This is a genomic window from Halomonas sp. H10-9-1 (genome assembly GCF_040147005.1).
Lineage (GTDB): Bacteria > Pseudomonadota > Gammaproteobacteria > Pseudomonadales > Halomonadaceae > Halomonas.
Genome location: NZ_JAMSHO010000001.1, coordinates 1,976,263 through 2,431,735 on the forward strand (window position 1 = coordinate 1,976,263; position 455,473 = coordinate 2,431,735).

Annotated in this window: 399 protein-coding genes, 6 tRNA genes, 1 other RNA gene, 5 pseudogenes and 2 riboswitches (2 of these 413 running past the window's edge); of the genes and pseudogenes, 170 read left to right on the forward strand and 241 right to left on the reverse strand. The window is 66.6% G+C overall.

What is annotated here, in order from left to right; translation table 11 throughout:
* The 12 genes from NFH66_RS09155 to NFH66_RS09210 all read right to left on the reverse strand — a co-directional run.
* A protein-coding gene (locus NFH66_RS09155) for a hypothetical protein (RefSeq protein WP_349610019.1) crosses the window boundary here: on the reverse strand, positions 1-26 show its beginning. It extends 1,432 nt beyond the left edge of the window; 26 of the gene's 1,458 nt are visible here — the first part of the coding sequence; its start codon is at positions 24-26; its stop codon lies beyond the left edge, outside the window.
* Positions 23-1,333 carry a KGGVGR-motif variant AAA ATPase gene (locus tag NFH66_RS09160; RefSeq protein WP_349610020.1) on the reverse strand — a complete coding sequence of 437 codons (1,311 nt, stop codon included), beginning with the start codon at positions 1,331-1,333 and terminating at the stop codon, positions 23-25. The genes NFH66_RS09155 and NFH66_RS09160 overlap by 4 nt, the downstream gene beginning before the upstream one ends.
* Positions 1,333-1,755: a hypothetical protein gene (locus tag NFH66_RS09165; RefSeq protein WP_349610021.1), complete on the reverse strand. Its 423-nt coding sequence runs from the start codon at positions 1,753-1,755 to the stop codon at positions 1,333-1,335. Before NFH66_RS09165 ends, NFH66_RS09160 begins: the two co-directional genes overlap by 1 nt.
* Positions 1,752-2,507, reverse strand: a complete 756-nt coding sequence (locus NFH66_RS09170; protein ID WP_349610022.1) for a hypothetical protein — start codon at positions 2,505-2,507, stop codon at positions 1,752-1,754. The genes NFH66_RS09165 and NFH66_RS09170 overlap by 4 nt, the downstream gene beginning before the upstream one ends.
* A 1,184-nt stretch (positions 2,508-3,691) precedes the next feature.
* Positions 3,692-5,593, reverse strand: a complete 1,902-nt coding sequence (locus NFH66_RS09175) for an Eco57I restriction-modification methylase domain-containing protein (protein WP_349610023.1) — start codon at positions 5,591-5,593, stop codon at positions 3,692-3,694.
* A gap of 3 nt (positions 5,594-5,596) precedes the next feature.
* Positions 5,597-9,268, reverse strand: coding sequence for a BREX system P-loop protein BrxC (gene brxC, locus NFH66_RS09180; protein ID WP_349610024.1), 3,672 nt, complete (start codon positions 9,266-9,268; stop codon positions 5,597-5,599).
* Positions 9,269-9,282: 14 nt separating this feature from the next.
* Positions 9,283-9,855, reverse strand: a complete 573-nt coding sequence (locus tag NFH66_RS09185; protein ID WP_349610025.1) for a BREX protein BrxB domain-containing protein — start codon at positions 9,853-9,855, stop codon at positions 9,283-9,285.
* Positions 9,836-10,621, reverse strand: a complete 786-nt coding sequence (locus NFH66_RS09190) for a BrxA family protein (protein WP_349610026.1) — start codon at positions 10,619-10,621, stop codon at positions 9,836-9,838. Before NFH66_RS09190 ends, NFH66_RS09185 begins: the two co-directional genes overlap by 20 nt.
* Positions 10,618-11,115: a BrxE family protein gene (locus NFH66_RS09195; protein ID WP_349610027.1), complete on the reverse strand. Its 498-nt coding sequence runs from the start codon at positions 11,113-11,115 to the stop codon at positions 10,618-10,620. The genes NFH66_RS09190 and NFH66_RS09195 overlap by 4 nt, the downstream gene beginning before the upstream one ends.
* 151 nt (positions 11,116-11,266) lie before the next feature.
* A complete protein-coding gene (locus NFH66_RS09200) occupies positions 11,267-12,787 on the reverse strand; it encodes a Fic family protein (RefSeq protein WP_349610028.1) in 1,521 nt (506 codons plus the stop codon).
* Between the two features lie 97 nt (positions 12,788-12,884).
* Positions 12,885-16,355, reverse strand: a complete 3,471-nt coding sequence (locus NFH66_RS09205; protein WP_349610029.1) for a DEAD/DEAH box helicase — start codon at positions 16,353-16,355, stop codon at positions 12,885-12,887.
* Positions 16,356-16,459: 104 nt separating this feature from the next.
* Complete coding sequence (locus tag NFH66_RS09210) at positions 16,460-17,674, reverse strand: DUF4236 domain-containing protein (protein WP_349610030.1); 1,215 nt, start codon at positions 17,672-17,674, stop codon at positions 16,460-16,462.
* A 134-nt stretch (positions 17,675-17,808) separates the two neighbouring features.
* Here NFH66_RS09210 and mntA point away from each other — a divergent pair, with 134 nt between their 5' ends.
* Complete coding sequence (gene mntA, locus NFH66_RS09215; RefSeq protein ID WP_349610031.1) at positions 17,809-18,210, forward strand: type VII toxin-antitoxin system MntA family adenylyltransferase antitoxin; 402 nt, start codon at positions 17,809-17,811, stop codon at positions 18,208-18,210.
* Positions 18,211-18,241: 31 nt separating this feature from the next.
* Entirely contained in the window at positions 18,242-18,646 is a 405-nt protein-coding gene (gene hepT / locus NFH66_RS09220) for a type VII toxin-antitoxin system HepT family RNase toxin (RefSeq protein WP_349610032.1), read from the forward strand.
* Here the strand turns inward: hepT and NFH66_RS09225 are convergent.
* The 5 genes from NFH66_RS09225 to NFH66_RS09245 form a co-directional block, all read right to left on the reverse strand.
* On the reverse strand, positions 18,631-20,085 hold the full coding sequence (locus NFH66_RS09225) for a DNA recombination protein RmuC (RefSeq protein ID WP_349610033.1): 1,455 nt from the start codon (positions 20,083-20,085) through the stop codon (positions 18,631-18,633). The genes hepT and NFH66_RS09225 overlap by 16 nt on opposite strands.
* On the reverse strand, positions 20,085-20,975 hold the full coding sequence (locus tag NFH66_RS09230) for a DUF7281 domain-containing protein (RefSeq protein WP_349610034.1): 891 nt from the start codon (positions 20,973-20,975) through the stop codon (positions 20,085-20,087). The genes NFH66_RS09225 and NFH66_RS09230 overlap by 1 nt, the downstream gene beginning before the upstream one ends.
* A gap of 112 nt (positions 20,976-21,087) precedes the next feature.
* Positions 21,088-22,323, reverse strand: a complete 1,236-nt coding sequence (locus NFH66_RS09235) for a hypothetical protein (RefSeq protein WP_349610035.1) — start codon at positions 22,321-22,323, stop codon at positions 21,088-21,090.
* On the reverse strand, positions 22,320-22,946 hold the full coding sequence (locus NFH66_RS09240) for a condensin complex protein MksE (protein WP_345741675.1): 627 nt from the start codon (positions 22,944-22,946) through the stop codon (positions 22,320-22,322). Before NFH66_RS09240 ends, NFH66_RS09235 begins: the two co-directional genes overlap by 4 nt.
* Before the next feature lie 26 nt (positions 22,947-22,972).
* Positions 22,973-26,650, reverse strand: a complete 3,678-nt coding sequence (locus tag NFH66_RS09245) for an ATP-binding protein (RefSeq protein WP_349610036.1) — start codon at positions 26,648-26,650, stop codon at positions 22,973-22,975.
* A 182-nt stretch (positions 26,651-26,832) separates the two neighbouring features.
* On the opposite strand from NFH66_RS09245, the gene NFH66_RS09250 reads away from it, so the two are divergent.
* The 5 genes from NFH66_RS09250 to NFH66_RS09270 all read left to right on the forward strand — a co-directional run bounded on the left by NFH66_RS09250 (position 26,833) and on the right by NFH66_RS09270 (position 31,732).
* Positions 26,833-27,783 carry a zinc metalloprotease HtpX gene (locus NFH66_RS09250; RefSeq protein WP_349610037.1) on the forward strand — a complete coding sequence of 317 codons (951 nt, stop codon included), beginning with the start codon at positions 26,833-26,835 and terminating at the stop codon, positions 27,781-27,783.
* A gap of 220 nt (positions 27,784-28,003) precedes the next feature.
* Positions 28,004-28,858 (forward strand): deoxyribonuclease IV, encoded by an 855-nt coding sequence (nfo, locus tag NFH66_RS09255; RefSeq protein ID WP_349610038.1) that lies wholly within the window; start codon positions 28,004-28,006, stop codon positions 28,856-28,858.
* A 91-nt stretch (positions 28,859-28,949) separates the two neighbouring features.
* Positions 28,950-29,945, forward strand: coding sequence for a TRAP transporter substrate-binding protein (locus tag NFH66_RS09260; protein WP_349610039.1), 996 nt, complete (start codon positions 28,950-28,952; stop codon positions 29,943-29,945).
* Positions 29,946-30,476 carry a TRAP transporter small permease gene (locus tag NFH66_RS09265; protein ID WP_349610040.1) on the forward strand — a complete coding sequence of 177 codons (531 nt, stop codon included), beginning with the start codon at positions 29,946-29,948 and terminating at the stop codon, positions 30,474-30,476. It begins immediately after the preceding gene.
* Positions 30,473-31,732, forward strand: coding sequence for a TRAP transporter large permease (locus tag NFH66_RS09270; protein WP_349610041.1), 1,260 nt, complete (start codon positions 30,473-30,475; stop codon positions 31,730-31,732). Before NFH66_RS09265 ends, NFH66_RS09270 begins: the two co-directional genes overlap by 4 nt.
* Before the next feature lie 87 nt (positions 31,733-31,819).
* Here NFH66_RS09270 and rluF read toward each other — a convergent pair whose 3' ends face one another.
* Positions 31,820-32,905, reverse strand: coding sequence for a 23S rRNA pseudouridine(2604) synthase RluF (gene rluF, locus NFH66_RS09275; RefSeq protein ID WP_349610042.1), 1,086 nt, complete (start codon positions 32,903-32,905; stop codon positions 31,820-31,822).
* Positions 32,906-33,138: 233 nt separating this feature from the next.
* Here rluF and NFH66_RS09280 point away from each other — a divergent pair, with 233 nt between their 5' ends.
* Complete coding sequence (locus NFH66_RS09280) at positions 33,139-35,862, forward strand: cation-translocating P-type ATPase (protein WP_349610043.1); 2,724 nt, start codon at positions 33,139-33,141, stop codon at positions 35,860-35,862.
* Between the two features lie 88 nt (positions 35,863-35,950).
* Here the strand turns inward: NFH66_RS09280 and NFH66_RS09285 are convergent, their stop codons facing one another.
* Positions 35,951-36,553, reverse strand: a complete 603-nt coding sequence (locus NFH66_RS09285; RefSeq protein ID WP_349610044.1) for a DUF938 domain-containing protein — start codon at positions 36,551-36,553, stop codon at positions 35,951-35,953.
* A gap of 284 nt (positions 36,554-36,837) precedes the next feature.
* Here NFH66_RS09285 and NFH66_RS09290 point away from each other — a divergent pair, with 284 nt between their 5' ends.
* Both NFH66_RS09290 and NFH66_RS09295 read left to right on the forward strand, forming a co-directional pair.
* Positions 36,838-38,181 carry a Na+/H+ antiporter family protein gene (locus NFH66_RS09290; RefSeq protein ID WP_349610045.1) on the forward strand — a complete coding sequence of 448 codons (1,344 nt, stop codon included), beginning with the start codon at positions 36,838-36,840 and terminating at the stop codon, positions 38,179-38,181.
* 16 nt (positions 38,182-38,197) lie between these two features.
* Positions 38,198-39,022, forward strand: a complete 825-nt coding sequence (locus NFH66_RS09295) for a phytanoyl-CoA dioxygenase family protein (RefSeq protein WP_349610046.1) — start codon at positions 38,198-38,200, stop codon at positions 39,020-39,022.
* A gap of 112 nt (positions 39,023-39,134) precedes the next feature.
* Here NFH66_RS09295 and hrpB read toward each other — a convergent pair whose 3' ends face one another.
* Together hrpB and NFH66_RS09305 are read right to left on the reverse strand one after the other, a co-directional pair.
* On the reverse strand, positions 39,135-41,564 hold the full coding sequence (hrpB, locus tag NFH66_RS09300) for an ATP-dependent helicase HrpB (protein WP_349610047.1): 2,430 nt from the start codon (positions 41,562-41,564) through the stop codon (positions 39,135-39,137).
* A gap of 7 nt (positions 41,565-41,571) precedes the next feature.
* Entirely contained in the window at positions 41,572-42,243 is a 672-nt protein-coding gene (locus NFH66_RS09305) for a TetR/AcrR family transcriptional regulator (RefSeq protein WP_349610048.1), read from the reverse strand.
* Between the two features lie 178 nt (positions 42,244-42,421).
* Here NFH66_RS09305 and xdhA point away from each other — a divergent pair, with 178 nt between their 5' ends.
* From xdhA to NFH66_RS09330, 5 genes are all read left to right on the forward strand, one after another.
* Positions 42,422-43,915 (forward strand): xanthine dehydrogenase small subunit, encoded by a 1,494-nt coding sequence (xdhA, locus tag NFH66_RS09310; protein ID WP_349610049.1) that lies wholly within the window; start codon positions 42,422-42,424, stop codon positions 43,913-43,915.
* Entirely contained in the window at positions 43,899-46,328 is a 2,430-nt protein-coding gene (gene xdhB, locus NFH66_RS09315; RefSeq protein WP_349610050.1) for a xanthine dehydrogenase molybdopterin binding subunit, read from the forward strand. Before xdhA ends, xdhB begins: the two co-directional genes overlap by 17 nt.
* Positions 46,325-47,182: a xanthine dehydrogenase accessory protein XdhC gene (gene xdhC, locus NFH66_RS09320; RefSeq protein ID WP_349610051.1), complete on the forward strand. Its 858-nt coding sequence runs from the start codon at positions 46,325-46,327 to the stop codon at positions 47,180-47,182. The genes xdhB and xdhC overlap by 4 nt, the downstream gene beginning before the upstream one ends.
* Positions 47,183-47,362: 180 nt before the next feature.
* Positions 47,363-48,679 (forward strand): guanine deaminase, encoded by a 1,317-nt coding sequence (gene guaD / locus NFH66_RS09325; RefSeq protein WP_349610052.1) that lies wholly within the window; start codon positions 47,363-47,365, stop codon positions 48,677-48,679.
* Between the two features lie 273 nt (positions 48,680-48,952).
* Positions 48,953-49,942 carry a cytochrome-c peroxidase gene (locus tag NFH66_RS09330; protein WP_349610053.1) on the forward strand — a complete coding sequence of 330 codons (990 nt, stop codon included), beginning with the start codon at positions 48,953-48,955 and terminating at the stop codon, positions 49,940-49,942.
* Between the two features lie 108 nt (positions 49,943-50,050).
* Here NFH66_RS09330 and NFH66_RS09335 read toward each other — a convergent pair whose 3' ends face one another.
* The 7 genes from NFH66_RS09335 to NFH66_RS09365 form a co-directional block, all read right to left on the reverse strand.
* Positions 50,051-51,043 (reverse strand): adenosine deaminase, encoded by a 993-nt coding sequence (locus NFH66_RS09335; RefSeq protein WP_349610054.1) that lies wholly within the window; start codon positions 51,041-51,043, stop codon positions 50,051-50,053.
* Positions 51,044-51,146: 103 nt separating this feature from the next.
* On the reverse strand, positions 51,147-53,126 hold the full coding sequence (locus tag NFH66_RS09340) for a DUF4139 domain-containing protein (RefSeq protein ID WP_349610055.1): 1,980 nt from the start codon (positions 53,124-53,126) through the stop codon (positions 51,147-51,149).
* Between the two features lie 37 nt (positions 53,127-53,163).
* Positions 53,164-54,891, reverse strand: a complete 1,728-nt coding sequence (cydC, locus tag NFH66_RS09345) for a thiol reductant ABC exporter subunit CydC (protein ID WP_349610056.1) — start codon at positions 54,889-54,891, stop codon at positions 53,164-53,166.
* The gene (cydD, locus tag NFH66_RS09350) at positions 54,888-56,561 is read right to left on the reverse strand and encodes a thiol reductant ABC exporter subunit CydD (protein WP_349610057.1); all 1,674 of its coding nucleotides are present in this window, start codon (positions 56,559-56,561) and stop codon (positions 54,888-54,890) included. The genes cydC and cydD overlap by 4 nt, the downstream gene beginning before the upstream one ends.
* Positions 56,562-56,564: 3 nt before the next feature.
* Entirely contained in the window at positions 56,565-57,566 is a 1,002-nt protein-coding gene (gene cydB, locus NFH66_RS09355; RefSeq protein WP_349610058.1) for a cytochrome d ubiquinol oxidase subunit II, read from the reverse strand.
* A gap of 1 nt (position 57,567) precedes the next feature.
* Positions 57,568-58,980 carry a cytochrome ubiquinol oxidase subunit I gene (locus NFH66_RS09360; RefSeq protein ID WP_349610059.1) on the reverse strand — a complete coding sequence of 471 codons (1,413 nt, stop codon included), beginning with the start codon at positions 58,978-58,980 and terminating at the stop codon, positions 57,568-57,570.
* A gap of 225 nt (positions 58,981-59,205) precedes the next feature.
* Positions 59,206-60,189: a calcium/sodium antiporter gene (locus tag NFH66_RS09365; RefSeq protein ID WP_349610060.1), complete on the reverse strand. Its 984-nt coding sequence runs from the start codon at positions 60,187-60,189 to the stop codon at positions 59,206-59,208.
* Between the two features lie 172 nt (positions 60,190-60,361).
* On the opposite strand from NFH66_RS09365, the gene NFH66_RS09370 reads away from it, so the two are divergent.
* The 11 genes from NFH66_RS09370 to NFH66_RS09420 all read left to right on the forward strand — a co-directional run bounded on the left by NFH66_RS09370 (position 60,362) and on the right by NFH66_RS09420 (position 71,875).
* A complete protein-coding gene (locus NFH66_RS09370) occupies positions 60,362-61,756 on the forward strand; it encodes a PqiA/YebS family transporter subunit (protein WP_349611695.1) in 1,395 nt (464 codons plus the stop codon).
* Positions 61,749-63,425, forward strand: coding sequence for an intermembrane transport protein PqiB (gene pqiB, locus NFH66_RS09375; protein ID WP_349610061.1), 1,677 nt, complete (start codon positions 61,749-61,751; stop codon positions 63,423-63,425). Before NFH66_RS09370 ends, pqiB begins: the two co-directional genes overlap by 8 nt.
* A 32-nt stretch (positions 63,426-63,457) precedes the next feature.
* Positions 63,458-64,063 (forward strand): PqiC family protein, encoded by a 606-nt coding sequence (locus NFH66_RS09380; protein ID WP_349610062.1) that lies wholly within the window; start codon positions 63,458-63,460, stop codon positions 64,061-64,063.
* Positions 64,064-64,216: 153 nt separating this feature from the next.
* A complete protein-coding gene (locus NFH66_RS09385) occupies positions 64,217-65,536 on the forward strand; it encodes a DEAD/DEAH box helicase (protein ID WP_349610063.1) in 1,320 nt (439 codons plus the stop codon).
* 200 nt (positions 65,537-65,736) lie between these two features.
* Positions 65,737-66,948 carry an MFS transporter gene (locus NFH66_RS09390; protein ID WP_349610064.1) on the forward strand — a complete coding sequence of 404 codons (1,212 nt, stop codon included), beginning with the start codon at positions 65,737-65,739 and terminating at the stop codon, positions 66,946-66,948.
* A gap of 87 nt (positions 66,949-67,035) precedes the next feature.
* On the forward strand, positions 67,036-67,485 hold the full coding sequence (locus tag NFH66_RS09395; RefSeq protein WP_349610065.1) for an ATP-binding cassette domain-containing protein: 450 nt from the start codon (positions 67,036-67,038) through the stop codon (positions 67,483-67,485).
* 338 nt (positions 67,486-67,823) lie between these two features.
* The gene (locus NFH66_RS09400; protein WP_349611697.1) at positions 67,824-68,123 is read left to right on the forward strand and encodes an FtsX-like permease family protein; all 300 of its coding nucleotides are present in this window, start codon (positions 67,824-67,826) and stop codon (positions 68,121-68,123) included.
* Positions 68,111-69,145, forward strand: coding sequence for an ABC transporter permease (locus tag NFH66_RS09405; protein WP_349610066.1), 1,035 nt, complete (start codon positions 68,111-68,113; stop codon positions 69,143-69,145). Before NFH66_RS09400 ends, NFH66_RS09405 begins: the two co-directional genes overlap by 13 nt.
* 13 nt (positions 69,146-69,158) lie before the next feature.
* Complete coding sequence (locus NFH66_RS09410; RefSeq protein WP_349610067.1) at positions 69,159-70,370, forward strand: efflux RND transporter periplasmic adaptor subunit; 1,212 nt, start codon at positions 69,159-69,161, stop codon at positions 70,368-70,370.
* Between the two features lie 83 nt (positions 70,371-70,453).
* A complete protein-coding gene (locus NFH66_RS09415; RefSeq protein WP_349610068.1) occupies positions 70,454-71,512 on the forward strand; it encodes an asparaginase in 1,059 nt (352 codons plus the stop codon).
* Positions 71,513-71,638: 126 nt separating this feature from the next.
* Positions 71,639-71,875: a DUF2789 domain-containing protein gene (locus NFH66_RS09420; protein ID WP_349610069.1), complete on the forward strand. Its 237-nt coding sequence runs from the start codon at positions 71,639-71,641 to the stop codon at positions 71,873-71,875.
* A gap of 131 nt (positions 71,876-72,006) precedes the next feature.
* Here the strand turns inward: NFH66_RS09420 and NFH66_RS09425 are convergent, their stop codons facing one another.
* Both NFH66_RS09425 and trhP read right to left on the reverse strand, forming a co-directional pair.
* The gene (locus tag NFH66_RS09425) at positions 72,007-72,552 is read right to left on the reverse strand and encodes an anti-virulence regulator CigR family protein (protein ID WP_349610070.1); all 546 of its coding nucleotides are present in this window, start codon (positions 72,550-72,552) and stop codon (positions 72,007-72,009) included.
* Positions 72,553-72,646: 94 nt separating this feature from the next.
* Positions 72,647-74,071, reverse strand: coding sequence for a prephenate-dependent tRNA uridine(34) hydroxylase TrhP (gene trhP / locus NFH66_RS09430; RefSeq protein WP_349610071.1), 1,425 nt, complete (start codon positions 74,069-74,071; stop codon positions 72,647-72,649).
* Between the two features lie 195 nt (positions 74,072-74,266).
* On the opposite strand from trhP, the gene queC reads away from it, so the two are divergent.
* Together queC and NFH66_RS09440 are read left to right on the forward strand one after the other, a co-directional pair.
* Positions 74,267-74,974, forward strand: a complete 708-nt coding sequence (queC, locus tag NFH66_RS09435) for a 7-cyano-7-deazaguanine synthase QueC (protein WP_349610072.1) — start codon at positions 74,267-74,269, stop codon at positions 74,972-74,974.
* Positions 74,971-75,249 carry a YkgJ family cysteine cluster protein gene (locus NFH66_RS09440; RefSeq protein WP_349610073.1) on the forward strand — a complete coding sequence of 93 codons (279 nt, stop codon included), beginning with the start codon at positions 74,971-74,973 and terminating at the stop codon, positions 75,247-75,249. The genes queC and NFH66_RS09440 overlap by 4 nt, the downstream gene beginning before the upstream one ends.
* Before the next feature lie 11 nt (positions 75,250-75,260).
* Here NFH66_RS09440 and NFH66_RS09445 read toward each other — a convergent pair whose 3' ends face one another.
* The gene (locus tag NFH66_RS09445; protein WP_349610074.1) at positions 75,261-75,554 is read right to left on the reverse strand and encodes a hypothetical protein; all 294 of its coding nucleotides are present in this window, start codon (positions 75,552-75,554) and stop codon (positions 75,261-75,263) included.
* A gap of 402 nt (positions 75,555-75,956) precedes the next feature.
* Here NFH66_RS09445 and NFH66_RS09450 point away from each other — a divergent pair, with 402 nt between their 5' ends.
* The gene (locus NFH66_RS09450; RefSeq protein WP_349610075.1) at positions 75,957-76,766 is read left to right on the forward strand and encodes a helix-turn-helix domain-containing protein; all 810 of its coding nucleotides are present in this window, start codon (positions 75,957-75,959) and stop codon (positions 76,764-76,766) included.
* Positions 76,767-76,875: 109 nt separating this feature from the next.
* Here NFH66_RS09450 and NFH66_RS09455 read toward each other — a convergent pair whose 3' ends face one another.
* The 8 genes from NFH66_RS09455 to NFH66_RS09490 all read right to left on the reverse strand — a co-directional run bounded on the left by NFH66_RS09455 (position 76,876) and on the right by NFH66_RS09490 (position 88,012).
* Entirely contained in the window at positions 76,876-77,256 is a 381-nt protein-coding gene (locus tag NFH66_RS09455; protein WP_349610076.1) for a histone-like nucleoid-structuring protein, MvaT/MvaU family, read from the reverse strand.
* A 312-nt stretch (positions 77,257-77,568) separates the two neighbouring features.
* Complete coding sequence (gene rpsA, locus NFH66_RS09460) at positions 77,569-79,245, reverse strand: 30S ribosomal protein S1 (protein WP_349610077.1); 1,677 nt, start codon at positions 79,243-79,245, stop codon at positions 77,569-77,571.
* A gap of 182 nt (positions 79,246-79,427) precedes the next feature.
* Positions 79,428-80,132 (reverse strand): (d)CMP kinase, encoded by a 705-nt coding sequence (gene cmk, locus NFH66_RS09465; protein ID WP_349610078.1) that lies wholly within the window; start codon positions 80,130-80,132, stop codon positions 79,428-79,430.
* Positions 80,129-82,468, reverse strand: a complete 2,340-nt coding sequence (locus tag NFH66_RS09470) for a bifunctional prephenate dehydrogenase/3-phosphoshikimate 1-carboxyvinyltransferase (RefSeq protein ID WP_349610079.1) — start codon at positions 82,466-82,468, stop codon at positions 80,129-80,131. The genes cmk and NFH66_RS09470 overlap by 4 nt, the downstream gene beginning before the upstream one ends.
* 2 nt (positions 82,469-82,470) lie before the next feature.
* Complete coding sequence (gene pheA, locus NFH66_RS09475) at positions 82,471-83,565, reverse strand: prephenate dehydratase (protein ID WP_349610080.1); 1,095 nt, start codon at positions 83,563-83,565, stop codon at positions 82,471-82,473.
* A 7-nt stretch (positions 83,566-83,572) separates the two neighbouring features.
* Positions 83,573-84,676: a 3-phosphoserine/phosphohydroxythreonine transaminase gene (serC, locus tag NFH66_RS09480; protein ID WP_349610081.1), complete on the reverse strand. Its 1,104-nt coding sequence runs from the start codon at positions 84,674-84,676 to the stop codon at positions 83,573-83,575.
* A gap of 31 nt (positions 84,677-84,707) precedes the next feature.
* Entirely contained in the window at positions 84,708-87,458 is a 2,751-nt protein-coding gene (gyrA, locus tag NFH66_RS09485) for a DNA gyrase subunit A (protein WP_349610082.1), read from the reverse strand.
* Positions 87,459-87,592: 134 nt separating this feature from the next.
* Positions 87,593-88,012, reverse strand: coding sequence for an acyl-CoA thioesterase (locus NFH66_RS09490; protein ID WP_349610083.1), 420 nt, complete (start codon positions 88,010-88,012; stop codon positions 87,593-87,595).
* A 152-nt stretch (positions 88,013-88,164) separates the two neighbouring features.
* Between NFH66_RS09490 and NFH66_RS09495 the strand changes: the two genes are divergently transcribed.
* From NFH66_RS09495 to NFH66_RS09540, 10 genes and pseudogenes are all read left to right on the forward strand, one after another.
* A complete protein-coding gene (locus NFH66_RS09495) occupies positions 88,165-89,088 on the forward strand; it encodes a recombination-associated protein RdgC (RefSeq protein ID WP_349610084.1) in 924 nt (307 codons plus the stop codon).
* A gap of 5 nt (positions 89,089-89,093) precedes the next feature.
* Positions 89,094-90,302 carry a 1-acyl-sn-glycerol-3-phosphate acyltransferase gene (locus NFH66_RS09500; protein ID WP_349610085.1) on the forward strand — a complete coding sequence of 403 codons (1,209 nt, stop codon included), beginning with the start codon at positions 89,094-89,096 and terminating at the stop codon, positions 90,300-90,302.
* A gap of 72 nt (positions 90,303-90,374) precedes the next feature.
* Positions 90,375-90,647, forward strand: a complete 273-nt coding sequence (locus NFH66_RS09505; protein ID WP_349610086.1) for a hypothetical protein — start codon at positions 90,375-90,377, stop codon at positions 90,645-90,647.
* A gap of 122 nt (positions 90,648-90,769) precedes the next feature.
* Positions 90,770-92,242 (forward strand): tRNA uracil 4-sulfurtransferase ThiI, encoded by a 1,473-nt coding sequence (gene thiI, locus NFH66_RS09510; RefSeq protein WP_349610087.1) that lies wholly within the window; start codon positions 90,770-90,772, stop codon positions 92,240-92,242.
* Positions 92,243-92,731: 489 nt separating this feature from the next.
* Positions 92,732-93,001: pseudogene (locus NFH66_RS09515) on the forward strand (hypothetical protein); the annotation flags it as partial.
* 112 nt (positions 93,002-93,113) lie between these two features.
* A complete protein-coding gene (locus NFH66_RS09520; RefSeq protein ID WP_349610088.1) occupies positions 93,114-95,486 on the forward strand; it encodes a glycosyl transferase family 51 in 2,373 nt (790 codons plus the stop codon).
* Positions 95,487-95,563: 77 nt separating this feature from the next.
* The gene (gene metG, locus NFH66_RS09525; RefSeq protein WP_349610089.1) at positions 95,564-97,600 is read left to right on the forward strand and encodes a methionine--tRNA ligase; all 2,037 of its coding nucleotides are present in this window, start codon (positions 95,564-95,566) and stop codon (positions 97,598-97,600) included.
* A 6-nt stretch (positions 97,601-97,606) separates the two neighbouring features.
* Positions 97,607-98,389, forward strand: a complete 783-nt coding sequence (locus tag NFH66_RS09530; RefSeq protein ID WP_349610090.1) for an RnfABCDGE type electron transport complex subunit B — start codon at positions 97,607-97,609, stop codon at positions 98,387-98,389.
* A 193-nt stretch (positions 98,390-98,582) separates the two neighbouring features.
* Positions 98,583-99,218 carry an endonuclease III gene (gene nth / locus NFH66_RS09535; protein WP_349610091.1) on the forward strand — a complete coding sequence of 212 codons (636 nt, stop codon included), beginning with the start codon at positions 98,583-98,585 and terminating at the stop codon, positions 99,216-99,218.
* Between the two features lie 72 nt (positions 99,219-99,290).
* Complete coding sequence (locus NFH66_RS09540) at positions 99,291-100,040, forward strand: YdcF family protein (protein WP_349610092.1); 750 nt, start codon at positions 99,291-99,293, stop codon at positions 100,038-100,040.
* Here the strand turns inward: NFH66_RS09540 and NFH66_RS09545 are convergent.
* The 3 genes from NFH66_RS09545 to NFH66_RS09555 all read right to left on the reverse strand — a co-directional run bounded on the left by NFH66_RS09545 (position 100,037) and on the right by NFH66_RS09555 (position 103,203).
* Positions 100,037-101,044 carry an ArsA family ATPase gene (locus NFH66_RS09545; protein WP_349610093.1) on the reverse strand — a complete coding sequence of 336 codons (1,008 nt, stop codon included), beginning with the start codon at positions 101,042-101,044 and terminating at the stop codon, positions 100,037-100,039. The two genes, NFH66_RS09540 and NFH66_RS09545, sit on opposite strands and share 4 nt — an antisense overlap.
* A 163-nt stretch (positions 101,045-101,207) precedes the next feature.
* Positions 101,208-101,510, reverse strand: coding sequence for a cory-CC-star protein (locus tag NFH66_RS09550; protein ID WP_023004431.1), 303 nt, complete (start codon positions 101,508-101,510; stop codon positions 101,208-101,210).
* A gap of 16 nt (positions 101,511-101,526) precedes the next feature.
* Positions 101,527-103,203 (reverse strand): carbon starvation CstA family protein, encoded by a 1,677-nt coding sequence (locus tag NFH66_RS09555; protein WP_349610094.1) that lies wholly within the window; start codon positions 103,201-103,203, stop codon positions 101,527-101,529.
* Between the two features lie 294 nt (positions 103,204-103,497).
* Here NFH66_RS09555 and NFH66_RS09560 point away from each other — a divergent pair, with 294 nt between their 5' ends.
* The 4 genes from NFH66_RS09560 to NFH66_RS09575 are packed head-to-tail and all read left to right on the forward strand — an operon-like array spanning position 103,498 to position 108,930.
* On the forward strand, positions 103,498-103,869 hold the full coding sequence (locus NFH66_RS09560) for a response regulator transcription factor (protein ID WP_349610095.1): 372 nt from the start codon (positions 103,498-103,500) through the stop codon (positions 103,867-103,869).
* The gene (locus NFH66_RS09565; protein ID WP_349610096.1) at positions 103,869-105,929 is read left to right on the forward strand and encodes an exonuclease domain-containing protein; all 2,061 of its coding nucleotides are present in this window, start codon (positions 103,869-103,871) and stop codon (positions 105,927-105,929) included. Before NFH66_RS09560 ends, NFH66_RS09565 begins: the two co-directional genes overlap by 1 nt.
* Positions 105,930-105,957: 28 nt before the next feature.
* Positions 105,958-106,176, forward strand: a complete 219-nt coding sequence (locus tag NFH66_RS09570) for a hypothetical protein (protein WP_349610097.1) — start codon at positions 105,958-105,960, stop codon at positions 106,174-106,176.
* A 3-nt stretch (positions 106,177-106,179) separates the two neighbouring features.
* Positions 106,180-108,930, forward strand: a complete 2,751-nt coding sequence (locus tag NFH66_RS09575; RefSeq protein WP_349610098.1) for an ATP-binding protein — start codon at positions 106,180-106,182, stop codon at positions 108,928-108,930.
* On the opposite strand, the gene NFH66_RS09580 is transcribed toward NFH66_RS09575, so the two are convergent.
* The 3 genes from NFH66_RS09580 to NFH66_RS09590 are packed head-to-tail and all read right to left on the reverse strand — an operon-like array spanning position 108,927 to position 111,667.
* On the reverse strand, positions 108,927-110,054 hold the full coding sequence (locus NFH66_RS09580; protein ID WP_349610099.1) for a DUF294 nucleotidyltransferase-like domain-containing protein: 1,128 nt from the start codon (positions 110,052-110,054) through the stop codon (positions 108,927-108,929). The two genes, NFH66_RS09575 and NFH66_RS09580, sit on opposite strands and share 4 nt — an antisense overlap.
* Positions 110,055-110,070: 16 nt before the next feature.
* A complete protein-coding gene (locus NFH66_RS09585) occupies positions 110,071-110,391 on the reverse strand; it encodes an HlyU family transcriptional regulator (protein WP_349610100.1) in 321 nt (106 codons plus the stop codon).
* A 55-nt stretch (positions 110,392-110,446) separates the two neighbouring features.
* Positions 110,447-111,667 (reverse strand): argininosuccinate synthase, encoded by a 1,221-nt coding sequence (locus NFH66_RS09590; RefSeq protein ID WP_349610101.1) that lies wholly within the window; start codon positions 111,665-111,667, stop codon positions 110,447-110,449.
* Between the two features lie 171 nt (positions 111,668-111,838).
* Here NFH66_RS09590 and rnt point away from each other — a divergent pair, with 171 nt between their 5' ends.
* Complete coding sequence (rnt, locus tag NFH66_RS09595) at positions 111,839-112,507, forward strand: ribonuclease T (protein WP_349610102.1); 669 nt, start codon at positions 111,839-111,841, stop codon at positions 112,505-112,507.
* Positions 112,508-112,643: 136 nt separating this feature from the next.
* Here the strand turns inward: rnt and NFH66_RS09600 are convergent, their stop codons facing one another.
* The gene (locus tag NFH66_RS09600) at positions 112,644-112,985 is read right to left on the reverse strand and encodes a Grx4 family monothiol glutaredoxin (RefSeq protein ID WP_349610103.1); all 342 of its coding nucleotides are present in this window, start codon (positions 112,983-112,985) and stop codon (positions 112,644-112,646) included.
* A gap of 164 nt (positions 112,986-113,149) precedes the next feature.
* Between NFH66_RS09600 and argF the strand changes: the two genes are divergently transcribed.
* From argF to ggt, 6 genes are all read left to right on the forward strand, one after another.
* Positions 113,150-114,076 (forward strand): ornithine carbamoyltransferase, encoded by a 927-nt coding sequence (gene argF / locus NFH66_RS09605; protein ID WP_349610104.1) that lies wholly within the window; start codon positions 113,150-113,152, stop codon positions 114,074-114,076.
* A gap of 85 nt (positions 114,077-114,161) precedes the next feature.
* Positions 114,162-114,467 (forward strand): hypothetical protein, encoded by a 306-nt coding sequence (locus tag NFH66_RS09610; RefSeq protein ID WP_349610105.1) that lies wholly within the window; start codon positions 114,162-114,164, stop codon positions 114,465-114,467.
* A 63-nt stretch (positions 114,468-114,530) separates the two neighbouring features.
* Positions 114,531-114,653, forward strand: a riboswitch (TPP riboswitch).
* A 65-nt stretch (positions 114,654-114,718) separates the two neighbouring features.
* On the forward strand, positions 114,719-115,816 hold the full coding sequence (gene thiO / locus NFH66_RS09615) for a glycine oxidase ThiO (protein WP_349610106.1): 1,098 nt from the start codon (positions 114,719-114,721) through the stop codon (positions 115,814-115,816).
* 34 nt (positions 115,817-115,850) lie between these two features.
* Complete coding sequence (gene thiS / locus NFH66_RS09620; protein ID WP_349610107.1) at positions 115,851-116,060, forward strand: sulfur carrier protein ThiS; 210 nt, start codon at positions 115,851-115,853, stop codon at positions 116,058-116,060.
* Positions 116,060-116,881 carry a thiazole synthase gene (locus NFH66_RS09625; protein ID WP_349610108.1) on the forward strand — a complete coding sequence of 274 codons (822 nt, stop codon included), beginning with the start codon at positions 116,060-116,062 and terminating at the stop codon, positions 116,879-116,881. Before thiS ends, NFH66_RS09625 begins: the two co-directional genes overlap by 1 nt.
* Positions 116,882-117,037: 156 nt before the next feature.
* Entirely contained in the window at positions 117,038-118,777 is a 1,740-nt protein-coding gene (gene ggt / locus NFH66_RS09630) for a gamma-glutamyltransferase (protein ID WP_349610109.1), read from the forward strand.
* A 158-nt stretch (positions 118,778-118,935) separates the two neighbouring features.
* Here the strand turns inward: ggt and NFH66_RS09635 are convergent.
* Positions 118,936-119,011, reverse strand: a tRNA-Ala gene (locus NFH66_RS09635).
* 258 nt (positions 119,012-119,269) lie between these two features.
* Here NFH66_RS09635 and NFH66_RS09640 point away from each other — a divergent pair.
* The 8 genes from NFH66_RS09640 to nadB all read left to right on the forward strand — a co-directional run bounded on the left by NFH66_RS09640 (position 119,270) and on the right by nadB (position 125,460).
* The gene (locus tag NFH66_RS09640; protein WP_349610110.1) at positions 119,270-119,917 is read left to right on the forward strand and encodes a response regulator; all 648 of its coding nucleotides are present in this window, start codon (positions 119,270-119,272) and stop codon (positions 119,915-119,917) included.
* A 10-nt stretch (positions 119,918-119,927) separates the two neighbouring features.
* Complete coding sequence (gene uvrC, locus NFH66_RS09645; RefSeq protein WP_349611699.1) at positions 119,928-121,742, forward strand: excinuclease ABC subunit UvrC; 1,815 nt, start codon at positions 119,928-119,930, stop codon at positions 121,740-121,742.
* A gap of 68 nt (positions 121,743-121,810) precedes the next feature.
* Entirely contained in the window at positions 121,811-122,359 is a 549-nt protein-coding gene (gene pgsA, locus NFH66_RS09650) for a CDP-diacylglycerol--glycerol-3-phosphate 3-phosphatidyltransferase (RefSeq protein ID WP_349610111.1), read from the forward strand.
* A 60-nt stretch (positions 122,360-122,419) separates the two neighbouring features.
* Positions 122,420-122,494: transfer RNA gene (locus NFH66_RS09655), tRNA-Gly, on the forward strand.
* Between the two features lie 26 nt (positions 122,495-122,520).
* Positions 122,521-122,594, forward strand: a tRNA-Cys gene (locus NFH66_RS09660).
* Between the two features lie 34 nt (positions 122,595-122,628).
* A tRNA-Leu gene (locus NFH66_RS09665) sits at positions 122,629-122,715 on the forward strand.
* A 47-nt stretch (positions 122,716-122,762) separates the two neighbouring features.
* Positions 122,763-123,908 (forward strand): FUSC family protein, encoded by a 1,146-nt coding sequence (locus tag NFH66_RS09670; RefSeq protein ID WP_349610112.1) that lies wholly within the window; start codon positions 122,763-122,765, stop codon positions 123,906-123,908.
* The gene (nadB, locus tag NFH66_RS09675; RefSeq protein WP_349610113.1) at positions 123,889-125,460 is read left to right on the forward strand and encodes an L-aspartate oxidase; all 1,572 of its coding nucleotides are present in this window, start codon (positions 123,889-123,891) and stop codon (positions 125,458-125,460) included. Before NFH66_RS09670 ends, nadB begins: the two co-directional genes overlap by 20 nt.
* A gap of 60 nt (positions 125,461-125,520) precedes the next feature.
* On the opposite strand, the gene NFH66_RS09680 is transcribed toward nadB, so the two are convergent.
* Entirely contained in the window at positions 125,521-125,916 is a 396-nt protein-coding gene (locus NFH66_RS09680; protein WP_349610114.1) for a protein YgfX, read from the reverse strand.
* Positions 125,876-126,169, reverse strand: coding sequence for an FAD assembly factor SdhE (locus NFH66_RS09685; RefSeq protein ID WP_349610115.1), 294 nt, complete (start codon positions 126,167-126,169; stop codon positions 125,876-125,878). The genes NFH66_RS09680 and NFH66_RS09685 overlap by 41 nt, the downstream gene beginning before the upstream one ends.
* A 134-nt stretch (positions 126,170-126,303) precedes the next feature.
* On the opposite strand from NFH66_RS09685, the gene NFH66_RS09690 reads away from it, so the two are divergent.
* From NFH66_RS09690 to lapB, 3 genes are read left to right on the forward strand one after another with little or no spacing between them, the layout of a single operon-like run.
* Positions 126,304-126,645, forward strand: coding sequence for an integration host factor subunit beta (locus tag NFH66_RS09690; RefSeq protein ID WP_349610116.1), 342 nt, complete (start codon positions 126,304-126,306; stop codon positions 126,643-126,645).
* Positions 126,646-126,698: 53 nt separating this feature from the next.
* Positions 126,699-127,004, forward strand: coding sequence for a LapA family protein (locus tag NFH66_RS09695; RefSeq protein ID WP_349610117.1), 306 nt, complete (start codon positions 126,699-126,701; stop codon positions 127,002-127,004).
* A 1-nt stretch (position 127,005) separates the two neighbouring features.
* The gene (gene lapB / locus NFH66_RS09700) at positions 127,006-128,187 is read left to right on the forward strand and encodes a lipopolysaccharide assembly protein LapB (RefSeq protein WP_349610118.1); all 1,182 of its coding nucleotides are present in this window, start codon (positions 127,006-127,008) and stop codon (positions 128,185-128,187) included.
* A gap of 3 nt (positions 128,188-128,190) precedes the next feature.
* Here the strand turns inward: lapB and pyrF are convergent, their stop codons facing one another.
* On the reverse strand, positions 128,191-128,886 hold the full coding sequence (gene pyrF / locus NFH66_RS09705) for an orotidine-5'-phosphate decarboxylase (protein ID WP_349610119.1): 696 nt from the start codon (positions 128,884-128,886) through the stop codon (positions 128,191-128,193).
* Between the two features lie 257 nt (positions 128,887-129,143).
* On the opposite strand from pyrF, the gene NFH66_RS09710 reads away from it, so the two are divergent.
* Positions 129,144-129,425, forward strand: a complete 282-nt coding sequence (locus tag NFH66_RS09710; RefSeq protein ID WP_349610120.1) for a ComEA family DNA-binding protein — start codon at positions 129,144-129,146, stop codon at positions 129,423-129,425.
* A 63-nt stretch (positions 129,426-129,488) separates the two neighbouring features.
* Here the strand turns inward: NFH66_RS09710 and NFH66_RS09715 are convergent, their stop codons facing one another.
* Positions 129,489-130,250: an SDR family oxidoreductase gene (locus tag NFH66_RS09715; protein WP_349610121.1), complete on the reverse strand. Its 762-nt coding sequence runs from the start codon at positions 130,248-130,250 to the stop codon at positions 129,489-129,491.
* A gap of 193 nt (positions 130,251-130,443) precedes the next feature.
* Between NFH66_RS09715 and NFH66_RS09720 the strand changes: the two genes are divergently transcribed.
* The 4 genes from NFH66_RS09720 (at position 130,444) to NFH66_RS09735 (ending at position 134,277) form a co-directional block, all read left to right on the forward strand.
* Positions 130,444-130,977, forward strand: coding sequence for an FxsA family protein (locus tag NFH66_RS09720; RefSeq protein ID WP_349610122.1), 534 nt, complete (start codon positions 130,444-130,446; stop codon positions 130,975-130,977).
* Positions 130,978-131,182: 205 nt separating this feature from the next.
* Positions 131,183-131,476 carry a co-chaperone GroES gene (locus NFH66_RS09725; RefSeq protein ID WP_349610123.1) on the forward strand — a complete coding sequence of 98 codons (294 nt, stop codon included), beginning with the start codon at positions 131,183-131,185 and terminating at the stop codon, positions 131,474-131,476.
* Between the two features lie 78 nt (positions 131,477-131,554).
* The gene (groL, locus tag NFH66_RS09730; RefSeq protein WP_349610124.1) at positions 131,555-133,198 is read left to right on the forward strand and encodes a chaperonin GroEL; all 1,644 of its coding nucleotides are present in this window, start codon (positions 131,555-131,557) and stop codon (positions 133,196-133,198) included.
* A gap of 344 nt (positions 133,199-133,542) precedes the next feature.
* Positions 133,543-134,277 (forward strand): RNA methyltransferase, encoded by a 735-nt coding sequence (locus NFH66_RS09735; RefSeq protein WP_349610125.1) that lies wholly within the window; start codon positions 133,543-133,545, stop codon positions 134,275-134,277.
* A gap of 67 nt (positions 134,278-134,344) precedes the next feature.
* Here NFH66_RS09735 and NFH66_RS09740 read toward each other — a convergent pair whose 3' ends face one another.
* The 8 genes from NFH66_RS09740 to dctP all read right to left on the reverse strand — a co-directional run bounded on the left by NFH66_RS09740 (position 134,345) and on the right by dctP (position 142,706).
* The gene (locus NFH66_RS09740; RefSeq protein ID WP_349610126.1) at positions 134,345-135,694 is read right to left on the reverse strand and encodes a Na+/H+ antiporter family protein; all 1,350 of its coding nucleotides are present in this window, start codon (positions 135,692-135,694) and stop codon (positions 134,345-134,347) included.
* 328 nt (positions 135,695-136,022) lie between these two features.
* Complete coding sequence (locus NFH66_RS09745; RefSeq protein WP_349610127.1) at positions 136,023-137,072, reverse strand: Lnb N-terminal periplasmic domain-containing protein; 1,050 nt, start codon at positions 137,070-137,072, stop codon at positions 136,023-136,025.
* Positions 137,073-137,149: 77 nt separating this feature from the next.
* Positions 137,150-138,127, reverse strand: coding sequence for a branched-chain amino acid transaminase (locus NFH66_RS09750; protein WP_349610128.1), 978 nt, complete (start codon positions 138,125-138,127; stop codon positions 137,150-137,152).
* Complete coding sequence (locus NFH66_RS09755; protein WP_349610129.1) at positions 138,124-139,260, reverse strand: histone deacetylase-like amidohydrolase; 1,137 nt, start codon at positions 139,258-139,260, stop codon at positions 138,124-138,126. Before NFH66_RS09755 ends, NFH66_RS09750 begins: the two co-directional genes overlap by 4 nt.
* On the reverse strand, positions 139,260-139,616 hold the full coding sequence (locus tag NFH66_RS09760; protein ID WP_349610130.1) for a RidA family protein: 357 nt from the start codon (positions 139,614-139,616) through the stop codon (positions 139,260-139,262). Before NFH66_RS09760 ends, NFH66_RS09755 begins: the two co-directional genes overlap by 1 nt.
* Before the next feature lie 79 nt (positions 139,617-139,695).
* Positions 139,696-140,973: a TRAP transporter large permease gene (locus NFH66_RS09765; RefSeq protein ID WP_349610131.1), complete on the reverse strand. Its 1,278-nt coding sequence runs from the start codon at positions 140,971-140,973 to the stop codon at positions 139,696-139,698.
* Positions 140,970-141,515: a TRAP transporter small permease gene (locus NFH66_RS09770; RefSeq protein WP_349610132.1), complete on the reverse strand. Its 546-nt coding sequence runs from the start codon at positions 141,513-141,515 to the stop codon at positions 140,970-140,972. Before NFH66_RS09770 ends, NFH66_RS09765 begins: the two co-directional genes overlap by 4 nt.
* Positions 141,516-141,638: 123 nt before the next feature.
* Positions 141,639-142,706 carry a TRAP transporter substrate-binding protein DctP gene (gene dctP / locus NFH66_RS09775; protein WP_349610133.1) on the reverse strand — a complete coding sequence of 356 codons (1,068 nt, stop codon included), beginning with the start codon at positions 142,704-142,706 and terminating at the stop codon, positions 141,639-141,641.
* A 242-nt stretch (positions 142,707-142,948) separates the two neighbouring features.
* Between dctP and NFH66_RS09780 the strand changes: the two genes are divergently transcribed.
* The 9 genes from NFH66_RS09780 to NFH66_RS09820 all read left to right on the forward strand — a co-directional run bounded on the left by NFH66_RS09780 (position 142,949) and on the right by NFH66_RS09820 (position 151,485).
* On the forward strand, positions 142,949-145,744 hold the full coding sequence (locus NFH66_RS09780) for a monovalent cation/H+ antiporter subunit A (RefSeq protein WP_349610134.1): 2,796 nt from the start codon (positions 142,949-142,951) through the stop codon (positions 145,742-145,744).
* Positions 145,744-146,082, forward strand: a complete 339-nt coding sequence (locus tag NFH66_RS09785) for a Na+/H+ antiporter subunit C (protein ID WP_161432873.1) — start codon at positions 145,744-145,746, stop codon at positions 146,080-146,082. The genes NFH66_RS09780 and NFH66_RS09785 overlap by 1 nt, the downstream gene beginning before the upstream one ends.
* Positions 146,079-147,602 (forward strand): monovalent cation/H+ antiporter subunit D, encoded by a 1,524-nt coding sequence (locus tag NFH66_RS09790; protein ID WP_349610135.1) that lies wholly within the window; start codon positions 146,079-146,081, stop codon positions 147,600-147,602. The genes NFH66_RS09785 and NFH66_RS09790 overlap by 4 nt, the downstream gene beginning before the upstream one ends.
* Positions 147,599-148,105, forward strand: coding sequence for a Na+/H+ antiporter subunit E (locus NFH66_RS09795; RefSeq protein WP_349610136.1), 507 nt, complete (start codon positions 147,599-147,601; stop codon positions 148,103-148,105). Before NFH66_RS09790 ends, NFH66_RS09795 begins: the two co-directional genes overlap by 4 nt.
* On the forward strand, positions 148,102-148,371 hold the full coding sequence (locus NFH66_RS09800) for a K+/H+ antiporter subunit F (protein ID WP_161432871.1): 270 nt from the start codon (positions 148,102-148,104) through the stop codon (positions 148,369-148,371). Before NFH66_RS09795 ends, NFH66_RS09800 begins: the two co-directional genes overlap by 4 nt.
* Positions 148,368-148,715, forward strand: a complete 348-nt coding sequence (locus NFH66_RS09805; protein ID WP_349610137.1) for a Na+/H+ antiporter subunit G — start codon at positions 148,368-148,370, stop codon at positions 148,713-148,715. The genes NFH66_RS09800 and NFH66_RS09805 overlap by 4 nt, the downstream gene beginning before the upstream one ends.
* 275 nt (positions 148,716-148,990) lie before the next feature.
* Positions 148,991-150,094, forward strand: coding sequence for a pyridoxal phosphate-dependent aminotransferase (locus NFH66_RS09810; protein ID WP_349610138.1), 1,104 nt, complete (start codon positions 148,991-148,993; stop codon positions 150,092-150,094).
* A 60-nt stretch (positions 150,095-150,154) separates the two neighbouring features.
* Positions 150,155-151,363: an MFS transporter gene (locus NFH66_RS09815; RefSeq protein WP_349610139.1), complete on the forward strand. Its 1,209-nt coding sequence runs from the start codon at positions 150,155-150,157 to the stop codon at positions 151,361-151,363.
* Positions 151,360-151,485, forward strand: a complete 126-nt coding sequence (locus NFH66_RS09820) for a hypothetical protein (protein WP_349610140.1) — start codon at positions 151,360-151,362, stop codon at positions 151,483-151,485. Before NFH66_RS09815 ends, NFH66_RS09820 begins: the two co-directional genes overlap by 4 nt.
* A gap of 16 nt (positions 151,486-151,501) precedes the next feature.
* Here the strand turns inward: NFH66_RS09820 and NFH66_RS09825 are convergent, their stop codons facing one another.
* Positions 151,502-152,389, reverse strand: a complete 888-nt coding sequence (locus NFH66_RS09825) for a substrate-binding domain-containing protein (protein ID WP_349610141.1) — start codon at positions 152,387-152,389, stop codon at positions 151,502-151,504.
* Between the two features lie 195 nt (positions 152,390-152,584).
* Between NFH66_RS09825 and NFH66_RS09830 the strand changes: the two genes are divergently transcribed.
* From NFH66_RS09830 to NFH66_RS09850, 5 genes are all read left to right on the forward strand, one after another.
* Positions 152,585-153,289, forward strand: a complete 705-nt coding sequence (locus NFH66_RS09830; RefSeq protein WP_349610142.1) for an ABC transporter permease — start codon at positions 152,585-152,587, stop codon at positions 153,287-153,289.
* The gene (locus tag NFH66_RS09835) at positions 153,286-154,011 is read left to right on the forward strand and encodes an ATP-binding cassette domain-containing protein (RefSeq protein ID WP_349610143.1); all 726 of its coding nucleotides are present in this window, start codon (positions 153,286-153,288) and stop codon (positions 154,009-154,011) included. Before NFH66_RS09830 ends, NFH66_RS09835 begins: the two co-directional genes overlap by 4 nt.
* A 58-nt stretch (positions 154,012-154,069) precedes the next feature.
* Positions 154,070-154,915, forward strand: coding sequence for an ABC transporter substrate-binding protein (locus NFH66_RS09840; protein WP_502878647.1), 846 nt, complete (start codon positions 154,070-154,072; stop codon positions 154,913-154,915).
* A 170-nt stretch (positions 154,916-155,085) separates the two neighbouring features.
* On the forward strand, positions 155,086-155,760 hold the full coding sequence (locus NFH66_RS09845; protein WP_349610144.1) for a response regulator transcription factor: 675 nt from the start codon (positions 155,086-155,088) through the stop codon (positions 155,758-155,760).
* Positions 155,757-157,163: a sensor histidine kinase gene (locus NFH66_RS09850; protein WP_349610145.1), complete on the forward strand. Its 1,407-nt coding sequence runs from the start codon at positions 155,757-155,759 to the stop codon at positions 157,161-157,163. Before NFH66_RS09845 ends, NFH66_RS09850 begins: the two co-directional genes overlap by 4 nt.
* Here NFH66_RS09850 and NFH66_RS09855 read toward each other — a convergent pair.
* The 6 genes from NFH66_RS09855 to NFH66_RS09880 form a co-directional block, all read right to left on the reverse strand.
* On the reverse strand, positions 157,102-158,127 hold the full coding sequence (locus NFH66_RS09855) for an AbrB family transcriptional regulator (protein WP_349610146.1): 1,026 nt from the start codon (positions 158,125-158,127) through the stop codon (positions 157,102-157,104). The two genes, NFH66_RS09850 and NFH66_RS09855, sit on opposite strands and share 62 nt — an antisense overlap.
* A 3-nt stretch (positions 158,128-158,130) precedes the next feature.
* Positions 158,131-159,639, reverse strand: a complete 1,509-nt coding sequence (locus NFH66_RS09860) for a tripartite tricarboxylate transporter permease (RefSeq protein ID WP_349610147.1) — start codon at positions 159,637-159,639, stop codon at positions 158,131-158,133.
* Between the two features lie 12 nt (positions 159,640-159,651).
* Positions 159,652-160,107 (reverse strand): tripartite tricarboxylate transporter TctB family protein, encoded by a 456-nt coding sequence (locus NFH66_RS09865; protein WP_349610148.1) that lies wholly within the window; start codon positions 160,105-160,107, stop codon positions 159,652-159,654.
* 54 nt (positions 160,108-160,161) lie between these two features.
* Positions 160,162-161,160, reverse strand: coding sequence for a Bug family tripartite tricarboxylate transporter substrate binding protein (locus NFH66_RS09870; RefSeq protein ID WP_502878648.1), 999 nt, complete (start codon positions 161,158-161,160; stop codon positions 160,162-160,164).
* Positions 161,161-161,282: 122 nt separating this feature from the next.
* On the reverse strand, positions 161,283-161,579 hold the full coding sequence (locus NFH66_RS09875) for a LysR substrate-binding domain-containing protein (protein WP_349610150.1): 297 nt from the start codon (positions 161,577-161,579) through the stop codon (positions 161,283-161,285).
* A 110-nt stretch (positions 161,580-161,689) separates the two neighbouring features.
* Complete coding sequence (locus tag NFH66_RS09880) at positions 161,690-161,926, reverse strand: type 2 periplasmic-binding domain-containing protein (protein ID WP_349610151.1); 237 nt, start codon at positions 161,924-161,926, stop codon at positions 161,690-161,692.
* Positions 161,927-162,188: 262 nt separating this feature from the next.
* On the opposite strand from NFH66_RS09880, the gene NFH66_RS09885 reads away from it, so the two are divergent.
* The 5 genes from NFH66_RS09885 to NFH66_RS09905 all read left to right on the forward strand — a co-directional run bounded on the left by NFH66_RS09885 (position 162,189) and on the right by NFH66_RS09905 (position 169,071).
* Positions 162,189-163,358 carry an isovaleryl-CoA dehydrogenase gene (locus NFH66_RS09885; RefSeq protein WP_349610152.1) on the forward strand — a complete coding sequence of 390 codons (1,170 nt, stop codon included), beginning with the start codon at positions 162,189-162,191 and terminating at the stop codon, positions 163,356-163,358.
* A 153-nt stretch (positions 163,359-163,511) separates the two neighbouring features.
* Positions 163,512-165,119: a carboxyl transferase domain-containing protein gene (locus NFH66_RS09890; RefSeq protein WP_349610153.1), complete on the forward strand. Its 1,608-nt coding sequence runs from the start codon at positions 163,512-163,514 to the stop codon at positions 165,117-165,119.
* Between the two features lie 133 nt (positions 165,120-165,252).
* A complete protein-coding gene (locus NFH66_RS09895) occupies positions 165,253-166,104 on the forward strand; it encodes an enoyl-CoA hydratase-related protein (protein ID WP_349610154.1) in 852 nt (283 codons plus the stop codon).
* The gene (locus NFH66_RS09900; protein ID WP_349610155.1) at positions 166,101-168,167 is read left to right on the forward strand and encodes an acetyl/propionyl/methylcrotonyl-CoA carboxylase subunit alpha; all 2,067 of its coding nucleotides are present in this window, start codon (positions 166,101-166,103) and stop codon (positions 168,165-168,167) included. Before NFH66_RS09895 ends, NFH66_RS09900 begins: the two co-directional genes overlap by 4 nt.
* Positions 168,168-168,171: 4 nt before the next feature.
* Positions 168,172-169,071, forward strand: coding sequence for a hydroxymethylglutaryl-CoA lyase (locus NFH66_RS09905; protein ID WP_349610156.1), 900 nt, complete (start codon positions 168,172-168,174; stop codon positions 169,069-169,071).
* A gap of 127 nt (positions 169,072-169,198) precedes the next feature.
* Here NFH66_RS09905 and NFH66_RS09910 read toward each other — a convergent pair whose 3' ends face one another.
* The 17 genes and pseudogenes from NFH66_RS09910 to NFH66_RS09985 form a co-directional block, all read right to left on the reverse strand.
* Positions 169,199-169,705, reverse strand: coding sequence for a hypothetical protein (locus NFH66_RS09910; protein ID WP_349610157.1), 507 nt, complete (start codon positions 169,703-169,705; stop codon positions 169,199-169,201).
* Positions 169,689-171,158, reverse strand: a complete 1,470-nt coding sequence (locus NFH66_RS09915; protein ID WP_349610158.1) for a hypothetical protein — start codon at positions 171,156-171,158, stop codon at positions 169,689-169,691. Before NFH66_RS09915 ends, NFH66_RS09910 begins: the two co-directional genes overlap by 17 nt.
* A 137-nt stretch (positions 171,159-171,295) precedes the next feature.
* Positions 171,296-171,946 carry a LysE family translocator gene (locus NFH66_RS09920; protein ID WP_286593951.1) on the reverse strand — a complete coding sequence of 217 codons (651 nt, stop codon included), beginning with the start codon at positions 171,944-171,946 and terminating at the stop codon, positions 171,296-171,298.
* 172 nt (positions 171,947-172,118) lie between these two features.
* Positions 172,119-172,559: a phosphate-starvation-inducible PsiE family protein gene (locus tag NFH66_RS09925; protein ID WP_349610159.1), complete on the reverse strand. Its 441-nt coding sequence runs from the start codon at positions 172,557-172,559 to the stop codon at positions 172,119-172,121.
* 340 nt (positions 172,560-172,899) lie between these two features.
* Positions 172,900-173,589, reverse strand: a pseudogene (locus NFH66_RS09930) (IS91 family transposase); the annotation flags it as partial.
* A gap of 23 nt (positions 173,590-173,612) precedes the next feature.
* A complete protein-coding gene (locus NFH66_RS09935) occupies positions 173,613-174,731 on the reverse strand; it encodes an ISAs1 family transposase (protein WP_349611684.1) in 1,119 nt (372 codons plus the stop codon).
* A 101-nt stretch (positions 174,732-174,832) separates the two neighbouring features.
* Positions 174,833-175,303, reverse strand: a pseudogene (locus NFH66_RS09940) (IS91 family transposase); the annotation flags it as partial.
* Positions 175,296-175,721: a tyrosine-type recombinase/integrase gene (locus NFH66_RS09945; protein ID WP_349611702.1), complete on the reverse strand. Its 426-nt coding sequence runs from the start codon at positions 175,719-175,721 to the stop codon at positions 175,296-175,298. The pseudogene NFH66_RS09940 and the gene NFH66_RS09945, both read right to left, overlap by 8 nt.
* A 24-nt stretch (positions 175,722-175,745) precedes the next feature.
* Entirely contained in the window at positions 175,746-176,864 is a 1,119-nt protein-coding gene (locus tag NFH66_RS09950) for an ISAs1 family transposase (RefSeq protein WP_349611684.1), read from the reverse strand.
* Between the two features lie 85 nt (positions 176,865-176,949).
* A pseudogene (locus tag NFH66_RS17750) lies at positions 176,950-177,081 on the reverse strand (tyrosine-type recombinase/integrase); the annotation flags it as partial.
* Positions 177,082-177,117: 36 nt separating this feature from the next.
* A complete protein-coding gene (locus NFH66_RS09955; RefSeq protein WP_349611684.1) occupies positions 177,118-178,236 on the reverse strand; it encodes an ISAs1 family transposase in 1,119 nt (372 codons plus the stop codon).
* A gap of 85 nt (positions 178,237-178,321) precedes the next feature.
* Positions 178,322-178,657: a site-specific integrase gene (locus NFH66_RS09960; RefSeq protein ID WP_349610162.1), complete on the reverse strand. Its 336-nt coding sequence runs from the start codon at positions 178,655-178,657 to the stop codon at positions 178,322-178,324.
* Between the two features lie 189 nt (positions 178,658-178,846).
* The gene (locus NFH66_RS09965) at positions 178,847-179,869 is read right to left on the reverse strand and encodes a serine/threonine protein kinase (RefSeq protein WP_349610163.1); all 1,023 of its coding nucleotides are present in this window, start codon (positions 179,867-179,869) and stop codon (positions 178,847-178,849) included.
* Positions 179,866-180,318, reverse strand: coding sequence for a hypothetical protein (locus NFH66_RS09970; RefSeq protein ID WP_349610164.1), 453 nt, complete (start codon positions 180,316-180,318; stop codon positions 179,866-179,868). Before NFH66_RS09970 ends, NFH66_RS09965 begins: the two co-directional genes overlap by 4 nt.
* Before the next feature lie 169 nt (positions 180,319-180,487).
* Positions 180,488-180,820: a quaternary ammonium compound efflux SMR transporter QacK gene (qacK, locus tag NFH66_RS09975; RefSeq protein ID WP_125875135.1), complete on the reverse strand. Its 333-nt coding sequence runs from the start codon at positions 180,818-180,820 to the stop codon at positions 180,488-180,490.
* A 554-nt stretch (positions 180,821-181,374) separates the two neighbouring features.
* Complete coding sequence (locus tag NFH66_RS09980) at positions 181,375-181,899, reverse strand: hypothetical protein (protein ID WP_349610165.1); 525 nt, start codon at positions 181,897-181,899, stop codon at positions 181,375-181,377.
* 102 nt (positions 181,900-182,001) lie between these two features.
* A complete protein-coding gene (locus NFH66_RS09985) occupies positions 182,002-182,418 on the reverse strand; it encodes a hypothetical protein (RefSeq protein ID WP_349610166.1) in 417 nt (138 codons plus the stop codon).
* Between the two features lie 226 nt (positions 182,419-182,644).
* Here NFH66_RS09985 and NFH66_RS09990 point away from each other — a divergent pair, with 226 nt between their 5' ends.
* Positions 182,645-183,610, forward strand: coding sequence for an integron integrase (locus NFH66_RS09990; RefSeq protein ID WP_349610167.1), 966 nt, complete (start codon positions 182,645-182,647; stop codon positions 183,608-183,610).
* 134 nt (positions 183,611-183,744) lie between these two features.
* Here the strand turns inward: NFH66_RS09990 and NFH66_RS09995 are convergent, their stop codons facing one another.
* The 10 genes from NFH66_RS09995 to NFH66_RS10040 all read right to left on the reverse strand — a co-directional run bounded on the left by NFH66_RS09995 (position 183,745) and on the right by NFH66_RS10040 (position 195,470).
* Entirely contained in the window at positions 183,745-184,470 is a 726-nt protein-coding gene (locus NFH66_RS09995) for an aspartate/glutamate racemase family protein (RefSeq protein ID WP_349610168.1), read from the reverse strand.
* A 137-nt stretch (positions 184,471-184,607) separates the two neighbouring features.
* Positions 184,608-184,850, reverse strand: coding sequence for a type II toxin-antitoxin system Phd/YefM family antitoxin (locus tag NFH66_RS10000; RefSeq protein ID WP_023006726.1), 243 nt, complete (start codon positions 184,848-184,850; stop codon positions 184,608-184,610).
* Positions 184,851-184,959: 109 nt separating this feature from the next.
* Positions 184,960-185,247 carry a HigA family addiction module antitoxin gene (locus NFH66_RS10005; protein ID WP_031218444.1) on the reverse strand — a complete coding sequence of 96 codons (288 nt, stop codon included), beginning with the start codon at positions 185,245-185,247 and terminating at the stop codon, positions 184,960-184,962.
* Between the two features lie 9 nt (positions 185,248-185,256).
* Entirely contained in the window at positions 185,257-185,535 is a 279-nt protein-coding gene (locus tag NFH66_RS10010) for a type II toxin-antitoxin system RelE/ParE family toxin (RefSeq protein ID WP_023006724.1), read from the reverse strand.
* Between the two features lie 37 nt (positions 185,536-185,572).
* A complete protein-coding gene (gene tehB / locus NFH66_RS10015; protein ID WP_023006723.1) occupies positions 185,573-186,142 on the reverse strand; it encodes a tellurite resistance methyltransferase TehB in 570 nt (189 codons plus the stop codon).
* A 104-nt stretch (positions 186,143-186,246) separates the two neighbouring features.
* A complete protein-coding gene (locus NFH66_RS10020; RefSeq protein ID WP_349610169.1) occupies positions 186,247-186,930 on the reverse strand; it encodes a DNA-3-methyladenine glycosylase I in 684 nt (227 codons plus the stop codon).
* Positions 186,927-188,846 carry an ABC transporter ATP-binding protein gene (locus NFH66_RS10025; RefSeq protein WP_349610170.1) on the reverse strand — a complete coding sequence of 640 codons (1,920 nt, stop codon included), beginning with the start codon at positions 188,844-188,846 and terminating at the stop codon, positions 186,927-186,929. The genes NFH66_RS10020 and NFH66_RS10025 overlap by 4 nt, the downstream gene beginning before the upstream one ends.
* A gap of 49 nt (positions 188,847-188,895) precedes the next feature.
* The gene (locus NFH66_RS10030) at positions 188,896-191,937 is read right to left on the reverse strand and encodes an efflux RND transporter permease subunit (protein ID WP_349610171.1); all 3,042 of its coding nucleotides are present in this window, start codon (positions 191,935-191,937) and stop codon (positions 188,896-188,898) included.
* Positions 191,934-193,010, reverse strand: a complete 1,077-nt coding sequence (locus tag NFH66_RS10035; protein ID WP_349610172.1) for an efflux RND transporter periplasmic adaptor subunit — start codon at positions 193,008-193,010, stop codon at positions 191,934-191,936. Before NFH66_RS10035 ends, NFH66_RS10030 begins: the two co-directional genes overlap by 4 nt.
* 237 nt (positions 193,011-193,247) lie before the next feature.
* Entirely contained in the window at positions 193,248-195,470 is a 2,223-nt protein-coding gene (locus tag NFH66_RS10040; protein ID WP_349610173.1) for an OsmC domain/YcaO domain-containing protein, read from the reverse strand.
* Between the two features lie 212 nt (positions 195,471-195,682).
* Here NFH66_RS10040 and NFH66_RS10045 point away from each other — a divergent pair, with 212 nt between their 5' ends.
* On the forward strand, positions 195,683-197,272 hold the full coding sequence (locus tag NFH66_RS10045; RefSeq protein WP_349610174.1) for a BCCT family transporter: 1,590 nt from the start codon (positions 195,683-195,685) through the stop codon (positions 197,270-197,272).
* Positions 197,273-197,405: 133 nt separating this feature from the next.
* Positions 197,406-198,116, forward strand: coding sequence for an SIMPL domain-containing protein (locus NFH66_RS10050; RefSeq protein ID WP_349610175.1), 711 nt, complete (start codon positions 197,406-197,408; stop codon positions 198,114-198,116).
* A 3-nt stretch (positions 198,117-198,119) separates the two neighbouring features.
* On the opposite strand, the gene NFH66_RS10055 is transcribed toward NFH66_RS10050, so the two are convergent.
* Complete coding sequence (locus NFH66_RS10055) at positions 198,120-198,659, reverse strand: GNAT family N-acetyltransferase (protein ID WP_349610176.1); 540 nt, start codon at positions 198,657-198,659, stop codon at positions 198,120-198,122.
* Positions 198,656-200,203 (reverse strand): glutamate synthase-related protein, encoded by a 1,548-nt coding sequence (locus tag NFH66_RS10060; protein WP_349610177.1) that lies wholly within the window; start codon positions 200,201-200,203, stop codon positions 198,656-198,658. The genes NFH66_RS10055 and NFH66_RS10060 overlap by 4 nt, the downstream gene beginning before the upstream one ends.
* 215 nt (positions 200,204-200,418) lie before the next feature.
* On the opposite strand from NFH66_RS10060, the gene NFH66_RS10065 reads away from it, so the two are divergent.
* Positions 200,419-201,324 (forward strand): cation diffusion facilitator family transporter, encoded by a 906-nt coding sequence (locus tag NFH66_RS10065; RefSeq protein WP_349610178.1) that lies wholly within the window; start codon positions 200,419-200,421, stop codon positions 201,322-201,324.
* Positions 201,325-201,357: 33 nt separating this feature from the next.
* Here the strand turns inward: NFH66_RS10065 and NFH66_RS10070 are convergent, their stop codons facing one another.
* The 5 genes from NFH66_RS10070 to NFH66_RS10090 all read right to left on the reverse strand — a co-directional run bounded on the left by NFH66_RS10070 (position 201,358) and on the right by NFH66_RS10090 (position 207,101).
* Positions 201,358-203,022 (reverse strand): MBL fold metallo-hydrolase, encoded by a 1,665-nt coding sequence (locus tag NFH66_RS10070; RefSeq protein ID WP_349610179.1) that lies wholly within the window; start codon positions 203,020-203,022, stop codon positions 201,358-201,360.
* 145 nt (positions 203,023-203,167) lie between these two features.
* Positions 203,168-204,091: a metal ABC transporter permease gene (locus tag NFH66_RS10075; RefSeq protein WP_349610180.1), complete on the reverse strand. Its 924-nt coding sequence runs from the start codon at positions 204,089-204,091 to the stop codon at positions 203,168-203,170.
* Positions 204,088-205,302 (reverse strand): metal ABC transporter permease, encoded by a 1,215-nt coding sequence (locus NFH66_RS10080; protein WP_349610181.1) that lies wholly within the window; start codon positions 205,300-205,302, stop codon positions 204,088-204,090. The genes NFH66_RS10075 and NFH66_RS10080 overlap by 4 nt, the downstream gene beginning before the upstream one ends.
* Positions 205,299-206,108, reverse strand: a complete 810-nt coding sequence (locus NFH66_RS10085; RefSeq protein WP_349610182.1) for a metal ABC transporter ATP-binding protein — start codon at positions 206,106-206,108, stop codon at positions 205,299-205,301. The genes NFH66_RS10080 and NFH66_RS10085 overlap by 4 nt, the downstream gene beginning before the upstream one ends.
* A gap of 3 nt (positions 206,109-206,111) precedes the next feature.
* Positions 206,112-207,101 carry a metal ABC transporter solute-binding protein, Zn/Mn family gene (locus NFH66_RS10090; protein WP_349610183.1) on the reverse strand — a complete coding sequence of 330 codons (990 nt, stop codon included), beginning with the start codon at positions 207,099-207,101 and terminating at the stop codon, positions 206,112-206,114.
* 206 nt (positions 207,102-207,307) lie between these two features.
* On the opposite strand from NFH66_RS10090, the gene NFH66_RS10095 reads away from it, so the two are divergent.
* Together NFH66_RS10095 and NFH66_RS10100 are read left to right on the forward strand one after the other, a co-directional pair.
* Positions 207,308-208,444: a ChaN family lipoprotein gene (locus NFH66_RS10095; RefSeq protein WP_349610184.1), complete on the forward strand. Its 1,137-nt coding sequence runs from the start codon at positions 207,308-207,310 to the stop codon at positions 208,442-208,444.
* Positions 208,445-208,519: 75 nt separating this feature from the next.
* Positions 208,520-208,912: a glutaredoxin family protein gene (locus NFH66_RS10100; RefSeq protein WP_349610185.1), complete on the forward strand. Its 393-nt coding sequence runs from the start codon at positions 208,520-208,522 to the stop codon at positions 208,910-208,912.
* A gap of 7 nt (positions 208,913-208,919) precedes the next feature.
* Here the strand turns inward: NFH66_RS10100 and NFH66_RS10105 are convergent, their stop codons facing one another.
* Positions 208,920-210,131, reverse strand: coding sequence for a methyltransferase (locus NFH66_RS10105; RefSeq protein ID WP_349610186.1), 1,212 nt, complete (start codon positions 210,129-210,131; stop codon positions 208,920-208,922).
* 22 nt (positions 210,132-210,153) lie between these two features.
* Positions 210,154-211,125: a YbgA family protein gene (locus NFH66_RS10110; protein ID WP_349610187.1), complete on the reverse strand. Its 972-nt coding sequence runs from the start codon at positions 211,123-211,125 to the stop codon at positions 210,154-210,156.
* 288 nt (positions 211,126-211,413) lie between these two features.
* Between NFH66_RS10110 and NFH66_RS10115 the strand changes: the two genes are divergently transcribed.
* From NFH66_RS10115 to NFH66_RS10125, 3 genes are all read left to right on the forward strand, one after another.
* Positions 211,414-212,454 carry an IS110 family RNA-guided transposase gene (locus NFH66_RS10115; protein WP_023006782.1) on the forward strand — a complete coding sequence of 347 codons (1,041 nt, stop codon included), beginning with the start codon at positions 211,414-211,416 and terminating at the stop codon, positions 212,452-212,454.
* A 439-nt stretch (positions 212,455-212,893) separates the two neighbouring features.
* A complete protein-coding gene (rraA, locus tag NFH66_RS10120) occupies positions 212,894-213,379 on the forward strand; it encodes a ribonuclease E activity regulator RraA (RefSeq protein ID WP_349610188.1) in 486 nt (161 codons plus the stop codon).
* 34 nt (positions 213,380-213,413) lie between these two features.
* Positions 213,414-215,294: a glycerophosphodiester phosphodiesterase family protein gene (locus tag NFH66_RS10125; protein WP_349610189.1), complete on the forward strand. Its 1,881-nt coding sequence runs from the start codon at positions 213,414-213,416 to the stop codon at positions 215,292-215,294.
* A gap of 126 nt (positions 215,295-215,420) precedes the next feature.
* Here NFH66_RS10125 and ppsA read toward each other — a convergent pair whose 3' ends face one another.
* Positions 215,421-217,805 carry a phosphoenolpyruvate synthase gene (gene ppsA / locus NFH66_RS10130; protein WP_349610190.1) on the reverse strand — a complete coding sequence of 795 codons (2,385 nt, stop codon included), beginning with the start codon at positions 217,803-217,805 and terminating at the stop codon, positions 215,421-215,423.
* A 433-nt stretch (positions 217,806-218,238) separates the two neighbouring features.
* Between ppsA and ppsR the strand changes: the two genes are divergently transcribed.
* The gene (gene ppsR, locus NFH66_RS10135; protein WP_349610191.1) at positions 218,239-219,072 is read left to right on the forward strand and encodes a posphoenolpyruvate synthetase regulatory kinase/phosphorylase PpsR; all 834 of its coding nucleotides are present in this window, start codon (positions 218,239-218,241) and stop codon (positions 219,070-219,072) included.
* Positions 219,073-219,183: 111 nt separating this feature from the next.
* Here the strand turns inward: ppsR and NFH66_RS10140 are convergent, their stop codons facing one another.
* From NFH66_RS10140 to purU, 5 genes are all read right to left on the reverse strand, one after another.
* Positions 219,184-220,404: a CaiB/BaiF CoA transferase family protein gene (locus NFH66_RS10140; RefSeq protein ID WP_349610192.1), complete on the reverse strand. Its 1,221-nt coding sequence runs from the start codon at positions 220,402-220,404 to the stop codon at positions 219,184-219,186.
* A gap of 243 nt (positions 220,405-220,647) precedes the next feature.
* A complete protein-coding gene (locus tag NFH66_RS10145) occupies positions 220,648-221,829 on the reverse strand; it encodes an acyl-CoA dehydrogenase (RefSeq protein ID WP_349610193.1) in 1,182 nt (393 codons plus the stop codon).
* A gap of 101 nt (positions 221,830-221,930) precedes the next feature.
* On the reverse strand, positions 221,931-223,304 hold the full coding sequence (locus NFH66_RS10150; protein ID WP_349610194.1) for an MATE family efflux transporter: 1,374 nt from the start codon (positions 223,302-223,304) through the stop codon (positions 221,931-221,933).
* Between the two features lie 6 nt (positions 223,305-223,310).
* On the reverse strand, positions 223,311-223,982 hold the full coding sequence (locus NFH66_RS10155; protein ID WP_349610195.1) for an energy-coupling factor ABC transporter permease: 672 nt from the start codon (positions 223,980-223,982) through the stop codon (positions 223,311-223,313).
* Positions 223,983-223,997: 15 nt separating this feature from the next.
* Positions 223,998-224,852 (reverse strand): formyltetrahydrofolate deformylase, encoded by an 855-nt coding sequence (purU, locus tag NFH66_RS10160; protein WP_349610196.1) that lies wholly within the window; start codon positions 224,850-224,852, stop codon positions 223,998-224,000.
* A 224-nt stretch (positions 224,853-225,076) separates the two neighbouring features.
* Here purU and NFH66_RS10165 point away from each other — a divergent pair, with 224 nt between their 5' ends.
* The 4 genes from NFH66_RS10165 to NFH66_RS10180 all read left to right on the forward strand — a co-directional run bounded on the left by NFH66_RS10165 (position 225,077) and on the right by NFH66_RS10180 (position 229,080).
* A complete protein-coding gene (locus NFH66_RS10165; RefSeq protein WP_349610197.1) occupies positions 225,077-225,835 on the forward strand; it encodes an amino acid ABC transporter substrate-binding protein in 759 nt (252 codons plus the stop codon).
* A 17-nt stretch (positions 225,836-225,852) separates the two neighbouring features.
* Entirely contained in the window at positions 225,853-226,527 is a 675-nt protein-coding gene (locus NFH66_RS10170) for an amino acid ABC transporter permease (RefSeq protein WP_349610198.1), read from the forward strand.
* Positions 226,524-227,279 (forward strand): amino acid ABC transporter ATP-binding protein, encoded by a 756-nt coding sequence (locus NFH66_RS10175; RefSeq protein ID WP_349610199.1) that lies wholly within the window; start codon positions 226,524-226,526, stop codon positions 227,277-227,279. The genes NFH66_RS10170 and NFH66_RS10175 overlap by 4 nt, the downstream gene beginning before the upstream one ends.
* Before the next feature lie 187 nt (positions 227,280-227,466).
* A complete protein-coding gene (locus tag NFH66_RS10180; protein WP_349611704.1) occupies positions 227,467-229,080 on the forward strand; it encodes a ribonuclease J in 1,614 nt (537 codons plus the stop codon).
* A gap of 100 nt (positions 229,081-229,180) precedes the next feature.
* Here the strand turns inward: NFH66_RS10180 and NFH66_RS10185 are convergent, their stop codons facing one another.
* The 7 genes from NFH66_RS10185 to mobA form a co-directional block, all read right to left on the reverse strand.
* Positions 229,181-229,471, reverse strand: coding sequence for an H-NS family histone-like protein (locus tag NFH66_RS10185; protein WP_349610200.1), 291 nt, complete (start codon positions 229,469-229,471; stop codon positions 229,181-229,183).
* Positions 229,472-229,690: 219 nt separating this feature from the next.
* Positions 229,691-230,683: a GTP 3',8-cyclase MoaA gene (moaA, locus tag NFH66_RS10190; protein ID WP_349611705.1), complete on the reverse strand. Its 993-nt coding sequence runs from the start codon at positions 230,681-230,683 to the stop codon at positions 229,691-229,693.
* A gap of 24 nt (positions 230,684-230,707) precedes the next feature.
* Positions 230,708-231,157 (reverse strand): molybdopterin synthase catalytic subunit MoaE, encoded by a 450-nt coding sequence (gene moaE, locus NFH66_RS10195; protein ID WP_349610201.1) that lies wholly within the window; start codon positions 231,155-231,157, stop codon positions 230,708-230,710.
* Positions 231,158-231,160: 3 nt separating this feature from the next.
* On the reverse strand, positions 231,161-231,973 hold the full coding sequence (gene moaC / locus NFH66_RS10200) for a cyclic pyranopterin monophosphate synthase MoaC (RefSeq protein ID WP_349610202.1): 813 nt from the start codon (positions 231,971-231,973) through the stop codon (positions 231,161-231,163).
* 11 nt (positions 231,974-231,984) lie between these two features.
* Positions 231,985-233,250, reverse strand: a complete 1,266-nt coding sequence (gene moeA / locus NFH66_RS10205; protein WP_349610203.1) for a molybdopterin molybdotransferase MoeA — start codon at positions 233,248-233,250, stop codon at positions 231,985-231,987.
* Positions 233,247-233,837 (reverse strand): molybdopterin-guanine dinucleotide biosynthesis protein B, encoded by a 591-nt coding sequence (gene mobB, locus NFH66_RS10210; protein ID WP_349610204.1) that lies wholly within the window; start codon positions 233,835-233,837, stop codon positions 233,247-233,249. The genes moeA and mobB overlap by 4 nt, the downstream gene beginning before the upstream one ends.
* The gene (gene mobA / locus NFH66_RS10215) at positions 233,834-234,439 is read right to left on the reverse strand and encodes a molybdenum cofactor guanylyltransferase MobA (protein ID WP_349610205.1); all 606 of its coding nucleotides are present in this window, start codon (positions 234,437-234,439) and stop codon (positions 233,834-233,836) included. The genes mobB and mobA overlap by 4 nt, the downstream gene beginning before the upstream one ends.
* 191 nt (positions 234,440-234,630) lie before the next feature.
* On the opposite strand from mobA, the gene NFH66_RS10220 reads away from it, so the two are divergent.
* A complete protein-coding gene (locus NFH66_RS10220; protein WP_349610206.1) occupies positions 234,631-235,221 on the forward strand; it encodes a cupin domain-containing protein in 591 nt (196 codons plus the stop codon).
* A 10-nt stretch (positions 235,222-235,231) separates the two neighbouring features.
* Here NFH66_RS10220 and NFH66_RS10225 read toward each other — a convergent pair whose 3' ends face one another.
* From NFH66_RS10225 to leuC, 18 genes are all read right to left on the reverse strand, one after another.
* Complete coding sequence (locus tag NFH66_RS10225) at positions 235,232-236,521, reverse strand: MATE family efflux transporter (RefSeq protein ID WP_349611707.1); 1,290 nt, start codon at positions 236,519-236,521, stop codon at positions 235,232-235,234.
* 179 nt (positions 236,522-236,700) lie between these two features.
* Positions 236,701-237,285 (reverse strand): YceI family protein, encoded by a 585-nt coding sequence (locus NFH66_RS10230; RefSeq protein WP_349610207.1) that lies wholly within the window; start codon positions 237,283-237,285, stop codon positions 236,701-236,703.
* 74 nt (positions 237,286-237,359) lie between these two features.
* Positions 237,360-237,911 (reverse strand): cytochrome b, encoded by a 552-nt coding sequence (locus tag NFH66_RS10235; RefSeq protein ID WP_349610208.1) that lies wholly within the window; start codon positions 237,909-237,911, stop codon positions 237,360-237,362.
* A gap of 163 nt (positions 237,912-238,074) precedes the next feature.
* Positions 238,075-239,286 (reverse strand): O-succinylhomoserine sulfhydrylase, encoded by a 1,212-nt coding sequence (locus NFH66_RS10240; protein ID WP_349610209.1) that lies wholly within the window; start codon positions 239,284-239,286, stop codon positions 238,075-238,077.
* Positions 239,287-239,296: 10 nt separating this feature from the next.
* Positions 239,297-240,817 carry an amidophosphoribosyltransferase gene (gene purF / locus NFH66_RS10245; RefSeq protein WP_349610210.1) on the reverse strand — a complete coding sequence of 507 codons (1,521 nt, stop codon included), beginning with the start codon at positions 240,815-240,817 and terminating at the stop codon, positions 239,297-239,299.
* 168 nt (positions 240,818-240,985) lie between these two features.
* The gene (locus NFH66_RS10250) at positions 240,986-241,570 is read right to left on the reverse strand and encodes a CvpA family protein (protein ID WP_349610211.1); all 585 of its coding nucleotides are present in this window, start codon (positions 241,568-241,570) and stop codon (positions 240,986-240,988) included.
* 1 nt (position 241,571) lies between these two features.
* The gene (locus tag NFH66_RS10255; protein WP_349610212.1) at positions 241,572-242,234 is read right to left on the reverse strand and encodes an SPOR domain-containing protein; all 663 of its coding nucleotides are present in this window, start codon (positions 242,232-242,234) and stop codon (positions 241,572-241,574) included.
* The gene (folC, locus tag NFH66_RS10260) at positions 242,231-243,568 is read right to left on the reverse strand and encodes a bifunctional tetrahydrofolate synthase/dihydrofolate synthase (RefSeq protein WP_349611708.1); all 1,338 of its coding nucleotides are present in this window, start codon (positions 243,566-243,568) and stop codon (positions 242,231-242,233) included. Before folC ends, NFH66_RS10255 begins: the two co-directional genes overlap by 4 nt.
* Positions 243,569-243,575: 7 nt before the next feature.
* The gene (accD, locus tag NFH66_RS10265; RefSeq protein WP_349610213.1) at positions 243,576-244,625 is read right to left on the reverse strand and encodes an acetyl-CoA carboxylase, carboxyltransferase subunit beta; all 1,050 of its coding nucleotides are present in this window, start codon (positions 244,623-244,625) and stop codon (positions 243,576-243,578) included.
* 73 nt (positions 244,626-244,698) lie between these two features.
* Positions 244,699-245,511: a tryptophan synthase subunit alpha gene (trpA, locus tag NFH66_RS10270; protein ID WP_349610214.1), complete on the reverse strand. Its 813-nt coding sequence runs from the start codon at positions 245,509-245,511 to the stop codon at positions 244,699-244,701.
* Positions 245,512-245,526: 15 nt separating this feature from the next.
* Positions 245,527-246,741, reverse strand: a complete 1,215-nt coding sequence (gene trpB, locus NFH66_RS10275) for a tryptophan synthase subunit beta (protein ID WP_349610215.1) — start codon at positions 246,739-246,741, stop codon at positions 245,527-245,529.
* A 91-nt stretch (positions 246,742-246,832) separates the two neighbouring features.
* A complete protein-coding gene (locus NFH66_RS10280) occupies positions 246,833-247,465 on the reverse strand; it encodes a phosphoribosylanthranilate isomerase (protein ID WP_349610216.1) in 633 nt (210 codons plus the stop codon).
* On the reverse strand, positions 247,462-248,385 hold the full coding sequence (truA, locus tag NFH66_RS10285; protein WP_349610217.1) for a tRNA pseudouridine(38-40) synthase TruA: 924 nt from the start codon (positions 248,383-248,385) through the stop codon (positions 247,462-247,464). The genes NFH66_RS10280 and truA overlap by 4 nt, the downstream gene beginning before the upstream one ends.
* A 7-nt stretch (positions 248,386-248,392) precedes the next feature.
* A complete protein-coding gene (locus NFH66_RS10290) occupies positions 248,393-251,077 on the reverse strand; it encodes a FimV/HubP family polar landmark protein (protein ID WP_349610218.1) in 2,685 nt (894 codons plus the stop codon).
* 329 nt (positions 251,078-251,406) lie between these two features.
* Positions 251,407-252,519: an aspartate-semialdehyde dehydrogenase gene (gene asd / locus NFH66_RS10295; RefSeq protein WP_349610219.1), complete on the reverse strand. Its 1,113-nt coding sequence runs from the start codon at positions 252,517-252,519 to the stop codon at positions 251,407-251,409.
* A gap of 223 nt (positions 252,520-252,742) precedes the next feature.
* The gene (gene leuB, locus NFH66_RS10300; RefSeq protein WP_349610220.1) at positions 252,743-253,822 is read right to left on the reverse strand and encodes a 3-isopropylmalate dehydrogenase; all 1,080 of its coding nucleotides are present in this window, start codon (positions 253,820-253,822) and stop codon (positions 252,743-252,745) included.
* A gap of 174 nt (positions 253,823-253,996) precedes the next feature.
* Positions 253,997-254,650: a 3-isopropylmalate dehydratase small subunit gene (gene leuD, locus NFH66_RS10305; protein ID WP_349610221.1), complete on the reverse strand. Its 654-nt coding sequence runs from the start codon at positions 254,648-254,650 to the stop codon at positions 253,997-253,999.
* Between the two features lie 3 nt (positions 254,651-254,653).
* Positions 254,654-256,099: a 3-isopropylmalate dehydratase large subunit gene (leuC, locus tag NFH66_RS10310; RefSeq protein ID WP_349610222.1), complete on the reverse strand. Its 1,446-nt coding sequence runs from the start codon at positions 256,097-256,099 to the stop codon at positions 254,654-254,656.
* A gap of 515 nt (positions 256,100-256,614) precedes the next feature.
* Between leuC and NFH66_RS10315 the strand changes: the two genes are divergently transcribed.
* Positions 256,615-257,520: a LysR family transcriptional regulator gene (locus tag NFH66_RS10315; protein WP_349610223.1), complete on the forward strand. Its 906-nt coding sequence runs from the start codon at positions 256,615-256,617 to the stop codon at positions 257,518-257,520.
* Positions 257,521-257,636: 116 nt separating this feature from the next.
* On the forward strand, positions 257,637-258,881 hold the full coding sequence (locus NFH66_RS10320) for a hypothetical protein (RefSeq protein WP_349611709.1): 1,245 nt from the start codon (positions 257,637-257,639) through the stop codon (positions 258,879-258,881).
* A 93-nt stretch (positions 258,882-258,974) separates the two neighbouring features.
* Here NFH66_RS10320 and NFH66_RS10325 read toward each other — a convergent pair whose 3' ends face one another.
* Positions 258,975-259,493 (reverse strand): zinc ribbon-containing protein, encoded by a 519-nt coding sequence (locus tag NFH66_RS10325; protein ID WP_349610224.1) that lies wholly within the window; start codon positions 259,491-259,493, stop codon positions 258,975-258,977.
* 210 nt (positions 259,494-259,703) lie between these two features.
* Here NFH66_RS10325 and leuS point away from each other — a divergent pair, with 210 nt between their 5' ends.
* The 6 genes from leuS to NFH66_RS10355 all read left to right on the forward strand — a co-directional run bounded on the left by leuS (position 259,704) and on the right by NFH66_RS10355 (position 265,830).
* On the forward strand, positions 259,704-262,298 hold the full coding sequence (leuS, locus tag NFH66_RS10330) for a leucine--tRNA ligase (RefSeq protein WP_349610225.1): 2,595 nt from the start codon (positions 259,704-259,706) through the stop codon (positions 262,296-262,298).
* A gap of 26 nt (positions 262,299-262,324) precedes the next feature.
* Entirely contained in the window at positions 262,325-262,807 is a 483-nt protein-coding gene (locus tag NFH66_RS10335) for an LPS-assembly lipoprotein LptE (protein ID WP_349610226.1), read from the forward strand.
* Entirely contained in the window at positions 262,804-263,862 is a 1,059-nt protein-coding gene (gene holA, locus NFH66_RS10340) for a DNA polymerase III subunit delta (protein ID WP_349610227.1), read from the forward strand. Before NFH66_RS10335 ends, holA begins: the two co-directional genes overlap by 4 nt.
* 154 nt (positions 263,863-264,016) lie before the next feature.
* Positions 264,017-264,409: a PA2779 family protein gene (locus NFH66_RS10345; RefSeq protein ID WP_349611711.1), complete on the forward strand. Its 393-nt coding sequence runs from the start codon at positions 264,017-264,019 to the stop codon at positions 264,407-264,409.
* A 12-nt stretch (positions 264,410-264,421) separates the two neighbouring features.
* The gene (locus tag NFH66_RS10350; protein WP_349610228.1) at positions 264,422-265,396 is read left to right on the forward strand and encodes a PA2778 family cysteine peptidase; all 975 of its coding nucleotides are present in this window, start codon (positions 264,422-264,424) and stop codon (positions 265,394-265,396) included.
* Positions 265,393-265,830, forward strand: a complete 438-nt coding sequence (locus NFH66_RS10355) for a DUF488 domain-containing protein (RefSeq protein WP_349610229.1) — start codon at positions 265,393-265,395, stop codon at positions 265,828-265,830. Before NFH66_RS10350 ends, NFH66_RS10355 begins: the two co-directional genes overlap by 4 nt.
* Before the next feature lie 83 nt (positions 265,831-265,913).
* Here the strand turns inward: NFH66_RS10355 and nqrM are convergent, their stop codons facing one another.
* From nqrM to NFH66_RS10395, 8 genes are all read right to left on the reverse strand, one after another.
* Positions 265,914-266,168 (reverse strand): (Na+)-NQR maturation NqrM, encoded by a 255-nt coding sequence (gene nqrM / locus NFH66_RS10360; protein WP_349610230.1) that lies wholly within the window; start codon positions 266,166-266,168, stop codon positions 265,914-265,916.
* A gap of 218 nt (positions 266,169-266,386) precedes the next feature.
* Positions 266,387-267,619: an NADH:ubiquinone reductase (Na(+)-transporting) subunit F gene (gene nqrF / locus NFH66_RS10365; protein WP_349610231.1), complete on the reverse strand. Its 1,233-nt coding sequence runs from the start codon at positions 267,617-267,619 to the stop codon at positions 266,387-266,389.
* 66 nt (positions 267,620-267,685) lie between these two features.
* Entirely contained in the window at positions 267,686-268,303 is a 618-nt protein-coding gene (gene nqrE, locus NFH66_RS10370; protein ID WP_349610232.1) for an NADH:ubiquinone reductase (Na(+)-transporting) subunit E, read from the reverse strand.
* 1 nt (position 268,304) lies between these two features.
* Entirely contained in the window at positions 268,305-268,973 is a 669-nt protein-coding gene (locus NFH66_RS10375; protein WP_349610233.1) for an NADH:ubiquinone reductase (Na(+)-transporting) subunit D, read from the reverse strand.
* A gap of 2 nt (positions 268,974-268,975) precedes the next feature.
* Positions 268,976-269,797 carry a Na(+)-translocating NADH-quinone reductase subunit C gene (locus tag NFH66_RS10380; protein ID WP_349610234.1) on the reverse strand — a complete coding sequence of 274 codons (822 nt, stop codon included), beginning with the start codon at positions 269,795-269,797 and terminating at the stop codon, positions 268,976-268,978.
* Entirely contained in the window at positions 269,797-271,023 is a 1,227-nt protein-coding gene (locus NFH66_RS10385) for an NADH:ubiquinone reductase (Na(+)-transporting) subunit B (RefSeq protein WP_349610235.1), read from the reverse strand. Before NFH66_RS10385 ends, NFH66_RS10380 begins: the two co-directional genes overlap by 1 nt.
* Complete coding sequence (locus NFH66_RS10390; RefSeq protein WP_349610236.1) at positions 271,023-272,372, reverse strand: Na(+)-translocating NADH-quinone reductase subunit A; 1,350 nt, start codon at positions 272,370-272,372, stop codon at positions 271,023-271,025. Before NFH66_RS10390 ends, NFH66_RS10385 begins: the two co-directional genes overlap by 1 nt.
* A 340-nt stretch (positions 272,373-272,712) precedes the next feature.
* Positions 272,713-274,176 carry a glyceraldehyde-3-phosphate dehydrogenase gene (locus NFH66_RS10395; protein ID WP_349610237.1) on the reverse strand — a complete coding sequence of 488 codons (1,464 nt, stop codon included), beginning with the start codon at positions 274,174-274,176 and terminating at the stop codon, positions 272,713-272,715.
* A gap of 209 nt (positions 274,177-274,385) precedes the next feature.
* On the opposite strand from NFH66_RS10395, the gene mfd reads away from it, so the two are divergent.
* Entirely contained in the window at positions 274,386-277,835 is a 3,450-nt protein-coding gene (mfd, locus tag NFH66_RS10400) for a transcription-repair coupling factor (RefSeq protein WP_349610238.1), read from the forward strand.
* A gap of 160 nt (positions 277,836-277,995) precedes the next feature.
* On the forward strand, positions 277,996-279,030 hold the full coding sequence (locus NFH66_RS10405) for a L,D-transpeptidase family protein (protein WP_349610239.1): 1,035 nt from the start codon (positions 277,996-277,998) through the stop codon (positions 279,028-279,030).
* A gap of 125 nt (positions 279,031-279,155) precedes the next feature.
* Here the strand turns inward: NFH66_RS10405 and NFH66_RS10410 are convergent, their stop codons facing one another.
* The 7 genes from NFH66_RS10410 to NFH66_RS10440 all read right to left on the reverse strand — a co-directional run bounded on the left by NFH66_RS10410 (position 279,156) and on the right by NFH66_RS10440 (position 288,835).
* Positions 279,156-279,419 (reverse strand): Lpp/OprI family alanine-zipper lipoprotein, encoded by a 264-nt coding sequence (locus NFH66_RS10410; protein ID WP_161432779.1) that lies wholly within the window; start codon positions 279,417-279,419, stop codon positions 279,156-279,158.
* A 196-nt stretch (positions 279,420-279,615) separates the two neighbouring features.
* On the reverse strand, positions 279,616-280,230 hold the full coding sequence (locus NFH66_RS10415) for a L,D-transpeptidase family protein (RefSeq protein WP_349610240.1): 615 nt from the start codon (positions 280,228-280,230) through the stop codon (positions 279,616-279,618).
* 147 nt (positions 280,231-280,377) lie between these two features.
* The gene (locus NFH66_RS10420; RefSeq protein WP_349610241.1) at positions 280,378-281,970 is read right to left on the reverse strand and encodes an ABC-F family ATPase; all 1,593 of its coding nucleotides are present in this window, start codon (positions 281,968-281,970) and stop codon (positions 280,378-280,380) included.
* A 145-nt stretch (positions 281,971-282,115) separates the two neighbouring features.
* Positions 282,116-282,547, reverse strand: a complete 432-nt coding sequence (locus NFH66_RS10425; protein ID WP_349610242.1) for a hypothetical protein — start codon at positions 282,545-282,547, stop codon at positions 282,116-282,118.
* A gap of 272 nt (positions 282,548-282,819) precedes the next feature.
* Positions 282,820-283,281, reverse strand: a complete 462-nt coding sequence (locus NFH66_RS10430; protein ID WP_349610243.1) for a DUF6586 family protein — start codon at positions 283,279-283,281, stop codon at positions 282,820-282,822.
* Entirely contained in the window at positions 283,278-285,908 is a 2,631-nt protein-coding gene (gene topA, locus NFH66_RS10435) for a type I DNA topoisomerase (protein ID WP_349610244.1), read from the reverse strand. The genes NFH66_RS10430 and topA overlap by 4 nt, the downstream gene beginning before the upstream one ends.
* 242 nt (positions 285,909-286,150) lie before the next feature.
* Positions 286,151-288,835, reverse strand: coding sequence for a DUF3141 domain-containing protein (locus NFH66_RS10440; RefSeq protein ID WP_349610245.1), 2,685 nt, complete (start codon positions 288,833-288,835; stop codon positions 286,151-286,153).
* Positions 288,836-289,143: 308 nt separating this feature from the next.
* On the opposite strand from NFH66_RS10440, the gene lipA reads away from it, so the two are divergent.
* Entirely contained in the window at positions 289,144-290,202 is a 1,059-nt protein-coding gene (gene lipA / locus NFH66_RS10445) for a lipoyl synthase (protein ID WP_349610246.1), read from the forward strand.
* A 36-nt stretch (positions 290,203-290,238) separates the two neighbouring features.
* On the opposite strand, the gene lipB is transcribed toward lipA, so the two are convergent.
* The 11 genes from lipB to NFH66_RS10500 form a co-directional block, all read right to left on the reverse strand.
* Complete coding sequence (gene lipB, locus NFH66_RS10450) at positions 290,239-290,934, reverse strand: lipoyl(octanoyl) transferase LipB (RefSeq protein WP_349610247.1); 696 nt, start codon at positions 290,932-290,934, stop codon at positions 290,239-290,241.
* Positions 290,934-291,245: an HP0495 family protein gene (locus tag NFH66_RS10455; RefSeq protein WP_349610248.1), complete on the reverse strand. Its 312-nt coding sequence runs from the start codon at positions 291,243-291,245 to the stop codon at positions 290,934-290,936. The genes lipB and NFH66_RS10455 overlap by 1 nt, the downstream gene beginning before the upstream one ends.
* 232 nt (positions 291,246-291,477) lie before the next feature.
* Positions 291,478-292,689 carry a D-alanyl-D-alanine carboxypeptidase family protein gene (locus tag NFH66_RS10460; RefSeq protein ID WP_349610249.1) on the reverse strand — a complete coding sequence of 404 codons (1,212 nt, stop codon included), beginning with the start codon at positions 292,687-292,689 and terminating at the stop codon, positions 291,478-291,480.
* A gap of 46 nt (positions 292,690-292,735) precedes the next feature.
* Positions 292,736-293,674: a septal ring lytic transglycosylase RlpA family protein gene (locus NFH66_RS10465; RefSeq protein ID WP_349610250.1), complete on the reverse strand. Its 939-nt coding sequence runs from the start codon at positions 293,672-293,674 to the stop codon at positions 292,736-292,738.
* Entirely contained in the window at positions 293,671-294,741 is a 1,071-nt protein-coding gene (gene mltB, locus NFH66_RS10470; RefSeq protein ID WP_349610251.1) for a lytic murein transglycosylase B, read from the reverse strand. The genes NFH66_RS10465 and mltB overlap by 4 nt, the downstream gene beginning before the upstream one ends.
* A 40-nt stretch (positions 294,742-294,781) precedes the next feature.
* On the reverse strand, positions 294,782-295,942 hold the full coding sequence (gene rodA / locus NFH66_RS10475; protein ID WP_349610252.1) for a rod shape-determining protein RodA: 1,161 nt from the start codon (positions 295,940-295,942) through the stop codon (positions 294,782-294,784).
* Between the two features lie 3 nt (positions 295,943-295,945).
* Entirely contained in the window at positions 295,946-297,853 is a 1,908-nt protein-coding gene (gene mrdA / locus NFH66_RS10480) for a penicillin-binding protein 2 (protein ID WP_349610253.1), read from the reverse strand.
* A 62-nt stretch (positions 297,854-297,915) separates the two neighbouring features.
* Positions 297,916-298,383 carry a 23S rRNA (pseudouridine(1915)-N(3))-methyltransferase RlmH gene (gene rlmH, locus NFH66_RS10485; protein WP_349610254.1) on the reverse strand — a complete coding sequence of 156 codons (468 nt, stop codon included), beginning with the start codon at positions 298,381-298,383 and terminating at the stop codon, positions 297,916-297,918.
* Complete coding sequence (rsfS, locus tag NFH66_RS10490) at positions 298,380-298,742, reverse strand: ribosome silencing factor (protein WP_349610255.1); 363 nt, start codon at positions 298,740-298,742, stop codon at positions 298,380-298,382. Before rsfS ends, rlmH begins: the two co-directional genes overlap by 4 nt.
* 85 nt (positions 298,743-298,827) lie before the next feature.
* Positions 298,828-299,457 carry a nicotinate-nucleotide adenylyltransferase gene (gene nadD / locus NFH66_RS10495; protein WP_349611712.1) on the reverse strand — a complete coding sequence of 210 codons (630 nt, stop codon included), beginning with the start codon at positions 299,455-299,457 and terminating at the stop codon, positions 298,828-298,830.
* Positions 299,458-299,504: 47 nt separating this feature from the next.
* The gene (locus NFH66_RS10500) at positions 299,505-300,815 is read right to left on the reverse strand and encodes a glutamate-5-semialdehyde dehydrogenase (protein ID WP_349610256.1); all 1,311 of its coding nucleotides are present in this window, start codon (positions 300,813-300,815) and stop codon (positions 299,505-299,507) included.
* A 101-nt stretch (positions 300,816-300,916) separates the two neighbouring features.
* Here NFH66_RS10500 and NFH66_RS10505 point away from each other — a divergent pair, with 101 nt between their 5' ends.
* From NFH66_RS10505 to NFH66_RS10515, 3 genes are read left to right on the forward strand one after another with little or no spacing between them, the layout of a single operon-like run.
* Entirely contained in the window at positions 300,917-301,795 is an 879-nt protein-coding gene (locus tag NFH66_RS10505; RefSeq protein WP_349610257.1) for a hypothetical protein, read from the forward strand.
* Positions 301,788-302,702 carry a diguanylate cyclase domain-containing protein gene (locus NFH66_RS10510; RefSeq protein ID WP_349610258.1) on the forward strand — a complete coding sequence of 305 codons (915 nt, stop codon included), beginning with the start codon at positions 301,788-301,790 and terminating at the stop codon, positions 302,700-302,702. The genes NFH66_RS10505 and NFH66_RS10510 overlap by 8 nt, the downstream gene beginning before the upstream one ends.
* Positions 302,703-302,735: 33 nt before the next feature.
* Positions 302,736-304,139: a bifunctional DedA family/phosphatase PAP2 family protein gene (locus NFH66_RS10515; protein ID WP_349610259.1), complete on the forward strand. Its 1,404-nt coding sequence runs from the start codon at positions 302,736-302,738 to the stop codon at positions 304,137-304,139.
* Positions 304,140-304,146: 7 nt separating this feature from the next.
* On the opposite strand, the gene NFH66_RS10520 is transcribed toward NFH66_RS10515, so the two are convergent.
* The 3 genes from NFH66_RS10520 to mpl all read right to left on the reverse strand — a co-directional run bounded on the left by NFH66_RS10520 (position 304,147) and on the right by mpl (position 306,928).
* Positions 304,147-304,770: a LysE family translocator gene (locus NFH66_RS10520; RefSeq protein WP_349610260.1), complete on the reverse strand. Its 624-nt coding sequence runs from the start codon at positions 304,768-304,770 to the stop codon at positions 304,147-304,149.
* Between the two features lie 141 nt (positions 304,771-304,911).
* Entirely contained in the window at positions 304,912-305,544 is a 633-nt protein-coding gene (locus NFH66_RS10525; RefSeq protein WP_349610261.1) for a flavin prenyltransferase UbiX, read from the reverse strand.
* On the reverse strand, positions 305,537-306,928 hold the full coding sequence (gene mpl / locus NFH66_RS10530; protein WP_349610262.1) for a UDP-N-acetylmuramate:L-alanyl-gamma-D-glutamyl-meso-diaminopimelate ligase: 1,392 nt from the start codon (positions 306,926-306,928) through the stop codon (positions 305,537-305,539). The genes NFH66_RS10525 and mpl overlap by 8 nt, the downstream gene beginning before the upstream one ends.
* A 183-nt stretch (positions 306,929-307,111) precedes the next feature.
* Here mpl and NFH66_RS10535 point away from each other — a divergent pair, with 183 nt between their 5' ends.
* Positions 307,112-308,368 (forward strand): 6-phosphofructokinase, encoded by a 1,257-nt coding sequence (locus NFH66_RS10535; RefSeq protein ID WP_349610263.1) that lies wholly within the window; start codon positions 307,112-307,114, stop codon positions 308,366-308,368.
* A gap of 124 nt (positions 308,369-308,492) precedes the next feature.
* Here the strand turns inward: NFH66_RS10535 and NFH66_RS10540 are convergent, their stop codons facing one another.
* Positions 308,493-310,226, reverse strand: coding sequence for a bifunctional protein-serine/threonine kinase/phosphatase (locus NFH66_RS10540; RefSeq protein WP_349610264.1), 1,734 nt, complete (start codon positions 310,224-310,226; stop codon positions 308,493-308,495).
* A 232-nt stretch (positions 310,227-310,458) separates the two neighbouring features.
* Between NFH66_RS10540 and ppa the strand changes: the two genes are divergently transcribed.
* Positions 310,459-310,989, forward strand: a complete 531-nt coding sequence (ppa, locus tag NFH66_RS10545; protein WP_349610265.1) for an inorganic diphosphatase — start codon at positions 310,459-310,461, stop codon at positions 310,987-310,989.
* A gap of 120 nt (positions 310,990-311,109) precedes the next feature.
* Here the strand turns inward: ppa and NFH66_RS10550 are convergent, their stop codons facing one another.
* Positions 311,110-312,228, reverse strand: coding sequence for a DUF2333 family protein (locus NFH66_RS10550; RefSeq protein ID WP_349610266.1), 1,119 nt, complete (start codon positions 312,226-312,228; stop codon positions 311,110-311,112).
* 264 nt (positions 312,229-312,492) lie between these two features.
* Here NFH66_RS10550 and dsbD point away from each other — a divergent pair, with 264 nt between their 5' ends.
* The 7 genes from dsbD to purH all read left to right on the forward strand — a co-directional run bounded on the left by dsbD (position 312,493) and on the right by purH (position 320,579).
* Positions 312,493-314,361: a protein-disulfide reductase DsbD gene (gene dsbD, locus NFH66_RS10555; protein ID WP_349610267.1), complete on the forward strand. Its 1,869-nt coding sequence runs from the start codon at positions 312,493-312,495 to the stop codon at positions 314,359-314,361.
* Between the two features lie 229 nt (positions 314,362-314,590).
* A complete protein-coding gene (gene accB, locus NFH66_RS10560) occupies positions 314,591-315,058 on the forward strand; it encodes an acetyl-CoA carboxylase biotin carboxyl carrier protein (RefSeq protein WP_349610268.1) in 468 nt (155 codons plus the stop codon).
* Between the two features lie 43 nt (positions 315,059-315,101).
* A complete protein-coding gene (gene accC, locus NFH66_RS10565) occupies positions 315,102-316,451 on the forward strand; it encodes an acetyl-CoA carboxylase biotin carboxylase subunit (RefSeq protein ID WP_349610269.1) in 1,350 nt (449 codons plus the stop codon).
* Positions 316,452-316,528: 77 nt separating this feature from the next.
* Positions 316,529-317,443 (forward strand): 50S ribosomal protein L11 methyltransferase, encoded by a 915-nt coding sequence (gene prmA / locus NFH66_RS10570; protein ID WP_349610270.1) that lies wholly within the window; start codon positions 316,529-316,531, stop codon positions 317,441-317,443.
* Between the two features lie 77 nt (positions 317,444-317,520).
* A complete protein-coding gene (gene dusB, locus NFH66_RS10575) occupies positions 317,521-318,582 on the forward strand; it encodes a tRNA dihydrouridine synthase DusB (RefSeq protein WP_349610271.1) in 1,062 nt (353 codons plus the stop codon).
* Entirely contained in the window at positions 318,579-318,899 is a 321-nt protein-coding gene (fis, locus tag NFH66_RS10580; RefSeq protein WP_349610272.1) for a DNA-binding transcriptional regulator Fis, read from the forward strand. The genes dusB and fis overlap by 4 nt, the downstream gene beginning before the upstream one ends.
* A 99-nt stretch (positions 318,900-318,998) precedes the next feature.
* Positions 318,999-320,579: a bifunctional phosphoribosylaminoimidazolecarboxamide formyltransferase/IMP cyclohydrolase gene (gene purH, locus NFH66_RS10585; RefSeq protein ID WP_349610273.1), complete on the forward strand. Its 1,581-nt coding sequence runs from the start codon at positions 318,999-319,001 to the stop codon at positions 320,577-320,579.
* Positions 320,580-320,818: 239 nt separating this feature from the next.
* On the opposite strand, the gene NFH66_RS10590 is transcribed toward purH, so the two are convergent.
* The 3 genes from NFH66_RS10590 to folE form a co-directional block, all read right to left on the reverse strand.
* A complete protein-coding gene (locus NFH66_RS10590; protein ID WP_349610274.1) occupies positions 320,819-322,276 on the reverse strand; it encodes an NAD-dependent succinate-semialdehyde dehydrogenase in 1,458 nt (485 codons plus the stop codon).
* A 209-nt stretch (positions 322,277-322,485) separates the two neighbouring features.
* Complete coding sequence (gene folX, locus NFH66_RS10595; protein WP_349610275.1) at positions 322,486-322,887, reverse strand: dihydroneopterin triphosphate 2'-epimerase; 402 nt, start codon at positions 322,885-322,887, stop codon at positions 322,486-322,488.
* Between the two features lie 39 nt (positions 322,888-322,926).
* Positions 322,927-323,484 carry a GTP cyclohydrolase I FolE gene (gene folE / locus NFH66_RS10600; protein WP_349610276.1) on the reverse strand — a complete coding sequence of 186 codons (558 nt, stop codon included), beginning with the start codon at positions 323,482-323,484 and terminating at the stop codon, positions 322,927-322,929.
* Positions 323,485-323,746: 262 nt separating this feature from the next.
* Here folE and NFH66_RS10605 point away from each other — a divergent pair, with 262 nt between their 5' ends.
* Entirely contained in the window at positions 323,747-324,289 is a 543-nt protein-coding gene (locus NFH66_RS10605) for a TraB/TrbI/VirB10 family type IV secretion system protein (protein WP_349610277.1), read from the forward strand.
* Between the two features lie 45 nt (positions 324,290-324,334).
* On the opposite strand, the gene NFH66_RS10610 is transcribed toward NFH66_RS10605, so the two are convergent.
* The gene (locus NFH66_RS10610; protein ID WP_349610278.1) at positions 324,335-325,321 is read right to left on the reverse strand and encodes a serine/threonine protein kinase; all 987 of its coding nucleotides are present in this window, start codon (positions 325,319-325,321) and stop codon (positions 324,335-324,337) included.
* Between the two features lie 41 nt (positions 325,322-325,362).
* Entirely contained in the window at positions 325,363-326,058 is a 696-nt protein-coding gene (locus tag NFH66_RS10615; protein ID WP_349610279.1) for a ComFC family protein, read from the reverse strand.
* A gap of 150 nt (positions 326,059-326,208) precedes the next feature.
* On the opposite strand from NFH66_RS10615, the gene bioB reads away from it, so the two are divergent.
* The 8 genes from bioB (at position 326,209) to NFH66_RS10655 (ending at position 333,281) form a co-directional block, all read left to right on the forward strand.
* Positions 326,209-327,288 carry a biotin synthase BioB gene (gene bioB, locus NFH66_RS10620; RefSeq protein WP_349611713.1) on the forward strand — a complete coding sequence of 360 codons (1,080 nt, stop codon included), beginning with the start codon at positions 326,209-326,211 and terminating at the stop codon, positions 327,286-327,288.
* A 14-nt stretch (positions 327,289-327,302) separates the two neighbouring features.
* Entirely contained in the window at positions 327,303-328,475 is a 1,173-nt protein-coding gene (gene bioF, locus NFH66_RS10625) for an 8-amino-7-oxononanoate synthase (RefSeq protein WP_349610280.1), read from the forward strand.
* On the forward strand, positions 328,472-329,218 hold the full coding sequence (locus NFH66_RS10630; protein ID WP_349610281.1) for an alpha/beta fold hydrolase: 747 nt from the start codon (positions 328,472-328,474) through the stop codon (positions 329,216-329,218). The genes bioF and NFH66_RS10630 overlap by 4 nt, the downstream gene beginning before the upstream one ends.
* Positions 329,215-330,021: a methyltransferase domain-containing protein gene (locus NFH66_RS10635; RefSeq protein WP_349610282.1), complete on the forward strand. Its 807-nt coding sequence runs from the start codon at positions 329,215-329,217 to the stop codon at positions 330,019-330,021. The genes NFH66_RS10630 and NFH66_RS10635 overlap by 4 nt, the downstream gene beginning before the upstream one ends.
* 1 nt (position 330,022) lies before the next feature.
* Complete coding sequence (bioD, locus tag NFH66_RS10640; RefSeq protein WP_349610283.1) at positions 330,023-330,736, forward strand: dethiobiotin synthase; 714 nt, start codon at positions 330,023-330,025, stop codon at positions 330,734-330,736.
* 43 nt (positions 330,737-330,779) lie between these two features.
* A tRNA-Leu gene (locus NFH66_RS10645) sits at positions 330,780-330,864 on the forward strand.
* A gap of 118 nt (positions 330,865-330,982) precedes the next feature.
* Positions 330,983-332,260, forward strand: a complete 1,278-nt coding sequence (bioA, locus tag NFH66_RS10650) for an adenosylmethionine--8-amino-7-oxononanoate transaminase (protein WP_349610284.1) — start codon at positions 330,983-330,985, stop codon at positions 332,258-332,260.
* 34 nt (positions 332,261-332,294) lie between these two features.
* Positions 332,295-333,281 carry a hypothetical protein gene (locus NFH66_RS10655; RefSeq protein WP_349610285.1) on the forward strand — a complete coding sequence of 329 codons (987 nt, stop codon included), beginning with the start codon at positions 332,295-332,297 and terminating at the stop codon, positions 333,279-333,281.
* Positions 333,282-333,442: 161 nt separating this feature from the next.
* Here NFH66_RS10655 and NFH66_RS10660 read toward each other — a convergent pair whose 3' ends face one another.
* The 6 genes from NFH66_RS10660 to NFH66_RS10685 form a co-directional block, all read right to left on the reverse strand.
* The gene (locus NFH66_RS10660) at positions 333,443-334,765 is read right to left on the reverse strand and encodes a cobyrinic acid a,c-diamide synthase CobB (protein ID WP_349610286.1); all 1,323 of its coding nucleotides are present in this window, start codon (positions 334,763-334,765) and stop codon (positions 333,443-333,445) included.
* Positions 334,766-334,876: 111 nt separating this feature from the next.
* Positions 334,877-335,797 (reverse strand): cobalamin-binding protein, encoded by a 921-nt coding sequence (locus NFH66_RS10665; RefSeq protein ID WP_349610287.1) that lies wholly within the window; start codon positions 335,795-335,797, stop codon positions 334,877-334,879.
* Between the two features lie 125 nt (positions 335,798-335,922).
* Positions 335,923-336,165: riboswitch (cobalamin riboswitch) on the reverse strand.
* Positions 336,166-336,327: 162 nt separating this feature from the next.
* The gene (gene cbiB / locus NFH66_RS10670) at positions 336,328-337,317 is read right to left on the reverse strand and encodes an adenosylcobinamide-phosphate synthase CbiB (RefSeq protein WP_349610288.1); all 990 of its coding nucleotides are present in this window, start codon (positions 337,315-337,317) and stop codon (positions 336,328-336,330) included.
* Positions 337,310-338,014, reverse strand: a complete 705-nt coding sequence (locus NFH66_RS10675) for an adenosylcobinamide amidohydrolase (RefSeq protein ID WP_161432723.1) — start codon at positions 338,012-338,014, stop codon at positions 337,310-337,312. The genes cbiB and NFH66_RS10675 overlap by 8 nt, the downstream gene beginning before the upstream one ends.
* A complete protein-coding gene (gene cobT / locus NFH66_RS10680) occupies positions 338,011-339,057 on the reverse strand; it encodes a nicotinate-nucleotide--dimethylbenzimidazole phosphoribosyltransferase (protein WP_349610289.1) in 1,047 nt (348 codons plus the stop codon). The genes NFH66_RS10675 and cobT overlap by 4 nt, the downstream gene beginning before the upstream one ends.
* 282 nt (positions 339,058-339,339) lie before the next feature.
* On the reverse strand, positions 339,340-340,293 hold the full coding sequence (locus NFH66_RS10685; protein WP_349610290.1) for a GlxA family transcriptional regulator: 954 nt from the start codon (positions 340,291-340,293) through the stop codon (positions 339,340-339,342).
* Positions 340,294-340,439: 146 nt separating this feature from the next.
* Here NFH66_RS10685 and NFH66_RS10690 point away from each other — a divergent pair, with 146 nt between their 5' ends.
* Positions 340,440-341,315 carry an MBL fold metallo-hydrolase gene (locus NFH66_RS10690; RefSeq protein WP_349610291.1) on the forward strand — a complete coding sequence of 292 codons (876 nt, stop codon included), beginning with the start codon at positions 340,440-340,442 and terminating at the stop codon, positions 341,313-341,315.
* Positions 341,316-341,404: 89 nt separating this feature from the next.
* On the opposite strand, the gene NFH66_RS10695 is transcribed toward NFH66_RS10690, so the two are convergent.
* The 3 genes from NFH66_RS10695 to NFH66_RS10705 all read right to left on the reverse strand — a co-directional run bounded on the left by NFH66_RS10695 (position 341,405) and on the right by NFH66_RS10705 (position 342,370).
* The gene (locus tag NFH66_RS10695; protein WP_152478299.1) at positions 341,405-341,845 is read right to left on the reverse strand and encodes a DUF411 domain-containing protein; all 441 of its coding nucleotides are present in this window, start codon (positions 341,843-341,845) and stop codon (positions 341,405-341,407) included.
* Positions 341,842-341,994: a hypothetical protein gene (locus NFH66_RS10700; protein WP_172977657.1), complete on the reverse strand. Its 153-nt coding sequence runs from the start codon at positions 341,992-341,994 to the stop codon at positions 341,842-341,844. Before NFH66_RS10700 ends, NFH66_RS10695 begins: the two co-directional genes overlap by 4 nt.
* Before the next feature lie 73 nt (positions 341,995-342,067).
* Positions 342,068-342,370 (reverse strand): hypothetical protein, encoded by a 303-nt coding sequence (locus tag NFH66_RS10705; protein WP_152478298.1) that lies wholly within the window; start codon positions 342,368-342,370, stop codon positions 342,068-342,070.
* A gap of 208 nt (positions 342,371-342,578) precedes the next feature.
* On the opposite strand from NFH66_RS10705, the gene NFH66_RS10710 reads away from it, so the two are divergent.
* From NFH66_RS10710 to NFH66_RS10755, 10 genes are all read left to right on the forward strand, one after another.
* Entirely contained in the window at positions 342,579-343,079 is a 501-nt protein-coding gene (locus tag NFH66_RS10710; protein WP_349610293.1) for a cupredoxin domain-containing protein, read from the forward strand.
* 8 nt (positions 343,080-343,087) lie between these two features.
* Positions 343,088-343,753: a response regulator transcription factor gene (locus NFH66_RS10715; protein ID WP_349610294.1), complete on the forward strand. Its 666-nt coding sequence runs from the start codon at positions 343,088-343,090 to the stop codon at positions 343,751-343,753.
* Complete coding sequence (locus NFH66_RS10720) at positions 343,734-345,065, forward strand: sensor histidine kinase (protein WP_349610295.1); 1,332 nt, start codon at positions 343,734-343,736, stop codon at positions 345,063-345,065. Before NFH66_RS10715 ends, NFH66_RS10720 begins: the two co-directional genes overlap by 20 nt.
* 71 nt (positions 345,066-345,136) lie before the next feature.
* Positions 345,137-346,936, forward strand: coding sequence for a copper resistance system multicopper oxidase (locus NFH66_RS10725; RefSeq protein WP_349610296.1), 1,800 nt, complete (start codon positions 345,137-345,139; stop codon positions 346,934-346,936).
* Positions 346,937-346,963: 27 nt separating this feature from the next.
* On the forward strand, positions 346,964-347,716 hold the full coding sequence (locus NFH66_RS10730) for a copper resistance protein B (RefSeq protein WP_425591970.1): 753 nt from the start codon (positions 346,964-346,966) through the stop codon (positions 347,714-347,716).
* 200 nt (positions 347,717-347,916) lie between these two features.
* Positions 347,917-348,738, forward strand: coding sequence for a prolipoprotein diacylglyceryl transferase (gene lgt / locus NFH66_RS10735; protein ID WP_349610297.1), 822 nt, complete (start codon positions 347,917-347,919; stop codon positions 348,736-348,738).
* A 45-nt stretch (positions 348,739-348,783) separates the two neighbouring features.
* Positions 348,784-348,987, forward strand: a complete 204-nt coding sequence (locus NFH66_RS10740) for a DUF2933 domain-containing protein (protein WP_075369349.1) — start codon at positions 348,784-348,786, stop codon at positions 348,985-348,987.
* A gap of 30 nt (positions 348,988-349,017) precedes the next feature.
* Positions 349,018-349,356 (forward strand): cation transporter, encoded by a 339-nt coding sequence (locus tag NFH66_RS10745; RefSeq protein ID WP_161432712.1) that lies wholly within the window; start codon positions 349,018-349,020, stop codon positions 349,354-349,356.
* 138 nt (positions 349,357-349,494) lie between these two features.
* Positions 349,495-350,859 carry an APC family permease gene (locus NFH66_RS10750; RefSeq protein WP_349610298.1) on the forward strand — a complete coding sequence of 455 codons (1,365 nt, stop codon included), beginning with the start codon at positions 349,495-349,497 and terminating at the stop codon, positions 350,857-350,859.
* Positions 350,856-353,174, forward strand: coding sequence for a heavy metal translocating P-type ATPase (locus NFH66_RS10755; RefSeq protein WP_349610299.1), 2,319 nt, complete (start codon positions 350,856-350,858; stop codon positions 353,172-353,174). The genes NFH66_RS10750 and NFH66_RS10755 overlap by 4 nt, the downstream gene beginning before the upstream one ends.
* 203 nt (positions 353,175-353,377) lie before the next feature.
* Here the strand turns inward: NFH66_RS10755 and NFH66_RS10760 are convergent, their stop codons facing one another.
* From NFH66_RS10760 to NFH66_RS10780, 5 genes are all read right to left on the reverse strand, one after another.
* Positions 353,378-353,848, reverse strand: coding sequence for a hypothetical protein (locus tag NFH66_RS10760; RefSeq protein ID WP_349610300.1), 471 nt, complete (start codon positions 353,846-353,848; stop codon positions 353,378-353,380).
* Between the two features lie 262 nt (positions 353,849-354,110).
* Complete coding sequence (locus NFH66_RS10765) at positions 354,111-355,865, reverse strand: ATP-binding protein (RefSeq protein ID WP_349610301.1); 1,755 nt, start codon at positions 355,863-355,865, stop codon at positions 354,111-354,113.
* A gap of 12 nt (positions 355,866-355,877) precedes the next feature.
* Positions 355,878-356,894 (reverse strand): SIR2 family protein, encoded by a 1,017-nt coding sequence (locus NFH66_RS10770; protein WP_349610302.1) that lies wholly within the window; start codon positions 356,892-356,894, stop codon positions 355,878-355,880.
* 52 nt (positions 356,895-356,946) lie between these two features.
* Positions 356,947-357,822: a DUF8453 domain-containing protein gene (locus tag NFH66_RS10775; RefSeq protein WP_349610303.1), complete on the reverse strand. Its 876-nt coding sequence runs from the start codon at positions 357,820-357,822 to the stop codon at positions 356,947-356,949.
* Between the two features lie 87 nt (positions 357,823-357,909).
* The gene (locus tag NFH66_RS10780; RefSeq protein WP_349610304.1) at positions 357,910-358,287 is read right to left on the reverse strand and encodes a hypothetical protein; all 378 of its coding nucleotides are present in this window, start codon (positions 358,285-358,287) and stop codon (positions 357,910-357,912) included.
* A gap of 567 nt (positions 358,288-358,854) precedes the next feature.
* Here NFH66_RS10780 and NFH66_RS10785 point away from each other — a divergent pair.
* Positions 358,855-359,457, forward strand: a complete 603-nt coding sequence (locus NFH66_RS10785; RefSeq protein WP_349610305.1) for a hypothetical protein — start codon at positions 358,855-358,857, stop codon at positions 359,455-359,457.
* 63 nt (positions 359,458-359,520) lie between these two features.
* Here NFH66_RS10785 and NFH66_RS10790 read toward each other — a convergent pair whose 3' ends face one another.
* Positions 359,521-359,880: a hypothetical protein gene (locus tag NFH66_RS10790; protein ID WP_349610306.1), complete on the reverse strand. Its 360-nt coding sequence runs from the start codon at positions 359,878-359,880 to the stop codon at positions 359,521-359,523.
* A gap of 131 nt (positions 359,881-360,011) precedes the next feature.
* Between NFH66_RS10790 and NFH66_RS10795 the strand changes: the two genes are divergently transcribed.
* Positions 360,012-360,488: a nucleoside deaminase gene (locus NFH66_RS10795; protein WP_349610307.1), complete on the forward strand. Its 477-nt coding sequence runs from the start codon at positions 360,012-360,014 to the stop codon at positions 360,486-360,488.
* Positions 360,489-360,500: 12 nt separating this feature from the next.
* Here NFH66_RS10795 and NFH66_RS10800 read toward each other — a convergent pair whose 3' ends face one another.
* The 6 genes from NFH66_RS10800 to NFH66_RS10825 form a co-directional block, all read right to left on the reverse strand.
* Entirely contained in the window at positions 360,501-361,382 is an 882-nt protein-coding gene (locus NFH66_RS10800; protein WP_349610308.1) for a glutathione S-transferase N-terminal domain-containing protein, read from the reverse strand.
* Positions 361,383-361,466: 84 nt separating this feature from the next.
* Entirely contained in the window at positions 361,467-362,432 is a 966-nt protein-coding gene (locus NFH66_RS10805; RefSeq protein WP_161432702.1) for a zinc-binding metallopeptidase family protein, read from the reverse strand.
* Between the two features lie 181 nt (positions 362,433-362,613).
* On the reverse strand, positions 362,614-364,425 hold the full coding sequence (locus NFH66_RS10810; protein WP_349610309.1) for an acyl-CoA dehydrogenase C-terminal domain-containing protein: 1,812 nt from the start codon (positions 364,423-364,425) through the stop codon (positions 362,614-362,616).
* 250 nt (positions 364,426-364,675) lie between these two features.
* The gene (locus NFH66_RS10815) at positions 364,676-365,443 is read right to left on the reverse strand and encodes an SDR family NAD(P)-dependent oxidoreductase (protein ID WP_349610310.1); all 768 of its coding nucleotides are present in this window, start codon (positions 365,441-365,443) and stop codon (positions 364,676-364,678) included.
* An 84-nt stretch (positions 365,444-365,527) separates the two neighbouring features.
* Positions 365,528-367,201, reverse strand: coding sequence for an AMP-binding protein (locus tag NFH66_RS10820; protein ID WP_349610311.1), 1,674 nt, complete (start codon positions 367,199-367,201; stop codon positions 365,528-365,530).
* 149 nt (positions 367,202-367,350) lie between these two features.
* A complete protein-coding gene (locus tag NFH66_RS10825; RefSeq protein ID WP_349610313.1) occupies positions 367,351-367,926 on the reverse strand; it encodes a TetR/AcrR family transcriptional regulator in 576 nt (191 codons plus the stop codon).
* 157 nt (positions 367,927-368,083) lie between these two features.
* Between NFH66_RS10825 and NFH66_RS10830 the strand changes: the two genes are divergently transcribed.
* The 3 genes from NFH66_RS10830 to NFH66_RS10840 all read left to right on the forward strand — a co-directional run bounded on the left by NFH66_RS10830 (position 368,084) and on the right by NFH66_RS10840 (position 371,774).
* A complete protein-coding gene (locus NFH66_RS10830) occupies positions 368,084-369,271 on the forward strand; it encodes an acetyl-CoA C-acyltransferase (protein ID WP_349610314.1) in 1,188 nt (395 codons plus the stop codon).
* A 145-nt stretch (positions 369,272-369,416) separates the two neighbouring features.
* Positions 369,417-370,517: an ACR3 family arsenite efflux transporter gene (gene arsB, locus NFH66_RS10835; RefSeq protein ID WP_349610315.1), complete on the forward strand. Its 1,101-nt coding sequence runs from the start codon at positions 369,417-369,419 to the stop codon at positions 370,515-370,517.
* 42 nt (positions 370,518-370,559) lie between these two features.
* Complete coding sequence (locus tag NFH66_RS10840; protein WP_349610316.1) at positions 370,560-371,774, forward strand: MFS transporter; 1,215 nt, start codon at positions 370,560-370,562, stop codon at positions 371,772-371,774.
* On the opposite strand, the gene NFH66_RS10845 is transcribed toward NFH66_RS10840, so the two are convergent.
* The 10 genes from NFH66_RS10845 to NFH66_RS10890 form a co-directional block, all read right to left on the reverse strand.
* Positions 371,775-372,125, reverse strand: a complete 351-nt coding sequence (locus NFH66_RS10845; RefSeq protein ID WP_349610317.1) for a metalloregulator ArsR/SmtB family transcription factor — start codon at positions 372,123-372,125, stop codon at positions 371,775-371,777.
* Positions 372,126-372,557: 432 nt separating this feature from the next.
* Positions 372,558-373,598: an IS110 family RNA-guided transposase gene (locus NFH66_RS10850; RefSeq protein WP_023006782.1), complete on the reverse strand. Its 1,041-nt coding sequence runs from the start codon at positions 373,596-373,598 to the stop codon at positions 372,558-372,560.
* A gap of 167 nt (positions 373,599-373,765) precedes the next feature.
* Complete coding sequence (gene arsJ, locus NFH66_RS10855) at positions 373,766-375,004, reverse strand: organoarsenical effux MFS transporter ArsJ (protein ID WP_349610318.1); 1,239 nt, start codon at positions 375,002-375,004, stop codon at positions 373,766-373,768.
* The gene (locus NFH66_RS10860) at positions 374,997-376,043 is read right to left on the reverse strand and encodes an ArsJ-associated glyceraldehyde-3-phosphate dehydrogenase (RefSeq protein WP_349610319.1); all 1,047 of its coding nucleotides are present in this window, start codon (positions 376,041-376,043) and stop codon (positions 374,997-374,999) included. Before NFH66_RS10860 ends, arsJ begins: the two co-directional genes overlap by 8 nt.
* Before the next feature lie 134 nt (positions 376,044-376,177).
* Complete coding sequence (gene pstB, locus NFH66_RS10865) at positions 376,178-377,014, reverse strand: phosphate ABC transporter ATP-binding protein PstB (protein ID WP_349611714.1); 837 nt, start codon at positions 377,012-377,014, stop codon at positions 376,178-376,180.
* Positions 377,015-377,047: 33 nt separating this feature from the next.
* Positions 377,048-378,214 carry a phosphate ABC transporter permease PstA gene (gene pstA, locus NFH66_RS10870; RefSeq protein WP_349610320.1) on the reverse strand — a complete coding sequence of 389 codons (1,167 nt, stop codon included), beginning with the start codon at positions 378,212-378,214 and terminating at the stop codon, positions 377,048-377,050.
* An 18-nt stretch (positions 378,215-378,232) separates the two neighbouring features.
* Positions 378,233-379,489 carry a phosphate ABC transporter permease subunit PstC gene (gene pstC, locus NFH66_RS10875; RefSeq protein WP_349610321.1) on the reverse strand — a complete coding sequence of 419 codons (1,257 nt, stop codon included), beginning with the start codon at positions 379,487-379,489 and terminating at the stop codon, positions 378,233-378,235.
* Positions 379,490-379,594: 105 nt separating this feature from the next.
* The gene (locus tag NFH66_RS10880) at positions 379,595-380,620 is read right to left on the reverse strand and encodes a substrate-binding domain-containing protein (protein WP_349610322.1); all 1,026 of its coding nucleotides are present in this window, start codon (positions 380,618-380,620) and stop codon (positions 379,595-379,597) included.
* 201 nt (positions 380,621-380,821) lie between these two features.
* Positions 380,822-381,556: a sulfite exporter TauE/SafE family protein gene (locus tag NFH66_RS10885; protein WP_349611716.1), complete on the reverse strand. Its 735-nt coding sequence runs from the start codon at positions 381,554-381,556 to the stop codon at positions 380,822-380,824.
* Entirely contained in the window at positions 381,549-382,733 is a 1,185-nt protein-coding gene (locus NFH66_RS10890; protein ID WP_349610323.1) for a Bcr/CflA family multidrug efflux MFS transporter, read from the reverse strand. Before NFH66_RS10890 ends, NFH66_RS10885 begins: the two co-directional genes overlap by 8 nt.
* Positions 382,734-382,868: 135 nt before the next feature.
* On the opposite strand from NFH66_RS10890, the gene tal reads away from it, so the two are divergent.
* Complete coding sequence (gene tal, locus NFH66_RS10895) at positions 382,869-383,807, forward strand: transaldolase (RefSeq protein ID WP_349610324.1); 939 nt, start codon at positions 382,869-382,871, stop codon at positions 383,805-383,807.
* Positions 383,808-383,887: 80 nt separating this feature from the next.
* Here the strand turns inward: tal and NFH66_RS10900 are convergent, their stop codons facing one another.
* The 9 genes from NFH66_RS10900 to NFH66_RS10940 form a co-directional block, all read right to left on the reverse strand.
* Positions 383,888-384,397 carry an STAS domain-containing protein gene (locus NFH66_RS10900; RefSeq protein WP_349610325.1) on the reverse strand — a complete coding sequence of 170 codons (510 nt, stop codon included), beginning with the start codon at positions 384,395-384,397 and terminating at the stop codon, positions 383,888-383,890.
* Positions 384,384-385,544 carry a PP2C family protein-serine/threonine phosphatase gene (locus NFH66_RS10905; RefSeq protein WP_349610326.1) on the reverse strand — a complete coding sequence of 387 codons (1,161 nt, stop codon included), beginning with the start codon at positions 385,542-385,544 and terminating at the stop codon, positions 384,384-384,386. The genes NFH66_RS10900 and NFH66_RS10905 overlap by 14 nt, the downstream gene beginning before the upstream one ends.
* A 9-nt stretch (positions 385,545-385,553) precedes the next feature.
* Complete coding sequence (locus NFH66_RS10910; RefSeq protein WP_349610327.1) at positions 385,554-386,333, reverse strand: MlaA family lipoprotein; 780 nt, start codon at positions 386,331-386,333, stop codon at positions 385,554-385,556.
* Between the two features lie 37 nt (positions 386,334-386,370).
* The gene (locus tag NFH66_RS10915) at positions 386,371-387,495 is read right to left on the reverse strand and encodes a beta-ketoacyl-ACP synthase III (RefSeq protein ID WP_349610328.1); all 1,125 of its coding nucleotides are present in this window, start codon (positions 387,493-387,495) and stop codon (positions 386,371-386,373) included.
* Between the two features lie 41 nt (positions 387,496-387,536).
* Positions 387,537-391,562 (reverse strand): ATP-dependent RNA helicase HrpA, encoded by a 4,026-nt coding sequence (gene hrpA, locus NFH66_RS10920; RefSeq protein WP_502878649.1) that lies wholly within the window; start codon positions 391,560-391,562, stop codon positions 387,537-387,539.
* A 442-nt stretch (positions 391,563-392,004) separates the two neighbouring features.
* On the reverse strand, positions 392,005-393,690 hold the full coding sequence (locus NFH66_RS10925) for an AMP-binding protein (RefSeq protein WP_349610329.1): 1,686 nt from the start codon (positions 393,688-393,690) through the stop codon (positions 392,005-392,007).
* A 129-nt stretch (positions 393,691-393,819) separates the two neighbouring features.
* Positions 393,820-394,623 carry a class II glutamine amidotransferase gene (locus NFH66_RS10930; RefSeq protein WP_349610330.1) on the reverse strand — a complete coding sequence of 268 codons (804 nt, stop codon included), beginning with the start codon at positions 394,621-394,623 and terminating at the stop codon, positions 393,820-393,822.
* A complete protein-coding gene (locus tag NFH66_RS10935; RefSeq protein WP_349610332.1) occupies positions 394,616-396,454 on the reverse strand; it encodes a VWA domain-containing protein in 1,839 nt (612 codons plus the stop codon). Before NFH66_RS10935 ends, NFH66_RS10930 begins: the two co-directional genes overlap by 8 nt.
* Positions 396,455-396,487: 33 nt before the next feature.
* On the reverse strand, positions 396,488-396,916 hold the full coding sequence (locus NFH66_RS10940; protein ID WP_349610333.1) for a hypothetical protein: 429 nt from the start codon (positions 396,914-396,916) through the stop codon (positions 396,488-396,490).
* A gap of 45 nt (positions 396,917-396,961) precedes the next feature.
* On the opposite strand from NFH66_RS10940, the gene NFH66_RS10945 reads away from it, so the two are divergent.
* A complete protein-coding gene (locus NFH66_RS10945) occupies positions 396,962-399,049 on the forward strand; it encodes a S9 family peptidase (protein WP_349610334.1) in 2,088 nt (695 codons plus the stop codon).
* Between the two features lie 138 nt (positions 399,050-399,187).
* Here NFH66_RS10945 and NFH66_RS10950 read toward each other — a convergent pair whose 3' ends face one another.
* From NFH66_RS10950 to dnaX, 6 genes are all read right to left on the reverse strand, one after another.
* The gene (locus NFH66_RS10950) at positions 399,188-399,634 is read right to left on the reverse strand and encodes a YcgN family cysteine cluster protein (RefSeq protein WP_349610335.1); all 447 of its coding nucleotides are present in this window, start codon (positions 399,632-399,634) and stop codon (positions 399,188-399,190) included.
* Positions 399,635-399,852: 218 nt separating this feature from the next.
* The gene (locus tag NFH66_RS10955) at positions 399,853-400,164 is read right to left on the reverse strand and encodes a YcgL domain-containing protein (protein WP_349610336.1); all 312 of its coding nucleotides are present in this window, start codon (positions 400,162-400,164) and stop codon (positions 399,853-399,855) included.
* On the reverse strand, positions 400,161-401,288 hold the full coding sequence (rnd, locus tag NFH66_RS10960) for a ribonuclease D (protein ID WP_349610337.1): 1,128 nt from the start codon (positions 401,286-401,288) through the stop codon (positions 400,161-400,163). The genes NFH66_RS10955 and rnd overlap by 4 nt, the downstream gene beginning before the upstream one ends.
* 41 nt (positions 401,289-401,329) lie before the next feature.
* Complete coding sequence (gene recR / locus NFH66_RS10965; RefSeq protein ID WP_349610338.1) at positions 401,330-401,935, reverse strand: recombination mediator RecR; 606 nt, start codon at positions 401,933-401,935, stop codon at positions 401,330-401,332.
* Positions 401,936-402,085: 150 nt separating this feature from the next.
* Positions 402,086-402,415, reverse strand: a complete 330-nt coding sequence (locus NFH66_RS10970; RefSeq protein WP_349610339.1) for a YbaB/EbfC family nucleoid-associated protein — start codon at positions 402,413-402,415, stop codon at positions 402,086-402,088.
* Between the two features lie 20 nt (positions 402,416-402,435).
* Complete coding sequence (gene dnaX, locus NFH66_RS10975; protein WP_349610340.1) at positions 402,436-404,352, reverse strand: DNA polymerase III subunit gamma/tau; 1,917 nt, start codon at positions 404,350-404,352, stop codon at positions 402,436-402,438.
* Positions 404,353-404,511: 159 nt separating this feature from the next.
* Here dnaX and NFH66_RS10980 point away from each other — a divergent pair, with 159 nt between their 5' ends.
* Positions 404,512-405,477: a DNA-binding protein gene (locus NFH66_RS10980; RefSeq protein ID WP_349610341.1), complete on the forward strand. Its 966-nt coding sequence runs from the start codon at positions 404,512-404,514 to the stop codon at positions 405,475-405,477.
* A gap of 12 nt (positions 405,478-405,489) precedes the next feature.
* On the opposite strand, the gene NFH66_RS10985 is transcribed toward NFH66_RS10980, so the two are convergent.
* From NFH66_RS10985 to ffs, 17 genes are all read right to left on the reverse strand, one after another.
* Positions 405,490-406,536, reverse strand: coding sequence for a histone deacetylase family protein (locus NFH66_RS10985; RefSeq protein ID WP_349610342.1), 1,047 nt, complete (start codon positions 406,534-406,536; stop codon positions 405,490-405,492).
* A gap of 31 nt (positions 406,537-406,567) precedes the next feature.
* A complete protein-coding gene (locus NFH66_RS10990; RefSeq protein WP_349610343.1) occupies positions 406,568-407,362 on the reverse strand; it encodes an ABC transporter ATP-binding protein in 795 nt (264 codons plus the stop codon).
* A complete protein-coding gene (locus NFH66_RS10995) occupies positions 407,359-408,240 on the reverse strand; it encodes an ABC transporter permease (RefSeq protein WP_349610344.1) in 882 nt (293 codons plus the stop codon). The genes NFH66_RS10990 and NFH66_RS10995 overlap by 4 nt, the downstream gene beginning before the upstream one ends.
* 72 nt (positions 408,241-408,312) lie before the next feature.
* Entirely contained in the window at positions 408,313-409,278 is a 966-nt protein-coding gene (locus tag NFH66_RS11000) for an ABC transporter substrate-binding protein (RefSeq protein WP_349610345.1), read from the reverse strand.
* Between the two features lie 161 nt (positions 409,279-409,439).
* Positions 409,440-411,461 (reverse strand): protease Lon-related BREX system protein BrxL, encoded by a 2,022-nt coding sequence (brxL, locus tag NFH66_RS11005; protein WP_349610346.1) that lies wholly within the window; start codon positions 411,459-411,461, stop codon positions 409,440-409,442.
* Positions 411,462-411,485: 24 nt separating this feature from the next.
* Positions 411,486-412,717 (reverse strand): IS3 family transposase gene (locus tag NFH66_RS11010; protein ID WP_502878658.1). Its coding sequence is split into 2 segments (ribosomal slippage): positions 411,486-412,450 and positions 412,450-412,717, totalling 1,233 coding nucleotides; the frame shifts between segments, so codons are not numbered across the junction.
* Between the two features lie 161 nt (positions 412,718-412,878).
* Positions 412,879-413,118 carry a DUF2442 domain-containing protein gene (locus NFH66_RS11015; protein WP_349610347.1) on the reverse strand — a complete coding sequence of 80 codons (240 nt, stop codon included), beginning with the start codon at positions 413,116-413,118 and terminating at the stop codon, positions 412,879-412,881.
* Positions 413,119-413,240: 122 nt separating this feature from the next.
* A complete protein-coding gene (gene pglZ / locus NFH66_RS11020; protein ID WP_349610348.1) occupies positions 413,241-415,871 on the reverse strand; it encodes a BREX-1 system phosphatase PglZ type A in 2,631 nt (876 codons plus the stop codon).
* Positions 415,872-416,028: 157 nt separating this feature from the next.
* Positions 416,029-416,352: a hypothetical protein gene (locus NFH66_RS11025; protein WP_349610349.1), complete on the reverse strand. Its 324-nt coding sequence runs from the start codon at positions 416,350-416,352 to the stop codon at positions 416,029-416,031.
* A gap of 22 nt (positions 416,353-416,374) precedes the next feature.
* Positions 416,375-416,599: a hypothetical protein gene (locus tag NFH66_RS11030; RefSeq protein WP_349610350.1), complete on the reverse strand. Its 225-nt coding sequence runs from the start codon at positions 416,597-416,599 to the stop codon at positions 416,375-416,377.
* A gap of 295 nt (positions 416,600-416,894) precedes the next feature.
* The gene (locus NFH66_RS11035; protein ID WP_349610351.1) at positions 416,895-417,305 is read right to left on the reverse strand and encodes a hypothetical protein; all 411 of its coding nucleotides are present in this window, start codon (positions 417,303-417,305) and stop codon (positions 416,895-416,897) included.
* 51 nt (positions 417,306-417,356) lie between these two features.
* Positions 417,357-420,977, reverse strand: coding sequence for a BREX-1 system adenine-specific DNA-methyltransferase PglX (gene pglX, locus NFH66_RS11040; protein ID WP_349610352.1), 3,621 nt, complete (start codon positions 420,975-420,977; stop codon positions 417,357-417,359).
* Between the two features lie 241 nt (positions 420,978-421,218).
* Positions 421,219-421,995, reverse strand: a complete 777-nt coding sequence (locus tag NFH66_RS11045) for a DUF3800 domain-containing protein (protein ID WP_349610353.1) — start codon at positions 421,993-421,995, stop codon at positions 421,219-421,221.
* Positions 421,996-422,024: 29 nt separating this feature from the next.
* Positions 422,025-425,744: a BREX system P-loop protein BrxC gene (gene brxC / locus NFH66_RS11050; protein ID WP_349610354.1), complete on the reverse strand. Its 3,720-nt coding sequence runs from the start codon at positions 425,742-425,744 to the stop codon at positions 422,025-422,027.
* 144 nt (positions 425,745-425,888) lie between these two features.
* On the reverse strand, positions 425,889-426,497 hold the full coding sequence (locus tag NFH66_RS11055; RefSeq protein ID WP_349610355.1) for a DUF1788 domain-containing protein: 609 nt from the start codon (positions 426,495-426,497) through the stop codon (positions 425,889-425,891).
* A gap of 129 nt (positions 426,498-426,626) precedes the next feature.
* Positions 426,627-427,262 carry a DUF1819 family protein gene (locus tag NFH66_RS11060; RefSeq protein WP_349610356.1) on the reverse strand — a complete coding sequence of 212 codons (636 nt, stop codon included), beginning with the start codon at positions 427,260-427,262 and terminating at the stop codon, positions 426,627-426,629.
* Positions 427,263-427,289: 27 nt separating this feature from the next.
* Positions 427,290-427,386, reverse strand: an RNA gene (gene ffs / locus NFH66_RS11065) — signal recognition particle sRNA small type.
* Positions 427,387-427,633: 247 nt separating this feature from the next.
* Between ffs and NFH66_RS11070 the strand changes: the two genes are divergently transcribed.
* From NFH66_RS11070 to NFH66_RS11080, 3 genes are all read left to right on the forward strand, one after another.
* Positions 427,634-428,857, forward strand: a complete 1,224-nt coding sequence (locus NFH66_RS11070; protein WP_349610357.1) for a carboxylate--amine ligase — start codon at positions 427,634-427,636, stop codon at positions 428,855-428,857.
* Positions 428,858-428,922: 65 nt separating this feature from the next.
* On the forward strand, positions 428,923-430,962 hold the full coding sequence (locus tag NFH66_RS11075) for a hypothetical protein (protein ID WP_349610358.1): 2,040 nt from the start codon (positions 428,923-428,925) through the stop codon (positions 430,960-430,962).
* A 19-nt stretch (positions 430,963-430,981) separates the two neighbouring features.
* The gene (locus NFH66_RS11080) at positions 430,982-431,758 is read left to right on the forward strand and encodes a TlyA family RNA methyltransferase (protein WP_349610359.1); all 777 of its coding nucleotides are present in this window, start codon (positions 430,982-430,984) and stop codon (positions 431,756-431,758) included.
* Between the two features lie 6 nt (positions 431,759-431,764).
* On the opposite strand, the gene mscK is transcribed toward NFH66_RS11080, so the two are convergent.
* Entirely contained in the window at positions 431,765-435,124 is a 3,360-nt protein-coding gene (mscK, locus tag NFH66_RS11085; RefSeq protein ID WP_349610360.1) for a mechanosensitive channel MscK, read from the reverse strand.
* A gap of 210 nt (positions 435,125-435,334) precedes the next feature.
* Between mscK and NFH66_RS11090 the strand changes: the two genes are divergently transcribed.
* The 4 genes from NFH66_RS11090 to NFH66_RS11105 all read left to right on the forward strand — a co-directional run bounded on the left by NFH66_RS11090 (position 435,335) and on the right by NFH66_RS11105 (position 437,497).
* Positions 435,335-436,396 (forward strand): phospholipase A, encoded by a 1,062-nt coding sequence (locus NFH66_RS11090; protein WP_349610361.1) that lies wholly within the window; start codon positions 435,335-435,337, stop codon positions 436,394-436,396.
* 96 nt (positions 436,397-436,492) lie between these two features.
* Positions 436,493-436,816: an ElaB/YgaM/YqjD family protein gene (locus tag NFH66_RS11095; RefSeq protein ID WP_349610362.1), complete on the forward strand. Its 324-nt coding sequence runs from the start codon at positions 436,493-436,495 to the stop codon at positions 436,814-436,816.
* Positions 436,816-437,223, forward strand: coding sequence for a phage holin family protein (locus NFH66_RS11100; RefSeq protein WP_349610363.1), 408 nt, complete (start codon positions 436,816-436,818; stop codon positions 437,221-437,223). Before NFH66_RS11095 ends, NFH66_RS11100 begins: the two co-directional genes overlap by 1 nt.
* The gene (locus NFH66_RS11105; RefSeq protein ID WP_349610364.1) at positions 437,213-437,497 is read left to right on the forward strand and encodes a YqjK-like family protein; all 285 of its coding nucleotides are present in this window, start codon (positions 437,213-437,215) and stop codon (positions 437,495-437,497) included. Before NFH66_RS11100 ends, NFH66_RS11105 begins: the two co-directional genes overlap by 11 nt.
* 7 nt (positions 437,498-437,504) lie before the next feature.
* On the opposite strand, the gene NFH66_RS11110 is transcribed toward NFH66_RS11105, so the two are convergent.
* A complete protein-coding gene (locus tag NFH66_RS11110) occupies positions 437,505-437,990 on the reverse strand; it encodes a barstar family protein (RefSeq protein WP_349610365.1) in 486 nt (161 codons plus the stop codon).
* The gene (locus NFH66_RS11115) at positions 437,987-438,364 is read right to left on the reverse strand and encodes a guanyl-specific ribonuclease (protein ID WP_349610366.1); all 378 of its coding nucleotides are present in this window, start codon (positions 438,362-438,364) and stop codon (positions 437,987-437,989) included. The genes NFH66_RS11110 and NFH66_RS11115 overlap by 4 nt, the downstream gene beginning before the upstream one ends.
* A 255-nt stretch (positions 438,365-438,619) precedes the next feature.
* On the opposite strand from NFH66_RS11115, the gene NFH66_RS11120 reads away from it, so the two are divergent.
* A complete protein-coding gene (locus tag NFH66_RS11120; RefSeq protein WP_349610367.1) occupies positions 438,620-439,078 on the forward strand; it encodes a DUF4149 domain-containing protein in 459 nt (152 codons plus the stop codon).
* A 77-nt stretch (positions 439,079-439,155) separates the two neighbouring features.
* Positions 439,156-439,890, forward strand: coding sequence for a ParA family protein (locus NFH66_RS11125; protein ID WP_349610368.1), 735 nt, complete (start codon positions 439,156-439,158; stop codon positions 439,888-439,890).
* Positions 439,891-439,919: 29 nt separating this feature from the next.
* On the opposite strand, the gene NFH66_RS11130 is transcribed toward NFH66_RS11125, so the two are convergent.
* Complete coding sequence (locus NFH66_RS11130; protein ID WP_349610369.1) at positions 439,920-441,095, reverse strand: BaiN/RdsA family NAD(P)/FAD-dependent oxidoreductase; 1,176 nt, start codon at positions 441,093-441,095, stop codon at positions 439,920-439,922.
* 234 nt (positions 441,096-441,329) lie between these two features.
* Here NFH66_RS11130 and NFH66_RS11135 point away from each other — a divergent pair, with 234 nt between their 5' ends.
* On the forward strand, positions 441,330-442,424 hold the full coding sequence (locus tag NFH66_RS11135) for an efflux RND transporter periplasmic adaptor subunit (RefSeq protein ID WP_349610370.1): 1,095 nt from the start codon (positions 441,330-441,332) through the stop codon (positions 442,422-442,424).
* Complete coding sequence (locus NFH66_RS11140; protein WP_349610371.1) at positions 442,424-445,537, forward strand: efflux RND transporter permease subunit; 3,114 nt, start codon at positions 442,424-442,426, stop codon at positions 445,535-445,537. The genes NFH66_RS11135 and NFH66_RS11140 overlap by 1 nt, the downstream gene beginning before the upstream one ends.
* A 61-nt stretch (positions 445,538-445,598) precedes the next feature.
* On the opposite strand, the gene NFH66_RS11145 is transcribed toward NFH66_RS11140, so the two are convergent.
* Complete coding sequence (locus NFH66_RS11145; protein ID WP_349610372.1) at positions 445,599-446,042, reverse strand: DUF3617 domain-containing protein; 444 nt, start codon at positions 446,040-446,042, stop codon at positions 445,599-445,601.
* A gap of 192 nt (positions 446,043-446,234) precedes the next feature.
* Between NFH66_RS11145 and NFH66_RS11150 the strand changes: the two genes are divergently transcribed.
* A tRNA-Ser gene (locus NFH66_RS11150) sits at positions 446,235-446,322 on the forward strand.
* A 98-nt stretch (positions 446,323-446,420) separates the two neighbouring features.
* On the opposite strand, the gene NFH66_RS11155 is transcribed toward NFH66_RS11150, so the two are convergent.
* A protein-coding gene (locus tag NFH66_RS11155; RefSeq protein ID WP_371317400.1) for an IS5 family transposase occupies positions 446,421-447,172 on the reverse strand; the annotation gives its coding sequence in 2 pieces (ribosomal slippage) (positions 446,421-446,846 and positions 446,849-447,172; 750 coding nt in all).
* Between the two features lie 135 nt (positions 447,173-447,307).
* Between NFH66_RS11155 and NFH66_RS11160 the strand changes: the two genes are divergently transcribed.
* From NFH66_RS11160 to htpX, 6 genes and pseudogenes are all read left to right on the forward strand, one after another.
* Entirely contained in the window at positions 447,308-448,663 is a 1,356-nt protein-coding gene (locus tag NFH66_RS11160) for an IS1182 family transposase (protein WP_349609226.1), read from the forward strand.
* A 358-nt stretch (positions 448,664-449,021) separates the two neighbouring features.
* Positions 449,022-449,585, forward strand: a pseudogene (locus NFH66_RS11165) (DUF933 domain-containing protein); the annotation flags it as partial.
* A gap of 153 nt (positions 449,586-449,738) precedes the next feature.
* Positions 449,739-450,140: a peptide-methionine (R)-S-oxide reductase MsrB gene (msrB, locus tag NFH66_RS11170; RefSeq protein WP_349610373.1), complete on the forward strand. Its 402-nt coding sequence runs from the start codon at positions 449,739-449,741 to the stop codon at positions 450,138-450,140.
* Between the two features lie 79 nt (positions 450,141-450,219).
* The gene (ylqF, locus tag NFH66_RS11175) at positions 450,220-451,185 is read left to right on the forward strand and encodes a ribosome biogenesis GTPase YlqF (RefSeq protein ID WP_349610374.1); all 966 of its coding nucleotides are present in this window, start codon (positions 450,220-450,222) and stop codon (positions 451,183-451,185) included.
* Positions 451,186-451,220: 35 nt separating this feature from the next.
* Positions 451,221-452,450 (forward strand): pyridoxal phosphate-dependent aminotransferase, encoded by a 1,230-nt coding sequence (locus NFH66_RS11180; RefSeq protein ID WP_349610375.1) that lies wholly within the window; start codon positions 451,221-451,223, stop codon positions 452,448-452,450.
* 123 nt (positions 452,451-452,573) lie between these two features.
* The gene (htpX, locus tag NFH66_RS11185; protein WP_349610376.1) at positions 452,574-453,479 is read left to right on the forward strand and encodes a protease HtpX; all 906 of its coding nucleotides are present in this window, start codon (positions 452,574-452,576) and stop codon (positions 453,477-453,479) included.
* Positions 453,480-453,588: 109 nt separating this feature from the next.
* Here htpX and pdxB read toward each other — a convergent pair whose 3' ends face one another.
* On the reverse strand, positions 453,589-454,770 hold the full coding sequence (gene pdxB, locus NFH66_RS11190; RefSeq protein WP_349611719.1) for a 4-phosphoerythronate dehydrogenase PdxB: 1,182 nt from the start codon (positions 454,768-454,770) through the stop codon (positions 453,589-453,591).
* A gap of 93 nt (positions 454,771-454,863) precedes the next feature.
* On the opposite strand from pdxB, the gene NFH66_RS11195 reads away from it, so the two are divergent.
* Complete coding sequence (locus NFH66_RS11195; RefSeq protein WP_161432448.1) at positions 454,864-455,142, forward strand: hypothetical protein; 279 nt, start codon at positions 454,864-454,866, stop codon at positions 455,140-455,142.
* A gap of 279 nt (positions 455,143-455,421) precedes the next feature.
* On the opposite strand, the gene NFH66_RS11200 is transcribed toward NFH66_RS11195, so the two are convergent.
* On the reverse strand, positions 455,422-455,473 hold the end of the coding sequence (locus NFH66_RS11200; protein ID WP_349610377.1) for a glutaredoxin family protein. 311 nt of this gene lie beyond the right edge of the window; the window shows 52 of its 363 coding nt (coding positions 312-363); its start codon lies beyond the right edge, outside the window; it ends in the stop codon at positions 455,422-455,424.

Below are 455,473 nucleotides of genomic sequence, written 5' to 3' on the forward strand. Positions count from 1 at the left end.
GACTCAGGGAAGCGATACGACGTCATGATCTCTCCTCGGCAGTGGCAGACATCACCCACTGGTCGGCCAATTCCATGAACCGGCCAAGGGACTCCTGCGCCGTTCGCGCATCGATGCCGCCCTCGGCCGGGTCGAACTCCTGTAGCGCGCGGTGCCAGAAGATTGGCCAGGGGGCGTGGGGCGCAGCCTCATCGTGAAGATCGAAGGAAAATGCCTCGAGATCGTCTGGCTCTGCCTGGTCATAGAGCTGATCACGAAAAACGTCCCAGGCGTGCTCCCCATATCGGCGTAGGTACTCATCACGCCCGGTCTCGGGCACCAGGCTGGCCACCATCTGCAAGCGGTGACGGAAGGCCGATACGTTGGGGTGACGGTTCCAGTGCTCGAACAGCATCCGGTAGCCGGCCCAGGTCTGGGCGGAATCGATGCCAAACAGCAAGGTATCGGCATCCATACGAGTGACCAGCACCGCCGCGATATCATGAAGGCCGGCGCGGCTATCGAGAATCACCACGTCGGGGGCGTGGCGTTGCTCCAGTGACTCCACCAATCGATTCAGGCGCTCTGCCCAGGACATCGGCTGGCTGCCGCTGAACTCGGCATAACAGCGCGCCAGCTTGGGCAGGTAGCCACCGGTCAGGCGGCCATAGGCCGGCACCACCATCACCTCACCTGCCAGCTCCTGAGCCAGCGGGCTGATGCCGACAAGCTCGGGCTCAATCACTTCCGCCTGGCCCACGCCGTCTTCCACGAACCAATCCACGGCTCCGAAGTCCGGCAGATGCTCCACCGGCAGCAGGGTGCTGCTGACACCCGGCGACTCCAGGTCGAGGTCGAACACCAGCACGCGCTTGCCCTGCTCGGCCAGGTGCCATGCCCAATTGACCAGCGCCGTGGAGCGGCCCACGCCCCCCTTGATGCCGTAGAAGGTCACCCGCGGGTTGGTACTCGTGCGCACCAGCGAGTCGCGCATCCAGTCCTGGCCAATCACCTGGCGATCCAGCAAGTAGAGCTTCACCTCCTCCTCGACGCCCGGCACAGGCCTACGCTCACCCAGGATTGCCCTAGGCTCGGTCAGTTCTTCCTCGAACAGCAGAGCGCGCTCGGGTGGAAATCCATACCGGCCGAGAGTTTCGTATAGTGCCTGGCGATAGCCATCCAGCGAAGCCTTCTCGAGCTGGTCACGTTGGCCACTCAACACCGGGCGAATGCGGCCGCGCAAGTCGCGTACCAAGGTGATCTCGGTGAGAATCTCGCGTCCCCACCGCAGCGAGACATCGACCGCACGTTGCAGAGCGTCGTGAAAGAGCACCGTTGCCTTTTGATTATTCATCACAGAACCCCATCGAGCATGGCCTCTTGCAGGCAGGTTCGAGCTATGCCAGCACCACAGACATGGACCCATACCGCGCCTTCCTGTATGTCGCTGCTGCTGGCATAGCGATCATTGACGCTCCAGCCATCAAAAGGAGCCGAGGCGCCACTGAGGATGGCAGCATAACGGGCACCATCACGATCAGTAGCGAAAGTTTGAAATTCATCCCATAGCTTGTCGATGTGAACTCTGTGCCTTCCCACTGCCGGGGCACCGGTAGTCTCATTCAGCTGCATTCCCAAGCCCAGCATAATCGCCTTCAACGAACACTCGGCCGACAGGCCCAACAGATGATCCGCGTTCGCAATGCGACCATCTTGGTGCAGAAAGTGGGCGTCTTCCCAATGCCGCTCGGCAGCGTCGGCGAAATCCGGGTTCATTCACTGCTCCCTGTGCTTTTCTTACGGCCACGCGTCTTCTTGGGCGCCGGCTCGGGTTCGACGTAGAGGTGCTCGAGGTCATGGGCGATGGCCAGCGACTTGTCAGTGACACACTTCTCGCGCACCCGTTCCGGCCAGTAGGCCATGGCCAGGTGGGCCCAGTCGTAGTCGCCCTGCTCCAGCTTTTCCCAGGTCTCCTTCAGCACCTTCTGCCACGGCTTGTGGCGAAACAGCGGCCAGAGCGGCGCGGCGGTGATCTGCACGCCGTCGTCGTGGTTGGGCTTGTAGCCTGGGGCGATCTTCAGCAGGGTATCGCGCAGGTCGGCCAGCTCGTCGCGGAAGTCGCTCAGCTCCTCCAGGCGCTTCTCGTCGGCGCGGCTGCGGCTGGCGCCTGCCAGGCGCAGGTTGCCCAGCTCGCTCTCCAACTGCTTGAGCTTAGGCTCGACGAAGTCGTTGACCCCGGTGAAGAGGGTCTGGTCGGTCAGATCCGGGTAGTAGAGCCACAGGGTGTAGCTGCCCGAGGCCGTGGCCAGCGGCCAGTAGATCGGCGCCTTGCGGCGGCTCTTGGAGTACTGCTGCAGGTGGTACTTGAAGAAGTCACGGCGTAGCCAGCGGCGCAGGTCCTCATCGACCTGGGCATCTACCGTCTCCAGTACATCGGCCATCAGGCGTGGCAGGTCATGCTCATGGCCCGGATCATCGACCAGGATGCCAGTGTGGCGATGGTAGGGCTTGTCACCGTCGGGGAGCATACCGGGGCTCTTGGCCGGAAGCGGGTCGAAGGGGTCCGGCTCGGGTGGGGCTTCGCGCTCGCCGGTGGCCAGGCGCCAATCGAAGCGGCCGAAGGCGACGCCAGCCGCCCAAGAAATCTGCGGGTCAAGTGATGAAGTACTAAAGCATTCATCAAGCTCATCACTTCCCTTAACCAACTGTATTAACTCATCCTCACCAAAGTCGAAATCATAATCTCGATCTTCATCGGAGAAGCCGTACAATTCATAACATATCTCATCAATCCTCCTCTGCAGATTACCAACTTCCTCCTTTAAATTTTTTGACCTTATATCATATAACCTTTCAAGCAGTGCGACAGGCATCAAAAAGGCACGAGAGCACTCATCAAATTCTCCAATACTTCTTTTTTTAGACCATGCCTCTCTTGCCAAAAACGACAACTCTTTATAAGCTTCATCTGTAAAACTCGGAACTGGAGTAGTCTCAACCAGCCCAACCTCATAAGATCTAGCAGCCGCATCTGCAGCAGCTAGCCTAGCTTCCACAAGCTCGCAAAATGGCCTTGAAGAACATACAGCCAGCATTACCAAAAGATGACTGTCATCATCATAATCACAGAATATAGACGGACCTTTATCAGCAAATATACACCCCGCAGGCATAACCCTCATGCTTAGCCCGCTGGTAGTTCTTCTGGGCCATGTAATACCTGGACGAAAAAATTGAGAATGGCCATTAAGAGCCGCAGACCAATTATATCCCCAGCCTTTACTCCCCCTGTACTCAGAAACAAATTCTTTTATCTCATAACCATCGTTTTCCCAATTTATAACAAGCGGCCATTCGGTATAGTAAGTTGAAAAGCTACCACCCTTAGGCATTACAACCCATGATGACCCATTTTCCGTTGACTTTCTTGAATTAGCAAAACGGGTCTCACTTACCTCCCAAAAAAGTCGTAAAAAACGAAAGTCATCTCCAGATGTAGCTCCGGACTGAACATCTCGACCAGAAGATTCTAACGAAGGGCGATCGGAGGAAAAAACTTGCTTTACTGAACCTTTAATCCAATAAGAAAAAGGCGAACCTGGAATTTCCAAGAAACTATAGGGATCAATGCACACCCCCCCCTCCCCACTTCTAACAACATTAAGCAGGTGAGTTTTTTTATCTTTCTCCTCCACCAAGCGGATAAATTTAGTCATACCTTTCTCTCCAACACATATGCGGCTGCTTCCACCATGGCGTCATCCATCACACCATGCCCCAGATCCACCACAATCTCAGGGAAAGAATTTCCTAAGACTACTTGTTCACGCCATTTACGATATGTAGTAAGGAAGAAGCAGGTACGAGATGTGATCGCTCCTAGTCGTCCGCCTTGGCGCATCATTTCCAAACCACGCTCGACGAAAATTGCCAGCAAGTCATTTTTGCTGTTGGGATAACCCTTACCCAATTTAGCTTTAACGCCGGCACTAAGCGCGCCGAACGGCGGATTCATCACTACCACATCGAAAACCACACGGCAGAGATCGATCATCCTCAAACCCTGCAACGCATCCTGAGCAAACAGCCGGCTCTGGTAGGTGGCGCCGGCTTCCTCGGAGAACTCGACCAAGGCCCGGCGCAGGCGCTCCTCGGCCTTCTGCCAGGTCTCCTGCTCCTGCTCGGCGAAAAGATCGCTGCCCTTGCCCACATAGACCTGGCGGATCAGCGCGGGGAGCTCCTTCTCGGCGCGCAGCAGCACGCCGAGCTCGGGCAGGCCCTTGAGCATCTGCAGGGTCTTCTCGAAGAGCTCGGCATCTTGGGAATCCAGACGCTCGGCGAAGGCTTCACGGAGTTCCTTCTCGGCGGGTGGGGCTACGGCGGCGATGACGTTGCCCTGCCCCACGTCCGGGCGCTCCAGGGCTGTCACGCCGTCCTCATGCCAGGTGCGCTGGGCGCGCAGCCACAGCGCCAGCGAGGCGATCTGGGCGGCACGGGGGTCAATGTCCACCCCGTAGATGTTGTGCTCGATGATCAGACGCGGCACGTCGCGCAGCAGGGCCCCCTCATCGGCATAGGTGTGGCAGAGGGGCTCAAGGCCAGCTTCCGGCTGGGTGGAGACGTCCAGCGAGCCAGGGCCGTGTTGCTGCTCCCACTGCCAGGCGTCGCGGTATATCTGCAGGAAGAGATCGAAAGCGTAGAGGCCGAAGTGCATGGAGCCACAGGCCGGGTCCAGCAGCTTGAGGGTACGCGGGTCGCGCAGCTTGACTCCTGCCTCGGGCTGCTCGTCGGGCTTCACCAGCAGGTACTGACAGCTGTCGCGCAGCGGCGTGGTGCCGCCGGTGGCGTTGAACCATTGGCGACCCAGGGTGTTGTCGACCAGGAACTCCACCACATAGCGCGGGGTGAAGAACTGGTTGCGCACCGCCAGCTCCCGGCTGTTGCGCGGTGCCTGGCTTGCCTTGCGCATCGCCTTGCGCTCTTCCTGGCTGTTGAAGTACTGGTAGATCCAGCCAATGGTCTCATCCAGCGCCCACAGCGGCTCGATCTCGTGGTCGTTGAGCAGCGCCAGCAGTTCGTTGAGCGCCGTCTCACGGGGGAAGAGCCGCCCTTGGGGCGCGAAGCGGTCGAATAGCGCCGGCAGATCGAGGGCGAACTCGTCGAAGAGGCTGAACAGGAAGGTCTGGTAGGCCTCGCCGGTCTCCCCCAGGGCGGTGCCGGCCACATGACGATAGAGCTCGAAGGCCTGGGACTGAACACCCTGGCTGACGGCGGGCAGCAGCAGTCCGCGCGCCTCCATCATCAGCAGCGCCGCCAGGCGGTTAAGTACGGTGAAGGCCTGTTCGCGGATGATGCGTTGGATGGCCGCCTGGCGCTGCGCCTTGCTCTCACCTTCCCCTGCCAAGTAGTGCGCCAGCGTTTCACGTAGCAGTGCAGCGGTGTGGCGCTCACGGTCGGTCAGATGGGTCAGCCGAGAGAGTTCGGTCACCTCGCCGGTGCGGGGGTCGAGGCCGTAGTCCTGCTGCAGCTGCAGCGTGAACTCGTCGGTCAGTGTCTTGCGACAGTCGCTGACCAGGCGCTGCAGACGGTTGCGTGTACCTTGATCGAAGGCCATGACTTACTCCTTGTCGCTATTCTCGGGGGCCTCATCGAAGGCGACGTCCAGCTCGAAGGCGTGGGCGTACTCCAGCTCGCCGCGCAGCTTCTGCAGCTCACGGATCATGGCGTCGAGGGTGTCCAGGGAGGTGATGCGTGAGCGCGTCTTGAAGCGCCGGGTGAGCACCTTCTTGTTCTCCTGGCACCCCTCTTGCTCCTCCTCGAGCTCCTTCTGCTCCTCGCGGATACGCTCCTGCTGGCGCTCGCGGCCGACCCGCTCGATATGCTCCTTGAGGGAGGCCAACTCCGCCTGGAGCTCGTAGTCACGGTTGACCAGACGCTTGAGCCCCTCGATATCAGTCGAGGCTTCCAGCGCCAGCGTATCCAGACGGCCGAGAAGGTCCTGCTGTTCCTGATTGGTCAGCTCAGGCCACTCCGGCACCCGGGCGAGCTCCTGCTCCGCCTGGCGCAGCCGCTGCTGCTGCTGTTCCTGCATGCGCTCGGTGGCCTGGCGTACCTGGCTGCGCAGCTCGGTGAGGCGGGTATTGAAATCCGAGGCGCTGCGGTACGCCTCCTCGGAAGCCAGGCGCGTCGCGATCTCCTTTAGCGGTTCGGCCAGTTCGGCCTTCAGCTCGCCAGGAATGCCGCTGCCGGGCAGCCCTTCGATGGCCTGGGCCAGAGCACGCAGTTCCTTCAGGGTGTCCTCTAGGCCCTGCTCGAGCGCCTTCTTGAGCTCGGCCGCCCAGGTCAGGTTGTCATAGAGGCTGGATTCCTGCCGGCCCAACCGCTGGGGTGCGTCGGAGCCATCGGTGAGCAGGATGTCCGCCATGTCACGCCCCATCGCCTCCAGGCGCTCGTCACCGGGAAGCCCCAGCGCCTGCAGGCGTCCGGAAAGCGAGGCATAGCGCTGCTGAAGCTGAGGGAAGAGCTTGGTGGCCGCCTTGCTGATGGCATCCTCCAGCGGCACCACCATATCGCCGCTCAGCTCGGTCAGACGCTTGGCCGCCAGCGCCAGCATCTCCATGGAGGGGCGGTCTTCGCGCAGCGAGATCCCCACGTTCTTGAAGGCGTTGTTGCTCTTCAGTGCCTCGATGGCCTGCTGGCCGTTGACGGTCACCTCGCGCCCCGAGACCTTCAGCTTGATCACCCCGCCGACCAGCATGGCGGCCACCAGGTAGCGCAGGGTGTCCTGGGACCAACCGTAGGGGGCATCGCTGAAGCGACTTGAGAGGCTCTTGCCCTCCACCATGCCGACCCGGTCGATGTGGTCGCGGACGCTGACCAGGGCACGATGGTCGGTGTTGATACCGGGTTGGCCCCCCTGTTGGGTCACCAGGCCCAGGGGGTCCAGCTTGGTGGTGATACCGCTGAGGTTGCCCACACGCAGGAAGCGCTCGGCCAGGTCGCTCTGCACCCGCTCGGGAGCCTCGCCATAGCGACTGAACACCTGACCTGCCACGCCAGCCAGCTGCTTGCGCGCGGCCTCGGGCAGTTCGCCGGCCAGGCTCTCCACCGCCGTGGTTTGCCCGCGGAAGATGAAAGAGCCCTGGACCAGGCTGCGCTTGATCAGCCGCTGCAGGTCGGCGCCCAGACGGCTAGCGCGCTCGAGCTGGGCGCGGCAGTAGTCGCGCACCTCCTGGTCGGGGTCATGGCGGAACTTGGCGTCGATCTCCTGGCAGCGATAGATGTCCGCGGTGAGGTCATCCAGTTCGGGCGACTTGCGCCCCACCAGGTAGATCAGGTTCTCGTTGGCCTTGACCCGGGAGTCGTCCTGGAGGCGCGAGCGAGCGGCATCGTAGTCGGTGGGTTCGACCAGCTCGATCACCGTCTGGATGGGATGGCGGTCCCCCGCCAGGGAGGTAGGCAAGCCCTCGGGGCCCTGGGTCTTGAGGCCGGTCTGCACGGAGAGCGAACCATGCAGCTGGGTGCTGGGCAGCGGCGAGAACACCTCCTCCAGCGCGCGGTTGAGGATGCGCTTCATTTCCACGCCGCGCAGCGGGATCTGGGTGCGCTCCTGCTCGATGTCGTTGAGCTTCTCGCTGAAGAAACAGAGGAAGCCATCCTGCTCGCCGAAGGGCACGATCGAGTCACCGATCAGCTCCTCGATGGCGGCATTGATCTCCTCCGCCTGGCTGCCACTGGCTACCTCGGAGTGGATCAGGCTCGCGACGTTGCGCCGGGTAATCGGCAGGTTGCCGAGGATCTGCAGCACGGCCACTGTCTTGGCGATGCGCTGGGGCAGCTCGGCGTCGCGATAGCGGATCTTGGTGACCGTATTCACGGCCTTGTGCCAGTTGGGGAAGGCGCGCTCGATATCTTTCTCCAGGGCGTCGTAGAGGGTCACCGTGGTGGCCAGCCAGCCCACCGGCTGGTCGGCGACGGGTATGCGCTTGCCATCGCCCTCGATCAGGATGTCCTGGATCACCTTGATGGCCGAGCGCAGGCCGATGCCGCCGGTCGAGCGCGCCAGCGCCCCCAGCAGGTGCAGCAGGATGTCGAAATGCGCCGGCAGGAAGGGGTAGAGGTCGATGAAAGTCTGGCGATCGAAGTCGGCCCCGTAGGCGCGGGCATCCTCCAGCTTGGTGTTGTGGCGCAGCGCCTGGCCGTACTGGTCGAACAGCTCACCGAGCTGCTTGGCTCCGTCCGGCGACTTGCCGAGCAGGCGGGTGTAGCAGATCTCCTTGATGTCATCGGCCTCGAGGTCGATGGAGATCGGGAAACGGTCCTTGAGTTTGAAGAGCTCCGGTGAGTTGAGCGAGGCCCGCGGATCATCCTCGGTCAGAGTCTGCTGGCCGGTGCCGATCAGCCACACCTTGCCGTTGCCCTGGGCCTTGATGTTCTTGGCCAGGCCATCGAGGTTGAGAATCAGCGGCTGGCGCGCCCCCACGTACTGCCCCACCTCGTCGACGATGAAGATCACGTGCTCCTTGCCGGAGTGCTCGCGCACGATGTCCAGCATCTCCTGCACACGATCATTCTCGAAACGGATCACCTCACTGGTGGCGGTATTGAAAGAGGCCGGAGTGGTAAAGAGCGAGGGGTAGAGCTCGTGGGCGATCTCCGGTATCAGGCTATCGACCACCAGCTCGTCGTTGCGATAGTCACGCCAGGCCTCGCCACCGGTCTTCTCCTCGAAGAGCGTGAGGAACTCCTCATAGCGGCCCTCCTGCTTCAGGCGACGCTCCAGGGAGGCCACCTTGAGGTTGCGCGAGTAGCCGGCCCACTGCAGCACCTTGTAGTAGAGGACGCTGGAGACCTCCTCCATGGTGGCACCACTGACCTGCTCGGTGGCCAGGTCCAGCATCAGCACCGCGGCTGGGAAGCGTTTGGCCACGGTACTCAGCAGCTGCCGGGTGGTGGTGTTCTTGAGACGGTCCTGAAGGTGCTGGCGGAAGGGCACCCCGTCGATGGTGACGCTGTCGTCGAAGGCCAGGCCGAGGTACTTGGTGAAGGAGCTCTTGCCCGAGCCGTAGAAGCCCGATACCCAAACGCCGACCTCATTCTCGCCACCGGCTTCCATGGCGACCTGCATCTTGGTCAGCAGCTGGTTGAACTGCTCGTCGATGGCGTCGGTGACCACATACTCGGAGATCTCCTTTCTCAGGCGCTCCTCCTGGGAGACACCGTAGGCGATCACCTTCTCGATGCTGCGGTAGATATCGCGGCTGGGGTCAAAAAGCTGTTTGATTTCCATGAGTCACTCCTTCCTTAGCCGCCGACGTGGACCGACCGGTAGTTGCCATCTTCCGGGTAGAAGCCCAGAAACTTGAGCCGCGTCTTGCCGGTGCGCACACCCGGGTAGAGGAATACGGTGGGCACGTGGAAGCGTCCCTGTAGCTGGCCTTCGATGACCCCGATGCGCATGTAGGGGTGCAGCGCCTCCAGGTCGGTCACAAGCAGGATGCTGGCTGGGTTGCCCTCCAGCTCGCTCAGCTTGGCCTCGAGACGCTCCTGCAACGCGCCGTTGGCCACGGCGTTGGCGAGCGACGCATTGGTCTTCTTCCAGTCCAGGGGGTTGCGACGATCGGCGGCCAGCCTGATCCTGCGCATGGGCGCCTGGGTGAGGATCTCATCGACGGCCTCGGCAATCGAGAAGGTGTGGACATCCCAGCCCTCGTTGCCCAGCCGGCTCTTCCAGGCCGCCAGATGACGCTTCACGGCCAGGATCTGCTCCGGGCGAAACACCAGGTAGAAGATCGGCTCGAAGCTGGCGTGGCCGAATTCGCGGCCGTGGCGTATCCGCTCCATCAGCTCGTTGAAGTCAGTATCCAGCGAGGACATCGACCACCTCCTGCATGTTCTTGTGCTGCCAACTGATGTGGGTGACGTCACCGGCGGTCTGCATGATCAGCAGCCCCTCGAGCGAGAGCCGCTTGAACTGCTCCCGCACATCCACGCGCTCCAGGCCGAAGAGCTGCCAGTCGGGATGGTTGAGCACCTGATTGTCGCCCAGATCCTGCAACTTGAGGTCATAGGCCAGGTAGCCGGCCACGCGGGTGGAGAGACGCACGGAATAGAGCCGGCGTGGCCCACGCAGCCGATCCTCCAGCAAGCCGAAGTCGGCGCAGGCACTGAGCAAGTAACCGGACATCCGGCTGATGGTGCTGTCAGCCCAGCGCTTCTGGGTCCTGCCCTCGCGCACGGCATCCTCGACGAAACGCAGCGCATCATCCCGGGAGAGGCTGTTTCGCCCGGAGGTATAGCGCGGCCAGTACACCTCGCGAATGAAGTCGGCAAGGATGACGTTGGCTCGCGCGGTATGCAGCATCAGCAGCTGGCGGCGCTCGTCGCTATCGAGACAGGGAAAGAGCTGCTTCACCGATTCGGCGACACCCGGCTGGCGCAGGTAGCGCGGGGCAAAGCACTCCTTGACGATGTTGAGCAGGCGACGTGCTGTCACCAGGGGAAACTGGCCGGACTCTAGGGCTCGCTCGTATAGCTGCTGAGTAGACATGTCCGGCTCGTAGAGCTCGAGAAGCCGCTGGGTCTCCTCGATCAGCCCCAGGCCGGCCTGCAGCTGGGTAGTGTAGAGAGGCGGCTGACTCACTGCGCCTCCCGCAGGTAGGGATAGGTCTGTATGCCACGCCGGAAGGCGTCCAGGTACAAGCCGGCCATGGTAGCGAGCACGCTGCCGAGATCCTCCCCGAGGTCACCCACCACTACCGGACCTTCTTCTGCCTGCTGAGGCGAGGCCAGCGCCTCCAGCCTCGCCAGGGCACTATCGGGTGAATCCGTGTGGGCGAGGAGCCGCTCACCCTGCTCGCGCTCGGCGATCAGGCTGGCGGCGCCCTGTTCGTAGTGTTCCGGCATGTGGAAGAGGTGCAGGGTGCGGCCCACCCCGATGCGTTCATCGTGGACCCGGCGCGCGGCCTCCAACACACCCTGGTATTGCGCCTGATGAGCGGAACGCCCGAAGACGGGCATCAGGAAGGCCATGGCGGTCTGGCCGAAGAAGTGGGAGCCCCACCAGGCGGGGGACTGCTCCCCCAGGTAGCCGACGAGCACACGCAGCTCGGCCAACTTTGCTGCATCCTTGATCATGTTGTCCCCTGCATTCCCGCGAAGGTGAACGCTAAACCACTGATAAACCTTGGGCTAACGGTAGCCTGATCACCCCTCGTCTTTGTGCATTCATGTTACGCCACGCTAACAAAGCGTGCGAGGCCTGATCAGGCAACCGTAGCCAGCATAGTCATGGGCCAGCGGGCTCACCCTGCTCCTCATCGACAAGCGCCTTCCGGGCTTCCGCTTCGATGGCGTCCAGCACCTCTTCGGGTACCTGGTAGCGAAACTGCTTGCGGCGATTCTTCGAGAGCACGCCGTCATGGCTCAGGCACATCATCACCAGCCGTGACAGATCGCTGCCGCGCACATCGAAACGCGTGTCGATGGCGCGATAGACGCGGTCGAAGCAGGCCAGGTAGCGAGTTTCCGCCTTCAGGTCCTCCCTTAGTGCCTCCCTCGCCATACGCAGCGTGAAGGCCACCGCCTGGGTGGCATCCCAGTAGCGATAGAGGTTTTCGCTCCCCTCGAAGTGGAAATCATGATGGTCGGCATCGATCCAGTTGACCCGCCACTGCTCCCGAGCCGGTGTCGAGAAGGCTTCGAGTGCCGCGAGGTAGTCGCCTTCATGCCGCTTCATGGCGATGGAAATGGGCAGCAGATTGCCACGCGGCAACTCGCCCAGCCGGCACAGCGTATGGTGCAACAGAAACCGGGAGATGCGGCCGTTGCCGTCCATGAAGGGGTGCAGGAGGACGAAGCCGAACGAGATCACGGTGGCGGCGACAAGTGCCGGCACTTGTTCGGCGGGAGATCCGCCCTGCCCCTCGGGCAGCCCATTGGCCCACCCCATGAGCGCATCCATCAATGTCTCACAGAGCCCGGGTGGTGGCGGCAGATAGCTGACACCGATGGCACCCGGCAACCCGTTATGCAGATAGTTCTGTTCATGGCGAAAGGCGGCCGCCTTGTCGAAGGGATTGCTGACAACGCTGTTCTGAAGGGCCACCAGATAGTCTTCATCCAGTGGCTGGCCATCATGTGCCCTGCGCAGCAGTTGCATGAAGCGGTGCTGCTTGTCGGGGGATGGCGATTCGCGCTCGATCTCGAACGAGGACTGCGTCTCGCTGAGATAGGCCCATTGGATGGCGCGATCCAGCATGCCTGGCGGCAGAGACGCCATGAAGTCACGCGCCTCGGCCAGGATATCCTCCCGCAGTAGCGCCTCGATCTCGGGAGTCCGACGCACCACTGGGCAGTATTGGAGGGTGCCCAGGCCATTGACGTCCACACGCCAGCGGCTGTTACGCCTGGCCGGGCCCGTCACGTAGCGCTCAGGGTCGAACAGCGGTACGGCACTGCCCTTGACCGAGGGTTCCAGTGGCAGCGGCTCCACGAAGCTCTCGTACAGGCAAGCCACTCGACGTAGATAGATGCCGTTGGGTGACGCCTCCAGGGCCGCAACAAGCGTCTCGACCGGCAGGTGTGGCAGCGTCTCGGCAAGAATGGCCAGGTCCACGCCCTCATGCTTCAGGGCGAACAGCAGATGCGAAAGCACGTCATCATCTGATGGCGCACGCTCCGGCGGCACGGCAAGCTCTTCCTCGAGCCGCATCAGGCGCGTCACCGGGCGCACTCTCGCCGGGCAGCGCGGCGGCAGGACACCCAGCGCCAGGTGCTGATGAAGGTGCGCATAGCCAACGTTTTTCATCACCATGCCCGGTTAGCGAGATATTTCGTTGACTACAGCAAGAAAATCTTCAGTTCTCAACAAACGCTGGATTTTTTCTTGACCCTGCCCCCGCTCGTTACACCACCGGCGCAAACAGCAGCGCCAGGTCTTCCTCGTCGAACAGTGGGCCGTCGCTCCTTTGCTCGGCCCCACCTTCGAGGATAGAGGCGGCGAGGTCGGCCTTGCGTGCCTGCAGGTCGAGGATGCGCTCCTCCACGGTGCCGGCGCAGACCAGCTTGTAGACGAACACCGGATTCTGCTGGCCCATGCGGTGGGCGCGGCCGGTGGCCTGGGCCTCCACCGCGGGGTTCCACCAGGGGTCGTAGTGGATCACGGTATCGGCGGCGGTCAGGTTGAGGCCGGTGCCGCCGGCCTTGAGGCTGATCAGGAACACAGGGATCTCGCCCTGCTGGAACAGCGCCACCCGTTGGGTACGGGTCTTGCCCGGGGTATCGCCGGTCAGGGTGGTGAAGGGAATGCCGTCCTTCTCGAGGGCGTCACCGATCAGCGCCAGCATCTCGGTGAACTGGGAGAAGATCAGGATCCGCCTGCCCTCCTCCACCAGCGGCGGCACCAGCTCGCGCAGCTGATCGAGCTTGGCCGAGCGCTTCGCCTTGCGTGCGCTGTCCAGCTTGACCAGCCGCGGGTCGCAGCACACCTGGCGCAGCTTGAGCAGCGCATCGAGCATGACGATACCGGAGGCGGCCAGACCGCGCTCGGCGACCGCCTGCTGCACCCGCTGGTGCTGGGCCAGACGCAGGCTCTCGTAGAGCTCGCGCTGGGCACCGCTCAGGGTGACCTCGCGACGGGTTTCGGTCATCTCCGGCAGCTCGGCCAGCACCTGCTGCTTGGTGCGGCGCAGCATCAGCGGGGCGATGCGCCGGGAGAGACGCTGACGTAGCTCGACATCGCTCTCCTTCTCGATGGGGGTGCGGAAGCGCTGTCCAAACCATTGCTGGCTGCCCAAGGCGCCCGGGGCCACGGCATCGAGCTGAGCCCACAGCTCGCCCAGGTGGTTCTCCAGGGGCGTGCCGGTCATGGCGATGGCGCGCTGGGCGTTAAGCTCGCGCACCGCGCGGGCGGTCTGGCTGGCGGCGTTCTTGATCGCCTGGGCTTCGTCGAGCACCAGCAGGCCAAAATCATGTGCGCGCAGGCGCTCGAGATCGCGGATCAGCAGCGCATAGGTGGTCACCGCCAGGTCGGCGCCGGGCAGCGCTTCCTCGAACTGTCGCTCGCGCTGGGCACGGCCGCCCTGCAGGGCCACCACCTTGAGCTCGGGGGCGAAGCGCTCGGCCTCCGCACACCAGTTGCCCACCAGGCTGGTGGGCGCCACCACCAGGGTCGGGCGGGTCAACGCGCCGCGGGCGCGCTCGTCGAGCACATGCGCCAGCACCTGCACCGTTTTGCCCAGGCCCATGTCGTCGGCCAGTATCCCACCGGTGCTTAGCTCCGAAAGGAAGCGCAGCCAGGCGAGGCCGCGCGCCTGGTAGTCGCGCAGCTCGCCGGTAAAGCCGGGTGGCGCCGGCAGGCGGGCGGGCAGCTCGCGCAGGCGCCGGGCCAGGGCGGTGACGTCCTCGCGCCCTGCCCAGCGCTCGTGTTCGGCGAGTGGGGCCACCTTCTCGGCGGCGGTGAGCGGCAGGCGTACGGCCGCCTCGTCATCTTTCTCGTCGCCCAGCCAGTCGAGGATCGGCGCCATCAGCGCGCGCAGCCGGGCAAGGGGCATCACCAGGCGGCGGTTCTCCGGCAGGCTCAAGGTCCAGCTGGCGTCGTCGGCCTCGCCCTCGGCGGGCTCCAGCGGGAAGGCGGGATCCCGGAACAGCCGGCGCAGGATCGGCAGCAGGTTAAGGCGCTCGCCCTCCACCTCGATATCCAGCGCCAGGTCGAACCAGCCGTTGCCGGCCGGCTCAAGCTCGCCGACCCAGTCGTCGGGTTCGACGACGGTGGGTTCCTCGGGGAAGTCATCGCTGAAGTCGACCACACAGCCGGCCTCCCGCAGCTTGGCGATCATCTCCCACCACTCGTCAGGCCCGGCCAGATGGGTCGGCCACTCATTGGCACTGCGCGGCGGCGTGCCTTCGCGCGGCAGCAGCAGCGTCCATTCGGGCAGATCGAGATGCGCCGGCACGGCATCGATCTGCTGCAGGCGCTCCAGGGTCACCATGCCGGGCGGCAGGGTGCGCACCAGGGCCAGCTCCGCCTCGCGGTCGCGCTTCACGGTAAGGTGCTGGCCGTCGCGGAAGGCCTGGTGGGAGTCGCTTTCCTCCGGTGGCACCTCGATGCCGGCGTAGTCGAAGCCCACCACGGCGGCGCCCACCTCGATCCAGTGCGGCACCATGGCGCCGTCCCGGTAGCCCAGTTGCCCGGTGGCGACTTGCAGGGTGGCCTTGAGGCGGGGCGTCACCCCTTCCAGGGTGCGCTCCTCGACTTCCTGGGGGGCCGGCAGCCGCCTGGAAAGGCCCGGGACCCGATGCAGACGCTCAGTCAGCCATCCGCTCATCTCCGGGGGCAGCGGCGGGGCTTGGCGCAGGCACATCAGCAGGTCGGGGTCACCTTCCAGTCGCCCGATGCGACCGCGCCGCTCATCGAGATAGCACAGCTCGGTGCCGGCGCGCACAATCACCGCCTCAGCGGAGATGACGTCCAATGGATCGGTGTCGGCGCGCAGGTGCTGATAGCCCTCGGCGTCAGGCTCCCAAGCCAGGGTCAGCCGACAACTGGGGCCGGGGTCGAGCATGGTGCCGGTCTGCTTGGGATGGAACAGCAGCGGCGGAGTATCGCTCTCCAGCAGCGACCACAGGGCGCGCGCCTGGAAGGCGTGGGTAACACGGCTCCAGCGCTGCTCATTGGCTCCCACATACTGCCGCCGCTGCTCGCCCAGCATAAGCAGCTCCAGCGCCTCTTCCTCATCCGCTGCCAGTCCGTGAGGCGGCCTGGGGGTGAGCCCGCCACCGATGCGGACCATGATGGGTCGCGGCTTGACCCAGCCGTTGCCGCGGCTGCGCTGTTTGGCGGGGCGCAGCCACACCGGCGACACCTGCAGGGTGGGGGCACGCGGGTCAGGGTCAACGTCGAGGAACAGCGCCAGGCGATAGTCACTCTCCAGTTCCTCGACGTAACGCCTGCCGCCAAGTGGCGTCTGGAGCTCGGCAAGCCAGGACTCCCAGCGCTGCTCCAGCAGCGCCGTGTCGTCACGTGGCGGAATGCCATCGGCCTCCAGGTCATCGATGAAGCTCTGGATCACCGCCACCGCATGCTTGCACTGGCGTCCCACCGGGCAGCTGCAGTCGCTGACCACCCCCATGCTGTGGTCATCAGGATCCACCGCGAGACTGGTGAGGTAGCGCCTGTGACCGCTGCCCTCCACCTGGGCCCGCAGCACCAGCATCTCTCGTTCTCGCTCGAGTCGGATTCCGTGACGCACCTTGCCCTGCCGCGCATAGCCACGCCCACGGGTCAGCGAGCGTGGATCGAAGCTGCGCTGCCAGGGGATATCCTCCAGGGTGTGGTAGAGCGTCAGGGCGGGGGCGGCGAGATAGGGGTCCGGCACGATGAGTCCTCACGGCTTGCAGGCAAGGCCGCTATTGGAACGAAACCCGCCGCCGAGAGCAACCAGAGAACCACCCCACGCTACGCCTGACGCCCGGCGTCACCTTACACCAGCTTCAGCGGCTCGATATCCCGGAAGATGCCGGTCCTGGTCATGTCCCGGCGCAGGGTGAAGGCCTCCAGGGCGGCGACCGGGTCGACCTGGTCGAGGCGGTCGAAGCGGATCGCCTGCCACTGGGCGCGGGTGACCTTGACGCTGTAGAGGTACTGGTCGCGCTCGGCGCCGGTGGCGGGGTCGACCACCTGGCGGTAGCCGGAGACCCGCGCCTCCTTGACCCCCGGCAGGCGGACGAACACCGCCCCCATCACGCGGAAGGCGATGCCGTGGACATGGTCGCGGTAGAGCTTGCGCTGGCGGGTATCGCTCAGCCGGCGCGGCGAGAGCTTGAGCTGCTTGGGGGGCATGCCCCAGTAGCGATCGGGCATCTCCTCCTCGCCGGGCAGGTCGATGTCCACGGCGATGGTCGAGATGTCGCTGCCCAGGTCGAAGTCGATCAGCGTCTCCCGCGGCCAGTCGATCTCCTCCAGCCGCTCACGCAGGGTGGCCTCCATCGCCTCCGGATCGTCCCAGACGCCCTCGCTCTCGCGGCGATGGCGGGCGAACTCGGCGGCATCGTGCTCCGCCTTGCGCCACTCCCAGGCGCGGTAGCGCTCGTCGAACTCGGCGCGGTGCCGGCGGTTGTGCGCCTCCCGGGCACGTTTCGCCGGCGGCCACAGCGCATGCCACCAGGCCGCCGGCGGCGGCTGGAACGGCGGCGGGGGCGGCTCGTCGAAGTCGCGCATCGCATAGCCTGTGGCCTCGGGCGCCGGAGTCTCCTCGTGGAGGCGCCCCAGGCGGTCGAGGTCGGCGTTGAGGCGCTCGCAGTGGGCCTGAAGCTGCTCGCGCAGGCTCGCCTCGGCATGGCGACGCACCGCCCGCGCCTCGGCGTCCGACATCGCTGTGCCATCGCCATGGAAGTAGCGGAGCTGGCCGCTCTCGTCGATCTCGAGGGTCAGCGCCAGGCTATCGCCCTCGGCCAGCCGCTGGGCCAGAGCCGAAGCGGCGGCGTCGCGGGTGCCACGCCGCCGGCGATCGGCGCCGGAGAGCTTCTGCCGATAGGAGAGGCCGGTGCCGGGGATCCCGGCATGGCCATGCACGCCGCTCGGCCCCAGGCTGAGGCTGGCACCGCGCGGGCCCAGCGAGAGGCCGAGGCCGCGCTTGCTGAGGTTGAGGCGCACCCCGGGCGCCAGGCGGATGCGACGCTGGAAACGAAAGGCCATCTCGACTCCCTGCTCCCTATGCTGACTTCCTGCGGTGCTACCCCCATGGGCTCAACGGCTGCGTGCCTGCCGCCTGAACCTGTGATGGGGATGGTAGACTGGCGGCAAACCTTCATCACGCCAAGGGATCCACTATGCCGGATATCGACATCTTGCTCGAGGCCCTCGCCGACATGGCCAGACGCGAGCCCAGCATCGCCGTGCTGTGGCTCTACGGCTCCCACGCCAAGGACACGGCGACCGCCCAGAGCGACATCGACCTGGCCGTGGCCTTCCGCGACTTCGAGCAGGATCCGCTGGAGCGGCGCCTGCGGCCCGAGCTGCTGGCTCAGGCCTGGCAGGATGCCCTGGGGCTGGAGGCGGAGCGCCTCTCCATCGTCGATATCAACCTGGCTCCCCTGCCACTGGCCCATGCCGTGATCCGTACCGGAAGGGTGTTGCAGACCAACGACCGCCTGCGCCTGGCCCGCGAGGAAAACCGCATCACTTCGATGTGGGAGCTGGATCACCTCTACCATCAGCAGCAATTCGCCTGACGCCTCAGGTACCGACCACAGGACCCCCGCGATGGACCCCGAATACATCGATGCCATGGGCGAGCACCTGGCGACGCTTGCCGAAGAGCTGGAGCAGCTACATGAGGCGTCCACGATGGCGAACGGTCTCAACGCCCTGCTCTACCGCGCCGCCGAACGCAACCTGCAGCTGCTGACGGAGGCCTGCATCGGTATCGCCAAGCAGCGCCTCAAGTCGCAGGGCTGCGTTGTTCCGAGCGATGCCCGCAAGGCGTTCGACAAGCTGCGCGAACAGGGACTCGATGCCAGCGACGTCCCCTGGAACAAGGTGATCGGGCTGCGCAATGCGCTGGTGCACGACTACCTCAACCTCGATGCCGCGATCGTCGAGTCCATCATCCACCAGCGAGAGTATCGCCGGCTGCTCGACTTCGCCAAGGTTCAGCTCCGCGCCTGATCGTCGCTCCGCTCATCACCCGACGTGGCGGTGCCCACCTCGAGCCGGGCGCGCTCCAGCACCTCGGCAGGCAGCTCCTTCTTTACCGCCACGCCCAGTTCGCGGAACTCGCTGGCCTGCTTGACCAGGTTGCCACGGCCGTTGACCAGCTGCCCCAGCGCCCGGCCGTAGCTCTCCCGGGCGCCGTCGAGCTTGCGCCCCACGTCCTGCATGCTGTCGAGGAAGGTGGCGAGCTTGCTGTGGAAGCGCTCGGCCTTGCGGGCCAGCTCGGCGCTGTGGCGGCTCTGGTTCTCGAAACGCCACAGCTGGCCGACGATATTCAGGCTGGTGAGCAGCGTGGTGGGAGTGGCTACCAGCACGTTGCGCTCGATGGCGCGCTGGTAGAGGGTGGCGTCGTGGCGCAGCGCCTCGATATAGGCCGACTCCACCGGGATGAACATGATCACCACCTCCGGCGAGTTGAGCCCCGGCAGGTCGTAGTAGTGCTTGTCGGCCAGCTCCTCGATGCGCTCGCCCACCGCCCGGGCATGGGCGGCCAGTGCCCGCTGGCGGGTCGGCTCGTCCTCGGCGTTGACGTACTCAAGATAGGCGGCAAGCGAGGTCTTGGCGTCGATCACCAGGTGGCGCCCCTCGGGCAGGTAGACCAGCGCATCGGGGCGACGCTTGCCCGCCTCGGTGGTGAAGCTCTTCTCGCGCTGGTAGTCCTCGCCGGGGCGCAGGCCGGCGCTATCGAGCACGTTCTCCAGCATCAGCTCGCCCCAGTTGCCCTGGACCTTCTTCTGCCCCTTGAGCGCCTCGGTCAGCTGGGCGGCCTGGTCGGTGATATCGCGATTGAGCTGCTGCAGGTGCTTGAGCTCGGTGGTCAGGCTGGCGCGCTGGGCGGTCTCCTGGTGGTGGAGGGTCTCGACCTTCTCGCGGAAGCCCTTGATCTCCTCCTGGAAGGGCTTGAGCAGCCCCTGCAGGTTGCGCTCGGAGAGCGACGAGAAGGCCCTGCCCTTCTGCTCCAGCAGCTCGTTGGCGAGGTTCTCGAACTCCACCTTGAGCTGACCCTTGCTCTCCTCCATCCACTGAAGCTGGCGGGCGAAGTGCGCCTCCTTCTCTTCCAGGCGGGTGGTCAGCTCGCCATGGGTCTGCTTGAGCGCATAGTAGGCCTCGCGCAGGCGCTGCATCTCGTGGGCCTGCTCGCGGTTCGCCTCGCGCTGTGTCTCCACCTCGCCTTCGGCCACCTGCAGCGCCACCGTCTGCTCGCGGGCCTCCAGCTGCTGGGCATGCAGCTCGCCACGCATGGCCTCCCGCTCGCGGCGTGCGTTGCTCAGGCGACGTTGCTGGAGGGCGAAGGCGATCACGAGGCCCGCTGCGAAGGTGGCCAGCCCCAGGATCAGCTGGGTCGTGTCGAGTGTCTGCAGGAGTTCCACGGTGGCGTCTTCCGGTTGGGGCATCAGGGAGTCGGGCGGGGGTGCAGCGGCACCGCGACCCAGTCGTCGGCGCTGCCGAACCACTGCTGCAGCAGGCCGCGCTGCTCACCGAGCAGGATGGCGAGATAGCGAACCAGCGGATGCTCCTCGGGCAGTCGCGTAGCATGCTGGCGCAGCGCCGCCTGGTAGCGCTGTTGCTCAGGGGGCAGCTGCTGGGCATTGGCACGCTCGGCCACCAACTCAAGGGGTGGCAACAGCTGGTGGCTGGCACCGCGCTCCAGGGCAATGCTCACCCCCTTGGCATCGAAGTCGCCCAGGTAGAGGTGCGGCCGACCGCTGGCGGCCCAGTCGGTGGCCAGGTCGGTGAAGCCGCCGCCATAGAAGCTATCGCCGCGGTAGAGCACCAGCGGGCGCGGCCAGGGCGAGAGTGCCGGCAGCGTGTCGGGCAAGCCGTAGAAGCTGTCGAGGTTCTCGACCTGCACCAGGGCGTCGAAGGCGGCGAGGTCGAGATCGCGACGATCGAGATCGAGGCAGTCGTGCGCCCGGCAAGCGACCCCGGGACGGCTCACCGCCGGCAGGCTGGCCAGCACCCGCCGCTCGCGCGGCTTCTCGCGCACGCCCTTCGCCTCACGGTTGCCGAGCTCCGCCTGCTCGGCGGTGGAGAGGCCGGAGAGCCTGGCGGCGATGGCGGGCTCGCCCAGGGCGTCCAGGGCCTCGTCGATGCGGTCCAGCAGCTCACGGTCAAGCACCAGGCGGGCATGGGTGAGGCGCGCACCGAGTTCGATATCGTGCGCCTGGCACCAGGCCACAATCTGGTCGACCGCCCTGCCCCGGCGTTTCTCCACCACGGGCTCGCAGCGGAGCCTTTCGGCGGCATCGCGAAGCAGGTTGCGGGCGCTTGTGGTCAGGTGCAAGGGGGTCTCCTCCTATATCGGGCGCCTGCGGCGCCATCGCGCAGGATCTGCGCTCCTACAGTCAGGCCTTCCGCCTGTGGGAGCCCGATTTATCGGCGATCAAGTCCGTCCGTCAGGCAAGCTGCAGGGTGACGTCGTGGATCAGCCGGACATGATTGTAGCGGCTCGCCTGGCTCTCCTGCTGGCTGAGGCGGAAGGCGCGCTGCTCGCTTCTGGGTAGCCCCTGGAATTCGGCGATCACCTGGAACAGCCAGATCTCCTCGCTCCACTCGTACTCCCCCTGCTGCAGGAACTCCAGGGCGCTGAGCCCCTCGCCGCCGTCCACCACCGCCAGATAGAAGCGCTCCACGTCCTCCTTGAGGGCCTGCTGGCGAGCGGCCACGAGGGTGTCCTCCTGAGGCGCGGCGGCCCCCGCGGCGGTCACCGGTTGCGGGCGCGGAGCGGGCCGCGGCAGGCGGTGCAGCAGTTCGCCGAGCACACGGCTATCGGGGTGGTGGTCCAGGGCGGCGGCACCGGCGGCGACCAGCGGGGCGGCGCGGTTGACCAGTGCCGGCACCTCGCCGCGCCGGGCGTAGTTGCCGGGCACGAAGCCGGGGTGCTCACGCAGGAAGCCGGCCATGCCGGCCACCAGGCGGCTGCGCGACTGCTGCTGGCGGAAGCGCGCCATCAGCTCGACCAGGCGCCGCTGTACCTCGCGCAGGCTGGTGTAGTGCTGGGTAAGCTGCTGCTGCAGGCCGCTGACCAGCAGCTTGCGCAGGGCGCCGTCGCTGCCCACCAGCTCGATCAGCTCGTCGAAGTCGATCAGCGCCAGGCCGTCGAGCAGGCGCACGATCTGCTTCTGGGCGCGCTGGTTCTCGCGGATCTTGTCGCCCAGGCGGCTGACGAAGCCGAAATCGCCGTTAAGGCGTCGCCACAGGCTGTCGATGGCATCGGCGAAGCGGCCATTGAGATCATCCACCTCCTGGCGCAGGTGCAGCAGCTGCTGTTCCTGGCGCCAGTACTCACCGCCGTCGCGGACCTCGCGGTAGCTCTGCACCAGGCTGCGCAACAGCTCCAGGGTCTCGGCCACATCGGCGTTGACGTGGCGGCGGCTCTCGTCGGCGAGCATCTCGGCGATCAACTCGCGCACCTTGGGTGTGAGCTTCACCCCGCCCTGCTCATCCGGCCGCCACAGGATGCGTGCCGCCAGCAGCCGGTTGAGGGCGGTGGTGCTCAGCCCCTCCAGCGGCACCTCGTCCCGGGCGTAGCCCGCCATCAGCGCCTCGGCGTGCTTGCCCAAAAGCGCCAGGCGCTCGACCCCGGTGCTGACCAGGCGGCTCTCCAGGGCGTGGGGATGGTCGACACTCACAGCAGGCTCTCCTGGCCGCTCGGCGCCTGGTCATCCACCGGCAGGTTCTCCTCGTCGCGGATGAAGCGCGCCAGGTCGATGAGGTAGTCGATCTTGGCGGTGACCAGGTAGTACTGGCGGTCGGCATGGGGCTGGAGCAGGTAGCCGTGCTCCTTGAGCCGCTTGAACACCTGCTTGAGCTGGGCGTCGAGCTGGTCGCTCTGGGAGCCGAAGAAGGGGTCGCTGGCCAGGCGCTCGAGACGCTCGCGCAGCCCCTGGTTGTCCTCGCAACGCGAGCTGAAGTCGGCGGGCTTGAGCACCTCTCCGGGCGCGGCCGGCCCGTCGCGCCCCAGCGCCTCCTGGACCAGCTGCAGCCACTCCAGCAGCGGCAGCAGGCTCGCCACGGTCTCGCCCAGCTGCCGCGACAGCTGCTCCCGGGCAGCCTCATCGAGCACACGCCAAGCCAGGAAATAGACGCTGCCCTCGTCGTTGCTGGCCAGGCGGCGGTTGAGCGGGCGCAGGTAGGCGTCGATCCGCTCGCGGGTCTCATCGTCCTGCAGGCGGCGAAAGGCGCCCTCGTCGCTCACCGCGCAGATGAACTCGCCGGCCAGCAGGCGCTCCAGCAGAGGACCGAACTCCACCATGGAACGCTCCATCGGGGTATGTTCACTCATGATGCCGCCTCCTCGGCGCGGGCCTGCAGGCGCTGGGCCAGGCGGCTCAGGCGCGGCTCGATGCGCTTGAGACGGCGCTTGGCTGGGGCGGCCTCGTCACGGTCGATCAGGTAGCGATTGTGGAACAGCAGCAGCACGTCCGACTCCGGATTGGGGAAGGCGCCGACGATATGGATGCGGTTGTTGTCACAGGCGTCGAACAGCTTCTCGACGTTGTGGTAGGCCAGGGTGCCGATCTCGTCGATGGGCCAGTGGATGGCGATCTCGGCCGGGCCACGCAGCAGTCGGGTGAAGGCGAGAAGGAACTTGCACAGGATCAGGTAGGCCATGCCGTGGCTGGAGGACTCCAGCAACTGGCGGTCGTTGCGGATCACCAGGTCGGTGCCGCCCTCGTTGAGGTGCAGCTCCAGGCGCAGCAGGCTCTCGAAGCTGTACTGCTGGTCGCTGCGCAGCAGCTCCACCACGTCGGCCAGGGCATCCAGGTAGTCGTCGCCGGGGAGCGGCTGACCCGAGTCGCGCCACTCGCGGTAGCGCTGGGCGAAGCGCTTGAGCGGCTCCCAGAAGCCCAGCTCATCGATGGTCGACTGGATCCTCACCTCGGCGCGGCCGATGCCCTCGAGCACCAGGTCGTCGGCCACCTCGTCGGAGAGGCGCCGGCTCTGGGCGCTGATGCGCCGGTTGAGATCGCTGAATACGGTGAAGAACTTGTCGAGGTCGTCGGAGAGGTTGCGCCCCTCCTGCAGCAGCTGCTGCTGTTGCCCCTCGAGCAGCTGGAGCATGCCGGCGATCACCGGCAGCAGGCGGCGCGGGCTCTCGCCGTCGAGCCGGGCGCGTTCGGCCGCCAGGGTGGCCTGGAAGTCGGCGCTGGCTCCCTTGATCAGCTCGGACTCGAGCTTCTCGCAGCCACGGCGCAGGGCATCGAGCTCACGGGCGTGGTCGGTGAGACCCTGGCGCAGGCGCTCGATGCGCTCCTCCACATCCCCCGGTGCCTCGCCGAGGGGCTCGGGAGCCGGCTCCAGGGCCAGGGTTTCCAGCTTGGCGAGCAGCGGCGCAAGCGTCTCCACCCGCATCCTGGCCGCGTCGCGGCGAGTGGCCAGCTCGCCCACCGCGGCCCGGTGTTCGCCCCGGGCGGCGCGGAAGTCGGCCCGATGCTGCTCGCGCTCACGCTCCAGGGCATCCCGGTCGCGGGCAAGCTCGGCCTCCTTCGCTACCAGGCGCGGCTTGCGCTCGCCCCACTCCACGCGCATGAAGCGCGCATAGGCGTCGAGCTCCTCACGGCGCGCCTCGGTGTCACGCATGCGCTTGCCCAGCGCCTCCAGGCGGGAGCGGGTGTCACGCACGGTCTCGGGGTCGACCCCCTGCGCCGCCAACTCGCGATCGAAGGCGGCGGTGAGCTCATCACGCTGGCGGCGATTCTCCGCTCGGTGGTCGTCCAGCTGGCGGCGGTACTGGGCGATCTGCTGGTCGACGCCGGCCAGCCGCCCCTGGAAGTCGGCGGCAAGCTCCAGGCGTTGGGCACGGTGGCCGTCGGCCAGCGCCTCCAGCGCCTGGCGCTGCTCGTCACGCAGCGCCTGGTGGGCGGCCTCCTGCTCCGCCAGCGTCTGCTGAGCGCTGGCCTTGCGCGCCTGCTGGGCGACGGTGTGGCGCTGCTGGCACTGGCTGCGGGCCTGCAGGGCGTAGTCCACCTCCTCGGCGGCACGCCGGCGGGCGGCGCGCGCCCGCTCGAGGCGGGCATCGGCCTCCTGCACCTTGTGGTGGCCACTGCGCAGCGCCTTCTCGGCGGCCGCTTCGGCCTCCTCGGCCTGGGCCAGCGCCTGCTCGGCGGCCGCGATCTCGGCCAGCAGGCTGACCTCGTCCTGGGCGTAGTCGGGCGGCGCGATGGCCGAGAGATCCAGGGCGAGCCCGAACAGGTCGTCACTGCCACCCTCGTGGCACTGGGGAGCGAGGTCGCGGCGCTCCAGCAGCTCCGGGGCGATCACCTTGCCCAGGCTCTGCTCCCAACCCGGGCGGTGATGGCGCAGGAAGTGGCGTAGGCTGCCCTGGGCGGGGTCACGCTGGATCCGCAAGTCGTCGAGGTGCCCGCGGGCACGCGACAGCTGGGTGCGGGCCAGCTCCAGGTCGCGCTCGGCCAGTCCCCGGGCCTGGCGGCACTCATCGAGCTCGCCACGCAGCGTCTCCACGCTGCCGGCGGCGGCGCTCTGTTCGCTCTGGGCCTGGTCGACCCGGGCCTGGGCCTGCTCCGCCTCGTGGATCTCCTCCGCGCTCTGGGCGGTGTGCGCCAGCTGCGCCTTGAGCTCGGCGAGCCGCACGGTCATCTGCTCCAGGCGGGCACCATAGTCGTCATCCAGGGCCTGGCGGCGAGCCTGGTAAGCGGCCTCCAGGCGCCCCTCGGCCTCGCTCTGCTGGTCGCGACAGGTCTCCTTCTCCTCCCCCAGGGCATCGATCAGCGCCTGGAGCTCGTCGCGGCGCGACTCGAGCAGGTCGCCCAGCTCCACCAGGCGCGCCTCCAGCTTGGCCTTGCTCTCCTTGACCGCTTGCTGCATCAGCTCCAGGTGATCGCGCAGCTGTTGCTGCTGCTCGCGCCACTGGGGCAGCGCCCTGAGATCCTGCTCCAGGCCCGGCATGTCGGCCGCCTCGAAGGCCTCGTACTGATGCTGCAGATCATCGAGCACGCCGCGGGTCTGGTCGAGCTCGCTGTCGACCCGGCTGGCGCGGTCGTTGAGGGCATCACGACGCTCCTGGTAGGCCGTCTCGCGGTCCTGGAAGTCGCGCTGGCGCTGCTGGATCTCGGCCTCATGCTCGGCCTGGTCCCGCGCGGCCCGGTGGCGGTCGGCCTCCAGCTGGGGCCTGAGCTGCCATAGCGTGGCCTCGAGGTCGGCGATTGCGCGGTCCAGGCGTTCGAGCTCGGCCAGCGAGCGCTGCAGCGGCTCCAGGCGCATGGATTGGCGCATGCGGGCGATCCACTCGCGCGCCTTGGTGTTGCGGATGCGGGTCACCGGCAGTTCGACGCCATCCTCCTCGAAGATCGCCGCCAGCATGGTCTTGAGGGTGTCCATCTTGCCCTCCTTGGCATGCACCGCCGAGACCAGCTTCTCCATATGCCGGATGCGCTGGCCGGGTCGCACCAGGCTGAAGCGGGCGGCCACCTGGCGCAGACGCAGTCCCTCCTTGCGGTTGCCCCTGGCCGGGCTCCCGGCCTGGGTAAAGTCGTTCTGGATCACCGCGCGATACTCCGTGGTGGCCCCCAACTTGGGCGAGACCGACACGCCCCGCCGGCGCAGGCCGTTGGCCCACTGGGCATAGTCCAGGGCAGCCACGCCGGCCTCGCTCTCGACCAGGTAGTCCTCGGGGCGGTAGGCATCGCCGACGAAGCGGTACTCGACCCCGCCCTCGCTGCGGCGGGTCAGCACCGCCTGGCACACATCGCCCTCCTCGCGGCGATACTCGTAGACGAGGTAGCTGTTGCGATGCGGCAGGTAGAAGGCGTCGAACTTGAGGCGCGTGCGCGGCACCACCTTGTTGGGCAACTCGCCATAGAATACCGGCACCAGACGCTGCAGGGTGGTCTTCCCCGAAGCGTTGGTACCACAGATGTTGGTGTGGCCATCCACACTGAGCTCGACCACGCCCTCGAGGTGGCCGTGGATCATCACGATGCGAAGCAGCTGAGCCATATCGCGTCCCTGGTCGTTTGGCATGGCGGTGCCGGGTATCACCGGCGAGCGCACATAGTGCCGGAGCGACGCAGGCTTCTCAATTGAGTCTGCAGGACGCAGGGCAGACGCGGGGCCAACACACGCCAGGAGGTGCCATCACGCCATCCGGCGCGCTAACCTGTCCGTATCAGGAGGATACGATGCCCTCTCTTACCGCCCAGCGTCTGCACAACACCTTCCAGCACCTGCTGATCCTGGCCGGCATGTCGTTGCTGCTCGCGGTGCCCGCCTGGCTGCTCGCCGGAAGCGCGGGGGTGCTGTGGACCTTCGGCCTGGTGATCCTGACCCTCTACCTCGGCGGCCGGGTGCCGGCGCGGCTGGTACTGGCGCGCACCGGTGCCGGCGTGCTGCACCGTCACCAGGCGCCGCAGCTCTACCGCGTGATGGACCTGCTCTATCGCCGGGCGGGGCTCAGCCAGCAACCCTGGCTATTCTATGTGCCTTCGTCGGATCTCAATGCCTTCGCCGTGGGGGATGCCGAGGACGGCGGCATCGCCATCACCGAGGGCTTGCTGCACGGCCTCTCCCTGCGCGAGCTGGCCGGGGTGCTGGCCCACGAGGTCAGCCACCTGCGCCACGGCGACACCCGGGTGATGTCCATGGCCGCCACCATGACGCGGCTGACGGTGTGGGGCGCCTTCCTGGTGCAGCTGGCGCTGATCGCCATGCTCCCCCTGGCCATGGCCGGCGAGCTCCGCATGCCGTGGCTGGAGCTGATGGTGGTGGGCCTGGCCCCCCTGGCGAGCACCCTGCTGCAGCTGGCGCTGTCACGCAACCGCGAGTTCACCGCCGACCTCGAGGCCAGCGTGCTGACCCGGGACCCCCAGGGACTCGCCGACGCCCTGGCGGCCCTGGAGCGACGCAACGGGATGTGGCTCGCGTCCCTGTTCGGCCGCCGACAGCTACCAGGCTGGCTGTACTACCTGCAGACCCACCCGCCGACGGATGAGCGGGTGCGACGCCTGATGGCACTGGCCTCGCGCCAGGGCCCCCGGCCGCTCTCCTCGCGCCCCTATCGACCCAGCCAGCCGCTGGTGGAGACGCGACCGAAACGCCAGGGGCATCGCTACTGGCTGGGCCGCCGGCGCTAGGCTATGTCCGAAAACTGGCTGCGCTCGGCCATACGGCGTTAAAAATCGACTCAAAGTACTCATTTACACCCCGTAAACTCCGTCTTTTCGCCGATTTTTGCCTTGTTTGACCTTCGCTCGCCGACTTTTCAGACAAAGCTTAGTGCCCCGAGGGCCATGGCACCCACAGGGCCGTAGCACCTACAATGCTGGCCTTGCCCAGTCACCCGGAGAGCATCCAGTGAAGTACATCGGAGCCCACGTCAGCGCCGCCGGCGGGGTCAACCAGGCGGTCGCGCGCGCCGTCGAAATCGGCGCCAACGCCTTCGCGCTGTTCACCAAGAACCAGCGCCAGTGGAAGGCCAAGCCCCTCGACGAGGAGGTCATCGTCGCCTTCCGCGACGCCTGCCGGCGCCACGGCTTCGGCCCCGGCCAGATCCTTCCCCACGACAGCTACCTGATCAACCTGGGCCACCCCGAGGCCGAGGGGCTCGCCAAGTCGCGCGCCGCCTTCCTCGAGGAGTTCCGTCGCTGCGAGCAACTGGGCATCGATCGCATCAACTTCCACCCCGGCAGCCACCTGCGCAAGATCAGCGAGAGCGACTGCCTGGCCCGCATCGCCGAGTCGATCAACCTGGTACTCGCCGACACCACAGGCGTCACCGCGGTGCTCGAGAACACCGCGGGCCAGGGCAGCAACCTGGGCTGGCGCTTCGAGCATCTCGCCGAGATCATCGAGGGGGTCGACGACAAGACGCGCGTCGGCGTCTGCCTCGACACCTGCCACGCCTTCGCCGCCGGCTACGACCTGCGCACCCGGGAGGCGACCCTGGCCATGCTCGACGAGTTCGCTGCCGTGGTGGGCATCGACTACCTGAAGGGCATGCACCTCAACGACGCCAAGAGCGAACTCGGCAGCCGGGTGGACCGCCACCACAGCCTGGGCCGGGGCAATATCGGCACGGCGTGCTTCACCGCCCTGATGCAGGACCCGCGCACCGACAACATGCCGCTGGTGCTGGAAACCATCGAGCCCGCCATCTGGGCCGAGGAGATCGCCTGGCTGCGCGGACAGGCCGCCGCGTTGGCCCAGTGACGCCTCGGCAAGATTGACCACGGCGCGCGGCGCGGTGCATTCTTTCCGGCGCTGGACTTCGCAACACGCTGACACCAAAAGGAAACCAACAATGAAAAGCTTTGCACGCAGCTCGCTGGCAGTGGGCATCTCCCTGGCCGTGATGGCCTCTGCCAACGCGTCGGATCTCGCCGACATGGACCCGGTCACCCTGCGCCTGGCCCACGTGGTCAACGAACAGGATGGCTTCCATATCGCCGCCATGAAGTTCGAGGAGCTGGTCGAGGCGCGCACCGAGGGCAAGGTGGATATCGAGCTCTATCCCAACGCCAGCCTGGGTGACGAGCGCACCCTGCTCGAGGGCATGCAGATCGGCACCGTGGACATGGGCGTGATCACCAACGGCCCGGTGGCCAACTTCCTCGAGGAGATGGCGGTGTTCGAGCTGCCCTTCCTCTTCCCCAGCCCCGAGGCCGCCTATGCAGTGCTCGACGGCGAGATCGGCCAGGAACTGCTGGACCGGCTCAGCGAGGTCAACCTCAAGGGCCTGGCCTACGCCGAGCGCGGCTTTCGCAACCTGACCAACAGCGAACGCGCCGTGACCTCTCCCGCGGACATCGAGGGCCTGCGTATCCGCGTGATGGAGAACCCGGTCTACGTCGACACCTTCCGCGAGCTTGGCGCCAACGCCGTGCCCATGGCCTGGACCGAGGCCCTCACCGCCATGCAGCAGGGCACCATCGACGGCCAGGAGAACCCGGTCAACGTGATCCATTCGTTCAAGTTGAACGAGACCCAGGGCCATATGACGCTGTCGCGCCACACCTATGCGCCGGCGCTGTTCGTGATGGGCATGCCGTCCTGGAACGCCCTGCCCGAGGCCGCCCAGGAAGTGGTCGAGCAGGCCGCCCAGGAAGCCGCCGAGCACGAGCGCAGGATCAACGCCGAGATGCAGGCCGAACAGCTCGCCGAGCTGCGCGAGGCGGGCATGCAGATCGTCGAGGAGCCCGACATCGCCGCCTTCCAGCAGGCCGTGGCCCCGGTCTACGCGCAGTACGGCGAGCAGTTCGGCGACTACCTGCCGCGCATCCAGGAGGCCCTGAAGTAAGTGCCCGACCTCGCCCATTCCCTGCTGCGACCGCTGCGCTGGAGTGAGCGCGCCCTCGACGCCGCCATCGCCCCCGTGGTCTTCACGGCGATGGCGGCGTTGATCGGTGTGATCACCCTGCAGATCGTCTCGCGGGTATTCTTCACCGCGGTGGGCTGGACCGAGGAGGTCGCCCGCTTCCTGCTGGTCTGGATCACCTTCCTGGCCGCCACCCTCGCCTTTCGCCGCGGCCGGCATATTGCCGTGACCTTCGTGGTGGACGCCCTGCCCGGGCTGCCCCGGCGCCTGGCGCGCATCGCCGCCCTGCTGGTGTCGCTGGGCTTCCTGCTCGGGCTGGTCACCATCGGCTGGGAGTACATGCAGGTGCAGAGCTTCCAGAAATCCGCCTCACTGCGCCTCTCCATGACCTGGGTCTACGCGGTGATCCCGCTCTCCGCGGCGATCATGGCCTGGTATGCCCTGGTGGACATCGCCGGCCTGGCACTGGGCGATGACCCCGTGCCACACGCCGACGACGAGGAGCAGCCATGACCGCGCTGCTCTTCGTGCTGTTCCTGGTCTTCATGCTGCTGGGGGTACCCATCGCCCTGGCCATCGGCGCCAGCACCCTGGCCGCGCTGCACGCCCAGGGCGTGCCGCCGATGGTGGTGACCCAGCAGATGTTCCAGGGCATCAACTCCTTCGCCCTGGTGGCGGTGCCGATGTTCGTGCTGGCCGGCGACCTGATGGCCCAGGGCAAGGTCAGCGAGAAGCTGGTGGCCTTCGCCGATGCACTGTTCGGCTTCCTCAAGGGCGGGCTCTCCATCGTCTCGGTGGGTGCCGGCATGTTCTTCGCCGCCATCTCGGGCTCCGGGGCCGCCACCACCGCGGCGGTGGGCGCAAGCCTGGTGCCGGAGCTGCGCAAGAAGGGCTACGAGCCCGCCTCGGCGGCCAGCCTGATCGCCGCCAGCGGCACCATCGGCGTGGTGATCCCGCCCTCGGTGCCGATGATCATCTACGCGGTGATCGCCCAACAGTCGGTGTCGTCGCTGTTCCTGAGTGGCATCCTGCCCGGTATCGCCATGGGGCTGGGCCTCGCCACCATCGCCATCGTGCAGGCCTACCGCCGCAACTATCCACGCGGCACCGCCCTCTCGGCCGCCACCATCTGGCGCACCTTCAGGAGCGCCAGCTGGGGCCTGATGACACCGGTGATCATCCTCGGCGGCATCTTCTCGGGGGTCTTCACCCCCAGCGAGGCGGCGGTGGTAGCGGTCAACTACGCCCTGCTGGTGTCGCTGTTCATCTACCGCGACCTGCGCCTGGCCGACGTCTACCGCATCCTGATCCGCTCGGCCATCACCACCTCGGTGATCATGCTGGTGATCGCCACCTCGGCGGTACTCAGCTGGACCCTCTCCAGCTGGCAGGTGCCCGGCGCCATCGCCCAGGCGGTGCTGTCGCTCTCCACCGACCCGCTGGTGATCATGCTGCTGGTGGTGGCGGTGATCCTGCTCACCGGCGTGTTCATCGAGACCGCCAGCGCCCTGATCATCCTCACCCCGGTACTGCTGCCGCTGGTCACCCAGCTGGGCATCGACCCGATCCACTTCGGCCTGATCATCGTGGTGGGCCTTGCCATCGGCATGATCACCCCACCGGTGGCGATCAACCTCTACGTGGCCTCCTCGGTCACCCAGCTGCCGCTGGAGCGTATCACCCGGGCGATCATCCCCTATCTGCTGGGGCTGATCGCGGTGCTGCTGCTGGTCGTCTATGTGCCGATCCTGGCCGGCTGGTCGGGTTAAGCGGCCTTTACCCGGACCGTGAATGAGTGCTCTGAGTCGATTCTTAACGCCGTCTGGCCGAGTGCTGCCAGTTTTCGGACAGAGCGCCTAGGACTTCCTGCCGCGCGGCTTGCCACCCGGGGCAATGGCCTTGGCTCGTGAGCCCGAGGGGCGCCCCCCCTTGGGCTTGCCACCCGCCTGCTTGCCACCCGACTTCTTGGCTGTCGCCTTCGTTCCTGCCGGCTTCTTGCCGGGTACAGCGCCCTGCTCGCTCACCTTGCGCCTGGGAGGCCTGCCAGCGGCGGGCTTTCCGGCACTGGGGGCGGCGCCATCACCGCGGCGAGACGCACTCCGCTGCCCATTTGCTGCCTTGCCCGTCGACTTGCCTCCCGGCTTCCCGGCACCGCCCCTCGTGGCCTTGCCTGCCTTGCGGCGCGCCACACGACGCTCGGGCTGCTGGGCTTCGGAACGGGAGTGCTCGGTCATGGCGAGGATCGTCGACACCTCGGTAGGCGTCAGGTCCCGCCAGTCGCCGTTGGCCAGCCCCTTGAGCGAGACATTCATGATGCGGATGCGCTCCAGCTTCACCACCTCGTAGCCGAACACCTCGCACATGCGACGGATCTGGCGATTCAGCCCCTGGACCAGGGTGATGTTGAAGACGAAGCGGGACTCCCTGACCACGCGGCATTTCTTGGTGACCTCGCCGAGGATCGGCACGCCCCCTCCCATGCCGGCGATGAAGTCGTCGGTCACCGGCTTGTTGACGGTGACCCGATATTCCTTTTCGTGATTATTGCTGGCCCGCAGGATGCGGTTGACCAGGTCACCGTTATTGGTCAGGAAGATCAGCCCTTGGGAATCCTTGTCCAGCCGGCCGATGGGAAAGATCCGCGCGCCATGCTTGATGAAGTCGACGATATTGGCCTTTTCGACGGAGTCCGTGGTGCTGACGATGCCCACCGGCTTGTTCAGCGCGATGAACACCAGGTCCTCCTCCTCCAGTTCCAGGGGCTCGACGATCCGGCCATTGACCTTTACGACGCTGCCGGGGACGACCCGGTCACCCGGGGTGGCGCGGCGGCCATCGATCTGCACGTTGCCCTGCTCAATGTAGCGATCGGCCTCGCGCCGCGAACACATGCCGCTTTCGCTGATGTACTTGTTGATCCTTTTCGAGAGGGTCTGGGCCATGGGGTGGTATCCGCAGGGAGGTGGGCTGGTCACATCGAGCCCCCATTCTAGCAACTGCAGGCCAGGGCCTCGACCGAGCTCACCGCGCAGGCCCGGAGCACCAGGCCGCACCGCATCATTTCAGTGGCTTGTCGTTGAAACTTGTCCGCGGTCACTGCGCTGCAGCATCGACTGTGTTACACCTTGGGGCTCACCACCACGGGCTCATCATGCCCGCAGCCGGAGGTCACAGGATGTCCGAACCCCATGCCCAGAAGGCCATCGCCTGGCACGCCCGGCCCGCCCAGGAAGCCCTGGAACGTCTCGCGACCGACGGCAACGGGCTCCCCGCTCACGAGGCCCGCTCGCGGCTGGCACGCTTCGGCCCCAACCAGCTCCAGCGGGCCGAACCCCGCCCTGGCTGGAAACGCTTCCTCGATCAGCTCGCCAACGTGCTGATGCTGGTGCTGATCGGCGCCGGGGTGGCGAGCCTGGGCCTGGGCCACCGCCCGGACGCCATCGCCATCTTCGGCGTGGTGCTGGTCATCGCCCTGATCGGTTTCATTCAGGAGGGCAAGGCCGAGCAGGCGCTGGAGAGCATTCGCAACATGCTCGCGCCCCAGGCCAAGGTCCTGCGCGACGGCAAGCGCCAGACGATTCCCGCCGAAGAGCTGGTGCCGGGCGACGTGGTGCTGGTGGAGAGCGGTGACCGGGTGCCGGCGGACCTGCGCCTGCTGGAGGCCAGGCGGCTGCGCACCGAGGAGGCCTCGCTGACCGGCGAGTCCAGCGCGGTGGACAAGGATACCGCGCCGGTGGAGGCCGCGGCGGAGCTGGCCGAGCGCAGTGGAATGGCCTACGCCGGCACCATCGTGGTCCAGGGCACCGCCCGTGGCCTGGTGGTGGAGACCGGCACCCGCACCGAGCTGGGACGCATCTCCGAGATGCTGCGCGGGGTCGAGCAGCTCAAGACCCCCCTGCTGCGCCAGATCGATCGCGCCGGCCGGGCGCTGGCCCTGATCATCCTGGTGATCGCCCTGCTCACCGCGGCCTTCGGCGTGCTGGTCCATGGCCAGCCCGTCGGCGACATGTTCATGGCCGCGGTGGGCCTGGCGGTGGCGGCCATCCCCGAGGGCATGCCGGCCATCGTCACCATCGGCCTGGCGCTGGGGGTGCAGGCCATGGCCCGCCACAATGCCATCATCCGCCGCCTGCCGGCGGTGGAAACCCTGGGCTCCATCTCCACCATCTTCTCCGACAAGACCGGCACCCTCACCCGCAACGAGATGACCGCCCAGGCGATCTGGCTTCCCCAGGGCGAGATCCGCATCGACGGCACCGGCTTCGCTCCCCAGGGCGACTTCCACGCCGTGGGTGTCGACGGCGAGCCCCTGGCGGCGCTGGACCTCGACGACCAGCCTGCCCTGCGCCACTTCCTCAAGGTCGGGGTGCTGTGCAACGACGCCGAGCTGGCCCACGAGGAGGGTCACTGGAAGATCCACGGCGACCCCACCGAGGGGGCCCTGGTCGTGGCGGCGGCCAAGGCGGGCCTGGAGGCACGCCCCCTGCGCGGCGACCACGACCGCCAGGACGCCATCCCCTTCGAGTCCGCACGCAAGTACATGGCCACCCTCCACGAGGTCGACGGCAGGAACCGCCTGCTGGTCAAGGGGGCCCCGGACCGCCTGCTGGAGATGTGCCACCGGGTGCGACGCGAGGATGGCGAGGAGGACGAGCTGGAGCGCGCCGAGTGGGAGGCGCGCATCCATGCACTCTCCTCCCGGGGACTACGTGTGCTGGCGCTGGCCGAGAAGGCGATCGATGACGTCCAGGCGCTGGAGGATCATCACGCCGAGGACGGGCTGGTGCTGCTGGGCCTGGTGGGCCTGCTCGACCCGCCCCGCGACGAGGCCATCGAGGCGGTCAGGGAGTGCCTGGCCGCCGGCATCCGCCCGGTGATGATCACCGGCGACCACGCGGTGACCGCCCTGGCCATCGCCCGCCAGTTGGGCTTCGTGCACACCCAGCGCGCCATCAGCGGCCGCGAGATCGAGGCGATGTCCGACGCCGAGCTCGCCGAGGTGGTCCTCGAGGTGGATGTCTTCGCCCGGGCGGCACCGGAACACAAGCTGCGCCTGGTGCAGGCCATGCAGGCCCACGGCGGCATCTGCGCCATGACCGGCGACGGAGTCAACGACGGCCCGGCGCTCAAGCGCGCCGACGTCGGCGTGGCCATGGGCATCCAGGGCACCGAGGCGGCCAAGGAGGCCGCGGAGATGGTGCTCGCCGACGACAACTTCGCCACCATCGTCGGCGCCATCCGCGAGGGCCGCAAGGTCTACGACAATATCCGCAAGACCATCACCTACCTGCTGCCCACCAACGGCGCCCAGGGCCTGGCGATCCTGCTCGCCGTGCTGGCCGGCAGCCAGCTGCCGGTAACCCCGGTCCAGGCGCTGTGGGTCAACATGGTAGTGGCGGTGACCCTGGGCCTGGCGCTGGCCTTCGAGAAGGGCGAGGCGGACCTGATGCGCCGCCGCCCCCGCGACCCCGACGCCGCGCTGCTCGACCTCTTCCTGCTGTGGCGGGTCGGCTTCGTCTCCCTGCTGTTGCTGCTCGGCGTGTTCGGGGTCTTCTCGTGGATCCTCAACGCCCAGGGGGGAAGCATCGAGCAGGCCCGCGCGGGGGCGGTGAACATGCTGGTGGTGGGCAGTGCCGCCTACCTGATCAACAGCCGCTTCCTCACCGCCAGCACCCTCTCCTTGCAGGGGATCTTCGGCAGCAAGCCGATATGGGGCTCCATCGCTGCCGTGACAGCATTGCAGCTAGGCTGGACCTACCTGCCGTTCATGCAACGGGTATTCGGCGCCGAAGGGCTGGCCTCGAGCCATTGGCTGGCGATCGTGGCGGTGGGTGTGGCCATCTACCTGGCGGTGGAGCTGGAAAAATGGGTGCTAAGGCGGCGGCGCCACGGCGCCTAGCCGGCAGCCCCAGGGCTCGGCCACCGTCGTTGGGCCTCCACGGATCCATGCCGCTGTCGCCACCGAACGGCGCCGCCCAGGCCGAGCATCAGTGCTCGCGGCGCAGCACCACGCTGAGGTTATTGGCCGGCATCTCCACGATCCGCACGAGGCGCAGCCCGTGAGCTTCCGCCGTGGCGACCACGGCCTCGAGATCGCGCACGCCCCAGCGCGCATCCCGCGCCTTCAGGTCGGCATCGAAGGCCGCATTGCTCGGCGCCGTATGCTGGCCGGCCCGTCGATAGGGGCCATACAGGTAGAGCACGCCGCCCGGCACCAGGCGCTTACCGGCATGCGCCATCAGCGCCTCGCTGACGCTCCAGGGTGAAATGTGCACCAGGTTGATGGCGACGATGGCGTCGACCTCCGCGCCCGGCCACTCGGCGGTCACGTCGAAGGCGATCGGCGCGCCAAGGTTGGGCGTACCAGCGGCCCTGCGCCAGGCCGCGATGGAGGCCAGGGCGCGCGGATCGGTATCGCTGGGCTGCCAGTGCCAGCCCGGCATGGCAGCGGCGCAGTGCAGCGCGTGCTCGCCGCTGCCGCTGGCCAGTTCCAGCACCCGGGCAGACTCGGGCAGCGACTCGCGCAGCACCGTCAGGATCGGGTCGCGATTGCGGGCAGCGGCGGGACTCTGTAGGCGGTCGTCGGTCATGGGGCCTCCCGGCGGTTGATGGCGCAGGCCGGCTAGTCACCCGCACCGAGATGATGGCGGCGCCCGGAGATCACCTTGTCGATGATGACCTCAGGGGGCGATGGATGATCGCATGGATCGCCTCCTCACGCTCGTCATCGACGTCGCTCACCACGGCGACGCGGCGCTCAGCACGACCTTCACTACCCAAGGACGACCACCGCGAGTGGCGTCCGGGCCCCTGATGGTTACAATGTGCGGCTTGTCTTTAGCCAACTAAAAAAACGTCCCCGCAAGGAATCCTCATGAACGCCATTGTGCTTTCCATCCTGATCATGGTCACCCTCAGCCTAATGCGGGTCTCGGTGGTCTTCGCCTTGATCGCCGCCGCGGTGGTCGGCGGGCTCTATGCCGGCCTGCCGGCCGGCGAGATCGTCACCGCCTTCAACGACGGCCTCGGCAACGGCGCGCCGGTGGCCCTGGCCTACGCCACCCTGGGCGCCTTCGCGGTGATGCTGTCGCGCTCGGGGATCACCCAGCGACTCTCGGGCCGGGTGATCGCCAGCTTCCAGGGCGGCGCCCACAGCCCGACCCATGCGCGGCTGGTGACCTGGGGCCTGTTCGTATGCCTGATCCTGGCCGGCTTTATCTCGGGCACCCTGATCCCGGTGCATATCGCCTTCATCCCGATCCTGGTACCGCCGCTGCTGCTGGTGATGAACCACCTGGACCTGGACCGCCGCGCCGTGGCCTGCGCCATCACCTTCAGCATCACGGTGATGTACATGACCACGCCGATCGGCTTCGGAGTGATCTTTCTCAACGATATCCTGATGGCCAACGTCAACCAGGCCGGCGAGGCCGCGGGACTGGTGGTCACCCGGGACATGCCGCCACGCGCGATGCTGATTCCGGCGCTGGGCATGTGCCTGGGGCTGCTGGTGGCGATCTTCGTCAGCTACCGCCGCAAGCGCGCCTATCAGGATCAGCCGCTGTCGAGCATGGAGCAGATCCCTGCGGCCTCGGCGCTCGCCCCCTGGCAGCTCGGCGGCATCGTGCTGGCACTGGTGGTGGCCCTGGTGGTCCAGGTGTGGAGCGGCTCGATGATCTTCGGCGGCCTCACCGGCTTCGCGCTGCTGTCGCTGTGCGGCATCGTCCACTGGAACGAGCAGGACACCGTCTTCACCCAGGGCATGCGGCTGATGGCGATGGTCGGCTTCATCATGATTGCCGCCGCCGGCTTCGCCGGGGTGATGAAGGCCACCGGCGAGGTGCCCGCCCTGGTGGAGAGCTCGGTGACGCTGATCGGCGACAACCGTGGCCTCGCCGCCCTGGTGATGCTGCTGGTGGGTCTGTTCATCACCATGGGCATCGGCTCGTCATTCTCGACCATTCCGATCATCGCCACCCTCTACGTGCCGATGTGCCTGAGCTTCGGCTTCTCGCCGCTGGCCACCACGGCGCTGGTCGGCACCGCCGCCGCCCTGGGCGACGCCGGCTCCCCGGCCTCCGACTCCACCCTGGGGCCCACTGCCGGTCTCAACGCCGACGGCCAGCACGACCATATCTGGGACACCGTCGTGCCCACCTTCCTGCACTTCAACCTGCCGCTGATCGCCTTCGGCTGGCTCGCGGCCATGACCCTCTGACGCCAGGAGCGCGCCCATGACACAGCCCTCATCCCCCATCGCCACCCGCGTCACCGCCGAGATCGTCGAGGCCTTCGCCCGCGACGGCGCCGTGGTCATTCGCGGCCTGTTCAACGCCGACTGGATCGCCGAGCTGACCGCCGGCATCGAGGATAACCTGGCCCACCCAAGCCCCCGGGCCAAGGTCGCCAGCCGGCCCGACGACCCCGGCTGGTTCTTCGAGGATTTCAGCAACTGGCAGCACAACCCTGCCTATCGGCGCTTCATCTTCGACTCCGGGGTCGGCGAGGTCGCAGCCCGCTTGATGGACAGCCGCGAGGCGCGCCTCTACCACGACCACCTGCTGGTCAAGGAGCCCGGCACGCGCCAGCGCACCCCCTGGCATCAGGACCAGCCCTACTACAACGTTGAGGGCCATCAGAACGTCAGCATGTGGCTGCCGGTGGACCCGGTCTCCCGGGCCGACAGCCTGGAGTTCGTGGCGGGCTCGCACCGCGGCCCCTGGCTGATGCCGCGCACCTTCATGGACCATCAGGCCAAGTGGTTCCCCGAGGGCAGCCTCGAGGAGCTGCCGGACATCGAGGCTCGGCGTGACGCCTACCCCATTCTCGGCTGGGCGCTGGAGCCCGGCGATGCGGTGTTCTTCAACATGTTGACCCTGCATGCCGCCGCCGGGGTCAGCGGCACCCATCGCCGCCGGGCCTTCTCGCTGCGCTTCCTCGGCGACGACATGGTCCATGCGCCGCGCAGCTGGACCACCTCGCCGCCCTTCCCCGGCCTCGACCAGGAACTGCCGGCGGGCGTGCCGATGGATCATCCGCTGTTTCCGCGCCTGGTATAGGCCAGGCGCTTGTGCGGCCGCACCTTCAGCCTCCGCGGCCGCAGCGGGCCTTGACGATGCGCGCTGCCGCAGGAGCCGCCTGTCGTTAAGTGACGAGACCGATCCTCGCCGCCTAGCGGCGGCGGGTACGCGCGGTGGCCTCGGCGGACCAGGGGTCCTCGGGCCACGGATGCTTGGGGTAGCGGCCGCGCATCTCGCGGCGCACCTCGGCATAGCCGCCCGCCCAGAAGCTCGCCAGGTCAGCAGTGACCTGCAGTGGGCGACGCGCCGGCGAGAGCAGGTGCAGCAGCACCGCCACACGCCCATCGGCCACCCGCGGCGACGCCCCCCAGCCGAAGCACTCCTGCAGCTTGACCGCCAGCACCGGCGGCTTGCCCTCAAGGCAAGGCGCGTAGTCGACCCGATGACGCGCACCGCTGGGCACCAGCAGGTATTCCGGGGCGTGCTCATCGAGGCGCGCACGCAGCCCCCAGTCGAGGGTCTCCAGCAGCAGCCGCGAGAGTGGCAGGCGCGCCACGGCGTCCAGGCGGGTGATGCCGTCGAGGTGCGGGCCAAGCCAGCTCTCGAGGGTCTCGAGCAAGGCCTCTTCCGAGACATCGGGCCAGTCGTCGCCCAGGGTGCGGCGCAGCAGCGCCAGGCGGCCACGCAGTTGGATGAACGCCTCGCTTGCCGGCAGGCCTCGGCGGCGCAGCGCCTCGAGCAGGGCCTCCCGCACCGCCTCCGGTGGCAACGCCTGGAGCGCTCGGCGCTCGAGCACCACGGCCCCCAGGCCACGCACCTGCTCGCCGATGAGGCGGCCCTGCGCATCCGACCACTCCAGGCGAGTGCGCCACTCGGCGCACTCGGGATAGAGCGCCTCCAGCCGCTCGACGCCCAACGCTACCGCCCGAAAGATCCGCGCCCCGCTCGCCTCCCCCGAGAGCTCCGCGGCCACCAGCAACTCGGCATGGGCCAGTGGGTGCGCCTCGGGCAGGGTCGCGAGTCCCCCGGCGGCCAGGCGGAAGCGCCCTGGTGCGTCGCCGCGCTGGGCGATGCGCTCCGGATAGGCGACCGCCAGCAGCGCCCCCAGCGGAGCCAGGCTCGCCACCTCGAGGCGCACGCCGGCGAGGCGGGCCAGCCGCTCGGCATCGCGCCGCCACTGGCGATGGGCCCCGCGGTCGCGAAGACGGACATCCAATGCCCGCTCGAGGTCACGCTCGTCATCCAGGCCGCGCTGCTCGAGTGCCGCCACCAGGGCGCAGGCCAGCGCCACCGCGTCGAGTTCGGCGGCACGCTCCAGCATCGCCGCCAGGCGCGGATGGGTGGGCCAGCGGGCGGCGGCCCGACCCCGCTCGGTCAGATGATAGGCGTCATCGAGCAGGGCCAGGCGGTGCAGCAGGTCGCGACCCGCGGCCAGCGCCGCCTCGGGCGGCGGGGTTACCCAGGCCAGGCTTGCGGGATCGGTGATACCCCAGCGGGCCAGCTCGAAGGCCAGCGGCGCCAGGTCCGCCTGGCGAATCTCTGGCTCACCGTGGGGCACCAACGGCTGCTCCTCGGCCCACAGCCGCAGGCAGAGGCCAGGGCCCTGACGGCCGGCGCGCCCGCGACGCTGGTCGGCGCTGGCGCGATTGACGCGGCGGGTCTCGAGTCGGGTCAGGCCGCTCCTGGGCTGGAACACCGGCACCCGCTCGAGACCGGCGTCCATGACCAGGCGGACGCCATCCACGGTGACGCTGGATTCGGCGATGGCGGTGGCCAGCACTACCCGCCGGCGCCCTTCGGTGTCCGGACACAGGGCGCGGCGCTGCGCCTCGAGGGGCAGGCGGCCGTGCAGCTCCATCACGGCGAGCTCGGCTGCCCGAGCGGCGAGCTCGCGGGCCAGGCGGCGGATCTCCGCCACCCCGGGGAGGATCACCAGGGCATCCCCCGGCTGTTCGGTCATCGCCTCGAGCAGCACCCTGGCCTGCTGGGGCGCGGTGTCTTCGCGGCTGGTGAGGGCGCGGTAGCGGGTGGCGACGGGAAAGCTGCGCCCCGGGCAGTCGATCACCGGGGTGTCGCCGCCCAGTACCCCGAGCAGGGCACCGACATCCAGGGTTGCCGACATCACCAGCAGGCGCAGGTCGTCGCGCACCGACTGGGCATCCAGTGCCAGCGCCAGCCCCAGGTCTGCCTCGAGGCTGCGCTCATGGAATTCATCGAAGATCACCCCGGCCACCCCTTCGAGCAGCGGGTCCTCCTGTAGCATCCGGGTCAGCACCCCCTGGGTGACCACCTCGAGCCGGGTGCCTGGGCCGACCCGGCTCTCGCCGCGCATCCGGTAGCCCACCGTCCCTCCCACGCCCTCGCCCAACTGCTCGGCCATAAAGCCGGCGGCCAGCCGCGCCGCCACCCGCCGCGGCTCCAGCAACAGCAGCCGGCCCTCGCGGGCCCAGGGCGCCTCCAGCAGGGCAAGTGGCACCCGGGTGGTCTTGCCGGCGCCGGGCTCGGCCACCAGCAGCACCCGGGCATGCTCCGCCAGGGCCTCATGGATCGCCGCGAGGCGTGCGTCGATGGGCAGGGACATGGGCGCCTCAGTCGGCAGGAGAGGTCCGCGGCTTGACGCCGCACCCCTTGAGGATCACTCGGGTCAGGAAGGCGGTGATCGCCTCCACGTCGGCGTCGCTCAGCGACTCGCGGTCGGTGATGCCGACCACCTGGGCCTCGAAGTCGGCGTAGTGCTGGGTGGCCGACCAGATCAGGAAGATCAGCCACACCGGGTCCACTGGGTCCATCAGGCCGCGCTCGGCCCACTGGCGGAAGATCGCCGCCCGCGCCTGCACCCAGTCGCGCAGGTCGCCGCGCAGGTACTCCTGCAGGAAGGGGGCGCCGCCCAGGATCTCGGCGGCGAACAGGCGCGAGCCTTCGGGATGGCGCCGCGAGAGGTGCATCTTGCTGCGGATGAAGGCCTCCAGCACCGCGGCCGGGTCGTCGTCCACGCAGATATCGTCGAGCAAGGCATTCCAGCGCGCCATCATCCGCTCCAGCAGGCGAACATAGAGGCCCCGCTTGCTGCCCATATAGTAGAGCACGTTGGACTTGGGCAGCCCCGCCTGCTCGGCGATGGCGGCCAGGCTGGCGCCACGGTAGCCGTGGGCGGCGAAGACCCGCTCGGCGGCGGCCAGGATCTCACGCTCGTTGCGCTCCCGGGTGGCGCCATTGCCACCCTCTGCCCTGGGGGTCACGGGGTCGTCGCCCTGGCTCATCAAGCGCCTCCTGGCCATGTGAAAGGTTGCGGCGAGTTTGCCGCATGCCCTGTAGGCGTGCAAACGGGCGTGCCTGGAACCTTGCAAAGCCCCCATGTCTGGACCATGCTGGAAGCATTCCTGACCGAACGGTCAATACACTCCCTGGCACGATCTCCCAAACAACAGAGACAAGGCGATGATCGACTTCCTGCTCAACGGGCGGCCCCACCGGTGTGAGGCCTCGCCCGACACCAGCGTGCTCGAGCTGCTGCGCGACACCCTCGGCCAGACCGGCACCAAGGAGGGCTGCGCCTCCGGCGACTGCGGCGCCTGCACCGTCGCCATCGGCGAGCGCGACGCCGATGGCCGGCTTCAGTATCAGGCCATCAACGCCTGCATCACCCCGGCCCACCAGCTCCACGGCCGCGCCCTGGTCAGCGTGGAGGGGCTGGCCCGGGGCGCTGACCTGCACCCCGCCCAGGCGGCCATGGTCGCGCATCACGCCAGCCAGTGCGGCTTCTGCACCCCGGGCATCGTGATGTCGCTCTTCACCCTGCACGAGGCGCGGCCGACTCCGCAGACCCCCGAGCGCCTGGAGGCGGCGCTAGGCGGCAACCTGTGCCGCTGCACCGGCTATCGCCCGATCCGCGATGCGGCGCTGGCCATGGGCGACTTCCCCGAGGCGCGCCCCGAGTGGCTCGACCTCGCCGTCGACGCCACGCCACCGCGACAGGAGCTGGAGCCCGAGGCCACCTTCGTCCAGCCGACCACCCTCGCGGCGCTGATCGATGAACGCCGCGCCCATCCCGAGGCGCCGCTCGTCGCCGGCGGCACCGATCTTTGGCTGGAGGTGACCCAGCGCCTGGCCCGCTTGCCGCGGGTGGTGGATGTCACCCGGGTCGCCGAGCTCGCGACTATCGTGGAGACGACCCTGGAGGATGGCCGCGCCGGCTGGTGGATCGGCGCTGCCGTGACCTACGCCCGCCTCGAGCCGCTGCTCGCCGGGCACTACCCGGCCTTCGCCCACATGCTGCACCGCCTGGGCTCGGCCCAGGTACGCAATCGCGGCACCCTGGGCGGCAACATCGCCAATGCCTCGCCCATCGGCGATACCCCGCCGGTACTGCTCGCCCTGGGCGCACGACTATGGCTGACGGGCCCCGGGAAGGGGACGGGAATGGCCGAACGCGAGCTGCCCCTCGACGACTTCTTCCTGGACTACAAGAAGACCGCCCTGAACTCGCACCAGGAGCACCAGGGCGAGGTGATCCGCGCCATCTTCCTGCCCCGCCCCGAGGCGGGACGCCAGCTCAGGGTCTGGAAGCTCTCCAAGCGTCGCGAGGACGACATCTCCGCGCTGCTGGGCGCCTTCGCCTGGCGCCTCGATGGGGGCGTGCTGCGCGACGTACGCCTCGCCTTCGGCGGCATGGCGGCGATTCCGAAGCGTGCCACGACCGCCGAGGCGGCGCTCGAGGGGCAGGCGCCGTCGCCCGCGGCCTTCGCGGCGGCCCGCACTGCCCTCGCGGAGGCGTTCCAGCCGCTGAGCGACGTGCGCGGCAGCGCCGACTACCGGCGCCTGGCGGCGGCCAACCTGCTGGAGCGCCTGCGCCTGGTGGTGACCCACGGCGACCAGGACCCGAACGAATCCCCAAGCACCCGGGAGGTGATGCTCGATGCGTACGCTCGCTAGGCTGGCACAGGCCGCCGCACCGGATACGACCCACCCGAAAGATCGTGCGTCGACGCGGCGGCGCGCCGCCGGCCACGCCTGCGCCCACGAGAGCGCGATCAAGCATGTCACCGGTCGGGCCGCCTACATCGACGACCTCAAGGTGCCGGCGGACTGCCTGCACCTGGCGCTTGCCCTCTCGCCGGCGGCCCACGGCCGGCTCGTTCACCTCGACCTCGAGCAAGTCCGCACCCTGCCGGGCGTGGTGGATGCCGTCGGCTTTCCCGATGTGCCCGGCCACACCGATATCGGCCCGGTCTTCCCCGGCGACCCCCTCTTCGTGGAAGAGGAGATCAGCTACGCCGGCCAGGTACTCTTTGCGGTGGCCGCCGAGAGCCAGCGCGCCGCCCGCGAGGCGGTAAAGGCGGCCCTCGACGCCGGCGTCGTCGAGATCGACGAGCGCCCGGCGAGCCTCGATGCGGTGGCCGCCGCCGAACGCGGCGAGTTCGTGCGCCCCAGCCACGTGCAGCAGAGCGGCGACTGGCAGGCCGCCCTGACCACGGCCCCCTTGGTCGTGGAGGGCGAGCAGTTCGTCGGCGGCCAGGAGCACTTCTACCTGGAGGGCCAGGCCTGCCTGGTCACCCCCACCGAGGACGAGGGCGTGGTGGTGCACACCTCCAACCAGCACCCCAGCGAGACCCAGAAGCTGGTCGCCGAGGTGCTGGGGGTGCCCCTGCACGCGGTCACCGTGGAGGTGCGGCGCATGGGCGGCGGCTTCGGCGGCAAGGAGACCCAGGCCTCGCCGTGGGCCTGTATCGCCGCCCTGATCAGCCGACGCACCGGCCGCGCGGCCAAGCTGCGCCTGCCCCGCGCCGAGGACATGCGCGTCACCGGCAAGCGCCACCCCTTCCATAACCGCTACCGGCTGGGGGTGGACGAGCGAGGCGTGATCCAGGGGGGCGAGATCAGCGTGATCGGCGATTGCGGCTACTCACCGGATCTCTCGGACGCCATCGTCGACCGCGCCATGTTCCACGCCGACAACGGCTACTCCCTGGGCCAGGCCCGGGTCACCGGCCACCGGGCGCGGACCCATTTCGCCTCCAACACCGCCTTCCGCGGCTTCGGTGGTCCCCAGGGCATGATGGCGATCGAGGCGGCCATGGATGACATCGCCCGGCGCGTGGGCGAGGATCCGTTGACGATCCGCAAGCGCAACCTCTATCGCGAGGCGCAGGACGACATCCGCCGCGATATCACCCACTATGGCCAGAACGTGGAGCAGCTCGGCCTGCTGCATGCGCTGGTGGAGCGGCTGGAAGCGAGCAGCGACTACTGGGCGCGCCGCCGCGAGATCGCCGCCTTCAACGCCCAGAGCCCGGTGATCAAGCGCGGCCTGGCGCTGACCCCGGTGAAGTTCGGCATCTCCTTCACCGCCCAGCACCTCAACCAGGCGGGCGCCCTGCTCCACGTCTATACCGACGGCAGCGTGCAGATCAACCACGGCGGCACCGAGATGGGCCAGGGGCTGCACACCAAGATCTGCCAGGTGGTGGCCCGGGAACTGGCGCTCGACCTCGACGCCGTGCGCATCACCGCCACGCGCACCGACAAGGTGCCCAACACCTCGCCCACCGCCGCCTCCAGCGGCGCCGACCTCAACGGCATGGCCGCCCGCGACGCCTGCCTGACACTCAAGGCGCGGCTGTTCGACTTCGCCGCCGAGCATCTTTACCCAGGTCAGGCCCTCGAGCGCGAGGGCATGCGCCTGGAGGACGGCCACCTGGTGGCGGGCTGGGGGGAAAGCGAGCGGCGCATCCCCTGGATCGAACTGGTGCAGGCGGCCTACTTCGGCCGGGTCTCACTCTCCGAGAAGGGCTTCTACGCCACTCCCCTGATCCATTACGACCGCCAGACCGGCCAGGGGCGCCCCTTCTACTACTTCGCCTTCGGCGCCGCCGTGGCCGAGGTGCGCGTGGACACCCTGAGCGGCGAGTACCGGGTGGAGCGGGTCGACATCCTCCACGACGTCGGCGACTCCCTCAATCCGGCCATCGACATCGGCCAGGTGGAGGGCGGCTTCATCCAGGGCATGGGCTGGCTGACCAGCGAGGAGCTGCGCTGGAACGACGCCGGGCGGCTGATCTCCGATGGTCCCGCCAGCTACAAGATCCCCACCTTCGGCGACCTGCCGCCCGTGTTCAACGTCGAACTGATGGAGGGCCACCCCAACTCCATGGCCAGCCTCTACCGCTCCAAGGCGGTGGGCGAGCCGCCCCTCATGCTGGCCATCTCGGTGTGGTCGGCGCTGCGCGACGCCCTGGCGAGCCTGGTCGACTATCGCCAGGCGCCACGGCTCGACACCCCGGCCACCCCGGAGCGGGTGTTGATGGCCGCCGCGGCGCTGCGCCGCCGCGGGGAGTCGACACCATGAGCGCGCGCGGCGAGAGCTGGCACGCTGCCCTGCACCGGCTGCAGGGCGAGGGACTGCCCCACGTCCTGGCCACCCAGGTCACCAGCGCCGGCTCCACCCCCCGGGAGCCCGGGGCGCGGATGGTGATCACCTTGGATGCCGTCTACGACACCCTGGGTGGCGGCACCTTCGAGTGGCAGACCATCGAGGCGGCCCGCCGCCGCCTGGACGGCCTCGATGGACAGCCAGAGCCCGGCATGAGCCTCGAGGCCTTCAGCCTCGGCGGGCGCAGCGGCCAGTGCTGCGGCGGCTTCGTCAATGTGCTGCTGGAGGTCTTCCCGGGCAGCCCGGTGACCCTGGCGCTATTCGGCGCCGGCCACGTCGGCCGCGAGATCGTGCGGCTGGCCGAGCCCCTGGGCTGGCGTATCCTGTGGCACGACAGCCGCGACGACGCCTTCCCGGCATGGGCCGGCGAGATCCCGCGCCTGGACTGCCGACGCACCACGGGGCCGGCCGCCGCCGTGGCCGGGCTGCCCGCCGGCTGCCACGCCCTGGTGATGACCCACGACCACGCCGAGGACCGCGCCCTGGTGGACGCACTGCTGCGTCGCGACGACACGGCCTCGCTGGGCCTGATCGGATCAAGGAGCAAGTGGGCCAGCTTCCGCTCGCGGCTGTCAGACGCCGGCCATGATGCCGAATCGCTGGCCCAGGTGCGCTGCCCGATCGGCATGTCGACAGGGGGGACGGGCGGCGACAAGCGCCCCTACGCCATCGCGCTTGCCACCCTCGCCGAGCTGCTGCCGCTGACGGCCGACGCTGAGCGCCCCGACCAGCGCGGCCTGGACCCCGCCGTGCTGCGTGACCTGTTCTAGCCGGCGACCCCGAACGATCCACTGTGCCCCGAAACGATGGCCAGCGGGCGCCGGGAATAGGCCGAAGAGGAGGTCATTTGCCAAGGATGGCAAATGTAGCGTCTAGGGAAGGATTCACAGCGCCTCCTCGAAGGCCTGTTGCCGGATGAGCCCGATGGCGGTAACAAACGAGCCCAAAAGATGACGAACAACGACTCGCGCGTGCTGCGCGCCGAACTGCTGAGCTTCGATGCCGACCCCGGCGACGACGATACCCCGGCACCGGGCAGCGTGCGCCACCACCCCGATGGCGCGGTATGGATCGAGAACGGCCGCATCCGCGCCGTGGACGACTACGCCACCCTGGCCCCCGACCTGCCCCCCGGCATCGAGATCATCGATCACCGCGGCAAGCTGATCACCCCCGGCTTCATCGACAGCCATGTCCACTACGTGCAGCTGGAGATCATCGCCTCCTACGGGCGTCAGCTGCTCGATTGGCTGAACGACTACACCTTCCCCGAGGAGCTGCGCTTCGCCGACCCCGACCACGCCGCGGCGCTCTCCGAGGCCTTCCTCGATGAACTGCTACGAGTCGGCACCACCACCGCCCAGGTGTTCTGCTCCAGCCACCCCGCCTCGGTGGACGCCTTCTTCGCCGCCAGCCACCGCCGTGGCCTGCGCATGCTCGCCGGCAAGGTGCTGATGGACCGCCACGCCCCCGCGGGGCTCACCGACGACCTCGAGGGCGGCATCCGCGACAGCGAGCGACTGATCGGCGACTGGCACGGCAAGGGGCGTCTCGGCTACAGCCTGACCCCGCGCTTCGCCCCCACCTCCACCCGCGCGCAGCTCGACGCCACCGGGGCGCTGCTGCGCAACGACGAAAGCCTGTGGCTGCAGACCCATCTGGCCGAGAACAGCGGCGAACTCGACTGGGTAGCCGAGCTCTTCCCGGGCAGCCGCGACTACCTCGAGGTCTACGAGCGCTCCGGCCTGGTGGGGCCGCGCAGCACCTTCGCCCACGGCATCCACCTCGACCAGGCGATGCGCGGCCGGCTCGCCGAACGCGGCGCCAACCTCGCCTTCTGCCCCAGCTCCAACCTGTTCCTCGGTAGCGGCCTGTTCGATCGCCGGGCGGCGCGGGAGATGGACCTCAACGTCACCTACGCCAGCGACGTGGGCGGCGGCACCGACCTCTCGGGGCTGGCCACGCTGAAGGCCGCCTACCAGGTCGGCCAGCTGCGCGGCCAGCCGCTCACCGCCTGGCAGGGGCTCTACGGCCTGACCCTGGGCAACGCCCGGGCACTCTCGCTGGATAAGCGCATCGGCCGCCTGGCGCCGGGCCTGGATGCCGACCTGGTGGTCCTCGACCCCGCAGCCACGCCGCTGCTGGCGCGACGCACCGCGCGCAGCCGCAGCCTGGCCGAGACCCTCTTCGCGCTGATGATGATGGGCGACGATCGCAGCGTCGCCGAGACCTGGGCGGGCGGGCGCCTGCAGCATCGCCGCGGGTGACTCGCTACCGAACTTCCCTGGAACGCGATGGCGTCCGCTTCCATGACAGTACAGGCAGGGTCCAGATGGCGAAGACTGTCGGGATGATTTCTTGATACAGGTCAAGCCACCCCCTTTCCCGAGTACTGCACTGGGTTGATTTATCACAAGGTAACTGAGTAACTGGCTGATATAAGGTTAAACGCCGATTAACGGCGTGCCTTGCCAGCGTCCGTGCCTTGCCACCGCTTGGATGTCAGTCACGGATGGATCATCAGCAGAAGGGGAACTGTCATGCTCAACAAGCGCCTGCTGGTCAGCGCCGTCGCCATCGGCTCGGCCCTTTCCATCTCGGCTCCGGCCCTGGCCGACGACGGGCTTAGCGACTATCGCGACCGCTTCGAGCCGCTGCCGCACCTGCCGCCGATCCCGGCGGACAACTCCCTCACCGCCGCCAAGGTAGAGCTCGGCAACATGCTGTTCTTCGAGCCGCGCATCTCCTCCAGCGGCGTGATCAGCTGTGCCACCTGCCACAACCCGGCGCTGGGCTGGAGCGATCGCATCCCTCGGGCCACCGGCCACGACGGCCAGATCGGCGAACGCAACACCCCCACGGTACTCAACTCAGGCTTCCTCGGCTCACAGTTCTGGGACGGCCGCGAGCCCGACCTCGAGGGGCAGTCCCTGGGTCCCATCGAGGCCAGCGTAGAGATGGCCATGGAACTGGGCCAGGCCCTGAAGCGTCTGGAGGACTTCGAGGTCTACCAGCAGAAGTTCGCTGCCGCCTACCCGGGCGACGAGAACCCGATCAATGCCGACAACCTGGCGCACGCCATCGCCAGCTTCGAGCGCACCCTCAATACCCCCGACTCACCCTTCGACCGCTACCTGCACGGCGACCTGGATGCCCTGAACGAGCAGCAGAAGGATGGCATGGTGGCCTTCGTGGACAACGGCTGCATCGCCTGCCACCGCGGCCCGGCGCTGACCGACAGCCAGTTCCACCGCATCCAGGTACCCGGCTCCACCGACGTCGGTCGCTTCGACGTCACCGGCGAGGAGAGCGATCGCCATCGCTTCCGTACCCCGACCCTGCGCAACGTCGCCGTCACCTACCCCTACATGAACAACGGCGCCACCGAGACCCTCGAGGAGGCCGTGGCCATCATGGGCAAGGAGATGCTGGGTCGTGACTTCGAGGAGCAGACCATCGCCGACATCACCGCCTTCCTGCACACCCTGACCGGCGAACAGCCGGACTATGAGGTGCCGGCCCTACCGTGACCCCGATAGCGGTCCCATACGGGCCGGTCCTTTACCGACGACAAGGCCAGGCGGGCCCCGGGAGCACTCCCGGGGCCGCCTTGGGTATGGGCAAGCGGGTCGCGGCGCCTATGCCTCGGCCAGCAGGCGACGCAGCTCCTCGCGGCGACCCTCGTCAACGAAGGCCGCCTCGATGGCGTTGCCGGCCAGGCGGCGGCACGTGGCCTCGTCCCAACCGAAGGCGCGCTGGCAGGCGAGGAAGTTATCCAGCAGGCCGCCGCCGAAGTAGGCCGGGTCGTCGGAGTTGAGGGTGACATTGAGCCCCTCCGCCAGCAGCTGGGGCAACGGGTGATCCGCGAGGCGCTCGACCACCCTGAGGCGCACGTTGGAGAGCGGGCAGACGGTGAGTACCGTCTGTTCGTCACGCAGGCGGGCGACCAGCTCGGGATCCTCCAGGCAGCGCACCCCGTGATCGATGCGGCAGACATCGAGCCGGTCGAGGGCGCTGCGAATATACTCCGGCGGCCCCTCCTCGCCGGCGTGGGCCACCCGCGGGATGCCCAGGCGCCGAGCGCGCTCGAATGCCTCGACGAACTTCTCGGGCGGATTGCCAAGCTCGGCGCTGTCCAGGCCCACCGCGTCGAGGGTCTCCCAGTAGGGCGCCGCCGCCTCGAGTACCTGCACCGCCTCATCGGCGTCACGATCGCGCAGGAAGGCCATGATCAGGGCGCTGGAAAGCCCCAGCTCCCGGGCCGCCTCACGCCTCGCCAGGGAGAGCCCTTCCATGACCACCGGCAGCTCGATGCCGCGGGCCAGGTGCGCCTGGGGGTCGACGTGCATCTCAACGTGCACCACCCCCTCGGCGCGGGCGCGACGAAAGTAGTCCATCGCCAGGTCATGGAAGTCGGCGGCGGTCTGGAGCACGCTCATGCCCTGGTAATAGAGATCGAGGAAGGACTGCAGATCGCGGAAGTCATAAGCGGCACGGGCCGCCTCCACCGAGGCGTAGGGCAGCGCGACCCCATTGCGCTCGGCCAGGGCGAACATCAGCTCGGGCTCCAGCGAGCCCTCGATATGCAGGTGCAGCTCGACCTTGGGCAGGCGGGTCAGGAAGTCACGCATGGCTCGTCTCGCTCTCCTCGGGTCCTGTCACCACATCCTGATCGAAAGCAGGCCAGCGCGCAAAGCCCATGGCCTCAACGCCCCCTTGACCCTGGCGACGCCCTCAGGGCAGTTCACGCAGGGTCTCGGCGAGCGCCTCACGGCGCTCCTCGCGCTCGGCCTCGGCACCGGCGCGTCGGGATTCCAGCTCGGCGATGCGCTCCTCCGCGGCCTCGAGATCGGCCAGGTAGCGCTGCCCGAGGTCGTTGTCGGTGCCCACCGCCCCCAGGTTGTCGCGGATCCGTGCCTGGCCCTCGGCGGCGCGTTCCAGCTCCTGGCCGATGCGCGCGAGCCGGCGCTCCACTTCGGCCAGGGCCCGGCGCCGCTCCAGCACCGCGGCGAGCCCTTCGGCGGTCTCTCCCTCGGCGGCCTCACGCCACTGCACCAGTTGCGCCTCGCCGGCATCGGCCAGGGCCACGCTCTGGCGACGCGTCAGCGTCTCGAGCGCCTCCACCTCGCCGCTCTCGCCGGCGGCCAGTCCCAGCGACAGGCGGTGGTGGCTCGGCGTGCTCTCGGCCAGGGCATCCGAGGCGAACTGCCAACCCTCACGGCGCGGGTGCTCGATCAGCACCTCGCGAGCCTCGCGGGCGTCGTTCTCCACCACATAGCGGGTGAGACGCCGCGACAGGTGGGTGAGGCGCAGAGCGCCGTCGACGATCACCATCCGCTCGAGCCGCTCCTCGGGGCGTGAACTCTCCACCACCCGCACCTGGCGGTCGGCGGCGAAGCTCGCCAGCCGCGTCTCGCCAGCCGGGATACCGGGCAGGTCGACATCCCCCACATGGCCGACCTCGGCGTCATACACGGTGACCAGTCCCGGCGGCAGCCAGGCGTCGGTGGTGTTCTCCAGGCGCACCGCGGCGACCGGATGGCGCTCGCCACGCTCGGGCTGGTAGAGAGAAACGCGCCGCGCCGGCAGCTCGGCATCGATAAAGGGCAGTGACAGGGTGCGACCGGCGTCGAGGTCCACCGGGACGGGCAACCGCCAGGTGGCCGCGGTGGCGCTGTCGCGCACCTGGGGGCGCGAGGCGGGCGGGGCCGCGGCGGACTGGACGCGATCCCCGGCCGCGGCGCCGAAGGCCATGGCCGACTCCAGGCGGGCCGCGCGAGGCTCGGCGATGGCACCCTCGTCGGCGCGCACCGGCGCGATGGCATCGGCGCTTACCGGCACCTCCGGGCGGGTCGGCCAGTAGCGCTCCAGCAGGCGCTGGGTCAGGGTCACCGGGGCGCCGCTGGAGAGGGTCAGGGCGACGTCGTCCCAGTCGCTGCCGCTGGCGTTCTCGATCACCGACCAGGCCTGCAGCCGCGCCCTGTCGTCGGCCTCGAGCAGCAGGCGGTAGGCGCTCTTCCAGACCGGGGCGGCCACCACATAGGTCAGCGACACCTCACGCTCGCCCTCCCCCTCCAGGGCGATGGCGATGCGGCGTATCTGATCGGTGCGTGCCCGGCCGCTGACCTCGGCGGCCTGGACCAGGCGCTCGCGCAGGGTCGCATCGAGGATATCCAGGCGCGCATCGTCGCCCAGGCGCAGCGTCGCCACAGCGCCCTCCTCATCGAGCAGCGACAGGGTGGCGACGCGGCGCCCCTGGTCGTCGGGATCGCTCATGGCGACGCCCAGCAGCACCCCCTCGAGATGCTGACCAGCGGCGCTGACGCGCACCTCCACCCCCTGGAGGGTCGCGGCCAGGCGCGCCACCGATCCCAGGTCCTCGGGCCCGAAGGGCAGCCGGCGAAACGTCTCCTCCTGGGTGGCCAGGCCATCGAGGCTGAGGCCCCGCAGGCGCCCTGCAGGGTCACGTACCACCAGGCTCTTGAGCACATCGTCGACCTGCTCGAGGGGCACCTCCAGCAGCAGGGTTCCGTCCCCGTCGAGGGTGGTGCTGCGCTGCACCTCGGCCAGTCCGCCGGAGGAGAGGGTCACCGCCTCTACCGGCAGCGCCTCGGCCAGGGCCGCGCCCATCGGCCAGAGGGCGGCCAGGGCGGCGGCGATGCGCAGGGGGGAATGGCAGCGGCCGCGCCGAGATGATGGATCCCTGACTGGCATGGTCGACTCCTTGAGAAAGCGGATTATAAAAGCGGCTTCAGATATACCCTACCAGGCGTCCTTCAACCAGCGTCAAGCGCCGCTCGACCCCCGGCGGGTCGAATGCCCCGCCCTCCAGTTGATGCACCAGGAAGATCGTGGTGCGTCCCGCCAGCCAGGCATCCAGGCGCGGCGCGAGCCGTGCCACGCTGGCGGCGTCGAGGCCGGCGAAGGGCTCGTCGAGCAGCACCAGGTCGGGATCCATCAGGTGCAGTCGCGCCAGGGCGAGCCGCCGCGCCTGTCCCCCGGAGAGGCGCCGGCCGCCCTCGCCCACCCGTGTTGCGAGCCCTTCCGTAAGCGCCTGCGCCCAGGCGGCCAACCCCACCCAGGCCAGCGCCGTCCATAGGGCGTCCTCCGTCGCGTCGGGCCTGGCCAGGCGCAGATTGGCGGCCAGGCTGTCATCGAGCAGGTCGATGCGCTGGGTCAGCGCCGCCACGCGGTGACGCAGCTCGGCCTCGGGCCAGGCCGAGAGCGCCATCCCGCCTAGCCGGATCTCGCCGGCGCCGGGTGTGAGCTGGCGCAGCAGCAGTGCCGCCACACTGGACTTGCCCGCCCCCGAGGCACCGCACAACGCCAGCCGCTCGCCGCGGGCCAGGCACAGCGAGAGCCCCGTCAAGGCCGGCAGCGGCGCCCCGGGGTAGTGCAGCGACACCGCCGCCATCGCGACCGAGAGCGGCCCGGGAGGTGGCGTCTCGCCAGCCGTCGCCGCGGACTTGTCCGCGGCCTTGCGCAGCCCATTGAGCCGCGCCGCCGCGCCCCGCGTGGCCCCCAGCCAAGTGAAGGCCGAGGGAAGGCCGGCCAGCGCCTCGCTCATGGCCAGCACCGCCAGGGGCATCATCACCGCCAGGGCGCCCGAGAGCTCACCGGCCTGCCAGGCCGTGGCGGCGAGCCACAACGCCACGAGCGCCGCCGCCCCCACCAGCAGGGCGGCCAGGGCATTGCCCAGCGCCACCAGGGTGCCGAGCCGCTGCTGATCCCGGTAGAGCTCGGCCTCAAGGGCCTCGAGGTGGCGGCGATGATCCGCCAGGGCCCCATAGGCCTCCAGCTCCGCCATCCCCTGCAGTTGCTCCACCAGGCGCCCTCTCAGCGCCTCGCGACCCGCGACCTGCCGCCGGCTGGCGGCCATCCCCAGCCGCGCCTGCCCGACCACCAGCCAGGCCCAGCCGGCCAGCAGCAGCATGCCCACGACGAGCCCCGCCGTCGCCGCGAACAGGGCCAGGAAGGCCGCCAACCCCAGGATCGCCAGCAGTGCCACCGCGGCCGGTGCCAGCAGGCGCAGAAAGAGGCTGTCCAGGGTATCGATATCGGCGGTCAGGCGGTTGAGCCAGTCGCTGGCGCGGCGCTGTGCCAGGGCGTGGGCATCGAGCCCCGCCACCACGCCGAACAGCCGCCCACGCAGGTCGGCCAGCAGGCGCAGCACCGTGTCATGATTGTAGAGCCGCTCCAGGTAGCGGCTCACCGTGCGGGTCACCGCAAAGGCGCGGATGCCTCCCCCCGGCAGGTAGACATCCAGCCGCGCCGCCACGCCAGTGGCCAGCAGCAGCCCGGTGAGGCCGGTGGCGGTGATGAACCAGCCCGAGAGGGCCAGCAGGCCGATGGCCGAGACCAGCGTCAGGGCCATCAGTCCACTGCCAGCGGCCAGCCGCCCACGGTGACGGTCCAGCATGGCCAGCCAGGGGGTGAGCTCGGCGAACAGGCCTCGTTGCCCCTCGTCGGGTCGACTCATGGCGCCCTCCCTTGGCATTCATCCAGTGCCAGGCGCCGGTCGGCCATTGCCATCAGCGCCGGATGGTGGCTGGCAATCACCAGGCAGCGCCCCTCCCGGGCAAGCTCGCCCAGCGCTTCGACGACGGCCGCCTCGGTCGCGGCATCCAGGCTCGCCGTGGGCTCATCGAGCAGCACCAGGGGCGCGTCGCTGAGAAATACCCTGGCCAGCGCCAGTCGCTGGGCCTGGCCCCCGGAGAGCCCGGCGCCCCGCTCGCCCAGCGGCGTGGCAAGTCCCGCGGGCAGCCGCGCCAGCAACTCACCCAGGCCGGCACGCCGGAGCGCCTCGCGCAGGCTCGCATCGTCGGCAGCGGGGGCGGCCAGGCGCAGGTTATCGGCCAGGCTGCCCTGCACCAGCAGCGGGCGCTGGTCCATCCAGGCGATACTCAGCCCCGGGGCCGTCAGCCGTTGCCCCTCCACGGGCCCCAGGAAGCCGGCGAGAAGCGAGAGCAGCGTGGACTTGCCGCCTCCCGAGGGGGCAGTGATCACCACCACCTCACCCGGCGCAAGGGTCAGGTCCAGCGGCCCCAGCACGCGGCCGCGCCCCGGGTAGTGCACGCACACCCCCTCGAGCCGCACCAGGCAGCTTATGGTTGCCGCCGGCTCCTCGGCGGGGTGACCGCGCAGCACGACGGGGTCCTCGTCGAGCAGCGCCACCAGGCCATCGGCGGCTCCCAGGGCCGCCGCACGGTCGTGATAGTGCTGGGAGAGCACGCGCAGCGGCTGGAAGAACTCCGGGGCGAGCAGCAGCACCAGCAGGCCGCTGTAGAGGGTGAGCTCGTGCGAGGGACCGAAGCGGAGATAGCCGAGCAGGCCGAAGCCGACATAGATCGCCACCACGGCGATGGCCACCGAGGCGAAGAACTCCAGTACCGCCGAGGAGAGAAAGGCCACGCGCAGGGTGCGCAGGCTGCGCAGGCGGTAGTCGTCGGCGGCGGCGTGGACCTCCGCGGTCGCCTCTCGCGTGCGCCCGAAGAGTTGCAGGGTACTGACCGCCCGCACCCGGTCGATGAAGTGGCCGGAGAGCCGCGCTACCGCCTCGAACTGCTCGCGATTGAGGCGCTCGGCGCCCATGCCCACCAGGGCCATGAAGAGGGGAATCAGCGGCGCCGAGAGCAGCAGGAAGAGCGCCGCCAGCCAGTCGAGCCAGGCCACCGCGGCGAACACCAGCAGCGGCTGGATGACCGCCAGGAGTCGCTGGGGGCGATAGCGCGCCACATAGCCGTCCAGGGCCTCCACTTGTTCCACCAGCTGACTGGCCAGGGAGGCCGAGTGACGGGCGGCGAGCCCCGCCGGCCCCAGGCATGCCAGGTGGTCGAGCAGCTCGGCCCGGGCCCGACGACGCAGCGCCAGGCTGGCGGCGAGCCCCAGGCGCTCCTGGGTGAACAACGCCAGGCTGCGGGCCACCACCAGCACCAGCATGCCAAGCACCAGGGGGAGCAGCGCGGCTGGCGGGACCTTGTCGACCAGCAGGTCGCTGACAACGCGGGCCAGCAGCGCCAACTGGACCAGGGTCGCCAGGGTGGCGGCCATCCCGGCGGCGACCGCCAGGCCGAGGCGAACGCGCTCCTCGGCGGCATGCGCGGCCAGCCACCGGGACGCCCGCCCGGTGGTGCTGCTACGACCAGCCACCGCCTAGTGGTAGCCGTCGCCGGGACGGACCTTGCCGCGGAACACCCAGTAGCTCCAGGCGGTATAGGCCAGCACGATGGGGATCACGAAGAGCACGCCGATCAGCAGGAAGAGCTGGGACTCGGGCGCCGAGGCGGCGTCCCAGATGGTGTAGTTCGGCGGCACGATCACCGGCCACTTGCTGGCCACCAGGCCCAGGTAGGTGAAGATGAACAGCCCCAGGGTGGCGATGAAAGGCTGGCCCTCCTGGCGCCGGTAGACGGCCCTCAACAGCCAGGCGGCACAGGCCAGGGCCAGGGTCGGCAGCACCCAGATCAGGTGGATATGGTTGAACCAGCGCTCGAATACCGCGGGGTCCACCAGCGGGGTCCAGAAACTGATCATGGCGAAGGCGGAGAGCACCGCCAGCAACAGGGACGGGGTGATGCGATAGGCCCAGCGCTGCACCTCGCCTTCCGACTTGAGGATCAGCCAGGTGGCGCCGAGCAGCGCGTAGCCCGTCATCAGGCTGACGCCGGTGAGCACCGCGAAGGGGGTCAGCCAGTCCAGGGCGCCGCCGACGAAGACGAACTCCTCCACCGGGAAGCCCTCGATATAGGCGCCCACCACGGCGCCCTGGGCGAAGGCGGCCACCGCGGAGCCCCAGCAGAAGGCGCGATTCCACCACACCCGGTTGCGCCGCGACTTGAAGCGGAACTCGAAGGCGATGCCGCGGAAGATCAGCCCGGCGAGCATCAGGAAGACCCCGATGTAGAGCGCCGGCAGGTAGACCGAGTAGACCAGCGGGAAGGCGCCCAGCAGGCCGGCCCCGCCCAGCACCAGCCAGGTCTCGTTGCCGTCCCACACCGGCGCCACCGAGTTCATCATCACGTCCCTGGCCTCCTCGTCCGGCGCAAACGGGTAGAGGATGCCCAGGCCGAGGTCGAAGCCATCCATGAGCACATACATGATCACGCCAAAGCCGATGATCAGCGCCCAGATCACGGAGAGGTCGAAGGATGCCATGTCACTGCCTCCAGGTCGGGGCCGCATCGTCGTCGAAGCGGGCGTTGGCTGCCGAGAAGGGACGCTTGGCGTGATGGGCCTGGCCGGCATCATCACCCGATTCAGGCAACATGCCCTGGCGCACCACACGGGTCAGGTAATAGAGGCCGCAGGCGAACACCACGGCATAGACCGCCATGTAGCCGAGCAGGGTGAACAGCGCCATGCCGCCGGTGAGGGACGGGGTCAACCCCTCGGCGTGGGTCATGATGCCGTAGACCAGCCAGGGGGCACGTCCGGTCTCGGTCACGAACCAGCCGGCCAGCACCGCGACGAAGGGCGTCACGCTCATCACGCGCAGCGTCTGCAGGAAGCCACGATGCCGATAGACACGGCCACCGCGCCGCAGCCACAGCCCGACCAGGGCGACCCCGATCATCAAGAAGCCCAGCCCGACCATGACCCGGAACGACCAGAACACCAGCCATACCGGCGGCTGCTCCTCCTCCGGCACCTCGCTGATCCCGGGCACCACACCGTCGGCATGATGGGTCAGGATCAGGCTGGCCAGGTTGGGGATGCCGATCTCGAAGCGGTTCTCCTGGGCTCCCCGGTCGGGCCAGGCGGCCAGCAGCAGGGGCACATTGGGGCCGGTATCCCAGTTGCCCTCCATGGCGGCCACCTTGGTGGGTTGGTGCTCCAGGGTGTTGAGGCCATGGAAATCGCCGATCACCGCCTGGGCGGGGGTCAGCACCAGCAGCAGCCACAGGCACATGGAGAGCGCGCGGCGGTTGGCCTCGACGTCACGGCCGATCAGCAGGTACCAGGCGCTGACCCCCGCCACCACGAAGCCGCCGGTGACGAATGACGCCATCACCTTGTGGGAGAAGCGCCACGGGAAGGAGGGATTGAAGATCGCCGCCGCCCAGTCGGTGATATGGAAGCGACCATCGATCAGCTCGGCACCGGCCGGGGTCTGCATCCAGCTGTTGGCGGAAAGGATCCAGAACGAGGAGATGAAGGTGCCCAGCGCCACCATCAGCGAGGCGAACAGATGCACCCCCTGGGGCACCTTGCCGCGACCGAACAGCAGCACTCCGAGGAAGGCCGCCTCCAGGAAGAAGGCCGTGACCACCTCATAGCTGAGCATCGGCCCGATGAAGTTGGCGGTGGCGTAGGAGAAGTTGCTCCAGTTGGTGCCGAACTGGAAGGACATCACGATGCCCGACACCACGCCCATGCCGAACACCACGGCAAAGACACGCGTCCAGAACAGCGCCAGGCGATCCCAGGCGGGGTTGTCGGTCTTGTAGAAGAGGCCGTTGAGCACGGCAATATAGGACGCCAGGCCGATGGTAAACACCGGAAAGATGGCGTGGAAGGAGACGACGAAGGCGAATTGCAATCGCGACAACAGAAGAGGATCCAGTTCCATGACGCTTGCCTCGTTACATGGGTAACTCGAGAAGGTCGCAAGGGATGCGGATGCACACTGGCGAGTGCATTGTGCCTCGGGAACCGATAGTCGCCGGTACCGTGACGCATTCCTCCTGGACACCAAGGGACAGGCAAAGCCTAGGCGCCCGTCGGATGTAACGCTACTCTAGCGCGACGGCGCAATCCCCGTCTCGGGGGGGTGTCGCGTTGTCGCAGCCGACCATCAGCCGGCACCACCGCTGATCACCAGGTTCACCATCCAGCCGGTGTAGGCGATGAACATCGCCAGCAGCGCCGCCCCCTCGAAGCGGTTGATGCGCCCCTGGCGCCCCCGCCAGCCCAGGGCGAACACCGCCAGCATGAGCGTCATGACGCTCATCAGGCTCCAGTCGCGCAGCAGCACCTCGCTGCCCACCTCGATAGGATGGATCACCGCCGCAAGACCGACCACACCCAGGGTATTGAAGAGATTGGAGCCGACCACATTACCCAGTACCAGGTCGTGTTCGCGGCGACGCAGCGCGCTGATCGAGGAGGCGAGTTCGGGAAGCGACGTGCCCACCGCCACCACGGTCAGGCCGATGATCAGGTCGCTGACCCCGAAGCCCTGGGCGATGGCCACGGCCCCCCATACCAAGACGCGCGAGCTGATGACCAGCAGCACCAGGCCGACACCCGTCCAGACCAGGCCGGCCTTCAGGGTCATGGGATGGACCTGCAGGCTCTCCTCGGTCTCGGCGGCCAGCGGGTCCGCCCCTTCGCCACGGGCCCGCCAGATGCTGACGCCCATGAAGGCGGCCAGCAGTACCAGCAGCAGCGCACCCTCCGGGCGACCGACCACTCCCTCCCACATCAGCAACGCCGAGAGCAGCGTCACCGCACCCAGCACCGGCAGTTCGCGACGCACCACCGAGGAGTGCACCACCAGCGGCGAGACCAGTGCCACCAGCCCCAGGATCAGGCCGATGTTGGCGATGTTGGAGCCATAGGCGTTGCCCAGCGCCAGGCCGGGATTGCCCTGCCCCGCCGCCAGCGCCGAGACCACCAGCTCAGGCGCGGAGGTGCCGAAGCCGATCACCAACATGCCGATCAGCAGGGGGGAGAGCCCCAGGCGAGCGGAGGTCGCCGCCGCACCATCAACGAAGCGCTCGGCGCTCCACACCAGCAGGACAAGGCCTGCCACTACCGCCACTGCGGGTAGGATCATCGTCTCGTTCCCGTTACATTCAGGTTTGCATGTTGGAATATGGTAGTGCCCGCGGGGACGTGTCACACTTTCATCCAGCCCGCGGCCCGCGCGCAGTGTACGCCCGCGCCGGGCATCGAGTGAAGCCGGGCACCGAATGCAGCCGAGCCCCTGGAGAGACGCCCCCTTGGCCATCCCCCCCCTGCGCATCCCCCACCGCCTGAGCTCCCCGCCATTGCTGCAGGGCGAGGCGCCGCGGGTCGAGCGTACGCCGCCGGAGAGTCGTGCACGCCGCCGCCTGCGCGCCTGCGCGGAGTGCGACTGGGTAGTGGCACTGCCGCCGCTGCGCCCCGGCGAGAAGGCCGACTGCCCGCGCTGCGGGCATACCCTGGCCAAGCGCCACTTTCGACCCGCCCAGCGCAGCATGGCCCTGGCCCTGGCGGCCCTCATGGCCTTGGGCCTGGCGCTCGCCTTCCCCTTCCTCAGCTTCAGCGTGGGCGGCATCGGTAACCGCATCGAACTGACCCAGACCGCCACCACCCTGATCGGCTTCCACCAGCCGGTGGTGGGCGGGGCGGTGATCATGACCATCGTCGTGCTCCCGGCGGTCTACCTGGCCGGGGTGATCTGGCTGCAGCTGGGACTGCTGCGCGACGACCCCCTGCCGGCCAGTCGCACCATCGCCCGCTCCCTGTCGCACCTCAACCCCTGGATGATGGCCGATGTGTTCATCATTGGTGCCCTGGTCAGCCTGATCAAGATCGCCAGCATGGCCGACATCAACCTGGGCGTGTCGTTCTGGTCATTCTGCGCCTTCGCCCTGCTGCTGCTGCTGACCACCCAGTCGCTGGATGCCGACTGGATGTGGTTCTCCCTGGCCGGTGAACCCCGCGCCCCGCAGGGCACTCGAACCGGGGAGACCGCCGCCCCCCAGGGGCTCACCGGCTGCCACACCTGCGGCCTGGTCGGCCGCCTCAATGCCGCTGGCCAGGGTCGCTGTGAACGCTGCAGCGAGGCGCTGCACGCCCGCTACCCCCACAGCCTGCAACGCACCTGGGCGCTGCTGGCCGGCGCCTCGATCATGTATATCCCGGCCAATGTCTATCCCATCATGACCACCACCAGCCTGGGGCATAGCCTACCCTCCACCATCATTGGCGGCGTGGTGGAGCTGATCCAGATGGGCTCCTGGCCGGTGGCCGCGATCATCTTCATCGCCAGCGTGATCGTGCCGGCGGGCAAGCTGGTGGCCCTGGCCTGGCTGTGCCTGGTGGTCCGCCGCAGCAACGAGCTCAATGCGGCCACCCGCACCCGGCTCTACCGGCTCACCGAGTTCATCGGTCGCTGGTCGATGATCGACATCTTCGTGGTCGCCATCCTGGTGGCACTGATCCGCGCCGGCTCGCTGATGTCCATCGAACCGGGGCCGGCCGCCCTTGCCTTCGGCGCCGTGGTGGTGATCACCATGGTGGCCGCCATGACCTTCGATCCGCGCATGATCTGGGACAGCCCGCTGCCACGCAGCAAGCAATCGCCACCCACCTCCCGCCCGCTGGACGACACCCGGAAGGAAACTCTGGATGAGTGAAGAGACATCGCGTCACGACGACGCCTCCGCCCCGCCTGACCGCGCCAGGGCCACGCCCCAGGCGCGTTTCTCGCCGATCTGGATCGTGCCCATCGTGGCGCTGCTGATCGGCGCCTGGCTGGTGTGGGACAACTACCGCAGCCGCGGTCCGCAGATCACCCTGACCATCGCCAATGCCGAGGGCATCGAGGCCGGCAGCACCCTGATCAAGACGCGCAATGTGGAGGTGGGGCGGGTCGAGCAGGTGCAGCTCTCCGAGGACCTTTCCAGTGCGGTGATCACCGCGCGCATGAGCCCGGGCAGCGAGGCGATGCTGCTCGAGGACAGCCAGTTCTGGGTGGTCAAGCCGCGCGTCGGTCGCGAGGGCATCAGCGGCCTGGGCACCGTGCTCTCCGGCGCCTATATCCAGCTGCAACCCGGCAAGAGCGAGATCGAGTCCCGCGAGTTCGAGGTCAGCGACCAACCCCCGGTCGCACCGGCCGGCACCGCGGGCCTGCGGATCAACCTGATCAGCCAACTGGGCAACTCGCTGCGTGCCGGCGACCCGGTCACCTACCAGGGCTACACCGTGGGCCGCATCGAGGAGGCCACCTTCGACGCCACCACGCGGCGCATGCAGCATCGCGCATTCATCGAGGCCCCCTACGACAGCCTGGTCACCGACAGCACCCGCTTCTGGTCGGCCAGCGGCATCGACCTGCGCCTGGACTCCGAGGGCTTTCGGGTCAACGTCGAATCCTTCGAGGCCCTGCTGGGTGGTGGCGTCACCTTCGGCGTGCCCGAGGACCTGCCACTGGGCGGCACGGTGGAGGCCGACACCACCTTCAACCTCTACCCGGACGAGGACACCGCGCGCCAGGGTACCTTCAACCGTTACCTGGAGTTCGTGCTGCTGGTCGACGATTCGGTGCGTGGCCTCTCCAAGGGTGCTCCGGTGGAGTTCCGCGGGGTCCGCGTGGGCACCGTGGCCGCCGTGCCCTGGAACTTCACCGCCGAGCAGCCCACCGGTCGCGGTGGCTTCGCCATTCCGGTGCTGATCCGCATCGAACCCCAGCGCCTGGGCATCGAGAATCAGGAGGTCGACATCGAGGAGTGGCGAGAGCGCTATGACCGCTTCTTCGAGCTGGGCCTGCGTGCCACCCTCAAGAGCGGCAACCTGCTGACCGGGGCGCTGTTCGTGGACCTCAACTTCCACCGCGACCTCGAGGACGACTATGCGCCGCTGACCTTCGCCGAACAGCGTGTCTTCCCCACCACCTCCGGCGGCTTCGCGCTGATCGAATCCCAGGTCACCGACCTGCTGGCCAAGCTCAACGACCTGGAGGTGGAGCCGCTGCTCGAGGGCCTCGATCGCAACCTGACCGCCTCCCAGGCAATGCTCGAGGAGGTACGCAGCCTCTCCACGTCACTGCGAGAAGTGGTCGAGGATCCCGGCACGCGACAGATGCCGGCCAACCTCAACGCCACCCTGGCGGAGCTGCGTGGCACCCTGGAGGGGCTCTCGCCCGAATCCGCGGCCTACCAGGAGCTGGTCGGCGCCGTGGGACGCCTGGAGCGGCTGATGCGCGACCTGCAGCCGGTGGCCAGGACGCTCTCCGACAACCCGCGCGCCCTGCTCTTCGACAGCCTCGATGCCGAGGACCCCATGCCGCGCGCACCGCGCGACTGACCCTATCTATGAATACACCTGGAGACCCCGTGATGAAGGCAAGGAGATGGATCGTCGGCGCCCTGACGGGACTGCTGCTGGGCGGCGCACTGGGGGGCTGTGCCAGCAACACGCCGGCACCCGAGCGCTACACCCTGCCCGCCGCCCCGGTCCAGGACCCGGCCGGTGCCGAGGCGCGCCACCAGCTGCTGCTGGCGGCGCCGCGGCTCGCCCATTACCTGGATGTGGATGGCATCGTCATGCAGGTCGACGACATCACCCTGGTGGAAGCCCGCCAACATCAGTGGGCCGAGGCCCTGGGTCGCCAGCTGCAGCGTGCCCTGCGCGACCGCCTGGCGAGCCGCCTGCCCGATACCCGAGTCATGCTCGACGAGCCCGCGAGCCGAGAGACACAGGCGCAGCACCTGGTGCTGGAGGTCGACCGCTTCCAGGGTCGCCACGACGGCCAGGCGGTGATCGGCGGGCACTTTCGGCTCTATGCCCCCGACGGCAACCTGCTCGCCATGCACAGCCTGGACATGGAGACCGTCCTTGCGGCCGACGGTTATCCGGCGCTGGTGCGCGCCCTGGGTCGTGGCTGGGACGACGTGGCCGACCGGCTCGCCACGGCCATTGAGCAGGCGCGGCCGCAAGAGTAGCTGCGTCGCGGCCAGCGTTCTGACATAATGGCGCTCGCGGCAAATCGGCGAGTCCCTCCTGCCGCGCCCTGACCCCCGAATTCTTATACGCCCCGGCCCGGGACTGGTCACGCGCGACTGCGTGACACGGCCGAGGCGTTCTGCGGAGACCGCATGACCTTTTCCGACCTCGGCCTGCGTGCCGAACTGCTGAGTGCCGTCGAGGCACAAGGCTATACCACCCCGACTCCGATCCAGTTCAAGGCGATTCCCGCCGTGCTCAAGGGCGGCGACCTGCTCGCCAGCGCCCAGACCGGGACCGGCAAGACCGCCGGCTTCACCCTGCCGATGCTGCAGCGCCTGGCCGACGGCCCGCGTCCCGGCAAGCGCCAGGTGCGTGCCCTGGTGCTGACACCGACCCGCGAGCTGGCCGCCCAGGTGGGTGAGAGCGTGGCCGACTACGGCCGCCACCTGACCCTCAAGAGCCACGTGATCTTCGGCGGCGTCGGCCAGCAGCCCCAGGTGGATGCCATCCGCCCGGGCCTGGACGTGCTGGTCGCCACTCCGGGACGCCTGCTCGACCTCCAGCAGCAGAAGCATGTCGACCTGTCGAAGGTCGAGATCCTGGTGCTCGACGAAGCCGACCGCATGCTCGACATGGGCTTCATCCACGACATCAAGAAGATCCTGCGCGTGCTGCCCGCGAAGCGCCAGAACCTGCTCTTCTCGGCGACCTTCTCCAACGAGATCCAGGCACTGGCGGGCAAGCTGCTCGACGATCCCGAGATGATCGAGGTGGCGCGCCGCAACACCACCGCCGAGACCGTCGACCAGGCGATCTATCGCGTGGACCGCGAGAAGAAGCGCGAGCTGCTGGCCCACCTGATCACCACACACGACTGGCATCAGGTACTGGTCTTCACCCGCACCAAGCATGGCGCCAACCGCCTGGCCGAACAGCTCTCCAAGCAGGAGATTCCGGCCATGGCGATCCATGGCAACAAGAGCCAGTCCGCGCGCACCAAGGCGCTCGCCGCCTTCAAGACCGGCGACCTGCAAGTGCTGGTGGCCACCGATATCGCCGCCCGCGGCCTGGATATCGAGGAGCTGCCCCATGTGGTCAACTTCGAGCTGCCCAACGTTGCCGAGGACTATGTGCATCGCATCGGCCGCACCGGCCGCGCCGGCAGCGAAGGCCAGGCGGTATCGCTGGTCTGTGTCGACGAGCATGGGTTGCTCAAGGGCATCGAGCGGCTGATCAAGCGCGACCTGGAGAAACGCATCGAGCCCGGCTACGAGCCCGATCCCAATGCCAAGCCCGAACCCATCGAGAACGGTCGCAACCGTCGCGGCGGTGGCGGTGGCCGCGGCGGCAATGGCCAGAAGCGCGGTGACGCCGGCCAGAACCGAGGCCAGGGGCAGCGCCGGAGCGCCGAGCAGCCCACGGCCACCCGCCGTCGCCGGCGGGGCGGCGGCGGTCGCCAGCAGGCCTGACGCCGGACTGGCAGGCAGCATCGCAATATGCGAATGTAACCCGCCTCCACCCCCAAACGTCACGCCACCATGCTGCAACGTCTGCTCGGTAATCGGCCACTCGAGGCCTGGGTCATCACGCGAGCCCCCTCTGATCGCTTCCCGAGAGGAGGGGTTGCAGCATGCCCAACGACGCAAGCCCGGATGGGAACGACGCAACGATGATGACTGAGCGTACGCCGAAGGCCAGCCTGGCCCTGTTCATAGCCCTGATGGTGCTGGTGGGACTCAACCTGCGCCCCGCCCTCTCCTCCCTGGCCCCGGTGCTCGCCCGTATCCAGCAGGATACCGGGCTCTCGCCACTGGCCATCGGCGCCCTTACCACCCTGCCGGTACTCTGCCTGGGGATCTTCGCCCCGCTGGCCCCCTGGCTCGCCAAGCGGGTCGGTCCCGAGAACACCCTGGCCGGCGCCCTGCTGCTGCTGGCCGGCGGCCTGGCGCTGCGCGGCGTGCCGGCGGTAGTGGCGCTCTACGCTGGCACCCTGATGGTGGGCGCCGCCATCGGCGTGGCCGGCACCCTACTGCCGGCCTTGGTCAAGCGCGAGCTGCCGGCCGGCGCCGACCTGATGACCGGCGTCTATACCATGGCGCTGTGCCTGGGCGGCGCCCTGGGGGCGGGGCTCAGCGTGCCGCTGGCCGATTGGCTGGGGAGCTGGTCGGCGGGGCTCGCCAGTTGGGCGCTGCTGGCACTGATCGCCCTGATCGCCTGGCACCTGCTGATGCCTCGCCATGCACCCGCCGCGGCCGCCCCCGAGACCGGCGGCTCCATTCGCGAGCTGCTCGGCCAGCCGCTGGCCTGGCAGGTGATGCTCTTCATGGGCAGCCAGTCGTCGCTCGCCTATATCGTCTTGGGTTGGCTGCCCACCCTGCTGATGGCCCGCGGCTACAGCGAGGCCGAGGCCGGCTGGATGATGGGCGCCTCGGTGATGGTGCAACTGCTCGCGGCCCTGGCCGCCCCCTGGCTGGCGCGCCTGGGCCGCGACCAGCGCCCCGCCCTGGTGCTCGTGCTGGCCATGATCGCCGGCGGCTTCTGGCTGCTGCTCCAGGCGCCGGCGGCGTGGCGCTGGCCCGGCGCGGTGCTGCTAGGGCTCGGCCAGGGCGGCGGTTTCAGCCTCGCGCTCACGCTGATCGTGCTGCGCACCGCCACCTCGCGTCTGGCCGGCAAGCTCTCGGGCCTGGCCCAGGGCGGCGGCTACACCCTGGCCGCCCTGGGCCCACTGGCGATCGGCGTGATGCTGCAGTTCGACGTCGGGCTCGCCGCCCTGACCCGCGTGCTGCTGGGCATCGTCGCCTTCAGCATGAGCTTCGCCCTGTTCGCCGGGCGCAACCGCCGCCTGGAGCTCGATGACGACGGGCAACTGGTGACCCGCTAGCGCCGGGCCATGCGGGCCCCGGGTCAATGGCGGACAATGTGGCCCCAGCGCTAGACTGTGGGCAGGAGATCGCCAGGAGGGCCCGCAATGGAGGACGCCAAGGAGATCGCCCTGGAGGCCTGCGGGCTGACCCGCCGCTATCGCATGGGCGAGGTCACCATCCAGGCCCTGCGCGGTGTCGACCTGGCGCTCTATCATGGCGAGCTGCTGGTGCTGCTGGGCGCCTCGGGTTCCGGCAAGTCGACGCTGCTCAATATCCTCGGCGGGCTCGACAGCGCCAGCGAAGGCAAGGTGCGCCATCGCGATCGTCACGGCCGCGTCCGGGACCTTACCCGCGCCAGCCAGCGTGAGCTTACCCGCTACCCCTGCTCAACCGCCTCCACCTGGTGGCCGGGAGCTTGCCCGAGGCGGGCCGCGACGACCAGGCGGTGGTCTCCGACGCCTTCGCCGAGGCCCATGGCCTGGCACCGGGGGACCGCCTGGAGGCGATCATCAATGGACGCCGGGTACCCCTACGGCTTACGGGCATCGCCCTGAGCCCGGAATTCCTCTACCAGGTCGCCCCCGGCGACCTGATGCCCGACTATCGACGCTATGCCGTGTTGTGGATGAACCGCCGGGCGCTGGCCAACGCCCATGGCATGGAGGGCGCCTTCAACCGCCTTACCCTGACCCTGCAGGCCGGTGCCCGCCGCGAGGACGTGATCGATGCCCTGGACCTGGCCCTGGCCCGCCACGGCGGCAGCGGCGCCTGGAGCCGTGAGGAGCAGCCTTCCCACCGCTTCATCGAGGAGGAGCTCGCCCAGCAGCGCATCCAGGCCACGGTACTGCCGGCGATCTTCCTCACGGTATCGGCCTTCCTGCTCCACGTGGTGATGGGGCGCCTGATCCAGACCCAGCGCGAGCAGGTCGCCGTGCTCAAGGCCTTCGGCTATCGCGACCACGAGCTGGCGCGCCACTTCGCGCTGCTGGCCGGGGCGATCGTGCTGCTCGGCTGGGTGGTTGGCGTCATCCTCGGTGCCTGGGCCGCGAGTGGCCTGGCCACGATCTATCGCGACTATTTTCGTTTCCCCGAGATGCCCTTCCGGGTGCCCGCCTGGGCCCTGGTGGTGTCGTTCGCCATCGTGACCCTGGCCGCCCTGCTCGGCACCTGGCAGGCGGTGTGGCGCTGCTGATGATGGGCGCCTATCAGCTCGACGCGGTGGAGGCGATGATCGACCAGCAGTATCGCCAGGTGCTGCGCATGGACCTCGAGCTGACCTTCAACGAGCCGACCTCGATGCGCGCCAGCGGCGAGCTTCGCCACCTGCCCGGGGTGATGGCGGTGGAGGGCTGGCGCCGGGTCCCGGTGACCCTGATCCATGGCCATCGCGAGGAGCGACTCAGCCTGCTGGGCATGGCGCCGCCCCCCCAGCTGCGCCAGGTACTGGATGCCGAGGGGCACCCACAGCGCCTGCCCGAGGCGGGACTGATGCTGACCCGCTACCTGGCCGACGCCCTGCACGCCCGGGTCGGCGACACCTTGGAGGTGGCCGTCATGGAGGGGCGGCGCCAGCGGCTGCAGCTACCGCTCGCCGCCCTGGTCGACGAGCCACTGGGCATGGGTGCCTATTTGCCGCAGCGCCACCTCAACACCCTGCTGGGCGAGGGGCCTTCCATCAGCGGGGCCTGGCTGCTGGTGGATGACGCCCAGCGCGAGGCGCTCCATGAGGCCCTGTGGACGATGCCCGGCGTGGCCGCCATCGGCCGCCTGGATGACGCCGAACGCGGTATCCGCGACTATCTGGACGAGACGCTGCTGCTGTTCGCGCTGATCTTCGTGGTTATCGCCTCCTCCATCGCCTTCGGCGTGGTCTACAACGATGCCCGCATCACCTTCGCCGAGCGCGCCCGGGAGCTGGCCACCCTGCGGGTGCTGGGCTACACCCGGGTGGAGGTGGCGCGCATCCTGCTCGGCGAAATCACCCTGCTGACGTTGGCCGCCATACCGCCGGGCTGGGCCCTCGGCACGGCCTTCAGCCACTTGCTTAACCGGGCCTTCAGCAACGACATGTTCCGTATCCCGCTGGTCCTCACCCCCCAGGCATTCGGCATCGCCGCCGGGGGCGTGCTGGTGGCCTCGCTACTGGTCGGTATCATGCTGGTACGTCGCCTGAACCGGCTGGATATGGTCAGCTCGCTCAAGGCATCCGGATAAGGGGAGAAGCACCATGAAACCGTTACAGCGCTGGATTCGCCGCCTGGCCTGGAGCCTGCTCGCCGTCGGCCTGCTGGCGCTGCTGGCCTGGGCGCTGCGACCGGCACCGGTGGCGGTGAGCGTGGCCCGGGTAGAAGTCGGCCCCTTCGTCGACTCGATCAGCGAGGAGGGGCGCACCCGGCTGCGCGACACCTGGAACGTCTCGGTGCCCATCGCCGGCTACCTGCAGCGCGTGACTCTCGAGGTCGGTGACCCAGTGGAGCGGGGGCAGGTCCTGTTTCGCCTCGAGCCCAGCCCCGCCCCGGCGCTCGACCCGCGCTCGCGCCAGCAGGCCGAGGACATCCTGCATGCGGCCGAGGCACGACTGCGCGCCGCCGAGGCCATCCTGGAAACGGCCCGCGCCGAACGACGCTTCACTGAGGCCGAGTTCGAGCGCTACCAGACGCTGCACCGGCGCAACCTGGTCTCCGGCACCGATCTTGACCAGCGCCGCAGCCAGCGTGACCGACAGCGCGCCGTGGAACGCGCCGCCGCCTTCGGCGTGGAAGCGGCACGCTTCGAGGTAGAGAGCGCCCGGGCAGTCCTGGCGGTGTCCAGCGGCCAGCGTGGCGACATCGAGCACCCCGAACTGGAGGTTCGCGCGCCCATCGACGGCACGGTCTTGAGCCGCTACCGCTGCTGCGAGGGGAGCGTGGCTGCCGGCGAACCGGTCCTCGAACTCGGCAGCCTGGACACCCTGGAGGTCCAGGTGGACCTGCTCTCCATGGACGCGGTCAGGGTGCGACCGGGCATGGCAGTGCGCTTCACCGGCTGGGGCGGCGAGGTTCCCCTTGCGGGCCGGGTGCGGCGCATCGAGCCTGCCGGCTTCACCCGGGTCTCCGCGCTGGGCGTCGACGAGCAGCGAGTACCGGTGATCGTGGATTTCAGCGAGGCGCCTATCCCCGCCGCGCTGGGCCTGGGCAGCGGCTTCAGGGTCGACGCCGAGTTTCTGGTCTGGCAGGCCGACGAGGTGCTGCAGCTGCCTACCAATGCCCTGTTCCGCACCGCTGGCCAGTGGTCGGTGTTCCGCGTCGAGGCGCAGCGAGCCCGGCGCATCGCGGTCACGCCGGGGCGGCGTAGCGGGCTGGTCACCCAGGTACTCGCGGGCGTGGAGGAAGGAGACCACGTGATCGTGCACCCCGGCGAGCGTATCGAGGATGGCACCCGGGTCGAGGTAGATCCGTGACACCGGACAGGATGGCCGGCCCAGGGTTGTGACACCATGGCCAGCGCGTATCATGGGGCGCTGTCACCCCTCCGGAGCCGCCCATGACCGTCCCCGCCCCTCCCCCCCACCGTCCCCTGCTGGTGATCTATACCGGCGGCACCCTGGGCATGCAGGCGACTCCCCGAGGGCTGGCCCCGGGCGGCAATATCGCCGAGCGCCTCGAGCGCGCCCTGCGGCAGCTGCCTGCCGGGCTCGGCGCCGGCTTGCCGGCCTACCGGCTGCTCGCCTTCGACGCGCCCATCGACTCCAGCGCCGCCACCCCCCGCGACTGGTCGCGGCTGGCCGGGGTGATCGCCGCACGCTATCGTGACCACGCCGGCATCGTGGTGCTCCACGGCACCGACACCCTGGCCTGGAGCGCCGCGAGCCTCGCCTATCAGCTACAGGGCATCGACCGCCCGGTGGTGCTCACCGGCGCCATGCAGCCCCTGGAGGCGGTGGGCAGCGACGCCGCGGAGAACGTGGCCCTGGCACTGCACTATGCCGCCAACCCGGCGCTCCAGGAGGTCGCCATCGCCTTCGGTGGCCGGCTGCTGCGCGGCGTACGTGCCCGCAAGTGGCATACCCAAGACGCGGCGGCCTTCACCAGCCCCAACTATCCGCTGCTCGGCGAACGGGTCGGATCGGATGCCGTGCTCTATCCTGGCCGCGGCCTGGAGCGCCAGCAACGCGGGGCGCCACGCTTCGAGCTGCCCGACTACGCTCCCCTGGCCGATGGCGGGGTGGCCCGAATCGTCCTGTGGCCGGGCATCAGCGCCCGTCAGTTGGCGGCCTGGCTGGAGGATCAGCATCTCAAGGGGGCCCTGCTCGAGGTATGGGGAGGCGGCAACCTGCCCGAGGATCCGGCCCTGCTGGGCGTGCTCGCCCAGGCCAGCGGCGAAGGCAAGCTGCTGGCCGCCATCAGCCAGTGCCCGCATGGTGCCATCAGCCCCGGCGACTACGCCGCCGGGCAAGGGCTCAGGGATGCCGGGGTACTCTCGGGCGATGCCATGACAGCGGAGGCCGCCTTGACCAAGCTCGTGCATCTGCTTGCCCAGCCGCTGGCAGACGCCGAGCGGCGGCGACGCTTCCTGACGCCGCTGGCAGGCGAGCGGTGGTGACAGCGGTCGACGGCAAGCGTTGACGCCGGCCAGGCAAGGGCCTCACCGACAGGCTATGGTGGGAAGGGCATTCCCTGCGGTCGCCTCCTCGGCACCGCTCTCCCAACCCACGCAAGGAGCGCCGTCATGGAGCATCCCGACCACCCCTTCACCGAGCTCTTCGAACAGCTTGGACTCGCCTCCGACCCCGCGGCGATCAAGCGCTTCATCGACCGCCACGCCCCGCTCCCCGAGGATATCGCCCTGCCCGACGCCGCCTGCTGGAACGAAGGCCAGGCGGAGTTCCTGCGCGAGGCGATCGAGGAGGATGCCGACTGGGCCGAGGTGGTCGACCACCTCAACACCTCGCTGCGCAAGGGCTGACGCCCGGCCTGCCCAGGCCATACGCCCTCCCCTGGCCATAAGCCCTGCTCTGGCCACAGCAATGATACGCCCGCCCCTCGTCGAGGGGCGGGCGTGTGGCGCTAACGGTTGGCTAAAGGGTTCGGCAGGGCCTAGTAGAGCACGTCTCGGATCACCCGATAGATGATCTCGTTGGCGGCGTCGACGAGGATGGCATCGGGACCGACCCGGCGCCATTCGTAGCCATCATAGTGCGGCAGGTCGCGCAGCACGCGCGCGTCGAAGCGCTTGGCGATCCCCGGGGGCAGCGGCTTGCCGCGCTCCAGGTTCATGCGAATGCCCGGGGGCAGGCCGGCACGCTCATCCTCGCGGACCCAGTCATGGCGCACGCCGAAGAGGCGACGCAGGTCGCGCTCGTCGATGATCGGCCTGTCGCCATCGCGATAGTCACGGCGTTCACCATAGTCGCGATGGTCGTTGTAGTCGCGGCGCTCGCGGTCCCGATAGTCATGATCGCGACGCTCGCGAACCTCCTGTTGTTGCCTCTGCTGGCCGGGAGCGGCCTTGCGCTGCTCCTGGCCCTGCCCCTGGCCACGACCGGGATTGTCGGCGGGCTGGGCCAGCGTCGGGCCGGCCACCATCAGCAGGGCCAGGCCGGATGCGGCCATGACCGTACGCAGATCGATTCGCTTGCTCATGAGAGCCTCCGATTCCATGGGTGGATGACGATAGCCTAGACCCCAATCATGCAGCGGGCGTGGATTCACTGTCAGCATTCCGCGACATTCGAGCTCAGTCGAGGTCACGCATCAACAGCGCGAACTCGATGCGCTCGGGGGCGATGGCCTCGCCGGGCACCGGGATGCTCACCACATGGCCCGAGCCCGGGGCGGCGCCCACGGATTCGCCGCGGCGGTTCTCGATATGCTCGAGGGTGAAGCGGCGATTGCCGCCCGGCAGCATCAACTCCATGCTGTCTCCCGCCTCGAAGCGGTTCTTGACGTCGACCTCCAGCACGCCGCGCTCGGGGTCGTAGCCGATCACCTCGCCGACGAACTGCTGGTGGACGCCCACGGAGTTGCCGCGCTCGTAGTTCTGGTACTCGTCGTGCACGTGGCGGCGATAGAACCCCTCGGTATAACCACGGTTGGCCAGGTTGTCGAGCTCGTCCATCAGGCGCATGTCGAAGGGGCGGCCGGCCACGGCGTCATCGATGGCCCGGCGGTAGACCTGGGCGGTGCGCGCCACGTAGTAGTGGGACTTGGTGCGCCCCTCGATCTTCAGCGAGGTGACGCCCATCTCGGTCAGGCGTGGCACATGCTGGACCGCACGCAGGTCCTTGGAGTTCATGATATAGGTGCCGTGCTCGTCCTCGAAGACCGGCATCAGCTCGCCGGGCCGGGTGGCGTCCTCGATCAGCGCCGAGAGCTCGTCCTGGCCCTCCACGCCGCCGGCGGTGGCCGTGGAGTAGCGGGTGCTGCCGCCCCCCGAGGCGATCAGGCCGCCCTGGGCCCCGCCCTGCTCCGGCGTCCACAGGCCACTGGCGGCATGGGCAGCAGCCGAGTTGGCCGGCACCAGGTCGCCGGTCTCGTCATGGGCCGCGGCCACGGTGTTGTACTGCCAGCGACAGGCATTGGTGCAGGTGCCCTGGTTGGGATCGCGGTGGTTGAAGTAGCCGGAGAGCAGGCAGCGCCCGGAGTAGGCGATGCAGAGCGCGCCATGGACGAAGGTCTCGATCTCGAGGTCGGGGCACTCGGCGCGAATCTCGGCGATCTCCTCGAGCGACAGCTCACGAGAGAGGATGATGCGGCTGATGCCCTGCTGCTGCCAGAACCTGGCCGCCGCCCAGTTGACCACGTTGGACTGCACGGAGAGGTGGATCACCTGCTCCGGCCAGCGCTCGCGGATCATCATGATCAGGCCCGGGTCGGACATGATCAGCGCATCGGGGCCGGCCTCGATCACCGGCGCCATGTCGCGCAGGTAGGTCTTGAGCTTGCTGTTGTGCGGCGCGATGTTGGAGGCCACGTAGAACTGCTTGCCCCGCTCATGGGCGTAGGCGATGCCCTTGTGCAGGTTGTCGAGCTTGAAGTCGTTGTTGCGCACGCGCAGCGAGTAGCGCGGCTGGCCGGCATAGACGGCATCGGCGCCATAGGCGAAGGCGTAGCGCATGTTCTTGAACGTCCCCGCCGGGGAGAGCAGTTCGGGAGCTTGCATGTGGGATCACCGTTGTCAGGACGATGGCGCCCGGGGCGATAGCGCCACGGGTGCAGGGGATGGGAAGGCGCGAAAGTCTAGCAATTGACATCGAATCTGGCCAGAAAGTGGCGACTTGAGTACACTGCGCGGCGCCGGACCGGACCCCGGAACGCCGCGCTGCGGCGCGACAAATTCTCCGACCAGGGCTTTCCCATGACACTTTCTGCTTCCCCCACGCCGGCCGGCCGCGCCAGCGTGGTGATCTACTCCGGCGGCATGGACTCCTACACCGTGCTGCACCGCGCCCTGCGCGAGGGGCACGAGGTCCACGCCCTCTCCTTCGACTACGGCCAGCGCCATGCCCGAGAGCTCGAGGTGGCCGCGCGCGTCTGCCACGACCTGGGCGTGCCCCACCAGGTGGTGGATATCCGCGCCATCCATGGCCTGATCGACAACTCCGCCCTGACCGACGCCGGCCGCGAGCTGCCCGAGGGAGAGTACGGCGAGGAGAACCTCGCGGCCACCGTGGTGCCGAACCGCAACATGATCCTGCTCTCGCTCGCCATCGCCAAGGCGGTGAACATCGGCGCCGGGCGGGTCGCCTACGGCGCCCATGGCGGCGACCATGTGCTCTATCCGGACTGCCGCCCCGAGTTCGTCGAGGCGATGAACAGCGTGGCGGGCCTCGCCAACTTCGAGGCCATCGAGATCCATACGCCCTACCTGCACGCCAGCAAGGCCGAGATCCTCGCCGACGGCCTGGCCATGGGGCTGGACTACGCCGACACCTGGACCTGCTACCAGGGGGGTGAGCTGGCCTGCGGACGCTGCGGCAGCTGCCGCGAGCGGCTGGCCGCCTTCGCCGCCAACGGGGTCGACGATCCGCTGCCCTATGTCGCCCCGGGGCGTGTCACGCCATGAGCCAGGAAGGCTGTCGACCCGGCTGCGGGGCCTGCTGCATCGCCCCCTCGATTTCCTCGCCGATCCCAGGCATGCCCGGGGGAAAGCCGGCGGGCGTGCGCTGCGTGCAGCTCGACGACGACAACCTCTGCCGGCTGTTCGGCGACCCGCGCCGTCCGGCGGTCTGCGCCCGTTTCACATTCGACCCCGACCTGTGTGGCAGCCACCGCGACCAGGCGCTGACGCGCATCGCCGCCCTGGAGCGGGATACCGGGGAGGCGCCAGGAGAGGGGTAAGGTGCCGGGTATCAGGCACTCAGCCCCAGGCGCTGAAGGGTCTGCAGCAACTCCGTGACGCGCTCGGCGGAGAGCTCGTACTCCGCCATCAGCACCTCGAGACGCTGCTCGAAAGACTCGCCAGATTCGACCGCTGCGGCGTGCGCTGCCGGCGCCGATGGCTCGGACTCAGGGTCGGCGGGGGTCTCGACCGCTGGAGAAGAATCCAGCTCGCGTAGCGCCTCGGCGAAGGCGTCGTCGAGTTCCCGGAACTGGCGAAGCTTATCGCGCTCACCCATCGCGTTGCGTGGTGTGTGATGTTTCATGCCTGATCGTCGTATAGCGGGCGAACGGGAAGTGCACACGGCACGGCCGCCCAAGTGGGGAAAGCGCGATTATACCCGTCTTCACCGCCATCGCTAAGGCCCTCCTTCTCTCTCACCAGGATTACCCGGCATGACGCCGCTGTCCCGGGCACGGCTTGCCTGCCGTGAAACCATGCCGTGAAACCATGCCATGAAGCATGCCGTGAAACTTATACCCTGAAACTATGCAACAACGCGCAAAAAGCGTATTCCAAACTTGCCTTTTGTGTTGATTCGAACGCATAAAGGAATCAGGCGCGACACGTGACCACGCCCCGGATTGCGAGGCCGCAGCAACTGCCTCGTAAAGAAGAGGGCCGGACCACGCCCGGATGGAATCATCGTAAGGAACAGGGCCAGACAATGTTCAATGAAATTGTGCGAGCGGAGATCTGGCTGCAGGACACCTTGGATAGCCAGGAAAGCATAGCAGCGCTGGCCGAGAGACTGGGCTACTCCACCTCCCAGGTGCGGCGGCGTTTCCGCCAGTACTTCGGCATGTCACCCAGCGCCTATCGTGAGGCGCTGCGTCTCGAGAAGGCCAGCAGGCTGCTGGTCCATACGCCCCTCGGCATCGGTGAAGTCGCCAGGCGCAGCGGCTACACCAACCACTCGGCCTTTAGCCGCGCCTTCCTGCGCCGCTTCCGCCGCAGTCCGCGGGAGCACCGCCAGCTGGGGCGCACGGCACTGGCCGAGGCGACCAGCGGAGCCAGAATGGCGTTCTCTCCACGCATTCAGCGGGTAGCGCCCTGCTCGGCAGTGGTCGCACGCCAGTATGAACCGAGTGCCGCACTCCCTGCCCCGGACAGCTGGCTCAAGAGCCTGGGCGGCTATCAGCTGCCCTTGCCGGGCGCCCCCGAACGGGCCGCGGCGATCATGCTGCTGCATGCCCCGTGTCCCGAGACCGCCCTGCCCAGGCGCGACATCGGGGTGCTAGTGGATAGCCGGGCGGCAGACTCCCTGGCGATTCCACCATCGCTGCGCTTGCTCCAGCTGCCCGAGGCACGCCTTGCCTGCCTCGACCTTCCCGACCCAGCCGAGCTCGAGCCGACGCTGGCGAGAGTGTTGGCAACACTGCCCGAGATATCCGAGCACTACAGTGGCGACCCCGTGCGCCTGATCAAGGGGGCTTCGGGAGTCGAACTCCAGTTGCCGCTGCTCGAGATCGGCTGATACTGCTGACATGGCCATCATGAAAACGGCGCCGTAAGGCGCCATTTACATGTTTACCGGTCTATAGAGATAGAGAGAAGCCCGGCAAGGCGAAACCAAACTCGCCGACTTACTCTTCGACACGTACCAGCCAAGACTCGACGGTATCGGAGCCGAACTCGTCCTTCCACGCCTTGAGGGTCTTTTGGTTGCCGCCACGCGTCTCGACGACTTCACCGGTATTGGGGTTCTTGTAGATCTTCAGCTTGCGCTTGCGGCGCGTGCCAGTGGCGCTGGAAGCCGCCGCCTTCGTGGCAGGGGTCGCCGACCGGGGAGCGATCAGCGCGATGACGTCTGCGGCGCTCTTGTCGAACTCCTTCATCAGCGCTTCGAGCTTGTCCTTGAACTCGAGCTCACTCTGGAGGCGCTTGTCGTTCTGCAACTTGTCCAGGTTGGACTGTAGTTCCTTCAGCTGCTGTTCCATCTGCATGTATTCGTTTAGAAGCGACATGGGCAAGATTCCTTGGGTGAGTTCGGAAGAAAATATTGTCAGAAGCCAGTGGCAGATAACAATGCGGGGTACATTATGCGCGATTTATTCAACCTCTGGCAATAGTCAGGATGATTGAATCACCTGGTGCAAGTTGGCAAAGTTCGTCAAACTTCATTACCGACTTCACGACACCGAAGGCAACTATTGCGCGGATTGTTTGAATACTGGAAGTCCTGGACTCGGACATCACATCGACACACTACTCACCCCCATAGAAAAACCGCCGCCCCGAAGGGCGGCGGTTATGGTCAACCGGAAAGTGCTTTCCGATCAGTCCTGACCCATCTGCTGCTTGATCAGGTCGCCGATGGTGGTCGGGCCACCGCTCTCGGGCGTATCCTCACGCAGCTTCTTCAGGTTCTGACGGGTTTCGTCCTGATCCTTGGCCTTGATGGACAGGGCGATCTGGCGGTTCTTGCGGTCCACACCGATGATGCGAGCCTCGACGCTGTCGCCCTCGTTGAGGACGTTACGGGCATCCTCGACGCGGTCGGCGCTGATCTCGGAGGCCTTGAGCACGGCGACGACATCCGTGGCCAGCTCGACCTGGGCCTGCTTGGCATCGATCTCGATCACGCGTCCGGTGACGATGGAGCCCTTGTCGTTGACCGCCAGGAACTCGGAGACCGGATCGGTATCCAGTTGCTTGATGCCCAGCGAGATGCGCTCACGCTCCGGATCGATGGAGAGGATCACGGCCTCGGCCTCGTCGCCCTTCTTGAACTGGCGAACCGCTTCTTCGCCGGTGTCGGTCCAGGAGATGTCGGAGAGGTGAACCAGGCCGTCGATGCCGCCTTCCAGGCCGATGAAGATGCCGAAGTCGGTGATCGACTTGATGGTACCGGCAACACGATCGCCCTTGTTGTAGGTGGCGCTGAAGGTTTCCCAGGGATTGGCGGTGCACTGCTTGATACCCAGGGAGATACGACGACGCTCTTCGTCGATATCCAGGATCATGACGTCCACATCGTCGCCAACCTGGACGACCTTGGACGGATGGATGTTCTTGTTGGTCCAGTCCATCTCGGAGACGTGAACCAGACCCTCGACACCCTCTTCCAGCTCGGCGAAGCAGCCGTAGTCGGTGAGGTTGGTGACGGTGGCGTGCACCTTGGTGCCTTCCGGGTAACGATCCTTGATGTTGACCCAGGGATCCTCGCCCAGTTGCTTCAGACCCAGGGAGACGCGGTTGCGCTCGCGGTCGAACTTAAGCACCTTGACGGTGATCTCGTCGCCCACGGCCACGATCTCGCTCGGATGCTTGATGCGCTTCCAGGCCATGTCGGTGATGTGCAGCAGGCCATCGACGCCGCCGAGGTCGACGAAGGCGCCATAGTCGGTGAGGTTCTTGACGATACCGACAATCTGCTGGCCTTCCTGCAGGGTGGCGAGCAGGGCCTCACGCTCGGCGCTGTTCTCGGCCTCGAGCACGGCACGACGGGACACGACAACGTTGTTGCGCTTCGGGTCGAGCTTGATGACCTTGAAGTCGAGTTCCTTGTTCTCGAGATGCGCGGTGTCGCGCACCGGACGCACGTCGACCAGGGAGCCCGGCAGGAAGGCGCGGATGGAGTCGACGTCGACGGTGAAGCCGCCCTTGACCTTGCCGTTGATCACGCCCTTGACGATCTCGTCCTTCTCGAAGGCGGCTTCCAGCACCTTCCACGCTTCGGCGCGCTTGGCCTTCTCGCGGGAGAGGCGGGTCTCACCGAAACCGTCCTCGACGGCTTCCAGGGCGACATGCACCTCGTCGCCGATGGCGATGGTCAGTTCACCGCTCTCGTCACGGAACTGGGCCGAGGGGATCTGACCTTCGGACTTCAGGCCGGCATTGACGGTGACCCAGTCACCCTCGATGTCGACGATGGTAGCCACGACGATGGCGCCGGGCTCCATGTTGATGTCCTGGAGAGATTGTTCGAAAAGTTCAGCAAAGCTTTCGCTCATGATGTTCCTACGTGATCAACGTTAAAGTGCGGCGGGACCGCTTCCTCCGCACCACCAGCGAGTGCGGGCCTTATTTACCAAGCCCCCGGAGATGTTGGCGCTGGTTCGACCTGGCTCGGCTCTCGGCTTTTACGGTACCGAACCACGTCATCACATGCTGCCGGAGGCGCCGCAAGGGAGTTTCAGGCGTCTGAGAACAGACCGCGTTGGGTCAGTAGCTCTGTCAGCCGATCCACCACTTCCGGTATCGTCAGGCGCGTGGTATCAAGCGTGATGGCCTCATCGGCCGGCTTGAGTGGCGCCACGCTGCGCTGCATGTCGCGGGCGTCGCGCGCCTGAATCTCCTTCAAAAGACTCGATAGAATAGCATCCACCCCCGCCTCCCGCAACTGTCGCTGACGGCGATGGGCACGCTCCTCGGCACTCGCCGTGAGAAATATCTTCAGAGGCGCTTCGGTGAATACCACGGTGCCCATATCGCGCCCGTCGGCCACCAGCCCTGGGGGCTTGCGGAAATCACGCTGGCGGCTCAGCAACGCCTGGCGCACCGCCGGCAGCGCGGCCACCCGCGAGGCGGCATCGCCCACCTGCTCGGTGCGGATGGTGGTGGTGGCGTCTTCCCCCTCGAGCATCACTCGGGTGGCCGCGTCCTCGGCGACAAACACCACGTCGAGGTGGCGGGCCACCTCGGCGAGGCCAGTCTCGTCGTCCAGGGCCACGCCATGCTTGCCGGCGGCCAGGGCCGTCAGGCGGTAGAGGGCGCCGGAGTCGAGCAGGTGCCAGCCCAGCCGCTCGGCGACCAGGCGGCTGATGGTGCCCTTGCCGGCCCCGCCGGGGCCATCGATGGTCAGCACCGGCGCCCGGGGCAGTGTCCGGGACTCGCTCATGCGCCCTCCCCGCCCGAGTCTTCCTGCAGTGTCAGCCCCACCCGGCGCGCCAGGTCGACGAAGCCGGGGAACGAGGTGGCCACGTTGGCGCAGTCATCGATGACGATCTCACTATCGGCGCGCAGGGCAGCGATAGCGAAGGACATGGCGATACGGTGATCCTCGAGGCTGTCGATGCGACCGCCGCCGTAATTAGGGCCCTCGGCATTGCCACCACCGACGATATCGATACCGTCGGGATAGAGGCTGTGCTCGACGCCGATGGCGGCCAGGCCGTCGGCCATGGCCTGCAGCCGGTCGGACTCCTTGACCCTGAGCTCCTCCGCGCCACGCAGCCGGGTGGTGCCCCGCGCGTTGGCGGCGGCGATAAACAGCGCCGGGAACTCGTCGATGGCCAGCGGCACCTGATCGACGGGGATCTCGATGCCCGTGAGGGGAGCGTAGCGGATATGCAGGTCGGCCACCGGCTCGCCGCCCACCTCGCGCTCGTTCGCCAGGCGCAGGTCGGCGCCCATCAGCTTGAGGATGGTGATCACGCCGATGCGGGTGGGGTTGATGCCCACGTGCTCCAGCACCAGGTCGGCCCCGGGGGTGATCGCCGCCGCCACCAGGAAGAACGTGGCCGAGGAGATATCGCTGGGCACATCGATGGGGGCCGCGGTCAGTCTGCCGCCGCCCTCGAGCCAGCAGGTGTCGCCTTCGCGATGCACCGCGTAGCCGAATCCGCTCAGCATGCGCTCGGTGTGGTCGCGGGTCGGTGCCGGCTCGCGCACCCGGGTCTCGCCCTCGGCGTAGAGGCCGGCGAGCAGCAGGCAGGACTTCACCTGGGCGCTGGCCATGGGCATGTCGTAGGTGATGCCCTTGAGCGCACGCCCGCCATGCAGATGCAGCGGCGGGCGGCCGCCTTCGGCGGTGTCGATCTCGGCGCCCATCAGGCGCAGCGGATCGGCCACCCGGTTCATGGGACGCTTGGTCAGGGAGGCGTCACCGGTGAGCTCGGTATCGAAGGCCTGGCCGGCGAGCAGGCCGGCAAACAGCCGCATGGCGGTGCCGGCGTTGCCCACGTAGAGGGGCCCGGAGGGTGCCTTGAGGCCATGCATGCCCACGCCGTGGACGGTCACGCGGCCCTGGTGGGGCCCCTCGATGGCCACCCCCATTTCGCGGAACGCCTGCAGGGTCGCCAGGCTGTCCTCGCCCTCCAGGAAGCCCTTGATCTCGGTGACCCCCTCGGCCAGGGCGCCGAGCATGATGGAGCGGTGGGAAATCGACTTGTCGCCGGGCACGCGGATGCGTCCCACGACGGCGCCGCCGGGGCTCACCCGGTAACGCAGCTTGGCTTGCTGTTGCATCTGGTATTCCGCCTGATAACTGGTCTTGTTGAGCAGGGATTCGAAGTAGTGCCGAGCGTGACTGGCGCGGTCGAAGGTGGCCAGCATGGCATCGCCGTCGCCACGCTCCACGGCGTCGCGCAGCCGTGCCACGCCGGCCTCGAAGTCATCGAGGGAGGCGAGCACGGCAGCGCGGTTGGCGATGAAGATATCGCGCCACATCACCGGGTCACTGCCGGCGATGCGGGTGAAGTCGCGAAAGCCACCGGCCGCGTAGCGAAAGATGTCGAGGCGCTCGTCCTGGCGTGCCAGGGTGTCGACCAGCGAGAAGGCCAGCAGGTGCGGCAGGTGGCTGGTGCGGGCCAGCACCTGGTCGTGGCGCGCCACGCTCATCGTCAGCACCTCGGCGCCGCATGCCGCCCACAGGGCGCGCACGCGGGCAAGTGCTGCCGGATCGGTATCCGGCTCGGGCGTGAGGATCACCTTGTGGTCGACATAGAGCGCGGGGTTGGCCGCTGCCACGCCGCTCTTCTCGGAGCCGGCGATGGGGTGGCCGAGCACCAGGTTCCGCGGCACCCGGCCGAAGGCGGCGATGGCGCAGTCACGGATGGCGGCCTTGGTGCTGCCCACGTCGGTGATCACCACTTCGGGGGCGGCGCGCCCGAGCAGACCGGCAAGCTCGCCGATCACGCCGCGCATGGCCAGCACCGGCACCGCCAGCACCACCAGGCTGACGCCGTCGATGACCTTCTCGAGGCGGGTGTCACCGCCGTCGATCAACCCCGCCTCGATGCCGCGGGCGATCTCGTCCGGGTCGGAGTCGCAAGAGAGAATGGTGTCCCCAAAGCCGGCGGCGCTGTTTTTAGCCGCCCCGAAACCGGCGGCGCTGTTTTTGGCCGCCCCAAAGCCGGCGGCACGTAGGGCCGCGGCCAGGGAGCCGCCGATCAGGCCCAGGCCGACGATCAGGATGCGAGATTCATCGACCTCGTGGATCACGCTCTCCGCCATGCCTAGAGCACGCCGACCGGGTAGGAGCCCAGCACCTTCACCTCGGCGGCGCGCAGGCGCACCTCCTCCAGCACCGCGGCGACACGCGGCTCGTCGCGGTGGCCCTTGAAGTCGATGAAGAAGACGTAGTTCCAGACGCCGCTGCGCGACGGGCGCGTCTCGAGGCGGGTCATGTCGATCTGGTGGCGATGGAAGGGCTCGAGCAGGTCATGCAGCGCACCCGGCTGGTTGCGCATGGCCACCACGATGGAGGTCTTGTCTTCCCCGGACATGGGCACGTCCTGATTGCCGATGATCAGGAAGCGCGTGGAGTTGTCCGGACGATCCTCGATCTTCTCGGCGAGGCGCGTCAGGCCGTAGAGCTTGGCGGACATGTCGCCGGCGATGGCCGCACTGTGCCACTCGGTCTTGACCAGCCGCGCCGCCTCGGCGTTGGAGGAGACCGGCACCCGCTCGGCCTGGGGGTAATGGGCGTCGAGCCACTTGCGGCACTGGGCGAAGGACTGCGGGTGGGAATAGATGCGCGTGACCTTGTCCTGGCGGGTGGTCTCGCCCACCAGCAGGTGATGGTGGATACGCAGCACCACCTCGCCGCAGATGCGCAGGCCGGAGTCCATGAAGGAGTCCAGGGTGTGGTTGATCACCCCCTCGGTGGAGTTCTCCACCGGCACCACGCCGTAGTTGACCGCGCCGGCCTCCACCTCGCGGAACACCTCGTCGATGGCCGCCATGGGCAGGCTCACCGCGCTCTCGCCGAAGTGCTTGAGGGTAGCTTGCTGGGTAAAGGTGCCCTCCGGCCCGAGGTAGGCGACCTTGATGGGCTGCTCCAGGGCCAGGCAGGCGGACATGAGCTCACGGAACAGTCGCGCCACCTCCTCGCTGTCCAGCGGCCCCTTATTGAGCGCCATGATCCGGCGCAGCACCTGGGCCTCGCGCTCGGGACGATAGAACACCGCCCCGGCGGCGGCGGCGGTCTTGACCTGGGCGACCCGCTGGGCACACTCGGCGCGCTCGTTCATCAGCATCAGCAACTGGCTGTCCAGCTCGTCGATGCGGTCGCGCAGCGCCTCGAGGTCGATGGGGGTGGTGTCACTCATGGTTTTATCAGCCCCTTCTGTTTTCGAAATCGGCCATGAACTCGATCAGCGCCTCAACGGCGGCCTCGGGCACGGCATTGTAGAGGCTCGCGCGCATGCCACCGACGCTGCGGTGACCCTTGAGGTTGAGCAGCCCGGCCTCTTCGGCCGCGGCAAGGAACGGCTTGTCCAGGCGCGCATCATTGAGCACGAAGGGCACGTTCATCCGCGAGCGGTTGGCCGGCGCGATGGGGTTGGCGTAGAGCTCGCTGCCGTCGATGGCCGCATAGAGCCTGGCCGCCTTGCGGGCATTGATCGCCTCCATGGCCGCCAGGCCGCCGATGTCGTCCTTCAGCCACTCGAACACCAGCCCCGCCAGGTACCAGCTGTAGGTCGCCGGGGTGTTGACCATGGAGCCGGCCTCGGCCAGCGTCCTGTAGCCGAACAGCGAGGGCATGTCGGGCCGTGCGCGGTCGAGCAGGTCATCGCGCACGATCACCACCACCAGGCCGGCGGGGCCGATGTTCTTCTGGGCACCGGCATAGATGACGCCGAACTGCGAGACATCGAGGGGCCCCGAGAGGATGCTGGAGGACATGTCGCAGACCAGCGGCACCGCGCTGCCGTCCGGGCGCACCGCCCGGGGGACATAGTCGAAGGCCAGCCCGCCGATGGTCTCGTTGGCGGTATAGTGCAGGTAGGCGGCGTCGCCGGAGAGCTCCAGCTGCTGCGGCCGCGGTACCGCGGTATTGCCACTGGCCTCACTCGAGGCCGCCACCCGGACGTCGCCGAACAGGTGGCGCGCCTCGGCGATGGCCTTGCGGCTCCAGATACCGGTATCGACGAAGTTGGCGCTGCCCCCCTGGCCGAGCAGGTTGTAGGGCACCGCGGCGAACTGCTGGGTCGCCCCCCCCTGGGTGAACAGCACCCGGTAGTTGGCGGGAATGGCCAGCAGCTCGCGCAGGTCGGCCTCGGCCTTCTCGGCGATGGCGACATACTCCGGCGAGCGGTGGCTCATCTCCATCACCGAGAGGCCGTGGCCACGGTAGTCGAGCATCTCGTCGCGGGCCCGCTCCAGCACCGCGGTAGGCAGCGCCGCCGGGCCGGCGCAGAAGTTGAAATGGCGTGTCATGCGTCCTGTTTCTCCATTGGGGTCGGCCCCCTCAATCCTCTTCGGGGTCTGACCCCACAGCCTCGTTGCCTGCCTCGGCGGCGTCGTCTGCGCCCTCGGCGTCCTCTATGCCTTCAGGCTCTTCCAACTCCTCGGGCTCATCGACGCGCACCGTCTTGACCAGTTGCTCGTCGTTACCCAGGCGGATCAGCATCACGCCCTGGGTGTTGCGCGAGGTGATCGAGACCTCATCGACGCGGGTCCGCACCAGGGTGCCCCGGTCGGTGATCAGCATCATCTCGTCGGCGGAGTAGACCTGCATGGCGGCGACCAGCGCGCCGTTGCGCTCGCTGGTCTGCATGGCGATGACGCCCTGGCCGCCGCGGCCACGCAGCGGGAACTCCTCGAGGCGGGTGCGCTTGCCGTAGCCGTTCTCGGAGGCGGTGAGGATATAGATCTGGCCGCCGTTGGCGTGCTCGACGGCGGCGCCCTCCTCGCCCTCGGCCTCCACCCTTCCATCAACGCTGGCCTCGCCCTCCACCCTTCCATCAACGCCGGCCTCGGCGTCGATCAGCTGGCCCTGGGGGATGATCAGGCTGATCACCTCGGCATCGTCGAGCAGGCGCATGCCGCGCACCCCGCGGGCGGTGCGGCCCATGGCGCGCACATCGCCCTCCTCGAAGCGGATCGCCTTGCCGTTGGAGGAGAGCAGCATGGCGTGGTCGGAGCCCGAGGTGATGGCGGCGCCGATCAGGCGGTCGCCCTCCTCGAGGTCGATGGCGATCAGGCCCACGCTGCGCGGCCGCGAGAACTGCTCGAGGCTGGTACGCTTCACCGTGCCCCTGGCGGTCGCGAAGAAGATGTAGCTCTCCGGGTCATAGTGGCGCACCGGCAGGATGGCGTTGATCGCCTCGCCCTCGTCCAGCGGCAGCAGGTTGACCAGCGGCTTGCCCCGCGAACCACGGCTGGCCGCCGGCATCTCGTAGACCTTGAGCCAGTAGACCTTGCCGCGGTTGGAGAACAGCAGCACGGTGTCGTGGGTGGAAGCCACCAGCAGGTGCTCGATGACGTCCTCGTCCTTCATGGCGGTGGCCGACTTGCCGCGCCCACCCCGGCGCTGGGCCTGGTAGTCGGAGAGCGGCTGGGTCTTGGCGTAGCCGGTGCGGGACACGGTGACCACCATGTCCTCCTCGGCGATCAGGTCCTCGATGGAGAGGTCGAGATGGCTGGCCTGGATCTCGGTCTTGCGCGGGTTGCCGAACTGGTCGCGCACCGCGACCAGCTCCTCGCGGATCACCTCGAGCAGGCGCTCGGCGGAGGCCAGGATCGCCATCAGCTCGGCGATCTTCTCGAGGATGCTCAGGTATTCGTCGAGCAGCTTCTCGGTTTCCAGGCCGGTCAGGCGATGCAGGCGTAGCTCGAGGATCGCCTGGGCCTGGGCCGGGGAGAGCCGATACAGGCTGCCGGCCTCGTCGAGCCCGAAGCCCGCCTCGAGGTCCTCGGGCTTGCAGGACGTGGCCCCGGCCCGCTCGAGCATGCCGGTGACCTGCCCCGGCTGCCAGGTTCGGGCCAGCAGCTTCTCCTTGGCCTCGGCGGCGTTGGGCGAGGCCTTGATCAGCTCGATGACCTCGTCGATGTTGGAGATCGCGACGGTGAGGCCCTCGAGGATATGACCGCGCTCGCGTGCCTTGCGCAGCTCATAGAGGGTGCGCCGGGTAACCACTTCGCGGCGATGGCGGATGAACGCCTCGAGGATCTCCTTGAGATTGAGGATCTTCGGCTGGCCATTGTCGATGGCGACCATGTTGATGCCGAAGACGGTCTGCAGTTGGGTCTGGGCGAAGAGATTGTTGACCACCACCTCGCCGGATTCGCCGCGCTTGACCTCGATCACCACCCGCAGGCCGTCCTTGTCGGACTCGTCGCGCAGCTCGGCGATGCCCTCGATCTTCTTCTCCTTGACCAGTTCGGCGATCTTCTCGATCAGACGCGCCTTGTTCACCTGGTAGGGAAGCTCGTTGACGATGATATGGTCGCGACCACTCTTGTCGTCATGTTCGATGGTGTGGCAGGCACGCACGTAGATGCGCCCGCGGCCGGTGCGATAGGCCTCGAGGATGCCGGCACGACCGTTGATGATGCCGCCGGTGGGGAAGTCCGGGCCGGGGATGTGCTCGATCAGGTCGTCGACGCTCAGGGTGTAGTCGTCGATCAGCGCCAGGCAAGCGTTGATCACCTCGCCCATGTTGTGGGGCGGGATGTTGGTTGCCATGCCCACGGCGATGCCCGAGGAGCCGTTGACCAGCAGGTTGGGCACCTTGGTCGGCAGCACATCGGGAATGCGCTCGGTGCCGTCGTAGTTGTCGACCCAGTCGACGGTGTCCTTCTCGAGGTCGGCCAGCAGCTCGTGGGAGAGCCTGGCCATGCGCACCTCGGTGTAACGCATGGCGGCGGCGCTGTCACCGTCGATGGAGCCGAAGTTGCCCTGACCATCCACCAGCACGTGGCGCATGGAAAAATCCTGCGCCATGCGCACGATGGTGTCGTAGACGGCTCTGTCACCGTGGGGGTGATACTTACCGATGACATCGCCCACCACGCGGGCAGATTTCTTGTAGGCCTTGTTCCAGTCGTTGCCGAGCTCGTGCATGGCGAACAGCACGCGCCGGTGCACCGGCTTGAGGCCATCACGCACATCCGGCAGCGCCCGGCCGATGATCACGCTCATCGCGTAATCGAGGTACGACTGCTTCAGCTCGTCCTCGATGTTGACTGGCAGAATCTCTCTGGCGATGTCACCCATGGGTCGTCGAATCCTTTGCACTGCAGGAGGTTGGCCGCCCGCCGTGGCGTTGCCCGGGGCGCCATAACAGCCTCGCATCATACCACTCCGACACGGGCAAAGGGAGCTGGCTGTGCCAGCTCGGGCCCAACGACTTACTCAATGACGAGCGCAGCCAGCAGGTCGCGCAGCTCGTCCTCGATGGGTATGGCGCGATTGGCGGCCACGTCGAGCAGCACGAAGGTGATGGTGGCACGACTCACCAGGGCGCCATCACCCTGCCGGTGGATCTGCTGGGCCATGCGCGCGCTGCGCCTGCCCAGCGCGCAGATCCGACTGTCGATCTCGAGGTCGTCACCGGCCACCGCCGCGGCGCAGTAGTCGATATTGATATTCACAGCCACGAAGGCCACGTCGCCGCGCTGCAGGCGACGCGACAGCTCGGGCCGATCGTCGAAGTAGGCCCAGCGCCCCTCCTCCAGGAACTCCAGGTAGCGGGCGTTGTTGACGTGGCCGTAGCCATCGAGGTGGTAACCACGCACGCGCAGCGACGTTCGAGTCGTTCGGCGATCCATGGGGCATCACTCCTGTCGGGGAAAGGCTCGATTCTAGGCATCGATACGCCCAGGTTTCAAACAATCGTTTTACATTTCACCGAGGATCGACGCTGGTACCCCCACGCGCCTTCGGTGATAATGGCTACCCTTTTCTCCGGGAAAAATGCTTCATGTGGTTCAAGCACTTACACCTTTATCGGCTGCACGACGCGCCCGAGCTGGACGCCGCCACCCTGGAAGAGGCCCTGGCCGAGCAGGCCGCCCGCCCGCTGGGTGGCCAGGACCCCCGCCGCCTGGGCTGGACCTTCCCCGGCGGTCGCGCCGACACCGCCCGCCTCCATGAGCTGCAGGGCCAGCGCCTGCTCAGCGCGCTGCGCCAGGAGCGCCTGCTGCCCGCCAGCGTGGTCAAGGAGGAGGTCGAGGAGCGCGCCGCCGAGGTAGAGGCCCGCGAGGGGCGCAAGCTGCGCCGCCAGGAGAAGATCGCCATCAAGGAGCAGGTGGTCGAGGAGCTGCTGCCCCGCGCCTTCGTGCGCAGCCAGAAGATCGACCTGTGGTGGGACACCCGGCGGCGGCTGATCGGCATCAACGCAAGCTCGCGCACCCGCGCCGAGGAGCTGCTCGACCTGCTGCGCGAGACCCTGGGCAGCCTCAAGGTCACCCCGCTGGCCACCCAGGTGATGCCCATGCGGGCCATGACCCAGTGGCTCACCGACCCCGCCTCGCGCCCCGCCGACCTGGTGCTGGGCGACCAGGTGGAGCTCAAGGCCAAGGGCGACGACGGCCTGCTGCGGGCCCGCCAGGTGGACCTCGACAGCGACGAGATACAGCAGTTGCTGGAGAGCGGCCGCCAGGCCAGCAAGCTGGCCGTGGAGGTCGAGGGGCGACTAAGCTTCGTGCTGCATGACGACCTGGCACTGAAGTCGCTGCGCTTCGGCGACGCCCTGATCGACGAGGCCAACGCCAGCGACGATGGCGACGATGCCCTGCTGCGCCTGGACACCGACTTCGTGCTGATGGCCCAGGCCCTGGGCGAGAACACCGAGCGCCTTATCGCCTGGCTGGGCGGCGAGGCCGGCACTTCAAGCGACGCCTGAGCACCATGACCGAGAACCGACCCGACAGCGACGCCCAGGACCCCTGGGCCGATATCCGCCCCTACCATGACGACGAGGTCGCCGCGGTGCTGGCGCGCCTGACCCATGAGCCGGAACTGCTCGACGCCCTGACCCGCTTCCGCCTGCCGCGCCTCTCGCGCGTCATGCCGGGCCTCTCGCGCACCCTGGCCAGCCTGGCGCTGCGCCGACAGGCGCGCGGCGTGGCGAGCGTCAGGGACTTCCAGCAACGCATCGCCGGCTATATGGAGCGGATGATCCGCACCACCACCGACGAGTTCGAGACCACAGGCCTGGATGCCCTGGACCCGGGGACGGCCTATCTCTTCATCGGCAATCACCGCGACATCTCGCTGGATCCGGCCTTCGTCAACTACGCCCTCTACCTGGCCGGGTGCAATACGGTGCGCATCGCCATCGGCGACAACCTGCTCAAGAAGCCATATGTCACCGACCTGATGCGCCTCAACAAGAGCTTCATCGTGCCGCGCAGCGCGCGTGGCAAGCGCGCCATGCTGGCCGCCTACCAGAAGCTCTCCGGTTATATCCGTCATTCCATCACCGCCGACAACCACTCGATCTGGATGGCCCAGCGCGAGGGGCGCGCCAAGGATGGTGTCGACGGCACCGACCCGGCGATCATCAAGATGATGACCATGGCGCGCCGCACCGAGGATCGCCAGGCGAGCCTCGGCGAGGCGATCGCCGAATTGCGCCTGGTGCCGGTGGCGATCAGCTACGAGTACGACCCCTGCGACGTGCAGAAGGCCCGCGAACTGCATGCGCTGCGCTCAAGCGGCACCTACGAGAAGGGCCAGTACGAGGACATCCAGTCCATCGTCGCCGGCATCACCGGCCACAAGGGCCGGGTCAGGCTCACCTTCGGCACCCCGCTCTCCGACGACTTCGCTGCGCCGGACGCCGTGGCCGCCGAGATCGACCGCCAGGTGCTCGGTGGCTACCACCTCTTCCCCAGCCACTACCTGGCGCTGGAGGCACTCGGCGTGGCCCCCGAACTGCTGGATCTCGGCGCGGCGAGCGACGCCGACCGGAGCCGCTTCCAGGCGCGCCTCCAGCAGGTGCCCGCCGAGCTGCGCGACTGGTGGCTGGCCCAGTATGCCAACCCGGTGCTCCACAAGGCGGGGCGCGCGCCCTTCGACCCCACCGCGGCCGAGCGGGACCGGCGGGCCGAATAGGCAAGCCGCACCAGGGGCAAACGTGCTATCGTCTCGACCATCGACACGCTCGGTCACCACAAGGAGCACGCCATGTCTTCATCGGTAATCCAGAAAACTCGCGTTATCAATGAGCTACGGAGCTTCATCAAGAAGCTCCTGCAAGATCCCAAGATACTCGAGCAGTCGCTGGAGATCGCTCGTCGCCACCTGCCGGAAGACAGTTCCGAGGCGGCCATGGTGCGCATCGCCAACGAGATCTCCGAGACCACCAGCGTGCATATCCCGGAGGAGCACTCCGAGGCGGACAAGCTGTTCCTCGAGCTGCTGCGCGAGGTGGTCGGCGAGGAACAGGCACTCTACTGACTCTCCCTCACTCCGCATATGACGACGCCCGGCCATGGCCGGGCGTCGTCGTGTGCGCGCGAGCCGGCTCTGATACAATGACAGGCCATTGTTTTGACTAGAGTTATACAAACTCTCACCGCATGTACTATCTACTCAAGCTGTTCCCCGAGATCACCATCAAGTCCCGCTCCGTGCGTCGCCACATGACCCGTTGCCTGGCCGCCAACGTGCGCAACACCCTGAAACCGCTGGATGCACGCATCGGCGTTCGCGAGAAGTGGGACCTGCTGAGGGTCACCCTGCCCGAACAGGCCGCCCCTGGCCTCGCCGACGAGGTGGAGGCGCGCCTGGGGCGCCTCCCCGGCATCCAGGAGGTGCAGGAGGTACGCGAGGTGGGTTTCGCGACCTTCGAGGAGATCGCAGAGTCGGTGGTGCCGCGCTGGCAGGAGCATATCGTCGGGCGCCGCTTCCGGGTCTCGGCCAAGCGCCGCGGCAACCACGACTTCACCTCCGTCGACCTGGAGCGCCACCTGGGGGCGGCGTTACTGGCTGCCGCACCCGACGCCCGGGTCGACCTGACCCGCCCCGAAGTGGACGTGACGGTGGAGGTGGTCGAAAGCCGCCTGCGCCTCATCGATCGACGCCTGCCGGGCCTGGGCGGCTATCCGCTGGGCCTCCAGGGGCAAGCCATGGCGCTGATCTCCGGTGGCTACGACTCCCCGGTGGCTGCCTGGCGCATGATCCGCCGCGGCATCAAAACGCACTTCCTGTTCTTCAACCTCGGCGGCCCGGAGCACGAGCGCGGCGTGCGCGAGGTGACCCACCATCTGTGGCGGCGCTACAGCCTCTCGCACCGAGTCAACTTCATCTCGGTGCCTTTCGAGCCGGTGGTGGGCGAGATCCTGCGTCGGGTGCCCGACGGCATGATGGGCGTGGTGCTCAAGCGCATGATGGTGCGCGCCGCCTCGCGCATCGCGCACCGCCACCGGGTGCCGGCGCTGGTCACCGGCGACGCCATCGCCCAGGTCTCGAGCCAGACGCTGACCAACCTTGCGTTGATCGACGACGCCAGCGAGCTGCCGCTGCTGCGACCGCTGCTCACCGAGGACAAGCAGGCGATCATCGCCCAGGCCCGCGAGATCGACACCGCCCGCTTCGCTGAAAGCATGCCGGAGTACTGCGGCGTGATCTCGCGGCGCCCCAACAGCTTCGCCCGCCGCGACCAGATCGCCGCGGCGGAGAGCGGGTTCGACTTCGCCGTGCTGGATGCCGCCATCGAGGCCGCCGAGGTCACCCGCAGCGACCGGCTCGCCGCCCCCGAGGCCACCCCGCTACCGGACACGGCCCTGGCCGAGGCAGGCGCCGGAGACGTGGTCAGCGTGATCGACATCAGGGCACCGGCGGAGCGCGAGGCAGCGCCGCTCCGGCTCTCCGCCGGACGCTGCCTCGAGATACCCTTCTACGAGCTCCAGCAGCGCGCCCCCGAGCTGCCCGACGACCGCCGCTATTTCCTCTACTGCGACCAGGGGGTGATGAGCCGCATGCAGGCACTCCACCTGCATGACCGAGGCCTGACCCACTTCGGCGTCTACCAAACGTCCTCGGCGCGTTGAATTTGCTGTCTCGCCCGGCGCGGGAGCGTCTACGCTGGAGAGAAAGATACTTATCGTTACACGAAGGGGTACTTCGGGAGCGAGCCGATGGTCAGGCGCAAGCGTCAGGCCCCATGCAGAGACACCGGAAACGGCGAGATACTACTCGACGACGGCTGGCCGCGGCCGCCGCACCTGCCCGAGCCCCGCGAGGCCCCGCGGCGCCGGCTGTGGCCCTGGCTGCTGCTGGTCCTCGCCCTGATCGGCACCGCCTTGGCCGGGCTGGTGGTGGCCGAGGTGCGCTCCTCGGAGTGGCAGGCCCGCGAGCTCTCCCGCTATGCCGGACAGCTCACCTATGCGCTAGCCCCCGGGCCCAGCGAGCGCTGGCAACCGCCCACCCACGGCCCCTTCGACACGCGTCTCGGCTACACCGACCTGGCCGATTTCCAGCGCCGCCTGCAGCGGCATGACTTCACGATCGAGCAGCAGGCACGCTTCTCACCGGCGCTGATGCGCTATGCCCAGCGTGGCTTGTTCCCGCCCTATCGCGAGAAGACCCGGGCCGGGCTCGACCTCGCCTCCTGCAGCGGCGAGCCGCTCTACCACTTTCGCCATCCCCAACGCCACTACCCCGACTTCGAGTCCATTCCGCCTCTGGCGCTGGCGATGCTGCTGTTCATCGAGAACCGCGGCCTGCTGGATACCGAGGCCCCCCACGCCAACCCCGCGATAGACTGGCCGCGCTTCGCCCGCGCGGCTCTCTCCCAGGTGGGCGAGGCGCTGGACCTGCCTGGCCAGTCAGCCGGCGGCAGCACCCTGGCCACCCAGATCGAGAAGTACCGTCACTCCCCCGGGGGGCCTCACCCACTCACCTACGGAAAAGCTCCGCCAGATGCTCTCGGCCAGCGTGCGCAGCTACCGCAACGGTCCCGAGACCCTGAGCACGCGGCGCGATATCGCCCTGGACTACCTCAATACGGTGCCGCTTGCCGCCGTACCCGGCAGCGGAGAGGTGCACGGCCTGGGCGATGCCCTCTGGGCGTGGTTCGACGCAGACTTCGCCACCACCAACCGGCTGCTGAACGAGGCACCAAGCGCCACGCTACCCACCGCGGCCCACGGCCAGGCCCTACGCCGCACCCTGGCGCTGATGATCGCCCAGCGCCGCCCCAGCGGCTATCTCAATGCCGGCAGGCAAGCCCTCGAGGCGCTGACCGACAGCCACCTCGGGCTGCTGGCCGAGCATGGCGTGATCTCCCCCGCGCTTAGAGATATCGCCCTGACCCAGCGGCTGGACTTCCGCGACTTCGCCCTGGCCCCCATTCGCCCACGTGTCGAGGCCGGCAAGACCCTGCAGGTCGCCCGCACTCGCCTGGCGTGGCTGCTGGATGTCTCGCTGCAGGAACTGGACCGCCTCGACCTCTCGGCCACCACCACCCTCAACGCCGAGCTGCAGGCCGCCGTCACCGCGCACCTCCACAGGCTCGCCGACCCCGAGTTCGCCGCCGCCCAGGGGCTGATCGGCGAACGCCTGCTGGATGCCGACAGCGCCGCCGCCGTGCGCTACAGCTTCACCCTGCTGGAGCGCGGTGCGGCGGGCTTCGACGTCCGCGTGCAGACCGACAGTGACGGCCAGCCCTTCGACTTCAACCAGGGCAGCAAGCTCGAGCTCGGCTCCACCGCCAAGCTGCGGGTGCTGGCCAGCTACCTGGAGATCGTCGCCGAGCTTCACGCCGAACACGCCGGCAAGTCCGCGGAGGCCCTGCGCGCCGTGCCGGTGGATCGACAGGACGCCATCCGCCGCTTCGTGATCGACCGCCTGGCCGCGGCACCAGAGACCCGCCTGGACGAGCTGCTCGAGGCCGCCATGCAGCGCCGCTACTCCGCCAGCCCCCACGAGGCCTTCTTCACCGGCGGCGGCCGCCACACCTTCAGCAATTTCAGCCGACAGGATGACCGCCGCCGAGCGACCCTGGAAGAGGCGCTGCGCGAATCGCTGAACCTGCCCTTCGTGCGCCTGCTGCGCGACCTGGTGCAGTTCACCATTCATCAGGAGGCGGATCGCCGGCGCCTGCTGGAAGACGACGATGATCCGCGCCGCCTCGACTATCTGCAGGGCTTCGCCGACCGCGAGGGGCGCGTCTTCCTGCAGCGTTTCTGGCGCAAGTACCGCCACTTCGACACCAGCGCACGCCAGGAGGCCCTGCTCGGCGGCCTCAAGCCCGATGCCCGCCGCCTGGCCGCGGTGTTCCGCTATCTCTACCCCGAAGGCGACTCCATCGCCCTGACCGCCTTCCTCGCCGAGCGCCTGGACGACAGGCGGCGGCTCGATCTCGACCTTAGCGCCCTGCACGAACGCAGCGATCCCAGCACCCTCAGCCTCTCCGACCAGGGCTATATCGCCGGGGTGCACCCCCTGGAGCTGTGGCTGGTCGGCTTCCTCATCGACCGACCCGACGCCGACTATGCCGATGCCGAGCGGGCCAGCCGCGAGGCGCGCCAGGAGGTCTACGGCTGGCTGTTCCGAACCCGCCACCGCAGGGCCCGGGATTCACGCATCCGCACCATGCTGGAGGCGGAGGCCTTCACCGAGCTCCAGCGTCGCTGGGAGCGCCTGGGCTACCCCTTCGCCCACCTGGTGCCATCGCTGGCCACGGCGCTGGGCAGCTCTGGCGACCGCCCCGCCGCCCTGGCCGAACTGGTCGGCATCATCCTCAATGACGGGATACGCCTGCCCACGAGACGCATCGACTCGCTGCACTTCGCCGCCGACACCCCCTACGAGACCCGCTTCGTGGCAGACGCCTCCCATGCCCGGCGCGTCATGGCCCCGGAAGTGGCCGCCACCCTGCGCCGCGCCCTGGGACAGGTGGTCGAGGGCGGCACTGCGCGGCGCCTGCAGGGTAGCTTTTCCCTGGTCGACGGCACCCCGCTCGCCCTGGGCGGCAAGACCGGCACCGGCGACAACCGTTTCCAGACCGTCACTGCCTCGGGCCAGGTGATCCACTCCGAGACTCGCAGCCGCACCGCCACCTTCGTCTTCTACCTCGGCGACAACCACTTCGGCACCCTCACCGCCTATGTTCCCGGCAGCGACGCCGCAAGCTTCAGCTTCACCTCGGCACTGCCGGTACAGGTGCTCAAGGGCATGGCCACCCTGCTCACCCCCTACCTCGCCCCGGGAGAGCAGTCCGGCTGCCACCCCGCCTCGCCTCCGGAGCCGCTGATGGCCGACGACACCCGCCAGTCCAACGAGACTTCCTGAACCCGCCTGCCGGGTGCAGTCAGGCGCCATCCCGGCTACAATCGAGCGTCTGATTTTCCTGGAATTCAAGAGCCGACATGTCGACGAACGCCACGCGCAAGATCCTGGTCACCAGCGCCCTGCCCTACGCCAACGGCGCCATCCACCTCGGCCACCTGCTCGAGTACATCCAGACCGATATCTGGGTACGTTTCCAGAAGAGCCGCGGCCAGCAGTGCCACTATGTCTGCGCCGATGACGCCCACGGCACCGCCATCATGCTGCGTGCCGAGCAGGAAGGCATCCCCCCCGAGGCGCTGATCGACCGCGTCAGCCGCGAGCACCAAGCAGACTTCGCCACCTTCGGCGTGGCCTTCGACAACTATCACTCGACCCATTCGGAAGAGAATCGCACCTTCAGCGAGCTGATCTACACCCGCCTGCGCGACAAGGGGCATATCGCCACCCGGGACATCGAGCAGATGTACGACCCGGTGAAGGGGCTGTTCCTGGCCGACCGCTTCATCAAGGGCACCTGCCCGACGTGCAAGGCGGATGACCAGTATGGCGACAACTGCGAGGCGTGTGGCGCCACCTATACCCCGGCGGAGCTGATCGACCCGGTGTCGGCAATCTCCGGCGCCACCCCCGAAGTGCGCGGCTCGACCCACTACTTCTTCAAGCTGCCCGACTTCACCGACTTCATGCACCACTGGATCAACGACGGCCACGTCCAGCCGCAGATCCGCAACAAGCTGATGGAGTGGTTCGAGGCCGGCTTCAACGAGTGGGACATCTCCCGCGACGCTCCCTACTTCGGCTTCGAGATCCCCGACGCCCCGGGCAAGTACTTCTATGTCTGGCTCGATGCGCCGATCGGCTACCTGGCCAGCTTCAAGAACCTCTGCGATCGCGAGGGCCTCGACTTCGACAGCTACTGGCGCAAGGACAGCGATGCCGAGGTCTATCACTTCATCGGCAAGGACATCGTCTACTTCCACGCCCTGTTCTGGCCGGCGATGCTGCACGGCGCCGACTTCCGCACCCCCACGGCGGTCAACTGCCACGGCTTCGTCACCGTCAATGGCGCCAAGATGTCCAAGTCCCGGGGCACCTTCATCAAGGCCGCCACCTACGCGGACTACCTCAACCCGGAGTACCTGCGCTACTACTTCGCCGCCAAGCTCACCTCCCGGGTGGACGACCTGGACCTCAACCTCGAGGACTTCGCCGCCCGCGTCAACAGCGACCTGGTCGGCAAGGTGGTCAACATCGCCAGCCGCTGCGCCGGCTTCGTCAAGAAGCTGGGTGGCGGCAGGCTCTCCGCCCACTGCGCCGAGCCCGAGCTGGTGGCCCGCTTCATCAGCGCCGGCGACGAGATCGCCGAGCAGTTCGAGGCCCGCGAGTTCGGCCGCGCCATGCGCCTGGTGATGGAGCTGGCCGACGAGGCCAACACCTATATCGCCGAGGCCGAGCCCTGGGTGCTGGCTAAGCAGGAGGGCCGCGAGCAGGAGGTACTGGAGATCTGCTCGGTGGGCATCAACCTGTTCCGCCAGCTGATGGTCTATCTGGCCCCGGTGGTGCCGTGCATGGCCGAGGGCACCCGCGAGTTCCTGAAGCTCGAGTCGCTGGACTGGCATAGCCGCCACGCGGTGCTGCTCGACCACGAGATCGCCAAGTTCAAGCCGCTGATGACCCGCGTTGAGCGCGACAAGATCGACGCCATGATCGAAGCGTCGAAGGAGGATCTGGTGGAAGAACAGAAGCTCAAGGAGACCCCGCGGGGGCCCCTGGCCGAACAACCGATCGCCGCGGAGATCGCCTTCGAGGAGTTCATCAAGGTCGACCTGCGCATCGCGCGTATCGCCAAGGCGGAGTACGTCGAGGGCGCCGACAAGCTCCTCAAGCTGACCCTCGACCTGGGCGGCGAGTCGCGCACGGTGTTCTCCGGTATCCGCGCCGCCTACGCCCCCGAGGCGCTGGAGGGCCGGCTCACCGTGATGGTCGCCAACCTGGCACCGCGCAAGATGCGCTTCGGCGTCTCCGAGGGGATGGTGCTGGCCTCGGCCAACGACGAGGGCATCTACCTGCTCTCGCCGGATGCCGGCGCCGAGCCCGGCCAGCGGGTGACCTGAGCCACCGTGAGCCAGCATGACGTGATCGTGGCCATCGACGCCCTGCTGCCGCAGACCCAGTGCGGCAAGTGCGGCTTCGATGGCTGCCTACCGTATGCCGAGGCGATCGCCGAGGGCGAGCCGATCAACCGCTGCCCGCCCGGTGGCGAGCGCACCCTCGTGCGGCTCGCCGAACTGACCGGCCAGCCCGAGCGGCCCCTGGCGGAGCCCGCCCAATTGCCGCTGGCCGCGGTGATCCGCGAGGCGGAATGCATCGGCTGCACCAAGTGCATCCAGGCCTGCCCGGTGGACGCCATCCTCGGCGCGGCCAAGCGCATGCACACGGTGATCACCGACGAGTGCACCGGCTGCGAGCTGTGCGTGGCGCCCTGCCCGGTGGACTGCATCGACCTGGTGCCCCACCCCGCCTGGGAGTCTGCCGAGAGCGAGGCCGAGCGCGACGCCTACCTGGCACGCCGCGCCGAGCTGGGGCGCCGACGCCACCGCGCCAGACAGCAGCGCCAGGCCCGGGAGGCTCGCGACAGGCGCCTGGAGCGCCAGAAGCGGCTGATGCAGCAGCGCCGGCGGCCCGACAACGCCGGCGGCGCCGCCACCCAGGGAAGCTCATTCGTGAAGCGCCAGCGCAAGATGGCGCTCAAAGCCGCCGAGCAGGCCCTCAAGCGCGTGCAGCAGCAGCTGGAAAGCGCCCGCCGCCGCCGCGATGCCGACGCCGAGGCCACTGCCCTGGCCCAGCTACCCGAGGCCGAGCGGCTGCTCGCCGAGGCCAGAAGCGCGCTGGATAACGTCTAGCACCTGCACATCTGGAGGGATGACGATATCGAGGGGCGCCGGGGACAGGTCGCAGAGGAGGTCCTACGCCAGGGAAGGCGTCGGTAGCGTACAGGGACGTATTCACAGCGCCTCCTCGCAGACCTGTCGCCGGAAAAGCCCCGACTCAGGCCCGCACCCTCGGATGCCAGACATTCCCATTCGACAGGACCCCATGAACGCCCAGAAACGCTTTGAAATCTTCGCGCGGCTGCGCGAGCACAACCCCGAGCCCACCACCGAGCTCCACTGGGAGACCCCCTTCGAGCTGCTCGCCGCGGTGCTGCTCTCCGCCCAGGCCACCGACGTCGGCGTCAACAAGGCCACGGCCAGGCTCTTCCCCGTCGCCAACACCCCCGAGGCGATCATCGAGCTCGGCCTCGACGGGCTCAAGGAGCACATCAAGACCATCGGTCTCTACAACACCAAGGCCGAGAACCTGATGAAGACCTGCCATCTCCTGGTGGACAAGCACGCTGGTGAAGTTCCCGGGACCCGGGCCGCCCTGGAGGCGCTGCCCGGCGTGGGGCGCAAGACCGCCAACGTCGTCCTCAACACCGCCTTCGGCCAGCCCACCATCGCCGTGGATACCCACATCTTCCGGGTGTCGAACCGCACCGGCATCGCCCGTGGCAAGGACGTGGTCGAGGTCGAGAAGAAGCTGCTGCGCCATGTGCCCAGGGAGTTCCGCCAGGACGCCCACCACTGGCTGATCCTGCATGGCCGCTATACCTGCATCGCCCGCAAGCCCCGCTGCGGCAGCTGCGTGATCGAGGACCTCTGCGAGTTCAAGGAGAAGACCGAACTCTGAGCCAGGCCCCAGGGCTGGCGCCAACCGCACTGGCCTGCTTGACTGGCGGCAGGCCCCGACGAGACGCCCCGTATGGAAGCACTCAAGTATCTGCTGTTGCCGCCGGTCATCAACGTCCTGCTGATCCTCGCTGGCCTCGCCGCCGGCGCCCGACGGCTGACAGGCGGTCTGCTGATCGCCCTGGGGCTGGCCAGCCTGCTGGTGCTCGCCACCCCGATAGCGAGCCACGCCCTGCGCCAGGGGCTGGAACCGCCGCCGCTCTCCGGCCCCGCGGCCCTGCGTGGCGAAGGGGCCATCGTCATCCTCGGCGGCGGCCGCGACTACCAGAGCCCCGAGTTCGGCTGGGGCGACGCCCCCAGCAATCCCACCTGGCGACGCCTGGCCTATGGCGCCTGGCTGCAGCGTGGCAGCGACTGGCCGATCCTGGTCAGCGGCGGTCGCGTCCATGACGAACACAGCGCCGAGGCCAGCCTGATGGCCGCGGCACTGCGTGAGGTGTTCGGGGTGCCGGTACGCTGGCTGGAGGGCGAGAGCCGCAACACCGCGGAGAATGCGCGCTTCAGCGCCGCCATGCTGGAAGCGGCGGGGATCGAGCGCGTCGCGCTGGTCTCCCAGGCCTGGCACCTGCCCCGGGCGAGCGCGGAGTTCGAGGGAGCGGGCCTGGAGGTGCTAGCGGCACCCACCGAGTTCGCCAGCGCCCCGCCGCCGGGCCTGCATGCCTGGATCCCCCGCGCCTACCACCTCAACCAGAGCACCCGCGCCCTGCACGAGTGGCTGGGTCGCGGGGTGAGCTGGCTCAGGGCCCGGCTCGCGACCCGCTAGAAGCCCTCACCCTCCAGGCGGTCGGCCAGTTGCTCGAGGATCTCGATGCCCTGCACATCGGTGGGCAGCCAGGGCAGCCGCGGGCGCGGCAGGTGACCCAGCGCCTCGTCGATGCGCGCCAGGTAGGTGGCCTCCTGTTCGCGGCGGGCATTGAGGAAGTCGCCATCGGCTTCCGGGGGAATGACCCGGTTGACCAGGGTCCCCGCCACCGGGACATGCGCCTCCTCGAGGGTCGCCACGGCGCGGGCGGTCTCGAGGATCGGCAGGCGTTCCGGCGTCAGCACGAACAGGAAGCCGCTCTCGTCGGCGTTCTCGATGCGTCGCCGCGCCTGGTGGAAGAGGCGCCGGCGATCGATCAGGGTCTTCGCCACATCGCGGGTCTTGTCGTCCAGGTCGGCCAGCTCGTTCTCCTTCGGATCATCGAAGGGGCTCGCCACGTCGCGGCCGCGCTTGGGCGTCAGGTGTGAGAGCACGCGGCCCAGCTCCTCGGACTTGCGGTTATGGGCCAGCAGGCCATCGGTCCAGGCCGCCATGGCTTCGGGCAGGGTCAGCAGCCGCAAGGTATGGCCGGTGGGCGCGGTATCGAAGATGATCAGGTCCCAGTCGGCCTCGTCATCGGTGATGATCCGCGCCAGCCGCTCGAGCAACGCCGCCTCCTGGGTGCCCGGCGACTGCCGGGTCAGGCGCATCTGGCGCTCCAGCTCGGCCATCATCTCCGGCGCCGCGTAGCGCCGCATCTGGGCGGTGACCCGGGCCAGGTGGGCCTCCACCTCGGCGTCGGGGTCGATCTCCATGGCATCGAGGTTGGGCAGCAGCCGCCGGGGCGTATCGGCCAGCTCGCGGTCGAACACATCGCCGAGGCTGTGGGCGGGATCGGTGGAGACCACCAGCACGCGCTTACCGCGTCGGGCGGCGAGCACCGCCAGGGCCGCGGCTACGGTGGTCTTGCCGACCCCGCCCTTGCCGCCCACCCAGAGCAGGCGCTTTTCCAGTAACTCTCTCATATGCGGTTCCGTGATTCTTTCGGTGCAAGCTGCAAGCTGCAAGCTGCAAGCTGCAAGCTGCAAGCTGCAAGCTGCAAGCCAGGAGGATCTTGCCAGCGCGTCGTTCCCGGCCAGGGGTTTCCTTGTCGCTTGCACCTTGTCGCTTGTTACTGCCCGAAGGGCCTCAGCAGCACTTGAAATGATCCAGGGGCGATCGCTCCATGCCCATGCGGCGGTGCCAGTCATGGAAACGCTCCAGCAGCAGGGGCTGCAGCTCCAGGGTGTAGTAGGCCGCCGGATTGGGAACTCCCATCATCTCGGAGAACACCAGCAGCATGAAGAGGTCGTCCTCGTCTCGCCGGGCACGGGCTATCGCGCCCCGATAGGGGGAGGAGTAGACCTCCTCCGCGAAGAAACGGGCCTGGCTAAGCCAGGCCCGAATCCGTTCGAGACGAGCCTCACGACCCTCGTGTCGGTCGTCGCTCATCCTTCTCTCCTCGCGTTCACTCCTGCTTGGCAGGCGCCTCGTTGCGCAGCCGCTTGAGCGCAGAGACACACTCCAGCGCCACCAGGATCGCGGCCACCAGTACCACGATGTCCAGGCCCAGCAGGAAGTAGTTGCCCTGGTCGAAGAAGGTGCGCAGCTGGATCAGCAGCGCGGCGATGGTCATCACCAGCAGGAAGGCCAGGGGTGCCAGGGTGTACCACATCGGGCGCCCCAGGCGCACCAGCATCACCGTCACCACCAGCAGGGTCAGGCCGGCCAGCAACTGGTTGGTGGTGCCGAACAGCGGCCAGATGATCAGGCCACCGGAGCCATCCGCGCCGCCGGCGCCGAAGGCCAGCAGCAGGCAGCTGCCCACCGCCAGCAGGGTGGCGATGGCCGGCTTCTTCATCCACGGCTGGTGATAGATCTCACCCCACTCCTGGAAGATATAGCGCTGCAGGCGCAGGCCGGTATCCATGGTGGTGCCGGCGAAGAGTGCCGCCATCACGGTCAGCAGGGTCGCCGCCGTGGCCTCGGGCAGGCCCAGGCCATTGTGGATGATGAAGGCGCCACCCTCGACGAAGGCCTTGACTCCCCCCTGGCCGAAGGCGGTATACATCGCCTCCCAGTCGGCGAGGCTGGCGAAGCCGGCCGTCGCGGCCAGGATGGCGGCCAGCGCCAGCATGCCTTCGCCCACGGCACCGAAGTAGCCGACGAAGCGTGCGTCGGTCTCCTTGTTAATCTGCTTGGAGGTGGTGCCGGAGGAGACCAGGCCGTGGAAGCCGGAGATGGCGCCGCAGGCGATGGTCACGAACAGCAGCGGCAGCAGCGATGGCGTGCCGGCGGGCACGTTGTCGTTGAAGGCCGGGGCGACCATGCTCGGGTTGAGCAGCAGGATGGCACCGTAGAGCACGAGCAGGCCGACAAAAAGCTGCAGGCCGTTGATGTAGTCGCGGGGCTGGAGCAGCATCCACACCGGCAGCAGCGAGGCGATGGCGGCATAGCCGAACAGCAGCAGGATCCAGACGGCGTTGCCCGAGATACCCGCGACTTCCGCCGGCATCTGCAGGGGCACGGAGGGGCCGATGCCGATCAGTGCATAGAGCGCGACAACACCGACGATGGAGACCATCGGCAGGCTCATCTTGCGGCGATAGATCATCTGGCCGATCACCAGGGCCACCAGGATGGCCCCCCACACCGGCACCACGGCACTGGAGAAGCTCATCATCAGCCCCGCGATCACCACGGCAAACACCGCGTTGACCATCAACAGCACCAGGAAGATGACGATCATGAAGATGCTGCGGGCACGCTTGCCGACCACATCGCCGGTCAGGGCGCCGACCGACCTGGCCTTGTTGCGCACGCTGGCCCAGATGGCACCGAAGTCATGCACACCGGCGAAGAACACGGTACCCAGCACCACCCACAGAAAGGCAGGCACCCACCCCCAGATCACCGCGATGGCGGGCCCCACGATGGGGGCGGCACCGGCCACGGAGGTGAAGTGGTGGCCCCACAGCACATAGCGGTTGGTGGGCACGAAGTCGACGCCGTCCTCGAACTCATGGGCGGGCGTCTTGAAGTCGGGATCCAGTCGGTAGATCTTCTCGGCGATGAACTTCGAGTACAGGAAGTACCCGGCCGCCATCGCGGCAAGACCCAGGACCAGGACAAGGATGGCACTCATGGCGCACTCCTAGCAGATGGAGGGTAGGTTGAGCAGGATGCAAGGCCCCACGATGAGGGCCTTCGCGCCATAGTCTAGCCTTGTTGGCGTCGCGTCCATGTGCTGCGTCGGACAATGACGCCATTCCACTACGAAAGTATGAGATGCCATCGCTGTGGAGGGCATGCTCCCGGCTGTCCATGGGTTTACCCCGGCCCGCCGGACGGCGCGTCTCCTGCCAAGGTCGCCTTTGCCCGGCCAGCGGCGGCCACTTAAACTGACGGCAACAACGACGATAAACAACAGGAGTGCGTCATGGCCAAGGTGCTGGTGGTGGACGATGAGCCCAATATCGTCCTGTCGCTGGAGTTCCTGATGCAGCAGGCCGGCTTTGAAGTGGTCACCGCCGAGGATGGCGAGAGCGCCCTGGCACGGGTCGAGGAAGGGGCGCCGGACCTGGTGCTGCTGGATATCAGCCTGCCCGGCATCAGCGGCTTCGATGTCCTCGAGCGCCTGCGGGGCAACCCGGTCCACGCCCGCCTGCCGATCATCATGCTCACCGCCCATGGCCGCGAGGTGGAGCGCGAGAAGGGCCTGGCACTGGGTGCCGACGACTATGTCACCAAGCCGTTCTCCACCCAGGCCCTGGTGGAAAAGGTCAAGGTCCTGCTCGCCGAGATGTCCTGATGGCTCGCCTCCTCTCCGGCATGCCTCGCCGCCAGCGCCTCATCGGCCTGTGGCTACTGCTCAGCGGCATCAGCATCTTCGGCGGCGCCACCTTCGCCCTGTGGCTCGACACCCTGTTCCAGCCACAGGGCATCGCACGCCTGGTGCTGTGGGCGGGCTGCTTCTCCGGCGGCGGCACCATCTTCCTGGTCGGCCTGCTGCTCGAGCGCCAGCTGTTCACGCCGCTGCGCCATCTGCAGGTGCAGCTGGCCCGCCTGGTGGCCAACCCCGACGCCCGCGACGACTACCCCCCCGAGGGCTGGTTGCGCGCCCTGGGCCCCGACCTGGTGCGAGTGCGCGAGGCGTGGCGCAACGACCGCACCCGCCTGGCCACCGCCCACGCCGAGGGCGCGCGCAGCGCGGCGCGCATCCGCCAGGAGCTCGAGACCCTGCTCCAGGTGCTCGATACCCCGCTGCTGCTCTGCGACCACCACCGCCGCATCCTGCTCTTCAACCAGGCCGCCGAAACGTTGTTCGAGGACCATGCCAGCCTGGGGCTCGGCAAGCGCCTCGAGACCCTGCTGCCCGCCGCGAGCCTGCAGGATGCCCTGCGCCAGCTGCCTGCGAACGGCGCCCCGCGCGAGGTGCTGGTGCCCAGTGGCGAGCGCTGGCTGCGTGCCATGCTGCGGCGGGTGCCCGGCAGCCACGGCGAGACCCTGCTGACGCTCACCGACACCACCGCCGCCTGGACCAGCGAGATGGGCGCCCGGGCCGAACTGCTCGACGGCCTGCCACGACTGCGTCGCCACGGCGCCAGCCTGACCAGCGCCGCCGACGCCCTCTCCGCCCTGCCGGAGGGGGCCGGGGAGATGCGCCGCCGGCTGGAGAGGGTGATCGCAGAGGAGAGCCAGGCCCTGGGCGAGGACATCGAGGGGCTGGCGTCCCTGGTCGAGCGCATGCAGCAGGAGGGGGAGCGGCTGGTGCCGCTGTGGTCCAACGACCTCTGGGCCGGCCTCAACGAACGCCGCCCCGCCGAGCGTCAGGTCACCGCCGTGGGCATGCCAGCCTGGCTCAAGGGCGACGCCAGCGCCCTGCTGGTGCTGCTTGGCTCGCTGCTCGACACCCTCGAGGCGACGCTCGGCGAGACGGCCTTGGAGGGCGAGGTGTGCCTGGGCAACAAGCGGGTCTACCTCGACCTGATCTGGCAGGGCGCACCGCTCTCCGAGCGCCATCTCGGCGAGTGGCAGCAGCAACGCCTGGGGGCGCTGCCTCTCAATCCCCGGGTGGCCGACGTGCTGCGCCAGCATGCCAGCGACGCCTGGAGCCTGGCCGATGACGACGGCCAACATGCCCGCCTGCGCCTGCCCCTGCATGCCGCCGAACGGGTCGGCGCGCCGCGCCCGGTGGCCCCGCCACGCCCCGAGTTCCACGACTTCGGCATCGCCGACCTGCCGGCCCCCGATGCGGAGCTCGCCGCGCGCCCGCTGCGCGCCCTGGAGGTGGTGGCCTTCGACACCGAGACCACCGGGCTGGAGCTGCGTCGCGGCGATACCGTGATCAGCATCGGCGCCTGCCGCATCGTCAACGCGCGGCTGCTGGCCAGCGAAACCTTCGATCTCTATGTCGATCCGGGCAAGCCGATCCCCCCGGCCAGCACCGCCATCCACGGCATCACCGACGACGCGGTGGCCGGCGCGCCCCCCCTCGCCGTCGCCTTGCCGCGCTTCTGCGACTACATCGGCGACGCGGTGATCCTGGCCCACAACGCCGCCTTCGACCTGCTGGCCCTGCAGCCGCCGGGAGCCGGCATCGACCTGGACATGCCGGTCCTCGACACCCTGCTGATCTCCCGGGCCCTCGATGCCAGCCTCGACGGACACGACCTGGATACCCTGGCCGAACGCTACGGCCTCACCTTCCCGCCGGGCACCCGCCACACCGCCCTGGGCGACGCCCGGGTCACCGCCGAGCTGTGGCTCTCGCTGCTGCCGCGCCTGGAAGCCCGCGGCATCGACACCCTCGAGAAGGCGTTGGCCCTACAGGCCAGCGCCCTCAACAAGGAGGACGCCTGCGCATCATGACCGTCACCGCCGACCCCGGGGCCAGGCCATGCTGAGCGCCCCACGCCGCCGCGAACGCCTGCTGGCACTGATGCTGCTGGCCACGCTGCTGTTCACGCCACCACTGGTGCTGGTCCCCGACCGTGCTGCGGCGATCTCCTGGCTGCCGCTCTACCTGTTCGTCGCCTGGGGCCTGGTCATCGGCCTGGCCGCCTGGCTGATGGAGCACCCGGCCCCCCCACCGGAACGAACACCACCCGAGGAGTAGGCCATGCGCAGCGATCTCGTGGTGCTCAGCGTCGCCTTCGGCTACCTGGCGCTGCTGTTCCTGATCGCCGCCTGGGGCGACCGCCGGGCGGAACAGGGGCGCTCGCTGATCGGCTCACCCAATGTCTATGCGCTCTCCATCGCCGTCTACTGCACCGCCTGGACCTTCTACGGCAGCGTGGGGCGTGCCGCCCAGTTCGGCCCTGGCTTCCTGCTGATCTACCTGGGCCCGACCCTGGCGATGCTGCTGGCTCCCTTCGTGATCCGCAAGATGGTGCGTATCGCCAGCGCCCAGCGCATCACCTCCATCGCCGACTTCATCAGCGCCCGCTACGGCAAGAGCTCGAGCCTGGGCGTGCTGGTGGCGCTGATCGCGCTGATCGGCATCACGCCCTATATCGCCCTGCAGCTCAAGGCGATCACCGTCAGCCACGCGGTGCTGGTCAACTACCCCCAGGCCGCCAACCTGCGCCTGGCCGACGAGCCCTTCTGGCTCGACAAGTCGTTCTGGGTAGCGCTGGTGCTTGCAGTGTTCATCATCCTCTTCGGCACCCGCCACCTGGACGCCAGCGAACGCCATGAGGGCATGGTGGCCGCCATCGCCTTCGAGTCGCTGGTCAAGCTGGTGGCCTTCCTCTCGGTGGGGGTGTTCACCGTCTTCGTGCTCTTCCAGGGCCCCGGCGACCTCTTCGCCCAGGTCGCCGCCACGCCGGAGCTGGCCGAACGCCTGGGGCTGGATGCCGTGCCCGGCGGCGCCACCGGCTGGGCCGGCATGCTGGTGCTGGCCTTCCTGGCCTTCCTCACCCTGCCGCGTCAGTTCCAGGTGCTGGTGGTGGAGAACGTCGACGAGCGCCACCTGGCACGCGCCAGCTGGCTCTTCCCGCTCTACCTGATGGCCATCAACCTGTTCGTGATCCCCATCGCCATGGCCGGACTGCTGCTGATGGGCGACGCCGACCCCGACAGCTTCGTGCTCACCCTGCCACTCTCGGCGGACCTCCAGGGCCTGCCGCTGCTGGTCTTCATCGGCGGCCTGTCGGCGGCCACCAGCATGGTGATCGTCGAGACCATCGCCCTCTCCACCATGGTCAGCAACCAGCTGATCATGCCCCTGCTGCTGCGCACCCGGCGCCTGCACCGCAGTGCCAGTGGCGAGCTGGCCGGCTGGCTGCTGGGCATCCGGCGCGTGGCCATCGTGCTGATCCTGCTGCTGGGCTATCTCTATCACGCCCTGGTCGGCGACGCCTACAGCCTGGTGACCATCGGCCTGGTCTCATTCGCCGCCGCCTGCCAGTTTGCCCCGGCCATGCTGGCCGGCATGTACTGGCGAGGCGCCCATCGTCGCGGCGCCACCCTGGGACTGATCGCCGGCACCCTGGTATGGGCCTGGACGCTGCTCATCCCGGGCTTCGCCCAGTCCGGCTGGCTGGATGCCACCTTCCTCGAGCAGGGTCCCTTCGGCCTCGCCTGGTTGCGACCCTATGCGCTGTTCGGCCTCGAGGGCTGGGACATCTACACCCACTCGCTGCTATGGAGCCTGACCGCCAACCTCGGCCTGCTGGTGGGGGTCTCGCTATTCAGCCGCCAGTCGCCGCTGGAGCAGACCCAAGCGGCGCTGTTCGCCGAAGCGATGCACCCCCACCTGCTGCAGACCTCGCTATGGCACGGCCAGACCACCCGCGGCGAGCTACGCGCCCTGCTCGACCGCTACCTGGGCACGGGCGCTACCGCCCGGGTATTCGCCGACGCCACCTCGGGCCAGGAGGAAGACGCCGCCGCGCCCGCCAGCCCGACCCAGATCGCCCGCGCCGAGCAGGCCCTCTCCGGGGCGCTGGGCAATGCCTCGGCGCGGGTGCTGATCAACTCGGTGGTACGCGGCGAGGCGCTGGACCTGGAATCGATCCTCAGCATCCTCGACACCACCTCCGAGACCCTCGAGATCAACCGGCGCCTGGAGCAGAAGTCCAGCGAGCTGGCCCAGGCCAGCGAGGAGTTGCGCGCCGCCAACGAGCGGCTGCGCGAGCTCGACCGCCTCAAGGATGAGTTCGTGGCCATGGTCAGCCATGAGCTGCGGACCCCGCTCACCTCGATCCGCGCCTTCGCCGAGATCCTGCGCGACAGCGGCGAGCTGCCTGAGGAGAAGCGCCTCCACTTCCTCGACGTGGTGGTCAAGGAGAGCCAGCGCCTGTCGCGGCTGATCGAGGAGATCCTCGACCTGGCGCGCCTGGAAAGCGGGCGCCTGACCCTGAACCCCCAGCGACTGGACCTGGTGGCGCTGGCCCGCCACAGCGTGGATGCGGTGCACCATATACAGGAGGATCGTGGAGTGGCGCTTGAGGTGGCGATCGAGCTCGAGGCAGCGCCGGTGATAGGCGACCCCGACCGGCTCGAGCAGGTGATCATCAACCTGCTCGATAACGCCGGCAAGTTCGCCGACCCGGCAGCACCCCGGGTGCAGCTGAGCCTGGTACGCCACAAGACCCACTACCGCCTGGCGGTGGAGGACAACGGCCCCGGCATCGATGCGCAGGAACGCGAGCGGGTGTTCGAGAAGTTCCACCAGATCCAGCGCCCCGAGGAGTCGCCGGACAAGCGCCGTGGCCGCCCCCGCGGCAGTGGCCTGGGCCTGCCCATCAGCCGGGGCATCGTCGCCCACCTGGGGGGGCGGCTGTGGGTCGAGGAGGCCCCCCACCTGGGCGGTGCCTGCCTGGTCATGGAACTGCCGGAGGCGCCTCCGGCAGCACCGGAGGCCTAGCCCCGGCGCGCCCGCTTCTGCAGCGCGCGGATCCGCTGGAGGTCGTGGCGCAGCAGCAGGCGCTGATCCTCGCCCAGGTGCGAGACATCCACCCAGCCATCCGCGGCGCGGCCGGCGGCGAGGTTGCGCCGTTGTTCGGCCAGCAGCAACTCCTGCAACCGGCCATGGGCGGCGGTGAGTTCTCGACATGTCCCGATATCGATGGCCTGTCGAGTGACCAGGGTCGCGAGGCGTCGCCGGGTGTCGGTCTCGCGCACCGCGTGGCGCAGCGCCAGCAGCCGCACCGCGGCCACCAGCGGCAACATCGCCTGGTGCTTGAGGTTGATGGCCCGCTCGTGGGGGGCTCCTTGAAGCGTACCGGCCAGCCTGCCGAAACGATCCAGAGCCACCGGCTGCTCGTCGAGCAGCGCGGCCATCTCGTCGAGGAACAGCCCCGCCGCGGGCAGCCGCCCGACGACCCAGTCGCGCAGCGCCTCGGCCAGCGCCTCATCGCCGTGGACCGGGGTGAAATCGAGCAGGATATTGGCCTGCTGCACCCGCTTGACCCGCCGCTCGGCGCTCCATATCTCCAGCTGGCGCTGCCACTCCCCCAGGCGCTTGCGCCACATCGGCCAGCGCGCCATGACATGGCCGCTGCACAGCGGGATGCCGGCCCGGTCGAGGCGCTCGGTGAAACGCTCACCCAGCGACTGGAAGTAGCCGTCGATCTCCACATGCCGAGCATCCGGATAGTCATCGATGATCATGGCGTTGTCCTGGTCGGGTCCGAGCAGGCTCTCGTGGCGCCCGCCGGAGCCGAGCACCAGCACGCAATAGCCCACCGGCGCGGCCCCCCAGCCCTGCCCGCGCATCTCGATCTCGGCGAGGCGAGTGGCACGCCGGGTGAGCCAGGCGTTGTGATCGCTGATCAGCTGCGCGATCCGCCAGCCGGGCAGGTCGAGGCGCACCAGGGCCTCGACCAGGGTGGGCTGCCAGGCATAGGCATCGGCAAGGCCGGGATTAGGCCCCAAGGTGGTCAGGGCCTCTCGCAGGGGGGCAAGCAGCTCAGGCAGGGTGGCGGGATCCGGCGGAAAGTCCCCAGCGAACAGCGTCCGCCACGATGAGGCGCGATACAGGAAACGCACGGCTCTCTCGGCGCCCCTAGCGGGCGAACATGTCGTCGCCCATCTCGTCGATGAAGCGTCGCGCCTTGCTGATCATCAGCTCGTCGCAGGCCTCACGGCCGGGCATCATGTCCGAGCGCTCGAAACGATGCTCGAGCACCTCGTCCTCCTCCTCCTCGCCATCACCGGTCAGCGGACGGCGAATCCAGCCGCTGACGCGGTACTGGCCGCCCTCCTTGGCCGGCTCGGAGATGATCAGGTAGCCGTTGTGCTCCACCGCCTCGGCGGCCGGCGCGTTGCCCGTGGCGGCATCGTCACCACCGCCGCCGAGCAGTCCGCCGAGAAGCTTCTTGAACATGGCGTGGCTCCTTGTGCCTGCGGGGCGCCCCGTGGTGGAGCGCCCCGCCATGACATCAGTCCTGCTTGCGGCCCTTGCCGGCGGCGATGCGCAGGCGCAGGGCGTTGAGCTTGATGAAGCCCTCGGCATCCTTCTGGTCGTAGGCGCCGGCATCGTCTTCGAAGGTCGCGATGGACTCGTCGAACAGCGACTGCTTGGACTGGCGGCCGGCGACGATGACATTGCCCTTGTAGAGCTTGAGGCGAACCACGCCGGAGACGTTGTGCTGGGTCTCGTCGATGGCGGCCTGGAGCATGCGGCGCTCCGGGCTCCACCAGTAGCCGTTGTAGATCACCTCGGCATAGCGGGGCATCAGCTCGTCCTTGAGGTGCGCCTCCTCGCGATCGAGGGTCAGCGACTCGATCGCGCGATGGGCACGCAGCATGATGGTGCCCCCCGGGGTCTCGTAACAGCCGCGGGACTTCATGCCCACATAGCGGTTCTCGACGATATCGAGACGGCCGATGCCGTTGTCGCCGCCCAGCTTGTTGAGCGTCTCCAGCACCTCGTGGGGCTTCATCGGCACGCCGTCGATGGCCACGATGTCACCCTTCTCATAGGTGAGCTCGACGTAGGTGGGCGTGTCCGGTGCCGCCTCCGGGGAGACGCTCCAGCGCCACATCTCCTCCTCGGCCTCTGCCCAGGGATCCTCGAGGATGCCGCCCTCGTAGGAGATATGCAGCAGGTTGGCGTCCATGGAGTAGGGGGACTTCTTCTTCTGGCCGGTGAAGTCCACCGGGATATCGTGCTGCTGGCAGTAGGCCATCAGCTTCTCGCGGGAGTTGAGGTCCCACTCGCGCCACGGGGCGATCACCTTGACCCCCGGCTTGAGCGCGTAGGCGCCGAGCTCGAAGCGCACCTGGTCGTTGCCCTTGCCGGTGGCGCCGTGGGAGATGGCGTCGGCGCCGGTCTGGTTGGCGATCTCGATCAGGCGACGGGCGATCAGCGGACGCGCGATGGAGGTGCCGAGCAGGTACTCGCCCTCATAGATAGTGTTGGCGCGGAACATCGGGTAGACGTAGTCACGCACGAACTCCTCGCGGAGATCCTCGATGTAGATCTCCTTGACGCCCAGCGCCTGCGCCTTGGCGCGCGCCGGTTCCACCTCCTCGCCCTGGCCGATGTCGGCGGTGAAGGTCACCACCTCGCAGTTGTAGGTTTCCTGCAACCACCTGACGATTACGGAGGTGTCCAGGCCACCGGAATAGGCCAGCACAACCTTCTTGACATCGGACATTCGAGGAGCTCCTTTCTGATGAACGCTAGAGTCCGTCAGTATAGCGCGACAGCCGGGCCTCGAATACTGTCCGCGGGACGTCTCGGGGGCGAGCTGCTAGACTGCGCGGATTATCGCCGGGCCGTAGCCGACCTGCCCGTGACACAAAGGCCAAACACGAAGGAGAGGTGCATGAGCGAGGCGATCGCCTGCGGCCTGATGGCACAACGATTCCGCAGCTACCTGCCGGTGGTCGTGGACCTGGAAACCGGCGGCTTCAATTCCGAGCACAACGCGATCCTCGAGATCGCGGCGGTCACCCTGACCATGGACGCCGAGGGCAACCTGACTCCCGAGTCCACCTACGCCTTTCACGTGGAGCCGTTCGCGGGCGCCAGCGTCGAGCAGTCGGCACTGGACTTCACTGGCATCAAGCTCGACGATCCCCTGCGCCGCCAGGTGGCGGTCTCCGAGGCCGAGGCACTGGGCGAGATCTTCCGCCCGGTTCGCAAGTCGATCAAGGCCCATGGCTGCACCCGCGCCATCCTGGTTGGCCACAACTCGGCCTTCGACCACGGCTTCCTCAACGCCGCGGTGAACCGCTGCGGCATCAAGCGCAATCCCTTCCACCCCTTCTCCAGCTTCGATACCGCCTCGCTGGCCGGCCTGATGTACGGCCAGACGGTGCTGGCCCGCGCCTGCCGCGCCGCCGGCATCGAGTTCAGCAACAGCGAAGCCCATTCGGCGCGCTATGATACCGAACGCACCGCCGAGCTGTTCTGCGCCATGGTCAACCGCTACAAGGAGATCGGCGGCTGGGCCCAGGCCCAGCGCGAACAGGGGATGGAGGAAAAGCCATAAGCTGCAAGGAGCAAGGAGCAAGGAGCAAGGAGCAAGGAGCAAGGAGCAAGGCCCAGGCTGGGTGGGGCATCCACCAAAAGCAAAACCCCGAAGGCTTGCACCTTCGGGGTTTTGCTTGTGGCCCGACGCCTGGCGCTTACTGCTCGGCGTCATCCTTGTGCTTGGCGGCGGTCTCCTTGATCAGCGTCTCGAGCTCGCCCTTCTGATGCATCTCCAGCACGATGTCACAGCCGCCGACCAGCTCGCCCTCGACCCACAGCTGAGGGAAGGTGGGCCAGTTGGCATACTTGGGCAGCTCGGCGCGGATGTCCGGGTTATCCAGGATATTGACGAAGGCGAAGCGCTCGCCGCAGGACATCAGCGCCTGCACGGTCTGGGCGGAGAAGCCACACTGCGGCAGCTGGGGGCTGCCCTTCATGTAGATCAGGATCGGATTCTCGCCGATCTGGCGCTGGATGTTCTCGAGGGTGGTGCTCATGGCGTCTCCCTATGAAGGTAACGGACAACAGAGGTCGCGGATGCCGGCTCGGACAATACCCGACCCCGGCAGTAGGTCTTGGTGCAGGTCATTCTACTGATCCATGGCGCGTTGCGCATCCCCCGACGGCTGGCTAGGATGTGCGTTTTCATGAGGAGCACCCCATGGCCACTCGGCACTTCCTGACCCTGATGGATGCCAGCCCCGAAGAGCTGAGCAACCTGATCCAGCGCGCCATCACCATCAAGAACGCGCTCAAGGTGGAGGGGCCCACCTATACCCCCTTCCCGAACCACACCATGGCGATGATCTTCGAGAAGTCCTCGACCCGCACCCGGGTCTCCTTCGAGACCGCCATGGCGCACTTCGGTGGCCATGCGCTGTTCCTCTCGCCCCGCGACACCCAGCTCGGCCGCGGCGAGCCCATCGGCGATACCGCCCGGGTGCTCTCGGAGATGGTCGACATCGTGATGATCCGCACCTTCTCCCACGCCGGGCTCGAGGCCTACGCAGCCGCCAGCAGCGTGCCGGTGATCAACGCCCTCACCGACGACTACCACCCCTGCCAGCTGCTCGCCGATGTGATGACCTGGACCGAGCTGCGCGGCAGCGTGCGGGGCAAGACCGCGGTGTGGATCGGCGACGGCAACAACATGTGCCACTCCTGGATCAATGCCGCCCGCCAGTTCGACTTCCGGCTGCGCATCTGCTGCCCCGAGGGCTATGAGCCGCGCCAGGATATCCTCGCGGCCGCCGGCGACCGCGTCACTATCCTGCGCGATCCCGCCGAGGCCGTGGCCAATGCCGACCTGGTGACCACCGATGTCTGGGCCTCCATGGGGCAAGAGGAGGAGCAGGCCAGGCGGGAAGCGGACTTCGCCGGCTTCCAGGTGACCGAGGCGCTACTCGATCGCGCGCAGGACGATGTGCTCTTCCTGCACTGCCTGCCCGCCCATCGCGGCGAGGAGATCAGCGAGACCCTGCTCGACGACCCGCGGGCCGTGGTCTGGCAGGAGGCCGGCAACCGCCTGCACGCCCAGAAGGCACTGATCGAGTTCCTGCTGCTTGGCGAGGTCCACGAGGCGCCGTGATCTCCGGAGCCACATAGACCTTTGTCTTATTCGACCAAGGTTGTATAATGCGCCGCAGCACATTCCACCAGGGAAGACGCGGCGCATGACTACATCTTCGATCGATACCTTCGGCATGCAGCGCAGCCTGCGCCAGTGCCTCTCCAACATGGCCGCCCTGCTCTACCGCCAGGGCCACGTCCTCGAGACCGTCACTGTGCCCCACCGCGGCCTCGACCCCGATGCCCTGGAGACTCTGGAGAGCGACTGCCACGAGTGGTCGGCCTGCCAGCGCATCCTCGAGAACAGCGAGGCCGCCACCTGGAATGACCAGCGGCGCTTCGTGCTCACCGGCATGGGTCGCGAGCTGCTTTTCGACATGTTCGGCGAGGGCGCCGCCGACTGCGCCTGATCGCCAGGCTGCCGAGGCCCGCCGACGCTCGATTGCGTCGGCGGGCCTCTTTGGTTATGTTGATACGACTTGTCGGGGAGCCCCGGTAGCCGCGAAGCGGTAGCCTCAGGGGCTGAGATCGGTACGGCCGAACCCGTTGAACCTGATCAGGTTGATGCCTGCGGAGGGAACAAGATCGTGCCTCGCTGCCCGCCCCTGCCCCTGCCCCGCATCCGGCCTGTTCGTCACTCCACCCGCTGGATGCCCGCTCGATGAATCGACACCCTCAACAACGCATCGCCGTGGCCGGTGCCGGCCTGCTTGGCCGCCTGCTCGCCTGGCAACTGCTGCGCGATGGCCACGCCGTCACCCTGTATGACGCCGGCGACCTCGCCACCCCGCCGGCGGCCGCCTGGACCGCCGCCGGCATGGTCGCCCCGCTGGCCGAGACCGTGGTCGGCGAGCGCTGCATCTACGCCATGGGCCGGGTGGCCCTCGAGCGCTGGCCGCAGTGGCTCGACAAACTGCAGGCCCCCGGCCTGTGGCACCCGCACGGCAGCCTGGTGGTGGCCCACCCCCAGGACGAGAACGAGCTGACCCAGTTCCGCCGCGACCTGGACGACGCCATCGGCCAGCCCGCCGGCTACCGGGCGCTGGATGCCGCCGGCATCCATGCATTGGAGCCCGGCCTGGCGGGCTTTCGCCACGGTCTGTACCTCGCCGACGAGGCCCACCTCGACAACCGCGGGCTGCTCAACCGGCTGCTCGAGGCGATCCTCGAACTGGGCGGCGAGTGCCATGCCCACACCCCGGTGACACCCCACCCCGGCGAGATTGCCACCCCTTCCGGCCGACGCACCTTCGACCTGGTGCTCGACTGCCGCGGTCATGGCGCCAAGCCCAGCCACCCCACCCTGCGCGGCGTACGCGGCGAAACCTTGCATGTGCATACCGACGAGGTGAAACTGTCCCGAGCGGTACGCCTGATGCACCCGCGCTACCAGCTCTATGTGGTCCCCAAGCCGGGCGGTCACTTCGTGATCGGCGCCACCTCCATCGAGAGCGAGGACCGCTCGCCCATCTCGCTGCAGTCGTCGCTGGAGCTCTCCAGCGCCCTCTACACCCTGTCACCTGCCTTCGCCGAGGCACGCATCCTCGAGCAGGGCGTCAATCTGCGCCCGGCCTTCCGGGACAACCTGCCCCACGTCACCCGGGGTGACGGCTTGATCGGCGCCAACGGCCTGTTCCGCCACGGCTACCTGCTGGCCCCGGCGGTGGTCGACCATGTGCTGGCCGAGATTCGCGGCGAGGGCGAGCGCCCCTTCGCCGCGGTACTGTCCGCCGCCGCGCCCCAGGAATCGCTGCCTTGACCAGGCAGCAAACTCTTTGAAGAAGGAGAGTCCCATGAACGAGATCACCCTGAGCCTCAATGGCGATGCCACCCGGCTGCCCGCGGGCACCGCCCTGGCCACCGCCCTGGACCGCTGGGGCTATGCCGAGCGCCGTGTCGCTGTGGCCATCAACGATGCCTTCGCGCCACGCTCCACCTGGCCCGAACGCACCCTCGCAGACGGCGACCGCGTCGATATCGTGGCCCCGGTAGGAGGCGGCTGATGAACACTCACCACGATGCTCATGACGATGCTCATGACGACGCCCTGGTCCTCTACGGCGAGGCCTTCACCAGCCGCTTCCTGCTCGGCACCGCCCTCTACCCCTCGCCGGCGGTGATGCAGGAGGCGATCGAGGCCGGCGAGTGCGACATGATCACCCTGGGGCTGCGGCGCCAGAACCCCGCCGCGGGCGACGGCGACACCTTCTGGGAGATCCTGCGCGAAAGCGGCTGTCGCCTGCTGCCCAACACCGCGGGCTGCCGCTCCGCCCGCGAGGCGATCACCCTGGCCGAGATGTCGCGCGAACTGTTCGAAACGCCCTGGATCAAGCTCGAGGTGATCGGCGACGACTACAACCTGCAGCCCGACCCCTTCGGCCTGCTGGAGGCCGCTCGCGAACTGATCGACCAGGGCTTCAAGGTGCTGCCCTACTGCACCGACGACCTGGTGCTGTGCCAGCGGCTGCGCGACGCGGGCTGCCAGGCGCTGATGCCCTGGGGAGCACCGATCGGCACCGGCCGCGGGCTGATGAACCGCTATGCGCTGCGCACCCTGCGCGAACACCTCGACCTGCCGCTGATCATCGACGCCGGCCTCGGCGCCCCGTCCCAGGCCGCCGAGGCCATGGAGATGGGCTTCGATGGCGTGCTGCTCAACACCGCCGTGGCCAAGGCGCGGCGTCCGGCGGCGATGGCCGCGGCCTTCGCCCGGGCCATCGAGGCGGGCCGCCAAGCCTATCGCGCCGGCCTGATGGAGCGTCGCCAGACGGCGAGCCCCAGCACGCCGACCCTCGGCCAGCCGTTCTGGCACGCCACGCCCTGACTTCTGCTTCTGACGGCGGTGCGGCGCCCGCCGTTTGACATTGACCGAGACCCTGCTCTACTGGGAGGGCGCCTCGCGGCATGGCACCCGCGGCGCCACCCGAGGCCCGATCGACCCCCAGCCTCCAGACCCGAATTCAAACAAAGGAAGCTACCCATGAGTGCTCGCATTCTGCCTTCCCACGCTCCGCGCATCCTGACCGCAGCGCTGCTCTCCGCCGGCCTGCTCGCCTCCCCCCTGGCCTTCTCTCAGCAAGCCATCCTCGAAGGGGAGCGCTTCCATCCCGAGGAGAGCCCCGGCGGCATGGTGGCCACCAGCCACTTCCTGGCCTCCGAAGTGGCCCGCGACGTGCTGGCAGCAGGCGGCAACGCCGTGGACGCAGCGGTGGTCGCCGGCTTCGCCCTGGCGGTGACTCAACCGCGTTCGGGCAATATCGGCGGCGGCGGCTTCATGCTGATCTCCGATGAAGAGAGCGGCGAGGTCATCGCCATCGACTACCGCGAAACCGCCCCGGCCGCGGCCTTCGAGACCATGTTCCAGGACCAGGACGGCGAGGCGGTCACCGAGCGCTCACGTTTCACCCATCTGGCGGCCGGCGTGCCCGGCACCGTGGCCGGCCTGGCCCTGGCGCTGGAGCAGTACGGCACCCTGAGCCTGGCCGAGGCGCTGGCGCCGGCCATTCGCCTGGCCGAGGAGGGCTTTGTCGTGCCGCCGCGCTTCGTCAAGGGGCTGAACGACACCCGCGCCCGCTTCGAGGCCTGGGACGCCAGCATGACCACGTTCTTCAAGGAGGACGGTAGCGCCTACCAGGTGGGTGAGGTGTTCCGCCAGCCCGATCTCGCCGCCACCCTGCGGCGCATCGCCGACCAGGGAGCACGGGAGTTCTATGAAGGCGAAACCGCGCGCCTGGTCGTCGCCGAGATGGAGCGCCATGGCGGCCTGATCACCGCGGAGGACCTGGCCGGCTACCAGCCGGTGATCCGCGAGCCCAGCCACGGCACCTACCGGGGACACGACATCTATGCCATGAGCCCACCCTCCTCCGGCGGTGCCCATATCGTGCAGATGCTCAATATCCTCGAGGAGTACCCCATCGGCGAGCTGGGCTTCGGCTCCGCCGAGAGCATGCACCTGATGGCCGAGGCCATGAAGCGGGCCTACGCCGACCGCTCAGAGTTCCTCGGTGACACCGACTTCATCGATGTGCCGCTGGCGGGCATCACCTCCAAGGAGTATGCCGCCGAGCTGCGCGCCCAGATCGGCGATCAGGCCACCCCGAGTGCCGAGGTCGCGCCCGGCAACCCGTTCGACTACGAGTCCAACGAAACCACCCACTTCTCGATCGTGGACGACGGCGGCCTGGCAGTCTCCAACACCTACACCATCAACTTCAGCTACGGTTCCGGCATCGTGGTCGATGGTGCCGGCTTCCTGCTCAACAACGAGATGGACGATTTCTCGGCCAAGCCCGGGGTGCCCAACGCCTACGGTTTGATCGGCGGCGAGGCCAATAAGGTCGAACCCGGCAAGCGCATGCTCTCCTCGATGACCCCCACCATCGTCAAGCGCGACGGCAAGAACTTCCTGATCACCGGCAGCCCCGGCGGCTCGCGCATCATCACCACCACGCTGCAAGTGCTGATGAATGTCATCGATCACGACATGAACATCCAGTCAGCGGTCAGCGCCCCGCGCATGCACCACCAGTGGCTGCCCGACGAGATCCGCATCGAGGCCGGCTTCAGCCCCGACACCCTGAGCCTGCTCGAGCAGCGTGGCCACACCGTCAGCCAACAGCCCGCCATGGGCGCCGCCCAGTCGATCCTGATCGACGACGGCATGTTCTACGGCGGCGCCGACCCCCGCCGCTCGACCTCCTCCGCCATCGGGCTATAGCTATAGCTATAAATAGACAGACAGGAGGCCTGCGTCCCCGGCCAGCGTGCCGGGGGCGAATCACATGCAGAGCCATGCGGGGTTTTTCGGGAGCTTTACGGACACACGAAAAAGCCGCCTGGCGGAATACGCTAGGCGGCTGATTCGTAGAAGCTTGTTGGTGGAGCCTAGCGGGATCGAACCGCTGACCTCAACACTGCCAGTGTTGCGCTCTCCCAGCTGAGCTAAGGCCCCACACCGTCTCGCCGTTGCGAGAACGGGGCGAATAATACGGCGACCCAGGCATCGCGTCAAGCCCTTTTTTCATTGCTTCCCCGGGAGATGGCGGCCACTGCCTAAGTAGGCTTTCCTCCCGGCGGCCAGTTATGCCACTCTTTAGCCTAGTGATGACCGTACTTTCGATGACCCCTACTTTCGATGACCCCTACTTTCGATGACCGTACTTTCGATGAGCCGTCTCGCCGCCACCGAGCCATCCAGGAGCCACTCGCGTTGATCAAGGTACTCATTGCCGATGACCACCACCTGATACGAACCAGCCTGGCCCACCTGCTGAACGCCGAGAAGGACCTGCGGGTGATCGGCGAGGCCTCCAGTGGAGAGGAGGCAATCGCCCAGACCCGTCGCCTGAAGCCGGACGTGGTGCTGATGGACATCCGCATGCCAGGCATCGGCGGGCTCGAGGCCACGCGCAAGATCACCCGCACCCTGCCGGATGCCCGGGTGCTGGTCCTGACCGCCTGGCTGGAGGATACCTTCGCCCAGCGCCTGCTGGATGCCGGTGCCTGGGGCCTGATCAGCAAGGACTCCCAGCACGACGAGATGGTCGGCGCCATCCGCGAGGTGTTCCATGGCCAGCGCTATGTCAGCCCCAACGTGGCACAGCGCCTGGTGCTGTCGCGCATCGACTCGCCCGAGAACCCCTTCGACGAGCTCTCCTCCCGGGAAATGCAGGTGGCGATGATGATCATCAACTGCCAGAAGGTCGCTGACATCTCCGACCGCCTGTTCCTCAGCCCCAAGACGGTGAACACCTACCGCTATCGCGTCTTCGAGAAGCTCGGGGTCAACTCCGATGTGGAGCTCACCCACCTGGGACTTCGCCACGGGCTGGTGGAAGGTTTCTCCAGCCTCTCGTAACCTGCGCGCCATGACCTTCGACCATCGCCGCTTCCTGGACCACGTCAGTGAGGCCCCCGGCGTCTACCGCATGCTCGACGCGGCCGGCGACACCCTCTATGTCGGCAAGGCGCGCCGCCTGAAGGCGCGCCTTGCCAGCTACTTCCGTGGCGCACTCAACGCCAAGACCCAGGCGCTGGTGGGGCGTATCAGCGATATCCAGGTCACGGTGACCAACAGCGAGACAGAGGCCCTGCTGCTCGAGCAGACCCTGATCAAGGAGCTGCGCCCGCCATACAACATCCTGCTGCGGGACGACAAGTCCTACCCCTTCGTGTTCGTCACCGACCGCCATCCCTTCCCGGCCCTGGAATACAAGCGTGCCCGGAGCCGCCGCGATGACGGCCGCTACCTGGGCCCCTACCCCAGTAGCCACGCGGTTCGCGATAGCCTCTCGCTGATGCAGAAGATCTTCCGCATCCGCAACTGCGAGGACAGCGTCTTCGCCCACCGCACACGGCCCTGCCTGCAGTACCAGATCGATCGCTGCAGCGCACCCTGCGTCGGCTACATCAGCGAGGCCGATTACCGCCGCGACCTGGAGCACGCGGTGCAGTGCCTGGAGGGCAAGAGCGAGCAGGTTACCCGCGAGCTGACCGTCGCCATGGAACTCGCCAGCCGCCAGCTGGCCTTCGAGGAGGCGGCACAGCTGCGCGACCAGGTCCAGCAGTTGCGCCAGCTGCAGCAGCGCCAATTCGTGGATACCGGGGACGGCGACGCCGACGCCTTTGCGCTGGCCAGCCGCCCCGGGGCGCTGTGCATCTCGGTCCTGGCGATACGCCAGGGCCGCCTGCTGGGGGCTCGCCACCACGCCCCCGCCAACGGCCTGGACCTGTCGGAGGAGGCGCTGCTCGGCGACTTCATCAGCCAGTACTACCTGGGCCAGGCCCGCGAGATTCCCCGCGAGGTGATCACCAGCCACGCCATACCCGATGCCGAGCTGATCGCCCGGGCACTGGCCGAGCGCGCCGGCCGCCGGGTACGCCTGACCGACCAGGTGCGCGGGCATCGTGCCCAGTGGAAGGAACTGGCGCGCACCAACGCCGAACAGCAACTGGCCGGCCAGTTGGCCAGCCAGAATCAGCTTTCCCGTCGCTTCGAGGCCCTGCGCGAGGCCCTGGGCATGGAGGCAACCCCGGCGCGACTGGAGTGCTTCGACATCAGCCACACCCTCGGCGAGGCGACCGTGGCTTCCTGCGTGGTGTTCGACGAGAACGGCCCGCGCAAGTCGGACTACCGACGCTTCAATATCGAGGGGGTCGCGGCAGGCGACGACTACGCGGCCATGCAGCAGGCCCTGACGCGACGCTTCCGGCGGGTGAAGGAGGGCGAGGGCCAAGCGCCGGACGTGCTCGTCGTGGATGGCGGCAAGGGGCAGCTCAACATGGCCCGGGAGGTGCTCGAATCCCTCGGGGTCACCGGGGTGGCGCTGCTCGGCGTGGCCAAGGGCACGACCCGCAAGGCGGGCCTGGAGACGCTGTTCCTGGAAACCGTGGATCGCACCCTGAACCTGGAGGCCTCCTCTCCGGCGCTGCACCTGATCCAGCATATCCGCGATGAATCGCATCGCTTCGCCATCACCGGCCACCGCACCCGGCGCGACAAGGTACGGCGCACGTCCACCCTCGAGGGCATCGCCGGGGTCGGCCCCAAGCGCCGGCGCGAACTCCTGCGCTTCTTCGGCGGCCTACAGGGGGTCAAGCAGGCCAGTCGCGACGAACTCGCCCGGGTGCCGGGCATCAGCGACAGCCTGGCCGAAACGATCCATCGCGCCCTGCATGGATGATGGCCGCCAAGGGGGATAGAATACGCCAACGCTTGACGCCCCCTCACCGGCAAGGACAGCTTTGCGCGATGAACATCCCGAATATCCTCACCCTGGCCCGTATCGCCTTCATCCCGCTCCTGGTGGCACTGTTCTATCTGCCCTTCACCTGGAGCATGCCTCTGGCGGCGGCCCTGTTCGCCCTGGCCTCGGTGACCGACTGGCTCGATGGCTACCTGGCCCGGCGCTGGAACCAGGCCACGCCGTTCGGCGCCTTCCTCGATCCGGTGGCCGACAAGCTGATGGTGGCGGTGGCCCTGGCGCTGCTGATCGAGCGCTACGAGGCGATCTGGCTAACCCTGCCGGCACTGGTGATCATCGGCCGCGAGATCGTGATCTCGGCGCTTCGCGAGTGGATGGCCGAGATGGGCAAGCGCGGTAGCGTGGCGGTGTCATGGATCGGCAAGCTGAAGACCACCCTGCAGATGGTCGCCATCCTCCTGCTGCTGGCCTTCGCCCCCGGCACCCCCATCGCCACACTCGCCGTGGTAACGCTCTACGTGGCCGCCGTGCTCACGCTGTGGTCGATGGTTCTCTACCTCCGTGCGGCCTGGCCACATCTACGGCGCTCCATGTAATCGGAGCGCAAAACCGCTTGACAGTCACCGGCTTATCCGTATAATTCGCTCTCGAGTCAGGCGGGAATAGCTCAGTGGTAGAGCATCGCCTTGCCAAGGCGAGGGTCGCGAGTTCGAATCTCGTTTCCCGCTCCATTCCTTCGAATGGCCCGACTCGATGAGGCTGGATGGCAGAGTGGTTATGCAGCGGACTGCAACTCCGTGTACGCCGGTTCGATTCCGACTCCAGCCTCCACTCCCCGATTTCCTGTACTGCCCGACACCGTGCCGCCCGGATGGCGAAATTGGTAGACGCAAGGGACTTAAAATCCCTCGGTGGCGACACCGTGCCGGTTCGAGCCCGGCTCCGGGCACCAGCCATCAGCTGATGGGCTAGCCGCTACCTCTGCGGGGCAAACGCTTGATGAACCTGCCGCCCCTACGCGACCCCTTCTTCACCTATCGCTATCGGCGCCGACTACATGTCCTGCGCGTGCTACTGGCGCTGACCACCACCTTTGTCATCATTCGCGTCTTCGCGGTCCCCTATGCGGGCTGGGCGCTGGTCAGCACCTTGATGGTGATGGGCAATCTGCCGCATATCGGCGGCGTGCTCGACAAGGGTCGTCAGCGGCTGCTGGGCACCGTCCTCGGCGCCGGCTCCGGCCTGCTGCTGATCCTGCTACCCACCGGCCTGCCACTGCTGATTCCCACCGGCAGCCTGGTCGCCATCGGCATCGCCACCTGGCTCACCTTCGGCAACCGTCACGGCTACAGCGGCCTGATGTTCGCGATCAGCCTGCTGCTGGTGGTCGGCGATGGCAGCCACGCCCTGGGCGTGGGCCTGTGGCGCGCCTTCGACGTGCTGCTGGGCACCCTGGTCGGCATCACGATCACGATACTGGTCCTGCCCCAGAAGGCCACCGACATGATGCGCTTCATGCTGGCCGAGAACCTCGAGCGCATGGCGCGGCTCTTCCACGCCCACACCAGCGCCTCGGCGACCCTGGATATCGACACCCCCGCCCTGCTCAAGGCCACCAGCTCGGCACTGGTCAAACAGCGCGGCCTGGTCGATGCCATCCATCGTGAACGCCGCCTGCGGCGCGACGAGCTGGATGACATCATCTCCCTGCAGCGGCGCATGCTCTCCACCATCGAGCTGCTCCTGGAGACCCACTGGAACACCCGTGCCGGCCATGATCGCATCGAGGCGATGGAAGGGCTGCGCGACGAACAGCACCGCCTCGCCCGGGAGTTGGGCACCCTGGCCTATCAGGTGCGTACCGGCCAGCCCATCGCGGTCGAGATCAGCCAGTTCGACCTCCAGCGTTACGCCCCGCTCGCCACCACCGCGGTCAGTGCGCAGGGACGGGCGCTGTTCAGCCCCAGCGGCTACCTGTGGCTCAACCGCGAGCTGGCACGCCTCACCGAGGCCCTGGTCACTCGCCTGGGTGGCCTGACCCGCCTGCCCAGCCGCCGCCTGCGTCGCGCCTCGGGGCGCAAGTGGGCTCGCCGCCACACCGCCACGCCCGACAGAGGAGCGCAAGATGTCCCACGCCAACCATGACGTGCTTATCATCGGCGGCGGTGTCGCCGGCCTGGTGCTCGCCCTGGAGGTGGCCGACCAGCGTGGCGTGACCCTGCTGCGCCCCGCCAGCGACGACCGGGGCGCCAGCCGCTGGGCCCAGGGCGGCATCGCCGCGGTACTCTCCCCCAGCGATGATATCGAGGCGCATATCCAGGATACCCTGGTGGCGGGCGACGGCCTGTGCGACGAGGCCGCGGTGCGCTTCACCGTGGAGCAGGGGCCGGCGGCCATCCAATGGCTGCTTGGCCTGGGCGTCCCCTTCACGCGGGATGCCAGCCCCGGGGCAGACTACCCCTACCACCTCACCCGCGAGGGCGGACACGGCGCGCGACGCATCATCCACGCCGCCGACGCCACCGGGCGCGCGCTGATGGATACCCTCAAGGCCCATGTCGCGGCGCATCCGGCAATCCACATCCGCGATGACCTCACCGCCATCGGCCTGCTCCAGGACGATGCCGGCCGCTGCCGAGGCGCACGCTGTCTCGACACTGACGGGCAGCCGATCGACCTGCCGGCCCACGACACCGTGCTGGCCACCGGCGGCGCCAGCGGCCTCTATCGCCACACAACCAGCCCCCAACCGGCCAGTGGCGAGGGCATGCTGATGGCCGCCGAGCTCGGTGCCACGCTGATGAACCTGGAGTTCCAGCAGTTCCACCCGACCTGCCTCTACGACCCCCAGGGCACCCCCTTCCTGATCAGCGAGGCGGTGCGCGGCGAGGGCGGGCGACTGCTCAACGTCCACGGCGAACGCTTCATGCCGGCCATCGACCCGCGTGCCGAACTGGCGCCGCGAGACGTCGTTGCGCGCGCCATCGACGCCGAGATGCAACGCACCGCAAGCGAGCATGTCTTCCTCGACGTGCGCCATCTGGGCGAGGCGGCGATCCGCGAGCACTTCCCCACCATCCACGCCCACTGCGCCGACCGCGGCATCGATATCGTCAAGGTCCCGATCCCGGTGGTGCCGGCGGCCCACTACAGCTGTGGCGGGGTAGCCACCGACCAGCATGGCGCCACCGACGTGGCCCACCTCTTCGCCGTAGGCGAGGTGGCCTGCACCGGCCTGCACGGCGCCAACCGCATGGCCAGCAACTCGCTACTGGAGTGCCTGGTGTTTGCGCGCAGCTGCGCTGCCATGCTGCAGGATGCCTCGCGGGTGCCGCTCGTCAGCGCGCCTGCCACCCGGGCCAGGGCCGAGGCGACACCGGCGGCACTCGCCGAGTGGCGCGAGCGCATGCGCGGCGTGATGAGCGCCCGGGTGGCCATCGTGCGCCATGACACCGGGCTGATTGAAGCCTCAGAGAGACTCGCTGAACTTCAGAGGGAGATGGCCACGGCCGTTGAACACGGCCAACCCGCCGCCGAACTGGTGGGACTGTGGCATTCGCTGCGCCTGGCGCGGCTGACCGTGGCCAGCGCCCGGGCGCGCCGCGAGTCCCGCGGCCTGCACTACAACCCGGACTGCCCGCACCACGGCGACCCACTTCCCCGTCCCTCCCAGATCCAGCTAAGCGACCTCGACTGAGCGGAGCCGCAAGCACGGTGACTGGCCAGGCCGGTGGACGGCACCGGAGCGTGAGTCGGCCTAGTGGCGAATCAGGTAACGCCGCAGTTCCCGATGGGCAGCCGCCGGGCAGCTGTCGGCCCACAACCATAGCCGCCTGCCATTCAGGCGCAGCCCAATCAGCCAGGGCCCCAGGTAGTCACAGTGCAGGCTGACCGGCTGCAGAGTCGCGCCACCGGCGGCCCGCCAGCGCCACTCTAGCGCCCCACCGGGCAGGAGCTCGGCGCTCAGCTCACCCTGCGGCTGGTCAAGCGTGCACCCGATGACCAGCGCGCCCAGGCCGAGCGTCGCCGCCAGCCACCCCCAGGGGGGAAGTACTAGAACAAGCAGGCCGGCCGCCGCGGCGGCCGGCAGGAGGTGTGCCAGCAGTGCCAGCCTAGACCGGCCGATGCGACACGCTGTCGGTACTCTCGGCATGCTCGATGATCATCTCGATGATGCGCCGGCGCACCGGCTCCGCGGGGAACTCACGGCGCATCAGCCACATGAAGAGGTCTTGATCCTCTTCGTCGATCAGGTCGCGAAACGCGGCCTGGTCGGCTGGCTCCAGGGCGTCATAGCGCTGTTCGAGGAACGGCACCAGCAGCAGATCCAGCTCCCACATGCCCCGACGGGAGTGCCAATAGAGCCGCTTGCGCTGTGCCGCCTCCGGGCTTGATGGTTCGTTCAAGGTCGACCTCGCCTTTGCCTTGGGGGTGTAGGGTGAGTATACCCGAGGCGGCGCATTGGCACAGCTGACCCCGGTCATGGAGCAAGGTTTCTGCTTATGGTCGTAGTGCGTTGTTTTGTCTCGTTTTGCCGAGTATGCTTGGGGGAAAACAACAGCCGCGCCGCCAACGGAGACCCGAGATGACCAAGTCCGAGCTGATCGAACAGATCGCCATGCGCCAGCCCGAGCTGTCGCTCAAGGAAGTGGAATCGGCGGTTCGGCTGATTCTCGACGACATCACCGAGACCCTGGCCGCCGGGGGGCGCGTCGAGATACGCGGCTTCGGTAGCTTCTCCCTGCACTACCGTGAACCGCGTATCGGGCGTAATCCCAAGACCGGCGAACCGGTCGCGCTGGAGGGCAAGTTCGTGCCACACTTCAAACCCGGCAAGGAGCTGCGCGAGCAGGTAGACGACAGCCGCGCGCTGGGCTACTGAGCCCGTCGCTCCGCACTCCCGACCCAACTCTTACATCACAGGGGACACTTCGCATGCGTTGGCTAAAAGGCCTGATCCTGGCCATCATCCTGCTGGCGGTTCTACTGGTCGGCATCCTGTTCGCGGTGAACAATCGCGAGGCACTGCCGCTCAACCTGATCTGGATCGAGTTGCCGCCCGCCTCGTTGTCGGTCTGGCTGCTGGCCTCACTGGCGGCTGGCGTCATGCTGGGCATGCTGGCCATGAGCGGCGTCTACCTGCGCCTGCGTGCCCTGCTGACGCGCGCCCAGCGCCACAACCAGCAGCAGCGCAAGGAGCTCGACAAGCTGCGTGTTCAGGAGCTGAAGGAACTTCCCTGATATGCCCGATGCCCTGCTGCTGACCATCCTGGTGGCAGCCGTCGCCATCGGCTGGTGGCTGGGCCGCCGCGAATACAGCAAGCCGATCCATCCCGCGCCTCCGCAAGGACTGCCGCGGGATTATTTCGTGGGCCTCAACTACCTGCTCAACGACGAGCAGGATCGCGCCATCGAGACCTTCGTCGGGGCGCTGCAGGTCAACAGCGAGACCATCGATACCCATATCACCCTGGGCAACCTCTTCCGCAGCCGCGGCGAGGCCGACCGGGCGATGAAGATCCACCAGAACCTGCTAGCCCGCCCCAGCTTGACCGCCTCCCAGGGCGAGCGTGTGCAGCTGGAGCTGGCCCGAGACTTTCTCTCCCTGGGCCTGCTGGATCGTGCCGAGCGGTTACTCAAGGGGTTGCTGCGCGATACCCATGACGATGGGCTGCGGCGATCGGCACGCCGGCTGCTGGCGGACCTCTTCGAACGCGAGGGCGAATGGTCGGAGGCCTTCAAGGTGGCCAACCCCCAACTGATCCGTGAGGATCAGGAAGTGCGGCGTGCGGCGGCCCACTGGCTCTGCCAGCTGGCCGAGGAGGAGCGCGCCAACGCCACTCCGGTGCTGGCCCGCCGCCACCTCAAGCAGGCCCTCAACGTCGACCCGCGCTGCGTGCGCGCCAACCTGCTGCTGGCCGCTCTCGAGCACGACACGGGCCACTACCGCCAGGAGATCACCCTGCTGTCGCGAATCCCCGCCCAGGATGCGGCCTTCACCCCGACCCTGCTGGAGCCACTGAGCAATGCCTACCGCCTGCTAGACGACGAGGATGGCCTGATCGATCATCTCCACGGCCTGCTGGACGAGACCCCCTACACCAGCGTGATCATCCTGCTGGCCGAGACCCTGCGTCATCGCCAGGGCATCGAGCCCGCGATCGCCCTGGTCAGTGAACAGCTCAATCGCGAGGCGAGCCTGGGAGCGCTGGACTACCTGATCGACCTCTATCACCAGCACAGTCACGGCGAGGCGCTGGAACAGTTGGCCCTGCTCAAGCGCCATACCGCCGACCTGCTCGGCAAGCTCCCCCGCCACCGCTGCCGCCGCTGCGGCTTCACCGGCGACCAGTTGCACTGGCAGTGCCCGCGCTGTCGTAGCTGGGGCACCACCCGCCCGATCACCGGCATCGAGGGAGAGTAGCGGCTAGTTGAGCTCGGCCTCGATGGCGGCGAGGGCCTCCATGGGCTCCTCCGCCTGGGTGATCGGGCGCCCTACCACCAGGTGGGTGCTACCCGCGGCCATGGCATCCCCCGGCGTCATGATGCGCTGCTGGTCGCCGGCCTGGGCGAAGGCGGGGCGAATGCCCGGCGTCACCTTGAGGAAATCGTCGCCACACAGCTTGCGCAGGCGGGCGGACTCCTGGGCCGAACACACCACACCGTGCATCCCGCTGTCGCGGGCCAGGGTCGCCAGGCGCTCCACCTGTGCGGCGGGCGAGACGCCCACACCCACCTCGGCCAGGTCATCGGCCGTCATGCTGGTCAGAACGGTCACCGCGATCAGTCGTGTGCCAAGACCGTGGCGCTCCAGTCGCTCCCGAGCAGCCTCCATCATGCGGCGCCCTCCACCGGCATGGACATTGACCATCCAGACCCCCTGCTCCGCCGCGGCATGCACGGCGCCGGCCACGGTGTTGGGGATGTCGTGAAACTTGAGGTCGAGGAACACCTCGAAGCCGCGCCCGTGCAAAGCCTCCAGCACGTCGGGGCCGCTGCGGGTGAACAGCTCCTTGCCCACCTTGAGGCGGCAGCGTGCCGGATCGAGACGGTCGGCCATGCAAAGGGCGGCATCCAGGGAGGGGTAGTCGAGGGCAATGATCAGAGGGGAATCGGTAGACACGAACCGGGCTCCGGGCAAGAGGAAATCGTCGCCAGAGTATACCAGCCATGGGCGATGTGAGCCGTGCGTGTTCTCCGACTCGAGATCGACGCCCTGTCCTACTTCCTGCCCGCCACGGCGACGAGGCAAAGGCGCGTTGTCCCACAGCCTGGCGGGCAGAAGCCCCACAGGAAGTTCCTTCCGCCGGGGCTAGCTTGAAGAGGCACCCGCTAAGGATGCGACAACAACGATGCGACAACAACAACGGAGAAAGAGACATGAAAACCAGCTTTCACGCCCTCTTCGGGGCCTGCCTCGTCGCGCTCATGCTGGGGCTCGTACCACTGGGTGCCATGGCCCAGGAGATCGAGCCGATCAACGTCAATACCGCCGGCGCCGAGCTGCTGACCGAGCTACCGGGAATCGGGCCGAGCAAGGCAGCGGCCATCGTCGAGGATCGCGAGGCCAACGGCCCCTACGCGAGCGCCGAGGATCTCACCCGCGTCAGCGGCATCGGCGAGGGCACGGTGGCCGGCCTGGAGGACCAGATCACCTTCTAATGATCAGCACTCGATGATCGGCCAGCGGACGGCCGTCATCGAGACATGCACCCCGCGAATCGATCAGAGGCGCAGACCGCCGTCACACTCGATCACGCGGCCGGAGAAGTAATCATTCTCGAAGATGAACAGCGCACTCTGGGCGATGTTTTCCGGCTGCCCGAGGCGCTTGAGTGGTACACCGGCGGTCAGCTTGTCGAGCATGTCCTGGCGCATGGATGCGGTCATCTCAGTTTCGATGAAGCCCGGGGCCACCGCGCCCACCCGGATGCCATGCTGCGCCAGCTCCCTGGCCCAGGTAGTGGTGAGGGCCACCACGCCAGCCTTGCAGGCCGCGTAGTTGCTCTGCCCCATGTTACCGGCCCGCGAGATGCTGGAGATATTGACGATCACCCCCTCATTGCCCGCCTCGACCATCTGCGCCGCCGCCTCGCGCCCGCACAGGAACACGCCGGTCAAGTTGACGTCGATCACCGACTGCCACTGCTCGAGGGACATGGTCTTCTCGACCTTGCCTTCCCGTGCCTTTACCAGCAGAGCATCACGCAGGATACCGGCGTTGTTGACCAGGCCGCTGACCGGCCCCAGGGAGTCGGCGATATCGGCGAAGGCCTGCTTCACGGAGGCCTCGTCGGCCACGTTAGTGACGAAGGCGCGCGCCTCGACGCCGGCTCCATGGAGTCCCGTGACGGCTTCGTCGAGGGTCGCGGCATCGGTATCGAGCAGGGCCAGGCGGGCACCCTGACGACCCAGCATGGCGGCCATGGCCAGCCCGAGGCCGCGGGCACCACCGGTGATGGCGATGACGGAATTCTGCAGTTGCATCGTGACTCCTTCGGGAGATGGTGGATCAGTGATAGATTCCTGGCACTGTAGCAGATTCTTGTGCAGCGCATCATGACACTATGACTAAGCTTATAATCCCGCCTTTGTCTCCCGCCGGCCAGTGATGCCGACCAACGCTTGATTTCCCCGCCTTCGCCCCCATCTCACCGTGAACGTCATCATGGGAGGCCACATGCCCTTTCTCCTTATCTTCACGCTGTTTGCCCTGCTCGACTTCGTCATCCTCTTTTCGGTGGGCAGCCAGATCGGCCTGCTCACCACCCTGCTGCTGGTGCTGGCCACCGGCTTCATCGGCCTGCACCTGATCCGCCGCGAGGGCGCCGCCACCTTCGCCCGGGCCCGGGAGCGCCTGGAGCGCGGCGAGATGCCCTCCGGCGAACTGCTCACCGGTGCCGCCCTGATCTTCGGCGGCGCCCTGCTGATGGCGCCGGGCTTCGTCTCCGACGTTTTGGGCTTCCTGTGCCTGATGCCCGATGCCCGGCGCCTGATAGGCAAGCTGCTGGCCTGGCTGGGTATCCGCACCCAAGGCTTCCGCGTGCATCGCGAGGGATTCGGTGCCAGGCCCAGTGCCGGTCGTCCCCACGACGACTGGGCCCAGGCCGATGAGGGGCGTCGTCACCGCGGCGCCGACGAGCCGTCGTCACGCCACGCCGACGACGGCGTCATCGAGGGCGAGTTCATCCCCCGTGACGAGCGCCGCGGCTGATTCGCCCGAATCAGCAAAAAAATTTCATGGTGGGCCTTGAAAGGCCATGGGCAAGCCCCACCTACACGTCAGCAACAGGTTTCGGCGCGGCACTCGCGCCATTGACACGGAAGGCGCCCGACGCCTCCCCTCGCTGCCTTGGTGGCGAGGACGTGATGCAACCCGCCGGATCATCGGCATACAAACCATCAGGAGAACGTGAGCAATGAACATCCGTCCCTTGCACGATCGCGTCATCATTCGTCGCGTCGAGGAAGAACAGAAAACCGCTGGCGGTATCGTGCTCCCGGGCAACGCCCAGGAAAAGCCGACGCGTGGCGAAGTGCTCGCCGTCGGTAACGGTCGGATCCTCGACAACGGCGACGTGCGTCCGCTCGACGTCAAGGTCGGCGACACCGTGATCTTCAAGGATGGCTTCGGCGTCGAGAAGCAGAAGGTCGACGGCGAAGAGGTCCTGATCATGAGCGAGTCCGACATCCTGGCCGTAGTCGAAGGTTGAGCTGAAGGCTGAGCACAAGACGCTCACGCCGTGCACAGCGAATTGTGACGTTCACGAATTGAAAGGAAGATAGCGAACATGGCAGCAAAGCAAGTCAAGTTTTCCGATGATGCCCGCAAGCGCATGGCACGCGGTGTCGACCTCCTGGCCAACGCGGTCAAGGTGACCCTGGGCCCGAAGGGCCGCAACGTGGTGATCGAGAAGTCCTTCGGCGCGCCGACCGTGACCAAGGACGGCGTCTCCGTGGCCAAGGAGATCGAGCTCAAGGAGCGCTTCGAGAACATGGGCGCCCAGATGGTCAAGGAAGTCGCTTCCAAGACCTCCGACGTCGCCGGTGACGGCACCACCACCGCCACCGTGCTGGCCCAGTCCATCGTGACCGAAGGCCTCAAGGGCGTCATCGCCGGCATGAACCCGATGGACCTCAAGCGCGGCATCGACCAGGCCGTGGTCGCCGCCGTCAAGGAGATCGAGGCCCTGTCCGTGCCCTGCACCGACTCCAAGTCCATCGCCCAGGTCGGCACCATCTCCGCCAACGGCGACAAACGCATCGGTGAGATCATCGCCGAAGCCATGGAGAAGGTAGGCAAGGAAGGCGTAATCACCGTCGACGAGGGTCGCGGCTTCGAGGACGAGCTCGACGTCGTCGAGGGCATGCAGTTCGATCGCGGCTACCTGTCGCCCTACTTCGTCACTAACCAGGACACCATGGCGGTCGAGCTGGAAGACCCCTACATCCTGATGGTCGACAAGAAGATCTCCAACATCCGCGAACTGCTGCCGACCCTCGAGGCCGTGGCCAAGGCCGGCAAGCCGCTGGTGATCATCGCCGAGGACATCGAGGGCGAGGCGCTGGCCACCCTGGTGGTCAACACCATGCGCGGCATCGTCAAGGTCGCCGCCGCCAAGGCGCCGGGCTTCGGTGACCGCCGCAAGGCCATGCTCCAGGACATCGCCATCCTGACCAATGGCACCGTGATCTCCGAGGAAGTGGGTCTGGACCTCGAGCAGGCCACCCTGGACCACCTGGGTACCGCCAAGCGCGTGACCATGTCCAAGGAGAACACCACCATCATCGATGGCGCCGGCAACGACGCCGACATCGAGGCCCGCGTCAACCAGATCCGCGCCCAGATCGAGGAGACCTCCTCCGACTACGATCGTGAGAAGCTCCAGGAGCGCGTCGCCAAGCTGGCCGGCGGTGTCGCCGTGATCCGCGTCGGTGCCGCCACCGAGGTGGAGATGAAGGAGAAGAAGGCGCGCGTCGAGGACGCCCTGCACTCCACCCGTGCCGCGGTCGAGGAAGGCGTGGTGCCTGGCGGTGGTACCGCTCTGGTGCGCGTGCTGACCAAGGTTGCCGGCCTCAAGGGTGACAACGAGGACCAGACCCACGGCATCGCCATCGCCGTGCGCGCCATGGAGGCCCCGCTGCGCCAGATCGTCACCAACGCCGGTCAGGAAGCCTCCGTCATCCTGAACCAGGTCAAGGCTGGCGAAGGCAACTACGGCTACAACGCCCAGACCGGCGATTACGGCGACCTGTTCGAGATGGGTGTGCTGGACCCGGCCAAGGTGACCCGCAGCGCGCTGCAGTCCGCCGGCTCCGTGGCAGGCCTGATGATCACCACCGAGGCGATGATCGCCGACGATCCGGACGAGAAGGAAGCCGCTCCGGACATGGGTGGCATGGGCGGCATGGGTGGCATGGGCGGCATGATGTAAGCCCCCCTGCCCCAGGCACTGCCCCCAGAGGCAAGCCCTGAGACAGACCCCGCCGGCGCAAGCCGGCGGGGTTTTTTACGTAAGGAGAAAGGAGAAAGGAGAAAGGAGAAAGGAGAAAGGAGAAAGGAGAAAGGAGAAAGGAGAAAGGAGAAAGGAGAAAGGAGAAAGGAGAAAGGAGAAAGGAGAAAGGAGAAAGGAGAAAGGAGAAAGGCAGTGTGGTACCGGTAATACGGGTGGCAAGGAGTTGACTCCAGCTTGCCCCTTGCAGCTTGCAGCTTGTAGCTGGCCGAAGGCCCGGTAAGATACCCAACCTCCGCTTATCACCTTACGCCAGCCGCCTGCCCATGCTTTCGAACATCCGCATCGTCCTCGTCCAGACCTTCCATCCCGGCAATATCGGGGCCGCCGCGCGGGCCATGAAGACCATGGGTCTGACCGACCTGGTGCTGGTCAATCCCCGGCAGTTTCCCGACCCCGAAGCCTCGCGGCTCGCCGCCGGGGCCGAGGACCTGGTGGAAGGAGCCCGGGTGGTCGACTCGCTGGCGGAGGCCGTGAGTGACTGCGTGCAGGTGGTGGGCGCCAGCGCGCGTCTGCGGAGCCTGCCGCTGCCGCACTTCGACGAGCCCGACGAGATGGCGCGTGATGTGGTGGAGCATGCCGCCCACGATCCGGTGGCGCTGGTATTCGGTCGTGAACGCTTCGGCCTCACCAATGACGAGATCGGCCTGTGCAGCCACCAGGTGAGCATTCCCGCCAACCCCGACTACGGCATCCTCAACCTCTCCCAGGCGGTGCAGGTGCTCGCCTACGAGGTATTCAAGGCCTGGCGGCGGCGTCCCGGAAGTGGCTACCGACCGACCCTGCCCGTCGAGGAGCACCAGCCCAGCCGCGAGCAGGTCGGTCATTTCCAGGAGCACCTGGGCCGCGTAATGCAACGCAGCGGCTTCCTCACTCAACCCCATGCTCGTACCGAGGCCCACCTGCAGGCACTGTTCGCCCGCGCCCAGCCGTCACGCCGCGAGCTGTCGCTGCTGCGTGGCCTGCTCGCCTCCCTGGAGCGCCACCTTCCCGACCAGTAACGGACAGAAACGCTGACGGCGACCCGCGGGCCGCCGTCAGCGGTACTGCCTGGGCACGCGGCCCGACCTACAGGGTCATGGCGGCCAGCCAGCCGAAGGCGATCAGCGGGATGTTGTAGTGCAGGAAGGTGGGAACCACGCTGTCCCAGATATGGTCATGCTGGCGGTCAACGTTGAGGCCCGAGGTCGGCCCCAGGGTGGAGTCGGAGGCCGGCGAGCCCGCATCTCCCAGCGCCGCCGCGGTGCCGACCAGCGCCACGGTGGCCAGCGGCGAGAAGCCGAACTGCACCGCCAGGGGCACGAAGATGGCGGCGATGATCGGGATGGTGGAGAACGACGAGCCGATGCCCAGGGTGATGAACAGGCCCACCAGCAGCATCAGCAGCGCGGCCAGGCCACGATTGTCACCGATCACCGCGACGCTGGACTCCACCAGGGTCTCGATCTGGCCGGTAGCGCTCATCACCGCGGCAAAGCCCGATGCCGAGATCATGATGAAGCCGATCAGCGCCATCATGCGCATGCCGCTGGTGAAGAGGTCGTCGGCCTCGCGCCACTTGAAGATACCGCCCACCGAGAGCAGGGCGAAGCCCACCAGCCCGCCGAGGATCATGGAACCGGTCCAGAGCTGGATACCCAGGGCCGCCACGATGGCGACCACCGCCATGACCAGGCCCAGGGCATGCGGCTCATGGATCTCCGGCTGATGGTGCGGCACGTTGGTGGTGGCCACGTCCAGCGCCTCGTAGTCACGCGGCCGGCGATAGCTCAGGAACACCGCCACCGCGAGGCCTAGCGCCATGCCACCCACCGGGACCCCCATGGCCAGCGGCACCATGCCACGCGAGATCTCGAGGCCCAGCGCCGCGCCGGCCTGGTTGATGTTGGCCAGCAGGATATCGTTGAGGAAGATCGCCCCGAAGCCCACCGGCAACAGCATGTAGGGGGCGGTCAGGCCGAAGGTCAGCGCACAGGCCACCGCCCGGCGGTCCAGGCGCAACTGGTTCATCACCTTGAGCAGCGGCGGGATCAGGATGGGAATAAAGGCGATGTGCACCGGAATCAGGTTCTGGGAGGAGATCGCCACCAGCAGCACCGCACCGAGCAGCAGGTACTTCACCAGCGCCTGCTTGCTGGCGGTGGCCTCCTGGCCCAGCAGGGAGATCAGCCGCCTGGCCAGCAGGTCGGGCAGGCCCGAGCGGGAGATCGCCACCGCAAAGGCACCCAGGGTGGCATAGGCCAGCGCCACCTTGGCCCCGCCACCGACCCCGTCGTTGAAGGCACCGAGGGTCTCCTCCACGGAGAGCCCGCCCACCAGGCCGCCCACCAGCGCCCCGACTACCAGCGCGAAGACGACCGAAACCCGTGCCAGTGACAGGCCGACCATGACCAGCACCGCAATGATTACCGCATTCATGACAGCGTTCCCGAAGCAGGAGTTGGATTGAGACGAAACGGCGCAGGATTTTACCAGAAGCGCCCGCCTTGCGCCCGGGCCGACGGAACGGGATGTCATGGAATCGACACGCGACGGTCACCGCCCTGTTACCTGCATCGACGATAAAGGGAGACGTCCAGCAGGACGCGGCAAGGGACACTGTCACTTCTCCGCCACGGATGCGCCAGGGCTGGACGCCCTGCAGGGAGATCGGCAGCAGGACGCTGCCCATGGAGGCCCACACGCCACGGCAACGCCGTGGCGTTCTTCTGTCCAGGCGTCTCAGCCAGCGGGGCCAAGCGTGACGCTAATCACACCGCCCAGGAGCCGCACCTGGCCGGGCGGCGGAGCCGTCACACCACCCCGGTACACCCTCGCGTATCCGTCGGGAGAAGCGAGGATCAGCGTGGGCCGCGATGGCGCGTTCGGTGATATCGCCGCGCCGCTTGAGCTCGTCCAGCGAGAAGCCGGGTACCAAGCCACCATGATCATGGACATAGCACGGCAAAAGCCCGCTGAGCAGCAGGCGATGGTCCAGCGACAGCCCCTCGATGATGCGCCTCATCAGGGCGTATACCAGGGTGGTGCAGTTGGCGGTAATGGTGTGGTAGAAGCGCGGGGCATGCGCCAGTCGGTTGGCCTGCTCCACCAGGGCCAGCAGCAGCTCTTGGCGCTCGCGCTCCCCGAGCAGCACCCGATAGAGGGTTACCGATTCGCCGCGCACGTTGCTGCGCAGGCGAACGGCATCACGCTCATCGGCGGCGATGATCGCCAGTTCGAAGCGCTTGAAGAAGCCGCCGATCTCCGAGAAGGGCTCATGACGCTCGCGACGCACCTCCACCGAGAAAGCCACGAAGTCATCGACACGCCCCCGGTCATTGGCGAAGCCGAAGGAGAGCAACACATGGGCGATACCCGGCCGCCCCCAGCCAGAGACGAACAGATCCAGGGTGGTCAGTCGCTGGAGGTCATATTCCCGCCGCTCCCAGGCCACTCGGGCGTGGTCCCGGGTCAACCAGTCGAAGCAGCGCACATGGTCGAGCTCCAGCCGCTCAGCGTGGCGCCGACCGGTCGCCAGGTGGGCCACATCATCGGCCCAGGGCAGATCGCTTGCCGGCACCAGCCGCCACCACCAGCCCAGTAACAGCACCATGCTCAGCCCCATCACCAGCGCCGGTCCCGGCCTGGCGCCCTGCCAGTGCCACACCAGGCACAGGACTCCCAGCAGCAACCAGGCGAGCGCGGCAAGGCGGCGCCCGGCAATGCCGGCCGGAAAGCGATACAACAGCGCCAGGCCACCCCATAGCGAACACGCCACCAGCGCCAGGCGCAGGGCAAGATCCATCAGCGACACCATCGGCAAGCTCCCTGCGGCCAGCCCAGAGCCTACCACGCTCGCCGCCAGCGGTCGCTAACGCCCGCCACGCACCCCGGTCAGCCGCCCGACGCCGGCGTCAGCCAGTCGCCGAAGGCCTCCAGGGCCGGCCCTGGCACGCCGCGCGTCACCTCGCGGTAGAGCCGCTGCAGGCGCGCGGTCACGGAGCCCGTGGCGATGGGTTCGCCCACCGCCGGCGCCCCGGCACGCGCACCGATGTGGCGGCCATCCAGCTCGCGCAGCGGCAGGATCTCCGCGGCGGTGCCGGTAATGAAGGCCTCGTCGGCGAGATAGAGCGCATCGCGGGTGAGACGCCGCTCCACCACCGGGATGCCGAGCACCTCGCGGGCCAGGCGGATCACGCTATCGCGGGTGATGCCCTCCAGGCAGGAGGTGACCTCCGGGGTGTGCAGCTCGCCGTCGCGCAGCAGGAAGACGTTGGCCGCCGAGGCCTCCGCCAGGTAGCCCTCGGGGTCGAGCATGATGGTCTCGTCGAAGCCCGCCTTCACCGCGGTGTTGAGCGCCAGCATCGAGTTGACGTAGTGGCCGTTGGTCTTGGCCCGGCACAGGCTGATGTTGACGTGGTGGCGCGCCCAGGAGGAGGTCAAGGCGCGCAGCCCGATGGCCGCGGCCTCGGGGGAGACGTAGTCGCCGAGATCCCAGGCGGGGAGCATCACGTGGGTGGTGAGCCCCCTGGCCCGCAGCCCGAGCCCCTCGGCGCCGAGGAACACCGTGGGCTTGAGGTAGGCGTTGGCCAGGGCGTTGCGGGCCAGGCACTCCCGCTGGGCCTGGATCAGGGTATCGGCATCGTAAGATAACGGTATATCCAGGGCGTGGGCACTATCCAGCAGCCGCCGGGTGTGTTCGACCACCCGGAAGAGGTGGGTCCCATCCGGCCCCTGGTAGGCGCGCACCCCCTCGAAGCAGCCCATGCCGTAGTGCAGGCTGTGGGTCAGGGCATGCACCCGCGCCTCGCGCCAGGGCAGCCAGTCGCCGTCCAACCAGATCCAGCCATCGCGGTCATGCAGGGGCGTCATGGTCTCTCCTCGTCACGTGGTGGGCGAGCGCCGTTGAACCAGGCCTCGCACCAGCCGTCGATCAAGGCGCGCTGGTGGGGCTGCAGCGCCTGGTAGGCCCAGGCGGCGATCTCGTCGTTCTGGGGGTCGGGCACCGCGGTGGCACTCCCTGCCAGGGTCTGGATCACCGCGTGGCCGCACAGCGGCACATAGCCCTCCGAATAGCCGCCCTCATGCACCATCACCAGGCGCCCCTCGCAGACGCGCTCGGCCAGGGCCTTCACCTGGGCGGTCATCCGCGCGAAGGCGGCGCTGTTGAGCAGCATCTTGCCGAGCGGGTCCTTGGCGCCGGCATCGAAGCCGCAGGCCACCACGATCAGCTCGGGGGCGAAGGCCTCGAGTGCCGGCAGCACCAGTTCGGTCATGGCGTGGTCATAGGCGCCGAGGCCGCAGCCGGGCGGCAGCGGCAGGTTGAGGCAGGCGCCCATGCCGGCCCCTTCCCCCTGCTCCTCGAAGGTGCCGGTATCCAGCGGATAGTTGCCCGCCTGATGGATCGACACCGTGAACACCTCGGGATCGGCATAGAACGCCGCCTGCTGGCCATTGCCGTGGTGCACGTCCCAGTCGAGGATCGCCACACGCGCTGCCTGTCCCAGGGCACGCGCCCGCATCACGGCCACGGGGATATTGCCCAGCAGGCAGAAGCCGCGGCCGCGGTCGGCCTCGGCGTGGTGGCCGGAGGGACGGCAGAGCGCATAGGCGCGCCGCTGCTCCCCGCTGGCCACGGCCTCCACCGCGGCGATGGCCAGGCCCGCCGACTGGCAGGCGGCGGCTAGGCTACCCGGCGTATAGGGGGCGCAGTCGCCGCCGTCACCGCCGCCGGCCCGGTCACCGACCGCCAGTTCCTCCAGGTAGCGGGGCGTGTGGAAGCGCTCGAGATCCTCGCGGCGCGCCGGCGGCGGCTTGCATACCGCCAGCTGGTCGATCAGGCCGGAGACCTCCAGCAGGTTCTTCAGCCGCCGCTTGCTCTCCGGGCTCTCCGAGGCGGGCTGCGGCTGCAGAAACTCGCCGGGAGCGGAGAAGACCCCGATGGCCCCCGGGTCGTGCCAGAAGCAGCGCTCATGCCAGAAGAAGCCAGTGGTGGTGCGCGTCATCATGCGCTCGGCAGTGCCGCGGTGACCATGATCTCCACCTTGAACTCGGGAAGCGCCAGCCTGGCCTCGGTGGCGGCCCGCGCCGGCGGGCGTCCCGGCGCCACCCAGGCATCCCAGGCCGCGTTCATCTCGGCGAACTCGCTCATGTCGGTCACCCACACCAGGGCGCTGAGCAGATGCTCCTTGCTGGTCCCGGCAGCGGCCAGTTGGCGGTCGATCTTGGCCAGCACCTGCTCGGTCTGGCCGCGCATGTCGGCGCTGGTGTCATCGGGCACCTGGCCGGCCAGGTAGACGGTGCCGTTGTGCACCGTGGCCTGGCTCATGCGGGAATTGCTGTCGTGATAGGTAATGCGCATGGGAGTCTCCTTGCAGGAAGCCGGTCGGGAACATCGCACTCCTGGCCGGGGGGGTAGAGGGATCTCATTCGCTGCCTGCCTAACCCAGCAGCGAGGGAATCCAGGTGGAGAGCGACGGGAAGATGACCAGCAGCAGGATCACCGCGATATAGGCGACGTAGAACGGCAGCGAGGCGATGATGGCGCGCTCGTAGGGCACGTTGGCGATACGCGCCGCCGTCATCAGCGTCATCCCCACCGGCGGCGTGACGTTGGAGATATTGAGCACCACGATCATCAGGATGGCGAAGTGCAGCGGGTCGACACCGAGCTGGATCATCGCCGGCACCAGCACCGGGGCCACCACCACCAGTGCCGGCAGCACGTCCATGACCGTGCCGATCAGGATCAGCAGGCCGCAGACCAGCAGCAGCTGCAGGAAGGTCGAATCGCTGAAGGTGGTGATCAGGCCGGCCGCGTCCCGGGCGATGCCGGAACGGGTGACGAACCAGCCGAGCACCGCCGAGGTCGCCAGCAGGAAGAACACCACCCCCGAGAAGCGCACCGTAACCACCAGGGCATGCCAGATCTTCTGCCAGGAGAGGTTGCGGTAGAAGATCACGCCGATGGCGATGGCATAGACGGCGGCAAAGCCCGAGGCCTCGGTGATGGTGGTCAGCCCGGAGAGGATGCCGCCGAGGATGATCAGCGGCACGATCATCGCCGGCAGCGCCACCAGGAAGGCCACGGCCGCCACCTTGAGCGGCGTGGGGGCCTGCTTGGGATAGCCTCGCTTCCAGGCCAGGAAGAAGCTCACCGCGAGCAGCGCCAGGGCCATCAGCAGGCCGGGGATGATGCCCCCGGCGAAGAGGTCGATCACCGAGATATCACGCAGCAGGGTCGCATAGACCACCATCACCACGCTGGGCGGGATGATCGGCCCGATGATCGAGGAGCAGGCGGTGATCGCCGCGGCGTACTCGGCGTCATAGCCCTGCTTCTTCATCTCCGGGATCATGATCTTGCCGATCGCCACGGTATCGGTGATCGCCGCCCCGGTCAGGCCGGCGAAGAACACCGACACCGAGATGTTGACGTGGGAGAGCGCCCCGCGCACACGGCCGAACAGGGCGTTGTTGAAGGCGATCAGCTTCTGGGTCAGGCCACCCTGGTTCATCAGCTCGGCGGTGAAGATGAAATAGGGCACGGCGATCAGCAGGAAGCCCGAGACACCGGCGAACATGCGGTCGGCGATGATGCCGAGCATGCGCTCGCCGCCCATGGCGAAGCCGCCGGCCAGCCCCGACATGGCCATCACCACGGCGACCGGGGCACCGATCAGCAGCAGCACGACGAAGGCAATGATTGCGGGCATCATGGGCGGCGCTCCCCGTCGGCGGTCTCGATCAGCTCATCGATCGTGGACTCGTCATCGATGAAGTGTTCCAGCAGGTCGAAGCCCTGCACCAGGTGCAGCAGGATGATGACCCCGCTGATCGGGATCACGATGGCGGTGAACTTGGCGGATATCTGGATCTGGTCGGAGACCATGTAGACCTGGGAGGCCCCCTGGAAGTAGTCCCAGCCGTACCAGACCAGCATCAACGCGAACAGCGCGATCACGCCGAGGCAGAGTCCTGCCGCCACCTGGAGCAGCACGCGCGGCAGGCTGCGCACCAGCAGGGTCATGGCCACGTGCTCGCCGTAGCGCAGCGAGATGGTCATGGAGAGGAAGCCGATCCAGGGCAGGAATAGCCGGGCCAGGGAGTAGGTCCAGCTCAGGGTGCTGCCGGTGGCCAGCTTGTAGAGGAAAGCCGTGAAGGAGATGCCCAGCATGATCAGCACGCAGGCCACACACGTCACGATCGCCACCTGGTTCACCGCATCACTCAGGCGGCGCAATGGCTGGAGGATGGGCATCGGAGTACCTCGGAGACATCGACGACCGACCCGCAGGTCGGTCGCATCAAGAGGCAGGCGCACGCACGCCTGCCGGCTCATCGGCCCCGGCGATCAGCGGGGCCGATCACTCGGTGTCGAGGCTCACTGGCCATAGTTGGCCATGTCGTTCTCGACCACCGCCTCGCCGACCCGAGCGACCTCGGCGAGGAAGGCGTCGACCTTCTCCTCCTCGATGCCGAAGTCGTTGACGATCCACTCCTTCCAGGCCGGGGTGGCGATCTCCGCCATGCGCGCCCGCTCCTCGGGAGGCATGATGTAGCACTCCTCGAAGCGCTCGCAGGACTCCACCCAGCTGGCGGTGGCCAGCGCCCCGGACATGCCGTGGCCGATGGCGATGGCCTCGCGGGCCGAGGTGACGATGGCCTGCTGCTGCTCCTCGGTCAGGCTCTGGAACCACTCCTCGCTGACCAGCCAGGCGGCGCTGTTGTAGACGTGCCCGGTCAGGGTGGTGTAGTCCGTCACCTCGTCGAAGTTGAAGGTGGTATTGAGCACCGGCGCGTTGAACTGGCCGTCGGCCAGGCCGGTCTCCAGGGCGGTGATCACCTCGCCCCAGGGCAGCGGCGTGGCCGAGGCGCCCAGTGACTTCATGATCGCCACGTGTCCTGGGTTCTCCTCGGTGCGGATATTGAGCCCCTCGAGGTCCTCCACGGTCTTGATCGGGCGCTCGTTGTTGGTGAAGGCCACGAAGCCGCCGCCATCATCGAAGGTGCCCAGGTAACGCATATTGGTCTCGTCGATGGTCCCCGACATGAAATCGGCGAACCACTCCCCGTCAAAGAAGGCCCAGGCCTGACGCCAGTTGTCGAAGATGAAGGGCGCCGTCATCAGCTGATAATCGTCATAGAAGGACGACATGGCACCGGTGGTGATGATGGTGGACTGCAGGGTGCGCCCGCCCTGGACCTCGGACGCGGTCTCCACCTCGGACCCCAGCTGGCTGTTGCCGAAGATCGACACGGTGATCTCGCCATCGGTGCGGGTTTCCACCAGGTTCTTGAACTGGATCAGGGCCGGATAGACCTCGTTGTTGCTCATGTCCTCGGGAAGGATGGTGGCGATGGCCATCTCCTCGGCCTGGACCTGGGCCGCCGCCATGGCCAGCGGCAGGGCCGCCAGGGCGGTCAGGCGGGGAAACATCGTGGTACGCATGGGCTTGCCTCTCGGTGTTGTCGTTATCGGATGCGGCAATGGCAGCGCCTGTGACGCTGGCCTGCTACCCAGCCTAGAACGTCGCTGCCGATAGCGCCTGCCCGCGGAGTCGCAACCCTTCAACGCCCGCGACAGATGACGCGGCCCTGATGCCACGCCAGCGTTGAAGCCACAGCCTGCCCAAGCCGCAGTGGCCTCTATAGTGTGGTGAGGAACCCATGCCGGACAGGGAGGCGAGTCCCATGCCGCTTGTACTGATCGTCCTGCTGCCGCTGACCGGCGCCTGCCTGCCCGCCCTGCTGCAGGGGCGCTCCTCGCGACTGTTGGCCGCGGTCTCCGCCCTCCCCGCCCTCTTCTGTCTGCTGCTTCTGCTCAGCTGGCTGCCGCATGTCATGGGGGGCGGCGAGGCCGTGGTCCAGCGACTCTCCTGGCTGCCGGCACTGGGCCTCGACGTGGCCTTCCGCCTCGACGGCCTGGGCCTGCTGTTCGCCCTGCTGATCACCGGGATCGGCTGCCTGATCCTGCTCTATGCGCGCTACTACTTCGCGGGCAGCGACACCTCGGCGCGCTTCTTCACCCTGATCCTGCTGTTCATGGCGGCGATGCTGGGCATCGTGCTCTCCGAGAACCTGCTGTTCCTGCTGGTGTTCTGGGAGCTGACCAGCCTGGTCTCCTTCCTGCTGATCGGCTACCACAGCCACGACCATGCGGCCCGGCTCGGTGCCCGCATGTCACTGGTGATCACCGCTGGCGGTGGCCTGGCGCTGCTCGGCGGCGTGGTGCTGCTGGGCCAGGCCGCCGGCAGCCATGAACTCTCGGTGGTGCTCGAGGCCGGCGATCGTATCCGCGCCCACGAGCACTATGGCCTGATGCTCAACCTGATCCTGCTCGGCGCCTTCACCAAGTCAGCCCAGTTCCCGTTCCACCTGTGGCTGCCCCACGCCATGACGGCGCCCACCCCGGTCTCCGCCTACCTGCACAGCGCCACCATGGTCAAGGCGGGGCTGTTCCTGCTCGCACGCCTGCACCCGGCGCTCGCCGACACCTCGCTGTGGTTCCACCTGGTCACCCTGACCGGGATGATGACGCTGATGCTGGGCGCCTTCGTGGCCATGTTCATGCACGACATGAAGGGGCTGCTCGCCTACTCGACGGTCTCCCACCTGGGGCTGATCATGCTGCTGCAGGGGCTGGGCACCCCCATGGCACTGGCGGCGGCACTCTTCCACCTGGTATGCCACGCGCTGTTCAAGGCGCCGCTGTTCATGATGGCGGGCTACGTGGAGCACGCCACCGGCACCCGTGACATGCGACGGATCAACGGCATGTGGCGCTTCATGCCCGCGCTGATGGTGCTCTCGGGAATCTCCGCCGCCGCCATGGCCGGCCTGCCACTGATGAGCGGCTACCTGAGCAAGAAGATGCTGTTCAACGAGAGCCTGCTGCTCTCCACCCCCGACTGGGCGGCCGTGGTGATCCCCGCCTGGGTGGCCCTGGCCGCCCTCTTCTCGGTGGCCTACGCGATCCGCATCTTCCATAACGTCTTCTTCAACGGCCAACCGGTGAACCTGCCCATATGGCCCCCCGCAGCACCGCGCGGGGCGGCGCTGTCGCCCATCGTGCTGCTCGCCGCGGCCACGCTGCTGGTGGGGCTGGCGCCGGAGCCCCTCTATTCGGCGCTGGTCCACCCCGCCTTCGCCGCCGCCCGTCAGACGGTCGTCGCACCCTACGACTTCACCACGCTGGGCGGCAGCGTACCGATGGTCATGAGCCTGTTCGCCCTGGGCGGCGGCGCGCTCTTCTACCACCTGCGCGACCCGCTGTTCCGGCTGCACGCCCGCCTGCCCCAGGTCGACGCCAAGGAGATCTTCGACTGGATCATGCGCCGCACCATCGCCCTCTCCCAGCAACGGGTCTTCCAGCTGGAGAACGGCTCCCTGCAGCGCTACCTGACCTTCATCATGGCCACCCTGGTGGTGCTGGTAGGCCTTGAACTGCTCGCCGTGACCCACTGGGATGGCGGCGTGGCACTCGCCCCGCTCGACCCGCTGACCCTGCTGGCGGCGCTCCTGCTCTGCCTGGCCGCGATCGGCGTGGTGGTCTATCACCATCACCGCCTCCCGGCGCTGCTGCTGCTCGGCGTCACCGGGCTCTTCGTCACCGTGGCCTTCGCGCGCTTCTCGGCCCCCGACCTCGCCCTGACCCAGCTGATGGTGGAGGTGATGGCGGTGGTGATCATGATGCTGGCGCTCTCCTTCCTGCCCCAGACCTCACCCCGCGGGTCGACCCGCGTGCGCATGGGGCGCGACCTGGCCATCGCCGGCCTGATGGGCGTCGGCGTGGCGGCCTTCAGCTTCGCCATCCTGACCCGCCCCCAGCAGACGATCTCGGACTTCTTCCTCGCCAACAGCGTGCCCGGTGGTGGCGGCACCAACGTGGTCAACGTGATCCTGGTGGACTTCCGCGGCTTCGACACCCTGGGCGAGATCACCGTGCTCGGCATCGCCGCCGTGGCGGTGTTCGCCTTCACCCGCGACCTGCACCTCAAGGAGCGGGTGGTCGAGACCAATCCCGCCCACTGGGTCGCCGAGCCGCACCCGATCATGCTCAGCACGGTGGCCCGGCTGGTGCTGCCCATCGCCCTGCTGGTCTCCGCCTATATCTTCCTGCGCGGCCACAACCTCCCCGGCGGCGGCTTCATCGCCGGGCTGATCACCGCGGTGGCGCTGACCCTGCAGTACATGGCCGGCGGGCTGGTGTGGGCGCAGCAGCGCATGCTGACCGCCTTCCGGCCGCTGATCGGTGCCGGCCTGCTGATCGCCACCGCCACCGGCCTGGGCAGCTGGCTGTTCGGCTTCCCCTTCCTCACCTCGGCCCATGGCCACCTTGCCCTGCCGCTGATCGGCGAATTCGAGTTGGCCACCGCCATGCTCTTCGACCTCGGCGTCTACGCCACCGTGGTCGGAGCCACGCTGCTGATACTCGCCAACCTCGGCAAGCTGATGACCGTGGCCGGCCCCGGCAAGGAGATCGGCTGATGGAACTGCTCTACGCGCTCACCCTCGGCGTGCTTACCACCTGCGGCGTCTACCTGCTGCTGCGGGCACGCACCTTCACGGTGATCCTGGGCCTGACGCTGCTCTCCCATGCCGTCAATCTCTACCTGTTCGCCTCGGGACGCCTGGTGGCCGGCGCCCCGGCCATCATCGGCCTGGCGGAGCGCTCCGCCGACCCGTTGCCCCAGGCCCTGGTGCTCACCGCCATCGTCATCGGCTTCGCCATGACCGCCTTCGTGGTGGTGCTTGCGCTCAAGGCCGCGGTGGAGCTGCGCAACGACCACGTCGACGGCGAGAACCCGGACGAGGACCGTGCATGAACCACGCCCTGATCCTCCCCATCCTGCTGCCGCTGCTCACCGGCGCCGGACAGCTGCTCTGCTACCGGGGGCCGTTTGCCGTGCAGCGCCTGCTGGGCTTCGCGAGTACCGGCTGGCTGGTGCTGCTGAGCATCTGGGCACTGGCCACGGCCGGGGCGGGCGACTACCTGCTCTATCAGGCGGGAAACTGGCCGGCCCCCTTCGGCATCGTGCTGGTGCTCGACCGCCTCGCCGCCATCATGCTGGCCCTGACCGCGGTGCTGGGGCTGTGTTGCCTGGTCTATGCCGGCGGCGGCACCGACCAGCGCGGCGCCCACTTCCACGCCCTCTTCCAGTTCCAACTGGCCGGCCTCAACGGCGCCTTCCTAACCGGCGACCTCTTCAACCTCTTCGTGTTCTTCGAGATCCTGCTGATCGCCTCCTACGCCCTGCTGCTGCACGGCGGAGGGCGTGCCCGCAGCCGCGCCGGGCTGCACTACGTGATCATCAACCTGGCGGGCTCGGCGCTGTTCCTGATCGCGCTGGGCACCCTCTACGGCCTCACCGGCACCCTCAACATGGCCGACCTGGCGCTGCGCGTGGCCGAGGCGCCACCGGAAGACGACCCGCTGCTCGCCGCCGCCAGCCTGATCCTGCTGGTGGTGTTCGGCATCAAGGCGGCGATCCTGCCGCTGCTGTTCTGGCTGCCGCGGGCCTACTCGGCAGCCAGCGCACCGGTGGCCGCACTCTTCGCCATCATGACCAAGGTGGGCATCTACGCCATCCTGCGCGTCTTCCTGCTGGTCTTCGCGCTGGGCGAGGAACCGATCAACGCCACCGCCTGGGCCTGGCTGTGGCCTCTGGCGCTGCTGACCCTGGCACTGGGCGGTGTCGGTGTGCTGGGCTCGGACAGCCTGCGCACCCTGTCCGCCTACCTGGTGATCCTCTCGGTCGGCACCCTGCTCGCGACCATCAGCCTGGTGACCCCGGCCGCCCTGGGCGCCGCTCTGTTCTACCTGATCCACAGCACCGGCATGGCCGCGGTGTTCTTCCTGCTCGCCGACCTGCTGGGCCAGCAGCGCGAGGAGGGCTACGACCGCTTCTCGGCGACCGGCCCCATCGGGCATCGACGGGTGCTGGGCACGCTGTTCTTCATCGCCGGCATCGCCATGGCGGGGCTGCCGCCCTTCGGTGGCTTCGTCAGCAAGGCGTGGATCCTCCAGGCCAGCGCCAGCGACCCCCGGGGCCTATGGCTGTGGGGCGTGCTGCTGGCCTCGGCCCTGCTGGTCATCATCGCCATCAGCCGTACCGGCAGCAGCTGGTTCTGGCGCCCCGCAGAGATGGCCAGCCCCTATCCGCTCAGGCGCGGCCTGCTGACACTGGTGTGCGGCATGGTCGGCCTCAATGCGCTGCTGGCGGCCTTCGGCAATCCGGTAATGGGCTATCTGGAGCTCACCGCCGGGCAGCTGCTCGCCCCGCGCGGCTATATCGCCGCCGTGCTGCCCGACGTCCTCGCCTCCGCCACGGAGATCACCCCATGACGCCATCGATGCGCAACTGGCAGTTCTGGCTGCCGCACCCGCTGTTCTCGCTGTTCCTGGCGCTGCTGTGGTTGCTGATGATCAACGACTTCAGCATGGCCCACGCCCTGCTGGGGCTGGTGCTGGGCGTGGCGATCCCCCTGGTGACCCACGCCTTCTGGCCCGAGGAGGCGAGGATCCGCCGCCCCCTGCCGCTGCTGCGCTACCTGCTGGTGCTGCTGATGGACATCCTGCGCTCCAACCTGGTGGTGGCCCTGCGCATCCTGCGACCCGCCCGACACCTGACTCCCGGCTTCTTCACCTATCCGCTGGCCCTGGAGGACGATTTCGCCATTACCATCCTGGCCAGCACCATCTCGCTGACCCCCGGCACCGTCTCCATCCACTACGACGCCGAGGCCAACACCCTGCTGGTGCACGCCCTGCATCTGGAGGACGAGGCCGAGGCCATCGCCGGCATCCGTGAACGCTACGAGCAGCCGCTCGAGGAGATATTCCGATGATCGCCGTGGTGATACCCATCGCGATGACGCTGTTTGCCATCGCCGCCCTGCTCAACCTCTACCGCCTGGCCATCGGCCCGGACATCGTCGACCGGATCCTGGCGCTGGACACCCTGATGATCAACAGTATCGCGCTGATCGTGCTGGCCGATATCTGGATGGGCCTGGGCATCCTGTTCGAGCTGGCCCTGCTGATCGCCCTGATGGGCTTCGTCAGCACCGTGGCCATGAGCAAGTACCTGCTGCGGGGGGACGTCATCGAATGATCGCTATCGACATGACCTGGCCCCTGCAGCTGGTGATCGCAGCCTTCCTGCTGGTCGGCGCGATTGTGGCACTGATCGGTTCCTGGGGACTGGCCAAGTTGCCCGACTTCTATACGCGCCTGCACGGCCCCACCAAGGCCAGCACCCTGGGCGTCGGCTGTACCCTGATCGGTTCGCTGCTCTACTTCAGCCTCCAGCAGGACGGCATCTCGGTGCAGGAGGCGCTGGTGACCATCTTCCTGTTTGCCACCGCCCCGGTCAGCGCCCATATGATGGGCAAGGCCGCCCTGCGCCGGCGTCTGCCGGGCGTGGCAGGCACGCGCAATATGCCCAACGACAAGTAGTCAGCTACCGGCAAGAGGCCACGTGATAGCCCAAGGCTATCGCAGTTAGCCATGCGGTGATAGCGAAAGGCGCCGGGGACAGGTCGGAGAGGGGGTCCGAGGACCAGGGATGGCCGAGGTAGCCTACAAGGACGTACTCGTAGCGCCCCCTCGTAGGCCTGTCGCCGGGTCAGCCTTGAGCAAGGCTGCCATCTGCGGTAGCCCGGCGAGGTCCATCTGCTCGCCAAAGCCTGATAGGGTAAACAGCCAGCTGGCATCAACGACTGGAGGCCGACATGCCCCGCTTCCCCGATCATCTGACCGGCGACGGTCCCCACAACCCCTTCCCCGGCGTGCGCGTGCTGGAGCGGCGCCTGGGGCGTGAGATCCCCCATCAGCTGGGCTCCAACGAGGGTCTCGACATGCCCCATCGCGCCCTGCGCGAGCGCTTCGGGGATGCCATGGCCGAGCATGTCTACAGCTACGGCGATGCCGAGGCACTGGGGATTCGCCAGCGCCTGGCGAACCAGAAGGGCATCCCGCTGGAGGCGATGCTGGTGGACGCCGGCGCCGACAGCCTGATCGCCCTGACGCTGCGGGCCGTCACCTCCTCCGGCGATACGGTGATCGCCACCCGGGGCACCTACCCCACCTTCGGCTACTTCGCCCGCGGCCATGGCTGCCGGGTGATCGAGGTCCCCTACGCCGAGGCGCCCGGTCGGCTGGCACCGGACCTCGAGGCCCTGGCCCGCTCCGCCAGGGAGGAGGACGCGCGGCTGGTCTACCTGGCCAATCCCGACAATCCCGGCGGTCACCTGCACCGCGACGACGACGTGCTGGCGCTGCGGCGAGCACTCCCGGCTGACTGCTGGCTGCTGCTCGACGAGGCCTACCACGACTTCCGCGAGGACGCCGACGCCGAATTCGGCCGCCGGGTACTCCCCGGCGTGGTGCGCCTGCGCACCCTCTCCAAGGCCCACGGCCTCGCCGGGCTGCGCGTGGGCTACGCCATCGCCGAGCCGGAGACCCTGGCGGTGATGATGAAGGTGCGCATCCACTATGCGGTGTCGACGCTGAGCCAGGCCGCCGCGGAGACGGTGCTGGACCACCCGGCCGAGGTCGCGGCCCATGTGGCCGCGGTGCGCGAACGTCGCGAGCGCCTGGCGGCCCACCTGCGCGGGCTGGGCGCCGACGTGCTGCCCAGCGCCACCAATTTCGTCGGCGTTCGCCTGGCCAGCGCCGAACTGGCCGGCAGGGTACACCAGTCACTTCTCGACGAGGGCAAGCTGATCGCCCGCCCCGCCGACCAGGCGCTGGGCCATGTGCTGCGCATCACCGCGGTGGAGGATGCCCTGGCACCCGGCCGGCTGGCTACCCTGGAAGCCGCGCTCCAGCGCTAGCCAAGTGCGGTGCGAGACGCCATAGTAACGTCCCTTAGCCTGCAAAGATTGGACGAGCCCATGGATGCCCTGCGCCGCCACTCCCTACTGATCATCCTCTTCGGCAGCCTGGTGGTGACCCTGGCCATGGGCCTGCGTCACGGCTTCGGGCTGTTTCTGGAGCCCATGAGCAGCGAACTGGGCTGGGGCCGGGGCGTCTTCGCCTTCGCCCTGGCCATCCAGAACCTGCTGTGGGGTCTCGCGCAGCCCTTCGCCGGCGCCCTGGCCGACCGCTTCGGCGCCGCACGCGTGGTAGTGGTGGGCGGCGCCCTCTATACCTTGGGCCTGCTTTGCATGGGGCTCTCCGACTCGGCGCTGGGCATGACGCTCTCTGCCGGGGTATTGATCGGGCTGGGCCTCTCCGGCACCACCTTCTCGGTGGTGCTGGGTGCGGTGGGGCGCGCCGTGGCGCCGGAGAAGCGCAGCATGGCCATGGGCATCGTCAGCGCCGCGGGCTCCTTCGGCCAGTTCGCCATGCTGCCCGGCACCCTGGGGCTGCTGGAGTGGCTGGGCTGGTCAGCCGCGCTGCTGGCCATGGGTGCCATCGGCGCGCTGATGCTGCCGCTGGGGGCCCTGCTGCGCGACCGTCCGGCCGCTGCCGCCGCCGGTGACCTGCCCCTGCGCGAGGCGCTCGACGAGGCCGCCGGCCATCGCGGCTTCTGGCTGCTCTGCATGGGCTTCTTCGTGTGTGGCTTTCAGGTGGTGTTCATCGGCGTGCACCTGCCCGGCTACCTCTACGACAACGGCATCGCGGTCCAGGTAGGCAGTACCGTGCTGGCGCTGATCGGGCTGTTCAATATCTTCGGCACCTACGTCGCCGGCTGGCTGGGCGGCCGATTCTCGAAGCCGCGCCTGCTGAGCGGGATCTACCTGACCCGGGCGGTGATCATCACCCTCTTCCTGATGGCCCCCCTGAGCCCCACGACCACCTACCTGTTCGGCATCGCCATGGGCCTGCTGTGGCTCTCCACGGTGCCGCTGACCAACGGCATCGTCGCCTCGGTATTCGGCGTCCAGCACCTCTCCATGCTTGGCGGGATCGTCTTCCTGTTCCATCAGCTCGGCTCCTTCATGGGGGTCTGGCTGGGTGGCTTCCTCTATGACCTGCAGGGTGACTATGAGGTGGTCTGGAAGCTGGCCATCCTGCTTGGCGTGATGGCTGCCGCCCTGCACTGGTGGATTGACGAGGCGCCGGTGCAGCGCGGACTGCGCCAGGAGGTGGAAGCATGAGTTGGCGACTGGCATGGCGACTGGCCGTGGCGGCCATCATCATCGTGGCGCTGAGCCTGGTGTGGTGGGGCTGGCACCAACTGGACGGTGCCCTGCTGCTGCTCGGCAGCCGACTGTGCTGAACGCCACCCGCCTCGATCAGGCGTTGTAGACCACCCTGCCCAGCTCGCCAATCGCGTAGCCGCCCAGCGCCTCGGCGCGTTCGACGAAGCGCGGCTCCTGCGCGAACGCCAGCAGCCGCTGAACCGGCGCTTCGAAGTAACTGCGCCGGCGCATCGCCAAGTCAAAGTGCTCTCGGTGCAGTGGTAGAAAGGTCAGCCCCTGGCGCCGCGCCGCCGCCTCCACCCCGAGCCCCGCATCCGCTTCTCCCTGGCGCACCGCCAGGGCGAGATCATCCTCCGAGAGCGAAGGGTGCTCGGCAAGCTGCAGATGCGAGGCCTCCATCCCCGCCTGTTCCAGCAGCCAACTCAGCAGGCGCCCGGCTCCGGCGTCCGGCTGACGGTGGGCGATGCGCACCTCGGGACGCGCCAGGTCGGCCAGGCGTCGAATCCCCAGCGGGTTGCCCGGCGCCAGCAGCAAGCCCTGGTGTCGGGTCGCCCAGCGCACCATCACCAGATCGCGCATCCCGCCCATCCCCAGGGCCTCCGGTCGGTTGTAGCCACCGCTCGCCGCATCCAGCAGGTGCAACCCGGCCAGCATTGCCTGCCCCTCCACCAGCCGCCGCACGCCATCGCCGCTGCCCTGGCAGAGCAGTGCCAACTGGGAGCCGCTCTCCCGCACCGCCCACTCCAGCAGGGGGTCCTGGCTGCCGGCCAGCACCACCGGCACCGGGCGCGCCGTGGCCTGGTCCCCCTCCAGGTGGCTCATCAGCCACAGGTCGATGCTGTGGCGCGGAAACAGCAGCTTGCCGGTGACCCGCACACAGGGGATCGCCCCCTGCCGCACCAGGTCGTAGACCTTGCGCTCCTTGAGGCGAAGGTGGTCGGCCACCTCGGCGGTGGTCAGGTAAGTGGCTCTCGCCTCCATCGGCGTCTCCTCCCTTGGGGTCGCAGCGGATAGCACCCCGGCCCCTCTCGGCCCTTCTCGGCCCTTCTCGCGCAGGGGCATGGCCATGCGCGCCCTGCCCCCTGCATATGGATGCTTATGGCTGTTCTGATTACCGCACTGCATGCATATTGGAACCCGAACGCACAAGATGCCAGTCAATCAGAGGAGAACTGCATGCCCAGCGACCCCGGCGCCTTCGCCACCGCTCTCGACCTTATCCTCGGACTCGACACCGATCTGCTGGAGATCGTGACCCTGTCGCTGCGGGTATCGCTGACCGCCGTGGCGCTCGCCACCCTGATCGGTCTGCCGTTGGGTGCGGCGCTGGCGCTATGGCGCTTTCCCGGCCACGGCGCCCTGGTGGTGTCGCTGAATGCGCTGATGGGTCTGCCACCGGTAGTGGCGGGCCTGTGCGTCTACCTGCTGCTCTCACGAGCCGGCCCGCTGGGCGAACTGGGGCTGCTGTTCACCCCCACTGCCATGGTGGTGGCCCAACTGGTGCTGGTGTTGCCGATCATCGCCGCCCTCGCCCGCCAGCAGGTGGAAGAGCTGCACCAGGAGTATCGCGAGCAGCTGACCTCCCTGGGATTGTCGCGGCTGCGCATGATCCCCACCCTGCTGTGGGATGCTCGGCTAGGGCTGGTCACGGTGATACTCGCCGGCTTCGGACGCGCCAGCGCCGAGGTGGGGGCGGTGATGATCGTGGGGGGCAACATCGACGGCGTCACCCGGATGATGACCACCGCCATCGTGCTGGAGACCAGCAAGGGCGACCTGCCCCTGGCGCTGGGGCTGGGCATCGTGCTGCTGGGTCTGGTAACGCTGGTCAATGCCGGCGCCTACCTGGTGGGCGAGACAGCGAGGAGACGGCTGGGATGAATGACATGATGCGCCTCCCGCTCACCGACTCACCGACGCTGGAGATGCAGGGGGTTGCCTTCACCCTCCGCGGCCAGCGCCTGCTGGGCCCCGTTGACCTGCGCCTCAGCGGCTGCCGCCGCACCCTGGTGATGGGCCCCAACGGCGCCGGCAAGAGCCTGCTGATGCGCCTGGCCCACGGCCTGCTCGCCCCCTCGGCGGGCCGGGTCGCCTGGCAGGGGCGCCCCCCACGCCAGGCGATGGTCTTCCAGCGCCCGGTGCTGCTCAAGCGCTCGGCGCTGGCCAACCTCACCTACGCCCTGGCGGTGAACGGAGCACCGCGCCCTGGACGCAAGGCGCACGCCCGGCAGGCGCTGGAGCGTTTCGGCCTGGCCGCCCTGGAGAAGCGCCCGGCGCGAGTGCTCTCCGGCGGCGAACAGCAGCGCCTGGCCCTGGCTCGCGCCTGGCTGCTCGACCCCGAGGTGCTATTCCTCGACGAACCCACGTCTGCGCTGGACCCCGCCGCCATCAAGGCGGTGGAGGATGCCGTGCAGGAGTTCCACCGTCGCGGCACCCGCATCCTGATGAGCAGCCACGACCTGCACCAGGCGCGCCGGCTGGCCGATGAGGTGCTGTTCCTCAACGCGGGGCAACTGATCGAGCACACCGACGCCGACACCTTCTTCACGGCCCCCACCTCGGTACAGGCGAGGGCCTTCATCCGCGGAGAGCTGGTGCTCTAGGCCCGGCGTCCGCTCCCCCCACCCGCAACCCAACTCCCCGCCCAACAAGGAAGCGACCATGCAATACAAGAAGGCACGCATCACATTGACCGCCATCGGCATCCTGGGACTCTCGATGGCCGCCCAGGCCCAGGCCCACGCCCAGGGCAACGAGAATGAGGATGGTGAGCAATACATCACCCTGGCCTCCACCACCTCCACCGAGAACTCCGGCCTGTTCGACGCCATCATCCCGCAGTTCACCGACAAGACCGGCATCGAGGTGCGCGTGGTGGCCGTGGGCACCGGGCAGGCCTTCGAGATCGCCCGCCGCGGCGACGCGGACAGCCTGCTGGTTCACGACACCGCCGGCGAAGAGACCTTCGTCGCAGAGGGCTACGGCAGCGAGCGCGCCGACGTGATGTACAACGACTTCGTGCTCATCGGCCCGAACGGCGACCCCGCCGGTATCGCGGATGCCGAGACCGTGAGCCAGGCGCTACAGCTGATCGCCGAGGCCGAAGCACCCTTCGCCTCGCGCGGCGACGACAGCGGCACCAACCGCGCCGAGCTGCGCCTGTGGGAGGCCGCCGGCGTCGAGCCCGGTGGCGAGTGGTACCGCGAGCTCGGCAGCGGCATGGGGCCAACCCTCAACACCGCCGCCGGCATGGACGCCTACGTGATGAGCGACCGCGCCACCTGGGTCGCCTTCGAGAACCCGCAGGACCTCGAGCTGCTGTTCGAGGGCGACGAGACGCTGTTCAACCAGTACGGCAGCATCCTGATCTCCGCAGAGCGCCACCCCCACCTCAAGCATGACCTGGCCGGGCAATGGCACCAGTGGCTGCTCTCCGAGGAGGGCCAGCAGGCCATTGGCGACTTCACCGTCAACGGCCAGCAGCTGTTCTTTCCCAACGCCGAATAACCCTTACCACCTCTCTCCTCACTTGGGGCGGTCTTCGGGCCGCCCCTTTTTTTGGACCAAAGGGCCTCCCGCTGGAGGCGTCCCGGGGCATCGAAGAAGGCCATCGGCAATACACGGCCAGTGCACCACGATATACTGCATTAACAACAACGCCGGACATGAGTTAGCAAGTGAAAGCGCTGGTAGTCGAAGACAACGCCAATCTCGCCTCCTCCATCGCCACCTTCCTCAGCGAGGCGGGCTTCCAGGTGGAGACCTGCGATGACGGTCAGGCGGCGGAGCAGTGGCTGCGCCATCTCTCCTTCGATCTGATCCTTCTCGACCTGGGGCTGCCCAATCTGGATGGTATCCATGTTCTGCGCCGACTGCGCGCCCGCCAGGACAAGACGCCGGTGCTGATCATCTCAGCGCGGGACGATATCGACCAACGAGTGCTGGGCCTGGAGGAAGGGGCCGACGACTACCTGGGCAAGCCCTTCTCGCTGGAGGAGGTGGTGGCCCGGGCCAAGGCCCTGGTGCGTCGCGCCAAGCAGTTTGGCGAGAACAGCCTGCAGTGCGGCGGGCTGGAACTGCCCCAGGGCAGCCCCACGGTACTGGTCGACGGCGAGGCCGTGGCGCTGCATCGCCGCGAGCGGGAGGTGCTGGAATACCTGCTGATCAACCAAGGGCGTCTGGTCAGCAAGAACCAGATTATCGACCGCCTCTCCGACCTGGACGATGCGGTCACCCACAGCGCCGTAGAGACCTATATCTCCCGGCTGCGCAAGAAGATCGGCAACGCCGCCCAGTTGCGCACCGTGCGCGGCCTCGGCTACCTCCTCGACGCCGGCGCCCCCCATCCATGACCTCGATTCGCGCCCGTCTGCTGCTGTGGATCGGCCTGCCCTTCACTCTGGTGGGCATCCTGACCCTGGTCTCGAGCCAGGTGGTGCTTTCGCGTCAGATCAACGAGACCTTCGATGCCATGCTGCTCAATGCCGCCGAGCGGGTGGAGCGGCGCATCCATTCGGTGGATGGGGAGCTGCGCATCAATATGCACTACTTCAGCATCAGCACCCTGGGCAGCCGCGGCGAGGGCAAGATTTTCTACCGCATCCGCGACGATGCCGGCACCATGCTGGCCGGCTTCGAGGGCCTGGCGAGCCCTCCGGACAGCGCCACCACACCGGTCTTCTACGATACCCGCTACGCCGGCAACGAGCTGCGCGCCGTGGCCCTCAACTTGCCGGTGGTCCGCGCCACCCGGAGTAGCCGCATCGAGGTGATCGTCGCCGAATCCACCGAGGCCCGCGAGAGCCTGATCAACGAGTTCCTGCTGACCCTCTCGGCGTTGACCGCCGTGGGCGGCCTGCTCGCCGTGACCATCGCCCTGTTGGCGATCCACCGGGGCCTGGCACCGCTGCGCACCGTCAGCCGCGCCCTCCGCCAGCGCTCCCCCAATGACCTGGACCCCATCGAGACCCGGGTGCCGCGAGAAATCACCACCCTGGTCGCCAGCATCAACGGCCTGATGGCGCGGATGCGCCAGAGCATCCGCAACACCCAGCAGTTCAATGCGGATGTCTCCCACCAGCTGCGCACTCCGGTCTCGGAGATTCGTGCCCTGGCCGAGGTCACCGCGCGTCGCTGCGAGGACCCGGCACTGCGCCGCCCCCTGGAGGAGATCGAGCGCATCGCCGAGGAGGCCGGCTACACGGTGCAGCAACTGCTGACCCTGGCCAAGACCCGCCACGAGCTGGTGGACACTCGGGCCCTGGAACCACTGGCCCTCGACGAAGTATGCCGGGAGGCCTGTGCCGAGGCGGCCTCGCGCATCTACCAGCGCGGCCACCAGGAGCTGGAATTCATCGAGAAAGAGACTGGCAAGGTGCTCGGTGACCCGGTGCGGCTGCGCTGGTTAGTGCAGAACCTGATCGAGAATGCCAGCCAGCATGCCGGCGGCACGGCCCCCTATCGGGGCACCATTCGGGTGCGCGTCTTCCAGCGGGACGGGGCGCCGGCGCTAAGCGTCGCCGACGATGGAGTGGGGGTGGCTGCCGACGACCTGTCGCGGCTCACCGAGCGCTTCTACCGCGCCAGCCCGGCGACCCCCGGCAGCGGCCTGGGCCTGGCCATCGTCGACGAGGTGGCCCGCGCCCATGGCGCCCACCTCGACTTCGCCAGCCCTCCGGGCCAGGGACTAACCGTCAGTGTCGTTTTTTCTCCACGGCGCGACGTCGGCGCGCCAGGGCGATCAGCGGCGGGGTAAGCAGGATCAACAGCAGCAGACGCAGCACATGGTGGGAGACCACATAGACCGGGTTGATCTCCAACGCCACGGCGATCACCGCCATCTCGCCGACACCACCGGGCAACAGCGCCAGCAGCACCGCTGCGAAGGGCAAGTCCGTTAGGCTCGCCACCCCCCAGGCAGTGCCAAGGGCCATCAACACCGCATAGGTGCCGAACCCCAGCCCGTAGCGCCCCACCCGAAGCAGCCGTGACCAGCCGGTGTCCGAGAAACGCGCCCCCACTGAGCTGCCCAGAACCAGGAAGGCCAGGATCAGCAGCAGATCCGGCAGCACGATCCCATGGCCGAGGCTGGCCATGGCCGCGCCCACGGCGATGGGTCCCAGGAACTCGGGGATTGGCAGACGCAGCAGCCGGCCCAGCCAGGCGCAGGCCGGAGCCAACGCCAACAAGTAGAGATCCCCCCAGTGCAGGGCGTTGTCCTCCCCCAAGACCGCCCCGCCGGCGAGGTGGTTGGCCAGCAGGGCGGCGGAGGCCACCACCATCACCAAGCGGATGGCGTGGGTAATAGCAATCCAACGCACGTCGGCGCCGAGGCGGTCGGCGAGGATAATGGCACCGTTCATACTACCCGGGAAGGCACAGAACAGTGCGCTGAGCCGGCTCATGCCACTTCGCGCGAAGAACCAGCGCCCGCCCAGCAGCATCAGCCCCATATAACCGAGCATGGCCAGCACGCTGGGATACCACTCCAGCAGGTGCGACAGTTCGCCCAGTTCGATACGGTTACCAATAAACAGGCCGAGCATGGCGATGGCACCGCGATGCAGCCGCGGGTCGATCCCCACCTTCCCCCCGACCAGGGAGGCCGCCAGCACAAGGAACAGCGGCCCCAGCATCCAGGCCAGAGGCAAGGCGGCCAGGCTAGCGAGGCCGCCCCCCAGGCCGCCGATCAGCAGGGTCAGCTGGCTGCGCTTGACCATGGTTTAGGCACCGGCGGATTTTTTGCATCCCCGGAACAGACCCAGCAACCGCTTGCCGAACAGCGACGCCAGCAACAGCGCTAGGATCAGCAGGGTCACCGGGCGCTCCAGCACATAGCCCAGGTCACCACCGCTGATCTGGTAGGAGTGCAGCAGGGATTTCTCCGCCATGGCCCCCAGCAGCATTCCGATCACCGCCGCCGGCACCGAATAGCCATAGTGGCGGAAGATCCAGCCGACCACCGCGAACACCAGCACCGTCACCGGCCCGGTCATGTTGCCGGTGAGGCCGAAGGAGCCCATCACCGCCAACACCAGCACCGAGGGAATCAGGTAGCGCATCGGCACCTTAATGATATTGGCCAGTAGCGGGATAAACAGCAGCCCGATGACCAGCAGCAAGAACACCTGGGCGAAGTTGGCGAAGATGATGGCGTAGACCACGTCGGTCTGCTGGCGAATAAACTGCGGGCCGCCAGTGATGTTATGCATGGCGAAGGCCGCCAGCATCACCGCCGTGGCCCCGCCACCGGGAATGCCCAGGGCCAGCAGAGTGGCCATGGAGCCCGCCTCCGAGGTGCTGTTGGCCGACTCCGAGGCTACCACGCCCTTGGGGTTGCCCTTGCCGAAGGAGTCCGGATCCTCGTCGCGGCGCTGGGTCTCCACATACGAGAGCAGGTTGGAGACCGAGGAACCGACCCCGGGCACTGCACCAACAAAGACCCCGATTAGGCCGCCACGGATCATCACCCAGGGGTAGCGAACGGCCATCTTGAAGCCCTCAAAGATTTCCGAGACCTTGACCTTGCGAGAGGCCTTGGATTCAACGATAAAGTCCTTGTTGGCTAGCTTGAACAGCTCCGATGCCGCGAACATGCCCATCATGGCCGGAATCACCGGTACTCCATCGAGTAGGTAGGTCTGCCCCATGGTACCCCGTGCCATGCCCAGTTCGTTGAAGCCGATGGTACCGATCAGCAGGCCGACAAAACCTGCCATCAGGCCCTTCAGCACCTGCTCCCCCTTCAGGCTGGCGATCAGCGTCATTCCCCACAGGATGACCACGAACATCTCCGCAGGCCCCAGCTTGAGCACCATCAGTGACAGTGGCTGGATCATCACGAAGAGAATCAGGTAGCCCATCAGAGTACCGAGCACGGACGACACCAGGGCGATACCCAGCGCCTGGTTGTGCTTTCCCTGGCGCGCCATGGGGTAGCCATCGAAGGCGGTGGCGATGGCCGAGGAGGTGCCGGGAATATTCATCAGGATCGCCGGGATGCCACTCCCGAAGGACCCACCGGTGAAGATGGCCGTCAGGAACAGCATCGCCTGGACGAAATCCATGTAAAGCGTCATGGGCAGGAAGATCGCCATGGCCATGGAGATTTGCAGCCCGGGCGTGGCACCGAAGATCAGCCCGAGAACAATCCCGGGTATCACCACCATCCAGGGGGAAAAACTTGTTAACAGCAGGGCCAGTCCCTGCTCTACGGCAACGAAATCAATCATGGTATGACCCCCTCAGCCCTGAAGAATCAGCATATGCATGGGATAGGGCAGCATCTGCGCGAAGAAGAAGGCCACGCCGAAGCCAAAAGCCAGGCTATAACCGCCCAGCAGTAGCCAGTGACGCTCGCCCTTGAGCACCAGGAAGGCGGCAATAAAGAGCACCGTGGCAACGTCAAATCCCAGGGTCTCGAGGGAGATCACATAGGCAGCAAACAGGCCTACCACCGGCAGGGTACGGTGCAGTGGCTCACCCTCGCTCTCCTCGCGGACGAGCAGAGTGCCACGCTTGAGGCGCATCCCTACTTCCAGGACCACGATAGCCAGCACCACGAAGGAGAGAGGCAGGATCAACAGCAGGTTCTGTACGGCCGAGGAGACCCGAATGGCATCCAGCAGATACCAGAGGGTAAAACCGGCCAGGGCCACGAGGACCAGCAGGTCCCCATAGTCGCGTTTGTTGACTGACATGAGAGAACTCCAGGCATCCCCGGCGGGACCGCGGGGATGCATCACACGGAATGATCAGTTGAGCAGGTCAGCGTAGGCTTCGAAGACCTCGTAGTTGGTACGCATCAATTCGTTGGAGCGCTCGGGACCAACCCAGACCCCACCGATATCGCCGGCTTCCAGATGCTCCTGGACCTCCTTGCGAGCCAGAGCGTTCTGGATTGCCTCGGAGAGGGTCTCGAAGCGTGCCGGATACTGGCGCTCGGTCTCGGCGGTTACCGCAAAGCCACGCATGGAGCCCTGCAGCACCGTCACCTCCATGTCCATGGGCGCCAGCGCCTCATTGATCGTGGGGACGTCCCACTGATCGATACGCTCGTCGCTGACGATGGCCAGCGGAGTCAGGAACTCGCGGATCCCTTCGCTGCCCTGGGCGCTGATGGAGGTGAAGTGCACCTGGCCGCCGGCCACCGCGGAGCGCGCCTCGCCGCCGCTGTTGTAGGTCACCAGGTTGAGGTTCTCCTGGGGAATCCCCGCCTCGTCCAGCAGCATGCGTACCATCAAATGTCCGGCGGAACCCTGCACCACCGAGCCGCGAATCTGGCCGGGGTTGTCACGGATAGCCTCCAAGAGGGAGGGCAGGTCCTCGTAGCCGCTGTCCTTGTTGGCAGCGATCAGGTCCAGGTCGAACCACTGGAAGTTGACGAAGGAGAAGTCCTCGATGTCGTACTGGGCGCCTCCAGTGAGGATGGTATTGCTCAGATAGGGAGCGAAAGTGGAAGCAAAGACGGTATAGCCATCGTCCGGACGCGACAGGATATAGTTCGCCGAAACCTGGGTACCGGCACCGGGGCGATTGGTGACCCGTACGGGCACGCCGAGCTCTTCGGCAATGTAGGTGGACATGGCGCGGGCCATACGATCGGCGCTGCCCCCGGTACCGAAGCCCACCACCAGATCGATGGGACGATCCGGGTAATCATCGGCGGCCACCGAAGTAGTCATGGCCAAGGAAGCTAGCATTGCGGACGCAACACCGGCCACGAGGGTCTTGGGAAGGAAGCAGTCGAACATGGCGTATGGTTCCTCATTTATTGGATGTTTGACGGAGCACTGCCCCGTTGGCACCGACTCTAGTGTGTCAAGCTGTCACCAAGCTTGCATGGCGCCCATCTTCGACCAATGTCTAAAAGCGCTCAGGGTGCCCTTTTGTCCGCTGCCAGGCCTTCGATCAGCCCGGCCAGCTCAGTGCACAGGAAACGCGCCTCCACGTACTTGCCCAGATGCCCCTCGGCAATACGCAGGAAGCCCAGGGCCGAATGGGAGAGCCGCCGGTCGCGGCGCACGATGAACTGCCAGTGGCTCTCGATGGGCAGCCCCGTCACCGGCAGGGTCACCAGATCCAGGCGCTCCGGCGGCAACATGTGCTCGGAGAGCACGGCGAGCCTTAGCCCGGCCGCCATGCCTACTCGGATCGCCTCGTTGCTGACCATCTGCAGGGTCGGGCCTAGGCTCAGCTCCTGCTCCTAGAGCCAGCTATCGAACAGCATGTGGGTGGCCGAGCCCAGCTCGCGCAGCAGAATGTCCTCCCCCAGCCGCTCATTCATGACGATGCGCTCGCATCCGGCCAGGGGATGGCCCAGCGGGACCACCGCCACCAGCGGGTTGCGCAGGAAGCGCCCGGCCAGAGCATGGGCAGCGACGAGGGATAGCTGAAGACGTAGTGGTCATCCTCCTGACGCTCGAAGCGGGTGAGCATCTGGCGGCGGCTGCCGAAATGCACGGTGATGTCCAGCTCGGGGAAGGCCTGGCTGTAGGGGCCGAGCAGCCGCGGCAGCATGTACTGGACGGTATTGACCAGAGCAATGGAGAACCGCCCCCGCTGCCGTTATCGCCCTGCTGCTCCCTCCCACCCATCGCCCTCCGACTCGACATTCGTCGAACACCGCGCTAGATGCACTTTACGTTAACGTAAACCTGACCTAGTCTTTACCCATCACGGTTCAACGCCTGACCCGGACCGCTGTGCGTGCCCGCTTCGCCCCTGGCGGCAGGCGCCACGGCCCTGACCAGTATGTCTGACAAGAACGGGAGCTCCGCCCATGCACACGCCCTTCAAGCCCCTCGACTTCGGCCTCGACGAAGAACTCAACATGCTGCGCGAGCAGGTCAACGCCTTCGCTCGCGACGAGATCGCCCCGCGCGCCGCCGAGATCGACGAGAAGAACGAGTTCCCCAACGACCTGTGGCAGAAGTTTGGCGACATGGGGCTGCTCGGCATCACCGTGCCGGAAGAGGACGGCGGCACCGGCATGGGCTATCTCGCCCACTGCATCGCCCTGGAGGAGATCTCCCGGGCCAGCGCCTCCGTGGGCCTCTCCTACGGCGCCCACTCCAACCTCTGCGTCAACCAGCTCAAGATCAACGCCAACGCCGAGCAGAAGGCCAAGTACCTGCCCAAGCTGATGAGCGGCGAGCATATCGGGGCACTCGCCATGTCCGAGCCGGGTGCCGGTTCCGACGTGGTCTCCATGAAGCTGCGCGCGCGCAAGGCGGGTGACAAGTACGTCCTCAACGGCAACAAGATGTGGATCACCAACGGCCCCGATGCCGACGTGCTGGTGGTCTACGCCAAGACCGATCCCGAGGCCGGCTCCAAGGGCATCACCGCCTTCATCATCGAGAAGGGCATGCCCGGTTTCTCCACCGCCCAGAAGCTCGACAAGCTCGGCATGCGCGGCTCCAACACCTGTGAACTGGTGTTCCAGGACTGCGAAGTGCCGGAAGAGAATGTGCTCGGCGAGGTAGGCCGCGGTGTACGCGTGCTGATGAGCGGTCTCGATTACGAGCGCACCGTGCTCGCCGCCGGCCCCATCGGCATCATGCAGGCGGCCATGGACATCGTGGTGCCCTACATCCACGAGCGCAAGCAGTTCGGCCAGTCGATCGGCGAGTTCCAGCTGGTGCAGGGCAAGGTGGCGGACATGTACACCACCCTGAACGCCTGCCGTGCCTATCTCTATGCGGTGGCCGCCGGCTGCGACCGCGGCCAGACATCGCGCAAGGATGCCGCCGGGGTCATCCTCTACTGCGCCGAGAAGGCCACCCAGGTGGCGCTGGACGCCATCCAACTGCTCGGCGGCAACGGCTATATCAACGAGTACCCCACCGGCCGCCTGCTGCGCGACGCCAAACTCTACGAGATCGGCGCCGGCACCAGCGAGATCCGCCGCATGCTGATCGGCCGCGAGCTGTTCAACGAATCTGCCTGAGCCACCGGCTTATGTAGGAGGGATGCTTCGCATCGCGACCGGAGGCCGCAGGCCTCCCACGGCAAGCCCCAAGGCACCTGTCGCGCAGCGGAGCTGCCCTCCTACACCACCACCGGTACCCTGTGTTGGCATATCACAATTCAAGGATTCGCTATGAGCATCCTGCAATCCCAGATCAATCCGCGTAGCGATGGCTTCCAGGCCAACGAGGCGGCGATGCGCGACGAGGTGATGCAGCTGCGCGAGCTCACCGCCGCCATCGCCCAGGGCGGCGGCGACAAGGCCCGCGCCCGCCACGAGAGCCGTGGCAAGCTGTTCGTGCGCGACCGCATCGACCACCTGATCGACGAGGGCTCCCCCTTCCTGGAGTTCTCGGCGCTGGCCGCCCATGAGGTCTACGACTCCGCGGTGCCCGCCGCCGGCGTGATCACCGGCATCGGCCGCGTCTCCGGCGTGGAGTGCGTGATCGTCGCCAACGACGCCACCGTCAAGGGCGGCACCTACTTCCCGCTCACCGTGAAGAAGCACATCCGCGCCCAGGAGATCGCCCGCAAGCACCGCCTGCCGTGCATCTACCTGGTCGACTCCGGTGGCGCCTTCCTGCCCCGCCAGGACGAGGTCTTCCCGGACCGCGACCACTTCGGCCGCATCTTCTACAACCAGGCCACCCTCTCCGCCGAGGGCATCCCGCAGATCGCCGTGGTAATGGGCTCGTGCACCGCCGGCGGCGCCTATGTGCCGGCCATGGCCGACGAGTCGATCATCGTCCGCGAGCAGGGCACCATCTTCCTGGGCGGCCCGCCGCTGGTGAAGGCCGCCACCGGCGAGAGCATCAGCGCCGAGGACCTGGGCGGTGCCGACGTTCACGCCAAGAAGAGCGGCGTGGCCGACCACTATGCCGAGAACGACGCCCACGCCCTGCAGCTCTGCCGCGCCAGCGTGTCACGCCTCAATTGGCAGAAGCGCGGCCAGCTCAAGATGCAGGAGCCCAAGCCCCCGCGTCTCGACCCCAGCGAGCTCTACGGCATCGTCGGTACCGACCTCAAGAAGCCCTATGACGTGCGCGAGGTGATCGCGCGCATCGTCGACGACTCCGACTTCGACGAGTTCAAGCGCTACTACGGCGACACCCTGGTCACCGGCTTCGCCCATATCCACGGCTACCCGGTGGGCATCGTCGCCAACAACGGCGTGCTGTTCTCGGAGAGCGCCGTCAAGGGCGCCCACTTCATCGAGCTGTGTGCCCAGCGCAAGATCCCGCTGATTTTCCTGCAGAACATCACCGGCTTCATGGTGGGCTCGAAGTACGAGCATGAGGGCATCGCCAAGCACGGCGCCAAGCTGGTCACCGCGGTGGCCTGCGCCCGCGTGCCCAAGTTCACCGTGCTGATCGGCGGCAGCTTCGGCGCCGGCAACTACGGCATGTGCGGCCGCGCCTACGACCCCAACCTGCTGTTCATGTGGCCCAATGCGCGGATCTCGGTAATGGGCGGCGAGCAGGCCGCCGGCGTGCTGGCCCAGGTCAAGCGCGAGCAGATCGAGCGCGAGGGTGCCGAGTGGACGAAGGAGGAAGAAGAGGCCTTCAAGGCGCCCACCCGCGAGCAGTACGAGCACCAGGGCCACCCCTACTACGCCAGTGCGCGACTGTGGGATGACGGCGTCATCGACCCGGCCCAGACCCGCGACGTACTGGGCCTGTCGCTCGCTGCCGCGATGAACGCCGAGGTCGAGGAAACGAAATTCGGCGTGTTCCGGATGTAGACCCACGCTCCGCGTGGAGCCGTAAGCTGTAGGCCGTAAGCCATAGGCACCCGTGAACGATTTCCGGTGCGGTGTTCAGGGGTTTCCTACAGCTCGCAGCTTATAGCTTACAGCTACTGAAAAGAGGTCTGAGATGTCAGCTACTCCCTCCTACTCACGATTGGACGTCGACCAGCGCGGCGTGGCCTGGCTGACCCTGGTCCGCCCCGAGGTCCATAACGCCTTCGACGACAGCCTCATTAGTGAGCTCAACGCCCACCTGGAGCGCCTCCACGAGGCCGCCCATCACGGCGAGATCCGCGCCGTGGTGCTCGGCTCCGAGGGCAAGAGCTTCTCCGCCGGGGCGGACCTCGGCTGGATGAAGCGCATGGTCGACTATGATTTCGATGGCAACCTGGCCGATTCGCGCAAGCTCGCAGCACTGATGTACGGGCTCGACACCCTGCCCTGCCCCACCCTCTGCCGCGTGCAGGGGGCAGCCTTCGGCGGCGCCGTGGGCCTGGCCGCCTGCTGTGACATCGTCGTCGCCTCCGAGAAGGCGAAGTTCTGCCTCTCCGAGGTCAAGATCGGCCTGTCGCCGGCGGTGATCAGCCCCTATGTGCAGCGCGCCCTGGGCGAGCGCCAGATGCGTCGCTACGCGCTGACCGCCGAGGTGATGGACGCCCCCACCGCCCTGGCCCTGGGTCTGGCGCACCGCCTCTCCGCCCATGACGAGCTCGACACCCGCGTGGAGGCGATGCTCGACACCCTTCTGGCCGGCTCGCCCCAGGCCCAGCGCGCCACCAAGGCACTGCTCGCCGAGGTGGCCAGGGAGCCCGACAGCAAGGCCACCCGCGAGCATACCTGCCGGGTGATCAGCGAGCTGCGCGTCAGCGCCGAGGGCCAGGAGGGCCTGGCCAGCTTCTTCGAGAAGCGCCGCCCCGCCTGGACAAACGAAAGCGACAACCGTGTCGCAGAAAACAAGGCCGCGGAGCCCCGCTCATGACTACCGATCTGAACAAGTTCGACACCCTGCTGGTCGCCAACCGCGGCGAGATCGCCTGCCGGGTGATGCGCACCGCACGCGCCATGGGCCTGCGTACCGTGGCCGTCTACTCGGATGCCGACGCCAACGTCCGCCATGTGCGCGAGGCCGACGAGGCCGTGCGCCTGGGCCCAGCCGCCGCTCGCGACAGCTACCTCAAGGTGGAAGCGGTGATCGAGGCGGCCAAGCGCACCGGCGCCGGCGCCATCCACCCCGGCTACGGCTTCCTCTCCGAGAACGGCCCCTTCGTGGACGCCCTGGAGAAGGCCGGCATCACCTTCGTCGGCCCCCCCGCCTCGGCCATCGCCGCCATGGGCGACAAGTCCGCCGCCAAGGCGCGCATGCATGACGCCGGCGTTCCCCTGGTGCCGGGCTACCACGGCGACGACCAGGACGACGCCCTGCTCAAGGCCGAGGCCGACAAGATCGGCTACCCGGTGCTGCTCAAGGCCAGCGCCGGCGGCGGTGGCAAGGGCATGCGCGTGGTCGAGTCCAGCGATGGCTTCCAGGCCGCCCTGGATGGCTGCCGCCGCGAATCCCAGGCCGCCTTCGGCGACCAGCGCATGCTGATCGAGAAGTACCTGACCCAGCCGCGCCACGTCGAGGTCCAGGTGTTCTGCGACAGCCACGGCAACGGCGTCTACCTCTTCGAGCGCGACTGCTCCGTGCAGCGCCGCCACCAGAAGGTGCTGGAGGAGGCCCCGGCCCCGGGCATGACCGCCGAACTGCGCCGCGAGATGGGCGAGGCCGCGGTGCGCGCCGCCCGCGAGATCGGCTACGTGGGTGCCGGCACCGTGGAGTTCCTGCTGGATGCCGATGGGTCGTTCTACTTCATGGAGATGAACACCCGCCTGCAGGTGGAGCACCCAGTCACCGAGATGATCACCGGCCAGGACCTGGTGGAGTGGCAGCTGCGGGTGGCCATGGGCGAGCGGCTGCCGCTGGCCCAGGACGAGCTGACCATCACCGGCCACAGCTTCGAGGCGCGCCTCTACGCCGAGGACCCGGAGCAGGACTTCCTGCCCGCCACCGGCACCCTGACGCGCTTCGCCCTGGACCTGGAAGGCGCCGGCCTTCTTTCTTTTGAGAAGGGCCGCGACAAGGTGCGCCTGGACAGCGGCGTGGAGAGCGGTGACGTGGTCTCCATGCACTACGACCCCATGCTCGCCAAGCTGATCGTGCATGGTGCCGACCGTGACCAGGCTCTCGCCACCCTCAACCGCGCGCTGGCGGCACTGGACGTGCAGGGCGTGGTCACCAACCGCGCCTTCCTGCAGCGGCTGGCCACCCACCCCGCGTTCAAGGGCTGCGAGCTCGACACCCGCTTCATCGAGAAGCACGAGGAGAGCCTCTTCGCGCCGCGCGAGATCACCACCGAGGCCCATGCCGCCGCGGCGCTGATCGGCCTCAAGCAGCTCTCCCGGGAGTGCGAGAGCGACTCCCCCTGGGACCGCCACGACGGCTTCCGGCTCAACGCCCCCCACACCATCCGCCTGGCCCTGTGCGCCACTGGCCACGACCTCACCCGCGCCCAGGCGCCGGATGCCGAGGACGTGGTGATCGTGGAAGGCACCCGGGAGACCGTCACCGCCCCCTGGCACCTGACCATCGGCGACACCACCCTCACCGCCCGCCTGCAGCACCTGGCAGGCGATGCCGTGGCCGTCACCCTGGACGGCCACCGCCGTCGCCTGCAGGCCCGCCTGGGCGACAACGGCGTGGTGGTAATGGCCGACCCGAGCGGCGAGACCCGCCTCTTCTGGCGCCGCATCGACGCCATCGACCACGGCCAGCACGAGGCGGAATCCACCCTCACCGCGCCCATGCACGGCACCGTGGTGGCGCTGCTGGTGGAGCCGGGCAAGAAGGTGGAGAAAGGCATGCCGCTGATGGTGATGGAAGCCATGAAGATGGAGCACACCATGGCCGCCCCCGCCGATGGCCACGTGGAGAGCTTCCACTTCGCCGCCGGCGACACCGTGGGCCAGGGCGACGTGCTGCTCGAATTCGCCGCGGAGGAGTAAGACGATGGCATTCCCGAAACAGGTTCGCCTGGTCGAGGTCGGCCCCCGCGACGGCCTGCAGAACGAACCCGAGCCGATCGCCACCACCACCAAGCTGGAGCTGATCGATCGCCTGGGCGCGGCCGGTCTCTCCTACATCGAGGCGGCCAGCTTCGTCTCGCCCAAGTGGGTGCCACAGATGGCCGACCACCGCGAGGTGATGACCGGGCTCACACGGCGTAACGGCGTCACCTATGCGGCGCTGACCCCCAACCTCAAGGGGCTGGAAGCGGCCCTGGAGTGCGGCGTCGAGGAAGTCGCCGTGTTCGGCGCCGCCTCCGAGGCCTTCTCGCAGAAGAACATCAACTGCTCCGTGGCTGAGTCCCTGGCCCGCTTCGAGCCGGTGCTGGAGCGCGCCAAGGCCGCCGGCGTGCGGGTGCGCGGCTACGTCTCCACGGTGCTGGGCTGCCCCTACGAGGGTGAGATAGCCCCCGCCAAGGTGGCCGAGGTCTCCAAGGCGCTGTACGAGATGGGCTGCTACGAGATCTCGCTCGGCGACACCATCGGCACCGGCACCCCGCTCAAGGCCAAGCGCATGATCGAGGCGGTGAGCCGCGACGTGCCCATGGACAAGCTCGCCGCCCACTTCCACGACACCTACGGCCAGGCGCTGGCCAATCTCTACGCGGTGCTGGAGGAAGGCATCAGCGTGGTGGACAGCTCCGTCGCCGGCCTCGGCGGCTGCCCCTACGCTAAGGGCGCCTCCGGCAACGTAGCGAGCGAGGACGTGCTCTACCTGCTCAATGGCCTCGGCATCGAGACCGGCATCGACCTCGATAAGCTCGCCGACACCGGCACCTGGATCACCCAGACCATCGGCCGGCCCAACCGCTCTAAGGTGGGCGTGGCGCTCGCCACCAGGTAATCGCAACGGCAGCACGCAAAAGCCCCGAGCCAGGAGACTGACTCGGGGCTTTTTTTGGGCAGTTTAACGCCGCGCTCACCGGCAATTTTGGAGCGCAGCGTAAAAATTGTCCGTGTGCAGCGCCTTGTTAGCTGCTAGTTGCATAGATATCAGTCATCTTAGCTTTGATTTTGTCGAATGCTGAACCATCGATATTAAATGAATACCCACCTGTCCTTTCGTCCGCCGGATATCGCAAATGCTGGTCCATAAATCTTGGCTTAAACTTTGACACATGTGCTGCATACAGATCATGTTCGTCCGGATTCAATTCGGAAGTACAATAGTCTGAAAAATCGAAAGGGTGGTCAAGCTTATAACTGGGATCGGGATAAAGGCTGGCATATTTATCTTCAAGCTCCTTTAAATCATGAATGTGAGGAACTGATCCAGTTTTATTTTTTATCATTTGCTTGTAGAAGAGCTCGACAGCATGAAATAGCTGATAAGCTATAGCATTCTGATAATCAGCATCATTTCCCAATTCAGTTTCAGCCCTGGCTGCCACCTTTCCTATTTCCAAATATGCAATAGCCATTGATAGAAATTGGTAGTTATTCGTACCATCAGTCTCTCGTTTACTTTTCGGTGACATTCTCAAACACACTCTTCATGGTATTCCAATCTATTTCGCCACCATTATCTTTTACAGCCCTTATAAGCATCATTCGACAGCTTTCCATGTGGAGTTTTAATGGCGGTATGGATATATAGACTCCTGCCTTAGCAAGCTCGCAAATTTTAATGACCTGCTTTTCAGAGAGAATTAAGCCCCAACAACCACCTAGGTTTAGAGAAGTTAAATTGGGCAGATCAAATATCTCATCAGGAACTTTGGTCAAGTCAACCTGCCAATTCAATGTAATATCTTCTAGGCTTTTCATTTTTTTAATATCAGAAGAAATATGTGTAATTGACCACTTTTCGACGTCCTTGACCCCAGTGTTTTCATTCCACACATGCAGTTTTTTAATTTGAGACAAATTATAGAGTGGGCAAGGAATCTCATGAAACGACTCATCGACCGTTAGCCGTATTTCTTTCAATTTCTCTAAGTATGTCATGGCAGCACATGCAGCCATGTAATCCTCATTTTTAAAGTGTTCGCCACGTAACATTAAACGCTCGAGATTTTTCCAACCTCTAGAAGACCCTGGTAGCTGACCTTGCTCTACCAAAGTCATATTCTTTTCAGTCCATTCAAGCAAAGTACCAGCCCATGCAGTTTGAAAATTTCTCTGCAACTTTCGCTCTCCTCTGACTGCAATGAACTTGCCGGTGTAATGACCTCCATCGTCGATTCGCTCGTCACTTCGGTTATATCGAGTTCCTGTTCTGACCGTAGATTCTTTTTTGAATAAGTAATATCCCTTAAGGCTATCAGCGGAAGGGTGAATATTCGGTGTCTGCTCGACCGGCAATGGCATTGCTATTGGCAAGGAATCTGCTAGTGGATGCTTCCCCATCTCCAACATTTCTTTGTCAGCCGAGAACATCGAACGAATTTCGGGAATTGTAGGAATACGCCAATCTGCATATCCTGCGTAACATAATTCGTTCAGGACTTCGGCATAGTCATTTTGAGTCGATTGGAGATAGCTAAATGTGGTCCATTGAAGCCCTGTACCAAGGTGCAGCCAAGACAAAACACCATCTGTAGCAAGAATTCTTCCAGAATGATGGTGCTTTCTAACGCTTTCGTACTGGCCAAGGAGTTTTTTTATTTTGGCGAGACGCTCTGCGCTACAGGGCTGACTATGAAATATGCTGTTATCCAGAGGAGGCATCTGGGTAAATACACAACGTCTATCTCCCTGAGAGGGGTAATAATCCCAAACATACCAATCTTGAATGTCGTCAGCATTATCATGACTACGTTCACTGCTTAACTGCTGTTCGATTTCAAAGCACAAGTCACCAATCGTTTGTTCCTCACCATTCCTTTTACACACATCAGTAGGGTTGACCCAGAACATGTGATCAACTGGTGATTTGATCGCAAATTTTGATTCCTTTAGCCATTCAATCATTTGGCTAGATTTTTTCATGTGGAGATTAAATCCTTATGCCAGCGCCGAAGCGCAGTTAACGCATCATTAAGAGGAAATTTATAGTTGGCTAAAATGTTGAACGCAGTGAAAACAGCCAACTGTAAATTTTCCTGCTTTAATGCCTTGTTATATTTTTACTTTGAGAGTGCTGAACGAACGATAGAAAGACCAACCAGCCCAAGGATTGCACCTGTTACTTTGTCTATATAGAAAGCAGATTTTGTGAACTGGTTGCGAACTTTCTTGGTTGATAGTAAGAAGATTACCGCCGTATCCCACGCAAAGACAACCATTGTCATCCAAACGCCTAACGAAATTTTAAATGTTAAATTTACATCGTTGGTTAATACTACGGTAAATAAGCTCAGATAAAATAACAGGTTTTTAGGATTTAAAGCTCCAGACATAAACCCTGTAGCAAACTCTTTAACGAATGTAGTATGACCATTTTTGTTTGTAGTAGTGTCTAACCCAAAATCTGCGTAGTCGTTTTTCTTAGCTCTCAAAGCTTGAACAGCAAGAAATACTAAAAATATCCCACCAATAATTTTTAAAGCAATCATTATAGTAATGGAGCTGGCTAGAATCGCTCCTACACCAGCCAAACAAAGAGCAATATAGAATGCATTCGCACTGGCTATACCTGCCGCTACACCAATGGCTTTACTTTTATCGTTCTTTATTGCGCTTTTAACCACAAGAACAAAATCAGGCCCAGGACTCAAAAGGGCTAAAAAATGCGCAAGAGCTACAGTAAGGAATATCCATGTTAAACCTGAATCCATATTTCACCTCTTATGAATGTTGACTCGGTGTTGATTAAAAATATAACGCATAGCTAAACGGCGCACAAAGTGGAGCTGGTTTGTGCAATAATTTGCGAAGCAAATGCACAAACGAGCGTAGCTTTGGGCGTCCAGTGGAGGCCGAAGGCCGGAACGGTGTTTGAGCGAATTGTTATACACTTTTACTTCTGAAACTCATTTTTATAAGATAATAGCAACAACCTAGAGCGACAATTATTGCACCCAAACCAATTATTGCTAGAGGTTCGTATTTTTCTAGATCAAGCAAAATCACCTTACGAGAAACAGCTATAACTGCAACTAGCAATACAACCTCTGCATGAATTACATTATCTTTGAAATACATTTCTACTGTTTCTATGAGTTCAAATCCAATAAGAATAATAAAGAAGAAACCAAAAATTCGGAACAGTTCATCTATTTCAAGAAAAATCACATCATCGGAGGAGTCAAAAATATCTAAAAAGAGAATAATGCCAAGCTCTACTATTGCAATAGCAACGATTATCGTCATGAGAACAAGAACAACGAAAGACATCCATTTTTTTGACAGATGAATTAAAGAAACTGCTTTATCAATATTCTTACTCAATGTCGATACTCTCCGATTGTTGTATAACTGTTCAGCATTTCTTCGCCGTGCGGAGCATGGCGTATAAATGCCTGTTGGACTAAGCCGCCCATCAGGCTGCTACACGGCTTCTATAGGGTACTGTATTGGCCGGTGTGCGGCCTGAGACGTCAGGTCGCGCGCATACGGAGCTGTTGTGACGCGTTCGGGCCGTGATGTTGGCCATGGTCCCCGTTCCCTCCAGGTCCAATTTGCCCCAACGTAGCGCGCCTGCTGGTCGAAATCCATCACCGGGACGAGCGCCGCTGCGACCCGCGAGCGGGCCGGATCGCCGAGTCCGTTGTGTGGGTAGGGCGTCAGCTCATGCTCGATAGCGTTGTTCCCTGTGGTTGGAGGGTCGGCTACGTTTGAGTCGCCGGGGCGTGAGGGTCCCGATCACCCGCAGTCTCGGGTGCCCGCAGTGTCGGCAAATGTAGGTTGGCTCCGCGTCGCCGACGGCAGTATCGGCATCCGGTGCCGTCTCGACGACCGCCAGCGCCTGGCGGATCTGTGCCAGGCGTCGTCGCCGGCAGCGATTGGCCAGAAAGCCGTAATGACGGACCCGCATCAGCCCCTTGGGCAGGACGTGGAGCAGGAAGCGGCGCACGAACTCCTCGCCATCGAGGACGAGGGGCTTGTGTCGGTCGCGGTCGCGGTAGTCCTTGTAGCGCAGGGTCACTTGGCGGTCGTCCACGGCGAGGATGCGGGCGTTGCTGATGGCGATCCGCCGTGTGTAGCGCGCCAGGTAGCGCACCACCGTCTCGGTGTGTTCCAGACAGTCCTTGCTGTAGACCACCCACTCGGTGCCCATCAGCGTGTTGAGCTGGTCATCGACGTCACCGGGCCGGGTGACCCGGTGGAGTTCGCCGGCAGTGGCGGCCTGACGCAGGGCGCTGACCATGTGCCCGCGGAAGTGGCGCGACAGGGCTCGGACTGGGAACAAGTAGTGCTGGCGCGCCCCACGCCAGGTGCCATCGTCGCCCAGCGCACCGCCGGGCACCAGGCAGTGCAGGCAGGGAAAACGCATGAAAAATTTCATACCGCGAGAATGTCCGCCAGGTACGTCTCATCCAGTGCGGCTTTCTTCTGCTTCCGCCGGATTCCGCCCTTGAAAGACTTCTCCCCTTTCAGGTAATTCAAGGCGATATGCCGGACTCTGGCGAGGTTTTCCGCCGCCTGTCCGCGATGGATTTTGCAGGCATCCTCACGGAGAGCGACGTCCAGCGACCAGTGAAGCTTATTTTCCACGAACCAATGCTGGCGGGCCGCTTCGGCTAGCTTTTTGGCGCTAAGCTCGGCTGAGCTGATGTAGTAACGGATCATCGGAGCCTCTGGGGCTTCGTCACCTTCCTGACGGAAACTCATGACGACTCCCACCGTTTTTAAGCCTGGCCACTCGTAGCTAAGCTCCTGAAAATCTTCAGTAATCTCACTCACGATGTGGTAGCGAGTCTCTTGCCGCCCCCGGTTCTTTTCATCCGTGACATAGGCATCCCCATCGAAGTTGACCACCTTGGTCATGGGGAACGCCGCCTCAAAGGCATCTGCCAAGGCTGGCTGATTTTCCTTCACCGAGAGTAGGTAATCGGCGCCCTTCTGCAGGATCTGAGTGGCGATCTTCTTCTGGCAACCCATGGCATCGATTGTTACCAGACAACCTTGCAGATTCAGCAGCTTGAGTAGCTCAGGAATGGCAGTTATCTCGTTGGACTTCTCCGCTGTCTTGACCTGCCCCAGCACCACGCCATTCGCCGCGCTGAAGGCACTGACCATGTGTATCGCCCCTTTGCCCTTGCCGCGGCAGTACGAGCCGCGCAGCGTCTTGCCATCAATGGCCACCACCGCCCCATCAGTCACGTCATGGCAGGCCTTCATCCACTCGGCAAAGGCGGTTTGGAGCTGCTCGGCATTCACCAACGCCATTACCCTGGCCAAGGTGTCATGGCTCGGTACGCCAGCCTCAAAATCGCCGTACTGGCGAAGAAAATCTAGCTTTGCGTGGCCAAAATCCTCAATCTCGTCCCATCCTTCAGCTCCACAGATCACTGCACAGACGGTCAGGAACAGGATGTCGGAAAGCTGATGCTGCACTTTCCAGGCCTGGCGGAAGTCGGGAACGATCGATAAATGGTGCATAAGCGACGGAGTCAGCATCGGGTCATCCATGAGCAAAAGCCGTTAGATGACCACATTAGCTCCTACTGGTAAAGCGCTACGAAGCCCGTCGTAGAGCGGTTTTTCATGCGTTTTCCCTGGCAGTGCAGGTGCACATGCTGGCTCAGGTTCTGGCCCCAGGTGTGAAGCACGGCGCTCATGCCCATCTCACCGCCGAGACGCTTGGGATCACGACCGAAGGTGCGCAAGGTCTGCCAGGCGCTCTGGAACAGCAGCCGATAGATCACCTCGGGGTGAAGCTGGACCCAGCCGTTGAGGCTGTGCGGCAGGGTGAACACGACGTGGTAGTAGCGCACCGGCAGGATGTTCGCCTGTTGACGCTCGGCCCACTGATGCATGGCACGGCCCTGGCACTGCGGGCAGTGGCGATCGCGACAGCCGAAGTAGTGCGGCTGGGTGTGGTCGCAGTCCGTGCACTGCAAGACCGTACCGCCCATCGCCTCGGTGCGACAGGCGAGTAGGTGATGGCACACGCGTTGGCGCTGACGATCCAGGCTGGCCGGGTTGAGAAAGCGAGCCAGAGCCTGTTGGAGGGTGGCGGTCTCAGTCATGGGCCACCTCCAAACCGGCCACCAGATCGATGGAACCCTGACTCGCCCCCTGCTGGCCCGGCAGCCAGTGCAGGTAACGCATCGTCGACTGGATGCTGCGGTGGCCCAACAGCCGTTGGAGCTGATGGACGGGCATGCCCTGCTCCAGAACATGCGTGGCATAGGCATGGCGCAGGCTGTGGATGCCACCGATGCGCTCGACCCCGGCCAGGCGCTTGGCCTGGGTAAAGGCCTTTTGCGGTGCGCTCGGGTGCAGTGCGCGATCCGGAAACAAGGCGCTCGGAAACAGCCAGGTCCTTGGCCGGTAGGCGCGCCAGTAAGCGCGCAAGCGATCGAGCAGGGTCGCCGATAGCAGGACCATGCGATCCTTCGCGCCCTTACCCTGGGCGACACGCAGCTGACCACGCTGGCTGTCGATGTCAGGGAAAACGCATGAAAAATTTCATACCGCGAGAATGTCCGCCAGGTACGTCTCATCCAGTGCGGCTTTCTTCTGCTTCCGCCGGATTCCGCCCTTGAAAGACTTCTCCCCTTTCAGGTAATTCAAGGCGATATGCCGGACTCTGGCGAGGTTTTCCGCCGCCTGTCCGCGATGGATTTTGCAGGCATCCTCACGGAGAGCGACGTCCAGCGACCAGTGAAGCTTATTTTCCACGAACCAATGCTGGCGGGCCGCTTCGGCTAGCTTTTTGGCGCTAAGCTCGGCTGAGCTGATGTAGTAACGGATCATCGGAGCCTCTGGGGCTTCGTCACCTTCCTGACGGAAACTCATGACGACTCCCACCGTTTTTAAGCCTGGCCACTCGTAGCTAAGCTCCTGAAAATCTTCAGTAATCTCACTCACGATGTGGTAGCGAGTCTCTTGCCGCCCCCGGTTCTTTTCATCCGTGACATAGGCATCCCCATCGAAGTTGACCACCTTGGTCATGGGGAACGCCGCCTCAAAGGCATCTGCCAAGGCTGGCTGATTTTCCTTCACCGAGAGTAGGTAATCGGCGCCCTTCTGCAGGATCTGAGTGGCGATCTTCTTCTGGCAACCCATGGCATCGATTGTTACCAGACAACCTTGCAGATTCAGCAGCTTGAGTAGCTCAGGAATGGCAGTTATCTCGTTGGACTTCTCCGCTGTCTTGACCTGCCCCAGCACCACGCCATTCGCCGCGCTGAAGGCACTGACCATGTGTATCGCCCCTTTGCCCTTGCCGCGGCAGTACGAGCCGCGCAGCGTCTTGCCATCAATGGCCACCACCGCCCCATCAGTCACGTCATGGCAGGCCTTCATCCACTCGGCAAAGGCGGTTTGGAGCTGCTCGGCATTCACCAACGCCATTACCCTGGCCAAGGTGTCATGGCTCGGTACGCCAGCCTCAAAATCGCCGTACTGGCGAAGAAAATCTAGCTTTGCGTGGCCAAAATCCTCAATCTCGTCCCATCCTTCAGCTCCACAGATCACTGCACAGACGGTCAGGAACAGGATGTCGGAAAGCTGATGCTGCACTTTCCAGGCCTGGCGGAAGTCGGGAACGATCGATAAATGGTGCATAAGCGACGGAGTCAGCATCGGGTCATCCATGAGCAAAAGCCGTTAGATGACCACATTAGCTCCTACTGGTAAAGCGCTACGAAGCCCGTCGTAGAGCGGTTTTTCATGCGTTTTCCCTGCTGTCGATGTCACTGACACGCAGGTGGCAGACCTCACTCACGCGCAGTCCACAGCCGTAGCAGAGTTCGAGCATCATGCGATGCTTGGCGTTGTGACAGGCGGCCAGGATCCGCCGGACGTCGTCGCGAGCAGGGAAAACGCATGAAAAATTTCATACCGCGAGAATGTCCGCCAGGTACGTCTCATCCAGTGCGGCTTTCTTCTGCTTCCGCCGGATTCCGCCCTTGAAAGACTTCTCCCCTTTCAGGTAATTCAAGGCGATATGCCGGACTCTGGCGAGGTTTTCCGCCGCCTGTCCGCGATGGATTTTGCAGGCATCCTCACGGAGAGCGACGTCCAGCGACCAGTGAAGCTTATTTTCCACGAACCAATGCTGGCGGGCCGCTTCGGCTAGCTTTTTGGCGCTAAGCTCGGCTGAGCTGATGTAGTAACGGATCATCGGAGCCTCTGGGGCTTCGTCACCTTCCTGACGGAAACTCATGACGACTCCCACCGTTTTTAAGCCTGGCCACTCGTAGCTAAGCTCCTGAAAATCTTCAGTAATCTCACTCACGATGTGGTAGCGAGTCTCTTGCCGCCCCCGGTTCTTTTCATCCGTGACATAGGCATCCCCATCGAAGTTGACCACCTTGGTCATGGGGAACGCCGCCTCAAAGGCATCTGCCAAGGCTGGCTGATTTTCCTTCACCGAGAGTAGGTAATCGGCGCCCTTCTGCAGGATCTGAGTGGCGATCTTCTTCTGGCAACCCATGGCATCGATTGTTACCAGACAACCTTGCAGATTCAGCAGCTTGAGTAGCTCAGGAATGGCAGTTATCTCGTTGGACTTCTCCGCTGTCTTGACCTGCCCCAGCACCACGCCATTCGCCGCGCTGAAGGCACTGACCATGTGTATCGCCCCTTTGCCCTTGCCGCGGCAGTACGAGCCGCGCAGCGTCTTGCCATCAATGGCCACCACCGCCCCATCAGTCACGTCATGGCAGGCCTTCATCCACTCGGCAAAGGCGGTTTGGAGCTGCTCGGCATTCACCAACGCCATTACCCTGGCCAAGGTGTCATGGCTCGGTACGCCAGCCTCAAAATCGCCGTACTGGCGAAGAAAATCTAGCTTTGCGTGGCCAAAATCCTCAATCTCGTCCCATCCTTCAGCTCCACAGATCACTGCACAGACGGTCAGGAACAGGATGTCGGAAAGCTGATGCTGCACTTTCCAGGCCTGGCGGAAGTCGGGAACGATCGATAAATGGTGCATAAGCGACGGAGTCAGCATCGGGTCATCCATGAGCAAAAGCCGTTAGATGACCACATTAGCTCCTACTGGTAAAGCGCTACGAAGCCCGTCGTAGAGCGGTTTTTCATGCGTTTTCCCTGTCGTCGCGAGTCAGCAGTTCTGGAATTCGCTGTGGTGTCTTCGGCACCACCGGCGATACCTCAACCGAAGGCCAGTGCAACACCTGCAAGTAGAGGAACCGCACGCCGTGCAAGTAGACGCGGCAGCTGGCGGCGGACAAGCCGCGCTCCTGGACGAGATGATTGAAGAAACGTTGCAGGTCGTCGCTGCTCAAGGTGTCCGGCGGGCGGTGGAAATAGCGCGCCAGGTCCGTGATCACCGTCAGGTAGGTAGTGTGGGTGCGTTGCGAGAAGCCATGCTGCCGCATGGCCTCGATCATCGTCTGTCGCAAGGCAGTCATCGTCGTCACTCCTGTTCATCGACCCACGTGGGTCAAGGAACAGTGTGGTTCGATGAGGAGAAAGACAGGATTCGGCGACAGCTACCGCGAAGCGGTTTAGTTCAACGCCCGGCTCTGCGGCTGGGGAAAGTGGAGGCGAAGCCGGAGCTTTTCCCAGTCCGACAGCAGCCGCTTGTTAGCACTTTTATGCTACTCAAACAAAGATGATGAGACATAACCAAACAGGTACTTGCTAGCATCATCAAAATTCGAAAATGACCTGCATTCACTACTTTGCTTTCTATTGTTCTTTTTGAACTCGACATTAAAGGATGATCTTGTTGGAGCGAGAGCAATAGAGTAGGAAGCGTTCGTGCGTGTACAAACACCTTCAAACGAGCTTTGACCATTTGGGACCCAATCTATTTTTGGAGATAACCGCCCTATAGCTTGTCTAAACTCTGCTGCGCTCTGATACCTCTGAGTGGGATTAGACGCACAAGCTTTATTGATAATCCTTTTTAACTTCAATGGAACAAAAGGTGCAAAACCCAAAGAATTTACGAGTTGTCCTGAGTGTATGAGCGACATTGGATCAGGAAAGTGTCGAATTGCGCCATTCCAATCACTAATATAATTACATGCTCTGAACAAAGTTATACCAACTGCGAACACGTCCGTTAGCTCAGTTGTATTTCGGTTTACAAAATACTCCGGGGGAAGATGTGTTGTATAGCCTTGGGGTGAGCCAGCCGCCTGTAATCCAAGAACCGTGGCCAAACCGAAATCGGATAGCTTAGCACCGAAATCACATAGCATGATATTTGCCGGCTTTACGTCACGATGAAGTATCCCATTAATATGCGCATGCTCTAGTGCAAACAGACAATCGACAATTATTCTCAAAGTTGTGTGTATAGATACCGAATTGTTTTTTATTGCGTCCTCAAAACTTCCTCGAGGCAAATATTCCATATCAATAATCACATGTGGCGATGAGTTGATATCATAAATATTGGCTTCGTTTATGTGAACAATATTTTTATGCATGCATTTGTGAAGAATCTGAGCTTCTTCAAGTTTTTTTATTGCATCACTGGCATCAGGGGCGTTTAAAATTTTAATGGCTTTCTGTGTATCTAGAGCATGATCGTGAGCTAGATACACATCACCAAACGCACCATTTCCGAGATGTTTAATTAGCTCATATTTTCCAATTTGTTCTAAACTCATATCAAATTCATCCATGCCGCAAGCAAAGCGTATTTTTGATTTCTATCCCACTTAGGCTGAAATACACCAAAGTGCTGATCTATGTAATCATAAATATCGATGGATTTATTCATGCCAAACTTTGATGGTGTGAAGTTCCCTGAAACAAATTCAAAGGTATTAATCTGGTTTTGATGAGACAGGTTGTGAAGAATTCCTAGAGGATAATACCACGGGGTGATTTCGGCTTTCTTCGCATTTAATGAGACCTTTATCCCGATTGTCTCTGGCGAGAATCGAGTGATTAAATTCTGAAAAGTGGTCTCATACCAGTTCATCAGTTGTTGTGTGTTTGGAAAGTTGTTTGTTTGAACCTTCTCAAAGTGAACCAAGACAGGAGCATCTTTGCTTCCTTCGAGAACACAGTATCGAAGACCATCCTTTACCAAATTTATACCAAGTACTGCCATAAATATTCCTTATTACTAAACGGCTATTAGATTGGATGAGGTGATAACGCCCGGCACAGCGGCAGCCGTAACGGAGCGGTTTTGTGTTAATGTTTGAGCGCAGCGAGTAACACAAAACCGCGTAGTGTAGGCTGTCCGCCTGCTGCCGATTGTTAGATGCCAGTGCCACTTAATGAACGCTTGCCTTAGAAAGCAAATTTAAAACCAATACACCGCAAACTATTAAACTAATACCCACGAAACCCCATGCATCAATCTTTTGCCCGTAAAGCCCCCATGCAAAAGCAGTGACTAATACTACGCCAAGGCCAGACCAAACTGCATAGGCCACCCCTACAGGAATAGACTTCAAGACCAATGAAAGGAAATAAAATGCAATTCCATAGCCAACAATTACGATGAAAGATGGTACGAGCTTCGTAAAACCTTCACTGGACTTTAATGCAGATGTTGCAACTACCTCTCCAAGAATCGAAATAGTAAGAAATAACCAGCTTTTCATGATCCGCCTCCAATATGATTCGAAGGGAGTATATGTCTTTTTCTCTTAAAATTGCAGTCTTGAAGAAAAAAATTATTCGTGCGCAACTTTCCGGTTAATTACATCTAACGCTTGAGCACACGGGCGCGAGCTTGCGAGCGTCCCGCCGCTGAAAGCGGCGTAGTGCTGCGACTTGTTATGTGAGCGCAAGCAACTACAGGCCTTGCCTCGCTCTATTTATAGCAGACTCCACCGCCGACAACGCTTGAGGGCTATTCTTCCAGCAGGTAGTCCTAAGCATAGAAGCCACCATTTCTGCTATTTCTTTTGGTTCATAATTGGCCAGCTCAGAGAATGAGCCTATACCGATTTCCTCAAAGCGCTTAACTACCGTAGGGCCAACGCCTCTCACCTCCAGTAGAGCGGCTTTTTCTGATTCACTGAATGCCATATTGGGACTCCTTAAGCCACATAACGCTTACAGCACGCGCCAAATACCGGAACTTTGTTTTTGTGCGAGTATTTTCCCGCACGAAAACGAAGTGGAGAGTATTTGGTCGCCGTGCCTGTGATTGTTATGTTTTTGCACGATATTGTGCGACGACTTTACTGTAAGTCGTGATAAGGTCAGTTAAGATTTCCTTGGTGTTTACGTTCCGCCCACTCTGTTCAATATATCGATTTAGGAACTCCAATGCAGATGGTTCTAAGTAATCCTCGTTTTCAATTACGATTTCTTTGAGGACGTTTTTTGGTACGGTAGTAAGCTTCTTTGTAATCTCTTCAGTCGTGTTTTCTACGGCCGCTTCTAGGGCTTCCTCGGCCTCTTCTTCGGCCATTCCACGATAGTCTTCCAGCGCCAAAAGTAGATAATCGGCGCCAGAGTCGTTGTACAAAGTGCTCATTCTGGTTTGGGGGGCTGGCTCATAAGGGGCATATATACGTAGGCCCTCAACATCCTCTCCAAACATACGAATCTTCCATTGCTTAAATGTCTCATTTTCTTTGCGGTGAGGGACACGTTGTAGCTCTTCAACCCAGCCTTCGTTGTCCTCAACGAGTACACCGTACTTTTTCAGTATTCTTAAATAAGTGCTCATATTTCAATTCTTAGTTGTGGTGGGGGGAAAACATAACGCCCGCCATAAACGGCGCGAGGAACGAGCGTCCGGCGACCGTAGGGAGCGAATTTAATGGCCTTGTTATGCATTCTTAACTTCGATGAACCACTTGGGCTGCATTTCATTGAAGTCCGTTCGAATATTAGAGGGCAGGTAACTTGCTGAGTCTAGGACAAAATCTTCACCATCTACGCGCTTGAAAACGACCCAGTGCCAGAAATTTTTGCCATCTTCCTGATGGTGCTTGATGGACAGCAATGCTAGATCGGGCAGTGCACCCCAAGATTCAAAAGGAATTTCATCGGAAGACGTCTCGACTCCAGCATGGGATAACATTTTCCTTACATACTGGGTATCAGACCAAAGCGATTTATCTTCAGCATAGATACCCATGGCATTTGCCGTTGCTTTCATTTCCGAATAGGTCTTGCCAAGAATGTTGGCAACGGACGCAATTCCGCACCCTGTGGTTTCTTCCTGTATTACGGACTTCAGCACCGTTCTCTCCTTAATGCATAACAGGTATTAGACAGCGTGCTCGTATATTGACTTGAACGAGCACGCGTGCTCAACAATCTTATCATCGCAAGCTTTTACCAGCTAACCCCTTGATTTCATTATTCCCAAAGAAAACCTTGGCCACCTATACAAAATTCGCACGCTTGCGCGTTTTGCCAGCGTCAATAATACTGTATGAACATCCATGCATCGGGAGGACGGGAGTATGGATACGCACAGCAAACCGCCGAAGCTGATGGACCGGGTCAGGGCCACCCTGCGGGTGAAACGTTACAGCCCGCGTACCGAGAAGACCTACTGCTACTGGATACGCTACTTCATTCGCTTCCACGGGGTCCGGCATCCCGCCGGCATGGGCGGAACGGAGGTACGCGCCTTCCTGGAACATTTGGCAGTGGAGCGGCGGGTAGCGGCGGCCACGCAGAATCAGGCGCTGAATGCCCTTGTGTTCCTCTATCGGCACGTACTCGACCAGCCCTTGGGCGATATCGGAGAGTTCTCACGTGCCAAGCGTCCTCGCCGGCTTCCGGTGGTGCTTTCTCACGAGGATGTCATGCGCGTCCTGAGCCATCTATCTGGCCCCATGCACCTGATGGCTACCTTGATGTATGGCTCAGGGCTGCGGCTCATCGAGACTTGCCGGCTACGTGTCCGCGATATCGACTTCGAACGCCAGATCATAACGGTGAGAGCCGGCAAGGGCGACAAGGACAGAACCACTCTCCTCCCGGCGATCAGCATTCCCGCCCTACAGCTCAGAATAACGGCGGCCAAACATCAACTTGACGATCGCCTGCAGCATGGGAGCGTACCGGTGACACTGCCCCAGGCGCTCGATCGCAAGTACCCCAATGCCGGTGTCTCTCTGGCCTGGCAGTGGCTCTTCCCCGCCAGCCGCCCTTGCTTCGACGATACCGGAAAGGTCGTGCTACATCATATCCATCCGTCAGCGGTGCAAAGAGCGGTGAGACAGGCCATGCGTGCTGCTTCACTTACCCGTCCAGGCTCTTGCCATACCCTCCGTCACAGCTTCGCCACTCAGCTTCTGAACCAAGGCACGGATATCCGCACGGTACAGGAGTTGCTCGGCCATAAGAGCGTGGAAACGACTCAGATCTACACTCATGTACTGGGCAAAGGCTTTGCGGGAGTACGAAGCCCTCTTGGGTGAGGGTGCGTTTGGGAGCCAGGGCACGCTACCGCCCCTACCTGGGCATGTTCACGGCCTGCAGCCATCCATGCGGTAGTCATTGAGCGTCGCGCTGTGCCTTCCTGGCTCCCTGCGAGTTATTCATTATCGTGAGCCTATGTGAGCCGGTGCGGCGTTGCAAAGTCGAGTTTAGTCGCAAGGGCGGCCTCCACCGCCTGTTCGGCGTGGATGGCGGTGGTGTCGAAGAGGGGAACGTCCGTATCGTCGGCCTGGATCAGCAGCCCGATCTCCGTGCAGCCGAGGATGACGCCCTGGGCGCCCTGCCCGGCCAGCGAGGCCACGATCTCAAGATACTCAGCTTTGGAATCCGCGCGGATCTCGCCGCGGCAGAGCTCGTCGTAGATGACGGTGTGCACTCGCTCGCGCTGGGCGGCATCGGGAATCAGCACCCGGATGCCCTGGGCCTCCAGGCGCTCGCGATAGAAGGCCTGCTCCATGGTGAAGCGGGTGCCGAGCAGCCCCACCCGGGTCACACCCTGCCGATGCAGCTCATTGGCGGTGGCATCGGCGATGTGCAGCAGGGGAATATCCACGGCCTGCTCGAGCTGCGGGGCGACCTTGTGCATGGTGTTGGTGCACAGCACCAGGAAGTCGGCGCCGGCCGCCGCCAGGGAGCGGGCCGCTTCGCCGAGAATCTGGGTCGTGGCCGCCCAGTCGCCGCGGCGCTGCAGCGCCTCGATCTCGGCGAAGTCCACGCTGTAGAGCACCAGCCGGGCGGAGTGCAGCCCGCCCAGCCGCGCCTTCACCCCCTGGTTGATGAGCCGGTAGTAGGTCTGGGTCGATTCCCAGCTCATGCCGCCGATCAGCCCTATCGTCTTCATCGTCTGCCCTCCTCTACCCGGACCCCAGAGCGTCATGCAGGAAGGCGCCACAACGCAAGGCCCCCGAGCCATTGAATGACTCGGGGCCTGGTGGTGCTAGCTTCGATGTAGAAAAGAGACGGAGCCACCCCCATCACTCACCAGTCCAGCTCCTCGTCGCACTCATACACGGGGGTGTCCATGCCCTCACGGATCGACTGCCGCATTCCCGGTACTGAGAGCAGGTTGAGGGCCTCTTGAATGGCTGACCAGTCTTCCTCGGATACCAGTACGGCCTTGTTGCGCTTGCCCATGATGACGATCGGCTGGTGGGACTCCGCCGTTTCATCGATCAGGCGATACAGGTTGCTGCGGGCCTCGGTGGCGGTAATGGCTATCATGAGACACCTCTCTCACAGGTACGACTCCCTCCCGGTACCACGAGGATCGACCGAGCGGAGGAAGGTAAGCGGCTGCAATTCTCTGGAAATAGCGTGTCCAGGTGTTCCTTCAGGCCGCCACCAGCTTCTTCACCTTGAGCTCGTCTCGGTGCTGCTCGGCGTGCCAGAGCTCGTACTGGGACTGCTGGTTCAGCCAGCTCTCTGCCGAGGTATCGAAGGCGATGGAGAGGCGAATCGCCATCTCGGGGCTGATGCCCGCCTTGCCGTTCAGCACGGCACTCAGCGTTTTTCGGCTCACGCCCAGCGCCTCTGCCGCCGCCGTGACGGAAAGGCCTAGCGGCTCCAGGCAGAGCTCTCGCAATACTTCGCCGGGATGAGGGGGATTGTGCATCAGCATGGCGGCACCTCAGTGGTAGTCCTCGTAGTTCACGATCTCGGCGTCTCCATCCACGAAACGGAAGGTCACGCGCCAGTTGCCGCTGACGGTGACCGACCAGATGCCGGCTCGATTGCCTGATAGCTCATGCAGCCGGAGCCCAGGCAGGTCCATGTCCTTGGCACCCGATGCGGCATGCAGGCGACCGAGGATGAGCCGAAGCTTCTTCGCATGTACTGGCTGGATACCGGCGGTATTACCGGTCTTGAAGAACTTGGCCAGGCCCTTGTGTTTGAAGCTCCGGATCATCCTGACATTGTAACCCGAAACGTATCAGGTATCGAGATCAATCTTGAAGCTTGCGCGCCAGCAGGGTGGCGAACTGCAGCCGCGCGCCATTGTGCATGGTGCCCAAGTCCTCGTTGTACTTGACCAGCTCCCACCCCGCATAGGCCTCGCGCAGCTGCCCCTCGCCGAGGGTGAAGGGGAAGCCGACCGGGCAGGGGTAAGCCTCGGTGTCCATGGCGCAGACGATGGTGTTGTAGCCCCCGGGCAGGGTGTGAGCCTGCATGTCGGCGATCACCGCCTCGACGCGCGACGGGTCGAGGAACATCAGGGTGACGGTGCAGACAATCAGCCCGTAGTCCCTGTTCAGGGCGGCACGATTGAGGTCGTAGACCTGGGCGTCGATGTTCTCGATTCCCTCGCGGGTGACAATCTGTTGCAGCATGTCGATGGCGCCGGGGTTGTGGTCCACCGCGGTCACGTCGAAGCCAAGCTGGCTCAGGTAGAGGGCGTTGCGCCCGTTGGAGCAGCCCATGTCCAGGGCGCGGCACGGCGCCACCTGCCGGCATGTCTCGACCACTTCGCTGTGCGCGGGATTCAGGCCATAGCGGCTGTTCAGATCTGACGACATCGTATCTTCCCCTGCCTTTCCATAAAGAGCATTGATTTTACTCTTTTATGGCTCAGCGAAACAGCAACCGACCACACGGTGAAGGCTCGGGTCATCGGTTCTCGCTAGAACCTGGGATTGATCGTCAAGGAGAGCATCGCCGAGAGCTGGCAGAGCGGCCTGCCGGATGCCTGCTGCAGCGCGTTGAAGGCCTCCTGCACCCGCTGTTGGTCACGCTGGCTGGTGGGTGCCTGGTCGACGATGCCGGCGGCCACCAGGCGGGCCACCACGTCGCTGGTGAGCAGGAAGGTGTCCTTGCCCACCAGGCGCAGGAAGCCGGCGGCGGAGCGCCCGCCCAGGCGCGCGCCTCGCCTGGCCAGCAGTCGCCACAGGCCGACGATGTCGCTGCTCGGCCAGTCGGCGATGAATTCGGCGAAGGTTCCACCGTGCTCCTGTCGAATATCCAGGATGAACTGGGCGTTGCGGGGGATGGTCTGCATCTTGGTTCGATGGCGGATGAGACGCTCATCCTGCATGAAGCCCTCGAGTTGCTCCGGGGTGAGCAGCACCAGGGTCTCGGGATCGAAGCCGTGGAAGGCCTCCTCGAAGGCAGGCCAGCGGGCATCCACCACCGAGTGCTGCATGCCGGCCCGGAACACCCGCCGACTCATGGCGGAGAGGTAGCGGTCATCCCCGAGTTGCTTCAGCTCGTCGGGCGTCAACGCCCGAGGCAGGAAGGCCTCCATGGCAGCATCGGAGTCGAACCGCTTGCGGACTGTGTCGTGGAGCCATCGGTAATCCAGAGTCATGCCTGCCTCGCCGTGTCGGTGCCATTCCCTTCCTCCACATCCACCCCGATAAAGCCGCCGGACTGGCGCCGCCACAGGGCGGCGTAGAGGCCACCCCGCTCCAGCAGTTCACGGTGGGTGCCGCTCTCCACGATGCGCCCCTCGTCGATGACCACCAGGCGGTCGAGCATGGCGATGGTGGAGAGGCGATGGGCGATGGCGATCACCGTCTTGCCCTCCATCAGGGTGTAGAGCTGCTCCTGAATCGCCGACTCCACCTCGGAGTCCAGCGCCGAGGTGGCCTCGTCGAGTACCAGGATCGGCGCGTTCTTGAGCAGCACCTGGGCGATAGCGATGCGCTGGCGCTGGCCGCCGGAGAGCTTCACGCCGCGCTCGCCCACATGCGCATCCAGGCCGCGGCGCCCCTGCAGGTCCACCAGGTCGTCGATGAAGGCGTCGGCATGGGCGCGGCGCACCGCCTCCCGGATCTGCTTCTCGCTGGCCTCCGGGCTACCGTAGCGGATGTTGTCGCGCACCGAGCGGTGCAGCAGCGAGGTGTCCTGGGTGACCATGCCGATGCTTCGGCGCAGCGACTCCTGGGTCACCCTGGCGATGTTCTGGCCGTCGATCAGGATGCGCCCGCCCTCCAGGTCCCCGCCCTCCAAGTCATAGAAGCGCAGCAACAGATTGGCGAGCGTCGACTTGCCCGCCCCGGAGCGGCCTATCAGCCCCACCTTCTCGCCCGGGGCGATGGTGAGATCCAGGCCGTCGAACACCCTCCGGCCCTCCCCGTCCTGCCGTTCGTAGCCGAAGCGCAGCGCCTCGAAGCGGATCTCGCCGCGGGGCACCGTGAGCGCGCCGGCGTCGGGGGCGTCGGTCACCGCCGGCTCCCGGGCGATGGTGTTGATGCCGTCCTGCACGGTGCCGATGTTCTCGAACAGGCTCGCCACCTCCCACAGGATCCAGTTGGACATGAAGCGGATGCGCATCACCAGGGCGATGGCCACGGCGATGACGCCCAGCGACACCGCCTCCAGATACCAGGCGCCGATGGCCATGGCCGCCACCCCGGCCAGCAGCAGCGAGTTGAGCAGGGTCAGGCTGACGGTGAGGCCGGTGGCCAGGCGCATCTGGCGGTGCACCGTGGTCATGAAGCCCTCCATGGCGTCGCGGGCGTAGTCCTGCTCGCGGCGGGTGTCGGCGAACAGCTTGATGGTCTGGATGTTGCTGTAGCTGTCGACGATGCGTCCGGTCATCACCGCCCGGGCGTCGGCCTGCTCCATAGAGACCCGGCGCAGGCGCGGCACGAAGACCCGCATGATGACGATGTAGCCAACCAGCCACAGCACCAGCGGCAGCATCAGCCAGGGCTCGGCGCTACCCATCAGCAGCATGGCACCAATGAAGTAGACGACCACGTAGACCATCAGGTCCATCAGCTTCATCACCGTCTCGCGGATCGCCAGCGCCGTTTGCATCACCTTCTGGGAGACGCGCCCAGCGAACTCGTCCTGGTAGAAAGCCAGGCTCTGGCCAAGCATGTGGCGATGCGCCAGCCAGCGGCCGATCATCGGGTAGTTGCCGAAGATGCTCTGGTGGGTCACCAGCGCCTGGAGCAGGGTCAAGAGGGGCAGGCCGACCACCACCAGCGCCGCCATGCCGGCCAGGCGCCAGCCGTACTCGGCGAAGAAGCCCTCCCGCTCGGCACTGGAGAGCCAGTCCACCAGCTCGCCCATGTAGCCGAAGAAGACCACCTCCGCCGCCGAGACCAGGGCGGTGAGCAGCGACATCACGATCAGCAGCGGCAGCACCGGCCGCGAGAAGTGCAGGATGAAGGGGAAGAGCCCCCGAGGCGGCGTGCCCGGCCGGCCCGCCGGGTAGGGGTCCACCAGGGTCTCGAAGCGGCGAAAGAGGGCGTGCAGGCGAGAGCGAAGCATGGCGGCAGTCCGGTGGCAGGGGGTGGCGCGGTTAATCCCGGGGTAGAGGTTACGCCCGGGGCACGATGCGGTACCAGAGCGCATAGAGCGCCGGCACGAACAGCAGGGTGATCAGGGTGCCGACGGCCACGCCACCGATCAGCACATAGGCCAGCGGCCCCCAGAAGCTGTCCAGGGTCAGCGGAATGAATGCCAGCATCGCCGCCAGGGCGGTGAGGATCACCGGGCGGGCGCGTTGCACGGCCGCCTCTACCACCGCATCGAACATCGCCATCTCCTCTTTGGCGTTGTCCGCCACCTGCTGGGTGAGGATCAGGGTGTTGCGCATCAGGATGCCCGCCAGGCCGATCAGCCCCAGGGTGGCCACGAAGCCGAACGGCTGCTGGAACAGCAGCAGGGCGGCCACCGCGCCGATCAACCCCAGCGGTGCGGTGGCCACCACGATGAAGGTGCCGGCGAAGGAGCGCATCTGCAGCATGATGAAGATCAGCATCAGCACCACCATCAGCGGCTGCAGCGCCTGGATCGAGGCCTCGGCCTTGTCGGACTGCTCCACCGAGCCGCCGATCTCCAGCCGGTAGCCGGCGGGCAGGCGCTCGCGCACCTCGGCCAGCGCTTCCCACACCGCCTGGGTCACGTCGTTGGGCTGGGCGCCCTCGATATCGGCGTTGACGGCCAGGAAGGGCTCCCGGTCGAGCCGCCGGATCACCGGCTCTTCAAAGACCGTCTCCAGCTCGCCTAACTGGGTGAGCGGCACACGGCGGCCGTCGCGGTTGAGCACCTCGAGGCTCTGCACCTCCTCGATGTCCCGGGCGGCCCCGCGCCCCACGGCAGGCACCAGGCGAATGCCGTCGCGAAGCTCGGTGATGGTGATGCCATCCAGCTGGAACTGCAGCTGACGCGCCACCTCGTCCGGGGTCAGGCCGATCAGCCGCAGGCGATGATGGTCCAGCGCCAGGTGCAGCCGCGGCGCCCGCTCGTCCCACTCCAGGTGCGGGTCCCGGGTGGCCTCGTTGGCGGCGATCACCTCACGCACCTCATGGCCGATCTCGCGCAGGCGGTCGGCATCGTCGCCCACCACCCGGATGGTGACCGGCCACTCCACGGGCGGCCCGTAGAGCAGCCGCTCCACGCGCACCCTCGCCTCGGGGAAGTCGCCGGCGGCGATGCGCGCCTCGAGCCGCTCGATCAGCCGCTCGCGGGCCTCGACGCCTTGCGTCACGGCGATCAGCTTGGCGAAGGCGGGGTTGGGCTGCTCGGGGTTGGCGGAGATGAAGAAGCGTGGGGCCCCCGCCCCCACGTAGGCGGAGAGCGACTCGACCCCCTCGGCCTCATGGATCAGCGCCTCGAGACGCCGGGTGGTAGCGTCGGTCGCGCCGATGGCCGTGCCCTGGGGGTGATAGACGCTGACCAGTACCTCGGGGCGGTCCGAGCTGGGGAAGAACTGCTTCTCCACCGGCCCGGCCATGCCCGCCACGGCGGCCACCAGCAGCGCCAGCGTTACCGCCACCACGCTCTTGCGGAAGCGCACACAGGTGCGGATCACCCCGCGCAGGCGCCGATAGCCGCGCGACTGGTAGGCCTCATGCTGACCATGGGTCGCCTGCTGCTCGGGCAGCAGCTTGACGCCGAGGTAGGGGGTGAACACCACGGCCACGATCCACGACAGCGTAAGCGCGATGCCCAGCACCCAGAAGATGTTGCCCGCGTACTCCCCCACCGCCGACCGGGCGAAGCCGATGGGCACGAAGCCGGCCACCGTGACCAGGGTGCCGAACAGCATCGGTGCCGCGGTGACCTTCCAGGCGTGGGAGGCGGCGGCGAGGCGGTCCCAGCCCTCCTCCATCTTCACGATCATCATCTCGATGGCGATGATGGCGTCGTCCACCAGCAGCCCCAGGGCGATGATCAGCGCGCCCAGGGTGATGCGGTCGAGGTTGATGCCCATCGCCAGCATGGCTACGAAGGTGAGCGCCAGGGTCACCGGGATCGCGATGCCCACCACGATGCCGGCGCGCAGCCCCACCGCCAGCATGGTGACCAGCATCACCACCACCACGGCGACCAGGAACTTGACCTGGAAGAGGTTGACGGCGCCGGCGATGGCGTCGGCCTGGTCGGTCATCACGTCGAGCGACATGCCAAGCGGCAGGCGCTCGCGCTCCTGCGCCCAGAAGGCGTCAAGGCGCTCGCCGAAGTCGAGGCCGTTGACGTCATCCTCCATCACCACGCCCAGCAGCAGCGCCTCCTCGCCGAAGGCGCGTACCAGGTAGCTCGGCGGATCCTCGTAGCCGCGGGAGACCTCGACGATGTCGCCGAGGCGAATCAGCCGCTCGCCGATGCGGATGGGCACCTCGGCCAGGGCCTCGGGGTCCGCGAGGTCGTGGTCGACCCGCAGGTAGAGGCGCGGCCCCGCGGTGTCCACGCGCCCGGCGGGCAGCAGGCGGTTGTGCGCCTCGATGGCGTCGAAGACCGCCTGGGGCGAGACGCCCAGGCTCTGCAGCCGGGCCAGGTCGAAGTCGAGGTGCATGCGCTCCTCGCGCTCGCCCAGCACCTGCGCCTTGTTGACCCCCTCGACGCGCTGCAGGCGGTCACGGATCGTCTCCGCTTCGCGCACCAGCTCGCGCATCGGCAGGCCCGGCGCGCTCAGGGCGACCAGCGAGAAGTAGACGTCGCCGAAGTCCTCGTTGATCAGCGGCCCCACCACCCCCTCGGGCAGGTGGGGCACGGCATCCTGCATCCGCCGGCGCACCTGGTAGAAGCGCTGCTCCATCACCTCGGCGGAGGTGTCATCCTCGAACTCCACCTTGAGGTCGGCGCGCCCCGGGCGAACGGTGGTCTCGATGCGGTAGAGGTCCTCGACCTCCTGGATGCGCTTCTCCAGCGGGTCGACCACGCTCTGCTGGATCTCCTCCGGCGAGGCGCCGGGCCAGGCCGCCGAGACCATCATCACCCGCACGGTGAAGTCCGGGTCCTCCGCCCGCCCCATGGAGGCGAAGGCATAGAGACCGGCGAGCAGCGAGATCAGCAGGAAGAACAGCGTGACGGACCGCTCGCGAACCGCCAGCGCGGAGAGGTTGGGAAAGCTCACTCCGCGCCCTCCTCGCCCAGCGCCCGCACCGCCATGCCCGGAGTCAGCAGGTGGGTGCCCAGGCCGATCACCTCGAGCCCCGCCTCGAGCCCCGCCTCGAGCCCCTCGCCGCTGACCCAGGCGTGCTCGCGGGTCATGCGATGCAGGCTCACCGGCAGCGTCTGCGCCTCGCCCTCGACGATCCGCCACAGCCGGGGCCCATCGCCGCGCTCATCCAGCGCCGCGACAGGCACCCGGAAGCGCGCCTCGGCGGCGGCCTCCTCCAGGGTGAAGCGCGCCTGGACGACATCTCCCAGACGGTGCTCGTCGAGCGGCGCCTCCAGGCGATAGCGCGCGCGCCAGGTGCGGCTGGCCGGGTCGGCGGCGCCGGCCACCTCGCGGCGACTCAGGGGAATGGACTGCTCACCCGCCAGCAACTCGCCGGCCTCGGGCGGACGCGAGCGGGCGGGGAAGTGGACCTCGACCTCGCGCGGCCCCGCCTGGGCCAGGGTGGCGACCGCCTGGCCGACTCCCACCACCTGCCCCGGCTCGCCGCTGACCTCGATCAGGGTGCCGTCGGCCTCGGCGCGCAGGGTGGCGTCGTCCAGGGCGTTGCGGGCCTGGGCCACGCGGGCGGCGGCGGCATCGCGGCGGGTGGCGGCCTCGCGCTCGCCAAGCTCGGCACGCTCGTACGCCTGCTGGCTGAAGTAGTCCCTGGCCAGGAGCTGCTCGGCACGGGACAGCTCCGCCTCGGCGACGCTCAGCGAGGCCTCGGCCGCGGCAAGCTCCGCCCGGGCGGCGGCCAGCGACGCCTCGAGGTCGCTGGGGTCGAGGGTGAACAGCACCTCGCCCTTCGTCACCGCCTGCCCCGCGTCGACGTGGCGGGTGGCGATCTGGCCGCCGACCTCGAAGGCCTGGGGCGTCTCGTAGCGGGCGCGCAGCACGCCGGTCAGCGACAGCGAGGACGAGGCATCGGCGGTGAGCGTGGCCATCCTGACGAGGCGGGCGTCTGACCGCGACGAGGCCTCGGAGGCCGGTTCCTGGCAGCCGGCCAGCAACAGCATCAACAGCGAGCAGAGGGCGAGAGTGCGCATCGAGCATCCTTGGTCGTGGCGGTGGCGAGGGGCCGTGCAGACGCCGGGCACGACGCCGACCGCGGCCGAGGGAACCGTACGGGGACGGCCACCCGGGGTTCAAACGTACATTTTAAACGATGATGCCCTGCCCGACAGCGGGTCATTCGGCCGCAGCCGCCTGTCGCCATCAACGCAGTCCCTGGCGTCGATCCTCATGGCGCGGCGCGCGATTGGCCGGCAGGCTTGCGCTTCGGCTCAGGCGCGCGGCACGGCCATTCCCGCCCGGGCGGCGCGGTGGGCATGCAGCTTCCTGTAGCTCTCGATCAGGCGCTGGTGCTTCTCCAGCCCCTCGAGCGCCATGCTGGTGGGCGTCAGGCCCGGGAAGCGCTGTGTGCCCTGTACCGAGCCGATCACCGATTCGATGGTCGCCTCGCCGAACATCCGGCCCAGGTTATGGCGGAAGTCGTCGAGCTCGAGCTCGTCGTCCAGCACGATCTCCAGCACCGCTTGGACGGCCTGGTAGAAGAGGTTGCGCTCGACGGTGTTGTCGTTGAACTGCAGGAACATCTCGACCCGCTCCAGCGCCTCTTCATGCTGGCCCAGCGCCAGATTGATCAGCAACTTGAGCTCGAGGATGGTGAGCTGGCCCCAGATGGTGTTCTCGTCGAACTCGATGCCGATCAGCGAGATGATCGTCATGTGTTCGTCGAGCTGGCTCTCCTCCAGGCGCTCGACGAGATCGGCCAGCTCGCCGTCGCTCAGGCGATGCAGGTTGAGAATATCCTCGCGATAGTCGAGAGCCATATTGGTGTTGTCCCACACCAGATCCTCCACCGGATAGACCTCGGAGAAGCCGGGCACCAGGATGCGGCACACCGGCGCGCCGAGCTCTTCGCGCACGGCGATATAGGACTCCAGCCCCATCTCCTCGAGGATGCCGAACAGTGCCGCGCTCTCCTGCTCGTTGCTGTAGCTGCCACCGCCGGTAAAGTCCCAGTCGCAGAACTCGATCTCCGAGCGAGAGCTGAAGAAGCGCCAGGAGATCACCCCGGAGGAGTCGATAAAGTGCTCCACGTAGTTGTTGGGCTCGGTGACCGCCATGGAGTTGAAGGTAGGCGGCAGGAAGTCGTTGAAACCTTCGAAGCTGCGCCCCTGCAGCAGCTCGGTGAAGGTCCGCTCCAGGGCCACATGGAAGCTCGGATGGGCGCCGAAGCAGGCGAACACCCCACCGGTCTTGGGGTTCATCAGGGTCACGCAGGTCACCGGGAACTGGCCGCCCAGGGAGGCATCCTTGACCAGCACCGGGAAGCCCTGGGCCTCCAGCGCCTGGATACCCTCGACGATCTCGGGATAGCGCGCCAGCACCTCCTGGGGGATGTCGGGCAGCACCATCTCCTCTTCGATGATCTGCTTCTTCACCGCCCGCTCGAGGATCTCCGAGAGGCACTGCACCTCGGCCTCGGCCAGGGTATTGCCGGCGCTCATGCCGTTGCTGAGATAGAGGTTCTCGATCAGGTTCGAGGGGAAGTAGATCGTCTCGCCGTCGGAGTGGCGCACGAAGGGCAGCGCGACGATGCCACGATCCGCCCGGCCGGAGTTGGTGTCGATCAGGTTCGAGCCACACAGCTCCCCTTCCGGATCGTAGATCTCGCGGCAGTAGGCATCGAGGATGCCCTCGGGCAGGGCATCCTCGGGCCCCGGCAGAAACCACTTCTCGTTGGGATAGTGAACGAACTCGGCGTTGGCGATCTCCTCGCCGAAGAACTGATCGTTATAGAAGAAGTTGAAGTTGGTACGCTCGATAAACTCGCCCAGCGCCGAACAGAGCGCGCTCTCCTTGGTGGCCCCCTTGCCGTTGGTAAAGCACATCGGCGAGGCGGCGTCACGAACATGCAGCGACCAGACGTGGGGCACGATATTGCGCCAGGAGGCGATCTCGATCTTCATGCCCAGATCGGCCAGGATGCCGGTCATATTGGCGATGGTCTGCTCCAGCGGCAGATCCTTGCCCTCGATCCAGGTACCGTCGCCCTCCGCATCCCCCAGCGCCTTGCCCATCAGCAGAGCCTGGGCGTCCTCGTCAATGTTCTCCACCGCCTCGACCTGGAACTCGGGGCCGGTCTGCACCACCTTCTTCACCGTGCAGCGGTCGATGGAGCGCAGGATACCCTGACGGTCCTTGTCGGAGATGTCCTCGGGCAGCTCGACCTGGATGCGGAAGATCTGCTTGTAGCGGTTCTCCGGGTCGACGATATTGTTCTGCGACAGCCGGATGTTCTCGGTGGGAATATCCCGAGCGTTGCAGTAGACCTTGACGAAGTAGGCCGCGCACATCGCCGAGGAGGCCAGGAAGTAGTCGAAGGGCCCCGGCGCCGAGCCGTCGCCCTTGTAGCGGATGGGCTGGTCGGAGATGACCGTGAAGTCGTCGAACTTGGCCTCCAGGCGGAGGTTGTCGAGATAGTTGACCTTGATTTCCATGGGGCACCAGAGCAGCGTTGGGCGTGAACGAGCGAAACCGGGCATTATCCCGGTTTTGAACGGTACTGTCTGCCTATCACGGGACGGCATGCTGTCATCCGCTCCGAGCCAGGTCACCCTTTAGACCTAAGTCGAATGTTGTTACCATGCCATCGCTCTGGTCGGTGTCACGTCCCATCGACGCACAAATCCTCCGCAACTAGAGCCTCCCCATGCCTGCGAACCACTCTCCCGCCACGAGCAGGGCCTCGGCGCCGTCGCGCCTGGGCGACCCCATCGTACTGCTGCTCACGGTCGGCTTCATCATCGCCTTCGTCGGCCTGTCGCTTCATGACATCGACATGGTGGCCGACGGCATCAGCGCCGGCTTCGCCTGGACGGCAGCCACCCTGGGCACCTACTTCCAGCTCCTGCTGTTGCTCACCTTCCTGATCGCCATCGGCGTGGCCGTCTCGCCGGCGGCCGGCGCCCGGGTGGGTAACCTGGAAAGCCCGCAGATCGGCACCTTCAAGTGGCTGTCGATGATCATGTGTACCCTGCTGGCCGGGGGCGGCGTCTTCTTCGCCGCGGGCGAGCCGGTCTACCACTTCGTGGTGACCCCGCCCGCCTTCGACACCCAGGCGGGTACCGCCGAGGCGGTGGCCGGGGCACTCGCCCAGTCGTTCATGCACTGGGGCTTTCTGGCCTGGGCGGTACTCGGCACGCTCAGCGCCCTCGTGCTGGCCCATGCCCACTACGTGAAGGGCCAGCCACTGCAGCCGCGCACCCTGCTCTATCCGCTGCTGGGCGAGCACATCATGAAGGGGGCGCTGGGCAGCGTGGTAGATGCCTGCTGCGTGATCGCCGTGGTGGCCGGCACCGTCGGCCCCATCGGCTTCCTCGCCACCCAGGTGAGCTTCGGCCTGCACGAGCTGTTCGGCGTCGGCGAGGGCTACGCCACCCAGCTCGGCATCCTGGTGCTGCTGGCGGGGGTCTACATCAGCTCGGCGATGACCGGCATCCACAAGGGCATCCAGGTCCTGTCGCGCTTCAACGTCTTCCTGGCGCTGGCCATCGCCGCGGTGATCCTGGTGGCCGGCCCCACCCTGTTCCTGGTCAACGCCTTCAGCCAAGGCTTCGGCGAGTACCTGTCGTCGTTCTTCACCATGGCCACCATGAGCGCCGAGACCGCGCCGGCCTGGTGGATGCAGTGGTGGACGGTGTTCTTCTTCGCCTGGTTCATCGGCTATGCGCCGCTGATGGCGATCTTCGTGGCCCGCATCTCCCGCGGACGCACCATCCGCGAGATGATCCTGGCCGTGGCGGTGATGGCACCGGTTGCCACCGCGGTCTGGTTCACCCTGCTGGGCGGCTCGGGCATCCACTACCAGCTGACCGGGGCGATCGACCTCAGCGAGGCGCTGAACAGCTTCCAGTTCGACGTGGCGACCCTGACCGTGGCCCAGGCGCTGCCGGGCGGGCCCCTGATGGCGCTGGCCATCCTGCTGCTGACCAGCGTCTTCGTGGCCACCACCGGCGACTCCATGAGCTATGCCATCGCCGTGGTGTGCACCGGCCACGACGCCCCGAACCGCCTGGTGCGTGCCTTCTGGGGCATCGCCATGGCGCTGATGGCCGGCATCCTGCTCTACATGGGCGCAGGACAGATCGGCGCCCTGCAGCAGTTCATCGTGATCACCGCGATCCCCGTCTCGCTGGTACTGCTGCCCTCGCTATGGGCCGGCCCCAAGGCCGCCTACGCCATGGCCCGGGAACAGGGCGTGATCGCCAGCCACCAGGTGGCCAGCGCCAGGGCCGGGTGAAGCCACCGCAGGAGAAGCCCGGAATGGCGTCGCGAGGGGTCACACGCCGCCCGCGTGGCTTATCATGGAGGCATCGGACACGATGCCTCCCCCCTCCCGGCCGTTGGCCGGCCATCCTGCAGAAGGAGCCGTCATGAAGCTCATTCACACCCTGATACTCGCCATCGCTGCCATCGTGGCGGCCTCGCTGATCGGCGATGGCCTCACCGACCTGCGCACCGGCGACCGCTACGTCACCGTCAAGGGGCTGGCCGAGCGCGAGGTCGAGGCCGACCTGGCGCTGTGGCCGCTGCACTTCGTGGCCTCGGGCTCGACCCTGCAGCAGGCCCGTGACCAGGCCAGCGGCAGTCGCGAGGCGATCCTCGCCTTCCTGGCACGCCACGGCATCGCCGACGACCAGGTGGAGCTGCAACGGCTCAACGTCAACGACACCTCGGCCAACCCCTACCGCAGCGGCAACGTGGAACAGACCTTCATCATCAACCAGACGCTGACGGTGCGCAGCACCGAGATCGAGCGTATCCGCGACACCGCCCAAGCCGTGGGTGAGCTGCTCGACGCTGGGGTGGTGCTCTCCTCCGACTACGGCCCCGGCGGGCCGCTCTACCTGTTCCGCGGCCTCAACGCGATCAAGCCGACGATGATCGCCGAGGCCACCGCGGCGGCGCGGGAGGCGGCCGAGCAGTTCGCCCGCGACGCCAACGCCGACGTCGGCGACCTGCGCCGCGCCAACCAGGGGGTGTTCGAGATCCGCGCCCGGGACCAGGCCGCCGGCATTGCCGAACAACAGCAGCCGGTGAAGACGGTGCGCGTGGTCACCACGGTGGAGTACTACCTGCGCTAGCCGTCAGGCCGACTCGCCCAGCACCCGACGCATGATGGTGACGCGTTCGCCGCGGTAGTCGCGCTCCTTCACGACGCACCAACCCAGGCGGCGATAGAGCGCCTGGCGGTCCGGGGTGAACAGGTGCAGGGTGGCGATGCCGTGCTCGCTTGCCTCCCGCTCCACGCGCCTCACCAGGCACGAGGCGATGCCCTGGCCGCGCCAGTCGGGGCAGACATAGACCGAGGCGAGCCAGGGGTTGAGGAGCGGGCGGTCGTGCATGTCGTCGTCGACCAGGCTGGCCATGCCCACCGGGGTATCGCCGGAAAGCGCGACGAACACCGAGGGCAAGCCGGCCTCCCCGCACTGGGTGCGAAACTCGGCCACGGCCTGGTCGAGGCGCCTGCCTGGGTCATGATGGCCCCACTGGGCCACCGCCCAGCGCACCAGGCCCAGCAGGTGGGGCGAGTCCGCTGCCAGGCGCACGATGCGGATGCGCCCCTCGAGGGTGCCCTCGTCTTCGGCGGGTCCCCCCGCCATGGCCTCCGCCGGCGAGAGCTTCACCAGCCCGGCTCCAGCAGGCCGGCATAGCGCACCCCGCTCAGCAGCGCCATCTCGTGCTTCCAGGTCGCCAGATCGTTGGGGTTGAGGCCCGCCAGGCTAGCATGGCCGCAGGCTCGGGCCATCACCTGCATCAGCTGCCTCGACGCCTGCAGGAAGCGCGTCAACTGGGCCGCGGACTTGCCGACATCAAGACGCTGGCGCAGGTCGCCACGCTGGGTGGCGATGCCCGCCGGGCAGTTATTGGTATGACAGATTCGTGCGGCCACGCAGCCGATGGACTGCATGGCGCTATTGGCGATGGCCACGCCGTCCGCGCCCAGCGCCAGCGCCTTGACGAAGTCGATCGGCAGGCGCAGGCCGCCGGTGACGATCAACGTCACCCGTCCGCCGGCGCCCTCGTGATCCAGGTAGCGCCGTGCCCGGGCCAGGGCGGGAATGGTGGGCACGCTGATATGGTCACGAAACATTAGCGGCGCCGCCCCGGTACCGCCGCCGCGACCATCGAGGATCAGGTAGTCGGCGCCGGCGTCGAGGGCGAACTGGATGTCGCGCTCGATATGGTTGGCGCTGAGCTTGAAGCCGATGGGGATGCCGCCGGTGATCTCACGCACGCGATCACCATAGCGCCGGAAGTCCGCGGGCGTATGCAGATCCTTGAAGGTGGCTGGCGATATCGCCGCCTCGCCCTGCTGCAGACCGCGCACTTCGGCGATGCGCGCCGTCACCTTGCTGGCCGGCAGATGGCCACCGGTGCCGGTCTTGGCCCCCTGGCCACCCTTGAAGTGAAACGCCTGCACCTTCTCGAGCAGGCTCTCCGCGTAGCCGAAATGGGCGCTGGCCAGCTCGTAGAAATAGCGGGAGTTCTCGGCCTGCTCCTCGGGCAGCATGCCGCCCTCGCCCGAGCAGATGCCGGTGCCGGCCCCTTCGGCGCCCCGCGCCAGCGCCACCTTGGCCTCCAGCGAGAGCGCGCCGAAGCTCATGTCGGAGACCAGCAGCGGCATCTCCAAGGTCAGCGGCTTCTTCGCCTCGGGGCCGACCACCAGCTGCGTTGTCACCTCGGCATCATCGAGCAGCGGCTGGGTGGCGAGCTGCGCCACCATCAGCTGCAGGTCGTCCCACGCCGGCAGGCGATGACGCGGTACGCCCATGGCGGCTACCGGCCCGTGGGGCCCGACCCCCGCCAGCCCCTCCCGGGCCAGCCGATGGATAAGCTCGACCGTGGGCTCCTCCTCGGTGGGCTTCGCCGCGGGCATGGCGTCGCCCTGCTCGTCAGGCACCGGCGCCTCCTGACCCACCTGGCCGGCATTGAAGTTCTTGTGGGTGCCGTCGCAGTAGGGGGCGTCGCCGGTCTGCTTGCACTGGCACAGATAGGCCTCACCGCTCTTCTCGGCGGTGAACATCAGCGGCGTGAAGCCGCTGCCCTGATGGGAGCCGTCACAGAAGGGCTGGTCCTGGGAGCGGCCGCAGCGGCAGAAGGCATACTCCGTGCCCTTCTCCAGTCTGACCTTCTTCGGCTTATTGTCGGCGATGATCGGCTGGCGCATCTGGCGGACTCCCGTCGGCTAGGCCACCCACTGGCGGCACACGTTTCCTGTTCCAGTCTGGTGGAAGGAGGGCAACGCTGCCAGCGGCGCATGCCGGGCCGCGTCAACGCAGCCGGTGTAGCGCGCGGCATGGCCAGAATAACATTGAGCCGCGCCATTCCCGCCCTGCCGTCGCTTCGCTAGTATGGAGACGCCCTGAACCACGAGCCCATGTCATGCCAGCCACCCTCGAGCAGCGCGCCCTGAAGCTCTCCATCGTGATGACCCTGGTGGTCTCGAGCCTGGGGGTGAGCGTGGGCCTGGCGGCCGGCTCCCAGTCGATCCTCTTCGACGGGGTCTTCTCGACCATCGACGCGGCGATGTCTGGGTTGGCGCTGCTGGTGGCAAGGCTCGCCGTGCGCGAGGCCAGCGAGCGCTTCCAGCATGGCTACTGGCACCTGGAGCCGCTGGTGGCGGCGCTGAATGGCAGCATCCTGATGCTGCTCTGCTTCTACGCCTTCCTCACCGCCCTGCTGGAGCTGCGCGAGGGTGGCCATGCCCTGGACTTCGACCTGGCCATCGCTTACGCCGTGGTGGTGGCCATCGTCTGCTTCGCCATGACCGCCTACCAGCGGCGCATCAATCGACGGGCGGATTCCGAGTTCGTGCGCATCGACATGCAGGGCTGGTTGATGGCGGCACTGATCACCACCGCGCTGCTGGTGGCCTTCGTCATCGCCCGCTTGCTGCAGGGCAGCGCCTGGGCGCATCTCATCCCCTACGTGGACTCCGTGCTGCTGATGCTGCTGACGGCCGGCTTCATGCCGGTGCCCCTCGGCATCGTGCGCCGGGCGGTGAAGGAGATCTTCCTGATCGCCCCAAGCTCGCTGGATCAGGAAGTGCACGCGGCCATGGCCCCGGTGATGGCGCGGGAAGGACTGCTGAGCTACTACAGCCACGTGGCCAAGGCGGGACGCGGCCACTTCATCGAGATCCATATCGTCACCGCCCCCGACTTCGCCGCCGGCCAGGGCGTGGCGCTGATGGACGAGATACGCGCCCAGATCGCCGCCGGCTTGAGCCCACCGCCCGAACGGCGCTGGTTCACCGTGGCCTTTACCGCCGACGAGCGCTGGGCATAGGCGCGGCGCACGCAGCTGGACGCGAACGCCCCCTCACCCTTCGCCGCGAGAGGCCCATAGCCCCGCCTGCTGCCCTGCCCGCCCCTCCGCCTCCAGCTTGAGCAGATGCGCCAGGGCCGAGCGCGCGGCCAGCCCCCGGCGCGCCTCGGGCACATCGTCGTAGGCATGCCGGGTGAGCGCCTCCAGGCTGGCCGGCCCGTGTCGCGCCAGCGCCAGGCGCACCTTGTGCTCGCGAGCCAGGCGATGGGTGACCAGGAAGTCGATGGCGGCGTGGGCCTCGCTGATCAGGAAGCCATGGCCCGGGGCGATGGTATCGAAGGCCTCCTCTCCCAGGGCATTCAGCGCCGCCAGGTAGGCGGCCATGTCGCCGTCCGGCGGGTTGATCACCACCGTGGAGCCTTGCATCACCTGGTCGCCGGCGAACAGCAGCCGCATCGGCTCCAGCAGGTAGCAGAGATGGTTGGAGGCGTGGCCCGGGGTGTGCAGCACCTTGAGCGGGCCCACCGGCGTTGCCAGGCGCTCGCCGTGGGTCGGCCGCTGGTCGGGCACGAAGCCGGCGTCCTGGCTGGTTCCGGGCGGCGGCGGCAGGCCCACCAGCCGGGCGCCGGTGCGTGCCTTGAGCCAGGCCGCCCCCGGCGAGTGGTCGATATGGGTGTGGGTCACCAGCACCCGGGAGATGCGTCCGCCGGCCAGCGCCAGCAGCCGCTCCAGGTGGAGTGGGTCCGCGGGGCCGGGGTCGATCACCACATGCTCGTCACCGTTGCCCAGCAGGTAGCTATTGGTGCCGGGGCCGGTCATCGCCCCCGGATTGGGCGCGGTGAGCCGGATCACTCCCGGCGCCAGCTCGACCGCCCGGCCCGGCACGATCTCGGCGCTGGCCGTGCCCTGGCGGTGCGGGTCCAGGCGGCGCACCTCCGCGTAGGCCGGGGCATCCGGCTCCACCTCCCAGGCCACGCCGCCCCGATGGGCCGGCCAGGGGCGACTGGGTCGTGGCGTCGGCGGATTGGCATGGGCGTGGCGCAGCAGCGCCTCGGCGGTGGAGAAGTCACCGATCAGGCGCAGGGTACGCAGGGTGGGATAGCCCAACGCCATCCGTTCCTGGCGATGCGCGGCCAGGGCCTCGGCGGGAGTCAACCAGGCGTGGTCGATGGTCTCGCTGCCGTCATGCGTCGCCTGCTGGCCCGGCGGCGCCAGGGCGACGAAGAAGCGCGTGTCGAAGCGCCGCGGCGCGCCTCGCGGCGTGACCCAATGACCCAGGTAGGCCAGTCGGTCCAGCGGCAGGCCAAGACCGTGGCGCTCGCACAGCGTCCGGAAACTCGTCTCCTCGCGGCGCAGCGCCTCGCGCCCCTCGTTGAGCACCGGATGGTCCCCCGACGGCAGGCGCCCCTGGCCGTCCACGGCCAGCAGCAGGCCCGCCTCCTCCAGGCACTCGCGCAGTGCCGCGATCATGTAGTCGGCGCCGCCCTCGTCGAGGCTCAGGGTCTGGCTGATGGCGGCGTCTCCCCGGCCGGAGCTGAAGGCACGCACATCAGGATCCTGGGGATCCACGGCCCCGCCGGGAAAGACGTGATAGCCGGGCAGGAAGGCCGCCTGCCAGGTACGCTGCAACATCAGCACCTCGAGACCCGACGCCCCGTCGCGTACCAGCGCCAGGGTGGCGGCGGGCCGCACCTGCCGGGCGTTGTCGGGCTGGGTCATCACGGGTTCCTTGTGGCAATTGGCTCGACAATACCGTGACCCCGTCTCTACGGCGGCGCCCACGTCGAGATCACCGTGATGGCGCGCCGTCCGGCCGGCAGCGAGGAGGACGCCGGCTGACGCTTTTCCCGAATGCGTGGCAGGGTCAGGCGCGCTGCGCCGAACCGGTACGTGCGCGGCAGGGGCCAAACAGGCAGGCGGCGAGCAGGATCAGTCCCGCGACGGTGGCGATCATGCCGGCGGCGCTGAGCGAGGCCTCGAAGCCCAGCCAGCGCGGCGCCTCGCCGGCCAGCAGGTAGCCGACCACCGCCGCCAGCACCGCGAACAGCTGGCTCCAGGCGATCTGTGCCCCGAGCCGGTTGGTCATCAGCCGGGCGGCGGCGGCCGGGCAGACGAACATGGCGATGACGATGATCGACCCCACCGCCTCGAAGGCGGCGATGGCCGCCACCGCCACCAGGGTGACCAGCAGCAGGTCGACCAGCGCCGGGCGCGCCTGCAAGCTGGCGGCGAAGTCGGGATCGAAGCTGGCCAGCACCAGCGGGCGGCGCATGACCACCACGAAGCCCACCACCATCAGCCCGACCCAGGCAGCACGGCCCAGTTGAGGCGGCAGGTCGGCCAGCGCCACCGGGTCGAACAGTGCGGCGAGGCCGCTGCCCTCGAACCAGATCAGGCTCTCCAGGTTGCCGTAGAGGGCGTGCTCGACGTCCAGGTGCACCCCGCCGGCGCCGTGCCACTCCAGCAGCAGCACGCCCAGGGCGAATAGGCTGGTGAACACCACGCCCATGGCAGCGCTGCCCTCCACCCGCCCCAGGCGGCGGATCAGCTCGATCAGCGCCACCGTCACCAGGGCGGCCACCCCGGCGCCCAGCATCATCGCCAGGGACGCCAGGGTGCCGGTGATCAGGAAGCTCACCACGATGCCGGGCAGCGCCACATGGCTGATGGCATCGCCAATCAGGCTCTGGCGGCGCAGCACCAGGAAGTTGCCGAGCAGGGCACAGGTCATCGAGATGATGATGGCGATCGTCAGCGGCACCAGGCTGAACATCATGAACTCGTTCACCGTGCCACCTCCGCGGGCGGCAACTCCGCCTCCAGGGCCATGATGGCGTCCGCCGAGAGCACCTGGCCGATCGGCGTCAGGCCGGCATGTTCACGGTGCAGGGCGTCGTCGGGGTAGCGCCGACGATAGAGCGCCCAGAGGCGCTCCTCGTGCTCGGCGTCGCGCGCCGCCGCCTGGCCCGCCGGGGTGGCCACCCCGTCGCGGCGCACATGGCCGCGCCGCCGCAGCAGCTTGAGGGTCAGGCCATCGAAGATCGGCTCGTCCCGCCCCAGGGCGAGCAGCCCCTGGCGCAGATGCACCCGGCGGCGCAGGCGGCGATAGGCGAGCAGCGAGGCCAGCACACCGCGACGCGGCGAGAACAGGAAGGAGACCAGGAACAGCGTGAAGGCGGCGAGCACGATCAGCGGCCCGGTGGGCAGCCCCTCGCGCACGCTGGAGAGCGAGACGCCGAGATAGCCCGACAGGGCACCGAGCAGGGCCGCCAGCGCCACCATGCGCATGGGCTGGTCGGTCCAGAAGCGTGCCGCCACCGGCGGGATGATGGTCAGCGCCACCACCAGGATCAGCCCGGTGACCTTGAGTCCGATCACCACCACCGCCATCAGCAGCAGCAGCAGCAGCAGGTCGAGCCTGCCGGTATCGAAGCCCTGGGTGCGGGCAAAATCCGCATCGAAGCATAGCAGCAGCAGGTCACGGCGCCACACCAGCAGCGCCAGCAGCAGGCCCACGGCACAGGCGGCGATCAGCAGCGCTTCGGAGTAGAGCATGCCGGCCGTGGCGCCCACCAGGTAGCCGGTCAGCCCCGACTGGCCGCGCACCGAGAGGGTCTGGATCACGGTGATCAGCACCACACCGAAGGCGAAGAAGGTCGAGAGCACGGCGCCGATGGCGGCGTCCTCGCCCAGCCGGGTGCGCTCGCCGATGCGCTGCACCAACCACAGCCCCAGGGCGGCACTGGCCGCGGCGCCGGCCAGCAGCGCCGGCAGCACCCGGCCATCGCCCTGCCACACGCCCATGACCAGGAAGGCCAGCGCCAGCCCAGGCAAGGTGGAGTGGCTGATGGCATCGCTGACCAGGGCACGCTTGCGCAGCAGCACGAAGCTGCCCACCATGCCCGCGGCGGCGGCAAGGAGCATGGCACCCACGGTCACCAGGCTGGTGTTGTAGCCCAGGGTGAAGGTCAGCGCTCGCCACCACGTCTCCATCATCATCGCCCCGCCCCATCCTTGTGCGCTGCTCTTGGCGACTCGATGAGCCGTGCCAGCTGCACGGGGCTTAACCGGCCGCCATAGGTGGCCTGCAGGTTCTCCTCGCTGAAGGCCTCATCGACGGGGCCCGCGGCGATGCGCCTCACGTTCATCAGCAGCACATGATCAAAGTAGTCACGCACCGTGGCCAGGTCGTGATGCACGCAGAGCAGGGTCCGCCCCTCGTCGCGCAGGGACTTGAGGACCTCGATGATCGCCGCCTCGGTGGCGGCATCGACCCCGGCGAAGGGCTCGTCGAGAATCGTGATGTCGGCCTCCTGGACCAGCGCCCTGGCCAGGAACACCCGCTGCTGCTGGCCTCCGGAGAGCTGGCCGATCTGGCGCTCGGCGAACCCCTCCATGCCGACCCGGGCCAGGCTCTCCATGGCTCGCCGGTGCAGCCGCCGGGAACCGAACTGCCACCAGCGCAGGTCGCGGTAGAGCCCCATGCCGACCACGTCGATGACCCGGGCCGGAAAGTCCCAGTCGATGCTGGAGCGCTGGGGCACGAAGGCCAGGTGGCGCATCTCCTGCTCCAGGGGGCGACCGAAGACCCGCACCTCACCCGAGAGGCGTCGGGTGATGCCCAGCGCCGCCTTGAGCAGGGTCGACTTGCCGGCGCCGTTGGGGCCGATGATGGCACTCATGCTGCCCGGCGGCGTGATGAAGTCCACCGAGTGCACCACCGGACGGTGGTCATAGCTGACGGTGAGCCCCTGGATCGCCAGGGGGCTGGCGATCACCGCCTTGCCGAGTCGCGAATCGGGCATGGGTCACTCCTCCTCGGCGGTGTCAGGGGACGCCTGGGCCAGGCGGCCCTGCCAGCCGGCCGGCGGGGCGTCGCCGTCCAGGGCCCGGGCGATGGTAGTGACATTGTGGTCGAGCATGCCCAGCCAGCTGCCTTCGTAGCTGCCCTCGGGCCCCATGGCGTCGGAGAAGAGCTCGCCACCGATGCGCACCTCGTGGCCCGCGGCGGCGGCGCCCTCTATCAGGGCACGGATGCTGCGCTCCGACACCGAGGTCTCAACGAAGATGGCACCAATCTCACGCTCGACCAGCAGGTCGACCAGGGTCTCGATACGCGAGAGCCCCGCCTCGCTCTCGGTGGAGAAACCCTGGATGCCCAGCACCTCCAGCCCGTAGGCATCGCCGAAGTACCCGAAGGCGTCGTGGGCGGTGACCAGCACGCGGGACTCCTCGGGGATGGTGCCGAGGACCTCGCCGGCATAGGCATCAAGTCCATCGAGCTCCTCCAGATACGCCTCGGCACTGGCCTCGAAGGCGGCGACGCCTTCGGGATCCAGCTCGACCAGCGCATCACGCACGGCAACAACCGCGTGGCGCCACCGCCCGGGATCCATCCACACATGGGGGTCGGGCTGGTCAGGGTAGGCCTCATCGGCCAACAGCGCCTCCCGCGGCACCGCCTCGGCCACCGCAAATACCGGGCTCCGCTGGCCCAGGCGCTCGAGCAGCTCGGCCAGTTGCACCTCGAGGCTCAAGCCGCTCCAGAACACGGCGTCTGCGCGGGTCATGGCGACCACGTCGCTACGCGTCTGGCGATAGAGGTGGGGGTCGACTCCGGGCCCCATCAGTCCCTGCACCTCGACCCGCTCGCCCCCCACCTCCCGCACGATATCGGCGACCATGCCGGTGGTAGCGACCAGGCGCAGCCGGTGCTCCTCCTCGGCCAGCACAGGCGAGACCAGCAACGGCGAAACCAGCAGGGTGGCCAGACAGACGACTCGACGACGCAATGACACTCGGCACTCCTTGAATGGATACCCCAACGGCGAGGGAATTCCCGCCCTTGGCATAGCCTATAGGGTACCGCGTCGGGCGTCCGTTGCTAAATTGGCGGCGTCCACTTGGATCAGCGCCCCCCGATCCGGCCGTGCTCCCTCGAGGATCGCGACCCCTTGCGCTCTGCGCTATGGTAGCGGCTCGCCTCTCATCGCCCGGAGCCGCCATGCCACGCCACCGCCAAGCCGCCCTTCTTTTCGCTGCGCTGATGAGCGGCCAAGCCACCGCCCTGGCCCAGGAGTGTCCCGCGCCCGGCCAGTGGCAGCACGACGGCCAGCCGATCGCCGGCGACACCCTGATGCGCGAGCTGGCCACCGGCCGGGTAGTACTGCTCGGCGAGCAGCATGAGCGCCTGGCCCACCATCGCTGGCAGCTGCACACCCTGGCGGCACTGCACGGCCATCAGCCGAACCTGGCGATCGGCCTGGAGATGTTGCCGCGCGAGGCCCAGCCGGCGCTGGATGACTGGGTGGCCGGCGAGCTCGACGAGGCGACCTTCCTGGAGTCCAGCGGCTGGTACGATGCCTGGGGCTATGACCCCGAACTCTACCTGCCGATCCTGCACTTCGCGCGCATGCACCGCATCCCGCTGGTGGCGCTGAACATCACCCCGGAGCTACGCCAGCGGCTGGTCACGGAGGGCTGGGAGGCGGTGCCGGCGACAGAGCGCCACGGGCTGACCGCGCCGGCGCCAGCCGCGCCCGAATACCGCACCCTGCTCACCGAGATCTACGCCGCACACCCCGGCGACACCGCGGCCCCCGGTGGACTCGAACGCTTCATCGATGCCCAGCTGGTGTGGGACCGTGCCATGGCCGAAGGCCTCGCCCAGGCCGCCGAGTCCGCGCCACTGGTAGTGGGGCTGATGGGCGAGGGCCATGTGCGCCACGGCCACGGGGTTCCCCACCAGCTCGCCACGCTCGGTGTCACCGAGACCCACACCGCCCTGGCCTGGCCTCGGGAGCGCGGCTGCCCCGCCCCGACCGAAATCGCCGATGCGCTGTTCGGCCTGGGCGACGAGGCGCGCCATGAACCGGCGGCACCGCCACGGTTGGGTGTGCTGCTGGCTCCGGACGAAGCCGGTGTCAGGATCGACCGGATAGCACCGGAGAGCGTGGCCGCGGGGAGCGGGCTACGAGAAGGCGATGTTATCGTCATCGCCGCCGGTCACCGCGTGAATGCCATGGAGGAGCTGATCGCGATCATCCGGCGCCAGGCCCCGGGCACCCTGCTGCCACTGGAGGTCGTTCGCGACGGCGAGGTCCGCGAGCTCCTCGCCCGCTTCCCCAGCGAGGCGCCCTGAACCCCGGGTGGTCGACTGCCAGGGGGCGTGGCATCATGGCCGCCCCCCGCGAACCATCGAGGATGCCTAGACGCCATGCGCCCCCTGATCCGCCTCTTCTTCCGCGGCCTGCGCCCGCTGCTCGCACCGGTCGTGCTGATCGCCGAGAAACTCTCGACTCCCAAGGCCATGGAGCGCTCCCCTGAGGCCCAGGCCGAGGTCGACCGCGCCTGCGCAGGCCTCGCCCTCTACCAGTTCCGCAGCTGCCCCTTCTGCGTGAAGGTGCGCAAGGAGATCGCCCGCCTGGGGCTGCCCATCGAGGTGCGCGACGCCCAGCTCGACCAGGATCACCGCCGCGAACTGGCCGAGGGCGGCGGGCGGGTCAAGGTCCCCTGCCTGCGCATCGCCCACGCCGACGGCGAGGTCGAGTGGCTCTACGAATCCGACGCCATCAACGCCTGGCTGAAGCGCCGCTTCCAACAGGCCTGAGCCCCCATCAGGACCACGCCGGCCGCCCGCGGATCAGCAGGTTGCGCGGGGTGAGCTCGCGCGGACAGAAGGTGCCGAGCTCCACGGCGTAGCCCGCCTCGGCGAGGAAGGCGGCGCGATCCAGCGCCAGCCACACCTCCAGCGGCCGACGGAACAGGTGACGCAGCGTCTCCAGTCGGGACACCTCGGCCTGGCGGCGCCATCCTTCGGCCTCTAGCAACGCCCAGTCGAGCCCGGCGGGCAGCGAGAGCCCCTTCTGCGCCGCGGCCCAGCGGCAGAATGCCGCGAAGCACGCCGGCATGCGCCCGTAGGCGAGGCTCGGCACTGGCAGGTAGGCGTCGACGCCGCGCAGCTCGCGCTGCAGGCGGTCGAAGCCCAGCCGCCATGCGCCCGCCCGGCGGCGCTGGCGGCGCACGCCGCGCGGTGCGGTGACGGTCTCCTGCACCGCCAGGGCCAGGTCGTCGCGGGAGAGCGCCAGGCCGTGTTCCGCCATCGACGCCCCGGCCGCCCGGGAGAGCGGGCGGTAATCCGCCGCGGCTGTGCGCTGGTAGCAGCAGGGTGCCAGGGTCACGGCGCTGCCCGCCGCCGCGGCCGCCTCCAGCAGGCGCCGGTGCAGGTCGCCACAGGCGTGCAAGGCACAGGCGTGGGTAGCGCGGGTGAGCCTGCGTGCCGCCTCCGGGGCCATCACGTCCTGGCGGATCGGGCGCACCGCGAGCCCCTGGGCCTGCGCCAGCGCCTCGCCGGCGGCGCACAGCGCCGGGTCCCACTCCAGGGCGAGCACCTCCCCGCCATGACGGCGGGCCAGGGCCCGTGCCAGGTGCCCCTTGCCGGCGCACCACTCCAGCGCCGCCTCCCCCGGGGCCAGGCGCACCCGCGGCAGGAAGGCCTCGATCTGGCGCCACTTGCGACCGCCGACATGCTGGCTCCACGCCTCGGGAAGCGGTTCGGGACGCGGCGCCAGCTCAGGCAGCGCACAGAGCGCCTCGAGCTCCGCCACCGGCAGCCACTCGACCAGAGGCGAGTCGATGAAGGGCTCGGCCTGCAGGCGGGCCAGGCGCTCCTCCCCCAGCGCCAGCAGCGCGGCCTGAAGCTCGGGGAAGGCCTCGGCCCAGGGCGGCGTGAGGTGCTGGAAGGGCTCGGGCCGCCACAGCAGCTGATGGCGCGCCAGCAGCTCGGTAAGGCGCGCCAGGCGCCGGGCGAGGCTCGGGGAGTCGGTCACGTCGGGTTCCAGGCGCAAAGCCTCAGATGGTGTTGCGCAGCCCCAGCTCGTAGGGGTGCGGGTCGAGGTAGGTCTGGGCGCGGATATAGTCGGAGCCGTGGCGCTTCAGGTAGTGGTTGAGCAGGCGGATCGGCACCGCCAGGGGCACATGCCCCAGGCGATAGTCCTCGATGGCGGTGAGCAGGTCCTGCCGGGTCTCGGCGTCCAGGGCCTCCTTGAGGTAGCCGAAGACGTGCATCAGGGCGTTGGTGTGGGTCTTGCGGGTAGCGGGCCGCGCCAGGGCCGCCATGAAGCGCTGCAGGTAGTGCGCCATGGCCTCGGCCAGCGGGCGCCGGCTCGATTCCGCCAGGTAGCGTCCCAGCTCGCGGTAGGTCTCCACATGGTGGGCCATCAGCAGGTACTTCTGGCGGCTGTGGAACTGCAGCAGCGCATGGTAGCCGGGTGTGGCCTCGACGTGGCGCTTCCAGTCGTCGTAGGCGTAGATCCGGGTGATGAAGTTCTCGCGCAGCACGGCATCGTTCATGCGCGCCTCCTCCTCCAGCGGCAGCTCGGGGAAGTGGCGGCGCAGCGCCCGCACGAAGGCGCCGGCATCGGAATGGCTGGGCATGCCGTTGTCGGGGCGGTAGACCTTGACCCGCGCCAGGCCGCAGCTGGGCGAGCCCTTCATCAGGATGAAGCCGCGCAGGTGGCGGTGGCCCTCGATGAAGGCCCGGCTGACGGCTTCCAGGCGCTCGGTGACATCGAGGCTGGCGTCCCGGGTGCCCACCACCCGGGGCGACTCCCCCTCGAGGCCGACCAGGCGGATCGGCTCCCGGGGCACTCCCAGGCCGGCCTCGAGCTCGGGGCAGAAGGGTTCCAGGGCGAAGCGCTCGGCGAGCACCTCGAGGCAGTAGCGGGAGCGCTTGTGCCCGCCGTTGTAGCGTACCTGCTCCCCCGTCAGGCAGCTGCTGATGCCTACTGGAATCCGCCGCTCGTCCGTCACCCGCTCCCCCATCTGCTGCTCTCCTCCTCGTCTCCCCGGCTGCCGGGGTCCATGCCGCCGCCATTGTGGCATAGCCGTGCCGGGTTGCCCTCCCCCTGGCATCCTGCCTGCACTTAGGGGCTATCGCAGTTATCCATCGAGCCTTAGCGAAAGGCGCCGGGGACAGGTCGTAGAGGGGGTCCTATGCCAGGGATGGCATCGGTAGCAATGGGATGGAGTCCTCCCCACCCTATATCGGCGTCGTTGCGCCACACTGGTGGGCGAGAACACCAACCAGCCTGAGGGTGAGGAGAACTCGTCATGAACATTACCCGTGTCGGCGTCGATATCGCAAAGTCTGTTTTTCATGTCCACGGCGTCGATCGCCATGATCAGGTGCAGTGGCAAGGTAAGTACACCCGCGAAAAATGGCTGAATGCGGTCAGCAAGCGGGTGCCGGCGGGAGCCGAGATCGGCATGGAAGCCTGTGCCTCGTCTCACTTCTGGGCGCGGGCCCTGCAGGCGCGGGGCTATCGCGTCAAGTTGATCGCCGCACAGTTCGTGACGCCCTACGTGAAGAGCAACAAGAATGACCGGGTCGACGCCGAAGCGATCTGTGAAGCCATGGGGCGGCCCAGTATGCGCTTCGTGGCCGTCAAGAGCGTCGCTCAGCAGGATACCCAGGCGGCACACCGCATTCGTGAAGAGCTGGTACGGCAGCGCACGGCCAAGGCCAACCAGATACGCGGGCTGGTGGGGGAGTATGGCCTGGTCGCTCCGGTGGGTATCGGTCAGTTGCGTGCCGCCCTGCCTCGCTGGCTGGAAGCGGCAGACAACGGGCTGACGGATGCCTTTCGTGTCCTGCTTGCCGGCCTTGCCGAGGATCTGCGCCACCTGGATGAGCGCATCGCGACGGTCACGGCAAGCCTCGAGCGACAGGCCAAGACCGACCCCGTGGCCAAGCGGCTGATGACGCTGCAGGGTATCGGTCCACTGACCGCCACCGCGCTGGCCGGCGCCCTCGGCGATGGCAAGAGCTTTCGGCGCGGGCGAGATTTTGCCGCCTCGCTCGGCTTGACGCCGCGACAGCACAGCACCGGGGGGCGAGACCGCCTGCTGGGCATCAGCAAACGCGGCGACAGTTACCTGCGCAAGCTACTGGTGCATGGCGCGCGCTCGGTGCTCCGGCATGTGGGCACCAAGGACGACGGCCTGAGCCAGTGGGTCAGGCACCTGGCCGAGCACAAGCATGCCAATGTGGCGGTCGTCGCACTGGCCAACAAGACGGCACGGATCGCCTGGGCGGTAACCCGCCATGAGACGGCCTATGATGCGTCGCTGGCGTCGCGGCTGTCGGCATGAAAAACGATTGGATTTAGCACGTTAGTGTAATATTGAGCATCGTCCACCACGATTGCTGAGCATGCTGCAGGATGGCGAACAGGTCGAACCGACGTCAGACAACCCCTTCTGGACGCTGAGCCTTTTGAGCTCGAGGTAGCGATTGGGAGCTGACGTGCGGATAGCCCATCAAGGTCCGATGCTCATCAGAGCATCATTAACGAGACCGGATATACGTGTGCAGTCGTACCTACCGACCATCGTGCCTCGTGCTTGCAAACGGGGAGGACTCCATATACGCCCAGGGAGGGGTTCACAGCGCCCCCTCGAAGGCCTGTCACCGGGATAGCCTTGAGCGGTGGTTCCATGAAATAGCCCTGCCTGCACCTTTCGGTCAACTGCCGAGGGGGCCCGGGCTATGGCATCATCGGGCGACATCCATCCGGCGAGGAGCCCTGCCATGAGCCAGATCATCACCCCGGACATCTGCGACGCCCACCCCGAGGTGCGTGTACTCGACCCGCTGTTCATCAACTTCGGTGGCCGCGAGGCCTTCTGCGGCCCGATCCGCACCGTCAAATGCTTCGAGGACAACTCCCTGGTCAAGCAGGCCGTGGCCGAGCCTGGCGAGGGCGCCGTGCTGGTAGTGGATGCCGGTGGATCACAGCGCTGTGCCATGCTCGGCGACATGCTTGCCGAGCAGGCGGCCAGCAACGGCTGGAGCGGCGTGATCCTGTACGGCTGCGTGCGTGATGTCGATGTACTGGCCGAGACCGACCTTGGGGTGCAGGCACTCGGCGCCCATCCGCGCAAGAGCGAGAAGCGCGGCGAAGGGCAGCGCGACATCCCGGTGACCTTCGCCGGCGCCACCCTCACCCCCGGAGAGTGGCTCTACGCCGATAACAACGGCATCCTGGTCGCCGACGAGCGCCTGCCGCTCGAGTGACGCGCAACGGCCCTGCCAATGCCTGGAGCCTGACATGCTGGCTCTCGCGAACCTGAGCCGCGATGTCCTGCGCAACCTGCGCGAGCACCTGCGCCCGCTGGTGGCCTATCACCTGTTCTTCACCGTGCTGGCCTCCAGCCTGCTGCTGCCGGCGGTGGCCTGGAGCCTGGCCCGGCTGGTGGGTCGCTTCGGCCGCACGGTGGTCAGCAATGCCGAACTCATCGACCTGCTGATCAGCCCCGCCGGCACGCTGTGGCTGCTGGCCGCCATCGGTCTCACCTTCCTGGTGCTCTACCTGCAGCAGGCGGGCATGATTCTGGTCGCGGCGCGGCCGCGCGACCACCATCTGCGACTGGCCTTCGAGGCGCTCTGGTGGACGCTGCACCGCCTGCCGGCGCTGGCCGGGCTGGTGGTGGTCCAGGTGGGTACCCACCTGCTGCTGGTGCTGCCGGTGGCCTTCACCCTGGTCTGGCTGCATGGCGCCCTGCTCGGCGGCCTCGACCCCTACTATGTGCAACGCGTGCGGCCGCCGGCGCTGTGGCAGTTCCTCGCCCTGGCCCTGCCGCTGGTGGCCGCCTGGGCGTGGCTCGCCGCCTCTCTCTATGTGCGCTGGATCCTGGCCCTGCCGCTGGTGGTGCTGGAGACTCTCTCGCCGCGCCGGGCACTGGCACGCAGCGGCGAGCTCACCCGCGGTAGCCGCCGCCCCATCGCCGTGGTCACCCTCGCCCTGCTGGCGATGATCGTGATCCTGCCGATCCTCGCCACCCTGGTCTTCGACCGGCTGTTCACCCCGCTGCTGTGGTGGCTACCGGAACGCCACGCCGTCCTGGTACCGGCCACCCTCGCCTACCTGACCGCCTACGTGCTGGTGACCCTGGCCATTACCTTCGCCGGGATCGCCGCCAACGCACTGCTCTCGGCCTGCCTCTACCTGCGCCTGGCCCATCGCGAGCCACGCCTCGCCCCGCCCGCCGATGCCCATCCCGGCCGCCTGGCCTGGGCGGTGGAGCTCGGCGTGGTGTCCTTCGCCCTGTGGCAGGCCTGGCTAATCGTCAACAGCTTCACGCTGCACGACGAGGTGGCGGTGATCGCCCATCGCGGCAGTTCGCTGGATGCCCCCGAGAACACCCTGCCGGCGATCCAGCGTGCGCTGGATGAAGGCGCGGACATGGTCGAGCTCGATGTCCGCCTGACCGCCGACGATCAGGTGGTGCTCTACCACGACCGCACCCTGCAGCGCCTTACCGGCGATCCACGCCGGCTGGGCGAGCTCGAGCGCGAGACGCTGGCCGACGTCGACGTGGGCAGCTGGTTCGGCGACGCCTATATAGGCGAGCGCATCCCGGGCCTGGATGACGCGCTGGCCGCCGTCCGCGGCCGCAGCGCCCTGATGATCGACCTGAAGACCGATCCCGGCCGCGAAGTGGCACTGGTGGAGGCGGTCGTCGAGGTCCTGGCCACTGAGCGGGCAGAGCGCCGCCGCTGCCGGGCCGAGGCCACCGTGGACCACCGGGCACGGGGCTGCGGCGACCCCGACCTCTTCGCCGAGACGCGCCTGGCCACCACCTCGCCGACGCTGGCGCGCACGATCCGCTCACGCCACCCCGAACTGCGCGTGACCCTGCTGGCCCAGCTGATCCTGCCCGGCACCCTGGAGCGCCGGAGCCTGGACGCCCTGGGCCTGCGCCATAACCGCATCGATGAACGCGAGGTCAGCCTGGCGGGGCGCTACGGCTACGAACTCCATGCCTGGACGATCAACGACCGGGCACGGATGTCCCAGCTGATCGACCTGGGCGTGGATGCCATCATCACCGACCGCCCGGCCATGCTCGCGGCGCTGGTTGCCGAGCGTCGCGAACTAGGCGACGGCGCCCTGCTGCTGATCAAGCTGCGCAACTGGCTGCGCGGCTAGCGCGGCTCACTCCTCCACCCCCCCTCCATTACTCCTCCACCACGCCCCCTCACGGCGCAGGGCGCCCGGCCGACGGCAGTCGAGCGGGCGCCCTATCGAGGCTCGGTGCCAACCTGGCGACGAGACTCAGCCCAGGGTTTCGCCGGCCAGCATGAACCAGGTCTCGAGCACGGCGTCGGGATTGAGCGATACCGAGTCGATGCCTTGCTCCATCAACCACTTGGCGAGGTCCGGGTGGTCCGAGGGCCCCTGGCCGCAGATGCCGATGTACTTGCCCTGGGCCTTGCAGGCCTGGATGGCCATGGCGAGCAGCTTCTTGACCGCCGGATTCCGCTCATCGAAGAGGTGGGCGACGATGCCCGAGTCGCGGTCCAGCCCCAGGGTGAGCTGGGTGAGGTCGTTGGAGCCGATGGAGAAGCCGTCGAAGTGCTCGAGGAACTCGTCGGCCAGCAGCGCATTGGCCGGCAGCTCGCACATCATGATCACCTTGAGGCCCTCGGGGTCAGCAGAACCGCCGCGGACCAGGCCATTGTCGGCCAGCAGCCCCACCACCTGACGGGCCTCGTCGGGGGTGCGCACGAAGGGCACCATGATCTCGACGTTGGTCAATCCCATCTCCTCGCGGACCCGCTTGAGCGCCCGGCACTCCAGTTCGAAGCAGGCGCGGAAGGCGTCGGAGATGTAGCGCGAGGCACCGCGGAAGCCAAGCATCGGGTTCTCTTCGCCCGGCTCATAGAGCTTGCCGCCGATCAGGTTCTCGTACTCGTTGGACTTGAAGTCCGACAGGCGCACGATCACCCGCTCCGGATAGAAGGCCGCGGCCAGGGTGGAGATGCCCTCGACCAGCTTCTCGACGTAGAAGTCCACGGGGCTGGCGTAGCCGGCGATGCGCAGGTCGATGGTCTGCTGCAGCTCCTCGGGCAGGGTGTCGTACTCGAGCAGTGCCTTGGGGTGCACACCGATCATGCGGTTGATGATGAACTCCAGGCGCGCCAGGCCGACGCCGGCATTGGGCAGCCCGGCGAAGCCGAAGGCGCGGTCGGGGTTGCCGACGTTCATCATGATCTTGAAGGGGATGTCGGGCATGGCATCGACGCTGGTCACGCGGCGGTCGAAGTCCAGCAGGCCCTCGTAGACGTGGCCGGTGTCGCCCTCGGCGCAGGAGACGGTGACATCGCGGCCGTCGGCGAGCACCTCGGTGGCGTCGCCACAGCCGACCACGGCGGGAATCCCCAGCTCACGGGCGATGATCGCCGCATGGCAGGTACGCCCACCGCGGTTGGTGACGATGGCCGAGGCCCGCTTCATGATCGGCTCCCAGTCGGGGTCGGTCATGTCGGTGACCAGCACGTCGCCGGTGTTGACCTTCTCCATGTCGTCCGGCGAGAAGACGACCTTGACCGCCCCACTGCCGATGCGCTGGCCGATGGCGCGGCCGCTGACCAGATTGCGCCCCTTCTCCTTGAGCTGGAAGCGCTCCAGCTTGCCCCCCTCCTGCTGGGAGACCACGGTCTCGGGACGCGCCTGGACGATGTAGAGTTCACCGTCGTCGCCGTCCAGGGCCCACTCGATGTCCATGGGGCGCTGGTAGTGCTGCTCGATGGTCACCGCCTGGCGGGCCAGGGCCATCACCTGCGCGTCGTCGATGCAGAAGCGGCCACGCTCCTTGAGCGGCACGTCCACGGTCTGAACCGACTTGCCGGCACTGGCCTCCTGACCGTAGATCATCTTGATCAGCTTGGAGCCCAGGTTGCGGCGCAGCACCGCCGGGCGGCCGGCGGCCAGGGTCGGCTTGTGCACGTAGAACTCATCGGGGTTCACCGCGCCCTGCACCACCGTCTCGCCGAGCCCCCAGGAGGCGGTGACGAACACCGCGTCGCGGTAGCCGGACTCGGTATCCAGGGTGAACATCACGCCGGACGCGCCGGTCTCGGAGCGCACCATCTTCTGCACGCCGGCGGAGAGCGCCACGTTCTCGTGGGCATAGCCGCGATGGACCCGGTAGGAGATGGCGCGGTCGTTGAACAGCGAGGCAAACACCTCGTGCACGGCACGCTTGATGTTGTCGAAGCCCTCGATGTTGAGGAAGGTCTCCTGCTGGCCGGCGAAGGAGGCATCGGGCAGGTCCTCGGCGGTGGCCGAGGAGCGCACCGCCGCCTTGAGATTGGGGTGCTGGGCGAGCAGCGTGTCGTAGGCGCTGCGCAGGTGCTGCTCGAAGGCCGGCGGCAGGGGGGTGTCGATCACCCACTGGCGGATCTGGGCGCCGACCCGGGCCAACTCGGCGACGTCGTCCACGTCCAGGGTGGCCAGTGCCTGGTTGATACGCTCGTTGAGGCCCTCGTGGGAGAGAAATTCGCGGTAGGCGTGGGCGGTAGTGGCAAAGCCACCGGGCACGGTGACACCGGCACCGGCCAGGTTGGAGATCATCTCGCCGAGAGAGGCGTTCTTGCCGCCTACGCGCTCGACATCGTCCATGCCCAGTTCATCGAACCACAGAATATAATCGTCCACGGGACCCCCTTGACTTGCAATCGCAGATCGCCATGCCGGCAGGCATGACGGGATGCTGGCGACTCTACCAAGCGAAGGCCATATTCGCCATTGGTCTAACAGCGAAGTCACTGGAGGATTTTTACAACACCGCCCACTTTCCGAGCGATTCTGTAGTCTGCTGCAAAAATCACGTGGGCAATGTAGGGATATCGCAGTTACCGACAGGATGATAGTGAAAGGCGCCGGGGATAGGACGGAGAGGGGGTCCGAGGACCAGGGATGGCCGAGGTAGCCTACAAGGAAGTACTCGTAGCGCCCCCTCGACGGCCTTTCGCCGGAATAGCCTTGAGCGGTGCTGCTATCTACGATATCCCTGAGGGGCGATGGAGCGGCTTGTCGTGGAAGGCATGGAGGCCGACAATGAGGCTTTTATCGACCAAGCGAATCCACCATGACCCGTACCGCCTTCTTTATCTCCGACGGCACCGGCATCACCGCCGAGAGCCTGGGCCGCAGCCTGCTGGCGCAGTTCGAGAATATCGAGATCCGCATGCTCACCAAGCCCTATATCGACACCCTCGAGAAGGCACACGAGCTGGTGGAGATCATCAACGGCGTGGCGGTGCGCGATGGCGAGCCGCCGATCATCATCGACACCATCGTCGACGGCAATATCCGCCAGATCATCAGCGATTCCGACGGCTTCAATATCGATATCTTCTCGACCTTCCTCGAGCCCCTGGAGCAGGAGCTCAAGACCCACTCCAGCTACACCGTGGGACGCACCCACTCCATCGGCAAGGATGAGGCCTATATGGACCGCATCCAGTCGGTGCACTTTGCGCTGGACAACGACGATGGCGCCCGTACCCACCAGTACGACAAGGCCGACGTGATCCTGATCGGCGTCTCGCGCTGCGGCAAGACCCCTACCTCGCTCTACCTGGCGCTGCAGTTTGGCATCCGTGCGGCCAACTATCCGCTCACCGAGGATGACCTCGACGAGGATGGCACCCTCAAGCTGCCCAAGGTGCTGGCACCCCACCATCACAAGCTGTTCGGCTTGACCATCGACGCCAGGCGGCTGGCGGCCATACGCCACGAGCGCCGCCCCAACAGCCGCTACAGCTCCATGGACCAGTGCGTTCAGGAAGTCAGCCAGGCCGAAGGGCTCTACCGCCAGTTGCATATTCCCTTCATCGACACCACCCGCTTCTCGGTGGAGGAGATCTCCACCCGGATGATCGCCGAGATGGGGCTGACCCGGAGGTTTTCGCCGCGGTAAGCGCCGAGCGCCAAGCTGCAAGCTGCAAGCTGCAAGCCCGATACGGTGCTCTCGGCACCGTAATAGACAAGGGGTTACTTGTAGCTTGACCCTTGTAGCTTGTGGCTCAAGCTACCTGACCACCCCTGCCTTTCTGAGCCTGGCGATATCCTCCGCCGTGAGCCCCATCTCGGCGAGCAGCGCATCGCTGTCCTGGCCCAACCGCGGCGGCGCCAGCTCGCTGGTGGCGGAGGTGCCGTCGAAACGCAGCGGGTTGGCCACCTGGGGCACCTCGAGCTCACCACGCTTCAGGACACGCCGCATCCCGCGATGCTGCACCTGGGGGTCGGCGAAGGCCTCGCTGACGCTGTTGATGGGTCCGGCGGGGATGCCGCGGGCCTCCAGCTCGACGAGCCACTCGTCGCGGGACCGGGTGACCAGAATCGCCTGGATCAATGTCACCAGCACCTCGCGATTGCCGACCCGGGCGGCATTGGTGGCGTAGGCGGGATCTTGCGCCCACTCGGGGTGGCCGAGCAGTGCGGCGAAGCGGGCGAACTGGGCATCGTTGCCCACCGTGAGCACCAGGTGGCCGTCGGCACAGGCGAAGGCCTGGTAGGGGACGATGTTGGGGTGGGCGTTGCCATGGCGCTCCGGGTCCCGGCCGCTGACCAGGGTGTTAAGCGCCTGGTTGGCCAGGGTGGCCACCTGGACGTCGAGCAGTGCCACGTCCACATGGCAACCCACGCCGGTGCGGCTCCGCTCCTGCAGGGCCGCCAGCACGCCCACGGTGGCGTAGAGGCCGGTCATCACGTCGGTGATCGCCACGCCCGTCTTCATGGGCATGGCGTCGGCCTCGCCGGTCAGGCTCATCAGCCCGCCCATGGCCTGGATCATGAAGTCGTAGCCGGCACGATGGGCGTAGGGACCATCCTGGCCGAAACCGGTGATGGAGCAGCCGATAAGGCGCGGATTCTCGGCGTGCAGGCTGGCGTAGTCGAGACCGTACCTGGCCAAGCCACCGACCTTGAAGTTCTCCACCAGGATATCGGACTCGGCGGCCAACCGGCGCACCAGCGCCTGCCCCTCTGCGGTGGCGATATCCACGGCCAGGGAGTGCTTGCCACGGTTGGCACAGAGGTAGTAGGCGGCGACCTTCTCCCGCTCGCTCTGCTTGTTCTCAAGGTCGTCTGCCAGCCACGGCGGCCCCCAGCCGCGGGTGTCGTCGCCGCGGCTGGGGTGCTCGATCTTGATCACCCGGGCGCCCAGGTCGGCGAGCAGCTGGCCCGCCCAGGGGCCGGCCAACACCCGCGACATGTCGAGCACCTTGATGCCTTCCAGCGGTCCGCTCATCTCGAGCTCCTTGCTCACTCGGCGCTGATCCGGCAACCAGCCTGCGGGGAGGCGCTGTGAATACCTCCCTGTACGCTACCGACGCCCTGCGGCGCTCTCGCATCCTGCGCCGCTTGCAGGGCCGGTGCGGGCCATCCTTGGCCCGCCCGTTCGGAGCAGTGCTCCTCACCCTTGGCGTAGGACCTCCCCTTCGGCTGGTTCCCGGCGCTCCTCGTTATCGTCATTCGTCGTCGTTGTGCAGCATCAGCCGGTAAAGGCCTGCAGGCCGGTCTGGCAGCGACCCAGGATCAGGGCGTGGACGTCGTGGGTGCCCTCGTAGGTGTTGACCGCCTCGAGGTTCATGACATGGCGAATCACGTGGTACTCGTCGCTGATGCCATTGCCACCGTGCATGTCGCGGGCAACGCGGGCGATGTCCAGCGCCTTGCCACAGTTGTTGCGCTTGATCAGTGAGATCGCCTCGGGCACCAGTTGGCCATCGTCGATCATCCGGCCGACGCGCAGCGCCGCCTGCAGGCCCAGGGTGATCTCGGTCTGCATGTCGGCGAGCTTCTTCTGGATCAACTGGTTGGCGGCCAGCGGGCGGCCGAACTGCTTGCGCTCCAGGGTGTAGTCACGGCCGGCGTGCCAGCATGCCTCGGCGGCGCCCATGGCCCCCCAGGCGATGCCGTAGCGGGCGCGGTTGAGGCAGGAGAAAGGCCCCTTGAGCCCCTTGACGTGGGGCAGGCGCTGCTCGTCGGAGACCTCCACGTCCTGCATGGCAATCTGGCCAGTGATGGAGGCGCGCAGGCTGAACTTGCCCTCGATCTTGGGCGCGCTGAGGCCCTTCATGCCCTTCTCGAGGATGAAGCCGTTGATCACTCCCTCATCGTCCTTGGCCCACACCACGAAGACATCGGCAATGGGGGAGTTGGTGATCCAGGTCTTGGTGCCGTTGAGGCGCCAGCCATCCTGGGTACGGGTGGCACGGGTGGCCATGCCGCCGGGATCGGAGCCGTGGTCGGGCTCGGTAAGGCCGAAGCAGCCCACCCACTCGCCGCTGGCCAGCTTGGGCAGATACTTCTCGCGCTGCTCATCGCTGCCGAAGGCATGGATGGGGTACATCACCAGGCTCGACTGCACGCTCATGGCGCTGCGATAGCCGGAGTCGACACGCTCCACCTCACGGGCGATCAGGCCGTAGCTGACGTAGTTGAGGCCGGCACAGCCATAGCCGTCGATGGTGGCACCGAGCAGCCCCAGCTCGCCCATCTCGCGCATGATCTCGCGATCGAAGATCTCGTGGCGGTTAGCCTCCAGCACCCGCGGCAACAGCTTCTCCTGGCAGTAGTCGCGGGCGGTCTGGTGGACCATGCGCTCCTCTTCGGAGAGCTGGTCGACGAGGCGGAAGGGGTCGTCCCAGGTGACGGGGGTGATCTGGCTCATGGCGGGCTCCTGTGGGATAGTAGCGCTATAATGTCTACATTTTTTTCAAATGTAGACCATAACCACCTCCCTGCCAAGCCTCGATGAAAAAAAATCGCCCCTCAGCGGCCAGGGAGGTAACGGGAGAGCACCACCCGGATCTGCCACCAGGCGACCAGGGCCATCAGCAGGTTGGCGGCGAGCATGCCGGCGAAGATGCCGGTGGTGCCGGCCAGCCATCCCCCCAGCCAGGCCAGGGGAACGCTGAGCACGAACAGCCGTACCACCGAGAGGCGCATGGCGCGGGCCGGGCGATGCAGGGCATTGCATGCCGATACCGCCAGGATCACCACCCCCTGCCCCCCCAGCCCCAGAGGCACCAGCCACAGGAAGTGACGCAGCACCTCCCCCACCGCCTCTCGCTCGGCGTAGCCCGCCACCAGCCAGGGGGCGAGGCCCTGCAGCAGGCCCCACACCAGCAGTTGCCAGGCCAGCACGAACAGGAAACAGCCGAAGATGGCACGGCGCACCCGGTCATACTGGCCGGCGCCGGCGTTCTGGCTGATCAGTGGCGAGAGGGTCATGGAGAGCCCCAGCACGGCGATCTGGGCGAACGCCTCGATGCGGGTACCCACACCAAAGCCGGCCACGGCAGCATGGCCGTGGCCGGCGACGATCCGCGTCAACAGGCCCATGGCCAGCGGCGTGAAGACGCTGGTCAGGGCCGCCGGGCCGGCGATACGCCCCAGCTCCTGCCACGACTCGAGGAGTCCCCGCCGGGTCAGGCCAGCGAAGTCGAAGAGGCCGCGCAGCTCTCGCTGGAAGATCAGGGTCAGCGCCATCAGGCCCCAGCTCAGCACCGTGGCCAGTGCCGCCCCGGAAACCCCCATGGCGGGTATCGGCCCCACCCCGAAGATCAACCCCCAGTCCAGCACCACATTGACCAGGGCAGCCAACCCCATCATCAGCCCCGAGGTGACGGTATTGCCGTGAGCACGCAGCAGGCTGTTGAGCACCCGGGGCACGATCATCGCCGCGGCGCCGAAGTACCAGACGCCCATGTAGTCACGAATATGCGGCATCAGGGTGTCGTCGGCCCCGAGCAGCCGGAACAGCGGCTCGAGGGTAGCCAGGCCCAGCAACGTCATCACGAGGCCAACCACCAGGCTCAACAGGGCGGCATCGGTGGCGCGCCGGCGCACCCCCGCCACCTCGCCGCGCCCCAGGCGTCGCCCGACCACCGCCGAGGTGCCGATGCCCAGCCCGATCGCCAGGCTGATCACGGTGAAGACCACCGGAAAGGTGAACGACACCGCCGCCAGGGGCTCGGTGCCCAGCCGCGAGATGAACCAGGTATCCACCAGGTTGAAACTCAGCATGGCGATCATTCCAGCGATCACCGGCAGGGTCTTGCGCAGCAGGGTGGCGGCGATGGGGCCTTCCAGCCATTCGCGGCGGGCGGGACGCGTCGGCGCGGCGGGGTTGGATGCGCTCATGGGGGCCTACTTGGTGTCGATATATCGATGATCGTTGAAGGTCGCCACCCAGTGCGGGTGATAGACAAGCAGTATGCTCATCAACATGCCGGTAATGAACGCCTCGGAGGGCATCAGCAGCGGCAGGAAGCGGGCATACTCCAGGGCCTGGTAGAGAGCGTGGGCATCGCTGGCGCCGAGCAGCATCAGCCCCACCGCGGAAAGCCCCGCCGCCAGCGAGGAGAGTGCGGCACCGAAGAAGCCACAGACGAACAGGAACACCATCAGGTTATCGGGCAGGAAGCGATCCACCAGCCGCCAGATGATCACCATGGTCAGCGCCGGCATGACCCCGGTGACCAGCAGGTTGACCCCCAGCAGCGGCCAGGCGACCCGGCCCGTCACCACCATCGCCAGGTTGATCAGCAGCAGTGAGAGCAGCGCCAGGGGCGCCTTGAACACCAGCACCAGCAGCGCGGTGAACATCAAGTGGAGGGTCAGCCAGTCCACCGCCTGGGCGCGCAGCTGCCACATCAGCAGCACCGCCACGCTGGCGGCCAGCCAACGATGCTGAAGCCCGCTATCGGCCAGCAGCACCCGCCAGGGGCGCTGCAACAGGGCCAGGGCCAGCACGCCAAGGGCCACCAGCGAGGCGCTGACCAGCAGCCAGGGGGCCAGCACAACATCGGCAAAGGACATCGTCGCCTCCCGTCCTCAGGCAAACACCACGGTCTTGTTGCCGTGGATCAGCACGCGATCCTCGAGGTGCCAACGCAGTCCCCGCGCCAGCACCGACTTCTCGACATCACGGCCGAAGCGCACCAGGTCATCGGGGGTATGGCAGTGGCTGACCCGGTGGATGTCCTGCTCGATGATCGGCCCGGCGTCGAGCTCGGCGGTAACGTAGTGACAGGTGGCACCGATCAGCTTGACCCCTCGCTCGTGGGCCTGGTGGTAGGGCTTGGCACCGGCGAAGCTGGGCAGGAAGCTGTGGTGGATGTTGATCACCCGCCCGGCGTAGCGCTCGCACAGTGCCGGCGGCAGGATCTGCATGTAGCGCGCCAGCACGATGCAATCTGCACGGGCCTCGGCGACCCGGCGCTCCACCTCGTCGAAAGCCGCCTGCTTGCCCTCGGCCGGGACCGGCACATGGTGATAGGGAATCCCATGCCACTCCGCCAGGCCGCGCATCGCCTCGTGGTTGGAGATCACCGCGGCGATCTCGCAATCGAGCTCGCCGGCGGTCCAGCGGTAGAGCAGGTCCACCAGGCAGTGGGACTCCTTCGAGACCATCAGCACCACCCGCGGCCGACTTCGGGTATCGGTCAGCGCCCAGGTCATGTCGAGCTCCGTGGCGACCGGCGCGAAGGCCTCGCGAAGCGCCTCGGGCGGCATGTCGATGGAGTCGGCCAGGATCTCGTAGCGCATGAAGAAGCGCCCCGTCTCGAGGTCGGAGTGCTGGCTCGCCTCGGTGATCGAGCCGCCGTGCCCGGCGATGAAGCCGGAGACGCGGGAGACGATCCCCACGCGGTCTGGACAGGAAACCACCAGGCGGTAGTAATGTGACATGAAAGGCTCCAGGCTGGGCATTACGGGCGCGACAGTGTAGCGAAAAGCGTAGATTCCGACACGCCCTGGCGTCCTGCCCTTGTGAGGAGAGCCGTTCGGCGGCATTACCACTCAATAACTAAACGCTATTGGAAATTAATATCTTTATTTTCTAAATTTAAATCTTTGCAGCGCTGCCAGTCTCCTGAACCCTCGTGATTCCAGCCACCATCCGGGAGCATGTCATGTTCAAGCATATTACCCTCGCCACCCTGGCCGCTGGCCTGGTAACCGCCGCCGGCCTCGCCCAGGCCAACGATGACACCATCAAGGTCGGCATGTCCGGCGGCTACTTCCCCTTCACCTTCGTCGAGCAGGACAAGCTCCAGGGCTTCGAGGTGGATGTGCTCACGGCGGTGGCCGAGGAGATGGGCGTGGAGGTCGAGTTCGTCACGGCGAACTTCTCGGGGCTGTTCGGCATGCTCGAGTCGGGTCGCATCGACACCATCGCCAACCAGATCACCATCACCGAGGAGCGAACCGCCAAGTATCTCTTCACCGAGCCCTACGTCTATGACGGCGCCCAGGTCGTGATCAGGGAGGGCAACGAGGCGATCCACTCCGTCGAGGATCTCAAGGGCAAGACCGTCGCCGTCAACCTCGGTTCCAACTATGAGCAGCTGCTCAACGAACTGCCCTATGCCGACGAGATCGAGATCCGCACCTATGAGAGCAACATCGAGCAAGACACCGCCCTGGGGCGCGTCGATGCCTTCGTGATGGATCGCGTCAGCGCCAGCCAGGTGATCAAGGAGAAGCCGCTGCCCCTGGCACTGGCCGGCCAGCCGTTCTCCGAGATCAAGAATGCCCTGCCGTTCCGTAACAGCGATGAGGACCGCGCCCTGCGTGATCGGGTCGACGCCGCGCTTTCCCGCCTGCGCGAGTCCGGCGCGCTCACGGCCATCTCGGAAGAGTGGTTCGGCACCGACATCACCCGCCCCTGAGGCGCTGAGGCGCTGTCATGTCCGTGCTCGATGTCGACTACATGCTGGGGCTGGTCCCTGTCCTGCTGCGCTACCTGCCGCTGACCCTGCAGATGGCCACCGTGGGCATGCTGCTGGCCCTGATACTGGCCTGTGGCCTCGCCGTGATCCGCGTCCTGCAGATCCCGGGCCTGAACGCCGCCACCCTGCTGTTCATCTCCTTCTTTCGCGGCACGCCGCTGCTGGTGCAGCTGTTCCTGTTCTACTACGGCCTGCCCCAGCTACTGGCCTTCCTGACCCAGATCAACGGCGTGACCGCGACCATCATGGGCCTGACCCTGCACTTCTCGGCCTACATGGCGGAGTCCATCCGCGCCGCCATCGTCGGGGTCGATCGCAGCCAGACCGAGGCGGCGCTCTCCATCGGCATGACCAACGGCCAGCTGATGCGCCGCATCGTGCTACCCCAGGCCACCCGGGTCGCGGTGCCCACGCTGATGAACTACTTCATCGACATGATCAAGGCGACCTCGCTGGCCTTCACCCTGGGGGTCACCGAGCTGATGGGCGCCACCCAGAAGGAAGCCGCCGGCAGTTTCCTCTACTTCGAGGCGTTCATCACCGTGGCGCTCTTCTACTGGGGGATCGTCGAGCTGCTGGCCTGGCTCCAGCGGCGCCTGGAAGCCCGGCTCAACGAGGCATACCGCCGATGATCAAGGTGCAGGGGCTCATCAAGCGCTTCGCTGGGGTCGCGGTGCTCGACGGCATCGACCTGGCCATCGAGCAGGGCGAGATCATCGTGGTCATCGGCCCCTCCGGGACCGGCAAGTCGACGCTGCTGCGCTGCCCCAACTTCCTCGAGCGACCGGACGCCGGCCGGCTGACCATCGGCGATCTCGATGTCGATGTCACCCGGGCCAGCCGGACCGATATCCTGACGGCACGACGGCGAACCGCCTTCGTGTTTCAAAACTACGCGCTGTTCGCCAACAAGACGGCGCTTCAGAACATCGCCGAGGGGCTGATCGTGGTCAATCGCTGGCCCAAGGCGCGCGCCCATGCACGCGCCCGGGAGATCCTCGAGCGTATCGGCCTTTCCGACAAGGCCGACGCCTACCCTGCCTCCCTGTCGGGTGGACAGCAGCAGCGGGTCGGCATCGGCCGCGCCATGGCGGCCCAGGCCGAGGTGATCCTCTTCGACGAGCCGACCTCCTCGCTGGATCCCGAGTGGGTCGAGGAGGTCCTGGGCCTGATGAAGCAGCTCGCGCGGGAGCGCCAGACCATGCTGGTGGTCACCCATGAGATGAGCTTCGCCCGGGACGTAGCGGACCGGGTGATCTTCATGGAGGGCGGACGCATCGTCGAGCAGGGCCCCCCCGACCAGCTCTTCGGCTCGCCGCAGGATCCCCGCACCCGAGACTTCCTGCGCAAGGTACTCGCCACCCAAGTGGCGCTGCAAGAGTAGAGCTGAAAGAGTAGAAATGCCCTCGATGCCTGGGCCCGCGTTGTGGCCTCCGGCGGCCTTCCCGTATAGTGACACCGCCATGTACCAGGAAGCCCCCTCCGCGATGCCCAAGCCCCGAGTCCAGATCCGTCCACGCCGCCGCCCCCCCTTGCGCTTCCTACCGCTGGGCGGCTGCGGCGAGATCGGCATGAACCTCAGCCTCTATGGCTATGGTGACGAGGGTCAGGAGGGTGCCTGGATCGCGGTGGACTGCGGCATGATGATCCGCCAGGACCTGCCGGACTCGCCCCTGCAGGTACCCAACCTGGCTACCCTGGAGGCGCTGGACATCGTGCCGCAGGCACTGGTCATCACCCATGGCCACGAGGATCATATCGGCGCCGCCGCCTGGCTGTGGCCGAAATGGGGCTGCCCCATCCATGCCACCCCGCTGGCCGCCGGCCTGCTGCGTGCCAAGTTCGGTGAACGCGGGCTCACCACCGACGCCATCCACGTGATCGAGCCCGGCGAGGCGATGGAGACCGGACCCTTCACCCTGCGTTTCCTGCCGGTGACCCACTCCATCCCCGAGAGCTGTTCGCTGCTGATCTCCGCCGGCGAGCACCGCGTGCTGCATACCGGTGACTGGAAGCTGGACCCCGACCCGCTGCTTGGCACCCCGATCTCACCGACCACCTTCCGTGCCATCGCCCCGGTGGACCTGGTGGTGGGCGACTCCACGAATGCCCCGCTGCCCGGCGACTCGCGCAGCGAAGGCGAGGTCGCCAAAGCCCTGGAGCACACCATCGCCCGCTGCGAGGGCCGGGTGGTGGTCTCCTGCTTCGCCAGCAACCTGGCCCGGGTGCTGGCCATCGGCCGTGCGGCCGAACGCTGCGGCCGGCGAGTCAGCCTGATGGGGCGCTCCATGGAGCGCATGGTGGCGGTGGCTCGGGGCCTGGGCTACCTGGACGACTTCCCCCCCCTGGTGCCCAGCAACGACCTCGGCTACCTGCCCCCGGAGGAGGTGCTGGTGATCGCCACCGGCAGCCAGGGGGAGCCGCGCGCCGCGCTGCAACGGCTGGCCCGGGGGCGGCACCGCTCGCTGGAGCTGGGCCCCGGCGACAGCGTGATCTTCTCGGCCAAGGCCATTCCCGGCAACGAACTGCTGATCGAGCGCCTGAAGCGGGGGCTGCGCCACCTGGGCATCGAGATCCTCGACGAGTTCAACCATCCCGAACTGCATGCCTCCGGCCACCCGGCCCAGGACGAGTTGCGCACCCTCTACGGCTGGGTGCGGCCCCGCTACCTGCTGCCGGTGCATGGCGAGCCGCGCCACCAGCAGGCCCACCGCGAGATCGCCGAGGAACTCGGCATCCAGGCACCGCTCTCGCCCTTGAACGGTGACATGATCCGCTTCGATGCCGACGGCCTGACCCTCGAGGGCCGCCATCTCCAGCCCCCCTGCATCGTCAGCCAGAACGCCGTGGCTCCCCTTCCCGGGCTGGGCGGCCACCGCGCTGAAAGCAGCCGCCATGGCAGCCTCTACCTGGCGCTGTCGGTGGCGGCCACCGAGCAGGGTGGCTGGACCCGTATCGGGCGGCTGATGCTCGACGCCGGCGAGGTGCAGGCCTTCGACGAGACCGACTTCTGCGACTGGCTCGATGACGTCCTGGAGTCGCTACGCGCCGACACCCTGGCCGATCTGCGCCTGGCCCTGCAGCCGAGACTGATCGGCTGGTTCGCCGATCACCTGCGCCGCCTTCCCGAGATTCACCTCCAGATCCTTGCCATGGAAGCCCCTGCCACCAGCCACTCGGGATAGGACATCAGGCCGGAAGACCTGCGCCCGGCCATGACTCAAACAGTGAAAAAGCCGCTCATCGAGAGCGGCTTTTTTCGTCCTGCTGACACTGCCCGGGGCCCTACCCCTTGCTGGCGTTCTTTGGCGGACGTCCACGCTTGCGACGCGGCGGCTCCACCACCAGATCATCCACGGAAAGACCCGCCTCGGTGATGGCCTCTAGGATCTCGGAACGCTTGCGATCCTTCTCGGCCTCCTCCTCCTGACGCTGCTGCTGCTCGTTCTTCTTCTGCTCGATGGCCTCCTCGATGACTTCGGCGAGCTTGTGCAACTGCTCCATACTAAGCTGACGTGCCGCGGCGCGTGCCACGTTCTTGTTGCGAGCGATGCGCTCCAGGGTTTCGCTGGACATCAGTCCCTCCTGAGCAGGGTGTGCGAGACGGGTGACATGTGATTACGTTATAAAAAGTATATGCAATGGCCACTGCTTGGCAAGAAAAGTCGCTAGAAATTCTGCCGTGAAGCAAATGAGAAAATCCGCCATACGCAGGGCGTTAGTATCATGCAAAAGCGGCGCCTGGGGGCACCGCTGATGGTAGGGCAAGAAGCGAGATAGCCATGCAGTAGCGTCTCAGCCACCGGTCATATTCATGAAGCGAACCACCTGGACATCGCCGTCGGTGGTGAAGTGATGGCGCTCGGGCTTGATCGGCATGGCGGCGACGATGGCATGCTTGAGGGCATCGATATCGCCCGGGTGTGAGCGCATCACGCGACGCAGGTCCACGGAGTGCTCATTGCCGAGGCAGAGCAGCAAGCGCCCCTCGACGGTCACGCGAACCCGGTTGCAGGTGGCGCAGAAGTTGTGGCTATGCGGCGAGATGAAGCCGATGCGGGATTCACTGTCGGCCATCCGGAAGTAGCGCGACGGCCCCAGGGTCGACTCGGTCGTGGGCGTCAACGGATAACGGCTCTCGATGATCTCCTGCACCTCATCGCTGGAACAGAAGGTCTCCGCCCTGCTGTGGTCGGAGACGTCTCCCAGCGGCATCTCCTCGATGAAGCTGATATCGAGGCCCTCGTTGCGGGCAAACTCAACCAGGTCGAGAACCTCGTCATCATTGCGCCCCTTGAGGATCACCGCATTGAGCTTGATGCGCTCGAAGCCCACCTCCCGGGCAACGCGAATACCGTCGATGACCCGGCCGAGATCCCCGGTGCGAGTCAATTGACGGAAGCGCTGCGGATCGAGCGAATCGAGGCTGATATTGAGGCGCTTGAGCCCCGCATCACGCAGCCGAGACGCATATTTGGGCAGGCTCGCCCCATTGGTGGTCATGGCGAAATCCCTGAGCCCGGGGAGAACACCGATCTGCTCGACCAGGGAGTCGATATCGCGCCTGACCAGTGGCTCGCCGCCGGTCAGGCGCACCTTCTCCACGCCCAGTTCGACGAAGGCTCGGGCCACCATCGCCAGCTCCTCCAGGGTGAGAACCTGGGCCCTCGGCAGGAAGGTCATCTCCTCGCTCATGCAGTAGACACAGCGAAAATCGCAGCGATCGGTGACCGAGATACGCACATAGCTGACGCGGCGTCCGAAGTCATCGATTAGTTCGCGTGGCAGGGTCGTCATGGGTCTTCTCCCGTTTCAAGCTTGCCAGCGGCGGGCATCGGAATGATCGGAATGCCGCTCCGATACCCAGTAGTCGGCATCGCTGGTGTGCTCCTTCTTCCAGAAGGGGGCGCGCGTCTTGAGGTAGTCCATGATGAAATCGCAGGCCTCGAAGGCGGCACGTCGATGGGCGCTGGCCACCACTACCAACACGATAGGGTCTCCCGGTGCCAGCCGTCCAACCCGGTGGATCACACTGACCGCATCCAGCGGCCAGCGCTCCCGTGCCTCCTCGACGATGGCGTCCAGCGCAGACTCGGTCATCCCCGGGTAGTGCTCCAGGGTCAGGGCCGTCACCTCGGGGCGCTCGTTGAAGTCACGCACCAGGCCGGTGAAGCTGACCACAGCCCCGATATCGGTGCGCCCTGCCAGCAGGGCCTGCTGCTCGGCACCGGCATCGAAAGGTGCCTGTTGCACTCGAATCATGGCTCAGCCTCCCGTCACCGGTGGGAAGAAGGCGACCTCATCCTCGTCGGTCACCGGGGTGGCGTCACTGGCCATCACCTGGTTGACGGCACACAGCACGCGGCCTTCATCGAGTCGCGAGAAGCGGGGGTCGCGTGCCTTGAGGGCCGCCTTGAGGCCGGACACGTCGGAGCGCTCCAGGCTGTCCAGGGGCACCACGACCTCACCCACGCCCAGGCGCTCGCGCAGCTCGGCCAAGCACTTGACGCGGATACAGGGGGAGTCGATGTCACAGCGGTTGCCGAGGCTGACCTCGCCGGCCAGCCCCTCGCCGGTAACGATGGGGACGGGCCGTGGCTCGCCGGCCTCGCGGCGATAGTCGCCGGAACGGCCGCCACTCTTGGTCTCGAGCCGGATGGCACCGATCTCCATCGACTTGTCCACCGCCTTGCACATGTCGTAGAGGGTCAGGCAGGCCACCGACACCGCGGTGAGCGCCTCCATCTCGACGCCGGTGCGGCCATTGAGGCGACAGGTGGCGGTGACCTCGACGCAGCTCTCGGCCTCGTCGAGGTAGAAGTCGACCTCCACCTTCGAGAGCGCCAGGGCGTGACACAGCGGGATCAACTCGTGGGTGCGCTTGGCCGCCTGGATGCCAGCGATGCGTGCCGTGGCCAGCACGTCGCCCTTGGGCAACCCGCCCTCGGCGAGCAGCGCCAGCGTCTCGGGACGCATGTGGATGCGTCCGGAGGCCACCGCCTCGCGGCGGCTCTCCGGCTTGTCGGCAACATCGACCATATGGGCCTCGCCGCGTGCATTGAGATGGGTCAGAGACATCGATCGGCACCTCATGGAAGTCGGAACAGGGGTTGAATGGTGACGCTCTCGCCCGCCTCCACCCCGGCGCGGGCGTCGTCGATCTCGATCAGGCAGTTGGCATGCACCATGGAGGAGAGGATGCCGGAGCCCTGGGCGCCACTCCCGCGCACCACCAGGCGGCCTGCGGCGTCGCTTGCGTAGATGCCGCGCAGGTAGTCCACGCGCCCCTGCCGGCTCCGCAGCGGCTGCTCGGCCACCGCCGTCAATCGCTGCGGCCAGTCGCCCTCGCGACCCTGCAGCCGGGCCAGCAACGGTGCGGCGAACTGCAGGAAGGTCACCATGCTGGCCACCGGGTTGCCCGGCAGTCCCAGGAAGGGCACGCCACGCGTGCCCAGGCGGCCACAGGCCAGCGGTCGGCCGGGGCGAATGGCGATCTTCCAGAACCCCAGCTCGCCCTGCTCGAGAAGCGCGGCCCGGGTATGGTCGGCGTCGCCCACCGAGACACCGCCGCTGGAGAGCACCAGGTCGGCTTCGGCGGCGGCACGCGCCAGGCCAGCGGCGATGGCATCGCGGCGATCGGGCAGTATCCCCAGGTCGAGCACCTCACCGCCGTGCTCCTCCACCAGCGCCATCAGCGCGAAGCGGTTAGCGTCATAGATCCCGGCAGCGGAGAGCGCCTCACCCGGCGCAGTGACCTCGTCGCCGGTGGAAAAGAGCGCCACCCGGGGGCGACGCACCACCCTGGCCTCGGCAAACCCGAGGGAGGCGATCAGCCCCAGCTCGGCGGCGCCCACGCGGGTACCGGCGACAAGCGCCACCGCACCCCGCGGAATGTCCTCGCCGGCCTGACGCACGTTCTGGCCGCGCTGGACGCGTTCGGGACGCTCGACCCGAACGCGGACCTCGCCATGGGCGCCCGCCTCGCTGACCAGCTGCTCACGCATGATGACGGTATCGGCACCGTGTGGCAGCGGCGCGCCGGTGGTGATCCCCGCGCACTCGCCAGCGGCCAGGGAGCGCTCGGCGCCTTGGCCGGCGAAGATCTCCGCCACCCGCAGGAAGCCATCGGCGGGCAACACCTCGGGCCAGGCCAGGGCCACGCCGTCCATGGCGGCATTGGTGTTCTGGGGTACGTCGATGGGAGCGAGGAGCGGCGCGGCCAACACCCGGCCACGCAGTGAGCACAGCGCCACCCTCTCTACGGGCAGCGGCCCATCGACCAGCGCCAGCACCGCGGCGCGCGCCTCCTCCACGGCAAGCATGCGCTCCCCCAGCTCGAAACAGGAGAGGCTCATGACCGCACCCCCTCCCCCACCGGCCGCGGATGGCGCTGGTTCGGCCAGCGCGCCGGCCAGGCGGCGATCCAGTCGCTCAGGGCCTGCAGGTCATTGAGGTCCAGGCGCTCGACCCCGTCGGGCAGCGACAGGGGGGCGTCCGTGGCCACGGCACGCACCCAGGGGTCCTCGGCCACCCGCAGGGGCTTGCCCAGCGCCGGGCGATGCAGCTCCAGCTTGGGCAGAGGCCAGGCCTTGAAACCCTCCACCAGCACCAGGTCGGGACGCTGGGGCGCCACCATGGCGAGCAGCGCCGACAGGTCGGCCTCTGCCTGGTCCGGAGTCTCCATCATCAGCGCCAGCCGCGTCCGGGAGGCGACCAGCATGGAACTGGCACCGGCCTGGCGCAGGCGGTGGCTATCCTTGCCAGGCTGGTCGACATCGAAAGTGTGGTGGGCATGCTTGATCACCGCCACACGCAGCCCTCTCTCGCGCAGGCGCGGCAGCAGGGCCTCGAGAAGCGTGGTCTTGCCGGTACCGCTCCAGGCGGCGATGCCCAGCAACGGCAGGTGCTTCTCCAGGAGCAGGTCGTCCACGGGTGCTTTCATCGCTTGGCGGGCTCCTTGGCCAACGCCTGCTCCAGGCGGCGCTTCTCGTCCTGGGTATTGAGGTTGGCAAAGGCCTCCTCCCCCTCGCCGAAGTCCACCCGTACCCAGGCGTGGCGGGCGTACCAGCGGTCGATCTTGCGCTCGCCCTCGGCCAGGGCAGTCGCCAGGTCATCGGCCAGCGCGGTGCGGATCAGCGCCACTACCGGGTGCAGGCGCTGACCATCACCGGCCACGGCAATATCGGCTTCACCAATCCCGGCCACCAGGCACGCCACCAGATCATCGGGCAGCGCCGGCGTATCGCAGGGCACCACCAGCAGCCAGGGTGTGCGGGCCGCCCGCAGACCGCTGTAGATGCCCATCAGCGGGCCCTGGTAACCCGTCTCGGCGTCCTCGATGACGCGGTCGGCGAACTCGCCGTAGGCGGCGAGGCTACGGTTGGCGTTGACCAGCAGCTCGGCTACCTTGCCCTCCAGTCGCTCGCGCACATGGGCCAGCAGCGGACGGCCGGCGAAAGGTACCAGCCCCTTGTCGACGCCGCCCATGCGGCGTCCCTGGCCGCCGGCCAGGATCAATCCGGTGAGGTCGTGTTGCGGAATCATCGAAGGCCTCCATCTCATCCTCTCATGATGCCTGAGCCGAACGCCGGGTGCCACGCCGAAGCGCCTCGCAAGTCATTGTCCTGACGGGCATCAAGTCGTCGCCAGCGAATGGCTCCTGGTATTGCAGACGATGCTTACCGGGGCCGCCATGAGCCGCTATCATATGTGCAGTTTTCTTGACAGGATGCCCCATGCAAGCGGAAAGCGGATTCGACGTGGGCGGCCGGCTGCGCCAGTTGCGCCTGGCCCGCAGCCTCTCCCAGCGTGAGCTGGCCAAGCGCGCCGGCGTGACCAACAGCACCATCTCGCTGATCGAGCAGAACAGCGTCAGCCCCTCGGTGAGCTCCCTGAAGAAGATCCTCGACGCCCTGCCGGTATCGATCAGCGCCTTCTTCGCCGGCGACGAGCTCAGCGCGCCCAAGACCTTCTACCGCGCCGGAGAGCTCACCGAGATCGGCGATGGCCGCCTGTCGTTTCGGCTGGTCGCGGCACGGCGTCCCGAGCGGCACATGTCGATCATCCACGAACGCTACCCGCCGGGGGCGGATACCGGCGAGGAGATGCTCGAGCATGCGGGCGAGGAAGGCGGGGTGGTAGTGGCCGGCGAGATCGAGATCACCGTCAACGGCGAGAGCGAGGTGCTCGGGGCGGGTGACGCCTACTACTTCGACTCCCGCCTGCCACACCGTTTCCGCAACCCGGGCGAGGAGACCTGCGTGATTGTCAGCGCCAATACCCCGCCCGGCTTCTCGGATGGCGGCCAGGAGTTGCACCACGCCTGAGCCGGCGATCTCAGGCGGGCTCCTCCGTCGGGCGCCGCCGGGGGCTGTCCAGGATGCGCCGCAGCACGAGCCAGGCGGCGACGCCGGCCATCAGGTTGCCGATGGCGGCACCGACGGCCAGGCCGAAGAACCCACCCAGCCAGGCACCCAGCGCCAGGCAGGGCAGATAGAAGATGAACAGCCGCGCCCCCGACATCAGCATGGCGCGCAGCGGCCAGCCCAGGGCGTTGCCCGCCGAGACCACGATCATGCACACCCCGAGTGCCGCGTAGCTCGGCAACAGGAAACGGATCAGCAGCGCCAGGTCGTCGCGCACCTCGGGGTTGCCGGATAGCGCCAGCGCCACCCACGGGGCGGCGACGGCCATCACCAGGCCCAGCACCAGCTGCCAGGCGACGATGACGCGCAGTGCCAGGCGCATCAGGCGGTGTATCTGGGACCAGTCCCCGGCGCCATAGCAGCGCCCAAGCCAAGGGGGCAACGACATGGTCATGGCCAACACCACCATCAGCGACAGGGTCTCCAGGCGACTGGCCAGGCCCCAGGCGGCCACCTGGGCCTCGCCCAGGTTCGCCACCACGGCAATCGCGAGCATCGCCGCCAGCGGCGGCATCAGCTGGCTGACCATGGCCGGCCCGGCGATGCCGGCGAAGGGGCGCGCCGAGGCGCGCAACTCCTCGGCGAGCCCCTCCCGCGCCAGCCAATCGGTCTCGCCGATGCGCCGGCCCAGCACCGCCAGCCCCACGCCAAAGGCGATCACCGTGGCCCAGGCGGCGCCGGGCAGCCCCAGCCCCTCCCAAGGCCCCAACCCGAAGATCAGCAACGGGTCGAGCAGCAGGTTCACCAGGCTGGTCACCACCATCACGGTGCCCGGCAAACGGGTGTTGCCATGGGCACGGAAGAGGCTGTAGCCGAAGTAGAGGATCGCCCCCAGCCAGGCGGCCAGCAGTTGGGGCGCCCAGTAACCACGGATCAGTGTGAGAGTCAGCGCATCGGCGCCCAGTCCGGTGAAGATCGACGTCTGCAGGGCCCACAGGCCAATGGCCAGCAAGCCGATGACCGCGGCTCCCAGCAGCACCACCAGGCTCCCCAGGCGGCGTGCCCGGGCGGTCTCGCCGGCACCCAGCGAGCGGGAGATCAGCGCGGCGATGGCCATTCCCATGCCCACCTGCACGCCGATGATCAGGAAGCTCAGCGGGAAGGTGAAGGACTGGGCGGCCAGTGGCGAGGTCCCCAGGCGCGCGATGAAGGCGCTGTCCACCAGTTGGAAGCCGAGCAGCGCCAGCGCGCCGATGGCCATCGGCCAGGTCTGGCGCCACAGGGTCACGCCGAGGGGCGCACGGTCGTCTCTGGCTTGGGTCACAATCACTCCGCGGCGTGGGCAGGGCCGGCTATTCTAGCCGTCCAGACAAATGCGAGCACCCCCGGCGTACCGGGGGTGCTCGCGGGACTCGGGCCAAGACCCGGGAGGGTCACCCCTTACTGGCGGATGCCCTCGAAGGTGACGTAGAGCTCCAGCTCACGCATCGCCTCGGGGTATGCGCTCATGTCGATGCCGTAATCGGCGAGTTCCAGGGTGGTGCTGCCCTCGAAGCCGGCACGGTAGTTGCCCCAGGGATCCTCGCCCTCGCCCAGCAGGGTGACCGGCATCTCGATCTGTTGGGTCTCGCCATGCAGGGTCAGGTCGCCGCTCAGCACGCCTTCGCCCTCACCGGTCGGCTCGAAGCCGGTGGAGCTGAAGGTCGCGGTGGGGTACTCGCCGGCGTCCAGGAAGTCATCGCCGAGGAAGTGCTTGTCGCGCTCGGCGTGGTTGCTGTTGAGGCTCGCGACCTGCACCTCCAGCTCGGCGCTGGACGCCTCGAGGTTCTCGGGATCGTAGTGGAAGCTGCCATCAAACTCCTCGAAGCTGCCGAGGATGTAGGAGAAACCAAGATGGTTGATCTTGAACTGCACGAAGGCGTGCTGGTTGTCGATGTCGATGGCGTAGTCGGCGGCCTGAGCCTGGCTGACACCCGCCAGGGCGGTGGCGCCCAGGGCGGCGACGCTGGCAATCTTCTTGAACATTGGCGTTATCTCCTGTTGGTACAAGTGGATACAAGGTAGTGCCGGGGAAACATGTCACCGAAGCGGGCAGCCGGTCAGCGCCGGGGCGACCGCGGATCGATCATCCGCATGAGCACGGGGTGCCGATCGATGAACTGGTGCTTGAGGGCCGCAGCGGCGTGACCCGCGGCCAGGATCATCAGGACCAGAGCGGCATACCAGTGCACCGCACCGGCCACGCTGGCCTGGTTGGGCAGGTCGCTGATCAGCGCCGGCACCGTGAAGGCGTCGAAGACCACGACACCCTTGCCGCTGGCCGTGGAGATCAGGTAGCCACTGACCAGCACCACCAGCATCAGCAGGTAGAGGGCGAGATGGCCGAGATGAGCCGCGAGGCGCTCCAGGCGCCGCCCCAGGGCCCGCGGGGTGGGGTTGGCCAGCCGCCAGGCGAGCCTGGCCAGGGTGGCGAACAGCACCAGCATGCCCAGCGAACGATGCCACCAGGGCCCCAGGTTGTACCAGCGGTCATAGTAGCCCAGTCCGGTCATCCACCAGCCCAGGATGAAGAGACCGATGATCGCGACCGCCAGGACCCAGTGCAGCAGGATGCTGACGAGCCCCCAGCCATCGTTGGTATTACGCCACATGGTCCCTCCCGCTCCGTTCTCGATCTTTCGCGATGCAGGACAGCCTACCCGAGTCGACCGTTCGGGTCCGCTGAATAATGCCGAATGCTGCGTTCGTAAAAACCGCTGGTTGAGGGCTCCGAGATCCGTTCATGAGCGCCCACGCCGCCACCCGCGACACGACTCAGAGCAGGGCGTCGAGGCCTCGGGCGAGGTCGCCACGGATATCGTCGAGGGCCTCGAGGCCCACCGCCACGCGAATCAACCCCTCACCGATTCCGGCCGCCGCCTTCTGGGCGTCGGAGAGGCGCCCATGGGTGGTAGTCGCAGGGTGCGTGATGGTGCTTTTCACATCCCCCAGGTTGCCGGTAATGGAGAGCAGTCGGGTGGCGTCGATCACCGACCAGGCCGCCGCGCGGGTGCCTTCGGCCCCAGTGCCCTTCACTTCAAAACCCAGCACCGCTCCGAAGCCACGCTGCTGACGGGCCGCCAGGGCGTGCTGCGGATGACTCACAAGGCCGCTGTAGTGCACTCGGGCCACCGCGGGGTGTGCCTCGAGCCACTCGGCCAGGGCCTGGGCGTTCGCACAATGGGCACGCATGCGCAGCTCGAGGGTCTCGAGGCCCTTGGTGAAGACCCAGGCATTGAACGGGCTCAGGCAGGGGCCGCAGGTACGCACCACCCCGAACACCTCCTCGAGCTCGCGGTCGCGCCCCACCACGGCACCGCCGATCGCCCTGCCCTGGCCATCCAGGTACTTGGTGGCGGAGTGAATCACCAGATCGGCCCCCAGGGCCAGCGGGCGCTGCAGCGCCGGGGTCAGGAAGCAGTTGTCGATGGCCAGCAGGGCCCCATGACGATGGGCGATCTCCGCCAGCGCTGCGATATCCACCACCTCGGAGAGCGGGTTCGAGGGCGTCTCGGCGAACAGCAGCTTCGTCGCCGGGGTCATCGCCGCCTCCCAGGCCGCGAGGTCCGAGAGCTCCACATAGCGGGTGGTGATCCCCAGCTTGCCCAGGTACTTGTCGAACAGGCTCACCGTGGAGCCGAACAACGAGCGCGAGGCGACGATCTCGTCACCGGCCGAGAGCAGCGCCAGCGCCGTGGAGAGGATCGCCGCCATGCCCGAACTGGTGGCCACGCAGCGCTCGCCACCCTCCAGTGCCGCCAGGCGCTGCTCGAAGGTGCGCACCGTGGGGTTGGTGAAGCGCGAATAGATGTTGCCCGGCTCCTCTCCGGAGAACTTGCGCGCCGCCTCGGCGGCGCTGGCATAGACGAAGCTGGACGTGGGAAAGATCGGCTCACCATGCTCCTGCTCATGGGTACGATCGTGCCCGGCACGGATCGCTAGGGTCTCGAGCGCCCACTCCGGTGCGAATGTCTGATCCTGCTGCATGGTGGCCCCTTCAATCGTCGATGTCGTCTTCCTGGTTGTGCATCCCTACCAGCGCGTGATCGCCGGCGCTGAGCTGCTTGGCATCGTCACTGCGCGAGGCCTCGAGCGCCGCCAGATAGGCGTCGTCGATGTCACCGGTCACGTAGTGGCCGTCGAACACCGAGCAGTCGAAGGCGTCGAAGTCCGGGTTGACCTCGCGGCAAGACGCCTTCAGGTCCTCGAGGTCCTGGTAGAAGATGCGGTCGGCGCCGATCAGCTCCCCCACCTCGGCCTCACTGCGCCCGTGGGCGATCAACTCGCCCGCCGCCGGCATGTCGATGCCGTAGACATTGGGATAGCGCACGGGGGGGGCGGCGGAGGCGAAGTAGACCTTGCGTGCGCCGGCCTCCCGGGCCATCTGGATGATCTGCCGGCAGGTGGTGCCGCGCACGATGGAGTCGTCCACCAGCAGCACGTTCTTGCCCTTGAACTCGATGCCGATGGCATTGAGCTTCTGGCGCACCGATTTACGGCGCTGGGTCTGGCCCGGCATGATGAAGGTCCGCCCGATGTAGCGGTTCTTCATGAAGCCCTCGCGGTAGGTCACGCCGAGATGCTGGGCGAGCTCCAGCGCCGACGTGCGCGAGGTGTCGGGAATCGGTATCACCACGTCGATGTCGTGTTCCGGCCACTCGTTCTGGATGCGGTCGCCCAGCTTGCGGCCCATCTGCATGCGGGTGCCGTAGACGTAGGCGCCATCGAGGATCGAGTCCGGACGCGCCAGGTAGACGTGCTCGAAGATGCAGGAGACCAGCCGCGGGGCATCGGCACACTGCTGGGTGTGGATCTCGCCCTGCATGTCGACGAAGATCGCCTCGCCCGGGGCCAGGTTGCGGTGCAGCTCGAAGCCGCCCACATCGAGTGCCACCGATTCGGAGGCGATCATCACCTCCTGGCCGGCCCCTTCGTCCCGCGTACCGAACACCACCGGGCGGATGCCGTGGGGATCCCGGAAGGCCACCAGGCCCACGCCGTTGATGACCGCCACCGAGGCGTAGCCGCCCTTGCAGCGCCGGTGCACGCGGCGCACCGCATCGAAGACGTCACCCGGCCCCAGGTGCAGCCCCTGCTTGCCCAGCTCGTGGGCGAAGACGTTGAGCAGCACCTCGGAGTCGGAGCTGGTGTTGATATGGCGCAGGTCCGAGGAGAACAGCTCCTGCTTGAGCTGATCGGAATTGGTCAGGTTGCCGTTGTGGGCCAGGGCGATGCCGTAGGGGGAGTTGACGTAGAACGGCTGGGACTCCGCCTCGCTGGAGGAGCCGGCGGTAGGATAGCGCACGTGCCCGATGCCCAGGTTGCCCTTGAGGCGTGCCATATGGCGGGTGTGGAAGACATCCCGTACCAGCCCGTTGCTCTTGCGCAGCAGAAAGCGGCCCTCATGCCAGGTCATCATGCCGGCGGCGTCCTGTCCGCGATGCTGAAGCACCGTCAGGGCGTCATAGATGCCCTGGTTCACCGCCTGCTTGGCCATCAGGCCCACGATACCGCACATTCCACCTTACCTCGCTTTGCTGGTACTTACTTGCCTTGACTGGTAACCAGGCTATCGCAGGTAGCTCGGGGCTGGTCTGGCGACCCCTGGTTTGTGTAACTGCAATAGCCCTGGACGGGTAACTGCTATACAGAACCGCGGAGGGCCCTGAGGGCCGCCGCGGGAAAATCATCTCTCGGGGGGCGTCGGCGCGTCGCTGTCGGGCGAGGCGCCCTCGGCCGGCTCGCCGCCCGGCAGGGAGAACTCGCCGAGCGCCGCGGGCGGCTCGGGAAGCCGGCCATCCCAGGCCTCGAAATGGCTCACCGCCCAGTCACGCAACTGCTCGAGATGCGGGCGCAACATCGCCCCCTGCCAGGCCTCCAGCCTGGCCAGGGGCGTCAGGCCGATCACGATGGTCACCAGCACCAGGATCGCGGCCCCCTTGGCCACCCCGAAGGCGGCCCCCAGCAGTCGATTGACCAGCCCCATGCCGACCCACTCCACGGCGGCCTGAAGCAGGCGAATGATGATGCCGCAGGCCAGCACCACGCCCAGTATCACTAGCACGAAGGCCAGCACCAGGCGGCCATCGGCGCTGTCGATGACCCCGGCCAGCAGGTCGGCCACCGGCTGGGCCAGCACGCGTGCCGCCAGCAAGGCGACGATCCAGGCGGCCAGGCCCAGGGCTTCGCGCACCAGGCCACGCAACAGGCCGGTGATGCCGGTCACCGCCAGCAGCGCGATAAATAGCCAGTCGAGCCAGGTCAGGGTCATGTCACTCCCTCACCCGCACCAGCAGGCCCTGGAGGTTGACCCGGGCCTTCACCTCGGCGACCGCCCGCTCACCGGCCTCGGAGCTGGAGAAAGGGCCCACGTAGACGGTAGTGAGGTCGTTGCCGCGCGGGCGGCTATAGGCACTGAAGCCCTCGTCGCGCAGTTGTCCCAGCAGCCGCTCGACGTTGGCCGGCTCGCCGAAGCTGCCTACCTGAACGGCCCACTCGCCCTCCGCCACGGCGGGCTCCACGGACTCGTCGGCGGCCTGTGCGGAGGCCGAGGTACTCTCGGCCAGACGCTGGTCGGCGGCCCGTGCCAGCTCGGCAATGGGGTCGACAGCAGGCTCGGCGGCAGGCTCCTCGGAAGTCCCCTCGGCCGCCCCCGGGAGCGCCGTGACCACCCGAGAGCCCGCCTCATCGCCCGGGGAGGGCCGGGAGGACGGCTCGGTAACATCACCGGCGGGAACGCTCTCCGACAGGCTTTCCGGTGGCACCGGCTCGGGGACGTCGTGTCGCTCGACCTCGATGGGCGCATCGATGCTCAACAGCGGTTCGGGACGCGCGTCCCGAGGAGCCGGGTCGTCGAACAACATCGGCACGAAGATCACCGCCAGGGCGATCAGGATCACCGCGCCACTGAGACGCTCTCGCATTCCATACTTCACGGGGCTACCTCCCTGGAGCTATCGTCCGTGTCAGTCTGTACCGGCCGGGCGTGGCCCGCCAGCCATTGCAGCACGTCACCCACCGTGAAGAAGGAACCACACACCAATACCCGGTCCTCGGCCTCCAGCCGGCCGGCCAGCCAGGCCGCGGCCGCGGCGGGCGAGCAGGCCCGGTGCAGGACGCTCTCGCCCTGCCCCTGCAGGTGTTCGGCCAGCTCATCGGCGCTGCGCGCCCGCTCGCCGTCAAGGCTTGCCGTCACCCAACCGTCCACCGCCGGTGCCAGGGCGGCAATCACGCCGGGGGCGTCCTTGTCGCCGAGCATGGCCAGCAGTGCCAGGGTACGCCCGCCACAGGGGCGGGCCCGCAAGCGGGCCGCCAGATAGGCGGCCGCGTGGGGGTTGTGCCCCACGTCCAGGCACCACTGGCCCCACCACTGCATGCGCCCCGGCAGGCGGACCCCGGCGAGCGCCTGCCGGCACGCCTCGGGATCCAGGGCGACCCCCGCAAGCCGCAGGGCCTGAAGCGCCGTGGCGGCGTTGTCCAGGGGCAGCCCGGGGTCCGGGAGGGCGGTGACGCTGGTGGGGCCAGAGGGCGCTACCTCGGCATCACTTCCAAGGAAGCCCCAGCCCTCCCCTTCGCCCTCACGGAAGAACGACTCGCCCAGCGCGTAGACGGGGGCACCCAACTCGTCGGCGGTCTCGCGCACGCTGGCGGGCAGCGTGGTGCTTCCCAGCACCGCGGGGCGCCCAGGACGCAGGATGCCGGCCTTCTCGCGGCCGATCTGTGCAAGGTCGGTGCCGAGGAAGGCGGCGTGATCCTGGGCCACGGTGGTCACCACTGCCACGTCCGGGTCGATCACATTCACCGCGTCGAGCCGGCCACCAAGGCCTACCTCGAGGATGGCGATGTCGCACGGACGCCGCGAGATCGCCCACAGCGCCCCCAGGGTGCCCACCTCGAAGTAGGTCAGGCTGACGGGGCCGCCGGCCAGGCGTGCCGCCTCCACCGCCTCGAAGCCGGCGATCAGCAGCGCGTCGTCGGCCTCCTCGCCGTCGAGGCGCAGCCGCTCGTTGTAGCGGATCAGGTGGGGGGAGGTGTAGGTCGCCGTGGCCAGGCCATGGGCGCGGGCCAGGGACTCCAGCATGGCCACCGTAGAGCCCTTGCCATTGGTGCCGGCCACGGTGATCACGCGACCGGCCAGGCGGCCCTCCAGCAGCCCCATGCGCCGGGCGACCTCGACCACGCGCGCAAGGCCGAGCTCGATCCCCACGGGATGGGCGGCCTCGAGACGGGCCAGCCAGGCGTCCAGGGTGGTGGGCAGCGCCTCGCTCATGGAGACGTCAGCGCCGCTCTTCACCGGACGCTTCTTCGTCCAGTGGTGCCCCACCCTCGGGGCCGGCATCTCGTGCCTCGCCACCCGGGGCGGCTACGGCCGGCTCGGGTGACTCGGCAACCTGCCCCTGCTCGGCCGCCGCGACCAGGTCCGACTCCGGAGCCAGCGCTGGCTCGGGCTCAGGTTCGGGTTCGTCGATGGCGGGCTGATGGGTCAGCTTACGCAGCACCCGCCCCAGGCGATGACGCATGTCGCGACGGTGCACGATCATGTCCACGGTGCCATGCTCGAGCAAGAACTCGCTGCGCTGGAAGCCTTCCGGAAGCTTCTCGCGCACGGTCTGCTCGATGACCCGCGGGCCGGCGAAGCCGATCAGGGCGTTGGGCTCGGCCACGTTGAGGTCACCGAGCATGGCCAGCGACGCCGAGACCCCGCCGAACACGGGATCGGTGAGCACCGAGATGTAGGGCACACCAGCCTGCTTGAGCTTCTCCAGCGCCGCCGAGGTCTTGGCCATCTGCATCAGCGAGAACAGCGCCTCCTGCATGCGCGCCCCGCCGGAGGCGGAGAAGCAGATGAGCGGGATGCGCTCCTCGAGGGCAAGAGTGGCGGCGCGCACGAACTTCTCGCCCACCACGGCGCCCATGGAGCCGCCCATGAAGGAGAACTCGAAGGCCACGGTGACCACCGGCAGGCCATCCAGGGTGCCACGCATGGCGATCAGGGCGTCCTTCTCGCCGGTCTCTTTCTGCGCCGCGGCCAGGCGGTCCTTGTACTTCTTGGAGTCACGAAACTTGAGGCGATCGACGGGCTCCACCTCGGCGGCGAGCTCCTCTCGGCCCTCCTTGTCGAGAAACCAGTCGAGCCGCTGGCGGGCGGTCAGGCGCAGGTGGTGATCGCACTTGGGGCAGACGTTGTGCTGCTTCTCGAGCTCGGGAAGGTACAGCACCGATTCGCACTTGGGACACTTGCGCCACAGCCCGTCGGGTACGCCTGCGCGGCGGTCGTGGCGCTGGATACGCCCGATGGAGGGCACGATCTTGTCTAGCCAGCTCATGTCAGAAAGGGTCCGTGTTCGTGTCGGCACCCGGGTAGGCCCCGGGTGCATGGATCGATTCGTGTGGCGAGTCTCAGGCGCCCAGCGCGTCCAGGGCCTGACGCATCTCGCCGAGCACTGCCTTGAGCTCGGCGGGAATCGCCTCGGGGGTCTCGGCATTGGCGGCGATGCGGCCGACCAGCGCCGAGCCGACGATGACCCCATCGGCCACCTTGCCCACCTCGGCGGCGGAGGCGCCATCGCGAATGCCGAAGCCCACGCACAGCGGCAGGTCGGTCATGCGCCGCAGCGGGGCCAGATGGTCGGCAACGTCCGACGCATTGAGGATGGCCGAGCCGGTGACGCCCTTCAGTGAAACGTAGTAAAGATAGCCCTCGCCATGGGCACATATTGTAGCGGCCCGCTCCTCGGAAGTGGTAGGCGCAACGAGAAAGATCGAAGCGAGCCCGTGCGACTTGAGCAACGGACCGAGCTCCTCGGCCTCCTCGGGGGGCATGTCCACCGCCAGCACACCGTCGACGCCGGCCGCCGCGGCCTGCTCGGCGAAGCTCGCCAGGCCGATGCGCTCCATGGGGTTGAGGTACCCCATCAGCACCACCGGCGTGGCGCTGTCGGTCTGGCGGAACTCGCGCACCATCTCGAACAGGTGGGAGAGGCGCACGCCGTGCCGGAGCGCCCGTTCGCAGGCTTTCTGGATCACCGGGCCGTCGGCCATGGGGTCGGAGAAGGGCACACCCAGCTCGAGGATGTCGGCACCGGCCTCGACCAGAGCGTGCATGAAGCCCACCGTATGCTCGGGCGAGGGGTCACCAGCGGTGATATAGGGAATCAGCGCGCGGCGTCCCTGGGTCTTGAGTTCGGCGAAACGTTGATCGATACGATTCATGGTCTGGCTCGTCATCTAGAATTCGATCCCGTCGATCTTGGCGACGGTCATGATGTCCTTGTCGCCGCGGCCGGAGAGGTTGACAACGATATTCTGGTCGGGGCGCATGGTGGGTGCCAGCACCTTGGCATAGGCCAAGGCATGGGCGGACTCCAGGGCCGGCATGATGCCCTCGACATGGGTCAACTCACGGAACGCCTCGAGCACCTCGGTGTCGTTGGCTGCGACATAGTTGACGCGGCCGACGTCCTTCCAGAGGGCATGTTCCGGGCCAACACCGGGGTAATCGAGGCCCGCGGAGATGGAGTGAGTATCGGAGACCTGGCCCCCCTCATCGGACATCAGGTAGGTACGGTTGCCATGCAACACGCCGCGGGGTGCGCCTGAGGAGAGCGGCGCCGCATGGCGGCCGGTCTCGACGCCATCGCCGCCAGCCTCGACGCCGTACATCGCCACCCCGTCATCCTCGACGAACGGATAGAACAGCCCCATGGCGTTGGAACCGCCACCCACGCAGGCAACCAGCGCATCGGGCAGCCTGCCGAACTCCGCCAAGGACTGGCGGCGCGCCTCGCGGCCCACCACGGCGTTGAAGTCGCGCACCAGCATCGGATAGGGATGCGGACCGGCCACGGTGCCGATGATGTAGAAGGTGTTGTCGACGTTGGTGACCCAGTCACGCAGCGCCTCGTTCATGGCGTCCTTGAGGGTGCGGGTACCGGACTCCACCGGAATGACGTTGGCCCCTAGCAAGCGCATGCGATAGACGTTGAGCTTCTGGCGCTGCACGTCCTCGGCCCCCATGTAGACCTCGCACGCAAGGCCCAGCCTCGCCGCCACGGTGGCGGTGGCCACCCCGTGCTGGCCGGCACCGGTTTCGGCGATCACCCGTGGCTTGCCGCTCCTCTTGGCGAGCAGCGCCTGGCCGATGGTGTTGTTCACCTTGTGGGCGCCGGTATGGTTGAGGTCCTCGCGCTTGAGCCAGATCTGCGCCCCGCCGAGTTGCTTCGACCACCGCTCGGCATGATAGAGCGGCGAAGGCCGACCCACGTAGTGGGCCAGGTCATAGTCGAATTCCGCCTGGAAGGCCGGATCATCGCGAAGACTCAGGTAGGTCTTCTCCAGCTCGTCCAGGGCGAAGCTCAGGGTCTCCGAAACGAACCGGCCGCCGTAGGGGCCGAAGTGGCCGCGGGCATCCGGCAGTCGGGTCAGGTCACTGAACTTGCTCACGAAAGACACCTCACAGGTCGCCATTGGGCTTGGATTCACAGGGGCTTGAAATGCCGGCGCTCGCCGGTGTTGCCGATAACGGACGCGGCGCTCAGGGGCGGCGCCGATCGCCATCGCGCACCGCGGCCATGAAGGCCTCCATGCGCTGGGCATCCTTGCAGCCCGGCGCCGCCTCGATACCACCGGACACATCGAGCGCGAAAGGCGCGACCGCCGCGATGGCCTCGGCGGCATTGGCCGCGCTCAGGCCTCCGGCGAGGATAACAGGTTTTGCCAGGCTTGCGGGGATCCGCGACCAGTCGAAGGTCTCGCCCGTTCCCCCCGGCACACCGGGCCGGTAGGCGTCGAGCAGCAGCGCCCGGGCCCCGGCATAGCGCTCGGCGGCGGCGCCAAGATCGAGGTCATCGCGCATGCGCAGCGCCTTGATCCACGGCCGCGCACTGGCGGCACACGCCGCGGGGGACTCGTCGCCGTGGAACTGCAGCAGATCGAGATGGGGTGCACAGCGGGCGACCCACGCGGGGTCGGCATCGACGAACAGGCCGACCCGGGTGACGAAGGCCGGCACCCGTGCGGCGAGTTCGACAAGCCGTTGCTCATCGATGGCACGCTTGCTGCCGGGCCAGAGCACGAAGCCCAGGGCATCGGCCCCCGCGGCCACCGCGGCATCCACGTCCTCGGCCCGGGTCAGGCCGCAGAACTTCACCCGCGTGCGTCCGCTCATGTGACCTCCCGGTCGGCGGCCGCCACAGGCCGGCCGCGACGAAACTCGACCATGGGGCAGTTCGGCAGCGGTCGTTCGCCGCTCCACTCCCCCAGGAAGGCCAGCAGGTTGGGCCCCAGCGGCTCGCGAGGCAACTTCCACTGCTCGTCGTACAGGGAGTCGACGAAGTGCAGGCCGCAGGCCGGGGCGGTGACGTCGGCCAGGGCGCGATCCTTGAGGGCCATCAGGTCGGCCAGGTAGTCGTCGCCGCGCTCGCCGCGCCCCACCGTGACCAGGGCGCCGACGATATTGCGGATCATATGGTGCAGGAAGGCGTTACCCTGGACATCCACCACCACCAGCGGGCCGTAGCGACGCACTTCGATGAAGTGCAGGTGGCGCCAGGGCGTCTTCGACTGGCAGCCGGCGGCTCGAAAGCTGGAGAAGTCGTGCTCGCCCACCAGCACCTGGGCGGCACGGTGCATGGCATCGGCATCCAGGGGATCGCGACACCAGGTCACATTGGCACGCTCCAGCACCGGGCGGCTCGGCTGGTTCAGCAGCACATAGCGATAGCGGCGCGCCAGGGCCTTGAAGCGCGAGTGGAACGCATCGGGCACCTCGGCGACCCAGCGCACTGCGATATCGCGCGGCAGGTTGGCATTGGTGCCGAACACCCACGCCTTCTGGGAGCGCGGCACCGGGGCATCGAAGTGGATGATCTGGCGGGTGGCGTGAACGCCGGAATCGGTGCGCCCGCTGGCGTGAATGCGTATCGAGGCGTTGGCCACCCTGCCCAGGGCTTCCTCGAGGGAGGCCTGCACAGAGGGGGCATGCTTGAGGAACTGCCAGCCACAGTAGGCGCTGCCGTCGTACTCGACCCCCATGGCCAGGCGTCCGGTCATGGGGGTATGTTCGTCGAGGTGTTGAAAGAGGGTCATGCGGTGATCAGGCATCCAGTCGTCTAAGCAGCGCCAGGGCCTCGTCGCGAATCGCCGGGTCGTCGCTGCGACTCAGCTCATCGAGCAGTTCACGGGCTCGGCCGGACTCGCCGGTCTCGACCAGGCGATGGGTCTCGGCGAGGCGCTCGGCGGCGCTGGCGGAAAGCCTCTCATTATCCGCCTGAAGGGGCGGGAAGGAAACCTCTTCGACTTCCCAACCATCGGCAACCGAGCGCTCGGATGCCCCTCCGGCATCGCCACGCGACTGGCCCTCCCCCTCGCCGAAGCCGGCCCCCTTCCTGGCCACGCCCAGGCCTTCGGAGGTGAAATCGACGCTTGGCTGCATGGGGGTCTCCGTGCGGGTCGGCGCAGAGGCATCGAGGCTGGGCGGACGGTAGTCGATCACCTCGCGACCATCATCGAGGCGCCGGGTGGCCACCTCGGGCAGCGGGGCCGCCTCGTCCACAGCGGGCTCGAGGCCTGACGCCCTTTCAGGGCTCGACTCCCTGTCAAGACTCGGCTCTCCGTCAGGGCTCGGCTCCCTGCCAGGACTCGATTCCGACTCGCGACCGAGTTCCTGCACGGCGTCGGAAAAGGCCGTAGCCTCGCGGGGTGTCGACGGCATAGCCAGCGGCGACGCCCGCTCGGCGTCGGACGGCACGTCGAAGCGCCTCGGCGGAAAGGCGGCCGCCTCGCCGAAGTCGGCGCGCTCGCCCCGTGGCTCGGAGTCGACACGGCTGCGCCCCTCGACGGAGAGCCCGTGGCGGGCCATCAGCCCTTCGGCCTCATCGATCACCGCCGGGTTGCCGCCCTCGCACAGGATGGCCAGTTCGCGCTCGGCGGCCTCGCGACTGCCCTGCTCCAGGTGAACCCCCAGCAGCTTGAGACGCAGGTCGTCCCGCTCGGGCTCGCGGGCCAGGCTGGCTTCCAGCAGGTCGCGCGCCTGGTCGTAGCGGCCATAGGCAATAAAGATGTCGGCCTCGTTGATGGCCTCCGCCTGAGGCAGGCTGGCACGCACGGAAGCCACGCCGGGCGAGGCCTCGGCGACCGGGGAGCCGCCGGCAGTCGAGGCGGAAGGCCGCACCGGCGACGCCGCCCCCGGAGTGCCGACACGCACCGTGCGCACCTCCGCTGAGCTCGCCTCCTCGTCCCTGCCGCGCCGCCGGCGAATCGCCAGCCACAGCGCGAGCAGCGCGGCCAGGCCACTCCCTCCCAGCACCAGGTTGCGGTCCAGCTCTCCCGGGTAGAGCCCTCCCCACCAGGGCGTCTCCTGTTCATCACCGGGCGCGGCATCGAGCCCCCCGACACTGGGCGCATCGGCGCCGCTGCCGCCGGCCGTCAGGGTGGCGAGTTGGTCGCGCAGCACCGCCAGCTCGTCGCGTATATCGCCGAGCTCCTGCTGCAGTTCGTCGCGCTCCGCCTGCACCGTCTCCAGTTGGGCCTGGCTCTGCTGCCAGCGGTTTTCCAGGTGCAACAGGCGCCGCTCCTCGTCGAGCTCCCCCTCACCATAGAGCGCCGCGAGCCATTCGGGATCGATCTCGATACGGGCCGAGGCGTCGCCGTCGACCCGCTCCGAGAGCTGCTCGGCAGCATCGAGCTCCTCGGCGGCTGCCTCGCTCTCCTCAACACCGGCATCAGCGGCATCCCCGGCCTCGGCCGCCAGCACCTGCTCCGCCGCCAGTTGGGCGTCGGTCAGCAGGGTCAGGCGGGGCTCATCGGCGGCCTCATCGGCACTCCGGTCGGCAGCCAGCGGCTCGCCCTGCCCGGCACCCTGCTCGCTGGACGCCGCGATCTCGCCCTCCTCGGGGACGCTCTCCCGGTCCTGCGAGGATGCCTCCGGCGCGGAGGCCACCACGCTCGCCGCCGCCTCCGGACCCTCCGTGCCCCCCAGCGCCACGCGCGCCGGGGCGCCGCTGCCGCGATTGGCCCAGGCCCGGTTCATGGCGCTGACGATGCGGTCGGCATCCGCCTCGGAGCGCGTGGCGATGGCCGCACGCTCGGGAACCGCCAGCGTGACGCCGGCACGCATGGCGTTGATGTTGCCCGAGGGAAAGGCCTCGGGGTTGGCCGCGACCAGCGCCACCATCATCTGGTTCATGCTGATGCCGCTATCCGGCCTCAGGCGGCCGGCCACCCCCCAGAGGGTGTCGCCGCTGCGCACCCAAGCGGGATCCCGGTTCACGCTGGCCGCCGGGCGGGGCGACGGCGCGGCGGCGCTCGTCGGCTGCCGGTCCGACGGCAGCGCCGCGGCAGTTGCCGCCACCCGCCGGCTGCCGTTCACCAGCGCCGGCATCTCGGCGTAGTTGGGGGGATCGAGAAGCAGGGTCACCTCGCGCACCTGCCGACCGGTGGGCCAGTCGAAGCGCAGCAGCAGGTCGAGCCAAGGCTCGCGCACCGGCCGCTCGGTGGTGAGGTCGACGAACAGGCGCCCCTGGCGACGCACCACCGACAACCTCACACTGGCGGCAAGCGGGGTGCGCGTGAAGCCCGCCGCGGCATAGGCCCGCTCATCGGCCACCGCGACGTTGAGCAGGCCGGGCTGGATGCCAGCGGCATCCACCAGGGGAACCGAGGCGCGCAATGGCGCATTGAGGGTAGAACGCACCTCCGCCTCTCCGAGCCCCAGGGCCAGCGCAATGGGGCTGGTGGCGGAGAGCGAGAGCAGCATGGCGAGTGTCAGCTTGCGTTTCATGAGATTCCCTTGCAGACGTCAGCGAGCCTGACGCGTCACGTCAGCCGAAGCGAGCACGGCTATCGCAATTAGTTCGCAGCTCGGGCTGATCTGGGTTCCTGAAACTGCGATAGCCCTGTCGAGGCGAGGCCGTCATGTCATATATTTCTTACGGCCTATGTATCATAAATCTGCTACCTCTGCGCCCATGAACGTCATCCCGAACCCACTACCCTTCAACGTAAGCCATTGATGCTTGATGTGAAGAACTCATCGTTCACGAACAGACAACGGGGCGCCTCCCCAAGGAGGCGCCCCGTTGTCGAACGGCCGCTGGTAAAGCGGCGCGATTACTGCTGCTTGAGGATCGTGATCATGCGCTTGAGCGGCTCGGCGGCCCCCCAGAGGAGCTGGTCGCCGACGCTGAAGGCGGAGAGGTACTCGCCCCCCATGGCCAGCTTGCGCAGGCGCCCCACCGGGATGCTGAGAGTGCCGGTCACGGCAGATGGCGTCAGCTCGCGAACGCTGGCCTCCTTGTCGTTGGGCACCAACTTGACCCAGTCGTTGTGCTTGGCCAGACGGTCCTCGATCTCGTCCAGGGGCACATCCTTCTTGAGCTTGATGGTGAAGGCCTGGCTATGGGAGCGCATGGCACCGATACGCACGCAGAGGCCATCGATGGGAATGGGGTTGTCCTGCAGGCCGAGGATCTTGTTTGTCTCCACGGAGCCCTTCCACTCCTCGCGGCTCTGGCCGTTATCGAGCTTGGTGTCGATCCACGGCAGCAGGCTGCCGGCGAGCGGCGCACCGAAGTTGTCGGTGGGAAAGTCGCCCGAGCGCATCGCCGCGGTGACCTTGCGATCGATGTCGAGGATGGCGCTGGCCGGATCGGCCAGTTCGCCGGCCACGCTGTCGCGCAGGCTACCCATCTGGGTCAGCAGCTCGCGCATGTGCTTGGCGCCGGAGCCCGAAGCCGCCTGATAGGTCATGGAGGTCATCCACTCGACCAGGTCCGCCTCGAACAGCCCCCCCAGGCCCATCAGCATCAGGCTGACGGTGCAGTTGCCACCGACGAAGGTCCTGGCGCCGCGCGCCAGCTGGGCATCGATGACGTGGCGGTTGACCGGGTCGAGCACGATGGTGGCATCATCCTCCATGCGCAGGGTGCTGGCGGCATCGATCCAGTAGCCCTTCCAGCCAGCCTGGCGCAGGTCGGCATAGACCTGCTTGGTGTAGTCGCCGCCCTGGCAAGTGACGACCACATCGAGTGCCTTGAGCGCGTCGAGGTCGAAGGCATCCTTGAGCGGCGGCACGTCCACCCCCACATCCGGGCCGGCCTGGCCGACCTGGGAGGTGGTGAAGAAGACCGGCTCGATGCCCTTGAAGTCTCCATCCTCCACCATGCGCTGCATCAGCACCGAGCCCACCATGCCGCGCCAACCGACGAAACCGACTTTCAACATGTGAAGTCCTCCAGAAATCGAATGTGCTGCGTATTATACAGAACCGAGCGCCGAGCGCCGAGCGCCGAGCGCCGAGCAGCCAAGCTGCAAGCTGCAAGCTGCAAGCTGCAAGCTGCAAGCTGCAAGCTGCAAGCTGCAATGCATTATGGCTTCAACAGCAAAGGAGCAAGCCAAGGGGTTCCTTGAAGCTTGCTCCTTGTAGCTTGAGCCTGGCCGAAGGCCCTTACAGAGCCTCGAAGGCAGCCAGCACGGCATCCCCCATCTCGCGGGTGGAGACGGTGCGCGTGCCCTCGGAGGCAATATCGGCGGTTCTCAGGCCGTCGTCCAGCACCTTGCCCACGGCGGCCTCGATACGCTCCGCCAACGCGGGCTCATCCAGGGAGTAGCGCAGCAGCATGGCCACCGAGAGGATGGTGGCGAGCGGGTTGGCGATGCCCTGGCCGGCGATATCCGGGGCACTACCGTGACAGGGCTCATACATGCCCTGGCCACTCTCGTTGAGCGAGGCGGAGGGCAGCATGCCGATGGAGCCGGTGAGCATGGCCGCGGCGTCGGAGAGAATGTCGCCGAACATGTTGCCGGTGACCACGACATCGAACTGCTTGGGCGCGCGCACCAGCTGCATGGCGGCGTTGTCGACGTACATGTGGGAGAGCTCGACGTCCGGATACTCCGGCGCCAGACGCTCCATCACCTCGCGCCACAGGATGGTGACCTCGAGCACGTTGGCCTTGTCCACGGAGCAGAGTTTCTTGCCGCGCTTCTGCGCCATCTCGAAGGCGACGCGGCCGATACGCTCGATCTCGCTCTCGGTGTAGACATAGGTGTTGAAGCCCACCCGCTCGCCATCACGCTCCTCGATGCCGCGCGGCTGGCCGAAGTAGATGCCGCCGGTGAGCTCGCGCACGATCATGATATCGAGGCCGGCCACCAGCTCGCGCTTGAGGCTGGAGGCCTCAGCCAGCTGCGGATAGGTGATGGCCGGGCGCAGGTTGCCGAACAGGCCCAACTGCTTGCGCACGCCGAGCAGCCCCTTCTCCGGCCGCTTGGCGAGATCCTCGATCCTGTCCCACTTGGGGCCACCCACGGCGCCCAGCAGGATGGCACGGGCCGCCTTGGCCTTCTCCAGGGTCTCGGCGGGCAGCGGCTCGCCGTGCACGTCATAGGCGGCGCCGCCCAGCAGCCCCTCCTCGACCTCGACGTCGAGGCCGCGGGCCTGGCAGGCGGCCAGGAGGCGACTGGCCTGGGCGGTGATCTCGGGGCCGATGCCGTCGCCCGGCAGTACCAGAATCTTCTGAGTCATCTTTGCTTCCTTGTATTGCCGCCCCACCAGTCGGGGCTTTCCCGGCGACAAGCCTTCGAGGAGGCGCTGTGAATACCTCCCTGTACGCTACCCACGCCATCCCTGGCGTAGGACCTCCTCTTCGGCTTGTCCCCGGCGCCCCTCGCCATGGCAAGGGCAGCCAGATCTATGTCATCAGGCCTGGGCGGGATCGCGGAACAGCCAGGGGCGCGCGGCACGGTGCTTCGTCTCGAAGGCGCGGATGGCATCCTCGTCCTGCAGGGTGATGCCGATATCGTCGAGCCCCTCGAGCAGGCAGTGCTTGCGGAACGCGTCCACCTCGAACTCGATGACCTCGCCCGAGGGGGTGGTGATGCGCTGGCTCTCCAGGTCCACGTCCAGGGCATAGCCCGCGCTGGCCGCTTCCTCCCGGAACAGGCGGTCGACGGTCTCCTCGGGCAGGGCCACCAGCAGCAGGCCGTTCTTGAAGGCGTTGTTGTAGAAGATGTCGGCGAAACTGGGGGCGATCACCACCCGGAAGCCGAAATCCTCCAGCGCCCAGGGGGCGTGCTCGCGGGAGCTGCCACAGCCGAAGTTGCGCCGCGCCAGCAACACACTGGCGCCTTGATAGCGCGGCTGATTGAGCGCGAAGTCGGGGTTCAGCGGGCGCTGCGAGCAGTCCTGGCCCGGGTAGCCTTCATCCAGATAGCGCAGCTCATCGAACAGGTTGACGCCGAAGCCGGTGCGCTTGATCGACTTGAGGAACTGCTTGGGAATGATCAGGTCGGTATCGACGTTGGCCCGATCGAGGGGGGCGACGAGACCTTCGGTACGTTCGAACTTCTTCATGATTCAGGCCTCCTGGGCGCGGTCGTTGGCGGCAAGCTCTCGCACATCCACGAAGTGGCCGGCGATGGCGGCGGCGGCGGCCATCGCCGGGCTGACCAGGTGGGTACGGCCTCCATAGCCCTGGCGCCCCTCGAAGTTGCGATTGGAGGTGGAGGCACAGTGCTCGCCGGCCCCCAGCTTGTCGGCGTTCATGGCCAGGCACATGGAGCAGCCAGGCTCGCGCCACTCGAAGCCCGCCTCGATGAACACGCGATCGAGCCCTTCGGCCTCGGCCTGGCGCTTTACCAGGCCAGAGCCCGGCACCACCATGGCGAGCTTGATGGAGTCGGCCACCTTCTTGCCGCGGGCCACCTTGGCCGCCTCGCGCAGGTCCTCGATGCGCGAGTTGGTGCAGGAGCCGATAAACACCTTGTCGAGCTTGATATCGGTGATCTTCTGCCTCGGCGCCAGGCCCATGTAGTCGAGCGCCCGGGCGTAGCCGTTGCGCACGGTATCATCGTCCTGCTCCGCCGGGTCGGGGACCTCGCCGGAAACGCCGGTGACCATCTCGGGGCTGGTGCCCCAGCTCACCTGGGGCTCGATCTCGGCGGCATCCAGCACTACCACCTTGTCGAACTCGGCAGCGTCGTCGGAGACGAGCTCGCGCCAGTCGGCGACCGCGGCCTCCCACTGCTCACCCGTCGGCGCATAGTGGCGATCGCGCAGGTAATCGATGGTGGTGTCATCCACCGCGATCAGGCCGACCCGGGCACCGGCCTCGATGGCCATGTTGCACACCGTCATGCGGCCTTCCATGGAGAGGCCCTGGATCGCACTGCCGGCAAACTCGATGGCATAGCCGGTGCCACCAGCGGTGCCGATGCGGCCGATGATAGCCAGCACCACGTCCTTGGCGGTGACCCCGGTGCCGAGCTCACCCTCGACACGCACCTGCATGTTGCGCATCTTCTGGGCCAGCAGGCACTGGGTGGCCAGCACGTGCTCCACCTCGGAGGTGCCGATGCCATGGGCCAGCGCCGCGAAGGCACCGTGGGTGGCGGTATGGGAGTCGCCGCAGACCACGGTCATGCCCGGCAGGGTGGCGCCCTGCTCCGGCCCCACCACGTGGACGATGCCCTGGCGTGGGTCGTTGATCTTGAACTCCTCGATGCCGAACTCGCGGCAGTTGTCGTCCAGGGTCTGCACCTGGATCAGCGACACCGGGTCCTTGATCCCGGCATTGCCCTCGGCACGCTCCTTCACGGTGGTGGGCACGTTATGATCCGGTGTCGCGAGGTTGGCATCGAGGCGCCATGGCTTGCGACCCGCCAGGCGCAGGCCCTCGAAGGCCTGGGGCGAGGTGACCTCGTGAAGCAGATGGCGATCGATGTAGATCAGCGCGGTGCCGTCGTCGCGCGCCTTGACGAGGTGCTGCGACCACAGCTTGTCATAGAGTGTCTGGCCTGCCATATCGTTCTCCCGGGCCTGCGGCCCTGTGCGTATCCGGTTTGTCATCATGCTGGATGGGCTTCCATGGGGTTAGACCCTGAGGCATCTCCAGAAATTTATCTTATAAATCAAAAGGCTGCATATTCTTGGCGGATGTCCGAGAGCTCGGCGTAGCCCTTGGGGTCTGACCCCGCTGCTGAAAGGCTGCATATTCTTGGCGGATGTCCGAGAGCTCGGCGTAGCCCTTGGGGTCTGACCCCGCTGCTGCATGTTGCGCCAACACTCTGATATGACTGAACAATCAACAACGCGGGGGTCAGACCCCAAGGGCGCGGCACCGTGCTCGCATGAGGCACCAACATCTTCGAATATGTCGATATCGTGACATCATTCGTGGGGATGCCACAGGGGCTCTTCCTTGCCGCTTGCGCCTTGAAGCTTGTGACTCTGCTGCCAGTTTCCCGCCCCTCGCCCATAAAATCAATTCATGTTATTTATTCAATGAATTCCTTTCTGGAATACATAAGGCGGACACCATGGACACCCAGAGTCTGCAGGCCTTCCTCGCCGTGGCCGACAACGGCAGCTTCTCCCGTGCGGCGGAGCAGCTGCACCTGACCCAGCCGGCGGTGAGCAAGCGTATCGCGGTGCTCGAGACCCAGGTCGACGCCCGCCTGTTCGACCGCATCGGACGACGCGTCACCCTCACCGAGGCCGGGCGCGTGCTGCTGCCCCGCGCCCGCGAGATCCTGATGATGGTGAACGACAGCCGTCGGGCGCTGGGCAACCTGGCGGGCGCGGTGGGCGGCAGCCTGACCCTGGCCACCAGCCACCATATTGGCCTGCACCGCCTGCCTCCCCTGCTCAAGGCCTACACCCGGGCCCACCCCGAGGTGCGCCTCGACCTGCACTTCCTCGACTCGGAGGAGGCCTACCAGGGGGTGCTGGATGGCTCGCTGGAGATCGCCGTGGTGACCCTGGCGCCGCATCCGCACGCCCAGCTTGAGGTGGTGCCGGTGTGGATCGACCGCCTCTGTTTCGTGTGCGCCCACGACCATCCGCTGGCACGCCGCACGCGGCTGGGACTCGACGAGTTGTGTGACTTCGATGCCGTGCTGCCGGGACCACTCACCTTCACCCGGGGCCTGATCGAGGCGCGCTTCGAAGCCGCCGGCCTGCAACTGCCGGTGGCGCTCTCCACCAACTATCTCGAGACCCTGAAGATGATGACCGCCATCGGCCTGGGCTGGAGCCTGTTGCCGGAGCGGCTGGTGGCGGACGAGCTGCATAAGCTGGAGGTCGAGCAGCCGCCGATCCACCGTCCCCTGGGTTACCTCGTGCACCGCAACAGGACGCTCTCCAATGCCACGCGAGCCATGCTCGAGCAGCTCGAGTCGGCACGCGAACCGGACGCGCGCTCGCTGACTCGCGAAATTGGTTAGACTGCTCACGTGATCGCCAGGAGCCTGCCGACGTGCCCCCTTCCGCTTCCCCTACAACGCCGCGACGCCACGCCCTCGCCGGCGGCCTGACCCTGGCCGGCCTGGCGCTGCAGGTCATGCGCCTGGCCGGGGTGCCCGTGCCGCTGCCTGCGGTGAGCGTCGCCTTCTGGCTGGCGGTGGGCCTGCTGTGGCCCGACATGAAACGCAGCAACCGCCGCCAGGCATCCATCCTGGCGGGACTGGGACTGCTGCTGGTGCTTGCCGCGGCGCTGCTCCACGATGCCGAGATCGCCTGGTGGCATCTGCTGGATGGCAACAGCTACGTGGTGGCCATGCTGGTCGGGGTGAGCTTCATCGGCCTGATCGGCACCCACCAGGGGCACTCGCCGCCCTCCGGCAGCGCGCTCACCGGCTGGCGCGGCACCGCCGGCACCTGGATCGGGGTGCACCTGCTCGGCGGGATCCTCAACCTCTCCACGATATTCATGGTCGGCGACCGCCTGCGCCGCCATGGCGAGCTCTCCCTGCCCCAGCTGCTGGCCCTCAATCGCGGCCTCTCCAGCGCCGCGCTGTGGTCGCCCTTCTTCGCCTCCATGGGGGTGGTGATGACCCTGGCGCCACAGATGGAGTATGCCACCATCCTCGCCTTCGGCCTGCCCCTGGGCCTGGCCGCCGGTACCCTCTCGCTGCTCGACCTGTCACGCCGCTTCGATCTGGACACGGTGGCAGGCTATTCGCTGTCGCCCAAGAGCCTGCTGATGCCGGTGGCCATGGCGAGCCTGGTGATGCTTTTCCACTACGGCCTGACGCCGTGGCTCTCCATCGTCAGTATCATCACCTTCCTGCTGCCCGGCGTGGCGTTGGCCAGCAACCTGCCCCGCGGCCCGCACTGGACCCTGCAGCGGGTGCGTGGCCATGCCCTCGAGCGGCTGCCGGCGATGCGCGGCGAGATCTCGCTGTTCCTCTGCGCCGGGCTGCTCACAAAGGGGCTTTCGGCCTTCATCACGGCCACCACCGGCAACGGCTGGCAGCTGTTCGAGCACTTCGCGGCCCCCCAGGCCATCGCCAGCTTCCTGGCCATCGTGGCCAGCGCGGTGGCCGGCCTGCACCCGATCATCGGCGTCTCCGTGCTCGCTGCGATGCTGGATCTTTCGGGCGACCGCCAGACGCTGTTCGCCTGCGTCGCCCTGGCCGCCTGGGCGGTAGGCACCGCGGTGGGGCCCCTCTCCGGCATCAACCTGTCGCTACAGGGGCGCTACGGCATCAGCGGTACGCGCATGATGCGCCATAACCTGGGCTACGCCGCCGCCCTCTCCGCGCTGGTAGTGGCAGGAATCGTGCTGCTGGATGCGTGGCTTTGAGCCGCAAGCTGCAAGCTGCAAGGCAACATGCACCCTACACGGCGGACTACAAGGGGTCCCTTGATGCTTGCCCCCTTGTAGCTTGTAGCTGGATTACTGAGACACCCGCCGGAAGTAGCGATGTCCGCACTGGTGACAGGGTTCTATGCGGGTCATCTCGGGCAGTTCCACCTCGGCATCACAGTGCACGCAGGCCAGTCGGCCGGGCACCGCCATCTCGCCCTCACAGTAGTCGGCGCGTGCGGCCTCGAGATCTTCCTCGAAGCGCTCCCGCTCCACCACGCTGCGGTCGGCGATGGAGAGCAGCGACTCGCTGACCTTGCGTGACAGCACCGAGAGGTCGATGCCGAGCCAGGCCGCGACCCCCTCGCCGCCGGCGCTCAGGTAGCGGCGCATGTCCTTGAGGTCACGCTCCACCCAGGCGCGCAGCAGAGAGAGCTCGTCCTTGGTGAACTCCTCGAGCTCGGCCTCGAACTCCACCGCGTCATCCAGCTCCTTCTGGAGGTTCTCCCAGGTCAGCTCGCTAGCCCCCTCGCGAAGGCGATCGAGCATCCGCTCGTAACCGTCCCTCAGGCGATGATCCTGGGGCTCCTTGGGATCTGTCTCGCTCATGGTGCTCTCCTCGTGTGCGAATAGGCGCGCCTACCGGCCGTAGCCGGGCGACGCCGTGCTGGGGTATCCTCTGCCTACCATTTAGACGACTTCCCGCCGTCAGTTCAACGCCTTGTCGCCAGCATGCACAGGCAACATGACGCCGGACAAGCCATTCGAGCGTGCGCCCCCGGCGCGCCGAACCGATAGCCAAGGTACCCGTTGACAGCGATGGACGCACAGTACAAGCCCCAAGAGATCGAACGCGACGCCCAGCAGTTCTGGGACAAGAACCAGTGCTTCAAGGCGGTAGAGGATGCCAGCCGCGAGAAGTTCTACTGCCTGTCGATGTTCCCCTACCCCAGCGGCAAGCTGCACATGGGGCATGTGCGCAACTACACCATCGGCGATGTGGTCTCCCGCTACCAGCGCATGCAGGGCCGGAACGTGCTGCAGCCCATGGGCTGGGATGCCTTTGGCATGCCGGCCGAGAATGCGGCGATCCAGAACCAGGTGCCGCCCGCCGAATGGACCTACGCCAACATCGACTACATGCGCGCGCAGCTCAAGGCACTGGGCTTTGCCTATGACTGGAGCCGCGAGTTCGCCACCTGCGATCTGGACTACTACCGCTGGGAGCAGTGGTTCTTCGCCAAGCTGGTGGAAAAGGGGCTGGTCTACAAGAAGATGTCCACGGTCAACTGGGACCCCGTTGACCAGACCGTACTGGCCAACGAGCAGGTGATCGATGGCCGCGGCTGGCGCTCCGGCGCCCTGGTGGAGCGCAAGGAGATCCCGCTGTGGTTCCTGCGCATCACCGACTACGCCGAGGAACTGCTGGCCGACCTCGACCGCATCGAGTGGCCCGAGCAGGTCAAGACCATGCAGCGCAACTGGATCGGCAAGTCCCGCGGCGTGGAGCTCGCGTTCGACATCAAGGCCGCCGACGGCAGCAGCTGTGAGCCGCTCTCGGTCTACACCACCCGTCCCGACACCCTGATGGGGGTCACCTATGTGGCGGTGGCCGCCGACCACCCGCTGGCCAGACAAGCCGCCGAGAGCAACGCGGAACTTTCCGCCTTCCGCGAGGAGTGCGCCCAGGGCGGCACCAGTGAGGCGGAGCTCGCCACCCGCGAGAAGAAGGGCATGCCCACCGGCCATCTGGCGGTGCATCCCCTCAGCGGCCGCGAGGTGCCGGTCTATGTGGCCAACTTCGTGCTGATGGAGTTCGGCACCGGGGCAGTGATGGCGGTACCCGCCCATGACCAGCGCGACTGGGAGTTCGCCACCAAATACGGAATCGCCATCGAGCCGGTGATCGCCGATGAGAACGGCCAGGCGCCGGATCTCTCCGAAGGCGCCCATGACGAGCACGGCATCCTGATCAACTCCGGCGAGTTCGACAGCCTCGACTTCGAGGCGGCCTTCGACGCCATCGCCGCGAAGCTTGCCGAACTTGGCCGCGGCGAGGTCAAGACCCACTACCGCCTGCGCGACTGGGGCGTGGCGCGCCAGCGCTACTGGGGAGCGCCCATCCCGGTCAAGTACGGCCCCGAGGGCCAGACCGAGCCGCTCAGCGATGAAGAGCTGCCGGTCGCCCTGCCCATGGAGGTCACCGTGGACGCCACCGGCTCGCCGCTCAAGCGCATGCCGGAGTTCTCGGAGCTGGGTGACGGCTGGGTACGCGAGACCGACACCTTCGACACCTTCATGGAGTCCTCCTGGTACTTCGCACGCTTCTGCTGCGCCGATAACCGCGAGGCGATGCTCGACGAGCGTGCCGACTACTGGCTGCCGGTAGACCTGTATATCGGCGGCATCGAGCACGCCATCCTGCACCTGCTCTACGCGCGCTTCTTCACCAAGCTGATGCGCGACCTGGGCCTGGTCAACGTCGACGAGCCCTTCCAGCGCCTGCTCACCCAGGGCATGGTGATCGCCGAGACCTTCTATCGCGAGCTGCCCAACGGCGGCAAGCAGTGGTTCAATCCCGCCGACGTCGAGGTCAAGCGTGACGACAAGGGCCGGCCGGTGAGCGCCGTGCTCATCGAGGACGGCCAGCCCGTGGCGATGGGCGGCATCGAGAAGATGTCCAAGTCGAAGAACAACGGCGTCGACCCCCAGTCGATGATCGACCGTTTCGGCGCCGACACCGTGCGCCTGTTCATGATGTTCGCCGCCCCGCCGGAGCAGTCCCTGGAGTGGTCGGATGCCGGCGTCGAGGGCGCCCACCGGTTCCTCAAGCGCCTGTGGCGCCTGGTCGACGAGCACCTCGCGGCGGGCGAGCCCGGCCGACTCGAGGTCGACGCCCTCGACGAGTTCCAGCGTGATTTGCGCCGCAAGACCCACGAGACCATCAAGAAGGCCGGCGATGACATCGGGCGGCGGACCACCTTCAATACCGCCATCGCCGCGGTGATGGAGCTGACCAACGCCATCGGGCAGTTCCACAAGCAGCGCGCTGAGGCCTCTCCACTGGACCTGGCCGTGGCGCGCGAGGCGGTGGAGGCCTGCGTGTTGCTGCTGGCCCCCATCACGCCCCATGCCTGCCATGCCCTGTGGTCGGCACTGGGCCACGCGGAACCGGTGATCGATGCCCGCTGGCCGGAGGTCGACGAGGGCGCCATGGCCCGCGACACCATCGAGCTGGTGGTGCAGGTCAACGGCAAGCTGCGGGCGCGTATCGCGGTACCCGCCGAGGCCGACAAGGCCGCGGTCGAGGCCGAGGCCTTCGCCGCCGAGAACGTCCAGCGCCACACCGAGGGCAAGACGGTCCGCAAGGTGATCGTGGTGCCGGGCAAGCTGGTCAATATCGTGGTGGGCTGATCCCGCCACGGCACAGGGAGCGACCCATGCAGCGACGCACCTTCCTTACCCTGGGCCTGGCCGGCGGCGCCGGCCTGGCACTTACCGGCTGCGGCTTTCGCCTGCGCGGCCTCGATACCCCCTCGGCGCCGCTCCCCGAGCTCGCCCTGGCAGGCCCCGACAGCGACCTGGCGCGGCTGGCCGAGCGGCGCCTGACGAGCGCCGGCACCCGGGTGCATGACGGCGCCGGGCTGATCCTCAACCTGGGCGCGCCCGAGTTCCATCAACGCCGCCTGAGCGTGCTGGACTCCGGTCCCCGCGACGAGGAGATGCGCCTGGTCGCGCCCTTCTCCGTGCAGCGCGCCGAAGGCGCCTATCTGCTCGACCAGCAGCGCCTCGAGGCCAGCCGCGGCTACAGCGTGGATGATGGCGACCTGCTGGGTCGCGAGGAGCGCCGCGAGGAGGCGCGCCAGGCGCTGCTCGAGGAGGCCGTGCGCCAGCTGATGGAACGGCTGCGCGGCCTGCCATGAAAGTCTTTCCCGACAAGCTTCAAGACGCCCTGGCGAAGAAGCTACCCCCGGTGGTGATCGTCGCCGGCGAGGAGCCGCTGCAGCATATGGAGGCCTGCGACGCCGTGCGCGCCGCGGCCCGCGGGCGCGGTATCGAGGAGCGCGAGACCCTGCATGTGGAGGGCAACTTCGCCTGGGGGCGACTCCACGAGGCCTCCGCCAGCCTGTCGCTGTTCGCCAGCGCCAAGCTGATCGAGCTGCGCGTATCCGGCAGCAACCTGGGCCAGGAGGGCGCCAAGGCCCTCAAGGCCTACGCCGAGGGGGTCAAGGAGAGCGACAACGTGCTGCTGCTGGCCATGGGCAAGCTCGACTTCCACCAGCAGAAGAGCGCCTGGTTCCAGGCCCTCGACAAGGCGGGGCTCTTCGTGCCGGTGTGGCCGGTGGATGTCTCGCGCCTAGGATTCTGGCTGCGTGACCGCGCTGCTCGCCACGGCCTCACCCTCGACCTGGACGCCGCCCGGCTGCTGGGTGAGCGCACCGAGGGCAACCTGCTGGCCGCCGACCAGGAGCTGCAGAAGCTCGCCCTGCTGCTGCCTCCGGGGGGGCGAGTCGGGCCACGGGACGTCGCCGGCGGCGTGGAGGACAGCGCCCGCTTCGATGTCTTCACCCTGGTGGATGCCTGCCTCAAGGGGGAGCGCTCGCGGGTCGCCCGCATCATGGCCGGCCTCGCCGGCGAAGGCGTGGAGGCGCCCATCATCTTGTGGGCCTTGACCCGGGAGCTGCGTACCCTGCTCTCGCTGCACCAGCATCTCGACCAGGGCCAGAGCTTCGAGCACGCCTGCAAGGCCCAGAAGCCGGCCATCTTCGAGAAGCGCCGTCCCGCCTACCAGCAGGCCCTCGGTCGCCTGCCGGTGAAGCGCCTGCACAAGCTGCTGCTGTTCGCCCAGCGCCTGGACCTGGCCATCAAGGGCACCGCCGCCCTGCCCCTGCAGGACGGCCTCCACGACCTGGCCCTGACACTGGCCGGCGGCCGCGGCCTGCTCGCCGAGCTGCCCTCCTCCTACCGCATTGGCTGATATGTCGCCCGTTGAACAGCAAGGGCATGAAATCGAACGCCATTTCGTCCTATACTGGGCAGGCATCATCGTGACGCCACACACTCGCCGGGACGCGACGCGTGGATCATCCTGGAGCCGGAAGCCCACTCGAAGAAGAAGGAACACCGACATGATGAAGAAGATCTGCCGTTACCTCAGCCCGCTGCTGATCGCCGCCCTGGTGCTTGGCAGCCTGCCGGTCGCCGCCGCCCCCGCACCTGCCGGCGGCATGATCACCACCCAGGACGCCCTCGCCGCGGAACGCACCCAGTCCGATCGCGAGCGGATTCACGCCGTGCTGGCACGTGATGACGTGCGTGAGCAGTTGGTCGCCCAGGGGGTGGACCCCGCCGAGGTCGAGGCTCGTGTCGCCGCCCTCTCCGATGCCGAGGCCGCCCAGATGGCCGACCAGCTCGACCAGATGCCCGCCGGGGCCAGCGTGGTCGGTGCGCTGTTCGCCGTCTTCGTGATCCTGCTGGTGACCGACATCCTCGGTCTGACCAACGTCTTCCCCTTCACTCGCTGATTGGGTGCCAGCATGTTCGACTGCCTTGTACGGCAGCCGACCAGCGACAGGAACGCCCGCCCAGCGGGCGTTCTTGCGTTGGTGCTGATGCTGCTGATGCTCGCCGGCTGTGCGGCGACACCGCGACTCGATGACGCCACCCGCGAGGCCGTGGCCCCCCGGGTGCTGCTCGATGACGTCCCCTTCCATGGCCAGCGCGACTACCAGTGCGGGCCCGCCTCCCTGGCCATGACGCTACAGCACACCGGGGTGGAGACCGGCGTCGACGCCCTCATCCCCCAGGTCTTCACGCCCGGCCGCGAAGGCAGCGTGCAGCCGGAGATGCTGGCCACGGTGCGCCGCCATGGGCGGATTCCCTTCGTGATCGAGGGGCGCCTGGATGCCCTGTTGACGGAGCTCGATGCCGGCCACCCCGTGGTGGTGATGCAGAACCTGTCACTGCCCGCCTGGCCGCTGTGGCACTATGCCGTCGCCATCGGCTACGATCTGGAGGCGCAGGAGATGATCCTGCACAGCGGCATGGAAGCGCAGCGCGTGGAGTCCTTCCGTCCCTTCGACGCCACTTGGGCGCGCAGCGACCGCTGGGCCTTCGTCGCTCAGCCACCGGGCAAGCTGCCGGCCACCCTCTCCCCCCAGGCCGCCCTGCAGGCCATCGGCGACTTCGAGGCGGTCCGCGGGACCGCGGCGGCACTACCCGCCTGGGAGGCGCTCGTCCGACGCTTCCCGGGTCACGCCATGGCTCACTTCGCGCTGGGCAATGCCCGCCACAGCGTCGCCGACCTCGAGGGCGCCATCGACGCCTTCCGGGAGGCGGTCGCGGCGGATGCCACCCTCGCCCCGGCCTGGCTCAACCTGGGGTTCGCCCTGGAGTCGGCGGGACACAGGAGCGAGGCGCTCGACGCCTTGCGGCATGCCGCGGCACTGCCGGGGCGCTGGCAGGGGCGCAGCCGCGAGGCGCTCGAGCAGATGGAGGAGAAGACGACATGAGCTACCGCATCGTAATCAAGGGCGTCACCCAACCCGCCGAACCAGCGGACGGCGCACGGGTGCTGGTCGACCGACTGTGGCCCCGCGACCGCTCGCGGGAGGCGCTGGCGCTAGACGACTGGTATCGCGACGCCTCGCCTAGCCCTGCACTGCACCGCCAGTGGCGCCAGGGCGAGATCAGCGACGGCGTCTTCGCCGTGCGTTACCGCGGTGAGCTGCGTGACCACCCCGAGCGGCTGGTGCCGCTGATGCGCCAGGTCCGTCAGCGTGGGGCGCTTACCCTGCTGACCGCCGAGCGCGAGCCGGAGAGCTCACCCTTGCCAATCCTGCGCGACTGGCTGCTCTTCGTGCTGTGCGAGGAGGACGCCTCCGACATCGAACCCGCCTCGCCGCCCTGCTACGCCCATGAGCTGGGCGACGGGCGGAGGTCATGAGACCCAGGACACCCCGCAACGAGACGGCCCCCGGTCGCTTACGCTACCGGGGGCCGAGCGCCTGAGCAGGCGGAGGCAACGACTCAGCGACGGGTCGCATCATACCCCAGGTCGGCACCGCGACTCTCGTCGCTGCGACGCCGCGCGTTGCTGGCCTTGCGGTTTTCCTCCTCGCAGACTTCATCCTTGCCACCGCAGATCTCACAGCCGTCCTTGAGGCCGAGCTGGTTGAGCCCACCGCAGGAACCGGCGATGGGCTTGCGGCCCATGATCACGCCCACGGCCATGGCGGCCATGATCAACAACATGAAGGCAAAGGCAATAAGCCAGATAGTCATCAGGATCTCCCCTTGTGTGGGTACCCCGGTATGCACGGGGCAAATTCCCGGATTCGTCGCTTCCTATGCACTACGGACACTGCCGGACGCTGGGCGTTCCGGGAGGTGGCCGAGCGATACAACCGATACCGATACAGGCACAGATACCGATACAGGTACAGATACAACGAGGGCCGGCCCGCTGGCCGGCCCTCGCTGCCGCCTGATGGCGAGAGGCATCATCCGCCGAAGTCGTCCAGCAGGATGTTCTCGGGCTCCACCCCGAGATCGAGCAGCAGCTTGATCACGGAGGCGTTCATCATGGGCGGCCCGCACATGTAGTACTCGCAATCCTCGGGCGCCGGATGGTCCTTGAGGTAGTTCTCGTAGAGGACGTTATGGATAAAGCCGGTGGGGCCTTCCCAGTTGTCCTCAGGCTGGGGATCGGAGAGCGCCAGGTGCCAGGTGAAGTTGTCGTGCTCCTCGGCCAGCTTGTCGTACTCCTCGTTGTAGAACGTCTCGCGCCAGGAGCGCGCGCCGTACCAGAACGTGATCTTGCGCTTGGAGTCGAGGCGCTTGAGCTGGTCGAAGATATGGCTGCGCATCGGCGCCATGCCGGCACCGCCACCGACGAAGACCATCTCCGCATCGGTGTCCTTGGCGAAGAACTCGCCGAAGGGCCCCATCACGGTGACCTTGTCGCCCGGCGTGAGGCTAAACACGTAGGTCGACATCAGCCCCGGCGGATGGTCGGTGTTGGGCGGCGGCGTGGCGATCCGGATATTGAACTTGAGGATGCCCTTCTCTTCCGGGTAGTTCGCCATCGAGTAGGCACGAATGACCTCCTCGTTGTTCTTGTGGGAGACGTTGAACAGGCCGAACTTCTCCCAGTCACCCCGGTACTCCTCCTCGATATCGAAGTCCTTGAAGGCGATATCGTAGGGCGGCGCCACCAGCTGCACATAGCCGCCGGCACGGAAGGCAACTTCTTCGCCTTCGGGCAGCTTGAGGTTGAGCTCCTTGATGAAGGTGGCGACGTTGGGATTCTTGATGACCTCGCACTCCCACTTCTTGACGCCGAAGACCTCCTCGGGCACCTCGATCTTCATGTCCTGCTTCACCGGCACCTGGCAGGAGAGACGCCAGCCGTCCTTCTTCTCGCGCATGGTGAAGTGGGCTTCCTCGGTCGGCAGGATCGACCCGCCGCCCTCTTCGACGCGACACTTGCACTGGGCGCAGGAGCCGCCGCCGCCGCAGGCGGAAGAGAGGAAGATACCGTTGGCGGCCAGGGTGTTGAGCAGCTTGCCCCCGGCCTGGGTGGTGATGGTGTTCTCGGGCTCGCCGTTGATCTCGATCTGCACGTCGCCGGTGCTGACCAGGCGGCTGCGGGCGGCCAGGATCACCGCCGTCAGACCGATGATGATCACGGTAAACATGACCACACCGAGCAAGATGACTGATGTATCAACCATGTCGGTTTCCTATTGCTAGACGTTGTCGGGTACCCGGCGCCACCGGCGCCGGGGCCTCAAGACGGCTCAAAGTTGGATGCCGGAGAAGGACATGAAGCCCAGCGACATCAGACCCACGGTGATGAAGGTAATGCCCAGGCCCTGCAGTGAACCCGGCACGTCGCTGTACTTGAGCTTCTCGCGAATGCCGGCCAGGGCGGTGATCGCCAGCGCCCAGCCGGTCCCCGCCCCGAGGCCATAGACCACGGACTCGCCGAAGTTGTAGTTACGCTCGACCATGAACAGCACGCCACCCAGGATGGCGCAGTTCACGGTGATCAGCGGCAGGAACACGCCCAGGGCGTTGTAGAGCGCCGGCACGTACTTGTCGAGGAACATCTCCATGATCTGCACGATGGCAGCGATGACGCCGATGTAGCTGAGCAGGCCGAGGAACGAGAGGTCGATATTCTCGGCGCCGCTGATGCCGGTCCAGGAGAGCGCCCCTTCCTTGAGCAGGAAGCTATAGACCAGGTTGTTGACCGGCACGGTCACCGTCAGCACCACCACCACGGCAATCCCCAGGCCGATGGCGGACGACACCTTCTTGGACACGGCGATGAAGGTACACATGCCGAGGAAGAACGCCAGGGCCATGTTCTCGACGAAGACCGAGGCCACGAATAGGCTCAGATAGTGTTCCATGTTATACGGCCTCCTTGGGTTCGGTATTGCCCCTGATCTTGAACTCGTTCTCCTCGACCTGCTCCGGGTTGAGGCTGCGCAGCGCCCAGATGATCAGGCCGATGATGAAGAAGGCCGACGGAGGCAGCAGCAGCAGGCCGTTGGGCACATACCAGCCGCCGTTCTGCACGGTTTCCAGCACGGTCACGCCGAACACGCTGCCCGAGCCGAACAGCTCGCGGAAGAAGCTCACCGTCATCAGGATGAAGCCGTAGCCCAGGCCGTTACCGATACCATCCAGGAACGACAGCTTGGGGCTGTTCTGCATGGCGAAGCCTTCGGCACGCCCCATCACGATGCAGTTGGTGATGATCAGACCGACGAACACCGAAAGCTGCTTGGACATCTCGTAGGCGTAAGCCTTGAGGATCTGATCCACCACGATCACCAGCGAGGCGATGATGGTCATCTGCACGATGATACGGATGGACGACGGGATATGGTGACGGATCAGCGACACGAACAGGTTCGAGAAGGCCGTCACGAAGATCACCGCGATCGTCATGACCAGCGACACGCTCATGCTGCTGGTCACCGCCAGGGCCGAACAGATCCCGAGGATCTGCAGCGCGATGGGGTTGTTCTTGAAGATTGGCGTCGTCAGGACGCCTTTGGGGGTCGGTTCAGACATCGTCAGGCTCCTTCGGTCTCATCGGTCTCGGGGGACGCCGCCTCGACTTCCTGCGGTGACACCCCTGCGCGGAACTTGGCCAGGTATTCACCGAAGCCGTCCGGGCTCAGCCAGAACTGGACGAGATTGGTCACTCCCTTGCTGGTCAGCGAGGCACCGGACAGCGCATCGACCTCAGTCTTTTCGCTGGCCCCGCCCTTGACCAGGGAGATGGCCGGTTGAATGCTGTCGGCATCGGCAAAGATCACCTTGCCTTCCCACTGGGCTTTCCAGCGCGGGTTGTCGACCTCCCCCCCCAGCCCCGGCGTTTCGGCGTGGGAGTAGAAGGTAATGCCGTTGATGGTGTTGCCGTCGCCCTGGACCGAGAGATAACCACGCATCAGGCCCCACAGGCCCTGGCCGCGCACCGGCAGAATGATCTGATCGGGATCATCCGGGTCACCGACCAGATAGACAGTGCTGTGGCTCTCCTGGCGCGATAGGCCGGCGATATCCTTCTCGCCGGACAGCGTGCGGGACTGCGCCGGATCCTTGGCGGCCTCGAAGCTGTTGAAGGTCTGGGCGTCATACTCGTCGGAGTACTCGCCGGTCTCGAGGTTGACCACGCGCGGAGTGATCTCCTCGCTGTAGGTCGCCTCGATGTCGACCCCCTCCTGGTACAGGTCCGCCACGGCCAGGATGTTGGACTTGCGGTCCAGCTCCTGATTGAGCTGCTGCTGAGGACGCAGCGCCACGGCGGCGGTAGACACGATGACCGAACACACGATGCAGAGTGCGAACGCCACCGTCAGGATCTTCTTGATGGAGTTGTTGCTCTGTGCCATCAGACAGTCTCCTCGGCCGGCACATCGGTGCGCTTGAGTCGGCGCTTGATGTTGGCCTGAACAAAGATGTGGTCAATGAGCGGCGCGAACAGGTTGGCGAACAGGATCGCCAGCATGATGCCCTCGGGGAAGGCCGGGTTCACGACGCGGATCAGCACGGTCATGACGCCGATCAGGGCGCCGAAGATCAGCCGTCCCTGGTGGGTCATGGAGGCGGAGACGGGGTCGGTGGCCATGAACACCATGCCGAACGCGAACCCACCCAGCACCAGGTGCCAGTACCAGGACATGGCGAACATCGGGTTGCTGTCGGAGCCGATCAGGTTGAACAGCGCGCTGGTGGCCACCATGCCCAGGAAGACGCCGAGCATGATTCGCCACGAGGCGATGCCGGTCCACAGCAGCACCACGGCGCCGATCAGGATCGCCAGGGTCGAGGTCTCACCCACCGAACCGGGGATGAAGCCGAGGAACGCATCCCACCAGCTGAACTGCTCGGTGAGCACGGCCATGCCATCCTGGAAGGCGATCGACAGCGCCGTGGCGCCGGTGAAGCCATCGGCCGCCACCCACACCGCATCACCGGAGATCTGCGCCGGGTAGGCGAAGTAGAGGAAGGCGCGGCCGGTCAGGGCCGGGTTGAGGAAGTTCTTGCCGGTACCGCCGAAGATCTCCTTGCCGATCACCACACCGAAGGTGATGCCCAGCGCCACCTGCCACAGCGGGATGGTGGCGGGCAGGATCAGCGCATAGAGTACGGAAGTGACGAAGAAGCCCTCGTTGACCTCGTGACCACGCTTGATGGCGAACAGCACTTCCCAGAAGCCACCGACCACGAAGGTCACCAGGTAGATGGGCAGGAAGTAGGTGGCACCCAGCACGAAGTTGGCCCACAGGCTGTCCGCATTGTGACCGGAGGCCAGGAGCATCATGATCGCCTCGCGCCAGCCGGCCATGGAGGCGTAGCCGTCGGCGATGGCCGTGTTGGCCTGCCAGCCGGCGTTCCACATGCCGAAGAACATCGCCGGGAAGGTACACAGCCAGACGGTGATCATGATGCGCTTGAGGTCGATGCCGTCACGCACGTGGGCGGTGGTCTTGGCGACATCCGGAGGCGCATAGAAGATAGTATCCACCGCTTCAAAGAGCGGGTAGAACTTCTCGTACTTGCCACCCTTGTGGAAGTGCGGCTCGAGATTGTCGAGTGTCTGTCGAATACCCATCATCAGGCCTCTTTCTCGATCGTGGTGAGGTTGTCACGCAGGATGGGACCATACTCGTACTTGCCGGGGCACACGTAGGTGCACAGCGCGAGGTCCTCCTCGTCCAGCTCCAGACACCCGAGCTGCATGGCGGTCTCGATATCGCCGACGATCAACGAGCGCAGCAGCTGCGTGGGCAGGATATCCAGGGGCATCACCTGCTCGTAGGCGCCCACCGGCACCATGGCGCGCTCGGAGCCGTTGGTCGAAGTGGTCGGCGCATAGTCCTTGAGGCCGGTCAGCTTGGAGAGATAGATACCGAGCACCGAGTGGCGGTTCTTGCCCGGGGAGAGCCAACCCATGAAGGCACGCTTGTTGCCCTCCTCGAGCAGGCTGACCTGGTTATGGAAGCGGCCCAGGTAGCACAGGCTGCCCTCGCAGGTGAAGCCGGAGAAGACCGAGCCAGAGATGACGCGGGTGTCATTCGGCTGTACCACCTCGCCGGCGAGGAGCTCATCGGTGCTGGCGCCGATCCGGGTCCGCAGCAGGCGCGGTTTCTCGGCGCGTGGGCCACCCACGGCCAACACCCGACTGACGTCCAGGCGTCCCTCGGCGAACAGCTTGCCGAAGGCGATGACGTCCTGGTAGCCGATGTGCCAGACGCGCTTGTGCAGGGCGACGGGCGAGAGATGGTGAATATGGGTGCCCACCAGGCCGGCCGGGTGCGGCCCGGCGAAGGTCTGGGCCTGGACGCCGTCGAGATTGCCACCGGGGATGCTGCTATCGGGGCCGCTGCACAGGTAGACCTTGCCCTCGGTCAGGCGGGTCAATACCTTGAGGCCATCCTCGAAGGCCTGGGTCTGCTCGTTGATCACCTTGGCGGGATCAGCGGCTAGCGGATGGGTATCGATGGCGGTGACGAAGATATCGGCGGGCACGCTGTCGATGGCCGGGGTGCGCGAGTAGGGACGAGTACGCAGGGCGGTCCACAGGCCCGATTCGACCAGCTGGTCCACCACCACCTGGCGCTCGAGGCCGGCCAGCTTGTCGCGGCCGTGGGCGGTGAACTCGACGGCCTCCTCGGAGTCAGCGACCTGGATCACCACCGAGAGCAGGCGGCGCTTCTCCCCGCGATTGATGGCCACCACCTCACCGGCGGCCGGCGCCGTAAAACGTACGCCGTCGATTTTCTTGTCGGTGAAAAGCAGTTGGCCAAGCTTGACGGTATCTCCCTCCTTGACCTCCATGGTCGGCTTCATGCCGACGTAGTCGGTGCCCAGGACCGCCACGTGACGCACCGGCCGCGCATCCTCGATACGCTGCTCGGGCGCTCCCGTGATGGGGAGATCCAGGCCTTTCTTGACTTCGATCATAGTCTCGCCCAGTTGATGGATCGGAAAAAGGTAAGGAAAGGGCCGCGAGGCACGCCCGGCCCACCCTGAAAATCCACTCGATTATAAAGAGAAGGCAAGGGGATGGCCACCTGAGCAAAGGTCGCAAGCGGTGATCTGACGCAAGGGAAAGGGTGTCGCAGGGGGGGCTTCAAAGCTGCAAGCTGCAAGCTGCAAGCTGCAAGCTGCCAGCTGCCAGCTGCCAGCTGCAAGCTGCAAGCTGCAAATCAGCAGCATGCTACCGATCAGGCAAAAACAAACCCCGCGGCCATTCAGCCTGCGGGGTTCCTTGTAGCTCGTCCCTTGTAGCTTGTAGCTCGGCCTAGGCGCTGGCGCGCGGCAGTTTGAGGAAGCTGACGTTGGACATGTGCTGCAGGATGCGGATCACCTGACAGCTGTAGCCGAACTCGTTGTCGTACCAGACGTAGAGCACGGCGTTCTTGCCGTTGGCAATGGTGGCCTTGGCGTCGACGATGCCGGCATGGCGGTTACCGACAAAGTCGGTGGAGACGACCTCGGGAGAGTCGACATAGTCGATCTGCTTCTGGAACGGGGAATCCAGCGACATGTGACGCAGGAAGTCGTTGAGCGCCTCGGCGTCGGTCGCCTTCTCCAGGCGCAGGTTGAGGATCGCCATGGAGACATTGGGTGTCGGCACGCGGATGGCGTTGCCGGTGAGCTTGCCGGCAAACTCCGGCAGCGCCTTGGCGACGGCCTTGGCGGCACCGGTCTCGGTCAACACCATGTTGAGTGGGGCACTGCGGCCGCGGCGGTCGCCCTTGTGGTAGTTGTCGATCAGGTTCTGATCGTTGGTGTAGCTGTGCACCGTCTCGACGTGGCCATGCTCGACGCCGAACTCGTCGTTGAGCACCTTGAGCACCGGCACGATGGCATTGGTGGTGCAGGAGGCCGCGGAGATGATGCCGTCGTCGTCGCTCAGGTCATCATGATTGATGCCGTAGACGATGTTCTTGATATCACCCTTGCCCGGCGCGGTGAGCAGCGCCTTGGCCACGCCCTTGCACTGCAGGTGCTGGCCGAGGCCGGCCTCGTCACGCCAGATACCGGTGTTGTCGACCACCACGGCGTTGTCGATGCCGTATTCGGTGTAGTCGACATCGGTCGGGGAGTCGGCGTAGATCACCTGGATGACGTTGCCGTTGGCAGTGATGGTACGCGCCTCGGCATCGACGCTGATGGTACCGTCGAAGGGGCCGTGAACGGAGTCGCGACGCAAGAGGCTTGCGCGCTTCTCGAGGTCCTTGGCGATATCACCGCGGCCACGTACCACGATGGCGCGCAGGCGCAGCAGGTTGCCGCCACCGGCCTTCTCCACCAGCACTCGGGCCAGGATGCGGCCGATGCGACCGAAACCATAGAGGACCACGTCCTTGGGCTCGCCGTTGCCGGCATTGGGGTTGTGCGCGTCGACGATCTCGGCGAGCTCCTCGCGCAGGAAGGCCACGGCATCGCCGCCGCCCCGCTTCTTGAAGGCCACGCCCAGCTTGCCCACGTCGACGTGGGCCGGCCCCAGGTTGAGCTCGGTCATCGCCTTGACCAGCGGATAGGTATCCTGCACGGAGAGCTCGGTTCCCTCCACCTTCCGCACGAAGCGGTGATCCTTCAGGATACGGATCACGCTGCGATTGAACAGCGAGCGCCCATAGAGGGTGGTGACCACGTTGTTGTGACGGTAGAGGCTACCGATCATCGGGATCATCTGCTCGGCAAGCGCCTGGTTGTCGTGCCATTCCTGAAAGACGGTATCGGAGGGGTGCTGACTCACGTGTGGCCTCACTAGTGGGATCTAAGGATTCCCGGCCATTATCCCGGGGCCGGGTTCCTGCGGCAATCGCTGGATGGTCGCAGCCGCTGTAGGGGGATTACAGGAACCGGCGCTTGACTACAAGAATCCGAAGGGCTGGTATGATGGCGGCCCGCGAGGAACCACACAGGATCCGTCGGGCCGCGCCCGTCGACAGCCCAACAGACACCATGCCGACATTCTCTCCGCTCGACCCACCGCGCCCCCAGGGGGTGCGCGAGACACGCTACTGGCAGATGCCCCAGGGGAGCGCCGCGGCGCTGGCGCTGGCGCACCTGGCCAGTGATGCTCCACTGCTGGTGATCACCGCCGATACCGCCCAGGCGCTGCGCCTGGAGAACGAACTGCGCTTCTTCAGCGGGGTACCGGTGCTGCCCTTCCCCGACTGGGAGACCCTGCCCTACGACAGTTTCTCCCCTCATCAGGACATCGTCTCCTCGCGGCTGCGTACCCTGCGCCGCCTGCAGGATGGCGAGCACGGCATCGTGCTGGTACCGATCAACACCCTGATGCAGCGCCTGGCGCCTGTGGAGTACATCGCCGGGCGGGTCCTGACCCTGGAAGTGGGCCAGACCCTGGACCGCGAGGGCTTTCGCGCCACCCTCTCCCGCGCCGGCTACCGGGCCGTGGAGACGGTCTACGAGCCCGGTGAATACGCCCTGCGTGGCGCCCTGATCGACCTCTTCCCCATGGGGGTGGAGGCGCCGCTGCGCATCGACCTGTTCGATGACGAGGTCGACACCCTGCGCACCTTCGACCCCGACACCCAGCGCAGTGCCGAGAAGGTCGAGCGCATCGAGCTACTGCCGGCCCACGAATATTCGCTGTCTCGCGGCGCCATCGCCTGCTTCCGCGAGGGCTTCGAGACGCTGTTCGATGTCGACCCGCGCCAGTGCCCGCTCTATGTGGACGCCCTCAAGGGCATCCCCTCCCCCGGCCTCGAGCAGTACCTACCGCTGTTCTTCGAGGAGACGGCCACCCTCTTCGAGCACCTCGCCGCAGGCACCCGGGTGGCGCTGCTGCCGGGGTGCCTCGCCGCCGCCGAGCACCACTGGGCCTCCATCGAGAGCCGCTTTGAAAACCTGGGGGTCGACCCCACCCGGCCGCTGCTGCCGCCCCATCGCGCCTTCGTGCCGGTGGCCGAGCTATTCGCGGCGATCAAGCGCCATCCACGGGTCGAGCTGACCGAGGCGAGCGAGCATCGTCACGCCCTGGCGCCGGCCACCCTGGCGCCACCCGACGTGGGCATCAATGCCCGGGCCAGGGAGCCGCTGGCCCCCCTGTCTCGCTTCCTGGCGACGCGCGGTGACACCCGGGTGCTGTTCGTGGCGGAGTCCCGCGGCCGCCGGGAGGCGCTCGAGGAGGCCCTGGCGCCGCTGCGCCTGGAGCTGCCCCACGTAGACGACTTTACCGACTTCCTCACCTCCGAGCTCCCCCTCGCCATCACCGAGGGCGAGCTCGAGGCGGGATTGTGGTTGACCCACCCCGAGCTCGCGGTGATCAGCGAGTCCGAGCTCTACGGCGAGATAGTGCGCCAGAGCCGACGCCGCGAGAAGGCCACCGATGCCGACGAGCTGGCCATCCGTCACCTCTCCGAGCTGCGACCGGGCGCCCCGGTGGTCCATCAGACCCACGGCGTGGGTCGCTACCGGGGGCTGGAGACCCTGGAGGCCGGCGGCCAGGCCGCGGAATTCGTGACCCTCGAGTACGCCGACGGCGCCCGGCTCTATGTGCCGGTGGAGAGCCTGCACCTGATCTCACGCTATGCCGGCGCCGACGATGAGCTTGCCCCGCTGCATCGGCTGGGCTCCGAGCAGTGGCAGAAGGCCAGGAAGAGAGCCGCCGAGAAGATCCGCGACTCCGCCGCCGAGCTGCTCGACATCTATGCGCGCCGCGAAGCCCGCCAGGGGTTCGCCTGTGCGCCGCCGGACGTCGAGTACTCGCGCTTCGCTGCCGCCTTCCCCTTCGAGGAGACCCCCGACCAGCGTGCCGCCATCGACGCGGTGATCGCCGATATGACCGCCCCCCGCCCCATGGACCGGGTGGTGTGCGGTGACGTGGGCTTCGGCAAGACCGAGGTGGCCATGCGTGCCGCCTTCCTGGCGGTCCACTCCAGCCGCCAGGTGGTCGTGCTGGTGCCCACCACGCTGCTGGCCCGCCAGCACTTCGAGAACTTCCGTGACCGCTTCGCCGATACCGCGGTCAATATCGAGCTGATCTCGCGTTTCACCGCCGGCAAGGGGCAGGCCGAAACACTGAAGCGCATCGAGGAGGGCCAGGCGGATATCGTCATCGGCACCCACAAGCTGCTCTCGAAGTCCATGCGGCTGCCGAAGATGGGCCTGCTGATCATCGACGAGGAGCACCGCTTCGGGGTGGCCCAGAAGGAGCGCCTGAAGAGCCTGCGTGCGGAGGTAGACATCCTCACCATGACCGCCACGCCGATCCCGCGCACGCTGAACATGGCGATGAGCGGCATCCGCGACCTCTCGATCATCGCCACCCCCCCGGCGCGCCGCCTGTCGGTCAAGACCTTCGTTCAGCGCCGCGAGGAGGCAGTGCTCAAGGAGGCGATCCTGCGCGAGATACTGCGCGGCGGGCAGGTCTACTACCTGCACAACGAGGTCAAGACCATCGAGACCGCCGCCGAGACGGTGCGCGAACTGGTTCCCGAGGCCCGGGTCGGGGTGGCCCACGGCCAGCTGCCCGAGCGCACCCTGGAGCGGGTGATGTCGGACTTCTACCACAAGCGCTTCAATGTCCTGGTGTGCTCGACCATCATCGAGACCGGCATCGACGTGCCCAGCGCCAACACCATCCTCATCGAACGTGCCGACAAGTTCGGCCTGGCACAGCTGCACCAGCTACGCGGCCGGGTCGGACGCAGCCACCACCAGGCCTATGCCTACCTGCTCACCCCGCCACCGAAAGCCATGACCCGTGACGCGATCAAGCGCCTGGAGGCGATCGGCGCCGCCGAGGAGCTCGGTGCCGGCTTCACCCTGGCCAGCCACGACATGGAGATTCGCGGCGCCGGCGAGCTGCTCGGTGACGAACAGAGCGGACAGATCGAGGCGATCGGCTATGGCCTCTACATGGAGATGCTCGACCGTGCCGTAGCGGCCATTCGCGCCGGCAAGACGCCCAATATCGAGGCCCCGCTGGATGAGGGCGTCGAGATCAGCCTCACCCTGCCGGCCCTGATCCCCGACGACTACCTCCATGATGTCCAGCAGCGCCTGGTGATGTACAAGCGCATCGCCAGCGCTGCCGATGAGGCCGAGCTCAAGGAGCTGCAGGTAGAGATGATCGACCGCTTCGGGCTGCTGCCGGGACCGCTGAAGACCCTGCTGCGCCAGACCCGGCTTCGCCAACGTGCCGAGCGCCTTGGCATCAGCCGCCTCGAGGCGGCCTCCGAGCGCGGCCGTGTCATCTTCGGCGCCCATACCCGCGTCGACCCATTGACCCTGGTGGAGCTGATCCAGCGCGACCCGCGGCACTATCGCCTGGATGGCGCCGACACCCTGCGCTTCGAGGCCGCCATGGACAGCGAGGAAGCGCGCTTCCAGGCCGTGGAGCAATTGCTCGAGACATTGAACCGCAAGGCCCAGGCGGCATGACCTCGGCACCCGCCGACATCCACGATCATGCCTGCATGACTGGCGAACTCGCGCCTTTACCTGCACTCTATACTGTTAGCCAAGATCTCATCGCACCGCCCACGGGCACCGGTCACAGGAGTCACCGATGCCCCTCCAGACCAAGAGTTGAACGCCCCTGATGAATACCCTGACACTGACCCGTTGCGGTGCCCGCCGCGCCATGGCGATAGGATTCGGTGCCCTGCTCGCTTCCAGCGCTCAGGCCGCCGTTCCCGCCTATGAAGATGTGCATGACCTGCCTCGTGGCCACTATGCGCTGCCCGAAGAAGGCAGCGTAATAGGGGATAGCTATTCGATCACCGTCGAGGAGGGGGACACACTCATCGACATCGCCCGCGAACACAACGTCGGCTACGAGGAGATCCGGATGGCCAATCCGGATGTGAGTATCTGGGCTCCCTTCGCGGATACCGAGGTCACCATTCCGGCTCGTCGGGTGCTGCCGGATGCCGAACGAGAAGGCATCGTGATCAATCTGCCCGAGCTGCGCCTCTACTACTTCTCGGCGCCGGGCGTGGTGGAGACCTATCCGATCAGCGTGGGCCGCGAGGAGTTCGCCACGCCGGTCGGGGTGACCAAGACCACCATCAAGGTCAAGGACCCCGCCTGGTCGCCGCCCGCCTCGATGCGCCGTGAAGCCGCCGCCCGTGGTGAGCCGGCCCCATCCATCGTGCCCGCCGGGCCCAACAATCCGCTGGGCCGCCACGCCATCCTGCTGGGCATTCCCAGCTACCTGATCCACGGTACCAACAAGCCCGAGGGCGTCGGCATGCGCGTCAGCCGCGGCTGCATCCGCATGTTCCCCGAGGATATCAAGTCGCTGTATGAGCGCGTGCCCAGCGGCACCCGGGTCAATATCATCGACCAGCCGTTCAAGGCCGGCTGGAGCGCTGATGGCGAACTCATGGCCCAGTCCTACCCGGCCCTGGAGGAGAATCGCGAAGGCTTCGAGCCGCTGATGCTTGCCATGGACACGCTGACCCACGCCTTCGGTGAAGAGCAGCCGCCGGTGGACTACAAGCGCTTGCGCGAGCTGGTGGAGTCGCCGGACGGACAGGCGATCTCACTGCTCAAGACCGCCGAGGAAGCCCCCACGCCGACACCGGCCGGACCCCGTAACCTTTATGAGTCCATCGCCATCGCCGAACGCTGACCCGGAGCGCCCCGGACCTGGGGCGGAAACGAGAAGCCGCTAACAAGAAGACCCCGCCTCGGCGGGGTCTTCTTGTTCTTGCAGAACCGCCATCGCCCTGGGGCGATGTCAGCACACCAGCAGAATTACTTCTGCATGGAGCGGCTGAACATGCGGTTCATTTCGTCACGGTTCTGCTCGGACATCTGCAGAGCCGCCTGGGCGTCACGCTGGGCCTGGTTGGCGGTGTTCTGCGCCTGAACAGCGATGCTGCGAGCTTCTGCAGCGTCGGCCTGTGCGGACTCAGCGGTCATGCGGACCTCTTCCAGGGCACTGGTGGAAGCACAGCCAGCCAGGATGGCCAGAGAGGCAGCGGCGGCGGTCAGCTTCAGGGTGGTCTTCAGAGTCATGGTGTTCTCCTTGGGTCTTCCTTGGTACTGCGTTGAAAGATGCCTGAGGGTCAGGCGTCTTGCCTGCGACTGCAGGCGCGTCTGCAGCGACTTGTGCTCGAGGCAACTTGTACTCGAAGCACGGGAGTCAAACGCTGTTTTATTATACATAACGGCGCTTGTCCATCGCTTTAACGTCCCTTGCGCATGTACCAGCCTAGCGGATCACGACGCGTGTGCCAATATCGATCAACGCGGCCAGGCGCTCGATCTGGTCATCGGTCACCGCCACGCACCCCTGGGTCCAGTGAAACCGGCGGTGGATATCAGGGTCTCCCTTGCCCACGCCGTGCAGGCCGATGAAGCCCCCCAGCGCGGTATCCTGAGGAGGAGACCCGTTGGCCCGGTAGTAGCGGAAATAGTCGTCGTAGTCCTGCTGGGTAAAGATGCCCTCGTCAAGGGCGACACGCGCATGGCTCGGCGTCGGGTAGTCGAGCCCGACAAACAGGTGCCAGTCGCTCTCGTGATTGAAGCGATTGACGCGAAACTCCCCCTTCGGAGTGGCCCCACTGCCCTTCAGGCGCATGGGCCGCGCCCCGCCCCGGCCTAGCGAAATCGGATAGAAGCGTTCCAGCTGGCGATTGCCGCGGTAGACGGTGAGCGTGGCCTCGCTGTCATCCACCAACACCCATAGCTCGCTGGCGTGGCGCGGCAGGTGTGCCCGGGTGAGCAGTGTCTCGACCAGGTTGGCACGGGCCGACTCGACGCCCAGCAGCGCCAGCGGGGCGGCAAGGACGAGTCGACTGAAGCGACGACGGGAGAGAGAAGGCATCGATTGGCAACTCTTGCAGCGGTTATCAAGCATCGCCGGGACTTCCCGACGCTGCGGCTAGATCGTTTATAGCGCATTCGCGGGCACTCTGTCAGGCAGGGCCCAATACGGCATAACCGCTATACGACAGCGACGCGGCGCTCATGTTCAGGCATATAGCCCCTGGCTTCTCAGGTAGTCGTCGTAGCCGCCGCTGAAGTCGGTGATCCCCTCGTCACTCATGTCGAGGATACGGGTCGCCAGCGACGAGACAAACTCACGATCGTGGCTGACGAAGATCAGGGTCCCGGGGTAGTTCTCCAGGGCCAGGTTGAGCGCCTCGATGGACTCCATGTCCAAGTGGTTGGTGGGCTCGTCCATCAGCAGCACATTGGGACGAATCAAGGCAAGCTTGCCGAACAGCATGCGGCCCTGTTCGCCGCCGGAGATCACCTTGACCGACTTACCGATGTCGTCGCTGGAGAACAGCATCCTGCCTAACGCGCCGCGTACCTCCTGCTCACCGCCATCGGTCCACTGGGCCATCCACTCGTACAGGGTGGCGTCATTGGCGAAGTCATCGGCGTGGTCCTGGGCAAAGACACCGAGATCGGCGCTGTCCGTCCACTTCACGCTGCCGGCCAGCGGTGCAAGCTCACCGGCCAGGGTGCGCAGCAGCGTGGTCTTGCCGATGCCGTTGGGACCGATGATGGCGATACGCTCGCCGGCCTCGACGGTCATGCCGAACCCATCGAACAGCGCCGCCTCGCTGCCGAAGCCCTGGGCCAGCCCCTCGACATTGACCGCGTTGCGATGGATCTTCCTGGCCTGCTCGAAGCGAATGAAGGGACTGACCCGGCTGGAGGGCTTGATCTCCTCGAGCTTGATCTTCTCGATCTGGCGCGCCCGGGAGGTGGCCTGCTTGGCCTTGGAGGCGTTGGCCGAGAAACGGCTGACGAAGGCCTGCAGGTCGGCGATCTGCGCCTTCTTCTTGGCATTGTCGGCGTACTGGCGCTCGCGGGCGGCGGTGGCGGCGGTCATGTACTCATCGTAGTTGCCCGGGAAGAGCCGGATTTCGCCATAGTCCAGGTCCGCCATGTGGGTACAGACGCTGTTGAGGAAGTGGCGGTCGTGGGAAATGATGACCATGGTGCTGTTGCGGGCCGTGAGCACGCCCTCCAGCCAGCGGATGGTGTTGATGTCCAGGTGGTTGGTGGGCTCATCGAGCAGCAACACATCGGGGTCGGCGAACAGCGCCTGGGCGAGCAGCACACGCAGCTTCCAGCCCGGTGCGATCTCGCTCATGGGGCCGGCGTGCTGGTGCAGCGGGATACCCAGCCCCAACAGCAGCTCGCCGGCCCGGGACTCGGCGGTGTAGCCATCGAGCTCGGCGAAGCTTACCTCGAGCTCGGCCACCGCCATGCCGTCCTCCTCGCTCATCTCGGGCAGCGAGTAGGTGCGCTCGCGCTCGGCGGCCACCTGCCACAGTTCGGCATTGCCCATGATCACGGTGTCGATGACCCGCTCCTCCTCGAAGGCGAACTGGTCCTGACGCAGCTTGCCGAGCCGGGCTCCCGGCTCGATCATCACCTGGCCCGAGGAGGGTTCCAGGTCACCGCCGAGGATCTTCATGAAGGTGGACTTGCCGCAGCCGTTGGCGCCGATCAGGCCGTAGCGATGGCCGTTGCCGAACTTGATGGAGACATTCTCGAACAGGGGCCTGGCCCCGAACTGCATGGTGATATTGGCGGTGGAGATCAAGGAGAGGGTCCGGTCGGTACATGGAAGGGGCGCAATTGTACCGGTTATGGCCGCCCGTCACACCGTCGGCGCAGCGGCGACCGACTCAGGACAGGCGGCGCCGGCCCGCGCGAAGGGGCACGAGCCGGAGCCGCCGGGGTCTCCCTCAGTCGAGGCGCTCCAAGGTGAAGATGGCCTGCAACTTGTCCTTCTTGCCGTAGAGATGGACGGTGGTGCGGTCGAAGGGAAAGCTGTCCAGGTAGGGACTGACCTGGTTCATGCGGGGCTTGTGAGCATGAATCATGGCCGCCTTGAGGCGTTCGCGGTTGGCCTTGCCACAGGGGCCGATGGAGTACCAGAGCACCTCGCCGGGCTGCAGGCACGCCTCCCAGTGCGGTCGTTGCTCGTCGTGCTGTATGCCATAGCGGGCGCTGCCGCTCTCACCGATGTAGAGCAGCTCCTGGGGCTCCAGGACACCGGTTTCAGGATCGTTGGCTGCGCGGTAGATACAGTAGATCCCCGGTTCGTCGGTAGCCTGGGCAATATCCGCATCGCTCCAGTAGCCCAGCATCTTGGGGGAGAGTATCTGGTCGTTCATGGCGGTCTCCTCAGTAGTCCTCGAGTCGTTGCTGTCACGAGCGATGCGCCGCACCTCCGCCTCGTGGCCACGGGAGCGCTCGAAGAAGGCACGCTCGTCACAGCCGGCGGCTCGCACACGATGATCGTAGAGGCCCTGGCGCGCCCGCCTGGTGGCGGGCCGATGACTTCAGCGTAGCCAAGCTGGCGGCCGAGCGCTTGATGGACATCAACGGAAGGCGATACAGCCGTCGCCGATGGACTAGGTGTATGGTCCCGCCTGGCGCGTCGTCGCTACCACTCCTGGCAGGTCTCACGCAGGGCGGCGATCTCGACCTTGGCCTGGCGCAGGCAGTCGTCGAGCCCGCTGCCCAGTTCGCCGCTGCCACCCACGGCGATCAGGCCGGCGGCGGCTCCCCGCCGACGGGCGGCGCCGTCGTCACCGTGCAGCGCCTCGAGCCTGGCGACCAGCCAGTGAAGCCAGCTGCCCTCCCGGGCAGCCAGGTCGCGCAGCCGCTGCAGTTCGGCGATGCCGGCCCCCTCGCGGCCGAGAAGCTCGCGCCAGTCGTGGCCGGGCAGGCGGGCATGCTCGGTGACCTCGCGCAGCAGCGACTGCAGCGCCAGCTCGGCCAGCGCCAGGGCGCCCTCTTCGGCCGCCATGCGGCGGACCTCGGCGTGCTCGTCATCGCCGGCAGGCACCTGCAGCAGCAACTCGGCCTGGTAGAGCAGCTGATTGGTGCGGGAGCGTGGTGTCACTTGCGCTTGTCCTCCACCCGCCACCGACGGCCATCGTAGGTAGCCTTCCAGCCGGTGGCCTTACCGTTCTCGTCACTCATCACAAACTGCTCCTTGGCCTTGCGCGAGAAGCGAATCTGGGCCGGACGGCCGTCCGGGTCCTCGCTGGGCGCGTCGAGCAGGTAGCGATACTTCTCGGGCAACTCCTCGGCGTGGGCCTTGAGCTCCTTGACCAGCGGCGGACGGGTCTCACGGTTCTTGGGGAACTTGCTGGCCGCCAGGAACAGGCCGCTCGCCCCGTCACGCAGCACATAGTGGTCGTCGACCTTCTGGCAGGCCAGCTCCGGCATGTCGATGGGATCCATCTTGGGTGGCGCCACCTCGCCGCTGCGCAGTAGCTTGCGGGTGTTCTTGCACTCGCTGTTGGTACAGCCGAAGTACTTGCCGAAACGCCCGCTCTTGAGCTGCATTTCGCTGCCGCACTTGTCGCATTCGATGGTCGGTCCGTCATAGCCCTTGATGCGGAAGCGCCCCTGCTCCACCTCATAGCCGTCACAATCGGGACTGTTGCCGCAGATATGCAACTTGCGTGTCTCGTCGATCAGATAACTGTCCATGGCGGTGCCGCACTTGGGGCAGCGGTGCTTGGCACGCAGCGCATCGGTCTCGGCCTCCTCGCCGGCATCGGCGGCCACCGCCTCCTCGCCGGGAAGCAGGTCGATCGTGGTCTTGCAGCGCTCCTTGGGCGGCAGGTTGTAGCCGGAGCAACCCAGGAAGACCCCGGTGGAGGCGGTGCGGATCTGCATCTTGCGCCCGCAGGACGGACAGTCGATGTCGGTGGGCACTGGCTGGTTGGGGCGCATGCCCTGGTCGCTCTGGGCCTCATCGAGCTCCTTCTTGAATTCGGCATAGAAGGCGTCGAGCAGCGCCTGCCAGTTGCGCTGGCCATCGGCCACCTCGTCCAGGCCGTCCTCCATGCGCGCCGTGAAGGAGTAGTCCATCAGGTCGGGGAAGGACTCCTTGAGGCGCTCGGTGACGATATCGCCGAGCTTCTCGGCATAGAAGCGGCGATTCTCCAGCTTGACGTAACCGCGGTCCTGGATGGTGGAGATGATGGCGGCGTAGGTGGAGGGCCGGCCGATGCCCTTCTTCTCCAGCTCTTTGACCAGGCTCGCCTCGGTGTAGCGCGCCGGCGGCTTGGTGAAGTGCTGCCGCGGATCCAGCGCCTCCAGGCTCATCGCGGTGCCCTCGGCGAGATCCGGCAGCGACTGGTCCTCCTCCTTGCGGCCCATGGGCTTCATCACGCGGGTATAGCCGTCGAACTTCAGCACGCGCCCCTTGGCACGCAGCTCAAAACCATCGACCTCCACCATCAGGACGCTGGAAAGGTACTCCGCCGGCGTCATCTGGCAGGCCACGAACTGGCGCCAGATCAGCTCGTAGAGCCGTTCGGCGTCGCGCTCCATGCCGGCCAGCTCGGTGGCCCGCCGCCCCACCTCGGAAGGTCGGATCGCCTCGTGGGCTTCCTGGGCGCCCTCCTTGCTGGAGTAGCGGATCGGTGACTCGGGCAGGTAGCGCGGGCCGAACTCCTCACCGATGTAGTCACGCACGCTCTCCACCGCATCCTTCGACAGGTTGGTGGAGTCGGTACGCATATAGGTGATGTAGCCGGCCTCATAGAGGCGCTGGGCCAGGGTCATGGTCTTCTTCACCGAGAAGCCCAGGCGGCCACTGGCGGCCTGCTGCAGGGTCGAGGTGATGAAGGGGGCATTGGGCTTGGAGCGGGTCGGCTTGTCTTCCCGTGCGGTGATGGCAAGCGAGGCCTTGCGCAGGGCGGCGATGCGCTCCAGGGTCTCGGCCTCGGAGGTGGGCCGGAAGGCCTTACCCTCCAGGCGCACCAACTCGAAGCGCACCGGCTCACCGCTGTCGGCAACGAGATCGGCGTGGACGTCCCAGAACTCCTCGGGAACGAAGGCGCGGATCTCACGTTCGCGCTCAACGATCAGCCGCATGGCCACCGACTGCACCCGCCCTGCCGAGAGCCCACGGGCCACCTTGGCCCACAGCAGGGGCGAGAGCATGAAGCCCACCACCCGGTCGAGGAAACGCCGCGCCTGCTGGGCCTCGACCCGCGGGATGTTGAGATTGCCGGGATCCTGGAAGGCCTCCTGGATGGCATTCTTGGTAATCTCGTTGAACACCACGCGCTTGTAGCGCGTCTCGTCGCCGCCGATGGTCTCGCGCAGGTGCCAGGCAATGGCCTCCCCTTCGCGGTCAAGGTCGGTGGCGAGGTAGACGGCATCGGCCTTCTCGGCGAGCTTCTTGAGCTCGGCAACAACCTTCTCCTTGCCAGGCAGAATCTCGTAGTTGGCCTTCCAGCCGTGCTCGGGATCGATTCCCATGCGGCGAATCAGTTGGTCCTGCGCCTTCTGCCGGCGGTGCTCGGCCTTCTCTTCCGGCGACATCTTGCGCGTGGCCGCGGCCTGGCGGGCACGCTCCTTGGGATCGGCGGCCGCCTTGCCCGAGCCGCTGGTCGGCAGGTCGCGGATATGGCCCACGCTGGACTTCACGATGAAGTCGCCGCCGAGATACTTGTTGATCGTCTTCGCCTTGGCCGGCGACTCGACGATGACCAGTGACTTGCCCATAGCACTCCATTAAGTGTCGGTGACACGAGCCCGGTGCCGTGCCTGGCGAATTCCTGCCGCCTTGCCTTGGCGGGTGAAAAATGCGCCTACCCTACCCCAGCGCCAGGCGTCACGCCAGTGGCGAGCCCAGGCAGGCTCTCTGACCCTAGACCGCGGATCACGCCCGGGCAAGCACCCATCTCATGCGACGGCGCCCCCGCCGCAAGCTGCGACGGGGGCGCCGGATAGCGCAGGCTGATCGATCAGCGCGAGTTATTACCCCCCTGCGGCTTGCGGCGCGTCGTGGTACCGCGGCGCCTTGCGGCCGTGGGCTTGGTCGCCGGAGTGGCCTTGGGCCCGGTCTTGGCGGGTTCGGCCTTGGCGAGTTCAGCCTTGGCAGGCTCGGCCTTGGCGGGTTCGGCCTTGGCGGGCTCGGCCTTGGCGGCTTCAGCCTTAGCGGGCTCGGCCTTGGCGGGCTCGGCCTCGGCGGGCCCAGCCTTGGCGGGCTCGGCCTTGGCGGGCTCGGCCTCGGCGGGCTCGGCCTTGGCGGGTTCGGCCTTGGCGGGTTCGGCCTTGGCGGGCTCGGCTTTGGCGGGCTCGGCCTTGGCGGGCTCGAGCGCCGCCTGCACATCGCCGTCGGACGTCGCACGGGCCTCCATCAGCCCCTCCAACTCACTGTAGGCCTGGTGCTGCGCCTGGGCCTGGCTGTCGAGCCATGCCTCGGCCTCGGCGCGGGACTCCGCCTCGATTTGCGGCGCACGGTCGATGGCGCGCTCGAAGAGGCCACGCACCCGCGTCAGGCGCTCGGCGGAGTTCTCGGAGAGCTCGCCGCTCGCCGCCAGCACATGCTCGATATGCTCGAGGTGTGCCGCAATCTGCTCGGCGCTCTGCCCCTTGAGCAGCGCCGGCAGCGCCTCGACGGCCGCCTCGCGATCCAGCTTGAGGATAAAGAACTGCTCGCGCATCAAGCATTTGAAGTCGCCCAACGAGAGCTGCGGCTCGAGCTCCGCATGCGAGGCGCGCAGGCGCTTGAAGTTGCGCTCGTCGGTGGAATGCGCACCGCCCAGCACGAAGATCAGCGCCCGGACGATCGCCTCGTGGCTGCCGCCCTCGGCGATCCGCTCGCCAAGTTCGGCCCGACGCCGCGCGATGAAGCGGCGATGCTCGGGTTCGGCACCGGGGCGGCGACGATGCACGTGAGCGTCACCGCCCAGGCCCACCAGGGACTGTAGTAACGGCTGGCCGTAGACGTCCATGAACAGGCGCTCGGTGGCGCCGTCACGCAGGTCGCGCCAGGCGTTGAAGCTGCGGGCGATCTGGTCCGAGGCGATCGACTCCAGCACGCGGAAGAGGTTGTCCTCATCCAAGGGGTGGCGATCGGCGCGAATGCGCTCGGCCAGCACCGGGATCGATGCCATCAGCGGGTTACGGTCCGAGAGCAAGCGGTAGCCCAGGCGATTGGGGTGCATGCGCCGCATCCAGTGAGCCGACTCGGGGGTGGCCAGGGCGCGTACCCACGGCTGCACGAAGAGCCGATAGAGCCCCAGGTTGATCTCGGAGAGTCGTGCCACGGTGGCGAAGCGGGTATCGTCCTCGACGCGGTGCTGGACCACCTCATCGAGTTCGTCGACGCTGCGCGGCGTGAACTCCAGCAGATAGTCGCGCTCGATCAGTTCGCTGTCGTCGCGCGCGTCTGCCTCCGAGACCGTGGTCTCGTAGAGGCCGGGCGGCAGGACGTCGATGTAGTCCATGTTGGCGGTGAACTCGGTGTGCTCCTTGCGCGACACGCTGCCCGAGACGAAGATGCCGAGGTGGCCCGTGCTGTCATGGACGCAATAAACGATGGTCTGTTCGTTGGCGACGATGTCGTCACTGCCTTCGTAGAGGTCGCGCACCCAGCCCAGCGCCTGGGGGGGCGGGGTGATATCGTCGCCCCGGGAGCAGAACACCACCACCGGCGAGCGCACGTTGCGCAGATCGATGCGCCGCCCGTCGGAGGTCACCAACTGGGCGGTGGAGAGGCGATTGCCGACGAACAGATTGTCGACGATATACTGGATCTCGTCGCCGGCCAGCACCACATGCCCGCCCCACCAGCGCTCGAAGTCGAGGTAGCGCTCCGCCTCGGTATCCACCCGCGAGTAGAGGCGATACTGCTTGCTCCAGTAGGTGTTGGCCGGGTTGAGGTTCTCGAAGTTCTGCACCAGCCAGGCACCATCGAACTGGCCGTTACCCAGGTCGCTGAACAGCGAGGTCATCCAACTGCCGCCGGTCATCCCCCCGGTGTAGCGCATGGGCGCGTTGCCGTGCTCGCCCGCCCAGTAGGAGAGCGGCGCCCCGGCGATCAGGATCGGCCCGAACAGGTCAGGCTCCAGGGAGGCGGCCATCATCACCTGCCAGCCCGCCTGGCAGTTGCCCACCACGATGGGCTTCTCGGAAAGCTCGGCGTGGCGCTCGTTGACATGGCGCAGGAAGGCCACCTCGGCCTCCACCACGTCCTCGACCTGCTGGCCGGGCACCGGATAGGGCAAGAAACCGATGAAATAGCAGGGGTGTCCGGCACGCAGCGCCACCCCGATCTCGCTGTCGGGCTTGAACCCGCCGATACCCGGGCCATGGCCGGCCCGCGGGTCGACCACCACGAAGGGGCGCATCTGCAGGTCGGTAGGCTGGCCGGCCGGCGGCACGATGCGCAGCAGTTCGTAGTTGACCGGGCGCGGCAGGCTGCGACCGTCCATCAGCACCTCGGCGTCGAATCCCAGCACGCTGGGCTTGGTCTGCTCGATATGCTCAAGGTACTGGTTACCACGCAGCCGCATCACGTCCAGATAGAGCACACTGCGCTCTACGGCGTCGAGCCAATAGCGGCCCGCGGCACGCCCGAAGCCAAAGGGATCGACAAGGGAAAGCGCGTCGGCCGAGGGTATCGGCATCGGAAGGGTCATCATGGTGACCTCCTGGCGTTGGCGATCAGGGGGAAAGGAAACTCGAATCGTCAGTCCGGCTTTTGCTGCATTGCAATATAGCGCATCTTGTCGGCCACGACGAGCCCAATCTCGCTTGCCGGGCTCCCCAGGACGGCTCCGGCACACAGCCAGGCGCCCTCCCTTTCCATGCCGAACACGCACAGCTATGGTAAATTGGCGCCTGTTACCAGCAACCCAACAGCGCCAAGGCGGGCCAGGCCAATACCCCACACACCGGGCAGCATGGCCGCGCCGGCCCGCACGACGTCGAGCGGAGGGGCTCACATTCAATGAGCGACAGCACCCCGAAAACCACCATCGCCAGCGGCAAGAAGTTTCGCACGGAGCACGGCTTCGCCGCCATCAAGGACGGCATCAAGCAGCGCTCACAGCAGGATGAAGGCGCCGGCGTCTCAGGCCGCAAGCCCAAGTGGCTGCGCGCCCAGATCCCCGGCGGCGAGCGCTTCGAGGCGGTCAAGCGCAACGTCAACGAGAACCGCCTGAGCACGGTGTGCGCCGAATCACACTGCCCCAACATGGGCGAGTGCTGGAGCAATGGTACCGCCACCATCATGCTGATGGGTTCGGTATGCACCCGCGCCTGCCGCTTCTGCGCCGTGGACACCGGCAATCCCGGCGGCTGGCTGGATGCCGAAGAGCCCGCCAACACCGCCAGGTCGGTGGAGCTGATGGGCCTGCGCTACGTGGTGCTGACCTCGGTGGACCGTGACGACCTGGACGACGGCGGTGCCGCCCACTATGCCGACTGCATTCGCGCCATCAAGACCAACACCCCCGAGGTGGTGGTCGAGGCCCTGACCCCGGATTTCGACGGCGTCCATTCCGCCATCGAGCGAGTCGTCGACTCGGGCCTCGAGGTGTTCGCCCAGAACGTCGAGACCGTCGAGCGCCTGACCGAACGGGTCCGCGACCCCCGCGCCGGATACCGCAAGACCCTGGATGTGCTGGCCCACGCCAAGGCCTACAAGCCCGAGGTGCTGACCAAGACCAGCCTGATGCTCGGCCTCGGCGAGAGCGACGAGGAGATCCTCGCGACCTTCGACGACCTGCACGCCATCGGCGTGGACATCGTCACCCTGGGCCAGTACCTGCGCCCCACCCGCAACCACCTGCCGGTGGAGCGCTGGGTCAGCCCCGAGGAGTTCGAGCGCTACCGTCGCCTGGGGCTCGAGAAGGGCTTCATGGAGGTCGCGGCGGGCCCGCTGGTGCGTTCCAGCTATCGCGCCGACCGGGTGTTCGAGAAGAACAACCTGGGGTTGGCCGCCCCCGCCGACGTTCCCGGCCAGGCGCCCGACCCCAACCGCATCGACGCCATTAACGTGGGTTAAAGCCAAGCTGCCGAATTCTCTGGCCGAGACACTGAGCTACAAGGGGTTTCCTTGTAGCTTGTGGCTTGAAGTAAGGGTCCTGCCCAACTCCCGCGCCAGGCACTCGGCCAGGCGCTCTCCTGCCGCCTCCACGCCGGGGCAGTCATCGACCAGGTCGGCCAGGCGTGTCATCGCCATGCCCGCATAGCCGCAGGGGTTGATGCGCGCAAAGGGTGACAGGTCACCATCGATATTGAGCGCCACGCCGTGGAAACTGCCGCCGCGGCGGATACGCAACCCCAGCGAGGCGATCTTGGCTTCCCCGCCACCGACCTGCTCCACATAGACCCCCGGCGCGTCGGGGCGTGCCCGCGCCGCGACCCCATGCTCGGCGAGCATGGCGATCACCGCGTTCTCCAGGGCACTGACCAGTTCGCGCACGCCCAGCCCAGCGCGGCGCACATCGATCAGCGGGTAGAGCACCACCTGGCCTGGGCCGTGGTAGGTCACCTGCCCGCCGCGATCGGTCTGCACCACCGGAATATCGCCGGGCATCAGCAGGTGCTCGGGCTTGCCGGCCTGCCCCTGGGTAAAGACCGGATCATGCTCGACCAGCCAGAATTGGTCGGGGGTATCGGCATCACGCTCATCGGTAAGCTCGCGCATTGCCTGCCACACGGGCTCGTAGGCGCGGCGTCCCAGGCGATACAGCTCGATGGGTGCAAGAGGTGCAAGAGTGGGGCTGGCGGCCATCACACCACCATGTGCACGCGGCCGGTGGCCTTGAGCTCGACGAACAGCGCCTGCAGCTGGGCCTCGCCGGTAGCGAGAATGGAGAGCCGGACAGACTGGAAGCGACCATTGCGGCTGCCGACCACCTGCATGCTGGCGGCATCGAACTCGGGGTCATGGCGGCTGACGACCTGGCACACCTCCGCGGCGAAGTCGTCGGCGGCATCCCCCACCACCTTGAGGGAGTAGCGACACGGAAAGGTGATCTTCGGCGGCTTGCCGGAGACCGGCTGACTGGGGCGACGCAGGTCACGCAGCGACTTGTCGTTCATGCTGACTCCAGAAAGTCGTGAATAGGCAACCATTTTACTCAAGCCCTGCGCGGGTGACCAATGCCGCGACCCGAACCTAAGGGGCTATCGCAAATGGCAGCATCGCTCAAGGCTGACCCGGCGCCTTTCGCTATCAGCCTGTCGGTAACTGCGATAGCCCTCGTCTTCCCCCTAACGAAGAGGAGCAAGCCTTAACGGCTTGCTCCTCGTGGTTACACCTGGCCGATGGCGATCAGTCGAACCAGCCGCCGACCAGGTTGGAGAAGAAGCGCTGCACCTGGTCGATCAGCTTCTTGAGGAAGCCCCCCTCCTCGACCGTCTCCAGGGCCACCAGAGGCTGCTCGCCGACGAGCTTTTCGCCGAGGCTCACCTGCAGGGTTCCGACGCGCTCGCCCTGCTGGATCGGCGCCTCGAGATCGCCCTGGATATCCAGGTGCGCGGTGAGTTCCTCATTGCGCGCACGCGGCACGGTCATCACCACGTCGCCGTCGACACCGACGCGCAGCTCGTTGATCTCGCCGCCCCACACCCGGGAGGTATTGAGCACCGAGCCACGGTCGTAAAGCTTGAGGGTCTCGAAGTAGCGGAAACCGTAGCTGAGCAGCTTCTGGGTCTCCTGGGCACGCGCCTCCTCGGAGTTGGTGCCCATCACCACCGTGATCAGGCGCATGCCGTCACGCTTGGCCGAGGCCGCCAGGCAGTAGCCCGCCTCTTCGGTATGTCCTGTCTTGAGGCCGTCAACGCTGGGGTCACGCCACAGCAGGCGGTTACGGTTGGGCTGGCGGATGTCGCTGTAGGTGAAGTACTTCTCGGCGTAGATCTTATAGTGTTCCGGGTAGTCCTGGATGATATGGCGCGAGAGCTGGGCCATATCACGGGCCGTGGAGTAGTGGTTCTCCGCCGGCAGGCCGGTGGCATTGAGGAAGTTGGTATTGCTCAGCCCCATGCGGTCGGCGTGCTGGTTCATCAGGTCGGCGAAGGGCGCCTCGCCACCGGCCAGGTGCTCGGCCACTGCCACGCTGGCATCGTTGCCAGACTGGATGATGATGCCGTAGAGCAGGTCACGGATGGAGACCTGGGCCCCCACCTCGATGAACATCTTCGAGCCTCCGGTGCGCCAGGCATTCTCGCTCACCGGCACCATGTCATCCATGGCGATATTGCCGCGGTCGAGCTCACGCTCGACCAGGTAGGCGGTCATCAGCTTGGTGAGGCTGGCCGGCGGCAGGCGCTCGTCGGCGTTATGCTCGGCCAGTATGCGGCCGCTATCGGCATCCATCAGGATCCAGCCGCTCGCCGCCAGCTGAGGCGGCGAGGGAATCAGGGTCTGTGGCTGAGGAACCGGAACCTCCTGAGCCACGGCGGGTGCCGCGACGAACAGTGTCAGGCTGGCCAGCAGCACCGCCAGCAGACGGCCACAACGCAGGGAAAACAACTCTTTCATGGGGCGACTCTCGTCAGGTCTTTCTGGGAAGGGAAATCGAGGCCGGTCACTCGGCCTCCTTGACGACAAAACTCTCGGCGAAGCCGGCACGCTGTAGCGCCTCGCGCAGGGGCTCGACCTGGTCGGCGCGGGAGATCGGGCCCACCTGCACGCGATGTGCCCCCGAGGCCTCGGCCACCCGCACCGGCTGTGACAACTCGCTCTCCAGGCGAGCCCGCAGGGCTCGGGCGCTGTCGGCAGACCCCAGCGCCGCTACCTGCAGGTAGAGCGGGCGGTCCTGCGCGGCGCGGCCGGCAGCGGAAGAGGCCTCGCGGGTCACGGGCGCCGTGGTGGAGGCAGCCGGCTGAACCGCGCCGCGACGCTCGGTGCCTGCAACCGGGTTCGCCCCGTTGTTCGCGGCGAGCCAGCGGTCGACATCGATGGCCTCGACTCGCACCCGCCCGGTGCCGTTGTCGAGGATATCCAGGCGCGCCGCGGCGGCGTAGGAGAGGTCGATCTCGCGGTCGCTATGGAAAGGGCCGCGATCGTTGACCCGCACGATCACCGAACGACCGTTATCCAGGCTAGTGACCCGGGCAAAGGTCGGCAGTGGCAACGAACGGTGGGCCGCCGACATCTTGTACATGTCGTAGATCTCGCCGTTGGACGTGGCGTAGCCATGAAACTTCTCGCCGTACCAGGAGGCCGTGCCCTGCCTGGCGTAGCCGCTGGCATCCGGCAACACATGATAGGTCTTGCCCCACACCTCGTAGGTGGAGCGATTGCCGCCCCGGGAGCGCGGCTCATGCCGGGGAATAGCATCGGGCACCCGGCTGACATCCGGCGGCTCCTCGGGGTAGGCATCGCCGGACATGGCGTAACGCTCCCCGCTCGCGGCAGTGGCCGTGGCGGCCTGGCCGGAATCGGAGGGTGCTACGGGGCCGCCGCCACCGGCACAGCCGGCCAAGGCGGCCACAAGGGCGATGGGCAACCAGCGCAGCATCATGGGCGTGCCTCCTCGTCATCGGCATCCACCGCCTGCAGCCAGTGAGCCTCGAGGCCACGCGCCCTGGCGATGGCCTCGGCCAGCTCGACCACCGCCAGGGCGTAGAGATGGCTATGGTTGTAGCGGGTGATCACGTAGAAGTTGTGCTCCCCCAGCCGGTAGCGCCAGTTGCCCTCGCCCTCCTCCACCGCCACCGGCAGCAGGCGGGCATCCGCATCGATGTCATCTGGCACCACGATCCCGGCATCACGCAACGCTCCGGCGCGAGCCGCTGGCGGGCGAGCCGCGCGGTTGAAGTCGATGCCCGCGGGCGGCCTGGCCGGCCCCGCGGCCGTATGCACGACAGGTTCGCCGGGGCGCCAGCCATGCTCGGCGAAGTAGTTGGCCACGCTGCCGATGGCATCCACCGGGTTGGTCCAGAGATCCCGGAGGCCGTCGGCGTCGAAGTCCACGGCGTAGGCGCGATAGCTGGTGGGGATGAACTGCGGGTAGCCCATGGCGCCGGCATAGGAGCCCAGCGGCGCGTCAGCGGAGACCTCCTGTTCGTGGACGATCTCCAGAAAGGCACCCAGCTCGCGGCGGAAGAAGTCGCCGCGGGTCGGGTGGTGGAATGCCAGCGTGGCCAGGGAGTCGATCACCCGGTGGCGGCCTGTGATGCTACCGTAGCGAGTTTCCACCCCGAGGATGGCGGCGATGATCTCCTCTGGCACGCCGTACTCGGCCTCGGCGCGGGCGAAGGGGTCGGCCTGGGCCGCCAGGAAGGCCACCCCACCATCGATGCGCTCGGCGTCGAGGAAGATGGCACGATATTCGTCCCAGCGCAGGCGCCGCTCGGCGGCGCCGGACATGGCGTCGAGCACTTCTTGGCGATAGCGCGCCTGCCCCATGGCGCGCTCCAGCCAGGCGCGCTCGATTCCCTCATCGGCCAGTTCGTCGACCAGCATCCGCGCCCCGGCGTGGTGCTCGGGGGCAAACTCCTGTGCGGCCAGCGGCGAGCTGGCCAGCAGGGCGGCACAGGCCAGTGTGGCCAGGCGCCCCTTCCTTCCCTGAATGCGTACTGGCGTCATGTACGGCCTCCCCTGTCGATGCCCGGCCCCTGCCGCTTGGCTAGCGAGGAAGCAGCCTGCGGTGGGCATGAATGGCCATGAGAATACCGAAACCGGCCATCAAGGTCACGCTGGAGGTGCCGCCGTAGCTGACCAGCGGCAGCGGCACGCCGACCACCGGCAGGATGCCGCTGACCATGCCGACGTTGACGAACACATAGATGAAGAAGGTCAGGATAATACTGCCGGCCAGCAGGCGCCCGAAGGTGTCCTGGGCCTCGGCGGCGAGCCACAGCCCGCGGCAGACGATCAGCAGGTAGAGCACCAGAAAGGCCAGCATCCCCACCAGGCCGAACTCCTCGCCGAGCACCGCGACGATGAAGTCGGTATGCCGCTCGGGCAGGAACTCGAGCTGCGACTGGGTACCCTCCATCCAGCCCTTGCCCAGCACACCGCCGCTGCCGATGGCGGTGGTGGATTGGATGATGTTCCAGCCCGCTCCCAGCGGATCGCTGTCGGGGTCGAGGAAGGTCAGTACGCGCCGGCGCTGGTAGTCGTGCATGTTCATCCACAGCAGCGGCATCGCCGCCGCCGCCAAGGCAGCAAGCAGGCCGATGATCCGCCAGGAGAGACCCGCCAGCAGCACCACGAAGACCGCCGAGGCACCCACCAGCAGCGAGGTACCGAGATCCGGCTGCTTGGCGATCAGCACCACCGGCACCCCGACGATCACTGCACAAATGACGAGATCCCGGGCCCTGGGCGGGAGCTCGCGGCGGCTGAGGAAGGCCGCCACCATCAGCGGCATCGCCAGCTTCATCAACTCCGAGGGCTGGAAGCGGATGACCCCGGGAATCACCAGCCAGCGCTGGGCCCCCATGCCCATGTCGCCCACCAGCTCCACCGCCACCAGCATCGCCACGCCCAGCAGGTAGCCCGGCAGTGCCCAGCGGATCAGCGTGGCCGGCGTAAACTGGGCGATCACCACCATCACCCCCAACGCCACAGCGAAGCGGATGCCCTGGGAAATCACCGTATCGAGACGCTGGCCGCTGGCGCTGTACATCACCACCAGGCCGGCGCAAAGCAGCAACAGCAGCATGCCCAGCAGCCAGGGATCCAGGTGCACGCGCTCCCAGAATCCGCGGCGACGCGACATGCCGCTGGCCGGCGCCTTGACCGGATACGGCCGCCAGCGGCGCGAGAGGCCGCTCAGCGCCATGGGTCAATTCCCCGCCAGGCGTTCATCATCATTCTCCATCTCCTCGCGAATCTCCTCGGCATCGGGCTCGCCGTCGTCGAGCAGCCAGGCATCGGTCATCGCCCGCGCCAGATGGGCGGCATGGGTGCTGCCCCCGCCGGCATTCTCGACGATCACCGCCACGGCGATCCGCGGCTCCTCGAGCGGCGCGAAGGCCATGAACAGGGCGTGGTCGCGCAGGCGCTCGGCCAGTTCGTCGGCGTTGTACTTCTGGTCCTGTCCCAGCGAGAAGACCTGGGCGGTGCCCGACTTGCCCCCCATGCGGTACTCGAGCCCCACCCCGGTGCGGCGCGCGGTACCCTCATGGCCGGAGATCACCTTTTCCATGCCGGAGAAGACCCGGTCCCACCAACCCTCGTTGGCCAGCTCGATATCATCAGGGGTGTCGGGCAGGGCCTCCGGCACCACCTCCTCGCCGATGCGCCTGGCCAGACGCGGCCTGACCCAGTGCCCACGGTTGGCCAGCACCGCGGTGGCGGTGGCTAACTGCAGCGGTGTGAGCTGCCAATAGCCCTGGCCGATGCCCACCGAGAGCGTCTCGCCGGGATACCACGGCTGGTTGTAGCGCCCCCGCTTCCAGTCCCGTGATGGCATCAGGGCGTCGCTCTCGCCGAAGATATCGTGGCCGACTCGCGTACCGAAACCGAAGTCGGTCATATTCGCATGAATGCGGTCGATGCCGAGGTCGTGAGCCAGGGAGTAGTAGTAGGTGTTGTTGGAGACGGCGATGGAGCGCTCCATATCGACGCGCCCGTGTCCCCAGCGCAGCCAGTTGCGGTAGCGGCGATCATCGTTGGGGAGCTGGAAGTACCCGGGATCGTAGATGCTCTTGTCGGGCGTGATCACGCCCTCGGCCAACCCGGCCAGCGCCAGGAAGGGCTTGATGGTGGAGCCGGGAGGGTAGTGGCCGCGTATCGCCCGGTTGTAGAGTGGTAGAGCGAGATCCTCCTGGAGTCCGCGGTAGGCGGCCACATCGATACCGGTGACGAACTGGTTGGTGTCGTAGCCAGGCGCCGAGACCATCGCCAGGATACCGCCGGTGGCGGGCTCGATGGCGACGATGGCACCGCGCCGGTCGTCGAGCAGTTCGAAGGCCAGGTGCTGGAGCCGCTTGTCCAGCGTCAGGATCAGGTCCTTGCCGGGCACCGGATCGGTGCGACCCAGCTCACGCAACACCCGGCCACGGGCATTCGTCTCCACCTTGCGCAGCCCGGCCTCGCCATGCAGTGCGTCCTCGTAGAAGCGCTCGACGCCGGTCTTGCCGATGAAGTGGGTGCCGGCATAGCGCCCGGGATCCAGGCGCTCGAGCTCCTCGGCATTGATGCGCCCCACGTAGCCCAGGGCGTGAGCCATCACCTCGGCATCGGGGTAGAAACGCAACAGTTGGGCCTCCACCTCGACACCGGGCAGCAGGTGTCGATTGACCGCCAGCCGCGCGATCTGCCCCTCGTCGAGGTCGCTCATCAACAGCGCCGGCTGGAAGGGACGCTGGCGCTGGCGCGAGCGCACCCGGAACGCCTCCGCCTCTTCAGGAGAGAGCTCGAGGATCTCCACCAGTCGCGTCAGGGTCGCGTCGAGGTCCACGACTCGTTCACGCACCAGGGTCAGGTTATAGGTCGGTCGATTCTCGGCCAGCAGATCGCCATTGCGATCGTAGATCAGGCCACGGGTAGGCGGCAGCGGCTCGACACGCACCCGGTTCTTCTCCGAGCGGGTGGTGTAGACCTCGTGCTGAACCACCTGGAGGTAGGCCAGTCGCCCCATCAGCAGTCCGGTGAGGCTGAACACCACCACCAGGGCAAGCAGCGCACGCACCCGAAAGATGCGCAACTCCTGCTCGGGGCTCTTGAGGTTATGACGTGACTTGCGCATCGGATTCCTGGGTTTGGCGAGAGCGCGGCAAGAGAGCGGCGAGAGCGCGGCGGGGCGTCGACTCAGCGGTGGTAGGGGTGACCAACCATCAGCGTCCAGGCGCGATAGAGCTGTTCGGCAAGCAGGATACGCACCAGCGGATGGGGCAGCGTCAGCGGCGACAGTGACCAGCGCTGGTCGGCGGCGGCGGAGAGTTCCGCGGCCAGGCCGTCGGGGCCGCCGACCAGCAGTGCCACGTCGCGCCCGGCCAGCCGCCAGGCCTCGGCCTGCTCGGCGAGCCGCTCGGTGCTCCAGGCCTTGCCGCCCACTTCCAGGGCGACCACGTGCTCATCGCCGCGCAACCTCGCGCGTATCCGCTCAGCCTCGCTGGCCATGGCCCGTGACAGGTCGGCATTCTTGCCACGCTGTCCCGGGGCGATCTCCTCCACTGTCAGGGCGAAATCGCGGGGCAGGCGCTTGCGATACTCCTCGACGCCCTCGTTGACCCAGGCGGGCATGCGCGTGCCCACCGCCAGCAGGCGCACCTTCATGCGCCGGACAGCTCGTCTTCACGCTCCAGGTCGCTGGGCAGGTCGGCCCAGAGGCGCTCCAGGTCGTAGAGCTGGCGCGTCTCGGGCAGCATCACGTGCACCACCACGCTGCCCAGGTCGACCAGCACCCAATCCGCACCGACCCCACCCTCAACACCGCGTGGCTTCAGGCCGGCCTCCTTGGCGCGCTCGACCACCCGCTCGGCCAGTGCGGCCACGTGGCGAGTCGAGGTGCCGCTGGCGATGATCATCAGGTCGGTCACGCTGGTCAGCCGTGCGACGTCCAGTTGGACGATATCCTTGGCCTTGAGTTCTTCCAGCGCGTCCACCGCCAGAGTCTTGAGAGCGTCGTTGTGCATAGGGTCTTCTGTCAGGCTGTCGTTGAATGGACATTGTAACGCCTTGACCGCCATCTGACAGGGCCCGTACGGCCCTGAACGCCTTTCAGTCCCGTCGATAGAGGCCATGGGCCTGGATATGCCGCTCCACCGCCTCGGGCAGCAGGTAGCGCACGCTGCGGCCCGTGGCCAGGCGCCGGCGCAACTCAGTCGCCGAGATCGCCATCCGCGAGGGCAGCCGCAGGCGCAGCAACCCCCCGGCGGGGCATGCCATCAACGCCGCGGCATTTTCACGCTCGCGCCTGGCAATCAGCTCGCGCAATGCCGCGGGCAGCGGCGCCTCAAAGTCGGGGCGGTCCACCACCACCAGGTGGGCCAGGGCGAACAGGCGCTGCGGCTGATGCCATTCGGCCAGGCGCATGAAGGCATCATGGCCCAGCGCCATCACCAGCCGCGCGTCGGGGCCCAGCTCCTCGCGCAGGGAGGCCAGGGTGTCGACGCTGAACGAGGGGCCCTCGCGGGCAAGCTCGCGGTCGTCGGCGACCAGCCCCGGGGTATCGCCGATTCCCAGGCGCAGCAGCGCCAGGCGCTCGGCGGGCGCCACCCGGGGCTCGCCGCGCAGTGGCGGGGCCTTGGCAGGGATCAGGTGGACCCGGTCGAGGGCCAGCGCCTCGCCAAGCTCCACGGCGCTGCGCAGGTGGCCCAGGTGCACGGGATCAAAGGTGCCGCCGAGCATGGCGATACGCGGCGGACGCGCCGCGTGTCGCAATGGGGGCCGCTCGCTCACTGGCGAACCTGGCCGTCGCCCAGCACCACGTACTTGCGGGTAGTGAGACCCTCGAGCCCCACCGGGCCGCGGGCGTGGAGCTTATCGGTGGAGATGCCGATCTCGGCGCCCAGGCCGTACTCGAAGCCGTCGGCGAAGCGGGTCGAGGCGTTGACCATCACCGAACTGGAGTCCACCTCGGCCATGAAGCGCCGCGCCAGGGTCCAGGACTCGGTGACGATGGCATCGGTGTGATGGGAGCCGTAGCGCTCGATATGCGCCATGGCGGCCTCGATGCCATCGACCACGCGAATCGCCAGCACCGGCGCCAGGTACTCGGCGTGCCAGTCCTCCTCCCTGGCCGCCACCACAGCCGGGAGGATCACGCGGGTACGCTCGCAGCCGCGCAGCTCGACACCATGTTCGGCGTAGGCGGTGGCCAGCGCCGGCAGCAGCGACTCGGCCAGGGGCGCATCCACCAGCAACGTCTCCATGGTGTTGCAGGTACCATAGCGGTGGGTCTTGGCATTCACCGCGATGGCCAGCGCCTTGTCGAGATCGGCGCTGGCGTCCAGATACACATGGCAGACACCGTCGAGGTGCTTGATCACCGGCACCCGGGCCTCGCGGGAGATGCGCTCGATCAGCGACTTGCCTCCCCGCGGGATGATCACGTCGACGAACTCGGGCATGGCGATCAGGCGGCCCACGGCGGCGCGATCAGTGGTCGCCACCACCTGCACGGCCCCCGCAGGGAGTTCCGCGGCGGCCAGCCCCTGGCGAATGCAGGCGGCGATGGCGGCATTGGAGTCGCGCGCCTCGGAACCACCGCGCAGAATGGCCGCATTGCCGGACTTGAGGCACAGGCTGGCCGCCTCGAGGGTGACGTTGGGGCGCGACTCGTAGATGATGCCGATCACCCCGAGGGGCACGCGCATCTGGCCGACCTGGATGCCGCTGGGCCGCATACGCAGGTCATCGACCTCACCCACCGGATCGGGCAGGCCCGCCACCTGGGTGAGCCCCTCGATCATGGCATCGATGCGGCCCTCATCCAGGGCCAGGCGGTCGAGCAGGGCGGCGTCCAGGCCGTTCTCTCGTCCACGCGCCAGGTCCCTGGCATTGGCCGCCAGCACCTCGCTCCGTGCGGCCTGAAGCGCCTCGGCCATGGCCAGCAGCGCGGCATTCTTGGGGCCAGTGGGCGTGCGGCGCAGGATCACGGCGGCTTGTCGCGCCGCCTGTCCCAGGCCGGTCATGTACGCATCGATATTGCGGATCTCCTCGGCGCCTGCCGCGGCGGCGCCGTCGCGCTGGACTTGAGCTGTCATGCCAGAGGGTGTCTCCTGTGGACGTGGCCAGAACGCACCGGGACGGCGCTATACTGGCGCTCGGCGGGCACGTTGCGGAAAGGGAGTCATAGTAAGCCACCATGCAGAGCAAGTACAAAATCGGCCTACTGCGCCTCAACCTGCTGCTGGCGGCGCTATTCCCGGCGCTGATGGTGGCGAACGCCCACGACTTTTCAGAGGCCATGCTGCTCGGCCTGGCGGCGGCCTGGCTCACCATCAGCGCCGGCCTGGTCGAGTTCAGCCATCGCCACCCTCCCCTGGTGCCCTGGCAGCTGCTACCCAGCCTGCTCCTCGGCGCCTTGCTGTGGTCCTCGGCAGAGCGCCACCCCTTCTGGCTATGGGCCTGGACCGCCTTGGTCATGCTGCCCCAGCCCGCCTGGATGGCCGTCCTCAACATCGTGCTGGCGGTGCTCTCCTGGGCCTGGCTGGCACGCCTGATGCCCATCGAGCAGGCCCTCTTCTCCGGCCTGGTGTTCGCCCTGCTGCTGGCGCTCGGGCTCTCCCGGGCGCACCGGCTTACACCGCTGCACAGCCAGGCCAGGGGCCGAGTCAGCCTGGAGCCGGGGCTGCGCCTCTGGCCCCGCGCCAGGCTGGCCGGTGACCTGTCCCGGGAGCGCGGCCGCGCCGAGCGCGACGGCACCCACGCCGAACTCCTGCTGGTGCGCACCCGGCGGCGCCACCTCTGGCACGTGGCCAGGCAGCTGTGCGAGATGACCCGCCGCTTCGAGCACTGCTATCGACTCGACGCCCGCACCCTGGCCGCACTGCTCATCTGCCGAGACGCCGACCAGGCGAACGGTCGACGCGAGACGCTGCTGGCGCGCCTGCCCCGGGTGGAGCGCGTACGCGCGGTCCCGCTGCAACGGGCCCGCCCACTGGCCGAGGAGTTGCACGCCCTGGAGCAGCAGACGACGCCGCTCGACGTGACGCGGGGGACGAAATCAAATGTCGATGACTGATACCCCACGCCTGCTGGCGGGCCTCTATGCGCTGGGGGCCATGCTGTTGCTCGGCCAGGCGCTGTGGCACTACCTGGTCGGTGACTACCCCCGTATCCTGCTGCCGGCCCTGCTCGCCCCGCTGCTGCTCACCGCCGCCCTGATGCGCCTGGGCCAGCAGGAGACGGCTCGCCTCTCGGCCTATCTGGTACTGATCTGCGGATACCTGCTGGTCGCCACCAGCCTGCCGGGTGAAGGCCGCCTGGCGCTACTGTGGCTGGGGCTGCCGCCGGCCTTGACCCTGCTGCTGCTGCCACTGGGTCCAGCCACCCTGCTCAACCTGACCCTGGCACCCATCTGGCTGCTGCTGGCCGGTGGCGGCCTGCCGCTGTCGCTTGCCTACCTGGCGCTGGTGACCGCCGCCGGGCTCGCCCCCTGGGGCATACGCCATCAACAGGCCCTGCTGCTGGCCACCGACCCCCGCGACGCAGAGTGTGCCGCCCTGAAGGCGGCGCCGCTCCTGGAGCGCCTGGAGAGCGAGGTGGAACGCGCCGAATTGCTCAACCAGCGACTCGCCGTGGTGGTGCTGCACCTGCCGCAGCTGGAGATGACCGAAGAGCCGTTCGGTGCCCCCGCCCGGCTGACTCTGCTGGGCACCTTGTGCAGAACCGTGGCGCAGCACAGCCGCGACCACGACCTGCTAGGCCGCCTCGGCGATGCCGACTTCTGGCTGGTGCTGCCCGATACTAGCGAGAGCGGGGCATTGCTGGTGCGCCGGCGCATCGAGGAAGCCGCGGCGGGCGCCATGCTGGACGGCGGCGTGGGCCTGGAGGTGCGCGGGGGCATCTGCAGCCACTCGCCGGGAGCTCCCTTCACTGCCCTCAGGCGACGCCTGGATGCCACCACACGACGCCTCGCCGATGGCTGATGCCCTGCCCGCCCTAGCCCTGGGAGCCCCGCCATGAACCTTGCCCAGTTGCTCTACCAGCTCACCCCGTCGCCGGGGCTGCTGCTGCTGATCATCGCCGGCATCGCCATGCTGGAATCCCTGGCGCTGGTGGGCGTCCTGGTGCCCGGCGTGCTGCTGATCACTGCCGCCGCCTCCATGGCCGGCCACCAGGAGCTGGCCCTGTCGGCGACCCTGTTCGCCGCTTTTCTAGGCGCGATCGTGGGCGACGGTGCCAGCTTCGTGCTCGGCTACACCCAGCGCGAACGCGTCACCCGGCGCTGGCCGCTCTCTCGCCATCCCGAGCTCCTTGCCAGCGGGGCACGCTTCTTCCAGCGCTACGGCGTGCTGTCGGTGTTCCTGGGACGCTTCGTGGGGCCGGTGCGGCCCATGGTGCCGCTGATCGCCGGCATGTTGCGCATGTCGCCACGCACCTTCACCTGGGCCAACCTCACCTCCGCAGCGCTGTGGGCTCCCGCCTATGTACTGCCAGGCTACCTGCTGGGGCGCACCTGGGAGCAGCTGCTCGAGGTGCCCCCGGCGCTCAAGGAACCGCTGGCGGTGCTGGCCGTGATGTTGCTGGTGCTGGCGGTGACCTTCTCCTGGCTACGCCATCACGCCGGCAGGCGCGGACGCGTCTACCGCTTGACCGCCGGCCTGGCCCGGCGTCACCCCCTGCTGCGCAACCTGTGGCTGCGCCAGAGCGGTAGCGGCGAGGTTCCCCTGGCCAGCCTGCTGCTGCTGATCCTCTCGCTGGGAGGGGCCTCTGGCTGGACCCTGCTGGTGATGCAGCATGACCCGGGCGGCCCGCTGCCCCTGGACCACCAGGTCCAGGCCCTCTTCGCAGGCCTCGCCTTCCCCGCCCTGACCCTCGCCAGCGAGGGACTGGCCCGCATCGGCGACCTGCTCGGCGTGATCGCGCTCGGCCTGCCCTGGGGCATTTGGCTGGTGTGGCGGCGCCGCACGGATGCCTTCTGGCACATCACCTCCGGGCTGGTGGGGATCGCGGCGCTCAACACCCTGGGCAAGACGCTGCTCGAGCGGCCGCGACCCTATGCGCCCACCCACCTGGCGGACTCCTTCTCCTACCCCAGCGCCCATGCCTCCGGTGCCGTGGTGCTGTTCGGGCTGGCGGCGGCCTTCGCCGCCCGGGAACTCACGCCGGCCTGGCGCCACTGGATCTACTGGGGCGCGATCCTGGCCGCCACCCTGATGGCGCTGTCACGCCTGGTGATCGGTGTGCACTGGTTCAGTGACCTGCTCGGTGGTGCCCTGCTGGGGCTGGTGGTCTGCGCCCTGGTACAGCTCTCCTGGCAGACGCGGCCACGGCCCCCGCTCGCTCCCTGCCCCTGGCCCTGGCTCGTCGCCGCATCGCTTGCCCTGGCGGCGGCGCGAATCGCCTGGCTACCGCCGGTCTGAAGCCGGGTCAGCCCAGCACCAGCCACACGCCGACGCCGACCATCAGGGTCCCGGCGATGCGGTTCAGCAGGCGCACGCTGCCGCCCCGCGCAAGCAGGCGCCGCAGGCGGCTGCCGCCGGTGGCGTAGAGCAGCAGGCAGATGAACTCGATGATCAGGATCAAGGCCACCAGCACGCCGAGCTGGCCGGCGAGCGACCGCTCGGCGTCGAGGAAGGGGGGCAGCAGCGCGACGAAGAAGGCCCACCCCTTGGGATTGGCCACGGCGGTGACGAAGCCCTGGGTGGCCAGCTGTGCACGCCCGGCGGGCGCCACGGCGAGCCCCTGCTCCGGGATCGCCATGCGCCCCCGGGAGCGCCACATCATGACACCCAGGTAGGCCAGGTAGGCCCCGCCCAGCCACTTGAACAGCGCGAAGAGTTCCGGCTGGCGGAGCATCAGTGCCGCCACCCCGGCCCCAGCCGAGGCGGCCACCAGCCCCACCCCGACCAGCTCCCCGACCATCATCCACAGGCTGCGCCGTACCCCTTGGGTCATGCCCAGCACCATGGCCAGGGTCATGCACATCCCCGGGGTAAGGGAGACGAGGAAGAAGGTCGGCACGAACACCGACAGCATTCCCAGGCTAACCATTCGAACAACCTCCATGTCGGTAGTGCCAAGCGGCCAGGCAGGTATCGGTGCCGACTCCATGCCCGGCACGCGGGCACCTGCCGAGCCTGCCGGGGCGGATGAGTCGAGAGCCGCCGTGCTTTTCGTTTCAGGCGTATGGCGTCAAGCGCGCGGCGAAGCGGGGGCCCCCCAGCGCGGCATCAGGCGGTGCTCGATACCCAGCTGATTGAGGATCCGCGCCACCACAAAGTCGATCAGGTCGGCTATCGACGCGGGCTGGTGATAGAACCCCGGTGCCGCCGGCAGGATCACCGCCCCCAGGCGGGTCAGGTTGAGCATGTGCTCGAGATGGATCGCCGACAGCGGTGTCTCGCGGGGCACCAGGATCAGCTGCCGCCGCTCCTTGAGCGCCACATCGGCGGCACGCTCGATCAGGTTATTGCTGGCACCGGTGGCCACCGCCGACAGGGTGCCGGTGGAGCAGGGGCAGATCACCATCGCCGAGGGAGCCCCGGAGCCGGACGCCACCGGCGCCATCCACTCCTCGCGGCCGAAGCAGCGGATCTGCCCCGGCCGCGCGGCGCTGCGTTTCGCCAGGGCCGCGGCCAGCCGCTCGGGGCGAGCGGGCAGTTCACTCTCGGTCTCGGTGGCGATCACCAGGTGGGCCGCCTTGGAGATCATCACCCACACCTCGTGATCCGCCGCCACCAGCGCCTCGATCAACCGCAACCCGTACTGGGCCCCGGAGGCACCGGTCAGCGCCACCGTCACCGGGGGTGCAAGGCCTTCAGCCATGGGCCGCCTCCAACGCCGCCAACAGCCTCTCATGGATACCCCCGAAGCCGCCGTTGGACATCACCACGATACGGTCATAGGGCCTCGCCTCGGCCACCAGGGCCGCCACCAGGGCATCGAGATCCTGCTCCAGCCTTGCCGGCACCGGACTCGCCGCGACGATCGGCTCCAGTGGCCAGTCCAGCCCCTCGGGGCGATACCAGAAGGCGACATCGGCGGCAGCCACGCTTGCCGCCAGGCGCTCACGCAGGGTCCCCAGGCGCATGGTGTTGGAGCGTGGCTCGACCACCGCCAGCAGCCTGCCCCGGGCCGTCGCCGCGCGGAGCCCCTCCAGGGTGGCGGCGATGGCCGTGGGGTGGTGGGCGAAGTCGTCGATCACCTGGATATTGACCACCTCCCCGCGCAGCTCCTGGCGCCGCCGCGGCGATTCGAAGCGCGCCAGGGACGCGGCGCCGCGGGCCGGATCCACCCCGCAGGCGTGGGCGGCAGCCAGCGCCGCCAGGGCATTGCGAGCGTTGTAGGTCCCCGTCAGCGGCCAGTCGACTACCGCATCTTCGTCGACGCCTTCCTCGCCCTGACCCTCCTCATGAATCACCCGGAAGCGCGAGGCATCGTCGCGCTCCAGCGCGATCCTCCAGGGGCTCGTGGCGGCCTCGCCGAAGCGCACCACCGGGGTCCAGGCCCCCATCGCCAGCATTCGATCGAGGGCCGGCTCGCCGTCGGCCACCAGGAGCTTTCCTCGGCCCGGGACGGTACGCACCAGGTGGTGGAACTGGCGCTCGATAGCGGCCAGATCGTCGAAGATATCGGCATGATCAAACTCCAGGTTGCCCAGCACCGCGATCTCGGGACGGTAGTGGACGAACTTGGAGCGCTTGTCGAAGAAGGCGGTATCGTACTCGTCGGCCTCCACCACGAAGGGCGCATCCGCTGCGCCGAGGCGAGCCGAAACGTCGAAATTGCGCGGCACGCCACCGATCAGGAAGCCCGGCGCGAGGCCCGCAGACTCCAGCAGCCAGGCGACCAGGCTCGCCGTGGTGGTCTTGCCGTGGGTGCCGGCCACGGCGATTACCCGCCGGCCGGGCAGCACCTGCTCGGCCAGCCACTGGGGGCCGGAGACATAGGGCAGGCCGGTATCGAGCACCGCCTCCACTTCGGGGTTGCCGCGTGACAGTGCATTGCCGATCACCACCAGGTCGGGGCGTGGCTCGAGGTTGGCGGGCGAGTAGCCCTCCATCAGGGCGATGCCGGCCTCCTCCAGTTGGGTGCTCATCGGCGGGTAGACCCCCGCGTCCGAACCGCTGACCCGGTGGCCCAGCTCCCGGGCCAGCAGTGCCAGGCTGCCCATGAAGGTGCCGCAGATACCAAGGATATGAAGGTGCATGGGGCTCGCTCCAGCATGGGGTCGGGGCCGCAACGGCGCGGCATGCAAACGGGGAGACTAGCATGGCCCCAACGAGCCCCTCCAGCGCGTCCGGGTGCAGGACGAGGGGCTTTCGGCTAGAATCCTTCGACTTTCGTCCCCTCAACCCCGAACAGCAGCGACGACCAGGAGCAGACAAGCCCCATGGCCCATAACGCCTTCTACGCCCAGTCCGGCGGCGTCACCGCCGTGATCAACGCCAGCGCCTGCGGTGTGATCGAGGCCTGCCGCCGCCACCCCGACCACATCGGCAAGGTCTATGCCGGCCACAACGGCATCATCGGCGCCCTCACCGAGGAGCTGATCGATGTCAGCCAGGAGTCTGACGAGGCGATCGCCGCGCTGCGTCATACCCCTGGCGGCGCCTTCGGCTCTTGCCGCTACAAGCTCAAGGACATCGAGACCCACCGCGCCCAGTACGAACGGCTGATCGAGGTGTTCCGCGCCCACGATATCCGCTATTTCTTCTACAACGGCGGTGGCGACAGCGCCGACACCTGCCTCAAGGTCTCGCAACTCTCCGAGAAGCTCGGCTATCCGCTAACGGCCATCCACGTCCCCAAGACCGTGGACAACGACCTGCCGATCACCGACAACTCCCCCGGCTTTGGCAGCGTCGCCAAGTACATCGCCACCTCCACCCTGGAGGCCTCGCTGGACATCGCCTCCATGTGCGCCACCTCCACCAAGGTGTTTGTGCTCGAGGTGATGGGCCGCCACGCCGGCTGGATCGCCGCCTCCGGCGCTCTGGCCGGCCAGGGCGAGGGCGAGCCGCCCCATCTGGTGATCTTTCCCGAGATAGCCTTCGACCGCGAGGCCGTCATGGCCCGCGTCGATGAGGCGGTCAAGCAGTACGGCTACTGCGTGATCGTGGTTTCCGAAGGTGCCCGCTACGAGGATGGCACCTTCCTCGCCGACGCCGGCAACACCGATGCCTTCGGCCATCGCCAGTTGGGCGGCGTGGCGCCGACCCTGGCCGGCATGATCAAGCAGGACCTCGGCTACAAATACCACTGGGCGGTGGCCGACTACCTGCAGCGCGCCGCGCGCCACTTGGCCTCCAGGACCGACGTCGAACAGGCCTATGCGGTGGGCGAGATGGCGGTGGAGCTGGCGATCGCGGGCAAGAACGCCATGATGCCGGCGATCAAGCGGGTCTCCGACGCGCCCTACCAGTGGCGCATCGAGGCCGCCCCGCTGGCCGAGATCGCCAACCGCGAGAAGTTCATGCCCCGAGACTTCATCAGCGAGGATGGCTTCGGCATCACCGAGGCGTGCCGCCAGTACCTCCTGCCGCTGATCCAGGGCGAGGACTTCCCCCCGTTCGACAACGGCCTGCCCCGCGTGGCGAAGCTGGCCAAGCACCGTGTCGAGCGCAAGCTGCCGGAGTTCACGCTCTAAGCGGCCAAGCGTGAGCTCGAGTAAAAAGTAGCAAGTGGCAAGCAAGCCTCGCTGGTAATGCCGGCGGGGCTTGCTTGTTACTCACCCTTTCCACTTTCTCCTTGTCACTTGCCACTCGGCGTTTTTAACGCAGCAGCCAGGAGAGCACCAGCAGCAGCAGCAGCAGTGCCGCGATGCCCTGCCAGAAGTGGCCGGAATCACGCAGCCGCCGCGGCCTGAGGCGCGACGCCATTGACTGGTGCGAGATCGCCAGCGGCAGGCGCAGCTCACGCAGGAACTCCGACATGCGCCGATAGCGCAGCGCCCGCTGGGGGTCCAGTGCCCGGCGTAGCGCCTCGTCCAGGGCCTGAGGCACCTCGGGGTTGCGTTGGCGCGCACTGCGATAGACAAGCTGCTCGAGGTCGGTATGGCTGCGCAGGCGGTTGGGGGGCACCGCATAGGGCAGCTCGCCGGTCAACAGCCAGTAGACCGTTGACGCATAGGAGTACTGGTCACTACGCCGACCGATCCCGTCACCCAGCGCATATTCGGGAGCGCTGTGCTCGGTGATCCCCACCTGACGCAACAGTTCATGGGCCCCCTTGAGCCCAGACCCGTCGCGCATCCGGCAGGCGCTGAAGTCGGTCAGCACCACCCTTCCATGCGTATCGATCAGCACATTGCCGGGGTGGATCAGCTGATGCAGCAGTTCCCGGTGGTGCAGGGCCTGCACCGCCTTGCCCAGCTGGTTGGCAATATCCAGGCGCTGAGCCAGGCTCGCCTGGGGGTGGCGCCGCGCCCACTCGACCAGGGTCTCGCCCTCGACGTGAGCCATCAGGTAGTAGAGGTAGCGACGTGGCCGCGACGGCTCCATCACACGCACCACGAAGGGCGACTTGACCCGCTCCACCACCCACTGCTGGAGCAGAAAATGCTCCAGGTAGATATTGCGGAGGGAGAGCTCGGGACTCGGCGCCTTCATCACCATCTCGCGCTCGCTCTGGAGGTCACGCACCCGATAGACTCGCGACTGGGCGGTGCGTGACAGCACGGCCTGCACCTCCAGCCCGTCGAGGCGATCTCCCGGCGAGAGCTCGGGCGGGATCGGCAGTTCGCCGTACACCTTGGCCGGGTTGTCGGACGGGGCATCGGGCAACTCATCGATGCGCACCAACTGGAAACAGAACTGGTCGGCCCCGTAGCCGCGCGACTGGGCACGCTGTACCGCCGCCTCGGCCAGGCGATCGCAGGCGGCATCGAGATCGCTGGCGTCCTGACGGATCAGCTGCACATACTCCGACGGCATCAGGGTGCCCTGCACCGCCTGGGTGGTAAACAGGAACAGATCCCCCTGTTTGACCGGGAAACGGGCGTAGTCGATGTCGATGCTGTTGTCCATGCCCAGAGCCCGGGAAGGGTAGCGATAGCCCCCGAGGTCGGTGACATGGTCACGGGTCAGTTGCTCGAATTCCGCCCCGCGCAACCGGAACACCAGGGTGTCGCCCATATGGAAGAGGTGGCCTTCGGTACCGCGCAGCACCAGCGCCGACAGCGAGGTGACATAGCTGCCCTCTGCCACCTGCCGGCTCTGGCTGTAGGCCCAGGCGTTGAGGGCGCGCAGCACCCGGGTTGCCGATGTCTTGACGTCCCAGTGGTCGGGGGTGGAGTAGTAGTCGGCGAGGAAGCTGCGCACGCCGAGATCTCCGGCCTGCTTGGCCATGCTGTTGCGCCGGGTGGCATCGCTGATCAGCGCACAGGCTCCCTTGGCGTTGAGCTGGGGTGCCTCGGGCAGGCGTACCGACATGGAGCTGCGGTGCCGCCGGCGATCCGGCGCCACGAAGGCCTGGCCAAAACTCAATGACAGCTGCGCGGGTGACACTCACTCCTCCTTGCCCGATGACGCCATGCGCGGCCAATCATACACGGAGCAGGCCCGCTCGGGGATTCCACATGAAGGCCGCCCCCACGCCGATGCGGTCGGCAACACGACGCCACCGATAGTCGAATTGGTATTCGCCTGGGCGGCCCCGTATAATTCGACAAATTTTTTCATCCAGACGATCCGCCTGGAGCGTCTGCCAACCGCCATTTCCCACCCCAAGGAAGCGACGATGAACTTCGACAACATCCCCGCCGGCAAGGACCTCCCGAACGACGTCTACGTCGCGATCGAGATCCCGGCCAACCACACCCCGATCAAGTACGAGATCGACAAGGACATGGGGGCACTGCTGGTCGACCGTTTCATGGCCACCCCGATGTTCTATCCGGCCAACTACGGCTTCATCCCGCACACCCTGGCCGACGACGGCGACGCGCTGGACGCCCTGGTAGTCACGCCCTGCCCGGTGCAGCCCGGCAGCATCATCCGCGCCCGCCCGGTGGGCATCCTCAACATGACCGACGAGGCCGGCGAAGACGCCAAACTGGTCTGCGTACCGCATCACAAGCTCTCCAGCCTCTACGATGATGTCCAGGAAGTGACCGACCTGCCCGAGCTGCTGCGCCAGCAGATCGCTCATTTCTTCGAGAACTACAAGGATCTCGAGAAGGGCAAGTGGGTCAAGGTGGAGTCCTGGGAAGGCGTCGAGGCCGCCCGCAAGGCCATAGAGAAGGCGGCCTCCGCCTACGAGAAGGCCTGAACACGCCCGGTAACTCACGGACTCAGGTCGGAAGTGACGCGGGCCGCCCCTTGGGCGGCCCGCTGCGTTCCCGGCCCACGCCGCCCGGCCCCGCCAGTCACGGGGCCGAGCGGCGGCAGGCTAGTCGATGGCCTGCGGGCTGGCCTGCTGCTCGAGCGGGGCATCAGGCGTCACCTCGACTACCTCAGGCTCGCTGGCCGGCGCCAGGGTCACGCCATCGCCGCCGGCCTCGAGGGCCGCACTCTCGGCAAGCGCCATGGCGATCTCCTCGACCAAGTCCCGGGCACGACTGACGTGGAGCGCCATCACCAGGGTATGGTTGGCGAAGGGGCCGAAGCCAGAGCCACTCATCACCACCGGGCTCCACAGGCGGCGCTGGGTCATGGCCAGCTCCGCACGCAGGCGCTCCCAACGCTCGGTCACCCCGGCGCGCTCCAGGACATCGGCCTGATCGCGCTGCACCCCCTCCAGCATCTGGACCAGCGCCCAGCCGGCGCCGCGCGCCTCGAAGAAGACGTTGTCGATCCGATACCAGGGAGTGCCCTCGGGCAGCGCCTCGCGATCGATGGCCAGCTCACGCAGCAGCTGGTGCCCTCCAGAACCCGAGGCGAGGCGCAGCGAGAGATCGTCGAGGTGCACCCCGACATCGGCCAGCCAGCGGCGCAACCCCGCTCCGGGGACAAAGCCCTCGGCCTGCATGCCGCCCAGCGCCTCCAGTTGGCTATCCAGGGCGGCCACCGCCGATGCCAGGTGCGTCTCGGTGGCGGGGCGGTACCAGTCGAGGCCATCGCCGGCCAGGCCGCGCACCGCCTCCTCCAGGAGCTCGACCCGGGCCGGGTGCATCGAGGGCAGTGCGCGCGCCAGGTCCCGGGCCTGGTCCAGCACTCCCCGCTCCCAGCTCGGCATGTTGTCGAGCCACAGCCCCGGCGGCAGGCGGTCGTTACGCAGGTAGCCACCGGGCTTGGCATAGAGGGTCTCGACGATACTGGCCAGGGTGGCCACCGTCACCGCGCCTCGGGCGGCGGGTTCACCGCCGGCGTCTCCGCGCCGCTCCATGGGCACCTGTTCGACGCTGTGCGGCGGTGGCGTGCGGCTCCACCAGGCCCCGAGAGCCAGCGTCACCACCAGATAGATCACCAGCAGCGTCAGCAACGGCTTCCAGATCCAGCCGTAGTCGGGGCGCTCCAGCGTTTCGATCCTCTCGCGACGCCTGGCGCCGCCCTTGCCCATCCAAGCCATGTGCAGGTTCCTTTCCGATACGAGACTTTCCTAATACGAGACACGGGTGCGTGCGACAACGTGGCACACCTCTGGCCACTATTCTCGATGAAGACACGCCCTCCCCTGCGTTATCCTAGCACTCGACCAGCGCAAGCGGTCAGCCCATCCTTGCTCTCATACCGGTAGCCGACACCGGGGCGCTGATGCCGGGCCGGCACCGGAACCCCGAGGGCCAGGTGGTGTCTGATCGCCAGCCACACCGTAACCAAGGACAGGATTTCCGTGATCAGCCTTCGACGAACCGCCCTGACGACCCTGCTGCTATTGCTGCTGCCGTTCACTGCCCAGGCTCAATGGTTCGCAAGCGACGACAAGGAGTTCCTGCCGGTACTCGAGGCTTTCCAGGCCAGTGCCTGGCATGACGGCGAGACACTCTTCATCGGCATGCAAGCCGAGGAAGGCTACTACCTCTATCGCCATCAGTTTGCGGTGGAGTCGGCCGACCCGCCGCTGGGGGAGCCGACGCTCCCCGAGGGCACCTTCACCAGCGACGAGTTCCTCGGCGACGTCTATACGTTCCGCGACACCCTGGTCTTCGAAGTGCCCTTCGAGGAAGCGGCCAGCGGTGTGGTACCGATCACCCTCACCTTCCAGGGCTGCGCCGACGCCGGCCTCTGCTACCCCCCCGAGCGCGTCGACCTGGAGGCCGCCGAGCAGCAGGCGCCGGCCGCCTTTGCCGCCTGGCAAGCAGCGAATGTCGACCCCGGCTCCGCCGAGAGCGAAGATGACGCCGGCTCTTCCAGCGCGCTCGCTGCCCCGCAGAGCGAGGATGGGCGCTTCCAGGCACTGATGGCCGAGGCCAGCCTGCCCCTGGCGCTGGGACTCTTCTTCCTCGCCGGCCTGGGGCTGACCTTCACCCCCTGCGTGCTGCCCATGGTGCCGATCCTCTCCTCGATCATCGTCGGCCAGAACCCTAGCCGGCCGCGTGCCTTTGCCCTCTCCGCCAGCTACGTGGCCGGCATGGCGCTCACCTATGCGCTGGTCGGTGTGCTCATGGGCCTGTTCGGAGCCGGCCTCAACCTACAGGCGCGGCTGCAGTCGGCGCCGGTACTGATCACCTTTGCGGTGCTCTTCACGCTCTTCGCCCTGGCCATGTTCGATGCCTTCGAACTACGTCTCTCGCCCAGGCTGGCCGGCCGCATCGATGCCTGGCAGGCACGCGCCCAGCAGAGTGGCCCCGCCGGCCTGGCACTGGCCGGCGCGCTTTCTGTACTGGTGGTCTCGCCCTGCGTCTCGGCACCGCTGGCCGGCGCCCTGGTATTCATCTCCACCACCGGCGACGCCGTGATGGGGGGCGCTGCCCTGCTCGCCCTGGGCCTGGGCATGGGCGTGCCGCTGCTGCTGGTGGGCACCTTCGGCACTACCCTGCTGCCACGCAGTGGCGCCTGGATGAACGGGGTCAAGAGCGCCTTCGGCATCCTGCTGCTGGGGGTGGCGATCTGGCTGGTCGAGCGCCTGCTGCCGGCCACCGCCGTGCTGCTGCTGTGGGCCGCCCTGGCGGTGGGCACCGCCCTGGCACTCGGCGCCATGACCACCAACCTGCCCCAGGGATGGGCGCGGGTACGCCAGGCGCTCGGGCTACTGCTGCTGGCCTGGGGCCTGGCCCTGGTGCTCGGCGCAGCCGGCGGGGCCAGCGACCCGCTACGCCCGCTGGCAGCGCTCACCGCCGGAGCCGGGACGCCAGCGGGCACCACCCAACCCAGCACCGAGGTGATCACCGTAGACGAGCTCGACGGGCTACACCAGGCGCTCGCCTCGGTACCCGAGGGTCGGGCCGCCTTCGTCCACTTCACCGCCGACTGGTGCATCTCGTGCAAGCAGCTCGAGCGCCAGGTCTATCCCGACCCGCGGGTCGCCGAACCGCTGGCGGCCTTCGCCCGCATCAACGTCGATGTCACCGACACTGGTGCCGCCAGCCGCGAACTGCTCGACCGCTACGAGCTGTTCGGCCCGCCCAGCCTGCTATTCTTCCACGGTGGCGAGGAGATTCGCTCGGCTCGCATCCAGGGCGAGACCCGCGCCGAGCCGCTGGCGGAGCACCTCAACGGCGTGCTCAGCTGGCTCGAGGAGCACACCGCCGAGAGCGCCTGAGAGGCCGCCCGTGACGCCATTCAGACACCGGCCGGAGGAGCGTGAACAGCGTTTCCGTCTGCGCTGGACATCCCTGCGATTTTTCGGCAAACTTCGGCGCTACCCTCGTTATAACGGCCTATAGAGGCGGAAGAGTCGCCATCTTGCCGCGATCTAATGAAACTTGGCCATGGTTGACAGCACCGGGCCAACGGCCACTCACCGCCCCCAACCGATCGGGACGAACGTCATGGATATCCGCAAGGTCAAGAAGCTGATCGAGTTGCTTGAAGAGTCCAACATCAGTGAAATCGAGATCCAGGAAGGCGAAGAGTCGGTTCGCATCAGCCGCCATCCCAACGGCGTGAACTGGCAGCCCAGCATGCCGCAGGCTTACGCGCCGCTGGTCCAGCCGGCTCCCGCCAACGCACCGGCACCCGCCGCGGATGCCGAGCCCGCCGCCGCAGAGGGCGCCACCTTCCAGGGCCAGGCCATCACCTCCCCCATGGTGGGCACCTTCTATCGCTCACCGGCCCCCGGCGCCAGTGCCTTCGTCGAGATCGGCTCCCACGTCAAGAAGGGCGAGACGGTGTGTATCGTCGAGGCCATGAAGATGATGAACCAGATCGAGGCCGACCGTGACGGCGTGGTCGAGGCGATCCTGGTCGAGGACGGCGAACCGGTGGAGTTCGACCAGCCGCTGGTCGTCATCGCCTGAGCATCGCTTACCCCTTCATTCACCCGACACTGGCGGACCCATCATGCTGGACAAGGTTCTTATCGCCAACCGCGGCGAGATCGCCCTGCGCATCCTGCGTGCCTGCAAAGAGCTGGGCATCAGGACAGTGGCCGTCCACTCCAAGGCCGATCGCGAGCTGATGCACGTGCGCCTGGCCGACGAGGCCGTGTGCATCGGGCCGGCCCCCTCGGCCCAGTCCTACCTCAACATCCCTGCCCTGATCAGCGCCGCCGAGGTCACCGACAGCAGCGCCATCCACCCCGGCTACGGCTTCCTCTCCGAGAATGCCAACTTCGCCGAGCAGGTGGAGCGTTCCGGCTTTACCTTCATCGGACCCAAGGCCGAGACCATCCGCCTGATGGGCGACAAGGTCAGCGCCATCGAGTCGATGAAGAAGGCCGGCGTACCCACGGTACCGGGTTCCGACGGCCCGCTGCCCGAAGGTGACGGTGAAGAAGACGAGATCCTGGCCATCGCACGCCGCATCGGCTACCCGGTGATCATCAAGGCCGCCGCCGGCGGCGGCGGACGCGGCATGCGCGTGGTGCATACCGAAGCGCACCTGCTCTCCGCCGTGAACGTGACCCGCACCGAGGCTCACGCGGCGTTCGGCGACGGCACCGTCTACATGGAGAAGTTCCTCGAGAACCCGCGCCACGTCGAGGTACAGGTGCTCGCCGATGGCCAGGGCAACGCCATCCACCTCTATGACCGCGACTGCTCGCTGCAGCGCCGCCATCAGAAGGTGATCGAGGAAGCCCCGGCACCGATGCTCGACCCCGAGGCCCGCGCCGAGGTCCTCGAGGCGTGCCGCCAGGCCTGCATCACCATCGGCTATCGCGGCGCCGGCACCTTCGAGTTCCTCTACGAGGATGGCCGATTCTTCTTCATCGAGATGAACACCCGCGTCCAGGTGGAGCATCCGGTCACCGAACTGGTCACCGGCGTGGATATCGTCAGGGAGCAGCTGCGCATCGCCTCCGGTCTCCCCCTCTCCATCCGCCAGGAAGATGTAGAGGTCAGCGGCCACGCCTTCGAGTGTCGCATCAACGCCGAGGATTCGCGCACCTTCATGCCCTCCCCCGGCAAGGTGACCCTGTACCACCCGCCGGGTGGCCTGGGCGTGCGCATGGACTCCCACCTCTACACCGGCTATACAGTACCGCCCCACTACGACTCGCTGATCGGCAAGCTGATCACCTGGGGTGCCGACCGTGAAACGGCGCTGACCCGCATGCGGGTCGCACTCGACGAGCTGCTGGTGGAGGGCATCAAGACCAACACCGACCTGCACAAGGACCTGGTGCGCGACGGCTACTTCCAGCAAGGTGGCGTCAATATCCACTACCTGGAGAAGAAGCTGGGCATTTAACCGGCCCGGTTTCGATGCAGCGGGGCGGCCGAGGCCGCCCCGCTTGCGTTATTGCCCCTTTGCCAAACGGAGATCCCATGCCCTGGCTGCAACTCAAGGCCCATATCGCCCCGGAACAGGCCGAGACCCTCGAGGAGCTGCTGCTCGCCGAGGGCGCCACCGCCATCACCCTCCAGGACGCCCACGACGACCCCGTGTTCGAGCCGGAGCGCGGCAGCACCCCGCTGTGGCACGAAACGGTGCTTACCGGCCTCTACGACGACCTCGAGGGAGTCGAGGCAATGCTCGAGCGAGTGCACCAGGCCTGGGCTGCCGAGCTGCCCGAGGAGCCCTGCCCCGAGATCGAGACCGAACTGCTCGCCGACCGCGACTGGGAGCGCGAGTGGATGGACGACTTCAAGCCGCTGCAGATGGGTCAACGGCTATGGATCGTCCCCAGCTGGCATGAGCCCCCGGAGCCCAGCGCGGTCAACCTGCACCTTGATCCGGGGCTGGCCTTCGGCACCGGCACCCACCCCACCACCGCGCTCTGCCTGGCCTGGCTCGACGGCCTGGCCGTCAGCGAGGCCCTCGACGGCCAGGCGATTCTCGACGTGGGCACCGGCTCGGGCATCCTGGCCATCGCCGCCCTCAAGCTCGGGGCCGCCAGCGCGACGGGCACCGATATCGACCCCCAGGCGCTCACCGCCAGCCGCGACAATGCCGAACGCAACGACGTGGCGGAGCCCGCCCTGCGCCTCTGCTATCCCGAACAACTCGCCGATGACGAGGCCTTCCCCATCGTGGTGGCCAACATCCTCGCCGGGCTACTGGTCGAGATGGCGCCGATGATCGCCGGCCATGTTGCCCCCGGCGGGCGCCTGGCGCTCTCCGGCATCCTCGCGGCCCAGGCCGAGGAGGTTCTCCAGGCCTATCTCGAGCAGGGCCTGCGGATGGATGAGCCGGTCACCCGCGAGGGGTGGGTTCGCCTGACCGGCCGTCGGCCGAGCTAGCGCGCCCCGACCGCCACTTCACCCTGCCCGACGGGGGGCGTATGATATGCCCCCTCCTGACGCCACTGCCCCGAGCCATGTCCGACTCCAGCCCGTCATTGCCCCGCATCGGTGATCATGCCCTGCCCAACCGCGCCATCCTGGCGCCCATGGCCGGTGTCACCGACCGCCCCTTCCGGCAGCTGTGTCGCCAGTTGGGGGCCGGACTGGTGGTGGGCGAGATGGTCACCTCGGACCCCAGCCTGTGGCACACCCGCAAGTCCCGGCTGCGCATGGATCACCGCGGCGAGCCGGGGCCACGCAGCGTACAGATCGCCGGCGGCGACGCCAGCATGCTCGCCGAGGCCGCCCGCCTCAACGCCGCTCAGGGCGCCGAGATCATCGACATCAACATGGGCTGCCCGGCCAAGAAGGTGTGCAACAAGGCCGCCGGTTCCGCCCTGCTGCGTGACGAGGCGCTGGTCGCCGAGATCCTTGCCGCCGTGGTGGCGGCGGTGGACGTGCCGGTGACCCTGAAGATCCGCACCGGCTGGTGTGCCGAGAGCAACAATGGCCTGCGCATCGCGCGCCTCGCCGAGGACGCGGGCATCCAGGCCCTGGCGGTGCACGGCCGCCACCGCCAGCAGCGCTACACCGGCCATGCCGAATACGACACCATCGCCGCCATCAAGGCGGCGGTGAGGATTCCGGTGTTCGCCAACGGCGATATCGACTCCCCCGAGAAGGCCGCCGAGGTCCTCGACTATACTGGAGCGGATGCGGTGATGGTCGGGCGTGGCGCCCAGGGCAACCCTTGGATCTTTCGCGAGATCAATCATTATCTGCGCCATGGCAAACCGCTGCCGCCGCCGAGCGACGACGAGCGTGCCGGGGTACTGCGCGACCATCTGGACGCGCTCCACGATTTCTATGGCGACACCATGGGTGTGCGTATCGCACGCAAGCACGTCGGCTGGTACCTGGCCGGCGATGTCCGCCTCCGCGACGCCCAGTGCCGCGAGCTCAAGGGGCATTTCAATCGCCTCGAGAGCACTGCCGAACAGCACCGTTTCATCGACGACCTCTTTGGTCATGCCCGCTCATCGGCCCCTGCGCCTGACGAGCCGGGTGCGACCGCGAAAGGAACACGAGCCGCATGACCAGCCAAGCCCTTCCCTCCGACCCAGAGCTATCGACAGGCCGCCAACTGGATGACACCTCACCAGACCTCGCCACACAGGAGGGCGGCCATCAGCCGCTCCGCGAGGCGGTGGAGCTCTCCATGCGCCGCTATTTTGCCCACCTGGATGGTGGCGACGTCACCGGGCTCTACGCCATGGTGATGGCCGAGGTCGAGGCCCCGCTGCTCGCCTCGGTGCTCGAGCACACCCAGGGCAACCAGACGCGTGCCGCCGAGATGCTCGGCCTCAATCGCGGCACCCTGCGCAAGAAACTCAAGCAATATGACCTGATATGACGAAGGGAGCCCCAGGCTCCCTTCGGCGCGTCACCCGACCCGCCACCGCGACTTTCCGCTCCTTCCATCCATCGCCACAGACGTCAAGAGAGTGTCCCCATGGCCCAAGCCTCCCCCACCCCGGTTCGCCGCGCCCTGATCAGCGTCTCCGACAAGACCGGCATCATCGACTTCGCCCGCGGCCTGTCCGAGCATGGTGTCGAGCTGCTCTCCACCGGCGGCACCTTCCGCCTGCTCCAGGAGAACGGCATCGCGGTGACCGAGGTCTCCGAGCACACCGGTTTCCCCGAGATCATGGACGGCCGCGTCAAGACCCTGCACCCGAAGATCCATGGCGGCATCCTCGGCCGTCGCGGCCAGGACGATGCGGTGATGGCGGAACACGGCATCGACCCCATCGACATGGTGGTGGTCAACCTCTACCCCTTCGCCCAGACCGTGGCACGCCCCGACTGCACCCTCGCCGACGCCATCGAGAACATCGATATCGGTGGCCCCACCATGGTGCGCGCCTGCGCCAAGAACCACGCCCACACCACCATCGTGGTGGACGCCGGTGACTACGCCCGGGTGCTGGGTGAGATCGCCGCCCAGGACGGTGCGGTGAGTGATGCCACCCGCTTCGACCTGGCGGTGAAGGCCTTCGAGCACACCGCCGGCTACGACGCCGCCATCGCCGACTACCTCGGCCAGCGCGTTCCCGGCGGCGAGGATGGCTTCCCGCGCACCTACAACCTGCAGTTCGAGAAGAAGCAGGCCATGCGCTACGGCGAGAACCCGCACCAGAACGCGGCCTTCTATGTCGAGGCCGATGCCAGCGAGCCCAGCGTGGCGACCGCCGTGCAGCTCAATGGCAAGGCGCTCTCCTTCAACAACGTCGCCGACACCGACGCCGCCTTCGAGTGCGTCAAGGCCTTCACCGACACCGCCTGCGTGATCGTCAAGCACGCCAACCCGTGTGGCGTGGCGCTGGGCGCCAGTGCCCGGGAAGCCTACGACAAGGCCTTCGCCACCGACCCCACCAGCGCCTTCGGCGGCATCATCGCCTTCAACGTGCCGCTGGATGCCGAGACCGCCCGGGCGATCATCGACCGCCAGTTCGTCGAGGTGATCATCGCCCCCGGGGTCGCCCCCGCAGCCGCCGAGATCATCGCCGAGAAGCAGAACGTGCGCCTGCTCGACGTCGGGGCTCACTGGCCCGGCAGCCGTGGTCATGCCCACGACTTCAAGCGGGTCACCGGCGGCCTGCTAGTCCAGGACCGCGACCTGGGCATGGTCGGCCGCGACGAACTCACCGTGGTCAGCGAGCGCGTGCCCACCGAACAGGAGCTGCGCGATCTGGCCTTCGCCTGGAAGGTGGCCAAGTACGTCAAGTCCAACGCCATCGTCTACGCCAAGGATGGCCAGACCATCGGCGTGGGCGCCGGCCAGATGAGCCGCGTCTACTCGGCCAGGATCGCCGGCATCAAGGCCGCCGATGAGGGACTCTCAGTGCCCGGCTCAGTGATGGCCAGCGACGCCTTCTTCCCCTTCCGTGACGGCATCGACGCCGCCGCCGCCGCCGGCATCGCCGCGGTGATCCAGCCCGGCGGCTCCATGCGCGACCAGGAGGTGATCGACGCCGCCAACGAGGCCGGCATCGCCATGGTGTTCACCGGCATGCGCCACTTCAGGCACTGACGCCGGCGGCGAGCGCCAAGGAGCAAGGAGCAAGGAGCAAGGAGCAAGGAGCAAGGAGCAAGGAGCAAGGAGCAAGGAGCAAGGAATGATAGTGCCGAAGCTTCTTGCTGCCATCCCGACATCTCGACAGCCATCGAAAAAAAACCCACTCAACCGTACGGTCGAGTGGGTTTTTTCGTGAACGGAATAGCGGCCCGTCGACAAGCCGCTTATCCCTTGCTCCTTGAACCTTGTCCCTGTTATCCGAGATCGATGCAGAGGTACTTGGTCTCCAGGAACTCCTCCAGCCCCTGGTGGCCACCCTCGCGCCCCAGGCCAGACGCCTTGACCCCGCCGAAGGGGGCAGTGGCGTTGGAGATCAGCCCGGTATTGATGCCCACCATGCCGTACTCCAGGGCGTCGGCGACGCGCCACACGCGCCCCAGGTCACGGGAGTAGAAGTAGGCGGCGAGGCCATACTCGGTATCGTTGGCCATCGCCACCACGCTCTCCTCGTCGTCGAAGGGGAACACCGCGGCCAACGGGCCGAAGGTCTCCTCCTTCGCCACCTTCATCTGATCGGTGGCGAAGCTGATCAGGGTCGGCGTGAAGAAGTTGCCGCCCAGCGGGTGCGGGTGGCCCCCCAGCAGCAGCTCGGCCCCCTTGTCCACGGCGTCCTGGACGTGCTCGCTCACCTTGGCCACCGCCTTGTCATCGATCAGCGGGCCGATGTTGATATCGGGCTGGGTGCCGTCACCCACCCTGAGCTCGCTGTTCATGGCCACGGCGAGCTTCTCGCAGAAGGCGTTGACGACGCTGGACTGCACCAGGAAGCGATTGGTGCACACGCAGGTCTGACCGGCGTTGCGGAACTTGGCGGCCATGGCGCCCTCCACCGCGGCGTCCAGGTCGGCATCCTCGAAAACGATGAAAGGCGCGTTGCCGCCGAGCTCCAGGGAGATCTTCTGGATGTGTCGGGAGGCCTGGGCCATCAGCTCGCGCCCCACCTCCGTGGAGCCGGTAAAGGTGATCTTGCGCACCAGCGGCGACTCGGTCATGGCCGCGGCGATCTCGCTGGCACGCCCCGGCACCACGTTGAACACGCCGCGGGGCACGCCGGCCCGCTCGGCGAGCTTGGCCAGGGCCGTGGCGGAGAACGGGGTCTGGCTGGCCGGCTTGATCACGATGGTGCAGCCCGCGGCCAGCGCCGCGCCCGCCTTGCGGGTGATCATCGCGGCCGGGAAATTCCAGGGGGTGATGGCCCCGACCACGCCCACCGGCTGCTTGGTCACCACGATCCGCTGGCTACCCTTGGCGGCGGGAATGGTCTCGCCGTAGACGCGCCGCGCCTCCTCGGCGAACCAGCGCAGGAAGCTCGCGGCATAGGCGATCTCGCCGGCGGCTTCCTTGAGTGGCTTGCCCTGTTCGAAGGTCATGATCATGGCCAGATCATCCTGGTGCTCGAGCATCAGCTCGTACCACCTCATCAGGATGTCGGCACGCTCCAGGGCGCTCAGCCCCTTCCAGGCGGGCAGGGCCGCATGGGCAGCCTCGATGGCGCGCTCGGTCTCGGCACGCCCCAGGCGTGGCACGTCCCCCATGGCCTCGCCGGTGGCCGGGTTGACGACCTGGATCTGTTCGCCGCTGTCCGCGGCGACCCAACTGCCGTCGATATAGGCGAAGGGGCAGTAGAGTTGCGTTTCCTTGAGGGCTTGCATGATGTTCTCCCGCCGCATCGCGGCACTGGTCGGCTTGCCCTCATGCTAAGCGCAAAAGCCCCGGCACTCCAAGCGCGGGCCCCCTCCTTTTCCCGCGCCGGCATTTAACGCGGCTTGCGGCTCTCTCAACCAAGCTGACGGCTCTCTCAACCAAGCTGACGGCTCTCCCAACCAAACTGACGGCTCTCCCAACCAAGCTGACGGCTCTCTCAACGAAGCTGACGGCTCTCGGAAAGGGTGATGGAAACCGAGTCGGCGAAGCGCAGGGCGTGGGGCTTGTCGATCTCGACCTGGGCGGTCAACACCTGCTCGTGGGCCATGATCAGGTCGAGCACCTCGCGGGTCATGCGTTCGAGCAGCAGGAAACGGTTCTCCTCGACATGGGCGATCATCTGCTTGGTGATCGTGCGGTAGTTCAATGCCTGCTCGATGTGGTTGAACGCCACCGCCTTGTCGGCGCGATAGCGGATCACCGCGTTGATCACCACGTCCTGGCGGTTCTGGATCTCCTCTTCCTTGATTCCGATATGGGTGCGCAGGCGAAGATTCTTGATACGAATGGTCGCCAGGTCGTGGTCGAAGTGCTGGTCGTCGATGGCGTGCAGCGGCATGGCCGGCCCTCCTCGGCTCTCGAGAGTATGCGCCGGGATTCAGCGCCCGTTGATCAGCGTCAGGAACTCCTGACGGGTCGACTGGTTCTGTCGGAAGGCGCCGAGCATCACCGAGGAGGTCATGCTGGAGTTCTGCTTCTCGACACCGCGCATCATCATGCACAGATGGCGGGCCTCGATTACCACTCCCACGCCACGGGCTCCGGTCACCTCCTGGACGGCCTCGGCGATCTGCCGGGTGAGGTTCTCCTGGATCTGCATGCGCCGGGCGAACATGTCGACGATGCGCGCGAACTTGGAAAGCCCCAGCACCTTGCCCTCGGGCAGGTAGGCGATATGGCACTTGCCGATGAAGGGCAGCAGGTGGTGCTCGCACATGGAGTAGAGCTCGATGTCCTTGACCAGCACCATCTCGTCGGTCTCCGAGGCGAAGACGGCGCCATTGACGATCTCTTCCAGCGACTGGAGATAACCGCGGTTCAGGAACTGCATGGCCTTGGCGGCGCGCTTGGGTGTGTCACGCAGGCCCTCCCGCCCGGGATCCTCGCCCAGTGCGAGGATGATCTGCCGATAGTGGTTGGCGAGCTCTTCTGTCATGGGGGCCCCATCAGGTCGTCACTGATTACCAGTTGTAATGTACACTAAATGTACAAAAATAATTTTTTGTACAAGTTCCTGTCACTCCAAGCCCATAGTCTAGCAGTCCGCCGCCCCCTTTCGGCACCTCAACCGACGCATTCTCGCCGTGCCACGCCACGCGACATCCTGCCGCACCCGCAAGCGAGCGGTGAGTCGATGCGTCAGGCTGTGATATTATGCAATCTTTCATGCTGTGCAGATCTTTCCGCGAGAGCCCGACATGACCAAGACACCCCTGCTGCTGGGCCTCCTGCTGGCCCCCTCCCTGGCCTTCGCCACCACCCTGGAGCTCCCCGTCGATGCCCGCCTGGAAATGCAGGTGGTCGAGTCGTTGCGCCTCGATGCCGAAACGCCTCGCCAGGACGATATCCTGCTGCGTCCGGTAGCCGATGGCAGTGGTAGCCACCAGGTGCCCGACTACTGCGTGGTGGTCGGCGATGCGCAACTCGATGGCGAGCGCATCCGCATCACCACCTCCAGCGTCACCTGCATCGACACCGACGGCAGCGACAGCCATATCTATAGTGGCGAGATCTCCGCCGCAGCCTACGACAGCGATGGCAACTTCGGCATCGATGCCTGCCAGGACGGCCGCTGCGAACTCTCCCCGGAACACGGCTTCGAGCTCCAACTGGCCAGCGACCTGGTCATCGAGGAGCAGGCCAACCCCTCCGAACAGATCAATATCGAGCGCCGCCAGGCCAACGGCGAGGGCGTGGCCAACCCGATCCCCGCCGAGGCGCCGGATCCCGACGCCGACTGACCCGCCCCACCGCCACCACGCCCCCGATCCCGGGGCGTGGTCGTTTCAGGCCAGCCAGCGCGGCGAACGCTCCAGCGCCTGACGCTGCTGCTCCAGGGTCCTGATATGCTCATCCCAGTAGCCGGCATCGGCCAGCCAGGGAAAGGCGACAGGAAAGGCCGGGTCCTCCCAGCGCGAGACCAGCCAGGCGCTATGGCGCAGCAGGCGAAGGGTGCGCAGTGGCTCGACCAAGGCCAGCTCGCGACGGTCGAACTCGCGGTGCTGCTCGTAGCCCTCCATCACCTCCGAGAGCTGCATGTGCCGCTCCTCGGGGGCCTGTGCCGTGATCAACATCCATAGGTCCTGCACCGCCGGGGCCATCAGGCAGTCGTCGAAATCCACCAGCGCGAAGTGCTCGTCGCGGCCCAGGATATTGCCGATATGGCAGTCACCATGGACGCGCATCGCCTGCTCGGGGGCCCAGCAATACGCCGCCAGCGACTCATGCAACGCCGTTGTGACGTGCTCGTAGGCCTGACGCTGAAGGCGACCCAGCCAGGGGCCGGCGAGCACGCGCTCGCGGGCCTCGCACACCATGCCATCCAGGTCCATGGCGCCGCGATGCCTGAAGGGCTGCCGCTCGCCCACCGCGTGCACGCTGCCGATCAGTTCGCCCAGGGCAAACAGGTGGGCGGGATTCGCAAGCTCGGGCGCTTGGCCCGGCAGCTGGGGAAAGAGCGCGAAGCGGAAACCCTCGGCCCGCTGCAGGCTGCGCCCCGCGTCATCACACCAGGGCGCAGCCACCGCCACCTCTTCGGCAGCCAGCTCGGCCAGGAAGTCGTGCTCCTCCTGGATGCGCGCATCGCTCCAGCGTTCGGGACGATAGAACTTGGCCACCCAGCGACGGCGCTCGTCGTCGTGGACCAAGTACACGCGGTTCTCGTAGCTGTTCAGCGCGAAGGGTTCGCCGGGCAGCCAGAAGCCCAGTGACTCGATGGCCGCCACGACCCGGGCGGGCGACAGCGTGGAGAAGGGGTGCTGATCGGCGTCCATGGTCCATCCTCCAGAGAAAGCCCCACTCTAGAAGTTTTTGCTCATACTTCCCCCAGGGGGGTGCGCGCCACCGCCCAGGCCTCCACCTCCTCGGCCCCTGTGGCCAGGCAGGCCCGCGCCAGGGCCTCCAAGGTCGCACCGGTCGTCATCACATCGTCGAGCAGTGCCACACGCGCCGGCAGGGGGGCCGCCATCCGGAAGCCCCCGCGCAGGTTGGCCCGCCGCTCGCGGCGATCGAGCCCTCGCTGGCTGGGCGTATCACGCAGGCGTCGGCCACACAGCAGCGGCACTCCCAGCCGCCTGGCCAGTCGGGCCGCCAGCCACTCGGCCTGGTCGAAGCCGCGCCCACGGGCGCGATGCGCATGCAGTGGTACCGGCACCAGCGCCTGGGGCCACGCCCTCGCCTCCTCGCTCAGCGCCTCGTCCAGCAGCGCCAGCAGCACCATCCCGGCGCGCGGGGAGGCCTGGAACTTGAAGCGCCGCACCAGCCAGGCGACCTCGTCGGTGTAGCGCAGCGGCACCCGCGCGCCCACGAAGGCCGGTGGCCGGCGCAGGCAGGCACCACACGTCCGACCGCGCCATGCGTCGGGCTGGGGCTCGGCACACCTGGGACAGGCAGGCAGGTTCCACGGCAGCCCCTCGAAGCAGGCTTGACACCAGGGCCGCTCGGCGTGGGCCGGGGCCAGGCAGAAGATACAGCGCCCCGGGAGGGCACGACGCAGGACACTGTCGACCACTCTATCAATTTTGGTTGACAGAGAATGCTCGGGCCGTAAGCTATCCGTCAACTTCTTGCCAAACTCAAAGTTGACCAAAGGCGAATCCTCATGTCCCCGACAGCGCCATCTTGCGCAGCCAATACCCAGACCCTAGCCACCCCAACCGAGATGCGCCACGACTGGCGCCTCGACGAGATCGAAGCCCTCTTCGCCCTGCCCTTCAACGATCTGCTGTTCCGGGCCCAACGGGTGCATCGCGCGCACTTCGACCCCAACGCCGTGCAGGTCTCGACCCTGCTCTCGATCAAGACCGGCGCCTGCCCCGAGGACTGCAAGTACTGCCCGCAGTCGGGGCACTACAACACCGGGCTGGGCAAGGAGAAGCTGCTGGAGATCGACAAGGTGGTGGAGCAGGCACGCGCGGCACAGGCGGCCGGTGCTAGCCGCTTCTGCATGGGGGCGGCCTGGAAGAGCCCGCGGGAGCGCGACCTCGAGGTAGTGCTGGAGATGGTACGCCGGGTCAAGGCGCTGGGGCTCGAGACCTGCATGACGCTCGGCATGGTCGATGGCGCTCAGGCCGGGCGCCTGGCCGAGGCCGGTCTCGACTACTACAACCACAACCTCGACACCTCGCCGGAGTACTACGGCGAGATCATCACCACCCGCAGCTACGCCGACCGCCTGGCGACCCTTGACCATGTGCGCGACGCGGGCATGAAGGTGTGCGCCGGCGGGATATTGGGCATGGGCGAGGCGCCCCGCGACCGCGCCGCCCTGCTTCAGCAGCTGGCGCGTCTCGACCCGCACCCGGAGTCGGTGCCCATCAACATGCTGGTCAAGGTCCCCGGCACGCCCCTCGAGAACACCCCCGACCTCGACCCCATCGCGTTCATCCGCGCCATCGCCGTGGCACGCATCCTGATGCCAAAGAGCCACGTGCGGCTCTCCGCCGGCCGCGAGCAGATGGATGATTCAACCCAGGCGCTGGCCTTCCTGGCGGGGGCCAACTCGATCTTCTACGGCGAGCGGCTGCTGACCACCACCAACCCCCAGGCCGAGCGCGACCGGGCACTGTTCGCCAGGCTCGGCCTGCATCCCGAGCGCAGAGACACCTGCGTCGATGACGACCAGGCTCAGGCCAATGTGGTGGCCAGCCTCGAGGCCGAACTGGCCCGCCAGGCGGTACGGCGAGCCGCCGACCGGGCCGCAGAGCTCGCCTTTGATGCCGGCAGCGCCAGCGGCGCCTGACAATGAGCCTGGACATGGCCAACCACGACTGGTCGCGCCGGCTCGCCGAGCGTGCCGGTGCACACCGGGAGCGAGGCCTGTGGCGCCAGCGCCGCACCCTCTCCGCGGGCACCGCCCCGCTGGACTTCGCCGGCAACGACTACCTGGGCCTGGCCCGGGATCCGCGGCTGGCCGAGGCCATGGCCCAAGGGGCACGGCGCTACGGCGCGGGTGCCCGGGCCTCGCACCTGGTGAGCGGGCACCTCGAGGTCCACGCAGCGCTGGAGGCGCGACTGGCCACGCTCACCGGCCGCCCCCGTGCGCTACTCTTCTCCACCGGCTACATGGCCAACCTGGGCACCCTGCAGGCGCTCTGCGACGTCACGACCCGGGTGTTCCAGGACCGCCTCAACCACGCCTCGCTGCTGGATGGCGCTCGGCTCGCCGGCGCCGTCTCGCGGCGCTTTCATCATGCTGACCTGGCCGACCTCGACCGCCTGCTGGCCCGCTGCCCAGCCGACGCCCCGCGGCTGGTGGTCAGCGATGGCGTCTTCAGCATGGACGGCGACATCGCCGATATTTCCGGTCTCATCGAGACGACGCGCCGCCACGCTGCCTGGCTGATGGTCGACGACGCCCACGGCCTGGGCGTGCTGGGCGAGGCCGGTGACGGCTGCGTGGGCCGCACCCACGGCATCGACGAGGTACCGGTACTGGTGGGCACCCTGGGCAAGGCGCTGGGCACCGCCGGCGCCTTCGTGGCGGGAAGTGAGGCACTCATCGAGCACCTGATCCAGTTCGCCCGCCCCTATGTCTACACCACGGCCCAGCCCCCGGGGGTGGCGGCGGCGACCCTGGCTGCACTGGAGATCCTCGCCACCGAGCCCGAACGGCGCCGCCGGCTGCAGGCGCATATCCGGCGCTTCCGCCGCGAGGCGCGGCGCCTTGGGCTGCCACTTCACGAGAGTCATACGCCGATCCAGCCGCTGGTGTTAGGCGATGGCGCTCGCGTGATGCGCTGGGCCGAGCGGCTTGCGGCACGAGGCATCGCCACCGGTGCTATCCGCCCCCCCACCGTGCCCCGGGGCCAGGCGCGCCTGCGCATCACGCTCTCCGCCGCCCACACCGACGCCGATCTCGATGCCCTGCTCGAGGGGCTGGCGGCCTGCCAGGCCCGGGATGCCGGACTGCGGGAGGTCGCCCCATGACCTCCCTGGTGCTGCTCTCCGGCTGGGGCATCGACGCCGGCATCTGGCGCCCGCTGGCCGACCACTGGCCGCTTGGCGTGACGGTCACCACCCCCGACTGGCCCGGCTACGGGGGCCTCCCTCCGCTGGCATCGCCCGACAGCCTGGAGCAACTGGCCGCGGCCATGGCCGACGAGCTGCCCAGGGAAGCGGTCTGGGTGGGGTGGTCGCTGGGCGGGTTGCTGGTCGCCGCCCTGCTGGAGCGTCTGGCCGCGCCGCTGTCTCCACCTCGGGGACTCGTGCAGCTCGGCATGGGGCCGCGCTTCTGCCACCCCGATGGGGTGTCGAATCGGGAGCTTGCCGCCTTCCGACACGCCTTCACCCGAGATCCGGTGGCGACCCGTCGCCACTTCCTCCGCTGGCAACTCTCCGGCGAGCCCGACCCGCGGGGTGCCCACCGCCGACTGCTCGAGCTGATCGGCGACGACGTCGATGCCGCCACCCTGGCCGCAGGCCTCGACCAACTCGCCGGGCTCGATGTCGACAAGGCCCTGAAAGACGCCCCCTGCCCGATACACCGCCTCACCGGCCGCCACGACCCGTTGCTGGCCGAGGAGACCCTAGCCACGGCTGACCGCGTGCTGGAGAACGCCGGCCACTGCCCTATGCTCTCGCACCCCGCCGCCCTGGCAGAGGCCCTCGTCGCCTTGGCCGGCGACATGACGGCCCCCCTCGAGTCGCCGGCCGAGGAGGCTCCGGCATGACTGCTGCCAACGCCCGGCCCCATGTTCATGGCCCATCGTCATCAACCGACTGGCAGCAACGCGTCGCCCACGCATTCTCCCGGGCCGCACCGCGCTACGCGCGCCTCGCCGAGGCCCAGCGCGCCATGGGTGAGCGCCTCTGGTCACGGTTGCCTGACCGGGCGCAGCATATCCTCGACCTGGGCTGCGGCCCGGGCCACTGGAGCGTCCGCCTCGCCGGACGCTACCACAAGGGAGGCCGGGTCATCGGTCTCGATCTGGCGCCGGGCATGCTCGAGGAAGCCCACCAACGGCATGGCCACCGGGCCCACTGGCTGTGCGCCGATGCCGCCGCCCTGCCGCTCCCCGACGCCGGCCTGGACCTGGTGTTCTCCAACCTCGCCCTGCAGTGGTGCCCGGATCTCGAGGCGGTGCTGGCCGAGCTGCATCGCGTGCTGCGCCCCGGCGGTCGGGCGCTGATCAACACCCTGATGCCCGGCACCCTGGCGGAGGTGAGCAAGGCCTGGTCACGCCCCAGCCAGCCCGCCGCGCTGCTGCCTTTCCACGCGAGCGATCATCATCACCGCGCGGCACGCCTGGCGGGCTTCTCGCGGATCGGCGTGGGGGCCACCACCCAGCGCTTCCACTATCCCGACCTGGCCGCGGTGATGTCCTCCATCAAGGGCGTGGGCGCCCAGGCCGCCAGGGGCGCAGGCCTCACCCGTGCCGACCTGGCCCGCGCCACACGCCGCTATGAGGCCCTGCGCGAACCCGCGGGGCTGCCCGTGACCTACCACCTGCTGACCCTGGAGCTAGAACGCTGAGATGCCCGCCTACTTCGTGACCGGCACCGATACCGACGCCGGCAAGACCCTGGTGGCCAGTGGCCTGCTGGCCCTGGCCCGCCGCCGCGGCCTGACCACCCTGGGCCTGAAGCCCGTCGCCTCGGGCAGCGAGACTACCCCCGGCGGTTTACGCAACTCCGACGCCCTTGCGCTGCAGGCCCACTGCTACCCCGAGGTAAACTACGCGACAGTCAACCCTCATGCCTTTGCACCGGCCATCGCCCCGCACCTGGCGGCACGCCGCACCGGGGCCGAAATACGCCTGGCCGACCTGCACGACTGGCTGTCCCCCCTGCTGGCCCTGGAGCGCGACCTCACCCTGGTAGAGGGCGCCGGCGGCTGGCGGGTGCCGCTGAACGACCGCGAAGACCTGGCTGGCCTGGCCGTGGCCCTGAGTCTGCCGGTGATCCTGGTGGTGGGGCTGCGCCTGGGCAGCATCAGCCACGCGCGGCTCACCCGTGAGGCGATCGCCACCGATGGCCCGCGCCTGGCCGGCTGGGTCGGCACTCTGGTGGATCCCGGGTTCTGCTGCGATGCGGCCGCCGACGAGGCCCTCTATCGCGACAACCTGGCGACCCTCGCACACCACCTGCCCGCTCCCTGCCTGGGCGTGATCCCCCGGTTATCCGCCGGCACGCCTCGCGCCATGGCCGAGGCCGCCGCCGAACACCTGGAACTCCCCGATGCCGATTGACTTGCCGGAAGGCATCCGTAAAATACAACGCCTGCCTACCCGTGCGGATGTGGTGGAATTGGTAGACACGCCAGGTTTAGGTCCTGGTGCCTTCGGGCGTGGAGGTTCAAGTCCTCTCATCCGCACCATCGCAGTTTCCCGGTACGACCTCTCCTGCTTGCGACGCGATACCGTCCGTCATCTCCTCGAGATGCACGGCGCCTGCTCGTGCCCGTCCCTAACTCCCTGTTCCCTGTCGAGGCAGCCATGAGCCATCATGACCGCTCCCCCGTCTGGCACCCCTATGCCCACCTCAAGACCCAGCGCCCGGCGCCGAGGGTGGTCGGCGGCGAGGGGCCACGCTTCACCCTGGAGGGCGGCGAGACGCTGCTCGATGCCACCTGCTCCTGGTGGTGCATGATCCACGGCTACCGCCATCCGCGGCTGGTGCGCGCCATCCAGCGCCAGGCCGACACCCTCTGCCATGTGATGCTCGGCGGCCTGACCCACGAGCCCGCCGACCGCCTGGCCCGGGAGCTGGTGAGAATCACCCCGGCGGGCCTGAACCACGTCTTCTTCTCCGACAGCGGCTCGGTAGGCATGGAGGTGGCCATGAAGATGGCGGTGCAGGCCCAGCGGCTACGTGGCCGGCCGCGCAAACAACGCATGCTCTCGTTGATGAAGGCCTACCACGGCGACACCGCCGGCTGCATGGCGGTGTGCGATCCCGAGGAGGGCATGCACTCGCTGTTCGCCGGCTACCTGCCGCGCCACCACTTCGCCCCGGCACCCACCGCCCCCTTCGACGCCGAGCCCGCGGCGGTGGAGGCGGACCTCGCCGCCCTGCGCGCGGTACTCGAGCGCCACCACCACGAGATCGCCGCGCTGCTGATGGAGCCATTACTGCAGGCCGCCGGCGGGCTCAACATGACCTCGCCCCACTACCTGGCGGGCGCTCGCGAGCTGTGCGATGCCTTCGACGTGCTGCTGGTGTTCGACGAGGTGGCCACCGGCTTCGGGCGCACCGGGCGGATGTTCGCCGCCGACCACGCCGATGTCACCCCGGATATCATGGTGCTCTCCAAGGGACTCACCGGCGGCTATCTCGGCCATGCGGCGACACTCGCCACCGAGCGGGTCCATGACGCCTTCGTGGGGGACTCCCCCGAGCACGCCTTCATGCACGGACCCACCTTCATGGGCAACCCGCTGGCCTGCGCCGTGGCCCTGGAGAGCCTGGCGGTGTTCGAGGAGGAGGACTACCTGGGCCGCATCGCCGCGCTCAACGAGGTACTGCGCAGCGAACTGCTCGACGACACACGCCTGACCGAGCACCCGGCAGTCGCGGACATACGCGTGCTGGGTGCCACCGCGGTGATCGAGGCCCGCCGGGCGGCGGACCTCACCGGGGTGGCCGAATGGGCCCGCGCCCGGGGGGTCTGGCTGCGTCCCATCGGCCGCTGCCTCTACACCATGCCCGCCTATATCACTTCGGCACAGGAGATGCGCCAGATTACCGAGGTCATGAAGGGCTGGTTCGGATAGACTCGGGAGACGGAACCGACGCGAGACTCACGACATGAAGAAGGCGCTGACCGCCCTGGTGGCCTGCCTCAGCCTGGCCGCCCATGCCGACGCCCCGATAGCCGAGGACGACAGCGACCTGCCCGAGTGGGCGGTGAAGCGAATCGGCCCCTTCCACGCCACCATGACCGACTGGGTGGACACCACCTCGCGCAGCATCGATGGTTTCTTCGGCACCACCGACGCCCTCACCGTGGACTCCGACTCCTACCTGCGCATCAGCCAGGAGTTCGCCTGGAAGGAGGGCGAGGCGTTCGACCAGGACCTGGGCGCCCGCTTCCGCCTCGACCTGCCCACCACCGAAGAGCGCCTGCGCCTGATCATCGAGAGCGAGCCGGACGAAACTCGCGGCACCCTCGGCGAGCAGGAGTCGTCGCTGACCGACGACCGCGTCGACAGCATCGAGGACGTGCTGGTGGGGCTGCGTCGCCTGGGGGATGGCGACAGGACCCGGGAGTGGGACACCGAGCTGGGCGCCGGCGTGAGGATACGCCTGCCCCTCGACCCCTACGCGCGTGTCACCACCCAACGACTGTGGACGCTCGACGACGGCCCCTGGCAGCTGCACAGCGACAACCGCGTCTCCTGGTTCAACGAGGATGGCTACTCGGCCCGCACACGCTGGGACCTGGGCCGCCCGGTGGACGAGAAGCGCCACCTGCGCTTCATCAGCAACGCGCAGTGGCGCGAAGAGGTGGACACCCTGGAGTTCAGCCAGGCCGCCGAGCTCAACCAGCGTATCAACAACCGCAGCGTGCTGCGCTACTCCGCGGTGATGCTGGGCGAGAGCCTCTCGCACACCACCATCGAGGACAGCTACCTTCAGCTGCGCTTCCGCCGCAACATCCACAAGGGCTTCACCTTCCTCGACGTCGCCCCGGCCCTGCACTTCCCCCGCGAGGCCGACCGTGACCCTCGCTGGGCGCTCACACTGCGTGTGGAGATGTACTTCCGCCGCTTCATCGACCGGGTCACGCTGTAGGCCGCAGCAAGCTGGCGGCCCTCGGTATCCGCCGCGGCGAGAAGGCGATGGTAGGCATCACCGAGCTCGACCGCGGCGAGCGCATCGCCCATCCCGCGCCCCGGCCCGGGACTGACCTCATGGCGCCCCGCGGACGCCATGAGGCGCCGGCGTCGGAAGGATCAGCCGAGCGGCGACCAGGGCTCGCCCCGGAAGATCGCGGCGACCAGTTCCGGCGCAGAGGGGAAATAGCCGTGAAAGTAGCTGGCTACCAGGCCGCGGCGTCGGAAGACCGGCTCCGCCTCGCTGCCGGCCAGCCGGCGGGTCCGTGCCAGCGGGACTTCGCCGGTGTCCAGCTCGGAGTGGTGATAGGTGTGGCCACGCAACTCACCGCGGTCGCTGCGCAGGCTCTGCAGCCCCAGGGCCTTCAGCTTGCCGGCCATGCGTACGCTGCCCGGCAGCAACCCCAGCATGGCATGCGTCTCACCCTCGCCATCGGTGAGCGCCTCCGTGCAGGCCATCAGCCCACCGCACTCGGCCAGGAGCGGCCTGTCCGCCGCAAAGTGGGAGCGGATGGCATCGCGGATGCCGTCATTGGCGGCCAGCGTCCTGCCATGTAACTCCGGATACCCCCCCGGCAGCCAGAGGGCATCCGCCTCGGGCAGTCCGCGATCCTTCAGGGGAGAGAAGAACCTCAGCGACGCGCCCAGCTGCCGGAGCAGGTCGAGGTTGGCCCGGTAGATAAAGGCGAAGGCAGCATCGCGGGCCACGGCAATGCGTACGCCATCGAGCAGGCGCGGAGGCGGCTCGGGAGCCCCGGCTTCCAGGGTCACCCGCGCCGGCAGGCGATCGAGGCCGGCCTCGGCGAGCACCGCGGCGGCGGCATCCAGCTGGCGGTCTAGCCCCTCGAGTTCACCGGCCTGCACCAGGCCCAGATGGCGGTCGGGAATGGCCATGGCAGCGCTGCGTGGAATCGCCCCCAGCAGCGAGATTCCCGCCGGCAGGCTTTCCCGCAGCATGTCGCCGTGTCGAGCGCTGCCGATGCGGTTGGCGATCACTTCCCGCACCACCATCCGCGGATGGTAGGTGGCCAGCCCCTGGGCCACGGCACCGAAGGTCTGGGCCATGCCCCGAGCATCGATCACCGGCAGTGCCGGAATGCCCGCCAGCATGGCGAGATCGGCACTGGAAGGCTCGCCGTCGAACAGCCCCATGGAGCCTTCGACCAAGATCAGATCCGCCGACTGCGCTGCCTCGGCCAGACGCCAGCGACACTCCTCCTCACCCGTCATCCAGGGATGGAGCTGATAGACAGGCTCCCCCGATGCCACTTCCAGCACCATCGGATCGAGATAGTCCGGGCCATGCTTGAAGACCCGCACCCGGCGACCGGCATTGCGGTGCAGCCGTGCCAGGGCGGCCGTGACCATGGACTTGCCCTGGCCGGAGCCGGGCGCGCTAATCAGTGCGGCGTGGGTCTCGCCGCGAATCGGGGTCGTGGTCATGTTCACCTCACAGGGACTAAGACAGGGGCACCGTCGAGCTCAACGCTGGCCAGTCGCTGGCCGTAGAGGCGCACCAGACCACGGTGGCCAGCGACCTCGCTCGGCACGGGCCTAACGGCGTGCACGCGCCGCCTCCAGCTTCTCGCAGAACAGCCGGCTGCCCTCGAGCAGGCGCGGCGTGGGTCGCTGGATCAGCGACGGCGGAACGAAGAAGAGGTTGCCTTCTGCCACGGCGGTCAAGCTGGGGTACTGCTCCCAGTGAGTAAGCCATTGGCGGTTCTCCTCGCCCATGCCGCCGGCCAGTATCGCCTCCGGGTCGGCGCCCAGCACCGACTCGTCGTCGATACGCGGCACCAGGCGCTCGAGGCCACCGAAGACGTTGTCGCCACCGCAGGCGGTCAACACCTTGCCGATCAAGTGGTCATCGTTGACGGTCATCAGCGGCTCGTCCCACACCTGATAGAAGACACGCACCGGCGAGCGGTCGGCGTAGCGGTCACGGATCTCCGCCATGCCGTCGCGAAACCGCGCCGCTTCCTCATGCGCCGCCTCGTGGGTGCCTGCCAGGTCGCCCAGCCGTTCGATGGCGCTTGCCACCCCCTCGAAAGTGCGCGGCTCCAGGTAGAACACCGGCACACCCAGCGCTTCGAGGGTCTCCAGCTGCTCGGCCGGGTTGCCGGTGACCCAACCGATCGCCAGGGTCGGACGCAGGGCCGCCAGGCGCTCCATATCCAGGCGCATATGGCTACCGATGCTGGCCACTTCGCGCGCCTCGGGGGGGTAGTCGCTGTAGTCGACCACCGCCACCACCGCCTCGCCGGCGCCGGCGGCATAGACCAGCTCGGTAGCCCCCGGCGACAGCGCGGCGATGCGCTCGGCCGGCGCGGAGAGGCATACCTCGCGTGCGGCATCGTCGATGGCACACACCTCGGCACGGGCCGGCACTGCAACTGCAGCCAGTGGCAGCACGGCCAGGGAGAAGGTGGTCAGGGCGAAGGTGGCCAGGCCATGGGAGGTATGAACGGTTTTCATGAATGCCCCTTGCTTGTCGTACCAACCCGTACGCTGCGGGTCTGTTCTGGGCCGATGCAAGGGAGTTCAGGCGGGAGTGCGGCCAGGCGAGTGGCAACTGCCCTGCCCGAGACCGCCCTCCGCGATTCGGCATGCACTCTCCGGCCGGTCTCCGGGCTGACGAGCGAAGGGGCAGTACCTCTGCCGGTCCTTCAGGGCAACCGCCTTCCCATGCCTTGGCACAGTGGCATCACGGTCGCTCTTGTCTCGATCACCGTTGCGGGGGCAGCGTCGGAATGGCGGACTCGCTGGAGGAGCACCGCGCACCGACTTCCCGTTTCACCCCGACGCAGTGACGCGCCTGGGGCACCCAAGAGTGCGCACAAGCTAGCAAGGCGCAGCGTCGTGGTCAACGTCGCTGCTCCGAAGGCATGCTCAAAACTCTTGTATTTCAGCTGGTTGCAGAGGCTATGGCGCAAGCGCCAGCAGGCGGCCGGGCTGGCCCCCATGCCGAGGCCAGTCATGGGAGAAGCTCCCCGGCTCTCGTGCACTCATGACAGTGCCTCTGCGAGCAGCACCAGCGCCGCCAGCAGCGCCAGAAAGCCCAGCCAGCCGCCGTGCATCAGCCGAACGGTCGCACCGATATGGGCATGACGCAGCGGCTCCCGAGGCGTCCCCAGGCGGGCGCGCTCGGAGACCTCGCCACGGTAACGGTTGGTGCCGCCGAGCCGAACGCCCAACAGGTTGGCCACCATGGCCTCGGGCCAGCCGCTGTTGGGGCTCGGGTGCCTGGGCGCTTCGCGACGGGTAGCGGCCAGGGCACCGCGGACATGGGGGGGGCGCGCCCCGCGGGCCAGGCAACAGGCCCCTAGCCACAGGGTCAGGGCGGTGAGCCGGGCCGGCAGCCAGTTGGCGGCGTCATCCAGGCGCGCCGAAGCCCGGCCGAAGTCGCGGTAGCGCTCGCTGCGATAGCCCACCATGGAGTCCAGGGTGTTGACCGCCTTGTAGGCCACCGCCAGGGGGGCGCCCCCCAACAGGGCGAAGAGGAGCGGCGCGGTGATGCCGTCCACCGTGTTCTCGGCCACGGTCTCCACCGCCCCGCGGGTCACGCCTTCCTCGTCCAGCTCCTCGGTGTCGCGGCCGACGATCAGGGAGAGCGCCCGGCGCGCCGCGGGCAGGTCGCCCCGAGCCAGCGGGGTGGCCACCGCCTGGGCGGCGTCCCGCAGGCCACGAATGGCGAGGCAACTGGCCAGCAGCCAGCCCTCCGCCAGCCAGCCCAGCCAGGCATGAACGCGCTCCAGCAGGGCGATGCCGGCCCAGGCCAGCAGGCCACTGCCCGCCACTACCAGGGCGGTCATCAGCGCTCCGCGGATGCGGCGCGCCCGGGGCGACCCATGGTTCCAGGCGCGCTCCAGCCGGGCGATCACCGCCCCGATGCCCACCACCGGGTGGGGCAGGCGGCGCGGGTCGCCGATGGCCAGGTCCAGAACCACGGCGGCCAACACCAGGGCCAGCAGCGCAGGCGAGAACGGTTCAGCCATGGGTGCCCTCCTCCATCGCCTGGCGCCGCCGCCACTCCCGGGAGGCCAGCAGCGAGGCGCGGGTGGCCCGATAAACCGCCCGGCCCAGCTCGCGACCGAGCCGTGTTCCCGAACCGGCATAGGGGGTCACCTCGCCCACTTGCGTCGCGGCAACGGCCAGGCAATCGGTGGAGGTGCCGCTGGCCGGCGTGCCGCTATGGGGGTCCAGCACCCCGAGGGAGTGCAGGGCGCGCACCTTGGCCTCGCTGGCCGACAGGCAGGCGTTGACCAGGCCGCCGTCGGTGAGGTGGCCATCGATCAGGAGCAGGGTATTGATGGTGCCTACCGGCCGAGGATCCCCGGCCAGAGGGGCGGCGATATCCACGGCATTGCCGGCCCCGGCGGTCACCGCCGCCAGCACCCCCTGCCCCGCCTCCACGTGCAGGTGTTCAAGGCGCACCGCGGTCATCATGGCCAGGCTCTCGCCCGCCGGCAGCCGCCGCGCCGCCAGCCAGTCGGCGAGATCCGCCGCCGGCGCGCCCCCGGCGTACCCCTTGTCCACGTGGAAATTGCAGAAGTGCCGCCGCCAGCCGAAGCCGCCGCCCACCAGGGCGCTACTCAGGGTCCAGAGCGGGCGCGAGGCGGCCAGGTGCACCCAGTCGGCGGTGACGTCGAGGGTGATTCCCGGGCCGAAGGCGAGACGTTGTTCCGACGTCACGGCGCGGTGTCGATGCCGATAGCGTCGAAGGTGGCCATCTCGGCCGGCACACGACAGGCCGCTTCCAGTAGCGGGTAGGCCAGGGCCGCGCCGGTGCCCTCCCCCAGGCACAGCTCGAGGTCGAGCAGCGGCTGGGCATCGAGGGCTGCCAGGGCATGAGTGTGGCCCGGCTCGCGGGAGCGGTGTCCGAAGATCAGATAGTCGCGGGTGTCGGCTCCCAGTCGACAGGCCACCAGCGCGGCCACCGTGGCGATGAAGCCGTCCACCAGCAGCGGCACCCGGCGAGCCGCTCCGCCCAGGTAGGCGCCGGTCATGGCGGCGATCTCGAGTCCCCCAAGCTTGGCGAGCACGTCCAAGGGGTCGTCACGATCCGGCGCACGGGCGGCAAGGGCGCGTTCGATGACCGCCTGCTTGTGGGCAAGGCGTTCGGCCGGAAGGCCGGTACCGCTGCCGATCAGGCCGGCCACCGGCGCCTCGCTGAGCGTGGCGAGCAGGGCGCTGCTCGCCGTGGTATTGGCGATGCCCATCTCGCCGATGATCAGGCAGCGGCAGCCGGCATCGACGGCCCGCTCGGCGGCGCGGATGCCCGCCTCGATGGCCGACACCGCCTGATCGCGATGCATGGCATCCGTCTCGACCATGTTGGCGGTGCCATGGCGCACCTTCTCATCCACGACGCCCTGGCCGGGCAGCGTGGCAGCCACCCCCACGTCGATCACCTCGAGGCGTGCCCCGAGCTGGCGGGCGAAGACGTTGATCGCCGCCCCGCCGGCCACGAAGTTGGCCACCATCTGTGCGGTGACCTCCTGGGGAAAGGCCGAGACACCCTCGGCGGCTACCCCATGGTCGGCAGCGAAGACCAGCATCCCCGGAGGCGAGACCCGGGGAGAGGCCTCGCCGGAGATCGCCGCCAGCGTCACGGCCAGCGTTTCCAGGCGTCCCAGGCTGCCGGGGGGCTTGGTGAGGTTATCCAGGTGCAACGCCATACGGCGGGCGGCGGCGTGATCGGCGGGGGTCAGGGCGGCAAGGGTGTCGGCGAGCATAGCGGGAGATCCAGCGGGATGGTGGCTAACGAAGTGGCGCCATCATAGCAGCTAACAGCCGGGACATTGTTCCGCCGATGCTGGGCAAGACCATGATACGCCTGGGAGAAAAGCCGGCCGGGATCAAGGCCGCGCGTCTCCCGCCCCGCACCGCCGCAGTCGGCTGCGACTTGCGGGGCGCTTGAGCCAAGGGCCGACGGCCCACAGAGTCGCCGCTGTCACCGGCGGGCATAGCGTTGGCATCGAGAGCGGTCACGTGCAGAAGGATAGGACCAACGATAATCAGGTGCTTTCGCCGAAGGTCTTTCGCCAGTCGCGGGGGCTGACCCGATGCCGCTGCCTGAAATGTTGCCGAAACGATGTCGCCGTGTGGAAAGCGACCCTTTCCGCAATGGCCTCTACCGACAAGGAGGTGGTTTCCAACAGCTCGCGTCCACGCCGCAGCCGCTCGCTCACCAGCCACTCCACCACCGTCATGCCGGTGGCTTTGTGGAAGTGGCGCGTGAAGGTCCGCCGACTCATGGCGGTACGGGTGGCAAGCGCATCGATGGTGTGCGACTCCGCCAGGTGTTCTCGCAGGTAGTCGAGCAGGCGGTTGATGTGGGCGTCCTGGGTAGAGGTAGCAACCGGCTGCTCGATGAACTGCGCTTGCCCACCCTCTCGATGCGGTGGGACCACCATGGCCCGAGCCACCTTGTTGGCAATTTGCGCGCCGTAATATTCACGCACCAGGAACAAGCAACAATCCAGGCCGGCCGCGGTACCGGCAGACGTCACCAGACGATCCTCCTCCACGTAGAGCGCATTGGTATCCAGCTTGACTCTGGGAAAGCGGCCGATGAAATCCTGCTCGGCCATCCAGTGAGTCGACGCCCGCCTACCGTCCAGCAGCCCGGCGTAAGCCAGGGCATAGGTGCCGTAACAGAGTCCCACCACATGGGCACCCCGCTCATGACACCGGACGAGCGACTCGGCCAGCTCTGGCGGCGGCGCTTCATTCAGGTCATGCCAGCCAGGCACCACCGCGATATCCACCCGGTCCAGCAGCTCCAGGCCGCCGTCGGGCCGTACCGTCATCGCCCGCTCGGCCGCCAGCGGCTTCCCCTCCGGCGCCACGATGGACAGATCGAACAGTGGGCGATCGGGCAAGGCCATACCGAACACCGTATAGGGCACCGAGAAATGGAAGGGACTGATATTCGGGTAAAGGATCAGTCCGACGCTGGGCAACGGCAAGGTGCGACTCCTGAGCTTCGTTCCTCATAATCATGGCACCTTGGCCCGAATCTTTCGAATATTGTCATTCAGGCCAATTTTTTGCTCAACCGCGCCCCGCTAGACTGCTTGCCATCACCCCAGCAACGTAATGGAGGAGCATCCAGATGCTGATCAAGACCCTCGCCAGTTCCCTGGCCCTGGCCACGGCCCTAATCGCCGGCAGTGCATCCGCGGACTCGATCTCTCAGGAGACAACGCAGCAGGTGCAGCAGATCCGCAATGCCACGGTGAAGATCACCTATGGGGATACCACCTTCCTGATCGATCCCATGCTGGCCGAGCAGGGCGCCTACCCGGGTTTCGATGGCACCTACCGTAGCGAGCTGCGCAATCCGCTGGTTGGATTGCCAATGCCGGCAGAGGATGTGATAGACGACACGGACGCCGTGATCGTGACCCACACCCACCTCGACCACTGGGACGCCGCCGCCCAGGCGCTGCTGCCGAAGGATATCCCACTGTTCGCTCAGCACCAGGCCGATGCAGCGATGATCCGTGAGCAGGGCTTTACCAACGTGCGCATCCTTTCCGATAAGGCCGAGTTCGATGGCGTCACCCTGAGCAGGACAGGCGGCCAGCATGGCACCGATGAAATGTATGCCTCACCTGAAGTCGCGGCCGCTCTCGGGGATGTGATGGGCGTAGTCTTCCAAGCGCCTGGCCAGGAGACTCTCTACCTGGTAGGCGACACCATATGGCGCGATGAAGTTGATCAGGCGTTCGATGAGTATGACCCTAAGATTGTGGTGCTCAACGCAGGGCAAGCGATGCGCAGCGATTATGATGATCCCATCATCATGGGCAAGGAAGATGTACTGCGCGCTACCCAGACAGCACCGGAAGCAACAGTAGTCGCCACACACATGGATGCTATCAACCATATGTCGCTGACACGGGAAGCGTTGAGAGAGTACGTGCAGGCGGAGGGCATCGAGGATCATGTCGTGATCCCCGCCGACGGCGAGGTCATCGCCTTCTGATCCCAAGGGCCGCCACCTTCATGGCGGCCCGATTTTCTCTTTCTGCCCGGGTGAGGCTTCACCCGAGCAGTTGCCATCACGTGGAGACGCTATAGCGTCATGTATGGCTGGGCCTCTCCGGCGCGAAACTGGTAGACATTCCAGTCATCCTGCTTCGGTCCCGGCATACCCGGTGTGCCGATGGGCATGCCCGCAAGGCCGATGCCATCGGTATCGGGCTGCTCTTCGAAGAGCCTTTCCACCGCCGCGAAGGGCACGTGTCCCTCGATGACATACTCACCCATCTCGATGGTATGGCAGGAGCCCAGTCCGTAGGGCAGTCCGACTCGCTCCTTGACCTGACCGATCGGGACGTCGTCGACGATGGCGACCTCGACGCCGAGCGCCTCAAGCTGGCGGGCATACTCATCGCAGCAGCCACACTGGGGGTTCTTGTAGAGCGTCGCCGCATTGGGCAAGGCCGCCTGGGCGGTGCCGGCACCGATCAGCAGTGCAGAGGAGGCAAGCAGAGTGGGGACAAGGCGTTTCATGAGCGATCCTCCCGGGAACGACGAGACGTGAAGAGATACTTGACGAGAGTAGCGATGCCGAGGCCGAGCAGAAGCATGACACTCAGAGGCATCAGCCAGCCCATCCAGCCCATTGAACCCATCAGGGCAAAGCAATCGTTGGCGTACATGATGTGACTCCTGACGAAAGAGAGGGGGCGCCGATAACGAGCCAATACGTCGTTACCGGGAAGTCGAGCGACGTCAGGATCTGGGAGGTTCTCGGGGTGGTGCAGCGATGAACTCAACCACGGCCGGGTCGGCCAGGTCGGCAAGAGCGTCTGGAGGGACGCGGGGGACAGTCGGCGTGGCGGTCAATGCCGCACAGGCGCCGCAATCGGCGTTGGCGTGATCGAGCATCTCGACCTGGGAGGTACCGCAGTCGACGGCGCAGTCATCCATAGACGCATGACCGGGCAGGCTGGCGACCAGCAGCAGAGCCGCGAGCAGCAGCGCCAACAGGCGTACTCCTCGGAGGTGCAGCAGGCAGCGAACATTGCAGGTCATTCGGTCATCCTCATGGTCGAGTCCCCATTCTGCCTCGGTGGCCGTGTCGTCCAACATGATCCAGGACAAGGGATTCGGCATGGTCTTTATCAGAGCCTTGGATGCTACAACCTACGTGTAACACAAGGGTCAAGGGGTTTCGAGTTCAGTCTCATTTCAGGTTGCTGCAGTATAACCAATGCTCCCCTGATACGATCAAAGAGGTTACATGATGCGTAAGTCTCTGCTGGCCATCACCCTTGGCCTGGCCGCCACTTCCGCCCTTGCTGCCGGTGAACATGGTGGCTCCCATTCCTCCACGCCTGATGCCGAGATCGACCGCACCATCCAGGTCGAGGCCGGTGACATGTGGTTTGATCCCGAGACACTCGGCATCACCGCTGGAGAGACTGTGCGCTTCAAGGTAGTCAACACCGGCAACCTGCAACACGAATTCGTGATCGGCGATGCCGAAGCCCAGGAAGCGCACCGCGAGATGATGCAGGCCATGGGAGACAGTGGTCATGGTGACGGCCACGACGGTCATGGCGGCCATGACATGGCGGAAGGTGCGCATGGCGGCGAGATGCCGGCGGTAACCATCGCGCCCGGCGACACCGCAGAGCTGGTGTGGACCGCCCCCGCCGACGTGGATACGCTCGTCTATGCCTGCAACATCCCCGGACACTCCGAGTCCGGCATGGTCGGCGAGATCCAGCTGGGCAAGTGAGCCGACGCATGAAGCTCTTGCTACTCGAAGATGACGACTTGCTGGCCGAGAGCCTCGCCGAATCCCTCAAGGACAACGGTTACCGGGTCGACCTGGCCACGTCTCTGAGAAACGCCGAGGCGCTTATGACGACCGAGAACTATGCGCTGGCGATCATGGACCTGGGCCTTCCCGATGGCTCGGGTCTCGACCTGCTCAAGCGGTGGCGCCAGTCGGGCCGCGACCTGCCGGTGTTGATCCTGACGGCTCGGGACACCTGGGAAGACAAGGTCGTCGGGCTCGAAGGCGGCGCGGATGACTACCTGACCAAACCCTTCCACGAAGCCGAGCTTATCGCCCGGGTCAAGGCACTGTTGCGCCGCCAATCGGGGCGACTCACCAGTCAGTTGACGCTGGGTGATGTCTCCCTGGACGAGGCCAACCAGTGCGTCCGTGTGGCCGATGGCCCCTGGCACCCGCTGACAGGCACCGAGTTCGTGCTGCTGCGCTACTTCATGCATCATCCGGGGCGCGTGCTCTCCAAGGAGCACCTCCTCAACCAGCTCTATACCCTGGAGCAGGACGCCGCGGCACCCAATCTCATCGAGGTGTACATCGCGCGGCTGCGCCGTCACCTGGGCAAACCAAGCATCCAGACCCGTCGCGGCCAGGGCTATGTCTTTGTTGCAGATTGATCGTCGCAGCCTGCGAATCCGATTGCTGGCCTGGCTGTCGGGTATCGCCCTGCTGGTCACCGGGTTGACCTGGCTACTGCACGGGATCCTGCTCAACGACCTGGCTCGGGACTTCCTGGGGGAACGGCTCGAACGCGAAGCCGATCACGCCATCGAGCAACTACGCCGCGATCACCTGGCCACCGCCCGAGTCCTGGACTCTGCCAGCCGCGGATTCGAGATTTTCCATCACCTCTATGTGCTGCGCCTGGGCGATGAGGTCTCGGCCTCTCACCCACGCTGGCAGGAGGCGCTGTTGCCTCTGCTGTCCAGCGACGAGTCGCTGGCCGAGGTGCGTGAGGCGGGACAGCACCTGCTGGTCTTCCGCCAGCCCTTCACCCTCAACGACCAACAGGGGGTGCTGCTGATCGGCGAAGATTTCTCCCAGGTCGAGGCGGGCCTTCATCGTCTGCACTGGTGGGTCGGTGGCATCGCCGCCAGCCTGCTGCTCCTGCTGGTGGTGCTCAACCTGCTGGCCGTCAGTCGGGGCATGGTGCCGCTGTCACGGCTGCGCCACCAGCTCGGTGAGTTGCAGGCCGGCAAGCGCGACCGCCTCTCCCTGGATGTCCCCTCAGAGCTCGACAGCCTGGTCGGGCAGCTCAACCGCTTCATGGACGAGATCGATGGCCGCCTGCAGCGCTCCCGAGAGTCGGTTGCCAACCTCTCCCACGCGCTGAAGACACCCCTGGCCGCGGTCATTCAGGTGCTGCGCGGCTCCCGACCCATCGATGCCGCGCGGCGCCAACGCCTGGTGGAGCGCCTGGAGGAGATTCACGCTCAGCTCGATGTCGAACTTCGCCGCTCGCGCATCGCGGGTCCCAATGCCGGGCGCCTTGCCGATCCGTGTCGCGACGCCAACCGACTGATCGAGATGTTCCGAACCCTCTACCCGGCCAAGCGCTTCACCCTGGAGATAGCCGAAGGCACCGGACAGCGCATTCCCATCGAGTCTCAGGACCTGTCAGAGATGATCGGTATCGTGCTGGACAACGCCGGCAAATGGGCCAACCAAGAGGTTCACTGCGAGATAGTGATGGAGGAGGGTCTCGTCCTGCGTGTCGAGGATGATGGGCCCGGCGTGCCGGACGACGACGTGGCCTGCCTGGGGGAACGCGGGTGGCGCCTGGACGAGTCACACCCCGGCTATGGGCTGGGCCTGTCGATCCTGAACCAGCTCTTGAAACGCTATGGCGGGAATGTCCAGTTCGGATACAGTCCCCTGGGCGGTCTGAGCGTGGAAATTCACGTGCCCTTTGCAAAGGATGCGCCGTAACCTGGCATTTTCAGGCGTGATTCAGCTTGCCCCGTCATGATGTCGCCTTCTGACATCGACGGGAGTCACAGATGGCACGTTCCAGCGTAATCACGCACCCGCTGTCGCGCCGACGGCTGCTCAAGGGGGGTGCCGCCCTAGGCATCGGCTCGGCAGCCGCCCTTGGCCTACGCCCTGCCTGGGCCGATCCATGGGGGCAGACCAATACCTACGCCAAGGGGATCGAGGAAGGCCCGGAGGTGGCGCTGGCCATCCGTCGCGAGTCGCTTGAGATCGATGGTCAGGCGGCCCTGCCCTACACCATCAACGGCGAGAGCCCCGGGCCGATGATCCGGCTCAAGGAGGGCCAGGATGCCGTGCTCAGGGTGACCAACCTGCTCGATGAGCCGACCTCCATCCACTGGCATGGCCTGATACTGCCGCCCGACCAGGATGGCGTCCCCGGGGTGAGCTTCCCGGGTATCGCCCCCGGCGAGACCTTCACCTACCGTTTCCCGGTGCGCCAGAACGGCACCTACTGGTACCACAGCCACTCCGGCCTGCAGGAGCAGCTCGGCCATGCCGGTCCGCTGATCATCGATGCCGCCGAGCGCGAGCCCTTCCGCTACGACCGCGAGCACGTGCTGCTGCTCACCGACTGGACCTTCGAGGATCCCATGACGGTGTTCCGCAACCTCAAGACCGCCGAGGGGTACTACAACTTCCAGGAGCGCACCATCGCCGACTTCTTCGCCGACGTGCGCGAGAAAGGCTTCGCGGCGACGGCGGAAATGCGCGGCATGTGGGCGAAGATGCGCATGAGCTCCCGCGACATCGCCGACGTCACCGGCAGCACCTACACCTACCTGCTCAATGGCCATTCCCCCGAGGAGAACTGGACGGCGCTGTTCAAGGCCGGCGAGCGGATCCGCCTGCGGGTGATCAACGGCTCGGCGATGAGCTACTTCGACGTGCGCATCCCCGGCCTGAAGATGACCGTGGTAGCGGCCGACGGCCAGCCGGTGCAGCCGGTGCCGGTCGACGAATTCCGCATCGCGGTGGCCGAGACCTACGACGTACTGGTGGCCCCGGAAGACGATACGGCCTACACGATCTTCGCCGAGTCGATGGATCGCAGCGGCTACGCGCGTGCCACCCTGGCACCGCGCGAGGGCATGGCGGCCGAGATCCCCGAGCGGCGCAGGATCGCCGACCGCGGCATGGAGGCCATGGGCGCCCATGACATGGGCGGCATGGATCACGCCGGCATGGAGGACATGAACGACGCTGATGACATGGGGAGCATGGATCACTCCGAGATGGAGGGGATGGACCACTCCGCGATGGAGGGAATGGGCGACGCCGGTGGCAGGGAGCCGAGTGATGGCGAAGATGAGGCAGGCATGCTCGCCCCCGGCGAGGCCCAGCCGGGTTCCCGCTATGGCCAGGCTGGTATCGGCATCGACCCGGAGGCGCGTCGCACCCTGGTCTACCGCGACCTCAAGGCCTTCACCCCTTGGCCTGATCGTCGTATTCCGGGCCGCGAGCTGGAGCTGCGCCTGACCGGCAACATGGAACGCTACATGTGGTCCTTCGACGGCAAGAAGTTCAGCGAGGTGACCGGCCCCATTCACTTCGAGAAGGACGAGCGCCTGCGCCTGATCCTGGTCAACGAGACGATGATGGAGCACCCCATCCACCTTCACGGCATGTGGATGGAGCTGGAGAACGGCCAGGGTGAGCTGATACCGCGCAAGCACACCCTGAACATCAAGCCCGGCGAGCGCGTCTCGGCGCTGATCACCGCCGACGCCGAGGGCAGCTGGGCCTTCCACTGCCACCTGCTCTATCACATGGATGCCGGCATGTTCCGGGTCGTCAAGGTCTCGTAAGGAGAAGGCATGAACACCAGAATCCCGATGATCGCCGCCGGTGCCCTACTGGCCACGACGCCGCTCTCCGTGGCCCAGGCCGAGGACGGCTACGATGCCCCGGCGGACTGGCCCGCCCCCATGACCGAACACAACATGGCCATGGCGCTGTTCGACCGGCTCGAATATGCCGTGCCCGACAAGGGTCACGAGGAGCTGGCCTGGGACTTCCAGGCCTGGTACGGCGGCGACGTCAACCGGGTCTACCTGAAGTCCGAGGGCGAGAACGTCCAGGGCGATGGCAAGGATGCCGAGTTCGAATCCCTGGAGCTGCTCTACAGCCGGCTGATCGCCGACTTCTGGGAGCTGCAGGGCGGTGTCGGCTACCAGGGCGGCGTCTTCTCCGATGACCACGCCGAGCGCGGCTACGGGGTGATCGGCCTGCAGGGGGTGATGCCCTACGGCATCGAGACCGACCTGGCGCTGCAGGTCAGCGACGAAGGCGACGTCTCGGCGAGCCTGGAGGGCGAATACGACCTGCGTCTGACTCAGCGGCTTTACCTGCAACCGCGTACCGAGATTGCCGTGGCTGCAAGCGAGGCCGAAGCGTTCGGCGTCGGCGAGGGGCTCAACTCGGTTCGCGTCGGCATGCGCCTGGGCTACGAAGTGTCGCGGCGATTCGCGCCCTATGTCGGCGCCTACTGGCAAAAACAATACGGCGATACCGCGGACATCGCCCGCCACCATGGCGACCCCACCGAGGATACCGGCGTCGTCGCCGGCGTCAGGCTGATGTTCTGACCCGCCGCTGGACCAACGTGCTCTCGACGCCACCGCTCGGTGGCGTCGTCGTCTCTGGCGATCGTTACATGTATTGACCCGGATCAATCGCCTCTGGCAGCACATTCAGCCTGGATTCAGACAGCGCCGCCACACTGAGAGCCAAAGGAGCCATCGCCGCGCGATCGACGATGGACGGTAAGTCACCTCAGGAGCGTTGCATGATCCCCTACCCTCAGATCGACCCGGTGGCACTGGCGGTCGGCCCCCTGCGCATCCACTGGTATGGGCTGATGTACGTGGTGGGATTAGCCGCGGCATGGTGGCTGGGCAGGCGGCGCGCCCACCGGCTCGGCCTCACCCATGACGATATCGGCGACCTGATCTTCTATGGCGCGGTGGGGATCATCCTCGGCGGTCGACTGGGGTATGTGCTCTTCTACGGCCTCGATCAGCTGGCGGCCGATCCGCTCTGGCTGTTCAGGCTCTGGGAAGGCGGGATGAGCTTTCACGGTGGCCTTGCCGGCGTGCTGGTCGCCGCCTGGTGGTTCGCTCGCCGCCATCGCCTGGCCTTCCTCCAGCTGACCGACTTCATCGCACCGCTGGTGCCGATTGGCCTGGCGGCCGGGCGACTGGGCAACTTCATCAACCATGAGTTGCCAGGACGCGTGAGCGACGTTCCCTGGGCGATGGTCTTTCCGCCCATGATGGGGCTGGGTTCGGCGCCCCGCCATCCGTCCGCTCTCTATGAGTTTGCCCTGGAGGGCGTGGTGCTGTTCGTCGTGCTGTGGTGGGTCTCCACCCGACCGCGCCGACGCGGCATCGTCTCGGGGCTCTTCCTGGTGCTCTACGGCACCTTTCGCTTCGCGGTCGAGTTCGTGCGCCTGCCCGACCCCCAGCTGGGCTTCGTCGCCTTCGATTGGCTCACCATGGGGCAGCTGCTGTCCCTGCCGATGGTGGCGACTGGACTGCTCCTGCTGCTCGCAGCCCAGCGCCGAGACCCGCTCGATGCGGTGGCCAGAACGAGCCGACCATCGACTTGACGCCGACACGACTCCACTCACACGCCAACCCACCGGGAGGTCGCCATGGAGAAGAGAGCACAACACCGCCTGATGATGGTCTGGCTACCGCTGGCGGGCATCCTCGCGGTGGGCGGCTACCTGCTGGTGACCGGCCATCGATTGCACCTCTATCAGGCGTTGCCGCTGCTGCTGCTCGCCTGCCCCCTGATGCATCTCTTCCTGCACCGCCACCACGGTGGCCGTCACGACAAAGACGACGATAACTGAACCACGGCTAGTAGAGAACGGAGGTGGAGCATGTCACATCACGATCACCGCCCCGGCGTTTCACAAGCGTCACTGGTCACTCGCTCGCTGAAGCTAACACCCGGGCCATCAGGGCATATCGCGGCGGCGGTAACCGAGATCGACGCGCTGCGTGGCCTCGACCGCGTGTCCTACGACCCGGAACATCGCAAACTCCACCTTGCCTACGATGCCAAGCGATTGTGTATCGATGATATCGAGGTGGTACTGGCACGCCATGGCGTAGACATCGGCGCCGGACGTTGGAACCGGATCAAGGAGGACTATTACCGCTTCATCGACCAGAACGTGAAGGACAATGCCAAGCAGAAGCCCTGGAGCTGTCATTGACCTTGATGATGGCGAGGGGTGCCGATTGACCCTTGGGTTACACAAGGGCTCTAGGATGAGGAGTGATCACATTGCCGATGGCCAACCGCGCCCAGCAGATCACTTCCCCATCACCAAGGCCGACACGCAAGGAGATGCATGGACAGGTCGCCCCAGTACCAGAAGAACAGCCTTAGCCTTGTCGGGGCCATCGCCCTGGGAACCGGGGTAATGATCGGTGCCGGGATCTTCGCGCTGACCGGACAGATGGCCGAGATGACCGGCGAGCTGTTTCCCCTGGCCTTCCTCTCGGCGGCCATGATCGTCAGTTTCAGCGCCTACTCCTACGTCAAGATGTCCAATGCCTACCCGTCGGCCGGCGGCATCGGCATGTACCTTCACAAGGCCTATGGGCCCACCCTGCCCACGGCCTTCCATGCGCTGCTGATGTACTTCTCCATGGTGATCGCCCAGAGCTTCCTGGCGAGGACCTTCGGCTCCTATACCCTGGAGCTGTTCGATGGGGGTAACCGGTCGCTGCTGGTGCCGGCGCTGGGTGTCGGCCTGCTGATCGCCGCCTTCCTCATCAATCTCTCCGCCAACAAGCTGATCCAGGGCGTGGCGTCGGTGCTGGGGGTCATCAAGATCGGTGGCATCATCCTGTTCGGCGTGGTGGGCGTTCTGGTGGCCGACACCATCGGTATCCGGGCAACGGCCGAGGCGCCGGCACCCGAGGTCTCCGGGTTCCTGGGGGCTACCGCGCTTGGCATCCTGGCTTTCAAGGGGTTCACCACCATCACCAACAGCGGGGCCGAAATTCGCGATCCCCACCGTAACGTCGGCCGGGCCATCATCGTCTCGATCGCTCTGTGCGTGGTGATCTATGCGCTGGTGGGCCTCGCCGTCGCCAGCAACCTGTCGCTGACGGAGATCATCGCGACGCAGGACTACTCGCTGGCCGCGGCCGCACGCCCCGCCCTGGGCGAGGCCGCCGTCTGGTTCACCGTCCTGCTCGCCATGCTGGCCACGGCAGGCGGCATCATCGCCAGCGTGTTCGCGGTGTCGCGGATGCTGGCGATGCTGACCGAGATGAAGCTGGTGCCCCATCGCCATTTCCATATGCCCGGCAGCATCCAGAAGCACACCCTGGTCTATACCATCGTGCTCGGCCTGCTGCTGACAGCGTTCTTCGACCTGAGCCGCATCGCGGCACTCGGCATCATCTTCTACCTGGTGATGGATATCGCCATTCACTGGGGGGTGTTGCGGCATCTACGCGATGCGGTGGCGGCCCGCCCGGCCATCCTGCTGACCGCGATCGCCCTCGACCTGGTGGTGCTGGCAGGCTTCCTCTGGGTCAAGGCCACCACCGACCCGCTGGTGCTCTACGTTGCCGCCGCCGCGATGGCCGTCATCCTGGTGGCGGAATACGCCTTTCTTTCCCGGCGATCCGCCCAGGACACCGACCACCATGTTCATTCGCACGACGCGAGTGGCAGCCACAGCAGGGAGGATGGAGCATGACACAGGACCACACCCATGAGGTCACGGACCCCGTCTGCGGGATGACGGTCGATCCTCACCATACCGACCACCGCGCCTCACACGCTGGAAAGACCTGGTACTTCTGCTCGGCCAGGTGCCAGCAGAAGTTCGAAGGGGACCCTGACGCCTACCTGCAGGGCGACGACACACCGGCCGAGCAAGCGCCGCCCGGCACGATCTACACCTGCCCGATGCACCCCGAGATCCGCCAGGAGGGGCCGGGCGACTGCCCCATCTGCGGCATGGCCCTGGAGCCCGAGACGGTCTCCGCCGAGTCCGGGCCCTCCGAGGAGCTCAAGGACATGACGCGGCGCTTCTGGATCGGGCTGGCCCTGGCACTGCCGGTGCTGGTGCTGGAAATGGGCGGCCATGTGTTCGGCCTCGATCACCTGATCGCCCCCCAGGTCTCGAACTGGATCCAGCTGCTGCTCGCCACGCCGGTGGTGGTCTGGGCGGGCAGGCCCTTCTTCGTGCGCGGCTGGCGCTCCATCATGCGGCGCAGCCTCAACATGTTCACCCTGATCGCCATCGGCACCGGGGCGGCGCTGGTCTACAGCCTGCTGGCGACCATCGTGCCGGGCATCTTCCCCGAGACCTTCCGCCAAACCGACGGCTCGGTGGCGGTCTACTTCGAGGCGGCGGCGGTGATCGTGGTGCTGGTACTGCTCGGGCAGGTGCTAGAGCTACGAGCCCGGGAGAAGACCTCCGGGGCAATCCGCGCCCTGCTCGACCTGGCCCCGGCCACCGCGCGACGCCTCGATGACGAGGGCCAGGAAGAGGAAGTCTCCCTCGACAAGGTCCAGGTGGGCGACCGCCTGCGCGTGCGCCCCGGCGACAAGGTGCCGCTGGATGGCGAGGTGCTGGAGGGGCGCTCCAACATCGACGAGTCGATGGTCACCGGCGAGCCGCTGGCGGTGCGCAAGGAAGCCGGCGATAGCGTAATTGGCGGCAGCATCAACGGCCAGGGCTCGTTCATCATGCGTGCCGACAAGGTGGGCCGCGACACCATGCTGTCGCAGATCGTGCAGATGGTGGCCAGCGCGCAGCGCAGCCGGGCGCCCATCCAGGGGCTGGCCGATAAGGTGGCCGGCGTCTTCGTGCCGGCGGTGATCCTGGTGGCCGTGGTGGCCTTCATCGCCTGGTCGCTGTGGGGGCCCGCGCCACCCATGGCCTTCGGCCTGATCGCCGCGGTCAGTGTACTGATCATCGCCTGCCCTTGTGCCCTGGGGCTGGCCACTCCCATGTCGATCATGGTCGGTGTGGGACGCGGCGCCCAGGCCGGCGTGCTGATCCGCGACGCCGAGGCGCTGGAGCGCCTGGAGAAGGTCGACACCGTGGTGGTCGACAAGACCGGCACCCTGACCGAGGGCAAGCCGCGGGTCACCGAATTGCGCCCGGCCGAAGGTTTCGACGCTCAGGAACTCCTGCGACTGGCCGCGGGGCTTGAGCGCGGTAGCGAACACCCCCTCGCCCAGGCGATCGTCGACAAGGCCAAGGACGATGGCGTGAGCCTCTCGGAGGCCACGGAATTCGACTCCCCCAACGGCAAGGGCGTGACGGGCCGGATCGACGGCCACCACATCGCGCTCGGCAATCGCCTGCTGATGGAGAGCGAAGGGGTAGACCTCTCGGAGCAAGCTGAGGAGGCCGATCGGCTGCGCGGCGACGGCGCCACCGTGATCTTCGCCGCGGTGGATAGCCGCCTGGCGGGCCTGCTGGCCATCGCCGACCCGGTCAAGGAGACCACCGAGGCGGCCATCCGCGCCCTACAGGCCGACGGCATCCGGGTCGTCATGCTCACCGGCGACAACCGCACCTCCGCCGAGGCGGTGGCGCGCCGCCTGGGCATCGATGAGGTGGAGGCCGAAGTATTGCCCGAGGACAAGGGTCGCGTGGTGCAGCGCCTGCGTGACGAGGGACGCGTGGTGGTGATGGCCGGCGACGGCGTCAACGACGCCCCCGCCCTGGCCACCGCCGACGTCGGCATCGCCATGGGCACCGGCACCGACGTGGCCATCGAGAGCGCCGGCGTAACCCTGCTGCGCGGTGACCTGACCGGTATCGTCGAGGCGCATCGGCTGTCGCGAGCCACCATGCGCAACATCCGCCAGAACCTCTTCTTCGCCTTCGTCTACAACGCCGCGGGGGTACCGATTGCCGCCGGCATCCTCTACCCCTTCACCGGCCTGCTGCTGTCACCGATCATCGCCGCCGCGGCGATGTCGCTCTCCTCGGTGAGCGTGATCGCCAATGCGCTGCGGCTGAGGCTTGTGAAGCTGAAGTCCGCTGACTGACTAAGCGAGAGAGGTGCAGAGTCATCTACTGGCAACGCCCAAGAGGATATAGCGTGCCCGTTTGCGACATCGCCACGGTGGCGCGCTATATCCGATTTCGGCCAGAAGCGGACTTTCAACCAGAGCCGATATAACGCTTAGGTAAGCCACCGGTACAGAGCGCAGCGTAGTACCAGTCGGCTTCATCTATTGGACATGATGTCTTACTCAAAATAAACCTGATCAGCTGTATAAGGACCGGAAATACTGTGAGCTTCAGAGGGGCATTTCCCATTCTCCAGCAGAGTTGACCAAAATCTTTGGGCAAAATGAAATTCTTGAAGGTAAAAATACCGACATGCTGCCAAGAGGCTATGCCGACTCCAAACTGGCCCCGGCCTAGCAGACCCACTAATTTTATAATGATCTTCAAGCTCGTAGAATGAAATAGGTTGCTTGCTATCCCACCTATCACAAAGGAATTGATGTAACTCATCCAGTTGTTCTTCTTGAACTTCGAAACACTCAGAGTATGGCTTATGCCAAGGTGCGCCCTCATTCAATAAGGGATATATGCTTTCAGCCCAAGCAAACGCATAGCTAGGTGTTACATTGCGTTCCGCTGCCGGATTCGTGAATAGTGAAAGTATCTGAAAGCGTTGAAGGGAGAAAAGCATTTCCTTTATTTCGCTCATAAAAACTACTCCTATTACTTCGGAATGGACAAGCCATAACGCCGATCATCGTGCCTGCTGCTTTTGCCCGCATGTCGGCATTGGATCGAAAGCCAACCATTAGCATAGACTAAATTTCTTCGATCGGCCAAGAGCGGTCTTCCAGACCGCCCTCATATAACGCTTGAGTTCAGCAGCGTTTGAGGCGACGGTCGCTTTTGCGGTAGCAAAATGGGTGGCGGGCCAAACATCCGCTGCAAAGAATTTTTGGGCGGCAACAGGCCTATGCGCCGGTATTGCGCGACTGTCGCCGCATAGCTTCTACCGCGCTTTCGATGCCACTTTCAGAATCCGTCGTCGCCCAGCGATCCCAAAAATCTACGGTTGCGCTGAGAGGCTCTGAATTAGGCGGATCAACTCGAATTCTGCTGGGAAGCAACGAGGCGTCGCCTACAATGAGAGCCTCACCTATATCAAGAATCGGGAGGCTTTCGGCAATGCCTCCTAGGCTATCTGGCAACAGGCCCTGAACGACGCTGCGGTCATCACGGTTCGAGAGTCGCATGGCTATGAAGTTTCCACATTGACTAAGCACCGTTCGACTGACCTCCGAAGGTCGTTGGCTAATTACCACTAAGGCGACACCGTACTTTCGGCCCTCCTTAGATACTCGCTCAAAATTGTGAACCGCCGAATCGACGATTGAATCTCCAGCGCCTCTGTTTGGGATGTACAAATGTGCTTCGTCACAAAACACTGCTACAGGATGCCTCTTTTCTTGGGCAGTCCACTGCTGCACGGAGAACAGCAAGCGCGCGACCAAACCGACTATCAGGGGGAGAACATCGGAGGGCACTTCGGAAAAATCGACGATTTTCACTCCACCACCACCCCGAATAGCCGAGCCGTGCATGAGCGTGCCACAAAGTTTTCCAAGCCAATCGTATTCGTTTGTCTCGGCCTCCCCTTCAAACAGGAAACCTAACCGACGATCTTCTCGTTTCGCCTCTAACCTTTGAACAAAACGAGTTAAGCGTCCATGGAATGGACCCTGCTTTTGTCTGTTGCCCGACCCATCCACCATTTCCTCATCTAAATCCTTAAATGTCTGGATAACATTGGAAATATCGTAGGGAATTGGGCTGTCAATGGTGAAATTTTCTTTCAGGCGGTCGTCGCACTGTGCTTCTACTGTGACAGACTTATGTTCACGTACGATTTTGGAAAAAACCATGGCCTGGTTAGGTGCGTTTTGGTCGCTTCTATCAACAAGAAGGGCAAGCATCTCCTCATAGGTTAGAAGCCAATAAGGCAGATAAACTACGCCTTGTTCCAGACCCTCACCGGTTCCAATGTCGCCTGGGCCGGCAATTCGCAAATGATCGATGCCATCCCCCTGTAGCGGTTTATATTCACCATGAATATCGAACAATATAGCGTTTGCCATAGGCAGTTCAGCTACTTGCTCTAAGAGCTTTGCCACCGTCCACGACTTTCCCGATCCCGTGCCCCCTACAATTACCGCATGGCGCTGAAAAAACCTGTTTCCATCAAGCCATGCATCAGCATCTTCGTCCAAGGTGTATTTGCCGATTTTTAACGCATCGGTGTCGTCAGTCGGGGGAGATGCAATCGCGGTCATGAACTCCGTTAGCTTTTCCCCTTCTAAGGAGAAACAGGGAGCATCAATTTCGGGCACTGATTCCAAAGTACGCCGAAAGACATTTGAACGCGATTTCCAGCGATCAAGCAGAGTCCCAATAAGAGCGATGTGGACTAGGTTTTCGACTACTGTTTGCACTGACTCGTCGAGATCTTCATTCAGACCACTTGAACTCTGCAATGAAGCCTTTCTCAAAATCTTGGTTGTAATTCCAAGCAAATGCTGCCCTGGTCTGGAGCTTCGCAAAACAACCAAGTGATTGATTTGAAGTCGCCGGAGCTTGTCCACATCCTCGACAAGACAAATAACATTCCCGGTGTCAACTCCGCTAACTCGACCAAATGCCTCATCATCGTCGTAGTCAAATAAGCTCATCAGCCTTCCTCCTTATGGCTCCAACAACACCCTCATGAAATTACCCAGCTCCCAGATATTTATTCCAAAAAACTCCTCACCGGCGATATTTTCGGGGTAATAGGCAATCGAGCCATCCCCTTTTTTTTCAATAGCTAGGAATTTTCTGGGTGGATCATCAAATAGCATTCTTCTAGCAGCATCTGTGAGTGTATGCGTCAAAACGACCAACGGAATTCCGTCTTGCCTAATCCGGTTGACTAGCTTGGGTTGGACATGTTCGTCGTTGAAGCCGTAACCAATACACAACAGCACGCGGGATGAAGCTAAGCAACTGTCTGCTTGCGCCATGACTGTACGAAATGGCTCAAGGTGAGCTTGCAGATACTTTGTCACTCCAGGGGTGACGATTACTGGTTTCAGACTAGGAAATATTTCCTGCATCATCGGGAGCCCGTGAATCTGTCTGTCCTCTGCCACAAACCAATCAAGAGAACCGTGCACTTTCCAAACGTTTATTTGCCTTCGAGAAGGTGCAGGGTTAGCGGTTGTAAGCTGCTGGAGCCAACCGTGGGTAAGGCCCGTATACGCTTGCGCCCCTGCAGCGTTGGCTGCGTATTCAGCCAAACGATCATAGTTCGTAGTTACAACATCGAGCTTGGGATCGGCGACACGCAGAAAGTGCCGAAATGCGTCCGACAAAGGGTGGAAACTAGCACTCGCTACGATTTCACGATATGCGATTAGGTCTCGCATAGAAATTAGCGACCACGTCTTAAGAACCACCTCGTCGAGAAGCCGCGGGGCAAGATGGACTTCGTTAAGAGCACCTTCTAAATCCTTACTTGCAGAGAAACTTTCTTCGAAGCTCCCCCACTGTGAAGCTTCGTCAGCATTTTCCGGGCAAACCTCAGATAGCAATGTATCACCCAGCTCTTCCATACCAGGAAGACCTAGGGCAATCGATGCACCGCTACCTAAAACGAAGGTGGGTTTCTCTGACAAGTATCTCTGTGCAAGACCAGCTACAATTTCCAACTGTTCGCTCATCGCTCCCTCCTAACGCCGCTTTGCCGCCCAACGCTTTAAAGCAGCGGCAGCTTCAGCTGTCCGTCTGACTTTTATTGTTAGAATTTTCCTGTTCCCATATTGCTTTACGTTCATCCAACCATCTCTGCCGCTCTTCACTCTCCTGCCTTCTATCTAGAGATGAATATGTGTTTACATGAAGTCTTTTAGAAGATGACCTTGTCATGCCTTCAATCTGCTCTCTGAGCTTTTTGATATCTCCAGACATTTTGTGGAGAGGATCACCACCACCGATCTCTGAAACGTCATCAAACTCTTTAAAGTCGATTACTAGCTCATCAGAATAAGAGTTTCCTTCAACATCCTCATAAGATGTTGAAATCTTGAAATATGGTGAAAATATATCATCGCCGTCGATTTTTTCTTTCACCTCATAAAAACTAAATAAGAAGCTCTCAAATTTCTGGTTAATACCAAGCGAATGCAGCCCTTCAGACATTACATGCAACTTTAAAAATTCATCAACTATAGCATTTTCAGTCGCTTTAATTTCATTACCACTCTTGTCATAAAACTTGAAACGCACGTTTCGCGCAATTCCTTTACCGAGATTACTAATCTCAAGCATCATCAAATTGAATGCTATCCGGCTGCTAAAAAACTTTACGGACACGTTAGGACGAATACTCTGTACTCGAAGTTCATTGACCTGCTCAATTTGCGCTTCCCGCAGATACCATGTCTCTTTCGCAAGCACAAAAGTCAACACAGCTATCGTAACTGTAGCTATTGCACTGATCCAAGAAGACAACGAATCTGCAGTCAAAATATTGGCCAGCTGAATCTGGCTACCAGCAACAATTCCCAGCATGAATATTAACGGCGCAGCTACAACTCCAACAACAGCCAATAGAGGAACTATGCTTCGCTCATCTTTACGTTTTGGCACTAACCCTCCTTAAACTGATAACGCTGGCGTAAGGGGCTGGTTTGGAGCGCAAGCGTAAAACCAGTCCCTTTGACGCCCTGGTTATGCTCAGCCTTGCGCTTCTTGCAGGCTATCTTGTTCCTCAACCTCTTCGTCAGCAGACGGTGACCCTGCAGCTTGATGTTCGGCGATCAGTGGAGTTACGTCACTCCATTCTTCCATACGGAATACATGAACTCGTCGCACGTACTGACAGAAGTTAGGAGCCTGAGTCTTTAGAGTGCTCTGCAACTGCATAATCGCAGTTATTGGGTCCTTCTCCATCTCAGTGTGATATAGAGAGCCCTGCGGATGTGCGGTAAAGCCACAGTTTGCCAAAGCGCTAGGAATCTCCGTTTGGTATAAATTGGTGATCTGCGAGTTTGTGAAACCACTGTCTCGCATACCCTTCGTGTCCACATCGAATGCAATCGCATATTGAGCCATCATTCCTCCTCATTTTGTGCAACAGGTATTAGACCGCGCGCTTGACATTCCACTTGAACGCGCACGCTCGACCACCTCTTATCTTATTGAAAAAAACTGGGAATTTAAGTATAACCGATCGTCGTTCATGCCACATATCCCCAATGAACGAGCATGCAGCCATTGCCGCCACGACCGCTTTGGGTCGAAAACGGACATATGGAACCAAAACAAAACCGGCGTTTTTCCGGACCGGGGGCTTGGCTCCCTGATCCGGAAAAACGCCGGTGAATCGTAGCGTCTGCTGTGTCACGTCATCATCCTGCATCCCTGCCCCTGCGCCGGCCTTTTCGGGCCTTGCTCTCCTGCCTTGCCATTGCAGCCTAGCTCAGGGGGCTTCGGGCTGCCATGCCGGGCGAGTCGATGGGCGAGCCACGCCATTAGCGCCGGCGTGAAGGCGGCGCGCTCACTATATTTCAAGGGATGGACCGCCCTTCGCGCCCGGCCTGCCGCACCAGCAGGTGGCGCATCCTGTGCCGGGTACCTGCACGCCAGCGGGCCTGCCCGGCTCTCCTGGAGGATAACGAGATGAGACGCATCCTGTGGGGCGGCGTCATCGCCATGGGGCTGGCGGCGGCAAGCCTGCCGACCGTCGCCCTGATGACCGACGACACCGAAACGATGATCGAGGAACTGCGCGCCGCCATGCAGCGCTTCGAGGACGTGAACATGGCCCTGGCGGAGGGCTACATGCCGGATCCCTCCGGCGAATGTGTGAAGGCCGGGGAGCACGGCCTGCCGCCGGAGCTCGGGCATATGGGCATCCACTACCTGCGCCCCGACCTGCTGGGCCTAACCACCACCGAGCCGCGTGTTGACGGCAGCGGCACCCATACCGACTTCAGGAATCCCGCCATCCTGCTCTACGAGCCCCAGGCAGACGGCTCCATGGTGCTGGTGGGCATCGAGAACCTGGTGTTCGCGCGGGCCTGGCAGGAGGCCGGAAACGCCGAGCCACCGAACTTCCTGGGTCGCCGCTGGGACTACATGGCGGAGGATCCGGCCATCCCCGGCGACCAGGCCCACGGTTTCGAGCCCCACTACGACCAGCACGTCTGGTTCCGCAACAACCCCGGCGGCAACCTGGAACCCTTCAACCCGGCGGTCAGCTGCGACCTGCGCAGCACCTGACCCCAAAGGGGAGGCGTCCGGCATGGCCGCCTCCCCTTCCCTCAGGGATTCGATGCTCCGCCGCTACGCCCCATCAGCGACCCGATACCCCAGTGCCGCGAGCCGGCGTTGCTGCGCCGTGGTCAGCGCCAGGCCGGCCTCATCGTCCTCCTCTGAAGAGCCCGCCAGCACCACCATGCTGGCCTCATCATCGGTGTGCAGCAATCGCTCGCCGCAACGCCGGCACTGCCAGGCATCGAAGCCCCCCGCATCCAACACTACCTCGAGCTCATCGGCGCCCTGGCCGAGCTGGATGGCCTCCTGGGGCCAGAGGCTCACGGGCTCACCCTCGGCATCCCTGCCGTTGCCGAGGGAGCCACCACACACCAGCAGCGTGACGGCGCCGCAGTCGCAGGCGAGTTGCCCATAGGGTCCATTGCTCATGATTGGCTCCTCGGGAAGGGGGTGGCCACAGTGTGGCAGCCGCAGGCGACCCTGCCGAACCGGGACCTGGCTTGGCCACAGGAACGCATGGCGTATGCTGGTGGCTCACCAGAACCCAAGGAGCCCTGACCATGATCGATGACACGGACATGACCCACCTGGAGCGCTGCGTGGCACTGGCGGAGAAAGGCCTGGAGGCGGGCGACGAACCGTTTGGCTCGGTGCTGGTGAGCGGCGACGGCGAGGAGCTGGCAGAGGACCACAACCATGTGGCCGGCGGGGACGCCACTCAGCATCCGGAGTTTTTCCTGGCACGCTGGGCCGCGGAGCACCTGACACCAGAGCAGCGCGCCAGGGCCACGGTATACACCTCGGGCGAGCACTGCCCCATGTGCGCGGCAGCCCACGGCTGGGTAGGGCTGGGGCGCATCGTCTACGCCAGTTCCTCGCAGCAGCTGATCGGTTGGCTCGAGGAGATGGGCGTCACGCCGGCGCCGGTGGCCCCGCTGCCGATCCAGCAGGTGGTGCCGAACGCGGTGGTCGAGGGGCCAGTGCCGGCCTTCGCCGAGCGGAACCGCGAACTGCACCGGCGCCTGCACGGCGCCTGAAGCGAGCTGGCCTCAACCGGTGACTCGGGCCTGCTCGATAAACGCCGCGCAGCGCTGCTGGGCAGGCCGCTCGGCCAGTCCCGCCCAGTAGGCCTCGAACTCGGGGCGCCGCGGCAGGGTGCCGAACTGCATACCCCAGCCGATGTGCGAGCCGACGTAGACATCGGCCGCGCTGAAGGCATCGCCGGCAATGCAGGACCTTCCCGCCACGGCGCCGGCCAGGACTTCCACCAGCGTCCAGTAGTCGCCGCAGCCCAGCCGCATCTTCTGCTCCGCCGTGGGCTGCACACCCAGGTCATTGAGGGCAATAGCGCTCTCCAGCGGCCCGGCCGCGAAGAACAGCCAGCGATAGTAATCGCCTCTGGCGGCCGGTGGTGGCGCCAGCCTCGCCTCGGGGAAGGCATCGGCCAGGTAGGCGCAGATCGCCGCGGACTCGGTCACCACGGTGTCGCCGTGACGGATGGCGGGCACCTTGCCCAGGGGGTTGATGGCGAGGTACTCCGGCGACTTCATGGCGGCGCCGTACTCAAGCGTCACCGTGCGGTAGTTGACGCCGAGTTCCTCGAGCATCCAGTGGACGATGCCACCTCGCGACAGCGGGTTGGTGTAGAACACCAGCTCCGCGGGCGCCGTCTCGGCCGAGCCTCTCTCGGCTTTCCCGGGCGCACCGGGCTCCGCCAGCGCCGGCGGCGGCAGCGTCACCTCGGGCGGCAGCACATAGCCCTCGCCGGGCGTGTTGACCACCTCGACGCCCACCGCGCGCAGCACGGCGACCTCCTGGTAGAGGGTGCGCAGCGAGACGCCCAGGGCCTCGGCAAGTTCAGGGCCCGGCATGGGCTCACGGCGATGGCGCAGGAGGCGGATCAGCTCCTGCAGGCGGGTGGTTCGTGACATGGGCGATTCCTCTTGGGGGTGGTGGTGCAATCGCCACCGCGACGGGACGTGGAGGCAATCATCATGCCCCCAAATTGGGTCGACTTACAGCCCCTGGGCGCCACGACGCAGCCAGTCATGCACGAACACCAGTTTGCGCCGTGCGGCATCCGAGAGAACGAAGGGGTAGAGATCGGAGAGCCCCATGGAGCGATTGACGTGGTTGACGCCTGCCACCAGGCTGGCGGCGACTCGGATCAGGCGCTCGGCGTCGGGCTCCATGTAGGGGTCCCAGTGGGGGCTCGGCAGCTCCGGCGAGGAGAGCCCCGCCGCCACGAAACTGTCGGTGATATCGGTGAGATGAAGCAGGTGGGCGGCGGTCTCGGCCCAGTCCTCATGGGGGTGCGCGGAGGCATAGGCGGTGAGGAAGCTCGACTGCCAGCCGGGCGGCGGACCGTCGTGGAAGTACTGCTGGAGCGCACTGGGGTAGTCCACTCGCTCGTCGCCGAACATGTTGCGGAAGGCATCCAGGAAGTCATCCCGCAGGCTGAGCCGCCACCACAGCATATGCGAGATCTCGTGGCGCATATGGCCGATCATGGTGCGGTAGGGCTCTTCCAGGGCTTCCCGACGGGTGGTGCGCAGCACCGCATCCGCCTCGGCCACGCTGATGGTAACCACGCCCCCGGCATGGCCCATGGCCACCGGGGTCGGCCCCTCGGCCAGCATATGAAATACCGGCGGCGCGCCGGGGTCCTCGGGGCGAAACCAGTGCCAGCGTCCCAGGTTGTCGAGCACCCAGCGCTTGGCGGCCTCGGTCTGCGCCCAGTTGGGCATGGCATCGGGAATGGAAGGGTCCGGCGCCAACGCGGTCATGGCACAGGAGCGGCAGAAGGCGCCCTGCTTCGGGGCGATCCAGTTACAGCCGATGACCTCGCGATTCACGCAGAACGGCGGCATGGGCAGAAACGCCCTGGCCTGAGGGTCATAGGCGACGGGAGTGCCGTCGGCGGTGGCGAGGTTATCGAACCAGAGGGACCCGGCACCGACCGGGTTGGCAAAGACACGCATGAGGCAGTCACTCCGCTGTTACCGCAAGGCAGATGGCCCGACGCTCTACCCCGCATCGTCCTCCTTACGCGGCCGCCGATCAAACTCCCTCCGTTAACGTCCTGTCCAATGCGCGGAAGGCGGCGAGGGAAGCCCCCGCCGCCTGTCGTTCGTCGCTATGAACGCAAGCTCATAACTCGACTCAGATTTCAAACCCCAGGCCGAAGTCCTCGGCGCTGATCGCCATCAGTGGCTCGGCGCCGGCCTCGATGGCTCCCTTGTGGGCGCGGGTGCGCGGCACCAAGCGCTGGTAGAAGAAGCGCGCGGTATCGAGCTTGGCACGGTAGAAGGCGGCCTCCTCGGTGCCTTCGGCCAGCGCCGCCCGGGCCTGCTTTGCCGCGCGAGCGAACAGATAAGCCAGGGTCACGTAGCCGGCGTACATCAGGTAGTCGACGCTGGCCGCGCCAACCTCCTCGCGGTCGGTCATCGCCTTCATGCCGATGGCCATGGTCATCTCGCCCCACTCGGCGTTGAGCTTGGCCAGCGGCCGCACGAACTCGGCCAGCTCGCTGTTGCCCTCCTCGGCCTGGCAGAACTTGTGGATCTCCTTGGTGAACACCTTGAGGCTCTCGCCCTGGCTCATCAGCACCTTGCGACCCAGCAGGTCGAGGGCCTGGATGCCAGTGGTGCCCTCGTAGAGGCGGGTGATGCGCGCATCGCGTACCAGCTGCTCCATGCCCCACTCCTGGATGAAGCCGTGGCCGCCGAACACCTGAACGCCCTCGTTGGTGGCCTCGAATCCCGCCTCGGTAAGGAACGCCTTGACGATCGGAGTCAGCAGGCCCAGCAGGGTCTCGGCGCGCTCCTTCTCGGCAGCATCCGTGCCGTGCTCGACGATATCGATCATCTGCGCGGTGTAGAGCACCAGCATCCGGCCACCCTCGGCAAAGGCCTTCTGGGTCAGCAGCATGCGGCGCACGTCCGGGTGGACGATGATCGGGTCGGCGGCCTTCTCCGGCGCCTTGGGGCCGGAGAGCGCGCGCATCTGCAGACGGTCGCGTGCATACGCCAGGGCGTTCTGGAAGCTCGCCTCGGTGAGGCCCAGACCCTGGATGCCGACGCCGATGCGCGCGGCGTTCATCATGGTGAACATGCAGGCCAGGCCCTTGTTGGGCGCGCCCACCAGGAAGCCTTTCGCCGCATCGAAGTTCATTACGCAGGTGGCGTTGCCGTGGATGCCCATCTTGTGCTCCAGCGACCCGCACACCACGCCGTTGCGCTCGCCCGGCTCGCCCGCCGCATCGGGAAGATATTTGGGCACCACAAACAGCGAGATGCCCTTGGAGCCCTCGGGGGCATCGGGCAGCTTGGCCAGCACCAGGTGGACGATGTTCTCGGCCAGGTCGTGCTCGCCGGCGGAGATGAATATCTTGGTACCGGTGATCGCATGGCTGCCGTCGTCATTCGGCACGGCACGGGTCTTGATCAGGCCGAGATCGGTACCGCAGTGGGGCTCGGTCAGGCACATGGTGCCGGTCCAGGTGCCCTCGACCAGCTTGGTCAGGTAGATGGCCTGCTGCTCGTCGGTGCCATGGTGGCGCAGGGCGTCGGCGGCGCCGTGGGAGAGTCCCGGATACATGCCCCACGCCAGGTTGGTGGAGCAGACCATCTCGTTGAGCACCATGGCAAGCGAGTGCGGCAGGCCCTGCCCGCCATGCTCGGGGTCGGCGGCCAGGCTCGGCCAGCCCCCCTCCACGTACTGGGCGTAGGCCTCCTTGAAGCCCTTCGGCGCCTTCACCTCACCGCCCTCCAGCAAGCAGCCCTCGCGATCGCCGCTCTGGTTCAACGGCAACAGCACCTCCCGGGCGAAGCGCGCGCCCTCCTCCAGGATGGCGCCCACCACGTCGGGGCTCGCCTCCTCGCCACCGGGCAGGCTGGCGTAATGGGCCGGATAGTCCAGCAACTCGTCCATGACGAAGCGAATATCGCGCAGGGGGGCCTGATAATCGGGCATCTCAACTCTCCAATTCCACACCTGGCCACGAGAAGTGTCGCCAGCAGTCAGTCACGAAAAGTGGCGGCGGCCACTTTCAAACATGCGTTTGAAATTACGCGTGCGAGAATGGGGAGTCAAGCGTTCGTTTAAATTCCAGCCTCAAGCGACAAGGCGCAAGGGATACCACCCATGAGCAAGATGAAAAAAGGAGCAAGCCAAGGGGTTTCCTTGAAGCTTGCTCCTTGAGGCTTGCAGCTTGCCGAAGGCCTTACTGCATGCGAATCCCGCCGTCCAGGCGGATCACCTCGCCGTTGAGCATGGTATTGGTGATGATCTGCTCGGCCAGGCGGGCAAACTCGGCGGGCTTGCCGAGCCGCTTGGGGAAAGGGACCGCAGCGGCCAGGGTCTGGGCGGCCTCGTCGGGGATCTCGCTCATCATCGGCGTCTCGAAGACGCCGGGAGCGATGGCCATCACCCGCACCCCGTGGCGCGAGAGCTCCCGGGCCGCCGGCAGGCTCATGCCCACCACCCCGGCCTTGGAAGCGCTGTAGGCGCACTGCCCCACCTGGCCGTCCATGGCGGCAATGGAGGCGGTGTTGATGATCACCCCACGCTCGCCGTCCTCGCCCGGGGCGTTCTTCGCCATGGCCGCCGCGGCCAGGCGCATCACATTGAAGGTGCCCACGAGGTTGATGTTGATGGTGCGCATGTAGGCGTCGAGGTCGGCGGGATTGCCCTCGCGGTCGACCAGCTTGGCCACACCAACGACGCCGGCGCAGTGCACCACCCCGGCAAGACCTCGCTCACCGCCGAGTTCGACGGCGGCATCCACCGCGGCCTGGATGTCGTCACCGGAGGTGACGTCGCCACGCACCGCCCGGGCGGCGTCGCCCAGGCGCTCGGCATGGGCCTGAACGGCGTCGCTGAGGTCGCAGAGCACCACGCGGCCACCGGCGGCGACCAGTCGCTCGGCGGTGGCCGCCCCCAGTCCGGAGGCGGCGCCGGTGATCAGGAAGGTATTGTCCTTGACGTGCATATATCGGGTTCCTGGAAGTGAAAGGCAACAATTGGAGATCGCGCGAGGCTGTTCCGGGCCTCTCGCTTCAGAGACTGGCGGTTGTCATTGCGCAGCGCCCATCGCGGCCTTGTCCACGGCGTCGGCACGCAGCTTGAAGCGCTGGATCTTGCCGCTCGGGGTCTTGGGCAGTTCCTCGACGAATTCGATCACCCGCGGGAAGGCGTGGGTGGAGAGCCGCTCACGGACCTGCTTGCGGATCGCCTCGGCCAATTCATCGCTGGCCTCGAAGCCCTCGCGCAGCACCACGTAGGACTTGATGATCTCGCCGCGGACCTCGTCAGGCTGGCCCACCGCGGCAGATTCGGCCACCGCCGGGTGGGTCATCACGCTGTTCTCCACGTCGGTGGGGCCGACGCGATAGCCGGCGGTGGTAATGATGTCGTCGTCGCGGCCGGCGAACTGGAAGGTGCCGTCCTCGTTGCGAATCACCACATCGCCGGTCAGGTAGTAACCCTTGGCGAAGGGGTGCTTCTCCTGCCAGGTGTAGCCGGGGAAGAAGAAGGCCGGGGAGTTCTCGATGTCCACCGCCAGCACGCCCGGCTCGCCGGCGGGCAGCTCGTGATACTCGGCGTCAAGAATCGCCAGTCGGTAGCCCGGCATCGGCACGCCCATGCCGCCGACGTGCTTGGGGTGGGCCAGCGCATGGTGGTTGTTGCAGGTCATGCCGGTCTCGGTCTGGCCATAATGGTCCATGACCGGGCAGCCCAGGGAGCGCTCCACCCAGGTAACCACTTCGCTGTTGAGCGGCTCGCCGGCGGAGCTTGCCGTGCGCAGCTCGAGAGCCTGGTGGGCGTCGTCGAACAGGCCGGAGGCCTTCATCAGCCGATAGGCGGTGGGGGCGGCGGCGAAGTTGGTGATGCGGTGGCGCTGCATGAAGGCGAGCGCCCCCTCCGCGGTGAAGCCCGCCTCGCAGAAGTGGGTGGTCCCCCCCAGCAGCAGGGGCCCTGTGATGGCGTAGTAGAGGCCGTAGGCCCAGCCCGGGTCGGCCATGTTCCAGAAGCGGTCGCTGTCGCGCAGGTCGACCGCCAGCTCCATGTAGAGGGCGAAGGCCGGCATGGCGGAGAGCGGCACCGCCACCCCCTTGGGCTTGCCCACGGTGCCGGAGGTGAACATCTGCAGGAAGGGGGCCTCGCGGGGCAGGCGCGGCGGCGTGGCCTCGAGGGGCGCGTGGGCCAGCGCCTCGGCCCAGTCCCGGTCGTCGGCATGCTTGGCGTCGGGGCCACCCACGGCGAGTACCGGCGGGCACTGGGTCAGGCCGTCGAACTTGAAGCGATTGGCGTGATCGGTGATCACCATCTTGGTGTCGGCGCGGCCCAGGCGATATTCCACGGCATCCGGACCGAAGGCGGTGAACAGCGGCTGATAGACGGCGCCGATGCGCCAGGTCGCGAGGATGGCGACGAGCAATTGCGGCGAGCGCGGCAGCATGCAGGCGATGCGGTCGCCCACGCCCAGGCCGTGCTCGACCAGCCAGCCGGCGAGTCTCGCACTCGCGGCCTCGAGCTCGGCGTAGGTCAGGGTATTGACGTTGCCCTGGGCATCCTCCTGGACCAGCGCCAGCACCTCGCCCCGTCCCGCGCGCAGGTGGCGCCCGCAGCAGGATTCGAAGGCGTTGGCGCGGCCGTCCCGATGGTCGTCAAGGCGCGCGATGACCTCATCAATGGAGAAACGCTCCAGATGGTCACGATAATCGGACACGTGGTCTTGGGTGCTCATGGGCCGTCCTCTTGGAAGGTTTGTGGTTGTTAGGAATTACAGTTAACGTAAGCGTAAACCTAGCAAGCGCTAGGTCCAACCTAGCGAGTCGGACCGCATAGGGCAAGGGCAGAGCACAGGAGAAACGACTAGACGTTGGTCGACGGCGTTCAGCCGGCCGAGGCGGAGCGGGTGATCATGGCGACCAGTTCATCGGCCAGTTCATCGGGTGTACGCGGGCCTTGTGGGTCGTACCAGCGCACCGTCCAGTTCAACGCGCCCATCACGAAGCGCGAGACCAGGAAGCGGTCGCCATGGACCAGCCCTTCGGCCAGGGCCTCGTCGATCACCTGCTCCCAGAGCCCCTCGTAGGCGTCGCGCAAGTGGCTCAGGTGGGCACGCGCCTCGGGATCCAGGCGACGCCACTCGTAGAGGGCGACCACATGGGCGTTGCGATCGGTGAGCAGAGTCTCCAGGTGAGCGCGGGCCATGGCATGTAACCGTGCCGAGGCGCTGCTGTCACAGCGAGCGAGAGCCTCCCGGGCGATGACCAGGGCATTCTCGGTGCCCTCCTCGATCACCGCGGCCAGGATCTCCTGCTTGTCGCGGAAGTGGTGGAAGAGGCTGCCAGACTTGATGCCCATCTCCTGGGCCAGCATGCGCACCGTGGTGCGATCGAAGCCCGCCTGGACGAACAACTGGGCGGCCAGGCGGGTCAACTCCTTGCGGCGTGGGGATGCATTCATTACATTCATCGACATTTGCACTAGCGCTTGCTTGGTTGACCCTGAGAAGACCACAGCCCCGCCGATGGGTCAACGCAACGTCGGACCAACAACCATCTCGGCTGACAAGCACAACGCGGCTCCAGCGAGAGCCGCATGCCACACTAGGAGAAGCACCATGAGCCATTCCCGCGATATCGTCTTCCTCTCTGCCGCCCGCACCCCCATGGGGGGCATGCTCGGCAGCCTCGCCAGCATGACCGCCCCGGAACTCGGCGCGGTGGCCGTCCGCGCCGCCATCGAACGCGCCGGCATCGAGGCATCCAGCATCGACGAGGGTATCATGGGCTGCGTGCTGCCCGGCGGCGTCAAGCAGGGTCCGGCCCGCCAGGCCATGCGCCAGGCCGGCATCCCCGACGCCATCGGCGCCACCACCATCAACAAGCTGTGCGGCTCGGGCATGAAGGCCACCATGCTGGCCCACGACCTGATCCGTGCCGGCAGCGGCGAGGTGATGCTGGCCGGCGGCATGGAGTCCATGTCCAACGCGCCCCACGTGCTCACCAAGGCACGTACCGGCTACCGCCTGGGCCATGGCGAGTTGAAGGACCACATGTTCCTGGATGGCCTGGAGGATGCCGAGACCGGCAAGCTGATGGGTGTCTTCGCCCAGGACATCGCCACCGCCCGCGACTACAGCCGCGAGCGCCTGGACGACTTCGCCATCGCCTCCCTGGAGCGCGCCATGGCGGCCACCAATGCCGGCCACCTGGACGCCGAGATGGCCCCCGTCACCGTCACCAGCCGCCAGGGTGAGAGCATCGTCAACCACGACGAGCAGCCCTTCCAGGCCAAGTTGGACAAGATCCGCTCACTGCGCCCCGCCTTCGCCAAGGAAGGCACCATCACCGCGGCCAACTCCAGCTCCATCTCCGACGGTGCCTCGGCGCTGATCCTGGCCAGCGCCTCCGCCGCCGAACGCCTGGGCGCCAGGCCGCTGGCGCGCATGCTGGGCCACAGCACCCACTCCCAGCACCCCAGCGAGTTCACCATCGCTCCGGTGGGCGCCATCGACAAGCTGCTGAAGAAGCTCGGCTGGACGGTGGACGACGTCGACCTGTTCGAGATCAACGAGGCCTTCGCGGTGGTCACCCTGCTGGCCATGGACGGGCTCGACATCCCCCACGACAAGGTCAACGTCTTCGGCGGCGCCTGCGCCCAGGGCCATCCCATCGGCTCCACCGGCTCGCGGATCATCGCCACCCTGATCCACGCCCTGCGCACCCGGGGCGGCAAGCGCGGCATCGCCAGCCTTTGCATCGGCGGCGGCGAGGCCACGGCGGTAGCGGTCGAGCTGATCGACTGATCGGGCGCCCTCCCACGCTCCTGCCTCGCGCCCGCCCCTCGGCGGGCGCCTTCGTCTGGCCCGGCCGCGCCGGACGGTCGATTGAAGACATATGGAAGGTCGTATATTGTCGCGGCATACCCCCACCCTGCCGGGAGAGCCGCCCATGAGTCATCACGCCCGCCAAGACGCCCCGACCACGACGGAGGGCATGGGGCTCTTCGAGCGCTTCCTCTCGGTGTGGGTGGCGCTGGCCATCGTCGCCGGCGTGCTGCTCGGCCAGTTCGCCCCCGCGCTGCCCGCGACCCTCTCGCGCTTCGAGTACGCCCAGGTGTCGATCCCGGTGGCGATCCTGATCTGGGCGATGATCTTCCCGATGATGGCGCAGATCGACTTCACCGCCATCCTCGGCGTGCGCCGCCAGCCCCGGGGGCTGATCATCACCACCACGGTGAACTGGCTGGTAAAGCCTTTCACCATGTTCGCCATCGCCTGGTTCTTCCTGACGGTGGTATTCGCGCCCTTGATTCCCGCCGAGCGCGCCAGCCAGTACCTGGCCGGGGCCATCCTGCTGGGCGCGGCCCCCTGCACCGCCATGGTCTTCGTGTGGAGCTACCTGACCCGGGGCGACGCCGCCTACACCCTGGTGCAGGTCGCCCTCAACGACCTGATCATGCTGTTCGCCTTCGCCCCCATCGTGGTCTTCCTGCTCGGCGTCTCCAACATCCAGGTGCCCTGGGACACGGTGGCGCTATCGGTCTTCCTGTATATCGTCATCCCGCTCACCGCGGGGTATCTTGCCCGGCGCACCCTGATCGCCCGCCACGGCAGCGAGTGGTACGACGACGTCTTCATGAAGAAGGTGGGGCCGATCACGCCCATCGGGCTGATCATCACCCTGGTGCTGCTGTTCGCCTTCCAGGGCGAGGTGATCCTCGAGGCGCCGCTGCATATCGTGCTGATCGCCATCCCGCTGATCCTCCAGACCTTCCTGATCTTCTTCATCGCCTACGGCTGGGCCAAGGCGTGGAAGGTGCCCCACAACGTCGCCGCCCCCGGCGCCATGATCGGCGCCAGCAACTTCTTCGAGCTGGCCGTGGCCGCCGCCATCGCCCTCTTCGGCCTGCAGTCGGGGGCGGCACTGGCCACGGTGGTGGGCGTGCTGGTGGAGGTGCCGCTGATGCTCGCCCTGGTGCGCATCGCCAACAGCACCCGGCACCATTTCCCCGCAGCCGAGGCCCGAGCCTCCGCCGAGGCCAGGGGCTGACCCATGGCCATCGAGGTCAGTGACCGCGCCCGGGAATAGGCGATGACTGCGACCCTCCTGCGGCGCTTCCCGCTGCTTACCATCGTGCTGGCCCAGCTGTTCGGCACCTCGTTGTGGTTCTCCGTCAACGGCGTGGGCCTCTCGCTCTCCCGGGACCTGGGCTTCTCCGAGGCGGACCTCGGCCGGCTGACCCTGACCGTGCAGGCGGGCTTCATCGCCGGCACCCTGTTCATCGCCACCACCGGGCTGGCCGACCGCTTCCGCGCCAGCCGCATCTTCGCCGCCGCCTGCCTGGCCGGTGCCCTGGCCAACGCCGGCTTCGTGCTGGTGGCCGACCAGTGGCCCCTGGCGCTCACCCTGCGCCTGCTGACCGGGCTCTGCCTGGCCGGCATCTACCCGCTGGGCATGAAGCTCGTCATAGGCTGGACGCCGCGGCACACCGGGGCGGCACTGGCCTGGCTCGTCGGCATGCTGACCCTGGGCACCGCCCTGCCCCACCTGCTGCGCGGTGCCAGCCTGGGCCTGCCCTGGGCATGGCCGCTGCTGGGAGCATCCTGCCTGGCACTGGTGGGTGGCGGGCTGATCCTGGCGCTCGGCGACGGCCCGCACCTGCCATCCTCGAGCGGCAAGGCACGCCTCCGCGACGGCCTGGCCGCGCTGCGCGAGACACGCTTCCGTGCGGTGGCCGGAGGCTATTTCGGCCACTGCTGGGAGCTCTATGCGCTGTGGACGCTGACGCCCTTCCTGGTGGCCCGAGAGGTCGAGCGGCTCGGGGCATCCCCGCTCTGGATTCCCTGGCTCGCCTTCGGCGTGATCGCCCTGGGCCTGCTGGGCTGCGTCGGCGGCGGTGCGCTGAGCCGCCGCCGCGGCAGCCTGTGGGTGGCGCGCCGGGCGCTGGCTGCCTCGGGGTTGATCTGCCTGGCCTACCCGCTGGTGACCTGGCTGCCGCCGACGCTGCTGCTCGCCCTGCTGGCGCTGTGGGGGCTTGCCGTGATCGCCGACTCGCCCCAATTCTCGGCGCTGGCCACGGACAGCGCCCCGCGCGAGCGGATCGGTGCGACCCTGGCGGTGATGAACGCCGTGGGCTTCGCCCTGACCATTCCCGCCATCTCACTCACCACCAGCCTGTGGGAGCTGCAAGGGACCTGGGTGCTGTGGTGGCTGCTGCCGGGGCCGGTACTGGGCCTGTGGAGCATGCGCCGCCTGACCGAGCAGCAGGCGGCGCCCGTCACCGATACCGAGAGACGCCAAGGCTGATCAACACAGCGCGGCTCGCCGCTCCGGGCGGTTGCCCATGCCCGCCAGGCGCGCCTGCAGCGTGGCGAGGCCGGCCGCCTGCCCCTCGGCCGCGGCTTCCAGGGCCACCATGGCCCATTCGGGCAGCGCCGATGCCAGGCCGTAGTAGACCCACTGGCCCGCGCGCCGATCGTTGAGCAACCCGCAGTGGCGCAGCTGGGCGAGATGGCGCGAGACCTTGGGCTGGGAGGCCTCCAGGGCGTGGGTCATCTCGCAGACGCACAGCTCCCCCTCGCGCAGGATCAGCAGGGTCAGCATCAGGCGCGTCTCGTCGCTCAGGCATTTGAACAGGCGCAGCGGGTCCAGCGTCATCGGGGATTCCTTGAACGAAAGCTCTCGGTCATTCTACGCCACGGCCGAGGTGATGTTCAGGCCCGTGTGGCCAGGGGAAACGTGGGGCGCAACTCTGTTCAAGGCTTTCCCGGCGACAGGCCTGCGAGGGGGCGCTGTGAACCCCTCCCTGGGCGTATATGGAGTCCTCCCCGTTTGCAAGCACGAGGCACGATGGTCGGTAGGTACGACTGCACACGTATATCCGGTCTCGTTAATGATGCTCTGATGAGCATCGGACCTTGATGGGCTATCCGCACGTCAGCTCCCAATCGCTACCTCGAGCTCAAAAGGCTCAGCGTCCAGAAGGGGTTGTCTGACGTCGGTTCGACCTGTTCGCCATCCTGCAGCATGCTCAGCAATCGTGGTGGACGATGCTCAATATTACACTAACGTGCTAAATCCAATCGTTTTTCATGCCGACAGCCGCGACGCCAGCGACGCATCATAGGCCGTCTCATGGCGGGTTACCGCCCAGGCGATCCGTGCCGTCTTGTTGGCCAGTGCGACGACCGCCACATTGGCATGCTTGTGCTCGGCCAGGTGCCTGACCCACTGGCTCAGGCCGTCGTCCTTGGTGCCCACATGCCGGAGCACCGAGCGCGCGCCATGCACCAGTAGCTTGCGCAGGTAACTGTCGCCGCGTTTGCTGATGCCCAGCAGGCGGTCTCGCCCCCCGGTGCTGTGCTGTCGCGGCGTCAAGCCGAGCGAGGCGGCAAAATCTCGCCCGCGCCGAAAGCTCTTGCCATCGCCGAGGGCGCCGGCCAGCGCGGTGGCGGTCAGTGGACCGATACCCTGCAGCGTCATCAGCCGCTTGGCCACGGGGTCGGTCTTGGCCTGTCGCTCGAGGCTTGCCGTGACCGTCGCGATGCGCTCATCCAGGTGGCGCAGATCCTCGGCAAGGCCGGCAAGCAGGACACGAAAGGCATCCGTCAGCCCGTTGTCTGCCGCTTCCAGCCAGCGAGGCAGGGCGGCACGCAACTGACCGATACCCACCGGAGCGACCAGGCCATACTCCCCCACCAGCCCGCGTATCTGGTTGGCCTTGGCCGTGCGCTGCCGTACCAGCTCTTCACGAATGCGGTGTGCCGCCTGGGTATCCTGCTGAGCGACGCTCTTGACGGCCACGAAGCGCATACTGGGCCGCCCCATGGCTTCACAGATCGCTTCGGCGTCGACCCGGTCATTCTTGTTGCTCTTCACGTAGGGCGTCACGAACTGTGCGGCGATCAACTTGACGCGATAGCCCCGCGCCTGCAGGGCCCGCGCCCAGAAGTGAGACGAGGCACAGGCTTCCATGCCGATCTCGGCTCCCGCCGGCACCCGCTTGCTGACCGCATTCAGCCATTTTTCGCGGGTGTACTTACCTTGCCACTGCACCTGATCATGGCGATCGACGCCGTGGACATGAAAAACAGACTTTGCGATATCGACGCCGACACGGGTAATGTTCATGACGAGTTCTCCTCACCCTCAGGCTGGTTGGTGTTCTCGCCCACCAGTGTGGCGCAACGACGCCGATATAGGGTGGGGAGGACTCCATCCCATTGCTACCGATGCCATCCATGGCATAGGACCCCCTCTCCGACCTGTCCCCGGCGCCTTTCGCTATCGCAGCTTGTCTAGTAGCTACCGTCCAACCGGGCTTCTTGCGGCAGCGCCAGGGCCATCAGCGCACTCGCCGCCACTAGGGCAGCCGAGATCCACAGGCAGGCGGCAAGCCCATGAACCTGGTAGACCCAGCCGGAGAGCAGCGTGCCGGCGAGGCGCCCCATGGCATTGGCCATGTAGTAGAAGCCCACGTCCATCGAGACACCGTCGGCGCGGGCGTAGTGGACGACCAGGTAGCTGTGCCAGCTGGAGTTGACGGCGAACAGCACGCCGAAGGCGAGCAGCCCCGCCACCAGGGCGCCCACCTCGGCCAGCGGCAGCAGCGCCAGGAGCGCCGGCAGGCCGGCCAGCAGCAGGGCCCAGAAGGCGGTAATCCCGCGCGCCCCGCCCTTGACCAGGCCGGTGAGGCGCGGCGCCTGGGTCTGCACGCCACCATAGCCGATCACCCACACCGCCAGCAGGCCACCCACCGTCCAGTGGCTCCAGCCGTGCTGGTCATACAGGAACACCGGCAGTGCCACCACGAACCAGACGTCCCGGGAGGCGAACAGGCAGAGCCTGGCTGCCGAGAGCACGTTGATCGCCCTTGAGGAGGAGAACACCTCGCTGAACTTCGGCTTGCGCGTCTGGCGACCCAGGTCGGCCTTGAGCCGGACCAGCGACATGGCCAGCACGATGGCGAGCATGGCGGCCATGACAAGCATGGCGCCGCGGAAGCCGATCAGCGTCAGCAGCACGCCGCCGAGGAAGAAGCCCGCGCCCTTCAGCGCGTTCTTGGAACCGGTGAGGATCGCCACCCAGCGGTAGAGGGCGCTACCGGCGCTGGGGCTGTCCTTGGGCACCAGCACCTTCACCGCGCTCTTGGCGCTCATCTTGTTGAGGTCCTTGGCGATGCCCGAGAGCGCCTGGGCGGCCATCACCCAGGGCACGCTGAGCGCCGAGGCGGGCACCATCAGCATCGCCAGGGCCAGGATCTGCAACGCCAGGCCGGCGTTCATGGTGCGGTTGAGCCCCAGGCGGGCGCCCAGCCAGCCGCCCACCAGGTTGGTGACCACGCCGAAGGCCTCGTAGAAGAGAAACAGCAGCGCCACTTCCAGCGGCGAGTAACCCAGCCGGTGGAAGTGCAACACCACCAGCATGCGCAGGGCGCCATCGGTGAGGGTGAAGGCCCAGTAGTTGCCGGTGATCAGCAGGTACTGGCGCACCTCGTAGGGCAGTGCCTTGACGCGTGAGGCAAGCGATTCAGCCACGTCCCACCCGCTCGTTCCCTACCTGCTCATTCCCCACCTTCAGGGCCAGCTCGGCGGTGCGGTTGGCGTAGCCCCACTCGTTGTCGTACCAGGCGTAGAGCTTGAGCTGGGTGCCGTTGATGACCATGGTCGATAGTGCATCGATGATCGAGCTGCGCGGGTCGGTGCGGTAGTCGATGGAGACCAGTGGACGTTCCTCGTAGCCCAGGATGCCGGCAAGCTCGCCGTCCGCTGCCTGCTTCAGGGCCCCATTGACCTCCTCCACCGTCACCTCGCGCTCGAGTTCGAAGACCATGTCGGTCAGCGAGGCGTTGGCCAGCGGCACGCGGATGGCATGGCCGTTCAGCTTGCCCTCAAGCTCCGGGAAGATGGCGGTGATCGCCTTGGCCGAGCCGGTGGTGGTGGGAATCAGGCTCATGCCACAGGCCCGCGCGCGCCTGAGGTCCTTGTGGGGGGCATCGAGGATCGTCTGGGTGTTGGTGATGTCATGCACCGTGGTCATGGAGCCGTGGCGGATGCCAAAGGTCTCGTGGATCACCTTGACCACCGGCGCCAGGCAGTTGGTGGTGCAGCTCGCCGCGGTGACGATGCGATGGACCTCGGGGTCATACTGGTGGTCGTTGACCCCCACCACCACGTTGAGCACGCCCTCCTCCTTCACCGGCGCGCTGACCACCACGCGCTCGACACCCTGGTCGAGGTAGGCCTGCAGCCTGTCTTTCGTCTTCATCTTGCCGGAACACTCGATGACCACCCGGCAGTCGGACCAGTCGCTCTCCTCCAGGGCTCGGTTGGCACTGCAGGCGATACGGCGGCCGTCGATGACGATGGCGTCATCCTCCGCCCGGATGCCCTGCCCTGGGCTCCAGTGGCCGTGGACGGAGTCGAACTCGAGGAGGTGGGCGAAGGTGGCGGCATCGCCACCCGGGTCATTGATACGCGCAAGCTCCACCTCGCCGGCCGCGACGCGGGGCCAGAGGCTGCGCAGCACCAGGCGGCCGATGCGGCCGAAGCCGTTGATGCCGATGGATAGGGTCATGTTCACCTCCCGTGAATCCATGATGATATCTGGAATTCCATATATATCGATGCAATGTCAATCCGGTGACAGTCGCAGACGACGACGGGGAGGCCTGAGCCTCCCCGTCGGTGTTACCCACTGACGACCTGCGATCAGCCGTAACGGCCGGTGATGTAGTCCTCGGCCTTCTTGGTGGCCGGGTTGGCGAACATCGTCTTGGTATCGTTGTACTCGACGATCTCGCCCAGGTGGAAGAAGGCGGTGTAGTCCGCCACTCGCGCGGCCTGCTGCATGTTGTGGGTCACGGTGATGATGGTGAACTGCTCCTTGAGGCGGTCCATCAGGTCCTCGATGGTGGCGGTGGAGATCGGGTCCAGCGCCGAGGTCGGCTCGTCCATCAGGATCACGTCGGGCTGCACGGCGATGGCTCGGGCGATGCACAGGCGCTGCTGCTGGCCGCCGGAGAGCGAGGTACCGGGCTGGTGCAGCTTGTCCTTGACCTCCTCCCACAGGCCAGCGTCACGCAGCGCCTTCTCCACCAGCTCGTCCTGCTCGGGCTTGCGGCTCACCAGATCGTGCATGCGCGGGGCATAGGCGATGTTCTCGTAGATCGACTTGGGGAAGGGGTTGGGCTTCTGGAACACCATGCCCACCCGGCGGCGCAGGGCCACCTCGTCCATCTTCACCTGGTTGACGTCACGACCATCCATCTCCACCAGCCCCTCGATACGCACGCTGGGGATCAGGTCATTCATGCGGTTGAGGCAACGCAGGAAGGTCGACTTGCCACAGCCTGATGGGCCGATCAGCGCGGTGACATTCTTCTGGAACAGGTCGATGTTGAGCCCCTTGAGGGCCTGGCTCTCGCCGTACCAGAGGTTGAGGTCGCGCACGCGGATGCTCAGGTCGTGGCACGCCGACTCGTTGCGGGTATGGGGCTGGCCCACCTCGGGCGCGGCACCGATAGTCTGACGGGGAGCGGCTTGCATGTTCATAGCGGATTCCTCTGTGGCGTGCCGGGCTTACCAGCGACGCTCGAATTTCTTGCGCAGGATGACGGCGGTCGCGTTCAGGAAGATCAGGATGGTCAGCAGCACCAGGATGCCCCCGGCGGTCTTCTCGACAAACGCCTTCTCCGGCTCGCCCGCCCAGGTAAAGATCTGTGCCGGCAGCACGGTGGCCGCCTCGGTGAAAGACGCTCCCACATCCGGTATGAAGGCCACCATACCGACGATGATCAGCGGCGCCGTCTCCCCCATGGCCTGAGCCAGACCGATAATGGAGCCGGTCATGATGCCGGGCATGGCCAGCGGCAGCACGTGGTCGCGCACCACCTGCCAGCGCGAGCAGCCCACCCCGAAGGCGGCGTGGCGGATGGAGTCCGGTACGCTACGCAGTGCGGTACGGGTGGCGATGATGATCACCGGCAGGGTCATCAGCGCCAGGGTCATGCCACCGACCAGCGGCGTGGAGCGGGGCACCCCGAAGAAATTGATGAAGATCGCCAGCCCCAGCAGGCCGAACAGGATCGAAGGAATCGCCGCCAGGTTGTTGATATTGATCTCGATCAGCTGGGTCAGGCGATTGTCAGGAGCAAACTCCTCCAGATAGACCGCTGTCATCACCCCGATGGGGAAGGAGATAGCCAGGGTCACCAGCATGGTCATCACCGTTCCCATCACGGCCGAGAGAATCCCCGAGGCTTCCGGCATCTTGGAGTCGCCGGTGGTGAAGAAGTTGGTATTGAACTTGAGCTCCACGCGCCCCTGTTCCACCAGGGCATCGACGGTGGCCCGTTGCTCATCGCTCAACTTGTTCCGATGCCCTTTCAGGTACTGGTCGACCTCACTGTCGGCGAGTACCCAGCGGGTCTCGGTGGTGCCCAGCAACTCGGGGTTCTCGCGCAACGCCACCGGTATCTGGCGTTCGAAGGTACGGCTCACCAAGCGCGACTCGTCCGGATCCAGGGCGGCGCGCCCCATCCGCTGGGCGTCCTCGTTGTAGTCGATCTCCACCTGGATCTGCGCCTGCTGGAAGGCCGGCAGGCCCTTGACCAGCATGTCGGCGAAGAACAGCACCAGGAACAGACCGGCCAGGCCCAATGCCCCCATGGAGATCCACTTCAGCCGCGCGGAGCGACGATGGCGGCGCTTCAGCTGGGCGCTGATGTCGTCGAAGGTTTGACTCATCTCGGCGATTCCTCGGTGTTACAGGTTGTTGACGCGGTACTTCTCGCGGAAGCGACGGATCATCAGCACCGAGACCAGGTTCAGGCTCAGGGTGACGGCGAAGAGCACCAGGCCCAGGGCGAAGGCGGAGAGTGTCTCGGCGCTCTCGAACTCCAGGTCCCCGGTCAGCGCCGCCACGATGCGCACCGTCACCGTGGTCATGTCCTCGAAGGGGTTGGCGGTGAGGTTGGGCCGCATGCCCGCGGCCATCACCACGATCATGGTCTCGCCCAGCGCCCGCGAGACCGCCAGCAGCGAGGCGGAGATGATCCCCGGCAGCGCCGCCGGAATGACCACGTCACGGATGGTCTCGCCCTTGGTCATGCCCAGCGCCAGCGAGCCCTGGCGCATGCTGTCGGGCACCGAGTTGATCACGTCGTCGGAGAGCGAGGAGATGAAGGGAATGATCATGATGCCCATCACCACCCCCGGCGCCACGGCGTTGTTGTAGGCGGCATCGATGCCGAAGAAGCCAGCCACGTCGACGATGACCGGCGCCACCGTGATGGCGGCGAAGAAGCCGTAGACCACGGTGGGAATGCCGGCCAGCACCTCGAGGGTCGGCTTGGCCAGGGTGCGCACTCGCTGGGGGGCAAACTCCGCCATGTAGATGGCCGAGAGCAGGCCCACGGGAATCGCCACCAGCATGGCGATGGCGGTGATCATGAAGGTACCGGCAAACAGTGGCACGGAACCGAACTGAGCGCCAGTCGCACCCGCTTCGGCGCGCCCGGCGGCGGCCAGGAAGCTGGCTCCCGGATTCCACACCGTGCCGGTGATGAAGTCCCAGAAGCTATGCATCTTGAAGAAGCGCAGCGCCTCGAAGATGATCGAGAAGAGGATGCCGAAGGTGGTAAAGATCGAGATCATTGCCGCGCCGATCAGCACCCAGCGAATCACCCGCTCGATGGCTTGGCGGGCGTGAAAGTCGGGCTTCACCTGGCGCATCCCGACCAGCAGGCCGAGCGCGGCGATCACCAGGCTGCCGGCCAGCAGATAGGTAGTCGGGATCTCGGCGCCCAGCAGCAGCATCAGGAAGGCCCCGACGGCCCCCACGGTGATTGCCGGGCCGGCAGTGGCCAGTACAGCGAACCAGGCGTACTGGTCGGGCTGGGCATACATGGCCGTGCCGTTGGCGCGCACTCGCGCGGCCTTGGCACGACCCAGGAAGAAGGCTATCAGACCCAGTAGCAGCAGGACGCCGCTGAACATGGCGAGGAGTTGGTTGGTCTGCATAGGTCTCTCTCGGTGAATGACGGTGACAGCATGCCTGTCGCAACGTGAGACGGCCGGCAGCCGATGGCTGCCGGCCGGTTCAGGCATCCATGCCCATTCTCATCCTTACAGGTCGGAGACCTGCAGCTTGGCACGGTCAGCGACCTTCTGGCGGGTCTGCTCGCGCTCGGCTTCCGGCAGCGGGATCAGGCCCAGGTCACCCAGGTAACCCCCCTCGCCGATCATGGTCTCGGAGACGAACATGTCGACATACTCATACAGCGGCGGAACTTCTTCAGCGTGCTGGTTCTTCACGTAGAACCACAGCGAACGAGCGATCGGATAGTCGCCAGAACTGATCGACTCGGACTCGGCCGCGACACCGTCGATGCTGGAGGCGATCAGGGTATCGGGGTTCTCGACCAGGAAGGAGTAGCCGAAGATGCCGAAGGCATCGGTGTCCTCGGAGAGGCGCTGAACGATCAGGTTGTCGTTCTCGCCGGCGTCGATATAGGCACCGTCGGAGCGCACCTCGGTATAGGCCTCGCCACCGTAGACTTCCATCTCCTCGGAGGCGGCTTCCATCACCAGCTCCTCGAAGGCGTCACGGGTGCCGGAAGTGCTGGGCGGCCCATAGACGGAGATCTCGCGATCCGGCAGGGAGGCGTCGATCTCGCTCCAGTTGGTGTAGGGGTTATCGACCAGCTCGCCGTCGACCGGCACCTTGGCGGCCACGGCCAGGAACAGCTGCTCGAGGGTCAGGTCGACGCCTTCGTTCTCGCTGGACTGGGCGAAGACGATGCCGTCGGAGCCGATCTTGACCTCGGTGACGTCGGTCACGCCGTTCTCTTCGCAGCGCTCGACCTCGGAGGCCTTGATGCGACGGGAAGCGTTGGAGATGTCCGGAGTGCCCTCGCCCACGCCATTGCAGAATAGGCGAATGCCGCCGCCGGAACCGGTGGACTCGATCACGGGAGTCGGGTACTCGCTCACCGCACCGAACTCCTCGGTCACATAGCTGGCGAACGGGTAGACGGTGCTGGAACCGACGATGCGGATCTGGTCACGAGCGTGGGCCATTGTGGCCACGCCCATAACGGCGGCGGCGATGGCCGTGGTCTTGAAAGCGTGGCTCTTGAGGATGCGAGTCATGGAGCGATCTCCTGATGGGAACGGTGTTCAACCTTCTCGGGTGACCACCTTGCCCCAGCCAGATGACAGCTTTATGACATCGCCATCATGCTCGCTGGGGCAGGCCGCCCCCGCTGCAGGCCACACCTTGCCGCAGGCAGATGACAACTCTGTGACATTGCGGGTCGCGGTGACGAGAAAATCGCGGCAACGGGCCGCCCGTCACAGCAGCAGCGCCAGCGCCGCCAGGGCACAGAGCGCCAGCGACGCCCCCTGCAACAGGCGCCGGTCGAGGCGGTGAGCGACACGGCCGGCCAGCCAGCTGCCGGCCAGCACCCCGGGAGCGAAGCTCAGCGCCATGCCGAAATGCCAGGCTTGGATCAGCCCCGCCGGCGCCAGGGTCAGCAGCGTCATCAGTGCCGTGACGACGAAGAAGGCCGAGAGGGTGCCGCGCAGACGATCGGGCGAGAAGCCGTGCAGCAACAGCACCATGGGCGGCCCACTCAGCGCGGCCACGGTGCCCAGGATCCCCGAGAGAATGCCCGCTCCGAGCAGGGTGAGGCGATTGACCGGCAGGCGGAAGCGGAACAGGGTCACCGCCACCGCGAACAGCACGCTGCCGGCGATCAGCGTTTCCAGCACCGCCATGGGGGCAACGAGCAGCAGCCACAGCCCCAGGGCGTTGCCGGGAATCCGCCCGATCAGGGCCATGCCGACCTCTGCCAGGCGCACCTCGCGCCAGTAGTGGCGCAGGGTGGTCAGCGCCACGGTGAAACCGAACAGCACCAGCACCACCGGCACCAGCCGCGGCTCCAGCATCAGCAGCGGCGGTGCCCCCACCACCGCCAGGCCGAAGCCGGTGGCACGCTGCACGAAGGCGCCCAGCGCCAGCACCGCGGTACAGCCCAGCCAGACCCCGGGGCTCATGTCGGCCCAGGCCAGCAGCCCCTCAAGCATCGCCGACACGGCCAGGGAGCACGCGGATCGCCAGGTTGGCCAGCAGCGTGGCACCCAGCATGGTGCCCACCATGGGCCAGGCGCTGTCGATCTCGAAGGCGCCGACCATGACTCCGGCCAGGGCGCCGCAGGAGAACTGGATACTGCCCTGCAGGGCCGCCGCGGTGGCGCTCATGTGCGGGAAGCGGTCGAGCAGGGAGGTGATGGCGTTGGGCGCCACCAGCCCGATGGTGCCGGCGAACAGCATGATCATCGGCACCATGGTGTACAGCGACTCCAGTCCACTGACCACCATGAAGGTCAGCCCAAGGCCGGCGCTCAGTTGGATCCCCAGCCCCAGGCGCAGATTCTGAAGGGGCGTTCGCCATCTCAGCAGGCGGATATTGAGACGATTGGCGGCCACCATGACCACCACATTCACGCCGAACACCAGCGGATAGAGCGATGGCGTCAGGCCGAAGTGCTCCAGGTAGAGAAAGGGCGAGGCGGTAACGAAGGCGAACAGCCCGGCGAACGACATCGAGGCGGCGGCGATGAAGCCCATGGCCTGACGGTCTCGCAGCACGCTCAAGTAGTTGGCCAGCACCGCGGCCGGGGTGGCCGCGGAATCTCCGAGGGGCCGAGTCTCCGGCAACTTGGTACCCAGCAGCCACATCAGGAAACCGGCATAGACCGCCAGAAACACGAAGATCAGCCACCAGTCGGCGAGATAGAGCAGCCCACTGCCAACCACCGGCGCCACCAGCGGCGCCATCAGCATGATGATGGCCATGGTCGACATCACCTTGGCGGCCTCGCTGCCCTTGAAGCAGTCGCGCACGATGGCCGCCGAGTTGACCACCGTGGCACCACCACCCAGTGCCTGCACGAAGCGCCAACCCAACAGCTCCCCCAGCGAGCCCACGCTGGTGATCGCAAGGCTGGCCAGCAGAAAGACCACCAGCCCGCCCAGCAGAACCGGCCTGCGGCCGACCCGATCGGAGACGGGGCCGAACACCAGTTGGCCCAGGGCGAACCCGGCCAGGAAGGCCGAGAGCGACAGCTCGGTACGGTGGATGCTGGCGCCCACGTCCTCCGCCAGGGCGGCCATGGCCGGCAGGTAGGCATCGATGGCGAAGGGGGCGAGCGCGGTATTGGCCGCGACCAATAGCGCCAGACGGCGGGCAGAGAGCGTCAAGACGACTCCTCGAGAAACGGGTGAATGACTTTGATAGGCTGCAAAGAATAGCCGAATATCCGCTCGCCTGCCGGGAGCTGTTCGCCTCCCGGCGAGCTTGCTAGAGTGGGAAGCCGATTCACGGAGGAGCCCATCATGGCCGACGATCTGCTGACCCAACTCAAGGAAATGACCACGGTGGTCGCCGACACCGGCGACATCGATGCCATTCGCCGCTTCCAGCCCACCGATGCCACCACCAACCCCTCGCTGATCCTGCAGGCGGCCCAGCAGGAGGCGCGCCGTCACCGCCTGGCCGAGATCGCCCGCTCGGCGACCGATCGCGACGATGCCCTGGACGCGGTGGCGGTGGAGATCGGCAGCGAGATCAGCTCCTTGGTGCCGGGCTATGTCTCCACGGAGGTGAGCGCCCGGCTCTCCTTCGATACCGATGCCACCCTGTCACGGGCCCACTCGCTGATCGAGCGCTACGCCCGCCATGGCGTGGGGCCCGAACGCATCCTGATCAAGGTCGCCGCCACCTGGGAAGGCATTCGCGCCGCCCATCGGCTGGAGCGCGAGGGCATTCACACCAATCTCACCCTGCTGTTCAGCTTCACCCAGGCCCAAGCCTGCGCCGATGCCGGGGTCACCCTGATCTCGCCCTTCGTGGGGCGCATCCTTGACTGGAACAGGGCCCAGCAGCCCGAGGCCGACTTCAGCGGCGACAACGACCCGGGCGTACGCTCGGTGAAGCGCATCTACGAGCACTACAAGGGCCACGGTTACCAGACCATCGTGATGGGAGCCAGCTTCCGCAACAGCGGCGAGATCAAGGCCCTCGCCGGCTGCGACCGGCTGACCATCGCCCCTGCCCTGCTCGCGGAGCTCGCCGAGACCCGCGGCCCCCTCGAGCGACGGCTGATCCCCCAGGACGCGGAGACCCGCCCTCCCGAGCCGCTGGACGAGGCGGAATTCCGCTGGGCGCTCAACGAGGACGCCATGGCCACCGAGAAGCTGGCCGAAGGGATTCGCAAGTTCATGGCCGACCAGCGCAAGCTGGAGAGCCTGCTGGGCGAGCTGCGCCGGGGCTGAACCAGAACATCAGGTTCATGGCACCTTGACGTGATGCCGCCCAGTAGGAGGCCAATTCAAAGCCTCTGCCATCGGGAGCGTCACTGGTGGGGGGAGCCCTCCTCCTGGGCCTCGAGCATCTCGACGAGGGGCTGGAACTCCTCACGATTATGCTCGTTCATGCGCATCAGGATGCGATGCGCCTCGAGGATGCGCCGCCGGGTCTCGGCGACATCGGTGGGAATCTCGGGCAGGTCGCAGAGCTCGCAGGTCTCGGTGATGGGTGACTCCACCATGGTGAAGTAGCGCGCGAAGCCCATCACCTCCAGCATGCGCTGGACATCGGGATTATCGGCAACGATGGTGGGCCGCTCGGCGAGGCGCCCCTGCACGGCCATGGCCACCTTGGCCAGGAAGCCCAAGGCGGTGGAGTCCACATTGGTGGCGTCACGCAGGTCGATGATCAGCGTCTCGAGACCGGGTGTCTTTGCCAGCTGCTGGGCCTGGCGGTCCAGGGTGGCGCAGAGGGTAAGCCGCACGTCGCCGCACAGCTTGAGGACGAATACGCCGGCATCGAATGCCGCCTTGACGCGTCCTTCATGAATCAGCATGGCCAAATCCGCTCAACAACATGATCGTCAGGTCGTCGGGCAACGCTTCATCGCCCGACGTGAGGTCAAGGGCCAGGTTGGCCCGCAGCTCCGCCAGCGTCGCGCTGGCCTGGATCTGCTGCTCTAGTTCCCTGAGCCGCGAGTCGAGCGTATCGCCCGGCAGGCACTCCAATACTCCATCCGAACACAGCCATAGGTGGAAGTTCTCGGGTAGCGAGCAGCCCAGTGTCGGGTACTCGGCGCCCGGAAAAAGCCCCACCGGCATGCCTTCGCCGGTCAGTGGGGTCACCTCGCCATCCACCACCAGCAGGGGCATGGGCAGCTGCGCGCCCAGCGAATAGTGCAGATAGCGACGCTTCAGGTCAATGATACCCACGAATAGGGTGGCGTGCTTGCCGATGCCAGTATCCAGCAGCTCACGGTTGAGATCCGACAGCCAGCGGGCCGGCAGCGCCTCGGGTTGCGCACCATCCCACTCGGTCTGCCAACGATTCGCCAGGTACTTGAGCAGCACCGTGACGAAGGCCGAGGACGCCCCGTGGCCCGAGACATCTGCGAAATAGAATAGCAGGAAGCGCTCGTCGAGCAGATGGAAGTCGAGGAAGTCCCCCGACAGATAGAGGTAGGGGGCGAACCAGTAATCGCAGGTCACCCCGCCCAGGGTCTGGGGCCGCGGGGGCAGCATCTTGCGCTGGATCTGACCGCCGGCCTGCTGGTCGAGGCGCAGCATCGCCAGGTGGGTCTCCAGGGTCTCGTTGAGCTCCTCCAGGCGCGTCTGGTCCCCGCGGCGCGCCTCCTCCAGGGCACGCAGGCGGATCACCTTGCGGATCATGCGGCGGAGCAGCTGGCCGTGCCGGCAGGGCTCGACGATATAGTCCACCAGCCCCGCATCCACCGCCGAGAGCAGGTCGGGGGCGTCGCGGGTATCGCTCACCACCAGGGTCGGCAGGCGCTCGCAGAGCCCTGGCCAGTCGCTAGCGGGTACCGCCCTGACATGGGCCACGGCCAGGTCGACGCCGCTCGGCAACTCCTCGGCATGGCTCACCGCCACCACCGCCAGGCCGTCCCGGGCGATGGTCTCGGCCAGCGCATCGCGGGCCGGCCCCGGCTCGTCAATCACGCCGATCAGTTGCTTGGGACGGTCCATGGTCAGGCCTCAGTCGGCGAAAGCGTCGTCGAAGTCGGCGCCATCGAAGTCGAACTCATCGCTGGCGAAGGGATCATCCCCCAGTTCGCCGTCGCTGACCTCGAAGCCGCGCTGTTGCATCCAGGCGTCGCGGATGAAGCTGTAGCGATCGCCCTGGATCAGTGCCTCCTGGTCGAGCAGCCCCGCGCGCTTATCCACGATACGCAGTGCCGTCAGCGCCAGGCTGGTCTCGTCATCGTCGATGTAGGTCGTCGGGTAGCTGTACATGTCCACGGGCAGGCCACCGGTATCGCGCAGGGTACTCGGTCCCAGCAGCGGCAGCACCAGGTAACGGGACTCCTCCCATCCCCAGGCGGCCAGCGTCTGGCCGAAATCCTCCTCCTGGCCGGTGATCTCCATGCGGCTGGCCACGTCCCAGAGTCCGCCGACCCCGACCGTGGTGTTGATCAGGAAGCGCGATGTGGCGATGCTGGCGTTGCGCACCTTGCCCTGCAGCAGGCTGTTGAGGACGGTGCGCGGCTCGCCCAGGTTGGAGAAGAAGTTGCCCACCCCGGTCTCCAGCGGATCCGGCGTAATGAAGCGGTAGCCCCGCGCCACCGGCTGCAGGGCGTAGCGGTCGAGCACATCGTTGAAGGCGAACACCTTGCGGTTGAAGCCCTCCCAGGGGTCCTCGGGGTGCGGTTCCCGATCGCCCCCGCCAGCGCTCGCGCAGCCGGCCAGCAGCGCGGCGGCCGCAACTCCCAGCAGGGCGCGCCCGTCGCGCCGTCCCTGTGCCTTGTCATCGCTCATCGTGGTCTCTCTACGGTTGTTCGGATCGATCATGCCGTCATTGGCTGCGGCGCACCACCACGCTGCCCGCGCTGTAGCCGGCACCGAAGGAGCAGATCACCCCGGTATCGCCGGCGGCGAGGTCGTCGCGGTGCAGGTGGAAGGCGATGATGGAGCCTGCCGAGCTGGTATTGGCGTAGCGGTCGAGGATCACCGGCGCCTCGTGCGGCTCGGGATCACGGCCCAGCACGCGCCGCGCGATCATGTCGTTCATGTGGCGGTTGGCCTGGTGCAACCAGAGCCGCGCCAGGTCGTCGCCGGCGAGGCCGAGGCTCGCCAGGTGCTCGCCGATCAGCGCCGCCACCATGGGGCAGACCTCCTTGAACACCCGCCTGCCCTCCTGCACGAACAGCTTGTCCACGGCCAGCGGGTCGGCATCGGTGACCCGGTTGAGGAAGCCGGCGTTGTTGCGAATGGCATTGGAGAAGCGCGTCACCAGTCGGGTGCCGAGGATCGCGAAGCGTACTTCGGCAGTGGCCAGGTCAGCGCGTTCCAGCACGATGGCGGTGCAGGCGTCGCCGAAGATAAAGTGGCTGTCGCGGTCGCGGAAGTTGAGGTGTGCCGAGCAGATCTCGGGATTGACCACCAGGGCGCGACTGGCGCTGCCGGCGCGGATGGCGTTGGCCGCGGTCTCGATGGCGAAGGTGGCCGAGCTGCAGGCCACGTTCATGTCGAAGGCGTAGCCGCCGGCGCCCAGGGCGGCCTGCAGCTCCACCGCCAGCGCCGGGTAGGGGCGCTCCAGGTTGGAGCAGCCGACGATCACCAGGTCGATGTCGGCCCCCGCCACGCCCGCCGCGCCCAGCGCCTGGCGGGCGGCGTCCAGGCCCATCTCGCACTGGATCGAGGGCTCGTCGTTGCCGCGCTCGCGCAGTCGCGGACGCATCCGCTCGGGGTCGAGGATGCCCTCGGCATCCAGCACATGGCGACTGTGGATGCCGGAGGCCTTGACGATGAACTCGCTGCTGGAGGACGCCAGGGGCTCACGCTCCCCGGCGGCGATCGCCTCGGCGTGGCGCGCGTTCTCGGCGTCCACCCAGGCGTTGAAGGACGCCACCAGGGCGTCGTTGTCGATGCTCTGCGCCGGCGTGAAGAGTCCCGTGCCGGTGATCACCACTTGCGTCATGCATCTCTCCTTGCCGCGGCCTACGCCGCCATGGTCGGGCGCTAGCCGCGCCCGGTGATCTGTGCCCAGCGCTTCTCGAGGCGCTTGGCGGAGACCGGGAAGGTCGTGCCCAGCTGCTGGGCGAAGAGCGAGACCCGCAGCTCCTCGATCCACCAGCGGAACTCGGCAAGCTCGGGCGGCACCACGCCGCCGCGCCGCTCGCTGGCAAGGCGCGCCTCGAGACGCGCCTCGAATGCCTGGACCTCCTGCATCTGCATCTGGTCGCGGTGGCGCTCCCGCGGCGCCTTCTCCAGCCGGATCAGCGCCGCCTCCATGTAGCGCGGATACGCCTCCAGCCACTCCCCCGCCTCACCGATGAAGCCGGGATGCACCAGGCGGGTCATCTGCGCCTTGAGGTCAGCGTAGACCAACGCCAGGGCCAGGTTGAGATTGCCCTTCAGCGCCTTGGTCACGGCCAGGTGCCCCTTGAGAGCCTCCTCGAGGATGCCCAGCAGGCGGTGCGCTTCGGGCAGCAGTGCCTCCTGCCCCTGGGCCAGGCGCGCCTCGAGCTCACCCGCGGAGCGCGGCAGCGGATCCACCGCCACCACTCGGGCAAACACGGCGCGCACCAGGTCGTCGGCGAGCTGACGCCTGCTGCCCACCTTGGCGAACAGCAGCGCGCAGGTCTCCACGCCCTTGAGGCGCTCGATCTCACGCCCGACCTGGGGCAGCTCGCGCATCGCCAGGGCCACCACGCCATCGCGGTGGGCTTGGTGCGCCTTCGCGGGATGGTCGAAGAGCTCCACCCGGAAGGCCTCACCGTGGGGCACCAGCGCCGGGAAGGCCTCGACCCGGATGCCCGCCTGGGTGGTCACACGGGACTCCGGCAGCGCCGCCTCGGGCAGCCCTACCAGGTCGGCGGCGGCGCTAGCCTCCCGCGCCAGGGCGCGAGCGCCCTCCCCCGCGGCGGCCTCGAAGCGCCGCTCCAGCTCCCGGGCATCGCGACCCTGCCCCAGCGGCTCCCCGACGTGATCGACCACACGCAGGTTCATCACCAGGTGCGGCTCGAGGTGATCCAGGCGCCAGTCATCGGGCTGCACACGGACCCCGGTGCGGCGGCGCAGGAACTCCCCCAGCGCCTCGGTGAGCGGGATGTCGTCCGGGGTCATCGCCTCCAGCGCGGCGTCGACCCAGTCGGGGATCGGCACCACCTGGCGGCGAATCGCCTTGGGCAACGACTTCATCAGGGCGATGCACTTCTCGCGCAGCAGGCCCGGCACCAGCCACTCCAGGCGGGCCAGTGGCAGCTGGGGCAGCATCGCCGCCGGCACGGTGAGGGTCACGCCGTCGTCCACCGCGCCGGGCTCGAAGTGATAGCCAAGCGGATAGCACACCCCGTTGAGCGTCATGGCGTCGGGGTAGTCCGCCTCGGTCACCTCGCTGGCCTCCCGAGCCAGCAGGGCGGCGCGGTCGAACTTGAGGATGGCGGGATCCTCGGCCTCGGCGCGCTTGCGCCACGCCTCGAAGCACTTGCCGTTGTGGATCTCGGCAGGGAGTCGCTCGTCGTAGAAGGCGTAGAGAGTCTCCTCGTCCACCAGGATGTCACGCTTGCGGGCGCGATCCTCGAGGTCCTCGACCTCCTCGATCAACGCCCGGTTGTGGGCGAAGAACTCGCCGCGCGTGCGGAACTCGCCCTCCACCAGGGCGCGGCGGATGAAGAGCTCGCGGGCCTCCGCCGGCGCGATGGGGCCGTAGTGCACGCGTCGGCCCGAGACGATGGGCAGGCCGAACAGGGTGACCTGTTCGGTGGCCACCACCTGGGCACGCGTCATCTCCCAGTGGGGCTCGGCGTAGCTGCGCTTGACCAGGTGGCCGGCCAGCGGCTCGATCCAGCGCGGATCGATCCTGGCCACGCTGCGTGCGAAGAGCCGGGAGGTCTCCACCAGCTCGAAGGCCATCAGCCACTTGGGAGACTTCTTGACCAGCCCCGAGCCCGGATGAATGACGAACTTGCGGTTGCGTGCCCCCAGGTACTCGCGATTCTCGGTCAGCAGGCCAAGGTGCGAGAGCAGCCCCGGCAACAGTGCCCGATGCAGCGCCACGCCACTCTGGCGGCGCGCCTCGCGGGCGGCCTCCGTCGGCTCGCCATCCTCGCCCACGGGAAGGGGCACCGGCGGGGGCACGTCGACCTGCATGTCACGCAGCAGCTGGCGCAGCTGGCGGAAGGTGTCGTGCCACTCGCGCATGCGCAGGTAGTTGATATAGCGCTCCTTGCACCAGCGCCGGAGCCGGTTGCCGGAGAGCTCCTCGCGGGCCGCCTCGAAGCCCTGCCACAGGTTGAGCAACGCCATGAAGTCGGATTCGGGATCCTGCCAGCGGCGATGGGCCTGGTCGGCGGCCTGGCGCTTCTCCGCCGGTCGCTCGCGGGGATCCTGTACCGCCAGCCCCGCCACCACGATCAGCACCTCGCGCAGCCCGCCCTGCTCGGCGCCGGCCAGCACCATGCGCGCCAGGCGCGGGTCGATGGGCAGGTGGGCCAGCTTACGCCCGACGGCAGTCAGGTGCTGGGCCTGATCCACCGCACCCAGTTCGAACAGCAGCTTGAAGCCGTCGGTGACGAAGCGCGAGTCCGGCGGGTCGACGAAGGGGAAGTCCTCGATGCTGCCGAGCTTGAGTGACAGCATGGAGAGGATCACCGAGGCCAGGTTGGTGCGCCGGATCTCGGGGTCGGTGAACTCGGGACGGGCGAGGAAGTCCTCCTCGTCATACAGGCGAATGCAGACGCCCTCGGCGACCCGCCCACAGCGGCCCTTGCGCTGGTTGGCGCTGGCCTGGCTGATGGGCTCCACCGGCAGGCGTTGGATCTTGGAGCGATAGCTGTAGCGGCTGATGCGCACCAGGCCGGGGTCGATCACGTAGCGGATGCCCGGCACGGTGAGCGAGGTCTCGGCGACGTTGGTGGAGAGCACGATGCGCCGCCCGGCGTGGGGTGCGAAGACGCGATTCTGCTCGGCATTGGACAGCCGCGCATAGAGCGGCAGGATCTCGGTGCCGCGCAGCTCGGCTCGGCGCAACGTATCGGCGGTCTCGCGGATCTCGCGCTCGCCTGGCAGGAACACCAGCACATCCCGCGGGCCATGCCGCCAGCCCTTCTCGCGCTCGATCCGCTCGATCTCCGCCACGGCATGCAGGATCCCCTCCTGCAGGGTGCGGTCCTCCTCGTCATCGGCGTCGCGCACCAACGGGCGGTAGTGCACCTCTACCGGATAGGTGCGCCCGGAGACCTCCACCACCGGGGCCGGTCTCGCCTCTCCCGCGGGCCCGGGCAGCGCGAAGTGCGCGGCGAAGCGCTCCACGTCGATGGTCGCCGAGGTGATGATCACCTTGAGGTCGGGCCGGCGCGACAGCAGGCGCCGCAGGTAGCCGAGCAGGAAGTCGATATTGAGGCTGCGCTCGTGGGCCTCATCGATGATGATCGCCTCGTAGCGGGTGAGGTCCGGGTCGTGACGGGTCTCGGCGAGCAGTATGCCGTCGGTCATCAGCTTGACCAGGGTGTCATCGCCGCTCTGGTCGGTGAAGCGCACCTGGTAGCCCACCTGCTCACCCAGCGGCGTCTCGAGCTCCTCGGCCAAGCGCGTGGCCACCGAGCGTGCCGCCAGGCGCCGCGGCTGGGTGTGGCCAATCAGTCCGCGACGCCCCAAGCCCAGCTCCAGGCAGAGCTTGGGCAGCTGGGTGGTCTTGCCGGAGCCGGTCTCGCCGGCCACCACCACCACCTGGTGGTCGCGCAGCGCCGCCAGAATATCCTCACGGCGCTCCACCACCGGCAGTTCGGGCGGATAGTTGAGCGCCACCGGCCGCGCCGTGCGGCGTGCCACCAGGCCGGCCGAACGAGCCATGGACTTCGCGACCTCGGCCAGGCCGCGGTCCACCGGCTTGCCAGCCTGCAAGCGGCGCGCGAGCCCCTTGAGGCGCTTCTCCAGGGTCGGGCGATCGCGCAGCAGCACATCGCCGAGCCCGCGGCGCAGCTGGCGCAGGCGGTCGGCATCGGACAGGCGTTGAGGGGTGGCGGCGTGGGTCTCGTCGGACACGGCGACTCCGGTAAGGGCTGACGACAACGCCCGCGCCGGGGGCTCCGGTGCGGGCGTGTCATTGTAACGCCGCGGCCATGGCCGCGGCCAATCGATGGGTGTGCCTCACTATGGCGATCGCAAATGCCCACACCGCTCAAGGCTTTCCCGGCGACAGGCCTTCGAGGGGGCGCTGTGAATACCTCCTTGTACGCTACCTCGGCCATCCCTGGTCCTCGGACCCCCTCTCCGGCCTATCCCCGGCGCCTTTCGCTATCGCTACCCGTGTCGGCCTTCTCCCGTTCCTCGTCACGCAGCTGGCGGCGCAGGACCTTGCTGAACACATGAGCGTCTTGGGCAACAAGCTGCCTACTTCGCTTCGCTCGCCTTCTCCCGCTCCTCGTCGCGCAGCTGGCGGCGCAGGACCTTGCTGAACACATGAGCGTCTTGGGCAGCGCGCTGCCTACTTCGCTTCGCTCGCCTTCTCCCGCTCCTCGTCGCGCAGCTGGCGGCGCAGGACCTTGCCCACATTGGTCTTGGGCAGCTCGTCACGCACCTCGACGGTGCGCGGCACCTTGTAGCCGGTGAGCTCCTTCTTGCACCAGGCGCGCAGCGCCTCGGGGTCGATCTCGGCGCTGCCGCGGGGCACCACGAACAGCTTGATCGCCTCGCCGCTGACCGCATCGGGGATGCCGACCGCCGCCGACTCGAGCACGTCGGGGTGCCGGGCCACCACATCCTCGATCTCGTTGGGATAGACGTTGAAACCCGAGACCAGGATCATGTCCTTCTTGCGGTCGACAATGCGGATATAGCCATCCTCTTCCAACACCGCGATGTCGCCGGTGTGAAACCAGCCCCACGCATCGATCACCTGGGCGGTCTCGTCGTCGCGGTTCCAGTAGCCCTTCATCACCTGGGGCCCCTGGACACAGAGCTCGCCCGCCTCGCCGAAGGCCAGGTCGTTGCCGTCGGCATCCACTACCTTGACCCGGGTGCCGGCCACCGGCTTGCCGATGGTACCCAGCCGGATGGCGTCCACCGGATTGAAGCTGACCACCGGTGACGTCTCGGTGAGCCCGTAGCCCTCGGCGATATCGCAACCGGTGACCTGCTTCCAGCGCTCGGCCACCGGCTTGGTCAGCGCCATGCCCCCGGAGATGGTCAGGTGCAGCCTGGAAAAGTCCAGGGAACGGAAGTCCTCGCGGTGGCACAGCGCGTTGAACAGGGTATTGAGGCCGATAAAGGCGGTGAAGGGCACCTTGCGCAGCTCCTTGACGAAGCCCGACAGGTCGCGGGGATTGGTGATCAGCAGCGAATGGCTGCCGGTCTCCATCAGGAACAGGCAGTTCACCGTGAAGGTGTAGATGTGGTAGACGGGCAGCGGCGCGATCACCACCTCATGGCCATGATCAAGACCACGGCCGATGGCCTGGCCGGCCTGGAGCATGTTCGCCACCAGGTTGCGATGGGTGAGCATGGTGCCCTTGGCAAGCCCTGTGGTGCCGCCGGTATACTGCAGCGCGGCGATGTCGTCGGAAGCGCGCTCCACGTCGTGGTGCCGGTGCGCGGCGCCCTCCTTCAGGGCCCGGCGCAGCGGCGTGTGACCAGGGAGCCGGAAGGCCGGCACCAACTTCTTGACATGCTTGACCACCAGGTTGATCAGCGGCCGCCTGGGAAAGGCATGCAGGTCGGCCAACTCGGTCACCACCACATGCTGGATGTCGGTACTCTCGAGGATCCTCTCGAGCTTGTCGGCCATGTTGGCGAGGATCACGATCGCCTTGGCACCGGCGTCCTTGAACTGGTGGGCCATCTCCCGCTCGGTGTAGAGCGGGTTAGTGTTGACCACCACCAGCCCGGCACGCATGGCACCGAACACCGCGACCGGAAACTGCAGCACGTTGGGCAACTGGATGGCGATGCGATCGCCCGGCTGCAGGGTGGTCTCATGCTGCAGCCAGGCGGCGAAGTCCCGGGAGAGGCGATCCAGATCGGCGAAGCTCAACGTCTGCCCCATGCAGCTGAAGGCCGGCTTGTCGGCATACTTGTCTACCGCGGCATGGAAGACATCGGTGACCGACCGGTAGGTCCCCATGCCGTCAAGCTCGGGGCCTTCGAGAATGGGGGCGTGGGCATGTTCACTCATGACGTCTCTCCGCAATTATCGCCGATGCGCCATCGACGCTTGTTGTTGTCCCGGGACTACCTTACTACCCCGCCTGGCGCACTGCAAAACGATTGATTGAAACCGTCGTTTCAATGTCTTCGGCAGCGACTATGCCACCCCCTCGCGACGGCCGAAACGCGCCTGGATCATGCCATCGCACCAGACCAGCAGCTCACCGGGCGCCATGCGCTCCCAGTCCTCGTTGTCGGTCAACGGTTCGGTGGCGATCACCGAGACAACGTCCTTGATGGTGGTGTGCTCGGCGAAATTGACCGTCAGTTCCGCGTCCGACAGGCTCGCCTTGCCGAAGGGGGCACGGCGGGTGATATGGGCCAGCTTCGTCGAGCAGAAGGTGTAGAGGTAGTCGCCGTCGGCGAGCAGCAGGTTGAACACGCCCAGGCCGCGCAGCCGCTCGCACAGCTGGTGCAGCAGTCGCCACAGTCCCTGGCGCTGCTCGGCACTTTCCGGACGCTCTGGAAAGCGTCGCCGCAGCTCGCCCAGCAGCCAGCAGAAGGCGTGCTCGCTGTCGGTATCACCCACCGGCCGGTAGAAGGTCAGCGGCAGCGATTGCCAGCCGGCGAGCTGGCCATTGTGGGCATAGCACCAGGGCTGACCCCACATCTCGCGCACGAAGGGGTGAGTATTGGCCAGGCGAATCTGGCCGACGTTGGCCTGGCGAATATGGCTGATCACGATATGCGACTTGATCGGGTAGTCGCAGATCAGCCGGGCGATGGGCGAGCGCACCGAGGGGTGCGGGTCGCGGAAGTCACGATACCCCCCCTCCTCGTAGAAGGCGATGCCCCAGCCGTCGCGATGCGGCCCGGTGCCCCCGCCGCGGTGCAGGAAACCGGTAAAGCTGAAGCAGATGTCGGTCGGCACGTTGGCACTCATGCCCAGCAGTTCACACATGGGGGTCCTCCCGATGGGCGCGGCGTCGCTGCTGGCGACGACCACGCAGCATAAGCAGCAGTAGTGCCACCAGCAGCAGGCCTCCGGCCACGGCCCAGGCCAGCGGCCGAGCGGTCAGTGCCACGAGGCGCGGCAGCCAGTTCGTGCGCCAGCGTTCGATGCCGGCCGCAACCAGTTCATTGAGGGTAGCGACGATGCGCTCCACGGCACCATCGGGCGCCTCGTCGGCGCCGCGCCCGGGACTGAGGTCCTGATGGAAACGCTCGGCGGAGAGCTCGCCGTTCGCGGTGGCCAGGTCGAGGCCGGTGGTGGACTCGGCGAACAGCATCAGGCGCGGCAGGCGCAGGGCGTGAGTCCCCTGCCCCAGCCGCACCTCGGCACCCAGCAGCAGCGGACGACTGACGCTGTCGTCCAGTTCGGGCAGGGCGATCGACCAGCGCCGCTCATCCAGCGGTTCGACGGCAAGGCGCTGGCCGGCGAGTTCCGCCCAGGGCCGGGTATTGGCGTGCCCCAGCTCCGGGTGACGCGCCTCCAGCACCACGCGCCGCGCCTCGGGCTCGTGGCTGGCCAGCAGCGGGGCCAGCAGGTTGATGGCCTGGACACGCTGGCGCACCAGGCCCGCGGCCTCGGCGCTGATCACCAGGCGCGCGGTGCCAGGCAGCGCGGGCGCGGGCAACACGCCACGGAAGCGTTCGCCATCAAGCGCCAGTGGCGTCGCCGACTGCACCTCGCCGTCATCGGCGATCAGCTCGGCGCGCAGCGCGAGCCCCTCGAGGCCGTCGCCGGCGAAGGGCAGGCCGTTGCGCGCCAGCCACGCCTCCACCGGCAGCGGGAAGCCCAGGAAGGCGGTGGCCGGCAGGGTACCGGTGCGCAGGGCGAGCGCCGAGGCAACCCCGATTCGGCTCTGGCCGGTGATCTCGCCCTGCACATGCCACTCGCCGGGCAGTGGCTCGGGCACCCACAGCAGGTCGAAGCGCGGCGCCACCTGCCAGCGCCCATCCGGGGGTGGCGTGGCCGCGCGATACTCCCTGCCGTCCGGGGCCACCAGCACCAGCGGTTCGGCGTCGGGGGCGTGGAAGAGCAGCGCCGAGAAGGACTCGATGCCCGGCTCGATGCGAAAGCGTCCGCTCTCCAGGGGAGTGCGGTCGGCGGGGAAGATGCGTTCGACGATATCCAGGAAGGCACCCAGCAGGCTCTCGGGAGAGGCCACCAGGGCCGGCAGGCCCCCGGTCATGCGGGAGAGCGACTCGACCAGCGCCATGTCGGCCTGGTCGGAGAAGGCGATGGCATGCACGACCACCCCCTCGTCGGCCAGACGCGGCGCCAGCTCATCGAGCAGTCGACGACGCGAGGCGTCATCCACCTCGGGCTTGGCGCCGCGGGACGGCGGCAGGTCGATCACCCCGTCGGTAAGCAGTACCAGATGACGCCAGCCGTCGGCCTCGGCGGCCGCTGCGCGGCGCACCGCGGCCTCGATATCGGTATAGGGCTGCGCGCCCACCAGGGCGGGACGCAGCGCCCGGGCCCGGGCACGCCAGCCGGCATCCACCTCGCCCGCCGCGAGGGGGTTGGCCACCGTCTCGCCGAAGGTCCAGACACCGGCCGCGGTTCCCTCGGGAAGCAGCGATACCAGCAACTCCAGGGCACTGGCACTGAGCCGGTCCGGGTCATTGGCGCGCATGCTGCCCGAGACGTCGATGATCACCCGAACCTCGGGGTGCCCCTCCACCGCCTGGGCCAATGCACCATGCGCCGGCATCACGCACAGCCAGATCAGCACCAGCCAGCCGTCGATGCGTCGTCCTGCCAAGCCCCGGGCTCTGCTGGCCATCCTGGCCTCCTTATTCAATCACCCCTGGTCGAACTAGCCGATCACCGGCTCCCGGCGCTCGGCACCACGCCGATCGTCGGCATCATCCTCGGGCTCCTGCCTGACTTGCGCCCCGTCACGCCGCCTGCCGAGCCACCACAGCAGCAGTCCGAAGACAGCCCCCAGCCCCGCGCCCAGCAGCGTCAGGGCCAGGGCCGGCATCAGCGCCTCGGTATTGCGCTCGAGGAAGGCCACTGTCGCCACGACCACCGCCGGCGCCAGACCGGTGTAGACATCGCCCTCCTCGAGCAGCGGCAAGCGGAAGCGCGCCGGCATCCACATCACCCCCGCGACCAGCCAGGTGACCGGAAGCCGCAGCAGTCGCGGCAGGAAGGCCAGGCCCAGGTAGCCGGTCAGCAACACCACCAGCGACAAGACGCCGTAGCTCAACCATAGTAGGCTCATCGATTCGGTAATAGGCATTGCCACCTCACTTTTCTCTCATCCGAGTATGGTACATCCCGCGCCATGAAAGCACAGCCGCCACAGCACCCCGACCGCCCTCTTTCTTCCCCGGTTGCCCGCTTCCGGCGCCCGGACGACGCCGAGTGGCACTGGCTGGAGGCGCGCGAGGAGCCGGAGGTCGCCGCTTTCCTGGAGGCTGCCAACGGCGAATGCGATGCCTGGTTTGCGCCGCTGGAGACGCTGGTCGAGCGCCTCTACCACGGCCACCTGGCGCGTCGCGAACTTGCCGTGCATGGCCTGCGCTCGCCGCTGGATCATTACACCTACTGGAGCGAGACCGCCGCCAAGGCCGACTATCCGGTATGGTGGCGCCACCCCAACGGCAAGCCCGATCGTGCCGCCCCCTTCCTCGACCTCGAGGCCCGCGCCGCGGCCCATGACTTCCTCGAGCTCGGCGACATGGCCCTGTCGCCCGACGAGCGCTGGCTGGCCTGGACCGAGGATACCAGCGGCGACGAGCTGTTCGACCTCTTCCTGGCCCGGCTCCCGGACGGCGAACCGGTGCGCCTGCTGGAGGGCATCGGCGCCGAACTCAGCTGGGCCGAGGACAATGTCACCCTGCTGTTCACCCGCTATGACGCCACCCAGCGCCCCGAGAGCGTGTGGCGGCTGGGGCTCTCCGCTGGCGAGGCCACCGAGCCCGTGCTGGTGTTGCGCGAGGAGGATCCCGAGTTCTGGCTGGGCCTGGGCAAGACCCGCTCCCGGGAGTGGCTGGTGCTGGAGAGCGCCTCCAAGGACACCAGCGAGTGCCACCTGATACCGGCGCGGGCCCCGGCCACGCCGCCGCGCTGCTTTCGCCCCCGGGAGCGCGGCGTGGAGCTCGCCCTGGACCATCGCCCCGGCCACTTCTACCTGCTGCACAATCGCGGCGCGGCCCATTTCCGGCTCGACCGGCTGGCGGAGTCGCACCTCGATGCCGCCGCCGATGCCGACGCCTGGCAACCGTTGGTCGCCCACCGCGACAACCACACCCTGGAGGGGGTCGACGCCTTCGATTGGGGGGTGGTGATCACCGAACGCGACCATGACGAGGCCCAGGTGCACCTGAGGGTCATGGAGTTCGACCCCGACCACGCCATCACCCGGGACGAACGCCTGCCACTTCCAGAGACCCCCTGCAGCCTGGCGTTGGGCGACGAGCCCCACTTCGACAGCCGCCGGCTGCGCCTGCGCGAGGAGTCCTTCGTCTTGCCGGTCAGCTGGATCGAGCACGACCTGGACAGCGGAGCGCGCCGCCTGCTCAAGCAGCAGCCGATCCACGGCGATCTCCTGCCCGAGCAACTACGTTGCGAGCGGCTCTGGGCAACCTCCCACGACGGCGAGCGCATCCCCGTTTCGGTGGTGATGCGCGCCGACCTGGCCGGCCACCCGCTGCCGACCCTGCTCTACGGGTATGGCGCCTACGGCGAGGTGCTCGACCCCTGGTTCTCGGTGGCCCGGCTGGAACTGCTCTCCCGCGGCGTCGCCTTCGCCGTGGCCCATGTGCGCGGTGGCGGCGACCGCGGCGAACCCTGGTACCTGGCCGGCAAGCTGGAGCACAAGGCCAACAGCTTCCGCGACTTCCTGGCGGCGCGTGACGCCCTGGTGGATCACGGCATCAGCGCCGGCGAGCGCATCGCAGCCTACGGCGCCAGTGCCGGTGGCCTGCTGGTCGGCGCCAGTCTCAACCTGGCGCCGGAAGCCTTCTGTGCGGCGGTACTCGACGTGCCCTTCGTGGACGTCCTGCGCACCATGGAGAACCCCGACCTGCCACTGACCACCGCCGAATACACCGAATGGGGCAACCCCGAAGACCCCGATGCGCGGCGGCGCATCGGCGCCTACTCGCCGCTGGACAACCTCGCCGCGGCCCCCTACCCCACGCTGTTCCTGCAAGGCAGCTGGCATGACACCCGGGTACCCTACTGGGAACCGGCCAAGCTCTATGCTCGGCTCACCGAGCTGGGCAGTGCACGCGGGCCGATACTGCTGCGCACCGACATGGCCGCCGGCCACGGCGGTGCCTCGGGGCGCTTCAAGGCATGGCACGATGGCGCCCGCCAGGACGCCTTCATCCTCTGGGCGCTGGGAATGGTGCACCTCGACAACTAGCATGGCACTGGTTAGAGGCGCCGGGGGATAGGCCGAAGAGGAGGTCCTACGCCAGGGAAGGCGTCGGTAGCGTACAGGGAGGTATTTACAGCGCCTCCTCGCAGGCCTACCCCCGGATCAGCCTCGAACCGAAACGATTCAATCAATGGGTATCACCGCAATGATATGGTCCTCGTAGTGCTCCTCGGGGACCCCACGGCTGCTGACCGCAAAGCTGCGCACGCTGACGCCCTTGCGATGGACCCGCTCGGGGTCACCGCTGAGCAGTGGATGCCAGGCAGCCAGCTTGCGCCCCTCGGCGACCCGACGGTAGGCGCAGGAACGCGGCAGCCAGCGAAACTCGCCTACCCGCTCCGGCGTCAGCCGGGTGCACTCCGGCACCCGCGCCAGGCGATTGGGATAGTCGCTGCAGCGGCAGCTGTGAATGTCCAGCAGTTCGCAGGCCAGGTTGAGCACCGCCAGCTCGCCGGTCTCCTCATCCTGGAACTTGAGCAGGCAGCACTGCCCGCAGCCGTCACAGAGCGCCTCCCACTCCTCGGCGGTGAGCTCCTCGAGGGGATACTGCTCCCAGAAACGTTCTCGCATGGCACCTTCCAGTCATCCTGCTGAAGAGCAGGCATCTCGGGGCTGACCCGGTGACAGGCCTGCGAGGAGGCGCTGTGAATACCTCCCTGTACGCTACCGACGCCTTCCCTGGCGTAGGACCTCCTCTTCGGCCTGCCCCCGGCGCCCCTGGGTTAAGAGGGGTTCCCGCAGCGTCGGGCGCGATAAAGCGGGCTTCGCGCGGCATCGGGCGCGGTCAATCAATAGCGCGCCTCGGTGGGGGTGCGGTAAAGATCCAGCAGGTACTCCTCCTTGGCGGGCGGCATCTGCAGATAGAACCCCTTGTCGCGGATCGCCTGCATCACCTCGTCGGCGCGGGCACAGCCCAGCCGCTTCTCGGGGCTAAGGATCAGGGTCATGGCCGGCTGCGGCTTGCCGAAGCGCTCCAGTAGCGGCGCGGGCACCCGCTCCACGCCCTCGCGCTTGTCGACATAGAGGTACATTCCCTCCTTGCGCGGGCTCTTGAACACCTGGCACAGCAGGCGGTTGCCGGACATGCGGTCATCACTCATCGGGGCAGCTCCTCGAGGGCCTGGCTCAGGCCCGGGTTCAGGCGTTCGCCGCGCCACCCCTGGGGCAGGGGCGGGGCCTGCCCCTCCAGGTGGGCGGTCAGCAGGGCTTCCAGGTCGCGGCGACGCAGCAGCACCTCCGGAGCCAGCCCCAGCGCCTCGGCCTCGGCATTGACCACCCTCTTCAGCGCCTTGATGCCGCGCTTGAACTCGGGCGCCATGGGCGACGGCAGCTCGCGGGGCAGCTCGGCCTCAGCGAGGTGACGAGCCTCGGCCACCAGGGCCAGCAGGGTATCGCCGTCACGCTTGACCAGGCTCGGCTTGACGTCCTCGATGCGCGCCAGCTCGTGGCGATTCCCGGGCATCGCCTCGGCGATGGCGAACAGCACGCGGTCGTGTACGAGCCAGCCCCGCGGCAGGTTGCGGGCACGCGCCTCACCCTCCCGCCAGGTGGTCAGCCGTCGGTAGGCCTCGATCTGGCGTGGCGCCAGGCGCCACAGCTGGCGCTGGCGCAGGTACCACTGGCCATCGGCCTCGACGCTACGCTCGGCCTGGGCCAGCATCGCCGCACCGTCGGCGGCCAGCCACTCGCGGCGCCCCAGGCGCTCGAGCTCGCGGCACTGCCGCTCCCATACCTGGACCAGGTAGGCCACGTCCAGGGCGGCATACTGGCGCTGGGTCTCGGAGAGCGGGCGCGCCAGCCAGTCGGAACGCGTCTCGTCCTTGGGAAGGCACTCGCCGATCCAGTGCTCCACCAGCTTCTGGTAGCCCATGGCAGGATTATCGCCGAGCAGGCCCTGGGCAGCCTGGGTATCCACCAGCGGGCATGGGGTCACCCCGGCCCAGCGCGTGAACACCTCCAGGTCCTCGCTGGCGGCATGCAGCAGCTTGAGCGGCCCCTGGGCCAGCAGGCGGCGGAAGGCATCGGTGCAGGCCACGGCCTGGGGGTCGACCAGCCAGGCCGGGCCTCCGGCGGAGAACTGGATCAGTGCCGGCACCGGGTAAAAGGTATTCTCGCGGAAGAACTCGGTATCCAGGGCGATGACGTCTGCGTCGGCCACCGCCTCGCAGGCGGCGTCCAGGGCCTCGGGGGTATCGATCCAGTGAATCTCGGGGGTCAGGGGCATCGGGGATCCGGTGGTGGTGAAAGAAGAACGTCAGGGCGGGCTCAATCGCCCTGGAAGGGCAGGCGGCCATTGAAGGCGTGGCTCAGGGTACCGCCGTCGACATACTCGAGCTCGCCGCCCATGGGCACCCCATAGGCGAGTCGCGACAGGCGCACGCCGTGGGCCATGAGCTGGGCGGCGATATAATGGGCCGTGGCCTCGCCCTCGACCGTGGGATTAGTGGCGAGTATCACCTCCTCGACGCCCTCCTCGGCCACCCGCGACTCCAGGGCGTCGAGCCCCAGGTCCTCGGGACCGATACCGTCCAGGGGCGAGAGGTGACCGTGGAGCACGAAGTAGCGACCGCGATAGCCGCCGGCCTCCTCGATGGCGAGCTGGTCGGCGGGCGACTCCACCACGCAGAGCAGGGCGTCGTCGCGGCGCGCGCTCTCGCACAGCGCGCAGACCTCCTCCTCGGTCAGGGTGCGGCAACGCCGGCAGTAACCGACCCGCTCCAGCGCATCGTCGAGCACCGTGGCCAGGCGCCGCCCACCGTCGCGGTCGCGCTCGAGCAGGTGCATGGCCATGCGCTGGGCGGTCTTGGGCCCCACGCCGGGCAGCACCCGCAGCGATTCCATCAACTTCTCGACGAGAGGGGAAAAGCTCATAAAAGGAGTCTCATCTGGCACGAGCTGAAACGCGACGAGCGAAGATCAGGCAAGGCAAAATTCCTCGAGGGCGCGGAGTTTACGGTAGTCAATGAGCACTCGAGAGGGGTTTTAACGCCGCATGATCGAGCACAGGCCGATTCAGCCGTGTCAGAACGGCATCTTGAAACCGGGCGGCAAGTTCAGGCCGGCGGTCGCCTCTTCCATCTTGGCCTTGGAGTTGGCCTCGACCTTGCGGACGGCATCGTTCACCGCGGCGGCCAGCAGGTCCTCGAGCAACTCCTTGTCCTCTTCCATGACGCTGGGATCGATGTCCACCTTGCTGACATCGTGACGGCCGTTCATGGTGATCTTGACCATGCCCGCACCCGCCTCGCCCAGCACCTCGGCCCGGGCGACCTCCTCCTGGACGCGCTGCATCTTCGCCTGCATCTCCTGGGCCTGCTTCATGATGTTGCCCATTCCACCCTTGTTGAACATGGTCTGTCCTCTCTGGTCGTCTAGTGTAGGTCGCCGGCGGGTTTCACCGTGGACTCGATCAGCCGGGCACCGAAGGCCTGCTGAAGTTGCTGAACATGGGGGTCGCTCCCCAGCGCCTCAACCGCCCGGGCGTGACGCAGGGCGGCGAGGCGCTCGGCCTGCTGACGCGGGGTCTCGATAGCGGACGGGATCTCCCCCTCCTCGACCACCAGCCGGCGTGAGACGCCGTGCTCGGCCAGGGCGTGCTGCATGCGCTCGATATGGATGTCGGCGCGCATCGCGGAGAGCGTCGGATCGAGGCGCAGCCGCAGCCGTTCACCGTCATCCTCCTCCACCACACAGCCGGCGGCCAGGTTGCGCGTCAACCCTCCCAGGCGCAACGCCTCGAAACAGGCCAGCCAGTCGGCGTGGCTGAAGCGGCCATCTGCCGTGTTTGACACCCCCGTCGACTCGGGTTCCGCGGCAGCGTGGCTCGGGCCATCCGCCGGGTCGACCGGCGGCGTGGCGTCCTCGACGACGGCGGGTGGCGCGCCGGGAGCCGGAATATCAGATGGCGGAGCGGCCAGTTCGGCGGGCGCCTCGCTCGATGGCGGAGCAGCCGGTTCGGCGGGCGCCTCGCTCGATGGCGGAGCAGCCGGTTCGGCGGGCGCCTCGCTCGATGGCGGAGCAGCCGGTTCGGCGGGCGCCTCCCTCGATGGCGTCGGCTCGGCAGTGACACCCGACGACGGTGCCTGGGCCACCGCCTGCTCCCCCGGCTTACCGGTGGCCGGCGGCGGGCCGCCATCCACGGAGGCGCCGCGCAGCGGCAGTGGTGTCGTGGCCGGCCTGGGTACGCCCTGGGGGCGGAAGGCGAGCATGCGCAGCAGGGTCATCTCCAGCGCGCTGCGCAGGTCCGGCGCACTGGCCATGTCGCCACGCCCCTGGATGCCGATCTGGTAGTAGAGCTGCACGTCCTCGGCGGTAAACCGCGCGGCGAGTGCCAGCAGCGCCTCGCGATCCCCCTGGGCATTGTCCAGGGCCTCGGGCACCATCTGGGCGATGGCCAGCCGATGCAACACGCCGGTCACCTCGTCGAGCACGCCGGCGAAGTCCGGGGCGCGCTCGGCGAGGCTCGACACCTCGGCCAGCAGCCGCGCGGCATCCACCTCGGCCAGGGCCTCGACCAGCGCCAGCACGTGGCGCTGGTCGAGGGTGCCCAGCATGGCCGCCACGTCGGCATGCTCGACGCGCCCCTGGCCGAAGGCGATGGCCTGGTCGGTGAGGCTCATGGCATCGCGCATGGAGCCCTCTGCGGCGCGCCCCAGCAGCCACAGGGCGCCCTCCTCGAAGGGCACCGACTCGGCCTCGAGCACCCTGGCGAGGTGCTCGACGACGCGCTCCGGCGGCATGTGCTTGAGGGTGAACTGCAGGCAGCGCGACAGCACCGTGGGCGGCAGCTTCTGCGGATCGGTGGTGGCCAGCAGGAACTTCACATGGGGCGGCGGCTCCTCCAGGGTCTTGAGCAGCGCGTTGAAGCTGCTGGTGGAGAGCATGTGCACCTCGTCGATCAGGTACACCTTGTAGCGCCCCTGGGTCGGCGCGTACTGCACGTTGTCGAGCAGCTCGCGGGTATCCTCGACCTTGGTGCGCGAGGCCGCGTCCACCTCGATCAGGTCGACGAAGCGCCCCTCGTCGATGGCCCGGCAGCTGTCGCACTCGCCGCAGGGAGTGGAGGTCACGCCCTCGTCACCGCGGCCACCGGCGGTGCAGTTGAGGCACTTGGCGAGAATGCGCGCCAGGGTGGTCTTACCCACGCCGCGGGTACCGGTGAACAGGTAGGCGTGGTGCAACCGCCCCTGGTCCAGCGCATTGACCAGCGCACGCTGGACATGCTCCTGGCCGACCAGTTCATGGAAGGTGCGCGGTCGCCACTTGCGGGCCAGAACCTGATAGCTCATGCGGCGCGATATCCTTGCGGGAAAACGAAAGCCGGCAACGCCGGCAGGAAGCGTTCATTCTAGCGCCCGGGGGACGCCGCGGAAAGCGAGCCACTCTGCCCGTGGCCCCAGTGCTGTGCTAGTCTGGCCGCCACTGGCCATTACAGGGACGACGACACCATGAGCCAACCCCAAGATCCCGCCCACGGCATCTCTTCGCTCACCTACGAGCAGGTCGCCGCCGCCGCCGAGAACCTGGAGCAGCGAGGCGCCGAGCCCACCCTGCAGCGGGTGCTGGAACTGCTCGGCACCGGCTCGCCCAACGTTGCCCAGCGGCATCTTGGCACCTGGCGCGGCGCCCGTACCGCACCGGAGCCGCCCGCCCCGCGCCTCCCCACGGCACTGATCGATGCGCTGGAGCGGCAGCTGGCGGCACACGCCGAAAGCGGCCTGAGCGAGGGTCGACGACTGGCCGACGAAGCCTGCGCCGACGCCACCACCCTGGCCGAGATCGGCGAGACCCTGGAGCGGCGCAACGTCGAACTGGAGCAGCGTCTCGAGCAAATCGAGCGCGAATACCGTGCCAGCGGCGAGCGCTACAGCGCCCTGCAGGCCGAGCACGATGGCCTGTGCGACGACCTGGAGCGCCAGCAGCGGCTGGCCCGGGAGGCGCAGGAAGGGCTGATTCAGCACCGCCAGCAGGTCGCCATGCTGCGCGAACAGCTCGAGGAGGCGCAGCAGGCGCGGCTGGCCGCCGAGCGCGAGACCCGCGCCGTCGAGGAGAAGCGCATCAAGGCCGAGCGCGCCCAGGCGGTGGCCGAGAGCCAACGCGACGGCGCCCTGGAACAGGCGCGTGAGAGGGCCGAGCAGATCGGCCAGCTCAAGCGCGAGATGCAGGAGGAGCGTGCCCGCCAGCGTCAGGAGATCGCCGAGATGCGCGCCGAGCAGAAGGCGCGGCTGGATGCCGTGGAGCGGGCCAAGCAAGAGGCCCAGAAACAGGCCCAGGAAGCCGCCCAGCGCGCCACCAAGGCGGAGATCCGCGCCGAGGCGCTGCAGGCCACCCAGAGCGCCCTCAAGTCCCGCATGGACGCCATGCAGGTGCAACAGCGCCAGCGCAACATGCGCCCCCAGGGCGAGCGGGAGTAATCCCGTTCGCCGTTATTTCCCTGCGCGGGCCCCCTGCTCGAAGCCGCTCAGCACATTGGCCACGTTGACGCCGATCTCCGCCACCGCGTAGCCCCCCTCCATCAGCACCAGGGTAGGCAGGCCCAGCGTCGCCAGGCGCCGCCCCATCTCGGTGAAGTCCTCACTGGCCAGCCGGAAGGCACTGATCGGATCTCCCGCGAAGGTATCCACCCCAAGCGAGACGATCAACAGCTCGCAGCCCGCCTCGGCGATGCGCTCCATGGCCGCGTCCAGCACGTGGAACCACACCTCGGCGCCGGTGCCCTCGGGCAGCGGGTAGTTGACGGTATAGCCCGCCCCCTCGCCCTCGCCCACCTCGTCGGCGTGACCCATGAAGTAGGGGAAGCAGGTCATGGGGTCGCCGTGGATCGACACGAACAGCACGTCGCTGCGCGCCTCGAAGATCTGCTGAGTGCCGTTGCCGTGGTGGAAGTCCACGTCGAGGATCGCCACCCGCGACAGGCCCGCGCCCAGCGCCCGCTGGGCGGCCACGGCGGCATTATTGAAGAAGCAGTAGCCACCGAACTGGTCGGCGGCGGCATGATGGCCCGGCGGGCGGCACAGCCCGAAGGCCGGCTCGCCCGTGGCCAGCACGTGGTCCAGCGCCGAGAGCGCCACGTCCTTGCTGGCCATGGCCGCCTCGAAGGTACCCGAACAGATCGAGGTATCCGCCCCCAGGGCGTAGTGCCCCAGGCGCCCGTCGACGCAGTTCGGAATGCGTCGCCCCGGCATCGTGCGGGTGGGCCAGACCCAGGCGATGGCCTCACCCTCGCGACCCAGCGCCTGCCAGTCGTCCCAGCAGCTCGCCAGAAAGTCGACGTAGTCGGCATCGTGCACCGCCAGCACCGGCGCCAGGCCGTGCTCGGAGGGTGCGACCACGTCCTGGAAGCCCGCCTCGCGTAACCCGGCCAGGATCATATCGACCCGCTCCGGGCACTCCCAGGGCGCTACCAGTTGGCCGCCGTCGAGCTCCGTGCGTGCCCGGCGCGCCTTGGTGACCTCGGTGTGATAGATGCGCATGGCATGTCTCCTTGTTCGCGCCTAGAGCTCTTCAGCCCAACAGCAGCGAGTCGTCATCGACCTGCTCGCCGCGGGCCCGCTCGAAGAGCCTGAGCAGATCCGGTACGCCGAGCCCCTCGCGCTCATCGCCCTTGACGTCGAACGCCACCTCGCCCTGGTCCATCATGATGGTGCGACTCCCCACGTCCAGGGCCTGGCGCATGCTATGGGTCACCATCAGGGCGGTGAGGCGCTGCTCACGAATGATATCGGCGGAGAGCTCGAGCACGAAGCTGGCGATGCGCGGGTCAAGTGCCGCGGTATGCTCGTCCAGGAGCAGGATCTCCATGGGCTGCAGCGCCGCCATCAACAGGCTGACCGCCTGGCGCTGGCCACCGGAGAGCAGTCCGATACTGTCATGGAGACGATCCTCCAGCCCCAGGCCAAGGCGCGCCAGGTTGTCGCGCAGGCGGCTGCGCAGGCTGGCGTCGAGGGCCCGCCCCAGGCGCCGACGCCGCCCGCGGGCGAAGGCCAGGGCCATGTTCTCCTCGAGGGTCAGGGTACTGCAGGTGCCGGCCAACGGATCCTGGTAGACGCGCGCCACCAGGTCGGCACGCTTGAAGGCCGACAGCCGCGTAACATCGCGCCCGCCGATCATCACCCGCCCGGGCTGGGCGATGATCTCGCCGGCCAGCACGTTGAGCAGCGTCGACTTGCCCGCGCCGTTGCCGCCGATCACGGTCACGAACTCGCCCTCGGCGATGGTCAGGTCGACCCCCTTGAGCACATGGTTCTCGAGCGGCGTGCCGGGGTTGAAGGTGACATGGATATCCTGTAGCTCGATCATGCGCTACGCCTCCTGAGCTTGAGCCGCGGGAGCACCAGCGCGAAGCCGACCAGCAGGGCAGTGACCAGGTTGAGGTCCTGGGCCTTCAGGCCGATGAAGTCGGCGTTGAGCGCCACCGCCACCATCAGGCGATAGAGAATGGAGCCGAAGATGCAGGCCAGGGTGGCCACCAGGATGGTGCGTCCGGGGATCAGCGACTGTCCGCCGATCACGGCCGCCAGCCCGACCACGATGGTGCCCACGCCCATGGTCACATCGGCGCTGCCCTGGCTCTGAGCGAACAGCGCGCCGCCCAGGGCCACCAGGGCATTGGAGAGCGCCATGCCGGAGAGCACCATCACCGAGGTGTTGATGCCGTTGCCCGAGGCCATGCGCGCATTCTCGCCGGTGGCCCGCATCGCCAGGCCCACCTCGCTGTTGAGGAAGCGATTGAGCAGCACGGTGACCACCGCCAGGCCGGCGAGAATCGCCAGCGGGAAGATCACGTAGCGGCTGACCGGCAGCGACTCCAGCGGCGTGAAGATGGTGTCGTCGGTCAACAGCGCGATATTGGGTCGCCCCATCACCCGCAGGTTGATCGAGTAGAGCGCGATCATCGACAGGATCGACGCCAGCAGGTTGAGGATCTTGAGCTTCACCGCCATCCAGGCGGTCACCGTGCCCGCCATGGCGCCGGCAACGACGGCGAGGGCAGTACCTACCCAGGGGTTGCCACCGCCGACGATCCACACCGCCGCCACGGCAGCGCCCAGCGGGAAACTGCCATCGACGGTGAGATCGGGAAAGTCCAGAACACGGAAGGAGAGATAGACGCCGAGCGCCACAAAACCAAAGATGAGGCCAAGTTCGATGGCCCCCAGAAAGGCGATAAGACTCATGAAGGCTTCCAAGCACGAGGAGCAACCGCGGAGAGGGTCGCCCCTCCCCGGTTCGTTCTCGTCGGGTTTATTCTATTGGTCGAAGATCTCGACCGCCTGCTCCTCGAACTCGGCCGGGATCTCGTAGCCGATTTGCTCGGCGGCGTCACGGTTGAGGATCAGTTCGAACTTCTCGACGGTGCCCACCGGCAGATCGCCGGCCTGCTCGCCACCCAGGATGCGCGCGATCATCTCGCCGGTCTGGCGGCCCATGTCGTAGTAGCTGAAGCCCAGTGAGGCCAGGGCGCCACGCTCGACGGAGGAGTTGTCGCCGGTGAACACCGGGATGTCGGCGTCGTAGCCCACCTTGAGCACGCTCTCCAGGGCCGAGACCACGGTGTTGTCCACCGGCACGTAGATGGCATCCACGCGACCGGCCAGGCTGCGTGCCGCGCCCATCACCTCGGAGGTGCGCGAGGCGGTCACCTCAACCAGCTCGAAGCCGAGGCCAGGCGCCAACGCATTGAGCTTCTCGGCCTGGGAGACGGAGTTGGCCTCGCCGGGGTTGTAGATCACGCCCAGCCGCTCGGCCGCGGGGAACATGTCGCGGATCAGCTGCAGCTGCGCCTCGAGCGGCGGTGCGTCCACCACCCCGGTGATATTGCCACCGGGGGCGTCCATGTCGCTCACCAGCTTGGCGACCAGCGGGTCGGTGACGGCGGTGAAGACGATGGGGGTATCGTCCTGCAGTGCCGAGGCCGCGGCCTGGGCCGAGGGCGTGCTGATCGCCAGCACCAGGTCGGGGCGGTCGCCGGCGAACTTGCGGGCGATCTGGGCGGCGATCGAGGTGTCACCCTGGGCATTCTGGAAGTCGACCTCGAGGTTGTCGCCCTCTACATAGCCGCGTTCGGCAAGCTCGTCCAGGGCGCCCTGGCGACTGGCATCCAGGGCGGGGTGCTCGACGATCTGGGAGATGCCGAGGGTGACGGTCTCGGCCTGTGCCGCGCCGGCCATCAGCATGGAGCCCAGCACCGCGGAGAGGATTCGACGCCGCATCATGGTGTTCCCTCTTCTTCTGTTGATGAGTTGTTGCGCTTGGTGAGTCGTTGCAACGCCTCGGAAAGGCGAAGCCTGCACCTTAGCGCGCTTCCCTGCCGCGGCCAATAGGAACCGCCAACGAATGGCTTGTTGGCGGTACGGCAAACCTGCCTGTTATCCGATCACTCCACCCCCAGCGCCTTCACCACGGCATCCACCGGCTCAGCATAAAAGCTCGTCTGAAATTTGGTGAACAGCTCGGCGGGAATAGTGGAGATATCCATGGCGCTGCTCATGGGCAGGGTGACGCGCTTGCCGCCGGCGTCGAAGGCCACCTGCAGGCATTCGGCGAGGTTCTCCACGGGCTTAAGGCTGCCACCCAGGCTCATGTCGCCCAGCACCACCATCTGGCTCTGGGTGGGCCGGCCCAGCAACCCGGACGAGAAAGCCACCAGGCTGGCCAGGGCCAGGTCGCGCAGCACGCCGGTGTTCTGCAGGTCGACCACATGCAGGTGGAAGTCGTGCTCCAGCACCTTGCTGGAGCCACTGATGCGGCTGGCGTTGGCCTTGAAGTAGTCGAAGGCCATCTTGACCTGCTCCTTGGCGGAGGTGGAGTTCCACAGCCCCGACATGGCCAGCTTTCCGCTGCCGGCGGTGACCTGGAGTTCGATGCGGTAGACCCCGGGCATACCCTTATCGCTGAGGCCGATGGTGTGCACCACACCGGGCTTGCCGAGCCCCTCGGGGATCAGCCCGCCGCCGCCTTGCTCCTTCACCGAGACAAAGTGCTCCTCCAGCGTCTCCTTGTCGATGTAGCTGAAGTGGACGTCGTAGAACTCCATGCCGCCGATCTTCTTGAGCTGCTCCTTCACCCGGCGGCGAACCTGCAGGGCGTACTCCAGGCAGTGGCGCACGTCCTCCTTATGATACTCCCCATGCGGGAAGAGGAGCTTGAGCAGGCCGGAGACGGTCTTGCGCACAGCAATGACGTCGCGCTGGTTGAGGTTATCGCCCAGGCGGAAGTGCTGGTCGATGGCATCGGCGAAGCTGCGCTTGCGCATCTCGCGGAAGAACTCGGCCAGGTAGTCGACGATGAAGCCATAGCGCTGAGTGAAGAATGACGGCCGCATCTTGGGGATCTCCCAGCCCGGAATGTAGGCGTGGAAGCGGTCGAAGAAGGCGGCATCGATCATGGCGTCGGGGAACGGGGTCAGCAGGTGGCTGGTCTTCACCAACGACTCGACGCTCTGGTTGATGTTGCCGATGAACACCATGGAGGCGGAGGCTTCCATCTGCTCGCGCCCGCGGGCGAAGGAGCCGGAAGCCATGTAGTCCTTCATGATCTGCACGCCATCCTTGTCCTTGAACGAGATGCCGGCCACTTCGTCGAAGGCCACCAGATCCCACATGCCGACCAGGCCGATGCGCCGTGAGCTCATGTTGTAGAACAGGTTGGCCACCGTGGTCTGCCCGCCGGAGACCAGGATGCTGTTGGGCGAGCACTCCTTGTAGATATGGCTCTTGCCGGTGCCGCGGGAGCCCAGCTCGCAGGCGTTGTAGTTGTTCTCGACGAAGGGAATCATTCGGGCCAGCAGGTGCCACTGCACCTCGGCGTCGAGCTCGGCGGGCTCCATGCCGATGGAGCGGATCAGCACCTCGCGCCACTGGTCGGTGGTGAAGCCGCGGCGCCCCTCGAATAGCTCCTCCATGTTCATGTGGGGCATCTGGATCGGCTTGAGCTGGCTGACCCCGAACGGCGAGCCGCGCTGGCCCTCCTCGTGGTAGTAGCTCAGGGTGGCGATCACCCAGATCCCCCCCACCAGCAGCTTCTCGTGCTCCTTGACGATGCCCGCGGAGATCTCGGCATCCTTGATGCCCAGGTTGCTGAACGCCGCCTCGTAGCAGTCCTGCTTCTCGTTGAGGCGCACCGTCACCCGGTCGATCACCTTGAAGCTGCCGCGCTCGCGGACCAGCGACTTCACCTTCTCGGCCTCGTCGGGGCGCACGTAGTTGTCGGCGAGGATCGTCTTGACGTTCTTCAGGCCCTCGTCGATCACCTCCTGATCGTCGGAGGCGCAGTACATGCCGAGCAGGTACTCCAGCACGTAGACCGGCACGTTGGCGCCTTCCTTGACCCGCTGGGTCAGGTCCTTGCGCACCACCCGGCCGGCAAAGTGGGTGTTGAGCAGTAAAGTGGACCCCATCGTCAAGACAGAAAACGAACGGGTTTAAGTTATCGTCTCAGCCATGGTTGCAGCTGCACAGCGCTGCCCTGTGTTTTGGTTCTGTGCGGCATCCTTCTGACGACCGAAGTGGTCAGGAATGGAAGCGCCGCCCCCGAGGCCCGACTGATAAACGTCGTCCGGGGTCTGGTTCTCCAGCGACTGGTGAGGGCGCTGGACGTTGTAGAACGCGAAGTAGTCGGATAGACCGAGGGTCAGCTCGCCGAGGCTCGCATAGCCCTTCAGGTACACGTCTTCATACTTGACCGTCCGCCATAGCCGCTCGACGAAGATGTTGTCGAACGCCCGGCCACGGCCGTCCATGCTGATGGTGACGCCCGCGTCCTTGAGCACTCCCGTGAAGGCCTGGCTCGTGAATTGAGAGCCCTGGTCGCTGTTGAAGATCTCCGGCGCGCCATGCAGCCGCAGAGCGCTTTCCAGAGCATCGACGCAGAAGCCGGCGTCCATGGTATTGCTCAGCCGCCAGCTCAACACCTTGCGGCTGTACCAGTCGATGATCGCCACCAGATACACGAAGCCATGTGCCAGCCGAATGTATGTGACATCGGTGCTCCACACCTGATTCGGGCGTGTGACCGATACGCCGCGTAGCAGGTACGGATAGACCTTGTGGTCTGGGTGCGATTGGCTGGTCATAGGGCCTGGCGCCATGCCTGCCAGCCCCATGTGGCGCATTAGACGCTGAACACGCTTGCGGTTGACCCGAAAGCCACGCCGCCCCAGCTCCACCACCATCCGACGGCTGCCATAGAACGGCCAGCGCGTGTAGATCTCATCGAGCGCGTGGCATAGCTCGATATTCAGATCCGCTGGCACCTTCGGCTGTCGCTGAGCATAAACCGTTGATCTGGCGACGTCTGCCAACGCGCACTGTCGAGCCAGGGGCACCTGGTCGGTCGCATCGATCCAGCTGCGGCGGATCATGGCAGGTTGATCCCGGACTTTTTTTTCAGCCAGTCGAGCTCCATCTTCAGGCGGCCGATCTCCCCGTAGAGCTTCTCGTCGGTCTGATATTCAGGCTTGGGCTTGGGACCCCGCTTCTTGTCGAACAAGGTGGCCGAGTCAGCCAGCAGCGCCTTCTTCCACTGGCCGACCTGGACAGGGTGGACCCCGAATTCCTGCGCGATTTCGTTGGCCGTCTTCAAGCCACGGACCGCCTCCAAGGCGACCTTGGCCTTCAGCTCCGGCGAGTGGGTGTTACGTTTCTGCTTCGACATCTCTGGTCCCTTCGAAATCGGCCTCGGCATATCTTAAACCAGTGTCTTGTTTTCAGGGTCCACTATACAGGGTGTCGAGGTCGGCGGTATCGGCAGCGTCCACTGCGGCGCTGCCGGCTTCCAGGCTCGTTGTCACTTGCTGGCTCCGTGAGCGTTGTCCTTCATGCCGGCTGCTTCAGTTCAGCCAGCAGTGTTTCCGGCGCTATATCCTGACCGTTGGGCCAGGTCACGGCGCCGAACAAAATATCGACCCGGGCGAAGTAGGCCCTATCGCGCAGCTCATGGAAAATGCCGTGATCCAGATAGGGCTTCATGTCGAACAGACCCTTCTGGCCATTTTCCAGCTCCACGTAGAGCGTGTAGTCGGGTTGCGGCCTGACGACCTTCACATCCCAATACATAGCGGCATATCTCCTCATCCATTACAACGGATCGATCTTGTAGAGGCTTTCCCCCGCGATCGCCAGCGCCCAGTCGGCCATCAGCTCATCGCGATGCAGCATGAAAGCTCCCTCGCCAGATATCAGAAGAAATCATCAGTGAACGCCAGGTCGATGACCACCCGGTAGCGCTCAAGCTCGGTGCCGAGGTCCTTGTCGCGCAGCACCAGGAAGTAATCACGCTTGCGGTCGAAATCGGTACCCGACAGCGACAGACGCACGGACTTCATGCGCTCGTTCATGTTGTCGCTGGTACTGTCGAAGGTCACTGTCTCCTCGCTGGAGACTGCCTCGGTGCCCTCGAAGATAGCCACGGCCAGGGTGATGGGCTTGAGCTGCTCGCTGACCGCCTCGGTCTGCAGCAGCTCGAAGCGCTGGATGTTGTTGACCATCTTCAGCGAGGCCTTGGGCGAGATCACGTCCACCTTGCGGCGGGTGCGCTTCTCGACCTTCTCACCGCGCAGCTGCTTGACGGTGAGCACCGGCACGACGATCTCCTGGGGCATGATGCCGCCATGCACGAAGCGAGCGCCGCTGATGAAGTGGAAGCGGTGCGCGCCCTTGGGAATCCAGAACTCGGTCTCGCAGGTGGTTCCGGCGGTCTCGCGGGTATGGCCGTGCCACACGCTGGGGTTGTTGGGCAGGCTCGTCCCGAGCACATAGCGCTTCTTGCTCTTGAAGGCGCCGGCCGGCTTCTCGGTCAGGCTGGTGCGGTCGGTGGCATCCAGCTTGCTGCGCTGGAACAGGAAGCCATGATCGGCGGTGACTAGTACGGTGCTGGTGTTGAGGTGCATGAGGATCTTGCGGGTCAGCGTATCGAGCTCCTCGATGGCGTCCTCCACCGCGGCGAAGGTCTCGCTCTCGGTGCTGGCGGTATCCCCCCGAGCATCCACCACGTTGTGGTAGACGTAGACCAGCTGCATGCCCTTGATCGCCTCGCGGCCCTGCTCGCGGGACCAGCCCCTCACCTCCTCGGCGGTCACGGCCATGGCCTGGCCGCTCACGGCGGCACTCAGGCGCTGGCTGCGGTTCTCGGTGCCCTGGCTCGACTTTCCATCCACCAGCACATTGTCGCTGCCGGGCTGGTAGCTGAGCTCACGGTGTGGCAGCAGTGAGGCCATGCCGAGGGTGGTGTAACTGGGCACCACGCCGAGCTGGCTGCTCAGAGTGGCTTCGCTGTAGCGCTTGGCGTTGATGCGCTCGCGCAGCTCCTCGGCCGCCTCGTAACGGAAGGCGTCGCTGATGATCACCACCAGGCGCTTGTTGCGATGGGCGTCCAGATGCGGGCGCACCACGTCGCGGAAAAAGTGCTGCTGGTTGGGGATGCGCGGCAGCTTCCAGTCGTGCAGGCGCCCCTCGGCGTCGATGCGCTCGCTCCAGTTGCGGGTGAGCTGACCCAGGAACCACTCGTCATAGCAACGCTCCACCGCCTCATCGAGCTTCTTGAGCAGCTCCACGCCGGTGCTGTCAGAGGCCACCGCGTAGTGGCGATAGGCAGTATCGAAGCGGTAGAGCTCGGTGCTGTAGGCGTGGTAGAGCGCCTCGACGCTCTCGTAGTGAAAGCCGTTGAGGTGCCGCTGTCGCAGGGCGAACAGATCGATGGCGGCGCTCAGGGCGGCGTAGAGCTGACGATAGCGCGCTCGGCGCTCGTCGTTCTTGTGCCGCGAGGCCCAGTAGCCGTCCAGGCGCTCGGCGATGATGCCGCGGAACATCTCCAGGTCACGCACGTCGGCCTGGGGAATCGCCTGGCACAGATCGACGATGATCTGCTTTTCGACCACCTCGAAGGTCGCCACATTGGCCAGCCGCTCCAACGGCACGTCGCGGATCTTGTCCTCGATGCGCAGTGCCTCGGCGACCCAGCCGGAGATCACATCGAAGGCCGGGTAAAAGCGCGAGCTGTCTCGCCAGCGCGACAGCAGCGCCCGAGAGGTGGCTCGGGCGTTCACCGAGGCGATGGCATGGCTCTGCGCCCAGTCGGGGATCTCGGAGATGCTCTCGCAATAGCCGGTGGTCAGCAGCCGCAGCATCAGCTGGCCGAACGGCAGCGGTGCCTCCCCGCTGAGCTCCGCCTGAGTTGCGGGATAGCCGACCTCCAGCTGCAGCGCCCGCACCAGGCTTGGCACCAGGGCGTACTTGGCCATCTCCTCAAGCGAAGAGGGATTGCCCTCCAGCCCCGTCTCTTCGGCCACCGCCTCATCGCCAAGATGGAACAGTAGCGTCGCAATATCGCCGGCGGGTGCGCCCACCACGGCAGCGCACATGGCCAGATCCAGGCCGTCTTCATCCATCTCTGGTGTGACCAGGCGCTTGAGCGCCTCGATGCGCTTGCGGCTGCCCAGGAAGGCCTGGCGCTGTGCCAGATGCTCACGCAGCGCGTGCCGTGTAAGGCCCAGCTCGTTGAAGATCATCGAGAGCTGATCGGCATAGAAGCGCCCCGAGTAGAGCTTGATGTCCAGCAGCCAGTCATCTTCCGGCGCCGGCTCGGCGTAGGGGAAGTAGAGCAGCGTCGGCGTCTCGGACTCCTCAAGCTCCAGGCGCAGCTTTACCCCGAAGGTAGACTGCCCGGCCATATTGAGGACCTGAACGCCATTCAGGGACAGATCATCCAGCGCTTCGGCGAAGTGGCCAGGCGGGTCGTACCAGAAGACCAGGCGGTGGCTGTCAGTGAAGAAGGCGTTTCGGAGCCCATTCTGGAGTTGGTCGAGCTGCATCTAGCCTCCTTGCCGACTGAACACATTAGGCGGGTTTCGACCGCCTGTATTGCGAATGTGCGGGGGTGCACCACAGCGTAGAACGTTATGCAAAAATTCTAACATGGCGGCTGCTTAAAAGGGCCCATCGGTTGTGCCATTGCTGAGCGTTGTCTATTCAAGAGACCAGTTTGCTAATTTCCAGCTCGGACTCATCTCCGCAATGAATGAAAAAGCACCCTTTGGCGGCATCTGGAGATACAAGCTCAAACCAGCCGCGTCCTGATTTCTCGTCGCCTTCATCGTTGCCTGACCACGTAAACTCGATCCGCTGGCCATCATCTGAAAGACGGTAATCGATCTGGCCTTCAACAGCCCCAAAGATAAAATAGCCAAGGCCGTTTTCATCGAACCGGAAGTGGCCAGGCTCGATCATATCGACAAAGTCCTGATCCCACATTTCCATCCAGGTAATGCGCCAACGGCCGACGGGGTTGATCATGGCTTCTCCTTAACGTTGTGAGTTATTGATTGATTTCATCCGTGAATACATCGTACTCAATGGCATCCTCAATAGCAGAATCAAGACGTGCCAGCAAGTCTTCCAAAGATTCATTAGGCCGCCTGACCAGCATCGCGAGGCAGTCGGCTTCATCACAGGCAGTGGCACCACAGCAAACGGGTCCAACCCTGCCGATTGTGATTTCACCATGATTATCAATAAGCTCTTCGATATTTTTTAGTTTCATTAACAACCTCTACCATTTATGTTTTGATTCCAATCATACTCGCAAAAATTAGCACTCCGACGCCGGCCTCTTCGTAGAGTAAGTAAAGCTATGTCGGCGTGTTTTGACCCTCTAACTCCAGGCGCAGCTTTACACCGAAGGTGGACTGCCCGGCCATATTGAGGATCTGCACGCCATCCAGAATGAGCTCGTCCAAAGCATCGGTAAAGTAGCCCGGGGCGTCGTACCAGAAAACCAGGCGATCATTGTTCGCTTGATTATTATATACAATTTGGCCGGTAATGAGGCTAGAGGCTTACCGTCTTTGGTAACCACGGCCAAAATTATCACCGGTGCCGCGGTAACCGCCCATGCCATCGGACTGCCAGCCGCTACCAAAATTATCGCCTGTACCTCGATAACCACCCATGCCATCGGACTGCCAACCGCTACCAAAGTTATCACCTGTGCCTCGATAACCACCCATGCCATCGGATTGATAGCCTCGGTCAAAATTATCGCCTGTCCCTCGGACGCCGCCCATGCCATCCGCTTGATAGCCACGACCAAAGTTGTCACCTGTCCCCTGGACGCCGCCCATGCCATCTGACTGCCAACCCCCACCAAAGTTATCGCCTGTGCCATAAAGGCCATCAGCAAAAGCGATAGAGCTTGTCAGGAAGAAAACAGTTACCAAAAAGATTTTTTTAAGCTGTGTTGATTTCATTTGATGCCTCCTATTCTCTTGCACCGAACTTTTACTCTTTGCGGACAAGCTTCACCCCGCCTTCTCTCCGGTCACTGCCTTCACTTCCGCCAACAAATCGCCAAACTTCCCATAGTTCACCTTCACCCCATCATCCAGGTCCAGTGAGATCCGCTGGTCGGCGTAGTGTCTTAGCTTCTCGTCGAAGGCATTGAGCTCGGCCTGCTGCTTGTAGAGCTTGCTCAGTTCCCTCTCGATGCGCTTGGCTTCGGCGGCGGAGGCGCTGGCTTCCTTGTCCTGCTCCAGCTTCTCGACATAGCCATCGAGCTTCTCGGTGAGAGGGATCACGTAGTCGGTACGCATCTCGGCCAAGGTGCTTTCGTTATAGCGGTGCAGGTAGACCAGGCACTCGAAGGCTTTCTGCTTGCCGGAGCTGAACAGCCAGTAGATGGGGCGCTTCTTGTAGGTGCGCAGATGGTCCTTGTAGAACTGCGTGCTCAGGTAGCGACGGATGGTTTCCAGCGCTGCTTCCCCCTTCTTGGGTTTGATGCCGTGCAGGCAGAGGCTCTCGGCAACGAAGTCGAGATTTTCCTGCAGGTATTCTTCACCCCAGACGGTGCGTACGAAGTCCCGGAAGCGGTTGGTGGCATCATCAGGGAACCACTCTTGATCGGTGAGCGGGATGATGGCGTTTTCATCGGGTGCAAAGCTGGGCTCGGGGATCTGGGTGAGGTAGTCACGGACAGTTTCACCTTGGCTGGCGAGAATCAGGCCTATCTTATCCAGAGAGTAGCGCCCCATCATGCAGCCGATACCGTACGATACAAGCTCTTTTATTGTGTCGCACTGGAGCAGTGTATCAAGTTCTTTTTTACTCTTAGAACCACCATAGCGATAGAAAGGATTGTAATTAAGAGAAACCTCGTCTAGTGGCGCTTCGGGCGTCAACTCATCTTTAAGGCCGTAAGCCTCAATAAGACATTGGTTATTGCTCTCTTCGAGATTTTTTACCTTTAATATCTTATCACGCCAGTTTTTCTCAAGACTTTGGTAGGCATTCATAATAGTTAAGCATGGATTTTTAAGGCTGATCAGCGGTGGACCTTTAAAATTCCATGAGGTCTCATAGCTATCCCAATCCTCTCTCGCCTCAGACAACAACTCCATGACAATATTTATGTCTACTGAACTTCTAATTTCTTGACCAAATGGTAGTGATGATATATTACCGGACTGGACATGGAGTGTTGGGTTAAGTGAGTTAATGACCAGTGATGCAACCTTGGATGCAAGAAACCCAAGAACTGCATATGCATCCGAATCAGAACTTGGGAAAAGCGAAGGCCCACTAGCATCAAAAATAAAGCCCTCAGGGTAATACCGAACGCCTAACTGGGAATAACTTGCTATATCTGTCCACCCTATCATCTTTTTGAAATAAAGCTCTTCAGAACGGACAGATGCCTTGCCGGTAGATTTTATTTTCGATCCATTTCCATCCCATAAAACAACCCAATTTTGATTGCCGTACCACTTCCTATATTCTCCTCCTTTGTTATATGGAGCCCAATAATTCCTTCCTATCTTATTGCTATCTACCTCAGTCCAAAGCCTAACAAATTTATCATTTTCAGCTGTGGTCATTCCGCCTCGAACAGGGACAACTTCTCCTAATAGCTGGTTTTCTTTGAATTTATCTATGACAGCATGACTCAACCAATATGCAATTGGGCTACCTGGAATCTTTTTAAACTCACCCTGAAAAATGCCAAAATAGAGTTTTTCTTTACGAAGAAGCGATTGCTTTTTTACTTCTTCGTTGCCTTCCGTTAAACGATAAAACATAGGGCGATAGTTCTGGAAACTTCTGCTCCCAATGACCCAAGCCGAAGTCTGAACCACTTCACCAGATATTTGACCGAATGCCCTTGCGCCAAGATGCGCCATTGTCGTAATAGTGCAATTTTTCAGTATTTGCTCGCGAAGTTTCTCGTAGATAGACAGAAACATCCACGACTGCATGTTAATCTGGGCGTTGTAGCCAAGCGGTGCTAGCAGACTGAAGGCGTGCTCCATAAAGATAGCAAAGAGATCTGCCTTACTGTTCGGGTATGCTCTCTTAGCAAAATCTTTCAGCGCCTTATTCATCCCCTTGCTGCCCATATAAGGAGGGTTGGCAATAACTGCATCGTACCGCTGCGCTAATATCCAAGCCTGCTGTACAACCGGCATCAACTGTTTGGCAGCCGTCTTCTGCATGGTATCGCCGCTGTCGCTAAGCTGGGTCAGCTCTTCCAGCAAGGTCTTGAGCGGCGCTTCAAAATTGTTTGGCACTTCGATCAGCGAGCCGAAGGTCTTGGCGTCCTGGAAGCGCTCGATCAGGTCGACGATGGCCTTGTAGGTGCTGTCGTTACTTGAAAGCTCTTTTTGCTCGCCCTCGAACAGGCTCTGGGACTGGCCCTGGTGCCAGTCGCCGGTGAGGTTGAGGTCGCGCCACAGGGTGCTGGCATCCAGGTGCTGGGTGCTCTGCAGGGCCATCACGTTGAGACGAACGCCTCTTGTGAAGATCCGGCGATCGTCCTCACGGGCCTTCATCAGTAGCGCGAAGCCGGCGAGCTGGGCGGCGCGGTCGTCGATATCCAGGCCGAACAGGTTGTTCTCCAGGACCAGCTTGGGGATGTCCCGGGAGCGGTAGCCGCGCTCCTCGTAGATGGCCTTCAGCACGTTGTAGGCCTCGACCAGGATATGGCCGGAGCCACAGGCGGGGTCGAGCACCTTGATGGTCTCGGGGTCGATGCTCGCCGGGGTGATGGCGTCCAACTGGGCCTGTACCTCGGGCTCCTGCTCGGCGGGCTCGATGTAGTACGGCATCTCGCCTTTAAGGGGGGAGTCCGGGTAGGTCTGCAGCCACTGGCGGCCCACCGAGTTCTGCACCAGGTACTGGACGATCCAGTTAGGGGTGAACAGCTGGGTGGCGGCCGGGATGTCCTCGCTCTTCACCACCTTGCCGATCACCTGATCCTTCTTCTCAGCGATGTAGAACTGGTAGAGCCAGCCGATCACCTCGACGTCCTGCCAGTCCTCCTCGGGAATCGCTTCCACCAGCTCGCGGATCAGCGAGTCGGTCTTGGTCAGGTTATCCGGCAGTAGCAGTTCGCTGGCGTCGTCCAACGGCTCGAACAGGAACGGCATGGCCTCATGCAGGGCGTGACACTGGGCCAGCAGCAGCTCGCGGTAGAGCGTCTCGTCCTGGGTGCCGTCGAGCTTCAGCTCGCGCACCCGGGCGGTATCCAGCCCGGGCAGGTCGATCTCCAGGCAATCATCGAGGATCTGGAAGCCGCCCTCGTGGTCCGGGTGGGAGAGCACCCGACGGCCATGATCCAGATAGCCCTTGAGCTCCATGAAGCGGATCGCGCACAGGCGGTTGAACCAGCTGTAGGCGGCCTGCTCCATGGCCAGCTCGAAGCCCAGCTGGGTCACCCACTTGGCCAGCGCCTCGCGGGGGCCGCGCAGGGCCTTGGGGACGCTGTGGGTCTGGCCATCCAGGGCGCTGATCAGCATCACGTCGCCGCGCACCTCGGCGGGCGCCACGTGGCCCTTGGTGATGCCGTAGCGGGCGGCCTGGCGGGTCATGGTCTCGATGAAGCGGGTACGCGCCTTGGGGGCGTACTTCTTGATGTTCCCTGTGTTCATGCTAGATTCCTGGTCGTGCGGGTTGCCAAGGGCTGGCAAGGTGTTCTCGCCTGTCCCGCGTCCTGGGACACGGGACAGGCTTCGTCGCGCAATGGTGATGATGTCAAGCGTTGGAGCGCAGTGATGGTGCAGGTCGCGCCGAGCACAGCTGCGTCCGCGCTTGCTCGGCCGAGCCCGCTCGGACTATACTGCACACAAATGGACTGGGAGAGCCCGGTCGGCGTATGAGCCTCGGTGAGTGTCATCGGGGCTCTTCGCTTTTCTGGGGGAAGCGTTTCAGCCCCCACTGCTCGTAGCCCAACCCCACATTCTGCCTGCCGCCCTGGCAGTAGAACTTCTGCTTGAGCGTCTCGAAGGCGCGGTTGGGCTGCTCTGGCCTCAGGATGTGCAACCCGATGGGGCGAGCCACCAGATCCGCCAACTGCAATCCCGCCGAATTCGCCTTCTTGTCGGCGAAACGGATGTCGAAGCCGAAGGTCTTGTTCAGGCGGTTCTGGCCGTCGCACATGCGGCGAAACTCAAGCTCCAGCTCATCGTCTTCTTTGCGGCCACGTCGCTCAACCACGACATGCGTCAGCCTATCTTCTTGCCCCTTCTCGGCAAGGAACTGGTAGAGGCTCTCCAGGCAAAACCCCAAGGCGAGATGGTAGGGGTTCTCCGACTCGACTTGCTGCGGAGTCAGTTTGTTCTTCTCGATGGCGCAACTCGCCAGGATGAAGTGGCTGGCATCGATGATGTCAGTCAGCTCGTCAAGGAAGCGGTTCTTGTGCCCTCGGCTTTTGAAAATGGTGAAGTCACCTTTTTCCTTGCGGATTTCGTGCTCGTGCAGAATGACCAGGTCATGGCCAAAGTGGCGGAACTTGAACTTCTGCAGCTCGGAGACGACGGTCTCGCTGTAATAGCGCTTGTGAAAGATGCAGAAGGCCAATACAAACACCGGGTAGTGAGGGTCGAGTGACTGCAGGCCATGATCACCGCTTTCGTCAACGTAGACGATGTAGTCGCTGAAATTTTTCATGGCAGCCCTCCTGCTGTCCTTCCCTGACATCACCGCAGGCGAATGCGCTTGTTGGCCTGGATGGCGTCATCCAGCTCGCGCTTGAGGGCGTCCAGGAAAGCGTCGACCTCCTGCTGGCTCTCCAGGTAGACCCCTTCATGCGTGCGGCTGAGCACCTGGCTGACGCTGACGTTGGCCACCGGCTTGGGTGCGGCGACTCGGGTGGGGGCGGGTTCGCGCACTTCACCGGGCGATGTGCCGGTATCGCGGCCGCCGCCGCCCTGGGTTGAGCTACCCTCGCCGTCAGGCGTGGCATCGCGGTCCGGCTTGCCGCCGTTATCCGCCTTCTGGCGGGCGATGCGCTGGCGTTCGGCTTCGGCTTCCTGCTCGCGGTGGAGCGCGTCGAGACTCTCCTGCTCGCGATCATTGGCGGTATCGCCCTGCAGCAGGTAGATCTGCGCGATGCCGGTGGCGGCTTCGATGTCTTGCTTGAGTAACTGCAGCGGGCGCAGCAGGCGGTTGCTGAGCTCCGGGGTGCCGATGCCGCTCTTGACGATCTCGGCGCTGACCCGGGCGATGCGCTTATCGATCAAACCGATGGCGTGCTCACGCTTCTGTTCCAACAGATTGGTGTTGGTCTCATCGACGGTGTGAATCAGTCCGGCGACCTTCTGCAGCATGCCGTAGGGCGCCTCGGAGGCGTAGATGCGGTCCAGCTCGGCAAGAGCTGCCTTCGCCTCGGGTTCCTTCTCCAGCGCCGGGCGGTTGGGCTGGAAGCGCGTCAGCGCCTGGTCGAGCTGCTTCCAGGTGGTAAGCTGCTTGGTGAAGAACTCGTGGAGGTCGCGGTACTCCTCTTCGATATCGAGGAGATCCTCCTGCTGGTCGGCCACCGCCTTGAAGAAGTCAAAGCTGTCGTCGATGCGCAGCAGCCGGTCGACCTCCTTGAGGGTGCTGTCGATGGCGGCACGGCCCGGGAAACGGCCCACCTCGGTCTTGCTGCGGTAGGCCTCCAGGTCCTTCTTCCAGATGCTGAACTGCTCGACATAGAAGGCGTAGAGCTCGGTCTCGCTGGAGGGCCCGAGTTTGGTGAACAGGTCCTTGGTGAGGTTGCGCACCTGACGCAGCACGGCATCATCGGTCTGGCGCTTCTTCTGGATGCGTACCTCGCTGCGCCGCCGGCTGTTGTTGAGTAGCTCGAAGGCCTCCTTGCCGGGCAGCGCCGGGCCGGCGGTGTGGAAGGTGAGCCTTCCAGCGGCATACAGCCGCCCGAGGATCAGCAGGGTCTCCTCCACCGGCCAGCCGAAGGGTCGGTTGTTGAAGCGCTCCAGCAGCGGGTTGAGAGGCACCGGCTCACCGCCATGCAGGCCAATGTACTGCTCTACCTCGCGCACCGCCTGGGGGTTGCCTTCCTCTCCGTCAAGCTCGATGGCCTGCTGACCGATGTCGTCGGCGGTCATCACCGCGACAAGCTCGCGCATCGGATCGGGGTTGAGCACCTGCAGGTAGCCGAGCTTGCTGTAGGTGTTCTCCAGCAGGTACTGGCAGGCGTCGTCGAGGCGGGTGTTCAGGCTGCTGCGGTTGATGTCGAGCTTCTGACCCAGGGCGTAGACATCGGCATCCAGCAGCATGTCCTCCAGGCGAACTAGCAAGTGCTTGCGACGCTCCTGGTTCTCCCGACCGCGGTCGGCGAGGATGCGCTCCACGCTGCTGTCGCCGGAGGCGGCGTTGAGGCGGATGTACTTCTCGGTCTTGAGGCAGGTGCGCAGGTCGTCGAAGAAGGCCTTGTTGTCGCCCAGGCGGATCAGCACCTGGCCCTGGTTCTCATTGCTGCGGTGGATGCAGCCCGCTTCGCCGTTCTGGACCGAGTAGCTCTGGACGTAGTCGATATCCAGCGGCGAGACCACCTCGACGCGTAGCTGACTCTGGAAGCGGCCGTCGATGGTGTGGCCATCCAGGTAGCGGCCAATGGTGTAGTCGGTCTTGTTGAGGGGGTAGCGGTACTTGTTGCGGTCGCGCAGGCGGTCCTTGTAGATCATCTCGGCCAGCAGCTTGTTCTCGTCGCTGCTGGTGATCTCGGTGGCCTTGATCTTGCGCGTGATGTCGCGCTCCTCGTTGGTGAGGAACAGGTACTCCTCGCCGTTGCGGGTGACCAGGCTCTCCTTCTCCAGACGGGCCAGGGTGCCCTCCAGGCGCTCGCGGATCGCCAGGCGGTCATCGTCGATGCGGGTGATGGAGAGCGTCACCAGATTGTCGAGGGTGCCCTTGACCAGATCCACGTAGCGGATCATGAACAGGGTGCGCAGGATCTCGACGTCGAAGTCATCCAGCGCCGCGTTCTCGCTGGCCTGGTCGATGGTGCGCTTCACCGCGGTATCGAGGAAGCCCTCCACGGCGCGGTAGAAGCTGTGCATCGGCACCAGGGCGCCGACCTCCTGGTCACCTACCGCCTTGGCGGCCATCTGGAAGGCGTCGAGCATGGAGCGCTCGCCGTAGGCCAGGTGCGCCCCGGTGGCGCCGACCTTGCGGATCTCCTCGAAGACCTTCTGGACCAGTTGGAAGTGGTACGGCACGAACGGGTAGTTGGCGACGAAGCTCTCCACGCCGTCGACGTTCCTGAGCGTGGTGCCGGAGCGGTCGAAGGTGAGCTGGTTACGCAGCACCGCGCCCTTGGCCTCGAACACCTGGGCCAGCTCGCCGGTGGCCTCTGGCGTCTTGGCCAGCAGGCGCTTGCGGATCACCTCGTCGGAGTTGGAGCTCGACAGCGACAGGCGGGTCTTGAAGCGCCCGGCGATCTTGGAGAAGTCGTTGGCCTTGGCGGCGGTCATCTCGCCGAGCACGGCGTCCATGTCGGCCTGGGAGGTGACCACGATCCAGGCGCGGCCACCGCAGATGGTGCCGAGGTTCTCGGTCAGCGTCTGCAGGGTCAGCATCAGCCGGGTGTTGCTGCCAATGAACTGGCCCACCTCGTCGACCATGAAGACGATGCGCTGGGTCGGGGACTTGGCGTCCAGGTACTCCTTTACCCAGCGGCAGAAGTTCTCCACCGAGACGCTGAAAGTCTCCTCGGAGTCCTCGAACCACTTGTGGGCCGCCTCCGGGGAGAGATCCAGCGCCTGGCTGATCGCCTGCTCGATGTCGTCCTGATAGAACTGGAAGCCGTCGCGCTCCTCTTCCCAGACCATACCGCTGGCCTCCTGGAAGGCCGCCTTGAAGCGCTCCAGCACGCCGCGCTGGGCCAGGTGGCGCTCCATGTGGGCGATATGCGGGTGGTCGCCGCTGAAGCCCTGGTACTCGTTGAACACCCGCAGGAAGACGTTGAGGATCGGGTTGCCGCCGTCGTTGGAGCTCGCCTTGCTGTCGATGTTGAACAGGATGACATCGGCCGGCTGCTGCACCGCCTTGGTGACGTCGGCGCGGATCATCGGGTCGTGGAGCTTGTGCTCGTCGAAGAACTCGGCGGCGCGGCGGTGGTTGCCGGCCTCGTCCTCGGCCTCGATGTTGGCCAAGAGGTACGAGAGCGCCTTGAGGAAGTGCGACTTACCCGAGCCGAAGAAGCCCGAGATCCACACCCCGACCCGGTTGGCGATGGAGGGATCACTGAGCGGCGTGGCGTAGGACTCGAAGAAGGCGCGGAAGTGCTTCTCCAGCTCGTTGGTCACCACGTACTCGTCGAGCTCCTGGTAGACCGTCTCGCGGTCCTTCTGGTCGGCCTTCACCACGCCATTGATGGGTCGGTTCAAGGGTTTCTGGAAGAGGTCCTGGATACGCATGTCCGATCGATTCCTTAACGGGCAACGCCTCGCTCCCGTGGCGGGGCAAGGCGGTCAACAAAGCGGGTACCAGCGCAGCACGGCTGCCGGCTGGCCATCAGATCGAGAGTTCCCTAAGGACTGACTGCGTCGGGCGCCCATGGGTCACGGCACGAGAGAAAACGCCCGGTAGTAGTGGTTACTGGCGATCTGGTTGAAGAGGGTCAGGCTCTGGCCGTCATAGCGGCCAGGATAGAAGAGCACCAACGGCTTGTGGCCGAGCCTGCCGTGCAGCGCATTGAGCAAACTGTGGGCACGCATCACCGGCCAGACGCTACCCACGCCTGACAGAAGAATGATATCGGGGTCGTCCGACAGCGCGTGTCGGATAAGGAAGGGGGCGAACTTGTCCATGTGCAGCGGGCCGCGCAGCGCCTTGAGCAACGCCGCATCGCCCTTGGTCTGCTGCATGGCGATGGCCTTGTCGAGAAAGCCACGCTCATGGAGATAGTCGCGCAGCACGCGCAGCAGGTTGACGTGGTCGACCGTCAGCTCGCAGTGCTGACGGGACAGTACCCCTTCCAGGAAGGTGAGGTACTCACGAACCTGCAGCTCGTGCTCGGGGGGATAGTCGAAGATCCAGAAGCCGATCTCATTGCCAAGGCCCTGGCCGGAGAGGAAGGCCGGGCTGGTGATCTTCTCGGCGATCTGGTTGAGGCGATCCTTCAGGTGAGGATCTTCGCGGTGGGACGGCCCCTGCGTGAGCGGTGACATACGGCTCTCATCCTTGCGTCCGGTGTCGTTCTTTTCGTTATGATTGAGCGTCTTGTAATGCTTGATTCCGCGGCCTGCGGTGGATAGCGGACTTTCGGGCACGCTACCGCCAGCCCGGGTCCATGGCGTTCAACGCGGCCCCAGGGCACTCAGGCAGTCCAGCAGCCGAATCAGGTGGTGCCTTTCCAACAGAGACACGACCTCGGGCCGCAGCATCAGCGGTCGCAGCCGGCGGCTACGCGCACTCTCCATCAAGCCTACTTCGGATAGCATGCGAAAGGCCACCTGACCCATCTTTCGTCTAGAGGAGGCGGTCCAGCCATTAATAGCCGGATCGCGGTAGGCGCGGTCGGCGAGGAAGTCATCCCACTGGTAGGGCTCAAGGCGCTCGGCCTGGGTCACGAAGGCATCGGCCACCACCGTCTCCAGGAACTCCACCAGCAGCAGGTTGCGGGCCAGCGCTGCGCAAAACGCCACCTGGGTGGCTAGCTGGTCATCGCCATCATGCAGCACCTGCCAGAACGGCTCAGGGAGCCGCTCAAGGCGTTTGCGAATCGCCTGGGCCATGCGCCTGGCCGTGGCCGGCCGCGCCTTCTGGAGGCGATTCTCGTCGAGGATGGCCGCTTTCCAGGCCGCGTCATCGACGCCGGCCAGCAGCAGCTCCGCCACGATGCGGCTCTCGCGCACCATGAGCGAGCCACCGATGAGGTCGGAGTTGTAGCCAAAGGGCGCATATGAGGAACGCAGGGAAGGAGGCTGTGGCATGTGAGGGTCCATTAAAAATGGAGGCGGCCCCGACAGCCACATCCCGGCACACGCGGCCACCGCTACCGTTGCTCCCTTCCGGGCCTGGCGGGGTTTGCGGCTTGGCGTTGCGGGAGGACCGACGGGGCCACCACAGCGCGACATCTCTAGGATGTCGACTCGGCGTGGTTGGCGTTTGCGATCAACGCCTTGCCGAGTGCGTGCGCACTATAACAGCGGCGTCCGGGGCGGGCAAGGGCGTGGGGCGGCACAGGGCGGGATGTCGGCCAACGCTGGGTAATGTAGCATGAGGGCACCCTTCCTTACGTCATCCATCTCTGCACGATTCGCGTCAGGGAGGCTTACTCATCGCCGAACACAGGAGGCGCCCCATGAAGAAGGATCCGAACAAGGGCTACATCGCTCTGCTGGGCTGGAGCCTGAACGCCGTCGAAGCCGCCGAGAACTTCGACCGACGCTACGTCGTGGTGGCGCCGGACTGGGCGGAGGAGTACTGCGAGAAGCACGACATCCCCTACGTGCCCTGGAACTTCGAGCGCCTCAACGACCGCTCCATGGAGATCGCCGAGACCCTCAAGGAGATGGGGGTGAACGTGGCGATCCCGCTGTTCGAGGAGACCGTCGAGTGGGCCGGCGCCATCAACTCGGTGCTGCTCGACAACCCGCGCCTCTACGGCCAGTCGCTGCTGCTGCGCGACAAGGCGCTGATGAAGCGCCGCGCCCAGCTAGGCGGCATCCGCGTGGGCATCTTCGAGGAGGCCCACGACAAGGAGGACGTCATCCGCTTCCTCAAGCGGGTCAACCAGACCCTGCTCAAGCTCGACGGCGACCCCAACGACCCCATCCACCTCAAGGCCTTCGACAAGGCCGGCTGCCTGGGCCACCGGGTGATCCGTACTCCGGACGAGGTCGATACCATCCCCGAGGAGGAGTTCCCGGTGCTGATGGAGTCGCACCTGGATGGCTGGGAGTTCGCCGTGGAGGCGTGGATCCACGACGGCAAGATCGCCTTCCTCAACATCTCCGAGTACGTGACCCTGGGCTACTCGGTGTTCGTGCCGGCCTCGCCGGAGCTGGAGAAGTATCGCCCGCAGATCACCGCCCAGATCGAGAAGCTGATCAAGGCGTTCGATATCGAATTCGGCCTGATCCACCCCGAGTACTTTGTCACCAACGACGGCGAGATGTACTTCGGCGAGGTGGCCTATCGTCCGCCGGGCTTCAAGGTTTTCGAGCTGCTGGAGCGGGTCTACGGCTTCAACGCCTACCAGGCCAGCATGCTGGTCTTCGACCCCAAGTCGACCGACGAGGAGGTGCGCAACTTCTTCCCCAAGGAGGTGATCGATGCCGACGGCTATGCCGGCTGCTTCGGCGTCTATCCCCGCCGCCGCGTGGTCAGCAAGCTGGAGATTCCGGAGGAGGTCGAGGACGACCCCTACTTCGAGTCCCACGAACTGACGCCGCCCCTGGAGGAGACTGTCACCAAGCGCACCGCCTTCGGCACCCACTGGGGCCTGGTCTACTTCAAGGGCAGCGAGGCCGCGCGCATGAAGACGCTGCTCAAGCATATGGAAGAGCTTGATTTCTATGTCTGAGCTTGATTTCCGGGTGTGGCCAAGGCGTCATGTAGGGCATGACAGCCGGACGACAAGGATTCAGCGTGACGACGCAAGATGAGAAACATCCGGGTGACGCAGGGACGCCACCCGACGATGCCAAACTGCGCGGCCTGCTGGAAAAGCTCGACGAAGCGACCGCCCTGTTCGATGACGCGCGCGACTTCGCCAAGCCCGGCCGGCTTCCCAGGGTGCTGGATACGGCCCGCCGGGTGCTCCTCCAGGAGGGGGGGGCCGCGGCCCTCGAGACCCGCGCCCAGACCCTCGAGCAGGCTGGCATCTTCGCCGGCTCCGACTGGGAGACTCCCCAGTACCTGCTGCCCACACTGACCACCCACGCACTGAAGAGCGCCGACCCCAACACGCTGGTCATCGAGGCGCTGAGCGAACTGCGCCTGCTGGCGGTGGCCAAGGGGAGATACCCTCACCCCATGATCTCCGCCGAGCAGGCACACCACTACCTGACCCAGGTGATGGCCATCAACCTGTGGTTGCTGTTCGGCGCGCCCAGCGAGGCCGAACGCGAGACCCAGGGGCGCCTGGCCACTATCCCCCGCCACCTGTTCCGTCACTTGGCCGAACGCATCGGCTACGAACATATCGTCGACAGCCTGATCGAGGAGATCTGGCGCATCCTGCAGCAACGGCCCATCCAGGTGGAGCCGGTCAAGCAGATGATCACCCAGATCGCGCTGTGCCAGACCAATCCGGATATCGACCTGGGCGCCAGCGGCCAAGGCGCCGACCGCCTGGTCAGCTCGCTGTTCGGCCCTACCTGGGCCTGCCGCGAGGACCCGGGCATCGAGGTCTACCGCGAGCGGTTGTCCAGCATGGACACCACCGCCCTGCAGGGCGAGGCCACCGGCTTCGCCCGCGCCATGCACGATACCGGCCTGGTCTCGCCCTACCATCCGGTGCTGCTGCGCCACCTGCTGGACCATAACGATCATCTGCTGACCGAAGCGCTGGGGCTCTCGTCCACCGGCCGCGACTGCCTGCTCTGCTACCGCGAGCTGGTCTCGGCGCTGATCCGTGGCGGCGTGCACCCGGCCACGCCCCAGGCCGCCTATGGCCTGGCGCTGATGCTCGAGCGCGGTATCCTCTACCAGCCGCCGGTGGCCCCCGCCATGTGGCGCCAGCTGGGGCTCCCCCTCTCGGAGTGGTCCCAGGAAAGGCTCAACCTGGCCTTCGGCGAGGCGATCTCGCCCCGGGCCAGGCTGCTCGAGGGGGTGCTCTGCATGCTCGGCCAGCCGCTGGGGGTGGGCCAGGGCAACAACCCCACCTGCCAGTCGGCCCGGGCGCTCTCCATGTGGGCCTACAACGATCCCGACTACTTGCTGCAGATGGTGGCCTGGGCGGCCCGCGACGACGAGATCATCATGCACTTCGAGGGCCAGCCGATCTCCTCCATGGCCAGCCTCTCGGGGGTGGCCCAGAGCCTGCCCATGGACCTCGATCCGGTCTCGCTGATCGTGGTGCCCCACCTCGACCGCATCTACGCCGAGATGGGCCGGCGCTGCATCGGTCGCGAGGGAGACCCCCACCGCTGGGTCAACCCCGAGTTCCACGGCTGGTGGTCCGGGCGTGGCTTTCGCATCAACGTCGATGTGGCCACGGGCCAGTTGCATGAACTGGATACCTTCCTGCGCCACTTCTACGCCAGCTACCACCCCTACTACAACGGTAACCAGCCGCTGATCCACCCCCAGCCCGCAGGCATTGCCGTTACCGACAGCGCCGCCCGCTTCATCGGCTGGCACGCCATCACCGTACTGCGGGTCAACCTCGACCCCTCCGACGTGATGCGGGTCTACTTCTTCAACCCCAACAACGACAGCGGCCAGGACTGGGGCGACGGCATCAAGGTCAGCACCGCCGGCCATGGCGAACGCGCAGGAGAAGCCTCGCTGCCCTTCGAGCAATTCACCTCGCGCCTCTATATCTTCCACTACGACCCCCACGAGCGCGGCGAACTGGCCGAGATCACCCAGGAGGAGCTCGATCGAGTGATCGGCCACATCCACCGCAGCTGGGGAGCGAATCGCGTGCCACCCACCACCCTGCAGGCCGACGAAGGCCCCTGACCCTGGAGGCTCACGTCACATGCCCAGGCTAGACCAGCTCCTACTGCAACAGGGGCTAGCCCGCTCCCGTAACCGTGCCCAGCGCCTGATCCGCCATGGTCGGGTGCGCCTCGCCGACTCGGGGCGGGTACTCACCAAGCCGGGCGAGAAGCTGCCGGTGGAGACTCGGCTCGCGGTAGAGGAGGATCCCGAGGAGCGCTACGTCTCCCGGGCCGGACTCAAGCTCGAGGCGCTGATCGCGACGCTCGCCCTCGACCTGAGGGGCCGGCTGGTCCTCGACGTGGGCCAGTCCACCGGCGGCTTCACCGATTGCGCCCTGCGCTTCGGCGCCCGCCATGTGATCGGCGTGGAGGTGGGCCATGACCAGCTCGACCCTAGCCTTGCCGAGGACCTGCGGGTCACCTGCCTGGAGGGACTCAACGCCCGGGCCATGGCCGGCGATACCCGCCTCGAGACGGCCTTCGCGGCGCAAGGCGCCACCGGACCGGAGCTGGCGGTGATGGACGTCTCCTTCATCTCCCAGACGCTGATCCTGCCCCAGCTGGCCGCACTGCTACCCGCAGGCGGCCAGCTGGCCAGCCTGGTCAAGCCGCAGTTCGAGGTGGGCCCCGGCGGCGTCAACGCCCGCGGCCTGGTCATCGACCCCGCCCGCTACTCCGAGGTGGAGGCGAAGATCCGCGCCTGCTGTGCCGACGTCGGAATGGCCATCCGCCACTGGCAGGAGAGCCCGCTGCTGGGGGGCGACGGCAACCGCGAGTTCCTGCTCCATGCCGTGCGCGAGCCGTCACCCGCCTGACGGGACTCAGCGTCCGTCGCCGGCGTCCCCCGCATCGCCATCCAGATCGAAGTCGCCAGGGTCACCGTGACTGCCCGGTGGCGGATGATGGCGCACCCTGCCCGGATCACCGGTCTCCAACACCTTGCGGGACTCGCCCGGACGCTTGAGCCAGATCTCCAACTGGTTGAAGGCGATACTGACGCCATGTTCGGCGAAAAGCTCGCCGACCCGACAGTTGAGTTCGTCGGTGGCAAAGAGGCGATCCCCCAGCGAGTTGACGAAAACCCTCAGCTCGAAGTCGAGCGTGCTCTCGCCATAGGCCATGAAGAACACCTGGGGCTCGGGATCGGCCAGCACCCGGGCGTTCTCGGAGGCCGCCTGGCGCAGCAGCCGATGCACCAGGCGATGGTCCGACCCGTAGGCGACCCCGTAGGTCAGCACCACCCGGGTGATGGTGTCGGAGAGCGACCAGTTGATCAGCTGGTCGGTGACGAAGGTCTTGTTGGGGATGATGATCTCCTTGCGGTCGAAGTCGGTCACCGTGGTGGCGCGGATGCGGATGCGGCTCACCGTGCCGGTGAGGTTGCCCAGCGTCACGGTGTCGCCGATGCGCACCGGCCGCTCGAAGAGGATGATCAGCCCCGAGACGAAGTTGGCGAAGATCTCCTGCAGGCCGAAGCCCAGGCCCACGCCGAGCGCCGCCACCAGCCACTGCAGCTTGTCCCAGGAGACCCCCAGGGTACCCAGCGAGGCCACCAGGCCGGTGCCGACGATGGTGTAGGAGAGCAGCGAGGTGATGGCATAGGCGCTGCCCTGCTTGAGCTCCAGGCGGGACAGCACGCTGACCTCCAGCAGGCCCGGCAGATTGCGCGCCAGCATCAGGGTCAGGGCGATGATCAGCAGGGCCATGAACAGGTCGGCCACCGACAGCGCATCGCTGACCAGGTCGCCTCCCTCGCCGCCCCACAGCGCCACCTTCTCCAGATAGCCCAGCACGGTGAGCAGGTCGGCCCATACCAGGTAGAACAACAGCACGAAGCCGATCAGCAGGATCAGCTTGGAGAGACGCAGCGACTGCTGGTTGATCTGCTCCATGTCCAGCGGCGGCTCCTCGACGACCTCCGGCCCACCGTCGGCGCCCTCCTTGCCTTCGGCACGGCGTCGTGCCAGGGCACGCCGGAACGCCAGCCGCCGCGCCGCCACGGCCAGGCCCCGCACCACCGATGCCTCCACCAGGATCCAAAGCCCCAGCAGGTAGAGGGTGATCACGAAGCGGCCGACCAGGCTCAGGGCGGTATACTCGAACCCGCTGACAATCAGCCCCACCAGCACCAGTGGCACACACGCCATCGTCAGGCCCAGCGCCAGACGAAACAGCTTGACCCCGAAGAACGGCACATGGGAGAGGATCAGCCTGGCCAGCAGCACACTCATGGCCAGCAAGCCGAGCAGCAGCAGGCTCAGCGCCAACGGACGCTGGCTCAGGCCAAACTCGGATTCCCGAGCCAGGATCGCGATGCCGAGCACCGGTATCAGGGCGAGTCCCAGCCAGCCCAGCAGCCGACGCAGGCGCGCCACATAGTCCTCCGGCCAATGGAAGTGCTGGGTGGTCACGCCATCCGTCGCCAGCAGGCGGCGCAACCATGCCACCACGCCCCACGCCAGGGAAAGCTGCACCCCGGCCATGCCCAGCGCATCGGCGATGGCATCGCCGCCAGCGAGCAGTGCCAGGCTGGCCGCCGCCAGCAGCAGCGGGCCCGGCGCCGCCAGCAGCGCATTGAGGAGTATCGCCAGCGGTGTATGCAGCTGGCTATCGCTGCGCAGGCGCCCTATCTGCTCATGCAGACGGGCGAGACGCATCTGGAGGCGCCGACGGCTCCACAGCAAAAAGGTCGCCAGCAGCAACAGCGGCAATCCCGCCAGGGCCCCCGCCGACGGTAGCTTCCAGGTGGTGGGCAGCACCTGGCGCCACTCCCCTTCACGCCACTCCAGAGCGAGGTTGTCGGGAAGCTGGCGAACCCAAGCCAGACCCAGCGGGCGCGTATTGGCGACCCAGAACAGTTGCTCATCGATGGTGCTACGCAGCCCGCGAGAGGTCTCCAGCAACTGCTGCTGGTTGAGCTGCAGCTCGATGGCCGAGCTGAGCAGGCTGCCATAGGTCTGTTCTAGCCGGTCGACCAGTTCGCGACGGGACTGATAGAGGCGCTGCAGAGAGTCGACCAGCTCCGAGTTGCTCTCCACTCCCGCCTCCGCCAGGCGCTGGTTGGCCATGCGCTCCCCCTCGCGCAACTGGTCGCGCTGGCGCGCCAGGTCGAACTGGCGCAACCGCAGATCGGCGATCTCGTCCTGCAGGTTGCGCTGCGACTCCACCTGGGGCAGCGCACGGCGCTGCTCCCGCAGGATGCGCGCCAGCAGGGTCGAACCGCGAATCGCCTCGATCTGCTCGTTGAGGCTGCGCTCCAGCTGGCGCACCTGATCGAGCTTGCTGCGTACCATGAGACTCTCGCGCACCAGGACGTTACTGCGATCGTTGGCGCGCAGCAGTTCCTGGCTGAGGGTGCGGTTGACCTGCTGGGCACTCACCAGCACCGGATGCCCCTCCTCCAGCAGCGGATCATCCCGGACCGCATCGGCGATAGCCTGTTCGGAGGCCAGTCTCCGCTTGCGTTCGATGACATTCTGCAGCAGCGCAAGCTCCGCCTCCTGACGCGCCTGCTGCCGCGTCAACAGCTCCTGGCGTCGCTGGTCCAGCTCGCGCAGGCGGGTATTGGTACCCAGCTCGCGCTGGTGATAGAGCAGCCGCGCCTCGGCCAGGGCCCGGGCCACCTGGCGCTGCCAGCGCCTGGGATCGTCCGCGGCGACATCGTTGACATCCAGTTCGTCGAGGTCGCGTCGCGCCTGTTCCACCCGTTGCATGGCGTCGGCGATAGACTTCTGGGCGCGTTCCGGTAGGGTCTGGGCGGTAAGCAGCTGCGCATTGACCTCGGCGAGGCGATCCTGGAGGCGCTGCAGTTCCACCACCGCTTCCTGCTGGCGGGTCTCCAGTTCGTCCAGGCTCAGTTCATCCAGTTCAGCGGCGGAGACACGGGTGGCCGCCGCCTCCTCGCTCTCCAGTTCGCGCTCCAGGCGCAGCAGCTCCTGGGGGGCCTGCTCCACACGGTTCTCGAGAGCCTCACGACGCTGCTCGAGCTCGGCCAGGGCATCCAGGTCGGCCAGGGTCTCCGTGAGCCGGTCGATGGCGGCCTGGTCGTCGTTCGAGATGGCCTCCTCGCCCTCGCCTCCGCTCTGCTCCAGCGCGGCCAGCCGCTCCTCCACGGCGGCACGCTCGGGTAGCGGATCCTGGTCCTGCTGTGCCAGGGCCGGCAGCGCCAGGGCTAGCCACATCAGCCCCCATAGCCAGCATGCCGCTGGGCGCCATCCGAAAACACCGGCTCTACCGCCTGACCGTCCGTCCACGCCGCTCTCCTGTCGGTTTCACTGGTCGTCGATTCTCCGCCCACGCTCGCGGCATGGCAATCGCCAGGCGGCCCGATGGTTGACTTGTCTCGCGGGCATGGTAGAACAAAGGTCTAATCCTGCACCCGGACCCTCTCCATGCGCTTGCCGCTTTGCACCGCTGTCCTTGCTGCCCTGTCCCTGCTTGCCGCCGGCACTACCCAGGCAGCCTCCGATGAGGCCGACCGCGCCGCGTTGGAAGCGCGACTGGTCGAGCTGCACAACGAAGCCGCCGAAGTGCAGGCAAGGCTCGAGGCCCTGGAAGAGGAGCCAGCTTCCGCTACGGCGGGCGCCGGGGAGTTCACCTGGCCCTCACCTCCGGCGATCGCCCCGGGCGACATCGCCGTGGTCGAGGCCGCCGGGCGGCGCCAGCTGGAACAGGCCTCCAATCGGAATCCCTATGCCATCACCGCCTACCGGCGCAACTACCTGTTTCCGTTCACCTATAACCGAAAGCCCAACCATGCGGCCTATAGCGAGCTGACCGGCGAAGACAACATGGAGCGCAACGAGCTGAAGTTCCAGTTCAGCGCCAAGGTCGCCCTCGCCGAAGGGCTGTTCGGCAACACCGGGGACCTGTACTTCGCCTATACCCAGCGCAGCTGGTGGCAAGCCTACAACACCGACGACTCCTCGCCCTTCCGCGAGAGCAACTACGAACCCGAGGTTTTCCTGAGCTTCGACAACGACTGGCAACTGCTGGGCTGGGCCAACATCCGCAATCGCTTGTCCATCAACCACCAGTCCAACGGCCGCTCCAACGAGCTGTCGCGCAGCTGGAACCGCCTCTACCTGGAAACGATCTTCCAGCGTGGCGACTGGGCGGTGAGCCTGGCCCCCCACTACCGTCTGCCGGAGACCACCGGCGATGACGACAACCCCGATATCGAGCGCTACATGGGCTACGGTGATATCACGCTGGCCCGGCGCTTCGGCGACAACGAGCTCAGCCTGATGGTGCGCGGCAACCCCGGGGCGGGACACATGGGGGGCCAGTTCGACTACTCCTGGCCGCTCTTCGACAGCAAGGTGCGCGCCCACGTGCAGTATTACCACGGTTACGGCGAGAGCCTGATCGACTACGACCAGAACACACAGCGCCTGAGCCTGGGCTTCAGCCTCAACCCGCTGTTCTCACCCAGCAGCGGTCTGCTGCGCTAGCCCTGATCGGCGTCAAGCATCCGCCGCCGGGGCACTGTCAAGCCGAGCCCCGGCTGCTATGCTGGGCCTGTCACCCACTGTCACAGGAAGACTCACATGGCCAATCGCACCCAAGAATCCACCGAGCAGCTCAAGCAAGACCTGCAGCACCTCAGCCAGACCATCGAGGAGCTGGTCAGCGCCACCGCCGACGACTCGCGCAACAATATCAAGGAACTGCGTGCACGCGCCGAGAAGCGCCTCAAGGACACCCGCGAACGCCTCGAGTCTCGCGGCGAGCGCCTCTATGGGGAGGCTCGCGAGACCCTCGACCAGCAGGTGGATGCCTGTGATCGCTACGTCCGCGACAACCCCTGGACCAGCATCGGCATCGGCGCCGGCGTAGGGGTCGTGATCGGCATGCTTATCGGGCGTCGCTGATGGCCTCCAGCCAGGGACCGGCTCAGCGGGTATTCACCGCCGGCAGGCGCCTGCTGGGCAGCCTGCTGGCAACCAGCGAGACGCGCCTGCGTCTCGCCGTGCTGGAGCTGGAAGAGGAGCGCGCCCGCCTGGTGGGCATGTTGCTGCTCGCCGGGCTGGCACTGATACTGCTGCTGCTCGGCATCGCGGTACTCACCACCCTGGTGATCGTGGCCTTCTGGGACAGCTACCGGCTGACCGCCATCGGCGTGAGCGCCGGCGTGCTGCTCGGTGGCGGCCTGCTGCTCTGCCTGCGGGTCATGCAGCTGGCGCGCCGGCGCACCCTGCTGGCCAGCACCCTGAAGCACCTCGCCACCGACCGCGACCTGGTCGAACGGGATCGCCGGGAGGGTCACCATGCCGACTAGCCGCCCTTCCCGCGCCGCCACCAAGGCCGAACTGGAGGCGCAGATCGAGCAGCAGCGCGTGGATATCCTGGTCGCGGCGAGCCGCTGGCGCAGCGCCACCCAGCCGATCGATGACGGCTGGCACAACCTGATGCGCTTCAAGGCCCCCCTCTACGCGGTGGGTGGCCTGCTGCTGCTGCGCCTCGGCCGGCATCCGGGACGCCTGCTGCGTCTCGGCCGCCGCGCGGCCACCGGCGCCCTGGTGGTCAACCGCGCCCGTCGCCTGCTCCGCTGAGGCCAGGCTACCCGGTCGCCTCCCGGGGTAGGTCAGGCACCTCCAGCGCCCACCCCGGCGGCTCCCCCTCGCGAAGGAGCAGCGTGACCAGCGCATGCCCGCGGGTCGCCCAGTGCTCGGCGGCATCGCGCATCAACTCCAGGAAGGCGGCCATGGCGGCCTCATCGACAGGGGCGGCAGGCACTACCACTACCCGGGCCCTCCCCGCCCCCCACTCCAGCTCCGTCAGGCAGTCCCAGGCGGCATCCCAGTTGCGGCCGAAGTGGTCGGGAAACTCCAGGCTCTCTGCCAGGCCATCGAGCAGCGCCTCACGGCTCCAGCACGGCGGCGTGGCCAGGCGCCGCCGGTCGGGCCCCGCGGCGGCGCCGTTTGCCGCCTCGCCTCCCGCCTCGAGCAGTGCCGCGGCCCGCGAGGCCTCCAGACAGTACACGCCGGCATGAGCCGGGGCGCTCAAGTAAAGTGCCAGGGCATCCCGCGGGGCCAGCGACCTCATCGCCGATCCTCCAGCACCCGGAATGAATCGTAGTGGTCATCGGTGTAGTAGAAGATCTCGGGGGGCTCGCCGCCGGTCACGATGCGGCGAGCCCCGCGGTGGGACAGCCCCGGCGTCTCCACGGTGTACTCGCGATAGTAGCCTCGCGGCTCCTGCGGCAACCGCCCCTCGCGGTTGAAGAAGGTGGTGCCGTCCTGGGAGTGGGGGAAGGGACCGCCGCGTTCGATCAGTCGCAGGGTCGCGTCGACCTGCGCCTGCCCCGGCAGACGCTGCTCCACGGCAGAAGGCTCTGCGCCGCCGCGCCACTCCAGCGCCCCTTCGAACCAGGAGAGGCCCGCCAGGGCCAGCAGCGCCACCAACAGCACTTTCTTCATCACGACCTCGTTGCCAAGCCACACGGCCCTCATGATGCCGCGTGGTGCCGGCCACCGCCAGCGCGCTCGCCCGGGGCTAACGCAGCTAGCGACAGGGTGATAGCGAATGTCGCCGGAACAGCCTTGAGCGGTGCTACCACATGCGATGGCCCTGCACGCTCGCCTGAACGCCTGGGCAGGGGGGCCGGCCTGGGGTAAGGTGCCGACAGGAGCACACCCCGCCACCGCCACCCGATTCTCCCCGAGGAGCCACCCATGACGCTCGCCATCACACTGCACGTTCTCGCCGCCGTGATCTGGGTCGGCGGCATGTTCTTCGCCTGGGTCGTGTTGCGCCCGGTAGCCGCCAGCCAGTTGGAGCCACCCGCTCGCCTGACCCTATGGCGTGGCGTGTTCGCGCGCTTCTTCCCCTGGGTGTGGGCCGCCGCGGCGATCCTGCTGGCCACCGGCCTGTGGATGCTCTTCGCGGTGTTCGGCGGCATGGCCGGGGCACGCTGGCACATCCACCTGATGCTGGCGCTGGGCCTGGCCATGATGGCCATCTATCTCCACCTGTGGTTCGCGCCCTGGCAGCGCCTGCAACGGGCGGTGAACGCCGAGGCCTGGCCGGAAGGCGGCCAGCAGCTGGCCAGCATTCGCCGCCTGGTGGGACTCAACCTGATACTCGGCCTGTTGACCATCGCCATCGCCGCCGGCGGCCGCTACCTGGCCTGACACACAAGCGTCACGCGCCTGTCATATTCGCATGAAAAAATGTGTTCTTTTCACTCTTCCGAATCGGGAGATGCGTCTTGCGCATGCTGGCCCTCTACAGCATCAAGGGCGGCGTCGGCAAGACCGCCTCGGCGGTCAACCTAGCCGCCGAGGCGGCCGCCGACGGGCAGCGCGTGCTGCTATGGGACCTCGACCCCCAGGCGGCCACCACCTTCTACCTACGCGCCAAGCCCAAGGTGCGCGGCGGGGTCGCCCGGCTGGTCAAGGGCAAGGCCGCCTACGACAAGGTGATCCGCACCACCCAAATCGAGAACCTCGACCTGCTGCCGGCGGCGCTGGCCTCGCGCGAACTGGACCATCTGCTGGCCGAGCAGCGCGAGAATCAGCTCCGGCGCGTCCTCAAGCCGGTTCGCGATGACTACGACCTGGTGATCCTGGACTGCCCGCCCAGTCTCTCGACCCTCTCCGAGAGTGTCTTCGCCAGTGTCGACGCCCTGCTGGTGCCCATCGTGCCCACGGTGCTGTCGCTGCGCACCCTGGAGCAGCTGCGTGGTTTCCTGGACGAGCGCGATATTCCCTGCCCGGTATGGCCCTTCGTCACCCTGGCCGACCGCCGCCGCACCCTGCACCGCGAGATCATCGACTCGCTGCCGGAGCGCTGGCCGCTGCGCCTCTCGCATGCCATCCCCAGCGCCAGCGTGGTCGAACGCATGGGGCTAGAACGCGCCCCGCTGCGCGGTTTCGCGCCGCGCGCCGCGGCCGCCCTGGCCTACCGTCGGCTATGGGGAGAGGTTGCCCAGCGCCTGGGGTGAGCCGCGCCCGCTTTCGGGCCTGCCAGGGCCTACAGGCTCTGGCCGCAGGCCACCCCGCTCGCCCACGCCCATTGGAAGTTGTGCCCCCCCAGCTCCCCGGTCACGTCCAGCACCTCACCGATAAAGCGCAACTGAGGCAACCCCACCACCGAGAAGTCCCGGGACGACAGCGCGCGGGTATCCACGCCGCCCAGGGTCACCTCCGCGGTGCGCCACCCCTCGGTGCCGGCGGGCTTGAGGCGCCAGCGATTGAGCGCCTCGGCCCACGCCTGCAGGCGGGCATTGCCACACTCGGCCAGCACCCCGTCGTCGCCCTGCCACTCCACCAGCGCCTGGGCCAGCCGTTTCGGCAGGCGCTCAGCGAGCCAGGTGGCGAGGCGCCGCCTGGGGGTCGCATCGCGGGCGGCACACAGCGCCGCGAAGGCATCCTCGCCGGGGAGCAGGTCGATGGCGATCTCGTCGCCGGGTTGCCAGTGACTCGAGGCCTGCAGCATGGCCGGGCCGGAGAGCCCGCGGTGAGTGAACAGCATGGGCTCACGGTAACGCCCATCTCCGCAGCGGGCCTCCACCTCGCAGCTCACCCCGGCCAGCGCCTCGGCACGCGCCTTCCAGTGTGAGGTCAGGGTGAAGGGGACCAGGGCGGGACGCGTGTCGGTCACCGCCAGCCCGAACTGGCGGGCGATCTCATGGCCGAAGCCGCTGGCCCCCATGGTGGGGATCGACAGGCCGCCGCTGGCCACCACCAGGGCACCGGCATCGAGCGTGCCGGCGGACGTCGCCAGGCGGACGCCCTCCCCCCGCCGCTCCACCGCGTCGATGCGCGTCTTCAGGCGAATCTCGACCCCGGCCCACTCGCACTCGGTGAGCAGCACGCGCACGATCTCCTTGCTGGAATCGGCACAGAACAGCTGCCCCGGAGCCTTCTCCACGTACTCGACGGCGTGGCGTTCCACCAGCTCGACGAAGTGCTCGGGCCGGTAGCGCTTCAGGGCCGAAATGCAGAAGTGCGGGTTGGCGGAGAAGAAATTGGCCGGCGTAGCGTTGAGGTTGGTGAAATTGCAGCGTCCGCCCCCGGACATCAGGATCTTCTTGCCGGCCCTGTTGGCATGGTCCACCACCAGCACCCGTCGCCCCGCATAACCGGCGGTAAGCGCGCACATCAAGCCGGCGGCGCCAGCGCCGATCACCACCACATCGTATGTCACCCTCAAGCCCTCCCGGCTATTGCCCGTACCGCCAATCGCGAGGCGCGCATTCTAGCAGTCGCGCCGGGCCAGGCCGAGGGTGGCCAAACATATACAAGCTTTGTACATTATGGAAATGAAGGCGGCATACCGGCTTGTGAATTATTGCCACACTCTCGCGGGCCGCTCCCGTATACGCTGTACAAGTGTCTCCCCGCTCACTACCAGCCACCGTCCACCGACAAGACTGCCCCCATGCCACTACGCCACGCCCCAAGACTCTTGCCCCTGCTGCTGGGCCTGCTGCTGGCGGTGGCCACGCCGCTCCAGGCCCAGCAGCCCATCGCGGTGATCGCCGCCGAAGTGCGCCTGACCCCTTGGTCCGACCCACTGGACTCCCTGGGCACCCTGCGCGCCGACGAGAGCGTGACGCTCTCGGCCACGGTGACCGACGTGGTGCGTGAGCTGAACTTCCGGGATGGTGACGACGTCGAGATGGGGCAGTTGCTGGTCCGCCTCGCCGATGACGAGGCCCAGGCCGACCTGCGTGCCGCCCAGGCCCTGCGCGATGAGCACCGCAACGCGGTCTATCGGCTGAGCCAGCTGCAGGAGCGCAACCTGGCCCCGCGGGGTGACCTGGAGGATGCCCAGGCGCGGCTGCGCCAGGTCGAGGCCGAGATCCAGGGCCTGGAGGCTCGACTGTCCGACTATCGCATCCACGCCCCCTTCGCCGGCCGAGTCGGCTTTCGCGACGTCAGCGTGGGCACCCTGGTCACCCCCGGCGCCGAGCTGGTCACCCTCGACAAGCTCGACGTGATGAAGCTCGACTTCACCCTCCCCGAACGCGCCCTTGGCGAGATCACGCCAGGCCTGGCGCTGCGCGCCACCAGTGCCGCCTATCATGGCACCGAGTTCAGGGGTGAAATCGACACCATCGGCACCCGCGTCGACCCGGTGAGCCGCAGCATCACCGTGCGGGCACAGCTCGACAACCCCGACGGCCGGCTGCGCCCCGGCATGCTGATGAGCGTGGCGGTCGAACGCGAGGCCCGCCAGGCCCTGGTGATTCCCGAGTCGGCGCTGATTCCCCAGGGGCGCCGCCAGTTCGTGCTGACCCTGGACCAGGGCGACGAGCACCGGGTGACACGCCGCGAGATCACCATCGGCGCACGCCGCCTGGGCGAGGTCGAGGTCCTCGACGGGCTGGCCGCGGGCCAGCTGGTGGTGGCACATGGCACCGAGCGGGTGCGCGATGGCCAGCCGACCCGCCTGCTGGGCATCCTCGACGAGAGCACCAGCGTCCCCGAGCTGCTGCGCCAGGAGCGTGACAATGCGGGGGCCAGCGGCTGATGCGCCTCTCCGACATCTCCGTCCAGCGGCCGGTGCTGGCTACCGTTCTGGCCGCCCTGATCGTGGCCTTCGGGCTGCTCGCCCTGCAGCGCCTGCCGCTGCAGGAGTACCCTTCCATCGACCCGCCCATCGTCAGCATCGATACCCGCTACCCGGGCGCCTCGGCCAGCGTGGTGGAGACCCGTATCACCCAGGTGCTGGAGGATCGCATCGCCGGCGTCTCGGGCATCCAGGTGATCTCCTCCTCGAGCCAGGACGGGCGCTCCAGCATCAGTATCGAGTTCGGCCTCGACCAGGACATCGACTCGGCGGCCAACGATATCCGCGACCGTATCTCCGACGCCGCCGGCAACCTGCCCGACGAGGCCGACCCGCCCGAGGTCGAGAAGGCCGACTCCAGCTCCGAAGTGGTGATCTGGCTGTCGCTCGCGGGCGAGGGCTACACCATGGCCGAGCTCACCGACTACGCCAACCGCTACCTGGTCGACCGCTTCTCGATCCAGCCCGGTGTGTCGCGGGTGATCATCGGCGGCGGCCGTGAATACGCCATGCGCATCTGGCTCGACGCCGATGCCATGGCGGCCCGCGGCCTGACCGCCGGCGACGTCGAGGACGCCTTGCGCGCCGATAACGTCGAGCTGCCGGGAGGCTCCATCGAATCCAGCGAGCGCCAGTTCATCGTGCGCCTGCCGCGCGGCTTCGCCACGCCGGAGGACTTCCGCCGCCTGGTGCTGGACGAGGCCGACGACGGCTACCTGGTGCGCCTGGGTGATATCTCCCGGGTGGAGATCGGCGCCGTGGAGGAGCGCACCATCTTCCGCGGCAACGGCACCCCCATGGTGGGCCTGGGCATGGTCAAGCAGTCCACCGCCAACGTGCTCGAGATCTCGCGCGAGGTACAGGCCGAGATGGCGCGGCAGCAGCCGGGCTTGCCCGAGGGCATGACGCTGGCGCTGAACTTCGACTCCTCGGTATTCGTCCAGGGGGCCATCTCCCAGGTGGTGCAGACCCTGTTCATCGCCATGGGCCTGGTGGTGGTGGCGATCTTCCTGTTCCTGGGCAACCTGCGCACCACCCTGATTCCGGCCGTGACGGTGCCCATCGCCCTGATCGGCGCCTTCGGCGCCCTGGCGGCGATGGGTTTCACCATCAATCTGCTGACCCTGTTGGCGCTGGTGCTGGCCATCGGCCTGATCGTCGACGACGCCATCGTGGTGCTGGAAAACATCCACCGCCGCATGCACGATCACGGCGAGACGCCGCTGGTGGCGGCGTTCCGCGGCACCCGCCAGATCGCCTTCGCGGTGATCGCCACCACGCTGGTGCTGATCGCGGTATTCGTGCCGCTGAGCTTTCTCGAGGGCGATATCGGCCGACTGTTCTCCGAGTTCGCCCTGACCCTGGCCGCCGCCGTGGCCATCTCCAGCCTGCTGGCGCTGACTCTGACGCCGATGATGGCGTCCAAGATCCTCAAGACGAGCATGCACGAGAGCCGCCTCGCCCGCGGCGTGCAGTGGGCACTGGAGCACTCGCGCTGTGTCTATCGGCGACTGCTCGAGCGCGCCCTCAAGCTGCGCCTGCTGGTGGTGGCGCTGCTGCTCGCGCTGATCGGCGGCATGGTCTGGCTCAATGGCGAGTTGCCCAACGAGTACACCCCCCAGGAGGATCGCGGCAACTTCTGGGTACTGGTCAACGGCCCCCCCGGCGCCACCTATGACTACATGCTCGACTACATGGACGAGATCGAGGCACGGCTGCTGCCGATGCTCGAGACCGGCGAGGTCGACCGCGTGGTGGTGCGCGCGCCACGCGGCTGGGGCAATATCGAGAACTTCAACAGCGGCTTCGTGATCGTCAACCTGGCGGACTGGGGCGAGCGGCGCTCGGCGTGGGCGATCATGGACGAGATCCGACGCAACCTCGCCGACCTGCCCGGTGTGCGCGCCTTCCCGGTGATGCGCCAGGGCTTCGGCTCGAGTGTCGAGAAGCCGGTGCAGTTCGTGCTCGGCGGCGGCACCTACGAGGAGCTGGCCGAGTGGCGCGACACACTGTTCGCGCATATCCGCGAGGACAACCCGCGGCTCAGCGGCCTGGACAGCGACTACGAGGAGAGCCAGCCCCAGCTACAGGTCGACATCCACTACGAGCGAGCCGCCGAACTGGGCGTTACCGTCACCGAGATCGGCCGTACCCTGGAGACCCTGCTGGGCGGGCGTACCGCGACCCGCTATATCGACGACGGCGAGGAGTACGACGTCATCCTCGAGGGCGAGCCCGGCGCGCGCCCCAGCCCGCAGAGCCTGGAGAGCCTGCGCGTACGCTCACAGCGCAGCGGGGAGCTGATTCCCCTGGCCAGCCTGGTGAGCATCACCGACTTCGCCGGCCCCAGCACCCTGAATCGTTTCAACCGAGTACGCGCCATCACCCTCGAGGCGGACCTGGCCGACGGCTATCCGCTGGGCGAGGCCCTGGAGTATCTGGAGGAGACGGTGCGTGAGCTGCTCCCGGCCGAGGCCCAGACCGACGTCAAGGGCGCCTCGCGAGACTACCAGGAGGCCAGCAGCGCCACCGGCTTCCTGCTGGGGCTGGGGATCCTGGTGGTGTTCCTGGTGCTGGCCGGCCAGTTCGAGAGCTTCGTGCACCCTTTCGTGATCATGCTCAGCGTGCCCCTGGCGATCTGCGGCGCCCTGCTCGGGCTCTATGTCACCGGCCAGTCGCTGAACATCTACAGCCAGGTGGGGCTGGTGATGCTGGTGGGGCTCGCCGCCAAGAACGGCATCCTGATCGTGGAGTTCGCCAACCAGCTGCGCGACCAGGGCATGGCCTTCCACGAGGCGCTCGTGGAGGCCTCGGTAACCCGCCTGCGTCCCATCGTGATGACCGCGGCCACCACCATGGCCGGCGCCGTGCCGCTGATCATCTCCAGCGGCGCCGGCGCCGAGACCCGCCTGGTGATCGGCATCGTCATCCTCTGCGGCCTGGCCGCCGCCACCCTGTTCACCCTCTTCGTGGTACCGGTGGCCTACGACCTGCTGGCGCGCCGCACCGGCTCCCCCGGCGACGTGGCCAGGCGCCTGGAACGCGAGATGGAGACCACCACGGAAGGGTATTGAGCCTATCCAACGCAAGACGGCCACCTGAGTGGCCGTCTTGCGTTGCACCCCCGGGACAGTATCAGCAATCGCCGATGCGCCGCCCCTCGACCTCGGTGACCATCTCCATCTCGCCCATCTGTGGCGACTGGACGGTAACCTCCACACGGCCCTCGGTGGTCTCGCCCAGGAAATCCATATGGCCCACGATGCTTGCCTGGCCACCCTCGGCCTCACAGACCATCCGGTAGTCCATGCCATCGACGGTGACATCGTGCTCAAGCAGTTCGCAGCCCTCCTCCTCCTCGATCATCTGGAAGTCGGGATCCGTGAGATCGCCCTGGGCGATACACTCACGGGTGGTCTCTGACTGGTCGGGAATCGGCAGGTCGCCAGCGACCGAGGTAGTACTGGTGAACTCCCACTCCCCGGGCAGGATGTTGGGCGTCTCGGCCAGGGCGGTGACCGGCAGTGCCAGCAACAGGCCGGCGAGCAGTGGGGGAAGTGACATCGTGCGTAAGGACATGGGACTCTCCCTGTCGTGGATTCGTCCCCAGCATAGCGGACCGGCACACCCAGGCACAGCCGGCGGCGGTTCGCCCGGCCGGCGCCACCCACCGGTGGCCGGAAACCGCTTGCATTCGCGCACTTAGGTCGATACTATGTGCGCCGTTCTGACGCGAAAGGCCCAGTTGCCCCGGCGTGAGAACCACAATGCGGAGGGGTGTCCGAGTGGTCGAAGGAGCACGCCTGGAAAGTGTGTAAGTCGAAAGGCTTCGAGGGTTCGAATCCCTCCCCCTCCGCCACCGCATATCGAAAAAGCCGCTGAGGAGACTCAGCGGCTTTTTCTTTGTCTAGAGATTCTTGACCCACACTTTGACCCACACCTAGGGAGCGTTAACAATTAGGCCAGCCATATGACGGCGGATACAAGGTTGAGTAGCGACTGGTAGTTTCTCGCCAGTCGCTCATAGCGTGTTGCCAGCCGCCTGAACTGCTTGATTTTCTGGAAGAACCTTTCTACCAGATTGCGATCCTTGTAACAGTGCCAATCTATCTCGGGGCATTCCAAGCGATTCTTTCTCGGCGGAATCACCGGCTCGGCGCCCACCGCTCGAATGATGTCCCTCAAAGCGGTGGAATCATACCCCTTGTCGCCAAGCACCGCCGCTGGAGAAAAGCCCGCCAGTAACGCTGGGGCGGCTCCGTACTCAGACGCTTGGCCCGGTGTGAGGATTAGCCGTACCGGGTTGCCGAGGGCATCGACCGCCGCGTGGATCTTGGTGCTCAATCCCCCACGCGATTTCCCCATGGCTTCGGTGCTCTGAGCCGTTTTTTTGCCGCCCCATGCTGATGAACTTTGACGATACTGCCATCTATCATCAGCTGCTCCATGTCGGGATCATCGGCTAATGTGTCGATAACCTGCTGCCAGACCCCCTTCTTAGACCACCGGTTATAGCGCATGTAGACAGTGTGCCAGCGACCGAAGGCGTCGGGCAGATCACGCCAGGGAGCGCCTGTCCGGGCGATCCACAGGACGGCTTCCACGAACAAGCGATTGTCCTTGGCCGTCACCCCGCGATCTGAAGCTTTGCCGGGGAGCATGTGCTCGATGCGCTCCCATTGGTCATCACGTAGCATTAGCCGAGGCATAGATCACCGAAAAATGCTGATATTCTAAATCAGCCCGATCTCCATCAGCAATTGTTAACGCAGCCTAGCAGTCTGTCGGGTTTTCGATAATGCCGTGAGATACTCTCAGCATGCCGCCACTACTGGAACGTCGCCATGAGTCGCTTCATCCCCGTTGACCGCCAGACCGACTATCTCCTGCCGCCTTCGGTGGATGAGTGGCTGCCCGATGGCCACCTGGCACGGTTCGTGGTGGATGTTGTCGAGCAGCTGGACCTCTCGGCATTAACGCGGCGCTACGCCGGCCGCGGGCACAAGGCGCATCACCCGGCGGTACTGCTGAGCCTGCTGGTCTACGGCTACGCCACCGGGGTGGTCTCCAGCCGCAAGATCGAGCGCGCCACCTATGACTCGGTGGCGTTCCGTTACCTGGCCGCCAATACCCATCCCGACCATGACACGCTGGCCACCTTTCGCCGCCGCTTTCTGCCGGAACTGGAACAGTTGTTCGTGCAGGTGCTGTTGCTGGCCCGCGAGATGAAGCTGCTCAAGCTCGGCACCATCGCCCTGGACGGCACCAAGCTCAAGGCCAACGCCAGCAAGCACAAGGCGCTATCGTATGGCCACGCCAAGAAGCTGGAGGCGCAGTTCAGGGCTGAGGTGAAAGCGCTGACGCAGCGGGCCGAGTCGGCGGACAAGGAGGATGCGGCCGATGGCATGGATATCCCCGCCGAGATTGCCCGCCGTGAAGCACGCCTGGCGGCCATCGCCGAGGCGAAGGCCAAGATCGAGGCGCGTGCCGAGGAGCGGGACGCCACCGAGCAAGCCGCCTACCAGGAAAAGGTGGCGCGACGAGACGCACAGCGCAAGGCCGGCAAGAAGCCCCGTGGGCGTGATCCCGAACCGCCGACTGGCGGCCCGCGTGACAAGGACCAGATCAACTTCACCGACCCGCAGTCTCGCATCATGCCGGTCACCGGCAAGGGGTTTGATCAGTGCTACAACGCCCAGGCCGCCGTCGATACCGAGAGTCTGCTGGTGACCCATGTCCACGTCACTCAGGCGACCAACGACAAGCAGCAAGTCATGCCGTTACTGACGGCCTGGCAGGGTTACCCGGAGACGCTGGGCAAGCCTGACCACCTGCTGGGTGATACCGGCTACTTCAGTACCGCCAATATCCAGGCCTGCCATGACCATGGTATCGAACCGCTATTGGCGATGAAGCGTGACATCCATCACCTGCCGGTCTTCGAACGTTTCGCCGCGGACCCGCCCGCACCGGAGAGCGAGGATCCCGTCGAGCACATGGCGTACCGCTTGAAGACGCAGGCGGGCCGAGCGCTCTATGCGCTGCGCAAGCACACGGTGGAGCCGGTCTTCGGGATCATCAAACACGTGATGGGGTTCCGGCAGTTCTCGCTACGCGGTCTGGATAAGGTCAGCGGTGAGTGGCGACTGGCCACCCTGGCATGGAATATCAAGCGGATGCATCGCTTGGCAGCAGGCTGAGGGCCGTCCCTTAGCCTGATAGGGCGGTGTCACAAGCGCTCAGGCTACTCCAGGATTGCCGAACGACGCCAGGTTGCTGACATGGCCGGCGCCAACACGAAAATGGAGAGAAGTGGGTGTCGTTACTGTGAGCGACACCCATAACCCGACAGACTGCTAGGCGAGATCCCGTGAGGGCAAGGGCATAGTGTTCAGGAGACACCAGAGCCTCGAATGAGGCGTCCGTCTTGCTTCCTGCTGGAAGGCCGGACGGAGGTCGTGCGGGATGAACAGGCGTTAAGCGTCGATGTGTCCTCCAGTGAAGTGAGTGGGATAAGGAAAGCGGCGGCAGTTCCTGTGCATTGCGCACAGGCCATGCCCACTGAGGAGCTTCGGGCTCAGCGACGACGAGCAGCACCAGCTCAAGGGGTTCGGCTTCCTGACCCTCAAGCCCACCATGTACATCGCCAACGTCAACGAAGATGGCTTCGCCGACAATCCCTATCTCGACGTGGTCCGCGAGATCGCCGAGCAGGAGGGCGCCGTAGTGGTGCCGGTATGCAACCAGCTCGAAGCCGAGATCGCCGAACTCGATGACGAGGAGCGCGCCATGTTCCTCGACGAGATGGGCATGGCCGAGCCCGGGCTCGACCGCGTGATCCGCGCCGGCTACGCCCTGCTGGGCCTGCAGACCTACTTCACCGCTGGCGTGAAGGAGGTGCGCGCCTGGACCGTGAAGGTGGGCGCCACCGCCCCCGAGGCCGCCGGGGTGATCCATACCGACTTCCAGAAGGGCTTCATCCGCGCCGAGGTCATCGCCTACGACGACTTCGTCTCGCTGGGCGGCGAGCAGGGCGCCAAGGACGCCGGCAAGTGGCGCCTGGAGGGCAAGGAGTACATCGTCAAGGACGGCGACGTGATCCACTTCCGTTTCAACGTCTGAGTCCCGCTGCTTGCCTCCTGCCCTCGCGCCCCCGGCACTCCACCGGGGGCGCCTGCGTTGAGGCGGCGTGACCAGCGCCGCGGCCGGGACTCCCCCGCGATGCCCGATGCGTGCCACAATAGGAGCATTGCCTCGACGACAAGGAGAGCCGCCATGCCCTGGAAGATCGACAAGCCCGACGCCGAGTGGCGCGAGCAGTTGACCCCCGAGCAGTACCGCGTCACCCGCGAGAAGGGCACCGAGCCCCCCTTCAGCGGCGACTACCGGGTCACCGACGAACACGGTATCTACCACTGCGTCTGCTGCAACGCCCCGCTGTTCGAGAATGAGCACAAGTTCGACGCCGGCTGCGGCTGGCCCAGCTTCGATCGGCCGATGACACCGACCTGCGTCGAGGAGCATGACGACGCCTCCCACGGCATGCGCCGCACCGAGGTCACCTGCTGCCGCTGCGGCGCCCACCTGGGCCACGTCTTCCCCGACGGCCCCGCCGACACCACCGGCCAGCGCTACTGCATCAACTCCGTGGCGCTGGACTTCCACGCTGGAGAGTAGCCATCTTCCCATCCTGCCACGGCCGCGCATCTGCTAAGATGGGCGGCCGTTTTCGTTGGCAGATCAAGAGAGGCCGCCCATGCTCGGCTGGTACCCGGGACACATGCACAAGGCACGGCGCCAGATCACCGAGGCGCTACCGGAGATCGACGTGGTGATCGAGGTCCTCGACGCCCGCCTGCCCTACTCCAGCGCCAACCCCATGCTCGCCGAGTTGACCCGCCACAAGCCGGTACTCAAGATCCTCTCCCGTGCCGACCTGGCCGACCCGCAGCGCACCCGGGAGTGGGTGGCCCACTTCGACGCCCAGCCCGACACCCGCGCGCTGGCGGTGACCACTACCCAGGCCCGGGAGCTCAAGCGCATCCCCAGGGTGTGCCACGAGCTGGCCGGGGCGGTGCGCGCCGACCGCGATGTGCGGGTGATGGTGATGGGCATTCCCAACGTCGGCAAGTCGACCCTGATCAACGGCCTGGCCGGCAAGGCGATCGCCAGGACCGGCAACGAGCCCGCGGTGACCAAGCGCCAGCAGAAGGTGCGCATCGGCGGGCGGGTGGCGCTGATCGACACCCCCGGGGTGCTGTGGCCCAAGATCGAGGACCAGGCCAGCGCCTACCGCCTGGCCGCCAGCGGCGCCATCCGCGACACCGCCATCGACTACGTGGACGTGGCGATGGTCGCCGCCGCCGAGCTGGCGCGTCGCTATCCCGAGGCGCTCACCGCCCGCTACCGCCTCAAGGCGCTACCGACCTATACGCCCCATCCCGAGGCCGAACGGGTCGAGGCCGACGGTCCGCTGCGCGTGGACCTGCTGGCCGTGGCCGGCTTCGACGGCCACGCGATACTGGCCGATATCGCCGCCCGGCGCGGCGGCCTGCGCCCCGGCGGCGAGGTGGACCTGCACCGCGGCGCCGAGGTGCTGCTGCATGAGCTGCGCGACGGCAAGCTCGGCCGCCTGACCCTGGAGACCCCGGCGGACATCCCGACGGAGCCCGTCATCGAGCCGGACGGCACCGGTGACGCCGAACCTCCGCACAACGCATAATCCTATCGCCCTCGCCGACCTGGACACCGAACGACATGGACACCACACCGATCCGGAAATCGCACAAGCTGCACAACGTCTGCTATGACATCCGCGGCCCGGTGCTCGACCACGCCAAGCGCCTGGAGGAGGAAGGCCAGCGCATCCTCAAGCTCAACATCGGCAACCCCGCCCCGTTCGGCTTCGAGGCGCCGGAGGAGATCCTCCAGGACGTGATGCGCAACCTGCCGACCGCCCAGGGCTACTGCGACTCCAAGGGCCTCTACTCGGCACGCAAGGCGATCATGCAGGAGTGCCAGCGCCGCGAGATCCCGGGTGTCGGCATCGAGGACATCTACATCGGCAACGGTGTCTCCGAGCTGATCGTGATGGCCCTGCAGGCGCTGCTCAACGACGGTGACGAGGTGCTGATCCCGGCCCCCGACTACCCGCTGTGGACCGCCGCCGCCAACCTCGCCGGCGGCCACGCCGTGCACTACCGCTGCGACGAGCAGGCCGACTGGGCACCGGATCTCGACGATATCCGCGCCAAGGTGACCGCCCATACCCGGGCGCTCGTCATCATCAACCCCAACAACCCCACCGGCGCCGTCTACCCGCCGGAAGTGGTGCGCGAACTGCTCGAGATCGCCCGCCAACACGACCTGGTGGTGTTCTCCGACGAGATCTACGACAAGATCCTCTACGACGACGTGGAGCACGTCTCCACCGGCGCCCTGGCCGGCGAGGACCAACTGGTGGTCACCATGAACGGGCTCTCCAAGAGCTACCGCTGCGCCGGCTTCCGCTCCGGCTGGTTGATCCTCTCCGGCAGCATCGCCAAGCAGCGTGCCGCCGACTTCATCCAGGGGCTGACCATGCTCGCCTCGATGCGCCTGTGCGCCAACGTACCGGCCCAGCACGCCATCCAGACCGCCCTCGGCGGCTACCAGTCGATCAATGACCTGATCCTGCCCGGCGGCCGCCTACTGGCCCAGCGCGACATCACCTTTGAAAAGCTCAACGCCATTCCCGGGGTGAGCTGTGTGAAGCCCAAGGGGGCGCTCTACGCCTTCCCGCGCCTGGATCCCAAGGTGTTCAATATCCAGGACGACCAGCAGATGGTGCTCGACCTGCTGCTCCAGGAGAAGATCCTGCTGGTCCAGGGTACCGCCTTCAACTGGCCGGAACCCGACCACGTGCGGATTGTGACCCTGCCCTGGGCCGACCAGCTCGGCGATGCACTGGACCGCTTCGCCCGCTTCCTGTCGCGCTATCGCCAGTAGCGCCTCACGGGCCGGGCAAGCCCGGGGCTTGAAACCCTCGCCGCCCGGCCGTATCTAAGCAACAGCTTGTGCATGCCGCCCGCCGGGTGGCACCCTTTCGATGATCGATGGAGACCCACCGACATGATGCGAATCCTGCTCTTCCTGGCCACCAACCTGGCGGTACTGCTGGTGGCCAGCATCACCCTGCGCCTGCTGGGCGTGGAGGGCTACCTCAGCGACCAGGGGATCAACTTCCAGAGCCTGCTGATCTTCTGCTTCATCTTCGGCATGGCCGGCTCGATGGTCTCGCTGTTCATCTCCAAGTGGATGGCCAAGCGCAGCACCGGCACCGTGGTGATCGAGACGCCATCGAATGCCACCGAGCAATGGCTGGTGGACACCGTGGCGGAACTGGCCCGGGATGCCGGCATCAAGACCCCGGAGGTCGGCATCTTCCCGGCCCAGCAGTCCAACGCCTTCGCCACCGGCTGGAACAAGGATGACGCCCTGGTGGCGGTCTCCGCCGGCCTGCTCAACCGCATGCGTCCGGAGGAGGTACGCGCGGTGCTGGCCCACGAGATCGGCCACGTGGCCAACGGCGACATGGTCACCCTGGCGCTGATCCAGGGCGTGGTGAACACCTTCGTGATGTTCTTCGCCCGAGTGATCGCCCATCTGATCGACGGCTTCCTGAAGAGCCGCAGCGACGGTGAGGGCGGCCTGGGCTTCATGGGCTACTTCGCGGTGGTCATGGTGGCCGAGGTCGTGTTCGGTATCGCTGCCTCCGCCATCGTCGCCTGGTTCTCGCGTTTCCGCGAGTATCGCGCCGACGCCGCCGGGGCCAAGCTCGCCGGCTCCGGGGCCATGATCAATGCCCTCACCCGCCTCAAGGGCGAGACCGAACTGCCCGACCAGATGCCCGACACCCTGCGTGCCATGGCCATCACCAAGGGACAGACGCGTTCATTGGTGGAGCGCCTGTTCGCCAGCCACCCGCCGCTGGATGATCGCATCCGCGCCCTCAAGGAAGCGGCCTACCGGCAGTAGGCAGGCGGCATCACGACGCCAACGCAGCGGGCCCGCCAATGGCGGGCCCGCTGCGTTGTGTTCAGCGAGTCTTCGCCACTCAAGTCTTCGCAACTCTAGCCTTCGCCACTCAGGGGGGGGACGTGACCCGCAACCCCGCCCCCGCCAGCAAGGCAGCGAGCGTCTCGTCCGGCTCCGTCAGCGCCACCTCCAGGGTCGAGAACTCCCGGCGCAGCGGATAGGCCGCTCGGCAGGCATCGAAGCCGGCGGCCATGCCCTGGCGGCGACTCTCGCGGTGCAGGGCATCGTGGTCGCGGCGCGGGTCGTAGACGGCGCGCATGGCCAGGCGCAGCACCTCCTCCTGCCCGAGCCCATCGCCAAGCGTGAGGGAGCGCAGCGGGGGCGTCGGCAGCAGTTCGTCGAGGGTGAGCCGGCACGGCAGGCCAAACGCCCGGCATAACGCCCGGGTGACCTGGTAAGTGCCGCGCAGCTTGCCGTCGAGGCTATAGCCGGCGATATGCGGGGTGGCGAGTTCGACCAGGTCACGCAGCGCCGCGTCGATGCCGGGCTCATCCTCCCAGACGTCGAGAATAGCGTTGATATCACCCTGCCCCGCCAGGCGCGCACGCAGTGCTTGGCCATCGAGGCAGTCACCGCGTCCGGCATTGAGCAGCACCGTCCCCGGCGCCAGGGTGGCGATGCGCTCGGCATCGAGCAGGTGATGGGTGGCATGGGGGCCCTCGCGCACCAGGGGGGTGTGCAGGCAGAGCACATCGCACTCGTCGATCAGCGTATCCAGGTCCACGAAACCGGCCAGGGCTCCTCCCGGGGAGCCTCCCGCCTCACCCCTTTCTGCCTCGACCCTGGGCGGGTCGCAGGCCAGCCAGTCGATGCCCATGGCCGAGAGGCGGCGCAGCAGCCGCCCGCCCACGTTGCCGGCGCCGACCACCCCCACGCGGCGCTCGGCGAGCCGCCAGCCCTGGCGCTCGGCGAGGGCCGAGAGGCTCACCAGCACATAGTCGACCACCGCCTCGGCGTTACAGCCCGGGGCGCTGGAGAAGGCGATGCCGCGCTCGGCCAGCAGCGCACTATCCACATGGTCGGTGCCGATGGTGCAGGTGCCCACGAAGCGCAGCCGTCGCGCCTCGGCGAGCAGCGCCGCATCGACCCGGGTGATCGAGCGCACCACCAGGACATCGATATCGCTCAGGTCGGCGGCGGTGATCTCCCGCCCCGGCCGGCGGATCAACTCGCCCAACGAACCGAAGCAAGCCTCGGCGGCGGGGACATTGGTATCGACGAGGATTCGCAGGCTCACTTGTTCCCATGTCTCAGGTGATTACAATACGCACCACCCTACCACTCCCCCGTTGCCACGGGGAGTCTCTGTGCCTCAGGAGCCTCGATGATCATTCGCTGGGAAACCGATCATGACTATGTGCTGGTGCATATCCACCAGGACATGTTTGGCGACTGGATATTCAGCCGCGCCTGGGGCCAGATCGGCACCCAGTTCGGCGGCCTCAAGCACCAGCTGGCCGACGAACGCGACCAGGCGATGATGTGGCTGGCCGACGAGGCCACCATCCAGGCCTCCCGCGGCTTTCGCAAGGTGCTGGAAGTGGAGGACCACAGTCCCGAGGGTCGCGAGGCGGTCAGCCAGCTGTCGCTGCTCGAGCCGTAAGGAGCAAGGGGCAAGCCAGGCAGGGCTATCGTAGTTACCGAACCAAGGGGCGCTGGGGATAAGCCGAAGAGGAGGTCCGAGGACCAGGGACGGCCGAGGTAGCGTACAGGGAGGTATTTACAGCGCCTCCTCGTAGGCTTATCGCCAGATCAGCCCCGAGCTATCGAGCAGCCAGGCTATCTGCGATAGCCCTGGCAAGTCAGGGTACTCATCAATGTGTTGAATATATTGGGATTCCTGGTCCCTTGCTCCGCGAAATTCGTTACTGGCCGAAGGCCATCAGCCCAGATAGCGTCTTCCATGGCGGATCACCGCGGCACTGGCCTCGCCA

Bases quoted from the DNA above. Each gene is read 5' to 3' on its own strand.
- NFH66_RS10760 (WP_349610300.1), bottom strand. From the start codon at position 353,848: ATGAGCGAAATAAAGGAAATGCTTTTCTCCCTTCAACGCTTTCAGATA.
- NFH66_RS11055 (WP_349610355.1), bottom strand. From the start codon at position 426,497: ATGTCACCGCTCACGCAGGGGCCGTCCCACCGCGAAGATCCTCACCTG.
- arsB (WP_349610315.1), top strand. From the start codon at position 369,417: ATGAGTCATCACGCCCGCCAAGACGCCCCGACCACGACGGAGGGCATG.
- NFH66_RS10820 (WP_349610311.1), bottom strand. From the start codon at position 367,201: ATGAGCACCCAAGACCACGTGTCCGATTATCGTGACCATCTGGAGCGT.
- NFH66_RS10795 (WP_349610307.1), top strand. From the start codon at position 360,012: ATGATCGATGACACGGACATGACCCACCTGGAGCGCTGCGTGGCACTG.
- mrdA (WP_349610253.1), bottom strand. From the start codon at position 297,853: ATGCGCAAGTCACGTCATAACCTCAAGAGCCCCGAGCAGGAGTTGCGC.
- mobA (WP_349610205.1), bottom strand. From the start codon at position 234,439: ATGATTCCGCAACACGACCTCACCGGATTGATCCTGGCCGGCGGCCAG.
- NFH66_RS10085 (WP_349610182.1), bottom strand. From the start codon at position 206,108: ATGCCCGATTCGCGACTCGGCAAGGCGGTGATCGCCAGCCCCCTGGCG.
- NFH66_RS10070 (WP_349610179.1), bottom strand. From the start codon at position 203,022: ATGACCCAGCCCGACAACGCCCGGCAGGTGCGGCCCGCCGCCACCCTG.
- NFH66_RS09560 (WP_349610095.1), top strand. From the start codon at position 103,498: ATGGCCAAGGTGCTGGTGGTGGACGATGAGCCCAATATCGTCCTGTCG.
- mobB (WP_349610204.1), bottom strand. From the start codon at position 233,837: ATGAAAGCACCCGTGGACGACCTGCTCCTGGAGAAGCACCTGCCGTTG.
- hepT (WP_349610032.1), top strand. From the start codon at position 18,242: ATGGACCCCGAATACATCGATGCCATGGGCGAGCACCTGGCGACGCTT.
- NFH66_RS09785 (WP_161432873.1), top strand. From the start codon at position 145,744: ATGGAACTGCTCTACGCGCTCACCCTCGGCGTGCTTACCACCTGCGGC.
- NFH66_RS11160 (WP_349609226.1), top strand. From the start codon at position 447,308: ATGAGTCGCTTCATCCCCGTTGACCGCCAGACCGACTATCTCCTGCCG.
- NFH66_RS09920 (WP_286593951.1), bottom strand. From the start codon at position 171,946: ATGGATTCAGGTTTAACATGGATATTCCTTACTGTAGCTCTTGCGCAT.
- nadB (WP_349610113.1), top strand. From the start codon at position 123,889: ATGTCCCACGCCAACCATGACGTGCTTATCATCGGCGGCGGTGTCGCC.
- NFH66_RS10315 (WP_349610223.1), top strand. From the start codon at position 256,615: ATGGACACCCAGAGTCTGCAGGCCTTCCTCGCCGTGGCCGACAACGGC.
- NFH66_RS10605 (WP_349610277.1), top strand. From the start codon at position 323,747: ATGACCAAGACACCCCTGCTGCTGGGCCTCCTGCTGGCCCCCTCCCTG.
- cydB (WP_349610058.1), bottom strand. From the start codon at position 57,566: ATGGCATCCTTCGACCTCTCCGTGATCTGGGCGCTGATCATCGGCTTT.
- cmk (WP_349610078.1), bottom strand. From the start codon at position 80,132: ATGAGCGAGTCCCGGACACTGCCCCGGGCGCCGGTGCTGACCATCGAT.
- cbiB (WP_349610288.1), bottom strand. From the start codon at position 337,317: ATGGCTGAACCGTTCTCGCCTGCGCTGCTGGCCCTGGTGTTGGCCGCC.
- NFH66_RS10185 (WP_349610200.1), bottom strand. From the start codon at position 229,471: ATGTCCAGCGAAACCCTGGAGCGCATCGCTCGCAACAAGAACGTGGCA.
- NFH66_RS09880 (WP_349610151.1), bottom strand. From the start codon at position 161,926: ATGCTGCCGCGGCTGCTCGGCCCCTACAGCCAGGCCTTCCCCGAGCTG.
- rraA (WP_349610188.1), top strand. From the start codon at position 212,894: ATGAGCCAGATCATCACCCCGGACATCTGCGACGCCCACCCCGAGGTG.
- NFH66_RS10230 (WP_349610207.1), bottom strand. From the start codon at position 237,285: ATGTTCAAGAAGATTGCCAGCGTCGCCGCCCTGGGCGCCACCGCCCTG.
- NFH66_RS10005 (WP_031218444.1), bottom strand. From the start codon at position 185,247: ATGCTGATGCACAATCCCCCTCATCCCGGCGAAGTATTGCGAGAGCTC.
- NFH66_RS09755 (WP_349610129.1), bottom strand. From the start codon at position 139,260: ATGACGCGCACCACCACTGGCTTCTTCTGGCATGAGCGCTGCTTCTGG.
- NFH66_RS10525 (WP_349610261.1), bottom strand. From the start codon at position 305,544: ATGGCTGAAGGCCTTGCACCCCCGGTGACGGTGGCGCTGACCGGTGCC.
- NFH66_RS09340 (WP_349610055.1), bottom strand. From the start codon at position 53,126: ATGCCAGTCAGGGATCCATCATCTCGGCGCGGCCGCTGCCATTCCCCC.
- brxC (WP_349610024.1), bottom strand. From the start codon at position 9,268: ATGGAAATCAAACAGCTTTTTGACCCCAGCCGCGATATCTACCGCAGC.
- NFH66_RS09790 (WP_349610135.1), top strand. From the start codon at position 146,079: ATGAACCACGCCCTGATCCTCCCCATCCTGCTGCCGCTGCTCACCGGC.
- NFH66_RS09360 (WP_349610059.1), bottom strand. From the start codon at position 58,980: ATGGAACTGGATCCTCTTCTGTTGTCGCGATTGCAATTCGCCTTCGTC.
- NFH66_RS10695 (WP_152478299.1), bottom strand. From the start codon at position 341,845: ATGAAACGCCTTGTCCCCACTCTGCTTGCCTCCTCTGCACTGCTGATC.
- NFH66_RS09575 (WP_349610098.1), top strand. From the start codon at position 106,180: ATGCGCAGCGATCTCGTGGTGCTCAGCGTCGCCTTCGGCTACCTGGCG.
- moaC (WP_349610202.1), bottom strand. From the start codon at position 231,973: ATGTCTCTGACCCATCTCAATGCACGCGGCGAGGCCCATATGGTCGAT.
- rodA (WP_349610252.1), bottom strand. From the start codon at position 295,942: ATGGCGCTGAGCGGCCTCTCGCGCCGCTGGCGGCCGTATCCGGTCAAG.
- NFH66_RS09410 (WP_349610067.1), top strand. From the start codon at position 69,159: ATGAAACCGTTACAGCGCTGGATTCGCCGCCTGGCCTGGAGCCTGCTC.
- leuC (WP_349610222.1), bottom strand. From the start codon at position 256,099: ATGGCAGGCCAGACACTCTATGACAAGCTGTGGTCGCAGCACCTCGTC.
- NFH66_RS10950 (WP_349610335.1), bottom strand. From the start codon at position 399,634: ATGCGAGAACGTTTCTGGGAGCAGTATCCCCTCGAGGAGCTCACCGCC.
- NFH66_RS10790 (WP_349610306.1), bottom strand. From the start codon at position 359,880: ATGAGCAATGGACCCTATGGGCAACTCGCCTGCGACTGCGGCGCCGTC.
- NFH66_RS09885 (WP_349610152.1), top strand. From the start codon at position 162,189: ATGCACACGCCCTTCAAGCCCCTCGACTTCGGCCTCGACGAAGAACTC.
- pglZ (WP_349610348.1), bottom strand. From the start codon at position 415,871: ATGCAGCTCGACCAACTCCAGAATGGGCTCCGAAACGCCTTCTTCACT.
- NFH66_RS09335 (WP_349610054.1), bottom strand. From the start codon at position 51,043: ATGCGTGACTTCCTGACCCGCCTGCCCAAGGTCGAGCTGCACCTGCAT.
- metG (WP_349610089.1), top strand. From the start codon at position 95,564: ATGTCGACGAACGCCACGCGCAAGATCCTGGTCACCAGCGCCCTGCCC.
- NFH66_RS10100 (WP_349610185.1), top strand. From the start codon at position 208,520: ATGCGCCCCCTGATCCGCCTCTTCTTCCGCGGCCTGCGCCCGCTGCTC.
- NFH66_RS10770 (WP_349610302.1), bottom strand. From the start codon at position 356,894: ATGAGCGAACAGTTGGAAATTGTAGCTGGTCTTGCACAGAGATACTTG.
- NFH66_RS09745 (WP_349610127.1), bottom strand. From the start codon at position 137,072: ATGGTGTCGCTGATGGATCTTGCCCTGCGCCTGGCGCTGGTGGCGTGT.
- NFH66_RS10765 (WP_349610301.1), bottom strand. From the start codon at position 355,865: ATGAGCTTATTTGACTACGACGATGATGAGGCATTTGGTCGAGTTAGC.
- NFH66_RS10825 (WP_349610313.1), bottom strand. From the start codon at position 367,926: ATGAATGCATCCCCACGCCGCAAGGAGTTGACCCGCCTGGCCGCCCAG.
- NFH66_RS10065 (WP_349610178.1), top strand. From the start codon at position 200,419: ATGCCAGCCACCCTCGAGCAGCGCGCCCTGAAGCTCTCCATCGTGATG.
- NFH66_RS09165 (WP_349610021.1), bottom strand. From the start codon at position 1,755: ATGAACCCGGATTTCGCCGACGCTGCCGAGCGGCATTGGGAAGACGCC.
- NFH66_RS09565 (WP_349610096.1), top strand. From the start codon at position 103,869: ATGGCTCGCCTCCTCTCCGGCATGCCTCGCCGCCAGCGCCTCATCGGC.
- NFH66_RS10885 (WP_349611716.1), bottom strand. From the start codon at position 381,556: ATGCTTGAGGGGCTGCTGGCCTGGGCCGACATGAGCCCCGGGGTCTGG.
- NFH66_RS09735 (WP_349610125.1), top strand. From the start codon at position 133,543: ATGCTTTCGAACATCCGCATCGTCCTCGTCCAGACCTTCCATCCCGGC.
- NFH66_RS09625 (WP_349610108.1), top strand. From the start codon at position 116,060: ATGAACACTCACCACGATGCTCATGACGATGCTCATGACGACGCCCTG.
- NFH66_RS09770 (WP_349610132.1), bottom strand. From the start codon at position 141,515: ATGCCCATCCTCCAGCCATTGCGCCGCCTGAGTGATGCGGTGAACCAG.
- leuB (WP_349610220.1), bottom strand. From the start codon at position 253,822: ATGACTCAGAAGATTCTGGTACTGCCGGGCGACGGCATCGGCCCCGAG.
- xdhB (WP_349610050.1), top strand. From the start codon at position 43,899: ATGCGTACGCTCGCTAGGCTGGCACAGGCCGCCGCACCGGATACGACC.
- NFH66_RS09980 (WP_349610165.1), bottom strand. From the start codon at position 181,899: ATGAGCACTTATTTAAGAATACTGAAAAAGTACGGTGTACTCGTTGAG.
- NFH66_RS09840 (WP_502878647.1), top strand. From the start codon at position 154,070: ATGCAATACAAGAAGGCACGCATCACATTGACCGCCATCGGCATCCTG.
- NFH66_RS10145 (WP_349610193.1), bottom strand. From the start codon at position 221,829: ATGAGCCAGATCACCCCCGTCACCTGGGACGACCCCTTCCGCCTCGTC.
- NFH66_RS09865 (WP_349610148.1), bottom strand. From the start codon at position 160,107: ATGTCAGTCAACAAACGCGACTATGGGGACCTGCTGGTCCTCGTGGCC.
- gyrA (WP_349610082.1), bottom strand. From the start codon at position 87,458: ATGGGTGACATCGCCAGAGAGATTCTGCCAGTCAACATCGAGGACGAG.
- NFH66_RS09455 (WP_349610076.1), bottom strand. From the start codon at position 77,256: ATGTCGCTTCTAAACGAATACATGCAGATGGAACAGCAGCTGAAGGAA.
- NFH66_RS11045 (WP_349610353.1), bottom strand. From the start codon at position 421,995: ATGAAAAATTTCAGCGACTACATCGTCTACGTTGACGAAAGCGGTGAT.
- NFH66_RS09420 (WP_349610069.1), top strand. From the start codon at position 71,639: ATGGAGCATCCCGACCACCCCTTCACCGAGCTCTTCGAACAGCTTGGA.
- bioA (WP_349610284.1), top strand. From the start codon at position 330,983: ATGAGCCATCATGACCGCTCCCCCGTCTGGCACCCCTATGCCCACCTC.
- leuS (WP_349610225.1), top strand. From the start codon at position 259,704: ATGGACGCACAGTACAAGCCCCAAGAGATCGAACGCGACGCCCAGCAG.
- mltB (WP_349610251.1), bottom strand. From the start codon at position 294,741: ATGACGCCAGTACGCATTCAGGGAAGGAAGGGGCGCCTGGCCACACTG.
- holA (WP_349610227.1), top strand. From the start codon at position 262,804: ATGAAAGTCTTTCCCGACAAGCTTCAAGACGCCCTGGCGAAGAAGCTA.
- folX (WP_349610275.1), bottom strand. From the start codon at position 322,887: ATGCCGCTGCACGCCATCGACGACCAGCACTTCGACCACGACCTGGCG.
- NFH66_RS09240 (WP_345741675.1), bottom strand. From the start codon at position 22,946: ATGGTGGAGTTCGGTCCTCTGCTGGAGCGCCTGCTGGCCGGCGAGTTC.
- NFH66_RS09440 (WP_349610073.1), top strand. From the start codon at position 74,971: ATGAGCCAGGAAGGCTGTCGACCCGGCTGCGGGGCCTGCTGCATCGCC.
- bioD (WP_349610283.1), top strand. From the start codon at position 330,023: ATGCCCGCCTACTTCGTGACCGGCACCGATACCGACGCCGGCAAGACC.
- NFH66_RS09830 (WP_349610142.1), top strand. From the start codon at position 152,585: ATGCCCAGCGACCCCGGCGCCTTCGCCACCGCTCTCGACCTTATCCTC.
- nth (WP_349610091.1), top strand. From the start codon at position 98,583: ATGAACGCCCAGAAACGCTTTGAAATCTTCGCGCGGCTGCGCGAGCAC.
- NFH66_RS10515 (WP_349610259.1), top strand. From the start codon at position 302,736: ATGAACCTTGCCCAGTTGCTCTACCAGCTCACCCCGTCGCCGGGGCTG.
- purH (WP_349610273.1), top strand. From the start codon at position 318,999: ATGGCCCAAGCCTCCCCCACCCCGGTTCGCCGCGCCCTGATCAGCGTC.
- NFH66_RS09725 (WP_349610123.1), top strand. From the start codon at position 131,183: ATGAACATCCGTCCCTTGCACGATCGCGTCATCATTCGTCGCGTCGAG.
- NFH66_RS10050 (WP_349610175.1), top strand. From the start codon at position 197,406: ATGAAGCTCATTCACACCCTGATACTCGCCATCGCTGCCATCGTGGCG.
- NFH66_RS11080 (WP_349610359.1), top strand. From the start codon at position 430,982: ATGCCCAGGCTAGACCAGCTCCTACTGCAACAGGGGCTAGCCCGCTCC.
- NFH66_RS10815 (WP_349610310.1), bottom strand. From the start codon at position 365,443: ATGCACGTCAAGGACAATACCTTCCTGATCACCGGCGCCGCCTCCGGA.
- NFH66_RS10520 (WP_349610260.1), bottom strand. From the start codon at position 304,770: ATGGTTAGCCTGGGAATGCTGTCGGTGTTCGTGCCGACCTTCTTCCTC.
- NFH66_RS10010 (WP_023006724.1), bottom strand. From the start codon at position 185,535: ATGATCCGGAGCTTCAAACACAAGGGCCTGGCCAAGTTCTTCAAGACC.
- NFH66_RS10170 (WP_349610198.1), top strand. From the start codon at position 225,853: ATGTCCGTGCTCGATGTCGACTACATGCTGGGGCTGGTCCCTGTCCTG.
- mfd (WP_349610238.1), top strand. From the start codon at position 274,386: ATGCCGACATTCTCTCCGCTCGACCCACCGCGCCCCCAGGGGGTGCGC.
- NFH66_RS09860 (WP_349610147.1), bottom strand. From the start codon at position 159,639: ATGATTGATTTCGTTGCCGTAGAGCAGGGACTGGCCCTGCTGTTAACA.
- purU (WP_349610196.1), bottom strand. From the start codon at position 224,852: ATGTCACATTACTACCGCCTGGTGGTTTCCTGTCCAGACCGCGTGGGG.
- NFH66_RS10110 (WP_349610187.1), bottom strand. From the start codon at position 211,125: ATGGGGGAGCGGGTGACGGACGAGCGGCGGATTCCAGTAGGCATCAGC.
- NFH66_RS10535 (WP_349610263.1), top strand. From the start codon at position 307,112: ATGGCCCATAACGCCTTCTACGCCCAGTCCGGCGGCGTCACCGCCGTG.
- NFH66_RS11120 (WP_349610367.1), top strand. From the start codon at position 438,620: ATGACGCTCGCCATCACACTGCACGTTCTCGCCGCCGTGATCTGGGTC.
- NFH66_RS11025 (WP_349610349.1), bottom strand. From the start codon at position 416,352: ATGATCAACCCCGTCGGCCGTTGGCGCATTACCTGGATGGAAATGTGG.
- hrpB (WP_349610047.1), bottom strand. From the start codon at position 41,564: ATGTCCCTGCCCATCGACGCACGCCTCGCGGCGATCCATGAGGCCCTG.
- NFH66_RS09895 (WP_349610154.1), top strand. From the start codon at position 165,253: ATGTCAGCTACTCCCTCCTACTCACGATTGGACGTCGACCAGCGCGGC.
- accC (WP_349610269.1), top strand. From the start codon at position 315,102: ATGCTGGACAAGGTTCTTATCGCCAACCGCGGCGAGATCGCCCTGCGC.
- NFH66_RS09200 (WP_349610028.1), bottom strand. From the start codon at position 12,787: ATGAAAAACGTTGGCTATGCGCACCTTCATCAGCACCTGGCGCTGGGT.
- NFH66_RS10845 (WP_349610317.1), bottom strand. From the start codon at position 372,125: ATGACGCTGGACCCGCTGCGCCTGTTCAAATGCCTGAGCGACGAGACG.
- NFH66_RS09820 (WP_349610140.1), top strand. From the start codon at position 151,360: ATGAGTTGGCGACTGGCATGGCGACTGGCCGTGGCGGCCATCATCATC.
- NFH66_RS10280 (WP_349610216.1), bottom strand. From the start codon at position 247,465: ATGAGCGGACGCACGCGGGTGAAGTTCTGCGGCCTGACCCGGGCCGAG.
- NFH66_RS09805 (WP_349610137.1), top strand. From the start codon at position 148,368: ATGATCGCTATCGACATGACCTGGCCCCTGCAGCTGGTGATCGCAGCC.
- ylqF (WP_349610374.1), top strand. From the start codon at position 450,220: ATGCTCGGCTGGTACCCGGGACACATGCACAAGGCACGGCGCCAGATC.
- asd (WP_349610219.1), bottom strand. From the start codon at position 252,519: ATGTTGAAAGTCGGTTTCGTCGGTTGGCGCGGCATGGTGGGCTCGGTG.
- NFH66_RS10500 (WP_349610256.1), bottom strand. From the start codon at position 300,815: ATGACAGCTCAAGTCCAGCGCGACGGCGCCGCCGCGGCAGGCGCCGAG.
- thiO (WP_349610106.1), top strand. From the start codon at position 114,719: ATGAATCGACACCCTCAACAACGCATCGCCGTGGCCGGTGCCGGCCTG.
- purF (WP_349610210.1), bottom strand. From the start codon at position 240,817: ATGTGCGGTATCGTGGGCCTGATGGCCAAGCAGGCGGTGAACCAGGGC.
- NFH66_RS09555 (WP_349610094.1), bottom strand. From the start codon at position 103,203: ATGAGTGCCATCCTTGTCCTGGTCCTGGGTCTTGCCGCGATGGCGGCC.
- NFH66_RS09600 (WP_349610103.1), bottom strand. From the start codon at position 112,985: ATGAGCACCACCCTCGAGAACATCCAGCGCCAGATCGGCGAGAATCCG.
- NFH66_RS09425 (WP_349610070.1), bottom strand. From the start codon at position 72,552: ATGAGCAAGCGAATCGATCTGCGTACGGTCATGGCCGCATCCGGCCTG.
- guaD (WP_349610052.1), top strand. From the start codon at position 47,363: ATGACGAACAACGACTCGCGCGTGCTGCGCGCCGAACTGCTGAGCTTC.
- lipB (WP_349610247.1), bottom strand. From the start codon at position 290,934: ATGGCCGCCAGCCCCACTCTTGCACCTCTTGCACCCATCGAGCTGTAT.
- NFH66_RS10425 (WP_349610242.1), bottom strand. From the start codon at position 282,547: ATGAACGACCAGATACTCTCCCCCAAGATGCTGGGCTACTGGAGCGAT.
- NFH66_RS09390 (WP_349610064.1), top strand. From the start codon at position 65,737: ATGATGACTGAGCGTACGCCGAAGGCCAGCCTGGCCCTGTTCATAGCC.
- argF (WP_349610104.1), top strand. From the start codon at position 113,150: ATGGCCACTCGGCACTTCCTGACCCTGATGGATGCCAGCCCCGAAGAG.
- accB (WP_349610268.1), top strand. From the start codon at position 314,591: ATGGATATCCGCAAGGTCAAGAAGCTGATCGAGTTGCTTGAAGAGTCC.
- NFH66_RS10155 (WP_349610195.1), bottom strand. From the start codon at position 223,982: ATGTCCTTTGCCGATGTTGTGCTGGCCCCCTGGCTGCTGGTCAGCGCC.
- NFH66_RS10930 (WP_349610330.1), bottom strand. From the start codon at position 394,623: ATGTGTGAACTGCTGGGCATGAGTGCCAACGTGCCGACCGACATCTGC.
- NFH66_RS09520 (WP_349610088.1), top strand. From the start codon at position 93,114: ATGCTCTCGGCCAGCGTGCGCAGCTACCGCAACGGTCCCGAGACCCTG.
- rpsA (WP_349610077.1), bottom strand. From the start codon at position 79,245: ATGAGCGAAAGCTTTGCTGAACTTTTCGAACAATCTCTCCAGGACATC.
- dnaX (WP_349610340.1), bottom strand. From the start codon at position 404,352: ATGAGCTATCAGGTTCTGGCCCGCAAGTGGCGACCGCGCACCTTCCAT.
- NFH66_RS10250 (WP_349610211.1), bottom strand. From the start codon at position 241,570: ATGACCCTGACCTGGCTCGACTGGCTATTTATCGCGCTGCTGGCGGTG.
- NFH66_RS10505 (WP_349610257.1), top strand. From the start codon at position 300,917: ATGCAGAGCAAGTACAAAATCGGCCTACTGCGCCTCAACCTGCTGCTG.
- NFH66_RS10635 (WP_349610282.1), top strand. From the start codon at position 329,215: ATGACTGCTGCCAACGCCCGGCCCCATGTTCATGGCCCATCGTCATCA.
- NFH66_RS10905 (WP_349610326.1), bottom strand. From the start codon at position 385,544: ATGGACCGTCCCAAGCAACTGATCGGCGTGATTGACGAGCCGGGGCCG.
- NFH66_RS09810 (WP_349610138.1), top strand. From the start codon at position 148,991: ATGCCCCGCTTCCCCGATCATCTGACCGGCGACGGTCCCCACAACCCC.
- lapB (WP_349610118.1), top strand. From the start codon at position 127,006: ATGCCCGATGCCCTGCTGCTGACCATCCTGGTGGCAGCCGTCGCCATC.
- NFH66_RS09875 (WP_349610150.1), bottom strand. From the start codon at position 161,579: ATGGTCAGCAACGAGGCGATCCGAGTAGGCATGGCGGCCGGGCTAAGG.
- NFH66_RS09715 (WP_349610121.1), bottom strand. From the start codon at position 130,250: ATGCAACTGCAGAATTCCGTCATCGCCATCACCGGTGGTGCCCGCGGC.
- NFH66_RS10350 (WP_349610228.1), top strand. From the start codon at position 264,422: ATGTTCGACTGCCTTGTACGGCAGCCGACCAGCGACAGGAACGCCCGC.
- qacK (WP_125875135.1), bottom strand. From the start codon at position 180,820: ATGAAAAGCTGGTTATTTCTTACTATTTCGATTCTTGGAGAGGTAGTT.
- NFH66_RS10095 (WP_349610184.1), top strand. From the start codon at position 207,308: ATGCCACGCCACCGCCAAGCCGCCCTTCTTTTCGCTGCGCTGATGAGC.
- NFH66_RS09585 (WP_349610100.1), bottom strand. From the start codon at position 110,391: ATGTTCAAGAAGCTTCTCGGCGGACTGCTCGGCGGCGGTGGTGACGAT.
- NFH66_RS09250 (WP_349610037.1), top strand. From the start codon at position 26,833: ATGCCCTCTCTTACCGCCCAGCGTCTGCACAACACCTTCCAGCACCTG.
- NFH66_RS10115 (WP_023006782.1), top strand. From the start codon at position 211,414: ATGAACATTACCCGTGTCGGCGTCGATATCGCAAAGTCTGTTTTTCAT.
- NFH66_RS10860 (WP_349610319.1), bottom strand. From the start codon at position 376,043: ATGACCCTATCCATCGGCATCAACGGCTTCGGCCGCATCGGCCGCCTG.
- NFH66_RS10830 (WP_349610314.1), top strand. From the start codon at position 368,084: ATGAGCCATTCCCGCGATATCGTCTTCCTCTCTGCCGCCCGCACCCCC.
- NFH66_RS10970 (WP_349610339.1), bottom strand. From the start codon at position 402,415: ATGTTCAACAAGGGTGGAATGGGCAACATCATGAAGCAGGCCCAGGAG.
- mpl (WP_349610262.1), bottom strand. From the start codon at position 306,928: ATGCACCTTCATATCCTTGGTATCTGCGGCACCTTCATGGGCAGCCTG.
- tal (WP_349610324.1), top strand. From the start codon at position 382,869: ATGGCCGACGATCTGCTGACCCAACTCAAGGAAATGACCACGGTGGTC.
- NFH66_RS09470 (WP_349610079.1), bottom strand. From the start codon at position 82,468: ATGGCGGAGAGCGTGATCCACGAGGTCGATGAATCTCGCATCCTGATC.
- NFH66_RS09505 (WP_349610086.1), top strand. From the start codon at position 90,375: ATGTCTTCATCGGTAATCCAGAAAACTCGCGTTATCAATGAGCTACGG.
- NFH66_RS09270 (WP_349610041.1), top strand. From the start codon at position 30,473: ATGACCGCGCTGCTCTTCGTGCTGTTCCTGGTCTTCATGCTGCTGGGG.
- NFH66_RS10465 (WP_349610250.1), bottom strand. From the start codon at position 293,674: ATGATGCTGCGCTGGTTGCCCATCGCCCTTGTGGCCGCCTTGGCCGGC.
- NFH66_RS09590 (WP_349610101.1), bottom strand. From the start codon at position 111,667: ATGTCCGATGTCAAGAAGGTTGTGCTGGCCTATTCCGGTGGCCTGGAC.
- NFH66_RS10000 (WP_023006726.1), bottom strand. From the start codon at position 184,850: ATGATAGCCATTACCGCCACCGAGGCCCGCAGCAACCTGTATCGCCTG.
- NFH66_RS10995 (WP_349610344.1), bottom strand. From the start codon at position 408,240: ATGAGTCTTATCGCCTTTCTGGGGGCCATCGAACTTGGCCTCATCTTT.
- NFH66_RS10025 (WP_349610170.1), bottom strand. From the start codon at position 188,846: ATGCTTCGCTCTCGCCTGCACGCCCTCTTTCGCCGCTTCGAGACCCTG.
- pgsA (WP_349610111.1), top strand. From the start codon at position 121,811: ATGAACATCCCGAATATCCTCACCCTGGCCCGTATCGCCTTCATCCCG.
- NFH66_RS09800 (WP_161432871.1), top strand. From the start codon at position 148,102: ATGATCGCCGTGGTGATACCCATCGCGATGACGCTGTTTGCCATCGCC.
- NFH66_RS09825 (WP_349610141.1), bottom strand. From the start codon at position 152,389: ATGGAGGCGAGAGCCACTTACCTGACCACCGCCGAGGTGGCCGACCAC.
- NFH66_RS10655 (WP_349610285.1), top strand. From the start codon at position 332,295: ATGAAGAAGGCGCTGACCGCCCTGGTGGCCTGCCTCAGCCTGGCCGCC.
- NFH66_RS10440 (WP_349610245.1), bottom strand. From the start codon at position 288,835: ATGATGACCCTTCCGATGCCGATACCCTCGGCCGACGCGCTTTCCCTT.
- NFH66_RS09795 (WP_349610136.1), top strand. From the start codon at position 147,599: ATGACGCCATCGATGCGCAACTGGCAGTTCTGGCTGCCGCACCCGCTG.
- NFH66_RS09175 (WP_349610023.1), bottom strand. From the start codon at position 5,593: ATGGCCTTCGATCAAGGTACACGCAACCGTCTGCAGCGCCTGGTCAGC.
- NFH66_RS10140 (WP_349610192.1), bottom strand. From the start codon at position 220,404: ATGAGCGGACCGCTGGAAGGCATCAAGGTGCTCGACATGTCGCGGGTG.
- NFH66_RS09680 (WP_349610114.1), bottom strand. From the start codon at position 125,916: ATGCCGAGAGTACCGACAGCGTGTCGCATCGGCCGGTCTAGGCTGGCA.
- NFH66_RS09855 (WP_349610146.1), bottom strand. From the start codon at position 158,127: ATGGTCAAGCGCAGCCAGCTGACCCTGCTGATCGGCGGCCTGGGGGGC.
- NFH66_RS09495 (WP_349610084.1), top strand. From the start codon at position 88,165: ATGTGGTTCAAGCACTTACACCTTTATCGGCTGCACGACGCGCCCGAG.
- NFH66_RS10755 (WP_349610299.1), top strand. From the start codon at position 350,856: ATGACACAGGACCACACCCATGAGGTCACGGACCCCGTCTGCGGGATG.
- NFH66_RS09960 (WP_349610162.1), bottom strand. From the start codon at position 178,657: ATGACTGCCTTGCGACAGACGATGATCGAGGCCATGCGGCAGCATGGC.
- NFH66_RS10780 (WP_349610304.1), bottom strand. From the start codon at position 358,287: ATGGCTCAATATGCGATTGCATTCGATGTGGACACGAAGGGTATGCGA.
- NFH66_RS10225 (WP_349611707.1), bottom strand. From the start codon at position 236,521: ATGGCCATCGGCGCGCTGGCGCTGCTCGGCTTCCAACTGGTGGACAGC.
- uvrC (WP_349611699.1), top strand. From the start codon at position 119,928: ATGACCTTCGACCATCGCCGCTTCCTGGACCACGTCAGTGAGGCCCCC.
- NFH66_RS10390 (WP_349610236.1), bottom strand. From the start codon at position 272,372: ATGATCGAAGTCAAGAAAGGCCTGGATCTCCCCATCACGGGAGCGCCC.
- pstC (WP_349610321.1), bottom strand. From the start codon at position 379,489: ATGCAGACCAACCAACTCCTCGCCATGTTCAGCGGCGTCCTGCTGCTA.
- NFH66_RS11095 (WP_349610362.1), top strand. From the start codon at position 436,493: ATGGCCAATCGCACCCAAGAATCCACCGAGCAGCTCAAGCAAGACCTG.
- NFH66_RS09690 (WP_349610116.1), top strand. From the start codon at position 126,304: ATGCTTGGGGGAAAACAACAGCCGCGCCGCCAACGGAGACCCGAGATG.
- bioF (WP_349610280.1), top strand. From the start codon at position 327,303: ATGGCCAACCACGACTGGTCGCGCCGGCTCGCCGAGCGTGCCGGTGCA.
- NFH66_RS10925 (WP_349610329.1), bottom strand. From the start codon at position 393,690: ATGAGTGAACATGCCCACGCCCCCATTCTCGAAGGCCCCGAGCTTGAC.
- NFH66_RS10955 (WP_349610336.1), bottom strand. From the start codon at position 400,164: ATGAGTGATGACCGCATGTCCGGCAACCGCCTGCTGTGCCAGGTGTTC.
- NFH66_RS09910 (WP_349610157.1), bottom strand. From the start codon at position 169,705: ATGTCACCGAAAAGTAAACGAGAGACTGATGGTACGAATAACTACCAA.
- NFH66_RS09500 (WP_349610085.1), top strand. From the start codon at position 89,094: ATGACCGAGAACCGACCCGACAGCGACGCCCAGGACCCCTGGGCCGAT.
- NFH66_RS09740 (WP_349610126.1), bottom strand. From the start codon at position 135,694: ATGAATGCGGTAATCATTGCGGTGCTGGTCATGGTCGGCCTGTCACTG.
- NFH66_RS10850 (WP_023006782.1), bottom strand. From the start codon at position 373,598: ATGAACATTACCCGTGTCGGCGTCGATATCGCAAAGTCTGTTTTTCAT.
- NFH66_RS10750 (WP_349610298.1), top strand. From the start codon at position 349,495: ATGGACAGGTCGCCCCAGTACCAGAAGAACAGCCTTAGCCTTGTCGGG.
- NFH66_RS09330 (WP_349610053.1), top strand. From the start codon at position 48,953: ATGCTCAACAAGCGCCTGCTGGTCAGCGCCGTCGCCATCGGCTCGGCC.
- NFH66_RS10660 (WP_349610286.1), bottom strand. From the start codon at position 334,765: ATGACCACGACCCCGATTCGCGGCGAGACCCACGCCGCACTGATTAGC.
- NFH66_RS10590 (WP_349610274.1), bottom strand. From the start codon at position 322,276: ATGCAAGCCCTCAAGGAAACGCAACTCTACTGCCCCTTCGCCTATATC.
- NFH66_RS09610 (WP_349610105.1), top strand. From the start codon at position 114,162: ATGACTACATCTTCGATCGATACCTTCGGCATGCAGCGCAGCCTGCGC.
- NFH66_RS10990 (WP_349610343.1), bottom strand. From the start codon at position 407,362: ATGATCGAGCTACAGGATATCCATGTCACCTTCAACCCCGGCACGCCG.
- rnt (WP_349610102.1), top strand. From the start codon at position 111,839: ATGAGCGAGGCGATCGCCTGCGGCCTGATGGCACAACGATTCCGCAGC.
- NFH66_RS10325 (WP_349610224.1), bottom strand. From the start codon at position 259,493: ATGAGCGAGACAGATCCCAAGGAGCCCCAGGATCATCGCCTGAGGGAC.
- NFH66_RS09750 (WP_349610128.1), bottom strand. From the start codon at position 138,127: ATGACGCCCCTGCATGACCGCGATGGCTGGATCTGGTTGGACGGCGAC.
- NFH66_RS09870 (WP_502878648.1), bottom strand. From the start codon at position 161,160: ATGTTCGACTGCTTCCTTCCCAAGACCCTCGTGGCCGGTGTTGCGTCC.
- NFH66_RS10810 (WP_349610309.1), bottom strand. From the start codon at position 364,425: ATGCCCGATTATCAGGCCCCCCTGCGCGATATTCGCTTCGTCATGGAC.
- cydC (WP_349610056.1), bottom strand. From the start codon at position 54,891: ATGAGTCGACCCGACGAGGGGCAACGAGGCCTGTTCGCCGAGCTCACC.
- NFH66_RS10165 (WP_349610197.1), top strand. From the start codon at position 225,077: ATGTTCAAGCATATTACCCTCGCCACCCTGGCCGCTGGCCTGGTAACC.
- NFH66_RS10840 (WP_349610316.1), top strand. From the start codon at position 370,560: ATGACTGCGACCCTCCTGCGGCGCTTCCCGCTGCTTACCATCGTGCTG.
- prmA (WP_349610270.1), top strand. From the start codon at position 316,529: ATGCCCTGGCTGCAACTCAAGGCCCATATCGCCCCGGAACAGGCCGAG.
- NFH66_RS10355 (WP_349610229.1), top strand. From the start codon at position 265,393: ATGAGCTACCGCATCGTAATCAAGGGCGTCACCCAACCCGCCGAACCA.
- NFH66_RS10335 (WP_349610226.1), top strand. From the start codon at position 262,325: ATGCAGCGACGCACCTTCCTTACCCTGGGCCTGGCCGGCGGCGCCGGC.
- NFH66_RS09290 (WP_349610045.1), top strand. From the start codon at position 36,838: ATGAACGCCATTGTGCTTTCCATCCTGATCATGGTCACCCTCAGCCTA.
- NFH66_RS11035 (WP_349610351.1), bottom strand. From the start codon at position 417,305: ATGAAATCAACACAGCTTAAAAAAATCTTTTTGGTAACTGTTTTCTTC.
- NFH66_RS10455 (WP_349610248.1), bottom strand. From the start codon at position 291,245: ATGAACGACAAGTCGCTGCGTGACCTGCGTCGCCCCAGTCAGCCGGTC.
- NFH66_RS11140 (WP_349610371.1), top strand. From the start codon at position 442,424: ATGCGCCTCTCCGACATCTCCGTCCAGCGGCCGGTGCTGGCTACCGTT.
- ppa (WP_349610265.1), top strand. From the start codon at position 310,459: ATGAACTTCGACAACATCCCCGCCGGCAAGGACCTCCCGAACGACGTC.
- NFH66_RS09195 (WP_349610027.1), bottom strand. From the start codon at position 11,115: ATGATCAAGGATGCAGCAAAGTTGGCCGAGCTGCGTGTGCTCGTCGGC.
- NFH66_RS11145 (WP_349610372.1), bottom strand. From the start codon at position 446,042: ATGTCCTTACGCACGATGTCACTTCCCCCACTGCTCGCCGGCCTGTTG.
- accD (WP_349610213.1), bottom strand. From the start codon at position 244,625: ATGAGCTGGCTAGACAAGATCGTGCCCTCCATCGGGCGTATCCAGCGC.
- NFH66_RS10785 (WP_349610305.1), top strand. From the start codon at position 358,855: ATGAGACGCATCCTGTGGGGCGGCGTCATCGCCATGGGGCTGGCGGCG.
- pstB (WP_349611714.1), bottom strand. From the start codon at position 377,014: ATGCAAGCCGCTCCCCGTCAGACTATCGGTGCCGCGCCCGAGGTGGGC.
- dusB (WP_349610271.1), top strand. From the start codon at position 317,521: ATGTCCGACTCCAGCCCGTCATTGCCCCGCATCGGTGATCATGCCCTG.
- NFH66_RS09780 (WP_349610134.1), top strand. From the start codon at position 142,949: ATGCCGCTTGTACTGATCGTCCTGCTGCCGCTGACCGGCGCCTGCCTG.
- nqrE (WP_349610232.1), bottom strand. From the start codon at position 268,303: ATGGAACACTATCTGAGCCTATTCGTGGCCTCGGTCTTCGTCGAGAAC.
- NFH66_RS09970 (WP_349610164.1), bottom strand. From the start codon at position 180,318: ATGGCAGTACTTGGTATAAATTTGGTAAAGGATGGTCTTCGATACTGT.
- NFH66_RS11195 (WP_161432448.1), top strand. From the start codon at position 454,864: ATGATCATTCGCTGGGAAACCGATCATGACTATGTGCTGGTGCATATC.
- NFH66_RS09365 (WP_349610060.1), bottom strand. From the start codon at position 60,189: ATGATCCTACCCGCAGTGGCGGTAGTGGCAGGCCTTGTCCTGCTGGTG.
- NFH66_RS09570 (WP_349610097.1), top strand. From the start codon at position 105,958: ATGCTGAGCGCCCCACGCCGCCGCGAACGCCTGCTGGCACTGATGCTG.
- pqiB (WP_349610061.1), top strand. From the start codon at position 61,749: ATGAGTGAAGAGACATCGCGTCACGACGACGCCTCCGCCCCGCCTGAC.
- NFH66_RS10380 (WP_349610234.1), bottom strand. From the start codon at position 269,797: ATGGCACAGAGCAACAACTCCATCAAGAAGATCCTGACGGTGGCGTTC.
- NFH66_RS11060 (WP_349610356.1), bottom strand. From the start codon at position 427,262: ATGCCACAGCCTCCTTCCCTGCGTTCCTCATATGCGCCCTTTGGCTAC.
- NFH66_RS09905 (WP_349610156.1), top strand. From the start codon at position 168,172: ATGGCATTCCCGAAACAGGTTCGCCTGGTCGAGGTCGGCCCCCGCGAC.
- brxC (WP_349610354.1), bottom strand. From the start codon at position 425,744: ATGCGTATCCAGGACCTCTTCCAGAAACCCTTGAACCGACCCATCAAT.
- NFH66_RS10690 (WP_349610291.1), top strand. From the start codon at position 340,440: ATGCTGATCAAGACCCTCGCCAGTTCCCTGGCCCTGGCCACGGCCCTA.
- NFH66_RS11180 (WP_349610375.1), top strand. From the start codon at position 451,221: ATGGACACCACACCGATCCGGAAATCGCACAAGCTGCACAACGTCTGC.
- NFH66_RS09815 (WP_349610139.1), top strand. From the start codon at position 150,155: ATGGATGCCCTGCGCCGCCACTCCCTACTGATCATCCTCTTCGGCAGC.
- NFH66_RS10985 (WP_349610342.1), bottom strand. From the start codon at position 406,536: ATGCGCATCTATCACACCGAGGTCACCAAGGCGCGCCGGGCACGCACG.
- recR (WP_349610338.1), bottom strand. From the start codon at position 401,935: ATGAGCTTTTCCCCTCTCGTCGAGAAGTTGATGGAATCGCTGCGGGTG.
- NFH66_RS10910 (WP_349610327.1), bottom strand. From the start codon at position 386,333: ATGAGCGATGACAAGGCACAGGGACGGCGCGACGGGCGCGCCCTGCTG.
- NFH66_RS09285 (WP_349610044.1), bottom strand. From the start codon at position 36,553: ATGACCGACGACCGCCTACAGAGTCCCGCCGCTGCCCGCAATCGCGAC.
- NFH66_RS10715 (WP_349610294.1), top strand. From the start codon at position 343,088: ATGAAGCTCTTGCTACTCGAAGATGACGACTTGCTGGCCGAGAGCCTC.
- dctP (WP_349610133.1), bottom strand. From the start codon at position 142,706: ATGCGTACCACGATGTTTCCCCGCCTGACCGCCCTGGCGGCCCTGCCG.
- nqrF (WP_349610231.1), bottom strand. From the start codon at position 267,619: ATGGTTGATACATCAGTCATCTTGCTCGGTGTGGTCATGTTTACCGTG.
- fis (WP_349610272.1), top strand. From the start codon at position 318,579: ATGACCAGCCAAGCCCTTCCCTCCGACCCAGAGCTATCGACAGGCCGC.
- queC (WP_349610072.1), top strand. From the start codon at position 74,267: ATGACACTTTCTGCTTCCCCCACGCCGGCCGGCCGCGCCAGCGTGGTG.
- NFH66_RS09490 (WP_349610083.1), bottom strand. From the start codon at position 88,012: ATGGATCGCCGAACGACTCGAACGTCGCTGCGCGTGCGTGGTTACCAC.
- NFH66_RS09400 (WP_349611697.1), top strand. From the start codon at position 67,824: ATGGGGCGCCTGATCCAGACCCAGCGCGAGCAGGTCGCCGTGCTCAAG.
- NFH66_RS09950 (WP_349611684.1), bottom strand. From the start codon at position 176,864: ATGCTGACTCCGTCGCTTATGCACCATTTATCGATCGTTCCCGACTTC.
- NFH66_RS09245 (WP_349610036.1), bottom strand. From the start codon at position 26,650: ATGGCTCAGCTGCTTCGCATCGTGATGATCCACGGCCACCTCGAGGGC.
- NFH66_RS10710 (WP_349610293.1), top strand. From the start codon at position 342,579: ATGATGCGTAAGTCTCTGCTGGCCATCACCCTTGGCCTGGCCGCCACT.
- NFH66_RS11090 (WP_349610361.1), top strand. From the start codon at position 435,335: ATGCGCTTGCCGCTTTGCACCGCTGTCCTTGCTGCCCTGTCCCTGCTT.
- rluF (WP_349610042.1), bottom strand. From the start codon at position 32,905: ATGGCCCAGACCCTCTCGAAAAGGATCAACAAGTACATCAGCGAAAGC.
- lgt (WP_349610297.1), top strand. From the start codon at position 347,917: ATGATCCCCTACCCTCAGATCGACCCGGTGGCACTGGCGGTCGGCCCC.
- NFH66_RS10665 (WP_349610287.1), bottom strand. From the start codon at position 335,797: ATGAAAACCGTTCATACCTCCCATGGCCTGGCCACCTTCGCCCTGACC.
- NFH66_RS10405 (WP_349610239.1), top strand. From the start codon at position 277,996: ATGAATACCCTGACACTGACCCGTTGCGGTGCCCGCCGCGCCATGGCG.
- NFH66_RS10940 (WP_349610333.1), bottom strand. From the start codon at position 396,916: ATGCCTATTACCGAATCGATGAGCCTACTATGGTTGAGCTACGGCGTC.
- NFH66_RS10945 (WP_349610334.1), top strand. From the start codon at position 396,962: ATGAAAGCACAGCCGCCACAGCACCCCGACCGCCCTCTTTCTTCCCCG.
- msrB (WP_349610373.1), top strand. From the start codon at position 449,739: ATGCCCTGGAAGATCGACAAGCCCGACGCCGAGTGGCGCGAGCAGTTG.
- NFH66_RS10915 (WP_349610328.1), bottom strand. From the start codon at position 387,495: ATGACGCAAGTGGTGATCACCGGCACGGGACTCTTCACGCCGGCGCAG.
- NFH66_RS09890 (WP_349610153.1), top strand. From the start codon at position 163,512: ATGAGCATCCTGCAATCCCAGATCAATCCGCGTAGCGATGGCTTCCAG.
- NFH66_RS09170 (WP_349610022.1), bottom strand. From the start codon at position 2,507: ATGCTCCCCGACGGTGACAAGCCCTACCATCGCCACACTGGCATCCTG.
- thiS (WP_349610107.1), top strand. From the start codon at position 115,851: ATGAACGAGATCACCCTGAGCCTCAATGGCGATGCCACCCGGCTGCCC.
- NFH66_RS09445 (WP_349610074.1), bottom strand. From the start codon at position 75,554: ATGAAACATCACACACCACGCAACGCGATGGGTGAGCGCGATAAGCTT.
- NFH66_RS09545 (WP_349610093.1), bottom strand. From the start codon at position 101,044: ATGAGAGAGTTACTGGAAAAGCGCCTGCTCTGGGTGGGCGGCAAGGGC.
- NFH66_RS10415 (WP_349610240.1), bottom strand. From the start codon at position 280,230: ATGCCTTCTCTCTCCCGTCGTCGCTTCAGTCGACTCGTCCTTGCCGCC.
- tehB (WP_023006723.1), bottom strand. From the start codon at position 186,142: ATGTCGTCAGATCTGAACAGCCGCTATGGCCTGAATCCCGCGCACAGC.
- NFH66_RS10080 (WP_349610181.1), bottom strand. From the start codon at position 205,302: ATGATGATGGAGACGTGGTGGCGAGCGCTGACCTTCACCCTGGGCTAC.
- NFH66_RS09990 (WP_349610167.1), top strand. From the start codon at position 182,645: ATGGATACGCACAGCAAACCGCCGAAGCTGATGGACCGGGTCAGGGCC.
- NFH66_RS09225 (WP_349610033.1), bottom strand. From the start codon at position 20,085: ATGCCCCAACCGGAAGACGCCACCGTGGAACTCCTGCAGACACTCGAC.
- pstA (WP_349610320.1), bottom strand. From the start codon at position 378,214: ATGAGTCAAACCTTCGACGACATCAGCGCCCAGCTGAAGCGCCGCCAT.
- NFH66_RS10550 (WP_349610266.1), bottom strand. From the start codon at position 312,228: ATGGCTTGGATGGGCAAGGGCGGCGCCAGGCGTCGCGAGAGGATCGAA.
- NFH66_RS10725 (WP_349610296.1), top strand. From the start codon at position 345,137: ATGGCACGTTCCAGCGTAATCACGCACCCGCTGTCGCGCCGACGGCTG.
- NFH66_RS09160 (WP_349610020.1), bottom strand. From the start codon at position 1,333: ATGAATAATCAAAAGGCAACGGTGCTCTTTCACGACGCTCTGCAACGT.
- NFH66_RS11115 (WP_349610366.1), bottom strand. From the start codon at position 438,364: ATGAAGAAAGTGCTGTTGGTGGCGCTGCTGGCCCTGGCGGGCCTCTCC.
- nqrM (WP_349610230.1), bottom strand. From the start codon at position 266,168: ATGACTATCTGGCTTATTGCCTTTGCCTTCATGTTGTTGATCATGGCC.
- NFH66_RS10410 (WP_161432779.1), bottom strand. From the start codon at position 279,419: ATGACTCTGAAGACCACCCTGAAGCTGACCGCCGCCGCTGCCTCTCTG.
- NFH66_RS09550 (WP_023004431.1), bottom strand. From the start codon at position 101,510: ATGAGCGACGACCGACACGAGGGTCGTGAGGCTCGTCTCGAACGGATT.
- serC (WP_349610081.1), bottom strand. From the start codon at position 84,676: ATGACACGCCATTTCAACTTCTGCGCCGGCCCGGCGGCGCTGCCTACC.
- xdhA (WP_349610049.1), top strand. From the start codon at position 42,422: ATGATCGACTTCCTGCTCAACGGGCGGCCCCACCGGTGTGAGGCCTCG.
- NFH66_RS10805 (WP_161432702.1), bottom strand. From the start codon at position 362,432: ATGCGTGTCTTTGCCAACCCGGTCGGTGCCGGGTCCCTCTGGTTCGAT.
- NFH66_RS10610 (WP_349610278.1), bottom strand. From the start codon at position 325,321: ATGGACGCCGATCAGCACCCCTTCTCCACGCTGTCGCCCGCCCGGGTC.
- ppsR (WP_349610191.1), top strand. From the start codon at position 218,239: ATGACCCGTACCGCCTTCTTTATCTCCGACGGCACCGGCATCACCGCC.
- NFH66_RS10020 (WP_349610169.1), bottom strand. From the start codon at position 186,930: ATGACTCTGGATTACCGATGGCTCCACGACACAGTCCGCAAGCGGTTC.
- NFH66_RS10235 (WP_349610208.1), bottom strand. From the start codon at position 237,911: ATGTGGCGTAATACCAACGATGGCTGGGGGCTCGTCAGCATCCTGCTG.
- NFH66_RS10720 (WP_349610295.1), top strand. From the start codon at position 343,734: ATGTCTTTGTTGCAGATTGATCGTCGCAGCCTGCGAATCCGATTGCTG.
- NFH66_RS11015 (WP_349610347.1), bottom strand. From the start codon at position 413,118: ATGTATTGGGATGTGAAGGTCGTCAGGCCGCAACCCGACTACACGCTC.
- rsfS (WP_349610255.1), bottom strand. From the start codon at position 298,742: ATGCACAACGACGCTCTCAAGACTCTGGCGGTGGACGCGCTGGAAGAA.
- trhP (WP_349610071.1), bottom strand. From the start codon at position 74,071: ATGCAAGCTCCCGAACTGCTCTCCCCGGCGGGGACGTTCAAGAACATG.
- cobT (WP_349610289.1), bottom strand. From the start codon at position 339,057: ATGCTCGCCGACACCCTTGCCGCCCTGACCCCCGCCGATCACGCCGCC.
- groL (WP_349610124.1), top strand. From the start codon at position 131,555: ATGGCAGCAAAGCAAGTCAAGTTTTCCGATGATGCCCGCAAGCGCATG.
- NFH66_RS10320 (WP_349611709.1), top strand. From the start codon at position 257,637: ATGCGCCTGGCCGGGGTGCCCGTGCCGCTGCCTGCGGTGAGCGTCGCC.
- NFH66_RS10900 (WP_349610325.1), bottom strand. From the start codon at position 384,397: ATGCTGATTCATGAAGGACGCGTCAAGGCGGCATTCGATGCCGGCGTA.
- NFH66_RS09395 (WP_349610065.1), top strand. From the start codon at position 67,036: ATGGAGGACGCCAAGGAGATCGCCCTGGAGGCCTGCGGGCTGACCCGC.
- NFH66_RS09760 (WP_349610130.1), bottom strand. From the start codon at position 139,616: ATGCGCATTACCTATCACGACAGCAATTCCCGCATGAGCCAGGCCACG.
- moaE (WP_349610201.1), bottom strand. From the start codon at position 231,157: ATGATTCGAGTGCAACAGGCACCTTTCGATGCCGGTGCCGAGCAGCAG.
- NFH66_RS09385 (WP_349610063.1), top strand. From the start codon at position 64,217: ATGACCTTTTCCGACCTCGGCCTGCGTGCCGAACTGCTGAGTGCCGTC.
- NFH66_RS10045 (WP_349610174.1), top strand. From the start codon at position 195,683: ATGCCTGCGAACCACTCTCCCGCCACGAGCAGGGCCTCGGCGCCGTCG.
- NFH66_RS10175 (WP_349610199.1), top strand. From the start codon at position 226,524: ATGATCAAGGTGCAGGGGCTCATCAAGCGCTTCGCTGGGGTCGCGGTG.
- NFH66_RS10035 (WP_349610172.1), bottom strand. From the start codon at position 193,010: ATGCGCACTCTCGCCCTCTGCTCGCTGTTGATGCTGTTGCTGGCCGGC.
- NFH66_RS10630 (WP_349610281.1), top strand. From the start codon at position 328,472: ATGACCTCCCTGGTGCTGCTCTCCGGCTGGGGCATCGACGCCGGCATC.
- NFH66_RS09995 (WP_349610168.1), bottom strand. From the start codon at position 184,470: ATGAAGACGATAGGGCTGATCGGCGGCATGAGCTGGGAATCGACCCAG.
- folC (WP_349611708.1), bottom strand. From the start codon at position 243,568: ATGAGCGAGGCGCTGCCCACCACCCTGGACGCCTGGCTGGCCCGTCTC.
- truA (WP_349610217.1), bottom strand. From the start codon at position 248,385: ATGACCCTCTTTCAACACCTCGACGAACATACCCCCATGACCGGACGC.
- NFH66_RS09185 (WP_349610025.1), bottom strand. From the start codon at position 9,855: ATGTCCTCGCTGGATACTGACTTCAACGAGCTGATGGAGCGGATACGC.
- NFH66_RS10980 (WP_349610341.1), top strand. From the start codon at position 404,512: ATGAGCCAACCCCAAGATCCCGCCCACGGCATCTCTTCGCTCACCTAC.
- NFH66_RS10240 (WP_349610209.1), bottom strand. From the start codon at position 239,286: ATGCAGCAGGATCAGACATTCGCACCGGAGTGGGCGCTCGAGACCCTA.
- NFH66_RS09710 (WP_349610120.1), top strand. From the start codon at position 129,144: ATGAAAACCAGCTTTCACGCCCTCTTCGGGGCCTGCCTCGTCGCGCTC.
- NFH66_RS09210 (WP_349610030.1), bottom strand. From the start codon at position 17,674: ATGGCCTTTCGTTTCCAGCGTCGCATCCGCCTGGCGCCCGGGGTGCGC.
- NFH66_RS10125 (WP_349610189.1), top strand. From the start codon at position 213,414: ATGCTGGCTCTCGCGAACCTGAGCCGCGATGTCCTGCGCAACCTGCGC.
- mntA (WP_349610031.1), top strand. From the start codon at position 17,809: ATGCCGGATATCGACATCTTGCTCGAGGCCCTCGCCGACATGGCCAGA.
- rlmH (WP_349610254.1), bottom strand. From the start codon at position 298,383: ATGAAGGTGCGCCTGCTGGCGGTGGGCACGCGCATGCCCGCCTGGGTC.
- NFH66_RS09415 (WP_349610068.1), top strand. From the start codon at position 70,454: ATGACCGTCCCCGCCCCTCCCCCCCACCGTCCCCTGCTGGTGATCTAT.
- NFH66_RS10385 (WP_349610235.1), bottom strand. From the start codon at position 271,023: ATGATGGGTATTCGACAGACACTCGACAATCTCGAGCCGCACTTCCAC.
- NFH66_RS10800 (WP_349610308.1), bottom strand. From the start codon at position 361,382: ATGTCACGAACCACCCGCCTGCAGGAGCTGATCCGCCTCCTGCGCCAT.
- NFH66_RS09850 (WP_349610145.1), top strand. From the start codon at position 155,757: ATGACCTCGATTCGCGCCCGTCTGCTGCTGTGGATCGGCCTGCCCTTC.
- NFH66_RS10935 (WP_349610332.1), bottom strand. From the start codon at position 396,454: ATGGCCAGCAGAGCCCGGGGCTTGGCAGGACGACGCATCGACGGCTGG.
- moeA (WP_349610203.1), bottom strand. From the start codon at position 233,250: ATGAGCCTCTCCTGTTTCGAGCTGGGGGAGCGCATGCTTGCCGTGGAG.
- trpA (WP_349610214.1), bottom strand. From the start codon at position 245,511: ATGAATCGTATCGATCAACGTTTCGCCGAACTCAAGACCCAGGGACGC.
- NFH66_RS11135 (WP_349610370.1), top strand. From the start codon at position 441,330: ATGCCACTACGCCACGCCCCAAGACTCTTGCCCCTGCTGCTGGGCCTG.
- rnd (WP_349610337.1), bottom strand. From the start codon at position 401,288: ATGCCCCTGACCCCCGAGATTCACTGGATCGATACCCCCGAGGCCCTG.
- NFH66_RS09295 (WP_349610046.1), top strand. From the start codon at position 38,198: ATGACACAGCCCTCATCCCCCATCGCCACCCGCGTCACCGCCGAGATC.
- topA (WP_349610244.1), bottom strand. From the start codon at position 285,908: ATGGGCAAGTCACTGGTCATCGTCGAGTCGCCGGCCAAGGCGAAGACG.
- pheA (WP_349610080.1), bottom strand. From the start codon at position 83,565: ATGAGTGACACCACCCCCATCGACCTCGAGGCGCTGCGCGACCGCATC.
- NFH66_RS10040 (WP_349610173.1), bottom strand. From the start codon at position 195,470: ATGGAAATCAAGGTCAACTATCTCGACAACCTCCGCCTGGAGGCCAAG.
- NFH66_RS09540 (WP_349610092.1), top strand. From the start codon at position 99,291: ATGGAAGCACTCAAGTATCTGCTGTTGCCGCCGGTCATCAACGTCCTG.
- NFH66_RS09380 (WP_349610062.1), top strand. From the start codon at position 63,458: ATGAAGGCAAGGAGATGGATCGTCGGCGCCCTGACGGGACTGCTGCTG.
- ggt (WP_349610109.1), top strand. From the start codon at position 117,038: ATGAGTGCTCGCATTCTGCCTTCCCACGCTCCGCGCATCCTGACCGCA.
- NFH66_RS11105 (WP_349610364.1), top strand. From the start codon at position 437,213: ATGCCGACTAGCCGCCCTTCCCGCGCCGCCACCAAGGCCGAACTGGAG.
- NFH66_RS09280 (WP_349610043.1), top strand. From the start codon at position 33,139: ATGTCCGAACCCCATGCCCAGAAGGCCATCGCCTGGCACGCCCGGCCC.
- NFH66_RS10740 (WP_075369349.1), top strand. From the start codon at position 348,784: ATGGAGAAGAGAGCACAACACCGCCTGATGATGGTCTGGCTACCGCTG.
- brxL (WP_349610346.1), bottom strand. From the start codon at position 411,461: ATGGGGTCCACTTTACTGCTCAACACCCACTTTGCCGGCCGGGTGGTG.
- NFH66_RS09835 (WP_349610143.1), top strand. From the start codon at position 153,286: ATGAATGACATGATGCGCCTCCCGCTCACCGACTCACCGACGCTGGAG.
- NFH66_RS11000 (WP_349610345.1), bottom strand. From the start codon at position 409,278: ATGATGCGGCGTCGAATCCTCTCCGCGGTGCTGGGCTCCATGCTGATG.
- NFH66_RS11070 (WP_349610357.1), top strand. From the start codon at position 427,634: ATGAAGAAGGATCCGAACAAGGGCTACATCGCTCTGCTGGGCTGGAGC.
- NFH66_RS10220 (WP_349610206.1), top strand. From the start codon at position 234,631: ATGCAAGCGGAAAGCGGATTCGACGTGGGCGGCCGGCTGCGCCAGTTG.
- bioB (WP_349611713.1), top strand. From the start codon at position 326,209: ATGCGCCACGACTGGCGCCTCGACGAGATCGAAGCCCTCTTCGCCCTG.
- NFH66_RS10705 (WP_152478298.1), bottom strand. From the start codon at position 342,370: ATGACCTGCAATGTTCGCTGCCTGCTGCACCTCCGAGGAGTACGCCTG.
- NFH66_RS09305 (WP_349610048.1), bottom strand. From the start codon at position 42,243: ATGAGCCAGGGCGACGACCCCGTGACCCCCAGGGCAGAGGGTGGCAAT.
- NFH66_RS09695 (WP_349610117.1), top strand. From the start codon at position 126,699: ATGCGTTGGCTAAAAGGCCTGATCCTGGCCATCATCCTGCTGGCGGTT.
- NFH66_RS09260 (WP_349610039.1), top strand. From the start codon at position 28,950: ATGAAAAGCTTTGCACGCAGCTCGCTGGCAGTGGGCATCTCCCTGGCC.
- pglX (WP_349610352.1), bottom strand. From the start codon at position 420,977: ATGAACACAGGGAACATCAAGAAGTACGCCCCCAAGGCGCGTACCCGC.
- NFH66_RS11030 (WP_349610350.1), bottom strand. From the start codon at position 416,599: ATGAAACTAAAAAATATCGAAGAGCTTATTGATAATCATGGTGAAATC.
- leuD (WP_349610221.1), bottom strand. From the start codon at position 254,650: ATGAAGAAGTTCGAACGTACCGAAGGTCTCGTCGCCCCCCTCGATCGG.
- NFH66_RS09765 (WP_349610131.1), bottom strand. From the start codon at position 140,973: ATGATGCCCGCAATCATTGCCTTCGTCGTGCTGCTGCTGATCGGTGCC.
- NFH66_RS10745 (WP_161432712.1), top strand. From the start codon at position 349,018: ATGTCACATCACGATCACCGCCCCGGCGTTTCACAAGCGTCACTGGTC.
- thiI (WP_349610087.1), top strand. From the start codon at position 90,770: ATGTACTATCTACTCAAGCTGTTCCCCGAGATCACCATCAAGTCCCGC.
- NFH66_RS10180 (WP_349611704.1), top strand. From the start codon at position 227,467: ATGAACCTCAGCCTCTATGGCTATGGTGACGAGGGTCAGGAGGGTGCC.
- NFH66_RS09450 (WP_349610075.1), top strand. From the start codon at position 75,957: ATGTTCAATGAAATTGTGCGAGCGGAGATCTGGCTGCAGGACACCTTG.
- NFH66_RS09935 (WP_349611684.1), bottom strand. From the start codon at position 174,731: ATGCTGACTCCGTCGCTTATGCACCATTTATCGATCGTTCCCGACTTC.
- lipA (WP_349610246.1), top strand. From the start codon at position 289,144: ATGAGCGACAGCACCCCGAAAACCACCATCGCCAGCGGCAAGAAGTTT.
- NFH66_RS10345 (WP_349611711.1), top strand. From the start codon at position 264,017: ATGAAGAAGATCTGCCGTTACCTCAGCCCGCTGCTGATCGCCGCCCTG.
- NFH66_RS10460 (WP_349610249.1), bottom strand. From the start codon at position 292,689: ATGAAAGAGTTGTTTTCCCTGCGTTGTGGCCGTCTGCTGGCGGTGCTG.
- NFH66_RS11110 (WP_349610365.1), bottom strand. From the start codon at position 437,990: ATGAGGTCGCTGGCCCCGCGGGATGCCCTGGCACTTTACTTGAGCGCC.
- folE (WP_349610276.1), bottom strand. From the start codon at position 323,484: ATGACAGAAGAGCTCGCCAACCACTATCGGCAGATCATCCTCGCACTG.
- NFH66_RS10700 (WP_172977657.1), bottom strand. From the start codon at position 341,994: ATGTACGCCAACGATTGCTTTGCCCTGATGGGTTCAATGGGCTGGATG.
- NFH66_RS09965 (WP_349610163.1), bottom strand. From the start codon at position 179,869: ATGAGTTTAGAACAAATTGGAAAATATGAGCTAATTAAACATCTCGGA.
- NFH66_RS09670 (WP_349610112.1), top strand. From the start codon at position 122,763: ATGAACCTGCCGCCCCTACGCGACCCCTTCTTCACCTATCGCTATCGG.
- NFH66_RS10375 (WP_349610233.1), bottom strand. From the start codon at position 268,973: ATGTCTGAACCGACCCCCAAAGGCGTCCTGACGACGCCAATCTTCAAG.
- htpX (WP_349610376.1), top strand. From the start codon at position 452,574: ATGATGCGAATCCTGCTCTTCCTGGCCACCAACCTGGCGGTACTGCTG.
- NFH66_RS10880 (WP_349610322.1), bottom strand. From the start codon at position 380,620: ATGACTCGCATCCTCAAGAGCCACGCTTTCAAGACCACGGCCATCGCC.
- NFH66_RS09720 (WP_349610122.1), top strand. From the start codon at position 130,444: ATGCCCTTTCTCCTTATCTTCACGCTGTTTGCCCTGCTCGACTTCGTC.
- NFH66_RS11100 (WP_349610363.1), top strand. From the start codon at position 436,816: ATGGCCTCCAGCCAGGGACCGGCTCAGCGGGTATTCACCGCCGGCAGG.
- mscK (WP_349610360.1), bottom strand. From the start codon at position 435,124: ATGTGGCTAGCCCTGGCGCTGCCGGCCCTGGCACAGCAGGACCAGGAT.
- NFH66_RS10290 (WP_349610218.1), bottom strand. From the start codon at position 251,077: ATGAAACGCAAGCTGACACTCGCCATGCTGCTCTCGCTCTCCGCCACC.
- NFH66_RS09955 (WP_349611684.1), bottom strand. From the start codon at position 178,236: ATGCTGACTCCGTCGCTTATGCACCATTTATCGATCGTTCCCGACTTC.
- NFH66_RS10510 (WP_349610258.1), top strand. From the start codon at position 301,788: ATGACTGATACCCCACGCCTGCTGGCGGGCCTCTATGCGCTGGGGGCC.
- nadD (WP_349611712.1), bottom strand. From the start codon at position 299,457: ATGCTCGGCGGCACCTTTGATCCCGTGCACCTGGGCCACCTGCGCAGC.
- xdhC (WP_349610051.1), top strand. From the start codon at position 46,325: ATGAGCGCGCGCGGCGAGAGCTGGCACGCTGCCCTGCACCGGCTGCAG.
- NFH66_RS09915 (WP_349610158.1), bottom strand. From the start codon at position 171,158: ATGAAAAAATCTAGCCAAATGATTGAATGGCTAAAGGAATCAAAATTT.
- NFH66_RS10150 (WP_349610194.1), bottom strand. From the start codon at position 223,304: ATGAGCGCATCCAACCCCGCCGCGCCGACGCGTCCCGCCCGCCGCGAA.
- NFH66_RS10060 (WP_349610177.1), bottom strand. From the start codon at position 200,203: ATGCGCCAGCCGATCATCGCCGACAATAAGCCGAAGAAGGTCAGACTG.
- NFH66_RS09900 (WP_349610155.1), top strand. From the start codon at position 166,101: ATGACTACCGATCTGAACAAGTTCGACACCCTGCTGGTCGCCAACCGC.
- NFH66_RS10730 (WP_425591970.1), top strand. From the start codon at position 346,964: ATGATCGCCGCCGGTGCCCTACTGGCCACGACGCCGCTCTCCGTGGCC.